This window comes from Flavobacterium antarcticum DSM 19726 (assembly GCF_000419685.1).
Classification (GTDB): Bacteria; Bacteroidota; Bacteroidia; order Flavobacteriales; family Flavobacteriaceae; genus Flavobacterium; species Flavobacterium antarcticum.
The window spans coordinates 1-453,607 of record NZ_ATTM01000003.1 but is presented as its reverse complement, the minus strand read 5'-3'; the positions used below and the strand labels follow the sequence as shown (position 1 = coordinate 453,607).

Annotated in this window: 401 protein-coding genes and 5 tRNA genes; 222 read left to right on the top strand and 184 right to left on the bottom strand. The window is 34.8% G+C overall.

The genetic code is table 11. The features are described from left to right. On the bottom strand, window positions 1-2,195 hold a 2,195-nt coding region (locus YWA_RS0107340), incomplete at its 3' end, for a fibronectin type III domain-containing protein (protein WP_022827859.1). Window positions 2,196-2,385: 190 nt separating this feature from the next. On the opposite strand from YWA_RS0107340, the gene hflX reads away from it, so the two are divergent. Beyond that, a complete protein-coding gene (gene hflX, locus YWA_RS0107335; RefSeq protein WP_022827858.1) occupies window positions 2,386-3,633 on the top strand; it encodes a GTPase HflX in 1,248 nt (415 codons plus the stop codon). A gap of 64 nt (window positions 3,634-3,697) precedes the next feature. Here the strand turns inward: hflX and YWA_RS0107330 are convergent, their stop codons facing one another. The 9 genes from YWA_RS0107330 to YWA_RS0107290 form a co-directional block, all read right to left on the bottom strand. Beyond that, window positions 3,698-4,582, bottom strand: a complete 885-nt coding sequence (locus tag YWA_RS0107330; RefSeq protein WP_022827857.1) for a DUF3078 domain-containing protein — start codon at window positions 4,580-4,582, stop codon at window positions 3,698-3,700. A gap of 65 nt (window positions 4,583-4,647) precedes the next feature. Further along, on the bottom strand, window positions 4,648-5,157 hold the full coding sequence (locus YWA_RS0107325) for a DUF2480 family protein (RefSeq protein WP_026718654.1): 510 nt from the start codon (window positions 5,155-5,157) through the stop codon (window positions 4,648-4,650). A gap of 146 nt (window positions 5,158-5,303) precedes the next feature. Beyond that, window positions 5,304-5,627, bottom strand: a complete 324-nt coding sequence (locus YWA_RS0107320; RefSeq protein ID WP_022827855.1) for an SUF system Fe-S cluster assembly protein — start codon at window positions 5,625-5,627, stop codon at window positions 5,304-5,306. 7 nt (window positions 5,628-5,634) lie between these two features. Continuing rightward, window positions 5,635-6,351: a hypothetical protein gene (locus YWA_RS0107315; protein WP_022827854.1), complete on the bottom strand. Its 717-nt coding sequence runs from the start codon at window positions 6,349-6,351 to the stop codon at window positions 5,635-5,637. 9 nt (window positions 6,352-6,360) lie between these two features. Next, window positions 6,361-6,780, bottom strand: a complete 420-nt coding sequence (locus YWA_RS0107310) for a SufE family protein (RefSeq protein WP_022827853.1) — start codon at window positions 6,778-6,780, stop codon at window positions 6,361-6,363. Window position 6,781: 1 nt separating this feature from the next. Continuing rightward, the gene (locus YWA_RS0107305; RefSeq protein ID WP_040472129.1) at window positions 6,782-7,207 is read right to left on the bottom strand and encodes a hypothetical protein; all 426 of its coding nucleotides are present in this window, start codon (window positions 7,205-7,207) and stop codon (window positions 6,782-6,784) included. Between the two features lie 9 nt (window positions 7,208-7,216). Further along, window positions 7,217-8,440 (bottom strand): aminotransferase class V-fold PLP-dependent enzyme, encoded by a 1,224-nt coding sequence (locus tag YWA_RS0107300; RefSeq protein WP_022827851.1) that lies wholly within the window; start codon window positions 8,438-8,440, stop codon window positions 7,217-7,219. Between the two features lie 132 nt (window positions 8,441-8,572). Continuing rightward, window positions 8,573-9,736, bottom strand: a complete 1,164-nt coding sequence (locus YWA_RS0107295; protein ID WP_022827850.1) for a hypothetical protein — start codon at window positions 9,734-9,736, stop codon at window positions 8,573-8,575. Then, window positions 9,726-10,706, bottom strand: a complete 981-nt coding sequence (locus tag YWA_RS0107290) for a DUF2157 domain-containing protein (RefSeq protein ID WP_022827849.1) — start codon at window positions 10,704-10,706, stop codon at window positions 9,726-9,728. The genes YWA_RS0107295 and YWA_RS0107290 overlap by 11 nt, the downstream gene beginning before the upstream one ends. A gap of 88 nt (window positions 10,707-10,794) precedes the next feature. On the opposite strand from YWA_RS0107290, the gene YWA_RS0107285 reads away from it, so the two are divergent. The 3 genes from YWA_RS0107285 to YWA_RS0107275 all read left to right on the top strand — a co-directional run bounded on the left by YWA_RS0107285 (window position 10,795) and on the right by YWA_RS0107275 (window position 14,541). Further along, window positions 10,795-12,141 (top strand): serine hydrolase domain-containing protein, encoded by a 1,347-nt coding sequence (locus YWA_RS0107285; protein WP_022827848.1) that lies wholly within the window; start codon window positions 10,795-10,797, stop codon window positions 12,139-12,141. 73 nt (window positions 12,142-12,214) lie between these two features. Then, window positions 12,215-13,411: a tetratricopeptide repeat protein gene (locus YWA_RS0107280; protein WP_051126934.1), complete on the top strand. Its 1,197-nt coding sequence runs from the start codon at window positions 12,215-12,217 to the stop codon at window positions 13,409-13,411. Beyond that, on the top strand, window positions 13,411-14,541 hold the full coding sequence (locus tag YWA_RS0107275) for a polysaccharide deacetylase family protein (RefSeq protein WP_022827846.1): 1,131 nt from the start codon (window positions 13,411-13,413) through the stop codon (window positions 14,539-14,541). Before YWA_RS0107280 ends, YWA_RS0107275 begins: the two co-directional genes overlap by 1 nt. A gap of 207 nt (window positions 14,542-14,748) precedes the next feature. On the opposite strand, the gene sufD is transcribed toward YWA_RS0107275, so the two are convergent. The 5 genes from sufD to YWA_RS0107250 form a co-directional block, all read right to left on the bottom strand. Next, window positions 14,749-16,065, bottom strand: coding sequence for a Fe-S cluster assembly protein SufD (sufD, locus tag YWA_RS0107270; protein ID WP_022827845.1), 1,317 nt, complete (start codon window positions 16,063-16,065; stop codon window positions 14,749-14,751). A gap of 78 nt (window positions 16,066-16,143) precedes the next feature. Then, window positions 16,144-16,890, bottom strand: coding sequence for a Fe-S cluster assembly ATPase SufC (gene sufC / locus YWA_RS0107265; protein ID WP_022827844.1), 747 nt, complete (start codon window positions 16,888-16,890; stop codon window positions 16,144-16,146). 31 nt (window positions 16,891-16,921) lie between these two features. Continuing rightward, on the bottom strand, window positions 16,922-17,311 hold the full coding sequence (locus YWA_RS0107260; protein WP_022827843.1) for a four helix bundle protein: 390 nt from the start codon (window positions 17,309-17,311) through the stop codon (window positions 16,922-16,924). 81 nt (window positions 17,312-17,392) lie between these two features. Beyond that, window positions 17,393-18,841, bottom strand: coding sequence for a Fe-S cluster assembly protein SufB (gene sufB, locus YWA_RS0107255; protein WP_022827842.1), 1,449 nt, complete (start codon window positions 18,839-18,841; stop codon window positions 17,393-17,395). A gap of 55 nt (window positions 18,842-18,896) precedes the next feature. Next, window positions 18,897-19,226 carry a HesB/IscA family protein gene (locus YWA_RS0107250; protein ID WP_022827841.1) on the bottom strand — a complete coding sequence of 110 codons (330 nt, stop codon included), beginning with the start codon at window positions 19,224-19,226 and terminating at the stop codon, window positions 18,897-18,899. Between the two features lie 351 nt (window positions 19,227-19,577). On the opposite strand from YWA_RS0107250, the gene YWA_RS0107245 reads away from it, so the two are divergent. The 7 genes from YWA_RS0107245 (at window position 19,578) to YWA_RS0107215 (ending at window position 27,639) form a co-directional block, all read left to right on the top strand. Beyond that, on the top strand, window positions 19,578-20,441 hold the full coding sequence (locus tag YWA_RS0107245) for an MBL fold metallo-hydrolase (protein WP_022827840.1): 864 nt from the start codon (window positions 19,578-19,580) through the stop codon (window positions 20,439-20,441). A 107-nt stretch (window positions 20,442-20,548) separates the two neighbouring features. Next, window positions 20,549-22,156: a S8 family peptidase gene (locus YWA_RS0107240; protein WP_022827839.1), complete on the top strand. Its 1,608-nt coding sequence runs from the start codon at window positions 20,549-20,551 to the stop codon at window positions 22,154-22,156. A gap of 61 nt (window positions 22,157-22,217) precedes the next feature. Beyond that, entirely contained in the window at window positions 22,218-24,092 is a 1,875-nt protein-coding gene (locus YWA_RS0107235) for a M1 family metallopeptidase (RefSeq protein WP_022827838.1), read from the top strand. A gap of 97 nt (window positions 24,093-24,189) precedes the next feature. Further along, the gene (locus YWA_RS0107230) at window positions 24,190-24,603 is read left to right on the top strand and encodes a hypothetical protein (RefSeq protein ID WP_022827837.1); all 414 of its coding nucleotides are present in this window, start codon (window positions 24,190-24,192) and stop codon (window positions 24,601-24,603) included. A gap of 93 nt (window positions 24,604-24,696) precedes the next feature. Beyond that, entirely contained in the window at window positions 24,697-25,092 is a 396-nt protein-coding gene (gene rnpA, locus YWA_RS0107225) for a ribonuclease P protein component (protein ID WP_022827836.1), read from the top strand. A gap of 94 nt (window positions 25,093-25,186) precedes the next feature. Next, the gene (locus YWA_RS0107220) at window positions 25,187-26,824 is read left to right on the top strand and encodes a S41 family peptidase (RefSeq protein WP_022827835.1); all 1,638 of its coding nucleotides are present in this window, start codon (window positions 25,187-25,189) and stop codon (window positions 26,822-26,824) included. Then, entirely contained in the window at window positions 26,824-27,639 is an 816-nt protein-coding gene (locus YWA_RS0107215) for an OmpA family protein (RefSeq protein WP_022827834.1), read from the top strand. The genes YWA_RS0107220 and YWA_RS0107215 overlap by 1 nt, the downstream gene beginning before the upstream one ends. On the opposite strand, the gene YWA_RS0107210 is transcribed toward YWA_RS0107215, so the two are convergent. From YWA_RS0107210 to YWA_RS0107190, 5 genes are all read right to left on the bottom strand, one after another. After that, a complete protein-coding gene (locus YWA_RS0107210) occupies window positions 27,636-28,082 on the bottom strand; it encodes a GNAT family N-acetyltransferase (protein WP_022827833.1) in 447 nt (148 codons plus the stop codon). The two genes, YWA_RS0107215 and YWA_RS0107210, sit on opposite strands and share 4 nt — an antisense overlap. Before the next feature lie 9 nt (window positions 28,083-28,091). After that, window positions 28,092-29,042 carry a DUF4837 family protein gene (locus YWA_RS0107205; protein ID WP_026718652.1) on the bottom strand — a complete coding sequence of 317 codons (951 nt, stop codon included), beginning with the start codon at window positions 29,040-29,042 and terminating at the stop codon, window positions 28,092-28,094. 148 nt (window positions 29,043-29,190) lie between these two features. Beyond that, a complete protein-coding gene (locus YWA_RS0107200; RefSeq protein WP_022827831.1) occupies window positions 29,191-31,158 on the bottom strand; it encodes a LysM peptidoglycan-binding domain-containing protein in 1,968 nt (655 codons plus the stop codon). Between the two features lie 206 nt (window positions 31,159-31,364). Continuing rightward, window positions 31,365-32,552, bottom strand: coding sequence for a phosphoglycerate kinase (locus YWA_RS0107195; protein ID WP_022827830.1), 1,188 nt, complete (start codon window positions 32,550-32,552; stop codon window positions 31,365-31,367). A 209-nt stretch (window positions 32,553-32,761) separates the two neighbouring features. Further along, window positions 32,762-33,193 carry a hypothetical protein gene (locus YWA_RS0107190; RefSeq protein ID WP_157505311.1) on the bottom strand — a complete coding sequence of 144 codons (432 nt, stop codon included), beginning with the start codon at window positions 33,191-33,193 and terminating at the stop codon, window positions 32,762-32,764. A gap of 120 nt (window positions 33,194-33,313) precedes the next feature. On the opposite strand from YWA_RS0107190, the gene YWA_RS0107185 reads away from it, so the two are divergent. The 3 genes from YWA_RS0107185 to YWA_RS0107175 are packed head-to-tail and all read left to right on the top strand — an operon-like array spanning window position 33,314 to window position 35,477. Continuing rightward, window positions 33,314-33,883, top strand: a complete 570-nt coding sequence (locus tag YWA_RS0107185) for a sugar O-acetyltransferase (protein ID WP_022827828.1) — start codon at window positions 33,314-33,316, stop codon at window positions 33,881-33,883. A gap of 51 nt (window positions 33,884-33,934) precedes the next feature. Next, entirely contained in the window at window positions 33,935-35,083 is a 1,149-nt protein-coding gene (locus YWA_RS0107180) for a DNA polymerase III subunit (RefSeq protein ID WP_022827827.1), read from the top strand. 4 nt (window positions 35,084-35,087) lie between these two features. Further along, window positions 35,088-35,477 (top strand): hypothetical protein, encoded by a 390-nt coding sequence (locus tag YWA_RS0107175; protein ID WP_022827826.1) that lies wholly within the window; start codon window positions 35,088-35,090, stop codon window positions 35,475-35,477. A 1-nt stretch (window position 35,478) separates the two neighbouring features. Here YWA_RS0107175 and YWA_RS0107170 read toward each other — a convergent pair whose 3' ends face one another. The 7 genes from YWA_RS0107170 to YWA_RS0107140 form a co-directional block, all read right to left on the bottom strand. Further along, window positions 35,479-37,755 carry a helix-turn-helix domain-containing protein gene (locus YWA_RS0107170; RefSeq protein ID WP_022827825.1) on the bottom strand — a complete coding sequence of 759 codons (2,277 nt, stop codon included), beginning with the start codon at window positions 37,753-37,755 and terminating at the stop codon, window positions 35,479-35,481. Window positions 37,756-37,867: 112 nt separating this feature from the next. Next, entirely contained in the window at window positions 37,868-38,458 is a 591-nt protein-coding gene (locus YWA_RS0107165) for an OmpH family outer membrane protein (RefSeq protein WP_022827824.1), read from the bottom strand. Between the two features lie 237 nt (window positions 38,459-38,695). Next, complete coding sequence (locus YWA_RS0107160) at window positions 38,696-39,556, bottom strand: class I SAM-dependent methyltransferase (RefSeq protein WP_022827823.1); 861 nt, start codon at window positions 39,554-39,556, stop codon at window positions 38,696-38,698. Beyond that, window positions 39,546-40,073 carry a hypothetical protein gene (locus tag YWA_RS0107155; RefSeq protein WP_040472128.1) on the bottom strand — a complete coding sequence of 176 codons (528 nt, stop codon included), beginning with the start codon at window positions 40,071-40,073 and terminating at the stop codon, window positions 39,546-39,548. The genes YWA_RS0107160 and YWA_RS0107155 overlap by 11 nt, the downstream gene beginning before the upstream one ends. Before the next feature lies 1 nt (window position 40,074). Then, window positions 40,075-41,946: a tRNA uridine-5-carboxymethylaminomethyl(34) synthesis enzyme MnmG gene (gene mnmG, locus YWA_RS0107150; protein ID WP_022827821.1), complete on the bottom strand. Its 1,872-nt coding sequence runs from the start codon at window positions 41,944-41,946 to the stop codon at window positions 40,075-40,077. A gap of 90 nt (window positions 41,947-42,036) precedes the next feature. Further along, entirely contained in the window at window positions 42,037-42,456 is a 420-nt protein-coding gene (gene ybeY / locus YWA_RS0107145) for an rRNA maturation RNase YbeY (RefSeq protein WP_022827820.1), read from the bottom strand. Then, a complete protein-coding gene (locus tag YWA_RS0107140; protein ID WP_022827819.1) occupies window positions 42,449-45,802 on the bottom strand; it encodes an ATPase in 3,354 nt (1,117 codons plus the stop codon). Before YWA_RS0107140 ends, ybeY begins: the two co-directional genes overlap by 8 nt. Window positions 45,803-46,017: 215 nt before the next feature. Here YWA_RS0107140 and gltX point away from each other — a divergent pair, with 215 nt between their 5' ends. Both gltX and YWA_RS0107130 read left to right on the top strand, forming a co-directional pair. Then, window positions 46,018-47,523 (top strand): glutamate--tRNA ligase, encoded by a 1,506-nt coding sequence (gene gltX / locus YWA_RS0107135; protein WP_022827818.1) that lies wholly within the window; start codon window positions 46,018-46,020, stop codon window positions 47,521-47,523. 115 nt (window positions 47,524-47,638) lie between these two features. Further along, on the top strand, window positions 47,639-48,667 hold the full coding sequence (locus YWA_RS0107130) for an SPFH domain-containing protein (protein WP_022827817.1): 1,029 nt from the start codon (window positions 47,639-47,641) through the stop codon (window positions 48,665-48,667). A gap of 73 nt (window positions 48,668-48,740) precedes the next feature. On the opposite strand, the gene YWA_RS0107125 is transcribed toward YWA_RS0107130, so the two are convergent. Further along, a complete protein-coding gene (locus YWA_RS0107125) occupies window positions 48,741-49,079 on the bottom strand; it encodes a YtxH domain-containing protein (RefSeq protein WP_022827816.1) in 339 nt (112 codons plus the stop codon). A gap of 294 nt (window positions 49,080-49,373) precedes the next feature. Further along, window positions 49,374-51,470: a glutamine--tRNA ligase/YqeY domain fusion protein gene (locus tag YWA_RS0107120; protein WP_022827815.1), complete on the bottom strand. Its 2,097-nt coding sequence runs from the start codon at window positions 51,468-51,470 to the stop codon at window positions 49,374-49,376. A 76-nt stretch (window positions 51,471-51,546) separates the two neighbouring features. Between YWA_RS0107120 and folB the strand changes: the two genes are divergently transcribed. From folB to YWA_RS0107110, 3 genes are all read left to right on the top strand, one after another. Continuing rightward, window positions 51,547-51,906, top strand: a complete 360-nt coding sequence (gene folB, locus YWA_RS0107115; RefSeq protein ID WP_022827814.1) for a dihydroneopterin aldolase — start codon at window positions 51,547-51,549, stop codon at window positions 51,904-51,906. A gap of 140 nt (window positions 51,907-52,046) precedes the next feature. After that, window positions 52,047-52,117: transfer RNA gene (locus YWA_RS15665), tRNA-Cys, on the top strand. A 352-nt stretch (window positions 52,118-52,469) separates the two neighbouring features. Then, window positions 52,470-52,754, top strand: a complete 285-nt coding sequence (locus YWA_RS0107110) for a hypothetical protein (protein WP_022827813.1) — start codon at window positions 52,470-52,472, stop codon at window positions 52,752-52,754. 9 nt (window positions 52,755-52,763) lie between these two features. Here YWA_RS0107110 and YWA_RS0107105 read toward each other — a convergent pair whose 3' ends face one another. The 4 genes from YWA_RS0107105 to rnr form a co-directional block, all read right to left on the bottom strand. Next, complete coding sequence (locus YWA_RS0107105; RefSeq protein ID WP_022827812.1) at window positions 52,764-53,423, bottom strand: GldM family protein; 660 nt, start codon at window positions 53,421-53,423, stop codon at window positions 52,764-52,766. A 177-nt stretch (window positions 53,424-53,600) separates the two neighbouring features. Continuing rightward, complete coding sequence (locus YWA_RS0107100) at window positions 53,601-54,287, bottom strand: LysE family translocator (RefSeq protein WP_022827811.1); 687 nt, start codon at window positions 54,285-54,287, stop codon at window positions 53,601-53,603. Window positions 54,288-54,357: 70 nt separating this feature from the next. Further along, complete coding sequence (locus tag YWA_RS0107095; RefSeq protein WP_022827810.1) at window positions 54,358-55,044, bottom strand: head GIN domain-containing protein; 687 nt, start codon at window positions 55,042-55,044, stop codon at window positions 54,358-54,360. Continuing rightward, the gene (rnr, locus tag YWA_RS0107090) at window positions 55,034-57,217 is read right to left on the bottom strand and encodes a ribonuclease R (RefSeq protein ID WP_022827809.1); all 2,184 of its coding nucleotides are present in this window, start codon (window positions 57,215-57,217) and stop codon (window positions 55,034-55,036) included. Before rnr ends, YWA_RS0107095 begins: the two co-directional genes overlap by 11 nt. Window positions 57,218-57,322: 105 nt before the next feature. Here rnr and YWA_RS0107085 point away from each other — a divergent pair, with 105 nt between their 5' ends. The 3 genes from YWA_RS0107085 to YWA_RS0107070 all read left to right on the top strand — a co-directional run bounded on the left by YWA_RS0107085 (window position 57,323) and on the right by YWA_RS0107070 (window position 59,791). Then, the gene (locus YWA_RS0107085) at window positions 57,323-57,562 is read left to right on the top strand and encodes a DUF2007 domain-containing protein (protein ID WP_022827808.1); all 240 of its coding nucleotides are present in this window, start codon (window positions 57,323-57,325) and stop codon (window positions 57,560-57,562) included. A gap of 625 nt (window positions 57,563-58,187) precedes the next feature. Further along, window positions 58,188-58,619 (top strand): ribose 5-phosphate isomerase B, encoded by a 432-nt coding sequence (gene rpiB / locus YWA_RS0107075; protein WP_022827806.1) that lies wholly within the window; start codon window positions 58,188-58,190, stop codon window positions 58,617-58,619. Window positions 58,620-58,744: 125 nt separating this feature from the next. Continuing rightward, on the top strand, window positions 58,745-59,791 hold the full coding sequence (locus tag YWA_RS0107070; RefSeq protein ID WP_022827805.1) for a hypothetical protein: 1,047 nt from the start codon (window positions 58,745-58,747) through the stop codon (window positions 59,789-59,791). Window positions 59,792-59,889: 98 nt separating this feature from the next. Here the strand turns inward: YWA_RS0107070 and YWA_RS0107065 are convergent, their stop codons facing one another. Continuing rightward, entirely contained in the window at window positions 59,890-60,159 is a 270-nt protein-coding gene (locus YWA_RS0107065) for a DUF1294 domain-containing protein (RefSeq protein WP_022827804.1), read from the bottom strand. Window positions 60,160-60,324: 165 nt separating this feature from the next. On the opposite strand from YWA_RS0107065, the gene YWA_RS0107060 reads away from it, so the two are divergent. Continuing rightward, window positions 60,325-62,448, top strand: a complete 2,124-nt coding sequence (locus YWA_RS0107060) for a Tex family protein (protein ID WP_022827803.1) — start codon at window positions 60,325-60,327, stop codon at window positions 62,446-62,448. 113 nt (window positions 62,449-62,561) lie between these two features. Here the strand turns inward: YWA_RS0107060 and tatA are convergent, their stop codons facing one another. Further along, on the bottom strand, window positions 62,562-62,732 hold the full coding sequence (gene tatA, locus YWA_RS0107055) for a twin-arginine translocase TatA/TatE family subunit (protein WP_022827802.1): 171 nt from the start codon (window positions 62,730-62,732) through the stop codon (window positions 62,562-62,564). A 211-nt stretch (window positions 62,733-62,943) separates the two neighbouring features. Here tatA and YWA_RS0107050 point away from each other — a divergent pair, with 211 nt between their 5' ends. The 10 genes from YWA_RS0107050 to YWA_RS0107005 all read left to right on the top strand — a co-directional run bounded on the left by YWA_RS0107050 (window position 62,944) and on the right by YWA_RS0107005 (window position 73,981). Beyond that, window positions 62,944-63,810, top strand: a complete 867-nt coding sequence (locus YWA_RS0107050; protein WP_022827801.1) for a M23 family metallopeptidase — start codon at window positions 62,944-62,946, stop codon at window positions 63,808-63,810. Between the two features lie 3 nt (window positions 63,811-63,813). Next, complete coding sequence (locus tag YWA_RS0107045) at window positions 63,814-65,301, top strand: GH3 auxin-responsive promoter family protein (RefSeq protein ID WP_022827800.1); 1,488 nt, start codon at window positions 63,814-63,816, stop codon at window positions 65,299-65,301. Between the two features lie 12 nt (window positions 65,302-65,313). Continuing rightward, on the top strand, window positions 65,314-66,180 hold the full coding sequence (locus YWA_RS0107040; protein WP_022827799.1) for a carboxypeptidase-like regulatory domain-containing protein: 867 nt from the start codon (window positions 65,314-65,316) through the stop codon (window positions 66,178-66,180). Between the two features lie 186 nt (window positions 66,181-66,366). Further along, window positions 66,367-68,058, top strand: coding sequence for a DUF6909 family protein (locus tag YWA_RS0107035; protein WP_022827798.1), 1,692 nt, complete (start codon window positions 66,367-66,369; stop codon window positions 68,056-68,058). A gap of 9 nt (window positions 68,059-68,067) precedes the next feature. Further along, the gene (locus tag YWA_RS0107030) at window positions 68,068-69,081 is read left to right on the top strand and encodes a hypothetical protein (protein ID WP_022827797.1); all 1,014 of its coding nucleotides are present in this window, start codon (window positions 68,068-68,070) and stop codon (window positions 69,079-69,081) included. Beyond that, window positions 69,082-69,939 (top strand): glucose-1-phosphate thymidylyltransferase RfbA, encoded by an 858-nt coding sequence (gene rfbA, locus YWA_RS0107025; protein WP_022827796.1) that lies wholly within the window; start codon window positions 69,082-69,084, stop codon window positions 69,937-69,939. 4 nt (window positions 69,940-69,943) lie between these two features. Continuing rightward, entirely contained in the window at window positions 69,944-70,495 is a 552-nt protein-coding gene (rfbC, locus tag YWA_RS0107020; protein ID WP_022827795.1) for a dTDP-4-dehydrorhamnose 3,5-epimerase, read from the top strand. Next, window positions 70,489-71,340: a dTDP-4-dehydrorhamnose reductase gene (gene rfbD, locus YWA_RS0107015; protein WP_022827794.1), complete on the top strand. Its 852-nt coding sequence runs from the start codon at window positions 70,489-70,491 to the stop codon at window positions 71,338-71,340. Before rfbC ends, rfbD begins: the two co-directional genes overlap by 7 nt. 12 nt (window positions 71,341-71,352) lie before the next feature. Beyond that, window positions 71,353-72,567, top strand: a complete 1,215-nt coding sequence (locus tag YWA_RS0107010; RefSeq protein ID WP_022827793.1) for an MATE family efflux transporter — start codon at window positions 71,353-71,355, stop codon at window positions 72,565-72,567. Window positions 72,568-72,616: 49 nt separating this feature from the next. Continuing rightward, complete coding sequence (locus YWA_RS0107005; RefSeq protein WP_051126933.1) at window positions 72,617-73,981, top strand: O-antigen ligase family protein; 1,365 nt, start codon at window positions 72,617-72,619, stop codon at window positions 73,979-73,981. On the opposite strand, the gene YWA_RS0107000 is transcribed toward YWA_RS0107005, so the two are convergent. Together YWA_RS0107000 and YWA_RS0106995 are read right to left on the bottom strand one after the other, a co-directional pair. Then, a complete protein-coding gene (locus YWA_RS0107000; protein WP_022827791.1) occupies window positions 73,959-74,777 on the bottom strand; it encodes a glycosyltransferase in 819 nt (272 codons plus the stop codon). The two genes, YWA_RS0107005 and YWA_RS0107000, sit on opposite strands and share 23 nt — an antisense overlap. 48 nt (window positions 74,778-74,825) lie before the next feature. Further along, complete coding sequence (locus YWA_RS0106995; RefSeq protein WP_022827790.1) at window positions 74,826-75,401, bottom strand: hypothetical protein; 576 nt, start codon at window positions 75,399-75,401, stop codon at window positions 74,826-74,828. Between the two features lie 176 nt (window positions 75,402-75,577). On the opposite strand from YWA_RS0106995, the gene YWA_RS0106990 reads away from it, so the two are divergent. From YWA_RS0106990 to YWA_RS0106965, 6 genes are all read left to right on the top strand, one after another. After that, window positions 75,578-76,804, top strand: a complete 1,227-nt coding sequence (locus YWA_RS0106990; RefSeq protein WP_022827789.1) for an O-antigen ligase family protein — start codon at window positions 75,578-75,580, stop codon at window positions 76,802-76,804. A 63-nt stretch (window positions 76,805-76,867) separates the two neighbouring features. Then, window positions 76,868-77,968 (top strand): glycosyltransferase, encoded by a 1,101-nt coding sequence (locus YWA_RS0106985; RefSeq protein ID WP_022827788.1) that lies wholly within the window; start codon window positions 76,868-76,870, stop codon window positions 77,966-77,968. A 67-nt stretch (window positions 77,969-78,035) separates the two neighbouring features. Then, window positions 78,036-79,316: an O-antigen ligase family protein gene (locus YWA_RS0106980; protein ID WP_022827787.1), complete on the top strand. Its 1,281-nt coding sequence runs from the start codon at window positions 78,036-78,038 to the stop codon at window positions 79,314-79,316. Between the two features lie 3 nt (window positions 79,317-79,319). Beyond that, window positions 79,320-80,303, top strand: a complete 984-nt coding sequence (locus tag YWA_RS0106975; RefSeq protein WP_022827786.1) for a UDP-glucuronic acid decarboxylase family protein — start codon at window positions 79,320-79,322, stop codon at window positions 80,301-80,303. Between the two features lie 57 nt (window positions 80,304-80,360). Then, window positions 80,361-81,656 (top strand): exopolysaccharide biosynthesis polyprenyl glycosylphosphotransferase, encoded by a 1,296-nt coding sequence (locus tag YWA_RS0106970; protein ID WP_245557704.1) that lies wholly within the window; start codon window positions 80,361-80,363, stop codon window positions 81,654-81,656. Next, on the top strand, window positions 81,656-82,408 hold the full coding sequence (locus tag YWA_RS0106965) for a glycosyltransferase family 2 protein (protein WP_022827784.1): 753 nt from the start codon (window positions 81,656-81,658) through the stop codon (window positions 82,406-82,408). Before YWA_RS0106970 ends, YWA_RS0106965 begins: the two co-directional genes overlap by 1 nt. Here the strand turns inward: YWA_RS0106965 and YWA_RS0106960 are convergent, their stop codons facing one another. Then, on the bottom strand, window positions 82,409-83,713 hold the full coding sequence (locus YWA_RS0106960; protein ID WP_022827783.1) for a phenylacetate--CoA ligase family protein: 1,305 nt from the start codon (window positions 83,711-83,713) through the stop codon (window positions 82,409-82,411). Between the two features lie 131 nt (window positions 83,714-83,844). Between YWA_RS0106960 and purD the strand changes: the two genes are divergently transcribed. Continuing rightward, window positions 83,845-85,116: a phosphoribosylamine--glycine ligase gene (purD, locus tag YWA_RS0106955; RefSeq protein WP_022827782.1), complete on the top strand. Its 1,272-nt coding sequence runs from the start codon at window positions 83,845-83,847 to the stop codon at window positions 85,114-85,116. 46 nt (window positions 85,117-85,162) lie between these two features. Here the strand turns inward: purD and YWA_RS0106950 are convergent, their stop codons facing one another. After that, the gene (locus tag YWA_RS0106950; RefSeq protein ID WP_022827781.1) at window positions 85,163-85,393 is read right to left on the bottom strand and encodes a DUF6341 family protein; all 231 of its coding nucleotides are present in this window, start codon (window positions 85,391-85,393) and stop codon (window positions 85,163-85,165) included. Window positions 85,394-85,440: 47 nt separating this feature from the next. On the opposite strand from YWA_RS0106950, the gene YWA_RS0106945 reads away from it, so the two are divergent. After that, window positions 85,441-86,370, top strand: coding sequence for a hypothetical protein (locus YWA_RS0106945; RefSeq protein ID WP_022827780.1), 930 nt, complete (start codon window positions 85,441-85,443; stop codon window positions 86,368-86,370). Here the strand turns inward: YWA_RS0106945 and upp are convergent. Further along, window positions 86,365-87,018: a uracil phosphoribosyltransferase gene (upp, locus tag YWA_RS0106940; RefSeq protein ID WP_022827779.1), complete on the bottom strand. Its 654-nt coding sequence runs from the start codon at window positions 87,016-87,018 to the stop codon at window positions 86,365-86,367. The genes YWA_RS0106945 and upp overlap by 6 nt on opposite strands. Before the next feature lie 89 nt (window positions 87,019-87,107). Between upp and YWA_RS0106935 the strand changes: the two genes are divergently transcribed. The 3 genes from YWA_RS0106935 (at window position 87,108) to YWA_RS0106925 (ending at window position 89,484) form a co-directional block, all read left to right on the top strand. Next, window positions 87,108-87,713, top strand: coding sequence for a DUF4254 domain-containing protein (locus YWA_RS0106935; protein ID WP_022827778.1), 606 nt, complete (start codon window positions 87,108-87,110; stop codon window positions 87,711-87,713). Window positions 87,714-87,762: 49 nt separating this feature from the next. After that, a complete protein-coding gene (locus YWA_RS0106930; RefSeq protein WP_084683034.1) occupies window positions 87,763-88,737 on the top strand; it encodes a glycosyltransferase family 9 protein in 975 nt (324 codons plus the stop codon). 102 nt (window positions 88,738-88,839) lie between these two features. Continuing rightward, complete coding sequence (locus tag YWA_RS0106925) at window positions 88,840-89,484, top strand: hypothetical protein (RefSeq protein WP_022827776.1); 645 nt, start codon at window positions 88,840-88,842, stop codon at window positions 89,482-89,484. Here YWA_RS0106925 and YWA_RS0106920 read toward each other — a convergent pair whose 3' ends face one another. Then, on the bottom strand, window positions 89,485-89,793 hold the full coding sequence (locus YWA_RS0106920; protein WP_022827775.1) for a hypothetical protein: 309 nt from the start codon (window positions 89,791-89,793) through the stop codon (window positions 89,485-89,487). 130 nt (window positions 89,794-89,923) lie between these two features. Then, window positions 89,924-90,976 carry a ferredoxin--NADP reductase gene (locus YWA_RS0106915; protein WP_022827774.1) on the bottom strand — a complete coding sequence of 351 codons (1,053 nt, stop codon included), beginning with the start codon at window positions 90,974-90,976 and terminating at the stop codon, window positions 89,924-89,926. A gap of 150 nt (window positions 90,977-91,126) precedes the next feature. Here YWA_RS0106915 and YWA_RS0106910 point away from each other — a divergent pair, with 150 nt between their 5' ends. The 25 genes from YWA_RS0106910 to YWA_RS0106790 all read left to right on the top strand — a co-directional run bounded on the left by YWA_RS0106910 (window position 91,127) and on the right by YWA_RS0106790 (window position 114,914). Then, window positions 91,127-91,462, top strand: a complete 336-nt coding sequence (locus YWA_RS0106910; protein WP_022827773.1) for a PadR family transcriptional regulator — start codon at window positions 91,127-91,129, stop codon at window positions 91,460-91,462. Window position 91,463: 1 nt separating this feature from the next. Beyond that, window positions 91,464-92,096, top strand: a complete 633-nt coding sequence (locus YWA_RS0106905) for a hypothetical protein (protein ID WP_022827772.1) — start codon at window positions 91,464-91,466, stop codon at window positions 92,094-92,096. A 1-nt stretch (window position 92,097) separates the two neighbouring features. Then, complete coding sequence (locus tag YWA_RS0106900) at window positions 92,098-92,757, top strand: hypothetical protein (RefSeq protein WP_022827771.1); 660 nt, start codon at window positions 92,098-92,100, stop codon at window positions 92,755-92,757. Between the two features lie 19 nt (window positions 92,758-92,776). Beyond that, entirely contained in the window at window positions 92,777-95,047 is a 2,271-nt protein-coding gene (locus tag YWA_RS0106895; RefSeq protein ID WP_022827770.1) for a S9 family peptidase, read from the top strand. A 7-nt stretch (window positions 95,048-95,054) separates the two neighbouring features. Then, window positions 95,055-95,672 (top strand): hypothetical protein, encoded by a 618-nt coding sequence (locus tag YWA_RS0106890; protein WP_022827769.1) that lies wholly within the window; start codon window positions 95,055-95,057, stop codon window positions 95,670-95,672. A 1-nt stretch (window position 95,673) separates the two neighbouring features. After that, on the top strand, window positions 95,674-96,366 hold the full coding sequence (locus tag YWA_RS0106885) for a hypothetical protein (RefSeq protein WP_022827768.1): 693 nt from the start codon (window positions 95,674-95,676) through the stop codon (window positions 96,364-96,366). Window positions 96,367-96,421: 55 nt separating this feature from the next. Next, window positions 96,422-97,894, top strand: coding sequence for a DUF5687 family protein (locus YWA_RS0106880; protein WP_022827767.1), 1,473 nt, complete (start codon window positions 96,422-96,424; stop codon window positions 97,892-97,894). A gap of 18 nt (window positions 97,895-97,912) precedes the next feature. Further along, complete coding sequence (locus YWA_RS0106875) at window positions 97,913-98,608, top strand: ABC transporter ATP-binding protein (RefSeq protein WP_022827766.1); 696 nt, start codon at window positions 97,913-97,915, stop codon at window positions 98,606-98,608. Between the two features lie 261 nt (window positions 98,609-98,869). Next, window positions 98,870-101,668, top strand: a complete 2,799-nt coding sequence (porW, locus tag YWA_RS14770; RefSeq protein ID WP_245557703.1) for a type IX secretion system periplasmic lipoprotein PorW/SprE — start codon at window positions 98,870-98,872, stop codon at window positions 101,666-101,668. 1 nt (window position 101,669) lies between these two features. After that, window positions 101,670-102,050: a bactofilin family protein gene (locus tag YWA_RS0106865; RefSeq protein ID WP_022827764.1), complete on the top strand. Its 381-nt coding sequence runs from the start codon at window positions 101,670-101,672 to the stop codon at window positions 102,048-102,050. After that, on the top strand, window positions 102,040-102,261 hold the full coding sequence (locus tag YWA_RS0106860) for an AtpZ/AtpI family protein (RefSeq protein WP_022827763.1): 222 nt from the start codon (window positions 102,040-102,042) through the stop codon (window positions 102,259-102,261). The genes YWA_RS0106865 and YWA_RS0106860 overlap by 11 nt, the downstream gene beginning before the upstream one ends. Then, window positions 102,258-102,644: a hypothetical protein gene (locus YWA_RS0106855; RefSeq protein WP_022827762.1), complete on the top strand. Its 387-nt coding sequence runs from the start codon at window positions 102,258-102,260 to the stop codon at window positions 102,642-102,644. The genes YWA_RS0106860 and YWA_RS0106855 overlap by 4 nt, the downstream gene beginning before the upstream one ends. Window positions 102,645-102,782: 138 nt before the next feature. Continuing rightward, window positions 102,783-103,919 (top strand): F0F1 ATP synthase subunit A, encoded by a 1,137-nt coding sequence (atpB, locus tag YWA_RS0106850; RefSeq protein WP_022827761.1) that lies wholly within the window; start codon window positions 102,783-102,785, stop codon window positions 103,917-103,919. A gap of 40 nt (window positions 103,920-103,959) precedes the next feature. Then, window positions 103,960-104,160 carry an ATP synthase F0 subunit C gene (gene atpE, locus YWA_RS0106845; RefSeq protein WP_022827760.1) on the top strand — a complete coding sequence of 67 codons (201 nt, stop codon included), beginning with the start codon at window positions 103,960-103,962 and terminating at the stop codon, window positions 104,158-104,160. 80 nt (window positions 104,161-104,240) lie between these two features. Continuing rightward, a complete protein-coding gene (locus tag YWA_RS0106840; RefSeq protein WP_022827759.1) occupies window positions 104,241-104,732 on the top strand; it encodes a F0F1 ATP synthase subunit B in 492 nt (163 codons plus the stop codon). Window positions 104,733-104,736: 4 nt separating this feature from the next. After that, window positions 104,737-105,270, top strand: a complete 534-nt coding sequence (atpH, locus tag YWA_RS0106835; RefSeq protein ID WP_022827758.1) for an ATP synthase F1 subunit delta — start codon at window positions 104,737-104,739, stop codon at window positions 105,268-105,270. 14 nt (window positions 105,271-105,284) lie between these two features. Further along, on the top strand, window positions 105,285-106,862 hold the full coding sequence (gene atpA, locus YWA_RS0106830; RefSeq protein WP_022827757.1) for a F0F1 ATP synthase subunit alpha: 1,578 nt from the start codon (window positions 105,285-105,287) through the stop codon (window positions 106,860-106,862). A 72-nt stretch (window positions 106,863-106,934) separates the two neighbouring features. Next, a complete protein-coding gene (gene atpG / locus YWA_RS0106825; RefSeq protein WP_022827756.1) occupies window positions 106,935-107,795 on the top strand; it encodes an ATP synthase F1 subunit gamma in 861 nt (286 codons plus the stop codon). Window positions 107,796-108,043: 248 nt separating this feature from the next. Then, complete coding sequence (locus YWA_RS0106820) at window positions 108,044-109,507, top strand: lipopolysaccharide biosynthesis protein (protein WP_026718646.1); 1,464 nt, start codon at window positions 108,044-108,046, stop codon at window positions 109,505-109,507. A 37-nt stretch (window positions 109,508-109,544) separates the two neighbouring features. Continuing rightward, on the top strand, window positions 109,545-109,979 hold the full coding sequence (gene dut / locus YWA_RS0106815) for a dUTP diphosphatase (protein WP_022827754.1): 435 nt from the start codon (window positions 109,545-109,547) through the stop codon (window positions 109,977-109,979). 92 nt (window positions 109,980-110,071) lie between these two features. Continuing rightward, the gene (locus tag YWA_RS0106810) at window positions 110,072-110,386 is read left to right on the top strand and encodes a GIY-YIG nuclease family protein (protein ID WP_026718645.1); all 315 of its coding nucleotides are present in this window, start codon (window positions 110,072-110,074) and stop codon (window positions 110,384-110,386) included. A 110-nt stretch (window positions 110,387-110,496) separates the two neighbouring features. Next, window positions 110,497-111,507 carry a sugar phosphate nucleotidyltransferase gene (locus tag YWA_RS0106805; RefSeq protein WP_022827752.1) on the top strand — a complete coding sequence of 337 codons (1,011 nt, stop codon included), beginning with the start codon at window positions 110,497-110,499 and terminating at the stop codon, window positions 111,505-111,507. 3 nt (window positions 111,508-111,510) lie between these two features. Continuing rightward, window positions 111,511-112,842 (top strand): tetratricopeptide repeat protein, encoded by a 1,332-nt coding sequence (locus YWA_RS0106800; protein WP_022827751.1) that lies wholly within the window; start codon window positions 111,511-111,513, stop codon window positions 112,840-112,842. 8 nt (window positions 112,843-112,850) lie between these two features. Continuing rightward, complete coding sequence (locus tag YWA_RS0106795; RefSeq protein ID WP_022827750.1) at window positions 112,851-113,633, top strand: DUF4292 domain-containing protein; 783 nt, start codon at window positions 112,851-112,853, stop codon at window positions 113,631-113,633. Between the two features lie 24 nt (window positions 113,634-113,657). After that, window positions 113,658-114,914, top strand: coding sequence for a murein hydrolase activator EnvC family protein (locus YWA_RS0106790; RefSeq protein ID WP_022827749.1), 1,257 nt, complete (start codon window positions 113,658-113,660; stop codon window positions 114,912-114,914). 80 nt (window positions 114,915-114,994) lie between these two features. Here the strand turns inward: YWA_RS0106790 and YWA_RS0106785 are convergent, their stop codons facing one another. Then, complete coding sequence (locus tag YWA_RS0106785) at window positions 114,995-115,957, bottom strand: OmpA family protein (protein WP_026718644.1); 963 nt, start codon at window positions 115,955-115,957, stop codon at window positions 114,995-114,997. A 25-nt stretch (window positions 115,958-115,982) separates the two neighbouring features. After that, window positions 115,983-116,744 (bottom strand): exodeoxyribonuclease III, encoded by a 762-nt coding sequence (locus tag YWA_RS0106780; RefSeq protein ID WP_022827747.1) that lies wholly within the window; start codon window positions 116,742-116,744, stop codon window positions 115,983-115,985. Window positions 116,745-116,883: 139 nt separating this feature from the next. Between YWA_RS0106780 and YWA_RS0106775 the strand changes: the two genes are divergently transcribed. Next, entirely contained in the window at window positions 116,884-118,686 is a 1,803-nt protein-coding gene (locus tag YWA_RS0106775; RefSeq protein WP_026718643.1) for a GNAT family N-acyltransferase, read from the top strand. 32 nt (window positions 118,687-118,718) lie between these two features. On the opposite strand, the gene YWA_RS14765 is transcribed toward YWA_RS0106775, so the two are convergent. Beyond that, complete coding sequence (locus tag YWA_RS14765; RefSeq protein WP_022827745.1) at window positions 118,719-119,465, bottom strand: THC0290_0291 family protein; 747 nt, start codon at window positions 119,463-119,465, stop codon at window positions 118,719-118,721. A 248-nt stretch (window positions 119,466-119,713) separates the two neighbouring features. Here YWA_RS14765 and gdhA point away from each other — a divergent pair, with 248 nt between their 5' ends. The 8 genes from gdhA to YWA_RS0106730 all read left to right on the top strand — a co-directional run bounded on the left by gdhA (window position 119,714) and on the right by YWA_RS0106730 (window position 131,164). Further along, complete coding sequence (gene gdhA / locus YWA_RS0106765) at window positions 119,714-121,057, top strand: NADP-specific glutamate dehydrogenase (RefSeq protein ID WP_022827744.1); 1,344 nt, start codon at window positions 119,714-119,716, stop codon at window positions 121,055-121,057. A gap of 154 nt (window positions 121,058-121,211) precedes the next feature. Beyond that, complete coding sequence (gene porZ, locus YWA_RS0106760) at window positions 121,212-123,515, top strand: type IX secretion system anionic LPS delivery protein PorZ (RefSeq protein WP_022827743.1); 2,304 nt, start codon at window positions 121,212-121,214, stop codon at window positions 123,513-123,515. Window positions 123,516-123,668: 153 nt separating this feature from the next. After that, complete coding sequence (recO, locus tag YWA_RS0106755) at window positions 123,669-124,382, top strand: DNA repair protein RecO (RefSeq protein WP_022827742.1); 714 nt, start codon at window positions 123,669-123,671, stop codon at window positions 124,380-124,382. A 454-nt stretch (window positions 124,383-124,836) separates the two neighbouring features. After that, window positions 124,837-125,445 carry a hypothetical protein gene (locus YWA_RS0106750; RefSeq protein ID WP_022827741.1) on the top strand — a complete coding sequence of 203 codons (609 nt, stop codon included), beginning with the start codon at window positions 124,837-124,839 and terminating at the stop codon, window positions 125,443-125,445. 1 nt (window position 125,446) lies between these two features. Continuing rightward, the gene (locus tag YWA_RS0106745; protein ID WP_022827740.1) at window positions 125,447-126,439 is read left to right on the top strand and encodes a DUF262 domain-containing protein; all 993 of its coding nucleotides are present in this window, start codon (window positions 125,447-125,449) and stop codon (window positions 126,437-126,439) included. Between the two features lie 235 nt (window positions 126,440-126,674). Further along, entirely contained in the window at window positions 126,675-130,076 is a 3,402-nt protein-coding gene (gene ileS / locus YWA_RS0106740) for an isoleucine--tRNA ligase (protein WP_022827739.1), read from the top strand. A gap of 7 nt (window positions 130,077-130,083) precedes the next feature. Then, window positions 130,084-130,464 (top strand): TraR/DksA family transcriptional regulator, encoded by a 381-nt coding sequence (locus YWA_RS0106735; RefSeq protein ID WP_022827738.1) that lies wholly within the window; start codon window positions 130,084-130,086, stop codon window positions 130,462-130,464. A gap of 88 nt (window positions 130,465-130,552) precedes the next feature. Next, window positions 130,553-131,164 (top strand): lipoprotein signal peptidase, encoded by a 612-nt coding sequence (locus tag YWA_RS0106730; protein ID WP_022827737.1) that lies wholly within the window; start codon window positions 130,553-130,555, stop codon window positions 131,162-131,164. Here YWA_RS0106730 and YWA_RS0106725 read toward each other — a convergent pair. Together YWA_RS0106725 and YWA_RS14760 are read right to left on the bottom strand one after the other, a co-directional pair. Beyond that, window positions 131,161-131,724 (bottom strand): 5-formyltetrahydrofolate cyclo-ligase, encoded by a 564-nt coding sequence (locus tag YWA_RS0106725; RefSeq protein ID WP_022827736.1) that lies wholly within the window; start codon window positions 131,722-131,724, stop codon window positions 131,161-131,163. The two genes, YWA_RS0106730 and YWA_RS0106725, sit on opposite strands and share 4 nt — an antisense overlap. Beyond that, the gene (locus YWA_RS14760; protein WP_022827735.1) at window positions 131,693-132,691 is read right to left on the bottom strand and encodes a succinylglutamate desuccinylase/aspartoacylase family protein; all 999 of its coding nucleotides are present in this window, start codon (window positions 132,689-132,691) and stop codon (window positions 131,693-131,695) included. The genes YWA_RS0106725 and YWA_RS14760 overlap by 32 nt, the downstream gene beginning before the upstream one ends. An 88-nt stretch (window positions 132,692-132,779) precedes the next feature. Here YWA_RS14760 and uvrC point away from each other — a divergent pair, with 88 nt between their 5' ends. After that, entirely contained in the window at window positions 132,780-134,579 is a 1,800-nt protein-coding gene (uvrC, locus tag YWA_RS0106715) for an excinuclease ABC subunit UvrC (protein WP_022827734.1), read from the top strand. 83 nt (window positions 134,580-134,662) lie between these two features. Further along, complete coding sequence (locus tag YWA_RS0106710; RefSeq protein ID WP_022827733.1) at window positions 134,663-136,867, top strand: patatin-like phospholipase family protein; 2,205 nt, start codon at window positions 134,663-134,665, stop codon at window positions 136,865-136,867. Between the two features lie 5 nt (window positions 136,868-136,872). Here YWA_RS0106710 and YWA_RS15760 read toward each other — a convergent pair whose 3' ends face one another. Beyond that, window positions 136,873-137,022, bottom strand: a complete 150-nt coding sequence (locus tag YWA_RS15760) for a hypothetical protein (RefSeq protein WP_022827732.1) — start codon at window positions 137,020-137,022, stop codon at window positions 136,873-136,875. Window positions 137,023-137,041: 19 nt separating this feature from the next. Then, window positions 137,042-138,712: a sodium-dependent transporter gene (locus YWA_RS0106700; protein WP_022827731.1), complete on the bottom strand. Its 1,671-nt coding sequence runs from the start codon at window positions 138,710-138,712 to the stop codon at window positions 137,042-137,044. Between the two features lie 391 nt (window positions 138,713-139,103). Between YWA_RS0106700 and YWA_RS0106695 the strand changes: the two genes are divergently transcribed. The 14 genes from YWA_RS0106695 (at window position 139,104) to YWA_RS0106625 (ending at window position 157,472) form a co-directional block, all read left to right on the top strand. Beyond that, the gene (locus YWA_RS0106695) at window positions 139,104-140,261 is read left to right on the top strand and encodes a homogentisate 1,2-dioxygenase (protein ID WP_022827730.1); all 1,158 of its coding nucleotides are present in this window, start codon (window positions 139,104-139,106) and stop codon (window positions 140,259-140,261) included. Window positions 140,262-140,401: 140 nt separating this feature from the next. Continuing rightward, on the top strand, window positions 140,402-141,562 hold the full coding sequence (gene hppD / locus YWA_RS0106690) for a 4-hydroxyphenylpyruvate dioxygenase (protein ID WP_022827729.1): 1,161 nt from the start codon (window positions 140,402-140,404) through the stop codon (window positions 141,560-141,562). A 288-nt stretch (window positions 141,563-141,850) separates the two neighbouring features. Continuing rightward, window positions 141,851-142,624: a DUF3108 domain-containing protein gene (locus tag YWA_RS0106685; protein WP_022827728.1), complete on the top strand. Its 774-nt coding sequence runs from the start codon at window positions 141,851-141,853 to the stop codon at window positions 142,622-142,624. 2 nt (window positions 142,625-142,626) lie between these two features. After that, the gene (locus YWA_RS0106680; RefSeq protein ID WP_022827727.1) at window positions 142,627-143,544 is read left to right on the top strand and encodes a tryptophan 2,3-dioxygenase family protein; all 918 of its coding nucleotides are present in this window, start codon (window positions 142,627-142,629) and stop codon (window positions 143,542-143,544) included. A 23-nt stretch (window positions 143,545-143,567) separates the two neighbouring features. Beyond that, window positions 143,568-144,803, top strand: a complete 1,236-nt coding sequence (locus YWA_RS0106675) for a M23 family metallopeptidase (RefSeq protein ID WP_026718642.1) — start codon at window positions 143,568-143,570, stop codon at window positions 144,801-144,803. Window positions 144,804-144,998: 195 nt separating this feature from the next. After that, on the top strand, window positions 144,999-146,642 hold the full coding sequence (pgi, locus tag YWA_RS0106665; RefSeq protein ID WP_022827724.1) for a glucose-6-phosphate isomerase: 1,644 nt from the start codon (window positions 144,999-145,001) through the stop codon (window positions 146,640-146,642). A 271-nt stretch (window positions 146,643-146,913) separates the two neighbouring features. Then, window positions 146,914-149,658 carry a TonB-dependent receptor gene (locus YWA_RS0106660; protein WP_022827723.1) on the top strand — a complete coding sequence of 915 codons (2,745 nt, stop codon included), beginning with the start codon at window positions 146,914-146,916 and terminating at the stop codon, window positions 149,656-149,658. Window positions 149,659-149,755: 97 nt separating this feature from the next. After that, the gene (locus YWA_RS0106655; RefSeq protein ID WP_022827722.1) at window positions 149,756-150,187 is read left to right on the top strand and encodes a hypothetical protein; all 432 of its coding nucleotides are present in this window, start codon (window positions 149,756-149,758) and stop codon (window positions 150,185-150,187) included. A 98-nt stretch (window positions 150,188-150,285) separates the two neighbouring features. Next, entirely contained in the window at window positions 150,286-150,756 is a 471-nt protein-coding gene (locus tag YWA_RS0106650) for a septal ring lytic transglycosylase RlpA family protein (protein WP_022827721.1), read from the top strand. Window positions 150,757-150,759: 3 nt separating this feature from the next. Beyond that, window positions 150,760-151,143 carry a septal ring lytic transglycosylase RlpA family protein gene (locus YWA_RS0106645; RefSeq protein WP_022827720.1) on the top strand — a complete coding sequence of 128 codons (384 nt, stop codon included), beginning with the start codon at window positions 150,760-150,762 and terminating at the stop codon, window positions 151,141-151,143. A gap of 122 nt (window positions 151,144-151,265) precedes the next feature. After that, entirely contained in the window at window positions 151,266-151,769 is a 504-nt protein-coding gene (locus tag YWA_RS0106640) for a hypothetical protein (protein ID WP_022827719.1), read from the top strand. Between the two features lie 11 nt (window positions 151,770-151,780). Next, window positions 151,781-152,914, top strand: a complete 1,134-nt coding sequence (locus tag YWA_RS0106635; protein WP_022827718.1) for an efflux RND transporter periplasmic adaptor subunit — start codon at window positions 151,781-151,783, stop codon at window positions 152,912-152,914. A gap of 6 nt (window positions 152,915-152,920) precedes the next feature. Continuing rightward, the gene (locus tag YWA_RS0106630) at window positions 152,921-156,094 is read left to right on the top strand and encodes an efflux RND transporter permease subunit (RefSeq protein WP_022827717.1); all 3,174 of its coding nucleotides are present in this window, start codon (window positions 152,921-152,923) and stop codon (window positions 156,092-156,094) included. Next, the gene (locus YWA_RS0106625; RefSeq protein ID WP_022827716.1) at window positions 156,075-157,472 is read left to right on the top strand and encodes an efflux transporter outer membrane subunit; all 1,398 of its coding nucleotides are present in this window, start codon (window positions 156,075-156,077) and stop codon (window positions 157,470-157,472) included. The genes YWA_RS0106630 and YWA_RS0106625 overlap by 20 nt, the downstream gene beginning before the upstream one ends. A 55-nt stretch (window positions 157,473-157,527) precedes the next feature. Here the strand turns inward: YWA_RS0106625 and YWA_RS0106620 are convergent, their stop codons facing one another. Further along, a complete protein-coding gene (locus YWA_RS0106620; RefSeq protein WP_026718640.1) occupies window positions 157,528-157,923 on the bottom strand; it encodes an acyl-CoA thioesterase in 396 nt (131 codons plus the stop codon). A gap of 293 nt (window positions 157,924-158,216) precedes the next feature. Between YWA_RS0106620 and YWA_RS0106615 the strand changes: the two genes are divergently transcribed. Continuing rightward, entirely contained in the window at window positions 158,217-159,488 is a 1,272-nt protein-coding gene (locus YWA_RS0106615; protein ID WP_022827714.1) for an OmpA family protein, read from the top strand. A gap of 70 nt (window positions 159,489-159,558) precedes the next feature. On the opposite strand, the gene YWA_RS0106610 is transcribed toward YWA_RS0106615, so the two are convergent. Then, a complete protein-coding gene (locus tag YWA_RS0106610; RefSeq protein WP_022827713.1) occupies window positions 159,559-160,608 on the bottom strand; it encodes an AMP-binding protein in 1,050 nt (349 codons plus the stop codon). A gap of 4 nt (window positions 160,609-160,612) precedes the next feature. Beyond that, entirely contained in the window at window positions 160,613-161,527 is a 915-nt protein-coding gene (locus tag YWA_RS0106605; RefSeq protein ID WP_022827712.1) for a CPBP family intramembrane glutamic endopeptidase, read from the bottom strand. An 82-nt stretch (window positions 161,528-161,609) separates the two neighbouring features. On the opposite strand from YWA_RS0106605, the gene YWA_RS0106600 reads away from it, so the two are divergent. From YWA_RS0106600 to YWA_RS0106590, 3 genes are all read left to right on the top strand, one after another. Continuing rightward, complete coding sequence (locus YWA_RS0106600) at window positions 161,610-161,951, top strand: arsenate reductase family protein (protein WP_022827711.1); 342 nt, start codon at window positions 161,610-161,612, stop codon at window positions 161,949-161,951. Between the two features lie 97 nt (window positions 161,952-162,048). Next, window positions 162,049-164,523 (top strand): outer membrane beta-barrel family protein, encoded by a 2,475-nt coding sequence (locus YWA_RS0106595; protein ID WP_022827710.1) that lies wholly within the window; start codon window positions 162,049-162,051, stop codon window positions 164,521-164,523. Window positions 164,524-164,595: 72 nt separating this feature from the next. Then, a complete protein-coding gene (locus YWA_RS0106590) occupies window positions 164,596-165,486 on the top strand; it encodes a cation diffusion facilitator family transporter (protein WP_022827709.1) in 891 nt (296 codons plus the stop codon). A gap of 192 nt (window positions 165,487-165,678) precedes the next feature. Here the strand turns inward: YWA_RS0106590 and YWA_RS0106585 are convergent, their stop codons facing one another. Beyond that, window positions 165,679-166,053, bottom strand: a complete 375-nt coding sequence (locus tag YWA_RS0106585; RefSeq protein ID WP_022827708.1) for a hypothetical protein — start codon at window positions 166,051-166,053, stop codon at window positions 165,679-165,681. A 743-nt stretch (window positions 166,054-166,796) separates the two neighbouring features. Beyond that, window positions 166,797-168,857: a M13 family metallopeptidase gene (locus YWA_RS0106580; RefSeq protein WP_022827707.1), complete on the bottom strand. Its 2,061-nt coding sequence runs from the start codon at window positions 168,855-168,857 to the stop codon at window positions 166,797-166,799. 132 nt (window positions 168,858-168,989) lie between these two features. Here YWA_RS0106580 and YWA_RS0106575 point away from each other — a divergent pair, with 132 nt between their 5' ends. Genes YWA_RS0106575 through YWA_RS15530 form a run of 4 tightly spaced genes read left to right on the top strand, consistent with a single transcriptional unit; the run spans window position 168,990 to window position 172,197 of the window. Next, window positions 168,990-169,661, top strand: coding sequence for an SCO family protein (locus tag YWA_RS0106575; protein ID WP_022827706.1), 672 nt, complete (start codon window positions 168,990-168,992; stop codon window positions 169,659-169,661). A 57-nt stretch (window positions 169,662-169,718) separates the two neighbouring features. Beyond that, window positions 169,719-169,952, top strand: coding sequence for a FeoA family protein (locus YWA_RS0106570; RefSeq protein ID WP_022827705.1), 234 nt, complete (start codon window positions 169,719-169,721; stop codon window positions 169,950-169,952). A 6-nt stretch (window positions 169,953-169,958) separates the two neighbouring features. Then, window positions 169,959-172,061: a ferrous iron transport protein B gene (feoB, locus tag YWA_RS0106565; protein WP_022827704.1), complete on the top strand. Its 2,103-nt coding sequence runs from the start codon at window positions 169,959-169,961 to the stop codon at window positions 172,059-172,061. 1 nt (window position 172,062) lies between these two features. Then, window positions 172,063-172,197, top strand: coding sequence for a FeoB-associated Cys-rich membrane protein (locus YWA_RS15530; RefSeq protein ID WP_022827703.1), 135 nt, complete (start codon window positions 172,063-172,065; stop codon window positions 172,195-172,197). Here the strand turns inward: YWA_RS15530 and YWA_RS0106555 are convergent. The 9 genes from YWA_RS0106555 to hemA all read right to left on the bottom strand — a co-directional run bounded on the left by YWA_RS0106555 (window position 172,194) and on the right by hemA (window position 180,825). Further along, window positions 172,194-172,847: a metal-dependent transcriptional regulator gene (locus tag YWA_RS0106555; protein ID WP_022827702.1), complete on the bottom strand. Its 654-nt coding sequence runs from the start codon at window positions 172,845-172,847 to the stop codon at window positions 172,194-172,196. The two genes, YWA_RS15530 and YWA_RS0106555, sit on opposite strands and share 4 nt — an antisense overlap. 162 nt (window positions 172,848-173,009) lie before the next feature. Beyond that, window positions 173,010-173,843: a BRO-N domain-containing protein gene (locus tag YWA_RS0106550; protein WP_022827701.1), complete on the bottom strand. Its 834-nt coding sequence runs from the start codon at window positions 173,841-173,843 to the stop codon at window positions 173,010-173,012. An 85-nt stretch (window positions 173,844-173,928) separates the two neighbouring features. Then, window positions 173,929-174,309, bottom strand: coding sequence for a hypothetical protein (locus YWA_RS0106545; protein ID WP_022827700.1), 381 nt, complete (start codon window positions 174,307-174,309; stop codon window positions 173,929-173,931). A gap of 66 nt (window positions 174,310-174,375) precedes the next feature. Beyond that, window positions 174,376-175,401, bottom strand: coding sequence for a uroporphyrinogen decarboxylase (gene hemE, locus YWA_RS0106540; RefSeq protein WP_022827699.1), 1,026 nt, complete (start codon window positions 175,399-175,401; stop codon window positions 174,376-174,378). Between the two features lie 45 nt (window positions 175,402-175,446). Then, window positions 175,447-176,124 (bottom strand): uroporphyrinogen-III synthase, encoded by a 678-nt coding sequence (locus tag YWA_RS0106535; protein ID WP_026718637.1) that lies wholly within the window; start codon window positions 176,122-176,124, stop codon window positions 175,447-175,449. A gap of 5 nt (window positions 176,125-176,129) precedes the next feature. Continuing rightward, on the bottom strand, window positions 176,130-176,819 hold the full coding sequence (locus YWA_RS0106530) for a potassium channel family protein (RefSeq protein ID WP_022827697.1): 690 nt from the start codon (window positions 176,817-176,819) through the stop codon (window positions 176,130-176,132). Window positions 176,820-176,831: 12 nt separating this feature from the next. After that, a complete protein-coding gene (locus YWA_RS0106525; RefSeq protein WP_022827696.1) occupies window positions 176,832-178,574 on the bottom strand; it encodes a TrkH family potassium uptake protein in 1,743 nt (580 codons plus the stop codon). A 10-nt stretch (window positions 178,575-178,584) separates the two neighbouring features. After that, window positions 178,585-179,514, bottom strand: a complete 930-nt coding sequence (gene hemC, locus YWA_RS0106520; protein ID WP_022827695.1) for a hydroxymethylbilane synthase — start codon at window positions 179,512-179,514, stop codon at window positions 178,585-178,587. A 57-nt stretch (window positions 179,515-179,571) separates the two neighbouring features. Then, a complete protein-coding gene (gene hemA, locus YWA_RS0106515) occupies window positions 179,572-180,825 on the bottom strand; it encodes a glutamyl-tRNA reductase (RefSeq protein ID WP_026718636.1) in 1,254 nt (417 codons plus the stop codon). 228 nt (window positions 180,826-181,053) lie between these two features. Here hemA and YWA_RS0106510 point away from each other — a divergent pair, with 228 nt between their 5' ends. The 9 genes from YWA_RS0106510 to YWA_RS0106470 all read left to right on the top strand — a co-directional run bounded on the left by YWA_RS0106510 (window position 181,054) and on the right by YWA_RS0106470 (window position 189,971). Continuing rightward, window positions 181,054-181,926: a helix-turn-helix domain-containing protein gene (locus YWA_RS0106510; protein WP_022827693.1), complete on the top strand. Its 873-nt coding sequence runs from the start codon at window positions 181,054-181,056 to the stop codon at window positions 181,924-181,926. Between the two features lie 288 nt (window positions 181,927-182,214). Beyond that, window positions 182,215-183,231, top strand: coding sequence for a ferrochelatase (hemH, locus tag YWA_RS0106505; protein ID WP_022827692.1), 1,017 nt, complete (start codon window positions 182,215-182,217; stop codon window positions 183,229-183,231). A gap of 15 nt (window positions 183,232-183,246) precedes the next feature. Next, on the top strand, window positions 183,247-184,587 hold the full coding sequence (locus YWA_RS0106500) for an MATE family efflux transporter (protein WP_022827691.1): 1,341 nt from the start codon (window positions 183,247-183,249) through the stop codon (window positions 184,585-184,587). Window position 184,588: 1 nt separating this feature from the next. Continuing rightward, window positions 184,589-185,143 (top strand): CopD family protein, encoded by a 555-nt coding sequence (locus tag YWA_RS0106495; protein WP_022827690.1) that lies wholly within the window; start codon window positions 184,589-184,591, stop codon window positions 185,141-185,143. A gap of 60 nt (window positions 185,144-185,203) precedes the next feature. Then, window positions 185,204-186,619 carry an ATP-binding protein gene (locus YWA_RS0106490; RefSeq protein WP_084683018.1) on the top strand — a complete coding sequence of 472 codons (1,416 nt, stop codon included), beginning with the start codon at window positions 185,204-185,206 and terminating at the stop codon, window positions 186,617-186,619. A gap of 17 nt (window positions 186,620-186,636) precedes the next feature. Next, window positions 186,637-187,419, top strand: a complete 783-nt coding sequence (locus YWA_RS0106485) for an enoyl-CoA hydratase/isomerase family protein (RefSeq protein WP_022827688.1) — start codon at window positions 186,637-186,639, stop codon at window positions 187,417-187,419. Window positions 187,420-187,467: 48 nt separating this feature from the next. After that, complete coding sequence (locus tag YWA_RS0106480; RefSeq protein ID WP_022827687.1) at window positions 187,468-188,202, top strand: lysophospholipid acyltransferase family protein; 735 nt, start codon at window positions 187,468-187,470, stop codon at window positions 188,200-188,202. 54 nt (window positions 188,203-188,256) lie between these two features. After that, window positions 188,257-189,243, top strand: coding sequence for an acyl-ACP desaturase (locus tag YWA_RS0106475; RefSeq protein ID WP_022827686.1), 987 nt, complete (start codon window positions 188,257-188,259; stop codon window positions 189,241-189,243). A 74-nt stretch (window positions 189,244-189,317) separates the two neighbouring features. Then, entirely contained in the window at window positions 189,318-189,971 is a 654-nt protein-coding gene (locus YWA_RS0106470; protein ID WP_026718635.1) for an HD domain-containing protein, read from the top strand. 56 nt (window positions 189,972-190,027) lie between these two features. Here the strand turns inward: YWA_RS0106470 and pyk are convergent, their stop codons facing one another. The 5 genes from pyk to YWA_RS0106445 form a co-directional block, all read right to left on the bottom strand. Then, window positions 190,028-191,458 (bottom strand): pyruvate kinase, encoded by a 1,431-nt coding sequence (pyk, locus tag YWA_RS0106465; protein ID WP_022827684.1) that lies wholly within the window; start codon window positions 191,456-191,458, stop codon window positions 190,028-190,030. Window positions 191,459-191,462: 4 nt separating this feature from the next. Further along, window positions 191,463-191,945 (bottom strand): IPExxxVDY family protein, encoded by a 483-nt coding sequence (locus YWA_RS0106460; RefSeq protein ID WP_022827683.1) that lies wholly within the window; start codon window positions 191,943-191,945, stop codon window positions 191,463-191,465. 108 nt (window positions 191,946-192,053) lie between these two features. After that, a complete protein-coding gene (rnc, locus tag YWA_RS0106455) occupies window positions 192,054-192,797 on the bottom strand; it encodes a ribonuclease III (RefSeq protein ID WP_022827682.1) in 744 nt (247 codons plus the stop codon). Between the two features lie 6 nt (window positions 192,798-192,803). Then, entirely contained in the window at window positions 192,804-194,057 is a 1,254-nt protein-coding gene (gene fabF / locus YWA_RS0106450; RefSeq protein ID WP_022827681.1) for a beta-ketoacyl-ACP synthase II, read from the bottom strand. 186 nt (window positions 194,058-194,243) lie between these two features. Then, window positions 194,244-194,480, bottom strand: a complete 237-nt coding sequence (locus tag YWA_RS0106445) for an acyl carrier protein (RefSeq protein WP_014082856.1) — start codon at window positions 194,478-194,480, stop codon at window positions 194,244-194,246. Between the two features lie 171 nt (window positions 194,481-194,651). Between YWA_RS0106445 and purN the strand changes: the two genes are divergently transcribed. The 4 genes from purN (at window position 194,652) to YWA_RS0106425 (ending at window position 198,728) form a co-directional block, all read left to right on the top strand. Further along, window positions 194,652-195,215, top strand: a complete 564-nt coding sequence (gene purN, locus YWA_RS0106440) for a phosphoribosylglycinamide formyltransferase (RefSeq protein WP_026718634.1) — start codon at window positions 194,652-194,654, stop codon at window positions 195,213-195,215. A gap of 1 nt (window position 195,216) precedes the next feature. Next, a complete protein-coding gene (gene rnhA, locus YWA_RS0106435; RefSeq protein ID WP_026718633.1) occupies window positions 195,217-195,699 on the top strand; it encodes a ribonuclease HI in 483 nt (160 codons plus the stop codon). 138 nt (window positions 195,700-195,837) lie between these two features. After that, complete coding sequence (locus YWA_RS0106430) at window positions 195,838-196,764, top strand: PfkB family carbohydrate kinase (protein ID WP_022827678.1); 927 nt, start codon at window positions 195,838-195,840, stop codon at window positions 196,762-196,764. Window positions 196,765-196,829: 65 nt separating this feature from the next. Continuing rightward, on the top strand, window positions 196,830-198,728 hold the full coding sequence (locus YWA_RS0106425) for an amidophosphoribosyltransferase (protein ID WP_022827677.1): 1,899 nt from the start codon (window positions 196,830-196,832) through the stop codon (window positions 198,726-198,728). Between the two features lie 341 nt (window positions 198,729-199,069). Here the strand turns inward: YWA_RS0106425 and dusB are convergent, their stop codons facing one another. Genes dusB through YWA_RS0106410 form a run of 3 tightly spaced genes read right to left on the bottom strand, consistent with a single transcriptional unit; the run spans window position 199,070 to window position 202,131 of the window. Further along, complete coding sequence (gene dusB, locus YWA_RS0106420) at window positions 199,070-200,062, bottom strand: tRNA dihydrouridine synthase DusB (RefSeq protein WP_022827676.1); 993 nt, start codon at window positions 200,060-200,062, stop codon at window positions 199,070-199,072. A 43-nt stretch (window positions 200,063-200,105) separates the two neighbouring features. Further along, window positions 200,106-200,873 carry a TIGR03915 family putative DNA repair protein gene (locus YWA_RS0106415; RefSeq protein WP_022827675.1) on the bottom strand — a complete coding sequence of 256 codons (768 nt, stop codon included), beginning with the start codon at window positions 200,871-200,873 and terminating at the stop codon, window positions 200,106-200,108. Next, window positions 200,851-202,131 carry a putative DNA modification/repair radical SAM protein gene (locus YWA_RS0106410; protein ID WP_022827674.1) on the bottom strand — a complete coding sequence of 427 codons (1,281 nt, stop codon included), beginning with the start codon at window positions 202,129-202,131 and terminating at the stop codon, window positions 200,851-200,853. The genes YWA_RS0106415 and YWA_RS0106410 overlap by 23 nt, the downstream gene beginning before the upstream one ends. 450 nt (window positions 202,132-202,581) lie before the next feature. Here YWA_RS0106410 and lepA point away from each other — a divergent pair, with 450 nt between their 5' ends. Further along, entirely contained in the window at window positions 202,582-204,378 is a 1,797-nt protein-coding gene (gene lepA / locus YWA_RS0106405; RefSeq protein WP_022827673.1) for a translation elongation factor 4, read from the top strand. Window positions 204,379-204,630: 252 nt separating this feature from the next. After that, on the top strand, window positions 204,631-205,260 hold the full coding sequence (locus YWA_RS0106400; protein ID WP_022827672.1) for an outer membrane beta-barrel protein: 630 nt from the start codon (window positions 204,631-204,633) through the stop codon (window positions 205,258-205,260). Window positions 205,261-205,380: 120 nt separating this feature from the next. On the opposite strand, the gene YWA_RS0106395 is transcribed toward YWA_RS0106400, so the two are convergent. Both YWA_RS0106395 and YWA_RS0106390 read right to left on the bottom strand, forming a co-directional pair. Further along, a complete protein-coding gene (locus tag YWA_RS0106395) occupies window positions 205,381-209,034 on the bottom strand; it encodes an ABC transporter permease/M1 family aminopeptidase (protein ID WP_026718632.1) in 3,654 nt (1,217 codons plus the stop codon). Between the two features lies 1 nt (window position 209,035). Then, window positions 209,036-209,911, bottom strand: a complete 876-nt coding sequence (locus YWA_RS0106390; RefSeq protein WP_022827670.1) for an ABC transporter ATP-binding protein — start codon at window positions 209,909-209,911, stop codon at window positions 209,036-209,038. A gap of 208 nt (window positions 209,912-210,119) precedes the next feature. Here YWA_RS0106390 and thiL point away from each other — a divergent pair, with 208 nt between their 5' ends. Then, window positions 210,120-211,169 carry a thiamine-phosphate kinase gene (thiL, locus tag YWA_RS0106385; RefSeq protein WP_022827669.1) on the top strand — a complete coding sequence of 350 codons (1,050 nt, stop codon included), beginning with the start codon at window positions 210,120-210,122 and terminating at the stop codon, window positions 211,167-211,169. Window positions 211,170-211,188: 19 nt separating this feature from the next. Here thiL and YWA_RS14755 read toward each other — a convergent pair whose 3' ends face one another. The 8 genes from YWA_RS14755 to YWA_RS0106345 all read right to left on the bottom strand — a co-directional run bounded on the left by YWA_RS14755 (window position 211,189) and on the right by YWA_RS0106345 (window position 218,854). After that, window positions 211,189-211,650 (bottom strand): response regulator, encoded by a 462-nt coding sequence (locus YWA_RS14755; RefSeq protein WP_022827668.1) that lies wholly within the window; start codon window positions 211,648-211,650, stop codon window positions 211,189-211,191. 6 nt (window positions 211,651-211,656) lie between these two features. After that, window positions 211,657-213,687 (bottom strand): ATP-binding protein, encoded by a 2,031-nt coding sequence (locus YWA_RS0106375; RefSeq protein WP_040472142.1) that lies wholly within the window; start codon window positions 213,685-213,687, stop codon window positions 211,657-211,659. A gap of 93 nt (window positions 213,688-213,780) precedes the next feature. Further along, window positions 213,781-213,954: a hypothetical protein gene (locus YWA_RS15660; protein ID WP_022827666.1), complete on the bottom strand. Its 174-nt coding sequence runs from the start codon at window positions 213,952-213,954 to the stop codon at window positions 213,781-213,783. Window positions 213,955-214,226: 272 nt separating this feature from the next. Further along, window positions 214,227-214,958, bottom strand: a complete 732-nt coding sequence (locus YWA_RS0106365) for a LytR/AlgR family response regulator transcription factor (RefSeq protein ID WP_022827665.1) — start codon at window positions 214,956-214,958, stop codon at window positions 214,227-214,229. A 102-nt stretch (window positions 214,959-215,060) separates the two neighbouring features. Beyond that, the gene (locus tag YWA_RS0106360; RefSeq protein WP_026718630.1) at window positions 215,061-215,813 is read right to left on the bottom strand and encodes a metallophosphoesterase family protein; all 753 of its coding nucleotides are present in this window, start codon (window positions 215,811-215,813) and stop codon (window positions 215,061-215,063) included. Then, entirely contained in the window at window positions 215,800-216,945 is a 1,146-nt protein-coding gene (locus YWA_RS0106355) for an ATP-binding protein (RefSeq protein ID WP_026718629.1), read from the bottom strand. The genes YWA_RS0106360 and YWA_RS0106355 overlap by 14 nt, the downstream gene beginning before the upstream one ends. Before the next feature lie 189 nt (window positions 216,946-217,134). Beyond that, complete coding sequence (locus YWA_RS0106350) at window positions 217,135-217,887, bottom strand: SDR family NAD(P)-dependent oxidoreductase (RefSeq protein ID WP_022827662.1); 753 nt, start codon at window positions 217,885-217,887, stop codon at window positions 217,135-217,137. A gap of 100 nt (window positions 217,888-217,987) precedes the next feature. Beyond that, window positions 217,988-218,854 (bottom strand): aldo/keto reductase, encoded by an 867-nt coding sequence (locus tag YWA_RS0106345; RefSeq protein WP_022827661.1) that lies wholly within the window; start codon window positions 218,852-218,854, stop codon window positions 217,988-217,990. Between the two features lie 262 nt (window positions 218,855-219,116). Here YWA_RS0106345 and YWA_RS0106340 point away from each other — a divergent pair, with 262 nt between their 5' ends. From YWA_RS0106340 to YWA_RS0106290, 11 genes are all read left to right on the top strand, one after another. After that, complete coding sequence (locus tag YWA_RS0106340; RefSeq protein ID WP_022827660.1) at window positions 219,117-220,121, top strand: AAA family ATPase; 1,005 nt, start codon at window positions 219,117-219,119, stop codon at window positions 220,119-220,121. An 84-nt stretch (window positions 220,122-220,205) separates the two neighbouring features. Next, window positions 220,206-221,069: a DUF58 domain-containing protein gene (locus tag YWA_RS0106335; protein ID WP_022827659.1), complete on the top strand. Its 864-nt coding sequence runs from the start codon at window positions 220,206-220,208 to the stop codon at window positions 221,067-221,069. A 25-nt stretch (window positions 221,070-221,094) separates the two neighbouring features. After that, window positions 221,095-222,717, top strand: coding sequence for a BatD family protein (locus YWA_RS0106330; protein WP_022827658.1), 1,623 nt, complete (start codon window positions 221,095-221,097; stop codon window positions 222,715-222,717). Then, the gene (locus tag YWA_RS0106325; protein WP_026718628.1) at window positions 222,717-223,718 is read left to right on the top strand and encodes a vWA domain-containing protein; all 1,002 of its coding nucleotides are present in this window, start codon (window positions 222,717-222,719) and stop codon (window positions 223,716-223,718) included. Before YWA_RS0106330 ends, YWA_RS0106325 begins: the two co-directional genes overlap by 1 nt. Before the next feature lie 20 nt (window positions 223,719-223,738). After that, complete coding sequence (locus YWA_RS0106320) at window positions 223,739-224,782, top strand: vWA domain-containing protein (RefSeq protein ID WP_022827656.1); 1,044 nt, start codon at window positions 223,739-223,741, stop codon at window positions 224,780-224,782. 4 nt (window positions 224,783-224,786) lie between these two features. Then, window positions 224,787-225,536 (top strand): tetratricopeptide repeat protein, encoded by a 750-nt coding sequence (locus YWA_RS0106315; RefSeq protein ID WP_022827655.1) that lies wholly within the window; start codon window positions 224,787-224,789, stop codon window positions 225,534-225,536. A gap of 33 nt (window positions 225,537-225,569) precedes the next feature. Beyond that, on the top strand, window positions 225,570-227,339 hold the full coding sequence (locus YWA_RS0106310) for a BatD family protein (RefSeq protein ID WP_022827654.1): 1,770 nt from the start codon (window positions 225,570-225,572) through the stop codon (window positions 227,337-227,339). A gap of 71 nt (window positions 227,340-227,410) precedes the next feature. Continuing rightward, window positions 227,411-227,791, top strand: a complete 381-nt coding sequence (locus tag YWA_RS0106305; protein WP_022827653.1) for a GxxExxY protein — start codon at window positions 227,411-227,413, stop codon at window positions 227,789-227,791. A gap of 71 nt (window positions 227,792-227,862) precedes the next feature. Beyond that, complete coding sequence (locus YWA_RS0106300) at window positions 227,863-228,606, top strand: tetratricopeptide repeat protein (RefSeq protein ID WP_022827652.1); 744 nt, start codon at window positions 227,863-227,865, stop codon at window positions 228,604-228,606. Window positions 228,607-228,884: 278 nt separating this feature from the next. Then, the gene (locus YWA_RS0106295) at window positions 228,885-229,658 is read left to right on the top strand and encodes an AraC family transcriptional regulator (protein ID WP_022827651.1); all 774 of its coding nucleotides are present in this window, start codon (window positions 228,885-228,887) and stop codon (window positions 229,656-229,658) included. Window positions 229,659-229,722: 64 nt separating this feature from the next. Continuing rightward, window positions 229,723-231,231, top strand: a complete 1,509-nt coding sequence (locus YWA_RS0106290; RefSeq protein ID WP_022827650.1) for a S41 family peptidase — start codon at window positions 229,723-229,725, stop codon at window positions 231,229-231,231. A 135-nt stretch (window positions 231,232-231,366) separates the two neighbouring features. On the opposite strand, the gene YWA_RS0106285 is transcribed toward YWA_RS0106290, so the two are convergent. Further along, window positions 231,367-231,882, bottom strand: a complete 516-nt coding sequence (locus YWA_RS0106285; protein ID WP_022827649.1) for a CvpA family protein — start codon at window positions 231,880-231,882, stop codon at window positions 231,367-231,369. 116 nt (window positions 231,883-231,998) lie between these two features. Here YWA_RS0106285 and YWA_RS0106280 point away from each other — a divergent pair, with 116 nt between their 5' ends. The 3 genes from YWA_RS0106280 (at window position 231,999) to YWA_RS0106270 (ending at window position 234,155) form a co-directional block, all read left to right on the top strand. Further along, window positions 231,999-232,355 carry a hypothetical protein gene (locus YWA_RS0106280; RefSeq protein WP_022827648.1) on the top strand — a complete coding sequence of 119 codons (357 nt, stop codon included), beginning with the start codon at window positions 231,999-232,001 and terminating at the stop codon, window positions 232,353-232,355. A 206-nt stretch (window positions 232,356-232,561) separates the two neighbouring features. After that, the gene (pheS, locus tag YWA_RS0106275) at window positions 232,562-233,581 is read left to right on the top strand and encodes a phenylalanine--tRNA ligase subunit alpha (RefSeq protein WP_022827647.1); all 1,020 of its coding nucleotides are present in this window, start codon (window positions 232,562-232,564) and stop codon (window positions 233,579-233,581) included. A gap of 166 nt (window positions 233,582-233,747) precedes the next feature. Next, on the top strand, window positions 233,748-234,155 hold the full coding sequence (locus YWA_RS0106270) for a hypothetical protein (protein ID WP_022827646.1): 408 nt from the start codon (window positions 233,748-233,750) through the stop codon (window positions 234,153-234,155). A 42-nt stretch (window positions 234,156-234,197) separates the two neighbouring features. On the opposite strand, the gene YWA_RS0106265 is transcribed toward YWA_RS0106270, so the two are convergent. The 7 genes from YWA_RS0106265 to YWA_RS0106235 all read right to left on the bottom strand — a co-directional run bounded on the left by YWA_RS0106265 (window position 234,198) and on the right by YWA_RS0106235 (window position 239,710). Then, entirely contained in the window at window positions 234,198-235,193 is a 996-nt protein-coding gene (locus YWA_RS0106265; protein WP_026718626.1) for an NAD(P)H-dependent glycerol-3-phosphate dehydrogenase, read from the bottom strand. A gap of 300 nt (window positions 235,194-235,493) precedes the next feature. Further along, a complete protein-coding gene (locus YWA_RS0106260) occupies window positions 235,494-236,651 on the bottom strand; it encodes an iron-containing alcohol dehydrogenase (RefSeq protein ID WP_022827644.1) in 1,158 nt (385 codons plus the stop codon). Window positions 236,652-236,719: 68 nt separating this feature from the next. Beyond that, a complete protein-coding gene (gene nadD, locus YWA_RS0106255; RefSeq protein WP_026718625.1) occupies window positions 236,720-237,310 on the bottom strand; it encodes a nicotinate (nicotinamide) nucleotide adenylyltransferase in 591 nt (196 codons plus the stop codon). A gap of 121 nt (window positions 237,311-237,431) precedes the next feature. Next, window positions 237,432-238,010 (bottom strand): guanylate kinase, encoded by a 579-nt coding sequence (gmk, locus tag YWA_RS0106250; protein ID WP_022827642.1) that lies wholly within the window; start codon window positions 238,008-238,010, stop codon window positions 237,432-237,434. Between the two features lie 91 nt (window positions 238,011-238,101). Further along, complete coding sequence (locus tag YWA_RS0106245; RefSeq protein WP_040472125.1) at window positions 238,102-238,962, bottom strand: YicC/YloC family endoribonuclease; 861 nt, start codon at window positions 238,960-238,962, stop codon at window positions 238,102-238,104. Between the two features lie 71 nt (window positions 238,963-239,033). Continuing rightward, a complete protein-coding gene (locus YWA_RS0106240) occupies window positions 239,034-239,240 on the bottom strand; it encodes a helix-turn-helix transcriptional regulator (RefSeq protein ID WP_022827640.1) in 207 nt (68 codons plus the stop codon). A gap of 50 nt (window positions 239,241-239,290) precedes the next feature. After that, window positions 239,291-239,710: a hypothetical protein gene (locus YWA_RS0106235; RefSeq protein WP_022827639.1), complete on the bottom strand. Its 420-nt coding sequence runs from the start codon at window positions 239,708-239,710 to the stop codon at window positions 239,291-239,293. Window positions 239,711-239,976: 266 nt separating this feature from the next. Here YWA_RS0106235 and YWA_RS0106230 point away from each other — a divergent pair, with 266 nt between their 5' ends. The 5 genes from YWA_RS0106230 (at window position 239,977) to YWA_RS14745 (ending at window position 246,741) form a co-directional block, all read left to right on the top strand. Then, entirely contained in the window at window positions 239,977-241,125 is a 1,149-nt protein-coding gene (locus tag YWA_RS0106230; protein WP_022827638.1) for a serine hydrolase domain-containing protein, read from the top strand. 69 nt (window positions 241,126-241,194) lie between these two features. After that, window positions 241,195-243,411 (top strand): T9SS type B sorting domain-containing protein, encoded by a 2,217-nt coding sequence (locus YWA_RS15335; protein WP_022827637.1) that lies wholly within the window; start codon window positions 241,195-241,197, stop codon window positions 243,409-243,411. An 84-nt stretch (window positions 243,412-243,495) separates the two neighbouring features. Next, window positions 243,496-244,209 carry a 3'-5' exonuclease gene (locus YWA_RS0106220; RefSeq protein WP_026718624.1) on the top strand — a complete coding sequence of 238 codons (714 nt, stop codon included), beginning with the start codon at window positions 243,496-243,498 and terminating at the stop codon, window positions 244,207-244,209. 18 nt (window positions 244,210-244,227) lie between these two features. Further along, window positions 244,228-245,916 carry an ABC transporter ATP-binding protein gene (locus tag YWA_RS0106215; protein WP_022827635.1) on the top strand — a complete coding sequence of 563 codons (1,689 nt, stop codon included), beginning with the start codon at window positions 244,228-244,230 and terminating at the stop codon, window positions 245,914-245,916. Between the two features lie 90 nt (window positions 245,917-246,006). Next, window positions 246,007-246,741 carry a hypothetical protein gene (locus tag YWA_RS14745; RefSeq protein ID WP_157505310.1) on the top strand — a complete coding sequence of 245 codons (735 nt, stop codon included), beginning with the start codon at window positions 246,007-246,009 and terminating at the stop codon, window positions 246,739-246,741. Between the two features lie 95 nt (window positions 246,742-246,836). On the opposite strand, the gene YWA_RS0106205 is transcribed toward YWA_RS14745, so the two are convergent. From YWA_RS0106205 to YWA_RS0106145, 12 genes are all read right to left on the bottom strand, one after another. Then, entirely contained in the window at window positions 246,837-247,496 is a 660-nt protein-coding gene (locus YWA_RS0106205; RefSeq protein WP_022827633.1) for a CoA transferase subunit B, read from the bottom strand. Between the two features lie 40 nt (window positions 247,497-247,536). Further along, window positions 247,537-248,235, bottom strand: coding sequence for a CoA transferase subunit A (locus YWA_RS0106200; protein ID WP_022827632.1), 699 nt, complete (start codon window positions 248,233-248,235; stop codon window positions 247,537-247,539). A 161-nt stretch (window positions 248,236-248,396) separates the two neighbouring features. Beyond that, window positions 248,397-250,700, bottom strand: a complete 2,304-nt coding sequence (locus YWA_RS0106195; protein ID WP_022827631.1) for a penicillin-binding protein 1A — start codon at window positions 250,698-250,700, stop codon at window positions 248,397-248,399. Between the two features lies 1 nt (window position 250,701). Next, window positions 250,702-251,187: a gliding motility lipoprotein GldH gene (locus YWA_RS0106190; protein ID WP_022827630.1), complete on the bottom strand. Its 486-nt coding sequence runs from the start codon at window positions 251,185-251,187 to the stop codon at window positions 250,702-250,704. Next, window positions 251,171-252,574, bottom strand: coding sequence for a PSP1 domain-containing protein (locus YWA_RS0106185; RefSeq protein ID WP_022827629.1), 1,404 nt, complete (start codon window positions 252,572-252,574; stop codon window positions 251,171-251,173). The genes YWA_RS0106190 and YWA_RS0106185 overlap by 17 nt, the downstream gene beginning before the upstream one ends. 348 nt (window positions 252,575-252,922) lie before the next feature. Continuing rightward, on the bottom strand, window positions 252,923-253,357 hold the full coding sequence (gene tnpA / locus YWA_RS0106180; protein WP_022827628.1) for an IS200/IS605 family transposase: 435 nt from the start codon (window positions 253,355-253,357) through the stop codon (window positions 252,923-252,925). Between the two features lie 273 nt (window positions 253,358-253,630). Then, entirely contained in the window at window positions 253,631-254,986 is a 1,356-nt protein-coding gene (gene trhO / locus YWA_RS0106175; protein ID WP_022827627.1) for an oxygen-dependent tRNA uridine(34) hydroxylase TrhO, read from the bottom strand. A 108-nt stretch (window positions 254,987-255,094) separates the two neighbouring features. Further along, window positions 255,095-256,591 carry a malate dehydrogenase (quinone) gene (gene mqo / locus YWA_RS0106170; protein WP_022827626.1) on the bottom strand — a complete coding sequence of 499 codons (1,497 nt, stop codon included), beginning with the start codon at window positions 256,589-256,591 and terminating at the stop codon, window positions 255,095-255,097. A gap of 389 nt (window positions 256,592-256,980) precedes the next feature. Then, window positions 256,981-257,391 (bottom strand): BrxA/BrxB family bacilliredoxin, encoded by a 411-nt coding sequence (locus tag YWA_RS0106160; RefSeq protein ID WP_022827624.1) that lies wholly within the window; start codon window positions 257,389-257,391, stop codon window positions 256,981-256,983. Window positions 257,392-257,496: 105 nt separating this feature from the next. Beyond that, window positions 257,497-258,300, bottom strand: coding sequence for a tetratricopeptide repeat protein (locus YWA_RS0106155; RefSeq protein WP_022827623.1), 804 nt, complete (start codon window positions 258,298-258,300; stop codon window positions 257,497-257,499). A 127-nt stretch (window positions 258,301-258,427) separates the two neighbouring features. Next, entirely contained in the window at window positions 258,428-259,567 is a 1,140-nt protein-coding gene (locus YWA_RS0106150) for a lycopene cyclase family protein (protein WP_022827622.1), read from the bottom strand. Between the two features lie 63 nt (window positions 259,568-259,630). Then, complete coding sequence (locus YWA_RS0106145) at window positions 259,631-261,937, bottom strand: TonB-dependent receptor (protein ID WP_026718623.1); 2,307 nt, start codon at window positions 261,935-261,937, stop codon at window positions 259,631-259,633. Between the two features lie 351 nt (window positions 261,938-262,288). On the opposite strand from YWA_RS0106145, the gene hemF reads away from it, so the two are divergent. The 3 genes from hemF (at window position 262,289) to YWA_RS0106130 (ending at window position 264,995) form a co-directional block, all read left to right on the top strand. Continuing rightward, window positions 262,289-263,191 (top strand): oxygen-dependent coproporphyrinogen oxidase, encoded by a 903-nt coding sequence (gene hemF, locus YWA_RS0106140; protein WP_022827620.1) that lies wholly within the window; start codon window positions 262,289-262,291, stop codon window positions 263,189-263,191. Between the two features lie 178 nt (window positions 263,192-263,369). Continuing rightward, on the top strand, window positions 263,370-264,368 hold the full coding sequence (gene hemB / locus YWA_RS0106135; protein WP_022827619.1) for a porphobilinogen synthase: 999 nt from the start codon (window positions 263,370-263,372) through the stop codon (window positions 264,366-264,368). Between the two features lie 153 nt (window positions 264,369-264,521). Continuing rightward, window positions 264,522-264,995, top strand: coding sequence for a methylated-DNA--[protein]-cysteine S-methyltransferase (locus YWA_RS0106130; RefSeq protein WP_022827618.1), 474 nt, complete (start codon window positions 264,522-264,524; stop codon window positions 264,993-264,995). Between the two features lie 64 nt (window positions 264,996-265,059). On the opposite strand, the gene YWA_RS0106125 is transcribed toward YWA_RS0106130, so the two are convergent. The 3 genes from YWA_RS0106125 to YWA_RS0106115 all read right to left on the bottom strand — a co-directional run bounded on the left by YWA_RS0106125 (window position 265,060) and on the right by YWA_RS0106115 (window position 267,113). After that, the gene (locus tag YWA_RS0106125) at window positions 265,060-265,941 is read right to left on the bottom strand and encodes a DMT family transporter (protein WP_022827617.1); all 882 of its coding nucleotides are present in this window, start codon (window positions 265,939-265,941) and stop codon (window positions 265,060-265,062) included. Then, on the bottom strand, window positions 265,941-266,294 hold the full coding sequence (locus YWA_RS0106120; protein ID WP_022827616.1) for an arsenate reductase family protein: 354 nt from the start codon (window positions 266,292-266,294) through the stop codon (window positions 265,941-265,943). Before YWA_RS0106120 ends, YWA_RS0106125 begins: the two co-directional genes overlap by 1 nt. Window positions 266,295-266,363: 69 nt before the next feature. After that, window positions 266,364-267,113, bottom strand: coding sequence for a DUF3298 and DUF4163 domain-containing protein (locus tag YWA_RS0106115; RefSeq protein WP_026718622.1), 750 nt, complete (start codon window positions 267,111-267,113; stop codon window positions 266,364-266,366). A 187-nt stretch (window positions 267,114-267,300) separates the two neighbouring features. Between YWA_RS0106115 and YWA_RS0106110 the strand changes: the two genes are divergently transcribed. Continuing rightward, window positions 267,301-268,446, top strand: coding sequence for a cystathionine gamma-synthase (locus YWA_RS0106110; RefSeq protein WP_022827614.1), 1,146 nt, complete (start codon window positions 267,301-267,303; stop codon window positions 268,444-268,446). 161 nt (window positions 268,447-268,607) lie between these two features. Here YWA_RS0106110 and ggt read toward each other — a convergent pair whose 3' ends face one another. Both ggt and YWA_RS0106100 read right to left on the bottom strand, forming a co-directional pair. Then, window positions 268,608-270,275 carry a gamma-glutamyltransferase gene (gene ggt / locus YWA_RS0106105; RefSeq protein WP_022827613.1) on the bottom strand — a complete coding sequence of 556 codons (1,668 nt, stop codon included), beginning with the start codon at window positions 270,273-270,275 and terminating at the stop codon, window positions 268,608-268,610. A gap of 162 nt (window positions 270,276-270,437) precedes the next feature. Then, the gene (locus YWA_RS0106100; protein ID WP_022827612.1) at window positions 270,438-270,905 is read right to left on the bottom strand and encodes a gliding motility lipoprotein GldH family protein; all 468 of its coding nucleotides are present in this window, start codon (window positions 270,903-270,905) and stop codon (window positions 270,438-270,440) included. Window positions 270,906-271,012: 107 nt separating this feature from the next. Between YWA_RS0106100 and YWA_RS0106095 the strand changes: the two genes are divergently transcribed. Further along, entirely contained in the window at window positions 271,013-271,966 is a 954-nt protein-coding gene (locus YWA_RS0106095; RefSeq protein ID WP_022827611.1) for a 2-hydroxyacid dehydrogenase, read from the top strand. A gap of 101 nt (window positions 271,967-272,067) precedes the next feature. Then, on the top strand, window positions 272,068-272,403 hold the full coding sequence (locus tag YWA_RS0106090; RefSeq protein WP_022827610.1) for a TM2 domain-containing protein: 336 nt from the start codon (window positions 272,068-272,070) through the stop codon (window positions 272,401-272,403). A gap of 58 nt (window positions 272,404-272,461) precedes the next feature. Here YWA_RS0106090 and YWA_RS0106085 read toward each other — a convergent pair whose 3' ends face one another. Then, window positions 272,462-272,719 carry a hypothetical protein gene (locus tag YWA_RS0106085; protein WP_022827609.1) on the bottom strand — a complete coding sequence of 86 codons (258 nt, stop codon included), beginning with the start codon at window positions 272,717-272,719 and terminating at the stop codon, window positions 272,462-272,464. A 294-nt stretch (window positions 272,720-273,013) separates the two neighbouring features. Here YWA_RS0106085 and pth point away from each other — a divergent pair, with 294 nt between their 5' ends. Further along, entirely contained in the window at window positions 273,014-273,580 is a 567-nt protein-coding gene (gene pth / locus YWA_RS0106075; protein ID WP_245557702.1) for an aminoacyl-tRNA hydrolase, read from the top strand. Window positions 273,581-273,809: 229 nt separating this feature from the next. After that, the gene (locus YWA_RS0106070; RefSeq protein ID WP_157505309.1) at window positions 273,810-274,346 is read left to right on the top strand and encodes a hypothetical protein; all 537 of its coding nucleotides are present in this window, start codon (window positions 273,810-273,812) and stop codon (window positions 274,344-274,346) included. 625 nt (window positions 274,347-274,971) lie between these two features. Here YWA_RS0106070 and YWA_RS0106065 read toward each other — a convergent pair. The 3 genes from YWA_RS0106065 to YWA_RS0106055 all read right to left on the bottom strand — a co-directional run bounded on the left by YWA_RS0106065 (window position 274,972) and on the right by YWA_RS0106055 (window position 278,504). After that, a tRNA-Asn gene (locus YWA_RS0106065) sits at window positions 274,972-275,045 on the bottom strand. A gap of 83 nt (window positions 275,046-275,128) precedes the next feature. Beyond that, window positions 275,129-276,475, bottom strand: coding sequence for an RIP metalloprotease RseP (gene rseP / locus YWA_RS0106060; protein WP_022827605.1), 1,347 nt, complete (start codon window positions 276,473-276,475; stop codon window positions 275,129-275,131). Between the two features lie 100 nt (window positions 276,476-276,575). Further along, a complete protein-coding gene (locus tag YWA_RS0106055) occupies window positions 276,576-278,504 on the bottom strand; it encodes a M1 family aminopeptidase (protein WP_022827604.1) in 1,929 nt (642 codons plus the stop codon). A gap of 242 nt (window positions 278,505-278,746) precedes the next feature. Between YWA_RS0106055 and serS the strand changes: the two genes are divergently transcribed. The 7 genes from serS (at window position 278,747) to pbpC (ending at window position 292,643) form a co-directional block, all read left to right on the top strand. Then, window positions 278,747-280,018 (top strand): serine--tRNA ligase, encoded by a 1,272-nt coding sequence (serS, locus tag YWA_RS0106050; RefSeq protein WP_022827603.1) that lies wholly within the window; start codon window positions 278,747-278,749, stop codon window positions 280,016-280,018. A 251-nt stretch (window positions 280,019-280,269) separates the two neighbouring features. Beyond that, the gene (locus tag YWA_RS0106045; protein ID WP_022827602.1) at window positions 280,270-282,048 is read left to right on the top strand and encodes a tetratricopeptide repeat protein; all 1,779 of its coding nucleotides are present in this window, start codon (window positions 280,270-280,272) and stop codon (window positions 282,046-282,048) included. Window positions 282,049-282,089: 41 nt separating this feature from the next. Beyond that, window positions 282,090-282,401, top strand: coding sequence for a DUF4286 family protein (locus YWA_RS0106040; protein ID WP_022827601.1), 312 nt, complete (start codon window positions 282,090-282,092; stop codon window positions 282,399-282,401). 91 nt (window positions 282,402-282,492) lie between these two features. Beyond that, window positions 282,493-283,272 (top strand): 16S rRNA (adenine(1518)-N(6)/adenine(1519)-N(6))-dimethyltransferase RsmA, encoded by a 780-nt coding sequence (rsmA, locus tag YWA_RS0106035; protein WP_022827600.1) that lies wholly within the window; start codon window positions 282,493-282,495, stop codon window positions 283,270-283,272. Then, a complete protein-coding gene (mgtE, locus tag YWA_RS0106030) occupies window positions 283,262-284,614 on the top strand; it encodes a magnesium transporter (RefSeq protein ID WP_022827599.1) in 1,353 nt (450 codons plus the stop codon). The genes rsmA and mgtE overlap by 11 nt, the downstream gene beginning before the upstream one ends. A 124-nt stretch (window positions 284,615-284,738) precedes the next feature. Next, window positions 284,739-290,255 carry an alpha-2-macroglobulin family protein gene (locus YWA_RS0106025; protein ID WP_022827598.1) on the top strand — a complete coding sequence of 1,839 codons (5,517 nt, stop codon included), beginning with the start codon at window positions 284,739-284,741 and terminating at the stop codon, window positions 290,253-290,255. A gap of 15 nt (window positions 290,256-290,270) precedes the next feature. Continuing rightward, window positions 290,271-292,643 carry a penicillin-binding protein 1C gene (pbpC, locus tag YWA_RS0106020; protein WP_051126932.1) on the top strand — a complete coding sequence of 791 codons (2,373 nt, stop codon included), beginning with the start codon at window positions 290,271-290,273 and terminating at the stop codon, window positions 292,641-292,643. Between the two features lie 54 nt (window positions 292,644-292,697). Here the strand turns inward: pbpC and aspS are convergent, their stop codons facing one another. Continuing rightward, window positions 292,698-294,443: an aspartate--tRNA ligase gene (gene aspS / locus YWA_RS0106015; protein ID WP_022827596.1), complete on the bottom strand. Its 1,746-nt coding sequence runs from the start codon at window positions 294,441-294,443 to the stop codon at window positions 292,698-292,700. A 281-nt stretch (window positions 294,444-294,724) separates the two neighbouring features. Here aspS and YWA_RS0106010 point away from each other — a divergent pair, with 281 nt between their 5' ends. Continuing rightward, on the top strand, window positions 294,725-295,720 hold the full coding sequence (locus YWA_RS0106010; protein ID WP_022827595.1) for a TlpA family protein disulfide reductase: 996 nt from the start codon (window positions 294,725-294,727) through the stop codon (window positions 295,718-295,720). A gap of 180 nt (window positions 295,721-295,900) precedes the next feature. On the opposite strand, the gene YWA_RS0106005 is transcribed toward YWA_RS0106010, so the two are convergent. From YWA_RS0106005 to YWA_RS0105990, 4 genes are read right to left on the bottom strand one after another with little or no spacing between them, the layout of a single operon-like run. Next, a complete protein-coding gene (locus YWA_RS0106005; protein WP_022827594.1) occupies window positions 295,901-299,365 on the bottom strand; it encodes an efflux RND transporter permease subunit in 3,465 nt (1,154 codons plus the stop codon). A 24-nt stretch (window positions 299,366-299,389) separates the two neighbouring features. Then, window positions 299,390-300,544, bottom strand: coding sequence for an efflux RND transporter periplasmic adaptor subunit (locus tag YWA_RS0106000; RefSeq protein WP_022827593.1), 1,155 nt, complete (start codon window positions 300,542-300,544; stop codon window positions 299,390-299,392). 23 nt (window positions 300,545-300,567) lie between these two features. Next, window positions 300,568-301,917: a TolC family protein gene (locus YWA_RS0105995; RefSeq protein ID WP_022827592.1), complete on the bottom strand. Its 1,350-nt coding sequence runs from the start codon at window positions 301,915-301,917 to the stop codon at window positions 300,568-300,570. A gap of 2 nt (window positions 301,918-301,919) precedes the next feature. Next, on the bottom strand, window positions 301,920-302,519 hold the full coding sequence (locus YWA_RS0105990) for a TetR/AcrR family transcriptional regulator (RefSeq protein ID WP_316928400.1): 600 nt from the start codon (window positions 302,517-302,519) through the stop codon (window positions 301,920-301,922). Window positions 302,520-302,677: 158 nt separating this feature from the next. On the opposite strand from YWA_RS0105990, the gene YWA_RS0105980 reads away from it, so the two are divergent. Together YWA_RS0105980 and YWA_RS0105975 are read left to right on the top strand one after the other, a co-directional pair. Then, window positions 302,678-303,652 (top strand): polyprenyl synthetase family protein, encoded by a 975-nt coding sequence (locus YWA_RS0105980; RefSeq protein ID WP_022827590.1) that lies wholly within the window; start codon window positions 302,678-302,680, stop codon window positions 303,650-303,652. Further along, on the top strand, window positions 303,645-304,001 hold the full coding sequence (locus tag YWA_RS0105975) for a hypothetical protein (RefSeq protein ID WP_022827589.1): 357 nt from the start codon (window positions 303,645-303,647) through the stop codon (window positions 303,999-304,001). Before YWA_RS0105980 ends, YWA_RS0105975 begins: the two co-directional genes overlap by 8 nt. A gap of 32 nt (window positions 304,002-304,033) precedes the next feature. Here YWA_RS0105975 and YWA_RS0105970 read toward each other — a convergent pair whose 3' ends face one another. After that, window positions 304,034-304,552, bottom strand: a complete 519-nt coding sequence (locus YWA_RS0105970; RefSeq protein WP_022827588.1) for a porin family protein — start codon at window positions 304,550-304,552, stop codon at window positions 304,034-304,036. Between the two features lie 114 nt (window positions 304,553-304,666). On the opposite strand from YWA_RS0105970, the gene YWA_RS0105965 reads away from it, so the two are divergent. The 3 genes from YWA_RS0105965 to YWA_RS0105955 all read left to right on the top strand — a co-directional run bounded on the left by YWA_RS0105965 (window position 304,667) and on the right by YWA_RS0105955 (window position 309,700). Beyond that, window positions 304,667-307,459 (top strand): 2-oxoglutarate dehydrogenase E1 component, encoded by a 2,793-nt coding sequence (locus YWA_RS0105965; protein WP_022827587.1) that lies wholly within the window; start codon window positions 304,667-304,669, stop codon window positions 307,457-307,459. A gap of 82 nt (window positions 307,460-307,541) precedes the next feature. After that, window positions 307,542-308,780, top strand: coding sequence for a 2-oxoglutarate dehydrogenase complex dihydrolipoyllysine-residue succinyltransferase (gene odhB / locus YWA_RS0105960; RefSeq protein ID WP_022827586.1), 1,239 nt, complete (start codon window positions 307,542-307,544; stop codon window positions 308,778-308,780). A gap of 167 nt (window positions 308,781-308,947) precedes the next feature. Beyond that, window positions 308,948-309,700 carry a hypothetical protein gene (locus YWA_RS0105955; RefSeq protein ID WP_157505308.1) on the top strand — a complete coding sequence of 251 codons (753 nt, stop codon included), beginning with the start codon at window positions 308,948-308,950 and terminating at the stop codon, window positions 309,698-309,700. On the opposite strand, the gene YWA_RS0105950 is transcribed toward YWA_RS0105955, so the two are convergent. After that, complete coding sequence (locus YWA_RS0105950) at window positions 309,697-310,176, bottom strand: CYTH domain-containing protein (RefSeq protein ID WP_022827584.1); 480 nt, start codon at window positions 310,174-310,176, stop codon at window positions 309,697-309,699. The genes YWA_RS0105955 and YWA_RS0105950 overlap by 4 nt on opposite strands. 147 nt (window positions 310,177-310,323) lie before the next feature. Here YWA_RS0105950 and YWA_RS0105945 point away from each other — a divergent pair, with 147 nt between their 5' ends. From YWA_RS0105945 to YWA_RS0105930, 4 genes are all read left to right on the top strand, one after another. Beyond that, window positions 310,324-312,360, top strand: coding sequence for a recombinase (locus tag YWA_RS0105945; RefSeq protein WP_026718620.1), 2,037 nt, complete (start codon window positions 310,324-310,326; stop codon window positions 312,358-312,360). An 8-nt stretch (window positions 312,361-312,368) separates the two neighbouring features. Then, a complete protein-coding gene (gene dinB, locus YWA_RS0105940; RefSeq protein WP_026718619.1) occupies window positions 312,369-313,448 on the top strand; it encodes a DNA polymerase IV in 1,080 nt (359 codons plus the stop codon). Between the two features lie 94 nt (window positions 313,449-313,542). Further along, window positions 313,543-314,058 (top strand): PAS domain-containing protein, encoded by a 516-nt coding sequence (locus tag YWA_RS0105935; protein ID WP_022827581.1) that lies wholly within the window; start codon window positions 313,543-313,545, stop codon window positions 314,056-314,058. 33 nt (window positions 314,059-314,091) lie between these two features. Further along, entirely contained in the window at window positions 314,092-315,129 is a 1,038-nt protein-coding gene (locus YWA_RS0105930) for an NADP(H)-dependent aldo-keto reductase (protein WP_022827580.1), read from the top strand. A gap of 135 nt (window positions 315,130-315,264) precedes the next feature. Here YWA_RS0105930 and YWA_RS0105925 read toward each other — a convergent pair whose 3' ends face one another. The 7 genes from YWA_RS0105925 to panC all read right to left on the bottom strand — a co-directional run bounded on the left by YWA_RS0105925 (window position 315,265) and on the right by panC (window position 323,751). Further along, the gene (locus YWA_RS0105925; RefSeq protein WP_022827579.1) at window positions 315,265-316,875 is read right to left on the bottom strand and encodes a DUF4139 domain-containing protein; all 1,611 of its coding nucleotides are present in this window, start codon (window positions 316,873-316,875) and stop codon (window positions 315,265-315,267) included. A gap of 142 nt (window positions 316,876-317,017) precedes the next feature. Further along, window positions 317,018-318,991: a transglycosylase domain-containing protein gene (locus YWA_RS0105920; RefSeq protein WP_022827578.1), complete on the bottom strand. Its 1,974-nt coding sequence runs from the start codon at window positions 318,989-318,991 to the stop codon at window positions 317,018-317,020. A 12-nt stretch (window positions 318,992-319,003) separates the two neighbouring features. After that, window positions 319,004-320,365, bottom strand: coding sequence for a DNA repair protein RadA (gene radA / locus YWA_RS0105915; protein ID WP_022827577.1), 1,362 nt, complete (start codon window positions 320,363-320,365; stop codon window positions 319,004-319,006). A gap of 10 nt (window positions 320,366-320,375) precedes the next feature. Next, window positions 320,376-321,512 carry an alpha/beta hydrolase gene (locus YWA_RS0105910; RefSeq protein WP_022827576.1) on the bottom strand — a complete coding sequence of 379 codons (1,137 nt, stop codon included), beginning with the start codon at window positions 321,510-321,512 and terminating at the stop codon, window positions 320,376-320,378. Window positions 321,513-321,571: 59 nt separating this feature from the next. Then, a complete protein-coding gene (locus YWA_RS0105905; protein WP_022827575.1) occupies window positions 321,572-322,534 on the bottom strand; it encodes a lysylphosphatidylglycerol synthase transmembrane domain-containing protein in 963 nt (320 codons plus the stop codon). 4 nt (window positions 322,535-322,538) lie between these two features. Then, window positions 322,539-322,889, bottom strand: a complete 351-nt coding sequence (gene panD, locus YWA_RS0105900) for an aspartate 1-decarboxylase (RefSeq protein WP_022827574.1) — start codon at window positions 322,887-322,889, stop codon at window positions 322,539-322,541. A gap of 13 nt (window positions 322,890-322,902) precedes the next feature. After that, a complete protein-coding gene (gene panC / locus YWA_RS0105895) occupies window positions 322,903-323,751 on the bottom strand; it encodes a pantoate--beta-alanine ligase (protein WP_022827573.1) in 849 nt (282 codons plus the stop codon). 106 nt (window positions 323,752-323,857) lie between these two features. Between panC and YWA_RS0105890 the strand changes: the two genes are divergently transcribed. The 8 genes from YWA_RS0105890 to YWA_RS0105855 all read left to right on the top strand — a co-directional run bounded on the left by YWA_RS0105890 (window position 323,858) and on the right by YWA_RS0105855 (window position 335,616). Further along, window positions 323,858-324,664, top strand: coding sequence for a glycogen/starch synthase (locus YWA_RS0105890; protein ID WP_026718618.1), 807 nt, complete (start codon window positions 323,858-323,860; stop codon window positions 324,662-324,664). Between the two features lie 19 nt (window positions 324,665-324,683). Next, window positions 324,684-326,390 (top strand): DUF4270 domain-containing protein, encoded by a 1,707-nt coding sequence (locus tag YWA_RS0105885; RefSeq protein ID WP_022827571.1) that lies wholly within the window; start codon window positions 324,684-324,686, stop codon window positions 326,388-326,390. Window positions 326,391-326,398: 8 nt separating this feature from the next. After that, on the top strand, window positions 326,399-328,246 hold the full coding sequence (glmS, locus tag YWA_RS0105880; RefSeq protein ID WP_022827570.1) for a glutamine--fructose-6-phosphate transaminase (isomerizing): 1,848 nt from the start codon (window positions 326,399-326,401) through the stop codon (window positions 328,244-328,246). 295 nt (window positions 328,247-328,541) lie between these two features. Then, entirely contained in the window at window positions 328,542-331,355 is a 2,814-nt protein-coding gene (locus YWA_RS0105875) for a carboxypeptidase-like regulatory domain-containing protein (protein ID WP_026718616.1), read from the top strand. A 37-nt stretch (window positions 331,356-331,392) separates the two neighbouring features. Beyond that, complete coding sequence (locus tag YWA_RS0105870; protein WP_022827568.1) at window positions 331,393-332,919, top strand: SGNH/GDSL hydrolase family protein; 1,527 nt, start codon at window positions 331,393-331,395, stop codon at window positions 332,917-332,919. 223 nt (window positions 332,920-333,142) lie between these two features. Further along, window positions 333,143-334,654: a F0F1 ATP synthase subunit beta gene (atpD, locus tag YWA_RS0105865; protein WP_022827567.1), complete on the top strand. Its 1,512-nt coding sequence runs from the start codon at window positions 333,143-333,145 to the stop codon at window positions 334,652-334,654. A gap of 70 nt (window positions 334,655-334,724) precedes the next feature. Continuing rightward, a complete protein-coding gene (locus tag YWA_RS0105860; RefSeq protein WP_022827566.1) occupies window positions 334,725-335,006 on the top strand; it encodes a FoF1 ATP synthase subunit delta/epsilon in 282 nt (93 codons plus the stop codon). 67 nt (window positions 335,007-335,073) lie between these two features. Further along, a complete protein-coding gene (locus YWA_RS0105855; RefSeq protein ID WP_022827565.1) occupies window positions 335,074-335,616 on the top strand; it encodes a hypothetical protein in 543 nt (180 codons plus the stop codon). A 26-nt stretch (window positions 335,617-335,642) separates the two neighbouring features. Here the strand turns inward: YWA_RS0105855 and YWA_RS0105850 are convergent, their stop codons facing one another. From YWA_RS0105850 to tyrS, 4 genes are all read right to left on the bottom strand, one after another. Beyond that, entirely contained in the window at window positions 335,643-335,849 is a 207-nt protein-coding gene (locus YWA_RS0105850; RefSeq protein ID WP_022827564.1) for a helix-turn-helix domain-containing protein, read from the bottom strand. Window positions 335,850-335,851: 2 nt separating this feature from the next. Beyond that, window positions 335,852-336,322 carry a DUF2975 domain-containing protein gene (locus YWA_RS0105845; RefSeq protein WP_157505307.1) on the bottom strand — a complete coding sequence of 157 codons (471 nt, stop codon included), beginning with the start codon at window positions 336,320-336,322 and terminating at the stop codon, window positions 335,852-335,854. An 11-nt stretch (window positions 336,323-336,333) separates the two neighbouring features. Then, on the bottom strand, window positions 336,334-336,843 hold the full coding sequence (locus YWA_RS0105840; RefSeq protein ID WP_022827562.1) for a DUF2975 domain-containing protein: 510 nt from the start codon (window positions 336,841-336,843) through the stop codon (window positions 336,334-336,336). Window positions 336,844-337,038: 195 nt separating this feature from the next. Next, window positions 337,039-338,343, bottom strand: coding sequence for a tyrosine--tRNA ligase (gene tyrS, locus YWA_RS0105835; protein ID WP_022827561.1), 1,305 nt, complete (start codon window positions 338,341-338,343; stop codon window positions 337,039-337,041). A 591-nt stretch (window positions 338,344-338,934) separates the two neighbouring features. On the opposite strand from tyrS, the gene YWA_RS0105830 reads away from it, so the two are divergent. From YWA_RS0105830 to YWA_RS0105820, 3 genes are all read left to right on the top strand, one after another. Next, window positions 338,935-339,834, top strand: a complete 900-nt coding sequence (locus YWA_RS0105830) for a hypothetical protein (protein ID WP_022827560.1) — start codon at window positions 338,935-338,937, stop codon at window positions 339,832-339,834. Between the two features lie 44 nt (window positions 339,835-339,878). Then, on the top strand, window positions 339,879-340,592 hold the full coding sequence (locus tag YWA_RS0105825) for a DUF3667 domain-containing protein (RefSeq protein ID WP_022827559.1): 714 nt from the start codon (window positions 339,879-339,881) through the stop codon (window positions 340,590-340,592). Window positions 340,593-340,819: 227 nt separating this feature from the next. Further along, on the top strand, window positions 340,820-341,854 hold the full coding sequence (locus YWA_RS0105820) for an NAD-dependent epimerase/dehydratase family protein (protein ID WP_022827558.1): 1,035 nt from the start codon (window positions 340,820-340,822) through the stop codon (window positions 341,852-341,854). Here YWA_RS0105820 and YWA_RS14740 read toward each other — a convergent pair. Genes YWA_RS14740 through YWA_RS0105805 form a run of 3 tightly spaced genes read right to left on the bottom strand, consistent with a single transcriptional unit; the run spans window position 341,851 to window position 344,405 of the window. Next, window positions 341,851-342,321: a DUF4296 domain-containing protein gene (locus tag YWA_RS14740; protein ID WP_022827557.1), complete on the bottom strand. Its 471-nt coding sequence runs from the start codon at window positions 342,319-342,321 to the stop codon at window positions 341,851-341,853. The two genes, YWA_RS0105820 and YWA_RS14740, sit on opposite strands and share 4 nt — an antisense overlap. 12 nt (window positions 342,322-342,333) lie before the next feature. Next, window positions 342,334-343,674 (bottom strand): dihydroorotase, encoded by a 1,341-nt coding sequence (locus tag YWA_RS0105810; protein WP_022827556.1) that lies wholly within the window; start codon window positions 343,672-343,674, stop codon window positions 342,334-342,336. Between the two features lie 5 nt (window positions 343,675-343,679). Further along, complete coding sequence (locus YWA_RS0105805) at window positions 343,680-344,405, bottom strand: polyprenol monophosphomannose synthase (RefSeq protein WP_022827555.1); 726 nt, start codon at window positions 344,403-344,405, stop codon at window positions 343,680-343,682. Between the two features lie 152 nt (window positions 344,406-344,557). Between YWA_RS0105805 and YWA_RS0105800 the strand changes: the two genes are divergently transcribed. The 3 genes from YWA_RS0105800 (at window position 344,558) to YWA_RS14735 (ending at window position 347,876) form a co-directional block, all read left to right on the top strand. Further along, window positions 344,558-345,226, top strand: coding sequence for a DUF4271 domain-containing protein (locus tag YWA_RS0105800; protein WP_022827554.1), 669 nt, complete (start codon window positions 344,558-344,560; stop codon window positions 345,224-345,226). Window positions 345,227-345,246: 20 nt separating this feature from the next. Continuing rightward, complete coding sequence (locus tag YWA_RS0105795) at window positions 345,247-345,999, top strand: uroporphyrinogen-III synthase (protein WP_022827553.1); 753 nt, start codon at window positions 345,247-345,249, stop codon at window positions 345,997-345,999. 458 nt (window positions 346,000-346,457) lie between these two features. Then, entirely contained in the window at window positions 346,458-347,876 is a 1,419-nt protein-coding gene (locus YWA_RS14735; RefSeq protein WP_084683014.1) for a T9SS type A sorting domain-containing protein, read from the top strand. A gap of 121 nt (window positions 347,877-347,997) precedes the next feature. Here the strand turns inward: YWA_RS14735 and YWA_RS0105780 are convergent, their stop codons facing one another. The 9 genes from YWA_RS0105780 to YWA_RS0105740 form a co-directional block, all read right to left on the bottom strand. Further along, the gene (locus YWA_RS0105780) at window positions 347,998-348,327 is read right to left on the bottom strand and encodes a 2Fe-2S iron-sulfur cluster-binding family protein (protein WP_022827550.1); all 330 of its coding nucleotides are present in this window, start codon (window positions 348,325-348,327) and stop codon (window positions 347,998-348,000) included. 2 nt (window positions 348,328-348,329) lie between these two features. After that, entirely contained in the window at window positions 348,330-349,382 is a 1,053-nt protein-coding gene (locus YWA_RS0105775; RefSeq protein WP_022827549.1) for an NAD(P)/FAD-dependent oxidoreductase, read from the bottom strand. A gap of 170 nt (window positions 349,383-349,552) precedes the next feature. Next, entirely contained in the window at window positions 349,553-349,792 is a 240-nt protein-coding gene (locus tag YWA_RS0105770; RefSeq protein WP_022827548.1) for a NifU family protein, read from the bottom strand. A gap of 79 nt (window positions 349,793-349,871) precedes the next feature. Then, window positions 349,872-351,002: an Mrp/NBP35 family ATP-binding protein gene (locus YWA_RS0105765; RefSeq protein WP_022827547.1), complete on the bottom strand. Its 1,131-nt coding sequence runs from the start codon at window positions 351,000-351,002 to the stop codon at window positions 349,872-349,874. Window positions 351,003-351,157: 155 nt separating this feature from the next. Next, window positions 351,158-352,462 (bottom strand): TolC family protein, encoded by a 1,305-nt coding sequence (locus tag YWA_RS0105760; RefSeq protein ID WP_084683012.1) that lies wholly within the window; start codon window positions 352,460-352,462, stop codon window positions 351,158-351,160. Window positions 352,463-352,567: 105 nt separating this feature from the next. Next, window positions 352,568-355,003 (bottom strand): ABC transporter permease, encoded by a 2,436-nt coding sequence (locus YWA_RS0105755; protein WP_022827545.1) that lies wholly within the window; start codon window positions 355,001-355,003, stop codon window positions 352,568-352,570. Window positions 355,004-355,036: 33 nt separating this feature from the next. Continuing rightward, the gene (locus YWA_RS0105750; protein ID WP_022827544.1) at window positions 355,037-355,840 is read right to left on the bottom strand and encodes a GIN domain-containing protein; all 804 of its coding nucleotides are present in this window, start codon (window positions 355,838-355,840) and stop codon (window positions 355,037-355,039) included. An 11-nt stretch (window positions 355,841-355,851) separates the two neighbouring features. Continuing rightward, window positions 355,852-356,553, bottom strand: a complete 702-nt coding sequence (locus YWA_RS0105745; RefSeq protein ID WP_022827543.1) for an ABC transporter ATP-binding protein — start codon at window positions 356,551-356,553, stop codon at window positions 355,852-355,854. A 67-nt stretch (window positions 356,554-356,620) separates the two neighbouring features. After that, window positions 356,621-357,859: an efflux RND transporter periplasmic adaptor subunit gene (locus tag YWA_RS0105740; protein ID WP_022827542.1), complete on the bottom strand. Its 1,239-nt coding sequence runs from the start codon at window positions 357,857-357,859 to the stop codon at window positions 356,621-356,623. 140 nt (window positions 357,860-357,999) lie between these two features. Here YWA_RS0105740 and YWA_RS0105735 point away from each other — a divergent pair, with 140 nt between their 5' ends. Further along, complete coding sequence (locus YWA_RS0105735) at window positions 358,000-359,346, top strand: sigma-54-dependent transcriptional regulator (protein WP_022827541.1); 1,347 nt, start codon at window positions 358,000-358,002, stop codon at window positions 359,344-359,346. After that, window positions 359,318-360,679: a sensor histidine kinase gene (locus tag YWA_RS0105730; RefSeq protein ID WP_316928399.1), complete on the top strand. Its 1,362-nt coding sequence runs from the start codon at window positions 359,318-359,320 to the stop codon at window positions 360,677-360,679. The genes YWA_RS0105735 and YWA_RS0105730 overlap by 29 nt, the downstream gene beginning before the upstream one ends. A 72-nt stretch (window positions 360,680-360,751) precedes the next feature. On the opposite strand, the gene YWA_RS0105725 is transcribed toward YWA_RS0105730, so the two are convergent. From YWA_RS0105725 to trmB, 3 genes are read right to left on the bottom strand one after another with little or no spacing between them, the layout of a single operon-like run. After that, window positions 360,752-361,105, bottom strand: coding sequence for an MGMT family protein (locus YWA_RS0105725; RefSeq protein ID WP_022827539.1), 354 nt, complete (start codon window positions 361,103-361,105; stop codon window positions 360,752-360,754). Between the two features lie 9 nt (window positions 361,106-361,114). Further along, window positions 361,115-361,750 (bottom strand): LysE family transporter, encoded by a 636-nt coding sequence (locus YWA_RS0105720; protein WP_022827538.1) that lies wholly within the window; start codon window positions 361,748-361,750, stop codon window positions 361,115-361,117. Next, window positions 361,751-362,428, bottom strand: a complete 678-nt coding sequence (gene trmB, locus YWA_RS0105715) for a tRNA (guanosine(46)-N7)-methyltransferase TrmB (RefSeq protein ID WP_022827537.1) — start codon at window positions 362,426-362,428, stop codon at window positions 361,751-361,753. It abuts the gene before it with no gap. 86 nt (window positions 362,429-362,514) lie between these two features. Here trmB and YWA_RS0105710 point away from each other — a divergent pair, with 86 nt between their 5' ends. Continuing rightward, the gene (locus tag YWA_RS0105710; RefSeq protein ID WP_022827536.1) at window positions 362,515-363,579 is read left to right on the top strand and encodes a glycosyltransferase; all 1,065 of its coding nucleotides are present in this window, start codon (window positions 362,515-362,517) and stop codon (window positions 363,577-363,579) included. Here the strand turns inward: YWA_RS0105710 and YWA_RS0105705 are convergent. Beyond that, window positions 363,553-364,608 (bottom strand): sensor histidine kinase, encoded by a 1,056-nt coding sequence (locus YWA_RS0105705; protein WP_026718613.1) that lies wholly within the window; start codon window positions 364,606-364,608, stop codon window positions 363,553-363,555. The genes YWA_RS0105710 and YWA_RS0105705 overlap by 27 nt on opposite strands. 82 nt (window positions 364,609-364,690) lie before the next feature. Further along, entirely contained in the window at window positions 364,691-365,374 is a 684-nt protein-coding gene (locus YWA_RS0105700) for a response regulator transcription factor (RefSeq protein WP_022827534.1), read from the bottom strand. Window positions 365,375-365,557: 183 nt separating this feature from the next. Here YWA_RS0105700 and YWA_RS0105695 point away from each other — a divergent pair, with 183 nt between their 5' ends. The 5 genes from YWA_RS0105695 to YWA_RS0105670 all read left to right on the top strand — a co-directional run bounded on the left by YWA_RS0105695 (window position 365,558) and on the right by YWA_RS0105670 (window position 372,199). Beyond that, window positions 365,558-368,338: a TonB-dependent receptor gene (locus tag YWA_RS0105695; RefSeq protein ID WP_022827533.1), complete on the top strand. Its 2,781-nt coding sequence runs from the start codon at window positions 365,558-365,560 to the stop codon at window positions 368,336-368,338. Between the two features lie 189 nt (window positions 368,339-368,527). Then, a complete protein-coding gene (locus YWA_RS0105690) occupies window positions 368,528-369,712 on the top strand; it encodes a hypothetical protein (protein WP_022827532.1) in 1,185 nt (394 codons plus the stop codon). 121 nt (window positions 369,713-369,833) lie between these two features. After that, a complete protein-coding gene (locus tag YWA_RS0105685; RefSeq protein ID WP_022827531.1) occupies window positions 369,834-370,166 on the top strand; it encodes a T9SS type A sorting domain-containing protein in 333 nt (110 codons plus the stop codon). Window positions 370,167-370,270: 104 nt separating this feature from the next. Then, entirely contained in the window at window positions 370,271-371,122 is an 852-nt protein-coding gene (locus YWA_RS15525; protein ID WP_022827530.1) for a T9SS type A sorting domain-containing protein, read from the top strand. A 96-nt stretch (window positions 371,123-371,218) separates the two neighbouring features. Beyond that, window positions 371,219-372,199, top strand: coding sequence for a LuxE/PaaK family acyltransferase (locus tag YWA_RS0105670; RefSeq protein WP_026718611.1), 981 nt, complete (start codon window positions 371,219-371,221; stop codon window positions 372,197-372,199). Here YWA_RS0105670 and YWA_RS0105665 read toward each other — a convergent pair. The 5 genes from YWA_RS0105665 to YWA_RS0105645 all read right to left on the bottom strand — a co-directional run bounded on the left by YWA_RS0105665 (window position 372,194) and on the right by YWA_RS0105645 (window position 379,360). After that, the gene (locus YWA_RS0105665; RefSeq protein WP_022827528.1) at window positions 372,194-372,637 is read right to left on the bottom strand and encodes a retropepsin-like aspartic protease; all 444 of its coding nucleotides are present in this window, start codon (window positions 372,635-372,637) and stop codon (window positions 372,194-372,196) included. The genes YWA_RS0105670 and YWA_RS0105665 overlap by 6 nt on opposite strands. Window positions 372,638-372,650: 13 nt before the next feature. Beyond that, window positions 372,651-375,233 carry a CHAT domain-containing protein gene (locus YWA_RS0105660; protein ID WP_026718610.1) on the bottom strand — a complete coding sequence of 861 codons (2,583 nt, stop codon included), beginning with the start codon at window positions 375,231-375,233 and terminating at the stop codon, window positions 372,651-372,653. Between the two features lie 20 nt (window positions 375,234-375,253). Then, the gene (locus YWA_RS0105655; RefSeq protein WP_022827526.1) at window positions 375,254-377,206 is read right to left on the bottom strand and encodes a DUF7849 domain-containing protein; all 1,953 of its coding nucleotides are present in this window, start codon (window positions 377,204-377,206) and stop codon (window positions 375,254-375,256) included. Between the two features lie 145 nt (window positions 377,207-377,351). Next, the gene (locus YWA_RS0105650; RefSeq protein WP_022827525.1) at window positions 377,352-378,287 is read right to left on the bottom strand and encodes a hypothetical protein; all 936 of its coding nucleotides are present in this window, start codon (window positions 378,285-378,287) and stop codon (window positions 377,352-377,354) included. Between the two features lie 83 nt (window positions 378,288-378,370). Continuing rightward, window positions 378,371-379,360: a hypothetical protein gene (locus tag YWA_RS0105645; RefSeq protein ID WP_022827524.1), complete on the bottom strand. Its 990-nt coding sequence runs from the start codon at window positions 379,358-379,360 to the stop codon at window positions 378,371-378,373. Window positions 379,361-379,539: 179 nt separating this feature from the next. Here YWA_RS0105645 and YWA_RS0105640 point away from each other — a divergent pair, with 179 nt between their 5' ends. The 7 genes from YWA_RS0105640 (at window position 379,540) to YWA_RS0105610 (ending at window position 385,094) form a co-directional block, all read left to right on the top strand. Beyond that, complete coding sequence (locus YWA_RS0105640; RefSeq protein WP_022827523.1) at window positions 379,540-380,121, top strand: RNA polymerase sigma factor; 582 nt, start codon at window positions 379,540-379,542, stop codon at window positions 380,119-380,121. 4 nt (window positions 380,122-380,125) lie between these two features. After that, a complete protein-coding gene (locus tag YWA_RS0105635) occupies window positions 380,126-380,845 on the top strand; it encodes a CDC27 family protein (RefSeq protein WP_022827522.1) in 720 nt (239 codons plus the stop codon). A gap of 82 nt (window positions 380,846-380,927) precedes the next feature. Continuing rightward, window positions 380,928-381,695: a TatD family hydrolase gene (locus YWA_RS0105630; RefSeq protein ID WP_022827521.1), complete on the top strand. Its 768-nt coding sequence runs from the start codon at window positions 380,928-380,930 to the stop codon at window positions 381,693-381,695. Window positions 381,696-381,761: 66 nt separating this feature from the next. Continuing rightward, window positions 381,762-382,898: a 1-acyl-sn-glycerol-3-phosphate acyltransferase gene (locus tag YWA_RS0105625; RefSeq protein ID WP_022827520.1), complete on the top strand. Its 1,137-nt coding sequence runs from the start codon at window positions 381,762-381,764 to the stop codon at window positions 382,896-382,898. After that, window positions 382,888-383,916 (top strand): asparaginase, encoded by a 1,029-nt coding sequence (locus tag YWA_RS0105620; RefSeq protein WP_022827519.1) that lies wholly within the window; start codon window positions 382,888-382,890, stop codon window positions 383,914-383,916. The genes YWA_RS0105625 and YWA_RS0105620 overlap by 11 nt, the downstream gene beginning before the upstream one ends. A gap of 59 nt (window positions 383,917-383,975) precedes the next feature. Then, window positions 383,976-384,063, top strand: a tRNA-Ser gene (locus YWA_RS0105615). Window positions 384,064-384,140: 77 nt separating this feature from the next. Beyond that, entirely contained in the window at window positions 384,141-385,094 is a 954-nt protein-coding gene (locus tag YWA_RS0105610; protein ID WP_022827518.1) for a calcium/sodium antiporter, read from the top strand. Between the two features lie 21 nt (window positions 385,095-385,115). On the opposite strand, the gene YWA_RS0105605 is transcribed toward YWA_RS0105610, so the two are convergent. Both YWA_RS0105605 and YWA_RS0105600 read right to left on the bottom strand, forming a co-directional pair. Next, complete coding sequence (locus tag YWA_RS0105605) at window positions 385,116-385,832, bottom strand: AAA family ATPase (protein ID WP_022827517.1); 717 nt, start codon at window positions 385,830-385,832, stop codon at window positions 385,116-385,118. 133 nt (window positions 385,833-385,965) lie between these two features. Then, on the bottom strand, window positions 385,966-386,280 hold the full coding sequence (locus YWA_RS0105600; protein ID WP_022827516.1) for an HPF/RaiA family ribosome-associated protein: 315 nt from the start codon (window positions 386,278-386,280) through the stop codon (window positions 385,966-385,968). Window positions 386,281-386,475: 195 nt separating this feature from the next. On the opposite strand from YWA_RS0105600, the gene YWA_RS0105595 reads away from it, so the two are divergent. Then, window positions 386,476-387,183, top strand: a complete 708-nt coding sequence (locus tag YWA_RS0105595; protein WP_022827515.1) for a porin family protein — start codon at window positions 386,476-386,478, stop codon at window positions 387,181-387,183. On the opposite strand, the gene YWA_RS0105590 is transcribed toward YWA_RS0105595, so the two are convergent. The 8 genes from YWA_RS0105590 to YWA_RS14720 form a co-directional block, all read right to left on the bottom strand. Next, the gene (locus YWA_RS0105590) at window positions 387,178-387,786 is read right to left on the bottom strand and encodes a hypothetical protein (RefSeq protein ID WP_022827514.1); all 609 of its coding nucleotides are present in this window, start codon (window positions 387,784-387,786) and stop codon (window positions 387,178-387,180) included. The two genes, YWA_RS0105595 and YWA_RS0105590, sit on opposite strands and share 6 nt — an antisense overlap. A 10-nt stretch (window positions 387,787-387,796) precedes the next feature. Further along, the gene (rpoN, locus tag YWA_RS0105585) at window positions 387,797-389,257 is read right to left on the bottom strand and encodes an RNA polymerase factor sigma-54 (RefSeq protein ID WP_022827513.1); all 1,461 of its coding nucleotides are present in this window, start codon (window positions 389,255-389,257) and stop codon (window positions 387,797-387,799) included. A gap of 87 nt (window positions 389,258-389,344) precedes the next feature. Continuing rightward, window positions 389,345-389,701, bottom strand: a complete 357-nt coding sequence (locus tag YWA_RS0105580) for a helix-turn-helix domain-containing protein (RefSeq protein WP_022827512.1) — start codon at window positions 389,699-389,701, stop codon at window positions 389,345-389,347. Between the two features lies 1 nt (window position 389,702). Further along, window positions 389,703-389,996 carry a type II toxin-antitoxin system HigB family toxin gene (locus YWA_RS0105575; protein WP_022827511.1) on the bottom strand — a complete coding sequence of 98 codons (294 nt, stop codon included), beginning with the start codon at window positions 389,994-389,996 and terminating at the stop codon, window positions 389,703-389,705. Window positions 389,997-390,164: 168 nt separating this feature from the next. Next, window positions 390,165-391,598: an asparagine--tRNA ligase gene (asnS, locus tag YWA_RS0105570; protein ID WP_022827510.1), complete on the bottom strand. Its 1,434-nt coding sequence runs from the start codon at window positions 391,596-391,598 to the stop codon at window positions 390,165-390,167. Window positions 391,599-391,983: 385 nt separating this feature from the next. Further along, entirely contained in the window at window positions 391,984-392,412 is a 429-nt protein-coding gene (locus tag YWA_RS0105560) for a hypothetical protein (protein ID WP_022827508.1), read from the bottom strand. Between the two features lie 139 nt (window positions 392,413-392,551). Further along, entirely contained in the window at window positions 392,552-393,394 is an 843-nt protein-coding gene (locus YWA_RS15330; RefSeq protein WP_022827507.1) for an Imm27 family immunity protein, read from the bottom strand. Between the two features lie 153 nt (window positions 393,395-393,547). Beyond that, on the bottom strand, window positions 393,548-395,968 hold the full coding sequence (locus YWA_RS14720; RefSeq protein ID WP_040472133.1) for an efflux RND transporter permease subunit: 2,421 nt from the start codon (window positions 395,966-395,968) through the stop codon (window positions 393,548-393,550). A 499-nt stretch (window positions 395,969-396,467) separates the two neighbouring features. On the opposite strand from YWA_RS14720, the gene YWA_RS0105540 reads away from it, so the two are divergent. Then, the gene (locus tag YWA_RS0105540; RefSeq protein WP_022827504.1) at window positions 396,468-396,794 is read left to right on the top strand and encodes a DMT family transporter; all 327 of its coding nucleotides are present in this window, start codon (window positions 396,468-396,470) and stop codon (window positions 396,792-396,794) included. Here YWA_RS0105540 and YWA_RS0105535 read toward each other — a convergent pair. The 3 genes from YWA_RS0105535 to pyrH form a co-directional block, all read right to left on the bottom strand. After that, a complete protein-coding gene (locus tag YWA_RS0105535; RefSeq protein WP_022827503.1) occupies window positions 396,791-399,283 on the bottom strand; it encodes a DUF5686 family protein in 2,493 nt (830 codons plus the stop codon). The two genes, YWA_RS0105540 and YWA_RS0105535, sit on opposite strands and share 4 nt — an antisense overlap. Before the next feature lie 114 nt (window positions 399,284-399,397). After that, entirely contained in the window at window positions 399,398-399,961 is a 564-nt protein-coding gene (gene frr, locus YWA_RS0105530; protein WP_022827502.1) for a ribosome recycling factor, read from the bottom strand. An 80-nt stretch (window positions 399,962-400,041) separates the two neighbouring features. Beyond that, window positions 400,042-400,749: a UMP kinase gene (gene pyrH / locus YWA_RS0105525; RefSeq protein WP_022827501.1), complete on the bottom strand. Its 708-nt coding sequence runs from the start codon at window positions 400,747-400,749 to the stop codon at window positions 400,042-400,044. A gap of 213 nt (window positions 400,750-400,962) precedes the next feature. Here pyrH and YWA_RS0105520 point away from each other — a divergent pair, with 213 nt between their 5' ends. Continuing rightward, window positions 400,963-401,556 carry a thioredoxin family protein gene (locus YWA_RS0105520; RefSeq protein ID WP_022827500.1) on the top strand — a complete coding sequence of 198 codons (594 nt, stop codon included), beginning with the start codon at window positions 400,963-400,965 and terminating at the stop codon, window positions 401,554-401,556. A 48-nt stretch (window positions 401,557-401,604) separates the two neighbouring features. On the opposite strand, the gene YWA_RS0105515 is transcribed toward YWA_RS0105520, so the two are convergent. The 5 genes from YWA_RS0105515 to YWA_RS0105495 form a co-directional block, all read right to left on the bottom strand. Continuing rightward, entirely contained in the window at window positions 401,605-401,790 is a 186-nt protein-coding gene (locus YWA_RS0105515; RefSeq protein WP_022827499.1) for a hypothetical protein, read from the bottom strand. A gap of 76 nt (window positions 401,791-401,866) precedes the next feature. Next, a complete protein-coding gene (gene truB, locus YWA_RS0105510; protein ID WP_022827498.1) occupies window positions 401,867-402,559 on the bottom strand; it encodes a tRNA pseudouridine(55) synthase TruB in 693 nt (230 codons plus the stop codon). Beyond that, the gene (locus YWA_RS0105505; protein ID WP_022827497.1) at window positions 402,559-403,374 is read right to left on the bottom strand and encodes an undecaprenyl-diphosphate phosphatase; all 816 of its coding nucleotides are present in this window, start codon (window positions 403,372-403,374) and stop codon (window positions 402,559-402,561) included. Before YWA_RS0105505 ends, truB begins: the two co-directional genes overlap by 1 nt. 130 nt (window positions 403,375-403,504) lie before the next feature. After that, window positions 403,505-403,735, bottom strand: a complete 231-nt coding sequence (locus YWA_RS0105500; RefSeq protein ID WP_022827496.1) for a DUF3098 domain-containing protein — start codon at window positions 403,733-403,735, stop codon at window positions 403,505-403,507. A 63-nt stretch (window positions 403,736-403,798) separates the two neighbouring features. Then, window positions 403,799-404,674, bottom strand: a complete 876-nt coding sequence (locus YWA_RS0105495; protein ID WP_022827495.1) for a cell division protein FtsX — start codon at window positions 404,672-404,674, stop codon at window positions 403,799-403,801. A gap of 335 nt (window positions 404,675-405,009) precedes the next feature. Here YWA_RS0105495 and YWA_RS0105490 point away from each other — a divergent pair, with 335 nt between their 5' ends. From YWA_RS0105490 to YWA_RS0105480, 3 genes are all read left to right on the top strand, one after another. Further along, window positions 405,010-408,063: a leucine--tRNA ligase gene (locus tag YWA_RS0105490; RefSeq protein ID WP_022827494.1), complete on the top strand. Its 3,054-nt coding sequence runs from the start codon at window positions 405,010-405,012 to the stop codon at window positions 408,061-408,063. 99 nt (window positions 408,064-408,162) lie between these two features. Further along, a complete protein-coding gene (locus YWA_RS0105485; RefSeq protein WP_022827493.1) occupies window positions 408,163-408,348 on the top strand; it encodes a hypothetical protein in 186 nt (61 codons plus the stop codon). Window positions 408,349-408,440: 92 nt separating this feature from the next. Further along, window positions 408,441-409,139 carry a zinc metallopeptidase gene (locus YWA_RS0105480; RefSeq protein ID WP_022827492.1) on the top strand — a complete coding sequence of 233 codons (699 nt, stop codon included), beginning with the start codon at window positions 408,441-408,443 and terminating at the stop codon, window positions 409,137-409,139. 501 nt (window positions 409,140-409,640) lie between these two features. Here the strand turns inward: YWA_RS0105480 and YWA_RS0105475 are convergent. Next, window positions 409,641-411,029 (bottom strand): saccharopine dehydrogenase family protein, encoded by a 1,389-nt coding sequence (locus YWA_RS0105475; RefSeq protein ID WP_262493610.1) that lies wholly within the window; start codon window positions 411,027-411,029, stop codon window positions 409,641-409,643. 93 nt (window positions 411,030-411,122) lie between these two features. Between YWA_RS0105475 and YWA_RS0105470 the strand changes: the two genes are divergently transcribed. Both YWA_RS0105470 and pckA read left to right on the top strand, forming a co-directional pair. Next, window positions 411,123-411,518 (top strand): DUF423 domain-containing protein, encoded by a 396-nt coding sequence (locus tag YWA_RS0105470; RefSeq protein ID WP_022827490.1) that lies wholly within the window; start codon window positions 411,123-411,125, stop codon window positions 411,516-411,518. Window positions 411,519-411,588: 70 nt separating this feature from the next. Then, a complete protein-coding gene (gene pckA / locus YWA_RS0105465; protein WP_022827489.1) occupies window positions 411,589-413,193 on the top strand; it encodes a phosphoenolpyruvate carboxykinase (ATP) in 1,605 nt (534 codons plus the stop codon). Between the two features lie 135 nt (window positions 413,194-413,328). On the opposite strand, the gene YWA_RS0105460 is transcribed toward pckA, so the two are convergent. The 4 genes from YWA_RS0105460 to YWA_RS0105445 all read right to left on the bottom strand — a co-directional run bounded on the left by YWA_RS0105460 (window position 413,329) and on the right by YWA_RS0105445 (window position 416,597). Continuing rightward, the gene (locus YWA_RS0105460) at window positions 413,329-414,507 is read right to left on the bottom strand and encodes an acyl-CoA dehydrogenase family protein (protein WP_022827488.1); all 1,179 of its coding nucleotides are present in this window, start codon (window positions 414,505-414,507) and stop codon (window positions 413,329-413,331) included. Window positions 414,508-414,710: 203 nt separating this feature from the next. Beyond that, window positions 414,711-415,421: a tRNA1(Val) (adenine(37)-N6)-methyltransferase gene (locus tag YWA_RS0105455; protein ID WP_022827487.1), complete on the bottom strand. Its 711-nt coding sequence runs from the start codon at window positions 415,419-415,421 to the stop codon at window positions 414,711-414,713. A gap of 86 nt (window positions 415,422-415,507) precedes the next feature. Further along, a complete protein-coding gene (gene rimM, locus YWA_RS0105450) occupies window positions 415,508-416,032 on the bottom strand; it encodes a ribosome maturation factor RimM (RefSeq protein ID WP_022827486.1) in 525 nt (174 codons plus the stop codon). Window positions 416,033-416,045: 13 nt separating this feature from the next. Next, window positions 416,046-416,597: a 30S ribosomal protein S16 gene (locus YWA_RS0105445; RefSeq protein ID WP_022827485.1), complete on the bottom strand. Its 552-nt coding sequence runs from the start codon at window positions 416,595-416,597 to the stop codon at window positions 416,046-416,048. Between the two features lie 251 nt (window positions 416,598-416,848). Here YWA_RS0105445 and YWA_RS0105440 point away from each other — a divergent pair, with 251 nt between their 5' ends. The 8 genes from YWA_RS0105440 (at window position 416,849) to YWA_RS0105400 (ending at window position 426,646) form a co-directional block, all read left to right on the top strand. Continuing rightward, window positions 416,849-417,373 (top strand): DUF6252 family protein, encoded by a 525-nt coding sequence (locus YWA_RS0105440; protein ID WP_157505306.1) that lies wholly within the window; start codon window positions 416,849-416,851, stop codon window positions 417,371-417,373. Window positions 417,374-417,439: 66 nt separating this feature from the next. After that, window positions 417,440-418,654 carry a sensor histidine kinase gene (locus YWA_RS0105435; protein WP_022827483.1) on the top strand — a complete coding sequence of 405 codons (1,215 nt, stop codon included), beginning with the start codon at window positions 417,440-417,442 and terminating at the stop codon, window positions 418,652-418,654. Window positions 418,655-418,755: 101 nt separating this feature from the next. Further along, the gene (locus YWA_RS0105430; RefSeq protein WP_022827482.1) at window positions 418,756-419,160 is read left to right on the top strand and encodes an RNA recognition motif domain-containing protein; all 405 of its coding nucleotides are present in this window, start codon (window positions 418,756-418,758) and stop codon (window positions 419,158-419,160) included. Between the two features lie 222 nt (window positions 419,161-419,382). Beyond that, window positions 419,383-423,930, top strand: a complete 4,548-nt coding sequence (dnaE, locus tag YWA_RS0105425) for a DNA polymerase III subunit alpha (protein ID WP_022827481.1) — start codon at window positions 419,383-419,385, stop codon at window positions 423,928-423,930. Between the two features lie 105 nt (window positions 423,931-424,035). Next, window positions 424,036-424,353, top strand: coding sequence for a thioredoxin (gene trxA / locus YWA_RS0105420; RefSeq protein ID WP_022827480.1), 318 nt, complete (start codon window positions 424,036-424,038; stop codon window positions 424,351-424,353). Window positions 424,354-424,623: 270 nt separating this feature from the next. Next, window positions 424,624-425,550 carry a DUF58 domain-containing protein gene (locus YWA_RS0105410; RefSeq protein ID WP_022827479.1) on the top strand — a complete coding sequence of 309 codons (927 nt, stop codon included), beginning with the start codon at window positions 424,624-424,626 and terminating at the stop codon, window positions 425,548-425,550. Between the two features lie 86 nt (window positions 425,551-425,636). Next, a tRNA-Asp gene (locus YWA_RS0105405) sits at window positions 425,637-425,710 on the top strand. Window positions 425,711-426,082: 372 nt separating this feature from the next. Beyond that, window positions 426,083-426,646, top strand: coding sequence for a DUF4494 domain-containing protein (locus tag YWA_RS0105400; protein WP_022827478.1), 564 nt, complete (start codon window positions 426,083-426,085; stop codon window positions 426,644-426,646). Between the two features lie 74 nt (window positions 426,647-426,720). Here the strand turns inward: YWA_RS0105400 and YWA_RS0105395 are convergent, their stop codons facing one another. Then, the gene (locus YWA_RS0105395; RefSeq protein ID WP_022827477.1) at window positions 426,721-427,218 is read right to left on the bottom strand and encodes a DUF456 domain-containing protein; all 498 of its coding nucleotides are present in this window, start codon (window positions 427,216-427,218) and stop codon (window positions 426,721-426,723) included. A gap of 48 nt (window positions 427,219-427,266) precedes the next feature. On the opposite strand from YWA_RS0105395, the gene YWA_RS0105390 reads away from it, so the two are divergent. Continuing rightward, on the top strand, window positions 427,267-427,752 hold the full coding sequence (locus tag YWA_RS0105390; RefSeq protein ID WP_022827476.1) for a hypothetical protein: 486 nt from the start codon (window positions 427,267-427,269) through the stop codon (window positions 427,750-427,752). 1 nt (window position 427,753) lies between these two features. On the opposite strand, the gene YWA_RS0105385 is transcribed toward YWA_RS0105390, so the two are convergent. Further along, window positions 427,754-428,866 (bottom strand): glycosyltransferase family 2 protein, encoded by a 1,113-nt coding sequence (locus YWA_RS0105385; RefSeq protein ID WP_022827475.1) that lies wholly within the window; start codon window positions 428,864-428,866, stop codon window positions 427,754-427,756. A gap of 10 nt (window positions 428,867-428,876) precedes the next feature. Beyond that, window positions 428,877-429,815, bottom strand: coding sequence for a lysylphosphatidylglycerol synthase transmembrane domain-containing protein (locus YWA_RS0105380; RefSeq protein ID WP_022827474.1), 939 nt, complete (start codon window positions 429,813-429,815; stop codon window positions 428,877-428,879). Between the two features lie 95 nt (window positions 429,816-429,910). Here YWA_RS0105380 and ruvC point away from each other — a divergent pair, with 95 nt between their 5' ends. From ruvC to YWA_RS0105340, 8 genes are all read left to right on the top strand, one after another. Then, window positions 429,911-430,465, top strand: coding sequence for a crossover junction endodeoxyribonuclease RuvC (gene ruvC, locus YWA_RS0105375; protein WP_022827473.1), 555 nt, complete (start codon window positions 429,911-429,913; stop codon window positions 430,463-430,465). A 93-nt stretch (window positions 430,466-430,558) separates the two neighbouring features. Further along, window positions 430,559-430,927, top strand: coding sequence for a four helix bundle protein (locus YWA_RS0105370; RefSeq protein WP_022827472.1), 369 nt, complete (start codon window positions 430,559-430,561; stop codon window positions 430,925-430,927). 235 nt (window positions 430,928-431,162) lie between these two features. Then, complete coding sequence (gene hemW / locus YWA_RS0105365) at window positions 431,163-432,293, top strand: radical SAM family heme chaperone HemW (RefSeq protein ID WP_026718606.1); 1,131 nt, start codon at window positions 431,163-431,165, stop codon at window positions 432,291-432,293. 255 nt (window positions 432,294-432,548) lie between these two features. Further along, the gene (locus YWA_RS0105360; protein WP_026718605.1) at window positions 432,549-432,926 is read left to right on the top strand and encodes a GxxExxY protein; all 378 of its coding nucleotides are present in this window, start codon (window positions 432,549-432,551) and stop codon (window positions 432,924-432,926) included. 167 nt (window positions 432,927-433,093) lie between these two features. Further along, on the top strand, window positions 433,094-433,867 hold the full coding sequence (locus YWA_RS0105355) for a cyclase family protein (RefSeq protein ID WP_022827468.1): 774 nt from the start codon (window positions 433,094-433,096) through the stop codon (window positions 433,865-433,867). After that, window positions 433,867-434,373, top strand: a complete 507-nt coding sequence (locus tag YWA_RS0105350; RefSeq protein ID WP_022827467.1) for a GNAT family N-acetyltransferase — start codon at window positions 433,867-433,869, stop codon at window positions 434,371-434,373. Before YWA_RS0105355 ends, YWA_RS0105350 begins: the two co-directional genes overlap by 1 nt. 1 nt (window position 434,374) lies before the next feature. Then, window positions 434,375-434,746 (top strand): MmcQ/YjbR family DNA-binding protein, encoded by a 372-nt coding sequence (locus YWA_RS0105345; protein ID WP_022827466.1) that lies wholly within the window; start codon window positions 434,375-434,377, stop codon window positions 434,744-434,746. A gap of 62 nt (window positions 434,747-434,808) precedes the next feature. Next, complete coding sequence (locus YWA_RS0105340; RefSeq protein ID WP_022827465.1) at window positions 434,809-435,537, top strand: PH domain-containing protein; 729 nt, start codon at window positions 434,809-434,811, stop codon at window positions 435,535-435,537. Window positions 435,538-435,605: 68 nt separating this feature from the next. Here YWA_RS0105340 and YWA_RS15325 read toward each other — a convergent pair whose 3' ends face one another. From YWA_RS15325 to YWA_RS0105315, 5 genes are all read right to left on the bottom strand, one after another. Next, complete coding sequence (locus tag YWA_RS15325) at window positions 435,606-437,363, bottom strand: M56 family metallopeptidase (protein WP_022827464.1); 1,758 nt, start codon at window positions 437,361-437,363, stop codon at window positions 435,606-435,608. Continuing rightward, window positions 437,360-437,731, bottom strand: a complete 372-nt coding sequence (locus tag YWA_RS0105330; protein ID WP_022827463.1) for a BlaI/MecI/CopY family transcriptional regulator — start codon at window positions 437,729-437,731, stop codon at window positions 437,360-437,362. Before YWA_RS0105330 ends, YWA_RS15325 begins: the two co-directional genes overlap by 4 nt. A gap of 10 nt (window positions 437,732-437,741) precedes the next feature. Next, entirely contained in the window at window positions 437,742-438,170 is a 429-nt protein-coding gene (locus tag YWA_RS14710; protein WP_022827462.1) for a toxin-antitoxin system YwqK family antitoxin, read from the bottom strand. A gap of 277 nt (window positions 438,171-438,447) precedes the next feature. Next, window positions 438,448-439,548 (bottom strand): DUF4407 domain-containing protein, encoded by a 1,101-nt coding sequence (locus YWA_RS0105320; RefSeq protein ID WP_022827461.1) that lies wholly within the window; start codon window positions 439,546-439,548, stop codon window positions 438,448-438,450. Between the two features lie 439 nt (window positions 439,549-439,987). After that, window positions 439,988-441,376: a dipeptidase gene (locus tag YWA_RS0105315; RefSeq protein WP_022827460.1), complete on the bottom strand. Its 1,389-nt coding sequence runs from the start codon at window positions 441,374-441,376 to the stop codon at window positions 439,988-439,990. A gap of 171 nt (window positions 441,377-441,547) precedes the next feature. Between YWA_RS0105315 and YWA_RS0105310 the strand changes: the two genes are divergently transcribed. From YWA_RS0105310 to YWA_RS0105300, 3 genes are all read left to right on the top strand, one after another. After that, window positions 441,548-442,321, top strand: coding sequence for a COG4705 family protein (locus tag YWA_RS0105310; RefSeq protein ID WP_022827459.1), 774 nt, complete (start codon window positions 441,548-441,550; stop codon window positions 442,319-442,321). 62 nt (window positions 442,322-442,383) lie between these two features. Further along, a tRNA-Leu gene (locus tag YWA_RS0105305) sits at window positions 442,384-442,465 on the top strand. A gap of 179 nt (window positions 442,466-442,644) precedes the next feature. Beyond that, a complete protein-coding gene (locus tag YWA_RS0105300) occupies window positions 442,645-444,786 on the top strand; it encodes a M3 family metallopeptidase (protein WP_022827458.1) in 2,142 nt (713 codons plus the stop codon). A gap of 41 nt (window positions 444,787-444,827) precedes the next feature. Here the strand turns inward: YWA_RS0105300 and YWA_RS14705 are convergent, their stop codons facing one another. Beyond that, entirely contained in the window at window positions 444,828-445,682 is an 855-nt protein-coding gene (locus tag YWA_RS14705; RefSeq protein ID WP_022827457.1) for a mechanosensitive ion channel family protein, read from the bottom strand. An 80-nt stretch (window positions 445,683-445,762) separates the two neighbouring features. Continuing rightward, window positions 445,763-447,772 carry a thioredoxin domain-containing protein gene (locus YWA_RS0105290; RefSeq protein WP_022827456.1) on the bottom strand — a complete coding sequence of 670 codons (2,010 nt, stop codon included), beginning with the start codon at window positions 447,770-447,772 and terminating at the stop codon, window positions 445,763-445,765. Window positions 447,773-448,013: 241 nt separating this feature from the next. Between YWA_RS0105290 and YWA_RS0105285 the strand changes: the two genes are divergently transcribed. Continuing rightward, window positions 448,014-448,223: a DUF2683 family protein gene (locus tag YWA_RS0105285; RefSeq protein WP_022827455.1), complete on the top strand. Its 210-nt coding sequence runs from the start codon at window positions 448,014-448,016 to the stop codon at window positions 448,221-448,223. Then, entirely contained in the window at window positions 448,220-448,492 is a 273-nt protein-coding gene (locus tag YWA_RS0105280; protein WP_022827454.1) for a Txe/YoeB family addiction module toxin, read from the top strand. Before YWA_RS0105285 ends, YWA_RS0105280 begins: the two co-directional genes overlap by 4 nt. A gap of 153 nt (window positions 448,493-448,645) precedes the next feature. Here the strand turns inward: YWA_RS0105280 and YWA_RS0105275 are convergent, their stop codons facing one another. Continuing rightward, complete coding sequence (locus YWA_RS0105275; RefSeq protein WP_022827453.1) at window positions 448,646-449,545, bottom strand: NifU family protein; 900 nt, start codon at window positions 449,543-449,545, stop codon at window positions 448,646-448,648. A gap of 130 nt (window positions 449,546-449,675) precedes the next feature. Here YWA_RS0105275 and YWA_RS0105270 point away from each other — a divergent pair. Then, a partial coding sequence (locus YWA_RS0105270; protein WP_157505305.1) for a choice-of-anchor L domain-containing protein occupies window positions 449,676-453,607 on the top strand: 3,932 nt, incomplete at its 3' end.

The following is a 453,607-nucleotide window of genomic DNA, read 5'->3' as shown; positions in this document are numbered from 1 at the left end:
GGTAATGTCTTAAATGTTTTTACAACAGACCATGGTGAATCTGCTGGTGCACTACATTCTACACGTACATATACATCGTAAGAAGTATCGGGTATTAATGTATTGGGTACTGGTATATTGAAAGAAAATGGTGCTGCAGTTCCGTTTGTTCCTGAGAAAGTAGGTGTGCTATTTTCATCCGGTGCTCCTTGTCCTGTTGGTACAATATAAATATCAAATCCTACTCCTTCTGTCCCTGGTGCTTCCCAGTTAATGGTTCCGCCGGTAGTGGTAATAGAAGTGACTGTTACGTTGATTGGTGCAATGTTACATAATGGAGCGGTACAATTCACTACATTATTATAAATTGAGGTCCCTACTGTTTCATCTGCTCCAATTACTTTTGCAATAGTTTGTCCAAATTTATTGATAACTGTTACAATACATTGTTGGGGTTGTGTTCCTGGTACACTCCAGAAAATATCAAACGGAACGTTGGTACAAAGTGGCACTATTACATCCACTGGTCCTGCTCCTTGTTGAAACGTGTACGTACTTCCTATTGTTGCTACAATAATGCCGTTTTGACGCACTTGCATAAGTGCTCCATTCCATCCATTATTGGCACTGTCGGTCATTCTAAAGGTGTAGTCACATTTATCGGCTGGGGCACAAATTTGGGTGTTGAATAAGATCGGTCCTGACCAAGCACTAAATACCCCTGGAGAACATTCTGAACGTACCCAATATTGGTATGGAGTAGCTGGATCTAAATCGGTTGGTGTAAAAGTAGTTCCGGTAATTCCTATATACTGTCCAGCTCCTGATGGTACTGTACTTCCTTGAGATTGTACTGCTACTTGGTAAGAAGTTACAGTTCCTGTAGGTGCGGTCCATGAAAAATCAGCGCCATTTAAAGTGGTATTTGCTACCAATAAATCCGTTGGTTTTGAAGGACAGTTTTCACATTGAATTAACAAGTTATAGCCTACTGTTGGCGATTGTACGTTTGAAGATATTACGATGATGTACGTAACGCCTTCGGTAACTGCAAGGTTGATTACTCGAGTAGCATTGGTTGCATCTCCAGCGGCTCCTAAACAAGGGCCTGTAAGTCCTGCACAACTTGCGTAAATGAACATCGAAGAGCGTGTTTGTGCCGAGTTTAATGTAAAACTTACCGGGCAACTCGCTGTAGCGGTATAGCTATAGAAAACATCGTTACCCGATTGGTAGTTTACACTTCCTGAAATACAAGAAGCTACTTGAGGTCCTGCTAATAAGTTTCCGAAATTTCCCGTATTATCAACAGTTTGATAAGGCAAACTCGAAATAAGTATAGGATCTGAACAGGCTGTTCCAATGGCTAGGGTCGTAAAGTTAAAAGGCCCTACCCATTCACTGAAGTTTCCGCCTCCACAATTGGTTCGTACGTAATATTTATAATTGGTGTTTGGTGACAAGTTTTCCGCTGGAAACGTAGGTCCTACGCTTGAATTGGTTGGAGTACCTGTGGCTGGGGTACTAGAAGTTAAGATTTCCAAGTCATATCCTGTGGCTCCAGTGACTGCAGGCCAAAATAAATTAGCCGTTGTAGCGGCAATCGTATTGGCACTTAAGTTAGAAGGCGTCAAACATTTTTGAACCACGTTGATATCATCCACTAACCAGCGGTCTCCATCTACACCTGCCGTTGGTTGGGTATACACTCTTACAAATGCGATAAAGGTATTGGTTCCTATTGAGGCTGTAGGAAAATCTACGACTTTCTCCTCTACCACATTATGTACTGCGTTTAATTCAAATTCGGTCCATTGCTTCAAAACAGTGTACGAAGACAAAGCCGATTGAGACGCTCCAGAGTAAATCCGAATCTGATACAAGGTTTGTTGATTCCCTGGCAATGTTTGCTGGGTCAGAAATCGCAACTGACCGTTTGTAGGTATCAATGTCGCTGGACTGATCAACCAGTCCTCCGAAGTATTGCCCATACCAATATTTTGTCTATTGATATAAGCCGACTTCGTGCCATTGATAACAACACTTGGAACGTCCGTTATAGCCCAGCTTACACTGGTGCCTACTCCATTGTCCGTAACAAGCCAACCTGTGGGGAAACCACCGGCAACTGTCGTACTCTCAAAGTTCTCAGGGAACTGTGAATACCCGACGAAAGAGTATAAAATCGCGAGTAATAATAAGGTAATTTTCTTCATGAAATGAAAAATTTATAGGTTTTTAATAGTAATTCCAATTAAATATGGAAAGTCAAATTTAACAAAATTTAAGAAAAGTTCTAACATTTTTTTACATTTAACAATTATTACTTTCTATTCGACAAAATCAACAGTGTTAAATTTGAAATAAAATTACATAAATGATTACTTTTGTACTACAAACAAAGCTATGTTAGAGATACAAAAAATAAATTTCGAAAGAACCGTAATCGTAGGAATAATCACTCAAAAGCAAGATGAAGAGAAGCTCAAAGAGTATCTTGACGAACTCGATTTTCTTACTTTTACCGCGGGAGGCGAAGTAGTAAAAAGATTTTCACAAAAGATGGAGCGACCTAATCCTAAAACATTTTTAGGAACGGGTAAAATGGATGCAATCAATCTTTATATTAAAGAAAATGAAATTTCAACCGTCATCTTTGACGATGAATTGACTCCTTCTCAGCAAAAAAACATTACTAAAATTTTAGATTGTAAGGTTTTAGACCGTACCAATTTAATTTTAGACATTTTTGCGCAACGTGCAGAAACTTCTTACGCTCGAACGCAAGTGGAATTAGCTCAGTGCCAATATCTTTTACCTCGATTATCAGGAATGTGGACACACCTTGAACGTCAAAAAGGTGGAATTGGAATGAGAGGTCCTGGAGAAACTGAAATTGAAACCGATAGACGAATTGTTCGCGATCGTATTTCACTTTTGAAAGAAAAAATAAAAACAATTGACCGTCAACAGTCTGTTCAAAGAGGAAATCGTGGTGCAATGGTTCGTGTTGCTTTAGTGGGATATACCAATGTTGGAAAGTCGACTTTGATGAATGTCATTAGTAAAAGCGACGTTTTCGTCGAAAATAAATTGTTTGCTACTTTAGACACGACTGTGAGAAAAGTGGTAATTAAAAACTTGCCTTTTCTATTATCAGACACCGTAGGTTTCATCAGAAAATTACCTACTCAATTAGTAGATTCTTTTAAAAGTACGTTGGACGAAGTACGTGAAGCAGATCTTTTATTGCATGTGGTAGATATTTCGCATCCAGAATTTGAAGACCACATCGAGTCGGTTAATCAAATTTTGAAAGACATAAAAAGCGATGACAAGCCAACAATCATGGTTTTCAACAAAATTGACGCATACAAATATTTGACCATTGACGAAGACGATTTGATTACCGAAAAAACGTCAAAACATTATACGCTCGAAGAATGGAAACAAACGTGGATGCATAAAATGGGGCAAGAGAATACGCTCTTTATTTCGGCAGTAAACAAAGAAAACTTTGAGTCTTTTAGAGAATTAGTGTACGAAACCGTTCGAACCATTCACATTACAAGATTTCCGTATAATAAATTTCTGTATCCCGATTATAAAGATGCAATTGAAAAAGAAGATAAGGAAGAGGACGAAGAGGAATAGATTAAATCAAAAAAGCTTTTAGAAATTTCTAAAAGCTTTTTTGCTATCAATAGGAAAGGTAAAATTAAAAACCGTAATTCACGCCAACACCAAATACTTGTCTGGTTTGTAATCCCTGAAAAGCATTGTCGTCATAAATAGCTTGAAAAGATAAATTCGTAGACAAATAACGGTTGATTTTCATTACGATATTCAACGAATAATCTACATCTACATTTTTTGTTTCTTCCAAATAATTCGAATATAAATTCAAGATATTTTCAGCAGAAACGTTTGCCATAATGTTCAATTTATAATAAACAGAACCATAAAACCCAAATTCGTATCGCATGGATTCATTTGCATCAACTCCAAAATAACTGCCGTCCACGTAACCAGGTTGCGAGGTATAGAAGTCATCCACAAAAGTCAATTTAGATGTTGCAGGTGCAATATTAATTTTCAAATTATCATCTTTCTTATACAACATTCCAGGTCCAAAAGTCAAATAGCCAGGTGATAAAAAATCAGTACTTTCTGTTCTAATTTCAGCTCCATTTACATCTTTACCGTAAACATAACCTTTAGTAATCTGCGTTCTAAAATTTAAAAAAGCAGAATAAGACCAATTGCCCACCGCTTTTTTACCTAAAATAGAATTGAACTCCAGTCGGTCATCTGTTTTCTTTTCAAAGGAAGCATTTTTAGTTTTCACTAAACCATAAGAAGCCATTAATTTGTTGTCCCAAGTCCACTCGCCTTTCGCGTATTCTAAACCGTAATTAAGTCCAAAATTTCCCGACAAGTTATTTTCACCTCCAGCAGTCCAATTGCTAAAATTTGACTGATTGAATAAAAGCGAAACATTACCTTTTGATTTCCAATAACTGACTGTATCTTTTGGCGTTTCTTGTGCTTGTGCAACAGTAATCAATCCAAAAAAGGCTAGTGTATATATAATCTTTTTCATAGGTAGGTTTTAAAATTCTAACGACAAGATAAAAAATCTATTAGTACAATATTCAATTACACGTGTTAATTTTTCTTTGCTTTATACAAAGGAACTGCCGAACAAGCTTCTCCATACATAATACTTCTCGCATACGGCTGCAAGTATTTTGCTGCAAAAAGATAAGCACTCATTGGAACCGGTTTCCTTGAACAGCCTTTGATAATTAAAGGTTTTCCCTCATAAATACTGTAATCCACCGTTGCTAAAACATCTTGGTATAACGAAGTTTCTAAATCTTCTAATGTACCGCTCACTATTTTTTTTGCAAAAGGAGCGAGATACATGGTTACCAAAATGGAAGCCCAAGCGGGAACAATTGCATCTGTTTTACACGAAATTGCTACGTAATGGTCTTGGTATTGTTGCCAATCATGTGCTAACAATGAAGCACGAAACTCTTTTTCTCGCAAAAGAAATCCTTCAATCAACCATTGTGATAAATCAATCTCTGTGCGAATTCCCTTTTGGTAATAATCTTCTAAATCGAAAACTACTAAAGTCGAATTAGCAACTTTATTTATTATTTCGTCCATTTTTTTTGTTGTCAGTTGTCGGCTATCAGTTATCTTTCTGATCACCCTACTAAATAAAAAATCGAATCTATATCAAAATTATCCTAGTTCTTGAAGTTTTTTAGTTCTGCAAAACTGAGAACCGTCAACTGAGAACTGACAACTTCTTAAAGCATCCCAAGTTCTAACTTCGCTTCTTCGCTCATTAAATCTTTCGTCCATGGTGGATCAAACGTAATTTCAACCTCAGCGCCTTTTACATTTTCAATTCCCTTTACTTTTTCCTCCACTTCACGAGGCAAACTTTCAGCAACAGGACAATTTGGAGAAGTAAGTGTCATCAAAATTTTCACTTCTAAATCCGTATTCACCATTACGTCGTAAATCAATCCCAATTCGTAAATGTCAACTGGTATTTCTGGATCATAAATTGTTTTTAACTTCTTTACGATCGCTTCGCCCAATGCATTTGTATCTATTTCTTGTTCCATCTTTCTATTATTTATACTTAACTTCTATTAATTGTAAAATGCTCTCAAACGATTCTATTTTGCTTACGCCAAAATCGCTGTTTTTAAAGATATAACCCATCGAAACGTACTTCGATAAATTTTCGTCAAATGTTAACGCATAGGAATATCGTTTGTCTTTTATAACTTCGGAATAAACACCTTCCGTTTTTGAAATCCAATTGATTTGTTTTTGAATTTCAGCAAACCCAAATTGATAATACGCACTTGGATACAGAACATGCTTTACTTGTTTATCGTAGTAAATCTCTATCTTATACTTAAATTTAGAGTAGCTCTGTTTAAAATATTTTTTAAAAATCGCTTTAACAGCTTCGTCATTTCTTTCTGCCCAAATCACACTTTTGTTTTGTTCCATAAAATGAATTCCAACATACGACTCGTTATTATGATACAAGATACCTGCTAATTGTCTTTTATCTTCGTTTTTAAAAGCTTTCAATTCCACTTTAGTATTCAAATAGTAAGCTTTTGGGTGAATCACTTTTGTGGAATGTATTTGAGGAAAATAAGTCTTGAAAAACAAGGAATCAGCATAAACTCCACTTTCATCAATATGTACTTTCAGTTTCTGCTTGTACGTAAAATGAATCTCTTTTGCATTTTCAGGCATCTTCTCAAACGGCGTTTGCGAAAAGCCACATTGAAAACTCAATAAAACGAGTAATACTAAAAACTTTTGCATACCGAGCGTTTATTTTTTTGCTTCGAAACCCAAAGCGTATAATTTTATTTGTTTTATCATCGAAACCAATCCGTTTGCACGAGTAGGCGATAATTGTTCTTTTAACCCAATCTGGTCAATAAAAGTTGTCTCAGCATCCAAAATGTCCTTTGCCTTTTGATTTGAAAAAGCCCGAATCAAAACTGCAATAATTCCTTTCGTAATAATGGCGTCACTATCAGCTGTAAATATCAAATTACCATCCTTTTCATCCGCATGCAACCATACTTTTGACTGACATCCTTTAATAATGTTGTCTTCTGTTTTATATTTTTCTTCAATCAAAGGCAAACTTTTCCCTAAATCAATCACGTATTGAAACCGTTCGTCCCAATCGTCAAACATCGAAAATTCGTCAATAATCTCTTCTTGTATCGCTTGTATGTTCATCTTATTTTTCTGTAAATGAAACTATTTTATTTATAAAATCTGCTATTTCAACCGGTGGCGTTCCGTGGTCAAAACCTTGTGAATTGTAACTTTTTCCTTGGTAAGTTATCATCAAAGTACCAATTGCAGCACCGTCGTAAAAACGTTTTTCCGTCGGCCCTTTGTAATCATTAAGTTCTTTTAAATTTACTTTACCGTACAATTTTGAAAGATCTTGTGCATCAGCATTATTTAGAACATAATCTTTTCCAAGAGAATCACGCTCACGAATAATCGTCATCTTATCTCCTTTAATTTCCACATTCAAGTAAAAGCCTCTTGATAATGCTTGATAGGTAATCGTTGATTCTTTCATTTCTTGTGTTATTTTTGGACTGCAACTATTTAACAGTAAAACAGATAAAAACAAGGAGATAAATACTTTCATATAGTAAGTTTAAGATAACATTTTTTGGGCTTTTTTGATCGCGGTAACCATTAAATCAATTTCTTCAATAGTATTATAAAATGCAAACGAAGCACGTATGGTACCCGGAATTTCAAAGAAATTCATAATCGGTTGTGCACAATGATGTCCTGTTCGAACGGCTATTCCTTGTTTGTCAATTATTGTTCCAATATCGTACGGATGAATTCCATCAATATTGAATGAAACCACTGACGTTTTATTTCCACTCGAAACTTGAGGGCCGTATATTTTTAATCCTTCAATTTCTAAAAGCTTCTCAGTTGCATAATCTAACAACAACTTTTCTTGCTGCTGAATGTTGTCAAAACCAACTTCATTCATATAATCAATTGCAACACCAAGCACAATGCCACCTGAAATATTAGGCGTTCCGGCTTCAAATTTATGAGGCAATTCTGCATAAGTCGTTTTCTCAAAAGTCACTTCCTTAATCATTTCTCCACCTCCTTGATACGGAGGCAATTTGTTTAACCAAGCTTCTTTTCCGTATAAAATTCCAGTTCCTGTTGGTGCACAAATTTTATGTCCAGAGAAAACGTAAAAATCACAATCTAAATCTTGCACATCAGGTATTAAATGTGGAACTGCTTGAGCGCCGTCAATTAAAATGGCTGCGCCAAATTTCCTTGCTTTAGAAATCATTTCCTTAATTGGATTGATAGTTCCAAGAGCATTTGAAATATGATTTACAGTAACAATTTTAGTTTTATCCGATAGCAATTTATCGAATTCACTTTGAATCAATTCTCCGTTCTGATCCATCGGAATCACTTTCAAAATTGCTCCAGTTTTTTCACACAACATTTGCCAAGGCACAATATTAGAATGGTGTTCTAAAGCCGAAACTAAAATTTCATCACCTGATTTTAAAATCGAAGCAAAACCATTGGCAACCAAATTAATTCCGTGTGTCGTTCCTGCTACAAATAAAACTTCATGAGAGAATTTAGCATTTATATGCTTCTGCATTTTCAAACGGGATTCTTCATAAGCATCCGTTGCGAGTTGACTCAACGTGTGAACGCCACGGTGAATATTGGCATTAATTTCAGAGTAATACTTCGAAATCGCATCAATTACGACTTCTGGTTTCTGTGAAGTCGCGCCGTTATCAAAATAAACCAAGGGTTTGCCATTTACTTTTTGTGAAAGAATGGGAAAATCAGCGCGTATTTTTTGAATGTCTAACATAGTTATTTAGAAAAAATCTAAATACAAAAGTACTAAAATTTCAACCGAACGAAGTGTAAAATCGTGTTAATAATTACAAATTATGCGTTCTGAAAATTTGAAATTTATCGCTTTTTTGTGAATCAGAAAGTACTAAAAATCGCCACCACTTCCTCCACCGCTAAATCCTCCACCACCAAATTCCATTGGCGATTGTTCAGAAGTTGGTGAATTGACATTTACATTCGCGTTAATCAAGATTGCTTTTACTACATCAAACGCCATCGGATTTAGGCTTTTATCTTCTTTAAATGTAATCCCGTCTGCTTTATTTTTTAATTTATTTATGCAAAAATAGACGATTCCAAATAAAAGCAAACCAACTGCCATCAGCTCAATTTCCGGTTCTACAATGTAATAGTAATTCCGAATCGTGGCATATCCTGCTGCAAAAGCCAATAATCCCATCCAAAAAAATGTCCGGTCTCTTTTCTTTAATCCCACAAAAATATATAAAATTGGAATGCCGAAAGTTGCAAAATAAAATAAAGAGGAGAAGGGTAAGTAATCAGTTGACATCATATTCATATCCAATAAAAGTTCCGACATTTCAAGCACTACAAAATAATTCAATGATGCATACGCCAATAACAAACTCATAATTTTAACTAATTGAAAAACATTTGCATAAATGAAATTCTGAACGCTTTTCGCAAGTAAATGTTGCAAAAAGTACAAGCCAACTGCAATTAAAAAAACCACTATTGGTAAATAATAACTTGGTAAAATATGGTCTGCAATTATAGCATAACCAATCAAACCCACCAATCCAAATATCGCAAAGAAAGCAGAAGCAACGTGAACGTAACGAATGGTACAAAAGACGTTGCAAGCTATAAAGGTCAGTAAAATGGCCGTTACATTTTCAGTGTAAATTCCAACTGAAATAGTTAAAAATAAAGTGATGGATAAAATAAAAGAATCGTCAAAACCGTAAGCGAAAAAATTCTTTTTACAAATGAGTTCTGCAACGATGAAACTCGCAATTCCCGCCAAAAGAAAGGCAAAAGCAAAAGCATCTTGTCCTTCCATCATCGTTAAAAAAAGTCCGACAGCTCCTAAAGCAGAAGAAATAACAAAATTTCCCAATAGAAAAAATGCAAAACGTACCAAAAGATTGGAATTGGTTTTTGTAGAAACTGTGGTTTTCTTTATCGTGTCTAATTGCTCTTTTGAAACAAAATCGAGACTTTCCAATTTCTCTAATTCTTCAATCAGAAAATGATTCTGTATGTTGTTGAAATTACTAGCTAACATTGATTTTCTTTTTAAAGTCTCTAATCAATTTTACGAACAAGATGATGGAACCAATAAAATAAAATGGCGATAAAATGGAAATGAATTCAAAAAACGCGTCTAAACTCAACGTGTCTAGAACTTTATAAAGTAAAAAATTTACACCAAAATACCCATAGATTAATATAAAGACATACCAAGACATTGCCTTAAATTCAATGCTTTTTTTGTAAAAATAATAAAGTACCGCTCCTAAAATTGCGATGTAAATAATCCACAAATCATATTGGAAATAACCACCAAAACAACTCAATGCGAGAAGATGCAAGGCAAACGTTAGTATTACAAAACTGAAATGCGTTTTCAGTGCATATTTTACCGATAAAATTTGCCAAGCAATTAATAATCCTCCAAATACAAGTCCAGCAAAAATCAGTCTTGGGTCGTCAAAATTATCGTTTTCAATAAGTGTTTGTACTTGTATGGAAAGACCAATGAAACTTCCCAAAGCAGTAATTCCAATAGTTAAGGCGCTTTTATTATCAAAATAATACGCCATTCCTAATGCTGCAATTGCCGAAACTAACGTTGCTACACTATAATTACCGTCCTGAAAATTCAAATTATATTGAAAGTAACCAATAAAAGTACAGAGTAAAATTGTAGTGAAAAGCACTAAATAATCGTACAATGGATTTTCAAATTTTACTTCGCCTTTAGAAAAACCTTCTGATTTTTTATAACAAAAATAAAAGCAAACCGCAGTGGCAAGCGCTAATAAAATCAGTAAAATAGTATGACCAATCGTGTCAATATTTTTATAAATTATGACGCCAACTCCCGTGGTAAATAGTAAAATAGAAATATAAATCAAAAACAACAACTCATTTCTAATCGAAAATAATTGCAGTTTTTGATATTCGGCTACCGCTTGGTGTTGCTCTTTGCTGATGAAATTTTTTGAAAGTAATAAATCAAAAACTTTGTTCATATCGGGTTGGATTTATCCAAAGATAAACAAATATGCCATTATTTTAATTTAACGAAAAAACTTAACTTGCCTTAAAATTTGCACATTTATGAAAAAAGCACTTAAGATAATTGGAATCGTGATTTTGGTGGTCGTTTTCTATTTGGGATTTACAAACTATCCAAAATTAGAATTAATTTCAGGCTTTTCAGCTAAAAACGTGGCGTCCGCTCATTTTATTGACAACCGTTCTTTGGATTTAATTGAAAAAAGCGACAATGATATTAAACTGATTCGCTTGGCGACAAATACAATTGACGAAAGTGGAAAATTTGCTACCTCATCTGTTTTTGGTTTGCAAAAAAGAAAAGCGGTTTATCGTGTAGGATTGGGTTCTTTATTAATTGACGAAAATTTCGATGTTTCAAAACCGTATTTGATTCCAAAACGTGTTCAGCCAAAAATTGATTTTCCTTATCCTTTTGGCACCAATGAACCCAAAGATTCTACTTTTTCAAACATTGATTATTCGAAATTAAACAAGGCGGTTGCCAATGCTTTTGATGAAAATAATGCTGTTGAAAAGAGAACGCGTTCAGTAATTGTTTTGTACAAAGACCATATTATTGCTGAAAAATACGACACAGGTTTTGACAAAAATTCGAAGATTTTAGGTTGGTCGATGACCAAAAGTATTACAGCAACTTACTTTGGAATTTTACAATTTCAGAATAAAATTGACATTAATAATCCAGCGCCAATTTCAGAATGGAGAAATGATGAAAGAAAAAACATCAAGATTAATGATTTACTTCATATGAATTCGGGTTTAGAATGGGAAGAAAAATACGACCGGATTTGTGATGCCACAAAAATGCTTTTTCAAGCCGAAGATATGGGAAAAGTGCAACTTGAAAAACCACTTATTGGTAAACCAAATGCAAGTTGGAATTACTCTTCAGGAACGTCTAATTTATTGTCAAAAATTATGCGCAAGCAATTTAAAACCCATCAAGAATATTTAGATTTTTGGTATTCGTCTTTAATCGATAAAATCGGAATGTATTCAATGATTGTAGAAACCGATATGGCAGGAAATTACGTGGGTTCTTCTTATGCTTGGGCAACTACTCGCGATTGGGCAAAGTTTGGAACACTTTATTTACACAATGGAAATTGGAACGGAGAACAATTATTTGACAGCTCTTGGTCGAAATATGTTGCCACTCCTACTCCAACATCGGATGGAAGATATGGTGGACATTTTTGGTTAAACTCAAGTGGGAAATATCCAGATGCTCCACGAGATTTATATTATGCAAGTGGTTTTCAAGGTCAAAAAGTAATCATTATTCCATCTAAAGATTTAGTAATTGTCAGAATGGGATTGACGGACGATGAATCGTTTGATTTTAATGGGTTTTTGAAGGGGGTTTTAGGGAGTTTTGAAAACTAACTTTTACTTAAAATGTTATAAAACCCAGTCGTAAAATCATAGAATTATTATGTTACATTTATTAAAAAAAAATATGAAAGCAATTTTCTTTAAATTCGTCCTTATTAGTTGTTTGTTGTTTAGCTATTTTGGCTTTGCACAAGAAAAATCACAACTTCAGGTTTTAAGTGCGGTTGTAAAAGACCAAAAGATAAAAGATGCCGAAGTTATTTTTCAGAAAAATGGAGAAACATCGGTTTCCGTTAAAACAAATTCAAACGGACAAATCAGTATTCCAAAAGTTTTTGGTGGAGTTGACGATGCTTCGGTCACTTTAATTATTAAAAAATCAGGTTATTCAACGCTTGTTACTAAAGGTCCAGTTAACAATTTGACTTATGCTTTGAGTCCAGTTATGGAACAATTGGACGGAATGCGCATTGTTTTGAGTTGGGGAGAACAACCTTTAGACGTGGATTCGCATCTTTCGTATCCTGGAAATCACATTTGCTATTACCATAAAACAGGTGCTATGGCAAATCTTGATGTAGATGATACGGATAGTTTTGGACCAGAAACAATCACTATTGATAAAAAACAACAAGGTCAAAAGTATATTTATGCCGTTCACGATTACAGCGATAAAGACATTTCCGGCGGAAGTCGACTTTCAAATGTGAGTGACGCTCGGGTTTATGTTTACATCGGAAATTCGTTGATTCGTTCTTACAATGTGCCTAGAAATAAGAAGGGAAACACTTGGGTCGTTTTTATGATTGACGAAAGTGGTTCTTTTCAAGACATCAATAAATTTTACGATGCCAATGAATGGGAACGCGTTCGTTCTCAATTAGAAGTGTTGAGAGGTAAAAATAATCTTACCGAAAGTTATGCAACAAGTCAATCTGATATTGCACAATCCAACAAAAAAAACCAACAAGGTGAAACCGCTTATCACTCAAAACAATTGGAGCAATCGGTAATGTATTACAAAAGAGCGATTGAATTGAATCCAAATAACGGTCAAGCATACAGCAATTTAGGTTTGTCTTTTCAGAAATTAAATAATGAAGCCGAAGCCATTTGGGCAAATAGAAAAGCAATTGATTTAGCAAATGGACCAAATACCAACACGATTCAAGCGAGTTCTTACTATAATATTGCGAAGATTTACGAAAACAAAGGACAGTTTAAAGATGCATTAGATAATTACAAGTCGGCTTTGAGCAAAAAGCAAAATGCTGCTTATGACAAAGGAATTGCTAGAATGAAATTAAAATTAGGAATGTGATGAAAACTAATATTGTCACTTTATTATTGTTACTCTTTACTTGTTCATTTTTGAATGCACAAGTAAAGGTGGCAAAAATAGACCGTTCGCTTTGGCCAGAAAATTTAAATTCTGTAGAAAACTTTGATTACGCTTCAAAGATGCAAATTTTGGTCTACGCCAAATGTTTCCTAGAAATTCAAAATCTGAATAACGTCGAAGAAATTAAGGCGAAGTACAACATTAAATCCGCTAATGTAAATTCGTTTTCTACTTGGAAAAAAGACCAAATACAACTGATTCTTCAAAATTTACACTCCATTAAAAGTCAAACGGTTTTGGACAAAACCATTGCAATAAATAAAAATTGTACGTGGCAAGATGTTGTAAAAGCAACTGAAAAATTAGATAAAAGTATTCCAGCAAATTTAAAACTATGGTATGCAAATGCGTCAGATTTCAGTCGGCAATATGCGAATGAATTGGCACGATTGGCATTTTTATTTCCAAAAACTTCCAGCGAAATTTTAACTTTGGCACCAAATGAAATTACGGGAAGTAACTATGCAGATAAAGAGTTTCTCTTGACTTTTGACGATGGACCAACCAAGGAAAATGGCAATACGGATAAATTAACGGCAACCTTAAAATCGCTAAACCTCAACGGAATGTTTTTTGTTTTAGGAGAACAATTACAAAACAGAATAAACGCCACATCGACTGAAAAATTAAACAAACTTTATTCAAACAACAAGTTGGAATCGCACGGAAAAATTCACAAATCACACCAATATTTAGAAACTTGGCAAGAATCAATTGACTACACTTTTGGCAAAATAAAAACCATTACAGATTCAAAAAATAGCAGAAGTTATTTCCGTCCGCCTTACGGCCAAAGAACCGAAAAAGTCGCTAATTATTTAAATTCGATAAACGCATCCGTGCTGTTATGGAACATTGATTCACAAGATTGGAACTCGAAAATAAATGCTTCCGAAGTTTCCGATAGAGTAATCACGTTAATGTTATTGTGGAGAAAAGGAGTTGTTTTATTTCACGATATTCATCCGAAAGCGAATGAAGCTTTGCCAGTTATGGTAAAATCGTTGAATGGTTCTGGCATTTTATTTATGGACGCAAATAAATTCTAGTTGACGGTAAACATACATTCAAGTAAGATCATTATTGATTTAAGTAAAAAAATAGCAGGAAATTCTGTTACTTAATCTACTGATATATTGACGTCCATAAAAAACTAACCGCAAAGTACACAAAGTAAAAAACCGCAAAGGACGCAAAGTTCAGTAATAAACTTTGCGTCCTTTGCGTAAATCTTATGCGACCTTTGCGGTTAAAAACTACAAATCAAAACCCATATTTACGCCTAATTTAGTAGCGATAATTTTTGTAATTCTTGCTTTTAATTCAGGAATTTTGATACTTTGAATTACGTCATTAGAAAACGCATACATCAATAATGCTTTCGCTTCTTTCTTTGGAATTCCACGCGATTGCATATAGAACATTGCTGTTTCGTCTAATTGACCGATTGTACAACCGTGTGAACATTTTACATCGTCAGCAAAAATTTCCAATTGTGGTTTTGCATTTATCGTAGCTTTATCGCTTAATAAAATGTTGTTATTTTGCTGAAAAGCGTCTGTTTTTTGCGCTTCTTTTTCTACGAAAATCTTTCCGTTGAAAACACCTGTTGAACTTTCGCCTAAAATTGTTTTATAATTCTGGTGGCTTTCGCAATTTGGCGTCGCGTGCTGCACTAAAGTGTGGTGATCGACGTGTTGTTTACCTTCTAAAATTGTAATTCCTTTCAGCGTACTTTCAATGTGTTCGCCTTGGTGATAGAAATTAAGGTTGTTTCTGGTGATATTTCCTCCAAAAGAGAACGTATGAACCGATACATTACTTTGTTGCTTTTGTGCAATATAAGTATTGTCAATCAACGAAGCTTCAATGTTATCGTTTTGAATTTTATAATAATCTACTATCGCTCTTTTTGCTGCAAAAATTTCGGTTACAGAATTCGTCAAAACCGGATTTGAGTTCAACGACTGGTGACGCTCAATAATTTGTACATGCGAATTTTCGCCTACAATAATTAGGTTCCTAGGTTGAACCAAAAGTGCTGCTTCAGTTCCTGTAGAGAAATTAATAATCTCAATAGGTTTGTCAGCAACTTTATTTTTAGGGATATTGATGTAAGCGCCTTCCATTGCAAATGCCGTATTTAACGAAGTCAAACTATCGTCTTTTTGAGCAATTTGATTGAAATAGGTATCAATAATCATTTTGTATTTTGGCTTTGTCAAAGCAGAAGCCATCAAGCAAACGTCAATTCCATCGTGTGTCGTTGAAGACAAAAACGAACTAAAAACGCCGTCTACAAAAACGACTTTATAGGTGTCAATTTCGTGTAAATAATATTTTTTTACATCAGAATATTGAATGGTATTTTCGTTTTTTGGAAAAACACTAAAGTCGTTTTTCAAAACCGAATTCAACGAAGTATATTTCCAATTTTCCTCTTTTTTGGTAGGAAATCCATTGGTTTCAAAATTCTTCATCGCATTGATTCGAACATCGTGTAAAGAGTCGTTGACGTCCACACGTTCTTCAAATGCCATGAATGAGGATATGAGTTTTTCTTTTAATTCCATCTTTTTGTTATTTGTTTAAAGTTTAAAGTTTCATTTGTTTAAAGTTGGTTGAACCTTAAACTTTGAACTCTAAACAAATTAATTTTCCGCTTTAATCCAATCGTAACCGCGTTCTTCAAGTTCGTGTGCTAACTCTTTTCCGCCCGATTTCACGATTTTTCCATCGTATAAAACGTGTACAAAATCAGGAACGATATAATCTAAAAGTCTTTGGTAGTGCGTGATAATTAATACAGCGTTATTTTCGCTTTTCAACTTATTCACACCGTTTGCAACGATTCGCAATGCGTCAATATCTAATCCTGAATCGGTTTCATCCAAAATTGCAATTTTAGGTTCTAGCATTGCCATTTGAAAAATCTCGTTTCTTTTCTTTTCACCACCCGAAAAACCTTCATTTAGTGACCGAGATAAAAACTTACGGTCAATTTCCAATAATTCTGATTTCTCACGAATTAATTTCAACATCTCGTTCGCTGGCATATCTGCTTTTCCGTTTGCTTTACGGTTTTCGTTAATCGCCGTTTTCATGAAGTTCGTTACCGATACTCCAGGGATTTCTACCGGATATTGAAACGACAAGAAAACGCCTTTGTGAGCGCGTTCTTCAGGAGCTAAATCAGCTAAATCTTCATCCTCTAAATACACAGCACCTTCTGTTACTGTGTACGTTTCATTTCCAGCAATTACTGCCGAAAGTGTACTTTTTCCAGAACCGTTTGGCCCCATAATCGCATGCACTTCGCCTGCCTTGATTTCAAGGTTGATTCCTTTTAATATTTCTTTGTCTTCAATTGAAGCATGAAGATTTGTTATTTTTAACATTTCTGTAAAGTTTAAAGTTTAAGGTTTAAAGTTATTTGAACTTCGTTCCTTTATAATCGTTATTATTTAAATAGGTAATAAAATTTTGTATTTTACCACTTAACTTTTCATATTCCAAAACAAGAAAATCTAACTTTTCTTGATTGATATAATAATTATCAAAAACCCTGTAAAGTTGTGACCTTGTCTCTCCTGCAGAACCTTTTGCAATTGATAAAAATTGTCTAAACTCGAGTTTTCCATTTCTTTCAAATCCTTCCGCTATATTGTCCATAACTGAACCTGAAGAAGCCTTAATTTGGTCTCTTAATCTAAAATCTGACTTCAATTCTGTTTCTTTCGAAATTAAAATAATTTGTTGAGACAAAATTCTCCCCTGTTGCCAAATCTCTAATTCCTCAAACTTTTTAATTGTTGCCATAAAATCCTAGTTTAAAGTTTTTTTGTCTAAATTTTTAAAGTTCTGTTGCTCAACTTTAAACCTTAAACTTTAAACAATTTTCTAACCAACCGAACCTTCTAGTGAAATTTCCAATAATTTTTGTGCTTCCACAGCAAATTCCATTGGTAATTTATTCAACACTTCTTTACCAAAACCGTTTACAATTAATGCAATCGCTTTTTCGGTTGGAATTCCACGTTGGTTGCAATAGAATACTTGGTCTTCGCCAATTTTACTTGTCGTAGCTTCATGTTCAATTTTTGCAGTCGGGTTTTTACTTTCAATGTAGGGAAAAGTGTGTGCTCCACAGTTATTTCCCATCAAAAGCGAATCACATTGTGAGAAGTTTCTAGCATTATCAGCATTTGCACTAATTCGTACTAAACCTCTGTAACTATTTTGTGATTTTCCAGCTGAAATTCCTTTCGAAATAATTGTTGATTTCGTGTTTTTCCCAATGTGAATCATCTTCGTTCCTGTATCGGCTTGCTGGTGATTATTCGTTACTGCGATTGAATAAAATTCACCAACGGAATTATCACCTTTTAAAATACAAGAAGGATATTTCCATGTAACGGCAGAACCTGTTTCTACTTGTGTCCACGAAATTTTTGCGCCTTTTTCGCACAATCCTCTTTTGGTTACAAAGTTGAAAACGCCACCTAAACCTTCTTTATTTCCGGGATACCAGTTTTGAACCGTTGAATATTTAATTTCTGAATTATCCAAAGCAATTAATTCAACAACAGCTGCGTGAAGTTGGTTTTCATCACGACTTGGAGCTGTACAACCTTCAAGGTAAGAAACGTAACTTCCTTCGTCAGCAATCAATAAAGTTCTTTCAAACTGACCTGTTCCTCCTTGATTGATTCGGAAATAAGTGGATAATTCCATCGGACAACGAACGCCTTTTGGAATGTAACAAAAACTTCCGTCAGAGAAAACAGCCGAATTTAAAGCAGCATAAAAGTTATCTTTCTGCGGAACGATTGTCCCTAAATATTTTTTCACTAATTCTGGATGTTCTCTAATTGCTTCCGAAATAGCACAGAAAATTATTCCTTTTTCTGCCAATGTTTTCTTGAACGTAGTTGCAACTGAAACTGAATCGACAACGATGTCCATCGCTACGTTATTCATTTTCTTTTGCTCGTCAACAGAAATCCCTAGTTTTTTGTACATCGCCAAAAGTTCTGGGTCAACGTCGTCCAAAGTTTTATTTGGGTCAACCGCTTTTGGTGCAGAGTAATAGGATATGGCTTGAAAATCAGGTTTTGTATAATGCACATTTGCCCATTCCGGCTCAATCATTTGTTCCCAAGCTCTAAAAGCTTCAATTCGCCAGTCAGTCATCCATTCCGGCTCCTCTTTGATTTTAGAAATTGCACGAACCACGTCTTCATTTAAACCAATTGGGAATGTATCCGACTCCAAATCCGTATAAAATCCGTACTCATATTCTTTAGTTTCTAGTTCAACTTTTAAGTCGTCTTCAGTATATTTTGCCATTTTGTTTTTATTTGAAATTCTTTCAGCTACTTATTTCGAAAGAATTTTTTAAATTTTAAAGTGAGAAACTCTCACCACAACCGCACGTTCTTGAAGCATTTGGATTATTAAAAACAAATCCTTTTCCATTCAATCCGCCTGAATATTCTAAAATTGTTCCTGCTAAATACAAGAATGATTTTTTCTCAACTGCGATTTTTACATTATTATCTTCAAAAACTTTATCGTTTTCATGCAATTCCTTGTCAAATTTCAACTCGTAAGACAAGCCAGAACAACCACCGCTTTTTACGCCAACACGCACGTAATCAGCTGCAGCATCATAACCGCCTTCCTGCATCATCGCGACAATTCTTCTACTTGCGTCATCAGATACTTTAATCATGTTATTTTGATTTTGTCTAAATTAACTGCAAAGTTACTATATAAATCTATTTTTTCAATCATAAGTAACAATTTTATAACGATTGCAATATTTGATTTGACTATACTAAAAAATAGAAGCAATTATTCATCTAACAATTAGTAGAAAAGCAACAGAATCACGAAAATTTTTTCTTAAATTACTACAATTAAGTACTTTAAAATGATGTTTTAAATTTAATCAATAGTCTCTTGAGATTTAATTATAAATTTTGAGAATTGCCGCATTAATTTGCTTCGATTTTTAAAAATTGATTTTTCGCTCCAAAAGGAATCCCGTATATTTACAAGAATTTTAAAAACGCTATTTCAAATGAAAATATATCCCATAGAAGCTGGAAATTTTAAACTAGACGGTGGAGCAATGTTTGGCGTTGTTCCAAAAACAATTTGGCACAAAACAAATCCCGCCGACGAAAATAACCTCATCGATATTGCGACGCGTTGCATGCTTATTGAAGAAGGAAACCGCTTGATTTTGATTGATAATGGAATGGGAAATAAGCAATCCGAGAAGTTTTTTGGATATTATTCACTTTGGGGAACTCATTCAATTGACAAGTCGTTGGCAAAATTCGGTTTTCACCGAGACGATATTACAGATGTTTTTATGACGCACCTTCATTTTGATCATTGTGGCGGAAGCATCATTTGGAATAAAGACAAAACCGGTTATGAAGTCGCGTTCAAAAATGCAAGATTCTGGAGCAATGAAGACCATTGGGATTGGGCAACAAATCCAAATCCGAGAGAAAAAGCATCTTTCTTGAAAGAAAACATTCTTCCAATGCAGGAAAGTGGTCAATTGCATTTTATTAAAAAAGGAAATACTACTTGGACGAAAAGTTCAGAAATGAATTTCGACATTTTTTTCGCAGACGGACATACCGATAAAATGATGGTTCCTAAGATTCAGTTTGAAGATAAAACCATTTGCTTTATGGCTGATTTATTACCAACTGCAGGTCATTTGCCTTTGCCTTACGTAATGGGTTATGACACGCGACCTTTATTGACGTTGCCTGAAAAAGAAAAATTCTTAAGAGAAGCAGCTCAAAATAATTATTATTTATGGCTTGAACACGATGCTAACAATGAAATTATAACTGTTGAGGAAACTGAAAAAGGAGTTCGAATGAAAGAGGTTTTCAAAACAAAAGAAATCGTCGGTTCCTAGAATTCCGACTTTCAAAAATCTAAAAATTTTGTTATTTTTGAGAAATTCTGTAACAAAATTCATTCCTTTGAGACTCATAAATTGAAAATTATAAACTTAATTATAAAATGAAAAAAATAAAATTAACTTATTTGTCGCTTGCTTTAGCTTTAGCCTTGACGGGTTGCGGTACTACAAAAGTGGCATTGTATAACGTAGATACACTTCCTGTAAAGAAAGTAAAAATTACGGATGATCAATTGAAACGTTGGAGTCATCTTGATATTATAACCGATACCATTCCTGGAATGAGTGTTGATAAGGCTTACGCTGAATTATTGAAAGATAAAAAAGGTGTTAAAGTAATTGTTGCCATTGTAGATTCAGGTGTTGATATTGAACACCCTGATTTAGCAGCTGCAGTTTGGACAAATCCAAAAGAAATTGCTGGAAATGGAATCGATGATGACAATAATGGATACATTGATGATATACACGGTTGGAATTTCCTAGGCGACATTACAAAAGAAAACCTGGAATACGAACGAATCATTAAAGACAAATCATTAGTGGATAACGCTACTTATTTAGCAGCAAAAGCACTTAATGACGAGAAAATCGCCGAAGCAACTCAAGGACGTGCTCAATTAGAAGCGATGATGATGGCGGTGAATTCTTCGGATGAAGTCATCAAAAAAGAATTAAAAAAAGACGTTTATACGGTTGAAGATTTAGAAAAAGTGACTTCTACGGACGCTAAAATTGTTCAAAGTAAGCAAATCATGAAGCAAATGCTTTCTTTTGGATTGCCAGTTGCTGATTTGAAAGTGGAAATTAAAAAAGAATTAGAAGGAGCACTTACTACTTTGAATGGCGATAATTTAAAACAAGATTACCGTAAAATTTTAGGTGATAACCCTAACGATATCACAGATACAAAATACGGAAATAATAACGTAATTGGACCAGATAAAGACGAAGCGCTTCACGGAACACACGTTGCAGGAATTGTAGCTCAAGGCCGTTACAACAACATTGGTGGTGATGGAGTTGCCTCAAACAATGTTGAAATTATGGCTGTTCGTGCCGTTCCAGACGGTGACGAGTACGATAAAGATATTGCTTTGGCAATTAGATATGCCGTTGACAATGGTGCAAAAGTAATCAACGGAAGTTTCGGAAAATCATTTTCTCCACACAAACAATGGGTGTATGACGCAATCAAATACGCGGAGAAAAACGACGTATTAATTGTTCATGCTGCAGGAAATGATGCAAAAGATATTGATGTTGAAGAAAATTTTCCAAATGATTCTGATGATAAAAAAACAGAATTTGCTGATAATTTAATCACTATTGGTGCTTTAAATTTTGAATACGGTGATAACATCGCTGCAAATTTCTCAAATTTTGGTGCTTTAAACGTAGATGTATTTGCTCCAGGAGTTCAAATTTATGCAACTACTCCAGAAAATACATATAAATATTTAGCTGGAACTTCAATGGCATCTCCTAATGCTGCAGGAGTTGCTGCTTTAATTCGTTCGTATTATCCGAAGCTTTCTGCAAGTCAAGTAAAACATATCTTGATGAATTCAGGAACACCAATCAACAGAATGGTTCAAGTAGGTGGAAAAAATGGCGAGAAAAAAGCATTCTCTACATTATCTAAATCAGGAAAAATTGTTAACGCTTATTCTGCTTTGCAAATGGCGGCTAAGATGTCTAGAAAATAATATTTAAAAATTTTGCAAACTAACGGAAGGTTCACGCCTTCCGTTTTTATTTATATAGGTTATGAGAAAAAGTACAATCACTTCCTTGTTTTTAATCATTTGCTCGTTCAGTTTTGCTCAAAACAGTTCGTATTGGCAACAACAAGCTGATTATAAAATTGACGTCAACATGGACGTAAAATCCTTTACGTACAAGGGAAAACAAGAATTAATTTATACTAATAATTCACCTGATACACTTAAGAAAGTTTATTTCCATTTGTTTAATAATGCGTTCCAACCGGGAAGCGAAATGGATTCTCGACTACAAAGTATTTCCGATCCAGATAGACGAATGGTCAAGACATTCAAAACACCTGAAAAAACTACTTTTGAAAGTCGGATTAGTGTTTTAAAACCCAATGAAATTGGCTATCTAAAAGTCCTGGACTTCAAACAAGACGGTCAATCTGCATCAACAAAAACAATTGGGACCATTTTAGAAGTGCAATTGCAAAAACCCATTTTACCGAATCAAAAATCAACTTTTACTATGAATTTTGACGGACAAGTCCCAATTCAAATTCGTCGTTCCGGAAGAAATAGTGCCGAAGGAATTGCATTGTCTATGGCACAATGGTATCCAAAAATGGCAGAATTTGATTTTGAAGGCTGGCATCCTGATCCGTACATCGGTCGTGAATTTCATGGAGTTTGGGGAAATTTTGATGTAAAAATAACGTTAGACAAAGAATATATTATCGGTGGAACCGGTTATTTGCAGAATCCAAATCAAATTGGTTATGGATACCAAGATGATGGCGTTGTAGTGCAACATTCTAAGAAAACGAAAATGTTAACTTGGCATTTCTTAGCGCCAAAAGTGCATGATTTTACTTGGGCTGCAGACAAAGATTATCTTCATGATATAGCGCAAGTTCCGGGTGGAGCTAAAATTCATTTCCTGTACAAAAACAATCCTGAAATTTTAGAAAACTGGAAAAATCTCCAACCAAAAGCGGTTCAGTTGATGCAGTTTTTCAATGAAAATGTGGGACCTTATCCCTACGAACAATATTCAATTATTCAAGGTGGAGACGGCGGAATGGAATATGCAATGTCGACACTAATCCTTGGAAATGGAACGATGAAAGGTTTGCAAGGTGTGACGGCTCATGAAATGGCACATTCGTGGTTCCAATTTGTTTTGGCAACAAATGAAAGCAAGCATTATTGGATGGATGAAGGTTTTACGTCTTTCATTTCTGATCTTGCCGAAAACGCGATTAACGAAGAAAAGATCGACAATCCGTTAGCCAGCTCTTACAACAGTTATTATTTCCTAGTGAACTCTGGAAAGGAATTGCCACAAACAACTCATGCGGACCGACATGATGTAAATCAAGCCTATAGTATTTCGGCTTACAGCAAGGGAAGTATTTTCTTGAGTCAACTCGGGTACGTCATTGGAAATGAAAATTTAATGAAAACGCTTCGTCGTTATTATAAAGAATTTGCATTCAAACATCCAACGCCTACCGATTTTATCAGAGTTGCCGAAAAAGTATCGGGAACTGAATTAGGTTGGTATTTGAACGATTGGACGAGAACAACCAATACAATTGATTACGGAATTAAAGAAGTGGCTGAAAAAGACAATAAAACCATAATTACACTAGAGCGACTAGGTAGAATGCCAATGCCAATTGATCTTTATGTTGAATATACCGATGGAACTGCAGAATCCTTCTATATTCCGTTGCGAATGATGTTTGGCGAAAAACCAAATCCGTATCAAAAGTTAAAAAGAACGATTATTGCAGATTGGGCTTGGAGCTTTGGAACCTACCAATTTTCTATTGATCGATCTAAAAAGGACATCAAACAAATCATTATTGATCCGACAGAAATGATGGCGGACGTGAATAAAGCAAATAATAGTTACATTCAGAAATAAATTTAAATCTACTAAAATTTACTATAAAGCGAACCCTAAAAAGTTCGCTTTTTTTGTGGAATAGAATTTGTAGTTTTGTGGCTCAAATATTCCAGCTATGAAATTTATAAAAATAATTGTGCCTTTTTTCTTAATCTTCTTTTCAATCCAAGATATTTCTGCTCAAGTCTATCGTTTCAAAGCCGATAGTTTTAGTATAATTGAAAAAAATACAAATGGAAAATGGGGAAAATGGTCGGATGTAAATAAAATTCCGGTTGTAATAACGCTAGACGGAACTAAGGACCGAATTGTAATCAACTCGCAAGAAATTCAGATTTATAATATTCTAGCATACGGCGAGAAAGTAGTAGAAAAAAACAAGGAAACCATTCCCATGAAATGTGCCGATAATTCTGGTGGTTTATGCACAATTTTCATCGTAACTAGAACAAATGAAGGCAACCGAAAACAGTTTTACATCAATTATGACGATGTAAAAATTGTATACAATGTGAATGTTTCTAAATAATTATACAACGATTTTTTTCTGAAAAATAACATTTTTGAATCGCTAACATCTTTACAACCTTCGTAACTTTGTCAGTCAAGTTAAAATCTATAAATGTCTTTTACCTACCCAAAAAAGCACAAACTCAAAAGCAAAAAAAGCATTGATCTACTTTTCTCTAAAGGAAAATCAGTTTCAAAATATCCGTTACGATTGGTTTATGCCGTTGCAGATGCAAATTTTATGGATGGCGAACCAATGAAAATGGGCGTTTCAGTTTCAAAAAAATATTTCAAACACGCGGTAGATCGGAATTATTTCAAACGAATTCTTCGTGAAACGTATCGACTCAACCAGCATTTACTTCGGGAACATTTAGAACAACCCTATAATTTCATGTTTTTTTACCAAACAAAAGACCGATTGACCTATCAGGAAATTGAGCAAAAAACAATTCAACTTTTTGAAAAATGGGTTTTAGAAGTTAAGAATCAATCTACTAAAAAATAATTTTTGCGAAGGTTTTGCCTTCAAAAATAATTTATTTACAATTAATGTTTATTTTAGTATCCAAATCCAATCTTTTGCAAAAAACCACTCAATAATGCACATCAATTTCAAAAAGAAAATCATTCTTCCTGTTGTTGCAGCAGGAATCTTTTTTATAGGCACTAGTTTTAAAGATGATTTCTTTGAAATTGCCAAACAGATCGAAATTTTCACGGAAGTATTCAAAACGGTCAACATGAATTATGTAGATCAGACGAATCCAGGTCAAATGATGGACAAAGCCATCAAAAGTATGCTGGAGGATTTAGATCCTTACACGAACTATTTTAACGAGCAAGACGTCGTAAAGTTTAAAATTAATGCTACGGGAGAATATACCGGAATTGGCGCCTTAATTACGCGAAAAGAGGGTCGGTTAATCATCAGGGAACCGTATAAAAATTATCCTGCCGATAAAGCGGGTTTGAAAGCGGGCGATGAGATTATCCAAATTGGCGAAGTGAATTTAATTGACTTTAAAGAAGACGCTTCTCAGTTATTGAAAGGAGGAAAAAATGCTAAAATTTCAATCAAATATAGAAGACAAGGAAAGGTAGCTACTACTGAAATTGTTTTGGAAGAAGTAGAAGTAAAAGCAGTTCCCTTTTTTGGAAAAGTTGATGATAAAACAGGCTATATTGTCCTTTCCCAATTCAATAGAAAAGCTTCTTTTGAAACAAAAGCAGCATTAGAAAGTTTGAAAAAAGACGGTGCGGAACGAATTATTTTAGATTTAAGAGGAAATCCTGGTGGTTTGTTAAACGAAGCGGTCAACATTTGTAATTTATTTGTTCCAAAAAATGAAGTAATTGTAACCACAAAATCAAAGATTGAACAGCACAATAATGCTTATAAAACTACTTTTGATCCGGTTGATTTAGAAATCCCATTGGTGATTTTAGTCGACGGAAAAAGTGCGTCCGCTTCTGAAATTGTTGCTGGTGCTTTACAAGATTTAGACCGTGCCGTTGTGATTGGAAGTCGAAGTTTTGGAAAAGGTTTAGTACAACGACCGATTGACTTGGTTTACGGAACGCAAGTTAAAGTCACGATTTCACGCTATTACACGCCCTCTGGAAGATGCATTCAAGCTTTAGATTACGGACATAAAGATGAAAGTGGAAAAGCGATTCGGACGGATGCAAAAAACTACAATGCATTCAAAACGAGAAAAGGCCGAACCGTTTATGATGGTGGCGGAATTTCTCCAGACGTAGTTTTGGAAGAAACGAAATTGAGTTCCATTTCTGAAGCTCTGCAAAGAAACGATGCAATCTTTAAATTTGCCACAGATTATTACTACCGAAATCAATCGGTTGGCGAAAAAATTCCAACATTAACTGATGCTGACTATACTGCATTTAAACAGCTTCTGAAAAAAGAAGATTTTTCTTTAGATACAGAAACACAAAAAGCATTGAAAAAGGCGTACGAATTGGCACAAAAAGAAGGAATTGATGAGTCTATTAAAACAGAGTACAATCAACTGACTTCTGCGGTTCAAAAAAGCGAGGAATTGCAAATCAACAAGTACCAAAAAGAAATTAAAAATTTGATTTTAGATGAATTGATTTTGCGTTATCAATACCGCGAAGGGTTATATCAGTATTATTTAAAGAGTAATTCAGAAATTAAAAAAGCGGCAGCAATACTCAATAATTCAGCCGAATACAAAAAAATATTATTGCAATAATGATTCGCTTTTTAAAATACATACCTTTTCTGTTCTTTGGAATTCTTCACGCTCAAGAGGAAGTAATTCACTCGGTTTATTTTGAATTTGACAAATTCAGTCTGAAACCCGAACAACTGAAAAGTGTGGTCGATTTTATTCATGCTGCAGATTCCACGCGTATTGAAACGATTGAAATATTTGGCTACTGTGACGATCGTGGAAAAGACGAATATAACTTTGCACTTTCGCAAAACCGAGCAAATACTATTCAACAGGAGTTTATTTCAAACGGCATTAAAAACAAAGTTATCGTTACGATTGAAGGAAAAGGTCGGATTATGATTGATGAAGACGTTGTTGAAAATATCCCGGAAGTTCGTTCTAAAAACAGACGAGTAGACGTCGTTTTAAACTTAAAACCATTACCTAAAATCCAATTACCCGGTTTCTACAATTCACTTCAAAAAAATCATGTCGTTGGGGATCACATTTATTTAGACAATCTGCTTTTTGATCGTGGAAGTAGTATTTTGACCTTCAAGTCAAAAACAGATTTAACGAAGTTAGCGAAGTTGTTATTGCGGAATAAAAACATTGAATTTGAAATTCAAGGTCATATTTGTTGTACGCCACCTTATCAAAAAGAGGCGATTGACCGTCATACCGGAAAGCGAAAATTGTCTCAGAATCGGGCAGAATCGGTTTATAAATACTTACTTATAAAGAAAATTCCAAAATCTAGAATGACTTTTAAAGGTTACGGAAATACGGTTCCACTTGGAAAAGGTGCAGAATACGACAGAAGAGTTGAGTTGGTAATTACTAAAATTTAAGATTTCAGCATCTCAATATGCGGAATATCATCTTCTAAATAGGTTTCGCTTACTTGCTGAAAACCGTGTTGTTCATAAAAATTCTTCAAATACAATTGGGCAGAAATGGTTACAGGTTGAACACCAAAATGCGCTTCAATTCCAGCAATGGATGCTTTCATCAATTCGTGTCCCCATTTATTTGCTCGAAATGATTTGGCAATTGCTACGCGACCAATAGAGGCGTTTTTAAAATAATCAGTTGCTTTAAAAAGCCTTGAATACGCTACAATTTTGCCCTCCACTTCTCCCAAAACGTGCAATGCCTTCTCGTCTTTACCATCTACATCTTGGTAAACGCAGTTTTGCTCTACAACGAAGACTTCACTTCTCAACCGCAACAATTTGTATAGTTCTGTAACAGATAGCTCGTTAAAACGCTTTATTTTGAAATTTAATTTCATGAAATGGATTTATAAAAATTTAACAGACTTAATTATCGATTCTAATTCTAACATTAAGTCTCTTTTAGAAGTTGATGGTGCATAACAAAAGCCTTCGATTACAATAAATTCCCTTTTTTTGCGGTCTAAAATTGCATAATTTATAAATGGACCCGACATGTAATCGCCTTTAAGCTCCCAAGTTCCTCTCGTTTCGTAAGCTCTTTTATTGTCAATTACCGCAATATCAAAATATGGTGCGTACGATTCTTCCGTAATCATACTGGTATTGTTGTCTTTTCCTTTGATGTATCTCGAGCCAAAAACATCTCGCATTTCGATAATATTTGTAATGATGTCGTCGTTCTTCAGCAAGGTTTTAAAAGGAACTTTATAAATTAAAATACTCGTATTTCCACTTAGTATTTCTTTCTTTAACCAAATAAAGTTGAGTTTCACCATGACATACTTGAATGTGGAAGGAACATCGATTGAAACTTTGAATTTTTTTCTGATTTTTTCATCAGAAAGAAGGTCATTTTTAATTAAATCTTGATTTCTTTTTATTTCAGTAGTCTTAAAAACCTCAACAAGGGAATCGCCATTTTTTTCAATGTAACTTAAAATCTCTGGAATGGTTTTACCCGAAATAATAACTAAATTTTGCGGTTCCATGAAGCGATTTTGAACCAAGCGGTAGCCGCTTTTTTCCTCTTTTTTGATTAAAATCAAATTAGTGTGGGATGTTTTATGGGTGTCAAATAATCGAATAGGAAATTGCTGTATGGTAAAAAGCGGCTCTTCCTGAGGAAGTCCATCTACTGGTGCTGCAAATTTTTTTCGCAGGCTGTCGCCAATTTCGCCGCTCCACAACTGATCATTTACAGCTATCGCTAATGAATTGATTTGGCACGTGGGTTGAATGTGATCCGACTCTTTATCGTTGCATGAACTAAACGTCAAGAGTATACATACTAGCATAACTGTTGCGTAACAATTTCTAGCTTGTTTGAAAGTAAAATATCGAAACAATCGTCCTGACATAAATCTATGCTGTAAAAATAAATTCCTTAAATGGATGAACCAAATAAGGAATTTAAAATATATTATGAATGATGCTTTTTAAAAATTAGCTGCTAATTTTTAATTTCATTCCTGGTTTTAATTCATTTCCTTCTATTCCGTTCCATTTTTTAATATCGGCAACGGTTATTCCTGGATATTTCTGAGCAATCTTAAACAAAGAATCTCCTTTTTGAACTAAATAATGAGCCGCTTTTTGCGAAACGGAAACTACTTGTTTATCATCTGATAAAATTAAGATTTTTTTGCCTACTTGAACATTATTATCTTTCAATTCGTTCCAGTCTTGAAGTGATGCAATTGATACATTGTATTTCTTAGCAATACTTCCTAAATTATCACCCTTAACAACATTGTAAGTAATGAATTTCTTGATGTCAATTTCATTTTTAATCAAAGCCACTTGTTCTGACTTCAACACTTTCAATTGGCTGTCTAATTTTACAGTAGCATCTTCCAAGTTATTTAGTTCTTTCAACTCAGCAACTGAAATATTAAACTTTCGTGCGATTGATGATAAATTATCTCCTTTTTGAACGGTATAAATCGTCGTTTCTTTATCGTTACCGTTTTCAGGAGTTGGAACTTCTGCTGAAGCTAAAGCTGTTTCTTCTTCTCTATCTACTGCAGTTGGAACTACTTTTGGTGATGGAATTGATTCTTTAACAGTTGAAATAATTTTTAGTTTTGCACCCGAATTGATCGTATTTCCTCTCAAATTATTCCAACGTTTCAAATCCGTAACAGCGACACCATATTTATTAGAAATTAATCCTAAACTTTCGCCACGACGAACGGTATGATATTTTGTTTTTGTACTGAATTTTGAATTTGACGAAGATTTAGAAGAGGTATCTCTCGAAGCTAAACGCGTTTCAGTAACGTAATACGGCATTTCAATTTTAGTGCGTTCGCGATCTACGTAAGCGTAAATTTTATCTTCATTAGAAGTAAATACACCTATTTTATCCTTTGGTAAACGTAAAAAGTGCGGTTTATTTGCATAAAAAGGAACCACGTTCATTTTATAAGCAGGATTTAATAATTGAATTTGAGAAACCGGAACATCCATTAAATCAGCGATTTGCTTAAAGCTCATCTCTTTTTTAATCATTACCGTATCGGTTTCAAAATGTTTAACCATAGCACGATTAGGTACAATTCCGTGTTCTTTATGGTATTCGTAAATGTACATTGTTGCTAAAAAAGCAGGAACATATCCTTGTGTTTCTTTTGGCAAATACTTTCTGATGTTCCAATAATTCTGTTGACCACCTGAACGTCTGATTGCTTTTGCAACGTTTCCAGCACCTGAATTATAAGAAGCTAAAACCAATTCCCAATCCCCAAAAATACGGTACATTTTGGTCATGTATTGTGTTGCAGCTTTACTGGATTTTATTGGATCACTTCTTTCATCAACGTACGAATCTACGTTAAGATTGTATTCTTTACCCGTTGCATACATGAATTGCCATAAACCCGTAGCTCCCATGTGAGAAACTGCTTTTGGGTTTAAAGCAGATTCTACAATTGATAGATATTTAATTTCTAACGGAACATTTTCCTTCGCTAAAGCTTCTTCAAAAACCGGAAAGTAATATTCCGAGATCGCCATCAAGCGTTCAAATGATTTTTTTCTGTTTTTCAAAAACGATTTTATAACGTTTTCAACAGCAGGATTGTATTGGATATTGAACGGAGATTTCGCATCCATTTCCTTAAAACGCTTTTTTAGTAGTTCTGTTGAAAGTTCGTAATCTACTTTTTGATCAACATCTATCGTAGCGATATCATTCAGTAATTCAGGAAAAATATCTTGGTTTGTAAGTTCCTTCAACCACAAACTATCTACACAAGCGGCAATTTCATCGTGAACAAAACTTGCTTTTACAGAATCAAGGTAGGAAAGTTTAACTAAAGGTGGATTGATTTGACCAGAAGCTGAATCCTGTGAAAATATAGTTCCCGAAATCATTAAAGCAGCGGCTAAGACTAAATTTCTTGTATTCATTTATTCGTTTTTTTGTATTTTACTTGTAACAAATACTAAGCCATTACAAGTATTAAAATTCATTTTATAATACGCCAAAATCTAACTTGAAAGGTATCAAGTTAGATTTCAACGAGATGCAAATTAATGCAAACATAATAATCTTATAACAGAATCATTATATCTTATAACTTAAATTTTTTATAATTATTATAAAACGAACAGAATTAATCTAATATCGCTGCAATTCCAGGTAGATCTTTACCTTCTAACATTTCAAGCATTGCTCCACCACCAGTGGAAACATAGCTCATTTGGTCTTCTAAGTGAAATTGTTTTACTGCCGCTACAGAATCACCACCACCAACTAACGAAAATGCGCCTTTTTCAGTTGCTTCCGCAATGTAGTTCCCTAATTCTTTCGTTCCGTTCGCAAAATTTGCCAATTCGAATACACCCAAAGGTCCATTCCAAAGAATTGTTTTGGAAGCTAAAATCACTTCTTTAATTTCGGCTAATGATTTTGGTCCAGCGTCTAAACCTTGCCATCCATCAGGAATTTCGTTTACGTTTACAATTTGCGTTTCGGCGTCATTTGAAAATGCATTTGCCGCGACAACATCAACCGGCAAATGAACTTGAACACCTTTTTCTTTAGCGATTTTCAAAATTTCTAAAGCCAATTCTTGTTTATCGTCTTCACAAATCGAGTTTCCAATTTTGCCGCCTTGTGCTTTGATGAATGTAAATGTCATTCCACCACCAATGATTAAGTGGTCAATTTTATCCAAAATATTTTCAATAACCGTAATTTTTGAAGAAACTTTCGAACCACCTAAAACAGCTGTAACTGGTTTTTTTGATTCTTTCAATACTTTATTTAAGCTTTCAATTTCAGTCGCTAATAATTTTCCAAAACATTTTGCATCGGGGAAAAATTGTGCAATAATCGTAGTTGAAGCGTGAGCTCTATGTGCGGTTCCAAAGGCGTCGTTCACATAAATGTCACCTAACCACGCTAATTCTTCAGCAAATTCAACATCTCCAGCTTCTTCTTCTGGATAAAAACGTAAGTTTTCTAACAATAATATTTCGCCAGGCTGTAATTCATTAGCAGCATTTTGAGCCACTTCTCCTCTGCAATCTGCAGCGAATTTTACTTCATGTCCTAAAACTTCACTTGCTTTTGCTACAATATGTTTCAAAGAATATTGATCTTCTTTCCCTTTTGGTCGACCTAAATGTGACATCAATATCACACTTCCACCTTGTGCTAGAATAGCATCAATTGTTGGTTTTGCTGCTTGAATTCGCGTAGCATCGGTAACTTTAAAGTCGTCATCCAGTGGCACATTAAAGTCGACACGAATTAAAGCCTTTTTGTTTTTAAAATTAAAGTCTTGAAGAGTTTTCATTTTTGGTGTGTTTTAGTTCGAAATAAAAAACAAATATAGCCTTTTTGTTGCATTTCGAAATTGAATTCTAAAATGGAAATTGAGATCTTTTAACACAGATCCAAATCACATTTAATTAAAAAACCGCACAAAATGAATTGTACGGTTTTACTTTATTGAATAATAGTGGATCGTTTTAAATTGCAATTAAACTGTTTGGCTGTGATTTCTTAATAAATTATATATGGCTTGTTTTCATTAAATCCGATAGTAAATTCGTTTATCCCCTTCGTTAAATCATAAGGTTCTAACATAATTTCATTTATTTTTTCAGAGTTTTTGATCTCGTCAATAACTTTCAACTTAATCGTAATTCCTTGCTGCACATTATTCTTTGAAAGTGCATATCCCAACTGATTTCCCGAATTATTCAAAACATCAATTGACAAAAAATGTTCGAATGCATCTTCAAAGCTAACTTCCAATTTTTTACGATTCCAATCGAATTTGGGACTCTTAGAAAATACAACGTGTTTTTTTGTGCTTAAATCAAATTCATGCGAATTTTCAGATGTCCGTTCCTCATTAATTGAACAACCATTAAATAGCGTTATTGGAAAAAATCCTAAGAAAAATAACCTGATAAACAATGACTTATTCATGACTTCAAATGTGTTGTTTTCGATATTGTAAAAATACAACGGTTTATATATACGAAAAATCCCTACTAATGGGTATTTTTCAAAAATCTGCACTACATTCGAAAATCAAATTTTGCAAGCATGAAAACAGAAAAAGAGAAGATGCTTTCGGGCGAAAATTATTCCGCAATTGACAAGGAATTAGTTCAAGATCGAATAAAAGCGAAGAAAATATTGCATAAAATCAATGTTTCCGAGTATTGGGTCAATAAAAGCACACGAAAATTAATTGCGGAACTTTTACCAAATTCGCCAAGTGTTGTTCACATTGAACCACCATTTCATTGTGATTACGGTTATAATATTGAATGCGGAGAAAATGTTTTTTTCAATGTCAATTGCGTGGTTTTAGATTCAGCGAAAGTGAAAATTGGTTCCAATGTGCTTTTTGGACCTGGCGTACATATTTATACGGCGACACATCCGTTAGAAAAAATGGAACGTCGAAATACTGAATTTGCGAAACCTGTAACTATTGGAGATGATTGCTGGATTGGCGGCCAAGTTGTGATTTGTCCCGGTGTAACAATTGGTTCGGGAAGCGTGATTGGAGCCGGTTCTGTGGTTACAAAAGATATTCCTGAAGATTGTTTGGCCGTTGGAAATCCTGCGAAAGTAATTCGGAAACTTAATCAAAACGAAGAAATTTAATTTTAAGCCCTGAATTGTTCCGATTTTAACCGAAATAAATATCTTTGTCAAATGCAGTTTTCAGAAATAATTGGTCAAGAACATTTAAAAAATCACTTAACAAAAAGTGCGGATGGAGGTCGGATTCCGCATGCCCAACTTTTTGTAGGTCCGGAAGGTTCGGGAACTTTGGCTACAGCCATAGCTTATGCTCAATATATTTTGTGCAAAAATTCTGATGGCGAAAATGAAGATGGAAACGAAAGTTGCAACCTCAAATTTGAAAATTTAACGCATCCTGATTTACACTTTATTTATCCATCCGTTACTGCTTTAGGAATTACTTCAAAGCCGAAAAGCATTGATTTCATTAAAGAATGGCGAGAATTTGTATCAGAAAATGTTTACGGAAGTTTATTTGATTGGTTGAATTATCTTGAAGCAGGAAATAAACAAGGAGAAATTCGCGTAGACGATGCTCAAGAAATTGTCAAATTACTTTCATTAAAATCCTACGAAGGTGGTTACAAAATTGTCATTATTTGGATGGCGGAAAAATTAAATATTGCCGCTTCCAATAAACTTTTGAAATTGCTTGAAGAACCAACGGATAAAACGCTGTTTCTACTCATTGCCGAACAAGAAGAAGATTTGATTCAAACGATTTTATCGCGTTGTCAAGTTTTGCATTTCAACGGATTGAGTGAAAATAATATTGCCGAACGACTGATAACGGATTTCAACATTGAAGAACGAGAAGCGCGGAAAATAGCACATCAATCGCAAGGAAATTTCAATAAAGCGTTAAAATTCATTAATGAAAACGGCGAAGATGCAGCGTTTGAAGAATGGTTTGTGGAGTGGGTTCGAGCGGCTTTTCGTGCCAAAGGAAATGCAAGTGCGATTAGTGATTTGATAAAATGGAGCGAAACCATTGCCGGAATAGGTCGTGAAACACAGAAAAAATTCTTGAATTATTGCATCGAAATGTTCCGTCAAGCCTTATTAATCAACTATCAAACGACAAGTTTGGTTTACATGGAACCAAAAGTTGCCAAGTTTAAACTAGAAAATTTTGCACCCTTTGTAAATGGAAGTAATATTGACGCTATTTTTGCTGAACTATCCGATGCCATTTACCACATCGAACGCAACGGAAATGCTAAAATTGTACTTACTGATTTATCTATAAAACTCACACGTTTAATTCACAAAAAATAAAATTATGATTACAAGTAACATTCCTTTTATCCTAGTTTTGCTTTTATTAGCGGCCACTTTTATTCAATCCGGTTACGATAAAACAATGTATTGGCAAGATAATTTGTCTTGGTTGAAAGGTCATTTTGCAAAGACGCCGATTAAAAATATGGTTCCTGCATCGTTATTCTTAATCTTGATTTTAGAATTGGTTTCAGGAATTTTATGTTTAGCAGGAATTTTACAATTGATGATGAATAACCAACGAACTTTTGGATTTTACGGAGCCGTAATGAGTTGCATTACATTGATTTTCTTACTCATTGGTCAACGAATGGCAAAGGAATATGAAGGTGCAAAAACGATTGTGATTTACTTTATTCCTGCAATTATCGCGTGTTATTGGTTGAGTTAATCTAAACGCGATTCAAACTTGCTTTAAACATTTTTAATTCATCCCAAGAAAATTCTGAACCGTGTTTTTCTTTTAAAGGATTAAGCGATTCCTCTTTATAGCCGTAGAATGCTTTCTCTAATTTCTCAAGAAGTAAAGAAGGTAAAACGTCTTTGATATTTATCTTTCCGGCTTCAATTAGTTTAGCAATATGTCCGGCAATGGTTTGTTTGGTTAATTTTCGAGCAATAGCAATGGCTTCTATCGAATTATTTTCCAACCACATTTCATGCGTTTCTTCGAACGTGTTTTTCTTCAGAATTTTCTTTTCTTTTTTGGTATTGCTGTAGCGGTTTTCGTCAATGTTATCTTCGACTAAAGTGCCTCTTTGCTGTTTGAAATCTTCTTTTACAGATTGCAAAATAGTTCCCTTGTAGGTTTTTATTTCATAAGAAGTCAAATTGTCTTTGCTAATCAAATGACCTTCAAGTACTACAACAATTAATTTTTGCGCTTTCATTAAACTCAAAACCGTTTTTACTTGCGCATTTTCCAATTCGGTTAATTCCGTATAAAATCCTTTCGCTTTTTTCAGTCGAATCACTTCTTCCATTTTAAACAATAAATCATACACCATTTGGTCTAAAACCGGCATGAAATAATTATAAGCGGCTGTAAATCGTTCTTGTAGGAAATCTAAATCGACTTTTTCTTGGTTGAAAATAAAGTGCAATTGGCTCATAAATTTTTGCGAATGCGGTACAATTTTATCCAATGCATCGTACTGTTTTTTCGCCCAAACTGCATGAAGTGATTGAGGAGATTTACTTTCATCGTTTTTATACGAATACAAATGATTCCGCCATTCTTGCAGTAAATTCTCCCATTCAAAAGTGGAAATTAGTGATTTATAGAGGAAATTTTGCGTGTCAAGTTGGAGTTCATGTGCTAACTTTTCGTCCGAACATTTATTCTCGGCATATTGCATCACATCTCTGTCGTTTGAAAAACCATTCAAAGTCAATGGAGAAAGCAAAATAAGCCCGTTTAACGACCTTAATCGTGAAAGTGCAACGTAAGCTTGTCCCGGCATGAAAACTTGCGAAACGTCAATCGCTGCTTTGTCAAAAGTCAATCCTTGACTTTTATGAACAGTTATTGCCCAAGCGAGTTTCAACGGAAATTGAGTAAATGTGCCTAAAACCTCTTCTTCAATTTCTTTCGTAGTTTCATTAACTGAATACCGTATATTTTTCCATTCAAAACGTTCGACTTCAATTACCTTCTTCTCTTCAGGAAATTCAACTAAAACTTCATTTTTAGAAACCGATTTTACGATTCCCATCTTCCCATTAAAAAAGTTTTTTTCTGCCGAAGAATCATTTTTTACAAACATGACTTGAGCTCCTTTTTTCAATTTCAAATCAGCATCAATCGGGAAAATTTTATCCGGAAAATCATCGACAACGTCGGCTCTTAAAATAACTTCATTTCCAACTAAATCCGATAAAGCTTCTTTATTTATAGCATCCACTTTGTGGTTATGCGTCGTCAGAATAATGTATCCTTCGTGTTTCTTGGAATCAAAATTAGGTTGGACATATTTATTGAGTTCATCTCGTTGCTTTTCCGAAATCGTATTGTTTCGCAAACTGTCGAGCAAATCAATAAACGTGTCGTCGTTTTGTCTGAAAATTTTAGACAATTCTAAATACAAAGGAGGATTCTGCTGCACAACTTGCGAATGAAAAAAGAATTTTCCAGCGTAATAATTTTTCAAAACTTGCCACTCTTCTTCTTTTACAACTGGTGGTAATTGCAGTAAATCACCAATGAAAAGCACTTGAATTCCACCAAACGGCACTTTCTTTTTCCGAACGGATTGCATCATAAAATCCATCGCATCTAAAACGTCGGGACGTAACATACTGACTTCGTCAATAATCAGTAATTCCATATTTTGAATTACCGCTTTTTTGACGCCACTCATTCTAAAATGACGACCGAGTGTTTTTTTAGTTTCAAATTTGAGGTTATTTGAAAAGTCATTTTGGTAAATAGAATCGGGAATAAACCCTCCAAACGGAAGTTGAAACATCGAATGTATAGTAACACCACCAGCATTTAACGCGGCAATTCCCGTTGGTGCGACAACTACAACATTTTTATGAGTCGTTTCTAGGATTTTCTTGAGTAACGTTGTTTTTCCTGTACCTGCTTTTCCTGTAAGAAACACAGAACGGTTGGTTTGATTGACAAACTTAAGTACATAATCAGCAGTATTTGAGACGGTATCCATTTGGCTTCGAGATAATTAATAAATGTAATAAGAAGATTTCAAATTTACAAAAAAAAGAATTCCAAAAAAAAACCTTCCGACAAGGAAGGCTTAATTTAATGTGAAATAAAAATTACTTTTTAGTTTCTTCTTCTTTTTTAGCTTCAGTAACTGGCTCTTTTTTAGAATCTTTTGAATATTTATCGTTCAATAATTTAATCATATCTTTTGTAATGTCATATTGGTCTTTTGCATATAAAACCGTTGCAGCATCGCCTGTTCCGTAAATGTAATCGTAGCCTTTCTCTTTACCGTAGTCTTTGATAAACGATTTTACACTTTTTACTAAACTATCCATTTCTGCAGCACCTTCCATTTGCAATTTTTGACCTACACTTTGAGCCGCATATTGCAAACGTTGTTGTCTTTGCTCTAATTCAGCATTTTTTTGTTGAGCCCAAGCTTGCCCGTTCGCTTGTGCATTTTTTTGAAAATTGGCTACTTCAGCTTTAAAGTTAGCTTCTTCCACTTCGAATTTCTTAGCTTCCGCTTCCGATTTGGATTTGAATTTAGCATCTAAATCTTTTGCTTCCGTATATTCTTCCATTAGCTTGGCTGTATCTACATACGCAGTTTTCAATTCAGTAGAAGTACTTGCCGTTTGCTCTTTGTTACAAGAAATTATTGAAACAGCTAGAGCGATAATTAAAAGTGATTTTTTCATTTTATAATTGTGAAATTTAATTTTTTAAATTGGATGTCAAAAATAACAAATTTTAGCGTTAATGGAAATAATTTAGGTTTTTGTTCTGAATATCTACTTATAACTTTTTACTATTAACATTTGATTTCCTATAGATTTAAGCCCGAAGAAACGATCGATTTTAAATGCTTTTAAAACAGAAACAAAACAAATCGAATATTTGGTCTATTTAGAACGCCAAAACGTCGTTAAAATGCTTTATTTTGATTTTTTGTCGTTTTTTATAATATAAATGAGTGAAGAATATTGAAATCGCTTCTTCGCTTTGTAATTTGACTTAAGTCCAACATAAATTGCTTTAAAGAAATTCATGTATCCTTTTTTATATTTTTCCGAAAGCAAGCTCACATAAAACGCATCCCATTTCATAGGAATCATTTCAACCACTTTCATTTGTTTTTCCTGAAACAAGAGTTTAATTGATTTCTTTGAGAAATGCCATAAGTGTCGAGGAACATCGTAAGCTGCCCAAAATCGTTTATAATACCTCGCATCAAAAGAACGGAAATTTGGAACAGCAATAACGAGAACGCCATCAGGTTTTAAAACTCTTTTCAGTTCTTTAATTTGTTCGTCCAAATCATAAACGTGTTCCAAGACATGCCACATGGTAATAACGTCAAATGAATTATTTGCTAAACTTTGAATATTGTCTACAAAAGAAATGCCCTTTTCAGATGCCATATTTCTTGCGCCAAGATTCGGTTCAATTCCGGTCACAATCCATTTGTTTTTTTGTGCCAATTCTAAAAAATGTCCGGTTCCTGCACCAATATCTAGTAAAGTACCTTTTTCAACATGAAAATGTTGAATGATATTCAACTTGTTTTTCAAAGTAAAACCTCTTACTATTTGGTATAAGAAACTAAATAAACCTTTCTTTTTGTTCGAATGCGAAATGTAATCTTCGCTTTCATAGTATTTCGACAGCTCTTCAAGACTTGGTTTTGGAAACGTAATCAGCATGTCGTACTTGCCATCGCGATACAAACCGAATGTTTCTTTCGAAACGGTATAATCTTTAACCGTCAAATAAATTTTTTTGGCGTTATCTATCATTACTGAAATATTCTTCTTTTAAATTTTTTAAGTATTTTATCACAATATTTTGGTAGAGTGAATCGTCTTTCAAGCAGTCTTCATTTTTATCATTGGTCACAGAAATAACAATAAAATCCGATTGGTTTCCCAATTTTGAAGCATCAGGAATTTGATTTTTCAAAACGAAATCTGAAGTGTTTATGTATTTATCCGTTTCGTCTCTATCGTAAACATGCAATATAAATTGTTCTTCATTTATAGTGAAAGGAATTTCTCTTTGGTTAAACGTTTGCAGTTTATAATGGTTAATTAAAAATTGCTGAAAGGGCAAAATCTTTTTATTATTCTCAAAAACAAAAGCAGTTAAAGCCCCGTTTCCTACAACAGGTTTCGCATTGGGAACCAAAACATAATCTTCAATTGTATACTGTGGTTTATTGATTCCGCAACTTACTGAAATCACAAACAAAAGCAGAATCGCAACCAACCTCCTATTCACAAGCCTTAACAAAGTTGTTTCACGTGGAACACTCATTTTATCTTCCCATATAAATTAGCAATACCGAAATGTCACTTGGTGAAACACCGCTGATTCTAGAAGCTTGCGAAATTGTAACTGGACGTATTTTCGACAATTTTTGTTTTGCTTCAAACGACATCGATTTGATTTTCTCGTAATCAAAATTCTCTGGAATCTTTACATCTTCAAGTCTAGTTAGCTTGTCGGCGTTGTTTCTTTCCTTATCAATGTAACCAGAATACTTCACTTGAATTTCTGCTTGTTCTAAAATCTCTTGGTCAACATCTGCATTCGCAACATATTCTTTAACCTTATCAAACTTCATCACATCTGCCAAATCAATTTGAGGTCTAGAAAAAATCTTAAACATTTTGTCAGATTGCGAAACTAAAGCACTTCCTTTCTCTTCTAAAATTGGATTCGCTTCTGCAACGCTAACACTAGTTTCCTTGAAAAAATCAACTAGTTTTTGAGATTCGTTGAATTTATGCTCCATTCTACGCATACGTTTTTCTGAAGCTAAACCTATTGCAAAACCTTTTGGAGTTAATCGTTCATCAGCATTATCTTGTCTCAATAGCGTTCTGTATTCTGCTCTTGAAGTAAACATTCGATAAGGCTCTTCAGTTCCTTTTGTAATTAAATCGTCAATTAAAACACCGATATATGCTTCGTCACGTTTTAATATTAACGGCTCTTTCTCGTTGATTTTTAAATGCGCATTAATTCCAGCCATCAATCCTTGCGAAGCCGCTTCTTCATAACCTGTAGTTCCGTTGATTTGTCCGGCAAAATACAAGCCTGAAACTAACTTCGTTTCAAGCGTATGTTTCAATTGTGTTGGCGGAAAATAATCGTATTCGATTGCATATCCTGGACGAAAGAATTTCACTTTCTCAAATCCAACAACTGATTTCAAAGCTTTATATTGAATATCTTCTGGCAAAGAAGTTGAAAAACCATTTACATAAACCTCACACGTCTTCCAACCTTCCGGCTCAATAAACAATTGATGTCTTTCTTTATCCGCAAAACGATTAATTTTATCTTCAATCGATGGACAGTATCTCGGTCCAATGCTTTGAATTCTTCCATTAAACATTGGCGAACGGTCAAACCCTTCTCTCAAAATATTATGAACTTCGTTTGAAGTATACGTCATATGACAAGAACGTTGATGTGTCAAAGGTTTTGTTACGTCCGAATAAGAAAACTTATCTGGCTTTGCATCGCCTAATTCTTCATTCATTTTAGAATAATCCAAAGAACGGCCGTCTACTCGAGGAGGCGTTCCTGTCTTCATCCTTCCTGATTCGAAACCTGCATTAACTAAATCTTCCGTGATTCCATAAGCGGCACTTTCTCCTGCACGACCCCCACCAAATTGTTTTTCACCAATATGAATCAATCCATTTAAGAAAGTTCCGTTTGTCAAGATTACAGCTTTTGCACGAATTTCCACTCCTAGCGAAGTTCGAATTCCTTTTGCAACGCCATTCTCAATGATTATTCCCTTAACCATTTCCTGATAAAAATCAAGATTTGGCGTTCCTTCCAACATCATTCTCCACTCTTCTGCAAAACGCATTCGGTCACTTTGAACTCTTGGCGACCACATTGCTGGACCTTTTGATTTGTTCAACATCTTGAATTGAATCGCCGTATTGTCAGAAACAATTCCTGAATAACCACCCAATGCATCAATCTCACGTACAATCTGTCCTTTTGCAATTCCACCCATAGCAGGATTACAAGACATTTGCGCGATGTTCTGCAAACTCATTGTCACCAATAAAGTTTTGGAACCCATATTCGCAGCAGCAGCAGCAGCCTCTGAACCGGCATGTCCAGCTCCAACAACAATCACATCATAAATCTCTTCAAACATCTATTTTCTTTGTATAATTTTAAATCAAATTTACCCCCCAACTAAAGTGTTCCACGTGGAACAATCAACTTGGATATTGTAATTTGATTCTTATTGTTCCACGTGGAACAATTGGATTTTTTCTTCTTCTTTAGTCCGCATAATAGCTTCCTCTTCTGGAGATTTGTCTTTGTAACCGCAGTAGTGTAAAATACCGTGAACGATTACGCGCTGCAATTCGTCCGCAAAAGTCACGCCGAAATCTTTAGCATTATCAGCAACTCTTTCGACAGAAATAAAAATATCGCCGTGTAATTCGTTACCCATAGAATAATCAAAACTAATTACATCAGTTAAAGTATCGTGTTCGAGGTATTCCACATTGAGTTTGTGCAGGTAATCATCATCACAAAAGATGTAATTAATCTCACCTTCCTTTTTACCTTCTGATAAAATTACACGAGAAATCCAATCTTCAAAAGCTGGTTCGTTGCCTAACTCAAAATCCGTTTCGTAGTTAAAACTAATCATTTACATTAAAATATTCCTTAACCTTTTGGCTAAAATTCGAGCGCAAAGGTAAGCTTTGTCGATTTAATATTTCTATGCTGTTTAAATATTCTTTCAATGCAGGTGTTAGAGCGCCTTTGCTACCGTCAAATTGCTTTGTATTGGCTTCAGCCTGCCTTTTCTCTTCTTCTCCTTGCTGTTGCATCGCTTTGTCTAACTTTAATAGCTCATAATTTAAATTCAAAACCTTTTGCAATGTTTCGTTTTTGAAACCTTCATTAAGCAATTGTTTTTCGATTTCTTTCATTTTGTCCAAAGCACTTTGACCACTTCCTGACATTCCTTTCTTGTTCAATTCATTTTGCAAAGCCTCTCTCAATTGTCTTTGCTCTTTGTAAATCTCCATTATTTCTTTGGCATTGCCTTCTCCATTTTCGCCGTTTTCGCCTTCACCATCTTTTCCGCCACTTCCCGATTGACCTGGTTTTTGACCCGGTTTTTGTCCTGGCTTTTCACCACCTTCACCTTCTTTGCCGTCGCCTTCTTTCTTACCGCTTTCCTTCCCTTTTTTCATTCCGTCTTTCATCTTCTCGCCAAGACCTTTCTGTTTCATCATAATATCCGGCAACTGCATTTCTCCTTTACCTGAACTTGGTTTTGGCTTTCCTTTACCCGAACCAGATAACGACATTTGCATGTTATTCAAAACATCACTCAACATATCAGCCAACTTATTTGCTGAAGAAATCGTGTATTGTTGGTGTGAAGTACCTTTCGGAACATTAGCTTCGACTAAATTATCTAAAGCCTTTTCAATATTGTAATGTACATTGCCAATCTCTTTCGTAATCGGTTCGTTCATTTGTGGATTTCTCAATGACAACGCAAATAAGCTGTCGTCTACGTGTTGAAATTGCAAGCGTAAATCTTGTTGCGATTTCAAATACTTATTATACGATGGAGCGCCACGTTTTAGGTTCTTAAAAGTTTTCATTAAGTCTTCTTGCGAAAAAGAAAATGACAACAAGTTATCCATCACTTGACGCAGCATCGCTACGTCCTCTTCCATCTGTTCTTTGTCGCCACCCGCCATACTTTCTTCCATCGCACCCGACATTTCCTTCATTTTCTTGGAAGCACTTTTCTGTTTCGGTTTGGCTTTAGCTTTATTCTCTTTTTGTAATTCTTCTTTTGCTTTATTTAAATCTTCATCAATACTTTTTTCCTTTTCTTTATCGGTTGGAATATCCATCGGACTTTTCAACTCTTTGTTTTCCTTTTCCAAATCCTTCAAATCCTCTTGAATCGCATCAAATTCCTTGTTGATTTTATCTTGATTCTCGGCATTATTTTTATCATCTTTATCAGACAACTCATCTTGCTTTTTAGAAAGCTCTTCTAATTTATCGGCAATTTGTTCCGCTTTCTTTTCGACGTAAAAACGCTTTGTAAGTTCAACAAGTTGTTCCAAAGTTTTGGCTTGGTTTTTACTCACTTGCTTGAACTGTTCCATTTTCTCAAACAATTCTTCTTGCTTAATTTTATCATTTAACTTTTGCAGTTCGTCCAAAAGCTTTTGATTTTTCTCTAAATCCTTTTGACTTTCTTCTAAACGTTTTTGCAATGCTTCTTTGAATTCATCTTTTTTATCCGACTTGAGTTTATCCAAATTCTCGTCCATCTTCTTTGTAAATTGCTTCATCATCTCGTCTTGTTGTTTTTGACGCTTGATAAAATCATCTACTTTTTGTTGGTCTTTAAATTCATGACTTGATTTTTCTTTGTTTGATTTTTGAAGTTTGTCTAATTCTGAAAGTTGCTTGTCTTGCGATTTCAACGATTTCTGCAAACCACTAATATTGCTATTCTGCTCTTGCATCAACTCGTCTTGCTTTTCTTGAACCGTCTGAATGCGTTCTGAAAAAACAGTAGATTTTGTACTTTTGAAATTGTGCAACGCATCGTTATCAAAAACTTCAAAATAATATTCATAAGAAACTCCTTCTTCTACTGGCAAATTTCCCGGGAAGCTAAAAATGAATTGGTCGAAAACATCACGCTTTACAGCTAACTCCTTCTTGAATGCTTTATTCTTTGCATTCGACGGATAGTAGACAATTTGCAATTTCGACAAGCCATAATCATCTGAAATTTGTCCTACAATTACGTTTTCATCTACTTTTAAACTATCAGGAACATTATTCACAGAAATAACTGGAAATTGGTCTTTGATAACTGATAATTGATAGTTGAGTTTCTCAAAGCTTTGAACGTTATGATTTGAAGTAATAATTTGATATTCTGTGTTTTGTGAAATTATTTTACTCCAATTAAAGTTATTATTTTCTGCGGTAAAAGTCGATTTAGTCTTAAAATCAGTCCATTCTACCTTATCTGTGGATTGCGTTGCCATTTTCCAAGTAATTTTTGAACCTTCGGAAACAATTGCATTTCCCGTTCCTTGAATAGATTCGGATTTGCGATTCAAATACGATGGGAATTGAATTGTCATTTCGAAATTTGCAATTGTTGGCACTTCCACTACTTTCAATTCATAATTGTGTGAAGAAACTTTATTAGCTTCCACGTGGAACGAAATATTCTTTTGTGGTTTTGAAAAAGTATATTCAAAAACTCCTGCTTTGGAACTTTCCATAAAATAACTTTCGTTATTTATAAATACCATCGCATTTTCAGGAATGACATTTCCCACGGATTTCACTTGAACTGTAAAATCCTCTCCTTCTTGCGTTGTCAAATCTTTATTCAGAATTACAAATTCAAATGGAGCTGGTGGCGTAAACTGCTCTTTGTAATTCACCACACGATTCAAACTTTGACTAATCATCTTGCTATTTCCCGAAAGGTAGAAAAACACAAAAAACAAGATTGGTAAAATTGCTAAAGGAATGTACTTTCTATTTCCTTTAAAATTAACAGCGTTTTGAAATGGAATCGGTTGAAGTGTTTTGGCTTTTTGTTCAATTGAAGCGATTAATAATTCGGAAGAATTTTCATCTTTTGAAAGTTGAAGGAAATTTGTAAGCTTGTCGCTGACTTCTCCAAAATGATTTCCAATAATAATAGACGCTTGATTGTAATCAATTCCTTTTTTGATTTTGAACAGTTGGAATATTGGAAAAAGAATATATCGAACTACTAAAAGAATTTCGACAATAATAAAAGTCCAAAACAAAATTGTTCTTCCTGCTGGTTTTAACCAAAGAAAATATTCAACGAAAAGTGTGAAAATAAGATACAATAATCCTAAACCCACGAAAAATAAAATTCCTTTTATTAATTCGTTGGTATAAAATTTACGGATAAATGCTTCTAACTTTTGATAAATCAATGCTTTGTTTTCCAAATTGCAAACACTTTTAGTTATAACCGATAAAAGTAATGATTTATATGAACTTGAAATGTTAAAAAATGTTCGTGAAAACGCTTAAATTCCTGACAATTTTTTTTAATTTTTGCAACAGATTAAAATGATTTCCACAGATTAAATCATTTTAATCTTTATAATCTGTGGCAATAAAGATTTTACATATCTTATCTTTGCAAAAAAATATACCTAAAATGTCAAAGCAAGTTCGCGTGCGTTTTGCACCAAGTCCAACGGGACCTCTACATATTGGCGGAGTTAGAACCGCGTTATTCAACTATCTTTTTGCTAAAAAACACGGAGGAACTTTCTATTTGAGGATTGAAGATACCGACCAAAATCGCTTTGTTCCTGAAGCAGAACCGTATATTTTGGAAGCATTGGAATGGTTGGGAATTTCGCCTGATGAAACTATTGGTAAGAATGAGAAATTTGGCCCTTATCGTCAAAGCGAACGCAAGCATTTGTACCAAAGTTATGCTGAACAATTAGTTGCAAACGGTTGGGCTTACTATGCTTTTGATTCTTCGGAAGATTTAGACCAGTTGCGTAAAAATACGGAAGAACAAGGAAATACGTTCATATATAATCATACAATTCGTGAGCGTTTAGACAATTCGCTAACGGTTGAAGCGGATAAAGTGGCTGAACGAATTACAAACGGAGAAGATTATGTTATTCGTTTTAAAACGCCTGTGAATGAAATTTTAGAATTAAAAGACATCATTCGTGGTGATATTCGATTTGATTCGAACTTGCTTGACGACAAAGTTTTGTTCAAAAGCGACGGAATGCCAACCTACCATTTAGCGAATATTGTGGACGACCATTTGATGGAAACGACGCACGTGATTCGTGGTGAAGAATGGTTGCCTTCGCTTCCACTCCACTTTTTGCTTTACAAAGCTTTTGGTTGGGAAGCTCCTGAATTTGCACATTTACCTTTGATTTTGAAACCTGTTGGAAACGGAAAATTATCGAAACGTGATGGAGATAAATTAGGTTTTCCCGTGTTTCCTTTAGAATGGAGAACAGACGAGGGAATTTCGTCAGGTTATAGAGAAAAAGGATTTTTCCCAGAAGCAGTTGTCAACTTTTTAGCACTATTAGGTTGGAATGACGGAACGGATAAAGAATTATATTCATTAGAAGAATTAGTTGAAGCGTTTGATTTGAGTAGAGTTCACAAGGCTGGAGCCAAATTTGACCCGGACAAAAACAAATGGTTCAACCACCAATATTTAGCTTTGCAAACTGATGATGATTTAGCTAAAGCATTTGCACCTTTCTTATATGAAAAGGGAATTGACATCGATTATACGGCTTTAGTGAAAATTGTAAGTTCCATTAAAGAACGAGCAAATTTCGTAGAAGAATTTTGGGAACTTGGAGATTTCTTCTTTGTAGCGCCTGAAAAGTACGACGAAAAAGCAACTAAAAACTGGAAAGAAGAAACACCACTTTTGATGCAAAATGTAGCTGATTTACTGAATGAAATTGAAGATTTCAGCTCAATGAATGTAGAAACCACTGTCAAAGCGTGGATGGCAGAATTTGAAATCGGAATGGGTAAAGTCATGCAACCTTTACGTTTAAGCGTTGTTGGCGCTTTAAAAGGCCCTCACCTATTTGATATTATCGAGATTATCGGAAAAGAAGAAACGATAAAGCGAATTGAAAAAGCAATAGCAAGCTTATAAATAGCAAGAATCCTTTTAGAAGTCAAATTTTAAAAGGATTTTTTGTAAATAATAAATTGTAACTTTCCCTGTTTTCCGTCGTATAATTATTTTAACCTCAAACACCAAAAACAAAATGGATGTATTTCTTTATGTTGTTCTTATTATAGGTTTATTCCTATTTCTCTCCTCTTTTTTTACTGTTAAACAACAAACTGCTGTCATTATCGAACGTTTCGGAAAATTTACGAGCGTTAGAAGTTCAGGTTTGCAACTTAAAATTCCGGTTGTGGATAGAGTTGCAGGTCGTGTGAACTTGAAAATTCAACAACTTGACGTTATTATTGAAACTAAAACAAAAGATAACGTGTTCGTTAAAATGAAAGTTTCGGTTCAGTTTAAAGTAATTCAAGATAAAGTGTATGATGCATTTTACAAATTAGAATATCCGCACGACCAGATTACTGCTTACGTTTTTGACGTAGTGCGTGCTGAAGTTCCAAAATTGAAATTAGATGACGTTTTCGAAAGAAAAGATGATATTGCAATTGCTGTAAAACGCGAGTTGAACGAAGCGATGACTACTTACGGTTACGATATTATCAACACATTAGTAACAGATATTGACCCGGATATTCAAGTGAAAAACGCAATGAATCGTATAAACGCGGCTGACCGTGAAAAAACGGCTGCAGAATTTGAAGCTGAAAGTTCAAGAATTAGAATTGTAGCGAAAGCAAAAGCGGAAGCGGAAAGCAAGCGTTTACAAGGACAAGGTATTGCCGACCAGAGACGTGAAATTGCACGTGGATTGGTAGAAAGTGTAGATGTATTGAATAAAGTGGGAATTAACTCGCAGGAAGCTTCTGCATTGATTGTGGTAACACAACATTACGATACGTTGCAAGCGATTGGTGCGGATTCAAATTCTAACTTGATTTTGCTTCCAAATTCGCCTCAAGCAGGAAGTGACATGTTGAATAATATGGTAGCTTCGTTCTCTGCTTCAAACCAAATTGGCGAAGCGATGAAAGAAGGAAACAAAAATAGAATAGCAAAGAAATCTAAAAAAGCTGCAGATGACTTTAAACCTTCTGACGATTATCAGAATTTAAAAGATGAAGAACATCCTGAAAATGGAGACAATTACGATTCAAGAATTTAATTTCTTTAATTGTAGAAATAAAAAAAGAGGCTTTGATAGCCTCTTTTTTATTGAATTAATAATCCCTTAAATATTACATTTTAGGACTTGCATTATGAGCTGCCTTTTTCAACTCTTGTAATTTTCTTTCTAATTGAGCAATTACTTCTTCTGATTTCTCATCAGCGTTATCTACTAAATTATCAAATGCTTTTTCTAAATCAACTTTAGTCTTGCTGAATTTACTTTTTACAGTGTCCGATAATTCTCCGAATTTGTTCATCAAATCATCTTTCGAACCGTCGTATTTATCTTTGATTTTTCCTCTTGTTTTTTCTCCTTTTTCTGGAGCAAATAAAATTCCAATTCCTGCTCCAATTGCAGCACCCGCTAAAAGCGCTAATACTGTTCCTCCGTTATCTTTTACTGACATAGCTTTTTGTGTTTAATTAATTTTTATTAAAGTTACAAACAATTTGCTTTCGTCTTGTTAATAAGCCGTTAAAGTACTCTTATTTTATTGCCAAACTTAAAATTAAGCCAATTAATGGCTAAAAACTGTTTCAACGAAGCACAAACTCTAAAAATTATTTATTTTGCATTAAATCGATTTATTTAAAGCCGAATTTAATAGCTAAATCTTATTAATTGAATGAATTCAATCGTCATTTTCAATCATAAAAAAAGTCTGCAAATTGCAGACTTTTAATTGATGTATTTTAAAAATTTAGATTATTTCTGAAATAGCAGTTTTCACTTCTTCACTTTTATCTCTTTCTTTCATTTCAATTAATTGATTTTTGAAATGTGCCAAATTTTCAGGGTCTTGTTTCAATAAGTGAATTGTTTCAATTCTAACAAAAGGCGATTCACTTTTCAATGACATTCCATATAACTTTTGCAAAGCTTCAGTTTCAACATCTGAAATTTTGATGGCTTTTGAATATTTCAATAACCAATTCGCAAACAAAAGAGAACTTTTATTATTGTTGGTATTTTTACGAATCGCATTTTGCAACAAACTAAAATCAGAAATACTTTCGATATTTTGAGCAATTGCTTGTTCAATCACTTTTTGATTTTCTGCATCAACTTTGAAATATTTATTGATGTCTTTTAAAGAATTGTTGATTGCATTTTCCTCTTTCTTGCCTTTCTCTTCCCAAGCATCTTTAAGTCCAACCGTTTTATTGAAAATTAAGTTTTCCGCAGTCGTGTCTTTATCAACCGTGAAATAACCCAAACGTTGAAACTGAAATTTATCTTCTGCTTGAGCCGTTAACAAACTTGGTTCCACATATCCCGTAATCACTTTTAACGAATCAGGATTGACGAATTCAAGGAAATCTTTCTCTTTGTGTCCGTCAGGTGTTTCATCTGTAAATAAGCGGTCATAAAGCCTAATTTCAGCTGGAATCGCGTGCTTTATGTCAACCCAATGCAATGTTCCCGCAACTTTTCGCTGACTTGCCTCTGTCCCACTTCCACTCAAAGAATCAATATCATAAGAAACTTGAATTTCTGTAATGTTTCCATCATTATCTTTAGTTACACTCTCACCTTTGATGATGTAAGCGTTTTTCAATCTAACTTCTTTTCCTAAAGATAAACGGAAGAATTTATTAGGAGCTTCTTCCATAAAATCTTCTCTTTCGATATAAATTTCACTCGAAAAAGGTACTTTTCTGAAACCTGCAGATTCATCTTCTTGGTTATTTTCTGCTTCCAACCATTCTACATGATTTTCAGGATAATTGGTAATAACCACTTTAATTGGGTCTAAAACCGCCATAACTCTTGGAGCAATTTTATTCAAATCCTCACGAATGCAGAATTCTAAAACAGAAACATTGATTAAGTTTTCCCTTTTAGCAATACCAATAGTTTTGGTGAAATTACGAAGTGAAATTGGCGTATAACCACGTCTTCTTAAACCTGAAATCGTAGGCATCCTTGGATCGTCCCAACCTGTAACATGTTTTTCATTTACCAATTGTAGTAATTTTCGCTTACTAACAATCGTATGTGAAAGATTTCTACGAGCGAATTCTCTTTGTTTTGGACGTACTTTATTTTCATCTGCAACTTGATCTAAAAACCAATCGTATAATTCGCGGTGTGGCAAAAATTCAAGTGTACAAAAGGAGTGTGAAATTTGTTCTAAATAATCACTTTCACCGTGAGCCCAGTCGTACATTGGATAAATGCACCACTTCTCCCCTGTTCTATGATGAGATTTATTAATAACTCTGTAAATAATTGGATCACGCATCAACATATTTGTCGATTTCATGTCAATTTTTGCTCTTAAAATATGAACGCCTTCTTCGAATTCTCCGTTTTTCATTCTTTCGAATAAATCAAGATTCTCTTCAACAGAACGATTTCTGAATGGTCCGTCAATCCCTGGAGTCGTTGGCGTTCCTTTTTGAGTCGCCATTTCTTCCGAAGATTGGCTGTCAACATACGCTTTATCTGATTTGATTAGCATCACTGCCCAATCGTATAATTCCTGAAAATAATCAGAAGCATAACGTTCTTCGGTCCATTTATAACCCAACCATTCTACGTCGCGTTTTATGGCGTCTACGTATTCTTGTTCTTCTTTTGCAGGATTGGTATCGTCAAAACGAAGGTTTACAGGAGCTTGATAATCAATTCCTAAACCAAAATTTAACGCAATAGCACTGGCGTGTCCCAAATGCAAATAACCATTAGGTTCGGGTGGAAATCGGAAACGTAATTTATCTTTAGATAAACCGTTTTTTAAATCTTCCTCAATAATTTGTTCAATGAAATTCAATGATTTCTCTTCTGTTGACATTATTTTGTAATTTTGACAAAGATAGAAAATGTTTTAAAAACGTTTTAACTTTGAACTTGAATTAAACCTGATTACAATGGGAACAATAAAATTGAAAAATATTCGTGTGTACACCAACCACGGCTGCTTGATTGAAGAAGAAAAAATTGGCTCTGATTATGTAGTTGATTTGGAAATAAAAACCGATTTACGCAAGTCGGCTGAAACAGATGATTTGAATGATACTGTCGATTATGTGCATTTAAATCAGATTGTAGTGGATGAAATGGCGATACGTTCGAAACTTTTAGAACACGTTGCTCATAGAATTATCAAACGAATTTTTGATGAAATTCCATCTGTTTCAAGAATTTTATTAGCCGTTTCAAAAATAAATCCGCCGATTGGTGGTGACGTAGAACGAGTTACGATTGAAATGGAGGAATACCGTAGTTAAGGGATTGAAAGATAGAAGGATTGAAAGATGGAGGGACTAAAACGTTGATAAATAGACTGATTCAATTTTAATAAATTTTTTAAAGTTTAAATTTTTAAAGACTAAAGATTTTAATTACATTTGCAATCCGTTTAAACAATGGCGTCGTGGCCGAGCGGCTAGGCTGGGCTCTGCAAAAGCTCCTACTCCGGTTCGAATCCGGACGATGCCTCTAAAAGAGATACAGAAATGTGTCTCTTTTTTTTGTGGTTAATTTTTAGGAAAAATTAGATAAAATGGTAGTTCGAATCCGTACGATGCCTCAAAAGAGATACTGAAATGTGTCTCTTTTTTTTTGTGGTTAATTTTTAGGAAAAATCAGATAAAGAAGTAGTTAGAATACTATTCTTTTCGATTATCCTGCAAGGTCTTTTTTCGACCTTGTAGGTATTATTAAGACAAGACCTACAAGGTTTTAAAAACCTTGCAGGAAAAGTAGAATAACTAACAAATCTTCAATTTAAATAAACGTTTAACTTCTAAATAATTTAAGTAATTTCGTTTCTCAATGAATATTTGATTTAATGCAATATTTAAAACTTACTCCTATTCTAATTGTTTTCGGAATAATAGAAATAATCCTACTAATTTTTGCTTTCAATTATCTTTTTATTGACAATAAAGGTGGGATGGCACTTGCTGGAACATTAGCATTTATCGGTGCAGTTGGAAATATTGTAATTTTGTCTGTAGAGCAGATTATAGCAAACAATGTTGCTAATTCAAAGTTGCTATGGTTAGTCGAAATAATATTAATTGTACTGATTGCACTCTATATCTCAATTAATGGAATAACTTTTTGGCAATAACCAAAAGTTTTACTCTTTAATTATTATTTTAATCGGATAAACTGAACCTCTGCAAATGTTATGAGGATTTGCATATCGTACATTTTCAACAGAAAAAATTGCACCAACTTTAAGTTTATTGATAAGATTCAATGCTTCTTTTGAAAATGTATTACCTTGAACTTTAATAGTATTGCCTTTTGAGACGATATCGAATTCGTTCACTTTAAAAGATTCACCCTCGAAATCTAAATCAAATTTGAAATCATTTATTCCAACAGAAATTACAGCTTTTTTAATATCATCTTTTGTTAGCTCAATAATACAATTATAACAATTTTCATCATCTATTTTAGCAATTATTTGAGGAATGTTGGCTATTTTAAATACATGTTCTTCAACCGAAATAGAATCATCAAAATTTGTAATTGTAACAACAATCTTGGTATCATTTCCTTTTCCAGGAATTATTATATATATTCCTTCTGAAACTTCCTCTACACCAACTCCTTTAACAGTAAAAGATTTACAATCAGAAACAGCTATTGAAATCGGATTAGCAATTCCTCTGTAAATCGTTTTTACTTTGTCTAATGCAATAACGCTTCTTTTGACAGTAACTATTGTATCTGATTGAGCATTAACGCTAAAACTAAAAAGGATTATTAACAGAAAGAGGAAATTTCTCATAAAAACGTAATTTTAAAAAGCCAAAAGATAAAAAGAAGCCGAAAGATTTCCTTCTATCCCCGACAGGAAGGAGGATCATCGCTTTTTTCAAGCGGTAGCCGGAAGGATGGCGGGAACATAATTAAATAAATGCCTAGAGATGAGATTCTGAACTAAAATCAAAATGACAAATAAATATTAATCGTGCTTCGGTTCTATCTTTTCTAAAGCTTGTTTCACTAATTTTTGGTCGCTTGGAAACCAACCTTGAAGCATGATTGTTATTCCAAAAATAATTAGTAAAACACTTGTTACTTGTTTAATTTTTAGAATATTTCCCGGTGTCATTTTGCTTTTTAGTCGTTTTGCTAAAAGGATTTTGATTATGTCCACTATCAAATAAGTGGCGATAACTGACGCAAAAAATACCGCTAATCTTGAAGTTTTAAGTTCTAATTGTGGACCAAAAGTGATAAAGATTAACAACCAAAATCCAAGAACTCCAACATTAATAAAATTGAGCAGAAAACCTTTTACTAATAGTTGGAAATAATTTTTTTTGATAAGTTCAATTTGGTCTTTAAAGTCGAGTTTTTTGATGGCCTTTTTCTGTTTGACAAAGGAGATAACGCCGTAAGTGACCATAATTAGTCCGCCGAAAATGAATAAAGCAGGTTCGTCTTTGATGTTGTTTATGAGTCGGTAACTACTGAAATAAGCGATGGCAATGAAAACCAAATCGGCAGTGACTACTCCGGCGTCAAATACTAAAGCAGCTCTAAAACCTTTAATAGCAGCTGTTTCCAAGAGTACAAAGAAAACTGGGCCAATCATAAAGCATAGCAAAATACCAAGTGGAATTCCTAATAAAATATCTTCAATCATTGAATGAAATTATCATTGAGCAATCACAAATATAATTGAATTTTACAAAAGAGTCGGCTTTTATACCAACTTACCTCTTGCTTTCATTGATAGAACCTCCTAAAGTGGTGCTTTTGTTGATTTGTTGTGGACTTCCGTAAATGGTAATGTTCCCTCCTGCTCTAACTTTCGCATCGACTAATTCGCTTGCACGAATATCCGCTTCTCCACCTGTAGTAATTTTGATACTTGTTTGCACAGTTTGCAAATCTTCTGCTTGCAAAACGCCTCCTGTTCCAAGAGAAACATCGCTGTTGGTAGCCTTACCTTTGATTTTTAGAATTCCGCCGGTAACCGCTCTTAGATTCACTTTCTTGACATCTAAATTCAAGCGAACTTCTGCACCTTCTTTCGTATCTACTTTTATAGCAGTCTGCTTAATTGGGGTGTCGCAGATCACATAAGAACCTTCATTAGCACTAATTTCATTAATATCTTTGAAGTATAATTTTACCGAAACATCTTCACCATCTAGAATGTTTTTGACAGCCATTCTAATTTTTAATGTTCCGTTTTTATTAACGATTTCAACATCATTAGCGCGACTTCCTGTGATTTCAATTCTATTTTCATTTGAATCAATCAATTCAACAGAAATTTTATCAAAAACGCTTACACTGTCAAATTCACCTAAATTTTTAGTCACTTGGGAAAAACCTAAAGCCGTAACAAAAACCATTAATATACTTGCAATCTTCTTCATTTGTTTATTTTTCATTTTTTCTAATCAAGGTAAAATCCAGTTGTTTTTTAACCAAATCTGCATTCTTCACTTTCACAATAACTTCGTCACCCAACTGCAATAAATTTTTTGTCATTTGGCCCACTAAAGCATATTGCTTTTCATCAAACGTGTAATAGTCGTCTTTTATTTCACGGATGCGACACATTCCTTCGCATTTGTTTGCTATAATTTCAACAAAAATTCCCCATTCTGTCACTCCAGAAATAACACCCAAGAACTCTTCGTCTTTGTGGTCTTGCATGTATTTCACCTGCATGTACTTGATACTGTCGCGTTCTGCACTTGTAGCTAAACCTTCCATCGTAGAACAATGTTGTGATTTAGTTTCGTAAAGTGCTTCATCAACTGACTTTCCGCCGTCTAAATAAAACTGCAACAATCGATGCACCATCACGTCAGGATAACGACGAATTGGCGATGTAAAATGCGAATAATAATCAAAAGCTAATCCATAATGTCCAATATTATTTGTTGAATATTTGGCTTTACTCATCGTTCTAATTGCCAATGTGTCAATTAAATTCTGCTCTTTTTTACCATTAACATCCGCCATCAATTGATTTAGCGATTGCGAAATATTTCCTTTTTCACGTAAATCTATCTTGTAACCAAATTTAGCAATCACAGTTTGCATCGCAATTAACTTGTCAACATTTGGCTCGTCGTGAATTCTATAAATGAACGTTTTCTTCTGTTTTCCAATGAATTCTGCCACTTTTCTGTTTGCCAAAAGCATGAATTCTTCAATCAAATGATTCGCATCTTTCGACACTTTGAAATAAACGCCGGTAGGTTCACCTTCTTCATTCAAGTTGAATTTTACTTCTACTTTGTCAAAAGAAATTGCTCCATCTGCCATTCTTTTTCTACGCAAAATTTTAGCAAGCTCGTCTAATTTCAACGTTGCTTCAACTAATTCTGGGCCAACGATATATTCTTCATCAGTAATTGAAATTTCAGCAGGAATAATATTTCCCTTTGTTTCGATGATTTGTTGTGCTTCTTCGTACGAAAATCTTTGGTCAGAATGTGTTACCGTTCTACCAAACCATTCATTAACGACTTGTGCTTTTTCATCAATTTCAAAAACAGCAGAAAACGTATATTTCTCCTCATTTGGTCGCAAAGAACAAGCGAAATTAGAAAGTACTTCAGGTAACATTGGCACTACTCTATCAACCAAATAAACTGAAGTCGCTCTTTGATACGCTTCATCATCTAAAATAGTTCCTTCTTGCACATAATGGGAAACATCAGCAATGTGAATCCCGATTTCGTAATTTCCATTCTCTAATTTTTTGAACGAAAGTGCATCATCAAAATCTTTTGCGTCTTTCGGGTCAATCGTATAAGTCAACGTATCTCGCATGTCGCGGCGTTTTGCAATCTCTTCTTCAGAAATAGAAGTATCTAATTTCTGTGCAAAAACTTCCACTTCAATTGGGAATTCAGCTGGTAATCCGTATTCAGCTAAAATGGCGTGAATTTCCGTATTGTGTTCTCCTGGTTTCCCTAAAACTTTTAACACAGAACCAAACGGACTGTCGGCTTTTTTAGGCCAATCTTCAATGTGAACTAAAACAACATCGCCTTGTTCAGCTTCTCCTAATTTATCTTTTGGGATAAAAATATCAGTATACATTTTAGGATTTGCAGTGGAAACAAAAGCAAAGTTCTTTTGAATATCGATTACTCCTACAAATTCTGTTTTATTTCTTTCAACAACTTCAATTACTTCACCTTCAGGACGTTTTCCTTTTCTTCTGTTGTAAACGTAGACTTTTACTAAGTCTTTGTCTAAAGCTCTGTTTAAATTATTGGTTGGAATAAATACATCTTCTTCCAATTCGTCACAAACGAAATAAGCCGTTCTACGACCGGTCATATCAATTTTTCCTTCGTAATAATCTTGACTAATTGCTTTGACAAGATACCTTCCAGGTTCTGTTTCTACAATTTCCTTTTTAGAAGCTAAAATCTTTAAATCTTTTATAATCTCATTTCTACTTTTTGTATCGTCTACGTCAAGAAGTGTAGCTATCTGCTTATAATTAAAGGCTTTATTTGCGTGTTGTGCTAATATTTTTACTATTTTTCCAGAGAAGTCTTTCTCTTTATTTCCTAATTTTTTAGGTATCTTACTCATAATCTTTTTATATAATGTCGAAAATTACAAAGAAGATACTTAACTTTCTAACACGAAAGTCAGATTTATTGAAAATATAACGTTTGCAGACTTTGTTCACACACTATGGAAGAATTTAAAACAATTGCCATTTTTAACTATCCACATGAAATTGTGGTTTTAAAACACATTCTAGAACAAGAGGAAATTCAATATTATTTTGAAAATGAAACGATGATGAATATTGTTCCTTTTTACGGAAATGCTTTGGGCGGAATTAAACTTAAGATTCATCCCAACGATTTTGAAGTAGTAAAATCTATTTTGAAAGAATTAGAAGACAATAACGATTTGAAAATTGTTTAAGTTGTCAACATTTATTTATATAATAAAAAAGAAAAGGAAATTTAAATTTAATTTTTAATGGTTATTATAGCGTGTTAATAGTTACTATAACTTTCTGAAAAACGTATGCTAAATCAAGTTGCAGTTACTTATACCGACTTACTAACAAGCTTATATATTGTAAAGCGTTCCGTTCCAATGCCTTTTAAAATGTTGTTAACAATCGTTGATAACTAGAAATAGATTGAAATTGTAGATAAGTTTACCTGTTAATTTCTGTTAACAAAATCCGAATGTATGCTGATAACTTTTCTACAAATAAGGCAAACTTTTTTAGGTTTATAAATCCCAATTTTGGATTAGCTTTTTTATCTGGAGAAACAAATAATAGTTCTAAAATTCTATCTCAAGTTATCAACAGAAGTTGTTAAATTAAGGTAAACTGATTTCCAACAGATTAAGAAATGTTATTAACATTACAAATTATTAACAATTTTATTACAAATACGCGTTGAATGTCAACTCATTATAAATTGTTAATAACGTAAAATACTGATTGTCAAATGCAAAATTAGAATGTACTTTTTTTGGTTTGTAGTATAACATTAAAGTAAATTTGTCCCACACAACTTATATACATACAAAGATGAAAATCGCAATCGGAAATGACCATGCAGGTCCAGATTACAAAAAAGCAATTGTTTCAATGCTTGAAGCAAAAGGAATTCAAGTTTCAAATTACGGAACTGATACTCTAGAAAGCGTTGATTACCCAGATTTTGGACATTTAGTTGCTAACGATGTTGAAAATGGAGCTGTAGATTTTGGAATCGTAATTTGCGGAAGCGGAAATGGTATTAATATGTCGGTTAACAAACATGCAAAAGTACGTGGTGCTTTGTGTTGGATGAAAGAAATTGCAGTTTTAGCACGTCAACATAACGATGCAAATATCATCAGTATTCCAGCAAGATATACGTCAATAAATCAAGCTGTTGAAATGGTTGAAGCTTTCTTAAATACAGAATTTGAAGGGGGAAGACATCAAACAAGAGTAGATAAAATTGCTTGTAAATAAGTAAATTTATCTTTCAATATAGTCCTGTAGTGATGCTGAATCATTTTTTAAATTCGGTTATTGCTGCAGGATTTTTCTTTTTTTAAATTTAAAATGCTAACTTACTTGATTAGCAAAAAACAATAATGGCACAACAGAAAGCACAACTAAAAAAGCAGTATTATCCGATAAACGATACGTTACGAAGTTACCTTCAAAAATATAAAAGACTGACAAAGACTAGGGTTTTTTATGATGATTTACTTCGGTTCCAAGGAAGTGTAAACGTTTTTGATAAAGAAGGAAAAGACACTTTGTGGGTTCGGTTGTACTACAATGAATTTGAAAGAGATGAACTTGACAATAGTTTAAAAAAGATATATACTCTATTACATTCGGACGGAGACGACACGAATTTAGAGCATTTGAACGTAGATAATATTGATTTCTGCACCTTTGGAAATTCAAAACCATTCCGAATTAAAGTTCGAAATATTCTGAACGATAATTACACACATTTCTATGTGAAAAAGGCAGATGCTTCGCGCATTTTTGGTTTGGAATTGGAGCACATTATTTCACCAAATACTATTAATTTTTTAGTTTTTGAAGATACTTTAATAGAAGAACACATTGTTGGAATTCCGGGTGATGTATTTTTAGAAGAAAACTTGAAAGAATGCAACGAAAATGAAACTACCCAGATTGCAAAGGAGTTTGTAAAATTCAATGAGCGTTGTATGATTGGATTATTGGGAGATATGCGTTCTTACAATTTTGTGGTCATTCCAATTTATGATTTTGATCAACGTATTTTTAAAATTCGAGCGATTGATTTTGATCAACAAAGTTATGAAGGCAGTTTCAAGCTTTATAAACCGCATTTATTCAAGGAAAACTTCAAATTTTCAGATTTAGTACAGAAAAAATTGAATCCAAAATCAGTTATTCAGTACCAAATTGAAGAGCGTTCTGTGATTGTAAAACGTTTGGTGGACACCAAAGCTCGTTTAAGACGACTTGTCGAAGCGATGAAATCCACGCGATTAGCACCGGTGGAACACATTCAGCAATTACAAGGAGAAATTTATGAAATGACGCACGATGTAAGTTTTAAAAATGCAAGTTCAATGGGAGAAATCGTACAATCTGCATTGAATTTTATGATTCGTAATTATAAAACGGAGGATTAAAATGACGTATTTCATATTTCTAGCGAATGAATTTACATTAATTAAGTTAGTTGACTGAATTATCATTTTTTTAGGAACATAATTATTGACATTTTATTCTATAAATTCACATAACCAAGTCCAAAATAAAGTACAATTATTTGAATAATTACAATACTCCAAAACTTCACCAAGTAACTATTTTTGGAAGTTTTATGTCGAAAATAAAGCATTCCAATTCCTGAACCTACGCTTCCACCTAGTATTGCGGAAGTCAAAAGTGCTTTTTCAGAAATGCGTCTTTGATTGGTTTGCGCAAGTTTTTTATCATAACCCATTAATAAAAAAGCAAAGACGTTGATTGCTAAAAGGATGAAGAATGTGGTCATTTATGATGTAAATTAAAAGTAATTCATGGTGGTAAATTTATTCTTAAAAATTATAATTGGCGATTTATTTATGAAAAATTTGCCGAAACTATGACTCTAATATTTTAAATATTTAAATTGCGAACTTCGCGAAAACCGTTGCATCTTTGCGTTAAATTTTCTCTCATGAACCAAATCCAATTCATAAAATCAGCAGTAAATACCGCTGATAAAAATATAGAAGCCACTTTGAAATTACTTTCAGAAGATTGTACCATTCCTTTTATTTCGCGTTACCGGAAAGATACGACGGGAAATTTAGATGAAGTACAAATCGAAGATATTGCCAAACTTTCAAAGCAATATGATGAAATTATTAAGAGAAAAGATTCGGTTTTGAAAACCATTTTGGAGCAAGGCCAACTTTCGCCAGAATTAAAAGCCAAAATAGAAAACAGTTTTGATTTACAAGAAATTGAGGATTTGTATTTCCCTTTCAAAAAGAAGAAAAAAACAAAAGCAGATGTTGCAAGAGAAAATGGTCTAGAACCTTTGGCTAAAATCATTATGAGTCAAAACGCGGATGATGTTGATTTTATAGCTTCGAAATATTTGAATGATAAAGTTGGAAATGAAGATGAAGCTTTACAAGGAGCTCGTGATATTATTGCCGAATGGATCAATGAAAATATATACATTAGGAAGAATTTGCGTCGTTTATTCCAACGAAAAGCAGCTGTAACTACGAAAGTGGTTAAGAAGAAAGCGGAAGAAGATGATGCTCAAAAATTCAAACAATATTTTGATTGGAGCGAATCCCTTTCAAAAGCGCCTTCACACCGATTATTAGCAATGCTTCGTGCGGAAAATGAAGGTTTTATCAAGTTGAAAATTGAAATCGACAATGATGAAGCAATTGATTTTATTGAACAAAATGTTTTGAAAGGTAAAACTGAGAGCGCGAAACAAGTTCAATTTGCAATAAAAGACAGTTACAAACGATTATTAGAACCCGCAATTTCAAACGAAACCTTGCAAGAAGCAAAAGCAAAAGCAGACGCGAAAGCAATCGATGTTTTTGCACAGAATTTAGGGCAGTTGTTATTGGCGCCACCTTTGGGCGAAAAGCGAATTTTAGCCATTGACCCAGGATTTAGAAGCGGTTGCAAAATTGTTTGTCTAGATGAAAAAGGTGATTTATTGTATAATGAAACCATTTATCCGCATGCGCCACAGAATGAAACGGCGATGGCGATGAAGAAAATTCGGTCGATGGTGAATGCTTATAATATTGAAGCAATTTCTATTGGAAACGGAACGGCAAGTAGGGAAACAGAATTTTTTATTAAAAAAATTGCCTTTGATAAACCCGTACAAGTATTTGTGGTTTCGGAAGCGGGAGCTTCAGTTTATTCAGCAAGTAAAATTGCGAGAGACGAATTTCCGAATTATGATGTGACGGTTCGAGGTTCGGTTTCTATCGGCAGAAGATTGTCTGATCCGTTGGCAGAATTGGTTAAAATCGACGCGAAATCCATTGGCGTAGGCCAATACCAACACGATGTGGACCAAACAAAATTGAAAGAAGAGTTGGATACCGTTGTAGTTCGTTGCGTGAATTCTGTTGGAATAAATATCAACACGGCGAGTAAATCGTTGTTGAGTTACGTGAGTGGAATAGGAGAGAAGATGGCGGAAAATATCGTCGCTTATCGTTCTGAAAATGGTCCGTTTGAAGACAGAAAAAAGTTGAAGAAAGTGCCTCGTTTAGGTGAGAAAGCGTATCAACAAGCAGCAGCTTTTATCCGAATTAAAGATGGAAAAAATCCGTTAGATAATTCAGCTGTTCATCCTGAAACCTACAAAATTGTGGAGCAAATGGCAAAGGATTTGAAGATTTCGGTTAAAGAATTGATTGGAAACAAAGAGAAGATTTCGCAAATAAAACTAGAGAATTATAGTACTTCAGAAATTGGAATTTTGACGTTGAAAGACATCGTAAAAGAGCTTGAAAAACCAGGTTTGGACCCGAGAAAATCGGCGAAAGTGTTTGAATTTGACCCGAACGTTAAATCCATTAAAGACTTGCGAAGTGGAATGATTTTACCAGGAATTGTCAATAATATTACAGCTTTCGGTTGTTTTGTAGATGTTGGCGTGAAGGAAAGTGGACTCGTTCATATTTCACAACTGAAGGAAGGATTTGTGAGTGATGTGAATGAAGTGGTGAAATTGCATCAGCATGTTCAAGTGAAAGTGGTGGAAGTGGATGAAGATAGGAAACGGATTCAGTTGACGATGGTTTTGTAAAAAAATAGATAAAGCAGTGAAGTTGTATAATTTCTCTGCTTTTAGGCTCTATTTTAAAACAAAAAAATCCCCAAACAAAGTTCGAGGATTTACTAATTTATTATTGTACTATACTATTCTTCTTTTTTAGAAGCAGGTGGATTTTCGTTTTCTTTTGATGCGTTTTTGAATTCCTTAATTCCATTTCCCAATCCTTTCATCAATTCTGGAATTTTTTTACCTCCAAACATCAATAACACGACCACAACAATTAAAATGATTTCCGTTGTACCAAGTCTTCCCATAATCTGATAATTTATGCTTGCGCAAATTTGTAAAATATTCAGCAAAGATAAATAAAATAACAATGCTGTTATAAATAGGACGTTTTTTTTGTATTTATAGTTGTGTTAAATAAAAATCAATTGCTTTAATTGGAATCGATTGTGGTAAAATTGAGGCAATTCCAAAAGCAAAAAGCTTAAAATTGCTATATTTGTGGGGTAAAATTCCCTTATGTCGCTGAAAAGATTCCGAAAAGAACGAATAAAGAAACAATTATTTTCTAAAAACCGGCTCGTCATTTTGAATGAAGAGACTTTTGAGGAAATTTTTTCGTTGAAATTGACTTTGATGAATGTCTTCTTGGTCGCCACTTTAGGAGCGTTTCTAATCATTTTTGTAACCACTTACATTATCGCATTTACGCCTTTAAAGGAATACATTCCGGGATATTCGTCTTCAAAATTAAAAAGTGAAGCAACAGCTTTAGCGTTGAAATCGGATTCGCTAACTACAATTCTGCACAATAATGAAATGTATTTAACATCTGTTAGAAAAGCACTTACAGGCGATGTGGATTACATGAAATTAAACAAAGATTCCATTAAAGCCGGCGGAGTAGAAACCAATGGAATAGATTTAAATCCGTCGAAAGCAGAATTAGAACTTCGTAAAAAAGTCACCTTGGAAGACAAATACAATTTGTTTGAAAAAGCAAAACCTAAAGTTGACTTGGTTCTTTTTCCACCAGTTCGTGGACCGATTACGGAGAAATATAATACTAAAGAGAAGCATTTTGCTGTAGATATTGCTTTGGCAAAAAATACACCTATTAAAGCTGTTGCAAACGGAACAGTGATTTTCGCAGATTGGACGCCAACGAATGGAAATGTGATTATCTTGCGACACAACAACGAATTTTTATCCGTTTACAAGCATTGTGAATCACTCACTATTTCGCAAGGCGACGTTGTCAAGACGAGCGAAGTGATTGCAATTGCAGGTTCTACTGGCGAACAATCGACCGGAATTCATTTGCATTTTGAACTTTGGAAAGATGGATATCCCATCGACCCAACACAATTTATTGATTTCGAATAATATATGGCCACTTTAAAAGCGCTTGCGGCAAAAGTTTTTGCCACCGTAATTTACAATAAAACCAAAAAATGGGCGTCAAATCCTGTGGAAACGCAAAGTGACGTTTTCAAGAATTTAATTGCTTGCGCAAAAAATACGCAGTTTGGAATTGACCATAAATTTGGTGCGATTCATTCTTACGAAGATTTCATTAAGAATGTTCCGGTTCGGGATTATGAGGATTTAAAATCTTATGTGGAAAGAGTTGTGGAAGGAGAAGCGGATATTTTGTGGCCGGGAAAACCGCTCTATTTTGCCAAAACTTCGGGAACAACATCGGGTGCCAAATATATTCCCTTGACGAAGGAGTCGATGCCTTTTCACATCGAAGCGGCTCGAAACGCTATTTTACTTTACATTCATGAAACGGGAAACGCTGATTTTGTTTCTGGGAAAATGATTTTCTTGCAAGGAAGTCCCATTTTAGAAGAAAAACACGGCATTAATTTCGGCCGACTTTCGGGAATTGTGGCGCATTTTGTTCCTAATTATTTACAGAAAAACCGAATGCCATCTTGGGAAACCAATTGCATCGAAGATTGGGAAACTAAAGTAAATGCGGTAGTTGACGAAACTATTAGTGAAGATATGTCGGTTATTTCAGGAATTCCATCTTGGGTTCAGATGTATTTTGAAAAGTTGAAAGAAAAGTCGGGGAAACCTGTTGGTGAATTGTTTAAAAATTTCAATCTCTTTATTTACGGAGGTGTGAATTACGAACCTTATCGGGCCAAATTTGAAAATTTAATTGGTCGAAAAGTCGATAGCATTGAATTATTTCCGGCGTCTGAAGGATTTTTCGCGTATCAAAATACCCAAACCGAAAAGGGAATGTTGCTTCTTTTAAAAGCGGGAATTTTCTACGAATTCATTAAATCGGAAGAATTTTTCAATGAAAATCCCAAAAGTTATTCAATTGGCGAAGTGGAATTAAACGTAAACTATGTTTTGATTATTTCAACAAATGCAGGACTGTGGCGTTATAATATTGGTGACACCGTTCAGTTTACTTCATTGAAACCGTATAGAATCATCGTTTCGGGAAGAATCAAACATTATATTTCTGCTTTTGGCGAACATGTGATTGCAAAGGAAGTGGAAGAATCTTTGAAGGAAGCGATGCAAGGAACTTCAATTCGCGTGAATGAGTTTACAGTTGCGCCACAAATTACTCCGGAAAACGGATTGCCTTATCACGAATGGTTGATTGAATTTGAAAATAAACCAGAAAATATGGAAGAATTTGCATTGAAAATTGACGACGCGATGCGAAAACAAAACAGTTATTACGATGATTTAATTGTGGGAAAAGTATTGCGGAAATTGGTTATCACTTCGGTCCAACCAAATGGATTTAATACGTACATGAAATCCATTGGAAAATTAGGCGGACAAAATAAAATTCCAAGATTGTCGAATGATCGGAAAATTGCTGATTTTTTTAATCAATAAATAGTTTACATTTTGCGAAAAATTTACATTTTATTCTTCCTTGTCGTTGGTTTACAGTTGCATGCTCAAACCAAAGGTGTTGTGATTGACAGTTTAGGAAATCCAATTCCTTACGTCAGCATTTTTGTCGAAAATGAAAACAAAACGACTACTTCGGAAGAAAATGGAACGTTTAGCATTCAAGTTTTGGCGGAAGCCAAATTAATTTTCTCTGCATTAGGTTACGAAAAGAAAACAGTTTTGGCCAAAGAAGCTGCACGAGTGGTTTTGAAAAGTGTCATTTTTGATTTGCAAGATGTAGTGATTAAAAAGGCAAGAAAGCCTAAAACCTTGGAAATTGGTAAAGTTTCTAATGCTATTTTGGAATCTTTTGACAACGGTCCGAAAATCGATGCTAAATTTTTCCCGTATGAAACTCACTATAAAAACACGAAATGGCTTAAGAAAATCATGCTTTTTACGGACAGTCCAATTGAGCAAGCGAAAATAAAATTGCATGTTTATGCTGTAACTGATGAAGGCTTTCCCGGCGAAGAATTATTGACGCAAGATTTAATTGTAAATTTAAAGAAAGGAATTTATCGCCATCAATTTGACATTTACGATTTAAATATTGAAATGCCTGAAAGTGGAATTTTCGTAGCTTTTGAAAAAATGCGAATCGAAATTAATAAAGTTGAAAAAAGTGTTACCAATCCGCAGACTGGAATTGTAACCACCGAAATTACCTATGCTCCAAAAGTGATGTGTTATAATGTTCGACGCGATTTTATCTACACTTTTGCAGGTGGAAAATGGCATAAGAAAGTGAATGAAGAAGAACCTGGTAAACCCATTTCAATTTACGAACCAACCTTAACATTGTTATTGTCCAATTAAATCATCACTTTTTAGTAAAATAAGTAACAAAAGGAGAGATCGTATCGAAGTAAAAATAAAAATCCTACATTTGTGGGTTATAAAAAACGAATAGCGAATTATTTTTCACCAAAATAGCTGCCTAATGAATTTGGTATCAAGAGAAAGAGGCACCATTTAATCCATAAAAATCACTAAAATTAAGACATGAAAGAAATTAAAAATATAACCCGTTCAAGAGCACAAGAATCTTCGGGTGCGATTGAGCGTTTGTACATTACGATGCGTCATTTATTTAATCGCGGATTTTACAAACCAATGGGTGTTTCGGGTGATACACTTCGGGAAGCTTTATTGTCTTTGCGACCTGAAATTTATGGTTCTATTGCGGAAGATAAAGTAGAATTAAACGGACTTCTGTATGTAATTGAGCGTTTGCCAATAGGGATTGAAGAATGCCGATTTATCAATTTAACTTCGGATGAAGGCTATTCGCGTTCGCATTTTAAAGCAATTGTTCCACCAAAAAGAAAACGAAATTGTTACCGCATTGACGAAGAGCAAATGAACGTAGAAATTACAAGAGGTCGTTCGGATATTTACGACATTTTGACGCATTTGACGTTTATTTTCATTGAATCTCATAAAATTAAAAATGCTGTTTTACTTGATGATTCGGGCGAATTAACCCGCGACTGGTACAAGTTAGAACAAGCGGTTTTGCAACCTAAAAAGTTGACGCAAATAGAAAAAGAGAAAGCAGTTTCTCATTTGTCACATATATTAGGACGAAGTTTTTCTGAAGTTTTGGATATTTATGATGCATTTTCGGCTCCTGAAAAACCAGACCGCTTTTTGCACGTAATTTACTGGTTGGGAAAATTAGCTTTAGAAGAAGTTTTACAAAATAATAAGAGAACCATTACGTTCAGTCCGATTTTAAGAGAGCGTTTAGGTCATCATATTCACGGTGAAATTTGGGCAACAAACATTAAAGAAGTTTTACGCGATAATGAACTTCTGAATAGACCGATTCATGTGATAAGTGCCAATATGCACAGCGTCATGAATTCGATTTTTGCTACAACGGTTTTGAAAACGAAGTTCAAGGACAAAACGCCGATGTTTATTTTTGAAGAATTGAGTCGCTCTGGAGCAGATGATGTTCGCTCAAAAGTAGAAGTCGTAGCTAAAGAATACGGCATGATTTCGCTTCCCGATACTTCAGGAACGAATATTGACGTTCAGATATTTGATACGGCAAAAATTGATTGGAAAAAATCAGCATTTCCAAAAGCGAAATTCGATACGGAAGCTCCTGTAATAATTGTAATGGATTATGCGTTTGGAGAACAGGCATATGAATGTATTGATGAGTTGTTGAAGCCGTATCATCCCGAAAAAGATAAAAAAGTATTGCTCAATGTAGAATCCGTTTCTATAATGGGGAAAGCGGGTATTTTGCAAGGTGGAAAAGGAGATATTATGATTCCGTCAGCTCATATTAATGAAGGAACAGCAGATAATTATTCATTTGAAAATGAGTTGAGTGCCGAAATGTTTGAAGGAAATGACATCGCGGTTTTTGCCGGACCAATGGTAACTGTTTTAGGAACTTCACTGCAAAACAAGGATTTGTTGAAATTTTTCCATGATTCCACTTGGGGTGTAATTGGTTTGGAAATGGAAGGAGCTTATTACCAGAAAGCCATTCAATCTGCATCAAAGATTAGAAAAAGCATCAATCCAAATGTAAAAGTGCGTTATGCTTATTATGCTTCTGATAATCCTTTAGAAACGGGAAGTACACTTGCTTCTGGTGGTTTAGGAACGACAGGAGTAAAGCCAACGTATTTGATTACGATTAAGATTTTAGAGCAAATTTTTAACATAAACTAGCATTCCTTAATGAATATTACACCACCAAAAGTTTCGGATAATCAGGAAATTGATTTATCGCAAATTTCAAAGAAAATTGGACAATCTTATCAAAGTTTTTTAATTTGGGTTTTTAATTGTTTTCAGTTTATAATACGAAATATTCTCTATTTCATCATTCTCGGTATTGTTGGTTTAGTTTTAGGCTATTTCCTTGATAAGGGAAATAAAACGTATAATCATGAAATTTACGTAAATCCAAACTTCGGAAGTACAAATCTTTTATATTCAAAAATTGATTTATTAGAATCGAAAATTAAAGAAAGAGATACATTATTTTTTAAATCAATTGGTGTTAAAAACCCTGCATCTGTCTCACTTATCGAAATAGAACCAGTTGTTGATATTTATGGTTTCGTTAATGAACGTACTAACACAGTTTCGAATGCTCAAAATACGCAAAATTTTGAATTATTGAAGTTGCTTTCTGAAAGTGCTGATATTAACAAGGTTATTAATGATGATTTGACAGGAAGGAATTATGGTACACACTTAATTCACATTACTACTAAAGGAAAAGTAACTAAAGAAAATCTTATTGATCCTATTTTAAATTACTTAAACAACGAAGAATTTTATAAAAAAATTCAAAAAGAGTATGTAGTTAATATTAACAATATAATTGGGAAGAATAATGAAGTCATTAAGCAAATAGATATTATTTTAGACGAATTTAGCTCAAAAACTACTGCATCACAGAAAAGTGACAAATTGATTTATTATAATGAAAATACGCAATTAAACGAAATTATAAAAACGAAGAACAACTTAATTTCTACACAAGGATCACTAAGGTTAGAACTTTTATCACTTTCTAAAATTGTAAATGATAAAAGTACAGTTTTAAACGTTAAAGAAATTAAAAGCATTTTTGTTAAGATGAAATTCATCATACCTGTTATCTTGATTTTAGGATTTATATTTTTAGTTATAGTTCGTTCGTTTTATAAAAAACAACTTATTAAATTTAAAGAAAGGGTATAAATGAAAGGGATTATTCTTGCAGGAGGTTCAGGTACACGTTTACATCCGTTGACTTTGGCAGTTAGTAAACAACTAATGCCGATTTATGACAAACCAATGATTTATTATCCGTTGTCCACTTTAATGTGGTCGGGAATAAGTGAAATTTTAATAATTTCAACTCCACATGATTTACCACTTTTTAGGCAATTATTGGGTGATGGTTCTCAATTGGGTTGTGAATTTGAATATGCTGTTCAAGAACATTCTAATGGGTTAGCGGAAGCTTTTATCATTGGAAAAGAATTCATAGGTTCTGACAAAGTAGCGTTAATTTTAGGCGATAATATTTTTTACGGAACGGGTTTAGCAGATCTTTTGCAAGCCAATAACAATCCGAGTGGCGGAATCATTTATGCGTATCACGTCAACGATCCGGAACGGTATGGAGTTGTTGATTTTGATGAACACGGAAAAGCACTTTCTATAGAAGAAAAACCTTTGAAACCTAAATCTAATTTTGCAGTTCCGGGTATTTACTTTTATGATAATGATGTTGTTGAAATTGCTTCAAATATAAAACCAAGTCAACGAGGTGAAATCGAAATCACTGATGTAAATAAAGCATATCTTGAAAGTGGAAAACTTAAAGTTAGCATTTTAGATCGTGGTACAGCTTGGTTTGATACAGGAACTTTTAACTCTCTAATGCAAGCGTCACAGTTCGTCCAAGTAATTGAGGAACGACAAGGATTAAAAATAGGTTCTATTGAAGAAGCAGCATTTAAAATGGGCTTTATCAATGCAGAACAACTCAATACTTTAGCCCAACCTTTGCTTAAGAGCGGCTACGGAACACATTTGTTAAGTCTTATATAAAAACATGAATTTTATTCCCACATCTATTTCAGGCTGCTTTATTATAGAACCCAAATTAATTTTAGACGCAAGAGGTTATTTTATGGAAAGTTTTAATGAAAAAACTTTTCAAAATGGCGTTGGACAAGAAGTACATTTTGTTCAAGACAACCAATCTTTTTCTGCGAAAGGCGTTTTGAGAGGTTTGCATTATCAAACGGGAACTTATGCTCAAGCTAAACTTGTACGTGTTTTGTCTGGAGAAGTTTTAGATGTAGCAGTTGATATTCGTCCTGATTCGCCAACTTTTGGTCAACACGTAAGTGTGGTGTTATCAGGTGAAAATCAAAAACAATTTTTTGTACCAAGAGGTTTTGCTCACGGATTCTTAGTGTTAAGTGAAACGGCTACTTTTTTTTATAAATGTGATAATTTTTATAATGCAGCATCGGAAGGCGGAATTACGTTTGACGATGTAACATTGAATATTGACTGGCGACTTTCAACAGATCGATTGATTATTTCAGAGAAGGATTTGGTGTTACCAACATTAGAAAACGCAAAAAAAGCATGGTAGTCTTAGTTACAGGCGCTTCGGGACAATTGGGGCAGGCTTTACAAAGCATCGCCAATCAATATGCTGAAATTGAATTCCAGTTTTACACCTCCTCTGAATTAGACATTACTAATTTAGAAAATTGTAAAACTATTTTTGCAGAAGCAAGACCGGACTTTTGTATTAATGCAGCGGCCTACACAGCTGTGGATAAAGCTGAATCTGAACCTGAAAAAGCGCGAGTAATAAACGTAGAAGGACCAAGGAATTTAGCAATTGTTTGTAAAGAATTTGGTGTCGTTTTACTTCATATTTCTACTGATTTCATATTTGATGGAGCAGCAACGAAACCGTATACTGAAGAAGATAGTCCAAATCCAACAGGAGTTTATGGCCAAACAAAACTAGAAGGAGAAAAGGCCATTCAGGAAATCTGGGAAAAGCATTTTATCATCAGAACTTCGTGGGTCTATTCAGAATTTGGAAATAATTTTTTGAAAACGATGTTACGCTTGGGAAGCGAAAGAGATGCACTTTCTGTCGTCAATGATCAGATTGGAACGCCAACAAACGCGGTAGATTTGGCGAAAGCCTTGCTAAAAATAATTAAGTCTTGTGATGATGAATTCATTTCAGCATCTCACTACGGAGTCTACAATTTCAGTAACGAAGGCCAATGCAGTTGGTATGATTTTGCAAAGAAAATATTTGAAATCAATAACATTAATATAGATTTACAACCAATTCCAACTTCAAATTATCCGACACCGGCGAAGAGGCCTGCTTACAGTGTTTTGGACAAAAGTAAGATTAAGAGGATTTTTGGAGTTGAGGTTAGGGAATGGGAAGAGTTTGTAGTAATTTAGAAATCAAAAAAATTGTTAAATTCAATTATTTTTCATGGAAAAAAACATTTTTCATTTGTACTTATAATTCTAGGTGCGGGATGTTTTTTTTTATCTAATGTATTATTTAAAATTATTTTTACTGATTTAGAGTATGGTCAGTATTCGATTTTGATGACCTATTTATCGGTGATGTATATTCTTGGGTTATTGGGTTTAGAGCAAATTTTCTTGCGATATTCTTTCCAGTCGAATAACAATATAATAACAACGCAAAAGTTTCAGATAAAACTTGTAGGTTGGACTATTTTAATAACTCCAATAATAGGAATTTTAAGCTTTCAATTCTATTTTAATGAGGTTTATATTAATCAATTTTTATTGTATTTTTCTTCCTTATCCATGGTGGCATTGCTTTTTATTTTTAATGCTTTTCGTTTAAACACTAATTTTGTAATCGCACAATTTGTTTCAAACTTTTGGCGGTTTTTTTTAATTTTTATTGCTATAATTGCTTTTTTCTACAAGAACGTATCTTTTGACTATGCTATAAATGCTATTCTAAGTAGTACCATTTTTATATTTATAGTGGGATTTATATTTTGTTTCAAAAAAATTAGATTTATTTTTGACGAAAATGTTTCAAAGAAAGATTTAATGTTTACCGCTTTTCAGTTCTTCATCTCTATCACCACTTTTTCTTTTTTGGCTTTTGGTGATCGTTTTTTGGTTGAATATAAATTCAGTGTTGAAGAGTTTGGAAACTATTTTTATTTAACGAATTTCTTTTTAGCACCATTTTCAATATTTCAAAATTACATTGGATTTAAACAATTGATTTTCTTTAAAAAAGAGTTTAGTGTTTCAATATTTAATGCATTTAATAAAAAATTTCTGCTTCTTGGATGTGGGTTGGGTATTTTGCTGTTTGGTATTTCCTACATTGTAAACCAATATGAACGCCTGAATTTTGATTTTGATAAATACACAAATGTTATTATTTTATTGATAATTATGGGTGTTGTCAGATTATATTCCGCATCGATTAATTCCGCTTTTGAAGCAAAGACAAATATCAAATCGCTGCAAAAAGCTAATTTAATTTTTATATTTTTCGCGGTTTTAATTATTGGAAGTTCCACTTTTTTTCAGTCTTTAGAAGCGATAGTTATATGCATTATATTAATTTGGCTCGTAAGATGTATTATTATGAAGAAAATCCTTATTAGACAATTAAATCATGCTTAAAACATCAACTAATTCTATAACGTTACGTCAAATTTATACGCTACTTTTTATGGTGGGTTGGTTTTTCTTTCCGTTTAATGATTTTGAAGGCGTTGAAGCTTTCGGTGAATATAAAAATGAAGCTGGAGCGTTCTTCTTTATGGCAGGTTGTTTCGTTCTAGGAATTGAAGTGCTATTAAGTGGTAAAATACTAATTCCCTACAGAAATAAACTGTTTCAAATTTTACTACTCTTTTTTGTTTGGTGTTTTTTGACTACACTTTTAAATTATGCCACAGTTACAGAAAATTATTTTAAACATACTAGTGGTGTATATAGGTTTTTCCGACAATATGTTTCGCTTTTAATACCGTCACTCTTCTTTTTAATTTTCTTCTTTAATGTAATTCGGGTTTGGACTGCAGAACAGTTGCTTTTAAAAATACGTAAGGTGCTTTTGATTTCGTTACTATTTGTTTTTGTATATGGTTTTATAGAAACTTTGATTGTCTTTTTTAATATCAATATTTTAAGAAATATTCTTTCATTATTTGAATATTTTCCATTTCTAAATGTAAATTATATGATAAATGGTCGAATATCATCTGTAGCTTATGAGGCACCATCGCTTGGAAACTATCTAATTACTGTTTCTGGCTGGATGTTTAGCTATATTTTGACATCTAAAAATCGTTATCGTTTTATTCCTACTTTAATGGTCTTATTTTTAACTTTTTTCTCTGGTTCTAGAACAGCATTGATTAATATTGGAATTCAAGTAATCATATTGTTAAGTATTTTATATTCAATGCCTCATTACAGAAAAAACGTAATTAGCATCTTTAAATATGGATTTATTGCAATTGGATTCCTACTACTAATGAACGGAGAAAAAGTGATTCAAGCTGTAGATGAAAAAGTCGAAAGTTTAAATTTTAGTAAAAATCTAAAAAACAACATCTCGAATCAAAGTAGATTTGGTATGCAATATGCTTCACTACAGGTTTTTAAGGAAAATCCCATTATTGGAGTAGGTTTTGGACAAGAAACCTATCATAAAAGATTTCATTATCCAGGTTGGGCTAAAAAAAATAATTGGGAATTTAAAGTTATGTATCAAAATAACAGCTTGAGGTCATTTCCAACAGCATACAATATGTATACAAGACTACTAGCAGAAATAGGAATTGTTGGTGTTTTTATTTTTTTATTTTTTATTTTTTATTGTATAAAAAAGTCCATATTTTTATTCAAAGTATGTAACTTGAACTATAAAATTTTAGGATTTATTCTTATTTTAAGTTTTACAGGTTTAAGTTTAAATTGGATGCAAACAGATTTTTTTAGACAATATGGTTTTTGGTTATGCGTGGCAATTTTAATATCTCTTCTAAATAAGATTTCGGAAAGCCCTATTGTAGAACAGAGCCCTTAATTTTTTTTATTGAAGTGAGTAGATTTCTTGAAATAAATAATAGCGGAATATTTCTTAAGAGACCGTAAATGGGATAAAATCCGAAATAAAAGTTGTCTTTTATAATTTGGATTCGATCTTTCACTTGTCTCTTTCTAAAAACACTCGAATATCCTTTATTATTTATTGTGTAGTATATTAAGGCCTCTGGATAGTTCTCAATTTTAAAATGTTTACTAGCCTTAAATACAAAAGCATAATCTTCTGCGATTTTATACTTCTCTTGAAAAAAACCAATTTTACTTAAAATTGAAGAATGAAAAAGCATTGTCGGATGCGCCACCATTGAATTTAAAAACATTTTATTTTTTATGCTTTTATAGGATACAGGATATTTTTGTGTAAATAAAAACATACCATTTTCATCAATGCAGTCGCACCAAGATCCTAGCAATTTTACGTCGTTATTTTCTTCTAAATATCGGTATTGCTTAGTAAACCTGTTTTCTTTATTCAAATCATCTGAATCCATTGTTCCGATGTATTTATAATCAAGTTGAGAAATAATTTCTAATCCATGATTTCTCGCCTTACCACATCCCGAATTCTGCTTCATTTGAACCAAATTTACTTTTCCAACCTTAAAATAGAGCTGAAGTTCTTCCTCGGAAGGTTTAATGACACTCCCATCATCCACTATAAGAACATCTACAGCAATTTCTTCTCTGAATGAAGAAAGGCATTTAATCAATCGGTCATTATCATTATAATGAGACATTAAAACAATTATATTGCAGTCAACTGACTTTTTTATCATGATTTAAAATTAAGGTAGATTTATACGAATTTTTAATTGGGTATTAAACTACTTTTGGTCTCTTTTATAATTAAGATTTGGCAAAACTTTTCCCACAACTGGAAATTCTTGAATTATCTCTAATGGAACATTTTTTATAATATTATTCTTACCATTTTCTATGGATTTAAGATAATCTGTAGTTGCTGGCTCTGAATCAACTCTCCATCGTTCACCTTCTTTTATTATAAACCATTCGCCAGTAGAAGTTTCGACCACTTTGTTATTGTAAATTTCATCAGAAGATTGATCTTTAAAAATCACTTTCGGTAAAATTTCACCTCCAATAGGAAGTTGGTCTGCCAAAGCTGATGGAACATTCTTTATTACATAATTATTCCCATCTTCGATAGATTTTAAGTAATCTGTCGTTGCTTGTTCAGAAGAAACCTTCCATCTCAAACCATCCTTGACAACATACCATTCACCATTTTCTGTATTAATTACTTTGCCTTCAAGTTTTTCTAATTCTGTAAGAGGTTTCTCTGCAGTAGTTATGGCAGCTTGACCATCAGTTGTATTTTCATTTTTACATGAAAAAAGTGTAATCAATAGAACAGATACACCTAAAATTATTTTTTTCATTGGAACGATTTTGATTAAATTAATATCTTGTGCAAAAGTGATATTTTATTTCAAAAATACCAAAATTTTATTTTAGTAAAAATAAAAACTCTAATTGTTTCAATTATACTAAATTATAGTTTCCATTTCTTGAAAAAAATTTTAAATTTGAAACGTAATTATTTTAAGATTGTATAATGAATTTAACCGTTTCTAAAGGCTCTTTATATGACTATTTGTTCTGCATACTAATTTTAGCAATTCCTTTTTCGTTAAAACTTCCTAATGTGCTATTGATTGCATTAACACTGTTTTTTATAATTGACTACAAAAGGATACAAAAACTAGATTTCTCTAGACTACTGCAACCCCAGTTCGTTTTTTTAGGAATATTACTTTTATATTGGCTGATTAAAGGGCTTTTTACGGGCACGATAGGTGAAAATAAATACAGTTTGTTATTGCCTATAATTCTAATTCCTCTATTGATATTAAAAGTTCAAGATTTCTATAAAATACTCATTGCAATTGTTATCTGCGGATTTATTATTTCTACTCGGGCACTATACGGTGTTTTTTCTAATTATTTAAAATTCAACGAATTTTTGCCGTTTGAAGGCACATCGGTAAATGAAATTTTATATATGGAGCGTCCTTACTTAGGGTTTTTCTTAATAATTTCAGCATTAATTGCTGTTTTTATGGCTACTAAAATTCCAAAGATTAAATTTATAGTCACCTTGTATTGTCTATATATAATTGTTACAATTTTTCTGATTTCTGCGAGAATGTCAATACTTACATTGGGCACTGTTTTGTTTCTTTATGTTTTATTCTACTTAAAAATAGCTACAAAAAAACTACTAATTTACCTTTCCATCTTTTTACTTGTGATAATAGTACTAATTGGTTTAAATAAAAATTTACAAGAGAGACTATTTATTACAAGTGACTATGGAGAATCAATAGAGAAATTTAAACGACATGAACCGCGATTTATAATTTGGCCATGCAGTTATTCTATTGTCAAATCACCTACTTTTGATAAATTTTTTGGATTAGAATCAGAACGAAAATCAGACGAACTTTTGGCGGATTGCTATGTGACAACAATTGATAATAAGCACCGTGCTAACTTTTTTATAGAAACAGATTTAAATACACATAATCAGTTCATAGGTACTTTTCTAACATCAGGATTTTTAGGATTTTTTTTATTATTTACTTTTTTTATCGTCCAACTTTATAGGGGAAGAAAAAATTATTTCGCGACTGCAATCATAATTTCCGTGCTTCTTTTTCTTGTTGTTGAAAATGTGCTTTATCGTCAAATAGGTGTATACTTTTTTGCATTATTAATAGTTTTAATTAATATACCTGAGTTTAATAGCAAGCGAGAACATGCGATAAGTAAGTGTGAATAGTACTTATAGTTATTTACCAGTAGCTTAAAAAAGCTATATTTGCCTAACAATTAAAAAGTAATTTTGAAAAAGGTTTTTGTAATAGATTGGTTGGATAAGTTTGGTGGAGCCGAGAGAGTCATCTCTACAATCGAAAAAATTGTTTCTTTTGACAAGTCTTTTACACTGATTAATACGATGAAAACTGAGGAATTGCGTCAGATTTTTCCTCAAAAAGATTCAATTATTGAAGAAACAATTTTAAAATACACTAAAAATAAATTTAGATTATTCTTTTTTACTTTCCATATTTTAATTGATAGAATTAAAATTGATAAAGATGCACAACTCATATTCTCTTCTTCTCATGCAGTCGCAAAAGGAGTTCGCAAATCAAATATAAATCAACTACATATTAGTTATTTTCAGGCTCGAAATTTTAATTATATTTGGGAAGATAGTAAATTATTTTTTGGAATTTTTAAGCCTGTTTTTTATCCACTGATTTACATTTTGAGGAAGATTGATGTAAAGCAAGCCCAACGTCCTGATTATATAATTGCTAATTCCTTATTTGTGAAAAAATGGATAAAAGAAAAATATAATAGAGAATCTACCGTTATTTATCCACCTGTAGAATTGCAATATTTTCCTTTAGAAATAATTAAAGAAAATTATTATATAATTGTGGGTCGAGTAGTTCATGTGAAAAAATTTGATATTGTAATTAAAGCGTTCAACGATTCTGGTAGAAAATTAATAGTGATAGGAGATGGTAGTCTACTCTCTACATTGAAAAGTACTGCAGCAGAAAATATTGTTTTCAAAGGGTTTTTAAAAGCGGAAGAAGTGAGCCAGTATATTCAAAAAGCGAAAGGATTTATTCAAATGGGTGTTGAAGCATTTGGTATCGCAACAATTGAAGCACAAGCTTGCGGAACTCCTGTAATCGCTTATGCAGAAGGAGGTGTTTTGGAAACAGTAATCGATTTACAAACAGGTGTTTTTTTTAAAGAACAATCTGTAGAATCGCTTAAAAACGCAATACTGCAATTTGAAAAAATCAAATTTTACCCGGTTGAGGTTAGAAATAACGCATTGCGGTTTTCAAAGACTAAATTTGAAGAGCAAATTAGATTGTACATCAAAGAAAAATGTGATCTTCACCATTTAAATTGTAATTAAACGCTTATATAATTTTAAAATCATCGCCAATATAACACATGTTTAAATGAAAGATTTTTTCCTACATATGAAATCAGAATTATCCGACCCTAATCGACACATTTATTTTTTAGCGTTGCTTATCGTAACTTTACCATTAAATTTTGCCGTCGGAAGCATTTCAGTTATTATTTTCCTAGTAAGTGTTATTGTAAATTTTAAATACTGGAATTTTTCTTTCAATAAAGCATTAATTTTACCAATCCTTCTTTACGCGATTATGATGTTGTCTCTTATATGGACCAATGATTATGATGCAACGCTTTCGGCTCTTAAGAAATCAATAATTTTCTTACTAATTCCTGCTGCTTTTCTAGTCATTCCTAAATTGGATACGAATAACATTTCTAAAATTTTCAAGATATTTAGTTACAGCATGGTTTTTTATGCTGTGTATTTTTTCATTTTAGCGATTTATAAATTTACAGCTACACAAAATCCTAATGTCTTTTTTTCCCATGAATTAGTATCTCTTGACTTAAATGCAATATATATGGCATCATTTGCCTCTTTTGCAATGTTTTACTTCGTTTCACTTGAAATAAAAAATAGTATTGAAAGATTGGCGATGTTTACATTGTTGCTTTTCGTTTTTTTACTTTCTTCAAGAAGCCTCTTCTTTATTGATTTAATTTTATTAATTTGTTATTATATTTTTTTCTCTAAAACGCATCAAGGTGTAAAAGTAATTACCGTTTTTGCCTTTTTTCTATTTTTTCTAGTTTCAGTAGCTTCGAGCGAAGAGATAAAAGATCGCTTATTGTCAAAATCTGAAACTGCATTTGTTGATAACATTTTAAATAAAAATATTTCTGAGCAAGAGAAGCGAGAAAATAATATTACAATTGAGGAGGCTTGGAATAGACAAGACTTCCAACAAAATAACTTTTTTCCTGGAACTGCCTTACGAGTTTTTCAAGTAAGAGTATTTAAAGAAATGCTTGACGAACAGAATATTTTTTTCACAGGATTTGGCTTAGGGGCTTCCCAACCTGAAATTGAGAAAAAAGTGGAAGAGCATCAACTATCGTTAGGATATAAAATATTCAATTTTCACAATCAGTATATTCAAACATTTGCAGAATTAGGTTTTTTTGGTTTTCTAACATTAATTTTAATGTTACTAGTAAATTTAAAAAATGCCATTTATAATCAAAATTTTTTGCATCTTGTGTTTGCGGTAACGATGATAATATTACTTTTGACAGAATCCATGTTTTGCAGGCAACGAGGAATTATATTTTTCATTGTTTTATATTGCATATTTAATTCAATGGAACATATAAAACCAATTAAAGTAAAAGCGTAAAGAATGAAGAAAATACTTATTACAGGAGCTGCGGGATTTTTAGGCTCTCATTTGTGCGATCGTTTTATAGCGGAAGGGTATCATGTAATAGGAATGGATAATCTTATTACAGGTGATTTAAAAAACATTGAACATTTATTCAAGCTTGAACATTTTGAATTTTACCACCACGATATTACTAAATTTGTAAATATTCCAGGAAAATTAGATTACATTCTGCACTTTGCTTCTCCGGCAAGTCCAATTGATTATTTAAAAATTCCTATTCAAACGTTGAAAGTAGGCTCGTTGGGAACACATAACTTACTAGGTTTAGCTCGTGTTAAAAATGCACGAATTTTAATTGCCTCTACATCTGAAATTTATGGAGATCCATTAGTTCACCCACAAACAGAGGAATACTACGGAAATGTAAACACCATTGGACCAAGAGGAGTTTATGACGAAGCTAAACGTTTTCAAGAATCAATTACGATGGCGTACCATACATTTCATGGTGTTGAAACTCGAATCTTACGTATATTCAATACCTACGGCCCAAGAATGCGTTTAAATGACGGACGTGTAATTCCAGCTTTTATAGGTCAAGCATTACGTGGTGAAGATTTAACTATTTTTGGTGACGGAATGCAAACGCGTTCTTTTTGCTATGTAAGTGATCAAGTAGAAGGAATTTTCAGGCTCTTACATTCAGATTATTCGTTACCTGTTAATGTTGGAAACCCGGATGAAATTACAATTAAAGACTTCGCCGAAGAAATCATCAAACTTACGGGTACTAAGCAGAAAATTGTTTACCAGCCTTTACCAATGAATGATCCTTTGCAACGTCAACCTGATATTACTAAAGCGAGAGAAATTTTAGGCTGGGAACCTAAAGTAGGTCGAGCAGAAGGGATGAAAATTACTTATGATTATTTCAAATCACTTTCTACAGATGAGTTGCTGAAAGAAGACCACAAAGATTTCTCCAATTATAATAACTAGAAAATGAAGACTAAAACCGGTAGATATTCAGCCTATATCCGACCGTTTTCTTACATTTTGGATTTTGCAATAATAAATACATTTGCTTTTCTAATTCTGTCAGAGATGGCTTCTACTATCTATTTTATTATTTTTATTTCACTTTCGTGGATAATTATTGCATTAAATATTGGGTTTTACGAAGTCTATCGTTTTACCAAAGTTATAGCTATTGGAAATCAAATTTTAAAACAATTTGCTTTATTTACAATTTTTTGTTTCGCTTTTTTCGGAATTTACAGCAACGATTCAAATGCTAAAGAAATTCTTTTATATACTACCGCGTCAATTTTAGTAGTAGGTAGTTTGAAAATTTTCATATATTATTTCCTACGAAAGTATCGTAACGTATCTGGTGCAAATATTCGAAAGGTAGTGCTTCTTGGAAGTGCAAACCGATTAGATCCACTAAACTCATTTTTTGTTAATAATCCAGATTACGGATATCAAGTTGTTCAAACTTTTTTTACAGAACTAGATAAAAAGGCTGCAATTGAAGCATGTGTTTTTTTTGTTAATAAGGAAGAAGTTGATGAAATGTATTGCTCATTATTTGACTTGAATGATTCACAAGTTTCTAATATGGTTGAATTTGCAGACGAAAATTCTAAAGTATTAAAGTTTATACCAGAAACTAAAGATCTTTTTACTCGCAATTTGAAAGTTGATTATTATGGTTATATCCCGGTAGTCTCCTTGCATAAAACAGTTTTACACGATCCAATAACAAAGTTATTTAAAAGAATTTTCGATATTTTTTTCTCATTAATTGTAATAGTGTTTCTTCTATCTTGGTTAACTCCACTTTTGGCCTTACTAATTAAACTTGAATCAAAAGGTCCAATCTTCTTCAAACAAGGAAGGCCAGGAATTGACGAAAAGGAATTTTTCTGTTACAAGTTTAGGTCAATGAAAATTAATAAAACAACTGAAAAGGAAGCATCTAAAAACGATCCACGAGTTACAAATATTGGACGATTTATTAGAAAAACAAGTCTTGATGAAATGCCACAATTTATCAATGTATTACTTGGAGAAATGTCTGTTGTTGGACCGAGACCACATCTCTGGTCACAAAACAGAGCCTATGGAAATAGAATTAAAAAGTATATGTTTCGTCACTACGTAAAACCAGGAATTACTGGTTTAGCACAAGTGCGTGGTTATAGAGGTGAAATAGAAACGGACAAGGATATGGTAAACCGAATTAAATATGACGTGTATTATATTGAGAATTGGTCGATAATTCTTGATTTAAAAATCATTATTCAAACCGTTATTAATATTTTTAAAGGCGAAGAAAAAGCTTACTAATGGAAAGCTTAGTTTCTATAATAACGCCAACCTACAATTCACAAGCGTATATTGCGCAAACTATTGAATCTGTACAGAATCAAACCCATCAAAATTGGGAATTGATTATTGTTGATGATTGCTCGACGGATGAAACTGTAAAACTAATAATTCAGGAAGCTCAGAAAGACGACCGAATTTCTTTCATACGTTTAAACGAAAATAGTGGTCCTGCAAAAGCAAGAAACGCAGGGATTGATCGCGTTTCAGGAAAGTACATGACTTTTTTAGACGCAGATGATATTTGGTTTCCAGAATTTATTAGTACTAGTATTGAAACCATAATTAAAAATCAAGTATTTTTTGTATTTTCATCCTACCGACGTTCCAATGAAAATTTGGAATTTGTTTATTCCGACTTTATTGTACCTAAAAAAGTAACCTACACGGATATTTTAAAAACAAATTCAATCAGCTGTCTCACTGCTTTTATCGACATAGAAAAATTAGGAAAGAAACAAATGCCTGATATTTTTAAAAGACAAGATATGGGATTGTGGTTGCAGTATTTAAAGGAAATTCCCTACGCTTACGGAATCCAGCAACCTTTAGCCATTTACCGAATTCGTAAAAATTCACTTTCAAGAAGAAAGTCGAAATTACTCAAATATCAATGGCAATTTTATCGCGAAGTGGAACAACTTTCCATTTTGCAATCCGCTTATTATATGGTTAATTGGATGTACAAAGGCTTTTTTAAATATAGAAATTAGTTATAAAGCAGATTCAAACTGTTTCAATTTTCCGTTTTTTGTTCGGTCCAATTGATTTTTATATACAAATTCATACTTCAAACCGGTTTCTAAGTATTCATCAAATTTAGCTTCTATACCCTTAATCTTTTCGTTAGACAAAGGAACTTCGCTTGAATATTCGATTGTAAAACAATCTAATTTTTTTTGAATTATTCTGAATTCTTTTATAATTCCTTGGTTATCCATAATAGCTTTTGTAAGTGAATAAAAAGTCATTCCTGCTGCTTTTTTACCACTTGGAAGTAATGCAAAATCATTAGTTCTTCCTTGTAGCAAAACTAAAATTTTCTTTTTAGCAGAAATAGATTTAACAGAGCCCAAATCACCCACTTTATATCGAATAAACGGATGTGCTTTGTTGAAAAAGCTTGTAATAACAATATTACCTAAAACTGCATCTGGAACAGGATTATTAGTGTCATCAAGAATTTCAACAAACAAATCTTCTTGGTTAAGACACCACTCTAAATCTTTATTCTCTAAAGCGATGATTCCCACTTCAGCAGAACCATATTCGTTTAAAACGGGAACTCCAATATGTTTTTCAATCAAAATACGATCGGTTTCCAAAAGCATTTCTGAAGTTGTGACACAGAATTTTAGAGTAGGACATAATTCATGAAGTACTAAATTTTTCTTTTTTAAATAGAGTGCTATTTGAACAATACAAGTCGTGTAACCGTTTATATGTTGAAATGACTTTCGTCTAAAGTGATTTAATATTTTTTCTATTCCTTCATCTGAAAAATCCGAAATGGACAGCCGGTATCGATTACTAAAGTAATCTTTTATTCGAATCATAAAGTGTGCTTTCCCATGCAGTGGCATTCCATAAAAACGTGCTTGATATGACTGGTTTAAATTAATTTTGTGAATCTTAAAACGCCACATAATGGAACTCCAAGTTAAGGCATGACAAAATTTATCTCGTGCAAAAACAAATGGGATTCCGCTCGAACCGGAAGTTTTATTAACAAAAACATTTTTCTCCGTAAAACCATCAGAAAGTCTCCTTGCAAGTGGTTGCTGTAAATCAGCCTTCGTCAAAACGGGTAAATCATTCCAGTTTTCGGTATTTTTATCTTTGCACAACTCGCGGTAAAACGAATTGTTTTTCAAATGAAAGTTGACAATTTCAGCTTTTTTCTGATTGATGTATTCCTCGTACTCATTTTCAGGGATACGTAAGATTTCATCAAAATAACGTTGTGCTTTCCCAATCGGAAAACCAGCTAATTTAAGAGAAAGGTCAAATAATTTCATGAAATATGCTTATTTAATCAAAAGTACAGATTGCGTTTTACAAAGTGAATGAATTGAATATAATTTTGAATTTATTCTTATTTCAGTTTAAAAGAAAGTATTTTTGTTGCACAACTCAAACGACACACAAAATGACAATTTTAATATTAGGATCCGGCGGTAGAGAACATGCTTTAGCGTGGAAAATGGCACAAAGTCCGCTTTGCCAGAAGCTTTTTGTTGCACCAGGAAATGCAGGAACGGATGCAATTGCAACGAATGTGGCTATTTCGGCGACTGATTTCGGTGAAATTAAAAAATTAGTGATTGCCGAAAAAATCGACATGGTCGTTGTAGGTCCAGAAGATCCGTTAGTTCTAGGAATTTACGACTTTTTCTTGGATGATGATTTCTTGAAAGACATTCCGGTAATTGGACCTTCAAAATTAGGTGCGAAACTGGAAGGAAGTAAGGAATTTGCTAAAGAATTTTTACTAAAACACCGCATTCCAACCGCAGCTTATCATAGTTTTACGAAAGAAACGCTTGAAAATGGTTTTCATTATTTAGAAAAAATGAAGCCGCCGTATGTATTGAAAGCAGACGGATTAGCCGCTGGAAAAGGGGTTTTGATTCTAGAAGATTTGGATCAAGCAAAATTTGAATTGAGCAATATGTTGCTGAATGAGAAATTTGGTATCGCAAGTTCAAAAGTGGTTATTGAAGAGTTTCTAGACGGAATTGAATTGAGTTGTTTTGTTTTGACTGATGGAAAAAATTATAAAGTTTTACCAACGGCAAAGGATTACAAAAGAATTGGCGAAGGCGACACTGGATTAAACACCGGCGGAATGGCTGCTGTTTCTCCAGTACCTTTTGCAACGCCTGAATTGTTAGAAAAAATTGAAAGTAGAATTATAAAACCAACGATTGATGGTTTGCACCACGATAAAATCACTTACAAAGGTTTTGTCTTCATTGGCTTAATCATTGTTGAAAACGACCCGTATGTAATTGAATACAACGTTAGACTGGGAGATCCTGAAACCGAAGTTGTGATTCCAAGAATCAAAACAGATTTAGTGGAACTTTTTAAAGCAGTTGCAGAAGAAAAGTTAGACGAAGTTACTTTGGAAATTGACGAACGTTCTGCATCAACGATTATGATGGTTTCCGGTGGTTATCCAGAAGCGTATCAAAAGGGCAAAGTGATTTCAGGAATTCAGAATGTTTTAGATTCAATTGTATTTCATGCAGGAACTCAAACAGAAAACGGACAAGTACTAAGCAATGGTGGTAGAGTGTTGGCCGTAACGTCCTTTGGAACGGATCACCATGAAGCCATAAAAAAATCGTATCAAAATATAGAAAAGCTACATTTTGACACGATGTATTTTAGAAAAGATATCGGATTTGACCTTTAAAAAATAATAAATGACCTGATTCCTTTTTTAAAAAGGAATTGGGTTCTTATTTTAAAAATGAATGTGCCGTTGTATCTTGATATTCTTCATTGTTTCTTTTGTGGTCTCTCAACTGCAAAATCCAATAAACCAGTGCTGAAGCACAAATCAACATAAAAATTGCGTTTATAATATTGGCAGCGAACCAACTGGTCAATTCCAATGATCTTAAAAAATCTAAAGGAGCGAATAAAAAATCTACGAATAAAGATGCTATTCCATTAAAAAATGCTTTCATTTTAGTCAAGTATTATATTTACATTTACAAAAGTATAAAATATCCCCATGATTACAACAATTTTTAGCAAATCAAGACCATTTAATTATATTATGGTAACGCTGTTGCTGATTATTTTCTTCTTTTTGTACCAATTGAAGGCTACCGAATGGTTGGCGTCTTTTGAATCCATTACAAAAAAAGGAATATTATTGAGTTTATTAATTGGGTCGCTTTTTATTTCAAATTTTATTACAAAGAAAAATGGTTTGAGTAAGGACAACACGTATCCATTTTTGTTTTTCTTTATATTTCTAATTCTTTTTCCCACAACTTTAGGGAATCCAAATTTAATTATTTCTAACTTTTTTATTCTTTTGGCTTTGCGACGATTAATCTCGTTGCAATCATTAGTTGCGCCAAAGGAGAAAATTTTTGACGCTTCGATGTGGATTTTTCTGGCATCATTATTTCATTTTTGGAGTATCTTATTTATTTTACTAGTGTTCGTTTCGATCGCATTGCATGTGGCACGAGACTATAGAAATTGGGTTTTACCATACATCGCCTTTTTCACCATTGCGACTTTATATGCTGTTTTTGTATTGATTTATGACACAACACTTTTCGCACATTTGTTAGATGGTGCTACCGTTAGTTTTGATTTTGATTACTTTACAAATAAATATCAAAATATTGCAATCTCCATTTATGCTGCGATAACTGCTTTATTTTTGTTTTCGCAGATCGTAACATTGCCTAGTAAACCTTTGATTCATCACAATTCCTACAAGAAAATCATCTTGGCTTTTATTATAGGCTTTGTGATTTATTTGGTTTCTCCAGATAAAAACAACAGTATTTTGATTTATACTTTTATGCCTTTAGCTGTTATGGCAACAGGTTATTTTGAAGGAATTAAAATAAAATGGACCCAAGAAGTGACTGCAATAATTGTAGTTGGCTTGAGTTTTTTATCATTTTTTATGCAATTATAGTTTTCTGCCGTAGGCTAAATCGCCAGCATCGCCAATTCCAGGAACAATATAATTTTTGTCGTTTAGCTTTTCATCTAAGGTGGCAATCCATAAATGACAATAATCGGGCAGATGTTTTTTTAAATACTCAATTCCTTCTGGAGCAGCAATTATTACCGCAATATGAATTTCTTTTGGTCGTTCTTTTTCAATTAATTTATTAAAAACGGCAACCATTGATTGGCCGGTAGCCAACATAGGGTCAATTAAAATTAAATTCTTATTATCAATTTTAGGAACGGCTTGATATTCCACTTTAATTTCGAAAGCATCGTCGTTGTTGTAATGATGGCGGTAAGCGGAAACAAATCCATTTTCGACATTGTCAAAATAATTTAGAAAACCCAAATGCAAGGACAATCCGGCTCGTAAAATGGAACATAAAACCAACTCGTCGTCAATTTCAGTTGTTTTTTTTATGCCCAAAGGGGTTTCAATTTCGACGTCACGGTACTGCAAATTTTTACTCATTTCATACGCCATAATTTCGCCAATACGTTCAATGTTTCGTCGGAAACGCATGCTGTCGTTTTGCACTTTTACATTTCTGATTTGACCGAGAAAGTGATTGAGAACGCTATTATTTTCTGATAAGTAGTGGATTTGCATGAAAATGAGTTTGAAAGTTCAATTAAACAGAGCTATTTTTAGATTGTAAATGTATAAAAAGTATATTTGTCTTTCTAAATTTAAAAAGTATGTTTTCAAAATTAGCCTATTCCGTATTTGAACAAAGTATTCGCGATTACCATCAATTTGATAATGTCGATCAACCCATCAATAATCCGTTTCCAAAAGAGAAATTTGAACATTTATTGTATTTCAAAAACTGGATTGACACTGTTCAATGGCATTTTGAGGATATTATTCGGGACCCAAATATTGATCCTGTTGCTGCTTTAAAATTAAAGCGACGTATTGATGCTTCAAATCAAGAACGTACGGATATGGTGGAATATATTGACAGTTATTTTTTGCAAAAATTTGCTTCGGTAAACGTAAAAGAGCATGCAAAAATCAATTCTGAAAGTCCAGCTTGGGCTTTTGACCGTTTGTCCATTTTAGCTTTGAAAATTTACCACATGCAAGAAGAAGCGAATAGAGTAGAAGCTTCACAGGAACACAGAAACAAGTGTCAGGAAAAATTAAATACACTTTTAGAACAAAGAAGTGATTTGTCAACAGCCATTGACGACTTACTTACTGATATTGAAAATGGTGATAAATTTATGAAAGTGTACAAGCAAATGAAAATGTACAACGACGACGATTTAAACCCTGTTTTATATCAGAATAAAAAATAGTATTTTGTCTAAAACCATTAAACATTTAGCGGTAATCCGACTTTCTGCTATGGGAGATGTCGCGATGACTGTTCCTGTAATTCGCGCTTTTACAGAACAACATCCATCCGTCAAAATTACGGTGGTTTCAAGACCGTTTTTCAAACCTTTTTTTGATACCATTCCGGAGGTTCATTTTTTTGCCGTTGATTTAGAAAAAAAACACAAAGGATTTTTTGGACTTTTGCGTCTATTCCAGGAATTAAGGGAATTGAAAGTTGATGCATTAGCTGATTTACACAATGTATTGCGGTCAAAAATTTTGACTTTCTTTTTTAAAGTGCATGGTTTAAAAACAGCTACTGTTGACAAAGACCGTAAAGAAAAAGAGGCATTGACAAGAGCAAAAAACAAAGTGTTCAGGCCTTTGCCAAGCATGGTGTTGCAACATTCTCAAGTTTTTAGACGATTGGGTTTTCCGATAAATTTACAAAATCCAAACTTCCCGAAATTAAAAGCGTTTACAGGTGAAAAAAATCAAAAATGGATTGGAATTGCACCTTTCGCACAATATGAATCAAAAGTGTATCCGCTGGATTTGATGCAAAAGGTGATTGATCTTTTAGCCGAAAATCCGAATTACAAAGTCTTCTTATTTGGCGGTGGAACGAAAGAAGTTGAACTTCTAGATAAAATGACGGAAGGCAAAACGAATGTGGTAAACGTGGCTGGAAAAACCCAACTTCCGCAAGAATTGAAAATCATAAGCAATCTTGACGTAATGCTTTCTATGGATTCTGGGAATGCACATATTGCTGCAATGTTAGGTACAAAAGTAATCACACTTTGGGGTGCGACACATCCGTATGCTGGTTTTGCACCTTTTAATCAATCGCTGGAAAATTGCTTGACATCAGATAGAAACAAGTACCCATTACTTCCAACTTCAGTTTACGGTAATAAAACAGTTGAAGGCTACCAAGACGCGATGCGAAGTATTGATCCGAAACATGTGGTTGAACAAATCAGATTAGTACTTCTTTAGACTTCAATTTCTACAATTCAGTACGTATTTTTGACGGTTCGGTTATTTTGTTATTTCAAAGGAAATTATTTTTTTTACATTTGAACTATCAAAATAGATCTCATGGAAATTTTAATTAAGATTGTTATTTACATTCACGCTTTTTTTGGAGGATTAGGTCTTTTGGCCGGTTTTGCAAGCGTGATTTTCAAAAAAGGAAGTCCGAAACATAAACTATCGGGAAAGATATTTTCTTACAGTATGATATTGAGTTCTACGCTATCTTTACCTATTTGTTGGCTTCCAAAGCACGAAAATCCATTTCTTTTTCTAATTGGAATCTTTGCAATTTACTTGGTTTTATCGGGTAATCGAATTCTTTTATTTCAGAAAAGACCTTATGCGACAATTACAGATAAATTAATTTCGGGAACCTTATTAGTTGGCTCTATTTTTATGATCGCTCTCGGTTCCTACTATATGTATCACATGCAAAATGTAGGCGTTCTATATTTGGTATTTGGACCTTTAGCGTTAACGATGTCTTTGCGTGATTTTAAATTCTTCAGAAATTTCGATAAGTCAAAAGTTATGAAGTTTCACATTGGTAAAATGACTGGTGCTTTTGGCGCATCAATTACGGCATTTTTAGTGGCAGGAGTTCGATTGAACGGATTGATTTATTGGATACTACCATCAATTGTAATGGCAATATATATGGTATATTGGTTCAAAAAAATTGGAAAGTCCAAATTGAAAACGGCGTAATTACAATCGAAGCTTACTATTCCGATTCATTTCAAAGATATAACTACTCAAACTCCGAATGGCTTCAGAGTAATCGGGAAGTTCATAACCAAAACGCTCGTGCTCCATTTCTTGTTGACGAATTGCGGAGCAACTTTTAACCACTTCCTTCAGCATATCAAGCATAATGAGTTCTTTATTGTTGGTTTTTTCAAATTTAAACTCAACTAGTTCATCTTCCAAACGCTCACAATACGCCAAAAGTTGTTGGACTTCTGGTTCATCCAACAACAATGGTGCATTCTTAAATATTTCGAGTTTGTTTTTCAATGTGAAAAGTATTAAGATTTAAGTATCAAGTAGTAAGACAAAAGAAATAAACATTAAGAATTAATTTTTAATCATTCCGCTCCTGTCTTTCTATCTTTTTGTCTCTCAATCTTTAAATCATTTCTATACACTAAACGTCATCATAATCCACATATAATTCTGCGGAAGTCGGATGAGCTTGACACGTTAGTATAAAACCTTTAGCAATTTCGCCATCGGTAAGAATTGAGTTTTTCTTCATTTCCGCTGTTCCATGAGTGATTTTTGCAATACAACTGCTGCAAATACCACCTTGACAAGAATAGGGTGCGTCAAGACCTTGCTTCAAAGCTGCTTCTAAAACGGTCTGTTTTTTCGACATTTCGAAAGTCGTTTCTTCGTCATCTACTAAAACAGTGATTTTTGTATGACCTTCAAGTGATTGCTCGATTACGTTTTCTGTTGCTGAAGCTGTAAACAATTCGAATTTGATGTTTTTATCAGAAATATTACTTTCTTTCAAAACTTCGCTTACGATGTTAATCATTTGTTCCGGACCACATAAGTAGAACTTGTCAAATTCGATGTCTTTGTATTTGTTTTTCAATACAAAATTAACCGTTGAACGTTCGATTCTTCCGAACAATGCATCGTCCGCTTTTGATTGACTGTACACATAATGCACAAAAAAACGTCCTGTATATTGAAGCTGTAAATCGTGTAAAATTTGGTGAAAAATAGTTTCTTCCGGTGATTTATTTCCATAAACCAATACAAAAGTACTTTTTGGTTCGCCTTTTAAAACCGTTTTCAAAATTGACAACACCGGCGTGATTCCGCTTCCAGCCACAAATGCTGCGTAGTTTTTCTGGCGTTCCAAATTAGGTTCGAAAGTGAAAGTTCCTTCTGGAGTTCCGACTTCGATTAAATCACCTGCTTTTAATTTTTCGTTTGCCAATTGTGAGAAAGCGCCACCTTTAACTGCTTTTACAGCCACTCGTAATTCATCCGAATCAGGCGATGCACAAATGGAATAGGCACGACGAATTTCGGTTCCGTCTAATGTGATTTTTAAGTTAACGTATTGACCAGCAATGAATTTATAGTTTGGTTTTAATTCTGCGGGAACGTTGAATGCAATAGAAACCGAAGTGGGTGTTTCCCGGCGAACTTCTTTTACACTTAATTTATAGAATGAAGACATGTCTTGTTTTTTTGTGTAAAGATACTAAATGGAATAGGTTTCTAAAAATGATAATAATCACTTTTTTTATACCTAACAATCCAATGTATAAGAATTTTATGTATGTTTGTATAATCAAATGAAAATATTTCGATTTCAAAAACAATTATTATGAAGAATTCACAATTATATAAAGGAAGTTTAAACACAATCATAATGAAGCTTCTCGAAGAGAAAGGCAGAATGTACGGTTATGAAATTACCCAAAAAGTAAAGGAAATTACCAAAGGCGATTTGCACATTACCGAAGGCGCTTTGTATCCGGCTTTGCATAAATTAGAAGCGGAAGGTTTGCTTGAAGTGGAAGTAGAGCGAGTAGACAATCGCTTGCGAAAATATTACAAACTTACAGAAAAAGGAACAACGGAAACGGTCAATCGTTTAGCGGAGTTAGAAGATTTTATTAAAAATATGCAGTCTATTGTTAACCCTAAATTGAGTTATTAAGATGAGTATTACTACAGCAAATATCGCGCATATCGAAAACTACCTGAAATCAAATGGCGTTATTTTCGATGATTTAAGAATTGAATTAGTCGACCATATTTCTTCAGCCGTTGAATTTGAAATGGCGAAGCAAAACCTTGGATTTCACCAAACTTTTTCAAAATATGTAATTGAAAATAAGTCGGAATTTTTAAATCCAAATGAACCAAATAACAAGTGGAATTTCATGTTAGCGCTGAAAACTTTTTTTAAATTTCTGATAAATAAAAATGTTATTATAGTTGCACTCCTACTATTTATTGTTTTTCAACGAAACTATTTTGAACTCATAAAAGAGTACAGTTCATCAATTCAACTTTATGCAGTAATAGCACTCATCGTTTTTAGTTTAGGATGGATTGCATTTTTTAATGGCATTTTCAAGAAGCGTTTTTTCGCGTTGGAAAATAATTTCAATGTGATGATTATTTTCTTTGGAATTTTTAATCTTGCGAGAGTTTTGACGGTTCCTCAAAGTGTATTAGCGGTAAATCTGACTCTAATTTATGGCATAATTACAGTTTTGTTTATATGGTTTATTGGCAACACTACTTATAAATATTACAATAAGAACAAACAACTTTATACCGCTTAATATGGAACTCACATACGAACAAATCAGTCAGCTAGAAGATTATGTTGCGAAAAGTAATGTGATGTTTTACGAAGTTTATTTGGAAATTCTAGACCACATGATTCTGAAAACAGAAGAAATGTTGCTTGATGAAACAGTTTCTTTTGAGCAAGCATTTCAAATTCTCACAGAAAAAGATTTCAGTAAAAAAGAAATCATAAAAATTTCAAGAAACAGTTCAAAAATTTGCAACAACAGAATGTTTGCTAATTTTAAAAATCACCTGCGAGTGCAAACAAAACCATTCTATTTAGGTCTAAATCTGCTCATATTTATTTTTATTTTCTTGTCAAAAAACGCATTGGATGGTACTTTATTAATGTTAATTGCAATTGGTATTATTTCAATAATTGACATTCCTTTTTTCTATACTAATTACTACAAGAAAAAATTAGTCGTACTGAATACGCATAACCTAATGTTTTATTATGGTGTTGTTCCATTGATTTTCATCGCATCAATCGCTGTCCTAAATACCTTTTTGAGTGAAAGTAATTTGTTTAGTTTGATTTATACGAATCTCATTCTGCCTTCATTTTTTGTAATGCTTTTCATTGGTTTTACTTTCAATTTAAAGCAGCGGAAAAAGTCATTTTCAGAAGCAAAGCAATACGTTTATTAAAAACTCAAATTACAGAAAGATGAAAAAATACAGCTTAATAATTGTGTTATTTGTACTTGGATTGACAAATAGCTTCGGTCAAGAAATGGGTTCGTGGAAAGGAATTCTAAATGTTCAAGGAGATGAGTTGGAGGTTATTTTCAATTTGAAAGAGGTGAATAACGAACTTGCTTCTACAATGGATATTCCGAGTCAAGGAGCTTTGGGATTGCCAATGGATAAAACGGTTTTGACTAATAATAATTTAGAAATTAATTTTGCGCAAGCGGGAATTACGTACAAAGGAATTTTCAAAGACGAAAAATTCACAGGAACTTATTACCAAGGCGGTTTAGAACTTCCTTTGCAATTAGAAAAGGTGACGAAAACCGGTTTAGATGCGAAAGATTTAGAATCTTCGGAAGCACAGTTAAAAGCCATTGCTGATTTGGATAAAGGTTCTTATAAATATTCTGTAGAGGATTTCATGGAAACTCCGAATGAATCTTCCTTCCAATATTCGCCAAACGGAACCTATTTGTCTTACATGAAAATAGACAATTCAGGTAAAAACCATTTGTATACCAAAAACACTTTGAACGGAAGTGTAACAAAAGTTTTAGAGGAAAAAGAGCAGTTGATAAAAGGATATTCGTGGATAAACGACAGTAGAATTTTATATGCAATGGATAAAAATGGCGACGAGAAAACGCATATTTATGCTGTAAATCTAGACGGCACAAATAATGTAGACTTGACTCCTTACGAAGGCGTGACTGCAGGAATTCTAAATGCTTTGCCTGAACAAGAAGACTACATAATTGCAATGATGAATAAGGATAATCCAAGTTATTTTGAACCTTATAAAATTAATGTCAACACCGGAACTTTTGAAAAATTATACACAAATACTGACTCTTCAAGCCCAATTAGTAATTATCTTTTTGACAAAGATGGAGTGATGAGAGGTTACATAAAATACATCAATCAAGGTTTGTCGTATCAATATTACTATAAACCTGCTGGTTCAAATGATTACTCCATTTTAGTGGAATCTGAATCCGAACATTCTTTTGGGATTCTTTATTTTAATTATGCTTCTGTAAATCCTGATGAGGCTTATGTAATGACCAATTTAGATTCTGATAAAATAAGAATTGTACTTTATGATTTGAAGAAAAAAGAAATACTAAAAGAATTGTTTTCAAACGCAGATTATGATGTTTCAGGATTGGTTTTGGACGATAAAAGAAATTTTGAAATTGCAGCATTTGGTTACAACGGTGAAAAAGGAGAAACCGTTCCTGTAAGTAAATACTATAAAAAATTGCATACAAAATGGACTAAACTTTTCAAAGGAAGTAAGTTTAATGTAGTGGGTATAACTAAAGATGAATCGAAATATATGTTGTTCGTTTCAAGTGATAAAAATGCCGGTCAATATTATGAATACAATTCAAAAAGCGGAAAAGTAAGTTTATTATACGATTTAAAGCCAAAATTAGCGCCAACGGATATGGCAGAACAACGGCCAATTACTTTTAAAAGTAGAGACGGACTTACGATTCGGGGTTATATTACTTTACCAAAAAAAGCTTTGGATGGAAAAAAAGTACCACTAATTGTAAATCCGCACGGAGGACCACAAGGCATTCGAGATTCTTGGGGATTTAATTCAGAAGCCCAACTTTTCGCAAGTCGCGGATATGCCACTCTACAAGTGAATTTCAGAATATCAGGTGGATACGGAAAAGCATTTTTTGAGGCGGGTTACAACCAATGTGGCAGAAAAATAATGGATGATATTGAAGACGGAGTGAAATATGTAATCGAACAAGGCTGGGTCGATAAAGAAAATATCGCGATTTATGGCGCAAGTCACGGCGGTTATGCCACTTTAATGGGATTGATAAAGACACCTGAACTTTATAAATGCGGTGTAGATTATGTGGGAATTTCAAATATTGAAACATTCTTTAAATCATTTCCGCCACATTGGAGTGGACAAAAGAAAATGGCTTACAAGTATTGGTATAATTTGGAAGATGAAAAAGAATTAGCAATTGCAAAACAAGTTTCACCAATCAATAATGTTGATAAAATTACCAAACCACTTTTTGTAATTCAAGGTGCAAACGACCCGAGAGTGAATATAAATGAATCCAATCAAATTGTGCAAGCAGTTAGAGCGAAAGGTTTTGAAGTTCCGTATATGGTTAAATACAATGAAGGTCACGGGTTTAGTAGGCAAGAAAATAGAATTGAATTGTATAATGTGATGTTGGGGTTTTTTGCAAGTAATTTAAAGTAGAATTTTTATGCAGTTGAACAGCGAACAAGTAGAACTAATTAATTCATTTCTAGTAAAAAACGAATTAGTTTTTGACGACATGAGATTTGAAATCATCGATCATATTGCAAGTGATGTCGAAGAAAATTACAGCGAAATTCCTTTTCACGAAGCGATTAAAATTGTTTTGAAAAAGTGGGAAACTCAAATTAAACTTTCAAATAGTTTTTGGGTAAGTAGTAAAGATTCTTTCCCGCAAATTATTTTAAGTAAGCTGAAAAGACTTTTTATTCCACAAGTAGTACTTTTTATCACAGTTGTAATTATTGGTTTTTTATTAAAATGGTATGTTCCAAACACAAATTATACCTATGATAACAATAAGCAAACAATTCAAATAATATATGGGATTTGGTTTTTTATTGCGACAGCATTTGCACTAAATCTGTTTTTTTCAAAAGGCTACACGACCAATAAATACGCGTTTAAAAGAGGATTCTATTTTGTTTGCCTTTGGACAGTTGTCTTTTTTTTCGCATCAAGTCAAAGTATTGTTTACGTTGCAATTTTATCAGCGAATATATTGAGTTCTGTATTTCTATATCAAAATTATAAAGCACATTTCAAATTTTTAAAAAGGATTTAAAATGAAAATCAATCAAGCACAAATTGACAAACTCTACCTATTCACACGCCAACATTTCGTGGAATATTACGATTTGCAAACCGAATTAGTAGACCATTTAGCCAATGCAATCGAAGCACAATGGGATACTAATCCAAAACGAAATTTCGATGAAGCGTTGCAAATTGAGTTTAAGAAATTTGGCATTTTTGGTTTTTCTGATGTAGTTCAAGAGCGACATGTAGCTTTGGAAAAAAAGTATCGAAAAATTGTTTGGAGTCACTTCAAAAACTTCTTCAGATTGCCTCAAATTATTGGCACTTTTTCAGCCGTCGGAATTTTGTTTCTCCTTCTGAAAATAAGCTTTCACAGAGAAATTATTTTTATCAGTATTCTGACACTTTTACTCGTTTTATTTTTCGTAGAACTTGTTCGCAACACTAGAAAAATGAAGCGAAAAAATGAAGAAACGGGTAAAAAATGGTTGTTCAAAGAAATATTAAACGGTTACGGTCAAGGAAGTGGATTTATGTTTTTGCCTTTGCAAACTTTTATTCATTTGAGGTCACTTTTTAATGATGATTTAATACTTCTTGGAGGCAGTTTTTTAATCATTGCATTGGCTTTGGTTCAATACATCGTTCTTGTAATTATTCCCAAAAAAGCCGAACAATATTTGATAGAAACCTATCCTGAATATGAATTTTCAAAATAATTTGTAACAATTTCTGCTTTTCGGTTACCAATGGAGTAACCATAAAACCAAAACTATGTTTAAAAATTTTTTAATGCTCGAATGGAAGGCTTTTTTCAGATCGGCTTCCTTTGCAAAAAATTTGGCACTGAAAATCCTGATGGGTTTTGGAGCTATTTATTTTGCTTTACTATTTATTGCGATGGGCGTTTTAGCTTATTACGGATTAAAGGAAAGTTTTCCAGACCCGTTAGTGGTTATCAATAAATATCTGATTTATTATTTCATCTTTGATTTGGTTTTAAGATTGGCTTTACAAAAAATGCCCGTCATGAACATCCGGCCATTATTGACGTTGCCTATCAAATCAGCTACAATAGTTAATTTCTCTTTGGGAAAAACCTATTTATCGTTCTTTAATATCGTTCATGCGTTTCTGTTTCTTCCCTTTGCCATTGTTTTATTAATCAATGGATACGATGTTTTGAGCGTGATTTTATGGCTGTTTTCAATCATCTTTTTATTTTACATCAATAATTTCCTGAATATTATTTTAAACAATAAAGACAATTTATATGTTCTTTTTCTAATAGTTGTGGTGATTTTTGGAGCGTCACAATATTACAATTTCTTCGATGTTACGCTTTACACAGGTCCGTTTTACCAATCTTTGTTTGATATAAAATGGATGATTGTAGTTCCATTAATTGTATTAGTGGTTTTATATTATGTGACATTTAACTATTTCAAAAGCAATTTATACCTTGACGCAGGATTGGCTTCAAAACACGATGTGGCTAAAACCGAGAATTTTACTTGGTTAAACCAATACGGCGTGATGGGAACGTTTCTTAAAAACGACATTAAGTTGATAAAGCGAAACAAGCGTTCTAAAACAACAATATTCATGAGTGTAATGTTCTTGTTTTACGGCTTGCTTTTCTTCGGAGATTTAATAGCTGCGTATAATAATCCTGCAATGCACATGTTTGCCGGCGTATTTGTTTCGGGCGGTTTCTTAATTACGTTTGGTCAATTCGTGCCAAGTTGGGACAGTTCGTATTACGGATTGATGATGACGCAAAACATTTCCTACCGCGATTATTTGAATTCTAAATGGTGGTTGATGGTTATTGGAACAGCGGTTACAGCAGTTGTTGCTTCTTTCTATCTGTACTTTGGAATTCATATTTATCTGATGATTCTAGCCGGAGCACTTTATAATATTGGTGTGAATTCTTCTTTAGTTCTTTTAGGTGGCGCTTACACTAAAACGCCAATTGACTTGAATTCAACAAAAGGAGCTTTTGGTGATAAAAAAGCATTCAATATAAAAACAATGCTAATATCTATTCCGCAATTAGGAGGTCCAATGGCCTTTTATGCACTTGGTTATTATTTGATAAACCCAACTGCTGGATTAGTTTTCGTGGCGCTTGCCGGAGTAATTGGATTGCTGTTGAAAAACAAAGCATTCGACTTAATTGTCAAAATTTACAAAAAAGAAAAATATGCCGCTTTAGATTCTTACAAACAAAAAAGTGCTTAACCTTAAATAAACCAAACCATGATAAAAGTTAACAATCTTTCAAAAACATATAACGGAACAACCGTACTTAAAATAAATGATTTAGAAATTCCTAAAGGCGAAAGCTTTGGATTAGTGGGAAATAACGGTGCTGGAAAAACAACATTTTTCAGTTTGTTATTGGATTTAATTCAGCCGAGTTCGGGCGAAATTGTAAATAATGGCGTTCAAGTAAATACGAGTGAAGACTGGAAACCGTTCACAGCATCTTTCGTGGATGAAAGTTTCTTAATTGGTTATTTAACTCCTGAAGAATATTTCTATTTCATCGGAGATTTAAGAGGTCAAAACAAAGCGGATATCGACGCTTTATTAGTAAAACATACGGAATTTTTCAACGGAGAAATTTTGAATAATAAAAAATACTTGCGTGATTTATCAAAAGGAAATCAGAAGAAAGTAGGAATTATTGCCACTTTAATTGGAAATCCAGAAGTAATCATTTTAGATGAACCGTTTGCTAATTTAGATCCAACAACGCAATTTCGATTGAAAAAAATCATCAAAGAATTGGCTGACGACCCGAATGTAACTGTTTTAGTTTCAAGTCACGATTTGCAACATACCGTTGAGGTTTCTAACAGAATTGTAGCCATGCATAAAGGTGAAGTGGTGAAAGACATAAAAACTTCTGCTGAAACTTTAAGAGAATTAGAAGAGTTTTTTGCGGTTTAATTACGCGGAAGTTTCTGATAAAATTTTAAAGAGATTGCACAAATTAGCACAAATTAATAAGGGCTATCTTGTGCAATTTTTCTTTTAAAATCGGTGCTAATCCGTGAAATCTGTGTAAAAAATTAATTTTAGCATTATTAAAATCTTTTACTTTTCTCAAAAAAGCGCTTCTAATTTTTCGACATAACAAAAAGAAACGTATTTTTACCCGTTACTATACTAAAATTGACTTTTAAAAGTTTTAAATATAAAACGATTACATTGAGAAATAGCCTTATTAAGTTACTTTTTCTGACCGGAATTTTCGGTGTTTTGATTGCTTGTTCTACCCAAAAAGACAAGTTAATCAATCGAAAATTTCAAGCTTTGAATACCAAATACAATGTGTTGTATAATGGTCATATTGCTTTAGATAAAGGTATTGAAGATTTAAAAACACAATATAACGATGATTTTTGGACACTTCTTCCGGTAGAACGGATGGTGGTTGCTAAAGAAAATAGTTTGCCAGGAACAAAAGCGACCAACGCTAATTTTGAACGTGCCGAAGAAAAAGCTACGAAAGCGATTCAAAAGCGTTCCATGAATATCGACGGAAAAGAGAAAAATTCGCAAATGGATGAAGCCCATCTTTTGTTGGGAAAAGCACGTTATTACGACTTGCGATTTGTTCCCGCATTGGAAGCCTTCAATTACGTTTTATACAAATATCCTGAAAGTGATAAGATTTATGAAGTGAAAATTTGGCGCGAAAAAACAAACATGCGAATGGAAAATGACGCGTTAGCCGTTATCAACCTTAGGAGATTATTGCATGAAATTAAATTTAAAGATCAAATTTTTGCCGACGCCAATGCTACTTTGGCTCAAGCCTTCTTAAATATAGAAGAAAAAGACAGCGCTTTAGTGAAACTTAAAGTGGCTACAGAATTTACAAAATCGCAGGAAGAACAAGCACGTTACCGTTTCATAACCGGACAATTGTTGAGCGAAATGGGTCAAAAAGACAGTGCATTCGCCGCTTTTCAAGAAGTCATTGACATGAATCGAAAAGCACCACGACGGTACATTATTCAAGCGCATTTGCAACAAGCGAAACAATTTGATGCAAAAAAAGGCGATACAATTGCATTTTTGAAAAAATACAAGGACTTATTAGAAGATCGAGAAAACCGACCTTTTTTGGATTTCATAAACCACCAGATGGGATTGTTTTATGACCAGCAAAACAATCATAAAATGGCTTCGAAATACTACAATATTTCTCTGAAAAAGAAGATGCAAGACCAATATTTAATTGCTTCAAATTATAGAAATTTAGCGACTTTAAATTTTGACGATGCTAAATATCCAACAGCGGGCAAGTATTACGACAGTACACTTACAGTTTTAGATGCTCGTTCAAGAGAATACAATGCAATCAAGAAAAAGCGTGAAAACCTAGACGATGTAATTAAATACGAAGCAATTGCACAAGCAAACGACAGTGTTTTAATGGTGTTGAAAATGCCTAAGGAAGGGCAAATTGCGTATTACGAAAAACACATTATTGACTTAAAAGAGGAAGATAGGATAGCAGCTGAATTGGTGAAAAAGGAAGCAGAAAGACAAGAAATTATCGCTAACGCTGGTTTATCTGACGATGACAATCCAATGATGTCAGCGAAAAGTATGAATCCTCCTTCTCCAGATTTTGGACCAAAAAGTACAGAAAAATTTTATTTCTATAATCCATCGACTGTTTCTTTTGGTAAAAATGAGTTCCGTAAAAAATGGGGCAAGAGAACTTTAGAAGACAATTGGCGTTTATCTCAAGCAGGAAAATCAAACAATCTAGAAATTAAGAACGACGACGAGAATGCAATTGCAGCTGAAGATAAAGCAAAAGCGGAAGAGGCAGAAAAATCAATTGATCCAAGATATACAACTGAATTTTACACATCACAATTGCCAACAAAGCAAGAAGAAATTGACGTCTTGATCAAAGACCGCAACTTTGCTTATTATCAGTTGGGCGTGATTTATAAGGAAAAATTCAAAGAGTACGGATTGGCTGCTGAGAAATTAGAAAAATTATTGGACAACGAACCAGAAGAGCGACTGATTTTGCCTTCGATGTACAATTTATTTAAAATTTATGAAATCATCAACCCGTCAAAAGCGATGGCGATGAAACAACAAATTCTTGCAAAATATCCAGATTCCCGTTATGCACAAATTATCAGCAACGACGGTTTGAATGCGGAACAAATGAGTCAAACGCCTGAAGCGAAATACGAAGGATTGTACAAAAAATATGAAAATAATACGAACGTAGCACTTTTGCAAGAAGTAGAAGCTGCAATTGATTTGTATACGGGTGACGAAATTGTTTCAAAATTTGAACTTCTGAAAGCGAATATAGTAGGAAAATTAAAAGGTGTTGAAGAATATAAAACGGCACTTAATTATGTAGCATTGACCTATCCAAATAGCGAAGAAGGAAAAAGTGCTGAAACGTTATTGACGAAAAACATCCCGTATTTGCAGAAATTAAAATTCGATGGAGAGAAAGCAACTTCGTGGAAATTGATTTACAAAATCACGGATACGATTAGTACGTCGAATAAAATTTTGATTGATAAAATCAAGAAATTTACTGCAGAACGAACTTCTGAAAAATTAAGTTATTCCGTTGACACGTATTTTATGAATGAAATAGTGCTTGTGGTTCACGGCATTCCGACGGAAGAAAAGGCAAAAGACATTGTGACGATTTTACAAGACTACAAAGATTTTAAAATTAAGGAACCGGTTCTAATTGTTTCCACAGAAAACTACAAAGTGATTCAGGTGCAAAAGAATTTAGAAACGTATAGCACTAGAAAAATAGAACCAACGGCAGAATTAAACACCTCGGTTAAGGACGAAATGAAGACAGAAGTTACAACTAAGATCAAACCTGAAGTAGAGCAGGTAAAGTCGAATAGTCAAAACAATACTAAAAAAGATTTAAAAGCGGAAAAATTAAATCCTACGCAAACAACAGAAGAACTTACGATTCCAATAAAAACACCCTAAAATGAGCGAAAAACCATCTAAAGTGTATACTGAACTTGGTAAAACAAACCGAATTGTGGAAGGAACCGAAATCAACGGCGATATTATTTCACAAGCAGATTTCAGATTGGACGGACAATTAAAAGGAAATTTCACTACTCCAGGAAAAATTGTAATTGGACCAACAGGAAGCATTAAAGGCGATGTAATTTGCAAAAATGCAGACATTGAAGGAATCTTTGACGGAATTTTAAAAGTTGAAGAAATTCTGAATGTCAAGTCGAAAGCTTCTATCAGTGGCGAAGTAACATGTGGCAAACTATCGGTACAACCTGGAGCAGATTTCAGTGCTTCTTGTGTGATGAAGCCGGTTGCTAAAAAACCAAATTCAAATGGAAAATAAGTCCCCAAAGCAATCGCCAAATAAATGGGTAGTATTTATGAATATTCCTTTTCAAATGGGAATCATAATTTTTGCATTTACGTATTTGGGAATTTGGTTGGATGAAAAATATACCGATTCGTCGATTTTCACCATCGTATTATCGTTATTATCCGTCTTTATTGCATTGTTTAATGTGATAAGGCAAGTAAAAAATATAAATAAAGAATGAGTACTCCGTTTTTAAATTTTATCAAGTTATTTCTACCGTTTGCATTGGTCCTTTTTGGTTTACAATACTTCGTGACTTTACAGTTGTTCCAATCTACTATATTTTATTATTCAATTTGGAGCATTTATGTTTTTCATATTATTATCACGCTTGCAGCACATCTATTTTTACTTTTTGTTCATAAAAATTTCCCTGATAAAACAGGATTTACTTTTATGGGAATGGGTGTCATAAAAATGATGGCGTGCGTTGTTTTTTTAATTCCAATGATTCAATCCGACACAATAAACCGTATTCCTGATGTTGCTGCATTCTTTATACCTTACTTTATGTTCTTGCTATTCGAAACGATTTTTGCGGTTCGTTTAATAAATAAGGATTAAAATGGGTGTTTATTAAGGAATTGTTCACGTTAGGTTTATTTTTCAAAAAATAATTGATATATTTTCAATTGTAAATTAAATATGTACCTTTGCAAAAATTTTGAATAGTAATATTAGATACACATTTTAATAATGGTAATGTCAAAAAAATCACTTCAATTCTTATTAGCCGCTTTTGTAGCTTGCCTTCCGCTTGTTGGATTTGCAAATACGCAAGTTGATAGTACAGTTGTAACCACTGAAGCTGTTGCTGAACCGCATGTAGATGGAGCTCATGTTAAGGAACCATTTAATGTTTCAGAATTAATCAATTCTCACATTGCTGATTCGCATGATTTTCACGTTGCCGATTGGAATGGACATCCCATTTCTTTTGCACTTCCTATCATTTTATGGACAAATAGTGGATTAGAAATTTTCTCTTCAGAGCAATTTCACCACGACAATACAGGAGAACATGTGGTAAGTGTTAACGGACAAGAATTTGTTCGTAACAATGAAATCATTTTCTACAAAGATAAATACGATACTTTAACCGCAGAACAAAAGAAAGATGGTGCTTTCGAATTTGACGCAAGACCATTGAACTTTTCAATTACAAAGAATGTATTTTCAATGTTCATGTCGGCTATCCTTATGTTTTTCTTGTTTTTTGCAGTAGCAAGATCATACAAGAAAAACCCAAATGCACCAAAAGGAATCGCTGGATTCTTGGAACCATTAATAACGTTTGTTAGAGACGACATTGCTAGACCAAATATCGGTGAAAAACAATATGCGAAATATATGCCGTATTTATTGACTATATTCTTTTTCATTTGGATCAATAACTTGATTGGATTAATTCCGTTCTTCCCATTTAGTTCAAACTTGACAGGAAATATCTACTTTACATTTGTATTGGCTTTTATCACGTTTATCGTTACAACGTTAAGTGGAAACAAAGATTACTGGGGTCACATTTTCAACACACCAGGAGTACCGGTTTGGTTAGCGCCAATTATGATTCCTGTTGAGGTAATTGGAATGTTGACAAAACCTTTCGCATTGATGATTCGTTTATTTGCTAACATTACAGCAGGTCACATTATCATCTTAAGTTTAATTTCATTAATCTTTATATTCGAAACAGTTGCAGTTTCTCCAATTTCGGGAGCATTTGTATTGTTCATGAGTGTACTAGAAATGTTGGTTGCCGCGTTGCAAGCTTACGTCTTCACGTTGTTATCTGCATTGTTTATCGGTCAGGCTGTAGCAGAGCATGACCACCATTAATTTGAGTTTTATTAATTATTAACTATATAAATTTACTATTATGATTTTAGCTGGAATCGGAGCTGGATTAGCTGTAATTGGTGCAGGACTTGGAATTGGAAAAATTGGTGGTTCAGCAATGGACGCTATTGCTCGTCAACCTGAGGCTGCTGGAAAAATCCAGACTGCTATGATTATTGCTGCTGCACTTATTGAAGGTGTTGCACTTTTCGCAGTAGTTGTTGCGTTAATCGCAAAATAATAAAAACTAAAACTTCCTGTAGCGGTTGGCTTCAGGAAGTTTTCTTTAAAAAAGACAAACAATTTTAAATATAAAATAGTATGCAATTAACTTCACCAGAGAGTTTAATTTTTTGGACTACGCTTATCTTTGTAATTTTCTTTATATTATTGAGAAAATTTGCTTGGAAACCTATTTTAGGTGCTGTAAAAAGTCGTGAGGATTCTATCAACACCGCTTTGCAATCAGCTGAAGCAGCTCGTAGAGAAATGCAAGATCTTACCGCTACAAACGAAAGAATCTTACAAGAAGCAAGAATGGAACGTGACGCGATGCTAAAAGAAGCACGTGAAATGAGAGAGAAAATGATTGCTGATTCTAAAGCAGATGCAGTTGCAGAAGGCGCTAGAATGATTGAGCAAGCTAAAACAGCTATTAATGCGGAAAAAAATGCTGCAATGTCAGAATTGAAAGCACAAGTTTCTACATTATCTTTAGAGATTGCTGAGAAATTATTGAAAACAGAATTATCTAACAAAGATTCTCAGAAACAATTAGTTGAGAAAATGTTAGGTGACGTTACCTTAAACTAATACTATGGCAAGTACAAGAGCAGCTATTAGATATGCCAAAGCAATTTTGGACATCGCACAAGATAAAGGTGCGGTTCAAGAAGTTGGTGCGGATATGCAACTGATTGCATCTACAATCAATAGCAACCAGGAATTGCATAACTTTATTGAAAGCCCGACGATTGGCGCTAGCAATAAAGAAGCAGCATTGTTAGAAGTTTTTGCTTCAACAAACGCTACCACTAAATCACTTTTTCACTTATTATTTGTGAACAAGAGATTTGGAATTTTGGAAGCGATTGCACTTGAGTATAAAAAATTATTAGACGAAGTTAATAATGTTGAAACTGCAGAAGTAACAACAGCATTTCCTTTGACAGATGATTTGGAAGCTAAAGTATTGGCAAAAGTGAAAGAATTTACAAGTAAAACCGTAACGCTACATAACATTGTAGACGAATCCATTATTGGAGGTTTTATTTTAAGAATAGGCGACAAGCAGTATAATGCTTCAATTGCCAACAGTTTACACGTTTTAAAAAGAGAATTAAGTAACTAGTTATTTATATAATTATGGCGGACATTAACCCTGCTGAAATTTCAGCAATATTAAAAAAGCAAGTAGAAGGTTTTCAATCTGGTGCAACGCTTGAAGAAGTAGGAACAGTTCTAAATGTTGGAGATGGTATCGCTCGTATCTACGGGTTATCAAATGTTCAGTATGGTGAATTAGTTGAATTCGATAATGGTCTTGAAGCAATTGTTTTGAACCTTGAAGAAGATAACGTAGGTGTGGTACTTTTAGGACCATCAACTGGTATCAAAGAAGGATCAACCGCAAAAAGAACACAAAGAATTGCTTCGCTTAAAGTTGGTGAAGAAATGGTAGGACGTGTAGTAAACACGCTTGGTTTTCCTATTGATGGAAAAGGACCAATTGGTGGAACTTTATACGAAATGCCTTTAGAAAGAAAAGCTCCTGGAGTTATCTTCCGTCAGCCAGTTACTGAACCTTTGCAAACAGGTATTAAAGCGGTTGATGCTATGATCCCAGTTGGTCGTGGACAAAGAGAGCTTGTAATTGGTGACCGTCAAACAGGTAAATCAACTGTTTGTATCGATACCATTTTGAATCAAAAAGAATTTTACGATGCAGGAAAACCTGTATTCTGTATATATGTTGCAATTGGGCAAAAAGCATCAACTGTAGCAGGTATTGCTAAAATGTTAGAAGAAAAAGGTGCAATGGCTTACACAGTTATTGTTGCTGCAAATGCTTCTGATCCAGCTCCAATGCAAGTATACGCTCCAATGGCAGGTGCTGCAATTGGTGAATACTTCAGAGATTCTGGTCGTCCGGCTTTAATCGTTTATGATGATTTGTCAAAACAAGCGGTAGCTTACCGTGAGGTGTCTCTTTTGTTAAGAAGACCTCCAGGACGTGAGGCTTACCCTGGTGACGTTTTCTACCTACACTCTCGTTTATTAGAACGTGCTTGTAAAGTAATTAACAACGATGAAATTGCAAGAAACATGAATGACTTACCAGATTCTATCAAAGGAATCGTTAAAGGTGGTGGTTCGTTAACAGCTTTGCCAATTATCGAAACGCAAGCGGGTGACGTTTCTGCTTATATTCCTACAAACGTAATTTCGATTACAGATGGTCAGATTTTCCTTGATGGAGATTTGTTTAACTCAGGAGTTCGTCCAGCGATTAACGTAGGTATTTCGGTATCTCGTGTTGGAGGTAATGCTCAGATTAAATCAATGAAAAAAGTAGCAGGTACTTTGAAACTAGATCAAGCACAATACCGTGAATTAGAAGCGTTTGCTAAATTTGGTTCTGATCTTGATGCGGTTACCTTGAACGTAATCGAAAAAGGAAAAAGAAACGTTGAAATCTTGAAACAAGGTTTGAACGATCCTTATACAGTTGAAGATCAAGTTGCGATTATCTATGCAGGTTCTAAAAACTTGTTGAGAAACGTTCCTGTAAACAAAGTAAGAGAGTTTGAAAGAGATTTCTTAGAATTCTTGAACAACAAACACAGAGATACGTTAGATGCTTTGAAAGCAGGAAAATTAGATGACAAGATTACAGGTGTTATCGAAAACGTAGCGAAAGAAATTTCAGCAAAATATAAATAATATTTGTTATAGGTTCTAAGTTGTAGGTTTCAAAACTTACAACGTAGAACCTACAACTTACAACAATTTAAGATGGCAAATTTAAAGGAAATCCGTAATAGAATTACTTCCGTTTCATCAACAATGCAGATTACTTCTGCGATGAAAATGGTTTCTGCAGCAAAGTTGAAAAAAGCACAAGATGCGATTACAGCAATGCGACCTTATGCCGAAAAGTTAACCGAGTTATTACAAAACCTTTCTGCAACTCTTGATGGAGATGTTGGTGGTGAATTCACTACACAACGCGAAATCAATAATGTATTGTTAGTCGCAATTACTTCTAATAGAGGTTTATGTGGTGCTTTCAATGCAAATATCATGAAAGCAATCAAAAGTAGAGCAGAATTTTACGCAGGTAAAAATGTAGATGTGTACGCTATTGGTAAAAAAGGAAACGACGGATTAGCTAAAACGTGTACAATTACAGACAATAAAAGTGCTATTTTCGATGATTTAACATTCGAAAACGTGGCAATTATTGCGGAAGATTTGACACAAAAATTCCTTTCTGGAAAATACGATCGAATTGAATTGGTTTACAATCAGTTTAAAAATGCAGCGACTCAAATTGTAATGACAGAGCAATTTTTGCCTCTTGCACCAATGGCAGTTACGGCAAGCGCTTCAAATGTCGATTACATTTATGAACCAGAGAAAGAAGAAATTCTTTTAACGTTGATTCCAAAATCATTAAAAACGCAATTGTACAAAGGAATCAGAGATTCTTTCGCTTCAGAACACGGAGCCCGTATGACTGCAATGCACAAAGCGACTGATAACGCAACTGAATTGAGAAATCAATTGAAATTGACGTATAACAAAGCGCGTCAAGCAGCAATTACAAATGAAATTTTAGAGATTGTTGGTGGTGCGGAAGCACTTGCTGGATAATAATTTCACTAAATAGTTTTAGAAAAGAGTTGAGCAATCAACTCTTTTTTTTGTTTAATAATTCCCCGATTTTTAGTTTTCTGTATTATTTTCTAAAGCAAATCTGTACTAATTTGTGAAATCTGTGTAACAGCCACTTTAATCGCCAGTACTAAAATCTATTGAATTCTGATATTTCAAGGATTGCTTCTACAAATTAGAATTTTAAAAGAAAGATTTGGTTATTTTTGTTTCCAAATCACGTTCCATTGAGTTTATACAAAAATCTTTTTAAGCAAACGGCCATTTACGGATTAGCAACTGTTGTCCCAAGAATGTTCAGTTTCTTTCTCGTGCCGCTTTACACTGACTTACTTCCAAAAGAAGAATACGGACGAGTGAACGTTATTTTTGCGTATCTAATATTCTTCAATGTAATTTTAGCCTACGGAATGGAAACTTCCTTCTTCCGATTTTATAATACAGAAGAAAATAAAAAGTCCGTGGTTGAAACTTCGATGGTTTCCATCTTTTGGACTACGTTATTATTTTTGGCTGTAGCCTTATTATTCCGGACTTCTGTCAGTAATTTTATTAACATTGACGTTCAATATATTACTTATGTGATTTGGATTTTAGCACTTGACGCATTGGTAATTATACCTTTTTCAAAATTAAGAGCCTATCAAAAACCACTATTTTACGCTGCTATAAAGATTGGAAACGTGGCTGTAAATTTAGGTTTAAATCTCTTTTTCTTAATTTATTTACCAAAGATTGCCACCTCTTATCCTGACAGCTTCATCAGTTCGTTTTACTTTGAAGGATTTCAAGTAGGTTATATTTTTATTTCCAATATTGCAGCGAGCCTTTTAACCCTTTTAGTTTTACTGCCGAACTATTTTCAAGTCAAATGGAAATTCAATTTTGCACTTTGGAAACGAATGATGAAATACGGTTTTCCAATTATGATTGCCGGAATTGCCTTTGCAATCAACGATCAGTTTGATAAAATTTTACTTAATTATTTATTGCCGGCGGATGTTGCTGAAGCACAAGTTGGTATTTATTCCGCATGTTACAAACTTGGATTATTCATGGTATTGTTTAGAACGGCTTATACTTTGGGAATCGAACCTTTCTTTTTCAGTCATGCTTCCAATGAAAATGCCAAAGAAACCTATGCGACAATTACCAAATATTTTGTAATATTCGGTTCGCTGATGACTTTAGCAGTAATTGTATTTGCTGATGTGTTGAAAATAGTCATGATTCGAGATTCATCTTATTGGAATGCAATGGGTGTCGTGCCGCTGATTATTTTAGCCAATTTCTTTTTGGGAATTTACACCAATCTTTCGGTTTGGTACAAATTGACCAATCAAACGCATATTGGCGCTTATATTTCAATAGTTGGAGCCATAATCACATTACTTTTGAATTATTTATTGATTCCAACAATGAGTTATTACGGTTCAGCAATTGCAACAATTGCAGCTTACGGAACCATGATGTTGATTTCGTATGTACTTGGAAATAAATATTATCCAATTCCATACGACATGAAGAAAATTGGGTCCTATCTTGGAATATCCATTCTATTTTCGACTGTCTATTTTTATTTATTCAGAGAAAATTATTTTGTAGGCGTTCCTATGTTAATCGCATTTACCTATTTTATTTATTACAACGAAAAACAAATTATTAACCGAATTGTCAAAAGAAAAGGATAGCCTGCTTTTTTTAATTTTAATATAAAACACAAAGAGAATGACCATAAAAATCATCAATAAATCACAGCACGAATTGCCTAACTATGAAACTTTGGCGTCAGCCGGAATGGATTTAAGAGCTAATATTTCAGAAGCAATTACGTTACAACCTTTAGAAAGAGCCATAATTAAAACAGGTTTGTTTATTGAATTACCAATCGGTTTTGAAGCACAAGTTCGCCCAAGAAGCGGATTGGCTGCGAAAAATGGCGTAACGGTCTTAAACGCTCCCGGAACAATTGATGCAGATTACCGTGGCGAAGTCGGTGTGATTTTAGTAAATTTATCCAACGTCCCTTTCACAATAGAAAACGGAGAACGGATTGCACAAATGATTATAGCAAAACACGAACGTGCCGAATGGAATTTAGTTACAGAATTATCTGAAACTGTAAGAGGTGAGGGAGGATTTGGAAGTACGGGAATAAAGTAATATTCCTGCGTAGGCAGGAATCTCCGCAATGTTAGGAAAATTTCGAGCGTAAGTGGACTTAATACTTCTTAACTTATCAAAATACAAGTTTTATGAAATTATGGTATATTTACATTATGACAAATAAACCTAACGGTGTTTTGTATATTGGAGTAACCGATAACTTATTAGAACGCGTCAAAGAACATAAACTAAAAGTCTATCGAAATTCGTTTACAGCAAAGTATAATTGTGATAAATTAGTTTATTTTGAAGAGTGGAAAAAAGGAGATGATGCAGCTATTCGAGAACAACAATTCAAGAAATGGAAAAGAGATTGGAAAATTAAACTAATTGTGGATATGAATCCGTCGTGGATGGATATAAGTTTAAATTGGAATTTTGATTTTGATAAGTTGAGAGAGTAAAATAGATAGTAGGATACTCGCCTTCGCGCGTATGAGAGATAATAAATATTAACAAAGATATCTGCCTTCGCAGATATATAAAAAAGATACCCGCCTTCGCGGGCAATGATATGAAAATAATAGTACCAATGGCAGGACGAGGTTCCCGCTTAAGACCACACACATTAACCATTCCGAAACCACTAATTCCAATTGCAGGAAAACCCATCGTTCACCGTTTAGTGGAAGATATCGCAGGCGTTATTCATCAGAACATTGAGGAAATTGCGTTTATCATTCACAAAGATTTTGGAAAGCAAGTGGAAAGCGACTTGATTGCGATTGCTGAAAAACTAGGTTCAAAGGGAACGATTTATTACCAAAACGAAGCATTAGGAACGGCTCACGCGATTATGTGTGCCAAAGAATCGATGTCAGGGCCAATTGTAGTTGCTTATGCAGATACGTTGTTCCGTGCTGATTTTACGTTAGATGTTTCGGCAGACAGCGTAATTTGGGTGAAGCAAGTTGAAGACCCAAGTGCTTTTGGCGTAGTTCAATTAGATGCAAATAATCAGATTGTAGATTTCGTAGAAAAACCTACCCATTTTGTTTCAGATTTAGCGATTATTGGAATTTACTACTTCAAATCAGGCGAAACTTTGCGTGAGGAATTACAGTTTTTGCTTGACAATAATGTGATGAAAGGCGGCGAATACCAGTTGACTGATGCTTTGGAAAACATGAAACGCAAAGGAATGAAATTCGCTCCCGGAAAAGTGGACGAATGGATGGATTGCGGTAATAAAAATGTGACGGTTGAAACCAATTCACGTTTACTTGGATTTTTACATGCAGATGGCGAACAAATGGTACATCCGTCCGTTGTTTCTGTGAATTCTTTTATCGTTCAACCCGTTTATATCGGCGAAAATGTAACATTGAATAACGTAACAATTGGTCCAAATGTTTCAATTGGAAATAATTGTACAATTGAAAATTCGACGATAAAGAATAGTTTGATTCAAACGTATTCTAAAGTTCGCAATGCAAAATTAGACAACGCCATGATTGGAAATCACGCAACTTTTGACGGAGATTTCACTTCAATAAGTATCGGTGATTATTCTGTTTTAGACTAATACATGAAAAAATTCACAATAGGATTTTTATTAATTGCAGTTTGCAGTTCGGCTTTTTCACAAAAAGAGCCGGACGATATTGCTTTGGCAACTAATGAATTTCAAATTTCCTATTACGAAGCGCTGAAGCAAAAAGGCATTGAAAACAACGACAGAGCGATTCAATCGTTGCAAAAATGTGTTTCATTGGAACCTAACAATGCTGCCGTTTATAATGAATTAGGTCGGAATTATCTGAAGCTTAAAAAGTACAAAGAAGCGTATGATTCTTTTGAAAAAGCATTCCAAATTGACCCCAAAAACCGTTGGTATCTTCATGGAATGTACGATGTTGCTTATCAAACACAAGATTTCAATCAAGCAATTATTTTGGTCACAAAATTAGTTGCTTTTGAACCCAATTATAAGGAGGATTTGACTTCGCTTTACATGTACACCCAGCAGTACGACAAAGCTTTGGTGTTAATTAATGAGATGAACGACGATTTAGGAAAATCTGAAAAGCGTGACAATTATAAGAAGCAAATCATGCAGGATGCCCGTTTTCAAGGTAGCGAAAAAGACGATTTGTTGAAATTAATTGCTAAAAACCCAAAGGATGAATCCAATTATATCGCGTTGATTTATTTATATTCCAATAGCAATCAGGAAGAAAAAGCATTGGAAGTAGCCAAAAAGCTTGAAATTGCCATTCCTAACTCCGATTGGGCTCAAGTGAGTTTATTTAAATTTCATTTGAACAATAACGACGGGCCAAAAGCCGTTAAATCTATGCATCAGATTTTAGATAGTGATAAAATTGACAACAAAATCAAACACCGTGTTTTGAATGAGTTTCTGATTTTTGCTAAAAATAATCCCGGTTACGACGCAGATTTGATGAAAGCAGTTTCTTATTTCAATTCAGATAAAGAAGTTGCTGTTGCCAAAGAAGTTGGTAAATTCTTTCAAAGTAAAAGCGAATGGAATCAAGCCAAATCGTATTACGAAATGGATTTGAAAAACAACCCGAACGATTTAGAATCGGCATTGTTGTTGTTTGAAATGTACGTTAAGTTGGAACAATTTGAAGCTTTGGCAAAAAAATCAGAGGAAATGACGGAACTTTTTCCATCGCAACCTGACTTATATTATTATGCAGGATTGGCCAATAATCAGTTGAAAAAATTTGCCAAAGCCAAAGATTATCTTGAATCCGGAATGGATTATGTGATTGAAAATAAAGCATTGGAAATTAATTTCAACATTCAATTGGGAGAAGCGTACAATGGTTTGGGCGACCAAAAAAAGAAAGAATTGTATTTTAAGAAAGCAGAACAATTATTAAAAAAGTAAAATAGAATATGATTTTAAAAAAATGGTTTTCGGTGTTGACATTATTGTTTTTAGTAACAATAACTTCTTGCAAACCAAAAGGTTTTATTGCAGAAGCAAAAGCCACAAAACCAATGAAAGCGGAAAAACTTGTTCGCAATCATTATGAATTGGACAAAGATTTTAAAACCGCCTACATCAAAGCCGACGTAAAATATAAAACGCCAAAGGAGTCTTTGAATCTTTCGGCAGACATTCGAGTTCAAAAAGATGAAAAAATATTAATCAGCATCAGATTCTTTGGAATTACAATGGCAAAAGGATTGATAACACCAACGGAAGTCAAGTATTACGAGAAAAGCGGCAGCAGTTATTTTGAAGGTGATTACACTACGTTAAGCAAATGGTTGGGAACCGATTTAGATTTTACAAAAGTGCAAAACATGTTAATTGGTGAAGCGTTTGACAATTTGGAACAAGGTAAATACGATAGTTCAGTTGAAAATGGACTCTACAAATTAGAAGATAAATCGTCTAAAAATATGTTGAAAACCTTTCTATTTGAAGCATCCATGTATTTAATTAAGAAGCAAGAAATTCAACAATTTGATAAAAACAGGACTTTGACCGTAGATTATCCTAATCACAAGTTGTATGAAAAAATTTCGTTTCCAACGGCGTTAAATATTGAAGCATTAAACGACAAGATTAAAACCCAAATCAATATTGAATACAGTTCGGTGAAGTTTAACGACGAACTTTCTTTTCCTTATAGTGTGCCAAGTAGTTACGATCGAACATTTATTGACTAAATTTGCACAAATATTTTTACAAACATGCCAAAATACCTTTTCATACTCGCTTTTTTAATTTGTTCCGCTTCGGCTTGGAGTCAGACGGCTCAAGAAAAATTGGAACAACGTAAAGCGCAAATTCAAAAAGAAATTCGTGCCCAAGAAGTATTGTTGCGAAGTCAAGACAAAAAGCAGAAATCTATTTTAACTGAAATTATTCAGCAAAGGGAGAAAATCCGACTGCGTGAAAGTTTAATTGCAACGACAGAGAAGCAAGCCAAAATCTTGAAAGATGAAATGTATCGAAACCAACTTTCAATCAACCAACTCAATCGCGAGTTAAAGGAATTGAAGGAGGATTATTCGGCTATGATTGTAAAATCCTATAAAAGCCGTTCGGAACAAAGTAGAGCGATGTTTTTATTGTCGTCAGAAACTTTTTTGCAAGCCTACAAGCGAGCTCAATACATGAAACAGTATACGAGTTATAGAAAATCGCAAGGTGAAGAAATTAAAGTAAAAGCGGATAAACTTTTGACTTTGAACACCAAATTAGATGCGCAAAAAATTGAGAAGCAGAAGCTCGTAGTGGAGCAGGAAAAAGAACGAATTGTTTTACAAAAAGAGAAAGTAGAACAAGAAAAATTATCGGCTGCCATTCAAAAAGACAAGAAGAAAATTGCACAGGAAATCAAGAAAAAGCAACAAGAATCTAGAGATATCGACCGAAAAATTGATAAGTTAATTAAAGAAGCGATTGCTGAAGCGAACAGAAAAGCAGCTGCAGCAGCTAAAAAAGCCAATCCTAAAACGACGGCAGCTGAAACACGTGCGACAGAAAGTTCTACCAAAATAGTTTTAACACCGGAAGCGAAAATCATTTCAGATAGCTTTAAAGCGAACAGAGGCCGACTTCCTTGGCCAACAGCGACAGGAACAATCACACAACGTTATGGAGACCAACCGCATCCAGACTTGTCGTACCTATCTGTTCACAGTAACGGAATTGAAATTACTACAACGCAAGGTTCACAAGCAAGAGCCGTTTTTGATGGTGAAGTTTACAGTATTTTATATGTTTCTCCTGTACAAAAAGCAGTGATGATTCAACATGGAGATTTCTTTACGATGTATCACAATTTGAGTGACGTTTCTGTAGTGAAAGGTCAGAAAGTTTCTAGAAAACAAAATATTGGAACCATCAGAACGAGTACGGAAACGGGTAGAACAATTTTGAAGTTTATGATTACTCAAAATATAACCTATACCAATCCACAACCTTGGTTGAGCTCTAATTAATAGAATTTAAAGCATAAAAAAAAGGGATGATTTTGTTTGTCAAAATCATCCCTTTTTTATTTTAATGCACGACTATAAATCTATAAATCATTCAACATCTTCGAAATCTCATCTAATTTAGGCGTAAGGATAATTTCAATTCTGCGGTTTTTAGCTTTTCCTTCTGCCGTTTCGTTTGATGCTAACGGAGCGTATTCGCCACGTCCAGCAGCAGTCAAACTTTGTTTGTTGATTGCTTTATTTTCACTTAAAATATTTACAATTGCCGTTGCTCTTTTTGTGGATAAATCCCAGTTATTTTCAATTTGTCCCATCGCTCCAGCAAACTTGTCGTTGTCAGTATGACCTTCAATCAACACAGTAATTTCAGGATTTTGTCCCAAGACTTTGCCTACTTCCACAACCGCTTTTCGACCTTCAGAACCTACCGTCCAACTTCCCGTTTGAAACAATAATTTGTTTTCCATGGAAACATATACTTTTCCATTTTTTTGTTCCACAGTCAATCCTTTTCCTTCAAATGCGTTTAATGCTTTTGAAAGTGTGGCTTTTAATTTTTTCAAACTTTCGCCTTGTGCCGAAATCACACCTTCTAATTCCGCGACACGGTTAGAACGTTCTTGAAAATCAGCCATCAATTTATTCAATCGCTCCTGCTCTACCGCCAATGCTTTCTCTTTTGCTTCAAGCTTTGCAAGCAACTCACGGTTTTTGTCCATGTTGGTTTTCAACGCATCGTCGCTGTTTTTTTCCAAAGCGCTGTACGAACTTTGCAAATTTTTCATGTTATTTTGGCCTGCAGTCAAGTCGGCTAAATATTTATCGCGTTGTGCTTTTGTTCTATTCAACTCGTCTTGGAGTGCAGTTTGCTCAAGCTCTAAATTGTTTTTGGCTTTCGCCAAATCTTCATTGCTGTCGCTCATCTCCCGACTTTCTTTTTTCAAATCGGCATATTTGTTTTCTAAATCGTTATACAATTTTTTAGAAACGCAAGAAGTAGTTAATGCTAGAAGTAGCAATCCCACTGAAATTTTTCGGATAATCATATTGTAATTTGTTTTTGGAAAATTAGTTGATTTCAATCATAACGGGACAATGGTCGGAATGTTTTGCGTCAGGTAAAATTAAAGCTCTTGTTAATTTCTCTTCCAGTGATTTTGTGACTAATATGTAATCAATCCGCCAACCTTTATTATTTCCTCTCGCTCCAGCTCTGTAACTCCACCACGAATAATTATGTGGTTCTTTATTAAAATGGCGAAAAGTATCTACAAATCCATTTTTCATAAAAATATCCAACCATTCTCGTTCTTGAGGTAAAAATCCAGAAGTGTTTTTAAGTCGAATAGGATCGTGAATATCAATCGCTTCGTGACAAATATTATAGTCGCCACAAATAATCAAATTTGGAATTTCCTTTTTCAATTCTGAAATATAATTCTGAAAATCATCCATGTACATGAATTTGTGGTCTAACCTTGCATCATTCGTTCCAGAAGGCAAGTACAAACTCATTACAGAAAAGTCTTCAAAATCCAATCGTAAGTTTCGACCTTCAAAATCCATGTGTTCAATTCCCGTTCCCACAACTACATTTTTAGGTTCAATTTTAGATAAAACGGCCACACCACTGTATCCTTTTTTTTGTGCCGAAAACCAATAGTGGTAGTTGTATCCTAGTTTTTCAAATTCCTCGACAGGAACCTGTTCTTTCATTGCCTTAATTTCCTGAAGGCAAATTACATCCGGATTTGCTTGTTCGAGCCAAGTCAAAAAGCCTTTTGAAATTGCCGCTCGAATACCATTTACGTTGTAAGAAATAATTTTCATTTTTGGTCAAATTTTTAAGTCATTCAAAAGTAAATAAAAAGGATTGATTATTCTAAAATCAGCGAATGTTTGTAAACAGAGGTGTTATTTAATGAGTAGTTTTGCTATCTTTGTTTTCCTCCAATATAAAACAAAACGAATGGGCTTAGTAACTGCAAAGGAAATTTCCAAAGCAATTAACACTGATAAATATGGGATTTTAGGAAATTTTTCAGGTTGGTTACTGATGAAAATTCTTAAAATTTCCGACCTTAACGATATGTACGATCGGAATAAGCATTTATCAGATGTTGAGTTTTTGAATGCCATTTTGGACGAGTTAAAAATAAAGTTTGAAATCCCTGAAGAAGATTTAAAACGACTACCAAAAGAGGGTGCTTACATTACTATTTCCAATCATCCATTGGGAGGAATTGATGGTATATTATTATTGAAATTGATGTTAGAACGCGAGCCTAATTTCAAAATTATCGCCAACTTTCTACTGCATAGAATTGACCCGTTAAAACCGTATATCATGCCAGTTAATCCTTTTGAAAATCACAAGGACGCCAAGTCTAGCGTGGTGGGAATTAAGGAAACTTTACGTCATCTGAGTGACGGAAAACCGTTGGGAATGTTTCCTGCAGGAGAGGTGTCCACCTATAAAGACGGGAAATTAGTTGTTGATAAAGCTTGGGAAGACGGAGCTATTAAGGTAATTCGGAAAGCACAAGTACCTGTAGTTCCCATTTATTTTCACGCAAAAAACAGTTGGTTCTTTTATTGGTTTTCTAAATTAGGGCCAACATTTAGAACGGCAAAACTACCGTCAGAGTTATTGACACAAAAGTCTAGAAGAATTCAAGTTCGAATTGGAAAACCTATTTCGGTTGCCGAACAAAATGAGCATACTACCTTAGAAGATTATCGAGAATTTCTTCGAAAGAAGACCTACATGTTGGCCAATCCTTATGAAAAGGAAAGTAAGTTATTACAAACGCCAACCTTGAAACTTCCTAAAAAGTCAAAAGAAATTGCTGTTGCTGCACATCACGATAAAATTGTAGCGGAGGTAAATAAATTAAGAGAAGCTGATGCCCGACTTTTACAGAGTAAGAATTATGAAGTTTTTTTTGCTGAAGCAAGTGAAATTCCAACTATTTTACATGAATTAGGTCGTCTTCGAGAAATCACTTTTAGAGAAGTGGGCGAAGGAACGAACGAGTCTATAGATGTCGATAAATTTGACAAATATTACCACCACATGTTCTTGTGGGATCATGATGCAGAAAAAATTGCAGGCGCTTACAGAATGGGATTGGGATCAGAAATCTTTCCAAAATATGGAATTGAAGGGTTTTATTTACAAGAACTTTTCCGCTTTGAGCCCGAGTTGTTTGACATGATGCATAAATCCATTGAAATGGGACGTGCATTTGTTATTAAAGAATACCAACAAAAACCAATGCCATTATTTTTATTGTGGAAAGGAATTATGCATACTACTTTGCGTTATCCCGAACACAAATACTTGATTGGCGGGGTAAGTATTAGTAATCAATTTTCAGATTTCTCAAAATCGTTGATGATTGAATTTATGAAATCGAATTATTACGATCCGTATGTTGCCCAATATATCAATCCAAAGAAAGATTACAAGGTCAAATTAAAAGACGCGGATAAAGATTTCATTTTTGATGAAGCAGAATCTGACTTGAATAAATTTGATAAAATCATCGACGAATTGGAACCTGGAAACTTAAGGTTGCCTGTTCTGATTAAAAAGTACATCAAGCAGAACGCGAAAGTAGTAGCTTTTAATGTTGATCCATTATTCAATAATGCAGTGGATGGACTGATGTATATCCGGATTGCCGATATTCCTGAAAGTACAATGAAACCTGTTATGGAAGAATTTCAAGCGGAATTAGAGCGAAAATTAGCAGAAAAAGAGCATTAATTCTAAGGAAATCGGAAAGTGATCACTTCAAATTAATTGAAATAGTAAACGTAACCGATATTTAAAGTGCCTGAAAAATCGTTGTTTTTATTCTCCTTGTAAATTTTAGGATCAGGATTCATTCCTTCAATCCAATCTGAAAAGTAATATTTCAACTGACCTTCTAGAAGAATATAATTATAATCATTCAAACGGTATCGTACACCCATACTTCCGGTTGCTGAAAAAGCGGATCCGCTTGTACTTTTAAAACCTTCTACATATTTGTTAGGAACTGTATTTGCATTCCCAATATTCCCTAAGTACGAATAGGCTTCAGCTGAATACGAATTATATTGTGCTCCTGCTGCAATGTAAGGACTCCATGTTGACTGACTGTAATCATCGGTTTTCCATGGGTAATATTCCACTTGGGTTCCAATGCTTCCCACTTTCACATCACTTCGCATGGCTCTAAGTTTTTTGCCAAAATTCGTATCTGAATAAGCAGAAGGACCATAATGTTGTAAATTCACGGTCATTCCTGTAACATCAAAACGCACTTTAAAATTTTCAGCGAAACTTGAACGATCCACGTTCAAAGATAAAAAGTATACGAAAGTGGCAGAAAAACCAACGTTTTTAATTGTATTGTCTAAATCACGACGTTCTCCAAAGTCACCCTGAAAAAATACAGGACCCGCCATTACACCGATTTCTTGGTAGGTTCTGCCATATTGTGCATGTGCAAAAGCGAAAGAAAAAGAAAGTAAAATTAGAAATAAACTTTTCTGGGACATAGTTAATTTATTTTTATAAAAAGGCAAATATACGGTTTTAGGTCCTAAATATATAAATTATCGTTAAACTATAAACTTTTAGATATAAAACATGTCAATAGTTGTTATTGTCTAACAGCTAAAAACCGCTTTTATTGCCTGTGGTTAGTAAATAACATTCTAAAATTATGTATTAAAGTATCTTAATTTAAAGTATCTTTGCGCTTTAAAACGAAAACGTTTTCTTAAACGTTAATAATCTAAAAATCATGTCACAAAGTATTAAGTCATTTGTTGAAGCGGTTGAAAAAAGAAACCCTAACGAGCCAGAATTTTTACAAGCAGTTCACGAAGTTGCTGAGACTGTAATTCCGTTTATTGAAGAAAACAAAAAGTATCAAAACAAGATGCTTTTAGAGCGTATGGTTGAGGCTGAACGTATCATCACTTTCCGCGTTGTGTGGGTTGATGATGCTGGTACTATTCAAGTAAACCGTGCTTACAGAATTCAGATGAACTCTGCAATCGGACCTTACAAAGGAGGAATTCGTTTCCATCCATCTGTAAATTTAAGTATTTTAAAATTCCTTGCTTTTGAGCAAACGTTCAAAAACAGTTTAACTACTTTGCCAATGGGTGGAGGAAAAGGTGGAGCGGACTTTGATCCAAAAGGAAAATCAGATAATGAAATTATGAGATTTTGTCAATCTATGATGACAGAATTATACCGTCATATCGGACCAAACCTTGATATCCCAGCTGGAGATATTGGAGTTGGAGCTAGAGAAGTAGGTTACATGTACGGTCAATACAAAAGAATTCAAAACGAATTTACTGGTGTATTAACTGGAAAAGGACCTTCATTTGGTGGATCAAGAATGCGTCCTGAGGCAACTGGTTACGGAAACGTATACTTTGCTGAAAGCATGTTGAAAACGAAAGGCGATACTATTAAAGGTAAAACGATTGTAGTTTCTGGTTCAGGAAACGTAGCGCAATTTGCTGCTCAAAAAGCAACTGAACTAGGAGGAAAAGTAGTTACTATGTCGGATTCAAGTGGATACATTTATGATGCTGACGGAATTGATGCTGAGAAATTAGCGTTCGTTCAAGAAATCAAAAACGTAAACTACGGTCGTATTAGTGAATATATTACTAAATATCCGAATGCTAAATTCGTAGCTGAAAAACGTCCTTGGGAAGTGAAAGCTGATGTAGCATTACCTTGTGCAACTCAAAATGAGATGAACGAAGCGGAAGCTCAAATGTTAATTGACAACGGATGTATGTGTGTTTCTGAAGGAGCAAACATGCCTTGTATTCCAGAAGCAGTTACTGTTTTTCAAAAAGCTAAAATTTTATTCGCACCTGGAAAAGCATCTAATGCGGGTGGTGTTGCCACTTCTGGATTAGAAATGTCTCAAAACTCACTACGTATGGGTTGGACTAGCGAAGAAGTAGACGAAAAACTAAAACGTATTATGTTAGACATTCACGCATCATGTGTGAAATATGGTTCTGATGCAAACGGACATGTTGATTATGTTAAAGGAGCAAACATCGCTGGATTCGTTAAAGTTGCAGATGCAATGTTAGCGCAAGGAGCGGTTTAATACCTATCTTATATTTTAAAAAGACCGAATTTGAACTTTCAGATTCGGTCTTTTTTTGTTTAAAATTAAAGTGGTGTAATAATTATTTTTCAAAATATAATTAAAAGCCCAACAATTTCGTTTGTAGTATATTTGCAACTCTAATTTGTATCGGATGAAATACTTTTTCTTAGCCTTACTTTCTATTTTAATGATTCCAATGGGTTTTGGCCAAAAAAACCAACCTTGGAAAGGCTATTTCTCCTACAACGATATTAAGGCTGTTTCGCAGTCGCCAACCAAATTTTTTGCTGCTTCTGAAAATGCTTTGTTTTCAAAAAGTGACGCGACAAATGAGATAGAAACCACCAATACAATTGATGGACTTTCGGGTCAAACGATTTCAACAATTTATCACAGTCCAACTTTCAACAGAACACTAATTGGTTACGAAAATGGGCTTTTAATTGTGGTCAATGAGGCCGATGGAACAATAAAAAAAGTCGTCGATATCATTAATAAACAGCTTCCGCCAAATTTAAAAAAAATCAACCATTTCGCAGAGTACGAAGGAATTGCTTATTTGTCGTGTGATTTCGGGATTGTGCAGTTTAATCTTTCTACGTTACTTTTTGGCGATACCTATTTTATTGGAAACAATGGCGATGAAATTCGCGTCAATCAAACGGCAATTTTAAATGGATTTATTTATGCCTCTTGTACGTTTAACGGAATTCGGAAAGCCAATCTTTCAAGTGAAAACCTGATTAATTTCTCCGAATGGCAGGAAGTAAATACAGGAAACTGGAACGGAATTGCTCAAGTTGGAACGGAATTAGTAGCTATGAATTCGAACGGAAATTTAAACCGATTTAACGGTGCTAACTTTCAACCGTTTATTCAATTTCCACAGTCGTCCGTTGATTTACATTCTATGGAAGACAAACTAGCAGTAACATTTCCCAATAAAGTAACGTTTTATAATGCTCAATTAGCTCCTATTTTTACCGTAACGGATGGGCAATTGCTGCAACCTATTTTGCCCAGGTTTACTTGTGCCACTATTTTAGGAACAAATGCATACATTGGAACGAAAGAGAATGGTGTAATTACAACGCCAATTAATGGAGCAATAGATTTCACGTATCTATTGCCAGATGGACCTTTGCGGAATTCTTCGTTTTCGATTAATGCTTCTACTGAAAATTTATGGGTTGTTTTTGGAGGTTATGACGGAAGTTACAATCCGTATGCTTATGATGATTTTGGAGGTCCCGCATTATATGGTATTTCAAAATTAGTTGACAAACAGTGGTTAAACATTCCTGCTTCAGAAGTTTTGGGTGCCAAAGCGTTAAATAGTATTACGATAAACCCAAAAAACACAAATGAAGTGTACATCGCTTCTTTTTTCTCTGGATTGTTGAAGTTAGAAAACGATATTCCTACATTTCTATTCACGCCAACAAATACGGCTCCAAACGGAATAGAAAATATTGAAATTGCAAATAATCCCAATGACATCAGAATTAGTAATCCCGTATTTGACAAGGCTGGAAACCTATGGATTACAAATAATTTAGTAGAGAAAGCACTCAAGGTTTTGAAAGCAAACGGACAGTGGCAAAGCGTGAATTTTGAATCTGTTCTTCCTGAACTGACAAATTTTGGAGCACTCGTTATTGATAAAAATAACACGAAATGGGCTGCTTCCAGAAGAGGTGTTATTGCATACAATGAAAATGGCGGAATTCTAAAAGTAATAACAGAAGGAAGTGACAACGGAAATTTACCTTCTCCGGATGTTCGTACCATAGCGATTGACAATAGAAACCAGTTGTGGATAGGAACTAATAAAGGATTACGCGTTTTATCAAGTATTGACCGTTACAATTCGGAAGGACAAATGTCGGCTAATCCAATCATTATTTTGGAAGATAATGTTGCACAAGAATTGCTGTACCAACAATTTATAACTGATATTGTAGTTGATGGTGCAAATAATAAATGGATTGGAACTGCAAATTCAGGTGTTTTTCAATTTTCATCGGACGGACAAAAAACCTTGCAACGTTTTACGATTGACAATTCTCCTCTTCCTTCAAATAGTATAAACGACATTGATATTAATCCCATTACTGGAGAAGTTTTCTTTGCAACACCACAAGGAATCGTTGTTTACAAAGGAATTTCAACAGACGGAAATGATAATTTAGCGAACGTAATTGTTTATCCAAATCCGGTTCGTCCGGGTTTTGCAGGAACGGTAAAAATCACAGGACTTTTAGATAAAGCCAATATTAAAATCACGGATATTTCTGGAAATCTGGTTCATGAAGTGGTTTCGCAAGGAGGAACAATTGAGTGGGATACTACCGCTTTTGGCAAATACAAAGTCGCTTCCGGCGTCTATATGATTTTTATTTCTGCCGATGACGGTATTGAAACTACCGTCAAAAAAGTAATGGTTGTACGGTAAATTTTTAATTTTAAAGTCAAAATCAAATCAATTTTTTAATCCCAAATCCCAAATCCCAAAAAGACATCCTTTAAATTTGTGGTTAAACTGAAAATACTAAATTCCAATTACCACTCTTTTAGAGGTGTTGTATAACGCGGATTCCAAATTCTGATGATAGTAAAAACCAAAGCAATCGTTTTATCGGCACTAAAATTTAACGAAAAGAGTTTGATTGTCAAATGCTTTACGCTTTCTGACGGACTGAAATCTTATTTTGTCCGCGATGCTTTTTCAGGAAAAAAAAACAATCAGAAAATTGCTTATTTTCAACCTTTGACATTGTTAGAAATTGAAGCGGTTCACAAAAACAAAGGCACGCTTGAAAATTTCAAAGAAATAAAAATCAGTCAGCCGTATTCATCGATTCCAACAGATATTTTTAAAAGCACCATCGTGATGTTTTTGTCGGAAATGTTGCACCATTCCATTCACGAAGAAGAAGCTAATCCTGATTTTTTCTCCTTTCTAGAAACGGCTTTTATGTGGCTGGATACCAATGATCAAATTTCAAATTTTCACCTGATTTTACTAATGGAATCTACAAAGTTTCTGGGTTTTTATCCAGAGGATTCTAACCCGAATTTTGATTTTTTCGAAATGCGTGAAGGCGTTTTTATTCCCTTTGAAACGGTTACTTGCTTGAATAAATCAAATTCTTTTTTACTTAAAAAACTACTTGAATTGCGTTTTGATTCTGCTGCAATTTTATTCAATTCAAAAGAACGACAAGAACTACTTACTGTAATTATTGACTATTATGCCTTGCATTTAGACGGTTTCAGAAAGCCAAAATCCTTGGAAGTCTTGGTAGAGGTTTTTTCGTAGAACTCCAAATTTCAATTATTAGTTGTAGTAAAAAGCTTGATATTGTTGAGTTTTAGTTTCAAAACTAGGCTTTTTGCTTTATCAACCACCCAATTAGCAAAGTCACCCAGCTAAAAAGCCTCATCGATCAGGTTATTTGCTTCATCGATGAAGTGATGAGGATGATGGATGAGGGTTTTAGGGTGGTTTTGGAAGTTGTTAGGATTTTAATTATATATTTGAGAGTAGAAATATAATTATCGATCTAATTTTAAAGAAATTTTTATGAAAGCGTTAATCTACAAATGTTATTTAGTTTTACCTATAATCATAATTGCGGTTTATAAAATTAAAAGTCCACTAGATAACATGGTACATTTAGATAATAAAAAATTGGACTAAGTAATATGAATATTGAAAAATGTTGTATAAACTTGTGGATAATACTATTTGGCAATAAGCAAAAAAGAAAATCGTGAATATAGCAGAATATCAGAATGAAATAAAGGAACTAAAAAGTGAAGATGAAAAAATAATCTTTACTCAAAAGAACTATTTTCACGGCATCCCTCAAGTTTTTGATGCTCGTGAAAATGATTATTATTATTTTAGAAAACGTATTGCTGATAATTTTGATATACAATTTTATGAAGTGCATATTGTTGGTTCATCTAAATTTGGTTTTAGTCCTTACAAATTCACTGATTTCTCATTAGAGTCAGATATTGATGTTGTTATATTTAATGAAAAACTTTTTGAAAGATATTTTGAACTAATTAGCGAATATCAATATCTAATAAAAAAACAAATTATCCGGTTAAACACGGAACAAAATAAGCAATATTTAAAGTTTATAAAATATTTTATTAGAGGATGGATGCGTCCTGATTTGCTACCTCAAAATAGTAATGATTTTGAGGAACTAAAACAGGAATGGGATGATTTTTTTAAAAGTATATCACATTCTAAATCAGAAGTAGGAAATTATATAGTTAAGGCTGGTTTATTTAAAAATCAGAAATATGCAGAAAAATACTATCGTTCATCAATTGAAGAAATATCATTAAAATTAAAAAGTTTATAAAATGGCAAAGCAAATACCAGCGCAACCAGATAAAAAATCAATTTCAGATTTAATAGGAAAAATTCAACGTAAAGAATTAATTCTACAACCAGATTTTCAAAGAGAATTTGTTTGGACGCCATCACATATGGAGAATTTTATCAAAACAATTCTTGATGGATTTCCATTTCCGGAAATTTACATTAGTCAAAAAGGAATTGATTTAACCACTTTAGCTACACAAAATGTTGTAGTGGATGGTCAACAGCGCTTAACAACAATTCAAAGATATATTGAAGGTACTGATACTTTCGAAAAAACAATCCCAAAATTTGCAAATTTGGGAGATGATAATCAGAAAGATTTTCTTAATTATGATGTCACTGTAAGAGATTTAAAAGATGTTCCATCTGATATAATTATTGAAATTTTCAAAAGGATAAACTCAACTAATTTCACACTTACTGCTATCGAGATTAACAATGCAATATATAACGGAGAATTTATTTCTTGTGCAAAAGAAATTTTAGAAATAATTAGTAAAGCTGAACATAAAGTTCCCATTTTTAGCGAAAGTGAATTAACTAGAATGGCTGATTTACATTTTATTTTATTAGTTATGTCTACTTTAGAAGAAGGGGGTTACTTCACTCAAGATTCTATGGTGGAAAGTTATATATCAAAATACAACGATGAATATCCCAATTATGAGGAAAAGCGTGATTTGGTTTCTAAGACAATAATTGATATTTTAGATAGTGAACTTCCACTAGATTCAATTTGGTTTAGAAAATCTAACTTTTACACTTTGGTTTGTGAATTTTGCTTTTCAAAAACTTCTATAAAAAATAAAATTGATATTTTAATAACAGAAGAGCAGAATATAATAAGTCATAAAAACGAAGATAAAGAAGCGAATAAATATGCAAAATATTACGCAAGTATGTATGCTGGAACTAATAGCCGAACATCAAGAGTTAGGAGAAGCGAATTTATTAATCAAGAAATTTTATAAAATTACTAGTTGCTAACAGCCATGGCTCGTTGCTTTCGTAGAAGGAACATTAAAACACATTTTAAACTAAACCGATTACTTCCCTTAAACAACTATAAGACTTATCGTAAATCGTTTTTATCTCTAGCATAACTCCTTATTTCAACCTCAAGAAGTCATCCTCATAATTCATAATTCATAATTCATAATTCATAACTATTTCTTACTTTCGCATCTGATTTAAGAAAACGACAAAATGAGTACAAAATTTACTGAATATAAAGGACTTGACTTGCCAACAGTTGCATCTGAAGTGCTTGATTTCTGGAAAAAAAACAACATCTTCGAGCAATCTGTCACTTCACGTGAAGGAAATAAACCGTACGTATTTTTTGAAGGACCACCTTCGGCAAATGGACTTCCGGGAATTCACCACGTAATGGCACGAGCGATTAAAGATATTTTTTGTCGTTATAAAACTCAAAAAGGTTTTCAAGTAAAACGCAAGGCGGGTTGGGATACACACGGTTTGCCGGTAGAATTGGGAACTGAAAAAGAATTGGGAATCACCAAAGAAGACATCGGAAAAACGATATCGGTTTCAGAATACAACGAAGCGTGTAAGAAAACGGTGATGCGTTACACAGATGTTTGGAACGATTTGACAGAAAAAATGGGATATTGGGTTGATATGGAAGATCCGTATGTGACTTACAAACCTAAATATATGGAAACGGTTTGGTGGTTGTTAAAACAAATTTATAACAAAGATTTGTTATACAAAGGTTACACCATCCAACCTTATTCACCAAAAGCAGGAACAGGTTTATCTTCGCATGAAGTCAATCAGCCGGGAAGTTACAGAGATGTAACGGACACGACGGTTGTGGCGCAATTCAAAGCAATTCAAGAAACATTACCTGAATTTTTACAAGGTTTTGGCGAAGTACATTTCATGGCTTGGACTACAACACCGTGGACTTTGCCCTCAAATACCGCCTTAACGGTTGGCCCAAGAATCGACTATGTTTTAGTGGAGACTTTCAATCAATATACGTTTCGTCCTGCGAAAGTGGTTTTGGCTAAAAATTTAGTGGGTAAACAATTCAATAAAAATTTCTTTGCTTCTACAGAAGAAAGTAATTTCGAAAATTTCAAAGAAGGAGACAAAAAAATTCCTTTCAAAGTACTTACTGAATTCAAAGGAGCTGATTTAGTGGGTATCAAATACGAACAACTAATGAAATTGGCTTTGCCACACGAAAATGCTGAAAACGCATTTAGAATCATTTCAGGTGATTTCGTAACAACGGAAGATGGAACCGGAATCGTGCATACGGCGCCAACATTTGGTGCTGATGATGCGAAAGTCGCGAAAGAAGCAACGCCTGAAATTCCACCAATGTTGGTGTTGGATGCTAATGATAATTTGGTTCCGTTAGTAGATTTACAAGGAAAATTCATTCAAGGTTTGGGTGATTATTCGGGTAAATATGTGAAGAACGAATATTACAACGACGGCGAAGCTCCTGAACGTTCGGCTGATGTTGAAATTGCCATTCAATTAAAAGAAGAAAACAAAGCCTTTAAGGTTGAAAAATACGTCCACAGTTATCCACATTGCTGGAGAACAGACAAACCGATTTTATATTATCCATTGGATTCTTGGTTCATCAAAGTGACTGAAATCAAGGATAGAATGTTTGATTTAAACGAAACCATCAACTGGAAACCAAAAGCAACTGGTGAAGGACGTTTTGGAAATTGGTTGAAAAATGCCAACGACTGGAATTTATCGCGTTCAAGATATTGGGGAATTCCATTGCCAATTTGGAGAAACGAAGAAGGAACCGAAGAAATCTTGGTTGGTTCTGTAGAAGAATTGTACAACGAAATCGAGAAATCAATCGAAGCTGGTTTCCAAAAAGAAAATCCGTTCAAAGGATTCGAAATTGGAAATATGAGCGATGAAAACTATGATTTAGTTGACTTGCATAAAAACATTGTGGACGAAATTACATTAGTTTCGGCTTCAGGAAAACCAATGAAACGCGAAAGTGATTTGATTGATGTTTGGTTTGATTCAGGTTCAATGCCTTATGCACAATGGCATTATCCATTTGAAAACAAAGATAAAATTGACGAAAATAAAGACTTCCCTGCTGATTTTATCGCAGAAGGAGTTGACCAAACTCGTGGATGGTTTTACACTTTACACGCCATTGCCACTTTAGTTTTTGATAAAGTAGCGTACAAAAATGTAGTTTCAAACGGTTTAGTTTTAGACAAAAACGGACAGAAAATGTCAAAACGTCTTGGAAATGCAGCCGACCCTTTTGAAACTTTAAAGGAATACGGTCCAGATGCGACGCGATGGTACATGATTTCAAATGCAAACCCTTGGGACAACTTGAAATTTGATTTGGAAGGAATTGCGGAAGTGCGAAGAAAATTCTTTGGAACACTTTACAACACCTATTCATTTTTTAGTTTGTATGCCAATATTGATAACTTCACGTATTCAGAAGCGGAAGTTCCTTTAGAGAAACGTCCTGAAATTGACCGTTGGATTTTATCCGAACTGCATACTTTGATAAAAACCGTTGACGACGCTTATGCAGATTATGAACCTACAAAAGCCGCTCGAGCAATTTCAGATTTTGTACAAGAAAATTTAAGCAACTGGTACGTTCGTTTGTGTAGAAGACGTTTCTGGAAAGGCGAATATGCCGAAGATAAAATTGCTGCTTACCAAACTTTATATACGTGTTTATTGACCATTTCGAAACTTGGAGCACCAATCGCACCATTCTTTATGGACAAACTTTACCGTGATTTAACGCAGGCAACATTTACAGAGAAATTTGAAAGTGTACATTTGGCTGAATTTCCAAAATACGTTGAAAACTTTGTTGATAAGTCGTTAGAAAGCAAAATGAGTAAAGCACAGACGATTTCGTCGCTTGTTTTATCACTTCGAAAAAAGGAAATGATTAAGGTACGCCAACCGTTACAAAAGATAATGATTCCGGTACTTAACGACGATTTTAGAGCTGAAATTGAAGCGATTTCTGACCTAATAAAAGCCGAAGTTAACGTGAAAGAAATTGAATTATTAGACGATGCTTCGGGTATTTTAGTGAAGCAAATTAAACCTAATTTCAAGACATTAGGACCACGCTTTGGAAAAGATATGGGATTGATTTCCAAAAAGATACAAGATTTTTCGCAAGAGAAAATCAATGAATTGGACAGAAATGGATTATTAGTTATTGACTTATCCGGAAATAGTATAACTTTAACCAAGGAAGACGTTGAAATTAGTTCTCAAGATATTGAAGGTTGGTTAGTAGCAAATTCGGGAACAATTACCGTGGCGCTTGACATCACACTGACTGAAGAGTTGAGAAACGAAGGAATCGCAAGAGAATTAGTAAATAGAATTCAGAACTTGAGAAAAGACTCCGGATTTGAGGTAACTGATAAAATTATTGTTCATTTGCAAAAAAATGAAGCTTTAGAGAAAGCCGTAAGCGAAAATGAAACGTATATTAAGTCGGAAACGCTAACCAAGGAATTACTATTTACAGAACAACTAGAAAATGGAACGTTAATTGAGTTTGACGATATTAAAACAGTACTAACAATTACAAAATAGCCCCAACATGGTAGATGAAGCAACACGATACTCTGACGCTGATTTAGCAGAGTTTAAAGAAATTATCGTAAATAAAATTAACAAAGCACAAAACGATTTAGATTTAATCAAAAGTGCTTACATGAACGATTTGAATAACGGTACGGACGATACTTCGCCTACATTTAAAGCTTTCGAAGAAGGAAGTGAAACAATGTCAAAAGAAGCAAATTCGCAACTGGCTATTCGTCAAGAGAAGTTTTTACGCGATTTAAAAAACGCGCTTTTCAGGGTAGAAAACAAAACGTATGGCTTGTGTAAAGTAACAGGAAAGTTGATTAGCAAAGACCGATTAAAAATCGTTCCTCACGCTACAATGAGTATCGAAGCTAAAAATGCACAGCGATAATATCAAGAGAAAACACCAAAGATTGACGCTCCGAAAGGGGCGTTTTTTATGAATAAAATTGCTATTTTTGCAATTCAAAATTTAAAGAATGACCTTAAAGAAAGCCTATTTATTGGTGATACTTTTATTAGTTATCGACCAAGTTTCCAAAATTTACATCAAAACGCACTTTATTATTGAAGAGCGAATTAAAGTGATGGGACAAAATTGGTTTCAGATCTTTTTTATTGAAAATGAAGGAATGGCTTGGGGTGTTGAACTTCCTGGAGCTTACGGAAAACTATTTTTGACTTTATTCCGCATTTTAGCTGTGGGTGGAATTGCATATTGGATGCAAGATTCAGTAAAAAAACAGGCGTCCAATTATTTAGTAGTTGCGATTGCTTTGATTTTAACCGGAGCTTTTGGAAATATTGTCGACTCGGTTTTCTACGGAATTATTTTTGACGACAGTCACGGTCAAGTAGCCACTTTATTTTCCGATAATCCTTATGGTACTTTATTTCACGGAAAAGTAGTGGATATGTTTTACTTTCCCATCATTGAAAATGCAACATGGCCTGATTGGTTGCCTATTTGGGGTGGACAACGCTTTACATTTTTCAATGCTATTTTCAACGTTGCCGATATGGCAATTTCTACAGGAGTTGGAATTTTAATTGTTTTTAATAAAAAAGCATTCAGTCACGAAAAAAACTAAAAATAATATGTTTTTGAAGGTGTAACGCAATAATTTAATGCGAAATCATTTTCGTGTAAATCTGAAATTCCTTTTTCGGCTTCAAAAAAGGAAAGACCAACTGTAATTACATCTGTTTTGCAATGCGACAAAAAACGGTCGTAAAATCCTTTTCCATAACCCACACGATGTCCTTTTTCATCAAAAGCCAATAGAGGTACAAAAACCACATCAATTTTTGAATCGGGTACTTCAATTCCATCTACCGGTTCGGGAATATTATATTCGTTTTTCTTGATTTTAGTTCCGTCCGTCAAAAGGTAATGAATCATTTTTCGCGATTCAAAATCACTTTTTGAAATCAAAATTTCTTTGTCTTTTCCGGCTAAAATGTGCAGAATATATTCGGTATCCACTTCAAAATGTTCCGTTATGGAAAGAAAAACATGAAAGTATTGTTTGTCCCAAATGGGTAATTTCAATAATTCATTTGCAATCGCACAACTTTTCTCGTCGCGTTCTTCAATCGATAGTTCACTCCGTAAATGCTTATATTTGATTCTCGCTTCTTTCTTGGTCATGGTGTCCTAATTCATTTGAAATATGGTAAATCGCGTCGCCTTGATACACAATTGGCGCGTGATTGGCATTAATAATATATCCGTCGTTTGGCGCTTTTACTTTTTGCTCGAATTTGCCAAAAGGATCTGTTATGGTTCCCAATACAAATCCTTTTTTGACGTAACAGCCTATTTTATTGTAATCGTGAAATAATCCCGAACGTTTTGCCCGAACCCAGGACGATCTTGAAATGTAAATCGAAGGATCTGTTTCGTTGGTGAGTTTTTGATTTGGCGAAAGCATGTTTAAATAAGCCAACAATCTTTTAGCACCGTTTACACCTTGTTCTGCAATTTCGTCGTTGATATCTAATGATTTTCCGCCTTCAAAAAGCAACATTTTCACATTCCTTTTTTCACAAGCATTTCTAAATGTGCCGGCTATATTTTTAGAATACAATGTAAAAGGGGCGGAAAAAACATCTGCTAATTTCTTTAATTCTTCATTATGTGGTGCGATTCTAATTTGAGCTGCATTAAACCGACTCGCGCCACCGGCGTGAAAATCGACTGCATAATCAATATGCGGAATGATGTCTTTTATCAAATGATACGCAAATTGAGAAGCTAAAGAGCCCTTTTTACTTCCCGGAAACACACGATTCAAATCTCGTCCGTCCGGAAATTCCCTTGATTTATTGACGAAGCTAAAAATATTGATAACGGGAATACAGATAATTGTTCCTCGTAAAGGTTTATTGATTGTCTGAACGATAATACTTCTCACGATTTCGACACCATTAATTTCATCGCCGTGAATTCCTGCTGAAAATAAAACGGTCGGTCCGTCTAATTTTGCCCGTTCAATTATTACTGGAATTTTAAGTTTGGTTGCCGTGTGAAGTTTTGCAATTTCCATGTAAATGGTTCTTTTTTCACCAGGCAAAATGGTTTCGTTTAGAATGACGAGTGGTTTTATATTTTTCATAAGATAGTAAAGATATAAAAGTAGTTAAATTCTCACGGATGTTATTTCGAAAATCGTGCTTCTTTACAAATTTTACTAACTTTGTAAAATGGTTTCAACCGCATTAAATCTACAAATTCAATCGTTACCCGACAATCCGGGTGTTTACCAATATTACGACAAGGAAGGAAAAATTTTATACGTTGGAAAGGCGAAAAACCTGCGAAAACGGGTTTCTTCTTACTTCAATAAAGTCCACGATACGGCTCGGACAAATGTGTTGGTTAAGAAAATTGTAACCATTAAACACATTGTAGTTCCTACAGAAACCGATGCTTTGTTGCTTGAAAATAATTTAATTAAGAAATACCAACCGCGTTACAATGTCTTGTTGCGGGATGATAAAAGTTATCCTTGGATTTGTATAAAAAATGAACCTTTCTCGCGAATATTTTCAACACGTCGAATGATAAAGGACGGTTCAGATTATTTTGGGCCTTACACGAGTTTCAAAACCGTTCATACGATTATGGGTTTAATCAAGGAATTGTATCCGTTACGAACGTGTAATTATGATTTAAATCAAAAAAACATTGAAGGTGGAAAGTTTAAAGTGTGTCTAGAATACCACATTGGAAATTGTAAAGGACCTTGTGAAGGCCATGAATCACTGGAAAACTACCAAGAACAAGTGGAGGCCATTCGCGAAATTTTAAAAGGAAATTTCAAGGAAAGTTTAAAAAATTTCAAGAAAAAAATGATGCATTTGGCTTCCGAAATGCATTTTGAAGCCGCTCAAAAATTAAAAGAAAAAATCGAAGTCTTGGAAAACTACCAATCGCGTTCGATGGTGGCAAATCCCAAAATCAATAATATTGATGTGTTCTCGATTGTTTCGGACGAAGGTGCGGCTTATGTGAATTTTCTTCAAATTGCACACGGTTCCATTATTCGTTCGCATACATTGGAATTGAAAAAGAAATTGGACGAATCTGATGAAGAATTATTAGAATTAGCAATTGTAGAATTACGCGAACGTTTCAAGCTTTTATCAAGAGAAATTATCGTTCCGTTTCCGGTTGAAGTTGGTGAAGAAGTAAAAGTTACGGTTCCGCAATTGGGTGATAAAAAGCAGATTTTAGAACTTTCAATTCGGAATGCTAAATTCTACCGAATGGATCAGTTGAAGCAACTTCAAATTGTAGATCCAGACCGACACACCAACCGAATCATGGCACAAATGAAGAAAGATTTGCGACTTCCGGTTGAACCTCGGCATATTGAATGTTTTGACAACTCGAATATTCAAGGAACAAATCCGGTGGCGGCTTGCGTAGTTTTTAAAGATGGAAAACCAAGTAAGAAAGATTACCGCCATTTCAATATAAAAACCGTTGTAGGACCTGATGATTTCGCTTCGATGGAAGAAGTGGTTTATAGAAGGTACAAACGACTCTTAGACGAAAGCGAACCATTGCCACAGCTAATCATCATTGACGGAGGAAAAGGGCAATTGTCCTCGGCGTTAAAAAGTTTAGATGCTTTAGAATTACGAGGAAAAATTGCGATTATTGGTATAGCAAAACGATTGGAAGAATTATTCTATCCAGGAGATTCAGTGCCTTTGTACTTGGATAAAAAATCGGAAACATTGAAAGTAATTCAGATGTTGCGAAATGAAGCACACCGTTTTGGAATCACACACCACAGAGATAGAAGAAGTAAAAGTGCGTTGAATTCTTCGATGGAAGCGATTCCTGGAATTGGCGAAAAAACGATGCAAACCTTGATTTTACACTTCAAATCAGTGACACGTTTGAAATTGGCTACAGAAAAAGAAATATCCGAAGTAATAGGTGTTTCAAAAGCCAAAAAAATTTACGACTTTTACAACACTTCTATGGGTTGATTGTTATAGATTTACGCATATTTAGAAAAGAAATCGTAGCCTTTGAAATTCATTTTCAGCCATAAAATTTTTAACCAGTACCTATGAAAAACAACCTTCTTCTTTTACTTTTTGTACTAATAGGTTTTCAAAATTCATTTTCACAAGAAAAAGAACGTGTGAAAGTGGGTTTGGTTTTGAGTGGAGGCGGAGCGAAAGGTTTAGCACATATTGGCGTTTTAAAAGCCATTGAAGAAGCAGGAGTCAAAATTGATTACATTGGCGGAACAAGTATGGGTGCCATCGTTGGCGGACTTTATGCTTCGGGATACAATGCGGCTCAAATTGATTCTATTTTTAAAGTATCGGATTTTGACCAATTGCTGAAGGACTACATTCCAAGATCTTCTAAAAACTTTTATGAAAAGGAAAATGACGAACGTTATGCTTTGACGCTTCCTTTTGATAAGTGGAAAGTGGGCATTCCGTATTCGTATTCAAAAGGATTAAATATTTACGGTTTGCTGAATAAATTATTGCACAACGACCGTCATACGCGAGATTTTAATCAACTTCCTATTCCGTTTTTATGTATTGCTACCGATATTGAGACCGGGAAACAAGTGCTTCTAGACCATGGATATCTTTCGCAAGCTATCATGGCAAGTGCTACTTTTCCGTCGTTGTTTTCACCGGTATTAATCGATGGAAAATTGTTGATTGATGGTGGAGTTGTGAATAATTATCCGATAGACGAGGTAAAGAAACTTGGTGCTGATGTGATTATTGGTGTTGATGTGCAGAGTGGTTTAAAATCCAGGGAAGATTTAAAAAATGCAACGCGAATTTTAGTACAGATTTCAAACCTCCAAATGATGGAGAAAATGGAAGTAAAAAAGGAACGTACCGATATTTATATCAAGCCTGATATTTCAGACTTTACGGTCATTTCGTTCAGTGATGGAGCTGCTATCGTTAAGAAAGGGGAAGAAGCAAGTGCAGCCGTTTATGAACAACTTAAAGCATTAGGAACTAATTATAAAAAGCCTAAACTAGAGTTGTGCGATGGGAAAAAAGATACCCTTACGATTTCCGAAATTCAAATTAATAAATTAAACAATTACACGCGAGCGTATGTGATTGGGAAACTAGGATTTAGAACAGGAGCGACAATTGCTTATGATAAATTGAAAGTTGGTATTGATAATTTGAATGCGACTCAGAATTTCAGCAGTTTAGGCTACAGTTTTGAAAAAAACGGAGATGAAGATGTGTTCAAATTAAATTTGATAGAAAACCAAATCACTTCCTTTTTGCGATTTGGATTGCATTACGACGACTTATACAAAAGTGGCGTTTTGGTCAATTTGAATAAGAAAAAAATGATTTTTAAAAATGATGTCGCGTCTTTGGATTTCGTTTTAGGAGATAACATTCGGTATAATTTTGATTATTATATTGACAATGGTTTTTACTGGAGTTTCGGATTCAAATCACGGTTCAACAGCTTTAATAAAAACGTGGCTGCGAATTCACAAACAGCAAATATATTTGGATTCACGGGTTTGAATTCGATCAATTTAGATTTCTCCGACTTCTCCCATCAAGCTTACGTTCAAACGCTTTTTAAGCAAAAATTCATTGTTGGAGCAGGAGTTGAATTGAAAAATATAAAAATTACTTCTGAAACCATTGATAACCTGACACCGATATTTAAAAACAATAGTTTCTTGAGTATTTTTGGAAACTTGAAGTACGATTCGCTAGACAACTTTTACTTTCCACACGAAGGTTGGTATTTTTCAGGAAGTGTCCAATCTTTTATCTATTCATCAAGGAAAGAGGAATTTACGAAATTTACTTATTTGAAAAGTGAACTAAGCAAAGCGTTTCCAATATCGAATCATTTTACCGCAATTGCACAAATTGCAGGTGGATTTTCAATTGGTGAAGGTCAAAATGCGTATTTCGATTTTATTTTGGGAGGATTTGGATTTAATCGAATCAATAATTTCGACTATTTCTACGGGTATGATTTTCTGAGTTTATACGGAAATAGTTTTGTAAAATCGACCGTAACTCTTGACTACCGATTTTACAGAAAGCATCACCTTAATTTTACCGGAAATTATGCTAATATTGGTAATAAGCTATTTGATTCTGACGCTTGGTTGGAACGGCCTAATTTTTCGGGTTATGCTTTTGGCTACGGTTTAGAGACTATTTTTGGACCACTTGCAGTCAAGCATTCTTGGTCTCCTGAAACAAGAAATCATTATACTTGGTTTAGCATTGGTTATCACTTTTAAGAAACCTATTGACGCTCTTCTACTTCGTTGTTGTCACTGAACGAATCCGGTTCTGATTTAGGTTTAATTGTCAGTACTTTATAGAAAAAATAGGCGGTAAATCCAATTACAATTCCTTGCGTAAGTACCATCGTTATAATTGCTTCTGTGTTCATCGTTTTTGTTATTTAAAAATTATAAAGTTGCACGTCCTTCTCTTCTTCTTTTCAAAAATGCGAAATAGACGAGAGAACTGATGAATATAAATAAAGCCAAAAGTAAGAATCTCGCAAAGTTTAAATACATCATTTGGTCTTGCAATTGCTGTATTAAAACAGGGTCTGTTGTAGCTAAAATTTTATCTTTAATTCCCGCATGCATTACTGTTTTTACAATTGAACCATTGTCTAAAGTCCAACCATTACCAGCGAATAAACTCGAAACATTTCCTGACCAATCATTGTTTAAAGGTTTAAATAAAGAACCTAAAAATATGATGATTAACATCGGTGGTGTAATGAATTTGATGATGAACTTATAAATAATTGGTACTTTAATATCAGCACCACTGGTGATTTCAGCCCAGCCTTTTTTCATTCCAAAAATCCACGAAAACAAAATGGTTTCTAGCATCGCGAATACCACTAAACTCACTGTTCCAGCCCAATAATCGTATTCGTCAAAAACACCTTCTTGGAAAAATAAAACCGTCGGTAATCCCATTACTAAAATCAACAATCCAAACGACCAAGCGCCTTTGTTTTGACCCCAGTTAAACTCGTCTTTCATAAATCCCATCCAAGGAGTTCCCATTGCTAATGATGAGGTGATTCCTGCAAAAAACAGTAATCCAAACCAGAACAATCCAGCGAAAGCGGCTAAAACTGGTCCCCATTGTTGGAATAAATAAGGCATAGTTTGAAATGCCATTCCGAACCCAGCATTTTCCAAAACCCAGTCCAAACCTAAATATCCTGCAGCAATTGGAATAACAATTAAGCTTCCTAAAACAACTTCCACAAACTCATTCATAAATCCAGCAGAAACCGCATTCAAAGCAATATCATCTTTCGAATTCATATAAGCGGCATAACATTGGATCGTTCCCATTCCTACAGAAAGTGTAAAGAAGATCTGTCCCGCAGCAGCCATCCATACTTTTAAATCTAAAATAGATTCGTATTGTGGCGTCCATAAAAAGTTCAAACCGTCCCAAGCATTTGCGTCAGGAAACAATTCTGAAGCTCCACTTGTGCCTAATGTTAAACCTCTTACTGCTAAAATCACTCCGAAAAGTATTAATAAAGGCATACCGATTTTGGCCACTTTTTCAATTCCTTTCAATCCTTTTGAAAGAATAAAGGTATTTAGGAGTAAACACAAAATATAGAAAACAACTGCTTCGTAAGGAATTCCGGTACTTGACTGCGAAATATCTACATAATTATTAAAAAATTGAGCAATTCCACTTTGACTCATTCCTTCAAAAGTTCCGGCAAGAGAATGGTAAACATAAGACATTGTCCAAGATTCGATGTAGCAGTAATACGCAGCGACGGCTACATTCGTAAAAATACCAAATACTCCAATATACTTTAAAACACGACCTTTTACCATTGAATCTAAAATATAAGGCGTACTGTGGTTTCCAAATTTCCCACCAAAACGACCCGTAGACCATTCTATATAAAGAAGAGGAATTCCCATTAACAGAAAACAAATTAAGTAAGGTATGATAAAAGCACCACCTCCGTTTTGAACGGCTTGAACTGGAAATCGAAGAAAGTTACCTAATCCTACAGCATTTCCTGCCATTGCTAAAATTAGTCCTACTCTTGAGCCCCAAGCTTGCGAATTTGTTGACATAAACTAGATGTGAAATTGTTAATGAAATCCAAAGATAAAAAAACTATTGTAAAAAGAAATAAAATCAAAATAAACCTTGCTAATTATATACTTACAGCAGGATTTTAACAGTTAAAAAACACTCTTCATAAAGTTTTGAAATTGTGAGTTTTATGTCAAATTCACATAAAATTGTTGAATTGGCGCTTTCAAGTCAAACTTTATGTATTATTGTGAAGTGAAGAATTTAAAATTTTACGATATTTGTTGTTATGAATAACACTTGGGAAAACTTACTTGTTCATTTAAAATTCCTGATTAAGAGAAATCCGGAGTGAACGGTTTGCATAATAATTAGCTTCAAAGTTTAGTAGAAAACTTTAAACTTTTTAAACTTTAAACAAAAAAACCTATGCCATTTTATCATAAACTTGGAAAAATTCCACCAAAACGACATACACAATTCGAGAAACCTGAAGGAGGTTTGTATTACGAACAACTTTTTGGAACCGAAGGATTTCACGGATTTGCTTCCTTATTATATCACGTTCACAGACCAACACAAGTTAAAGACATCGCAGCGCCAATTGACTTAACGCCAATTGCAGCTTTAGACAAACATGTAAAAGCTCAAATGCTTCGCGGTTTTGATGTAAAACCTGTTGCCGATTTTCTAGACAGCAGAACAATTGTTTTATTCAACAATGATGTGAATATTGCTCTTGCCGCTCCGCAAAAATCAATGACGTCGTATTTTTATAAAAATGCCGATGCTGACGAAGTTCTTTTCGTTCACAAAGGAAAAGGAGTTTTAAAAACATTGGTTGGAAATATTCCATTCTCATACGGAGATTATTTAGTGATTCCCCGTGGAATAATTTACCAAATGGAATTTGAAACTGAAGACAATCGTTTATTAATTGTTGAATCTTTCAGTCCGGTTTTGACTCCTAGAAATTACAGAAATAATTTTGGCCAACTTTTAGAGCATTCTCCTTTTTGCGAGAGAGATTATAGAGCGCCATCTGAATTAGAAACGCACGACGAAATTGGAGATTTCATTGTGAAAACGAAGAAGCAAAATGTTTTGCATGAAATCACTTATGCAACGCATCCTTTTGACGTAGTAGGTTGGGATGGTTATAACTTTCCTTACGCAATGTCAATTCACGATTTCGAACCAATCACCGGAAGAATACATTTACCGCCGCCAATTCATCAGAATTTTGAAGGGCATAATTTCGTAATTTGTTCATTCGTTCCGCGTCTATACGATTACCATCCAAAAGCAATTCCTGCACCCTATAACCACAGCAACATCGATTCTGATGAAATGTTGTATTATGTAGATGGCGATTTCATGAGCAGAAACCATGTGGAGAAAGGATATATTTCCTTACATCCCGCAGGTGTCGTTCACGGTCCACATCCAGGAGCGATGGAACGTAGTATTGGCAAGAAAGAAACAGGAGAATTAGCTGTAATGGTCGATACTTTTAAACCCTTGAAATTAACACAAGCTGCTTTAGATATTTCTGACCCGGATTATTTCAAATCTTGGGTAGAATAAATTAAAAAATTTAACCGAAAAGTTCGCAAAGTATTACGCAAGGTTTGTAATGAATAATATTTGAACTCTTTGTTAACTTTGCCTCTTTGCGATAAAGAATAAACTATAACAATAACACATCTAAATTAAAATAGAATATAATGTCGAAAGAAATTAAAAACGTAGAATACGGATTAGAGAAAATATTTGAAGGAGCACAAGACTTCTTGCCACTTTTAGGTACAGATTACGTAGAATTTTATGTGGGAAATGCTAAACAAGCGGCTCATTTTTATAAAACGGCTTTTGGTTTTCAATCACATGCATACGCAGGATTAGAAACAGGAATGAGAGACAGAGCTTCTTATGTTTTGAAACAAGATAAAATCCGTTTGGTATTAACTACGGCTTTAAAAAGTGATTCACCAATTGGAGAACACGTTAAAAAACACGGTGATGGTGTAAAAATCGTTGCTCTTTGGGTAGAAGATGCACGTTCAGCTTATGAAGAAACCATCAAACGTGGTGCAAAATCATACATGGAACCAACTGTAGAAACAGACGAACACGGAGAAGTAGTTCGTGCAGGAATTTACACGTACGGAGAAACAGTTCACATGTTTGTAGAACGTAAAAACTACACGGGTGAATTTTTACCAGGTTACAAAAAATGGGAATCAGACTACAATCCAGCGCCAACAGGTTTAAAATACATTGACCACATGGTTGGAAATGTAGGTTGGAATGAAATGAATACCTGGGTAAAATGGTACGAAGATGTGATGGGATTTGTAAACTTCCTTTCTTTCGACGACAAACAAATTACGACTGAATATTCCGCTTTGATGTCTAAAGTAATGTCTAACGGAAACGGTAGAATTAAATTTCCAATCAACGAACCAGCTGAAGGAAAGAAAAAATCTCAAATTGAAGAGTACTTGGATTTCTATGAAGGTCCAGGAATTCAGCATATCGCTGTGGCAACGGATGACATTTTGACAACTGTAGCTGATTTGCGTTCACGTGGAATTGAGTTTTTAAGTACACCACCACAGTCTTATTATGATGATGTTCCGTTCCGTTTGGACAAACACAACCATAAATTACAAGAAGATATCAATAAATTGATGAGCCTTGGAATTATGATTGACGCAGATGAAGAAGGGTACTTGTTGCAAATTTTCACAAAACCACTGGAAGATAGACCGACATTATTTTTTGAAATTATTCAAAGAATGGGAGCCCGCGGTTTTGGAGCAGGAAACTTTAAAGCTTTGTTTGAATCGATCGAAAGAGAGCAAGAGAAAAGAGGAACTTTATAATTCATTTAGAGTATTTTAACGATAAATTAATTTTTAGACCGATTAGATGCTGTTTATTGAGAAATTAATGTTAAAGTCAATTTTTTTCGAATTATATCGTAAGACATGCAGTACTTTTGCACTCGAAAAATAAGGAGGGGTGGTTCCCTTCACGTTTTTATGTAAATTTCATAATTTATAGTTTTTTGGTTGGTTAATAGCATAAAAACTCAGTCATTTTTGACTGAGTTTTTTTGTTTATAACACTTTTGGAACAAAAGTTGTATATTGTATTGAAAAAAGAAAGCTATGAATAAGATATTAATATTTGCACTGTTTTTGATTACCGTCAGTTTTGCTCCTCAAAAAGAACGTGCCTTTAAAGAAGGTGAATGGTTTAAATTTAGAATTCACTATGGAATTGTAAATGCAGGTTATGCAACAATGGAAGTTAAAGAAGCCGTAAAAAACAACAAGAAAGTATATCACGCAATCGGTAGAGGTTACACTACAGGAATGACCAAGCTTTTCTTTAAGGTGGACGATGATTACGAAAGCTTCTTTGATAAAGAAACGGGAAATCCCTATCAGTTTGTACGAAAAATTGACGAAGGTGGTTATACTAAAAATCAAGAAGGATTTTTTAATCAAGGCAACAGTACCGTAACTGTAAAGGATTATAAAAACAAATCTGAAAAAAGTTTTATAGTTCCTGCCAATACACAAGATATTTTATCAACATTTTATTACCTTCGTAACCACCCAGATATTGACAAGTTGAAAGTAGGAGAATCAATTGCCATTGATATGTTCTTTGACGATGACACGACTAAATTTAAATTGAAGTATCTTGGTAACGAAGACATTAAAACAAAATTTGGTACAATACCAACAATGATTTTTAGACCTTATGTTCAAGCAGGTCGTGTTTTTAAGGAACAGGAAAGCTTAACGGTTTGGATTTCTAACGACGACAATAAAATGCCCGTTAGAATCAAAGCAAGTTTAGCAGTAGGTTCATTAAAAGCCGATTTAGACGCTTTCAAAGGTTTGAAATATCCTTTCTCAGTTAAAGTAAAATAGAAATGAACACACCGCACCGCGAAGATTTATTAAATCGATTAGAGGAAAAATATAAAACTGTTGACAATAGAACAGACGTACATTTAGAAGGATTGCTGTATTCAAAACCAATGACCTATTGGGATTATGTACAAACCGACGCTTTGTTAAATCTGCAAGTACAACGAACGACTTTACCGGATGAAATGATTTTCATCATGTACCATCAGGTAAACGAATTGTTGTTTAAGATGATTCTCTGGGAAATGGACCAACTTTGTCATTCAGAAAAGCCCGAACCCCAATTTTTTACGGAGAAATTGATGCGAATCAGTCGTTATTTTGATATGTTGACAACCTCTTTTGACATCATGGGTGACGGAATGAGTATTGATCAATACATGAAATTCCGCAACACACTTACTCCTGCAAGTGGATTTCAAAGTGCACAATACCGTTTAATCGAATTTGGATCTACTGACTTAATCAATCTTATTGACAACCGCTTCAGAGCTACTATTGATAGAGACACACCATACAGTCATGCATTTGAACATTTATATTGGCAAGCTGCCGGAAAAGATCATGCAACAGGCAAAAAATCCTATTTACTAGTAGAATTTGAGCGAAAATACAAAGCAGAATTTCTCCGTCATATGGAGGAATACAATACAATTAATATTCGACAGAAATTTAAGCAATTACCAGAAGAAGACCAGAATAATCCAGAATTAGTAAAAGCGATGCGTCATTTTGATCACACTGTAAATATCACATGGGTTATGGGGCATTTGAATGCAGCTCGAAAATATATTGGTGATGGCGATGCAACCGGCGGAAGCGACTGGAAAAAATACATGCACCCAAAATACCAAAGAAGAATATTTTTCCCAGAACTTTGGAGTCAAGAGGAATTAGACACGTGGGGCGAAGAAAAATAGATTAACTGCATAAACAAACACTTTTGAAAAGATTATCATCCTTATTGTTATTGCTAATATTAGTAGTGGCGTGTAACGAAAAAGAAGAGAAAAAAGAAGTTGTACCAATAAAAAAACCGGATCCCATCATTATGGAATTTGGATTTAAACTGAATGATTATGATGTCGTGCGGGATACTATTGATAGAGGCGACACCTTTGGAAGTATTTTGGCACAACAAAATTTAGGTGAAAATAAAGAACACGAAATCACCGAAAAAGTTAGAGACTCATTTAACTTAAGAAATATTAGAGTTGGAAAAGCATACACGATGTTGCGTTCCAAGGATTCCGCAAAAGTGCTGAAAGCATTTATTTACAAAGCAGATATTTCACATTATTATGTTGTTGATTTAAACGATTCCATTAGAGCGTATAAGAAACAACTTCCCATTACCATTAAACGCCGAACGATTGCCACAGAAATTGACGGCTCACTTTCGGCAACATTAAGCAATGCAGGTGTTCAACCTTCTTTAGCACAAAACTTGGCGGATATTTATGCCTATTCTGTCGATTTCTTTAAGATTCAAAAAGGCGACCGATTCGCGGTTACTTTCAACGAAAAATACATTAGTGATACGATTTATGCCGGTGTAGAAAGTTTAGAAGCATCCTTTTTTATTCACAAAGGCAAAAAAATATACGCATTTCCATTCAAGCAAGATCCTAATGCCCGTCGGTTTGATTACTACGATGAAGAGGGAAAAGTCTTAAAAAATATGTTTTTAAAAGCGCCACTGAAATTTGGCTACCGGATTTCTTCAAAATTTTCGAAAAACAGATTTCATCCCGTTCAAAAAAGATTTAAAGCCCATAAAGGAACGGATTATGCAGCTGCAACAGGAACTCCTATTGTGACTACCGCGTCAGGAGTTGTAGAGCGAACAGGTTATACCGCTGGAAATGGTAATTATGTAAAAGTCAAACATTCAGCCACTTATTCAACGCAATATTTACACATGTCTAAAATTTTAGTTCGAAATGGACAACGTGTTACCCAAGGTGAAACAATTGGAAAAGTGGGAAGTACCGGTTTAGCCACAGGTCCTCACGTATGTTATCGTTTCTGGAAAAATGGCGTTCAAGTTGATCCTTTAGCCCAGAAATTACCAAATTCGATACCGATGCTGGCCAAGTTCAAACCAAGATTCATGCAAGAAATGACACCACTAAAGAAGGAATTGGACAGTATTGCAGCGATAAAATTCAAAGATTAAATTTCTGTTCAGGAGCTAATCCTGCTATCCATTACAATTTTTTGTCACAACACTTTATTTTCAAGCCATAAAAGGAACTTCCGTTGGTCGTTCTTTTCTGCCAGAAAATAACAGTGTTCCATCCTGCAAAATTTCCATTTTTATCAGGGCTAAAAACCCGTAAATTTGCATCACAATACCCTAAAACAATTCATCATGGCTTTAAATAATTCATCTCCGCTTAAAACCGCTTCCTGGAAAGCATTGGAAAATCATTTCAACGAAATTCAATTGCAGTCCATGAAGCAGATGTTTCAAGAAGATACTTCTCGAGCAGAAAAATTCACCATTGAATGGAATGATTTTTTAGTCGATTTTTCTAAAAACCGGATTACGGATGAAACGTTGTATTTGCTTTTAAAGTTGGCCGATGAAATGCAACTTAAAAAAGCAATCAAAAGTTATTTTGACGGCGAAGCTATTAACAAAACCGAAGATCGAACCGTTTTACACACAGCTTTGAGAGCTCCAGATGCTACGGAAATTAACGTGGATGGAACAAATGTAATTCCTGAAGTTTTAGCCGTTAAAAGAAAAATAAAAAATTTCACAAATGAAATTACAACTGGAATTAGAAAAGGATATACTGGAAAGCAATTTACAGATATTGTAAATATTGGAATTGGCGGTTCAGATTTAGGACCTGCGATGGTTGTTGAGGCATTGCAATACTACCAGAATCATTTGAATGTTCATTTTATTTCAAATATTGACGGCGATCACGTTCAGGAATTGTTTAAAAAGATAAATCCTGAAACCACACTTTTTGTAATCGTTTCTAAAACATTTACGACTCAAGAAACATTGACGAATTCAGAAACAATTCGGAAGTGGTTTTTAAAATCAGCGAAGCAAAGCGACGTTGCAAAGCATTTTGTAGCCGTTTCAACAAATATTCAAAAAGTTACCGAATTTGGCATTGATGCCGAAAATGTTTTTCCAATGTGGGATTGGGTTGGCGGCCGTTTTTCATTGTGGTCTGCTGTTGGATTGTCCATTAGTTTATCTGTTGGTTACGCTAATTTCGACGCGTTATTAAAAGGAGCTAACGAAATGGACGAACACTTTAAAACGGCTGAATTTGACCAAAATATTCCAGTGGTTTTAGCTTTATTAAGTATTTGGTACAATAATTTCTTTGGTGCAGAAAGTGAAGCAATTATTCCTTACACACACTATTTGCAAAAATTAGCACCTTATTTGCAACAGGGAATTATGGAAAGTAATGGTAAAAGTGTAGATAGAAATGGTGAAAAAGTCAACTATCAAACAGGAACTATTATTTGGGGTGAACCAGGAACCAATTCGCAACACGCGTTTTTCCAACTGATTCATCAAGGAACAAAGTTGATTCCAACTGATTTCATAGGTTTCTTAAAACCTTTATATGGCGACTCGAATCACCACGATAAATTGATGTCGAACTTTTTCGCACAAACCGAAGCACTTTTAAACGGGAAAACCGAAGATCAAGTACGTGCTGAATTTACAAAATTAGATTACTCAACAGGTAAAGCTGACTTTTTAACGCCATTCAAAGTTTTTGAAGGAAATAAACCGACGAATACTATTTTGATCAAACAATTAACTCCTGAAACTTTAGGCTCAATGATTTCGATGTACGAACATAAAATTTTCGTTCAAGGTGTAATTTGGAATATTTTCAGCTACGATCAATGGGGTGTTGAATTGGGAAAACAGTTAGCAAGTTCAATTTTAGAAGAAATTAATTCTGGAAAAGTAAAAGAACACGACAGTTCAACATCAAATTTGCTGACATACTTTCTTAAGCATAAGTAATATTTGATAACTTCATTCTATTAATTATTAAGTTGCTATGATTTTTCAAATTATATTTTTTGAAATTAATTCCGATTAGTAGAATTATATCCCGTAATTCAGAAAAATCTGATTACATTTTAAGACATATAATATCATAAAACTCAAATTATTATTATAAATAGAAGATTTATTGTCTTTAAAACGAGCTAAAAATCATCATTTCTTAATAATTGTTTAATGTTAATGTCAACTTTTTGTCGTTATTTTGCCAAAAATTATAAATAATAAAATGAAAACAACTAGAAATTGGTTATTGTCAGGTTTATTGCTGTTGGTCGCGTCAACAGTATTTGCTCAAGGGAAAATTACAGGAACGATTGTCGACGAGCAATTGGGATCGGGAATTCCGGCTGTAAATATTACAATCAATGGTACCACTACAGGAACTTCCTCTGATATGGAGGGAAAGTTCACTATTGAAAGTAGCGTTGCAAAAGGTCAACTTATAATTACCTTCATTGGTTTTGAAAAAAAATCAGTAAACTTTACTGTTCAAAATGGTCAAACAGTTGATCTTGGTTCAATCAAATTAGTGGAAGACACAAGCGAACTTGACGAAGTAATTGTTGTAGGTAGAGGAATTATTGATTTGGCGAAAGACAGAAAAACGCCAATCGCAGTTTCTACAATTAAAGCGAAGGAAATTAGTGAAAAAATTGGAACTTCTGACATTACACAAACTATGGTGAATACACCATCTGTTTATGTTTCTGGACAAGCAGGAGGATTTGGTGATTCAAGAATTAGCGTTCGTGGATTTCAACAAGACAATACGGCATTCCTTTTAAACGGTCAACCGATTAACGGAATGGAAGATGGTAAAATATACTGGTCTAACTGGTCAGGAATGGCAGATATTGCGAATGCAATTCAAATTCAAAGAGGTTTAGGTTCATCAAAATTAGCGATTTCTTCTGTGGGAGGAACAGTTAACTTTGTTACAAAAGCAACTGATTTAAAGCAAGGTGGTTTTGCATCTGTAGGATTGGCAAACGACAACTATTACAAATCAACCGTTGGTTATAATACGGGAATGAACGAAAATGGTTGGGGAGCTAGCGTTTTATTGAGTCACTGGCAAGGTGATGGATACAATAATGGAACGTATGGTGAAGGTCAAAATTATTTTATCTCTGTGGGATATAAAGCAAATGACAAACACAGTTTTAACTTCTTGCTTACTGGAGCACCACAACAACACGATCAAAATTTCTCTAAAAAAATCTCTGATTACTTAGGATTCGGTAGAAAATACAATAACAACTATGGTTATTTAAATGGTAATTACGTTTCAGAACGTGTTAACTTTTACCACAAACCAGTAGCTAACTTGAACTGGGATTTTAAAATCAGTGATAAAACAGAATTGTCAACAGTACTTTACGCTTCTTGGGGAAGAGGTGGAGGAACCGGGAACTACGGTAGCAGTAGCAACAAGAAATATGTGATGCAAACCAACCCAGTTACAGGACTGTCTGAAAGAACTGCGATTGATTATGATCAAATTTATGCAAATAACCAAGCGCTTACGGATGGAGCTGGAAATGCAGGAAACAGTTATTTAATTAGATCTTCTGTAAATAATCACGCTTGGTACGGTGTAGTGTCAAACTTAAAGCACCAGCTAACGGAAAACTTAGTTTTCAATGCAGGTCTTGATTTAAGAACATACGACGGAACGCATTTTAGACAAGTTGAAAATTTTATGGGTCTAACTAATTTTACAGACACAAGAAATTTAAGAGGCGAAAATCACCAAGGAAGCGGTACAATGGCTTCTAACGTAGTAACGCAGAATGTGCCGGTTAATCCTTGGCAAGCGTTGTTCAATACGACAGATGAAAACCAAAGATTAGATTACGATTACAGTGAGAAAATTTCTTACGGAGGTGTTTTTGGTCAATTAGAATACAGTAACAACAATTTCTCTGCATTCTTCCAAGGTTCACTTTCTAGTCAGTCACACCAGCGATTTGACCGATACGATTACCTTCCACAGTTTGAAGACTCTGAAAAAGTAAACAATACGGGTTACAATGTTAAAGCTGGAGGTAATTATAATATTGATCAAAACAATTCATTTTATGTAAATGCAGGTTACTACAACCGTCAGCCTTACCACGATAATATTTATTTGAACTATACGAATGAAGTAAATCCACTTGCATCTAATGAAAAAATTCTTGGTTTAGAAGCGGGTTATAGCTTCAAATCCAGCATGTTTACTGCAAACTTAAACGGATACAGAACAACATGGGAAGACAGAGTAGTTTCTTCATCAAGAACAGTTACTAATGCAGCAGGAGAAATGGTTGGAACTACAACAGTTGCTTTTGGTGATTTAATATACAAATCTAACCTTGGCGTTAAGCAAGTGCATACTGGTTTAGAATTAGATTTTATTCTTAGACCAATTGACAAGTTAGACATCAAAGGTTTTGCGTCAATCGGAAACTGGGAATATGAAGGAAATGCAGTTACGAGACAAACTGATGAGAATCAGAATTTGTTAAAAGAAGAAACAATTGACGTAGATGGTGGAAAAGTAGGAGACGCTGCTCAAACAACATGGGGTTTAGGAGCTAAATACGAAATTTTGACTCGTTTATCAGTTGATGCTGATTGGAGAACTTACAATGATTTATACGGTAACAATGGTGCTGTCAAAGAAAATATCATGTTGCCTAATTATGATTTAGTTGATGCGGGTGTTTCTTATAAATTCATTCTTGGTCAAGCTAAAACAAATTCTATTACAGTTCGATTAAATGTCAACAACGTATTTGATGAGGTTTATCTTTCTGAATTGTCAAGCAATATTAAAGTAACAGATAACATTCCAGCAGTAGGCAACACGCCATCAATTGGAAGCTACCAAGCTAATGGTCGAGTTTATAAAGGTATTGCAGATGGAAATCAAGGATACTTTGGTTTCGGTAGAACATGGAATTTCTCATTGAAATATAATTTCTAAGTTCATTTAGTAAAAATTAAAGCCTTGCCTTACCGCAAGGCTTTTTTTCTGCAAATTTTTAACTATATTTGATTTCCAAAAAATAAAATTTAGAATTATGAGTACGTACGAAATTATTCAAAAAGCACATTCAGGTTGGGCTTACTTAGTAATCGCATTTTTGGCAATTGCTGTAATTAATGCATTTATCGGACTTTCGTCAAAAAAGGAATTCACGGGTAAAGATCGAAAAATTGCTCTGTTTGCATTGATTTTCACACACATTCAGCTTTTATTTGGGTTGGTGTTGTATTTCGTTTCGCCAGTGGGAAAAGCCGTGTTTGGAGAAATGAAGGAATCAGCTTTGCGATTGACTTGGCTTGAGCATCCCTTGCTTAACATTATTGCTATTATTCTAATAACGATTGGTTGGTCAAAACATAAAAATTTACTTACTTCAAATGCTAAATTTAAAACCTTTGCTGTATTTTATACGATTGGTTTGGCATTAATATTATTAAGAATTCCATATCAGTTATGGTTTAAATAACGGGGAAAAGCTTCACAAAATGGAGCTTTTTTTATTTTAAGGTATAGTATTTGTTGACCCAATAAATCCTATGAACCAGAAAGAATAAAAGACGAAACATGAAACATAAAATCACACTACTACTTTTGCTTGTTTCCGCAGCTGTATTTTTAAGTAGTTTTACCAATAAAAACTTGCATTTTCAAGAGCCTAAAAAGGTCCTTCAAGATACGATTAAGAAAAATGCTTTAGTAGCAGATAGCTTAGGATTGTCAGATAATTTGAATTTGACTTTACACAAAAGCAACTCAATTGCTTCTTACTATCACAATAAATTTAATGGCAGAAGGACAGCAAGCGGAAGTAAGTTTGACAATGAAAAATATACCGCAGCACACAGGAAACTAGCTTTTGGAACTAAAGTAAAAGTGACCAATCAAGTAAACGGAAAGTCAGTAATTGTAACAATTACAGATCGTGGACCTTTTAGTAAAGGTCGAGAAATAGATTTGTCTAGACGTTCCTTTATGGATATTGCTGCTAATAAAGGTGCGGGAACTTTGAAAGTTACGATTGAAATCATAAAGTAAATTATGTTGAAATTGAATAAATGGATTCTCATTTTATTTTCTGCTCTTTTTCTTTTAAGTTGCTCGTCAAAAAAAAATGTATCCGGAAAAGTCATTAATAAGAATGCACACGCCTCTTATTATGCAGATAAATTTAACGGACGAAAAACAGCAAGTGGAGAACGATTTAACAATAGGAAATTAACCGCAGCTCATCGGAAATTAGCGTTCGGAACTAAACTAAAAGTGACGAATGTGGTGAATAAAAAATGGGTGTTAGTAACCGTAAACGATAGAGGTCCATTTATTAAATCCCGAGATATCGATTTATCTAAAGAAGCTTTTATGCAGATTACAGATAATAAAAACCACGGAATACTTACCGTCACCATAGAAGTTATAAAATAAGCCAGTTCAAACTGGCTTTTTTTATGGCCAAAAATCTCCTAAATAAAAATTAACAAAAAATTAAGTTCTGTTAGTTCGGTTTTTACCGAACCTAGCTTTATCTTTGCATAAAATTATCAGTTATGACAGAAATTGAAAAAGAAAAAGCAACACTCATCGAAATGTTTGGTGTATTCTTTGAAACGACGCATCACTTACCGCCTTTGGCATCTCGCATCTTGGGAAATTTAATTATTGATGGATGCAAAACAGGGTTGACCTTCGAGGATTTATTAGAACGAATGTCGGCAAGTAAAAGTTCAGTTTCAACAAGTTTAAATTTGTTATTGAAAACAGGAAAAGTAACCTACTACACAGTTTCAGGTGATAGAAAGAAGTATTTTAAACCTTCACCGTTCAGTAATAGATTGCAAACCTACTTAGAAATGATTGACTTGGAAAAGAAAATTATTGACAAAATGATGGTTTACAGAGAGAAAACAATTTCGTGCGACGCAGAACGTGCTAATTTAGAAAACATGCACGAGTATAAAAAACACGTTTTAAATGTAGAATCCATTTTAGAAAATACCGTCAAAAGATTCAAAGAAATAGAGAATAATAATAACCAAAATCAAAATAATTAAATAAACATCAAATGAAAAGAATATCCATAACTTCATTTATCGTTGCCCTTGTACTTGTGTCGTGTGGCAAAAAAGAGGAACAACAAATGCCTCCTCAAGGTCCCGCACCTTTTCCAGTTGAAACAGTTACCAAACAAGATGCAACCGTTTATCAAGAATATACAGCCAATTTAGAAGGGCAACAAAATGTTGAAATTCGTCCGAAAGTGAACGGATTCATTCAGAAGATTTATGTAGACGAAGGCCAAATGGTCAAAAAAGGACAATTGCTTTTTAAATTAGAAACAGAAACCTTGTCACAAGATGCGGGTGCTGCAAAAGCAATGGTTCAAGCAGCTCAAGTTGAGGTAGACCGATTGAAACCTTTGGTGGATCGAAAAATCATCAGTAATGTTCAATTGGAAACTGCAAAAGCAAAATTGGCTCAAGCCAAAAGTGCTTACGGAAGTGTAGCGGCAACTATTGGTTACGGAACAATTACTTCGCCAGTGAATGGAGTGGTAGGAAGTTTACCTTATAGAGAAGGAAGTTTAGTTAGTGCGACAAGCGAAATGCCGTTGACAACTGTTTCTGATTCAAAAGTGATGAGAGCTTATTTCAATTTGAATGAGAAACAATTATTAGAATTCAACAAAACATTCAAAGGAGCAAACACAGTTGAAAAACTAAAAAATGTTCCTGAAGTTTCATTGTTATTAGTAGATGATTCTGAATATGCGATAAAAGGAAAAATTGTAACCATCAACGGACTGGTTAATCCACAAACGGGAACAACAGAATTTAGAGCAGAATTTAAAAATCCAGAAGCACTTTTGAGAAGTGGAAGTACGGGAATTGTTCGCTTGCCAATTGAGCAAAAAGAAGTGATTTTAGTGCCTCAAAATGCAGTTTTTGAAGTACAAGGAAAACAATTGATTTATGTAGTTGGAGAAGGCAACAAAGTGAAATCTACAATTATTACAACAAACGGAGCTTCAGGTTTGAACTTTATTGTGACTGACGGACTGAAAGAAGGAGACGTTATTGTGGTAGAAGGCGCGTCTAAATTAAGAGACGATACTGAAATTATTCCGCAGAATAAAAATGCACAACCTCAAACAGCAACAGATTCAGTTGCGAAACCTGCAACACCAACTAAAAAATAAGATACGATGTTAAAAATGTTTATAGAAAGACCGGTTTTATCGACCGTGATTTCAATCCTGATTACCATTCTTGGTGTTTTAGGACTCATGTCTCTGCCGGTAGAGCAATATCCGGAAATTGCACCACCAACGGTTCAAGTTAGCGCGACCTATACGGGTGCGAATGCGGAAACAGTTTTGAATAGTGTGGTTATTCCTCTTGAGGAAGAAATCAACGGTGTGGAAGGAATGACGTACATGACTTCTTCTGCAGCAAATGACGGTTCAGCAAAAATTTCAGTTTATTTTGAATTAGGAGTTGACCCAGATATTGCAGCAGTAAACGTGCAGAATCGAGTTGCGAGAGCGACTTCTAAGTTGCCACAAGCGGTAATTCAAACGGGTGTGACGACTGTAAAAAGTCAGACGAGTGCTTTAATGTTCTTAGCTTTATATTCTAAAAACAAAGAATATGACGAGACGTACATTCAGAATTACGCTAAAATTAATTTGGTTCCGAAATTACAACGTGTAAAAGGTGTTGGACAAGTGAACGTTTTTGGTGCCAAAGATTATTCCATGAGAATTTGGATTGACCCAGAAAAAATGGCAAGTTACAATGTAGCGCCAAAAGATATTCAGGCAGCATTAGTAGAGCAAAACGTTGAAGCAGCTCCAGGTAAATTTGGAGAAAACGCAGATGGTGTTTATGAATATGTAATCAAATATAAAGGACGTCTATCTGAAGTTGCAGATTACGAGAATATCATTATTAAAGCAACAGGAAATGGAAATTTCTTGCGTCTGAAAGATGTAGCAACCATAGAATTAGGTGGTTTCAATTATGGAACTAAAAATATCGCAATGGGGAATCAGGGAGTTGCCATGGGTATTTTTCAAACTTCAGGTTCAAACGCACAAGATATTATTACGGAAGTAATGGCAATTATTGACGAAGCGAAACCCGGATTTCCTCCAGGTGTAGATTACGTAATTCCTTACAATACCAAAACTTTTTTAGATGCGTCGATTAGTAAAGTAATTACCACTTTAATTGAAGCGTTCTTGTTAGTGTTTATTGTAGTTTATATTTTCTTGCAAGATTTTAAATCGACGTTAATTCCTGCAATTGCAGTTCCAGTTGCCATTGTTGGTACGTTCTTTTTCTTACAAGTTTTTGGATTCTCTATAAATATGTTGACGCTATTTGCCATGATTCTAGCCATTGGTATTGTCGTCGATGATGCAATTGTGGTGGTCGAGGCCGTTCACGCCAAGTTAGACGAAGGTGCAACTTCTGCAAAAGAAGCTACTATTTCAGCGATGAGTGAAATTACAGGTGCGATTATTTCCATCACTTTAGTAATGGCAGCGGTATTTATTCCGGTTTCGTTTTTAAGTGGACCATCAGGAGTTTTCTACCAACAATTTGCAATTACTTTAGCGGTAGCGATTTTGATTTCAGCAATTAATGCATTGACTTTAAGTCCAGCTTTATGTGCTTTATTGTTGAAACCACATCAGGATTCAATTCATGCAAAGAAAAATTTCAAAGACCGTTTCTTCATTGCTTTCAATACGAATTTCGACAGAATGAACAACCGTTACGTTCAATCTTTAAAGTTTTTAGGTCGTAAAAAATGGATAGCAGTTACAGGATTGATTGTTTTCAGCGGAATAACATTTTGGCTGTTTCAAACTACTCCTTCCGGATTTATCCCAAATGAGGATAGGGGAATTATCATGGCAGATTTAACGCTTCCTCCGGGAACAACTTTAGAGAAAACAGAATTAGCCGTAAAAGAGTTAGATTCTATTTTAGCTTCGATGGATGTTGTAGAAGCACGAATGAGTGTGGTTGGTTTTAGTTTGTTGAATAGTGTAAACGGTGGTTCATACGCCTTTACAGTTATTAAATTGAAAGACTGGTCAGAACGAAAAGGAGACGATACGTCGGTTGATGCAGTAGTTCGTGAATTATTTGGAAGAACGGCTTATTTTAAAGATGCAAAAGCATTATTTTTCACACCTCCAAGTGTACAAGGTTTTGGTTCGGCAGATGGTTTCGAGTTGAAAATTCAAGATAAAGGAGATGATAGTTGGCAGAAAGTAAGCCAAGTGTCTAATGAATTTTTAGGAGCATTAATGCAAAGGCCTGAAATTCAATATGCAATGACCAACTTTAATCCTTCATTTCCACAATACGAAATGGATATTAATGTGGAACGTGCGAAAGATGCGGGAGTTTCGATGACTGATATTTTCAATACGATGCAAGGCTATTATGGTGGATTGTACACAACCGATTTTAATAAATTTGGTAAACAATACCGTGTAATGATTCAAGCAAAACCGGAAGATCGTGCAGATGAATCGTCAATTAATAACATTTACATCAGAAACGCTTCAGGTCAACAAGTAGCCATTAGTCAATTTGTAAGTTTGAAAAGAATTTACGGACCAGAGGCAGTTGCGCGATTTAACTTATTGAAAGCGGTAAACGTGAATGGTAAAGCAAATCCAGGATTTAGTTCAGGAGATGCCATTGCAGCAGTTCAAGAAGTGGCTGCGGAACATTTGCCATCAAGTTACACGTATGAATTTTCAGGAATGACAAGAGAGGAAATTCTTGCAGGAAATCAAGCCATTGGAGTTTTCTTATTAAGTTTAATCTTTGTTTACTTTTTATTAAGTGCACAATACGAAAGTTATTTAGTACCTCTTTCAGTAATTCTTTCTTTACCTGTGGGTATTGCAGGAGCCATCGGGTTTGTAAAACTCGCCGGACTGGAAAATAACATTTACTTTCAAGTAGCACTTGTCATGTTGATAGGATTATTAGCGAAAAACGCGATTTTGATTGTGGAGTTTGCAATACAAAGACGCCGACACGGAATGGATTTACTTCAAGCAGCAATTGAAGGTTCAAAAGCACGTTTACGACCAATTTTGATGACGTCTCTTGCATTCATCTTCGGATTATTGCCATTGGCTTTAGCTTCAGGAGTAGGTGCTGTAGGAAATCAATCCATTGGTATGGGTGCTGTAGGAGGAATGTTAGTGGGAACTATTTTTGGAGTATTTGTAATTCCAATTCTGTTCGTGATATTCCAAGGATTGCAAGAACGAATTTCAGGAAAACCAGAAGTAGCGGTAGTTGAAACACAAAATTTAGAAGAAAATGAACAAGAGAATATATAAAGTAGCACTTCCCGTATTGGTTGCGTTTGTCATGCAATCGTGCTTTACGGCAAAAACATACGAACGTCCACAGGTACAAACCGATAATTTGTACCGAATGGAAACCGTTTCAACGGACACAACTTCTTTAGGAGATTTGACTTGGAACAATTTATTTACAGATGCACAATTGCAAGAATACATCAATAAAGGCTTGCAAAACAACTTAGATATTCGAATGGCGATGCAAAATATCGCCGCTTCGGAAGCTTACATGAAACAAGGAAAAGCAGGTTATTTTCCTTCGATCGGACTTGGAGCAGATTGGACACACCAAGAGTTATCTAAAAATTCTCAATTTGGCGCTTTGTTGTCAGATAGAAGTACAGATCAATACCAGTTGACCGGAAATCTTTCTTGGGAAGCAGATATTTGGGGAAAAATTAGAAGCAATAAAAGAGCAACTGGAGCGAGTTATTTACAGACAGTTGCAGCAAAACAAGCGGTTCAAACGCAGTTAATCGCGAACATTGCTAAAACTTATTTTCAGTTGATGTCCTTGGACGCTCAATTGCAAGTTGTAGACAGCACTTTGACGAACCGTTCTGAAAGTATAGAAGTGATTAAAGCGCTGAAAGAGGCGGGAAGTGTAACAGAAGTTGGCGTTCGACAAACGGAAGCACAACTTTATACAACTCAATTGATTAAAGAAGATTTGAAAAGTTCGATTGCAATTTTAGAAAATGCCTTTAATATATTATTAGGTGAAGGACCTAAAAAAGTAAGTCGTTCTACTTTAGATGCTCAAACTATTTCTGCAGAGGTTAAAGTGGGTGTTCCTGCACTATTATTAAGAAAACGTCCGGATGTAATTGCGGCAGAATACAATTTGATTTCAAATTTTGAAATGACGAATGTAGCGCGAAGCGAATTTTATCCTTCATTGAAAATTACCGCTACTGGTGGTTTGCAAAGTATTGATTTGAAAGAATGGTTTAGTGCCAATTCTTTGTTTGCCAATGTGGTGACGGGATTGACACAGCCTTTGTTCAACAAGCGTCAAGTTAAAACGCGTTTTGAAGTTGCAAAAGCAAATCAGGAAAAAGCATTTTTAGAGTTTCAACAAACGCTATTAGTAGCTGGAAGAGAAGTTTCAGATGCGATGCAGAATTATACAAATGAAACTACTAAACTTGAAATTCGCAAGAAACAAGTAGCTTCTTTAAAATCAGCGGCAGGTTTTTCAGATGAATTGTTAGAATATGGTTTGGTTAATTATTTAGAAGTTTTAACGGCAAAAGATCAAGCGCTAAGTACAGAATTGAATTTGATTGACAATCAATACAATCAATATAATGCAGTCATTACGCTTTACCGTGCTTTAGGAGGCGGTAATTAAAAATTAGAGTAGGTTTATTTGAAGCCCATACCTTATATATAAGGTATGGGTTTTTTTATTGATCTAATTTTATTCGATTGCGTACAAATTCGATTTCCGTTTTTCCATGTGCTTTTGGTTTTCCATCTTCACCTAAACTAACCATCGTTATTGTGTCGATTGAAATAATAGTATCCCAAGTCATTATATTTCTGACTTCGCATTTTAAAGTTAGCGATGAATTTCCAAATTTCACTACATCAATGCCAATTTCGATGATATCACCTTGCTTGGCGGAACTTCTAAAGTTGATTTCCGACATGTGTTTAGTTACTACTCTGCTGTTTTCAAGCTGAATAATAGAGTATAAAGCTAGCTCTTCGTCAATCCAAGCTAATAACTTACCTCCAAACAGCGTAGAGTTGGGATTTAAATCTTCGGGTTTAACCCATTTCCGAGTGTGAAATCGCATATTCATAAAGTTTTTAAGTAGTTACGGATAATTTCAATATGTAAAAGCTACATTTAATTCAAAATTAGTTAAATTTGCACAGAAATTAACTATAAATATTAAGTTATATAACAGTTCGATTTTCGAGGAAAAGTTATACTATTTTTTTGAATCTTTATAATATTGCTACATACTGAGGCTTTTTGCTAAATATTCCGCAATCAATGTACTGATTTTTATGAAAAATTTTGTTAAAATTGTTTTTTCGTTCGAAAATATGATGTTATTTTGTACCAAATTAAACGATAAAAATTATGAAAAAGTTCCTACTCACACTAACAGGTGTTTTAGCATTAAGTACTGCTTATGCTCAAACAGATGAAAACATGAACGACACTAATGCTACAACTTCTGATTACAACAGATGGTCGGTTGAATTCGCTGGTGGTGTTAACAAATTTCAAAGACCGGTAACTTCAGGTTACTATACTTCTACTCCAAGCTTCTACAATGCTGATTTTGGTGTTAGATATATGTTCAATAATAAATTCGGTTTGAAATTAGACGCTGGATATTATAATTTTACAGAAAAAGATGGTTCAATGCCATTTGAAAGTCATTACTACAGAGCTGATTTACAAGCTGTAGCTAACTTAGGACGTATCATGAGTTTTGAAACTTGGACAAATACTTTCGGACTTTTAGGTCACGCAGGTTTTGGATACGGACAGTTGAAAGCTGAAAACAAAGACTTCACAGATAGAATGTTTAATTTTATGGCAGGTGTAACTGGTCAAGTTAGACTTGGAAACAGAGTTGCTTTAACTGGAGATTTCTCTACAGTATTAAATGCACGTCAGGATAAAACTTGGGACGGTCAGAGCAATGCTAACGTTGGAAGAGGTTTTCAAGGAATTTTATTCCAAGGAACTTTAGGTTTAGCGTTCTACTTAGGTGGAGCTGAAAAACATGCTGACTGGTTCGCAATGGATTCTATGTTGCAACAAAAAGTAGATGAATTAGAAGGAAGAATTGCTACAATCGAAACAGGTTTAACTGATTCTGATCAAGATGGTGTTCCAGATATGTTTGATGCTGAGCCAAATTCTATGGCAGGTGTTGCTGTTGATCAAAAAGGTAGAACTATTGACCGTAACGGTAATGGTGTAGCTGACGAATTAGAGCGTTATTTTGATACTAAATACGGAACAGGTTCAGGAACTACAGGTTCAGGAACTGACGTTAAATCTTTGATCAATGACGGTTATGTTAATGTATACTTTGATTTCAATTCAAGTACACCAACAACAGAATCAGTGGCAGGAATTAACTTCTTAGTTAAATATTTAACTGCTAACCCTTCTGCTTCAGCTGACGTAGTTGGATATGCTGACGAAATTGGAAATTCTGATTACAACCAAACATTATCTCAAAAACGTGCTGAAAATGTAAAACAAATCTTAGTTGATGCTGGAATCAGTGGATCAAGATTAAACATTAAAGGTAACGGTGAAGATACTTCAGTAAACAAATCATCTAAAGGTGCTCGTCAAATTGTAAGAAGAGTTACTTTTCAAATCAAATAATTCTACGGAATTTTAGATAAGCAAAAAGCCTGATTCGAAAGAATCAGGCTTTTTTTTTGTTTAAGAAGTTTTACACTAAAGCTAAGGTTTCTCGGCGAAGCAATTTGCCGTTATTTGAATCTTTGAAATGCGTTATAAAATGAACTTCTTTGGGTTTTTCAAAGCGTTCTAAATTTTCAAAAATACTTTCTTCAATTGGGAAAGGTTCTGATTCAATAAGCAGTACTACTTTTTCGCCCAAATCAAGATCTGGTTTTCCCGATATCATAAAACGAGGGCTGATTTTATCAAGAAGTTTCTCCTCCACTTGTTCTGGATTTATTTTCACACCACCAGAATTGATCACGTTGTCTAGTCTTCCTAAAAATTTAAATTGGTTGCCCTCTACGATTTCGACTAAGTCATTGGTCACTATTGGTTCGTCCAATAATTGTGGCGCATTGATGATCAAACAACTTCTGTTGTCCGTTTCAATGGATACATTTGGCATCAGCCTAAATGATTTTTCTCCCACTTTTTTAGCAGCAATATGCGAAACCGTTTCAGTCATTCCAAATGTTTCGTAGCATTCTGTTTTCTTCAACCGTAGCAGTTCTTTTTCAAGTTTTGCATTTATTTTCGCACCACCAACAATTAATTTTTTGATTTTATGTAAATCTTTTAACGAATTTTGAGCTTGCAAAGGAACCATTGCCGAAAAGTCGTAACAATCTTCGAGCTTTTCTAAAGGATGAAGCGAAGGTGGAACAAAATCCATTTCGAGTCCTAATACGAAACTTCTTACAAACATCATCTTTCCTGCCACGTATTTCATTGGCAAACAATTTAAAATGCGAGAACCATACTGCAAATCAAAGAAAGTACCTGATGCAATAGCAGAATTAACCATTGATTGTTTTGAAACCCTTATCAGCTTTGGAATTCCAGTACTTCCAGAAGTATGCATTTCTATGTACGGCTTTTCATCAAACCAGTCAAGAATAAATTCACCCACAGGTTTTTCAGACTCGTCGCCTTCTTTAATATAACTGTAAGCCACAACATATAAATCATCTTTAGATAGATTATGGCCGTTTAATTTGAATTTTGGATGTATGTTCAGATACGTTGGGTTTTCCATAGTTCTAAGAGTTTATAGGTTTAGTATTTTCAGTCAAAATCAATTTTCCAAAAAGCTTTTGTTTCCAATTTTTCCAACCGTATTTCCTGCTAAAAATATAGAGTAAAATTGGGAAAATAATGAAAACGGGTAAAATAACATCAAAACCAGCAGAAGGTTCTGCGATGTCTTTTAAAACAGAATGTGTTTGAAAGGCAGACCAATCGGAAGTTAAGAGTAAAGCCCCGAAAAGATTGTTTGCTGCATGAAATCCTAAAGCAAGTTCTAAACCTTCATCCATCAACGTGAGAATTCCTAAAAAGAAACCAGTTCCAATGTAGTAAATCAATATGATGTATCCCATTTTTCCCACTTCAGGATTAGCAATATGCATCAGTCCAAACGCAAGTGAGGTGAATACAAATGGAAACCACCTTGATTTTGTGGCTAATCCAAGACCTTGCATTAAATAACCTCTGAAAAAATATTCTTCAAAACTCGTTTGTAGTGGTATTAAAATAAGTGCTAAGACCAAGAAAATCAGAAACGGAATTGGCTTAAAATTAAAAATGTAATTTTCTGGATTGCTGTAATACGATAGTGCAGTTGTCCCTAGGATAAAAATTCCCCAAAGGAAAAAAGCAAAGAAAATACGACTCCAATCAATTTTAGCTCGAGAGGTGGTAAAGCTAGTAAGACTTTGCTGATGGATGAATTTAACCCAAAAAAGTAAACCCAAACACATCGCTGACAAAGGTCCTACAAGCAGTACAAACGCAATATTTACGCCCACAGTTGCAATTAAATTCTGAATTAAAACATCTGCATCAACGTTTTGTGATGAAAAATAATTAAAAATTATTAATGCAAAAAAACAAATCGGAATCGGAAGATAGAGTAGTAGACTTGTTTTTTTGAGCTGTAATTGTTCGATATACATTGCCAATTGGAATTTGAGATGAAAAGTTAAGCACTAATTTACTTTAATTTCTCTAATGATTTCAGTTAATTTGTAAAAAAAGATGATACAAGTCTACCACAACAACCGCTGCGGAAAATCGCGGGAAGCAATTCAATTTTTAGAAGATGCTGGAAAAACATTTGAGATTATAAAGTATTTGGAGAATCCACCTACAGTCAAAGAATTGGCCCTTATTTTAAAAAAATTACAGTACCAACCAATTGATTTGGTTCGTCAAAAAGAAAAGCTCTGGATTGAAAATTTCAAAGGGAAAACCTTAACGGATGAAGATATAATTAAGGCTTTATCAGAAAATCCAATTTTAATTGAGCGACCGATTGTAATCCTTGAGGATAAAGCAATTGTAGCTCGGCCCGTTGAAAAATTGAATGATTTTATATAAGTTCTTTATACACTTCATTTAACAATTCGTTGTGAAAATCGCCTTAAACCATTGGGTATTTTTGCAGTCTAATAAAAGAAAACTTAAAACATCTTTCATGCGACAGCTTAAATCCTTGGTTATCTTATTCGCCTTGCTTTTTGCAAACTTTAGTTTTGCACAACAATCAGATACTAAAAAAGTAAAAGTTTCTGGGAAAGTAATTGATAAAATTACAAGCCAACCTTTAGAATATACGACGATTACGTTCGTTGAAGTTGGAAATCCAAGCGCTGTTTCGGGCGGAATTACGGATAGTAAAGGGGAATTCAGTTTTGATATGAAAACAGGATCGTACGATATCAAGATTGAATTCATATCGTTCAAGCCTGTGGAATTAAAAAACCGTTCCATTCAAAACGCAGTGAATCTGGGAACATTTTCGCTCGTTGAAGACGCAACAATGCTGCAATCTGTTGAAATCAGAAAGGAAGAATCTACGGTTGAGATTAAGTTGGACAAGAAAGTCTACAATGTGGGGCAAGACATGATGGTAAAAGGTGGAACGGTGAGTGACGTTTTAGACAATGTACCTTCTGTTTCTGTTGATGTGGAAGGAAATGTAAGTTTGAGAGGAAATGATAATGTTCGGATTTTAATAGACGGAAAACCGTCAGGATTAGGTGGAATTAATATTGCAGAAGCGTTGAAATTAATTCCGGCGGAAACCATTGATAAAGTAGAAGTAATCACAAATCCATCCGCTCGTTATGATGCTGAAGGTGGTGGAGGAATCATTAATATCGTTCTTAAAAAAGGAAAAAACCTTGGTGTAAACGGAACGCTTACTGCTACAGCAGGAAATCCTGATAATTTTGGACTTAACGGGACGATTAATTTACGGACTAAAAAAATTAATTTCTTTACAACCCAAGGATACAGTTACAGAAAAGGTCCGGGAAATTCTAAAAGTTTTACGGAATACTTAGACGCAAATGGCGCTACCGAAAGTTACTTAGATGAACGTAGAAATAATGATCGTTTGCGAAAAGGATACAATGGGAACCTTGGTTTTGAATGGTTTGTAACGCCTTCAATTACTTGGACAAACACGGTTTCTTACCGTAAAAGTAATGGCGAAAATCCAGATCGTGTAATGCAAAATTTTTACACACCTGCACTTGATTTGAAGAAATTTGCAACCCGTTTCAATGATGAAGTAAGTACGGGTGAAGACATGGATTATTCGACAAATTTCATGAAGAAATTTAAAACCGATGGCCACACTTTATCGGTTGATGCTTCTTACTCTAACAACAAAGACAATGACAATTCAATAATTGACAGTAATACGAACGATCTTTTCAACAATACGATAACAAACAATCAGCAACGAACTGAGAATTTTCAGAAGCAAAAAAGAGTACTTTTTCAAGCGGATTATGTTTTGCCAATTGCTGATAAATACAGATTTGAAGCAGGTTACCGTATGAACATCACAGATCTAACGACTGATTATGCAGTTGAAGATTTGATTGGTGGAAACTTCGTCAACAATGCACAGTTTACAAATGTCTTGCAGTATAAAGAGAAGGTAAATGCTTTGTATACGCAATTTGGTTCTAAAATAAATAAATTCTCTTACTTGGTAGGTTTGCGTTTTGAAGATTCTAATATCGACATCAACCAATTTACGCAATCTATTTTCAAGAATAAAAGCTACAATAATTTATTTCCAAGTGCCTTCTTAACTTATGAATTAGGCGATTTTGAAAATATTTCGTTGAGTTATAGTAAGCGAATTTCGCGACCACGTTCTTGGTTCATCAACCCATTTTCTAGCTTATCAAGTAACATCAATATTTTTAGAGGAAATCCGGATTTAGACCCGTCTTTGACTGATTCGTACGATGTAGGTTATTTGAAAAAATGGAATAAATTCACCTTCAATACCTCTATGTATTTCAATACAACAAAGGATGCAGTTCAGTTTGTAAGAAGTACGGAAGTGATTGACAACACGAATGTTTTAATTACTTCACCTATAAATGTAGGTACACAAGACCGTTTTGGATTTGAGTTTACATTATCATACAACGCGTTTAAATGGTGGAAATTAAACGGAAATTTCAACTTCTTTAACAATCAAACTAAAGGAGAATACACCTACATCGGATTAAATAACTTACCTGAAACGATTGATTTTGATAAAGAATCATTGTCTTGGTTTGCAAGAGTTACTTCTAAAGTTTCACTTCCTTATGGAATTGATTGGCAAACAAACGGAACTTATTCTGCTCCACAAGATAATGCTCAAGGACGTACAAAAGGAATTGCAAGCATGAATTTGGCTTTCAGCAAAGATGTCATGAAAGATAAAGGAACCATCGCTTTAAACGTGAGTGATGTCTTCAATTCAAGAAAAAGATTGACCGAAACAGAATTGCCTTTCCAAAATGTTTCGTCAGAAATGCAATGGAGAGAACGTCAAGTTAATCTATCATTTACGTATCGTTTCAATAGAAAGAAAAACGAACGTGAACGACCAAAAGGAGAAAATGGTGGTGAAGAGGGAGAATACATGGGTGGATAATAAATATAAAAGCGGTCTAATTTAGACCGCTTTTTTTATGTCTACTTCTAATTATAGGATAACTTTGTAATTATGAAAAAGAATTCAATGCAAACGAACACTGAGAAAGCAATACACGCCACTTACTTAAGTATTATTGGTAATTTTATGTTGGCTGTAGCCAAAGGAATTACCGGTGTTTTTGGCAATTCGTATGCTTTAGTTGCTGATGCTATTGAGTCCTTAACCGATGTTTTCTCTTCCGCATTGGTTCTGTTTGGAATCAAATATTCTACACGTCCAGCAGATTCCAATCATCCGTATGGACATGGTCGCGCTGAAAGTTTAGTCACCTTTATAGTTGTGGGTTTTTTATTGATTTCAGCAACCGTAATTGCCTATCAAAGTATTCTCAACATACAAACGCCACATGAGATTCCCGAAAAATATACTTTACTTGTATTAGCAGTTATTATTATCATTAAGGAAATTTTCTATCGCATTATTTCAAAAAGAGGAAAAGAAACCAACAGTTCTTCCTTAAAAGCAGACGCGTGGCACCACAGAAGCGATGCAATTACTTCATTAATGGCTTTCATCGGAATTTCAATTGCCATATTTATGGGTCCGGGTTATGAAACTGCTGATGATTGGGCTGCATTAATCGCATCGTTATTCATTGTTTATAATGCGTACTTAATTTTCAGACCCGCTTTGGGCGAAATCCTCGATGAACATGTTTATGATGATTTAGTAGAGCAAATCCGAATCATTTCAGAACGTGTCGACGGCGTTCAGGGAACAGAAAAATGCTTTGTTAGAAAAACAGGAATGACGTATTTAGTCGATTTGCATTTATTGGTAAACGGAAATTTGTCAGTTACGCAAGGCCATGAAATCTCGCATGCAACTAAAGATAGGTTGATGGAACAATTGCCAGAATTAGCAAATGTTTTGATTCATATAGAACCGATTGATGCCTAAGAAAGCTTCGAAAAGCACTAAAAAACAACCCTTATTTTCTGCAAAAAAAGAGGATCACTAAATCCTCGTGATAATCTTCAAAACGTTTACGATAACTACACATCTGTTTGACGAAACATAATCGGTTCATTTCTACGCAGGGTTCATTGTTCATCCTTTAGACGCGACGAACGCTTTGCTGTTACGTGTTGTTCATTTATTTAGTTTAGTTTCGCAGAACTTCCCCGAATTATTTAATTCCACTATAAAATTACTTATATCTAAAATATTTAAGACATTATTTGCCCTATCTCGTATTGTATTCCACGCTTCAGAGTCAATGTATCCATCGTTCGAATCATTAATAAAATTGTAAAAATTTTCTATAGTCGTTTTTTGATGTGAATTAATAATCTCAGAGTTGTAAAAATCTTCTATATATACATAAGAAATACCGAAATTTATTGCTATTTCTCCTGCAACATTCTCCTCTCCAGAACCAATGAGATTTAACTGCTTTTCTTTACTATACGATAAAATAATTAAGTGCTTTACGAAAGTGTCATATTCTTGGCTAATACTTTTCATTCTTAAAATTTTGATATTTTATTGAAAGTCGTTTTTTCCGAGAATTATTTCTAACTCGGGTATGTGTATGACGTCCGTCTTACTTTATTCCTTTCTCAAATATATAATTTAAATCTAAATAATACCGCAACCTCATTTTCGATTCACTACTAAATCTTAAGAACAAATAAAAAAGCCTCATCAACCAACTTATTTACTTAATTGATCAGGCAAATAACGTCATTGACCAAGCATTTTGCCTCATCGATGAGGCTATTTGGGTGATCGTTCAAGCAATTTGGGTGATCGACCAGGCTTTTTGGGTGATCGATCAGGCTTTTTAGGTGGTTGATGAAGCAAAAAGCCTGGTTTTGAAGCTGAAATTTAGTAAAACCAAGCTTTTTGCTTGAACTCATTAATGAAAGTTATTGTTTATAAAGAAATTCATATGTAAAAGCATTATAATGTCGTGTTTTTTGTCAATACTGTAATTAGAGATTTAGGTAATTTTGACTTTGGCTAACTCAAAAAGTGTTTTCCCCAAAATCTGCAATGAATTATAGAATCGACTTTCATTTATTGGTAAACGGAAAATTATCGGTAAGATAAGGCTATGAAACCTCGCCTATTAGTAACTATACGTTGCTGCAACAATTGCGAGAACGCGTCAATTTTTGAGATGTACGGACTAGATAAATACATAAAAAAAAGGTCTAGAAAATAATTTTCGAGACCTTTTTGAGTTGTAGTGAGATTGTTATTTTCTACCAGATTTTAACCCTGTTTTCTGGAGCAATGTACATTCCGTCTCCTTTTTTAATGTCAAACGCTTTGTAAAAAGCATCAACATTCTGCAAAGGCACATAAGCTCTATAATTTCCTGGCGAATGCGGATCTGTTTTCACTTGGTTTTTAATCGCTTCATCACGTGCTTTCGTTCTCCAAATGGTTGCCCATGAAATAAAGAAACGTTGGTTTGGCGTAAAGCCATCAATTAAAGGTTGGTTTGGATTTTCTTTCAAATAGAGTTGTAAACCGTCGTAAGCTGCATTTACACCACCTAAATCACCAATATTTTCTCCTAGCGTAAATTTACCATCAACAAAAGTTCCTGGTAAAGGTTGCAATGCACTGTATTGATCAGCAAGTGCTCCACCTAAGCCGGTAAATAAATTTAAATCTTCGTCTGACCACCAGTTGATTAAATTTCCATCTGCATTGTAACGCGAACCAGAATCGTCAAAACCGTGTGAGATTTCGTGCCCAATTACCGCTCCAATTCCACCATAATTTACCGCTTCATCTGCTTGATAATCGTAAAATGGCGGTTGCAAAATTGCTGCTGGAAATACAATTTCGTTATACGAAGGATTGTAATACGCATTTACCGTTTGAGGCGACATAAACCATTCGTCTTTATCAACAGGCTTGTTTAAATCATCTATGTTTTTCTTGAAACCCCATTCAGCAATAGCAGTCATGTTTGAGAAAAATGTACCGCCTTCTTCTGGATTTTTAATCGTCAAGGCTGAATAATCTTTCCATTTGTCTGGGTAACCAATTTTCACTCTGGATTTATGTAGTTTCTCAACAGCAGCTACTTTTGTTGCTTTTTTCATCCATGGCAAGTTGTTGATTCTGTTTTCAAAAGCTAAGAATACATTCTTGATCATTTTCTCTGCTTTTGCTTTTGCTTCAGCTGGAAATTTTTTCTCCACATATAACTTTCCTAACGCTTCTCCTGTAGCACCATTCACCACTTGTAAAGCTCTTTCTTCAGCTGGTCGTTGCTTGATCGCTCCTGTTAATGTTTTTCCGTAGAAATCAAAATTAGCTTGATCAATCTCGCTTGACAACAAAGAAGCAGACGAACGTAAAAGAGACCATTTCATGAACGCTTTCCAATCTGCCACTTTGTTTTCTTTAAAAATAGTTTCTAAAGAAGTCATGTATTTAGGTTGCGAAACAATTACAGAATCAATGTTTTTTAAACCAACACCGTTCAAATATGTATTCCAATTAATCGAAGGCGTCAATTTTTGTAAATCAGCAACTTTCATTGGATTGTAGGTTTTTCTACTATCACGACGTTCAACACGGTCTAAACGTGGCTCTGACATTTTAATTTCTAAAGCGAGGATTTTAGCGGCATCAATTTTTGCTTGTGCAGGTTTTTCGCCTAAGAATTGTAACATTCTTGCAACGTGCGTTACATATTTGGCTCTTTTCTCTTTTGAATCGGCATCATCAGAAAGGTAATAATCGCGATCAGGCAAACCTAAACCAGCTAAACCAACATTTACCACATTTCTATCACTATTTTTTGCATCTGATCCTACGCCAACTCCAAAGAAGCCTAAACCGCCAATAGGTTCCATTTCAATTAATAAAGCTTGTAAATCTTTTACGTTTTTTACTTTATCAATTTTTGCTAAATAAGGTTTTAAAGGAGCAATTCCTTGTTTGTTCCGCGTTACAGTATCCATGATGGTTTCAAACAAACCAACAGCTTTTCCTTGATCCGTACTTGAAGTATACGCCGGATTTTTTGTTGCTTCTTTTAAAATAGCCAATGCATCGTTATCGGTATTTTGACGCAATTCATCAAAACTTCCCCAGCGCGTTCTGTCACTTGGAATCTCGGTTTTTTTCAACCAATCACCATTTACAAAATGAAAGAAATCATCTTGTGGACGAACAGATTTGTCCATCAAGGTTACGTCAATTCCTGGCGTGTTTGTTGGCTTTGTTTGTCCCTGCATTTCTGAAAAACCTACCAAGACAGGAAGTACAAAAAGCATTCTTTTGCTTAAATAATATTTCATATGAATCTAAATTTATTATAGTATAACAAAAATATATTTTTTCATCTATAAAAAAGGCATTTTAAGATTTAGATAACAATTGTAAGACCGCTAATTTTGAATGTTTTCGTATTTTTACAGCAAATTTTTGATATGATTGCTTTCCTCAAACAATACAGAATTATTATAGGTACATTTCTGATTTTTTCGATCGTTAGTATTTCCTTATTTATGAATGTTTTGACACCTAAAAAGCGTTTACCGGTAATGAATCCTTCGGATGTAAACGTAGAATTAGTAGACAGTACCGTTCAACATGTCAGAAAATACCACACCATTGCTGATTTTTCGTTCACCAATCAAAATGGAAAGACGATTACCCAGAAAGATTATGAAGGTAAAATATACGTAGCCGACTTTTTCTTTACTACTTGCGAAACCATTTGTCCTCGGATGACTTCCAATATGGTTGAAATTCAAAAAGCAACCATGAACGATCGCAAAGTAATGTTACTTTCGCATTCCGTTTTACCAGACAAAGATTCCGTGCCGGTTTTAAAGAAATACGCATTGGAAAAAGGCGTGATTGACTCGAAATGGAATTTAGTAACCGGTGATAAAAAAGAAATTTACGGAATAGCTCGCAAGTCTTATTTAGCTGTAAAAACGGGAAGCCCTGAAGAAATGTACGATATGGTGCATACTGAGAATTTTATTTTAGTAGATACACACCGTAGAGTTCGTGGATTTTACGACGGTACAAAAACAGAAGACATTACCCGACTTATTGAAGATATCAAATGGTTATCACAAAACGAAAATTAACGATTTATTAGATTTTAAATTTGTACTTTCGCAATCTAAATTTAATCTAAATAAGGTTTGCAAAAGTCTATCGCACAACTTCGAATTGGAGAACACGGCATTATTACAGATTTCGATAGCAGTGTTATTCCACTAAAATTAATTGAAATGGGTTGTTTGCCCGGAAACTCAGTTGTTTTAATTCAAAAAGCTCCTTTGGGAGATCCCTTATTTTTAAATATCAACGATAGTTTTTTAGCGATTCGAATAGAAATGGCTAAAGATATTTTTATTGAAACCTCTGAAGAATAAAAGGTCATGGCCAGTCATACTATAAAAGTCGCATTAATTGGTAATCCCAATACAGGAAAAACATCTGTTTTTAACTTACTAACGGGATTACACCAACAAGTAGGAAATTATCCAGGAATTACGGTCGAAAAGAAAATGGGTGTTTGTAATTTACCATTAGATTTTAAGGCTTCTATTTTAGACTTACCTGGAACCTATAGTTTGAATGCAAGTTCGCTCGACGAAAATGTCGTGATTGAACTTCTGATGAATAAAAATGATCCTCTTTTTCCAGATGTCGCTATTGTAGTAACGGATGTTGAAAATTTAAAACGTAATTTACTTCTTTTTACCCAAATTAAAGATTTAGAAATTCCAACCATTTTAGTCATTAACATGGCAGATCGAATGGCGGTAAAAGGAATTTCTCTAGATATTCCTTACCTCGAGGAAAAATTTAACACGCGTATTGCTTTAGTAAGTTCGCGGAAAAAAATTGGTTTTGACAATTTGAAAATGATGATTGTGGAGTACAATGCACTTTCAACGAAACCTTGTTTGAATGCTTCGAGTATAGATGTTCCTTATTTTGATAGTTTACGAAAAGCATTTCCTACACAATCTTTATACAAATTATGGTTGGTCATCACGCAAGATGTCAACTTTTCTAAGTTGGATAAAAATGTTGTCGACACGAATAATTTTGCAAAGCCAAATTCAGAACTTAAGCGTTTACAGCAAAAAGAAACCATTAAAAGGTATCAATATATAAATGATGTTTTGAAAGTGGGAAGAACGATCGATGTTGCAAAAGCATCCGATCTTCAAAGCAGGTTAGACCGAATATTGACCCATAAAATCTGGGGTTACGTTATTTTCTTCGGAATTCTATTGCTGATTTTTCAATCTATATTCGATTGGTCAAGTATTCCAATGGATTTTATTGATGAAACTTTTGCAAGTTTAAGTGCATATACGGCAGAAAACTTGCCTTCAGGAGTTTTGACTAATTTAATTTCGCAGGGAATTATTCCTGGAATTGGTGGAATTGTAATTTTCATCCCTCAGATTGCCTTTCTTTTTCTGTTCATTTCCATTTTAGAAGAAAGCGGTTATATGAGTCGGGTGGTGTTTTTAATGGACAAACTGATGCGAAAATTTGGCTTAAGCGGAAAAAGTGTGGTGCCATTAATTTCAGGAACGGCTTGTGCAATTCCGGCAATTATGGCGACGCGAAATATTGAAAACTGGAAAGAACGACTCATTACAATTCTTGTAACGCCTTTTACCACTTGTTCTGCAAGATTACCGGTTTACACTATTTTAATTTCTTTAGTGATTCCTAAAACACGAATTCTAGGTATTTTTAATGCACAAGGATTGACATTGATGTTCTTGTATATGTTGGGATTTGGAAGCGCGATTTTAGCGGCATATATTCTGAATAAAATTTTAAAAATCAAAGGCAAAACATTCTTCGTGATTGAAATGCCAAATTATAAATTACCCATTCTTAAAAATGTGGGTATTAATGTTTTGGAAAAAACCAGAGCATTTGTGGCTGGAGCGGGAAAAATCATCCTAGCGATTTCTATTATTCTATGGTTTCTAGCTTCCTATGGTCCTGGAGATGCTTTTAACAATGCAGACAATATTGTAAAAGCAAATCCAAAATTTGAGAATGCAACTGAGCACGAAATAGAATCAGAAATTAATTCTCAAAAACTTGAAAATTCCTACATCGGAATTATGGGTCGCGGAATTGAACCTGTTATTAAACCTTTGGGATACGATTGGAAGATTGGAATTGCTTTAATTACTTCTTTTGCGGCTCGTGAAGTTTTTGTAGGAACACTAGCTACAATTTACAGTGTTGGTGATGTAGATAATGAAACAACAATAAAAAATAAAATGGCCTCCGAAGTTGATCCAATCACAGGCAAGAAAATCTTTGATTTACCTACTGGAATCTCACTTTTGCTTTTTTATGCCTTTGCAATGCAATGTGCGAGTACGTTAGCGATTACAAAAAAGGAAACCAATACTTGGAAATGGCCTGTAATTCAGCTGTTTTTAATGAGTGGTTTGGCTTATGTTGTGGCGTTACTTGCTTATCAAATACTAAAATAAAATGATTGACACTCAGGAAATAATTGCTTTTATAATCTTATTTGCAGCCGTGTTTTTCTTATTCAAAAAGTTCTTTTGGAAAAAGAAAAACAAAAAAAGTTGCGGTACAGATGACGAATGTGGCGGTTGTCATTAAGTCAACTGAACGTATAAATTGCTTGCTATTTTATTAGAAACAACTAATTCATGACCATTCACTTTAATAAGTAACGACGCATCAAAATCTTCTTTCGAAATCACTTCAATTGCAGAGCCTAAAGCAATTTTTTGCTTGTCCAAATACTGCAAAAATTCGGTAGACGTATCTTTTACACCCACACAAATTGTCTTTTTCTGCGGATTAATTTCGGACAACAACTGTTTCTCAATTTTTACAATATTTCCTTTTGCATCGGGAATGGGATCGCCATGTGGATCTTCAGTTGGATTTCCTAAAAACAGATCCAGTTTATTTATTAATTTCTCCGATTTAATGTGCTCTAATTGTTCAGCGACGTCGTGCACTTCATCCCAAGAAAAATCTAATTTTTCGACCAAGAATACTTCCCATAAACGGTGCTTTCTAACAATCATTTTCGCCGCTAATTTCCCGTTTTCGGTTAATGAAACGCCTTGGTACTTTTTATAATGAACCAAGTCTTTTTCAGCTAATTTTTTCAACATATCTGTAACAGATGAAGCTTTTGTAGCCATTTTTTCAGCAATAGCATTTGTGCTAATTTCTGTGTCTAAAAAAGTAGTAAGGTGGTATATTGTTTTGAGGTAATTCTCTTCTGAAAAAGTCATGCTTAAGGTGTTTTATTCTTTACAGGTTAAAGATAACGTAATTTTAGATTTACTTTATAATACAGGTTCTTTACTCTGTTCTTTAATAGATATACATATTGTTTGTGATTTTCATTCAGCCTTATAATAGATGGTTCCGACTAATTTAAAATCATATTTTCTTTATTCCAATACTTTTTTATTTTCAAGATAATCGGATGCTTTTAAAGTATTGACTACTTTTTTACCCGTTTTCTCTTCAATTTCTTTTCGGGTATTTCCTGCGATTGTACCGCCTTGATTGGCTATTTCTTTATTTTCGGTAAATGTTTGTGGTTTCTTTTCTTTGCTGATTTCTGTTGTAGTAACTTCTGCTAACATATTTAGAACTAATTCTAAATTACTCATGTTATCACGCAAATTTTCTTTCTTTAAATCTTTGTGATTTTTATATTTTTTGACGGATAATCCACTCCACGCTTTTGTGATTTCATCCGTAAGAATTGCATATTCTTGACCCTTTTTCACGCCTCTCTTATCCCATTCGTCAGTCAAATCTTTTCGGACTTCAATGCTTTTTAAACGCTGATTGACCCATTCTTTTGAATAGCCTTTCTTCAGATAAGTTTCCATTAATCGGTCAATTCCAATTTCCGGGTCTTCGATTTCGTCAATGCGTTCACGAGCTACTTTCGCAATCCATAATTTAAATGGCTCTGCTTTTGGAGATGGAACGGATTGAATTAGACGAAAAAGTTGTTCAGTGTCAGCTACATCGGTTTTATAAAATTTTCCGTCAGCAGATTTTAATTTCAGTTGGTTACAATTTGTAACCAACTGACTTCCCTCTTTTTTAAGTCGATTTTTTAAAACTTTCCAATAATTATTGGGATTCGGGCTTTCAGAAAGCACTCCTACAACATCAACAATTGAGAAATACCATTTCTCTTCCTCGTCACTCCAAACGGAACGAATTTGTTTTTCTTCAAATAGCTTTATGGCGGTTTCTTTAGTCATAATTACAGGTTTTTTGGAAGTACAATTTAATCAATATTTCGATTGAAATAATTTGAATATCAGAATTTTATCAACTTAAATTCTGTTATAATTTCCCTTTCGCCACGCCAATCTTACCGAAAATATCAAAAGAAAACGTTTTACTTTCACTCTGAATGTAATTGTAAATCAGTAACGCTTTTTCTATTAAATTTTGCTTTTCAGAAACCATTTTATCGGATAACAGCACTAAATAATCTGCAAATTTCTCTGTGTTTTCCCAATCGAAATTTAGTTTTCCTAAATGTTCAATTAACTCAGTTCCTGATGAATTCAAAAGCACTTCAGTTGTTAAACCAAGGCTTTTCAACTCTTCGTCAATTTCAGCTTTTCCAAAATTAAGAACATAAAGCAGTTCAACCAATTTTTTTAAAATGGCATTGATGCGTTCCTTTTCTTCGTCGCGTAAACTTTTATTTAAAGGCATTCCGTTATTGTTTAAAATAAAATCGCAGTTTCCAATAGTCTGAAAACTGCGATTTAAAACTATATTTTAGTTACCGTATTCTTTTACCGCATCGATAAACGCTTTGGCGTGGTCAACTGGAATATTTGGTAAGATTCCGTGGCCTAAGTTTACGATATATTTATCTTTTCCGAAATCGTCAATCATTTCATGTACCATTTTCTTGATAACAGGAATTGGTGACAATAATCTTGATGGGTCAAAGTTTCCTTGCAATGTGATATTTCCACCTGAAAGGTAACGTGCGTTTCTTGGAGAACAAGTCCAATCCACTCCTAATGCAGAAGCTCTACTTTTTCCCATTTCGCCTAAAGCAAACCAACATCCTTTTCCAAAAACAATAACAGGAGCGTCGTCTGCTAATGCTTCAACAATTTGGTTAATGTATTTCCATGAAAATTCTTGGTAATCTGCTGGAGCCAACATTCCTCCCCAAGAGTCGAAAATCTGAACTGCATTTACACCCGCTTTTACTTTTTCTTTCAAATATAAAATCGTCGTATCTGTAATTTTTTGCAATAAAACGTGAGCTGCTTCTGGATATTGGAAACAAAATCCTTTTGCTTTATCAAAACTTTTTGAACCTCTTCCTTCAACAGCGTAACACATAATGGTCCAAGGCGAACCTGCAAAACCAATTAATGGCACTTCGTCGTTAAGCATTTCTTTAGTCAACTTGATCGCGTCAAAAACGTATTGCAATGTTTCGTGAACGTCTGGAACGATTACTCTTTCAACGTCCTGAATCGTGCGAATTGGATTTGGCACAAACGGTCCGAAATCTTCTTTCATCAACACTTCAAGTCCCATTGCTTGTGGAATTACTAAAATATCCGAGAACAAAATAGCTGCATCTGGAGCAATTCTTCTTATGGGTTGAACAGTTATTTCGGCTGCGATTTCTGGGGTTCTACAACGTGTGAAAAAGTCGTATTTATCACGCAAAGCCATGAATTCTGGCAAATATCTTCCCGCTTGACGCATCATCCAAACTGGTGGTCGTTGAACCGTTTCTCCTTTTAATGCTTTCAAAAACAAATCGTTCTTAATCATAATTTTGTGGTTTGTTCCTTTTGAATTCTAAAAACTCAAAAGATTTTATTTATAAAAATTTATACATTGAATAATTACGTTTTCAATCGTCGGTTGGTTCGCAATTACTACATTAGTTGTTACATTTTCTAAAGCATCTGCCGTCGTTGTTCCGATGCAAAAGCAAGTTTCATTCTTAATTTTATTGTTTTTCAAATAACTTTCAATTCCCGATGGACTGTAAAATAAGATTCCATCAAAGGTACCGCTTATCTTCTGTGGAGTCAAATCCGTTTCGTACACTTTAATTTCGTTGAAAACTACTTTTGCTTCAGACAAAGCATCTGGTAATGTATCGCGTCTTAAATTTCCACTGAAGAAAGTAAATTTTTCTTTTCCGTAAATCAAAGTGATAATTTCAGCCAAATCAGCCGCATAACCTGTATAAGCAATTACATTAAAGCCGTTTTCTTCTAGAAGACCTTTTGTTTTCATGCCTACGCAAAAAACATTTTTCTTCTTCAGTAATTCGAGCGTTTCAGTTCCTTCTAAATTTTCAACGACACTCAAAACTGAGTTTTGACTTGTAAAAATTAAGTTCTCATTTACAGTTTCAATGGCAACTTTCTTCTGCTCAATTGAAATAAAATCAGCTTCCACAAGGGAAATATTGGCGTTAAGCAAAAACTGCTTTTGATTAACCAATAATTTTTTGGTGGAAAGTATTCGAATAGGTTCTTTCATTTCAGTTATTTTACACAATCACAATAGAATGAAATATTTTTATTTTCGCCAAAAACGACTAAAATATCATCTTCTAATAAAACGGTGTCGGGTTTAGGAAGTCCAATCGTTTCTTTAATAATCGTTTTCTTTCCCATCAAATTTGTTTTTTCTCTCTTGCGAATAATCGTAATTAAATTCAAATGGTATTTGTCAATTGAATTTAATTCCGCAAGTGTCTTTCCGTGAAATTCAGGTTTTGATTTTACTTCAGATATCGTATAATTATCGTCTAATTGGTAGTTTTCTAACGTAGTTTTAAAATTGATTTGCTTGGTCAATCTATCCGCTGATTCTTGTTCGGGATGTACAATGCTATGAATTCCCATTGCTTCCAAAACTGTATCGTGAATAGGCGACAAGGCGCGACTGATAATCTTTACATCCGATAATTTCTTGATAATTGCCGTGGTAATTATGGCAGCACCTTCATTCTCACCAATAGCTACAACAACTTTATCTGAATCATTCAACGGAAGTGCTGTGTATGCTAATTCGTTCGTGGAATCCATGCAAATGGCGTGTGAAATTTTATCTTTAATTAAATTCACTTTGTCCATTTGTTTGTCAACACCAATCACTTCGTTTCCTGTTTCTGTAAGGCTTATCGCCAATGACATTCCGAAGTTTCCCAAACCAAAAACTATAATTTTCATGTTTTTTCGATTTTAGTTAATCAAAATATTTTCTTTTGGATACTCATAAAATTGATGGTTGATTTCACGTAGTAAACCAATCATTAAGTTGAGCATTCCGATTCGTCCGATGAACATTGTGGCAATAATAACATATTTGCTTGGCTCCGACATTTCAGTTGTAAAACCCATTGTTAAACCAACCGTACTGTAAGCTGAGAAACATTCAAAAACCACTGAAAGCACATCTGTTCCTGCAGGTTCAAAACTTAATATTGTAATTATTGCAGCACCAATTACAAATAGTGAAATACACAAAATGGCAAAAGCACGGTGTGTAGATTCGCTTGAAATGCGACGTCCAAAAATTTGAATTTTATTTTTACCTCTCGCTACAGCGATAATATTTAAGGATGCTAATGCAAAAGTACTCGTTTTTATACCACCACCGGTTGAGGCTGGAGAAGCTCCCACCCACATCAGAAAAATCATAAATAATAGCGATGGCACTTTCATCTGGCTGTAATCTACCGTGTTGAAACCTGCAGTTCTAGGAGATACGGAGTGAAAAGCGGCTTGTGTAATTTTACCAAAATACGTTTTATGTTCAAGTAACAGATTATTTTGTTCTGCAATAATGAAAAATGCAAAACCACCTACGAGTAACAGTAAAGTAGTAAATAAGACAATTTTCGCATTCACAGATAACATTCTGACTTTTTTAGGAACAGATGCTCGTTGGAAAAATTGTACGATTGACGTTTTAATATACTGTGAAAAGTTGAAAATAATAGTGTATCCTAAACCTCCAAAGATGATTAAAAACATTACAACCCACTGAATATAGTAGTTGAATTTAATGTAGCTTTCGCTAAATCCATTTTCTACAATTGAAAATCCTGCATTACAGAACGCTGAAATCGAGTGGAAAATCGAAAAATAGACTTTATCTGTTATTGCAGGATTGTCCATAATGGACGTATATATAAAAACTGCTCCAATAGCCTCTATAAAAACAGTAAAAGCAACAATATTTAGTGCTGCTTTAAGTACGTCGCGTAAATTTTCTTGTGCGGTGAAATCTTTTACATTGAGTCCTTCTTTGAAACTTGAACTTCCTCTAAAGAAGAAAGAGAAGAACGAGGTAAAGGTTAAAATTCCTAAACCTCCAATTTGGATTAACGAGATAAGAATGGTTTGGCCTAGAAATGTCAATTCGTTCGATACATTTATGACGGTTAAACCGGTAACGCAAACCGCACTTGTCGCTGTAAAGAAAGCGTCAGTAAAAGTTATTGAACCTGTAGTTGCTGTTGGAAGTAATAGTAAAATGGTTCCTACGAGAATAATCACAAAGAAACTTCCTACAAAAACAATAGCTGGATTATAGTAAACTTGGTAGATATAACGGACCAAAAGCATCAGTCGTATAATGAAATACATAAACAAACCGGCTTCTAAAATGGGTTTTATCTTTCGGAAAACATCTAGATAATACAAGTCAAGATTGACTAAAGCGACAATTATTGAGGTTAAAAGAAGTCCTGCTAAAATGAAAGAATTAAACAGTGATATTCGTTTCTTTCCGGTAGTAGTATAATAGTAGAATTTGAAAATATTGAATGCTAATAAAGCAAGAGTTATGCTTACAAGTCCAATAAATTTAGGTGTTTTATAACTTTCGTTTACGGTATATCCAAAGTCGAAAACCAAAAAGGCCAAGACGAAAATATCGAAAAATCGATAGATAAATTTAAGAATTGCCTCTTTTTGCACGTAAACGATTTTATTTGTTCAGAGTACCTAATGAAATTTTTATAGATTTCATTAGTTCAGTTCCTCCATTTTCTAAAACTTCGGTAGCACAAAGAACGCCAAAATTTTTATGATTTGTGATTGTAGTTTGTTTTTTAACTTCGATTTTCGTCTGCCCATCAATAGAAAGCAAAATTCCTTCTAATTCAATGATGTCTTCCTTAATAGTTGCAAAAGCGCCAATTGGTGCCGTACAGCCTCCTTCTAAAGTGCGAAGAAAGTCACGTTCTACTTTTGTACAAATATCGGTTGCTTCGTCATTTAATTTACCAATAACTTCTCGGCAGAACGAATCATGTTCCATGGCAACAACCACCATTGCACCTTGAGCTGGTGCTGGAATCATCCAATCTAAATTTAAGTAATTCTCTGGTTTTAAATTGATTCGTTCCAATCCTGCTGCGGCAAAAATAGCGCCGTTCCAAGGATTATCTTTCAATTTTTGCATTCGTGTATTTACATTTCCACGTAAATCTACAACGGTATGAGATGGATATTTACTGAACCATTGAGCTTGACGACGCAAACTTCCCGTTGCAATAATTCCATCGCTGTTTAGAAAGTCTAAATTTCCTTTGTGAATCAATAAGTCGATTGAGTTGGCACGCGGTAAAACAGCTGCTTGAACAATTCCTTTTGGTAAAGCTGTTGGAACATCTTTCATAGAATGCACAGCGATATCGATTGTGCCATTCAGCATTGCAATATCTAATGTTTTTGTGAAAATTCCGGTAATTCCAAGTTCATAAAGCGGTTTGTCTAACATGATATCACCTTGAGATTTCACTGCGATTATTTCTGTTTTATACCCTAAATCATTTATTTTCTTTTGAACTGTGTGGGCTTGCCATAATGCTAATTCGCTATCGCGAGTCCCAATTCTAATTACTTTCTCTACCACAAATACGTATTTTTATATCAATTTTCAGAAGTTTGAAATTTGAATTTAATATTAAAATTATCTTGCTGCTTCTATTTGAAACACTTTTTCAATCCAACCGATGCTTTCGTCTACCATGGTATCATCATGTTTCAGGTGATTGGCAAAGTGTGTCGTGATTTTCTGGATAATTCTATTGCTGATAATTTCTGCTTGTTCTTCGTTGAAATCTGCAATTTTTTTACTTTGATTTGCCATTTCAGAACACTTAATCGCATTCAGTTTTTCTTTCAAAGCATGAATCGTTGGAGCAAATTTTCTAGCTTTCGTCCAAGTCATAAACTCTTCCTTGTAAATTTCGATAATTTTTTCTGCTGCAGGAATTTGGTTTTTTCTTTTTTCCAATGTTTCATCTGTCATCAAAGCAAGATGATCCATGTGGATTAAAGTGACACCTTCCAATTCGGTTACATTTTCATGCACGTTTTTAGGAATCGATAAATCTAAAATCAAGATTGGTTTTTTTAGATTTAAAATAGCTTTGTCAATTGTTGGATTTTGAGCACCAGTCGCAACAACTACAACATCTGCTTTCTGAAGTTCAACGTGTAATTCAGAATAGTCTTTTACAATTAAATTTAATTTACTTGCTAACTTTTCTGCTTTGTCTTTCGTACGGTTGATTAAAGTGATATGCTCGTTTTTAGTATGTTTTACTAAATTTTCGCATGTATTTCTACCAATTTTTCCTGTCCCGAAAAGTAAAATATTTTTCTCTGAAATATTCTGCACATTATTCATAATGTAACGAACAGCAGAAAATGATACAGAAGTTGCACCACTACTAATTTCAGTTTCGTTTTTGATTTTTTTACTGGTTTGAATCACCATATTAATCAAACGGTCTAAATAAGTATTGATTAATCCGTGTGCTTTCGATTCTGTAAAGCTGTTTCTTAACTGACTGATAATTTCAAAGTCACCTAATATTTGGCTGTCTAAACCCGTTCCTACACGAAACATGTGATTTACGGCTTCTTGGTTTTTATAGACGAAACCAACTTTCTGAAATTCTTCAACACTTCCGTTACTGTTTTCACAAATCAATTTGATTAACTGAAAAGGATGTTCAGCAAAACCGTAAATTTCTGTACGGTTACAAGTTGACGTTACAGTCATGCTTTGAATGCCTTCCTGTTTTGCTTGAATCAATAAATTGTTTTTTGCGTTAGCGTCCAAACTAAATTTTCCTCTAACAACTGCATCTGCTTTTTTATAGCTCAAGCCAACAGCGTAAAAATATTGAGGTTTCGAAGTATTGTTGTTTTCCATAATTGACATTCTTCCAAAATGTTTGACAAAATTATTACTATGCTTATGATAAAAGTAACGCTAGAGGGACTATTTGTGTCGCTTTAAGATTTTTAAACCAAATTAGGCTTTTCACCGTTATTTCTATTAAATTTGCAATGAATTCAAGTCTTTACAAATGTCTTATGTAGAATAATTCTAAATAGAATTGTGACTTGCCTTCAAGAACATTTACGAAAAAACATCGCTATGGGTTCTCAAGAAGTAATAATAATTGAAGAAGATTTTATTTTAATTCGTTTTCAAAATGATGAAAATGAAAATATGATGGTCAAAAGGCCTGTTAATCAAGGGTTAATACAGTTTCACTTTGGCATCAAAGGAAAAGCAAAATTTGTGTTCAATCAAGGAACTTATGCGTTAGAATTGAGAGAAGAACATTCCTTATTGTTGTATAATCCTCAAAAAGAACTCCCTCTAAATTTAGAAATTGGTCCAAATACTTGGGTGATATCTGTCATTATTTCCATTAAAAAGTTTCATGCTTTGTTTTCATCAGAAGCGGATTACATTCCGTTTTTGAGCGATGAAAATCAAGATAAGAAATATTATAACGATGGAAAGATCAGTCCGTCGATGTCAATTGTGTTGAGTCAAATATTTCATTTCAACTTAAATCCGTCGATTAAAAACTTGTATTATCGTGGAAAAGGATACGAGTTATTAAGTCTTTATTTCAACAGAACCGAAGACCCAAATGCAGAACAATGTCCATTTTTAATTGACGAAGAAAACGTAATGAAAATTCGTCAAGCGAAAGAAATCATTTTAAGCAATATTTCTGAACCGCCTGGATTACAAGAATTAGCAGATCAAGTGGGTTTGAATTTAAAGAAACTTAAAATGGGTTTCAAGCAAATTTATGGCGATACCGTTTACGGTTTTCTATTTGATTACAAAATGGATTATGCCCGAAAATTACTTGATTCAGGTTCATATAATGTAAATGAAGTTGGCTTGAAAATTGGCTACAGTACCGGAAGTCATTTCATCGCCGCTTTCAAAAAGAAATACGCCACGACACCAAAAAAATATTTGATGTCAATGAATGTAAATACATAATGTGATAATTATCGTAAATAGAATTAAGATTAGCCACGAATTGCACTAATCTTCACAAATATGAGAAATTAAATTCGTGATAATCTGTGAAATTCGTGTCAAAAAATTTACGGATTTTTAATAATATGAAACATTATGTTTTAATTTCAAAAAATTATATTCGTGAAATTTGTGGCAAAAACTTTCACACAAAGCACAAAAGCATAATTAAACAATAAACAAAATATAGTTAATCCAAAACATAACGAAAATTGACTTCGTTATATTTGTTAAAAACCAAATACCGATATGAAAGGAGTATTATTAGTAAATCTTGGTTCGCCAAAAAGTCCAGAACCGAAAGATGTAAAGCCCTATTTAGATGAATTTTTAATGGATAAATACGTTATTGACGTTCCATTTTTATTAAGAGCTTTGCTGGTTCGTGGAATTATTTTACAAGTTCGACCAAAGAAATCAGCTCATGCCTACAAGGAAATTTGGTGGGATGAAGGTTCACCACTTATTGTGCTTTCCGAAAGAATGCATAAAAAAGTACAAGCCAAAGTTAACATTCCTGTGGCTTTGTGCATGCGTTACGGAGAAATGTCAATTGCAAAAGGATTGAAAGAATTGCACGATCAAGGTGTTACAGATGTGATGCTTTTTCCATTGTATCCACAATATGCGATGGCATCTACGTTGACAATTTTGGTTTTAGCCGAAGAAATTCGCAAAAAAGAATATCCAAATATGAAGTTCACAAATGTTCCCGCTTTTTACAATAAGCCGGATTACATTAAGAATTTAGCTGATAAGATCAGAACGAATCTTGAAGGTTATGATTACGACCAACTGGTTTTCTCGTACCACGGAATTCCAGAAAGACATATTCGTAAAACTGACGTAACGAAATCGCATTGTAAAATTGACGGTTCCTGCTGCAATACGCCTTCACCGGCTCATGAATTTTGCTACCGTCACCAATGTTATGAAACGACACGATTAGTTGCGGAACAATTGCAACTTCCAAAAGATAAATACACGCAAACGTTCCAATCACGTTTAGCTGGAGACAAATGGCTTCGACCTTATACCGATACAGAAATTGACGCTATGCCAAGTCGAGGTATTAAGAAAATCGCGGTGGTAACGCCTGCTTTTGTAACGGATTGCTTGGAAACTTTAGAAGAAATCGCTATGAGAGCGAAGGAAGATTTTGAGAAAAACGGAGGTGAAGAATTTTTAGCCATTCCATGTTTAAATGACGATGATGCGTGGGTTGAAACGGTAACAAATTGGATTTCAGATTTCCAAAAAAACTAGGAACTAAATTAATTTATGGCGGTAACCTCCGAAGAATTAGGAAATAAAAGCATTAAATCTTTACTGATAAAACAAGCAGTTCCGGCATCTGTCGGAATCTTGTTTATGTCGGTTAATATTCTTGTAGATACTATTTTCGTCGGTCAATGGATTGGTTCATTGGCAATTGCTGCAGTAACAGTTGTCCTTCCGATGACGTTTTTCATCTCTTCTTTAGGAATGGCTGTCGGAATTGGAGGAAGTTCTGTTTTATCACGTGCTTTAGGTTCGGGAAATAAAGAAAAGGCGGTCAACACATTTGCCAATCAAATTTTGATGACGTTTGTGTTGGCCACCGTTTTCGTGTTGTTAGGAATTTTCTTCAGCGACGAAATGTTATTACTTTTTGGAGCACAAGGTGCAATTGTGCAACCGGCAAAAGAATTCTTTTTTCCAATCATTGTTTCAGTTCCATTCCTCGCACTTTCGATGATGGGAAATGCCGTCATTCGGGCTGAAGGAAAGGCAAAGTTTGCCATGTATGCGATGATTATTCCGGCTTTCGCCAATATTTTACTGGACATTTTGTTTATAAAATATTTGGACATGGGAATGTTTGGAGCTGCTTTGGCAACAGCCATATCTTATTTTACCTGTTTCGTTTTCATCGTTTGGTTTTTTATTTACCGAAGTGAACTCCGACTGAAGTTGCACGACATGAAGTTCAATTTTCCAATCGTAAAAGAAATCACTTCCTTGAGTTTTGTTACGTTCTCGAGACAAGGTGTAGTAAGTATTTTAGCGATTATTTTAAATCACACTTTGTACACTTACGGAGGCGAACAATCCGTAGTGATTTACGGAATTATAAGTCGGATGTTGATGTTTGCCTTGTTTCCTGTTTTGGGAATTACACAGGGTTTTCTGCCTATTGCAGGATATAATTACGGAGCAAATAACCATAAACGAGTCAAGGAAACTATATTTATTTCCATAAAATATGCAGCGATTTTAGCCACCATAATTTATGTGGTGATTCTAATATTTACGAGACAAATTGTGGCTGTTTTTACTACAGACGAAACAGTTTTAGCCGAAACACCAAATGCTTTGCGATGGGTTTTTGCAGCTTCACCTATTATAGCTATTCAGTTAATTGGTGCCGCTTATTTTCAAGCGGCTGGAAAAGCGAAAAAAGCATTGTTTTTGACGTTAAGTAAACAAGGATTTTTCTTAATTCCATTAGTTTTAATATTGCCCAATTTTTTTGGTATTTTTGGTGCTTGGATTGCATTCCCGATTTCAGATGTATTGTCCACCATAATTACTTATTATTTTCTGAATCGAGAAATGAAAACGCACCTAACCACGAGCTAAAATGGAATATTATAATTACATCAAATCTTTGCATTTAATTTTTGTAATTACTTGGTTTTCAGGTTTATTTTATATTGTTCGGTTATTTGTTTACCAAATTGAAGCTGCTAAAAAAGAATCGCCTGAAAAGGAAATTTTGCAGAAGCAGTATAAAATTATGACCTATCGCTTGTGGTATATAATTACATGGCCATCGGCGGTTTTGGCGAGCATTTTTGCCTTTTGGATGTTGTTTTTTACGGATTACGGAAAAGCTTGGTTGCATCAGCCTTGGATGCATGTTAAACTTGGCTTCGTTTTTGCACTCTATTTGTACCATTGGAAATGCCAAATCATCTTTAGTGAATTGCAAAAAGATGTCGTAAAATACTCAAATACTTGGATGCGACTTTTCAATGAAGGTGCTACAATTATTTTATTTGCCGTTGTCTTTTTGGTTATCCTAAAAAATGCCGTAAATTGGATTTATGGAGTTATCGGAATCTTCCTGTTTTCGATTATCATTATGTTAGGATTTAAATTCTACAAGAAAATTCGGGAGCGGAATCAGTCGTAAATTATGCTAAGAAGAATCAAAATAAGAACCATTTCGTTGCGAATTAGGATTTTCCTTTCGATGATTCTGTTGACCTTGATTGCTTCTGTTTTGATTGCTTCGATTTCCATTTACCAATTCAAAAGAGAAGCTAAAGATTACCACCAAGAACGTCTGGAACGAAAGGAAAATGCCATTAAAGAGCATATTAATTTTGTGCTTGCAACCACAACTTATCCTTTGACAGAGAAGAATTTGCCTTTAATTTTCAAAGATAAAATCCACGAATTATCAGATATTCACAGCCTTCAAATTAATATTTACAGTTTACAGGGAAAGCTTTTAAAATCATCTAAAGCTTCTTTTTCAATTGACACTGTAGCTCCTGCAATTCCAACTTATGTTTTAGGATTGATTCAATCGTCGATTGACAAAAGATATGTGGATGTCAAGACGATCGACGGAAAAAAATACCGAGCCTCATTTAGCCAAATCAAGGATTTAAAGTTTAAACCGCTTGGAATTTTGAATTTGCCATACATTCAAGATGACGGTTTTTACGAGCGAGAGTTGAGGAATTTTTTAATCCGTCTAGGACAAGTTTACAGTTTTATGTTGCTTATCGCATTTGCTTTGGCGTATTTTCTATCGAGTTATATTACGAAATCGCTGAAATCTATTTCGTTGCGAATTACGGCGACAAATTTGAACCAAAAGAATGAGAAAATTGAAACCGACGACAGTAGTAGTGAAGTCAATTTACTGATTGAAGCTTACAACAGCATGGTAGATAAGTTGGAAGAAAGCGCCTTATTATTAGCACAAAGTGAACGAGAACAAGCTTGGCGCGAAATGGCGAAACAAGTTGCACATGAGATTAAAAATCCGTTGACACCCATGCGATTGACGGTGCAGAGTTTTGAACGTAAATTTGATGCAAATGATCCTGATGTCAAGCAAAAGTTGAAAGATTATTCAGATACTTTAATTCAGCAAATTGACACGATGAGTTCGGTAGCGTCGGCGTTTTCTAACTTTGCTTCGATGCCGGCTCAACAAAATGAGACTTTAAATGCAGTTTCTGTAATTGAATTGGCTTTAGAAATTTTCAACAAAGACTTCATCACTTTCGAAGCAGAAGAGAAAGAAATTATCACACTAATTGATAGAACGCAATTGATTCGAATTATTACGAATTTGGTTAAAAATGCAATTCAAGCGATTCCAGAAGAACAAGTTGAAAAGAAAATTACGGTAAGAGTTAAAGAAGACAATCATGCCGTTCTAATTCAAGTTATTGATAACGGAAAAGGAATTGAAGGACAGAATATCCCTCGAATTTTTGAACCTAAGTTTACTACTAAAAGTAGCGGAATGGGTTTAGGCCTTGGAATTATTAAAAATATTATAGAAAATTATAAAGGAACGATTACTTTTGAAAGCGAAATTGGAAAAGGAACGATTTTTACAGTGACACTTCCTTTAATTAAAAATTAAATTAAAAAATACAGACAATGAACTACGAGAATATTTTAGTAACAGCCGAAAATAGAATTGCAACCATCACAATTAATCGTCCTACAAAATTGAATGCCTTGAATAAAGCGACGATTCACGAATTGCACGAAGCTTTTAAAAGTGCCGAAGCGGATTCAGATGTGAATGTGATTTTGTTAACGGGTTCAGGTGAAAAAGCATTTGTAGCTGGTGCAGATATTTCAGAATTTGCTAATTTTTCTGTAGAAGAAGGCGCTCAATTAGCGGCTCAAGGCCAACAATTATTATTTGATTTAGTTGAAAATTTAAAAACGCCAGTAATTGCTGCAGTGAATGGTTTCGCATTAGGTGGAGGACTAGAATTGGCAATGGCTTGTCATTTTAGAGTCGCTTCAGAAAATGCAAAAATGGGATTGCCGGAAGTTTCTTTGGGAGTAATTCCAGGGTACGGAGGAACACAACGTTTGCCTCAACTGATTGGCAAAGGAAAAGCAATGGAATTGATTATGACTGCAGGAATGTTGAATGCACAAGAAGCTTTGGATTGGAAATTAGTAAATTACGTTGTTCCTTCATCGGATTTAATTTCTTTTTGTATGGAAATTGCCAACAAAATTTTGAGAAATTCTCCAGTGGCAATTTCAGCCGCAATCAAAGCAATTAACGCAAATTTTAAAGACGGTGTAAACGGTTTTGAAACTGAAATCAAACATTTTGGTAAAAGTTTTGGAACAGCTGATTTTAAAGAAGGAACCACGGCATTTTTAGAGAAGAGAAAACCTGTTTTTACAGGAAAATAAATAGAATTAAAGTAAGATTTTCCTATTTTTGTAGATTAATTTTGTCTCATGGAGAAAATAATTTCCTATCCTATTTCATTGATAAGCATGCTTTTGTTTTTGCTTGCTTTGGTGATTTTTCATCCTATTCAGTGGATATGCTTCAACGTATTTGGTTATCAAGCACATAAGAAAAGTGTAGATTACTTAAATTTAGTGTTACTGCGAATTGGACATTTATTAGGAAATACCTATAAAGTGACTGGACGGGAACTAATTCCTCAAAATGTACCTATTATTTTTGTTTCAAACCACCAAAGTTTATATGACATTGCCGGAATCATTTGGTTCATGCGAAAAAATCATCCCAAATTCGTCAGCAAGAAAGAATTGGGAAAAGGTATTCCAAGTATTTCTTACAATTTGACGCATGGAGGTTCGGTTCTAATTGACCGAAAAGATCCAAAACAAGCGATTCCTACAATTAAAAAGCTAGGAGATTACATTGAAAAGTACAAGCGTTCAGCAGTAATTTTTCCAGAAGGAACAAGAAGTAGAACTGGAAAACCTAAGGAATTTGCACAAACTGGAGTAAAAATCCTTTGTAAAGCAGCTCCGTCCGCTTACATTGTTCCGATAACGATCAACAATTCTTGGAAGTTTGTTAAATACGGTTTTTTACCTTTTGGTTTGGGAAATCGCCTTACCTTTACAATACATCCTGCTTTAGCAGTAAAAGACTATACTTTCGACGAAATAATGCAGAAAACAGAGCAAACGATTGTTAATTCTATAGAATTATAATTATTTGTACTTTCGCAGAAAATTCGATTATTTTAAATTTTAAAACATACAAAAATGTCAATACACAACGTCAGATTAGAAGTAATGCAATTTTTGGAAAAAAAAGTCAACGGTTTCGTAGACGATTATCTAATACCTGTTGAGAAAATTTGGCAACCTTCAGATTTGTTGCCCAATTCTGAAGAAGAAACTTTTTTTGAAGAGGTAAAGGAATTAAGAGAAATTGCAAAAGATTTGCCATACGACTTTTGGGTGACCTTAGTTGGAGATACAATCACTGAGGAAGCACTTCCAACCTACGAGTCGTGGTTAATGGATGTAGAAGGAGTGGACCAGATGGAGCCAAATGCTTGGTCAAAATGGGTGCGTCAATGGACTGCCGAGGAAAACCGCCACGGAGATTTATTGAATAAGTACTTGTATTTATCAGGTCGTGTAAATATGAAGGAAATTGAAATGACGACACAGCATTTAATTGCTGATGGTTTTGATATCGGAACGGGTCGCGATCCTTATAAAAACTTTGTTTACACAAGTTTTCAGGAATTAGCCACTTATGTTTCGCACAACCGCGTTTCTCAAATTGCCAAAAAACATGGCGATGCAAAATTGGCAAAAATTTGTAAATTAATTGCTGGAGACGAAATGCGTCACCACATGGCTTATAGCGAATTTGTAACGCAAATTTTTAAAGTGGATCCAAGTGAAATGATGTTGGCGTTTGCCTACATGATGAAACAAAAAATAATCATGCCTGCTCAATTTTTAAGAGAATCGGGACAAAAAATTAGTTCGGCTTTTGAAAACTTCTCCGATTCTGCTCAGCGAATTGGCGTTTACACCGCTGCAGATTACGTGGATATCATGGAGAAATTAAACGAAAAATGGCAAATTGATAAAGTCACTAATCTTTCTGATGAAGCGGAAAAAGCACGTGATTTCTTATTGAAATTACCAGGTAGAATGACGAGAGTTTCAGAGCGTTTAGTAATTCCTGAGCAATCGTACATTTTCAAATGGGTGAATCCTGCAAAAATCTAAAATAAAATTAATTTATATATTTATTGGGTGTTGGAAAATCAAATTTTCAACATCCAATTTTTTATTTCAAACAAATGGAACACGAAATATTAATAAAGAATACGATTTCTTTTGTAAAAAGAGCATTGGAACATGCGGAAGGTGGACACGATTGGTTTCACATTGAACGTGTTTACAAGAATACTTTGGCTATAGCTAAAACTGAAGAGTGCGACTTATTGGTTTGCCAACTTGGCGCTTTATTACACGATATCGCTGATAGTAAATTTCACAATGGAGACGAAGAAATCGGACCGAAAACAGCTCGGAAATTTTTAGAAAACGAAAGTGTTTCAGAAGTTGTTATTGAACACGTATTGAATATTATTAAAAACATTTCTTTTAAAGGAGGAAATTTCGAAAAGAAATTCAACTCTATTGAACTTCAAGTGGTGCAAGACGCCGATCGTTTGGATGCTATTGGAGCTATCGGAATTGCAAGATGCTTCAACTATGGAGGATTTAAAAACAGGACTATTTATAGTCCGGATGTCAAGCCAAATTTATCCATGACAAAAGAAGAATATAAAAACGCTGAAACACCAACAATTAATCATTTCTATGAGAAATTATTGTTGCTGAAAGATAAGATGAACACGGAATCTGGAAAGAAAATGGCAGAAAAAAGGCATCATTTTATGGAAGTTTTTCTAGAACAGTTTTATGCAGAATGCAACGGCGAAAGCTAATAAAAAAGGCGATTTGAAATATTTCAAATCGCCTTTTTTTATAAAAATAAATCTAATTATTCTATTTCTGAAACTCGTAATGTATTCACCATTCCTTTATCAGTCACTGGCATTGCGGCAAGGTTAATCAAGAAATCTCCTTTTTCTACAAAACCTTTGTCTTGCGCAATTTTATTTACGTCTGTCACGGTATCATCAGTACTTACGAACTTGTCGTAGTAGAACGATTTTACACCCCAAAGTAAATTCAACTGGGTCAAAATTCGTCGGTTAGAAGTAAATACTAAAATATGAGCTTGTGGACGCCAAGCTGAAATTTGAAACGCAGTATAACCACTGTTTGTTAACGTACAAATTGCTTTTGCTTTAATCACATTCGCCATCATTGCCGCGTGATGGCAAATGGTTTTAGTAATAAAACGTTTTGTACGAATTTGTGGTGTGTTTTGTGGAACTTGAATCAGTGGAGAATCCTCTACAGCCTCAATAATCTGCGTCATTTTCTCAATAACTTGAACCGGATAATTACCAACAGAAGTTTCTCCTGAAAGCATTACCGCATCGGCCCCATCCATAACAGAATTGGCTACATCATTCACTTCAGCACGAGTTGGCGTTAAACTTGTAATCATTGTTTCCATCATTTGTGTGGCAACAATTACAGGAATACGAGCCGTTTTAGCTCTGTGAATTAGTTTTTTCTGAATTAAAGGTACTTCATGAGCCGGAACTTCTACACCTAAATCTCCACGAGCAACCATCAAACCATCACAAAAAGCCACAATTTTATCGATGTTTTCAACACCTTCTGGTTTTTCAATTTTAGCAATAATTGGAATTTTATAATCAGAATGTTCTGCAATTAAATCTTGTAATTCTTCTAAATCTTTTGCTGTTCTTACGAAAGACAATGCAATCCAGTCCACGTGATTTTCAATGGCAAACAATGCATCTCTAATGTCCTTTTGTGTCAAAGCAGGAAGGGAAACTTTGGTATTAGGTAAGTTTACTCCTTTTTTAGAACGCAACGGACCACCTTGAATAACTTTACATAGCACTTCTGTCGTTCTATTAGTTTCGATGGCTTCAAACATTAGCTTACCATCGTCTAATAAAATTAATTCACCTGGATTTACATCCTTTGGAAATTCTTTATAGTTCATGTAAACTCGTTTTGCCGTTCCAGGAATGTCTTCGGCCGTTTGAAAAGTAATCAAATCTCCAGGATGTACAACTACATCTTCCTTCATCACACCAACGCGAAGTTTTGGACCTTGTAAGTCGGCTAAAATTGCTGTTGTGTAACCAAATTCATCGTTTAGACTTCTAATTATATTAATTTTCTCACTAACATCTGCATAATCTGCATGGGAGAAATTTATTCTAAAAACGTTAACTCCGGCATCAATCATGTTTTTCAAGACTTCTCTCGTACTACATGCAGGACCTAAAGTGGCTACAATTTTCGTTTTTTTATTTGTGAGCATATTTTTAAAAAATTAAATTGTTTTTTGATTTTAAATTTTCAAGATCTACTAAATAAGCAGTAGAAATTTTTGTTATTTCGTTCAAAGAGGACACAATATCATTTATATCCAAAAATGTATTTTCTATTTTCAAGAGAAAGTCGACCTTTTTCAGATCAGGTAAAAAATAAACGTTAGAAGTTATTTTTGGTTGTTCCTCAGAAAATAAATCTTTTGATGCCATTGGTTCTAACTCAATCAACTCATCTTTATTTTCAATTAGTGTCCATTCTTCCTCAGTATCTTCTACTAAATAAGAAAATTTTGAGAAAAAAGCAGCTCCGTTTTGCGTTTCGAACGCTATGAATTCACTGCTTTTGGTTAAGAGAATAGGAAGTTTTTTATTCAGAAAATACGCTAATCTATAATCTTCTAATGACGTGTGAATGGCAATTAAATCGTAGTCAATTGCGTCAAATTCACTTAAAGACAGTTTAATGATCTTCATTTGCGTTGAAAATAAGATGTAAATATAAGACTTAAACCACTAAAAAGAGACTTTAAAACAGGAACTTAACGATAATTTATTAACGAAAACGATGTAGGTTTAGTCGATTTATTTATTGTCCGACATTTTTTCTTGTAATGCAAAATAAGCACGTTGTGCTGCTTTTTCTTCTGCTTTTTTCTTTGAACCTGCTCTCGCTTTCGAAATGATTTTTTCGTCGATACTTAATTTCACTCCAAAAAGACGTTCTCCCGTAATGCCATTGTCTTCAAAAACATCAAAATTAAATGCTTTTTTTTCTTTTTGGCACCATTCAATAATCAAACTTTTATAGCTGATTACTTTTCCTTCCAATCGTGCAATGTCAACGTAAGGAGTGATTACTTTCTTTTGAATAAATTTTTCACAAACTAAATAACCTTGATCCAGGTAAATTGCACCAACTAAAGCTTCATAGAGATTTCCGTGAATGTTTTCGCCAAAATGCTGTGAAGAAACTTTACTTTCCACATGTTGAATCAGGTTTAAATCGCGGCCTAATTCGTTAAGGTGTTCCCGACTTACAATTTTTGAACGCATTTTTGTCAGATATCCTTCGTCTCCAGTGGGAACTTCCTTGAATAAATGAGCTGCAATTACAGAACTCAACATAGCATCTCCTAAAAATTCAAGACGTTCGTAACTAATAGGATTTCCATTAATGTCCATCTTGTTAATGGAGCGGTGGGTAAAAGCGGTTCTATAACAATCAAGATTAACTGGTTTGAAACCAATCATTTTTGTTATAGCATCAAAAAAAATCCCGTCTTCAAGAGAACGGGATTTTGGAAATATTTTATTAAAAATACGCATTCTCGATTACTCTTCTAATTTTTTGAATAAAACACAAGCGTTATGACCTCCAAATCCGAATGTATTACTCATTGCTACTTTAACTTCTCTCTTTTGAGGTTTGTTTAAAGTCAAATTTAAAGATGGATCAATATTCTCATCTACAACAGTATGGTTAATCGTTGGAGGAACAATACCGTGCTTCATGGCTAAAATTGAAGCGATTGCTTCAATAGCACCTGCAGCACCAAGTAAATGTCCAGTCATTGATTTCGTTGAATTGATATTGATGTTTTTAGCGTGATCGCCAAAAACAGCTGTAATGGCTTTCAATTCCGCAACATCTCCTAATGGGGTTGAAGTTCCGTGTGTGTTGATATGGTCAATTTGATCCGGAGTCATTCCCGCATCACGTAACGTGTTTTTCATTACAGCAATTACGCCAATTCCTTCTGGATGTGGAGCAGTTAAGTGATACGCATCGGAAGACATTCCGCCACCACCAACTTCACAGTAAATTTTTGCACCACGAGCCTTTGCATGTTCGTACTCTTCTAAAACCAATGCACCAGCACCTTCTCCCAAAACAAATCCGTCGCGTGTGGCGTCGAAAGGTCTTGAAGCTGTTTCTGGAGATTCATTTCTAGTAGATAAAGCGTGCATTGAATTAAATCCGCCCATTCCGGCAATTGTAACCGCTGCTTCAGAACCTCCTGAAACAATCACGTCACACATTCCTAAACGAATGTAATTAAAAGCATCAATTAACGCATTTGCAGAAGAAGCACATGCAGAAACCGTTGTATAGTTGGGACCCATATAGCCATTTCTCATAGAAATATGAGCTGGAGCGATATCGGCAATCATTTTTGGAATAAAAAACGGATTGAATTTTGGTGTACCGTCACCTTGAGCATAATACATTACTTCATCTTGAAAGGTTTGTAAACCACCAATTCCCGCACCCCAAATAACACCAATTCGTTCTTTGTCCGCGTTTTCAAGTGTTAAACCAGCATCTTTAATTGCCTCGTCACTTGCGGCAACGGCATATTGAGCAAATTTGTCGAGTCTTCTGGATTCTTTACGATCCATATAATCCTCAATGTTGAAGTTTTTTACTTCACATGCAAATTTGGTTTTATGTTTTTCCGTATCATAATACGTTATTGGAGCAGCACCACTCACACCATTTATAAGGGAATTCCAATATTCTTCAACTGAATTTCCAATTGGAGTAAGTGCACCTAAACCGGTAACTACAACGCGCTTTAATTCCATTCGTAAATTATTTTAGTTTTGTATTAAAACAAATAATACCTCTGTTCTTCTATGGGAATCATAAAAAATACATAGGTATTAAACGCTACTTTTATATAGTATTTGACAATATATAAATTGCCAAAGCTTACTTTTTTAATGAAAATAAAATACGTCTGGACCACAAGTAATCCAGACGTTAAATTATTATTTTTTAGCCTCTTCGATGTAAGAAATAGCTTGACCAACAGTAGCGATATTTTCTGCTTGGTCGTCTGGAATTTGGATATCAAATTCTTTTTCGAACTCCATGATAAGCTCAACAGTGTCTAATGAATCAGCTCCCAAATCATTTGTGAAGCTAGCTTCTAACACAACTTCGTTTTCGTCAACGCCTAATTTGTCTACGATAATCGCTTTTACTCTTGATGCAATGTCTGACATAATCTTTAATTTTAAAATTTAATTTGTTGGCAAAAATAAAAAACTTTATCTTATAACCACCCTTTGTTCATAAATATAAATACTAATTTATAAAATATATTTCACAAAGCCCTTTAAAATCGATTTAATATCAATTTTTATTCTTTTTTTTGCGGAACAATTCTGATGATGATGAAAAAAATACTTTTATTTGCCTCGGGTTCGGGTACAAATGTTGAAAATATTATCCGTTATTTTCAAGAAAAAAAGACAGCGGAAATAGCAGCCGTTTTCTGTAACAATCCGAATGCTAAAGTTTTAGAAAGAGCAAAAAATTTAGATGTCTCTACATTTGTTTTTACGAAAGACGAGCTCCATTCAAATGCAGTTTTAGAGAAATTGTGGCAATACCAACCTGATTTTATTGTTTTAGCAGGATTTTTACTCCAATTTCCAATCGCAATAATAAAGCAGTTTCCAAATATCATCAACATCCATCCGGCTTTGTTGCCTAAATACGGGGGTAAAGGTATGTACGGAATGAATGTACATCGTGCGGTTTTGGAAAACAAGGACCTCGAAACAGGAATTACTATTCATTATGTCAATGAGAACTATGACGAAGGTGCAATCGTTTTTCAAAAAACGATTTCTATTCAAGATTGTACTTCTGCAGAAGAGGTGGCAAGCAAAATTCATCAGTTAGAACAAGAGCATTTTCCACAAGTAATTGAAAAATTGCTTCAAAAAATATAGTTTGAAAACGTACGACGTACATATTTACACCGATGGCGCTGCAAAAGGAAATCCCGGAAACGGCGGTTACGGCATTGTGATGGAACTCGTAGGAACACCTTATAAAAAAGAATTCTACGAAGGTTTTCGACTAACGACCAACAATCGTATGGAACTTTTGGCGGTAATTGTAGGTCTTGAAAAACTCAGAAATCCAAATATGAAAGTCTTAATTATTTCAGATTCTAAATATGTGATTGATTCTGTGGATAAGAAATGGGTTTTTGGTTGGGAAAAGAAAGGCTTTGTAGGTAAGAAAAATCCCGACTTATGGAAACGCTTTTTGCTTATTTACCGCAAACACCAAGTCGATTTTAAATGGGTCAAAGGACACAACAATCATCCTCAAAATGAACGATGTGATCAGTTGGCTGTTTTTGCAGCAGAATCGAAAAACTTAAATGTGGATGCTTTTTATGAAAAAGAGCAAAAAAAGCTGTTGTAAAGACGGATTATTTCTCAATTAGATTATTGATAACCAATTTCTTAATCCTTGGATAAATTGTGAAAAATTTGTCACTCCATCCTTTTGCAACTTTATAACTTATAAAGTATCTTTGCCTCTTAATTCAAAATTTTAAAAATGAATAAATTGTTGATTGTCGGAACTGTTGCTTTCGATGCCATTGAAACCCCTTTTGGTAAAACAGACAAAATTTTAGGTGGTGCAGCTACTTACATCGGACTTTCAGCGTCATTTTTTAAATTAAAATCGGCAATTGTTTCGGTTGTTGGTGATGATTTTCCACAAGAGCATTTGGATTTACTAACAAGTAAAAACATTGATATCTCTGGAATCGAAATTGTTAAAGGAGGAAAAACATTCTTCTGGAGTGGCAAATACCACAACGACTTAAATTCTCGAGACACATTGGTTACAGAACTTAATGTGTTAGCTGATTTTCAACCTAAAGTACCACAAGACTTCAAGAATTCTGATGTGGTCATGTTAGGAAATTTACATCCATTGGTACAAAGCAGTGTTTTGAACCAAATGGAAACACAACCAAAATTAGTAGTTTTAGACACTATGAATTTCTGGATGGATTGTGCACTTCCTGAATTGATGGAAGTAATCAAGAGAGTTGATGTAATCACAATTAATGATGAAGAAGCCCGTCAATTATCAGGTGAATATTCATTAGTGAAAGCAGCTGCGAAAATTCATACCATGGGACCAAAATACGTGGTGATTAAAAAAGGCGAACACGGTGCCTTAATTTTTCAAGGAAAAGAAGTGTTTTTTGCACCGGCTTTACCTTTAGAAGAAGTTTTTGACCCAACAGGTGCTGGAGATACGTTTGCAGGAGGTTTTTCTGGATTTATCACACAAAGTGAAAACATCTCTTTTGAGAACATGAAAAACGCGATTATCTACGGCTCAAATTTGGCTTCATTCTGTGTAGAGAAATTTGGCACAGAACGAATGGAACATTTGCAACAGGAAGAAGTGGTAAACCGCTTGAAACAGTTCAAAGCATTAACTCAATTTGATATTGATTTAGCATAAATATGTACGCCTCGGAAACGAGGCGTTTTTGATTTTAACAACTACTACAACACAACTTACACACAATGAGCGACTCAATTAAACACGAATGTGGAATTGCACTTTTACGATTAAAAAAACCACTCGAGTTTTATAAAGAAAAATACGGAACTGCTTTTTACGCGATACAGAAAATGTATCTGTTGATGGAAAAGCAACACAACCGTGGACAAGATGGTGCTGGTTTTGCAAGTATCAAATTGGACGTTGAACCGGGCGAACGCTACATCAGTCGTGTCCGTTCAAACGATCAGCATGCGATTCAAGATGTGTTTACGCAAATAAACGGACGAATTAGCGAAGAATTAAAGGAGCATCCCGAATATGTAAATGATATTGCTTTACAAAAAAAGCATCTTCCGTATGTGGGTGAATTATTTTTAGGTCACGTACGTTACGGTACTTTTGGAAAAAACAGTATTGAAAGCGTTCACCCCTTTTTACGTCAAAACAACTGGATGCACCGAAATTTAATTGTTGCCGGGAATTTCAACATGACAAATGTTTCGGAACTTTTCAATAGTTTGATTGAATTGGGCCAACACCCGAAAGAAATGGCGGATACGGTTACAGTTATGGAAAAAATAGGGCACTTCCTAGACGATGAGGTGACTGATTTATACTTTGAATGTAAGAATGAAGGACTTTCAAAAAGAGAAGCTTCTCCAATCATCGCAGAACGTTTAGACGTGAAGAAGATTCTAAAAAGAGCTTCGAAAGGTTGGGATGGCGGTTATGCAATGGCGGGACTTTTTGGTCACGGCGATGCATTTGTTTTCAGAGATCCTGCGGGAATTCGTCCTGCTTATTTCTATGAAGATGACGAAATTGTAGTGGTTGCTTCGGAACGTCCGGTGATTCAAACGGCTTTCAATTTAGATTTCGAGCAAATTAAAGAATTGCAACCTGGGCATGCATTAATCATTAAGAAAAACGGAACTGTTACTGAAGAAGAAATAATTACACCAGTAGAGAAAAAAGCGTGTTCTTTTGAACGCATTTATTTTTCTCGAGGAAGTGATGCTGAAATATATCAAGAACGTAAAATGTTAGGGAGATTGATTCTTCCAGCGGTTTTACAAGCGATTGATAACGATACGGACAATACTGTTTTTTCTTACATTCCAAATACAGCCGAAACTTCCTTTTACGGATTGGTTGAAGCCGCTCAAGATTTCTTGAACCAAAGAAAAAATAATTACATTTTAAAGAATAGAAATAAGTTAACAAAAGAGACTTTACAAGAACTTCTTGAAGTTAAAATTCGTACCGAAAAAGTGGCGATTAAAGACGCTAAACTCCGCACATTTATTACGGAAGACAGCAGTCGGGACGACTTGGTCGCTCACGTTTATGATGTGACTTATGGCGTAATTAAACCGGAAGACAACTTGGTCATCATTGACGACAGTATCGTTCGGGGAACTACTTTGAAAATGAGTATCATCAAAATGATGGACCGTTTGAAACCAAAAAGTATTGTAATTGTTTCATCGGCACCGCAAATTCGTTATCCAGATTGCTACGGAATTGACATGGCAAAAATGGAAGGATTGGTTGCTTTTAAAGCGACTTTGGAACTGCTTCGCGACCGCAATATGTTTAATGTTGTAGAAGAAGTTTACCAAAAATGTAAGAATCAAGAGCACTTAAAAGATAGTGAAATCGTCAATTTCGTCAAAGAAATTTATGCTCCTTTTGAACCACAAGAGGTTTCTGATAAAATTGCAGAAATGTTGAGTTCGCCGGAAATTAACGCAGAAGTAAAAATTATTTTCCAAACGGTTGAAAACTTACACATTGCTTGTCCTAAAAACTTAGGCGATTGGTATTTTACGGGAGATTATCCAACCCCTGGAGGCAATAGAGTAGTAAATAAAGCGTTTATTAATTTCTATGAAGGAAACGATGCACGAGCATATTAAGTTCTAAATGAGCACTTCATCGGATAAATATGCATTTCATCTGATTTTTTTGTTCAACAATGATCGTCAATATATATTTACAACACCATGACATTAGTAGGTTAAGTTTATGGTAGATTTGGGGCAAAAAAGGTGGATTAATTTCCACCTTTTTTATTTTATAGAAGTTCCATAATTTCTTTTTAGAATTATTTGGGTGTTGCCTAAAGGCTCGGGCTGTTCATTCCCGCTTTAATTGTCTCGTACCAAAAAGACGAGACAATTAAGAGCTCCACTTCCATCCCTAACACAAAAACCACCAGAGGCAGAAAAGATTTGCCAAGTTGAATTTATTTCAGCTTCTATACCAATTCGATTCCTTCGTAAATACCTAATACCTCCGCAAAAGTTTCAAAAATATATGCTGGATCTTCACTCGAAACCATTTTCATTCTGTGTTCCTTAAAGTTAGGAAGTCCTTTGAAGTAATTCGTATAATGACGACGTGTTTCTAGAATTCCGAGTTTTTCCCCTTTCCAATCCATTGCCCATTGCAGGTGATTTTTTGCGGCTTCCACACGTTGTTCAATTGTTGGTTTTGGCAAATGCGTTCCGGTTTCAAAGAAATGTTTTATTTCATTAAAAATCCAAGGATAACCAATTGCAGCTCGACCAATCATCATTCCGTCAAGACCATATTTATTTTTGTATTCCAATGCTTTTTCAGGAGAATCTATATCTCCGTTTCCAAAGATAGGCATCGTAATTCGAGGGTTTTTCTTAATGCGTTCCACGTGACTCCAGTCGGAATGACCTTTGTACATTTGAGCTCTCGTTCTTGCGTGAACCGTCAAAGCTTGCACTCCAATGTCTTGTAAACGTTCCGCCACTTCGTCGATATTGATTGAGTTTTCGTCCCAACCCAAACGTGTTTTCACAGTAACAGGTAAAGAAGTACTTCTGATAACTGCTTTTGTCAAACGAACCATCAAATCGACGTCCTTTAAAACTCCAGCTCCAGCTCCTTTGCAAACCACTTTCTTAACAGGACAACCAAAATTAATGTCAATTAAATCCGGATTTACCGTTTCCACAATTTTAGCTGACATTGCCATTGCTTCTTCATCACCACCAAAAATCTGAATTCCCACAGGCCGTTCGTAGTCAAAAATGTCCAACTTCTGCCGACTTTTTATCGCATCACGAATCAATCCTTCTGAAGAAATAAATTCCGAATACATCATATCTGCTCCGTGAAGTTTGCACAACCTGCGAAAAGGCGGGTCACTCACATCTTCCATTGGAGCTAATAATAAAGGGAAATCGGGTAATTCTATGTTGCCTATCTTGACCATCTACTGCATTTTGGGTGCAAATTTACGATTTTAAATTTTAGTGCTAAAGTATTTTCTTCTCCGTCAAATATTTCCAATATCTTTTTGGAACATGTTGCACGTGCAATTTGTCGTTTTTGCGTTCTTTAATATTCGTGTGGTCAAAATATTCAATCCACAATTTTTGATAATTTAGTTCCTTTTCGTGGAGCAATTCTTTTTTATGGCTTTCGCCAAATTGAATTGGATTTTCGAGCGAAATAATCTCCACCACATTCAAATCGTAATAAACGCCGTAACCTCTTTTCGAATCATAAATCAACCATTTTTGGTCTTGGTAACGGTTTTTGAAATGGGTGATTATTAACGTCAACACGTCAAAATCAGGGAAAATTTCAGCAAAGTAAATTTCGTCTTTCAACAATTCAAACCGAATAAAAGCTTTCATTCTGTGGCGTTCACGGTTGACACTTTTGACAAATTTCGACAATTGCATTACGAAAGAATTCGAGTAATCTTTCAGAATATCTTTACCTGGATTCTCAACTGCATAAGTAATGACTTGCAATAAAACCATTTCGCGCGAAGCATCTTCAGACAAAAAAGTGTAAAGCATTTGCTGAATGCCACTTTTGCCTAATTGCTTTTCGAGTTTTTTTAAAACGCGATCTGATTTCTCAGAATTAGTGATAATTTCTATTGGTTCGGCAAAGAAGGAGTTTTGAAAAGTCCCTTCATGGACAATCTGAACGTCTTGGTATTTGAATTCGAAAACTTCAAAAACAGCTGTTAGAAATCCTTCAAAGGTTTTATCGTAGAAAAGTATCGTCATTCAAAAGGGAAGTTTGGTTGCTGAATGGATTTTCGAATTTGCTTTTAGTATCGCCAACAATCAGACTTTTCAAATGCACCGAATCAAGATGAATCAAGTTTTTATTTGAATTGGCAACCACTACAAAATATTTCGCTCGATTGGTGGCAACCCCCATTTTTTGCAAATGTTCTAAAGTGAGGTTTTGAAACTTTCTTGCATTCACAATTTTATAAGCAGATTTTACGCCAATTCCAGGTACACGAAGAATCATTTCTAACGAAGCTGTTTGCAAAGCCACTGGAAAATCCGTGATGTTTCTTAAAGCCCAACCTAATTTTGGGTCGACTTCCAAATCGAGAAATGGATTGTTTTTCGCTAAAATTTCGTTCGCTTTAAAACCGTAAAACCGCATCAGCCAATCGGCTTGGTACAATCTATTTTCACGAACAAGAGGAACTTGCGAACCCAACCCTGGCAATCTTGCGTCATTTGAAACGGGAACATAACCGGAATAATACACGCGTTTCATGCTGAAGTTTTTGTAAAAATGGTCGGCAACTTGGATGATTTGTAAATCGGTTTCCGGACTTGCACCAACTATCATTTGCGTACTTTGTCCCGCTGGAGCAAACTTTGGAGTCGACTTGAATTTTTTACGTTCGTCTTTGTATAAATTGATTTCATTTTTGACAAAACCCATTGGTTTAATCATTTGTTGGTGGTCTTTATCAGGAGCTAATAATTTCAAACCTGATTCTGTTGGGATTTCGAGGTTCATACTCAATCTGTCGGCATAAAGTCCGGCTTCTCGCATCAATTCATCGCTCGCTCCTGGAATACTTTTTAAGTGAATATATCCGTTGAAACTGTGTTCCAATCGTAATTTTTTCGCCACACGAACCAATCGTTCCATCGTATAATCGGCATTTTTGAAAATTCCTGAACTCAAAAACAAACCTTCGATGTAATTCCTGCGGTAGAAATTCATGGTTAAATCTACGACTTCTTCCACCGTAAAAGCAGCACGTTGGATGTCGTTGCTTTTTCTAGTGACACAATAGGCACAATCGTAAATGCAAAAATTTGTAAGTAAAATTTTGAGTAAAGAAACACATCGTCCATCTTCTGTGTAGGTATGGCAAATTCCCGACGAAGAGGAATCGCCTAAACCTTTGTTGGTGTTTTTGCGGTTTCCTCCACTTGACGAGCACGAAACGTCGTACTTTGCAGCATCTGCGAGAATTTCTAATTTTTCTTTAACTCTGTCGTAATCCACGTGTTGAAATAAATTTGGGATAACAAAAATAGGGCAACAAAATGGTTTTTAAATTTAAATTGTGTTTTTTAATACTTGTTTAATCTTTGGGTTTTTTTGTATTGGATGACGTGCTGTTTGGATAAAATTTCAGTCAGAATTTCAGTTGAAAATTATCTTTTACTATTTGATTGTAAGCGTTTCAAGTTATACTCTAATCTACTATCTTTGCGGATTAATTCAGCAGGAGTTATTTTGAAAATGAAAAGAGCTGGGTTACGAAAATAGTTGCGTTAGGGATGGAAGCGGAAATCCTTTATGGCCCGTAGTTCGGGACATAAAGATTGAGAGTGGACAGCCCGACCTCGTCTCGTCTCTAAAGACGACACGAGGGAACGCCCACAAAAATATTAATTAAGGAAACGACGGAAGAAACAATTTGGTTTCTTGAACAAAATAGAACAGTTTTAAATGAAACACATTAGAAATTTTTGCATTATTGCCCATATTGATCACGGGAAAAGTACGCTTGCGGATCGACTTTTAGGAGCGACACAAACGGTTACGGCTCGTGAAGAAAAGGCTCAATTGCTGGACAGTATGGACTTGGAACGCGAACGTGGAATTACGATTAAGAGTCACGCGATCCAAATGGAATATACGTATAAAGGAGAAGAATACATCTTGAACTTGATTGACACTCCTGGACACGTAGATTTTTCTTATGAAGTTTCGCGATCCATCGCCGCTTGTGAAGGAGCGCTTTTGATTGTCGATGCCGCTCAAAGTATTCAAGCTCAAACCATTTCTAACTTGTATTTGGCTTTAGAAAATGATTTGGAAATTATTCCGGTTCTTAATAAAGTGGATTTGCCTAGTGCGAATCCAGAAGAGGTAAGCGACGATATTATTGATTTATTGGGTTGCAAGCTGGAGGATATTATTCACGCTTCAGGTAAAACTGGTCTTGGTGTAGAAAATATTTTAGCAGCGATTATTGAAAAAATTCCACCACCAAAAGGGAACAAAGAAGAACCTTTGCAAGCCTTGATTTTTGATTCACATTACAATCCGTTCCGTGGTATTGAAGTTATTTTTCGTGTGAAAAATGGTGAAATCAAGAAGGGTCAGAAGATTAAATTCATGGCAACTGGAAATGAATATTATGCGGATGAAATTGGTACTTTGAAACTAAATCAAGTTCCGAAGAACATCATTTCTACAGGAGATGTTGGTTATTTGATTTCAGGAATTAAAGAGGCGAAAGAAGTAAAAGTGGGCGATACCGTGACTGATGCTAAAACGCCAACTACAAATATGATCAAGGGTTTCGAAGATGTGAAACCAATGGTTTTTGCAGGAATTTATCCTGTAGATACGGAAGATTACGAAGATTTGCGTTCTTCGATGGAGAAATTGCAATTGAACGATGCTTCGCTTGTGTTTTTACCGGAGAGTTCAGCGGCTTTAGGTTTTGGTTTCCGTTGTGGCTTCTTGGGAATGTTGCACATGGAAATTATTCAAGAACGTTTAGAACGTGAATTTGACATGACCGTGATTACAACGGTTCCCAACGTTTCGTATTTTGCGTACACGAAGAAAGATCCTGAAACAGCATTTATAGTTAATAATCCAACCGATTTACCGGAGCCATCTAAATTGGATCGAGTGGAAGAGCCGTATATTAAAGCAACGATCATTACGAAGTCAGATTACGTAGGTAATGTTATGAGTTTGTGTATTGAAAAACGCGGATTGATTACGAACCAAACTTATTTGACTACGGAACGTGTAGAATTGACTTTTGATATGCCATTAGCGGAAATCGTTTTTGACTTTTACGACCGCTTAAAAACGGTTTCAAAAGGATATGCATCGTTTGATTATTCACCTATTGGAATGCGAACTTCAAAGTTAGTTCGATTAGATGTTTTATTGAATGCAACATCTGTAGATGCACTTTCGGCTTTGATTCACGAAGACAATGCCTTTCACATTGGTAAAAAAATGTGCGAGAAGTTGAAAGAATTGATTCCTAGACAGCAATTTGATATACCTATTCAAGCTGCAATTGGTGCTAAAGTGATCGCTCGTGAAACCATTAAAGCACTTCGTAAAGATGTAACGGCCAAATGTTATGGTGGTGATATTTCGCGTAAGCGTAAACTTTTGGAGAAACAAAAGAAAGGTAAAAAACGTATGCGACAGGTTGGTAATGTAGAAATTCCTCAAGAAGCGTTTATGGCGGTTTTGAAGTTAAATGACTAAAATTCCTTTAGATTATAAAGAATAGGCCTCGATAGCAAAAGTTATCGAGGTTTTTTTTAAAGAATTTTCAAAAAAGCTGTTCGTGTTCAACTTAAGGTGATTGAGCTGGATTTTTTCGATTATATCTCTTATTAATAGAAATAACATATAAAGAAAATGTTGTAAGAATTTACTTCAATTTTTGTCATAGTTTTACTTAGTATTTATGAACAAAACATATCTATTAAAATTTAAACTTTAAAAACAAACATTATGAAGACAAAATTTTTAACAGCAGCTGCATTAATTTGCACGTTTTTTTACTCTAATGCACAAGTAAACACGATGAACAGCGACGTGGAAGAAGAAATGAATTCTTCTAAAGGGATGACTTTTGATCGTGGAAACATGTTCGTTGAAGGTGGCCTAAAAATTACAACTGGAGGAGAGGAAGATGCTTACGCCGTAAATGCTAAAGTGGGTTACTTTCTTAGTCCTAGAGTAGCAGTTGGAGGTCAAGCTTCTTTTGGGAGTATTGATAACGACGTAACAAATGTTAAAACAGACGTATTCGGAATTGGTGCTTTTGCTCGTTACTACTTCTTAGAATTAGACAGCAAAAGATTAAAAGCCTATGGAGAAGCTGGTTTAGGATTTGGAAAAAACAAAACGGAAGGACCTACATTTTCAGATAATAACAACAGTGTAACTGCTGATATTAATTTAGGTTTGAACTATTTCTTTACAAAGAACTTTGCTGCAACGTTTACTTTAGCAAATGTGTTGTCTTACAACAGCGTTTCTCCAGAAAATGGAGATTCAGTGAACAAATTTGAATTGAATGTTAACTTGTTTGAAAACATTTTTGCTCAACCACAATTTGGACTTTTATACAAGTGGTAAATTTTTTTAGTTAGTTATATTATAAAAACCGTCTTGAACTTTTCAAGACGGTTTTTTTATAAAAAGAAACCCTTCAAATTTTACATCTGTAGGGTTTGCTTTTTTTAAAAGAATTTCGAATTACAATTTCTTTCTATTGTCGTTTGAATTTGTATCGATCAACTTGTTGTATGGATCTACACCCACTTCAGTAGGTTTTTCGTCTACAATAATTACAAACTTGTTATTGATTTTTGTGACCTTGCGTTTTTCTAGATATAAAACTTTTTCTTTTGATTTCGACTTCGCGTCAACTTTATCAGAGAAAATTCCAATTTCAATATAGTCCTGCAACGGCAATGATTCTATTGGCTCTTTTTGATCTCGGTCTTTGTAACGAAGCGCTTTTCCATATTTGTCTGCATAAATACGTTTTCCTTTTTCGTCTGAATGGTACTTGCTGATATTCGCTTCAATCGTTACTTCGTATTTGCCATTTTCTAGTTTTTTAGAAGTTACTTTTTTGACGCCATTATCATACAAAGTAATTGTTTTGAACATGTCATTGATCAAATACTTCAAGGAATCCGGAGTAGCTTGATCTAAATACGATACAAACTCAATTGAGTTGGTATAAGGCGGTTCTTGATACGCTACTTTCTTAATGTAACTTTGAAGCGCATTGTTCATGTTTTTCTCGCCAATGTAATCGCTCAAAGCATATAAAACGAGTGAACCTTTGTTGTAATGAATGTACTGTTGGTTTTCATTAAACATCAGCGGTTGTTCTCTTTTACTTTCAAAAGTTCGACCTAGTAAATAATTATCTAAAGCGTCTTTTAAGAACATGCGCATTTGCGATTTTCCGTATTCTTTTTCTAATACTTTAAGTGAACTGTATTCTGATAAACTTTCAGACATTAGTGTTGCACCTTGTACATTCGCACCAATTACTTGATGAGCCCACCATTGATGTGCCATTTCATGTGAAGTTACTGAAAACGGGTAATCAACAGCATCTTTATCTTCGTCGTCAACATTTGCAATGAAACCAATTCCTTCTGAAAACGGAATTGTATTGGCAAATGATTGTGCAAATCCACCACCGGTTCTTGGAAACTCAATAATTCGAGCTTGACGGTGTTGGTATGGACTGAAATTTTCAGTATAGTAATCAAGAGATAATTTAACCGCTTTTACCATTCGGTCCAAGTTGTATTCGTGTCCTTTATGGTAATAAATTTCGATAGCGACATCTTTCCATTTGTCTTTTCGAACTTCATATCGAGCCGATTGATAGGCATAGAAATTCAACATTGGTCGATCCATTTTGTAGTGGAAATATTTTCTACCGTTTTCACTCCATTCTTTTTCAAGATAACCAGGTGCGATCGCAATTTGGTCGTCAGACGTGCTTACCGTAGTTTCAAACGAAACCCAATCCGCATCGTTAGAAATGTAATTATTCATTCGAGCGATAGAATCCGTAGCTTTTGCCATGCGTTCTTTTGGCTTCAAGCCATATTTTTCGCGCGTTTTATCGTCTTCTAATTCGCCATTACTTGAATATCCAATGCTCGGGAAATAACCGTTACTAATAAAAGTTCCATTGGCTAAAACTGGGGAGTTGTCACGTAAAATTGTATTGGGTTTATTCGTGATTTCCCAATTCATTCGAATCGAATCTCCAGGTTGTAAAGCTGTCTTTAATTTATAAATATTGAAATTAAACAATGAATCTTTCAAAACTAATGTTGTTTCAGCATCAAATTTAAAAACAGTTGGATAATCGTTAAAGTTAACAAACAAAGAGTCAATCGTTTTTTTAGTTTTATTCTTTAACCAATAAGAACCTGCTGCTTTAAAGTCTCTTGTGTTTGGAAAAATATCCATGTTGACTTTAATATCGGTAATTCTAGGTTGGGCATAATGCTCGAATTTTTTATAGTTTTTCTCCCAATCCACTGCTTGTTGTTCACTTTCTTTATCTGAGTAGCGTGGGTTTTCAATGTTGTTTACATAATAAATGTAACTTCCAAGTGCGAAAAAGCTAATTAAACTGATCGCTAATACCGCTCCAAAAGAAACGTTGAATCGTTTTTTAGCATTTGAAAAAGTTTCTTTCGCAGACATTGGAATCCCTCTTTTCCAAAATAATAAAGCCAAACAGAACAATGAAATTCCAAAAAGCGACCAATATATTTTATAGACATAATATAATTCGATGCTATTTCCATACCCGTTCATGTCCGAATAATTGTAGTTTGCACCTGAGTTGAAATTAAAGATTGCTTGCTCAATTCCTAATAAAGGTAAAAACTGAATTCCAATAGATAAGATCAATAAAACAAAGAATCCAAGAAGGTAATTTTTAAAAATGGTTTGTATAAATACCGCTAGAAAAGCCCAGATTACAAAGTTGATTAATTTCAACGCATACAATTCAAAGAAATAATGTCCGAGTTCAAAATTATAATAGCCATGATACGCTTGAATAGAAACTCCAGCGATAACGATGATTAAAAGTAGAACAATTTGCATCTTGATTAATGCAATGAATTTTGAACCTAATAAAGCCCAGTTTGGAATAGGAGTAACGTCAATTAAGTTGCCCATTCGTGAAGTATCGCCACGATGGATCAGCATTCCCGCAAATAAGAAAGTCAAGATATTGATAAAAAAGCTGAAAAAGGTTCCAGGAAGCATCAACATTTGCCACGTAACGGGATAAGTACTTGTTCCAAAAACTTGACCTGCAGTCATTGACATCAAAAGTAAAACGAGTAAGCCTACAAATGCAATAATTAAGAAGGCAAAATTTTTAATGATGAATTTGAAATCAAAATGAGATAAGCTCCACATTGTTTTGAAGTTCTGCCAACCGCTGTAATCATATTTTACTGTTGGAAGTTTGATCGCTGTAATTCCCCCAAAATTATTTTTAGTTACACGATCGTTCTTTTTGCTTCTTCCAAAAGTTAAAGCCGTTTGTGTAAAGGAAAAGAAATAATAAAGTAATCCCAAAACTAAGGACGAAATACCTAACCAAATCAAGCGATTGTAAATAATGACTTCTTTAAAAGGAAGTAAATTATTGTTTTGTTCAGCAACAGTCCAATATTTGGTGTAATAGCCTAGCGCTTCCTCGCCAAAGGGTTCAAAAAGTGCCACCATGTAACGATTATCAATATCTCGTGTAAAACTGCTTAAGATTATGGTAATTAAAATCAGCACAATTACTCCTATGAAACCCACAGAAATATTTCTGGTAATCGTCACTAAAGCAAAAATAATTACCCCAAAAAAGAATAAATTAGGGATGACGTAAACAAGATAAATTTGAACATACGCCAACATATTAAACGGAAGCAATAAATCCTGATTAGCCCAAGGAAGGACAGAAGCCACTGTAATTCCCGCCATTATTGACAACGTAATAATGATGACAACCAGTAAGGAACTTAAAAATTTTCCGCCAATATAATCCCATTTTGTAAAAGGATAACTAAACAAAATCGTGTGCATGTTGTACCTGAAATCCCGGTATACCGACGAACCAATAATGATGGGAAGTAGGAAATAGATTAAGTAATTCATCCCGTTGATAAATTCGCTTAACGCTAACGGTGAATTTGCCATAGAATTGCTTCCTCGTGATGCGGTAATGCTGTCAAAAACACCAAAACTTGTTGCAGCAATAAAAGCAGACATGATAAAAAACAGGAATATAAAAATATAAAAAGACGGGTTTTTCAACCATCTTTTAAACTCAAAGTTGAATATAGTTGAAAACATATTATTGGTCGGATTTAAGTGCAACAAAATAAACATCTTCCAGTTGGGGTTCAGCATTTATGAACGTGTCGTTCGGAGCTGTTTCACTGTAAACTTTGATGTTTAAGGTGTTGTCTTGGTTATACTTTTCGGAAATAACATTAAAATTCGCTTTGTATTCTTCTAAATCTTCGCGTATAATAATTTTTGTCCAAATGTGTCCTCTCAAACGGTCTTCTGCTTCTTTTGGAGTTCCGTGTGCCAAAATTTTTCCACCGTTTAAAATTGCCATATTGTGACACAATTCTTTCACGTCGTCCACAATGTGTGTTGAAAATATAACGGTATGATTGGTTCCAATTTCACGTAAAACATTTAAAAATCGGTGGCGTTCTGCAGGATCTAAACCAGCAGTTGGTTCATCCACAATAATCAATTTTGGATTGTTCAGTAATAATTGTGCAATTCCAAAACGTTGTTTCATACCACCAGAATAACCGCTGACATGTTTATTTCTTTGGTCGTATAAATTGGTTACTTCTAAAACTTTTTTAACAATCGCATCTCTTTCTTTAGCAGAAGAAATTCCTTTTAATCTTGCAAAATAATCTAAAAGATTTTTAGCCGACATATTGGGATAAACGCCAAATTCTTGTGGCAAATAACCCAGCACTTTTCGAAGTTCCATTTCATTTTCCAGTATATTGATTCCGTCAAATTCAATACTTCCAGAATCGGGTTTTTGCAAAGTAGCGATGGTTCGCATTAGCGATGATTTTCCAGCGCCATTTGGTCCCAAAAGACCAAACATTCCTGCTCCAATTTCTAAATTTAAGTGGTCTAATGCTTTAACGCCGTTTTTATAGGTCTTACTTAAATTTGTAATTTTAAGTTTCATATAATTGATTTTTTTAGGTTTTAAAATTTCTTTTTACTGATAAATTAGATTGTCTTATTGTAAAGAATTGGCATTAAGTATCTAAATCTTTATAAGTTGTTTAACTAATTAGTGGCGAATGAGCCGACTTTGTTACATAAATTATAAAAGTAATTTATAAACCCTGATTGTTCGTACCTTTGCGACTCTAAAAAAATTACTTTTTATAATGATTGAAGATAAAAATCAGCAACGTACGAGTCTTGGACAATTAGGTGAATTTGGTTTAATTGACCATTTAACGCAAAATTTTAAAGTTGTTCAACCTTCCACTTTGAAAGGCATTGGTGACGACGCTGCAGTTTTAGATTTTGGCGGTAAAAAAGCGGTGATTTCAACTGATTTGTTAATCGAAGGCGTTCATTTTGATTTGGCTTACATGCCATTGAAACATTTGGGTTACAAAGCGGTGGTTGTTAACTTATCGGATATTTGTGCGATGAATGCGAAACCAACACAGATTACAGTTTCTATAGCCGTTTCAAATCGTTTTCCATTAGAAGCACTTGATGAACTTTTTGAGGGAATCAATTTGGCTGCAAATCATTATAAAGTGGATGTAATTGGTGGAGATACAACTTCTTCTCAGAAGGGATTGATTATTAGTATTACTGCAATTGGAGAGGCGAATGCAGAAGATCTTGTGTACCGAGATGGAGCAGGAGAATCTGATTTATTAGTGGTTACAGGTGATGTGGGTTCAGCATACATGGGATTGCAGGTTTTAGAACGGGAAAAACAAGTCTTTTTGGTCAATCCAAATTCACAACCTGATTTAGATTTGTACGCTTATTTAGTAGAACGTCAATTGAAACCTGAAGCGAGGACGGATGTCCGAACTTTATTTCATGCTTTAGAATTAAAACCGACTTCAATGATTGATATTTCTGACGGACTTTCTTCAGAAATTATTCACTTGTGTAAAAGTTCGAAAGTAGGCTGTAATTTATACGAAGACAAATTACCGATTGATCCTCAATTAATTAACGTTTGCGAGGAATTCAACATTGATTCTACAACAGTGGCAATTAATGGTGGCGAAGATTATGAGTTGCTTTTTACCATCAAAATGGAAGATTTTGAAAAAATTAAAGCGAATCCACACTTTACTATTATTGGTCACATGACGCAAGAAAGTGAAGGCGTACATTTAATCACACGTGCCAATACTAAAATTGAATTACGTGCGAGAGGTTGGAATGCATTGGAAGAAAATTAATCTTCCAATGCAGATTTTTTTAATGATCGTCCACCATCATTTGTAGAACGGTTTCGCTTAAATACGTACCACCGTTTAATACTTTTTCAAAAGCATAAATTAATTCTTCAAAAGTCAAATCATTTTTGACGACTAATCCTTGTGGTTTCACGGTATCAAAAAAGTATTTGAATTTTAATTTTTCACTGTGCATTGTAAGCAAAAATATTTTGCATTCGGGCATTCTTTTTCGCAGAAGTACTGCTAAATCGACACCTGATTCAATATTTTTTTCAGGATAAGTGGGAATGCTGATGTCAAAAAAAGCAACGTCAAAATGGACAGGGCTATTTTCAATAATTTCATAACCTGATTTTCCTGAAATCGCTTCAGTACAAATTATCTCGTACTCGTCTTTCTTAAAACCATTCAAAGTATTTTTGTAGGCTTGAAGAATAAAGGGATGGTCGTCGACCATTAATAATTGAATTTTTTTCTTCATTTTGATTTATTTGGGGTTGTTTTTGGGTACTTTAAACAATAAGGTAGTGCCACTACCTATTTTCGAATCAATATGCATTGTTCCATTTAAGGTTTTCATTCGGCTCGTCATGTTCTTTAATCCGATGCCTTTCTTTTTCTTTTTTACGTCAAAACCTTGTCCGTTGTCTTTAATTTTTAATTCTAAAACATCGTTTTTTAGTTTAAAACTCAGCTCTATTTTTGATGCATTTGCATACTTATTTATGTTCTGAAATGACTCTTGCAATACGCGATACAAATTGATTTTAGTGATGTTGTCAAGTTCATTCCAATCAATTTTTTCGTCTTTTTCAACATTAATAAGAGTTCCGTATGCAGTTCTTTGATTTTCAATAAAATTGGAAACCATTAATACAAAGTTATTGAAAACGGCTGTTTTCTCTGTATTTAAATCGTGTGAAATTTCGCGGATTTCCCCTTCAAGGGTTTGTAATTGATCAATAAAAGTAGTTCTTTTTTCAATATCTTCTGCATCAGTACTTGAATTGAGTCGGCCTAAATCCATCCGTGTTCCAAATAATTTACCTAGAATACTGTCGTGTAATTCCTGGCCAATTTTTATTTTCTCGAGTTGGCGTACTTCTTCCACCTTTTCTTGTTGGGTTAACATCAGTTGATAGATTTCTTCATTAGCCGCTTGTTGCTCTTGAACCAATAATAATTCGCGATTTTTAGAAGCTTGAATCCGAATCACATAAACAAAAATTCCAATCACCAACAGTGAAAAACCCAGGTAGATCAGGGATTGTCTTTGTTCCACTAACTTGTCTTTTTGTTCAATAAGCTCATCTGTTTCAAACTCAATTCGAGCTAGCTTATTTCTAATTTGACGCTCTGAAAGTTGTAAGCTGTCGTTAATTCGAATATAATTTGAGGAATAGAAGGAAGAGTTTTTTGGATCTACTTTTGAAAGTTGCTTAAGTGAAAGTAATTCTTCGTTACTTAATTTTTTTTCTTTTGCTAATGAATAAGCTTCTTTTGCAAATTTTTGGGATAGCGGGATGTTTTGTTTGAAAGCATAGAACTCTGAAAGATTAAGTTTACTTCCTACAATACCGGGAAAATATTTTATACTATCTCTGATTTTTAAAGATTCGTAAAACAAACCTGGTAGAGAATTTAAATCATTTAATTTAAATTTAGAATAGGCAATGTTGTCAATTACTGTGGCATATAAGGAAACCTTATTTTCGAAAATGTTTTTTGACTTTAAACTTTCATTATAATACGCTAATGCCTTTTTATAGTTTTTCCTTTTTTGGTAAACGGCTCCTAAATTATTTAGTGAAGTAGCTTTTGATTGGAATTCGAAAGGAACATTTTGTTTTTTTAAAATTAGTAGTGCCTTATTATGATATTCAATAGCTTTATCAAATTCACTCAACTCGAAATAAATAACTCCTAGAACATTATTGGCCTCGTATGTTAACTCATCACTGCTTGTTTTTTTTAAAATTTCTAACGCATTAATCGCTGATCTTTCACTACCAATAAAATCTTTCTCGTTAAATTGAATTACAGATTTGTTTAAAAGTGTTTTAGCAACTTTTGAATCATCGTGTAGTTTAGAATAAATTTTTTCGGCGAAAAAATAATTTTGATAAGCTTTCTCTGATTCGAACTTGCTACCAAAATAATCTCCTAAATAGCTATATGCTTTTGCTAAGCTCGTTGAGTCTTTTGCTGCAGTTGCGTGAGAAATTATTAATTCAGTAGTTTCTCTGTAATTATCCATCGCATTCATATTAAAGTAGCGATTGGCAAGCTTAAAATAATTTTTTCGATTTAATGAATCGTTCGGAAGTGAACTTATAATTTTCTTTATACTATCAGCCGCGTTATGTCTGCTTTTAAAATCTAAAGATTCTTGATTTGCTTTTTCAAAGTAAAAATTTAAACTATCATTGTTTACATTTTCTAATGATATTGCCGTGTCGTCTTTACATGCAGCGAGTGATAGTGAAATAATTATAAAAAGACAGTAGAAAGTTTTCAATGAAAATTGATTTAATCCAGTCAAAAGTACGAAACAATCTCAATAAAAAAAGGACCATCTTTCGATAGTCCTTCAAATTATATTGACGATGAATTAATCATCTAGTTTTTTATTTTGTCCGATAACTACTCCGCCATTACCACCAGTTTTCAATTCAGCAATCAAATTATCTGATTTGCTTGATTTCTTAATTTGATTTGTGTTGTAAGATGACAAACCTAAAATTGCGATTGCGATTACAAATACGATTGCGATTACTTTTTTCATGATAGTAGGATTTTATATTTTAATATTTTTTTTACTTGTTTAAAATGATTTGTTTCATTTTGATAGTGTAAAACTACATCAGTAGAACTTGATAGTCAAACATTTAAAGTGGTATTGTGTAGATGCATCTCGTTCGTGAGTGAATGGATGGTTTTGAGGGGTAGTTGAAATTTTGAAAAGCGTTTAATTAATTATTGTATTTAGTTAAACAGTTATAAAAAAAAATGCTCCACGTATTAAGTAGAGCATTTTATATTTTAATCAGAAAATTATTACAATTCCTTGAAGTCATTATTAGAAATCAAACTTATAATTAAATCCACATTTTTCTTGTAAGATTTAGAAAATGGGAGTTGGACTTTACTGTTTTTAATGTAGCAAACATTATTTCCCAAATGAATTCGGGAAACATAATTCATATTAATGATATAACTGTTGTGAATTCTCACAAATTGTGGCGGCAACGTATTTTCAAAATGTTTCAAGGTTTTGAAAGCAGTAATTGTGTCACCGTTATTAATGTATAAATCCGTCGAATTATTGTCCGCTTGCAAATAAACAATATCTTCAGTATCTACAAATCGGTAGTCGCCATAGGATTTAATGCAAATGGTAGTTGGCGTATCTTCCACATTCCGTTCAAACTTCATGATGGTTTTACGCAACTCATGAATGTTTAGTGGTTTTAGCAAATAATCGAAAACTTCATTTTTTAAAGCTTCGTAAGCCAACTCTTTTCCTTTAGTCAAAACTACAATTCGCGGCATTGTTTTAACAAACCGATGCAATTCGTTAATTAGCGCCAAAGACAACCGACTTTCTTTATTTTCAGGATCAATTTCTAAAACAATCAATTTTGGATTGTGTTCTAGAACTAAATTTACAGCATCGTCATAATTATCAGCTTTACCCAACAAGAAATAGTTTGAAAAGCTGTCAAATGCGGACTGCGTTTCCAAAACGTCTTGCGGATTGTCGTCAATAATTATGTATGGATACTTCATTTCAGATCTAAAAATCTAACAGATTGCATGTTAGAACAGGTAAAAATATATATTTTAAAGTTATAAAATCGATTTTCATTGAAAAAAATACAATCAGTGTATCTAATTCCGACCAATTTCGTTGGGATATAAGTCACAAACGCAATCACTCTGCCAAAACTTTTTTGAATCTACATCCATAATTGTAATCGATCCTTTAAAAGCAGCACCAGTATCGACATTCCAAATATTAGCTTTCTGAACAGGAGTCTTTTCGCCAATGCGAGTTACCGGAGTATGTCCAATAAAAACCTCTTCATATAATAAAAACCTGGGCGGATAAAAGTGTGAGTCTTTGGGAATACGCGAATCAAAAGCCAGCGCCATTTCCCATAAGGTTCTGTCCCAATAAAGTAATTTCGGAAAATATTCACTCGTCACGCCTCTTAAATTTGTAAAACCAGCATGCACAAAAATTCTGTTTTTGTCGTCTAGATGGTAGTTTTCTAAAGATTTCAAAAACTGAATGTGAAAACGCTTTTTCTGTTCGCTGATACTTTCATACGCTTTGATGGTAGATTCTCCGCCATGCTTTTTCCACATTTCATTATACGTATCGGTCTCCAGATATTTTTGAAGTAGTTCATCGTGATTTCCTCGTAGAATAATACAGTTTTGCTTTCCACGAAGCTCAATTAAAAAATCTAACACTTGTGGCGATTCACTCCAACCATCTACATAATCTCCAAGAAAAACTAAAGTATCATTATTAGTTACTTCCGCTCGTTTTAAAACTTGTTTTAGTGCTTTTAATCCGCCGTGAATGTCGCCGATGACGAGGGTTCGTTTTGTTTTTATACTATCAATTAACATCATATTTCATTTTCCTTAAAATCCGCATTACTTCCTTAAAAGCAACGTAAACTATTTTATTTTCGGCAGCTTTCAATAAAGGTTTGGCTACAATCAATTGTTCTTTTGCATCTTCAAATCCGTTGAGGTAGCAAATCATTAACGTCGCAGGAACATTCTCTAAATCCTTTATTTCGCGATGCGATAATGCAAAACCTTTATTCATTTTTGAAATCAAAGCCAAATTAGAATTGTAAATGTGGTACAACATTTTCTTGTTGAATTCCGGTGGTGCAAAAAGCATTTCTCGGTCAATCTTATAATACCCATTTTCCTCAAAATGAATCGAAACGCGTTCTAAAGGATAAAAGCTTGTTTTATCATTCAATCCTAATGAAACATATTCGGTAATTGTAAAGTTGTCATCGTCATATTCAATTTGAACATCGTCTAGAACCGAATAAAACAACTTAATCTGTTCGTTAATTAATTCAATATCGACACGAGAATAAAAAGTCTGACCTTTAATTTTCTTTGGAATTCCAGCCCAACAAAGCACAAATAATTCTTTGAACACTTTGTACTTCGGTTGCATGTTTTTATGCCGATTGTTCATGAAATCCATCACACCATCCAAAGTATCGCCAATGCTATTTCTTGAATTATTTTCAATACTTAAAACCGTCGCTTCATTCTGGCTATTTTTCTCAAAACCTAATTCGGTTGGTTTTGTATTACTGCCAATTCGAACAAAAACAGATTGAGCAGGAATCGTATGAATTCCTTTTTTGAAAAAAGAAACAGAAGCATTTGGTTGAATCGTCACCAATCCAATTACTTTGTCTTTCGACAAATTAGGAAACTGAATGTTCTCATATCTAATCTTCGGTGGATTTTCTAAAAATGCATTTACCAAATTCTGAATCCGACTATCGTCAAAAAAATCATCACCAACAATCTCATTATCGTGGTCTTCCACACCAACCACAATATAGGAATTGTTGGTCGGGTTCGAGTTAGACAAAGCACAAATGTGTTTCAAAAATTTTGCTTTTCCCTCTCTTGTATGCAAATTCAACTGTCGTTTTTTGTCATAAAAACTATTCTCATCATTATGAGCGAGAAGATTTTTAATCAAAAGACGTTTGTTAATCATTTTTTTTGGAGATAGTTTTACACGGATTGCACGAATTTTCACGAATTAACTCGTGCCAATTTGTGAAATTCGTGGCTAAATTTTATTCTTCTTTGTTTCCTGCAAGGTCAAAAAAAAGATCTTGCACGATTAAGGTTTTCAATAATTACTAATCTGTGCAAATTCGTGAAATCTGTGTGAAAACCTATTTTACAAATTCTTATTCACAATAGTAGAAGAAGCTTGATCCACACTCATCACAACCAAATCTGCAATATTTACATGATAAGGCCGTGAAATCACAAAGTGAATTATATCTGCAATATCTTCCGGTTGCAATGGTTTAAAACCTTTGTACACTTGTCCTGCTCGTTCCGAATCTCCTTTAAAACGCACTTCTGAAAATTCCGTTTCCACCATTCCCGGATGAATCGCACCCACACGAATTCCAGTTCCGTTCAAATCCATTCGCATTCCTTGATTTATCGCGTCAACAGCGTGTTTTGTCGCACAATACACATTTCCTTTTGGATACACTTCTTTCGCAGCCGTCGATCCAATATTAATGATATGACCACTTTGACGCTCCAACATCTGTGGAATTACCGCTTTGGAAACATAAAGCAAACCCTTAATATTAATGTCAATCATCGCATCCCAATCTTCCGTCGAACCGTCTTGAATCGTATCCATTCCATGTGCATTTCCCGCATTGTTGATTAAAATATCAATTTGTGAAAAGTTTTCAGGGAGTGTTTTCATACTTTCCAAAAGCATATTCTGATTCCGAACGTCAAACTGCAACGAATGAACTTCCGTAAATGCACTCAACTCTGTTTCTAGTTCCTGCAAACGGTCGTTCCGTCTTCCACAGAGAATAATTCTAAAATTGTTTTGTGCTAAAAGTCGAGCCGTAGCGCGACCAATTCCGCTTGTCGCACCTGTAATTAAAACTGTTTTCATTTAATATATTTGTATTTTAACCACTTATTTTTGCCACGAATTACACGAATTTTCACAAATTAATTAGTGGGAATTCGTGCAATTCGTGGCTGCTTTTTATTTAATCAATTCGATGTCCCATACTTTCACTCCAAATCGCAAACCAATCTTCTTGCTCCAAATACATTTCAGTTGCTTTGTGAATATTCTGCAAACGAGCCGTATTCACAGTTCCAGCAAGTGGAATAATATTCGCCGGATGTTTTAAAATCCAAGCCAATAAAATCATATCACTTCCAATTTCGTATTTCTCAACCAATCGAGCCATTAACTTTTTTAAATCACGTGTTTGTCTCGTGTCTTCTCTAAAAACAGTCCCAAGCGGATTCCACGCCATCGGTTGGATTCCATGAATTTGCATGTAATCTAAACTTCCATCTGTCATCGCTTCAAAGTGAGTTGCTGAAAACTGAATTTGGTTATAATTCACATCCACTTTTGAGCGCAAAAGCTCGGTTTGAGAAGCAGTGAAATTTGACACACCGAAATCTAATATTTTCCCGTCTTTTTTCAATTGCGAAACTGCTTCTGCAATTTCTTCAGGATGCATCAATGGATTTGGTCTGTGGATAAGCAAAGCATCTAAATAGTCAGTTTGCAAATTATTCAACGAAGCATCAACCGATTTAATCATGCTTTCTTTCGAAGATTCATATTGTTTTATTCCTGTCGTGTCTTTTGGAGCATATAAAATCCCGCATTTTGAAATGAATTGTACCTTTTCGCGGTCTATTTTACTTGCTTTGAAAGCTTTTCCAAAGTCGGCTTCCGTCGTATAATCGCCATAAATTGCAGCATGGTCAAACGTCGTGATTTTGTTTTCTACACAAACGTTTATAATGTTGGACATTTCAGAAGTTGAAAATTTTTTGTCCCAACTTCCCCAGTTCATTGTACCTGCAATAATGCGTGAAAATCTTGAGTTCATAAGTATTGATTTATTGTTTTTGTAAATGTTGAATTTCTCTTAAGTTCCGACTCTAATTAATTCCTTGAAATCGTTAATGTTAGCAATTTTCATGAGTCTTATTTTAAGTTCTTAAATTTATAAAAACAAAATCACAATTCGTCCTTAAAACCAAAGGTTTCTTACAAGTTTTAACCAATTCTTAACATCAAACTTCTAAAAAAAAATTCAATTTGCATCGTTATAATTTTACACTGAAAGTTACCTTAATATTAGAGACAAAATGGAAGAAAATTCGGCTACTTTAGACATTAGAGCGATTAATGAAAAGATAGAACGCGAAAGTGCATTTATCGACCTGCTGAACATGGAAATGAACAAAGTAATTGTAGGTCAAAAACACATGATTGAACGATTGCTGATTGGACTTTTAGGCCAAGGACATATTTTACTTGAAGGAGTTCCAGGATTGGCAAAGACTTTAGCGATTAATACCTTGTCGCAAGCAATTGAGGCCTCGTTCAGTCGAATTCAATTTACACCCGATTTACTTCCGGCAGACGTTGTTGGAACAATGATATACAACATTAAAGCGAACGAATTTTCGATTAAGAAAGGTCCGATTTTCGCAAACTTCGTTTTGGCAGATGAGATTAACCGTGCTCCAGCAAAAGTACAATCCGCTTTGTTAGAAGCGATGCAGGAAAAGCAAGTAACTATTGGCGATACGACGTTTAAGTTAGACCGTCCGTTTTTAGTTTTGGCTACGCAAAATCCAATTGAGCAAGAAGGAACGTATCCTTTACCAGAAGCACAAGTCGACCGTTTTATGTTGAAAACCGTTATCGACTATCCAAAAATGGAAGACGAAAGAATGGTCGTTCGTCAGAATTTAAAAGGTGCTTTTGAAAAAGTAAATGCTGTTATTTCTGTTGAACAAATCGTTCGTGCTCAAGCAGCAGTTCGTGAGGTTTATATGGACGAAAAAATCGAGAAATATATTCTTGATATCATTTTTGCTACTCGTTATCCAGAACAATATAAATTAGAAAGCTTGAAACCGTTAATCAGTTTCGGAGCTTCTCCACGTGGAAGTATCAATTTGGCTACAGCCGCAAAATGTTATGCATTCATCAAACGCAGAGGTTACGTGATTCCAGAAGATGTTCGTGCTGTTGTGCACGATGTCTTGCGTCACAGAATCGGAATTACTTACGAAGCCGAAGCAGAAAACATCACTTCAGTTGACATCATTAATAAGATAATCAACGAAATCGAGGTGCCTTAAATTTAGTTTACAGTTATCAGTTATCAGTTTCCAGTTACTCGAGAAACTGACAACGCACAACCGACAACCGACAACTAAAGAAAGATGGATACAAAAGAGCTATTAAAAAAAGTACGAAAAATCGAAATCAAAACCCGAAGATTGAGCAATCACATCTTTTCGGGGGAATACCATACGTCGTTTAAAGGACGCGGAATGACTTTTTCGGAAGTGCGACAATACCAATACGGCGATGACATTCGAGCAATCGATTGGAATGTTACGGCTCGATACAATGAAGCTCACGTCAAAGTTTTCGAGGAAGAACGCGAGTTGACGATGATGTTGATGGTTGATATCAGTGGTTCATCAGGTTTTGGAACTAAAAATGCTTTTAAAGAAGATATTATTACGGAGATTTCGGCAACGATGGCTTTTTCGGCGACTCAAAATAATGATAAGATTGGATTGATTTTATTTTCCGACCAAATCGAACTTTATATTCCACCGAAAAAAGGGAAATCGCACGTATTGCGAATTATTCGTGAGTTGATTGAATTTCAACCCAAAAGTAATAAAACTGATGTTGCTCAAGCGTTGAAGTTTTTGTCAAGCACTCAAAAAAAGAAAGCAATTGTATTTCTGATTTCTGATTTTATGTCGGCTGATTATGAGCATACGTTGAAAATTGCTTCTAAAAAACACGATATTACCGGAATTCGAGTGTATGATATTCGGGAAGAGAAAATGCCAAATTTAGGTGTTGTTCCAATGCTTGACGCAGAATCGGGAAATGTTGAATTAATAAATACCGGTTCAAAACAAGTCCGCATGGAATATGAAAAATACTACCACGAAAAAGTAAAATATTTCAAAGAAACGTTTAGCAAATGCGGTTCAGGTGTAGTAAATACAAGAGTCGACGAAAGTTATGTGACTAAATTATTGGGTTATTTTAAATCGCGCTAATCCAACGTATTACTATTTTTAAAAAATGAAAATTAAAATATATATTTTATTATTGCTTTGTACCAACGCGCTTTTTGCTCAAAAAGTGACGACTTCCATTGATACAACAAAAAACAAAATTGGAGCCCAGTTCAATTTGACTTTAAAAGCCGAAGCGGATACTGCGACACAAGTGACTTTTCCGTCAGGGAAAAATTTCGGTGTTTTGGAAGTAATTCGTTCGTATAAAGTAGACACAATTAAAAACGGCGGTCGCTATGAATTGATTAAGAAATACGGATTGACGCAATTTGATTCAGGGAAATATACAATTCCGTCTTTAAAAGTGTTGTTTGGCAAAAACGTTTTGTTTTCTGATTCTTTATCAGTTACCGTTCAAAATGTTGCGGTTGATACTTTGAAACAGAAGATGTACGAAATAAAACCAATTGCAAAAGCAGAAAGTTCTTCGTCTTGGATTTGGAAATGGATTCTTGGAATTTTGCTTATCATCGGAATTGGAGCTTTGGTTTATTTTCTAATGCGAAAATTTCAAAAGAAGAAAATCGAAGCTGTTATTTACAAATCGCCAATTGAAAAAGCGACGAATTTGCTGAATAATTTGGAAAAAAGAGAACTTTGGCAAAAAGGTGCGATTAAAGAATATTACAGTGAATTGACTAATATCGCTCGAAATTACATTGAAGAAGCGATTGAAATTCCAGCGATGGAAAGCACAACTTCTGAATTAATTGCCGGTTTGCGAAAAGCATCTTTGAAAAAGAAAATGAAAGTTTCGCCAGAGACTTTGGAGAATTTAGAACGCGTTTTGATGCAAGCCGATTTAGTGAAGTTTGCCAAATCAAAACCACTAGATTTCGAAATTGCTGAAGACAAAAAGAAAATTGAGAAAACGATTCTTACGCTTGACAACGCGATTCCAGAAGCTGTAGAAGATGAAGGTGATATTTTAAACGAAGCCCAACGTCAGAAATTAATCAAACAAAAATTACGCAAGAAAAAAATTACTCGAATTGTAGTTTCAATTCTTGTTGTTTTTGTAGTGCTTTTTGGAACAGCGATTTTCTTCATTGCAACGAAAGGATTTGATTATTTGCAAGACAATCTTCTTGGACATCCGTCGAAAGAATTAGTGGAAGGCGAATGGGTAACGAGTGAATATGGCGATTCAGGAATTCACATCGAAACCCCAAAAGTACTGACGAGAATTGACGTTAAAAAGACGTTGCCAAAAGAAGCTTTTGCAGTAATTAAAGATATGCAAACGTTCAGTTACGGAAGTATTATGAGTAATTTTTCCGTGTCGATTTCAACGTTGCAATACAAGAAAGAGACGAAAGTTGATTTGAAAACTGCGGTTGAAGCGACAATGCAAATTTTCGAATCGCAAGGAGCAAAAAACATTATTGGCGACCAAGGCGAGTTTACAACACGCGAAGGAATTAGCGGAATGAAAGGTTACGGAACGTTTACGATTCTAAATCCTCTTGACAAGAAAAGCTACGAAATGTATTATGAAACGATTATTTTCGCGCAAGACGGCGGATTACAACAAATTAATATCGTTCAAAAACAAGGTGATAAATACGCAAAAGAAATTGCAGAACGCGTTTTACAATCGGTAGAACTTAAAAGAGACGACAAATGATGACGAATGTAACTTTTTTAAATCCCGGTTTCTTTTGGTTCTTTTTGTTGATTCCCATTGCGATTGCTTGGTATATTTGGACGCGAAATAATCAATCGGCAACTTTGAAAATGAGTTCGCTAAAAGGTTTTTCTACGTCGAAATCAGTTTTGGGTAAATTAAAACCTGTGTTGTTTGTTCTGCGAATTTTAGCTTTATCGGCTTTAATAATTGCAATGGCTCGACCACGAACGGTGGATATTAGTAGTCAAACCAAAACCACAAAAGGAATCGATATTGTTTTAGCGATTGACGTTTCGAGTAGTATGTTGGCCAAAGATTTAAAGCCAAACCGAATGGAAGCTTTGAAAAAAGTAGCTTCTGAATTTATCGAATCTAGACCAAATGACCGAATCGGATTAGTTTTATATGCGGGAGAAGGTTATACAAAAGTGCCAGTGACGAGTGATAAAGCCGTTGTTGTTGACGCGTTGAATAGTATAAAATTCGACAATGTGTTGCAAGACGGAACAGCAATTGGAACAGGATTGGCAACAGCCATAAACCGTGTAAAAGACAGTAAAGCGAAAAGTAAAGTGATTATTTTGCTAACAGATGGAGTCAATAATTCAGGAACAATTGAACCGGAAACCGCTTCTGATATTGCAAAAGAATACGGAATTAAAGTCTACACAATTGGTTTAGGAAGTAACGGAATGGCAATGTATCCGTATTCTGTTGCACCAAACGGCGATTTTATTTTCAGAATGATGAAAGTAGAAATCGACGAACAATTACTGAAAAATATTGCAAAAAACACAGGCGGAAGATATTACAGAGCCAATTCAAACGCGAAGTTAGAAACGATTTACGATGAAATTAATAAGTTGGAAACCACAGAAATCGAAGAACTAAAATTCTACGATTACGATGAAAAATACCGACCGTTTTTGATTTTCGCAGGAATATTATTGTTGCTTGAAGTAGGATTACGAAATACGGTTTACAGAAGTTTTATTTAAAATTTCGATTAGTTGAAAAAATGGAATTAGACGAAAAAAAATATTTATATCTTTTATTTATTCTGCCAATTTTGGTGGTGATTTTCCTGTATAATTTATATTGGAAAAGAAAAAAGCAACGCGAATTTGGCGATGTAGAATTGGTAAAAAGATTGACACCTGAAAAATCAGTTTTTAAATCCGTTTTGAAATTTGTGATTTTGCTTTTGGCATTTGCTTGCTTCATAATTGCTTTGGTTAACCCAAAAATCGGAACCAAAACCGAAACCGTGAAACGAGAAGGAATTGACATTGTGTTTGCTGTAGACGTTTCTAAAAGTATGCTTGCCGAAGATATCGCACCGAATCGGTTGGACAAAACCAAGCAGATTATTTCGCAAGTTATCAATGAATTAGGAAATGACCGAATTGGCGTTGTAGCTTATGCCGGAAGTGCTTTTCCAGTTTTACCGTTGACTACGGATTACGGCGTGGCCAAAATGTTTGTGCAAAGCATGAATCCAGGAATGGTTTCTTCGCAAGGAACTTCATTGGAAGAAGCGATTAAGATGTCGGAAAGTTATTTCGACGAAAAAAGTAAAACCAGCAAATTGGTGATTTTGATTTCGGACGGTGAAGACCATTCTGAAGGAGCAAAAGCAACCGCGGAAGAAGCAAATAAAGCAGGTTTAAAAATCTTGACAATCGGTGTTGGAACTGCAAAAGGAGGTCCAATTCCGTTGAAGAGAAACGGCGTCGTAGAAAGTTTTCAGCGTGACCGCCAAAACGAAGTGGTAATTACAAAATTGAATGAAAGTAGTTTGCAAGAAATTGCCAAAGCGACAAAAGGGAAATACATCAACGGAAGCAATACCAAAGAAGTGGTTGATTTTGTCAAAAAAGCATTGGAAAACATAGAAAAAACCGAATTTGAATCGACACAATTCACCGACTTTAATTCACAGTTTCAATGGTTTTTAGGGTTCGGAATGTTGTTGGTTTTTGTAGATATATTTCTGTTGGAGAAAAAAACAGGATGGGTGAAAAAGATGAATTTGTTTAACGAAGAAAAAATTAAAAACTAGCGTGATGACTTATAAAAATATAGTTGTAGTCTTGGCGATTCTTTTTTCTTTGGTAGTCAAAGGACAGGAAAAAGACAAGAATTTGCCGGAAGGGAATGAAGCTTTCAACGAAAAAAATTATGCAGATGCGGAAACGAATTACCGAATTTCTGCGTCTAAATTTCCAAAGAAAGCGGATTCGTATTACAATTTAGGAAATACAATTTACACCATAAATCAACCCGCAGAAGCGAAGTTTGCTTATCAAAATGCGATTAAAAACGCCACGACAAGAGCTGAAAAACATAAGGCTTTTCATAATCTTGGAAATGTTTTGATGAAAGAAAAAAATTACGAAGGAGCGGTTAATATTTACAGACAGGCTTTAATTAACAACCCGTCTGACGATGAAACGCGTTATAATTATGCTTTGGCAAAGAAAATGTTGAAAGAAAATCCGCCGAAAGACGAGAAGAAAAACGACAAAGAAAAGGACGAGAAAAAAGAGCAGGATAAGAAGGAGAAGGAAGATAAGAAAGACGGCGACAAGGATAAAAAGGACAATAAAGGCGATAAAGACAAGGACAAAAAGGATGAAGGTAAAAATGAGAAAGACGACAAAGGCGACGGAAAGAAGCCAAAAGAAGGTCAGATTTCGCAACAACGCATCCAGAATTTGCTTGACGCGGTAAATAATGATGAGAAAAGAGTGCAGGAAAAAGTCAATGCACAAAAGGTAAAAGGAAAACCCGTGGAAACCGATAAAGATTGGTAAACCAATTGTAATTACAAAAATGTAAGTTAGAAAATGAAAAAGTTACTTCTATTATATGTATTCTTTTTTAGTGTAGCCACTTTTGCGCAACAAGTTGAATTTGAAGCTAAAGTCAGCAAAACTTCGCTTGGATTGAACGAGCGACTTCGTGTTGATTTCTCAATGAATGCAGATGGTGATAATTTTACACCACCTGATTTTGATGGTTTTCGAGTGGTGAATGGTCCGATGCAACAAGTGAGTCAATCGTGGGTAAATGGACGTTCGTCGTTTAATAAAAGTTATTCGTATTTTTTATTGCCTACGCGAAAAGGAAACGTAACTATCAATCAAGCCAGTATTGAAATCAACGGTCAAACGTATAAAACGTCGCCGGTAAAAATAAATGTAGGCGCTGCAATTGATGTTCCTAAAAACCCACAAGACGCGCCACAAATTTCGGCAAATGATGCGATTCATCTTGTTGCTGAAGTTTCAAAAGTGAATCCATATATCAACGAACCGATTACTGTGGTTTACAAATTGTATTTCAGTTACAACATCGGAATTACAAATTGGCGTGAATTAGACAAACCGAAATACAACGATTTTTGGAGTCAAAACATTGATATCAAGCAATTAGTTGTTGAAGAAGGAAATTATAATGGCGAAAGAGCACGCGTAGTTACGTTGCGAAAAACAGTTTTGTATCCTCAAAAATCAGGTAAGTTATCTATCGAACCTTTGTCAATGGATATTGATTTAGAACTTCCTACAAACCGTAGAAATTTCTTTGGCCAAGTACAAACAACACAATCAAACAAGAGAGTTTCGGCTGGAGCCAAAACTATAAACGTAAAAGCGTTGCCTGAAAATGGTAAGCCAGCAGATTTTACAGGAGCGGTTGGAAACTTTAATTTCGAAGCAAAACCATCAAAAACAACTTTGAAACACGGCGAAAGTTTAGAGTTGAAAGTTGTAGTTTCAGGAACAGGAAATTTAAAATTATTTACCTTACCAAAACCGGTCGTGCCAACAGCTTTAGAAATGTACGACCCTGTTCATAAAGAAAATGTCAATTCTCCATTGAGCGGAATGACGGGTTCCATCTCCGATACTTACAAGGTTATTCCTCAATACAAAGGCGAATATCCAATCAAACCGATGACTTTTTCGTACTTTGATTTGAAATCGCAGCGTTACAAAACCATTTCTTCACCTGAAATAATGGTCAAAGTTTTAGACGGTCCAGAAAGTACAGCTGCAGTTGCTGCTCAAAGTCCTGATGAGCCATCGAATAAAAGAACGATTACTGCGAATTCTAAATTTGAGTTCATCAAGTTGAAAACAGATTTGAAACCAATCAAACAAGAGGACTTTTTTGGAAGTTCATTGTTTTATGGGTTGGTGATTTTTCCGTTTTTGTGTATTCCAATCTTAATGATTTTCAGAAGTAAAAAAGAAGCGAGAGATGGTGACGTTACAGGAAACCGCATTCGTCGTTCGAATAAATTGGTTAAAAAATATTTATCAGAAGCTAAAAACCAACTTCAAAATAAAGAATTATTTTACATCGCTTTAGAAAAAGCATTGCATAATTTCTTGAAAGCAAAGTTGCATATCGAAACTTCGGAGATGAGTAAAGCTACGATTCACGCTGTTTTGTTAGAACGAAAAGCGGATGAAAACACAGTTTCTGAATTTATTAAATTAGTGGATAACTGCGAATTCGCTCGATATGCTCCGTCATCAAGTGTGGCAATTCAGTCGGATTTTGACAAAGCAGTGGGATTGATTTCTGAATTAGAAAAACAAATTCTTTAACACAAAGGGCACCAAGGAATCACAAGGTTCACAAAATTATTTCACACCCTTAATTAATAAAAGCCAAACAAATGACAGAAAACGAAATTGCAAGTGTAGTTTTTGAATCAGCCTTAAAAGTTCATAAAAGATTAGGTCCGGGATTGTTAGAAAGTGCTTATGAAGAATGTATGTTTTATGAATTGAAGAAAGCAAATCTAAAAGTTGAGAAACAAAAAGCTTTGCCTTTAATTTATGATGAAGTTCGATTAGATGTTGGATATCGTTTAGATTTAATTATAGAAGATAAATTTATTGTCGAAATAAAATCGGTTGAAAAATTGAATGACATACATCTTGCACAAATTTTAACCTATTTAAGATTGTCTAATTGCAAATTAGGATTGTTAATTAATTTTAATGTTGTTTTATTAAAAGACGGAGTAAAAAGAGTAATAAACGGAACACTATAATCGAAAAAAGCATTTTAACATTGTGAACCTTGTGCCAACTTTGTGAACCTCGTGTTTAAAATATTTTAAAAATGAAAAATCTACTTTATATATTATTATTGCTTCCGCAAATTTTTCTTGCCCAAAACGGTTTTGAAAAAGGAAATGAATTGTACCGAAAAAATCAATTTCAAGATGCAGTTCAAGCATACGAATCGGTTTTAAAAACCAATAAGCAATCAGCGGAATTGTATTTTAATTTGGGGAATTCATACTACAAATTGAACAAAGTTGCGCCTGCAATTTACAATTTTGAAAAAGCATTGTTGATAAAACCTAACGATAAACAGATTTTAAACAACCTTGCTTTTGCTCAAAAGCTCCAAATTGATGAGGTAAAAGAATTGCCTGAAGTTGGCTTTGAAAAAGTGTTGACCAATTTGACTTCGTCGAGACATTATAATTCTTGGGCTTGGGTTGCAGTTTTTGGTTCGTTTTTTATTTTGCTATTCTTCATTGGATATTATTTTTCACACCGAACGCTATTAAAACGTATATTTTTTGGCGGAATGTTTCTGTCGGGAATTGTTTTGGTGTTAGCAATATTCGCGTCGATTTCAGAGAAAAGTAATGATGAATTATACCGTCCTGCGATTGTTTTCGACGAAATGGTTGCTGTAAAAGCTGAACCTAAAACTGAAAGTTCTGACGCTTTTACTTTACACGAAGGAACAAAGGTTGAGGTGAAAGAAAATCTTGACAATTGGAGAAGGATATCGCTTCCTGATGGAACGGATGGTTGGATTAAGGCGAGTAGTATAAAGGAATTGAAGTAAATTTTATTTACTATACCACGGTTAAAACCGTGGCCAATGTTTGAATATTGGAGGTCAATTTTAACTCCAATAATTATTTATTATCGCGCTAAAATATTGCCCACGGTTTCAACCGTCGGGTTTTATAAATAGAAAACTCAAGCTAGTGCGAGCGTCTCGCTCGTACCCATAAACGTAAAACCAAATCTTATTTGTTGTTGTCTCCAGCGGGACGCTCGCGCTAGCATAAGCAATTTAAGATAATTAAACTAACTTTACGCCAACTTCAATTCCAGCAAATGAACTTTGACGATTTAGAATACATTTCGATAGACAATCAAACTACTGATTTTCCAAAGCATTTTCATGAAACGTTTTGCATTTCGCTGATTCATCAAGGAACGGAACAAATCGATTTTGAGCATCAAAGTTTGTTTAGTGAAGCCGGAAGTATCTCGATAACGAATCCCTTTGAAATTCATTCGAATCCTATAATTGACATCAATTTTCCTTTAAAATTCGATACGATTTACATCTCAAACGATTTAATGAAATCGGCTTTGGATGGAAAAAACATCATCTTTCTGAATAGAAAAATAAACAGTAAGAGAGCAAACCTGTTATTTTTAAAAGTTAAAGAAGCAATTGATTCGAGAAATGATTCCCTTATTGAAATTGCTTTGAAAAGGTTTTTAGAATTTTTGAAATCGTATTCAGAAGAAAATGAAAATGAATATTCAGCCTTGAATTTCGACAGTTTTAAGGAAATTAATACCTACATCGAAAAGCATATTTGTAGTAAATTCTGCTTGAATGAATTGGCTGAAATGGCAAATATCAACAAGTTTGGATTTGCAAAGAAATTCAAAGCTTCGACAGGAATGACACCAATTAATTATATTTTGATGAAGAAAATTTTCTCAAGTAAAAAATTAATTGATTCAAATTCAGAACTTACCGATATTGCTTATCAATATAATTTTACAGATTTAGCTCATTTTTCTAAAACCTTCAAGCGATTTATTGGTGTTTCGCCAAAGAAATATCAAGAAAGCCTTTCTGCGAAAATATAATAGCCAATATTATACAAGTACTCTATTTCTTATACGATTACATTTGACAACTATTTCGACTCAAATGAAAAACGCTACTTCTCTACTAATTTTTATCCTGCTTTCAAACTTTGCATTTTCGCAATCTATTGACGATGTTTTTTCACAGAAAAACATGCGTGAAGATTTAGCAATTTTCAAAGAAATCCGAGTTAAAGCAAATTCGGGTCTTTATAAATATCGAACGAAAGCGCAAATTGATAGTATTTATAATTGGGCTGATAAAGAAATAACTACATCTTCAAGTTACCGAGAATTTTATAATATTATTTGTCAATTGACTAATTTCGAAGGAAGTGTTCATAATGAAACTTTTTTACCGAAAAAAATAATACAAAAATTGCGTAAAGAAACTTCAGGCTATTTTCCTTTTCCTGTAAAATGGATTGACGGAAAATGGCTGATAAACTTCGAAAATGGAGCAATTCCTCTAGGTTCCGAGCTTATTTCGATTGACAATGTTTCAATTGAAGAAATTATTTCCAATTTCAATAAATATTACACCACTGATGGCGACAATCTAACGGGAAAAAGGATAGGGATTCGAACTAATTTTGCAAAATATTATCGTTTACATTATGGACTGAAAAACCAATTCACGGTTAATTATAAAGGGCGAAAACCGAATTCGCTTGAAACTAAAGTTATAGAAAGTGTTAGTTATTCTGGCTATTACGCTAACTTTATCAAAAGATATTCTGCTAACTTTGACAATATTTATTACGCTGATTTGCCCGAAGATAAAAAATATAACTATAAAAAGATAAATGATTCAATAGGTGTTTTAACCATCTATACTTTTGTAATGGGTAATGAAAATTCTAAAGAACATCATACTTACGTTGCTTTTTTAGACAGTATTTTTACTACAATTAAAAAAGAGGAAGTAAAGAATCTGATTGTTGATGTTCGGCAAAATGGTGGAGGAACGGACCCAAACGATCTTGTGACTTATTCTTATTTGACTCAACGAAATTTCCAAGAAAATAAGCAAGCTTGGATTAGTTTTAAGAAAATCCCGCTACTTAAATATTACGACAGTAAAATCCAAAGATTTTTGCGACCGCTCTTCATTGGAAAATTCAACAAGGAATTTCAAGAAATATTCACAAAAGAAATTGATGATAAACTTTATCAAGACGAAAATAGTGACGACCACAAAGTTAGAACGCCAAACACGAATGCATTTAAGGGTAAAATATATTTGCTAACCAGTCCAGCAATTGCTTCCGCCGGAAGTTTATTTGCGTCAATGTTAGCGGGAAATACAAATACAACCACGGTTGGCGAAGAAACTATGGGAGGATATTATGGTCATAATGGTCACACGCCAATGGAATATAAATTACCAGATTCTAAAATTGTAACTCAATTTTCTGTTGTTAATTTAGATCAAGATGTTTTGAAAAAGGAAAATCAAATATTTGGTCGAGGAATTATTCCGGATTTTAATGTGAGGCAAACTTACGAGGATTATTTAAAGCAGGAAGACACACAGATGAAATTTGTATTGGAATTAATTAATGCAAATTAAATTCATTTCGCACCACGGTTAAAACCGTGGCCAATTTTTGAAAGTCGGAATACGAATTTAGCTTGAATACAATTTATTATCATGCTAAAATATCGCCCACGGTTTCAACCGCGGGATCTTGTAGATAGAAATATTCTATCGCTCTTCTTTACTAGGATAAAATTCCTCAAACCAACTTTCCAAAGTAGGATAAATTTTCCCAGAAACTTCTAAAGTAGGATAATACAAAATCGATTTTACCAATTGTTCCTTCGAAACAAAACTTGCTTTTGAGTTCATCTTTTGAAAAAAGTGAAGTGCAACACTCATTAAAAGAATTGTTTTCAACAAACCGAAAAAAGCACCTGCAATTTTATTAAAAATTCCCAAACCAGCGAATTTTGAGATTGTAGTTAAAAATTTAGCAAGAACGGATAAGCCGATGACTACTGCAATAAATGTCAATGCGAATGCCGTAATCTGAATCGTTTTCGGCGACCAAGAAACATGTGAACTTAAAAGGGATTGCGCAAAAGAAGAAAACTTAATCGCAATAAAAATTCCCAAAAGGAGTGAAAACAAAGAAGCAATTTCAATAAAAAATCCGTTCCAAAACCCACGAACCAATCCGTATAAAAGCAAACAACCTAGAATAATGTCAATAACTTGCATAATAAAAAATGTTTGGCCAAGGTAGTTACTTTTGTAGAAAAACCAAAAGCAACGACGTATCTTTGTAGCTACAATTTCACAGAAGCAAAACCGCTTCTTTTCAATATAAAAAGACAATGTCAAGAGATATACAACTTAAAGAGCGTTGGGAAGGTTTAGTCGCTAAACTTTCAGACCAATTTTCAAAAGGCGAAGATTTAGATTTGGACGCCATCATTTATTTAATCGGTGTTCAAGAATTAGGAAAAGTACACGATAAATTCAAGAAAGACGAGAAGTTAAATTTGATGCACATCGCCATTTGTCGATTGTTAGAACCTTACGGATTTTACACTTTTGACCACGTGGACCAAGAAGGTTGGCCACATTATAGTGTAAAAGAAGAATTGCCAACATTAAAAGCAGGCGAACAGACCGTTTTAATGAAAGAAGCAATTGTCAGTTATTTTTTAGAGAAAGAATACATAGATTAATTAAAAGTCAACCACGAATCTCACTAATATACACGAATACTAATTTGTAAAAATTATGATTCACTACTATTGGTGCTAATTAATATAAGTCAATAAATTAGTGCCAATTCGTGTAATTCGTGGCAGGAAACTAAAAAGACAAAACAAGCTTTTTTACACCAAAACTTTCAGCGAAAAACCTTAAATTTGCACCTTTACTACAAACGATGATAGACAAAATCAAAGCATATATTGCCGAAGCTCAATCTTTTTCAACCGATAACACGAGTGAATTAGAAGCGTTTAGAATTCAATATCTTGGAACCAAAGGTTTATTGAAAACCCTTTTTGCCGAATTCAAAAATGTTCCAAACGAACAGAAAAAAGAATTTGGACAAGTAATCAATGCGTTAAAAACAACTGCCGAAGAGAAAGTAAAACAACTTCAAGAAGCGTTGGAAAGCAAAGAAGAAATCAAAGGAATTTACGGCGATTTGACTCGTCCAGGCGAACCGTTCAAAATAGGTTCTCGTCACCCGATTTCATTAGTAAAAAACCAAATCATCGACATCTTTTCGACTATCGGATTCAATGTTTCTGAAGGTCCAGAAATTGAGGATGATTGGCATAATTTCACTGCATTAAACTTGCCAGAATACCATCCGGCTCGCGATATGCAAGACACTTTTTTCATCCAAACCAATCCTGACGTGTTGTTGCGAACGCACACTTCATCCGTTCAAGTGCGTTATATGGAAGAAAATAAACCGCCTATTCGAACGATTTCTCCGGGAAGAGTTTTCAGAAATGAAGCTGTTTCGGCACGTTCTCACTGTATATTTCACCAAATCGAAGGATTGTATATCGACAAAGATGTTTCCTTTGCTGATTTGAAACAGACGCTTTTATATTTCACCAAAGAGATGTTCGGAAAATCAAAAATCCGTTTACGTCCGTCGTATTTCCCGTTCACAGAACCAAGTGCGGAAATCGATATTTATTGGGGTCTAAAAACCGAAACCGATTACCGAATCACAAAAGGAACCGGCTGGTTAGAAATTGGTGGTTGTGGAATGGTCGACCCAAATGTCCTAAAAAACTGCGGTATCGACTCAGAAGAATATACCGGTTTTGCCTTCGGAATGGGAGTGGAGCGTATCGCGATGTTGCTGCACCAAATTGGCGATATCCGTATGTTTTATGAAAATGACGTTCGCTTTTTGGAGCAATTTAAGTCGAGTATTTAGATTTATTAGGAACGAATCGCTCGGGCTTTTTCAGCTTTCCATTTTCCCGCTTTCCTTCCAAATCTCCCGATAAAAAATCGGGAGGATTTTCCCTCCAATCGGGGTTAATTAGGTTTCAATATTCGTATAACAAACAATTCAATTTTCAGAATTCTAGTAAAACAACATGAAAAAAGACATTCAAATACCAACTGTAGAAAATGTATTTCTTGCTGCAGTACAAGAATTTAGCGTTGAGTTTAATGAAAAAGTGTGGTACGTTTATTTAGTAAACGACAGTGACTTTGATTTAGAAAGCGTGATGATTGTTTCATCAGCATTTGGAACTTTAGACGGCGAAATGAAGAAAACTTCTTTGTTACGTCACGCATTTCCTGCTGTTCCAGCAGTTTCTGTCGTGAAGGTTGAATTACTTGATAAAAGTATTTTAGTTTTAAACAATGAGTTTATGTTGACGTATTTTATTGACAATAAATTGTACGATAAAGTATTTATTTTCAAAAGCAATTCCATCAATGAAAACGCTACGGAAGAAGTTCCGATTTTATTTGTAGAAGGCGTTATTGAACGATAATATATAAAAAACTAAAAAGGGAGCAAATGCTCCCTTTTTTATTTAATCCAATCTGTCTGTTAATTTCTTAAAGACTTTCTTTGCTTCTTTTCCTTCATAAAGAATGCTGTAAACTGCATCGATAATCGGTGTTTTAGCGCCGTACTTTTGGTTTAAGTGATAAGCACTTTTTGTAGCATAATATCCTTCTGAAACCATCGTCATTTCCATCATTGCACTTTTTACGGTATAACCTTTTCCAATCATATTTCCGAAAGTTCTGTTTCTAGAAAACAAAGAATATCCTGTAACCAATAAATCACCTAAATAAGCCGAATTATTGATATTACGCTTCATTTTGTGTACTTCCCGAATAAAACGTTTCATCTCACGAATTCCGTTACTCATTAATACGGCTTGGAAGTTATCTCCGTAGCCTAAACCATGTGCAATTCCGGCTGCAATTGCGTAAATGTTTTTCAACATTGCGGCGTATTCTGTTCCAACGATGTCGTCAGAAATTTTAGTCTTAATGTAATTTCCAGCTAGACATTTAGCTACAACTTTCGCTTTCTCCGCATCACCACAAGCAATTGTCAAGTAGGACAAACGTTCTAAAGCTACTTCTTCAGCGTGACACGGACCAGTAATTACGCCAATATTATCATAACTAATATCGTACATCTTATGGAAATGCTCGCCAACAATTAAACTCGTTTCAGGAACGATTCCTTTAATTGCTGAAAAGATTACTTTATCTTTTAGACTTGCAGTTAATTTCTTTAATTCACCATCTAAAAATGCGGATGGAATTGCAAAAACAATATAATCAGCATATTCGATTGCTTCATTAATATCGCTCGTCAATCGCAGTTGTTCAGTGTGAAATTCGACCGAACTTAAATAGTTTGGATTGTGGTGAAATTCTTTGATGTGACTAATTGCATCTTCATTTCGCATGTACCAAGCAATTTCAGGCAAATTCACACACAACATTTTGGCAATCGCAGTTGCCCAACTTCCTCCTCCAATTACTGCAAATTTTGGTTGCTCTGTCATCATTTTCTTTTTTAAAGCTGAAATATTGTTGTCAAAAATACTTATTTTAAAATTAATAACCATAAATTTTTCCAATGAACACGCGTGTTTCAGAAGAATTTAGTTTTTAAATAGAAATAAAAGTTAAAATTTTGACTTTCAACATACTATAAATTTAAAACTTGCGTTATCTTATAACGATAGGGCTAAATACCCATTTGTTTTAGTTTAGGAGTTAGTTAAGATTTTGTTTTTGGTGTTTTGAAAAAGGCACTGCTGAAAAATTTTCAGCAGTGCCTTTTGATTTATTTAGAATTCTAACTAGTAGCTCATTTCTACAATCTGTTTTACTTTTTCAATAGTCAGATTTTGTTTTTCTCCCATGGCTTTCCAGCCTCTTTCTTCAAAACGTTTTGCAATGAAATCAGCTGTTTTCTCGTAATCATCAGTGTATTGGGACAACTTCGTATCCATTCCCATCAAATGGTAAAACTCAACAGTTTTGTTAATCGCTTCTTTTGCAATTTCGTCATCACTACCTGCTAAATGAAAAATACGTTTTCCGTATTGTGCCAATTTCTCTTTTTTAGTTTCAAAAAGGACGGTATATAAATGTGGTCCTATAATCGCCAAAGTTCGTGCGTGGTCAATTCCGTGCATCGCTGTTAACTCGTGACCGATCATGTGAGTTGTCCAGTCTGTTGGAACTCCTTTATTTAGTAATCCGTTCAGTGCCATCGTGCAACACCACATATAGTTGGAAGCTAGGTGGTAATCCGTTGGATGCTCTACCACTTTTGGACCTATTTCAAGTAAAGTTGTTAGAATTCCCTCAGCAATTCGATCTTGTAAATAAGCGTCGTGTTTGTAAGTCAAATATTGTTCCATTACATGTGTAAATCCATCTACAATTCCGTTTTGAATTTGTCTCTTTGGCAAAGATGCAATAACAGTTGGATCGCAAATTGAAAATTGTGGAAATAATGCCGAACCACCAAACGAAAGTTTTTCTTGAGTGGATTCAATTGTAACAACAGCTCCCGAATTCATTTCACTTCCCGTTGCAGGTAAAGTCAAAACAGTTCCAAAAGGCATTGCGTTTTCTTTGATCAAAATTCTTTTCTGTAAAATTTCAAGTGGATTTCCATCATAATTTACAGCAGCTGAAATAAATTTCACTCCGTCAATTACGCTTCCACCACCAACAGCCAACAGAAAATCAATCTTTTTTTCTTTGACTATTGCGATTGCTTTTTCTAAAGTTTCAAAATGTGGATTGGGTTCGATTCCACTAAACTCAGTCACTTCGAAATCTTTTAGATTTTTCAGTACTGAATCGTAAATACCGTTTTTCTTAATGCTTCCGCCTCCGTAGGCCACTAAAACTTTAGCTCCTTTTGGAATTAAAGTGCTTAATTTTTCCATTTGGTCTTTGCCAAATATATAATTGGTAGGATTGTATAGTTCGAAATTATTCATAATTTGATTTTTTAAGTGTATCAAATTTACGAAAACATGGACGAGTTGAATGATAAAAGCGTGTTAACTTATTTCGTGTAAAACAAATTATGCTCAATGTATTCCGCTACTTTTTCAGGAAGCATTGGACTAATATTTTTCTTGTCTTTTATTGAATTCCGAATAAAAGTCGAAGAGATTTCTACTATAGGAGCTTCAATACTATGAATTTTAGCTTTGAAATTTTCTAGAAAAGAAAGTTCCGGTTTTGGTTCGGCAGAAACTCGAGGATAGACGTAAATTTCATGATTTTGCAAAATCACCTCGTAGTTTTTCCACTTGTTTAATGAGTTCAAATTGTCTTCGCCCATAATTAAGGCAAACTCATAATTAGGAAACTTTTCCTGCAAGTGAGCCAATGTATTGACAGTATAATTAGGTTGCGAAAGTTTAAACTCAATATCAGAAGGTTTAATCTTGGGATAATTCGCAGTTGCAAGATGTACCATTTCTAAACGATGATAATCATCAAGCAAAGTGTTTTTCTTTTTCAGCGGATTGTGCGGCGTAACCACCATCCAAATTTGCTCTAAATCCGTGAATTCGGCAAAATGATTGGCAATAATTAAATGACCAATGTGAATGGGATTAAAGGTTCCGAAATACAATCCTACTTTCATTTTTTTAGATTTATGATTTGCGATTTTAGATTTATGATTTTCGTTGCGATTATTTTTCAACACAGATTTCACAAATTTTCACAGATTTAATTCGTACTAATTTATGAAATGGGTGTGGGTTTTATTCTACCATTTTTAAGTAATCACTTACCAATGCGTATGCATCATTTTTGGCGATTTCTAAATCGTAATTCTTTAATATGATATCAAATTTATCAGATTCGGCGATTTCTCTTTCGGCTTTCGCCAAACGCATTTGGATTTTCTCGTCGGTTTCGGTTTGTCGGAAACGCAAACGTCTTTCTAATTCTTCCACAGAAGGCGGACTCACAAAAACGGCTAATGTTTTCTTTGGAAATTGTTTCTTGATGTTCAAACCACCAATCACATCAATATCGAAAATCACGTGTTTGCCCAAAGCCCAAATTCGTTCTAATTCGGTTTTTAAAGTTCCGTAGTAATTATCTTTGTAAACTTCTTCATGTTCTACGAATTCATTTGCAGCAACTTTAGCCTGAAATTCTTCCGATGACAAAAAGTAATAATCTTGACCATCAACTTCATCGCCTCTTTTTTCGCGCGAAGTTGCTGAAATAGAAAAGTCTAAGTGCAATTCTTTTTGTTCAAGAAGGTATTTTACAATCGTTGTTTTACCTGAACCCGAAGGTGCTGAAAAAACAATTAATTTTCCTGTATTCATTTTTTATGCTTTAAGCTTTAGGCAATAAGCCGTAATCCAAATGTGTTTATATTGAGAGCCTAAAGCCTATAGCTTTTGGCTTACAGCTTTTCTAAAGTACATTCAAAACCTGCTCCTTAATTTTCTCCAATTCGTCTTTCATTTGAACGACTAATTTTTGCATTTGAGCATGATTTGATTTTGAACCCATTGTATTGATTTCACGACCAATTTCTTGTGTGATAAAACCTAATTTCCGACCATTAGCTTCTTTGCCTGCCATCGTTTCAATGAAATAATGTAGGTGATTTTCTAAACGTACTTTTTCTTCGGTAATGTCGTATTTTTCAAGGTAGAAAATTAATTCTTGTTCAAAACGATTGTCGTCGATATTAACTTTTAGTTCATCAATTGCTGTGCGAAGTCTTGTTTTTACGGTTTCAATTCTTTCACCGTCTAAAGCAACAGTTGCATTCATTAAAGTCATAATGTTTGCTATGCGTTGCAAGAACTCTTTTTCTAATGCACTTCCTTCAGAAACACGAAACGACTGCATGTTTTCTAATGCTTCGTCAATGACTTTTTGAATTAGATTCCAATCGTTTTCGTCAATTTCTTCACGTTCCGTTTTCATGGCATCCGGCATTCTTACTGCCATTTTCATCAATTCCGTAACATCAGCATCTGCATAAACTTCTTTCAATTGAGCGATATATGCTTTTACGATAGGCACGTTGACTTTAGCAGAAGTTTGTTCAGCGGTATTTTCCATGAAAATAGAAAAATCTACTTTTCCACGTTCTAAAACGGTTGAAAGTTGGTTACGTAAACCCAATTCCATTTCACGATAAACAGACGGAATTCGGACGTTTAAATCCAAACCTTTGCTGTTTAATGATTTTACTTCTACGGTAATTTTTTTGTTTGGAAGTTGCATGGTTGCTTTTCCAAAACCAGTCATCGATTGTATCATAAGTATTTTAAAAAGAGCACAAATATAAGGAAAAGAATTTAGTGGTTACGGGCTTTGCGCCAAATGAATTTCTATAAAAAATCATCTTCCTCCAACTCAAAAATAGCATCAACAGTTGTTTCGAAAATACGTGCGATTTTAAGCGAAAGTACTGTGGAAGGTGTATATTTTTGACTTTCGATGGAATTAATAGTTTGCCTAGAAACGGCCACGGCTTCTGCCAAATCTTGTTGGGTCATGTCTTTCTTGGCGCGTTCCACTTTAATTGTATTTCTCATTTTACGTCATTTTGAAAAATTAATTTCAATGTATAAATTTGCAAGGTCTTTTAGGATTGCGTTCTCATCTGAATTCTGTAGAAAATAATATATTCTAAAAGTAGCAGTAACATCAAATGATTGGCACTCATCTCTGTGATTAGATTTCCAAAAGCTAAGTCTACTAATGGACTAAATAATAGATACAATACCGCAAATCCGATAGTAAACAGCATCGCTTGCATTCGCCTCAGCATAGAGCGTTCATCTTCCAATTTATCTTTAGACATACTAAAGATAAATAGTCCGATGTTTAAAAAACTAAAATGAAATGTTTTAAGAAGTGCTTTCGTTTCTAAATTGGGTTCATCCAAAAGAAATTTTACTGCCACAGCAGAAATTACGGCTAAAATAATAATTGCAAGTCCTATCTTCTTAAATGAGTTAGGAAATAAGCGAGGGGTGTTGCTGATGGATTTTGGTGTACTCATGGTTTTTTGTAAAGTTAGTTAATCATAATGACAAATATAGTTTACATTTTGTCAAGTTTGCAAATTATTTATGAAAATTTTTTTAGCCCCGATTGTAGCAGATATCCTTTCTGTTTTTTCTTTAAAAACAGAAAGATATTGCGAAAAGCGGGAACATGGAACCCTGTAAAAGCCCAACCGGTTTGCTGCAAACAACTAAAAAAAATACAGTTTAATTTTTAAATTGAATTTTATGTACATTCGTATCCATCACTAAATAATTGAAAATGCGTTTTCTTAAAAAATTTCTAGTCTGGTTTGCAGGTATTTTAGTTTTACTTGTTGTTTTAATGTACGTTTTCAATGTAGATTATTTGCTAAAAGCCGTCCGAACGATTTATCTAAACGGACATACAACTGCTTTTTTAGAAGACTATCAGTATTTTGACAACAGAGAAATCAAAAACGATGTTGGTCAACCTTGGGCTATTTCCAAGCAATATAATGTAGTAAAACCTACGGATTCACTTGAGAAAATGCACAAGAGAATTGGAACTGTTGCTTTCTTGATTATCAAAAATGACAGTATTTGGAACGAAAGTTATTATGATAATTATACGAAAGATTCTAAATCGAATTCTTTTTCTATGGCAAAAAGTATCGTTTCTGCTTCTTTAGGAAAAGCGATTATGGAAGGCAAAATTAAAAGTTTAAACCAAAAGGTTTCCGACTTTTTTCCGGAATTCGACGACAACTATTCTTCTCAAATGACTGTTGGAGATTTATCTTCTATGTCATCAGGATTAAATTGGGACGAGAGTTATTACAGTCCATTTTCAGTAACTACGAGAGCTTATTTTGACGAAGATTTAAATTCGGTGATTCTAGGTTTGAAAGGTGTGACAAAGCCGGGAACCGCTTATAAATATTTAAGTGGTGACACCCAATTGTTAGCAATGTGTATTGAAAAAGCTACAAATAGGAGCTTGGCAGAGTATGTATCTGAATCTTTTTGGAAACCAATGGGTGCTGAAAACGAAGCGCTTTGGCAAACAGATCATGAAGGTGGAATTGTAAAAGCGTACTGTTGTGTGGCAAGTAATGCTAGAGATTTTGCCCGTTTTGGAAAGTTATATAAACAAAATGGAATTTGGAATGGAACGCAAATTTTAGACAGCGCTTTTGTTGCAAAATCAACACAACCGCGTTTCGCAAATTCGCCTGAATATGGTTACGGTTGGTGGTTAAGTGACTATAAAAACAAAAAGATTTTCTACATGCGTGGTCATTTGGGTCAATACGTAATTGTGATTCCCGAAGATGATTTGATTATCGTTCGACTTGGTCATACAAATGCTCCAACTACTAACGGCAGTCCACATAGCGATGATTTTTATGTGTATATTGATGAGGCTTATAAGATGCTGAAACAGTAACTGGAACTCTAATTTAAATGTACTATTGTCTAAAATTATGTAGTATTTTTGACAAAACTTTTCATCAAAATGCCGTACTTTAAACTTTCAGTTGTAACGTTCTTTTTATTTTTCGTCTCGTTAAGTTACGGACAATTGGGATTTTGTGGCGGAAGTACAGGCGATGCTATTTTTACAGAAAGTTTTGGCAACGGTACTGATTATGGACCTGCATTATCGCCTGGAATTACCACGTATTCTTTTATTAGCGGTGCACCTCAAGACAGCTTTTACACTTTATATCATCGAACAAATTTACTTCAATCTTGGCATAACTCTCCTGACCATACACCAGATGCGACCGATGGCCCAAATGGAAAATGCCTGATTGTAAATGCTAATAATAACGTTTCCGGATCCTTCTATAAAAGAACCGTAACAGGATTGTGCGTCAATACCACTTTTGAGTTTTCGGCTTGGTTACTGAATGTTTTTAATTCAAGTTCAGGAGCTTGTGGACAAGGTGAGATTCCTATTAACGTGAAATTTGAAATATGGGACGATACGCAAACTACACTTTTAGGTTCGGGAGATACAGGAGATATTTTTGGAACTACTTCGCCTTTGTGGCAACAATTTGCTTTGGTTTTTACCACATCAAATCAAACATCGGTTGTGTTAATTATGAAAAATAATGGTGTTGGCGGTTGCGGAAACGATTTAGCAATTGATGATATTTCGTTTAAATCCTGTGGCGATTTGACTACCGTTTCCAATCCAAGTTATCCCAATAATAATTATACAACTTGTAATTCTACAGCTTCCATAACTCTAAATGCGACTACAAATGGAGCTTCAACTTACTTTTACCAATGGCAATCTAGTTTAGACAATATAAATTGGACGAACTTCATTGGAGAAAATAATTCAACATTCACAAGTCCAACAATTTCTGCAACAACTTATTTTAGAGTAAAAATTGCTCAAGATATTGCCAATATTAATTCCGCGTTTTGTTCTACAGTTTCGAATGTTTTTACCCTTACGATGTCAAATGGATTGACTCCCGCCACAAGTAATGGAAATGTAAATAGTTGTAACAATGAACCGATTCCTGCGATTTCAGTGAGTACAAATGCTGAAAATATTGTCAATTGGTTTGACCAAGCTTCAGGTGGAAATCTATTACTTGCCAATTCCAGCAGTTATACGCCTACGAATGCGGGAACGTATTATGCGGAAGTTTACAACGCGTCAAGTAACTGTTACGGCACTTCAAGAACGTCGGTAACACTGACTATTTCTCAAAGTCCGACAGCTACTTTTACAGGAAATTTAAATTATTGTTCAGGTCAGATTACGGATATTAATTTATTTTCAGACGTTTCGGGAACTACTTTTAATTGGACGACAATTTCTAATAATGTTGATGGAGCTGTTGATGGAACAGGAAATTCAATTATGCAAAATCTAACCACAAACGGAGTTTCTGGAAGTGTAACTTATGTGGTGACACCTTCCTTTAATAGTTGTGATGGAAATCCAATTACAATTGTTGTGAATGTTGCTCCAACTCCAATTCCACTTATTCAAGATGGACAAATTTGTGTTTTAGGTTCTGGGATTTTCGGAATTCCACCCTATATTTTAGATACTGAACTGAACAATAGTGATTACAGCTTTGAATGGTTTTTCAATGGAAATCCAATTGCAAATGCGTCAAATCCAACTTTTTCAGCTAAACAAATCGGGGAATATGGAGTGATTGCAACAGATATTATTTCTGGTTGTGTTTCTGATTTAGTAACTGCAACGGTAAGCGAAATTCCAAAAGTACAAAGTATATCGGTTATTCAATCTCAAGATTTTAGCGACAACACTTTTATTACGATAGACGTAGTGGGTGGTCAACCTCCATTTTTATATCAAATAAATAATTTGGGTTTTCAGACTTCAAATACATTTACCAATTTAAGTCCCGGAGTGTACGAAATTGAAGTGACTGACCAACGTAATTGTTCCAATTTAAAATCAATAGTTACAATTATTAATTTTCCAAAATATTTCACTCCAAACGGCGACGGTTACAACGATAGTTGGACTGTTCCCAATTTAGATGACAAAGCTACTATTCAAATTTTTGATCGGTACGGTAAATTTATTATTGAATTAAATGCGAAAAACCAAAGTTGGGATGGGTCGTTCAACGGACAACCACTTAAAGCTGATGATTATTGGTTTACAATACGTTATACTCAAAATGGAATGTACCAAGAATACAAAAATCATTTTTCGATGAAGCGATAAATTTTTTAGCGGTGCGTTTATTTGAATGTGAAATTAATTATCTTTAACAAACCAAAAAGATATAATCCACTTAAAATATTCGTTATGATAGAAAAAATCAACCTCGCTAACATTCTCTTTTTAGACATCGAAACCGTTCCTGAAACGGATGATTACCGTTTGCTTGACAACGAGCTTCAAACATTGTGGGAACACAAAACGCAATACCAAAGAAAAGAAGACGTAACCGGAGAAGACTTTTACGATCGAGCCGGAATTTGGGCCGAATTTGGCAAAATCGTCTGTATTTCTGTGGGTTATTTCACTTTTAAAAGTGATATTCGGCATTTTAGAGTGACTTCTTTTTTTGGCGAAGAATCTAAAATATTGACGGATTTCAGCAATCTAATCAACAATCATTTCAATCTTCCGCAACATATTTTATGCGGACATAATTCAAAGGAATTTGATTTACCTTTCATCGCAAGACGGATGATTATCAACCAAATCAAACTTCCTGAAAAACTTAATTTATTTGGCAAAAAACCTTGGGAAGTGCCGCATTTAGATACGTTGGAATTGTGGAAATTTGGCGATTACAAACATTTCACATCTTTGAAATTACTAACGAAAATCTTGGGAATTCCCTCTCCAAAAGATGATATAGATGGAAGTCAAGTTGGCCACGTTTTTTATGTTGAAAAAGACATCGACCGAATTGTAACCTATTGCGAAAAAGATACCATTGCAGTTGCACAAATATTTCTTCGTTTTAGACGAGAAGAATTATTGATTGATGATGAAATAATACATATTTAAAATTCCTATTTTTACGCAATGAGCCAACCGTTATTGAAAATAGAAAAGCTAGAAATTTCCTTTCAGAAAGATAAAGTTTTTGCACCCGTAATTCATAAAATCAGCTACGATTTATTTCCCAATGAAATCTTGGGAATCGTAGGCGAATCGGGTTCTGGAAAGTCAGTTTCTTCATTGGCGATTATGGGTTTGCTTCCTAAAAATATTTCTAAAATCTCAAATGGTTCTATTTTTTTAGAAGGTGAAAACATTACGCATTTTGATACCAAATCGTTTCGAAAAATTCGTGGAAAGCAGATTGCGATGATTTTTCAAGAGCCTATGAGTTCGCTAAATCCATCAATGAAATGTGGACCTCAAGTTGCTGAAATGTTGGAACAACATACTAAATTATCGAAGAAAGAAGTTACGGCTGAAGTACTTTCCTTGTTTGAAAAAGTAAAATTGCCTGACCCACAAATTATTTTCAATAAGTATCCTCACGAAATTTCGGGCGGTCAAAAACAACGAGTGATGATTGCAATGGCGATTGCTTGTAAACCACAAATATTAATTGCAGATGAACCAACAACTGCTTTAGATGTTACGGTTCAGAAGGAAATTATTCTATTGTTGAAAGAAATTCAGCAAGAAAATCAGATGAGTATTATTTTTATTTCACATGATTTGGCTTTGGTTTCTGAAATTGCCAATCGGGTTTTGGTGATGTATAAAGGTGAAATTGTCGAGCAAGGAACTGTGGAAACGATTTTCAATAATCCAAAACATATTTATACGAAAGCGTTAATCAATTCGCGTCCGTCGTTAGATACAAGACTTGTGCGATTACCCACAATTCAAGATTTCCTGCAAGAAAATGTTTCGACAGAAATTGTTACTTCTGCTGAAAGAGAAGCTTTTCATAAACAACTATATGCGAAAGCACCACTTTTGGAAGTGAAAAATGTAGAGAAAGAATATCTTTCATCTGCTGGAATATTTGGGAAGAAAAGCAGTTTCAAAGCGGTAAATGATGTGAGTTTCAAATTATACGAAGGCGAAACTTTAGGATTAGTTGGCGAATCCGGTTGCGGAAAATCGACATTAGGAAACGCTATATTGCAATTGGACAAAGCAACGGCGGGAACAATTTTGTATCGCGGTCAAGATATCACCAAATTAGAAGGAAGTGAATTACGAAAATTGCGTCTTGAAATTCAGATTATTTTCCAAGATCCTTATTCTTCTTTAAATCCGAGAATTCCTGTTGGACAAGCGATTATGGAACCAATGCAAGTTCATAAATTATACGCTTCCGATAAAGAATGCAAAGCGAAAACTATTGAAATCCTAGAACGCGTCGGACTTGGAGAAGAACATTTCAATCGTTATCCTCACGAGTTTTCAGGCGGTCAGAGACAACGAATTGGTATTGCAAGAACAATTGCTTTACAACCTAAATTAATCGTTTGTGACGAATCGGTTTCGGCATTGGATATTTCTGTTCAAGCACAAGTTTTGAATTTGTTAAATGAATTAAACGAAAATTTCGGATTTACTTATATATTTATTTCGCACGATTTGGCAGTTGTGAAATATATGAGTGACCAAGTTTTAGTGATGAACAAAGGCAAGATTGAAGAAATTGACGATGCCGATGAAATTTATTCTAATCCAAAAACGGAATATACGAAGAAGTTGATTGCAGCGATACCGGTGAAAGGGTAGAATTTATCTCGAAAAGGTGCAAAGGTTTGTGAAGTAGTTTATTTTTAAATTAAATAATAAATTAATTAGAATTCTTAAAAATCTTTCAAAATGAAAATAAAAATTTTAATCATATTTGTATTTTACTCCTTTACATTCTTTGGACAAAATGACTTGTGCAGAGAAAAAATTATAGATGAAAATCCAATTATCGAAAAAAATGAAATTGAAAAATATACGAAATATGATTTTTCAAACTTATGGACAAAAACTGAAAACGAACTTATTTATGGAATAATAGGAAATGAATATCAGCGAATATTAATAAAGTTAATTTTTGTAGAAAGAAATTTAAATATTCCATATGAATACTTCGTATATGGAAAATCAAATGTCAAATCAAATATATGTGATTTTTTAGGAACCATTACAATTTTTAAAATTCAAGAATTAAATGTTGAAAATTTCGGGGTTGACGCTGAATTTAAAGATTCGGGTATAAAAAAGCAAGGAGTTCTAACCGCCAAATACGAGTTTTATGAAAATAACGAACAAAATCATTCAGGACTATTTAAGGGAATTTTGCAATCGAAGTGGTATTTGGATAAAAATAACGAAATAATCTATAATGATATTGATTCATTCACTGATGGCTATTTTAACAACGCATTTGTTGGAACTTGGAAAATGTACAATTCAATTATTGAAAAAGTATGCAATTGGGCTGATTACAGAGTTCCAAGTGTTAAATGTGATTTCGATATTGGAGCTGCGGAATTAGGCGTTTCTGAAAAATACAGAAAAAATGGTTGGTGGGTAAAACCAATAAAAGATTGGTGGAAATAATAATTAAACTATAGATTACATAATATAACTGAAGGTGGACTTCACAAAAAAAGCCCTGATTTCTCAAGGCTTTCATATATTTTTTAGAATCTAAATTAATCAATTACCATTTCAGGAATTTCTCCATCAATAATTAATTCAGCTTCTGTTGATGCAATTATATGTTCTACCGAAACGCCTGGAGCACGTTCCAATAATCTGAAACCCTTTGGAGTAACTTCTAAAACGGCCAATTCAGTAACTACTTTTTTCACGCAACCAACTCCCGTTAAAGGCAAAGTACAACGTTTTAAAATTTTAGATTCGCCTGCTTTATTTACGTGCATCATGGCAACGATAATATTTTCGGCAGAAGCCACTAAATCCATTGCACCACCCATTCCTTTGACCATTTTTCCTGGGATTTTCCAATTGGCAATGTCACCGTTTTCGGCAACTTCCATTGCTCCAAGAATAGTTAAATCAACTTTTTGAGAACGAATCATTCCGAAGCTAAAAGCAGAATCAAAGAATGAAGCACCTGGCAAAGTAGTAATCGTTTGTTTTCCGGCATTGATAATGTCAGCGTCTTCTTCTCCTTCAAATGGGAAAGGTCCCATTCCAAGAACTCCGTTTTCGCTTTGAAATTCAACCGAGATATCTTCACGAACGTAATTTGCAACTAATGTTGGAATTCCAATTCCGAGGTTTACGTAATAATTATTTTGTACTTCTTTCGCAATACGTTTTGCAATTTGGTTTTTATCTAAAGCCATGATTTTTATTTTTTACTGAATACTAAAAACTGAAAACTGATTACTTTTTTCTAACCGTACGTTGTTCGATTCTTTTTTCAAATTTTTCTCCTTGAAAGATGCGTTGTACCATAATTCCTGGAATGTGAATTTGATTTGGGTCTAACATTCCTGGAGCAACTAACTCTTCAACTTCAGCAATTGTGATTGTTGCAGCACCTGCCATTGGCGCGTTGAAGTTTCTAGCTGTTCCTTTGAAAATTAAGTTTCCAGCTTCGTCACCTTTCCAAGCTTTTATGATTGAGAAATCAGCTTTGAAGGCTTCTTCCAGAATGTGCATTTTTCCGTTGTATTCTCTTGACTCTTTTCCTTCGGCTACTTCCGTTCCGTAACCTGCAGGAGTATAAAATGCTGGAATTCCGGCTTGAGCTGCACGGCATTTTTCGGCTAATGTTCCTTGAGGAGTAAGTTCTACGTCTAATTCACCTGAAAGCATTTGGCGCTCAAATTCAGCGTTTTCTCCTACGTAAGAAGAAATCATTTTTTTGATTTGCTTTTTCTGTAAAAGCAATCCCAATCCAAAATCATCGACTCCTGCATTGTTTGAAATGCAAGTTAAGTCGTGTACATTTTTATTTACCAGTTCAGCAATTGAGTTTTCTGGAATTCCTGAAAGTCCAAAACCTCCAAGCATTATCGTCATTCCGTCTTCAATTCCTTGAAGTGCTTCGTGAACGTTGTTTACTTTTTTATTAATCATAATTGGTATTATTATTTAAAAAATAAATGATGTTGTTTCCTAAATTTTTAGCCCAGATAGAAGTGAAAATCCTTTATGAACCGGGGTTCGGGACATAAAGATTGCAACGTATAGCTGGAAATAGCTCCAAAAAATATTGAAACTCTAAAATAATTTCAGCGTTATAAATCGAATTCGTCTGTGTTTTGTTCAGAATCTACCGTGGTTGAATCTTTTACTTTTGGTACCCAACAGTCGACTTTAATAGCCAAATTAGCAGGACGTTTAAAGTCTTCTTTCGAAACGGTTAAGGTTTTATCAGCATAACATTTTTTCATATACATGCCCCAAATTGGCAATGCCATCGTGGCTCCTTGACCGAATGTGATGCTTTTGAAATGGGCAGAACGGTCTTCATTTCCGACCCAAACTCCAGTTACCAAATTTGGCACCATTCCCATAAACCAACCGTCAGACTGGTTTTGAGTTGTCCCTGTTTTTCCCGCAATTGGATTCGTTAAAGCGTATGGATAACCGGTTACGCGATTGTAGCCGTAACCACCACCTTGCGTTCTCAAACGAAGCCCTGAACCCGTTTCCGTCACTCCTTCAAGCAATTTTACAACGGCGTAAGCGATGTCTTTGTTCAAAACATCGTGGGATTCTGGCATGGTTTGGTATAAAATATTTCCGTTTTTATCTTCGATTTTAGTAATCACTTCCGGTTTAATGTAAATTCCCTGATTTGCAAAAGTCGCATAAGCGGCAACCATATCGTGAACGGTAATTTCTACAGCTCCTAAAGCGATGGACGGTTGGGCAGGAATTTCAGATTTCACTCCTAATTTTTTAGTCAATTCGATTACTGCTTCTGGTCCAACGCGGTCAATTAATTTTGCCGAAACGGTATTTATAGAAAGCGCTAATGCTTTTTTCAAAGTAACCATTCCGCGGTATTCGCTGTTTGAATTTCTAGGCGTCCAAGATTCCGTGACGTGATGACGGCCTTTTGGAATTGTAAATGGCGAATCAATTATGGAGTCGCAAGGCGAATATCCTTGTTGCTCGATTGCAGTAGCGTAAACAAATGGTTTGAATGTTGAACCCACTTGTCGAGCACCTTGATTCACGTGGTCGTACTGAAAATGTTTGTAATTAATTCCGCCCACCCACGCTTTTACATAACCCGTTTCTGGGTCCATTGACATCACACCACTTTGTAAGAAATGTTTGTAATATCGGATGGAATCGTTAGGAGTCATGATGGTGTCGCGTTCGCCTTTCCAAGAAAAAACACGCATTTTACTTTTTACTGTAAACGATTTCATGATAGCGGCATCGTCTTTTCCTTCGGCTTTCATGATTCTGTATCTTTCCGAATTTTTTCGAGCACGGTTCATTAAGCTTTCTGTTTCTGTTTCTGAAATTTTAATGAAAGGAGCGTTTTTATTGGTTTTCGCTTGGTCAAAAAATTCTTCTTGCAAATTTGCTAAATGGGCATACACTGCTTCTTCCGCATATTGTTGCATTCGAGAATCAATTGTGGTATAAATTTTTAAACCATCTCTGTAAATATCGTAATCGCTTCCGTCCGGTTTTTTATTCTCACGAACCCAACCTTTCATGAATTCACGTAAATATTCTCTGAAATAAGTCGCAATTCCTTCTTTATGCGTTTGCAATTTGAAATCTAACGTGATAGGAAGTGCACTTAATTTTTCGCGTTGCACTTCTGTAATAATATCGGATTTCTCCATTTGTTGAAGCACGACATTTCGACGGTTTTTTACACCTTGAGCATTCCGAATTGGGTTGTATAAGGAAGAATTTTTAAACATTCCCACCAACATCGCTGATTCGTCAATAGTTAGTTCTTTTGGTGATTTATTGAAATATGTTTTTGCGGCAGAACGAATTCCTACAGCATAATTATTAAAATCATACACGTTGAAATACATCGCAATGATTTCATTTTTAGTATATTGTCGTTCCAAACGAATCGCAATAATCCATTCTTTTACTTTTTGAAACAAACGCATCACGATGTTTTTTGAACCTTCACCGTGAAATAATTGTTTAGCTAGTTGCTGTGAAAGAGTACTTGCTCCACCACTTGCTCCAAAACTGGTTGCAGCCCGTAAAGTTCCTCTTCCATCGATACCGGAGTGTTCGTAAAAACGTTCATCTTCGGTGGCAACTAATGCGTCAACTAAATGTTTTGGTAGTTCCTCATACGTTATTGAACTGCGGTTTTCGTTGTAAAATTTACCAATCGTTTCTCCATCTGAAGAGATAATTTCGGTGGCCAAATTAGATTCGGGATTCTCTAAATCGTTGAATGAAGGCATGTGTCCCAAAACGCCCCAAGAAGCTAAAAGGAAGATTAAAACTACGATACCAACTCCAATTCCGAAAATCTGCCAAAAACGTTTGATGTAAAATGGAAAATCTGCTTCGGCGGACTTATTCTTTTTTTTGACTGCCATATTATTCTATTGTTTCGATTCTAAAACCTACTTCTGTGATTCCTTCTAATGCTTGAATTCCTTCAATTTTTCCTGTTTGGCGAACCGCTTGTTGGATTCTTACTTTGTAATCTCCAATGGTATCGAACCTTAAATTCTCTTTATAAAACAATTTACTTTCCTTAATATCAGAAAAACCTTCTCCTAAAAGTGAACCGTCTGGATTGGTCATTTGGTATTGCAAAGTATCTACTTTTGTCAATCCACCTGGGCGTTCCATGGAAACGATAAGGTATAAATTATTAAACTGATATGCTTGATTCGCACGCAAATTGACAAATAAATTATACAATTTTACAGTGTCCTCGTGCTTGAAATCAAATTCAACTATGCTGTCTTTTACCCAAGCATTCCCGACCGATTTGTATTCGTCAAAAACCCGATTTTTATCGCATGAAACGATAGTAATCAGGATAACTAAAAATAGTAAACTACTCTTTAGATTCATTTTTCTTATTCGGAATTATACGGTTATCTGGCTTTGGTTCGTTTGGTTTCGCTTCGATTGGTTTTTTATTTCCTGAAGGCTTTTTATTTTTCGGACGATTATTTGGCTTTTTATCTGATGCAGGTTGTTCCGGATTTTCTGCTGTTGCTTTGATGATTTTTGGTTGACCTTCAGCTGGCTTTATAGCAACATTTCCTGGTTTATTAGGTTTAATAAGATTTGAACCCGCTGGTTTATTTGCTACAATTGCATTTTCAGTTGGTTTTTTCTTTTTAGTAGGACGTTTTTTCTTTTTTGGTTGGTCAAAACGAGTCAAACTTTCCTGACCCATTGCGTTGTTAAAGTCTTTTTCAACCACAGGAGTGTCATCAATCGAATAGTCTTCTAACGATGAAACTTTGTTTTTCAACTTGTTTTCAGCAATAATTTCTTGTACTTGCTCGATTTTTAATACGTGCCAATTTGAAAAATTATTGGTGTAAGCGAACCACATTAAACCTTTAAAAATGTCTTGTTTTTGACAGATTGCATCTCCTTTTTCAGTAACCAAACGCGTTTCAAATTCAGGAAAATCTTTTAAAGCGTCCATGTAAGTGTCCAACTCATAGTTCAAACAACACTTCAATTTACCGCATTGTCCGGCAAGTTTTTGTGGGTTTAAAGATAATTGTTGGTAACGAGCAGCCGAAGTATTTACACTTCTAAAATCTGTTAACCAAGTAGAACAACATAACTCGCGACCACAGGAACCGATTCCTCCCAAACGAGCTGCTTCCTGACGGAAACCTACTTGTTTCATTTCAATTCGAGTACTGAATTCTTTAGCAAAATCCTTGATTAATGCACGGAAATCAATTCTATCGTTTGCCGTGTAATAAAAAGTTGCTTTTGAACCGTCACCTTGAAATTCGATGTCAGAAATTTTCATTTCCAACTTTTGAGCAATTGCTAGTTCACGAGCGCGAACTTTCATAGGCTCTTCTCTATCACGAGCTACAGACCAAATATCGATATCTTTTTGTGAAGCTTTTCGGTAGATTTTAGCGATTTCATTACTTTCCGGATTCACTCCTTTTTTCTTCATCTGAATCCGAACTAATTCGCCTGTTAAGGTAATAATTCCGATGTCGTGTCCTGGTGAAGCCTCTGTAGCAACGATGTCGCCCATACTTAAAGTAAGATTCTCGGTGTTTCTGTAAAACTCTTTTCGACCGTTTTTAAATCGGATTTCAGCACAGTCAAACGGCTTTTCGCCGTTAGGTAAACTCATGTTCGAAAGCCAATCAAAAACCGTCAATTTGTTGCAACTATCTGTGCCGCAATTCCCTTTATTTCCGCAGCCTGCTGGTGCACCACCATCAGACGTTGAACAACTTGTACAAGCCATAATTTTATATAGAATGTTATCTAGGATAACTTAAAATTCGTAAATATATTTGGTCGTAAAGATAGGAAAATTAATTTTGTTGTTTTTACGGGAATTTGCAATGATATTGCCAAAAAAAGTTAAAGCTGTTTTGCGGATGCGAGTTGGGTTTAGTCGGAGTTGAAAAGGTTTGTTTTTGAATTTGTTTTCATAATAAACCCACGGTTGAAACCGTGGGCAATATTTGAAGACAATGATAAATATGATTAATAATCGAGGATTTAATGCTTGTTCAGAAAAGTATTATTTGAAATTTTCCGCTACTTATTATCAGAATATGGGCCACGGTTTTAACCGTGGTAGAAATAGTTATTCTTCTGATAATCCATATATCCGAACATATTCATCAAATTCTTCCTGAAAAGTTTGCTTCAGATGATGTGCTTTTTGATTCTTTATGTATTGAAAAACTTTTTCTACTTGGGACTCACTAACAGAATAAGCCGCGTATCCTGATTGCCAAGCAAATTTATCAAGAATTAAATCATGTCCATTTATTGAATGAGATGAACTTCCTTTTATCTGCTTGATTACATCAGCAATGGATTTGTTTGGATTTAATAGAAACAAAGCGTGAACATGGTCTGGCATTCCGTTGATAATTCTTACCGGACAACCTAAATCAATTAGTTCTTCATAAATATAATCATAGACTTTTTTCTCAATTGAGAAGTCAATTAGTTCAGCTCGTAACTTTGTTGCCCAAATAGCGTGAATCCATATTTTACAGTAAGAGTTTGGCATGTACTTAAATTTAAGGAGATTATAAATTCAAATATAATTAATTTCCATGATATTTTAATGGAAGAGCAAACCTACAACTGAAAAGCAAAGCTTATTGTGTTCGATAATTTAAATAGTATCAGAACATTGGCCACGGTTTTAACCGTGGTGTATCTATATTATATAATAAACCCACGGTTAAAAGGTGAGCTAGATCAATATAATTTTTTTATTAATTAACTCAAAAACCCACGGTTAAAACCGTGGGCTATATTGATATCATTTCATTATGAATTAACCTAAAACCTTAAACAATTTATCAGACAATCGAACTCTAAATGGCACTTCAAACGTTACTTTGTCTCCCACTTTTGCTAATGCAGTTTCTTTTCCTTCAACAAACATTTTTTCTAAAATCAGTTCTTGATTACCAGTAGTTGGTCCTGAAATCATGATTTTATCGCCAACTTTTAGTTCTTGATTTTCAATTATGAAAAGAGCGATTTTTGCTTTTACATAATAATGTTCGGCTTTCGCCAAAAGTACTTTCTTTATTTTTACCTTTTGACGGATATCCGTTTTTGGAGCTGTTGCTAATGGTTTGTCCGAAAGTTCGCCTGAAAGCTTGAATTTCAAGTTCTCTGATTTTCCCTTTCTAAAAACTTTATTGCCAACTTCTTTTCCAGTGCGAAGTTTTACTTGTTCTGCTAAAGGTAAATGAATTATTTCGTGACATTCGGTTGAGCAACAATTTTCCATTGCGGCTTTACATTCATCACATTGAATGAATAATAAATGGCAACCGTCATTGGCACAATTCGTATGATTGTCGCACGGTTTTCCGCATTGGTGGCATTGAGAAACTACGTCGTCGGTAATTCTTTCGCCAAGACGATTATCAAAAACGAAATTCTTTCCGATAAATTTACTTTCTAATCCTTCTTCTTGGATTTGTTTGGCATAATTTATAATTCCGCCTTCAAGTTGGTAAACATTTTTGAAACCTTGGTGTTTGTAGTAAGCCGAAGCTTTTTCGCAACGAATTCCGCCGGTACAATACATTACCAAGTTTTTGGTTTCCTTGAAATCCTTTAGTTGTTCGTTGATAATTGGCAAACTTTCTCTAAACGTTTCCACATCGGGAGTAATTGCATTTTTAAAATGTCCAACTTCGCTTTCATAATGATTTCTAAAATCAACTACAATCGTATTTGGGTCGTCAAGAATTGCATTGAATTCCTTTGCTTTTAAGTGAATTCCTTTTTTAGTAACGTCAAAGGTTTCGTCGTTCAAACCGTCGGCAACAATCTTGTGGCGTACTTTTATTGTAAGTTTCAAAAACGAATGGTCGTCTTGGTCAACGGCAACATTCAGCCTAATATCTTTCATGAAATCGTACTTTTCTAATGTTTCACGAAAAGCATCCATATTTTCGGCAGGAATACTCATTTGAGCGTTGATTCCTTCATGGGCAACGTAAATTCGGCCAAGTGCATCGAGTGCATTCCAGGCTATAAATAGGTTGTCGCGAAATTCTTTTGGGTCTTCAATTTTGGCGTACGCATAGAAAGACAACGTGAGTCGTTGTTTACCGGCTTCATCAATAAGTTCGGCTCTTTCATCGGCGCTTAAGGTGTTGTACAGTTGCATGCTATAAACTTTTTAAGTCGAGAAATTATTTTCGGTGCAAAAATACGGATTATTTTACGGGTTTGAAAATGACAAATGTCATGTGCAATTATTGAATCTAATTTGAAATTATTTTTCGTTCAATTTTAAACTCTCAATAGTGTCAATTCTTACTTGAGCACACAATTCAGGATTCTCATTCAACTCTTTTCCAAAAGATGGAATCATTTTTCTAATCTTTTCTTGAACGTCTAAATCTTCAAAACGTTTTGGAAAACATTTAGAAATTAAATCCAACATAATTGAAACGGAAGAAGAAGCTCCTGGTGAGGCGCCTAAAAGTGCTGCAATTGAACCATCTTTTGAATAGACTATTTCAGTTCCAAACTGCAGTTCGCCCATTCCATTTTCTTTTCTGCCAATGACTTGAACGCGTTGTCCGGCCGTTATTAATTCCCAATCTTTTTTGTTTGCCAAAGGGTAATATTCTTTCAACGCTTCCATTCTTTTGTCGTCCGATTGCACTACTTGTCCGAACAAATATTTGACTAAAGACAAATTCTGAATTCCTGCTGAAATAGACGGAATTAAGTTGGAAAAAGTAACTGATTTTAGTAAATCCCAATAAGAACCTTGCTTTAAAAATTTTGTTGAAAATCCTGCGTAAGGTCCAAATAGCAATTCTCTTTTTCCATCAATTACGCGTGAATCTATATGCGGAACCGACATTGGTGGCGCTCCAACGCTCGCTTTTCCGTAAACTTTGGCTCCGTGTTGCTTTATGATTTCGGGGTTTGTGCATTTTAACCATTGTCCGCTTACGGGAAATCCGCCAATTCCTTCCGCTTCTGCGATGTCCGATTTCTCTAGCAAAAGCAACGCTCCACCTCCTGCTCCAATAAACACAAATTTGCATTTGATATTTTTGTCAATTTTATTTTTTTCATCAGTTACGGAAATATTCCAAGTTCCGTCGTTGTTTCTTTTTAAATCTGAAACATCGTGATTTAATCTTAAATTAATTTGCTGTTTATCTTCTAAATATTCAAATAAGTTTGAAGTTAGTTGGCCAAAATTTACATCGGTTCCGTAATCAATTTTTGTGGCGGCCACTTTTTGAGTTCGGTCACGACCGTTCATGACGAGCGGCATCCATTTTGAAATTTCGTCAAAATCGGTGCTGAATTGAATTCCTTTAAACAAAGGCGATTTTTGCATTGCCAAATAGCGTTGCTCTAAATACTGCACATTTTTTTCGCCCCAAACAAAACTGATATGAGGAACGGGTTGGATAAAATCTTTTGGGTTTGGTAAGATATTTTGTTCTACAAGATGCGACCAAAACTGTTTTGAAACTTCAAAATGTTCCGCAATTGTTACTCCTTTTTTGATGTCAACGGTTCCGTCTGGGTTTTCGGGGTAATAATTTAATTCACAAAAACCGGAATGTCCTGTTCCTGCGTTGTTCCACGGATGTGAACTTTCGGTAGCTACTTTATCTAATTTCTCGAAAATTTCAACGGTTAAATCGGGTCGTAATTTATTGATTAGGGTTCCGAGTGTGGCACTCATTATTCCGCCACCAATTAAAACTACGTCGACTTCCTGGGTTGTTTCTTTTTTCATATTGAATTTGAAATGCAAATATTTACAAGTTTACAAGGTAGAAATTACGGAGAAGTTGGTACTTATTTTATTTCTTATAATTTTTATAAAATTTTTTTGATTAACTCTGACGGAGTTTGGAACTCCGTCAGAGTTGTACGTGTAATTTTGGCGAAAGATTAAAAGAAGCCGAAAGACTTTAAAATAGCCCTAATTGAAGTGGAAATCTTTTTTAATTGCCTCGGGTTTTAACCCGAGGCAATTAAAAAAGATTGTAGCGGAAAGCAGGAAAATGGATTAAAAAATGCCCAAGCGATTTGCTCCTAAACCTTTAAATAAGCTTTAAATAAAAAACCCTCGAAGTGTTTGAAACTCTTCGAGGATTAGTTGTAATTGTGATTTCTGAAATTTTAGCAGTGCTCGTTGTAAGCGTCTTGCAAGTTTTCAGCAATTAGTTCAGCTGGGCGACCTTCGATGTGGTGACGCTCTAACATGTGAACCAATTCGCCGTTTTTGAACAACGCCATACAAGGCGAAGATGGAGGAAAAGGGAACATGTGCTGACGCGCTGCATCAACGGCTTCCTTGTCTACTCCTGCAAAAACAGTGATTAAATTATCTGGTTTTTTAGCTCCTTCGATACTCATTTTTGCTCCCGGACGTGCATTTCTTGCCGCACAACCACAAACAGAATTGATTACTACAAGTGTTGTTCCGTCTGCTTTTAACGCATTATCTACATCTGCAGCAGTGTGTAAATCTTGAAAACCTGCAGTTGTAAGTTCAGCTTGCATTGGTTTTACCATTTCTTCTGGATACATATTTTTATATTTTATATTTGACTTTTACGAATGCCAAAGTTACGAAGATTTTGTGGTGGAAAACAGGTGCAATTCATAAAGATTTGTTATCGTGGAATCGACGGATTACAATCCTACGAAATAGCCTTGAAGTTGGTAAGGATATAGTTCGTAAATTACATTATCCTCGTTTAATTTATAGCCTAATTTGAAATCTTGTTTTGCTTCTTTAAATAATTCGGCAGCTTCTTCCTTCTTTGATAAAAGTGATAAGCAAACTCCTTTGTAAAATTTCACGTCCGAGAAGTTGGGATAAATTTTTAAAGCTTTGTCGAAAACAGCAATTGCTTCATCAAATTTTTTGAGCTCATATTTAGCAATACCAAGATAGAAATAAGCGGTGTGGTGTTCTAATTGTTGTCGATCTCTATAAATTTCATCCACGTATTTTTGCAAGATGGTTTCTGCTTTTTGATATTCATTGAGTTGAAGATAGGAAACAGCGATATAGAAATCATACGTGTGGTCCATTACATATCCGTTTCCGAATTTCTTCTTGCAATCTTCCAAATCTACGATGGCATCTTTGTAAGCTTTGGAGAAAATACATTTCATAAATCCACGGTACGGTTGCCATCTTTCAGGATTGTATTGAACGGCTTTGTTTAAAAATTCCATTCCTACTTCATATTTCCTTACTTTGAAATACGGCATTGCTTTTTGTTGCCATAAGTAAGCGATGGTGCTGTCGATTTTCAAACCTTCGTCTAAACAAGTTTGACGTTCTGACATTTGAATATTATAATTGTATTTTGAAGCACAATTGGTCAGATATTCTTCGATAATTTTTTCTTGTTCTGCGTTTTTACCTTCTTGAGCAAACGAAAGGCTAGTGGAAAATAAGGCGAGTACTAAAACGATTTGTTTCATAATGGAAATTTTGCTAAAGGTAAAAAAGCAGGTCATTTAACTTATCAAAATGAAGAAAAATGATAATGAAATAAATTTTTACGGTTAAAAATTTTTTGCTTTAAAAATTTGAATAGCTTATCAGTACTTAAAATATTCTTTGCCACACCGCTTTTAAAAACGGCATTTTTGGACATTGCCAAATCACTTTTAAGTCTTCCCAAAGTGAAGTTTCTTCGTCCAAAAACTTAAAAATCAATGATGCTTTTGCTTTTCTAAACATTGACGAAAAGATGGTAGAACCAATTTCATTTCGACGAAATAGAATATCAATTAAAAGTAAATCATAGAACCAAAATTTGTTGTCTTTGTGGAATTTTCTGAAGTCGGAATGGTTTTGTAAAAAACGAACGACTTCCTTTGATTTTTTAGTTGTGTTTTTGAAAGTATAACCTGTACTCGCTTTTGTCCAACCTCCGGCAGAACCAATATTTAGGACGTTTTGCGTATTGTGTTTCCAAAAAGGATAACACGTCATTGGGATATTTCCGTGTTCTTCTTCGATGATTTCATATTCGGTTATGCCTAAATTTTTGATATAATCTACAATTCCGGTTTCGTATTCTTCTTTCTTCAGCAAATCTGGAGAGAATAAAGTATACTCTAATAAAGCTTCCGTTTTTGAAGTTGGCAAAACATACATAAAACGAGTCGTGTCTTTTTGATTTATTGAAAAATCCATGAAAGTTGCCGTTTCAGGAGTGAAAATCGGATTTTTAGTTTTTATAAACCAACCTATAAAATGCTGTTGAACTAAAGGATATTTCGTTTGCGATGCAACTGGATTAGGATTATAAAGACTGTTGAATAATTTTTCACCATAATAAGTGCCGAGATTTGTTTCAACCGCAATACCTTCATTGGTTTCTGAATAATTCGAAATTCTTGCTTCAATAAATGCTACATTTGGTTGTTGACTTAGTAATTCAAATATTTTATTGTAGAAATCAACACCGCGAATGGACTTGTAAACATAAGGTTGTAAGTCTAATTTTCGAGAAAAGCGATTGCTTTTGAAAAAGGCAGTTTGATATTTTTGGATAACGATTGAATCAAATTCGCCCCCTTCTTTTTCCCAAAAACTCCATGTTCGGTCGTTGGTTTTTTTTGAATTAGCATCGATTAAAAGAATTTTTTGTTCGGAAAATAATCCTGATTGAATCATTTCATAAACCGTCATTAACGACGACAATCCCGCTCCAGCAAAAATAAAGGTGTACTTCTCCATGAAATTATTTATCCATGTAAAAGTACACCTATTGAACTAAAAATCAAATTAAACAACTCTTAACTAACCGCGACTGATCTTTAATCCGAAGAAAATTGTTCGTGGTAATGACGGACCGTAAACATAATTACTGTCGCGATTTTTACCTATATCAAAATCAGACTGATACTGGTTCAACATATTTTTTAAGCCGCCATAAATTTCAAAATTCATGTCATATTTCTTGCTTGGAATGTTGTACACAATTTTACTATTCACTTCTGAAAATGTTTTGGTATTCACAAATTCATCTGTTGTTTGGTTTATCGCGCCAGCAAAATGCGCTATTTTCATCGTACCTGTAAACACATAATTCAAGTTTAGTTTTAATCGTTCTGAAGCATTTATCGTCAAGTTAGCAAAGCCATATTCATCAGGTGTTCTTAAGAAATCACTTGTTGGCGCTACGCCATCAATATGTTTTACTGCAGTTTCAAAACGACTTGTTTGAAATGTAAAACCCGTTTCTAATTGTACTTTTTTATTGTAATTCGCACGAAGTTCTAAAGTAACTCCTTGGACAGTTGCTCCATCACCATTTTGCTTTTCGAAAATTTGGCCAAATTCGTCTTCGCCAATATTTTCCAAAATAAATGCGTCATTCAAATGCGTATAAAATCCTTCTAATGTAAATCCTGCGATGAATTTCTCTGTTGCTTTATCATAATTTACAGAAGCACTCCAACTTTTAGAACGTTCTTCGATTAAATTTGGATCATAAACCACTCTAGAAACGCCACCTCCAGCAAATGCAATGTGCAAATCCGTGTCAAAAGCTTGTGGTGCACGGAAACCCGTTCCGTAACTGACTCTAAATTGAGTTGACTCTTTTAATTTATAAAGCATCGCCAATCTCGGACTAAAAACTACTTCATCGACTAAATTATGAACATCCATTCTTACTCCTGAAAGCAAATTTAAACTGGGAAGAATTTCCCAATCACTTTGTAAAAATGAACCCCAATCCTTTGTGTGTTGGTCAATTTCGTAATTATACGAACGGATCTCATCAAAAACTTTATCTGAAATATATTCCGAACCTACAGTGAAAACATTCGTTCCCTTTAAGAAATGATCTACTCTGTAGTTAAATTGCAAACCACCTTGTACCGTTTGCGTATCGGAAACACCATAAGGCGGATTTTCAAGATGATTTTGCAATTCAGGTTCTGTGTCTGGAATTATTCCTGTATAATGGGTTCTGTCGGTATTTTGCCAAGCGGCATAAGTAATTAATGAAGATTTATCATCATTGAAATTGATTTGGTAATCCAAACTTCCCAACCAAATTTTGTGTTTGCGTTCTTCCGATTGTTGCGTTAAGTAGGCAGGTTTATCCACCATTTCACCACCAAATCGGTATTCGTTTAAGTTACTCAAACTAATTTCTAGTTTTTGATTGTCAGTTGGTTTGAAGAATAAATTCGCTCCAACAGAATTGTTTTCGATATAAGGAATTTCAGAAAAATTGTCTCCATTTGCGTCGTAAAAATCACGTTCTCTGTGTGTCATGAAAAGCGAAACGCCTGCATCACGATTTTTCGAAATGAAAGAAGCATTCCCATTAAGCATGTAATCACTGCTTTTTCCGTCTAAACTTTGGTAAAAAGAATTTAATTCGAATGAATCTCTTGTTGGAATTTTTGTAATTACATTCACCGTTCCTCCAATCGCACTTGAACCGTAAAGCGAAGAACCGCCACCACGAACTACTTCAATTCGGTCAATCATATTAACCGGAAGTTGTTCCATTCCGTACAACCCCATTAATGGACTGAAAATTGGTCGGCCGTTAATTAATATTTGAGAATAACCTCCAGCCAAACCATTCATTCGCAATTGTTGGTAATTACACGTTTGGCAATCCGTTTCTACTCGAAGTCCAGGTTGGAATTTCAATCCTTCAGACAAGTTGCAAACTTGTAAATTTTCTAAGGTCTTACTGTCTAAAACGTTAACGATAACTGAGCTGTTCGTTTTTCTTTTAAAGGTTTTAGTGCCTGTAACGACGACTTCTTGCAAATCGTTTTGAAAATTTGTCAAATCAAAATTCAAGGTGTAGGTTGGTTTGCCGCCAACTATAATATTCTTCTTTGCCGAATGATAAGCGACTCCAGAAACGATAATTTCGTACTTTCCGTTTGCCAAATTGCTAAATTGATAATATCCTTTTGTACTACTTGTGGTCACTTTCTGACCGTCGTTTAAAGTGATTATTACCGCTTCAACGGTTTTGTTTTGGGAAGTAATAGTTCCGGAAATGATTTTGTCTTGGGCAAAACCAAATATGGAAAAGAGAAATAGAAAAGCATTAAGTAATATTTTCATCATTGCTAAATTAAAATTTAGGCAAATCTAAAAAATATTTTAAGAATAACAATTTTTTGCTGTTTTATTTTTTAATTTTACGAAATACAGTTGCATTCATTTCAAAATAAAATTTTAGAAACAGACAATTTAAACGTTAATAGCACTTGACTTAGATTCTATTATCAATAGCAAAACTTCCATAAATCAACTGGATTAAACCTTCAGATTTTATACCTTTGTTTTTCAGATTTCTTACTATACTAAATTCTCGGACTGAAAAAAAAGTAGTAAGAGAATTACACTTTAATTTCAACTGAATTTAAAATCATACTATTAGCGTATTAAAAGCTACTTTAAAATTATCTATACGGAATGAAAAATAAATTTTACGCTTACATCCAAAATCTACAGGACCAAATTTGTCAAGGATTAGAAGAAATGGACGGTCAAGCCAAATTTCGCGAAGACATTTGGGAACGACCTGAAGGCGGAGGCGGAAGAACACGAGTTATTGAAAACGGATCTGTTTTTGAAAAAGGAGGAGTAAATATTTCCGCAGTTCATGGAAAATTACCTGATTCCATGCAAAAACTATTCAATGTTGGCGAAGCTGATTTTTTTGCTTGTGGATTGAGTTTAGTTATTCATCCAAAAAGCCCGATGGTTCCAACTGTTCATGCGAACTGGCGTTATTTTGAAATGTACGACGATAATGGAAACGTTATTAATTCGTGGTTTGGTGGCGGACAAGATTTAACGCCTTATTATTTGTTCGAAGAAGATGCATCTCATTTTCATCAGACTTGTAAAACAGCTTGCGATAAACACAATCCCGAATTTTATCTCAAATATAAAAAGCAATGCGACGCCTATTTCTGGAATGCACATCGCCACGAAGCACGAGGAATTGGTGGATTATTCTTTGATTATTGCAAAGAAACCGAAGACATGAAAATGGAAGCTTGGTTCAACTTTGTTTCTGAAGTTGGAAATAGTTTCCTACAAGCCTATCTTCCAATTGTAGCGAAAAGAAAGGACTTACAATATACTTCTGAACAAAAAACGTGGCAAGAAATTCGCCGTGGCCGTTATGTAGAATTTAATTTGGTGCACGATAAAGGAACCCTTTTTGGACTCAGAACCAATGGTAGAATCGAAAGTATTTTGATGAGTTTACCACCACATGTTCAGTGGGTTTATGATCATCATCCTGAAAAAAACAGCAAAGAAGAAAAATTAATTCAAGTATTAGAAAATCCAATTGAGTGGGTTTAAATCAAGATATTAAAAAATAATAGTAAACCATTAAGATATTAAGATTCATTAAGCGAACTACTTAATTTTACAATGGTTAAAATCAATTACAATCAAAATAAATAATTAAAAAGTTAAGTTTAATAAAGTAACTTTCTTAATTTTTCTTAATTTATTAAAGGTTCAAAAAAATAAAATTATGTTCCCAACACACCGCGGTAGAAGATTACGAGTTAACGAATCCATTAGAAGTTTAGTTCGTGAAACGAGTTTGAGTCCAAGCGACTTTATGTTTCCAATGTTCATCGCTGAAGGCGAAAATTATAAAAAAGAGATTCCTTCGATGCCGGGCATTTTTCGTCGATCAATAGATTTGACGGTTACAGAAGTACAAGAACTTTTCGAACTTGGCATTCGTGCCGTAAACATTTACGTAAAAGTCAGCGAAGATTTAAAAGACAACACCGGAAAAGAAGCTTGGAACGAGAACGGTTTAATGCAAAAAGCGATTCGTGAAATCAAAAAAGCATGTCCAGAAATGATCGTAATGCCAGACGTTGCTTTAGATCCTTATTCCATTTATGGACACGACGGAATTATTGCAAACGGCGATATTGCTAACGACGAGACGAACGACGCTTTGGTAAAAATGGCGGTTTCCCATGCTCAAGCTGGAGCTGATTTTGTGGCGCCAAGCGACATGATGGACGGTCGGATTTTGCGATTGCGTCAAGGTTTAGACGAAGCCGGATTTCCACACGTAGGAATTATGAGCTATTCTGCAAAGTATGCTTCCGCGTTTTACGGTCCGTTTCGTGATGCTTTAGATTCAGCTCCCGTTGACAATCAAGAAATTCCCAAAGACAAGAAAACATATCAAATGGACTATGCAAACCGACTTGAAGCCATAAAAGAAGCACTTTGGGATGTGGAAGAAGGTGCAGATATGGTTATGGTAAAACCCGGAATTGCCTATCTTGACATCGTTCGAGAAGTAAAAAATGCCGTGAATGTTCCCGTAACTGTTTTCCATGTTTCCGGCGAATATGCAATGGTTAAAGCCGCTGCCGAAAGAGGTTGGCTTGACCACGACAAGATTATGATGGAACAATTGATGTGCATCAAAAGAGCAGGTGCTAGTTTAATCTCCACGTATTTTGCAAAAGAAGCAGCCATTTATTTAAAGAATAATAAATAGGAGCGAATGGCTTGGGCTATTTCAGGTTTCCATTTTCCCGTCTTCATTCCTTCCCGTCCGAAAAAGGTCGGGATTCCCTTCAACCGGGGCTATGCAATTATTCTTATTAACTTTTGCCACCGATTGTAAAATCAAGAAAACAAATAGTAAAAAATGCACACCGTTTACATCAAAACGCCTCTCGGAACAGCCGAAATTACCGGCGATGTAAACGGTGTGTTTTCAATTACAATTTTAAATATTCCAAAAGCGTTTTCTCTAAATATTCCAAAATGCCTCCAACTTCCCGTTCGCGAACTGAATGAATATTTTAATGCAACAAGAACTGATTTTACGTTTCCGTTAATACCGCAAGGAACTGAATTTCAAAAAAGAGTATGGCAAGAACTTCGTGCTATTCCTTTTGGGAAAACCATTTCCTATATGGATTTAGCAAAAAAGCTAGGCGATCCTAAAGTCATTCGTGCCGCTGCTTCAGCAAACGGAAAAAACCCACTATGGATTGTAATTCCGTGTCACCGCGTTATTGGAAGTGATGGTTCATTGACCGGTTACGCAGGAGGATTGTGGCGCAAAAAATGGCTTTTAGAACACGAAAATCCTTCCACACAACACGTATTGTTTTAAAATTTCACAGAAATAATTACAACAATAAAAATAAAATTCTTGCCTCAATTAGACTTTGGAGGATTTACTTCTTCGTTTGTGTGACTAAAAAAACACCAGAAAAAATCAGAATTGCAGCGCCAATTTTGACTAAATTCAGTTCGTCTTTTCCCAAACCGATGGCAAAAATTGTAGCGAAAACAGGTTGCAGGTAAATGAAAACGGCTACCGTTGTGGGTTTTAATTCTTTCATTGAAAGTAAATTCAATAAATAGGTCAAGAAGGTCGAAATAACTACTATGAAAACGATTTTCCAAGCGATATCTAATGGAATTGCGCTAAATGCTACGGCTTGTAATTCGGTATAACCAAAGGGTAAAACCATGAGGAATCCAAATAAATAAATCCATTTCACGAAAGTGAACGCGCTGTATTTATCCATTAATTTCTTGACTACAATGAGGTAAAAACCATAGGAAACTGCGTTCGCAAACACGAGTAGATTTCCTAGATTTGCGTTGGATGCGTTGCCAACAGATTTTCCGTAAAGAATAAGAAATGCGGTTCCAACCAACCCTAAAACGATTCCGAAAACTTTTCGTTTGAGCATTCGTTCCTTCATAATGATGGCGGAAAGAATGAGCACGATTATGGGTGTCGAGACCATTAAAACCGCTGCCGAAATAGGAGAAGTCAAACTCAATCCTTTGAAAAATGTAAGCATATTAAAGGCAACACCAAAAAATGCGGCGGCAATAATTCGCGGAAAATCTTTTCTGTCAATTTTTTCTTTGGGAACAAAAAGCCAGATTAACCAAAATAAAATTACCGAACCTCCAACGCGTAAAACGATGAATCCGTAGGGTAAAATGTAGAGAGGCATGACGTCTTTGGCAATTGTAAAAGTCACTCCGTAAATAATCGAAACGAGTGTCGCTGCGATTAAAGCTAAATATCTTTTAGACATTACTGCTTGAGTGCTTGTGTAACGGCATGAATGTTAGGCTGGCTATTTCCCGCATATACTTTCCCTTTTATGATAAAAACGGGACGACTCAAAAAGGTATAATGTTCGAGTAAGTACTTTTTATAATCCGCCTCGGTAAGATTTTTATTTTTCAAATCCATCGATTTGTACAACTGTGCTTTTTTGCTGAAAAGCGCTTCGTAACTTCCGGTCATTTGGTATAATTCTTCCAATTGTTCTGGCGTAATCGGGTCTTGACGAATGTCTTGAAACTCCATTTCAATTGGTTTAGGAAGATTTTTGATAATTTTCCGACAAGTGTCGCAAGAAGCGAGGTAGTATATTTTGTCCATGAGTTGAATTAAAGTGCAAAGAAAATTCTTTTGCTGCAGCAAAAGAAGATTTTTAGTAAATAGTTGACATTATTTTACTTTCAAATACGGCTCAAGTTCAGCAAAGGTCAATTGGATTTCCTTTGGGCCATCAGCATAAGATGCTGCTTCGTAAGAATTATAGTATAAAAAAAGTCCTTTTTCGTTGAAAATCAGCGTCATTGGCAATGCAAACTTTTCGTTTTCAAACATTAAACCTGTTGAGTTTATGGCGGCGTTTTCCGGGATTTTATAAGCGGTTCGAAACTTTTGTTCTGCAAATTTTGTAAACGCATTTAAATCGTTAAATAATTCTGCGTTTGTAATTATTTTTCCTGTACTAGGATTAAAAATTAAGGAACGAATTCCTTGGTAACCGTGAGCTCCACCGGTAAAGGTATAATGGTCGATTTTAATATTTAAGACATTTTCAGTTTCGTAAACGACTGAACCTTCCACTTTTCCTTCCCAACCAAAAGTGTCTTCCGGGAATTCCGTTTTCAATTCATCATAAGACGAAATAAACGACTGTAATAATCCTTGGTAATCTTTTGATGTATATGGTTTTTCACCAAAATAAATGATTTCTTTTACTACTGCGAAAACTCTTTTGTTAATGCTGTCTGCCACTATTGGAATGTTTTTAGCAACGGGAACTTTAACTTCAACAATTGGACAATTGTCGCTGCAAGGCAAAGTAGATTTTTCGGTATAGGTTTCGGTGGTAAATTCAAGTTGTTTGTCTTTTTCACAACTGATTAAAACAACGGCAAAGGCGAATAATGATAGGATTTTTTTCATAGCAAGCATTAATTGTAGAGCATTATTTTTTTAGGAAACTCTCGAGATTTTTATAGATATTAAAATTAGCATTTATGAGAACCCATTGTTCAAAATAAAATGTTAATTGATGCAAAGGTAAGTACATCTAATTGGGATAAGGTTATAATTAAAAGTAAATTTGTTTTAAACATTTAGTCTTTCAAAAATGAAATTTAATACGAAAGTAATCCATGGCGGTCAAAAGCCGGACCCATCAACTGGAGCAGTAATGACGCCGATTTATCAAACATCTACTTACGCTCAAATCAGTCCTGGTCAACCTATGCATTCCGATTATGAATATGCTCGAGCGACAAATCCTACACGAACAGCTTTAGAACATGCATTAGCAAGTATTGAAAATGGAGCACGAGGCTTGGCTTTTTCATCCGGTTTAGCGGCAACCGATTGCTTGATTCGGATGTTTAAATCGGGCGATGAAATCATCACAATGAACGATTTGTATGGTGGAACGTACCGTATGTTTACCAAGATCTTTAAGGATTCTGGGATCAAATTTCACTTCGTAGATATGAATGATTTGGAGATATTCGAATCATTAATTAATGAAAACACGAAGTTGGTTTGGGTGGAAACGCCTACCAATCCTTTGATGAAATTAGTGGATATTGCTGCGATTGCTGAAATCACTACTAAACATAAATTGCTTTTTGCTGTTGACAACACATTTGCAACGCCTTATTTACAGAAACCATTGGATTTAGGTGCTGATATTGTGATGCATTCGGCGACAAAATATTTGGGTGGACATTCTGATTTGATTGCAGGTGCATTAGTAACAAAAGATGCGGAACTTGGAAAGAAACTACACTTTCAACAATTTGCCACTGGTGCTATTTTAGGTCCAATGGATAGTTTTTTAGTTTTAAGAGGAATTAAAACCTTGCATTTGCGGATGCAAAGACATTGCGAAAACGGTCAGAAAGTTGCTGAATTTTTGGAAAATAATTCGAAAGTCAAAAATGTTTATTATCCAGGATTACCTTCTCATCCTTCCCATGAATTAGCTAAAAAACAAATGAAAGATTTCGGCGGAATGGTTTCTTTTAATTTCAAATCAGGAGAAATGGAAGATGCGATTTCGTTTTTAGAAAAAATAAAAATATTCACTTTAGCTGAATCTTTAGGTGGCGTTGAATCTTTGGCAAATCACCCAATTAATATGTCGCATGCTTCAGTTCCTGTTGACAAACGGTTGGAAGTTGGCATAACAGATGATTTAATTCGGTTGAGCGTTGGTATTGAAGATATTGACGATTTGCTTGACGATTTAGAGCAGGCTTTGGTTTAAGTAGCTGAATATGATTAATTAATAGCGCTCAAATTGTCCTGCTGAATTTATTTCAGCATCTAATGTGTGCTATTGAGATTCTGAAACAAGTTCAGACCCGAGAGCTTTGCTCGAACTCGCGAAGCAATGACAAGTAAATGTCTTTACACTATAATAATTCACTAAAATCCAACCGCTTTATCATCTCCTCTCGAGTCCGCACCACCTTCGTAACTTCCGTTTGGAAGCACTAAAATTGCGTCAACTTTTCCAATAACTGGGGCTACTTTTTCATCAATGATATATCCTTTTTTGCTTAATTTTAATAATTCTGCGGCGTCGAATTTCTTTGGTTCAAACCAAATTTCATCCGGTAACCATTGGTGGTGAAAACGAGGAGCATTGACCGCTTCCTGCATTGTCATTTTAAATTCTGAGACATTCAGAATTGTTTGTAAAACAGAAGTGATAATCGTGGAACCTCCAGGCGTTCCAACAACCATAAATAACGTTCCATTTTTCTCTACAATTGTTGGCGTCATTGAACTCAACATTCTTTTTTCTGGTTCGATGCTGTTTGCTTCAGAACCGACTAATCCGTACGAATTTGGTTCACCAGCTTTCGCACTGAAATCATCCATTTGATTGTTGAAAAAGAACCCCAATTCCTCCGAATATAATTTGGAACCAAAAGCGCCGTTCAAAGTTGTTGTGACCGAAACTGCATTTCCTTCATTATCTACAATTGAATAATGTGTGGTTTCATTGCTTTCGTACATCTTCACTTCACCCGCATTCATGTCTGCAGATTTTGTAGCTTTCTTAAAGTTGAAACTCTTCATTCGGTCTTTCAAATATTTTTGACTCGTCAATTCCTTTGTTGGAATTTTCACAAAAGCGGGATCTCCCAAATGATGGTTTCGGTCTGCATAAGCTCTTCGTTCCGCTTCTGTCAATACTTGAATGTATTTTTCTGTGTTGTGTTTGTATTTTGCCAAAGGATAAGGTTCTATCATTTTCATGATTTGCAGCAACGTAATTCCTCCACTTGACGGCGGACCCATTGAAATAATTCTTAAATTTTTATAATTAAATGTAACGGGAGTTCGCCATTTTACTTCGTATTTCTCAAGGTCTTCCAAAGTCATAATTCCTCCTCTAGCTTGCAGAAACGAAACCATTTTCTTTGCTGTTTCTCCTTTGTAGAATTCGTCTTTTCCGTTTTTTAATATTTGAGCTAGAGTGTTTGCCAAAGCATTATATTTAATGGAATCACCCACTTTGTAAGTCTTGGTATACGTTGGTAATTCCCCTGAAACTTCGAGTATTTTTGCTTTATTGGCATTCATTTGAGTGATTTGTTTTTGAGTTACAAAGACGCCTCTGTTCGCCAAATCAATCGCAGGTTGGAACAAATCTTTTAGTGGAAGTTTTCCAAATTTTTCATGAACCGCAAACATTCCTGCAATTGTTCCAGGAACGCCAACAGCTAAAGCGCCATCTACACTTAAATCCGGAATTACATTTCCTTTCGCATCTAAATACATGTTTTTGGTAGACTTCATCGGACTTTTTTCTCTGTAATCTAAAGAGCCTATTTCGCCATTACGCATTCGGTAAACCATAAATCCTCCACCTGAAATATTTCCGGCATAAGGAAATGCGACTGCTAAAGCAAGTTCGGTGGCAACCATTGCATCAAAAGCATTTCCGCCTTTTTTGATGACTTCAATTCCAATTTTTGAAGCTTCTTCTCTTGCAGAAACGACCATTGCATTCTTTGAAATTTCACCAACTTGAGCGAAAAATAAATTTGGCACAAGTAAAAAGGAAAGTACGAGATATTTCATGGGTGAAAGTGTTTTGATTTTTTAGATCCAATTTGCAGATAGAAAACGGGATGCGATTACACGTTTTTCTACAATAAAAAAAGGTCAAGACAACAATGTGTCTTGACCAAATTTAATATAAATATTTTTAAGATTTAAAAGGAATATAAAGTGTTGGTAACTTTAATCTGCTTTCGCAATGACTTCAATTCCAACTCCATTCACATTAGGTACATATTCCCCGTTGAAAACATGCTTGATTTTCAAGTTGTAAGTTCCTTTTTCCAATGCTTTATTAGCAAAAACTACTTCCCGAATGTCACAATAATCCCCACCACAATCACCCGTTTCCTTGCCGTCTTTGTCTTTGACGAGAATATTTACTTCCCTTATTTCTTCGGATTTATCGGGATGAATAATTGTTACGGAAATTGGAACGGGATTGATTTGAAAATCGGATAAGTAGGCAAAATGTACATTCACATCATAATTTCGTGCTTCTTGATCTATGGTAAATTCAAATTCTTTTACCTCCGATTTTTGCCATCGATTATCGGGGAATGTTTTGTTCATTTCTTCGTAAACTATGGATTCGTTACAAGATATTGCTACCAAAGCAACCAATAAGAGCGAAAGGAATTTTATTTTCATATTGACTTATTTAACGTGAAAGAAAGAAGTATAACACAGATAAACCCTTTTTATTGTGCGGTTTTGGACGCTGGATTTCGTTAATTTGTAAAGCAAAAACTTTATACATGAAACGCATTCTCCACATTGACGGCAATCATCCGTTGTTAAAAAGCCAATTAGAATTCGCTGGATTTCAAAATGAAGATGATTTTACGTCCACTAAGTTAGAAATTGAGGCTAAAATTTCCAATTATGACGGAATTGTCATTCGGAGTCGGTTTAATATTGACAAGCAATTTATTGACAAAGCGGTGAATTTGAAATTCATTGCAAGAGTAGGAGCTGGCTTGGAAAGTATCGATTGTGACTACGCTTCCGCCAAAGGAATTGCGTTAATTGCAGCGCCAGAAGGAAATAGAAATGCCGTTGGTGAACATGCTTTGGGAATGATTTTAAGTTTATTCAATAATTTAAATCGGGCGAATGCAGAAGTGAAATCGGGTAAATGGTTGCGTGAACCAAATCGCGGACATGAATTGGATGGTAGAACCATTGGAATTATTGGATACGGAAATATGGGAAAAGCGTTTGCAAAGAAATTACGCGGTTTTGATGTGACGGTTTTGTGTTACGATATTTTGCCAAATGTGGGTGATGCTAATGCGAACCAAGTTTCATTAATAGCTTTACAGGAACAAACTGATGTGTTGAGTTTACACATTCCTTGGACTCATGAAACGGATAAAATGGTGAATACGTCTTTTATAAATGCGTTTGCAAAACCATTCTGGTTGATTAACACGGCAAGAGGAAAAAGCGTAGTAACATCTGATTTGGCGAAAGCCTTGAAAGAAAGGAAAATTTTAGGTGCGGGATTAGATGTGTTGGAATACGAGAAACTTTCTTTTGAATCTTTTACGGATTCGCAAATTCCAGAAGCTATGCAATATTTAATTGATGCTGATAATGTGATTTTGAGTCCACATATTGCGGGTTGGACTTTTGAAAGTCATTCGAAATTGGCTCAAACAATTGTAGATAAAATTCTCTTACTTTACGGGGTTGAAAGTAATTCCTAAAAAAATAAAGTTTCAAACGGAGATTTAGTCTGATAATAAGTGGCTGGCATTTTCAAATTGTATATTTTTATAACCTGAATCAAAAAACAAATCAATTATTCATGGAAAACAGTAGACCACAACAAGAGACTTGGAATCAACCGCATCAAGATACTCGACCGCAATATTCGCAAGACAATAAGCGCGTTTTAACAGGTGTTTTAGCAATAATATTGGGATCGCTTGGTGTTCATAAATTTGTTTTAGGTTACAACAACGAAGGATTTATACTTTTAATTCTCACCGTAATTGGATACGCGACCTTATGTATTTTTATAGGTGCATTTGTCCTTACAGCGACCAGTTTGATTGGATTAATTGAAGGCATCGTGTATCTCACAAAATCGGATGCCGAATTTTATGAGCTTTATCAGAAAAATAAACGACCTTGGTTTTAAATAATACTCATTTTTTTCGTTCTATTTACAATCAACAATCGTAAGCGAGAAGGTTTGTTTACTCGAAAAAGTTGACAAAGAAAAAAGAATGCGATTGTAAATTTAGTTCTTTTAAACTGTTTTCTAAAAGAGCGATTTCTTCGTCTGTTACGGATTGGTGTTGCTTTAAAAATTCGATGAAGTGCGATAAATTTTCAAACTTGAAACTAAACGTACTGTTCAGTGAATACTCTGTAATTTTATATTGAAAATGATTCACTTTGGGAAAAGCATTTCGAATAATCTCGTCCAAAACCGGTTTATTATAATCTTCCATAGTATTGTTTTTAGCTAATCTATGCAATATTTTTTAGATGTAAGATCCATTTAAGAATTTTATAACGAGTTGAAATGGTACTGAATTGAGTTTTTGTTTCGGTCAAAAACGGATTGGAGTCGCTGCATCTTTTGATGAAATTTGATTCGATTATTTCGAAAAAAATAGTTTTTAAATTGACTTCGAATGAAATTTGACCACCCAATCTAGAACTAAAAACAAATCCGTATTTTTGCACCCATGAACTGGTTTAAGCAATTATTTAATTCAAAAAAAGAAACAACTGCTGTTGATATGAAGAAATTTCTCATCGTAGGCCTTGGTAATATAGGTGCTGATTACGTGAATACCCGACATAACATTGGGTTCAAGATTTTAGATCATTTGGCTCGAAAAGAAGGAATCGATTTCCAAACCGTTAAACTAGGTGCTTTGGCAGAATATAAATTCAAAGTAAGAACGTATTTACTTCTCAAACCCAATACTTACATGAATCTTTCAGGAAAAGCCATTAAATATTGGATGGATAAAGAGAACATTCCTGTTGAAAACATATTAGTGATCACTGATGATTTGAATTTACCTTTTGGAACCATCCGAATTCGCACAAAGGGAAGTGATGGAGGTCACAATGGACTGAAAAACACCCAGCTTTTATTAAACACTACAGTTTATCCACGCTTCCGATTTGGCATCAGCGACGAGTTTAAAAAAGGCCAACAAGTAGATTATGTTTTAGGTGAATGGGACGAAACAGAAAAAGCCAATTTACCCGAAAGACTAGATGTTGCTGCAGAAATTATTCGGTCATTTGGAACAGCTGGACTTGAACATACGATGACCGGATTCAACGGAAAATAAGTAACCTTTGTGAAAATAATGCGGGTAAAATAAAGACTTTTTTAATTTGGTATTATTTATAATAAAGAACAGCGGGCACAATTACAAAACGAGTACTACAATTACGGTTCAAATTCTCCAAATTATAAAAGTTTGGAACACAAATCGAATTCATTTATTTCATATGAAAAAAACACTACTTATTCAGGCACTTTTCTTTTGTTTTTTTATAGCCAATGGGCAAAATAAAATGACGGTAACATTTAGAGACGGAACGCAAAAAACAGATGTATATTCCATTAGAACAGGAACTTTTTCAAACTCCTCTTCATCAACGAAACTTGTTTCTCGAAATCCTACCGTAAAAATTCCGTTGGAAGATTTTGCAAGTGTATTAGTTTACGACGAGGATAAAGAGTTGCAGTATGTTGTCATTGATGTAAAAACCAATTTCAACGACAGAAAGAGTGAGAAAAAATTGGGATTACTGGTGTATTCTGGATCGAAAATGAGTGTTTATTATGTGGCAGAAACCATTAGTAGTGGCGGGTCATTTGGAGTCTCCTTTAATTCAGATAGTTTTGAAACGTACGTCAAAAAAAACAAGGAAGATATTGCTTATAATATGGGCTACATTTATGGAGCTGGTCCTCGTGGTATTAAGAAACGCGTTCGCGACTACTTTGCAGACTGTCCAGCATTAATAGAAAATGTAGACAACGATACTTTTGAAAAAACTAAAACGATCGAAATGGTCGAGTTTTACGAAAAAAATTGTGGTCTTTAATAAATTTGTATTTCTTGGTATTTTAAAGGATCAGTTGGTTTTGATGAATAACACTGTGTTTCAGCACTACTATAAGCTACTGAATGTTTCTGTTTCAGTTCTAGCACATAATTTTAATCGTATTCTCCTTGCGTAAATCTTCTACCCACGCATTTATCTATTGATTTTTTATGCATCTACTCGCAAAACAGCGGTAAATCGAGTGTGAACAATTCAACAAATTTTTTTAAGTTCCAATAATTTCCCAATTACCAATATAATCTCCTTTCGATAGAGTTGTGGTGAAAGTTGATAATTGTGTGCTTTTAATTCGTTTTGAAAGGGCTAAAACAGTTTTAGCGAATAGTGGTGAACGAAGCAATCGTATTGTTCTCGTAAAACGCTTTAGTTTCTTGTTTAGTATCATATTCTATTACTTCTTATTTGTATTGGAAATTCGTAATAGATTTTCCAGTTGCTTTATAATGAAATAATATAATTTATAAGTAATGATCCAGTTTTTGAATGTTAGATAATTGGATTCGTTTTAGAAGTTCCTGGATCGTATTAAATGATAAAGAAATTAGTTTTTCAAATTTCTATAAAACAAAAAAGACGATCATTTCTGATCGTCTTTCGTTTTGTGCTCCCCCTCTTGGGCTCGAACCAAGGACCCTCTGATTAACAGTCAGATGCTCTAACCAACTGAGCTAAGGAGGAAGGCGTATTGCCTTGTAAAGCGGTGCAAATATAGGGCTAAATTTGGTTTCTGCAAATAATAACCAAACTATTTTTAATTTTTTTTACTTGCCGATTATCGCACGGTAAATATCGTTTCCATTTGCAAAAAGTACAAGCGTGATAAGTAAAACAAAACCAACAACTTGTGCTTTCTCTAAGAATTTGTCAGACGGTTTTTTGCCACTTATAATTTCATACAATAAAAATAAAACATGACCTCCATCTAATGCTGGAATCGGCAAAAGGTTCATTACACCTAGCATAATCGATAACAGAGCGGTGATGCTCCAGAAAGTTTGCCACGACCATTGTTCCGGGAAAATGTCAAAAATGGCTTTAAAACCACCCACACCTTTGTAAGCTCCTGTTTTAGGATTGAAGATCGCTTTTAACTGTCCGCCGTAACTTGAAAGTTGGTCTACACCTTTTTCAATTCCAACTCCAAAAGACTCCGCAAAACTATATTGTTGACGTTGGATTGGGTACAATCCTAATTTTTCTAAATTATTGGCGCCAACTCTTCCTGCATAAATAATTTGCATTTTAGCGCTATCTGTAACGGTAAGTTGAACCGGAATTTCCTTTCCATCACGTTTTACAATTGCAGCAACAGTCTGTCCTTTTAAATTTTCAACTTCTGCTAACACTTCATCTGCATATTTTACAGGCGTTCCGTTAAAATTTACGATGATATCTTTTGCCTGAACCTTTCCAGCATTTACAGAGTTTTCTTCGGGATTGACAACAATAAATGGAATTCGAAGTTCTACAACTGGTGCTTTTTCACCCTGAAACATTTTATCGATAAAATTTACAGGAAAATCAACCGTTTGTTTTATGCCATTTCTTTCAATTTCCACTTTTCGTGCCAAGAATAATTTGGCATTCAAGTCGTGAAATTGCTTTACTTCCTCGCCGTCAACAGCAAGAATTTTATCTCCCGTTTTCAATCCGATTTTCTCTACAACTGGGTTGTTAATCCAAACGCCGTCTTTAACATCGCTGTTATTGATGTATAAATCGCCGTAACCCCAAGCCATTCCAATATAAATAATGAACGCTAAAATAAAATTGACCGTAACACCACCTAACATAATAATTAAACGTTGCCAAGCCGGTTTTGAACGAAATTCCCAAGGTTGTGGAGGTAAAGCCATCGCTTCGGTATCCATACTTTCGTCAATCATACCGGAAATTTTCACGTAACCACCAAGCGGTAGCCAACCAATTCCGTATTCTGTTCCACCAATTTTCTTCTTCAAAAGTGCAAATTTCACATCAAAAAACAAATAAAATTTTTCGACTCTCGTTTTGAATAATTTGGCGGGTATAAAATGTCCTAATTCGTGTAAAACAATTAGTAAAGATAAGCTCAATAAAAATTGAGAAAGCTTAATAAGTAATTCCATTTTTAAATTTAAAATTTCTAAATAACGCACAAAAGTAACGTTTTCTAGTTTATTTCCACACTATTAGTTTTGCAGGTGTTTTAAATGTTTGTTAATAGTTTTACGCTTTAATAAACGTAAATGTTTTTGTTCCCGAAGTGTTAAAAACCTTTAGGTAATAAACGCCGTTTGCAAAACCACTTACATCCCAAGAAGTCGCGGTTGAAGTCGAAATAATCTGACCTAATGTATTGTAAAAAAGCACTTTTTCAATTTTCACATCATTTGGTAGTTGTAATTTCAATAAGGAAGAAGTTGGATTTGGATACAGCCGCATGATAGAGTTCAGTTCCACTTGAATGGTATCTAAAGTGACTTGATTATTTTTTGAAATCAATTGTTTTTCAGGATCAAAAATCGCTGAGGTAACTGTGAAAGGAACACTTTCAATAAAACTTTGATTGTTGTTTATGTTGTTCAAAATAACATCTAATTGCTGACCATTTGCTCCAATCAGACGAAGAGGAACGGGCATTTCAAAAAACGAAACGGATGAATGCGACTGGGTTTGATTCACCGTAATCTTGACTTGGTTGTTTGTTAAATTTGCAACTTGAAATTGGTAACTTGGATATCCTTGTCCGTAAATCCAATCGTCAAAGAATTCTGTCAAACTCAATCCAGAAACTGTTTCTAAATGTGCTTTTAAATCAGATGTTTCGGCATATCCATAAGCCAAATCTGTATCCGCTAAATAGTTTTTTACACCTTGAAAGAAATTGGTATCGCCTAATTTGAATCGAAGCATATGCACCACCATCGCTCCTTTATTATACGTCAATCGACTACTAAAAATCCGGTTAACACTTGAAATTTGGGATTCAGGTACATAAACCGAACCGCCGTTTTGTGAAGTAATATTTGAAATTAATGAATTTTTCCAACTTCGAAATTGATTGTTTCCATCTAAATTTTCAACAACTAAGCCGTACATATAATTGGCAAATCCTTCATTTAACCAGATGTCGTTCCAAGAACCACAAGTAATTTTGTCGCCAAACCATTGGTGTCCCAATTCATGTGCAATTAATTCACGCTCAAAACTTCCCATAAATGAAACCGTCGTGTGTTCCATTCCACCACCCCAACCAAATTGAGCATGGCCGTATTTTTCATCTGCATACGGATAGGTTTCAAATAAGGTTTCAAACAAATTCATAATTGGTAAAGTAACCGCGACGCTGTTTGATGCAGAAGCAAAATTTTCAGGATACAAGTAATTTACAATAGGAAATGTATTTGGAGCTGTTCCTGCTGTTTGTGTGAGAATTTGGTAATTGGTCACGGCAATTGCAACTAAATAAGCCGGAATAGGATAACCGTGTGAAAAATGCGTCGTTTTTGTTCCATCCAAATTAGTGATTTGTGAAAGTTCTAATCCATTTGCGACACTCACATATTGACTTGGAGCTGTAATATAGATATCAATAGAATCCGTTTTATCGTTCATATCTTGTTTACAAGGCCACCAGTCTCTGGCGCCATAAGGTTCAGAAAGTGTATACAAAACAGGAATATTTGCGTGTGTAGAAGTCGTAAAAGCCTGTTCGGTAGTAGATGGAGCTCCTGAGTAAATAATTTCTACAGTTGCTAAAGTGCCTTCTGCTAAAGTGTCTTCTGCTAAAGTGTTTTGTAATGTAATTTGTAGTTGATCGTCTGATTGTGAAAAAGTAAGTGGTACATTGTTTTGCTTCACTGAACTCACAGTCAAGTCATTCGTTAAATCAAAGGTTACAGTCGACATTGAACTCAAAGCTTTAAATGTTGTAGTCACTTTTCCGTTGATGAAATAAACCGCAGGATCTACAGCAAATTCTAACTTCTGATAGGTAATATCGTAATTCAAAGTGTTTGGATTTACGGCAAAATTCATCGTTGCCGACGCTGATTTCATTTCTGCTTCAGCAATTTTATGCAGTAAATCCGGAGTGGTTTGTGCAAAAGTAGTAGTAAAAAATGCCATCAAGGCGAATGCGAATATTTTTTTCATAAAATGTACTGGTTCATTATTTACGCAGCGAAAATCTATCTTTAAATGTCGTCGTATTTTTATCTCCTGAAAAATAAAAGTCAAATATAATATTATGGCACTAGATTTCAACGCAATATCGAAACTTTTAACGGCTCGATCTTTCGATTTTTGTGTCTTTGAATCTTTAAGTCTTTCTATCTTTAGGTCGTTGCATTGTCAAATTATCTAATTATATTTGCGTTCGTATAAAAAATCAAGATATGTTACAGATCGCATTTATTAGAGAAAATCAAGCAAAAGTAATTCAGGCTTTGGCCAAAAGAAATATGGATGCAACCAGTACGGTTGAAGAAGTGGTGGCGCTAGACGAAAACCGTCGCGCAACACAAGTGGAATTGGATAATACCTTGGCGGAATCTAATAAATTGTCCAAAGAAATTGGAGATTTGATGAAATCAGGAGAGAAATCTAAAGCTGAAATTCTAAAATTAAAAACGGTTTCTTTGAAAGAAAAAAGCAAGGATTTAGGCGAAAAAGCAGATGCTTTAGCTGAAGAATTGTTGCAAAAACTTTACACGTTACCAAATCTCCCTTGCGATTTAGTTCCAGAAGGAAAAACGCCTGAAGATAACGTAACTGCTTTTCAAGAAGGAGAAATTCCAAAATTGCATGAAAATGCGCAACCTCATTGGGATTTGGTGAAAAAATACGACATCATTGATTTCGAATTGGGAAATAAGATTACAGGTGCAGGTTTCCCAGTTTACAAAGGCAAAGGAGCCAAATTGCAACGTGCATTAATTAATTATTTCTTAGATAAAAACACGGCTGCAGGTTACAATGAAGTGCAAGTTCCGCATTTAGTGAATGAAGCTTCAGGTTACGGAACAGGACAATTACCAGACAAAGAAGGACAAATGTATCATTCAACTGTTGATGATTTATACTTGATTCCAACTGCTGAAGTTCCAGTAACAAACATGTACCGGGATGTGATTTTAAACGAAAGTGATTTGCCAATTTTAAACACCGCTTACACGCCATGTTTTCGCCGTGAAGCAGGTTCTTATGGCGCTCACGTTCGTGGTTTGAATCGTTTGCACCAATTTGACAAAGTAGAAATCGTACGCATCGAACATCCAGATAATTCGTATAAAGCTTTAGACGGAATGGTAGAACACGTGAAAGGTATTTTGCAAGAATTAAAATTACCGTATCGAATTTTACGTCTTTGTGGCGGCGATATGGGTTTCACATCTTCGTTGACATATGATTTTGAAGTGTATTCAACTGCTCAAGAACGCTGGTTGGAAATCAGTTCCGTTTCTAACTTCGAAACGTTTCAAGCAAACCGATTAAAATTGCGTTACCGTGATGAAAATGGGAAAACACAATTGGCACATACTTTAAACGGAAGTTCATTAGCATTGCCAAGAGTTTTAGCGGGAATTTTAGAAAATTATCAAACGCCAGAAGGAATTGTGATTCCTGAAGTATTGAGAAAATATACGGGATTTGATATTATAGATTAATACTAGAGTTTCTAATTATTAATTTTTAATTCAATAATTTTTAGCTCACAATCCCGAACATTCGGGAGCAAAGCCGCAAAGCACAATTTGTTTTCTTTGCGTCTTGGCGCCTTTGCGAGACATTTATCGTAACAAATTAAAGTGAACTTTCAACTGAAACCGTCTTCAAATTTTAACGTAACTTTTGCCCTATAAAATTTTAAAAAGTACTACTTTTCAACAAATAGTACTTTTTTTGCTTTTTACCACTTATGAGAAATTTTTTCGCCACACTTTTATTGTTACTGACGTTTTCGGCTTTCGCCCAAAACGAACAATTAGCAGCGAATTATTTTGAAAAAGGTGATTTCGAAAAAGCCTTGGTTTCTTACGAAGAGTTACTCGCTAAACAACCTGGAAATTCTAATTATTTTCAGCGAACAGTCGATTGCTACCAAGAATTATCGCAGTTTGATAAAGCACAAACTTTAATCCAGCAACGATTAGATAAATACAAACAACCGAATCTCTTAATTGAATTAGGTTACAATTATCAATTGCAAAAAGACGAAAAAAATGCGTCGAAACTTTTTGAGCAAGCAATTGAAAAGATAAACGAAAATCCATCGCATGTTTATGCACTTGCTGCTAATTTCGAAAAGAAATCAATGTTAGATTATGCTTTGAAAGCCTATAATTTAGCGTTGACTTTGGAACCAAAGTTTAGCTTTAATCAGCAAATGGCGGTTTTGTATGGCCAACAAGGAAAAGTAGATTTGATGATTGAAAAGTTTTTAGAAGAAGGCGAACAACGTCCACAATCTACGATTTACATTCAGAATTATTTGTCAAGATTTATGACAGATGAAAGTGAAACTTCTTTTCCAGATAGTTTACGAAAAGCCTTGATTTTAAAAACTCAAAAAAGTCAAGATATTTACTGGAACCAATTTTTGAGTTGGTTTTTTGTCCAACAAAAAGAATATGGAAAAGCATTTATTCAAGAAAAAGCAATTTATAAAAGAGAACCCGAATCATTTTCAAACATCGTTGGTTTAGCCGAATTAGTCATTGAAGAGGACCAGGACGAAGACGCCGTAAACATTATTAATTTCGTTTTAGAAAACACGCAGAATCTAGATTTGCAGATATTTTCGAATACATTTTTACTGCGAAATCGAATCGAGAAATCAACTCCAAAAGAATATCCAGCAATCAAAACCGATTTAGAACTTGCACTGAAAAAATTTGGTGTAAGCCCATTCACCATTTCATTACAAGAATTGCAAGCGGAGTTTTTTGCTTTCAATTTAAATGAACCAGAAAACGGAAAAGAAGTGTTGAAAAATGCTTTAAAATTTCAACTGAACGAATACCAGAAGGCTGAATTAAAAATGCAATTGGCCGATATTTTGCTTTTGCAAGAGCAATACAATCAAGCGTTGATTTACTATTCACAAATTGAAGACGATTTAAAAAACGACCAAATTGGACACGAAGCAAGTTTGAAAGTTGCCAAAACAAGTTATTTTCAAGGTGATTTTCAGTGGGCTCAAAGTCAGTTTAAAATACTAAAATCAGCATCGACACAATTGATTGCAAATGATGCGATGGAATATTTTCTACTTATAAACGACAACACCGTTGCCGATTCTACTCAAGTCGCATTGAAGAAATTTGCGCGAGGAGATTACTTGATGTACCAGAATAAAAACGATTTGGCATTAGCCCAATTTGCAAAAATTTTAACCGAACACAAAGGAGACGAAATTGAAGCCGTAACTTTGTTGCGAATGGGAAAAATCAACGAGAAATTAGGCAATTATAACGAGGCTTTGCGTTTATACAAAAATATTATTGACGCACATTCGGATGGAATTTACGTGGACGAAGCGTTATTCTTCTCTGCAGAAATTTATGACGAGAAGTTGAAACAACCCGAATTGGCAAAACCATTGTACGAAAAAATGATTTTCAACCATCAAGATAGTATCTACTTTATTGAAGCCCGAAGAAAATTCCGCGAAATCCGAGGAGACAATAATTTATAAATTCCTAAATCCTAATTCTTAAATCTAAATTCACAAATCAAATGATTATATATAATGTAACTGTAAATATCCACGAAAGTGTTCACGACCAATGGATGAAGTGGATGCAGGAGAAACACATCGGCGACGTATTAGCTACTGGAAAATTCTCCACAGCACGAATGGTTAAAGTTTTGGTAGAAGAAGATATGGGTGGAATTACGTATTCGATTCAATATGTGACGGATTCAAAGGAAACTTTGGAACGCTATTATCAAGAAGACGCTCCGAGATTAAGGGATGAAGGACACGGACTTTTTGGCGACAAAATGTTGGCATTTCGAACTGAATTAGAATTTATTTCAGAACATTAAAAAAATAAAATTCACCAAAACGAATTAGACTTTTAGAAATTTTCAATCTGTGCTAATTAGTGAAATCTGTGTGAAATTTTAAACAGACAAAATGGAAAAAGTAAAAGCAAAAAAACACCTCGGACAACACTTTCTTAAAGATGAAGAAGTTGCCAAAAATATAGCCGACACGTTGTTGTTAAAAGGCTACGAAGATATTTTGGAAATTGGTCCAGGAATGGGTGTTTTGACTAAATATTTACTCGAAAAACCTGTAACAACTTATGTGGTCGAAATTGACAATGAATCTGTCGAATATTTGGAAGCACATTATCCAAAATTACATGGAAAAATCATTGCAAAAGATTTCTTGCGTTACGATATCAACGAAGTTTTTGAAGGAAAGCAGTTTGCTATTATTGGTAACTTTCCCTACAATATTTCGACGCAAATTGTGTTTAAAGCATTAGAATTAAGAAATCAGATTCCTGAGTTTTCAGGTATGTTTCAAAAGGAAGTTGCACAACGAATTTGTGAGAAAAAGGGAACAAAAGCGTACGGAATTCTTTCGGTTTTAGTTCAAGCTTTTTATACCGCCGAATATTTATTCACGGTGGACGAACATGTATTTATTCCGCCACCAAAAGTGAAATCAGGTGTTTTGCGATTGACAAGAAAGGAAGACTTCTCGTTGCCTTGTAGCGAAAAGATGTTTTTTAGAGTCGTTAAAACAGGATTTCAACAAAGAAGAAAAACGTTGCGTAATAGTTTGAAATCCATGGAGCTTTCAGATGAATTGCGTCAAGATAAAATTTTTGATCTTCGTCCGGAACAATTGAGTGTCGAAGATTTTATCAGTATTACCCAAAAAATAGAAGCCGATGCAGTTTAAAGTTAGTAAGGAATTTTTAAGTGAAGTAAATGAGTTAATCGCGAGCAAAAATGACCACCAGTTGGAAATTTTGTTAAATGATTTACACCACGCTGATATTGCCGAAATTCTGGATGAACTTGATTTTGACGATGCCACTCATATTTTTAAAATCTTGGACAGTGAGAAAACCGCCGAGATTTTATTAGAATTAGATGAAGATTTAAGGGAGAATATCCTTTCTCGACTTTCGTCCAAAGAAATTGCGGAAGAGCTTGATGAGTTAGAAACCAATGATGCCGCGGATATTATTGCCGAACTTTCTCAACAAATTAAAGAGGAAGTAATCAGCGAACTTCAAGACGTTGAACACGCCAAAGACATTGTGGATTTGTTGCGTTACGACGAAGATACCGCTGGTGGAATTATGCATAAAGAGTTGGTTAAAGTCAACGAAAATTGGAATGTTTTGACCTGCGTCAAAGAAATGCGCATTCAAGCTGAAAATATTTCTCGCGTACATTCAATCTATGTGGTTGATGATGAAGACCGATTAAAAGGCCGCCTTTCTTTAAAAGATTTGTTGACCACTTCTACAAAAACACCGATTAAAGATATTTATATTCGGAAATTAAATTTTGCAAAGGTCGACGATGAAGATGTGGAAGTGGCAAGAACGATGCAAAAATATGATTTGGAAGCCATTCCCGTCGTAGATGAATTAGGACGGTTAGTGGGACGAATTACAATCGATGATATTATAGACGTCATAAAAGACGAAGCCGACAAAGATTACCAGTTGGCGGCGGGTATTTCGCAGGATGTTGAAGCGGATGATAGTATTTTAGAACTCACCCGAGCGCGATTGCCTTGGTTGGTTTTAGCGCTTTTAGGTGGATTTGTAACCGTAAGTGTTTTAGGACTTTTTGAAGGAGCAATGAAAGAACACGGAAAATTATTCTTCTTTACTCCTTTAATTGCAGCAATGGCGGGGAATGTTGGCGTTCAGTCGTCTGCAATTATCGTGCAAGGTTTGGCCAATAATACATTGAGCGGTTCAATATTTAGACGCTTGGTTAAAGAAATTTCCTTAAGTTTATTTAATGGTGCAATTCTAGCAACTATCTTATTTATTGGCGGGCATTTTCTTTTGGATTTACAGTACATAGAAGGAATGATTGTGTCAGTATCATTAGTTTCTGTAATTATTATTGCCTCTTTAATCGGTACATTTATTCCGTTATTATTGGATAAATTTGGTATCGATCCGGCACTTGCCACAGGACCATTTATCACTACAAGTAATGATATTTGCGGAATTTTGATTTATTTCTCTATTGCGAAAGCCGTACTTGGATTTTAAAGTGTTATTTTCGAGGGAATTGGTTTAACGTTTGTTTAAATTATTTATATTTACGTGAAGTAAGGAATTTTAAAATTTTAAAATTCCTCATTTTTATAATGAATTCCAACTCCAAGCCTCGAATATGAAGACCAAACATGCTATTTACTGTTTATTTTTTTTGCTGCTCATTCAATCTTGTTCCAAGAAATCGGCAGCAGATTTCAACTCAAATTTCACTTCCTATAAACCTTACATCACTAACTTTTCAGGCGGATTAGTTTCCGCTCAATCTGATGTGAGAGTGGTTTTGGCTTTCGCCAATGAAGAGTGGAAGAAAGACCAAGTTTTAGACAACAATCTTTTTAGTATTTCCCCTTCAGTGGATGGAAAAGTGGTAGCACTTTCTTCGAGTACCGTTGCGTTCGTTCCTACAAAAAAATTGAAGTCAGATACCGAATATCAAGTCACACTTCATTTATCCAAACTTATAAAAACGCCAAAAGAATTAGATGATTTTAATTTCACGGTGAAGACGATTAAGCAAGACTTCATTGTTGACACAGATGATGTGCAATCGTATTCTCCAGTTTACCAATATTTGAATGCCAATGTAAAAACGGCAGATAAAATGGATTTCGAAACGGCTACGAAGTTAATTACTGCGGAACAAAATGGTAAGAAGTTAAACCTTAAGTTTGAAAAAACGAGCGGTGTTTCATCTGAATTCAAGTTTATCATCGACAGTTTGCAGCGTTACGACTCGGATACTAACCTAAAAATAAGCTACAACGGAAATTCTTTTGACATTGATCAAAAAGGCACGATTGATTATTCCGTTAAAGGGAAAAATAATTTCACCGTAGTTGAAGCATCAGTTTTGCACAATACAGAAGGAACATTATTGCTTAATTTTTCTGACCCGTTATCAAAAGACCAAGATTTTGACGGATTAATTGCTATTGATGGTGCTCGAAATTTAAAATACGCAGTTCAAGGAAATCTACTAAAAGTATTTTTTGACTCATCCTTAAAAGGCGAATTATTGGTGGAAGTTTTTCAAGGAATTGAAAATGAGTATGGCGCAAAGATGAAAGAAACGTATCGTGAAAAAGTACTTTTCGACCAATTGAAACCAAACGTTCGTTTTTTGAAAAACGGAATTATTTTGCCAAGTTCGAACAACTTAAAATTGAACTTCGAAACGGTAAATTTAAAAGCAGTAGATGTAAAAGTCTATAAAATTTACACGAATACAATTCTACAATTTCTTCAGGAAAACGAATTAAACGGAGCTAGAAATCTTAAAAAAGTTTCGCAACCGGTTGCCAAGAAAACCATTAATTTAAAGCAAAATAATTTATTCGACACGAGTAAATGGAATACGTACGCATTGGATTTGTCAACCTTGATAACTCCTGACCCGGGAGCGATGTACCGAGTTGAAATTTCGTTTAAAAGAAGTTATTCACTTTACAATTGTTCAAGCGCTGAAAAAATTGCTGATGAAGATGAGGTGGAAGAAATAGACGAGAAAGACGTGAATTATAGTAATTCTGGGGATTATTACTACGACGATTACTATGATGGATATTACGATTACGATTGGCGTCAAAGTCAAGACCCTTGTTCAGAATCTTACTTTTACAATGCAGTTGTAGGTACAAATATATTGGCTTCTGATTTAGGAGTTATTGCAAAAAGAGGCGAAAATAAATCGTATTTCTTCGCAGTAAATAATATTGTAAATACGGATCCAGTTTCAGCAGCTACAATTGATTTGTATAATTACCAACAACAGAAATTGACTTCTCTGACGACAAATTCAGACGGTATTGCGGAAGTGCAATTAGATACCTACGCTTATTTTGCAATTGTAACGAGAGGCAAGAATACGACTTACGTCAAATTAGACGATGGAACTTCACTATCAGTAAGTAATTTCGATGTTTCAGGTGAAGTTTTGCAAAAGGGTTTGAAAGGATATATTTATGGCGAAAGAGGTGTTTGGCGTCCAGGCGATCCAATTTTTCTATCTTTTATTTTAGACGATACTGCAAATCCACTTCCTGCAAATCACCCAATTCAATTGCGGATTTCCGATCCAAGAGGAAAAGTTGCTTATCAAACCGTTTCAAAAACGAATAAAAACAATCATTATTTATTCAAATTTTCTACTAATGAAGAATCGCCAACAGGAAATTGGGAAGCGAGAATTAGTGTTGGTGGTGCTAAATTCTACAAAAGTCTAAAAGTAGAAACCATTAAGCCGAATCGTTTAAAAATCAAGAATAGTTTTCAAAAAGAAGTGTTGTCTTCTCGTGGTGCAAACACAAATAATTTGCAAGTAAACTGGTTGCACGGTGCGGTGGCAAAAAATTTAAAAGTAGAGGTACAAGCTAAATTTTCGCAACAAGTTACTACGTTTAAAAATTATACGAAATATGATTTTGACGATGAAGTTCGGAAGTTCAGTAGTGAAGAAATAAATTTATTTTCCGGAAGATTAAATGAAAACGGACAAGCAACCATTTCGATAGAACCGAAATTAACTGCTCAAGCACCAGGATTCTTGAAAGCAGCATTCATCACGAAAGTATATGAAGAAGGCGGCGATGTAAGTACCGATGTTTTTGCAACGACTTATTCACCGTACGAAACGTATGTGGGAATAAAATCGCCTGAACCTAATAAATATGGAATGCTTGAAACCGGAAAGAACAACCGATTTGAAATCCAAACAGTAGATGAAAATGGAAGTCCAAAATCAGTTAGCAATCTTGAAGTTCGCGTTTACAAAGTAGAATGGAGATGGTGGTGGGACGCTTCTGACGATAACTTGTCTAGTTTCAGTTCGTCTGACGCTACAACTTCTTACAAAAGTTTTACTGTTTCAACCAATTCTGCTGGAAAAGGAAGTTTTGAATTTGAAGTTCCTGAAAATGATTGGGGACGTTATTTGATTCGTGTTTCCAACGGTTCAAGCGGACATGCGACTGCTCAAACAGTTTTGATTGATTGGCCTTATTGGTCTGGGAAAACTAAAGATGGAAATGCTTCGAGCGCGAATATGTTGGTTTTTGCAACCGATAAAAAGAAATATAATGTAGGCGAAAAAGCGATGATTTCATTTCCTTCAAGTGAAGGTGGACGTGCATTAATTTCAATAGAAAACGGAACGAAAGTTTTAAAAACAATTTGGGTTGACACCAAAAAAGGAGAAACGAAAGCAGAAATTCCTTTGACAAAAGATATGGCGCCAAATGTGTATTTCAACGTCACACTTTTGCAACCGCACGCTACGACTAAAAATGATTCGCCTATCCGAATGTACGGAATCACAGCGATTGAAGTGTTAGACCCAAATAGCAAGTTGGAACCGGTGATTAAAATGCCAAATGTTTTGAAACCTGAAGAAAAATTTACGGTGAATGTTTCGGAGAAAAATGGTCAACCAATGACCTACACAATTGCGGTTGTGGATGAAGGATTACTTGATTTAACAAGATTTAAAACGCCAAATGCTTGGGATAGTTTCTATGCAAGAGCAGCTTTAGGTGTAAAAACTTGGGACGTTTACGACGATATTATTGGTGCTTATGGCGGAAAAGTGAATCAGATATTCGCAATTGGAGGTGACCAAAGTATGATTGGCGGTCAAGCCAAAAAAGCAAATAGATTCAAGCCCGTGGTTTTATATTACGGTCCGTTTGTATTGGACAAAGGAAAAGCTACGACACATACGTTGCAACTTCCAAAATATGTGGGCTCGGTTCGAACAATGGTTGTTGCCGCTTCAGCTTCAAAAAGCGCTTATGGTGCGGCCGAAAAAACATCAGCGGTTCGAAGTCCGTTAATGGTTTTGGCTTCATTGCCAAGAAAGATTTCTCCCGGAGAAAGAGTGCGATTACCCGTAACTGTTTTTACAACAGAAGCAAAAATCAAGAATGTTGCGGTGTCTTTGAAAATGACAAAAGGATTAAGAGTAGTTGGTTCGCCAACGCAAAATATTTCATTTACATCTCCAGACGAAAAAATGGCTTATTTTGACATTGAAGTTGGAGAAAGTACTGGAATTGCCAAAATTGAAGTTGCTGTAAGTTCTGGAACTGAAAAAGCTTCTTATGCAGTGGAAATTGATGTCATTAATCCAAATCCGGTTACCAATGATTATCAAGATTATGTAATTGAACCAAATAGTACCAAGAAAATTGATTGGAGCACTTTTGGAACTGCCGGAAGCAATTTGGCAAAATTGGAGATTTCTTCAATGCCAACAATCGACATCAACCGAAGATTACAGTTTCTAATACAATATCCACACGGATGTTTGGAACAGACGACTTCTGGTGTTTTTCCACAGCTTTATTTAGCAGATATTGTGGACATGACTTCAACGCAGAAAGCAAATACACAGAAAAATGTTACGGCTGGAATTACAAGAATTTCGAATTTACAAGCTTCAAATGGCGGATTTATGTATTGGCCTGGAGCCCGAACTACGGATGATTGGAGTACTTCTTATGCAGGACATTTCTTAATTGAAGCAGAGAAAAAAGGCTATGTTTTACCTGTAAATGTGAAAAGCAAGTGGTTGAGTTTCCAAAAAAGTGAAGCTCGAAAATGGCGTTTCATTCCGCAATACGGAAATGATTTGGCGCAAGCCTATCGTTTATATACGTTGGCTTTAGCAGGTTCAGCCGATTTAGCATCGATGAATAGATTGAGAGAAACCGTGGATATTTCGAACGAAGCGAAATTAAGATTAGCTGCAGCTTATGTTTTGAGTGGGCAAAAATCAACTGGAAAAACACTTTTAGCACAAAGCACAATTGCTGAAACTGCCGACCGTTATTCGTATTACTATTACGGTTCTGAAGATAGAAACCGTGCGATGGCGTTAGAAACCTTAATTTTATTAGGCGAGAAACAGAAAGCATTTAGATTAGCAAATCTTTTAGCGAAACAAATTTCAAGCGAACAATGGATGAGCACGCAAACTACGGCTTACTCACTTTATGCGATGAGTTTATTTGCGAAAAGCAATGGCGAATCTGGCATTGGTGTAGAAGTTTCTGGAACGCCGTTGAAAGAAAGTATTTCATCCTCTAAATCAATTGTAAGTAGAAGCTTAACGGTAAGAACGGGCGGAAACGCAGTAACCATTAAAAACACAAAAGGAAATACAATTTATGTTCGCTTACTGAATACTGGTATTTTGCCTGTCGGTCAAGAGAAAACAATCCAAAGCGACGTTTCTTCTTATATTTCTTATAAAGACAGAAAAGGCAATCTGATTTCAGTTGAAAGTATCAAACAAGGAACCGAATTTGTCGCTACGATTACCATTCGAAACGAACGAAATGAATCGGTTGAAAATGTAGCTTTGACGCAAATTATTCCTTCTGGATTTGAAATTGTCAACACAAGATATACAGATTACGGTTCGTCAACGGACAATCGAGCGGATTATATTGATATAAGAGACGACCGTGCGAATTATTATTTTGGGTTGAAAGCTTCGGAAAGTAAAACGTTTACATTGTTGCTGAACGCTTCGTATTTGGGTAAATATTATATGCCGGGAATTCAATGTGAAGCGATGTATGATGCGACATTCATCAATCGAACGAAAGGATATTGGATAGAAGTTTTACCTTAATTTGAAAAATAATATCTGATTTTGAAATTAAAGAATTTTTTTTCATCCTTATTAAATTACCTAAAAAAACATCCGATCAAGTCGGGTGTTTTTTTTACATTATTGGTAGTTTATTATTTCAGTTTGCCTTCTCCATTATTCAAAGTTCCATATTCTACGGTTGTTGAAAGTGTAGAAGGAAGATTGCTTGGCGCCAAAATCGCTAATGATGGACAATGGCGGTTTCCTGAAAATGACACGCTTCCTGAAAAATTTAAAAAGTGCATTGTAACTTTTGAGGATCAACATTTCTACCAACATCCCGGATTTAATCCTGTGGCGGTTTTTAATGCAATGGTTCAAAACTACAAAGCTGGAAAAGTGGTTCGTGGTGGAAGTACGTTGACGCAGCAAGTTATTCGCTTAGCGCGAAAAGGCCAAAGTCGGACGTATTTTGAAAAAGCAATTGAACTTGTTTTAGCAACTAGACTTGAGTTTCGATATTCCAAAGATAAAATTGTAGAATTATATGCAGCTCACGCTCCTTTTGGCGGAAATGTCGTTGGTTTAGAAATGGCTTCTTGGAGGTATTTTGGTTTAAAGCCAAATCAACTTTCGTGGTCTGAAAGTGCGACATTAGCCGTTTTACCAAATGCGCCAAGTTTAATTTTCCCCGGAAAAAATCAAGAATTACTTTTAGCAAAAAGAAATTTATTACTTCAGAAATTAAACAAGAATGGAACAATTGATTCCGAAACTTATAATTTGGCTTTAGCCGAACCATTAGTGGGAAAACCTTTTCCTCTTCCAGAATTAGCGCCACATTTAGTGCAGAAAATGGCTAAAACTTATGGAGGAAAAAAAGTGCAAAGTAGTATTGATTATGAAATTCAATCGCGGGTAAATGATTTAGCTGCGAATTATTACATCCAATACAAACAGAATGAAGTTTACAATTTAGCCGTCTTAGTTCTAGATATAAAAACGCGGAAAGTGGTGGCTTATGTAGGAAATTCTCCCACAGATAAAACACACAAAAAAGATGTTGATATTATTCAAGCTGCGAGAAGTACGGGAAGTATCTTAAAACCTTTATTGTTTGCGGGAATGTTGGATGCTGGAAAAATTTTACCCAATACATTAATTGCGGATGTTCCCACACAAATTTCGGGCTACACACCTGAAAATTATGATTTAAGTTTTGATGGAGCCGTTGCTGCAAGACGAGCATTATCGCGTTCGTTGAATATTCCGTCGGTATTGATGTTGCAGGATTTTGGTGTCAATACGTTTTACGAGGAATTACAAAAATTCAAATTCACAACCATAACTAAACCTGCAAATCATTATGGATTATCTCTAATTTTAGGTGGAGCTGAAAGTAATTTGTGGGATTTGTGTCGAACCTACGCTGGATTATCGTCGACTTTAAACTACTTCAACGCTAATCAAGGAAAATACAGAAAGAATGAATTTGCTGAACCGCTTTTCTTGAAAAATGAAGCTATAGATTTTGGCAAGGAAAGTTTTCAGAAAACTATTTTGGGAGCGGGCTCGATTTATCTGACGTATCAAGCGATGGAAGAAGTGAATCGGCCACAAGAAGACGAAGCTTGGCGCTTCTATGATAGTGCTAGAAAAATAGCGTGGAAGACCGGAACGAGCTTTGGAAATCGGGATGCTTGGGCTGTGGGAACTGATTCTCGTTATGTGGTTGGAATTTGGGTAGGAAATGCAACAGGAGAAGGTAGACCAAAACTAACTGGAGTTGAAAGTGCAGCACCCATTTTATTTGATGTTTTTAATTTATTTCCAAGGTCGAATTGGTTTCAACCGCCTTTAAATGATTTAGAAGAAGTGGAAGTTTGTCAGCACAGTGGTTCCCTTGCAAACGAAGGTTGCCCGACACGAAAAGAATGGATTCCGTTGAAGGGAAAAACTTCTGCTTTATGTTCGTATCACAAGCGAATCCAACTTGATGCTTCTGAAAGATTCCGAGTGAATAGCAATTGTGAAGCGATTGAAAATATGGTTGTGAAATATTGGTTTGTGTTGCCTCCGGTGATGGAATGGTATTATAAAAGCAAACACATTGACTACCAAATGTTGCCTCCTTTCCGCGAAGATTGCGTTGGAAATACAGCTGGAACAATGGATTTTATTTATCCAAAAAACAACAGCAAAATTTACTTGACCAAGAATTTTGATAGTGATGTCCAACCTTTAATTATGAAAATAGCGCATTCGCAAAGTGATGCCATTTTGTATTGGTACGTTGATGAAGTTTTTCAGGGTAAAACTACCGTTTTCCACGAAAAATCGATTTTAGCGAAAGCAGGAATACATCGAATTACTGTAGTAGATGGTAATGGCAATGAGATTAGTAGGAAGATTGAGATTGTGAGGTGATAGTACACGTAACGGATAAAAAAAGCCCCGAAATTTTCGAGGCTTTTAGAAGTATTATTTTAATTTAATATGCAATTCATTCAACTGTTTCTCATCAATCGCAGATGGAGCATCAATCATCACATCTCTTCCCGAATTGTTTTTAGGAAACGCAATAAAATCACGAATTGTTTCTTGACCGCCTAAAATGGCTACCAATCTATCCAATCCAAAAGCTAAACCTCCGTGTGGTGGCGCTCCGTATTGGAATGCATCCATTAAGAATCCAAATTGATTTCTCGCTTCTTCTTCCGTGAAACCTAAATATTTGAACATTAATTCTTGTGTCTTTTTGTCGTGAATTCGTATTGAACCTCCACCAATTTCATTTCCATTCAAAACCATGTCGTAAGCGTTTGCTCTCACTTTTCCTGGATCGGTTTCCAATAAAGCCATGTCTTCTGGTTTTGGAGACGTGAATGGATGGTGCATTGCGTGGTAACGACCGCTTTCTTCGTCAAATTCTAATAAAGGAAAATCAACTACCCAAAGTGGAGCGAAAACCGCTGGATTTCTCAATCCCAAACGTGTTGCTAATTCCATTCGTAAAGCAGAAAGTGCCGATCTTGTTTTATCCGCTGGACCCGAAAGCACAAAAATCATGTCGCCTGCTTTCGCGTTTGTTGCTTTTGCCCATTTTGCCAAATCTTCTTGGTCATAAAATTTGTCTACTGAAGATTTGTAACTTCCATCTGCTTCACATTTCACGTAAACCATTCCTGAAGCACCTACTTGAGGACGTTTTACCCAGTCAATTAAAGCATCAATTTCTTTTCGAGTATAAGTGGCGCAATTTGGCGCTGCGATTCCAACTACCAATTCTGCTGCATTGAATACAGGAAATTCTTTATGCTGTGCAACTTCATTCAACTCGCCAAATTTCATATCAAAGCGAATATCTGGTTTGTCGTTTCCGTAGGTTTTTATAGCGTAATCGTATGTGATTCTTGGGAATTTATCAACTTCAATTCCTTTAATTTCCAATAGTAAATGACGTGTCAACCCTTCAAAAATATTTAAAATATCTTCTTGGTCTACAAACGCCATTTCGCAATCGATTTGTGTAAATTCTGGTTGTCTATCCGCTCTTAAATCTTCGTCACGGAAACATTTCACGATTTGGAAATATTTGTCCATTCCACCCACCATCAACAATTGCTTAAACGTTTGTGGTGATTGTGGCAAAGCATAAAACTGTCCTTCGTTCATTCTACTTGGAACCACGAAATCCCTTGCTCCTTCTGGAGTCGATTTGATTAAGTAAGGCGTTTCCACTTCACAGAAATCCAAATCAGAAAGGTATTTTCTAACTTCCATCGCAACTTTGTGACGAAATAAAAGACTGTTTTTAACTGGATTTCTTCGGATGTCCAAGTAACGGTATTTCATTCGGATATCTTCCCCACCGTCTGTTTCATCTTCAATTGTGAAAGGAGGCGTGATGGCTTCGTTTAAAATAGTCATTTCAGTTACTAAAATTTCAATTTCACCCGTTGGAATGTTCTTGTTTTTCGCTTCACGTTCGATAACCATTCCTTTAACTTGAATTACAAATTCACGTCCAAGCGTTTTTGCTTTTTCAAAAACAGATTTTTCAGAGCGACTTTCGTCAAAAATCAATTGCGTAATTCCATAACGATCGCGTAAATCGACCCAATTCATGAATCCTTTATCGCGTGACTTTTGAACCCATCCAGCAAGTGTAACTTCGGTATTGATGTGAGAACTATTTAGTTCGCCACAATTATGACTTCTATACATATCAAAATTTTAGATTGCAAAAGTAATTAAAGTAAAATGACTCTCCTCTTTGTTCGCTGAAAATTTTATTTTTGATAAAAGCACTTTGTTTTCGTTAATTCGATTTTAAAGTTTTTGTGCTTACGATTACGGAAATACAAATATTTTTAAATTTTAACAAGTGAAATCGGTTTAAATTCGTGCAATCTGTGTAGAAAGAAAATCGAATCACGCGAAATAATTTCACATCGAAATAAATAAAAAACTATATTTGGTATTCGAAAAATTTAATAAACATTTATATGAAAAAAATAATCACAGGAATGTTAGTGGGAATGTTGTCTCTTTCGGCTTTCGCCCAAAAAAACTACATGACGTTTGAGGCTAAAATCGACAACAAAAATGGCGAAAAACTCTATATTTTAGGGCCAAAAAAGTATAAGAAAGAATTTGTGTTGAATAAATCAGGTGTTTTTAAAGATACTTTGATGGTTTCGGAAGGAATGTATCGTTTGAGTGATGGCGTAGAAAATACTTCCTTATTCTTGAAAAACGGGATGGATTTGAAATTGAAAATGGATGCAAAACTATTTGACGAAAGCATCGTTTACAGTGGAAAAGGAGCGAAGGAAAATAACTTTCTAGCACAAACCGCTTTAATTGAAGAAAATTATAATTATCCTGATTTACTGAAAGCCGACGAAGCGATGTTTGAAAAAATGGCGATGGCTAAAAAAGAAGGAGATTTAAAACGATTGAATGATTCAAAATTAGACGTTGCGTTTACAACTTTGTACAACAAAGAAATTGAAGGCTCGATGATGGGATTGAAGCAGTATTACCAAGAGGAATTGGCATTGCAAAAATTGAATAATGCTCCGTCACCAACATTCAACTATGAAAACCACAAAGGTGGAATGACGAAGTTAGAAGATTTGCGTGGAAAATATGTGTATATCGATGTTTGGGCAACTTGGTGTGGACCTTGTATTGGTGAAATTCCGCATTTGAAAAAAGTAGAAGAGCAGTTTCACGGAAAGAACATCGAGTTCGTAAGTATTTCAATCGATACTAAAAAAGATTACGAGAAGTGGAAGAAATTTGTAGTAACGAAAGAATTAGGTGGAATCCAACTTTTCGCAGACAACGACTGGAATTCTGATTTCGTAAAAGCGTATGGTATTAACGGAATTCCGCGTTTTATCTTAATTGACCCAAAAGGAATGATTGTAGATGCTAATGCACAACGACCATCTTCGCCCGCTTTAACAACACAATTGGAGAAATTATTAAACTAATTTAACTTCTTTTAAAATAGTAAACCGTCTTTTTAAAGACGGTTTTTTTATGCGATTTACTTTCAAAGCAAACCCAAAAAAATAACCTCAACAATTAAGTTGAGGTTATTTATATAAATCTAATTCAATTACAAGACTGACAACCGAGAACTAATAACTTCCTCAACTGACCACTGACCACTAAACAACAGCTTCCTGATTTCTCAATCTTCTATTCTTCAATCTAATTTTGAATTTCTGTAATAAAAAGAACATCACCGGAATAATTACTAACGTCAAGAACGTTGCGAAAACAAGGCCGTAAATTACAGTCTTCGCCAAAGGTCCCCAGAAAATTACGTTGTCACCACCAATGTAAATATTTGGATTGTAATTAATGAATAAGTTGAAGAAATCAATATTCAAACCAATTGCAAGTGGCACTAAACCTAGTACTGTTGTAATTGCGGTCAATAACACTGGACGTAATCTAGAACGACCTGCTTCAACCATAATGTCGAAATATTCTTCTCGTGATAAAAGTTCCTTTTCACCCATTCCTTTTTCGTCCAGCTTTCTATCGATAAGCAATTGGGTGTAGTCAATCAGAACAATCGCGTTATTCACCACAATTCCGGCGAGCGAAATAATTCCCATCATCGTCATGATAATCACGAAATCATTGTTGAAAATGACCATTCCCAAGAACACTCCTCCAAAACTCAACAATACCGAAACCATAATGATTATTGGTTTTGAAATAGAATTGAATTGTGCAACCAATATTAAAATAATTCCACCCATTGCGATTAAAAGTGCGTTCAGTAAGAAACTCATGTTCTTCGCTTGCTCTTCTTGTTCACCTGTAAAAGCAAAAGTGATATCGTCTTTCATTTTATAGTCGGACAACTCTTTTTTGATTTTCTCAACGATTAAATTTCCGTTGTAACCTCCAATAACATTCGAATAAACCGTAATCACTCGTTTTAAGTTTTTACGTTTTATAGTGTTAAAAGTATTGGAATCTTTCGTCGAAGTAATCGCTGAAATTGGCACTTGCACTAATTTTCCCGAAGCTTGGTCTCTAAAAGTGACAGGCTGATTGTAAATAACATTATTGTCATTTCGCTGCTCTTCTTCCATCCGAACATTGATTTCATAATCGTCTTTTCCTTCTTTATAAGTTGAGATTTTTTCACCATAAACCGCACGACGAAGAGTTTGTCCCACTTGTCCTGAAGTAATTCCAAGTCTGCCCGCTTTTTCAACATCCACCGAAATATCAACTCCTGGTTTTGATTTATTAACGTCAATTTTTAATTCTTCAATTCCAGCAACATTTCGGTCGTTTAGAAAATCTTTCAAACGATGTGCTTCAAGCAACATATCGCCATAATTTTCACCAGTAATTTCTATGTTCACCGGATAACCAGCCGGAGGACCGTTTGCTTCTTTTTCAACAATTATCGAAACGCCAGGGTAACCTTGAACTGATTTCCGAATTTCTTCCATCACGTCCAGACTGTTGATTCCTTGTCGGTATTTGAACTCACGCATCGACAAAGTCACTTTTCCACGGTGTGGCATTTCGTTTTCTGAGCCACCATCCGTTTGCGGATTTCCTGCTCCTTGACCCACTTGTGCAACCGCAGTTTCAACCATGAAATTCTTGCCATCTTTCTCGTATTTATTGGCAATAGCGTACACTTTTTTCTCGATTAATTTGGTAAAATCATTGGTCTTTTGAATATCTGTTCCTTCTGGAAATTCAATGTAAACCATGATTTGGTTCGGCTGATTTTCAGGGAAAAACAAGACATTTGGTTTTACAACGCCAACTAGAATAAAAGACAGAATTAAGACCCCAAACGTTCCCAAGAAAAACCATCTTGGCCGTTTTGCTGTTAGAGCGTATTGCAAAAACTTTTGATAATTATTTTCTAAACCAACTAAACTTGTGGCTTGAAATTTATCCATTCTTTTGAGTAGGAAATATTTGTAAACCCACATCATTATGGCGAAAAACAACATTAAGTTTCCAATTCCTCTTGCGAAACCAATATCCTTAATCAATCCGAATATTAAAATTAAAGCTCCAATTCCACCAATGATGGCACTTATTGAAATTAATTTCTTGCGAGGCATTTCTTTTTCTTGCAACTGCATGAAATCTGCCGTCATTGTCGCATTGATAATTAACGCCACAAATAAGGATGAAAACAAAACTACAGAAAGCGTCATAGGGAAGTAAATCATGAATTTACCCATCGTTCCCGGCCATAGTCCTAATGGAAAAAAGGCTGCCAAAGTTGTTGCTGTAGAAGCAATAATAGGCCAAGCGATTTCGCCAATTCCTTCAATCGCCGCTTGCTTGCGAGACATTCCTTGACTCATTAATGAGTAGACATTTTCGACAACAACAATTCCATTATCTACTAACATTCCTAGTCCCATTACCAATGCAAATAGTACCATCGTATTCAACGTAATTCCAAACGACGCTAAAATCATGTAAGACATGAACATCGAAAGTGGAATTGCAAATCCTACAAATAATGCGTTTCTTAATCCTAGGAAAAACATTAAAACGATGATTACCAATAAAACTCCAAAGATGATATTGTTTACCAAATCATCCACTTGAGCAATTGTTTTTTCAGACTGGTCGTTCGCGTAAGTCACTTTTAATCCTTCTGGAAAATAGTTTCCTTGAGCAGTTTCAATAATAGATTTTACGCCGTCCACAGCTTCCACCATGTTTTTACCACTACGCTTCTTGATGTCAAGCATGACGACATTATCGCCAAAATCTCTTGCGAAGGTAGTTCGCTCTTTTTCTTTGAAAACAATCGTAGCGATGTCTTTCAAATACACATTTCCGTCTTGCTGTTTTACTACGATGTTCTCTAGTTGGCTTGGATCATTGATCTCACCAATTACACGAATGTTTTTCTTAACTCCATTACTCGTTACGCTTCCGCCTGAAATGGTTTTATTCTCGTATTTAACCGCATTGATGATGTCGTCAAAACTAACTTTTGCCGCACTCATTTTGTAAATATCTACTGCAATTTCAACCTCTTTATCATCTACACCGCGAATCGCCGCTTCCTTAATTTGCGGCAAACGCTCTACACGTTCCTCAATATATTCCGCATAATCTTTCAACTTTTGCGAAGGAAAATCACCCTTTAGATTGATATTTAAAATCGGCACTTCTTCGGCAATATTCAAGTCAAAAACATTCGGCTCTACTTTTCCGCCACCATCAATTGTTGGCCATTGCGTATCCGATTTTACTTTATCAACTTTATCTTTTACCTTTTGTTTGGCATCTTCAACAGAAATATCTTCGTCAAATTCAACCAAAATCATAGAGTAATCCTCCAACGTATTCGACGTAATTTTAGTTACACCCGAAATATTATTGAATTCTTCCTCCAAAGGTTTTGTAATCAGTTTCTCAACATCTTCAGCCGAGTTTCCAGGATTGATTGAACTAACGTAAATTTTAGTTTCTACAATCTCTGGAAAACTCTCGCGTGGCATCGCATAATACGATAATAATCCACCGATAAGCAAAATCGCCGTGATGACATAAACCGTCATTTTATTATTAATCGCCCACGTCGAAATGGCAAATTCTTTATTTATTTTATTACTCATGAGTTATGTATTTATGAGATAAATTTATTTGATGATTTCAATACTTGCACCGTCAGTCAAGGCTTTCGCTCCTTCAGTCACAACAATATCACCCGGTTTTAAGCCTGATTTCACTTCCACCATTGCTCCAGAAGAATAACCAACTTCGATAATTCTTTGCGCAACTTTAGGTTCTTTATCGCCACTAACTACAAAAACAACTTTCTCGTTTAATGCGTTTTCTGAAATGATATTCTCAGGAATTAACAAGGCATTTTTGCTTGTGTAATCTTCAATTTTCAAAACAGCCACTTGATTTGGACGTAATAAATTGTCTGGATTTGGCACCGCGATTTCAATTCCAAAAGTTCTGTTATTTGGATTGATATAAGTTCCAACTTGTCTTACTTTTCCTTTATAGGTTTTGCCAATAGCGTTCAAATACACTTCAACCGTAGCTCCTAGTTTCAATTCACTTAAATAATTCTCAGGAACATTTGCAGTTACATACATGTTTCCAAGATTAACAATTCTAAACAATTCTTGACCTGGCGCCACAACCTGTCCGCGTTCTGCAATTACTTCATCAATCGTTCCTGAAAACGGAGCACGAACTACAGTTTTAGACAATTGCGCTTGCATTTGTACGACAGCTTTTTGCTGACTTTGATAAACAGTTTGTGCTTGCAAATATTGAATTTCCGAACCAATCTTTTGGTCCCAAAGATTTTTCTGTCTGTCGAAAGTCGTTTTGTCTAAAGCTAATTTGTTTTGGGCTTGCGCTAATTGAGCGCTCATTCCGCCATCGTCAATTCTTGCTAAAACTTGTCCTTTTGAAACTTTCTGTCCCGCTTTTACATTCAATTGCGTCAATACACCTGAAAATTCTGGGTAAATCAGAATGTTTTCTTTCGTATCCACATTTCCTTGAATTTCAATATAATGTGTAAACGCTGAATCTTTTACAGTCAACGTTTTCACTAAAGGATAACGTTTCGTGTCGTCTAATTTGATAATTGCTGCATCTAAGTCAGCCATTTGAGCCGCTAATTTTTCATATTCAGCGTGAATTTCTTCTCGCTTTTTCTGAATTTGGGCCAAGTCATTTGTTTCAATTGTAGCTTGAACTTCTTTAGTCGAAGCATCGCCACAGCTGTATAATGTGAAAGCGATTATGGTAAGGGCAATTATTTTTTTCATTATAGTAAGTTTAAGATTGATGATTATTCGTTTGTTTGAATCAATTTGTCCAATGCCGCTTTCGTATTAATTACGTCAACCATTGATTGCAAATAATTTTGTTGTGCTTTATACAATTGTTGCTGTGCGTCTGTAAAGTCAAAACTTGTTGAAATTCCTTCTGTGAATTTTACGTTTTGTTTTCTTTCAATTCGTTCTGCTAGACGCAAATTTTCTTTTGCACTTGCATATTGTTCTACTCTAAATTCATAATCACTTTTTGCAGTTTGGTATTGCAATTGTAATTTTTGTTCGGTTTCTGTTTGTTGCGTCGTTGCTTTTTCAAACTCAATTTTTGCTTGTTGCGTTTTCGCTTGACGACCGAAACTACTGAAAATTGGAATATTTAATGACACTCCAAGATTCGAATAATTAAACCATTTTTGGTCTGCGCTTGTAAACTGAAAATCGTCTCCAAAAGCATTGTAACCAAAATTCATATTAGCAGAAAGATTTGGTAACGCTTTACTTTTCTCTAATTTTAATTCTAATCTTCTTTGGTCAACCAGGTTTTCACTTATTTTATAATCAATACTGTTTTTTACTTCGAAAGCTGGAGCTGCAATAGCAAAATCTAAATTCGATTCGCTCAATTGCTGCAACTCATCTGTAAGAATTAATTCGTTTTCCAAAGGAATTCCTAAGTCGATTTTCAACATATTCATCGAAATTTCTTTTAATCTCAACGTGTAATTCAAATTACTTACAATAGAGGAAAGCGTAATTTTCAACTGCTCTACATTTTCTTCTTCAATCAAACCGTTCTTGAACGTTTCATTGGTATCGAAAAGCGTTTTATCTAAAGTTGTCTTATTTTTATTTAAAATGCGAATGTTCTCTTCTGCCAAAAGTACGTTCCCATAAGAATTGATTACCATTTCTCGAACTTCATTCTTATTTTTCTGCTTGTAGTTTTGGTAGTATTTCAAATAGGTTTTCGACGCTTGAAGTGCTACAATATAAGAACCATCAAAAATGATTTGGGTCAATTGCGAACGAGCATTCATAGAATGTTTTGTTCCAAAAGCTAACTCAGCAAATTCTCCCGGTTGTCCGCCAAAAAATTCTGCTGGAACTAACGATTTCTGCAATTCGAAGTTATTGGTGTAATCAATTCCTGCGCTAATTTGGGGTAAACCCGCTGCAGTTGTTTCCCACTTCTTTTGTTTTGCTGCATCAATATCCCGACTCGCATTAATCGAAGAATAATTGTGTTCGATGGCGTAATTGATGGCTTCTTCTAGCGAAAAACTGTAGGTTTTAGGTGTGTCATTTTGAGCAAATAAGAATGCTGACAGTAGAAGAAAGGTGATTAAAAGACTATTCCTTTTCATTATTAATTATGTATTTGAGCTATTTGATGTTCTAATTCTGTAATTCCTTTTGGCGTTGCCATTGCCCGAATGTGGTATTCTAAAGCTTTAAATTCTAATGCAGCTGCATCTCTTTCGTACATTGTGTCTTCATTGATTTGAAAAATTAGCATGTAGTAGAAATTGGCGTAATCATCGGAGTCAATTTCAGCTCTAAAGTAGCCTTGCTTGATGCCTTTCTCAATATTTTGGACAAACCAAATTTTGCATTCTGAGACTTGCCGTTCGTGCACTTTCTGATAAATCTCTGGATAATGCTTTTTCAATTGATGAACGGGCGATGTTTCAGAAGACTTAAACATGTCTCGAAAATAAGCGGTCACTTTAAAATTTCCTGCAATCGCATTATCGTTTTCAGTTAATATTTTTGAAATATTTAGGTGAATTTCGTCCTGAACATGTTCAATTGTTTTCTCAACTAAGATTTCTTTATTGGCAAAAAATTTATATAACGTTTTTTTACTGCACGACATTTCTTGAGCGATATCGTCCATTGTGATACTTTTAAATCCCAATTTCAGAAACAGTTCTCTTGACTTGTTGATTATTTTACTTTGCATCATTCCCTACTTCATTTAATTTCAGGTACAAATGTAAGCCGGAAACTTCGAACACCACAATAGTTTCCATAGTTTTTATTCTTTATTTAACAATCGTTTTTGCAAATAGCATTTTTAATGAGGCGGGAATAGATTATTTTAGCCAAAAAAATAAGACAGACATGCGTTCCATCAAGCAGTATCAAGAATTTATCGAAGAGTATTTGTCCGCCCAACAAATTGTGCGTGAGCCAAAAAATCTGTATGAACCGATTAGTTATATCTTACTTTTGGGCGGAAAAAGAATTCGCCCGACGCTTACTTTGATGACGGCAGAAATTTTTGGTGCGGATTATAAGGAAGCTTTACCAGCAGCTTTGGCAATAGAAGTGTTTCATAATTTTTCGTTGATTCACGACGACATTATGGACGACGCACCTTTGCGAAGAGGAAATGAAACCGTTCACGAAAAGTGGGATTTGAATACGGGAATTCTCTCTGGTGATGCAATGTTGATTTTGGCTTATCAATATTTTGAGCAATACGAGCCAATCATTTTTAGAGATTTAGCCAAATTATTCAGTAAAACGGCAATTCAAGTTTGTGAAGGTCAACAGTGGGATGTGGATTTTGAAGACCGCGAAGATGTTGCCATTCCAGAATACTTGAAAATGATTGAGTATAAAACGGCCGTTCTTGTTGCTGCAGCAATGAAAATGGGTGCTATTATTGCCTCCACGACAACGGAAAACTGCGACTTGATTTATGATTTTGGTTTGAATTTGGGGTTGGCGTTTCAGTTGCAAGATGATTATTTAGATGCTTTTGGTGATCCAGCCACTTTTGGAAAGCAAGTAGGCGGTGATATTATTGAAAACAAAAAAACGTATTTGTACTTAAAAGCACAAGAATTTTCTTCCGCAGAACAGCGGGAAGAATTGAAACATTTATTCTCCATTCATCCAAACGACACCACGGAAAAAGTAGAATCGGTTAAGAAAGTTTTTGAAAAAACAGGTGCTGCAGATGCAACGCAACAAGCAATAACAGACTTTACGATGAAAGCTTTTGAAACGTTGGAAAAAATGAATATTTCGGATGATAAAAAAGCAATCCTACGTTTATTTGGGGAGAAATTAATGAGTAGAAATGTCTAGTTATATTGCACCAATATCGAGTGAACACCTTTTAGCGGAAGCCGAAAAAGAAAATTTATACCAGAAACTAATTGATCAACTCAACAAGGATTTTACCTTGGCAAATGAATCGATTGATATTCCTGACAACACTTCGCCCGATAATTTGAAAGTGATTTTACATGAAAAAATCTACAGATTAATTCAATATAAATTTGCCGAATACTTGAACTTGCTTTATATCGTTGACGTTTCTGAAAGTGAAATAAAAAAGTTAGACGGCTCTGATATTTCTGAATTATCAGGACAAGTGGCTTTTTTGATTTTGAAAAGAGAATGGCAGAAGGTGTGGTTTCGGAATAAATTTTAAAGAAAATCAGCTGCGAATTTTGAGCTTTTTCCTTAAAAATAAACTCTAACAAACGGCATAAAAGCTTCATTATAAACGTTGTTGCTGTCTTTAAACAATACATTATATCTGACACCAACCGTAATGTTATTTGTGCGATAACCGGCACCTAAAAACAGAGCGGTATTCCAGAAATTGTCTTTGAAATCAGTGCCGTCGTAAGTGGTGTTAACTCTCAATTGCTCTAATTCAGCTGAAAGTTGGATTGCCTGAATGGGATTTACAAGACCAATGATACTTGCTCCATAAATGTAAGATTCAAAATTATTTTTGAATTTCACGTAACTTCCTTGAACTCCACCACCCACTGAAAAATAATCATTCACATCATAAATAACACTTGGTGCGACAACAATATTGGTATAATTTGAACCAAAACTCAATCCCAAAGTTCCTCCAAAGTGTACTTTGTCTGAAAAAGGAGGTTTGTGTTGTGCAACAGTAATTTGGCTGCTTAGAATTACAACAAAAAGAAGTAAAAGTGTTGATTTTACGGATTTAAAGTATTTCATATTGGTTTTAAGATAAGTTTAAGTCATAAATGTATAAAATATTTATTAGACTGTAGTAAATGTTGTACTTTTGCGGGATTATTTTTAACAGAAGTTGGACATTCAATCAATATTATGGATAGGTTTTCATTTTTAAATGCAGCTCATACAGAGTTTTTCGGAGAATTATACGACCAATATTTAGAAAATCCTGACAGCGTAGAGCCAAGCTGGAGAAGTTTCTTTCAAGGATTTGATTTTGGTACTACAACTTATAACGATCAAAGTCCTGGAGTGCAAATCGCGGCTGTTGCCGCTCAACCACAGGATTGTTCGTTAGTTTCAGATAACCTTCAAAAAGAATTTAATGTTTTAAATTTAATTGATGGTTATAGAAATCGCGGTCACTTGTTTACAAAAACAAACCCAGTTCGCGACAGAAGAACCTATTCTCCTACATTAGAATTAGCAAATTTTGGTCTTTCAGACAAAGATTTAGATACTGTTTTCGATGCTGCAAAAGCAATCCGAATCCAGCCTTGTTCACTAAGACAAATTTTAGTGCACTTGAACAACATTTACTGTCAACATATTGGTGTTGAATATATGTATGTTCGAAACCCGGAAATTATTCAATGGATTCAAGCAAAAATTGGATACAATGACAATCTTCCAAAATTCAACAACGAAGAAAAGAAAAGCATTTTAGGAAAACTAAACGAAGCAGTTTCTTTTGAAAACTTTTTGCATACAAAATATGTAGGTCAAAAACGTTTTTCTTTAGAAGGTGGTGAATCTTTAATCCCTGGATTAGATGCTTTGATTGAAGCTGCGGCTGAAAAAGGGGTAGAGCAATTTGTAATGGGAATGCCACACCGTGGTCGTTTGAGTGTTTTAGCAAACATTTTCGGGAAAAACACGCAAGATATATTCTCTGAATTTGACGGAAAAGATTATGATGATCACGCATTGTTTGACGGTGACGTAAAATACCACTTGGGAATTACTGCTGATCGTAAGACAAAAACTGGAAAAAGCATCAACATCAACTTGGCGCCAAATCCATCTCACTTAGAGACTGTTGGAGCAGTAATCGAAGGAATTACGCGTGCGAAACAAGACCGTTATTATCCAGAAGACAATTCTAAAGTTTTACCAATTGCACTTCACGGAGATGCAGCCGTTGCTGGACAAGGAATTGTATATGAGATCATACAAATGGCTCAATTAGACGGTTACAAAACGGGTGGAACGATTCATATTGTGGTAAATAACCAAGTTGGATTTACAACGAATTATTTAGACGCACGTTCTTCTACGTATTGTACTGATATTGCAAAAGTGACGATGTCGCCAGTATTGCATGTAAATGCAGATGACGCTGAGGCAGTTGTTCACGCAATGTTGTTTGCGTTAGACTTCCGCATGGAATTTGGACGTGATGTATTTATTGACTTGTTAGGATATAGAAAATATGGTCACAACGAAGGTGATGAGCCTCGTTTTACACAGCCAAAATTATATAAAATAATTGCAAAACATCAAAATGCGAGAGACATTTATGCAGCACAATTGCTAGCGGAAGGTGTGATTCAAGCAGATTATGTAAAAGGAATTGAAGAGGCTTACAAAGCAAATTTAGAAGAAAATCTGGAAGCTTCTCGTAAAAAAGAGTTGACGATTATTACTCCATTTATGCAAAATGAGTGGCAAGGTTATGCAATTGCAGATGTAGCGAAAATGAAAGAGAAAGTTGATACTACTTTTTCGAAAGAAACGCTTACTGACATTGCAAACGTAATAACAAAATTACCAGAAGATAAAAAGTTCATCAGCAAAATCCAGAAATTAATCAACGACCGTAAAGAGATGTTTTTCGGTTCTGATAAATTGGATTGGGCTATGGCTGAATTATTAGCATACGGAAGTTTACTGACAGAAGGATACGACGTTCGTATTTCAGGTCAAGACGTGGAAAGAGGAACATTCTCGCACCGTCATGCCGTTATTAAAGCGGAAGAATCTGAAGAAAAAGTAATTTTATTACAGCAGTTAAATGCGACTGCCGATAACGAAATGGGTAAATTCCATATCTACAATTCGCTACTTTCTGAATATGGTGTTGTAGGTTTTGATTACGGTTATGCTTTGGCAAGTCCAAAAACATTAACAATCTGGGAAGCACAATTTGGAGATTTCAGTAATGGAGCTCAAATTATGATTGACCAATATATTTCTGCAGCAGAAGACAAATGGAACAATCAAAACGGTTTGGTAATGTTATTGCCACACGGTTATGAAGGGCAAGGATCGGAACACTCTTCAGGAAGAATGGAGCGTTATTTACAAATGTGTGCGACTGAAAACATGTTTGTTGCAGATTGTACCACTCCAGCAAACTACTTTCACTTGTTGAGAAGACAAATGAAAACTACGTTTAGAAAACCTTTAATTGTATTTACTCCTAAGAGTTTATTGCGTCATCCATCTGTAGTTTCTACGGTTGATGAATTTGCAAACGGAACGTTCCAAGAAGTGTTAGACGATCCATCAGTTACAGACAAAAAAGCGATTAAATCGTTGGTTTTATGTACAGGTAAATTCTACTACGATTTAGTAGCAGAAAGAGAAGCAAACGGAAGAACAGATGTTGCATTTGTTCGTCTAGAGCAATTATTTCCATTGCCAGTAGAACAATTAAAAGAAGTGATTGCAAGTTATCCAAATGTTGACGATTACGTTTGGGCACAAGAAGAACCAAAAAACATGGGAGCTTATAGCTTTATGTTGATGAATTTTGACTTGGTTAAATTGCGTTTGGCTTCATTGAAAGCGTATAGTGCACCAGCTGCAGGAAGTTATGCACGTTCTAAAAAACGTCATGCAGAAGCCATTGCAATGGTTTTTGACAAGAACTTATACAAATAAAAATTAGTTTCAGGTTTAAAGTTTAAAGTTCTAATTAGTAACTTTAAACTTTAAACTTTTTAAACCTTAAACAAGATATAAAATGATTTTAGAAATGAAAGTCCCTTCACCAGGGGAATCAATCACAGAAGTTGAAATTGCAACTTGGTTAGTAAAAGATGGCGATTATGTAGAAAAAGACCAAGCAATTGCTGAAGTTGATTCTGATAAAGCAACTTTAGAGTTACCAGCTGAAGCAAGCGGAATTATTACGCTTAAAGCAGAAGAAGGTGATGCAGTAGCAGTTGGCGCTGTCGTTTGTTTGATTGATACTTCAGCAGCTAAACCAGGTGCTTCTGCACCAGCTCCAGCAGCGGAAGTTAAAAAAGAAGAGCCTAAAGTTGAAGCTCCAAAAGCAGAAGTTAAGAAAGAAGAGCCAAAAGCGGCTGCTCCAACTTACGCTGCAGGAACGCCTTCTCCAGCAGCTCGTAAAATTTTAGACGAAAAAAATATTGCAGCTTCTGCAGTTCAAGGAACAGGAAAAGCAGGAAGAATTACTAAAGATGACGCTGTGAATGCATCAGTGCCATCAATGGGAACTCCAACGGGCGGAAGCCGTGGTTCAGAGCGTTCTAAACTTTCTATGTTGCGTCGTAAAGTAGCAGAACGTTTAGTAGCGGCTAAAAATGAAACAGCAATGTTGACTACATTTAATGAAGTGAACATGACGCCTATCAACAAAATCCGTAACGAATACAAAGACGCTTTTAAAGCGAAACATGGTGGCGTAGGATTAGGATTTATGTCTTTCTTTACAAAAGCAGTGATAAGAGCATTGCAAATGTATCCAGACGTAAACTCAATGATGGACGGCGATTATAAAGTTGCTTATGATTTCTGCGATATTTCAATTGCAGTTTCAGGACCTAAAGGTTTGATGGTTCCTGTAGTGCGTAATGCTGAAAACTTGACGTTCCGTGGTGTTGAAGCGGAAATCAAAAGATTAGCAATCAGAGCGCGTGACGGACAAATTACAGTTGACGATATGACTGGTGGAACATTTACTATTACAAATGGTGGTGTTTTTGGAAGTATGTTGTCTACGCCAATTATCAATCCTCCTCAATCAGGAATTTTAGGAATGCACAACATTATTGAGCGTCCAATTGCCGTTGACGGTAGAGTGGAAATTCACCCAATGATGTATGTGGCACTTTCTTATGACCACAGAATTATCGACGGTCGTGAGTCAGTTGGTTTCCTAGTTGCTATTAAAGAAGCGTTAGAAAATCCATTAGAGTTATTGATGAATGGAGATGCTAAAAAAGCATTGGAGTTATAAAATTCTAAACCCCAATATTGTCAATCTGAATTCATCTCAGATTCCAAATACAAATCCCGTTTCATTCGAAGCGGGATTTTTTGTTCAAAGTTAATCCTACGTTAATATCTGTTTTACGTTAAAATCAAAGCTCAAAATTCGTAATTTCGGAAATCTAAATTTAATTTATGCGAATATTTTCTGTTGTTTTTCTATTGATGAGTTCTATTTGTTTTGGGCAACCGTTGACTTTGAAAATTGAATCGATTACTTCGAAAGACTCTTTGCCAAATGAAAGAGAATTTAAGTTAAAATACTACGTCATAAATAACACAAAGGATACATTGCATTTTTTTCTAGATACAAAATCGATAAGTCCGAGTACAGGAGGCTCAATGTCGCAATGTCCATATTATAAGATTTATGAGAACGATACTTTTATCGAAGTGGGACAAATTTTTAGCGCCAAAGGAACGATAATTAGTCAATTTAAAATTACCGACGCTGATTCTATTATGACACAAGAAGATTATGATAGAAAAGAAATTGGGTATTTAAGTGAACTTTATAAAACACCAAATGACTCACTGGAATTGCTTTACAGCCAAAAAGGGATGGATGCGATACATGAATTTGTATTTAAAAAATATTACCAACTTGAAAAAGAACGAAAATCAATTCCTCAAGTATTAGCACCAAATGAACAACTCGAATGTACATCAACTTTTTATTGGGATAAAAACAGGTATTTTTACAAAGAGCCTATTGAATATTATCTAGATGAAAATGCCAAACATTTTTTTGAAATTACATTAGTTTGTCTTAAAGAAGAATTTGAGAGTCATATAAAACCAGAAGTTTACGAGAAAATAATGAAATTACCCAACTTCATAAAAGGCGTATTTGTTTCAAATAAAGTTGAAATTAATTTAAAAAATTAAACTTTCTCATTCCATTCTGAAAAAGGATTTTTACTTAAATAGGCATTGTAATATCGTTCATCATTTGTAACTTCTATTCCAAGCCAATCCGGTTTTTCAAAAGCTTCATTTTCATCAGAAAGTTCAATTTCAGCTACAATTAAACCTTCATTTTCGCCATAAAATTCATCGACTTCGAAGAGATGTTTGCCATCAGGAATTTCAAAACGGGTTTTTTCAATAACACCTTTTTCACACAAAAGTAAAAGTGCTTTTCCCTCTTCTAGTGGAATTTCCTTTTCCCACTCAAAACGCGTCATGCCACTTTCGTTTCCTTTTCCTTTGATGGTTAAAAATGCTTTTTCATTCGAAATTCGAACACGAACTGTTCGTTCAGGATTGGTATTTAAGTAACCTTGTGCAATTTCTTTTTTGGCTGTAGCCAAAGTTTTAAAGCGATCATTTTTGACTAAAAATTTACGTTCAATTTCCTGCATTTTCTAACAAAATTATTTTTCAGCAAGTTACTTATTTAATCAATTGTCTTTGTACATTTATTCCCAAATTAGTAAAGGTAAAACATGGGGATTCGGTTGTTTTTTAAATCTAAAAAATCTAAAGTTAAACGGAGTTTAGCCACCTTTATGTCGCAACATTTTAACGACAAAGAAGGTTGGATGTTTAACGACGACGATTTAGAATTACTAATTGATTTAGTACAATTTTTTCGTCCGGAACATCCCAAAAGGGTTGATAAGATTGACTTAACGGAATTTCTAACATTTCTAGACCACAATCCAAATTTTCGCAAAGAATTAGCGGTTTACTTGAAGCAAATTCTACATCAAAAAAAGTTTACCTTGACGATTACCGATGCGGGAATTTTGCAAGATGTCGATTTTTTATTTGAAGTGCGTCGTCGCTTGTTCGCGAAAGTATTACCAAATCAGCCGCAAAAAGACACACTGGAATTTGTAATGAACCAAGTGTTTTATCTTGCCAGCGATATTCAATGGGTCAGCAAAATCCCTTTTGAACAGTTGGAAACTTTGCACGAGATGTTAGAATTTGGATCGATTTACGAAACGGTTGAACCCTTTACTGCATTGTCAGAATTGATGAATGCCATGACTTTGATCACGCAAAGAGTGGGTGGTCGCGCGATGGAAACGGACGTTTTAAAAATGGTTCCAGAGTACGAAGGTGTTGAAAGTCCATTCACTGCTTTCGAGAAAGAATTATTGATGTTAGAGGAACGGATAACGACAGAAACGCCTCACTATTTAACATCCGAAGACTTGTCTTACAAACAGCTATTGATATTTCACAAACAATGTGAAGAGTATGTGGACAAAGCCTTTAAAAATAGTTCAAAGTATGGAATTTCACTTCGCGTAAATCAAAATTTACTTCGAATTCGGCAACAACTCGTTAGGCTTAAAGTATTGTTTCCCTTGATGATTGTTGATTCTGAAAAAGACATAGACGACAATGCAGTAAAAATGAGTATTCAACTTATTGATTACAATTGTTATAAAAATAATGTGCGGCAGTTTTTCGCAGAAAGTACCCAGTTGCTTTCCTACGAAATTACACAACACACGGCAAAAACAGGTGGGCATTACATTACTGAAAATCACCGAGAATATTTCAGAATGTTGCGAAATTCACTTGGAGGTGGTTTGATTGTAGGAATTTTATGTATCGTAAAATTATTGCTTTCCAAAGTGGATACAAGTTATTTTGGACAAGCATTTTTGTACAGTATGAACTATTCCATTGGTTTCATTACGATTTTTCTTCTTGGATTTGCTTTGGCAACAAAACAGCCGGCCTTAACTGCAGCTGCATTAGCTCGAGCCTTGGAAGAAGGACACAATAAGGAAGGAAATAGTAGTCAGAAATACGGCGCTTTTGCTATTTTATTCGCCCGTGTTTTCCGTTCACAATTTATTGCTTTTGTAGGAAACGTGGCAATGGCATTTCCCATTTCACTGTTTTTAATGTGGTCCATTGATCAAATATTTGGCTACAATATTGCTACAGCAAAATGGGAACATATCTTAACAGATATCAGTCCCGTTCACTCACTGGCAATGTTTCATGCGGCAATTGCAGGATTGTTTTTATTTTTAAGCGGGATTATTAATGGTGTCGTTTCTAACCGAGACAAACACAATCAGGTTTATTATCGAATTCAAGAACATCCTTTGTTGAAAAAAACATTTGGCAAAAGACGCACAAAACGCTTTGCCGATTGGTATGAAAAACGCTGGGCTGGATTTATTTCTAATTTTTGGTTTGGTGTTTTTATGGGAAGTACGGCTTCAGTGGGTCTCTTTTTAGGACTTAATTTGGACATTCGGCACATCTCGTTTGCAAGTGGAAATTTAGCTTTAGCAATTTACGGCTCTGAATTTCATGTAAATAATCTGATGCTTTTTTGGGGAATTTTTGGAATTGGAGTGATTGGATTTATCAACTTTTCAGTTAGTTTTGGACTTTCACTTGGACTAGCATTTCGTTCACGTGCCATTTCTATTTTTGAACTAAGATTTGTGTCCGCTGCAATTTGGAGCCATTTCAAGCATAAACCCATGAGTTTTTTCTTTCCAACCGAACGAAAATTAAAAACGGAAGTAGAAGAAAAATACCTAAAACCCGACGAAAAACAAGATTGACAGAAATAATTTCAATAGTACCAAACCGCAAAATTATTCATGTAGACATGGATGCATTTTATGCGTCAGTGGAACAAATGGACAATCCGGAACTCAAGGGAAAGCCTTTGGCGGTGGGTGGAAGTGAAGTGCGAGGCGTTGTTGCCGCAGCAAGTTACGAAGCACGGAAGTTTGGTGTCAGAAGTGCATTAAGTGGTGCTTTAGCAAAAAAATATTGTCCTGAACTTTTATTTGTTCGTCCGCGTTTTGACCGTTACAAGGAGATTTCACGAAAAGTGCAAGCCATTTTTTACGATTACACCGATTTAGTTGAACCTTTGTCGCTTGACGAAGCTTATCTGGATGTCACCCAAAATAAAAAAGGAAATCCAAGTGCGAGTTTGATTGCAAAGGAAATTCGCGAACGCATTTTTAACGAAGTGGGTTTAACGGCTTCTGCGGGAATTTCAATAAACAAATTTGTAGCTAAAATTGCTTCTGATGTGAATAAACCCAACGGACAGAAGACGGTAAATCCAGATGAAGTGATTGCTTTTTTAGAAGAATTGCCTATCCGTAAATTTTATGGCGTTGGGAAAGTTACGACAGAAAAAATGTATCAATTGGGTATTTTTACAGGATTAGATTTGCGAAATAAAGAACTTGATTTTTTAGAAAAGCACTTCGGAAAATCAGGTAGTTTTTATTACAATGTTGTTCGAGGCATTCACAACAGTGAAGTGAAGTCAGAACGCATTGCAAAATCCGTAGCTGCAGAACATACTTTTGACGAAAACTTATCTTCTGAAATTTTCATGGAAGAGAAATTAAAAGCAATTGCCGAACAGCTTGAAAAGAGGTTGTTGCGAAATAATCTCGCAGGAAAAACCGTCACTCTAAAAATAAAATACAGTGATTTTACGCAGCAAACGAGAAGTAAAACATTACCGTATTTCATTGCAAGTAAGGCGTTACTTTTTGAAACGGTTAAGGAATTGTTGTACCAAGAACGAATGAGAGAATCAGTTCGTTTGTTAGGGATTTCTGTAACGAGTTTGAATACAGAAGTTAAGAAATCAGTTGTCGTGCAGCTGAAATTCGACTTTTAAGAAACACTGTCAGTTGTCTTCAACAGTAGTTAAACTTGCCTCATTTTCATTTTTACCCGAAAAATAAATTTATTTTTGTTAAAAATTTCAGGTTATGATTGATCTAAACATTTATGATAAAAGCGTTGCAATTGCGACTGCAAATGATAAAGGCATAAAAATGCCATTGTTGTCGTGGGACTTGTATAGTGTTTTCTTTCGCAATTTGATGGGAGCCCAACACGATTTGTCTTTGTTGAATCAACTTTCAAAATTGTACAAATGGAATTTAAATCTTGATTTGGCAGATGAATTGCAAACCAATGACGCGATAATCGTAACCAATGCCAATCTTCAAATTGTTTTTGCTTCAAAGGGAATCGCCGAAATGAGTGGATATCAACCTGCGGAAGTTGTTGGAAATTCGCCAAAAATGTTTCAAGGTAAAGAAACTTCTGTGGAGAAACGTGCTTCAATTAGAGAAGCGGTATTGAATCTTCAGCCCTTTGATACTGTTGTGGTCAACTATAAGAAGAATGGCGAATTGTACGATTGCCACATCCGTAGTTTTCCTATTTTCAATAAAAAAGGCGAATTAACCCATTTTATAGCTTTAGAAAAAGCAGCTTAAGCGTTATATTTGCTGTTCTCCGAAACAAACACAATGAACTACACATTTTTACCGAATACCGAAACCCAAGTGAGTGAAATCGCTTTGGGCACCATGACTTTTGGACAACAAAATACAGAAGCAGAAGGTCATTCTCAAATTGACTTTGCTTTAGATTCGGGAATTAATTTTATCGATACCGCTGAAATGTATTCCGTTCCTGCACAAAAAGATACTTCTGGAAGCACCGAAAAAATTATTGGCACTTGGTTGAAAAAATCGGGTAGAAGAGGCGAAATAGTTTTGGCGACAAAAATCGCTGGACCCAATCGCGGACTCGAATTTATCAGAGACGACTTAAGTTTTAACGCGGAAACGATTCGAATTTCTGTTGAAAAAAGTTTACAACGACTTCAAACGGACTACATTGATTTGTACCAGTTGCATTGGCCTGAACGAAAAACGAACTACTTTGGGCAACGAAGTTTTTCATTAGAAGAAGACGATTGGAACGATAATGTTCACCTCGTTTTACAAACGTTACAGCAACTAATTAGTGAAGGTAAAATTAAACACATTGGAGTTTCAAACGAAACGCCGTGGGGTGTGATGCGTTTTTTGGAAGAAAGTAAAAAGCACAATTTACCACGAATTTCGACGATTCAAAATCCATATTCTTTGTTGAATCGTTCTTTTGAACAAAGTTTGGCTGAAATTTCGCATTATGAAAATGTCGGACTTTTAGCGTATTCACCTTTAGCATTTGGTGTTTTGTCGGGGAAATTTCTGACTGGAGAGGCATTTCCGAATGCTCGAATCAATTTGTTTCCGAGGTTCTCACGGTACAATTCTGATAATGCCAAGAAAGCGACGGTTTTGTACAATCAAATTGCAAAAGACAATGGATTGACGTTGACGCAAATGTCGTTAGCTTTTGTAAGAGAACAATTTTTTACAACGAGTAGCATTATTGGTGCAACGGATTTGAATCAACTTCAGGAAAATATTCAAACACATCAAATTAAATTGACGCAAAACGTTATTGACGCTATAAATCAAGTCCAGGAATTGTATCCAAATCCTTCCCCGTAAATTATATTTAAGTATAATTTGAAAAAAATAGTTTATTTAAACGCTCGATTTTGTCATTCTGAATTCAGTTCAGAATCTATATTCAGTTATTATGTAAAGAAAAACCTCATCGGTTAGGATGAGGTTTACTTTGTTTTATAAATTATCTATGATTTTATCTTTTGGATATTTCACTTTATAACTGATTCTGATTTTTTTGGTTTCATTTGGTTTCAAATTTAAATCCCAAGTTAAAATTCCCGTTTCAGAATTGATTTTTGCACCGTCACTTTCTTTCAATTCAATTTCAACTTCCTTGTCCGTACTCAGCGGATATTGGTCTTTCAACATCAAAGCAACCGCTTCTTTTTTATTATTTCGAATCGTAATATCATACGTAAACGTTTGCTCTTTTTTAGAGGATAAAAATTTTGTTCCTGATTTATCAACCACTTTTTCGCGCTTAATGGATATTTTTTTATCTCTTCCCATGCTTAAATTCAAGGTATCAGAAGTTTGATTTGGATTGATATAGGTTTTGCCAACATACAATCCTTCAAAAATAATATTGGCTTCTCCAGGTAATAAATTATATTTCGAATAGTCGCTGATTTCCGCAAGCAAGAACGCTTCTTTTTCCACTCTAGGAGCTGCATAATATTTGTAAGTTGCCGGAAGATTGATTTCTTTTAAAGCGACACTATGGGCTTTTCCATTTGATAAAATGTCGTAAGGAATGTCGATGTCAAATGAAATATTAAGTTGGTTTTCTTGAATTGTGGTATAGCGTGATATTGATTTATCTTTCATCACCATTTCAGCTTGTTCCACTTGAATTCCTGCAGCTAGACCTTGTAGTGAATTACTTTTTGCGTCATTTTGTAAATATCCGTAATTATTTTGATTTCCATATCTCAAAAACCAAGCATTTAAAATTGGCGCCTGATTATTCTGATTTGGGTTTCCACTGGATAAAGTAAGTTTAACCTGTTTCCAATCAATCCCTGTGTTTTGAGCTACTTGTGCTTTGTACATCATTTCAATAGGATCTGAAACGGTGTTCGCTCGCAAATCGTAGAATGGTTGCCAACTGGCGTTGTTTGTCAAATAATTAATGCTGAAATCTACATTTCCTGCCGTTTCATTCATGATTTGAAGTACTAGTTTTCCTTTTGAAGTCTTCTCCTCTTTTTGGGTATTGATTTCCAATTTGTTTTTCAAACGGGTCAACGTTTCATTCAATTTTTTTGATTTTTCCTCTAAAACATCGATGGTGTTGCTGATTTCAGTTCGCTTCGATTTATAATAATCAACCATCTTCGTCAATTCTACCACACTTAAACCAGAATTAACACCATAAACCTGTTGGTTTTTGTCCAGTAATTCTATGGTTTTTACTTCTGCAATTTTTGAATTGTTATTCTTTTTGATTTCTTTTTCTACCAAAGTAATGCTGTCGCGTACTTTTTTTATTGCTGGAGAATTCTCGTCAATTTCATATTCTGAAATATAATTATTGGTGAATTGCACGGACAAAACGGTAATATTTGAAGGCGCTCCAATTTGTATTGTATTTTCATTTAAATAATCAGCGACATTTTTAACCACGATTTCACTTGTTCCTTTAGGCAAAGTTGCAGAAGTAGTTTGCGAAATTTCAGCAGAATTAAAATAGACGGTAGCACTTTTTACTTTTGCGGTAGTGAAAACGGGCTTTTGAGCGTAAATAACAATTGGAAACAATAAAAGAATGAGCAGCTTTTTCATAGGAATTATTTTATTTCAATTTGGCCTTTAAAATATAGAGTGCTAAAAGTCGGTTTGGTTGCGGATTAAAGAATATGTAATGCGTTCTCATTTTGACATTGGGTAAAATAAAACGAAGTCTTCCGAGTATATCTTTAAATTTTTATCCACCAAAATCAAATTCATCGAGATCTAATGTATCCACGACCGTTGTGTCCTTCTCAGTAATCCGTAAATACGAACGTGCTCTTCCTGTTACTTGAACTGGAAATGCTTTAAAAACTGTATCTGCAGAGCTTAAAACACCACGTCGTAACATTAAGTTGGTTAAATATTTCTGCTGCACTACGCCTTGATTTCTCAAATTTCCGGTATTGTCAAATTTCCACATAAATCCTTTAGGACGCGGAACAATACTTGCTAAAAACAGACATTCGTTCAAGCTCAATTGAAAAGGATGCTTTTGGAAATAAAATTGCGATGCTTCGCCAATTCCGTAAATATTTGGTCCCCATTCAATGACATTGAAATAGACTTCAAGCATTCGTTCTTTACTTACAATTCGGTTGTTTTCTAAAATATAAACGAGTAAGATTTCCTCTAGTTTTCGGGAAAGTGTTTTTTCTCGAGTCAAAAACACGTTTTTTACCAGTTGCATACTGATCGTACTTCCGCCACGACTGAATTTCTTAGTTTTAATGTTTTTGATGATGGACTGCTTGAAAGCTTCATTGATAAATCCGTGGTGCGAAAAGAAAGAGGGATCTTCTGTTGTTAAAACACTTTTCTTCAAATACGGAGATATTTCGCTCATTGGTGTATAATTTGGATTACTTTCACCGACGAAAATAGGTCTTTGTAATTTGTCGTTCTCGATGGCTCGATACGTAAAAGGAGCATTTATTTTACTCAAATTTGCTTCGCCATATTTAATGATTTTAAAATCTTTCTTGTGGATTTTACTGTCGAAAACGAGTGCGTCCGGATTGTTTTTATTGAATTGAAAGTCCAATCGGTAGTCGAAAATACCTTCCGCTTCCATACCTTCAAAATTTGAAAAAAGTCCCGCTGGCAAGGATTCAATAAAATCTTGTGCTTTCATTTTTGGAATGGAAACATTCATCGAATAAATGGTATCCTTCTCGGTGTTCAAATTGAGGTACGGATGGAACTTTATCTTATTTAAAACTGCTGTTGAACTGCTGTCGATTCCAATATTATTTTCGTCCAAAACAAAATGAAAATCAAAGCCTGCCTTTTTGAAAAGTACATCTTTTGTAGCGATTTTAGGATGGTTGACAATTAAATTCGCAATCGAAGAAGTGCCGTCTATTTTTAAAGTGCCACCACTTTTTGAGATATTGTCCACTTTAATTCGGATGGAATCGAAGCTTGATTTTAAATTGAACCGTTCGTCAAAATAAGGAACTTTGATCGCTCCCGTATCGCGATTTGTGAAAGCGATGTCTGCCTTTTGATTTCTTGGATCGGCAAAACCGCTGATTTTCCAATTTTGTTCAAAGGTATTTGTTTGTACATTGATCAGCGTCTCTAACTGCTTGTCAGCCAACCGAAGATCTTGTAGTTTTATTTTTGCTTTCTTTCCGTTGTCGTCTAAGTTGAAAGTCAGATTTTTGATTTCCATATCGGTAGGAACCAAATTCAGTCCTTGCGAAATAATCTTGTACGCTAAATCTGCATAATTTCTCTTGTTATTTCCACTGGATTGATTTGAAGCCGTTTTTTCTTTTTTCAAAAAAGCATTAAAGTTTTTTCGGTTGCCTTTTTTTGTAAGTTGCACGAAGCCGTTTTCAACAAATAAAGTACCCAGTTGCATATCGCCAGTAAATAAAGGAAGGAATCGGACAGATGTACTTAACTTTTTAATTGAAAAAAGCGTATCAGCGTTTTTTGGAACTAATGTAATGTCAGTAAGTTTTACTGCTGTAAATCCATCAAATTCAGCTGTTTTAATAGATAGCTTTGCATCATAATCGCGTTCCATTTTGTTTGTTATTTTAGCAATCGCTTCTTTTAAAAGTGACTCTCTAAAACTAAAAAACAAGACAATTCCTACAACGATAACAACAAGAATTCCGACAAGGATGCGAATGGTAATTTTTTTGCGTTTGTTCATATTGGGTTGGTGTTAACCAAAAAGCTCTTCAACTACATCTTCGATTTTTGAAACTAAACGAACTTTAATCACTGTTTTTTTTAGTGAAATTTTATTGTATTTTGAAACAAAAATAGCTGAAAAACCTAATTTTTCGGCTTCTTGAATACGTTGATCTACACGGTTTACAGGACGAATTTCTCCTGAAAGTCCAACCTCTCCTGCAAAACAAAAATCTTTATCCACAGGAATGTCTTCGTTTGAAGACAAAATTGCAGCCACAACAGCTAAATCAATGGCCGGATCATCCACTGATATTCCACCTGTTATGTTTAAGAAAACATCTTTGGCTCCAAGCCTGAAACCGGCTCTTTTTTCTAAAACGGCAAGAATCATGTTGAGTCTTTTCGCATTATAACCGGTTGTACTTCGTTGTGGCGTTCCATAAACTGCAGTACTTACTAATGCTTGAATTTCAATCATCAAAGGCCGCATTCCTTCTAAAGTAGAAGCAATTGCAGTTCCTGAGAGTTGTTCTTCTTTGTGTGAAATTAATATTTCAGAAGGATTTGAAACTTCGCGTAATCCTGTTCCTAACATTTCGTAAATGCCTAATTCGGCGGTTGAACCAAAACGATTTTTTAAGGAACGTAAAATGCGGTAAATGTGATTTCGATCGCCTTCAAATTGAAGAACGGTGTCAACCATGTGTTCCAAAATTTTCGGTCCAGCAATGGTTCCATCTTTTGTAATGTGACCAATTAAAATCACAGGAATGTTTGTTTCTTTTGCAAATTTAATCAGTTCAGCCGTTGTTTCTCTAATTTGAGAAATGCTTCCAGGTGAAGATTCAATGTAATCGGTATGCAACGTTTGAATGGAATCAATGATGACAATTTCTGGTTGAATAGCCTCAATTTGCTTGAAGATATTTTGCGTCTTCGTTTCCGTCAAAATATAGCAATTGTCACTCAGCGGATTGATGCGTTCGGCTCTCATTTTTATTTGTTTCTGACTTTCTTCGCCGGAAACATATAAGGTTTTGTAAGGAAGTTTTAAAGAAATCTGCAGTAACAATGTGCTTTTTCCAATACCAGGCTCACCACCTAACAGAATTAAAGAACCGGGAACAATTCCACCACCTAACACGCGGTTCAATTCACTGTCTCGTGTGTCCATGCGGATTTCTTCCGTACTGTCAATTTCGTGAATTTTGAGCGGTTTTACCGTTCTTTTTGACTCTGTTTGTGTTGGGTTCCAACTTTTTTTCTCTTCTTTCTGAATCACTTCTTCTGCAATGGTATTCCATTCTTTACAAGCGTTGCATTGTCCTTGCCATTTGGCGTAAGAAGTGCCGCAATTTTGGCAGAAAAAAGCAGTTTTTATTTTTGACATAAGTGTAATACTACTTCATTTGATCTGCTTTTTCAAGCATAAAATCCTTTGTTAAATTCCCAATTTCATCCATATTATAGGCATTCATGTATGCCTTGGCTGCTTTTTTTGTGTCTCCGGTTTTTTCGTAAAACATTCCCATGTGGTATTGACTTAACATGGCGCGAGGGTAACTTTTTTTGGCCAAAGTCGCTAATTGTTCAAATTCTGCAAATGCATTATTCTTTAAAATGGCCGCTTCAATCGCTTTAAAATCATTGATGCGAATTGGCATTTTGATCCCGTACGATTTTTCGATGATGTCGTACTTTTTAGTCAAGTATCCAACGTAGTCATTTGGCAACGTAACAATTTTTGTTTGGAATTCAGTACTTGAAATGGGTTGATAGGCTCCAAAAATATGGTACAACGCATTTGGTATTGAAAATAAAACGAGTGAATAATGAGAGGCATTTTTAAAATCGTCAAATTGGTAATATAAATTAGAATTTTTAACCGACTTGATATTTGTGTCTAACGTTTTAATCAAATCTTGCATCTTTTTCAAATCACCATCTGCAGTGGATTGATAATAAAAGAGCGGTTTTTTGATCAGACTTAACCGACTTGGAAGTCTTGTTTCCATTTCTGTTCCAAGTTCAGGACTCATCGAAATATAAGCATCAAAAGGACTGTTGTCCTTGTATAAAAACAGATTCATAAAACCGGCCGTTACATCATGACCTGCAATGATTTTAAAAGCAGCGATGTCGTATTTTTTTTCTAAAGTGGGAAGTAGTTCCATCGAAATGAAATCAAAAAACTGAGCCCCTTTTTCAATTGGCAAACCATTTTGATCTACATCGCTTTCAGAATCGCGACTGTAGGGCCTACTTTGATCAATTCCTACGACAATTACTTCGGGCAAATCATCCCAATAATTCCCGAATTTTAATGCGCCATTGAACGGTTCAAACAAGTAGTCACCGTCTAGTAAAAGCAGTAAAGGATATTTTTTGTTTTTTTCTTTTCCGTAAGAAGCTGGAAGGGAAATGGAAATAATACGGTCTTCTTTTAGTTTTTGAGAATGGATGGTATCTGTCGTTTTTTGTGCAAAAACGGGACATACGAACAGGCTCAAAACAAATAATAGTACTTGTTTTTTCATGTAATAGGTTGGTTTGGTTGGACGTTTTGCCGAAGCAAATAGGAAAGCAAGATACTAAATTATTTGTTTTTATTTAAAATTGGCAACAGGAATAAAGATAATCCGCCTAAAACAATCATTAAAGCGGTTTGAGAAATCCATACAAGCCAACCAAATGCAGTACCTACCGTTTCAGGAATGCTGTAAAGTAGAAATATTTGTGCAATTAAAAGTGGAAACGCACCAAAGCCACTATTTGTAAATCCGATGGCAAAACTACCAATCACAAAGGCGGTAATTATAGCACCTAAACCAATCGTACTTGTTTCGTCAAGTGCAAAAATAGCAACATAAAACATTAAGATGTATGTGAACCAAATGAATAAAGAATGAAACAAAAACGGCCATTTTTTCTTCATTTTAACGATACTCAACATGCCTTCCATCAAACCGGCTAATTTTTCTTTCATGAAAATGATAAAACGCCATTTTGAATACAGCCATAACAGTACAAAAATGATGAATCCAACAAATCCAATAAAGGCTAATAGAATTAGCTTTTCAACCGGTATGTTGTCAAAAATAAAGTCTTTCAATACCTTAAATTGAACAATAAACGCGGTCAAAACAAAGAGAAAAAACAAAATTAGATCAACAATTCGTTCGGCAACAATAGTTCCAAAAGCTTTGTCAAAAGGGATGTCTTCGTACTTTTTAACCACTACAGCTCGTGAAATTTCACCTGATCTCGGAATCGTTAAATTAAGGAAATAGCCAATACAGACCGCCATGAAATTATTGCGAAACTTTGACGTATAACCCATGTGTTCAATAGAGAATTTCCATCGATACGCTCTTGATGCAAACCCGAAAACGGCAATAAGTAAGGATAAATAAATATAGAAATAATTGGCGTTTTTAAAATAGCCTTTCATTTCGGTCAATTGGTCAGCAGTAAACTGATTGTATTGATAAACAATCAAAAACACGCCTAATAAAAGCGGTAAGAGAATAGAAAGCCATTTGCTGATTTTCTTTTTCACTAAATTAAGTCAACGAATTGTCTTTTTCGTTAGGGAAGACTAAGCTGGGCTTGAATGTTTTTGCTTCTTCAAAATCTAAGATCCCGTAAGCGATGATGATCACGATATCGCCTTTCTGCACTTTTCGAGCAGCGGGGCCGTTAAGTGTAATTTCGCCACTGTTTCGGTTTCCTTTAATCGCATACGTTTCTAAACGTTCACCATTATTAATATTGACAATCGCTACTTTTTCGCCCTCAAGAATATTGGAAGCTTCCATTAAAGCCTCGTCAATAGTGATGCTTCCGATATAATTTAAATCTGCTCCAGTAACCGTAACGCGGTGAATCTTGGATTTTACTACTTCAATTTGCATGCGGCAAAGATAATTAATTTAATGAAATGGTGTCAATCAATCGAACATCGTTCATAAAAACGGCGATAAAAGCACGGTATTTTTTGTTCGGTTCTTTTGATTGAATCGATTTTAGTGTGGATTCGTCTGCGATTTCAAAATATTCTAACTTGAAATTAGGTTTGTTTTTAAATTCATCTTCGATCCAAATTGTCAATTCGGTAGCATTTTTTATGCCAAACTGATTTTTAACTTCTTGCAAGGTTTTGTAGATAAAAGAAGCTTCTTCTCTCTCTATTTTTGACAAACGTTCATTTCGTGAACTCATGGCTAAACCGTTTTCTTCTCTGAAAATAGGCTGGCCGATTACTTCTACAGGAAGATGATTTTTAGCAACCATTTTCTTTACAATTTGAAGTTGCTGAAAGTCTTTTTCGCCAAAATAAGCCTTGTCGGGTTGTACAATTTCAAAAAGTCTTTTGACAATTGTTCCCACGCCGTCAAAATGTCCCGGACGGTGTTTTCCTTCCATTTCATGTTCCAATCCGTCGAAATCGAAATTTTGAGATTGCGTATTTCCTTGGTAGATTTCTTCAACCGAAGGAGCAAATACAATAATTTTGTCGCTGACTTGCTTTAGTTTTTCCACATCAGCCTCTAAGGTTCTAGGGTAATTTTCTAAATCTGCTTGGTTATTAAATTGAGTAGGGTTGACAAAAATGCTCATTACGGTAAGATCGTTTTCCGAAATGGACTTTTCAATTAATGATAAATGTCCGCGATGTAAAGCTCCCATTGTAGGAACAAAACCAACTGATTTCGGACTATTGAAGTCGCTTTGTAAATGTGTTTTTAAGTCCTCTTGTGTTTTGAAAATGAGCATGTCTATTTTGTTTGAAAGGTGCAAAATTAATATAATAGTTAATAACTCCGTAATTTTTCGTAATTTTGCGTGTTATTTATTGCCAATAAAAAAAGTAAAAATCAATATGGAGGATAAGAGGATCTTATATGTGTCATCTGAAGTGGTGCCTTATTTAGCAGAAAACGAAGTTTCGTCAATGTCGTATGAAGTGCCAAAGATGATTAATGATCAGGGAGGACAAATTAGAATTTTTATGCCACGCTATGGGAATATAAACGAAAGAAGACATCAACTTCATGAGGTAATTCGACTTTCAGGAATGAATTTAGTAGTAAATGATTTAGACATGCCTTTGATTATAAAGGTAGCTTCGATCCCAAAGGAACGCATTCAAGTTTATTTCATTGACAATGATGAATATTTTAAACGCAAAGCTACATTCACGGATGAAGAAGGCGTTATGTTTGCTGACAATGACGAAAGAGCTATATTTTTTGCGAAAGGCGTTGTAGAAACGGTAAAGAAATTAAATTGGGTTCCAGATATTATTCATGTTCACGGTTGGATGGCAGGATTGTTACCTGTTTACATGAAGCATTACTATAAAGATGAAGCTTTATTTGAAAACACGAAAATTGTAACGTCCGTTTATGGTCATTCATTTGAGGGTAATTTAAACCCTGAAATGATCAATAAAGTAAAGTTTGACGGAATTCCACACGAAGCCATTTCGGACTTGGAACTTCCAAATTATGAGAACCTTTTGAAAACTACGATTTCGCATTCAGACGCTATAATCATTGGTTCAGAAAGTATTTCTCCAAGTTTAACAAAATATATAGAATCGGCAGGTAAACCTTTTTTACCTTTCGCCCCAAAAGACAAGTTTGCAGAGGTTTATACGGATTTCTACAAGACAAAAGTACTTTAGTTAATATTTAAATTTTTTTATGAATAAAATATCGTTTTACGGGATTGCGGCAGCATTGATTTTGTCCGCATCATTAGTTTCATCCTGTGATCAAGACTTTAATGAGATGGGTTCTGGAATCGTTGACGACGATCATTTCGCATTTAAACCAGATACAACAAGCACAGTTCGTGCTTTTACACAAGGATTTGGGGCAGTACAATCTAATAACTTGCCGATCAATTCATTGGGGCTTTACAGCAATTCTGTTTTCGGAAAAGTGAAAGCTAATTTTGCAACTCAATTGGAATTGGGTAATTTGAATCCTGTTTTTGATACAGAAAAGATGCAAGTTTTAGACAGTGTTGTATTGACCATTCCTTATTTCAGCACGAAAAAATTTGAAATAGATAATAAAGTAACGTATACATTGGATTCCATCCAAGGATCAGGTCCAATTAATTTAAAAGTTTTCGAATCTGGATATGTATTGAATGATTTGAATCCGACTGATAATTTTCAAACACAGCAAAGATACTATTCGGATCAAGATTCGGATTTTAATGAAAATAAAAAAGGTACTTCATTAAATAACGATTCTGATACAAAACAGAATTCGGCATTTGAAACAAGTAAGAAAGAGTATGTGAAATTCAAGTTGGATCGTGGATTGAAGCCAATAGTTCCAGCAGAAGTTGAAGCAAGACTTGCTCCAAGAATTCGTTTAAAATTAGATAAGGCGTTTTTTGAACAGAAAATATTGAATGCTCCAGCTGGAAAACTGATTAACAATAGCATTTTTAAAGAATACTTCAGAGGCATCTATTTCCAAGTGGAAGACGCTGGAACAGGTACTTTGATGCAACTGGATTTCAGTAAAGGAGATATAACGCTTCATTACCATGAATTTGCTTCGGTTGTAAATGGTGTTCCAATAAAATATGAGGACGTTGAAGGTGATAGCTATGGCGGAACTCCTAAATTAGTAGCAAAGACTTTCGTTTTAAATATGAAAGGAAATTCGGTTAATTTAATAGAAACTGACAATTCAACTGCTTACGCTTCTGCTCTGTCAACGCCAAATTCTACAATCGGTGATTCAAAACTATTCTTGAAAGGTGGAGAAGGTTCTTTTGCTGTTATTGATTTATTTGGGGCTGATAATTTTGGAGCAGATGGATTGACCGGCAGTCCTGATGGAGTTGCTGATGAATTAAATATCATACGAAATAAAGGGTGGTTGATTAATGAAGCGAATCTGACGTTTTACATTGATAGAACCCAAATGGCATCAACAGCTGAGCCACAAAGAATCTATTTATTTGACTTGACGAACAAAAAACCTTTAGTAGATTGGAGTTCAGATTTTACTGGAACAGCTACAAAACCAAAATTAGCTAAATCTGTTCACGACGGAATCATTCAAAAGGAAGATGGCCGAGGCGTGAAATATCGTATTAGAATCACGAATCACATTCGAAATTTAATTCGCAAAGATTCTACAAATATTCGTTTGGGACTTAGTATTACCGAGTCAATTGGAATTACAAGTAATTTAAAATTGAAAACAGATGAGACTGTTCCTGGTGTATTTCCCCAATCGGGTGCATTTACATTAGATCGAATTCCTTCGGCGTCGTTATTAAGTCCGTTAGGAACTGTTTTATACGGAAATAATATTGCGCCAGAGAGTGCTGATTATAGAAAAAGAGTGAAGTTAGAAATTTATTATACCAAACCAAATTAAGTAAAACTATGTGTGGAATTGTTGGGTACATTGGTTATAGAGAAGCCTTTCCTATTGTGATCAAAGGTTTAAAAAGATTAGAATATCGTGGTTACGATAGTGCAGGAGTAATGCTGTACGATGGTAAAGATTTGTTGGTTTGTAAAACAAAAGGGAAAGTTGCAGATTTAGAAGAACGCTGTGGCGACATTAGCGATTCTGGAGCTACAATTGGTATGGGTCACACAAGATGGGCGACACACGGCGTTCCCAATGATGTGAATTCACACCCGCATTTATCAAACTCAGGAGAGTTGGCTTTGATTCATAATGGTATTATTGAAAATTATGAGCCGTTGAAGAAAGAGTTGATCAATAGAGGATATACTTTTAAATCAGATACCGATACAGAAGTATTGATTAATTTAATTGAAGATGTTCAGAAAAAACAAAATTTAAAGCTTGGAAAAGCAGTTCAAGTAGCATTAAATCAAGTAATTGGTGCGTATGCAATCTGTGTTTTTGATGTTAAAAAACCAAATGAGATCATTGTAGCTCGTTTAGGAAGTCCACTAGCAATTGGTGTGGGTGAAAACGAATACTTTATTGCTTCCGATGCCTCACCGTTTCTTGAATATACGTCTAATGCTATTTATTTAGAAGACGAAGAAATAGCAGTTATTCGTTTGAATAAAAAATTAAAAGTGCGTAAAATTAAAGATGACTCTTTAGTTGATCCTTATGTCCAAAAACTTCAAATGAATTTGGAGCAAATTGAAAAAGGCGGTTACGAGCATTTTATGTTGAAAGAAATCTACGAACAACCAAGTGTTATTAAAGACACCTACAGAGGTCGTTTATTAGCAGATCAAGGAATCGTTAGAATGGCTGGAATTGAGGATAATTTAGAGCGTTTTTTAAATGCAGAACGAATCCTTATCGTGGCTTGTGGTACTTCTTGGCATGCAGGATTAGTAGCAGAATATGTTATTGAAGAATTTACACGAATTCCAGTAGAAGTTGAATATGCTTCGGAATTCCGATACAGAAATCCAATTATAAATAAAGGCGATGTTGTTATTGCGATTTCTCAATCAGGAGAAACAGCAGATACGTTAGCCGCTATTAAATTAGCAAAAGAAAACGGTGCATTTGTATTTGGTGTTTGTAACGTGGTTGGTTCGTCTATTTCGCGCGAAACACATGCAGGTGCTTACACTCATGCGGGACCAGAAATTGGAGTTGCTTCTACAAAAGCATTTACAACACAAATTACCGTATTGACGATGATTGCGTTGCGAATTGCACAGGCAAAAGGAACATTAAACAATACAGATTACAGAAGATATTTGCTCGAGTTAGAAATGATTCCAGAACAAGTTCAGGAGGCATTACTGACAAATGATGTCGCAAAAGAAATTGCCGCTGTATTTAAAGATTCGCCAAACTGTCTTTATTTAGGTAGAGGATATAATTTCCCGGTAGCGTTAGAAGGTGCTTTGAAATTAAAAGAAATTTCATATATCCACGCGGAAGGTTATCCTGCAGCGGAAATGAAACACGGTCCGATTGCCTTAATTGATGAATCAATGCCAGTAATTGTGATCGCTCCTAAACAAGGACATTACGACAAAGTGGTTAGTAATATTCAAGAGATTAAATCTAGAAGTGGAAGAATCATTGCTATTGTAACAAAAGGAGATACACAAGTTCGTGATTTAGCGGATTATGTAATTGAGATTCCTGAAACTACAGACGCTTTATCGCCGTTAATTACTACAATTCCTTTGCAATTGCTTTCATACCACATTGCTGTAATGAGAGGTTGTAACGTAGATCAACCTCGAAACTTAGCAAAGTCAGTTACTGTAGAGTAATTCATTAAATTAGAACAGAATATCAAAAGCGGAATTTATTTCCGCTTTTTTTATGGGCCAAACTTGAAAGTTTTATTTTTATATAATCTGTAAAGAAATGGATATATTGTATGTATGCATAATACTATTTTCACGGATTAAGCAACAATGTTAACAAAATCACAATAAAATTTGCTAATTATAATGAATTACAATTGTTGTTTTGTTGCGATATGTTGAAAATAAATCAACATTTTTTAATAATGTCAGATTTATTTGTAATTTGGCTACAACTAACCAACAAAATTTAAAACAAATGAAAGTGTATTTTTTTATTTTGTCCCTCTTTTTCTGCGGATGTACATTTGCACAAACAAAAACGACGGGACTGATTAAGGACAAAGATGGATTGTCCTTGCCAGGAACTAACATTGCGGTTGTTGGTGAAAATATTGGAACGATTTCAGATATGGATGGTAAATTTATTTTAATTGCCAATAAACAGCTACCCTTTAGCATCGAGATTTCGAGTGTCGGTTATACGTCACAAAAAGTGCAGGTGACAAAAAACAATCAAGTGGTAAACATTACCTTGCTTGAAGAAGAAAATCGTTTGAATGAAATTGTTATTTCAGCTTCACGAACGCCAGAACGAATTATTGAATCTCCAGTTACCATTGAGAGAATGGGACTTAAGGAAATTAGAAACACCTCTTCTCCTAGTTTCTATGAAGGTTTGGAAAACTTGAAAGAAGTACATTTCAATACAAGTAGTTTGTCTTTTAAATCAATCAATACACGTGGATTTGCATCAGTTGCAAATACGCGTTTTATGCAGTTGGTTGACGGAATGGACAATTCTTCACCTGCTTTAAATTTTGTTCTTGGAAACTTAATTGGTTTGTCAGAATTAGACGTCGCTAGTGTTGAATTACTACCAGGTGCTTCTTCGGCACTTTATGGAGCAAACGCATTTAACGGTGTTTTATTCATGACAAGTCGCAGTCCTTTTACAACGCAAGGCTTAAGTATGTACTACAAACAAGGTATTACTTCTCAAGATGCAGCAGGAGACAATGATTATTATGATTTTGGAATTCGTGCAGCTCACGCTTTTACACCTCATTTTGCAGCTAAAGCAAATTTTAACTACATGCAAGGTACAGAATGGATTGCTGCTGATGAAAGAAGCATGACAACTGGTGGAAATCGTAGTAAAAATCAAAATTATGATGGTTTGAATTTGTACGGTGATGAGGTAACAACTTTCATCCCTAACGTTGGACAAGTAAGCAGAACAGGTTACAGAGAACAAGATTTGTCTGACAATAAAGTGGAAAGCGTTAAAGCAGATTTCTCTTTGCATTTTCGCCCTTGGGAAAATGAATTTGAGATAATTTTACAACACAAACTTGGTTTTGGAAACACGATTTATCAAGGAGCAAACCGTTATTATTTGAAAGATTTTTACATGAATCAATCAAAAATTGAAGTAAAAGGTAAAAACTTTTTTGTAAGAGCGTACATGACAGGCGAAGATGCTGGGAATTCTTACGACATGCGTTTTGCAGGTTGGAACGTAAACAGAGCTTCTAAAACGGATAAAGGTTGGTTTACAGATTATGCAACGGCATTTTTACAGTCGCAAATTGGTTTAGGATATGATGCCAATGAAGCAAGAGATTTTGCTAGGAATTTTGCGGATAACAATGACGCTTCAATTGAAGGACTTGGTGCTAATCCTTTAGGTTTGACACCAAATGGCCAACCACGTTTCCTTCCTGGAACTCCAGAATTTAAGAATGCACTTGATGCAGTTACGGCAAACCCTAACTTAAAAGAAGGAGCTCAGTTTTTAGATAATAGTAAAATTTATCATGCCGATGTAAATTACAACTTTAAAGACATTATAAAAGTTGCAGAAATTCAATTGGGAGGTTCTCTTCGTCAATATGAAATGAACTCTTTTGGGACAATTTTCACGGATTATGATGGTCCAATTCGTTACGAAGAATTTGGAATTTACACGCAAGTTCAGAAGAAATTCATGGAAGAACGTTTGAAGTTTACAGGATCTATTCGTTACGACAAAGCACAAAATTTTGACGGACAGTTTTCACCAAGAATATCCTTTGTATATTCTGCAGGAGAATTGAAAAACCACAATTTCAGAGCTTCATTCCAAACGGGTTTCAGAAACCCAACGACTCAAGATCAGTACATTGGTTTGGATTTAGGGCCATTCGCTTTAATTGGTTCAGCACCAGACAATTTAAATCGTTATGTTGAGACAATGCCAGTTAGTGCTGCAGGTCAAGCAATTCCAGGAGCAAATATTCCTGCTGAAGTTACGTTAACAGGTGGTAACGCTTATAACAGTCCAGTATATTCTGTACCTTCGGTTACACGATTTGGTTTGTCACAAAATCCTGCTGATTTAGAAGTTGTAAATATAAATCTTGTAAAGCCAGAACAAGTGAAAGCTTTTGAAGTGGGTTACAAAACAATTTTAGAAAATGGTATTTCAGTAGATATGAATGTTTATTACAATATCTATAATGACTTTATGAGTACATCACGTATCATCACTCCTTACTACGGTATTGTTGGTTCTGATTTAACGGATCCACAAGTACTTCTGGGACTTCAAGCAATCGCGAACGGAGACAGAAGAGTATATCAAGTTTATACGAATACTTCTGAAAAAGTTAATTCTGCCGGTATCGGTATTGGATTGTCTAAAAAAGTATACAAAGATTTTGAGTTAGGATTAAATTATAACTTCTCTGATTTTGATTTTGATCAAGCCAAAGATCCATCATTTATTGCAGGATTTAATACGCCAAAACACCGTGTGAAAGCTTCTCTAGGAAACACAGCGCTTTTCAAAAACTTTGGTTTTAACTTCAACGCTCGTTACAATTCAGAATATTTATGGCAGTCTTCATTTGCTGATGGAATGGTTCCAGAAAATGTAGTTTTTGATGCTCAAATCAATTATGCAATTCCAGTTATTAAATCAGTATTAAAAGTTGGCGCTACTAATTTATTTGGTGATGATTACATTCAAGTTATTGGAGCAGGTTTGATTGGTCGTCAAGTATTTGCATCTTTAACTATAAATCCATAACTATAAACACTTTAGTCAAAATATAAAATACAACATTATGATAAAAAATTTCAAATGGCTACTGTTGGTTTTCTTGACCTTTGCAGCCTGTAATTCAGATATTGAGGACAATGAAGTAGTAGAAGTGCCAATCGTTGCAGGTTCTGCCGATTTTAGCACCTATGTAGCTTTGGGTAATTCACTAACTGCAGGATACAGCGACGGAGCGCTTTTTAAAGCGTCTCAGGATAATGCTTTTCCAAAATTAATGGCGGAACAATTTGCATTAGCAGGTGGTGGAGAATTTAAAACGCCTTTTGTGAATGATAATATTGGTGGCCTACTTTTAGGTGGTAATGTAATTGCTGCACCAAGATTGATTTTCTTAAATGGAGCGCCAACGGTATTGCCAAACGCAATGCCAACGACGGAAATCGCAGTTCCTTTAGCTGGACCGTTTAACAATATGGGAGTTCCAGGAGCAAAAAGTTACCATCTATTAGCTCCTAATTATGGAGATGCAGCAGGTGTAATGTCAGGAACAGCAAATCCTTATTTTGTGCGTTTCAGATCTAGTGCTTCCACTTCAGTCATTGCGGATGCAATGGCTCAAAATCCAACTTTCTTTTCACTATGGATTGGTAACAACGATGTTTTAGGTTATGCGCTTTCAGGTGGAGATGGAACAAATCCTATTACTCCTGAGGCACTTTTTACACAAGCTTACAATGGTTTAGTTACGACTTTAACTTCAAATGGTGCAAAAGGGATTGTTGCAAATATTCCAGATGTTAAAACGATTCCACACTTTAAAGTAGTTCCTTTTAATCCTCTAGATTCTGCAAATCCTGCTTTTGGACCGCAAATCGCTACTTTGAATGCAACTTTAGCACCTTTAAACCAGGCATTTGCTTTCCTAGGAGTTCCAGAACGTTCAATTGTTTTCAATGAAAACGGGAAAAGTCCAGTTGTTATTCACGACGAAACGTTGCCAAATCTTGCCGCTCAATTATCTGCTGTATTGCAAGGTGGAGGCGTTCCTGCTCCAACGGCTATGTTATTAGCAAACCAGTTTGGACAATCACGTCAGGCTACGGCACAAGATTTATTTGTATTGCCAGCTTCAAGTATTATTGGGAAGCCAAATGCACAATATTACGCTGCTTTAGTATCACAGGGAGTTCCTGCTGCAACTGCTGGGCAGTTATCAGTAAACGGTGTTACTTATCCGTTACAAGATAAATGGGTTTTATTGCCTAGCGAACAAATGGAGCTTCAAACGGCTACAACTTTGTTTAATGGAATTATCAAATCTGCAGCGGATCAAGCAGGATTAGCATTTGTTGATGTGAATGCAATTATGACGCAATTATCAAATGGCGGCGTTCGTTTTGACAATTACAACATGACGGCTGCTTTTGTACAAGGTGGAGCATTTAGTTTGGATGGTGTTCACTTGACGGCGAGAGCGAATGCGTACATTGCAAATCAATTTATGAAATCAATCAATACTACTTACGGTTCTACATTAAGAATGTATAAGCCGGGAGATTTTCCAATAAGCTACCCTGCATTTTTGCAATAGAAACAATTATATAATAAAAAAAGTCATCTTAACGGATGGCTTTTTTTGCGTTATAAAGTAGAGGATTATCATAAAAAATAATTTAGCAGACGAGTTGACTTAATTTTTGCATAAAAAAATACGTAAATTCTATTGATTATGTATTTTAAAAAATTATCTTTGCACTCTGAAAAAAGAGGTATTTTTCACAAACCTAAATAGCTATTTAATAAATACATAAGTAATGTCAAAAGTAATAGGAAAAGTTGCTCAAATCATTGGTCCAGTAGTTGACGTAGTTTTCAACGGTAAGGATGTTGAACTTCCAAAAATTTATGATTCATTGGAAATCACTAAAAAAGACGGTACCATTTTAGTACTTGAAGTTCAATCTCACATTGGTGAAAACACTGTACGTACCATTTCTATGGACTCAACAGATGGTTTAAGTAGAGGATACGATGTATTAGCTACAGGAAATCCAATCAAGATGCCAATCGGTCCCGATGTTTACGGTCGTTTATTCAACGTAATCGGAGATGCAATTGATGGTCTTGGAGATTTGCCTAAAACAGGTGAAAACGGAATGTCTATTCACCGTCAAGCACCAAGATTCGAAGATTTATCTACATCTTCTGAAGTTTTATTCACAGGTATTAAAGTAATTGATTTAATTGAGCCTTACTCAAAAGGGGGAAAAATTGGATTGTTCGGTGGTGCTGGAGTTGGTAAAACAGTATTGATTCAGGAGTTGATTAACAATATCGCAAAAGGTCACGGTGGACTTTCTGTATTCGCAGGAGTAGGAGAACGAACACGTGAAGGAAATGACTTACTTCGTGAGATGTTAGAGTCTGGAATTATAAAATACGGTGACGAATTTATGCACTCTATGGAAAATGGAGGATGGGATTTGTCTAAAGTAGATATGCCAGGAATGAGAGAGTCTAAAGCTACTTTCGTTTTCGGTCAAATGAATGAGCCACCAGGAGCTCGTGCTCGTGTAGCACTTTCTGGACTTTCTATTGCTGAATATTTCCGTGATGGAGCAGGAACAGATCAAGGAAAAGACGTTTTGTTTTTCGTTGACAATATCTTCCGTTTTACACAAGCAGGATCAGAGGTTTCGGCACTTTTAGGTCGTATGCCATCTGCAGTAGGATACCAACCAACATTGGCAACAGAAATGGGTGCGATGCAAGAGCGTATTACCTCTACAAACAAAGGATCAATTACATCAGTACAGGCGGTTTATGTTCCTGCGGATGATTTAACTGACCCGGCACCGGCAACAACATTTGCCCACCTTGATGCAACAACTGTATTGTCTCGTAAAATTGCTGAGCTTGGAATTTATCCTGCAGTAGATCCATTGGATTCTACTTCAAGAATCTTAACTCCACAAATTCTTGGTGATGAGCATTATGACTGTGCACAAAGAGTAAAAGAAATTCTTCAAAAATACAAACAATTGCAAGATATTATCGCGATTCTTGGTATGGAAGAACTTTCTGAAGAAGATAAATTATCCGTTTCAAGAGCACGTCGTGTTCAACGTTTCTTGTCTCAGCCGTTCCACGTTGCAGAGCAATTTACAGGATTGAAAGGAGTTTTAGTTGATATTAAAGATACCATCAAAGGATTTAACATGATCATTGACGGAGAATTAGATCACCTTCCAGAAGCAGCTTTCAACTTGAAAGGAACAATCGAAGAAGCGATTGAAGCAGGAGAGAAAATGTTGGCAGAAGCTTAAAAAAGTTTTCAGTTTTTAGTCGCAGTGTTCAGTACTGAGACTGTAAACTGAGACTGTAAACTTAAAAATTATGACTTTAGAAATAGTATCGCCAGAGGCAAAGTTATATTCAGGGCAAGTGACTTCAGTTACCGTTCCTGGGATTGATGGAGAATTTCAGATGTTAAATCACCACGCTGCAATTGTGTCGATATTAGCAAAAGGAACCATCAAAGTAGAAGCTAAAATTTTTGCAGCTACTAAAGAAGGAGAATCTAAATTCATATTAGGAGCGGACAGAAAGCATCATTTAGCTATCGAGTCTGGTACTTTAGAAATGAACGACAACAAGATTATTATTTTAGTAGATTAACTTCTATTTTACTTTATAAAGGAAGCCTAACATTCATTTGTTAGGCTTTTTTATTTATTTTTGACTCATGGAAAATGACCAGGAGTTTGAATTGATCGTACATGAAGGCAATCGACCGTTGTGGCAAACCGTTGTAGCAAGTTTGATTTTTACGGTCATGTTCTATTTTATTTATCGAATGGGACAATTGTGCTACCATTTTGGTTACTCGGAATACACTTTGAAAATGTTTCCGCACTTTGTTTTTCCTATTGCATACTGTTTAGTATTAGGCTTAGGATTTTCAGTAGTAAAATCCGTTTTGATTGATGTTGATACGGATAAATTAGTGACCAGATTTTCTATAGGTATGTTTTCTTATGACAAATCTTCACCCGTTCCAAGTTTAGAATACGTATCTGTTTTTAAAGATGCGAGAGGAGGTTATGATGTCAATCTGTGGTACATCGGAAACAAGCATTATGTAATGTGTGATTTCTACGACAGTGAAGCAGCATTCGTTTTTGCGCGTTATGTTGCGACGAAATTGAATCTGGAGTTGTTAGACGCCACTGTAAAAGGAGATTCTAAATGGATTGAAGTAAATCCGTCAGTTGATGTTTCCAATTAAGTCAAATCGTTATATTTCAGTGATTTTTACTCTTTCACGTATTCTAATATATCTGCAGGCTGGCATTCCAATACTTCACAAATAGCTTCCAAAGTCGAAAAACGGATGGCTTTCGCCTTACCAGTTTTCAATATCGAAAGGTTCGCAGTCGTCATCCCAATTCGTTCTGCGAGTTCGTTAGAACGCATTTTTCGGGTGGCAAGCATTACATCTACATTTACTATAATTGGCATGTCTAAATCGTTAAAAGGTTTTCTTGTTCAATTACTTCTCCTTTGGTGATGATATCTGAAACTGCGAGTACCGCGATTCCAATTATTAAAAGCAAGCAATAAATTATTGACGATAATAGTAAAGATTCTTTGTCTACAAAGCTACCGTTGATGAAGCCATTTAAAATAGCAAGAATGCTTGAACCAACTAAAATCAGTCCTCCTGTTTTCAGATGCTTCGCACTTTTTGCGTTGAAATAAGTGTTTCGTAGAAAACCTTGTAATGCTTTTTGAATATTAAAAATTCCACAAAGAAGCATTATTGAAATAAGAATGGAAATGAACGGCGTCAAGATTCCGAAATTGCGGTAGGCATAGACTTCTAGTAGGTTTATTTCGCCTAGAAAAATAGTGAGTAGACTTCCTGTTATTCCTAAAACACCGAATATCATAAAGAGGAACAGGGTAATATATAGAATTTTAATTTTTTTCATAATGAGTTGTTTTAAAGTGTTAAGTCATTTTCTTCTTTCAGGTTCTTTGCGATTTTAAATACTTCACTTAAAACCATGAAGAACAATCCCAAGCTGATTACTAATAAAGGTGAATCGAAGCCAACTTCTAGCTTGAACCCCATTTTAGTTCTATAAAACGCATTGTACAGAAAAGTGGGGATTACCATTAAGAGTGTTGAAGTAACGACACAAATCCCGATGACATTGAAGTTGCGGATGACTTCAGCACTGAATAAGTCTTTTTTAATAAAGAATCCAATGGTTTTTCGGAGTAAATAAATTCCATAAACGAAGAAGAGTGCACTTACTGCCGCAAAAACCAAAACCACTTTCCCTTGCCAATTGTCTATGATTAATTCACGTCCTTGCATTTTTATTGGTATTCCATCCATTTGACCTAGAATGGCAAAAGGAATAAATAGCACGAATGCTAAAACAGTTAAACATGAAAGATAAAAAGCAAGATCAATGCACGCTTTTAAAACATTTAGTTTTCTCATATAGATTCAAATTAGATTATATGCAAATATAGTTTTATTATTGAATAACAATAATAAAACATTATAAAACAATTAAAATTTATCTAATTACGCTATTCTGTGAAATATAAAAACCATTAAAGTATCAAGTTGAATCAAGCTTTTATGCTTCATTTTCTTAACACCTTAATGGTTTAAAATTTATATTAATAATAGTTACATTACGCGAACCACAAAGTAATTCTTCTTCCCGCGTTGCAACAACACAAATTTATTTCCAATCAAATCATCCGCTTTCAAAACGAAATCTTCAGTCACTTTTTCTTTATTAACCGAAATCGAATTCTCTTTTAAAGCTCTTCTCGCTTCACCGTTCGAAGCTAAAAAAGACGTCTTTTCATTCAATAAAGTCACAATATCAATTCCGGCATTAATATCAGAAATAGAAACTTCCGCTTGTGGAATTCCTTCAAATATTTCAGCCAACTGATTTTCATTCAACGTTTTCAAATCAGTCATGTCTTTACTAAAGAAAGCGCCCGATGCGAAAATCGCTCCGTCCAAGTCTTCTTTCGAATGCACCAATAAAGTCAGTTCATCAGCCAAACGTTTTTGTAAAACTCTTAAATGAGGCGCTTCTGTATGTTCTGAAATAATGCCCTGAATCGTTTCTTTATCTAGAAAAGTAAAGATTTTAATGTACTTTTCTGCGTCAACATCTGATGTGTTCAACCAAAATTGGTAAAATTTATACGGCGAAGTTTTATCAGCCGTCAACCACACATTTCCGCCTTCTGATTTTCCGAATTTAGAACCGTCAGCCTTTGTAATCAATGGACAAGTCATGGCAAAAGCCTTTCCTTTTTCAGCATTATCTACGTTCATTCTGCGGACTAATTCCGTTCCTGTGGTGATGTTTCCCCATTGGTCGCTTCCTCCCATTTGAAGCAAACAATTGTACTCCTTATTCAAGTGGTAGAAATCGTAACCTTGAATCAATTGGTACGTGAATTCGGTAAAACTCATTCCGTCACCGGCATCGCCAGAGAATCTTTTTTTCACAGAGTCCTTTGACATCATATAGTTTACAGTAATTCTCTTACCCACATCACGAGCGAAGTTGATGAACGAAAAGTCTTTCATCCAGTCGTAATTATTCACTAAAATTGGTGCATTTTCGTCTTTTGCATCGAAATCTAAAAACCGAGAAAGTAGGGCTTTAATTCCTGCGACGTTCTTGTCTAGCGTAGGTTCGTCAAGCAAGTTTCGTTCGTCTGATTTTCCCGAAGGATCGCCTATCATTCCTGTTGCACCACCTACTAAAGCGATGGGTCTGTGGCCAAAATTGCGCAAATGTTTCAAAATAATAATTGGCACCAAACTCCCAATATGTAATGAGTCGGCGGTGGGGTCAAACCCTATATATACAGTAGTAGCTTCCTTTAATAATTGTTCTTCCGTTCCGGGGATCATGTCTTGCACAAGCCCTCTCCATTGCAATTCTTCTACTAAATTCTTCATTTTTATACAAATATTTGCGCAAAGATAACAATTCAATCGCCAATCTCAATAGTAAAAATAAGCTCTTTTTGGAGCGAATCGATCGTGCTTTTTTGGTTTCCGTATTCCCGCTTTCCGCTGCAATCTTTTTTATTTAGTACCTCGGGCAACGCCCAAGGCAGTAAATAAAAAAGGATTTCCACTTCAATCGGGGCTGTTCAAGTTTTAGAGTTTTCTTTTGGAATGGTTTGCAGTAATGTTGAAGAATAAGGCAATCGTATAATGTTTATAACAACAGGCGACATTTATCACCTTGACGAAGGAAGAGCCAAATCACATTTTAAGAGGCATCTTCAATTTTATTTGTCAAATTTATTGTTACGATAGCATTGTAACACAACATTCTTCTAGAGTTACCAACTTGTAGACTTTAGGAACAAGTAATAATTAGAGCACTTATCCACAATCATCTTCAACCATACTTGTCATTCCGTAGAAATCTAATTCAGTGATTTTATTAAATGAGAGATTTTTTTATTTACATTTACTTTCAACTAAAAATCTGTAGTCCTTATTCACTTTTAAACTGCAGTAAACAAATTCAAGAAGCTTATGAAAACGAAAGGAAAAACATTTAAAGTGAATACGATTTTAATACTGATAGCAATGACATTATATTCTTGTAACTTTAGTAAATCAGTTGAAAAAGACCTATCAACAGGTGCTTTTTCTAGTGCAGACGGTATCAGTTCAGATAAAGTAATTATCGAAGTAAACGGAAAAAACGATAATAGAACCGATTATGCCTTTGGTGATAAAATAAATCTTGTTTTTGAGAATGTAGAAGGGTTAACTAAATCTGACGGTAAAGTGTTTCCCGGGCTATCGGTAATTATTGTAAAAAATGAAAAAGATACATTACTTTCAAGCCCTGACTTGCTTAAAGATTTTAACAATGGAACAGCTCTTTCTCCTTTAAAATTAAATGCAAATTTTAGTGCAGCGTTTCCTTCAAAAAGTGGTGACAAATTTATGGTGCATGTAAAAATATACGATAAAAAAGGCAAAGGAACTTTTAATTACGAATTGCCTTTTACTGTGAAAGAAAGCGATTTGCTTCGAATAAAAAATAATGGACTTACTTATTCCAATATCTATTTGTGGAATGAAACGCTTAAAGAACCGGTTTTAAATAATAGTGTAAACTCAGACCACCTACTCATTTTGATTCTTGATGGAGTGGAGGGAATGGAGCCGATTAACGGTAAAGTTTTTCCTGTTTTTTCGCTTAATTTGACTGACAATATTGGAAATGCAATTATATCGAGTCCAAATATTTTGAGTTCTATAGAAAATGTGGGCGCTTCTGCTGCGGATTTGAAGAAACAGGTGACGGCTAAAATTACCATCACAAAAGGGACATTTAATAATCCTTGGAAATTAAGTGCAAAGTTGAAAGATAAAAATTCTGAAAAAGAGATTCTGATTGAAACCGAATTAGTGATAGAATAAATTTAACTCCGTTCTGTAATCAAAAAATCACATATTAAACACTAATGACCCACTGCACCGCCTGCCAAACCCCAGTTACTCAAAACTTCTGTCCCAATTGTGGACAAGCAGCCCTTCTAAAACGAATTGACGGACCTTACATCCTTCACGAAATCATACACGTTGTTCATTTTGAAAAAGGAATTTTGTACACCATCAAAGAGCTACTGATCAGACCTGGCGAAAGTGTGCAGAATTTCATCAATAAGAATAGAAGCCGATTAGTAAAGCCTATCATTTTCATCGTAATCAGTTCGTTGATTTATACGCTAATCAATAGTTTTTTTCACATTGAAGACGGTTATATGAAAATTGAGGAAGCGAATCCAACTTCCATCGGTATTATGATGCAATGGATTCAAAATCATTATGGATATGCTAATATTTTAATGGGCGTTTTTATTGCTTGGTGGCTCAAATTATTCTTCAGAAAGCACCTCTATAATTTCTACGAAATAGTCATCATGTTGTGTTTTACCATCGGAATGGGAATGCTTATTTTTGCGATTTTTGCGTTGATCCAAGGTCTTTTTCATGTTCAGGTCATGCAAATTGCAGGAATCGTTGGTTTTGTTTACATGACTTGGGCGATTGGACAATTTTTTGACAAAACAAAAATAAAGAGTTACGTGAAGTCGTTCTTTGCCTACGTTTTAGGAATGATTTCCTTTTTTGTTGTGGTAACAATTATTGGGACAATTGCGGATTTAATTCTTTAGGTAATTGCAAATTTTTTACCATAAAAATTAATCAAGATAGCTTTAAATATGCAAAATAAAAGTAACAAAAGTTTTCTAGCCTGAGTTGCAATTGCGTTTTAATTCCCGCAATCTTGTAAGTATAGTTGATGGCAAAATACAAATTTGACTTTTAAACGTGATCAATCGCTTCAATAGTCAACAAGCAAATTCTAATACATAATACTAATTGCCTTATCTTTGCTGCTATGATTTTAGTTACAGGAGCAACCGGATTAGTAGGTTCACATTTGGTTTTACATTTAGCAGAAAAGGGAAGGAATGTTTCGGCGATTTACCGAAACCAAGCTTCCATTGGTAAAACGGAAGCACTTTTTAAAATGTACGATAAGGAACATTTGTTTGCCAATATAAATTGGATTCCTGCCGACATCAACGACATTCCATCACTCGAAATTGCGTTTGAACATATTGAATATGTGTACCATTGTGCTGCAAAAATTTCCTTTGATCCACGTGATGAAGAAAAATTACGAAAGATAAACATTGAAGGAACGGCTAACATTGTCAATTTCTGTTTGGCAAAAAACGTTAAGAAACTCTGTTTTGTGAGCTCGATTGCCGCTTTAGGCGATTTACCTGAATACAATTTCAATCAAGAGAACGGAGAACTGACACCAAAAATCACCGACGAAGAAACCGACTGGAATCCTGAAAAACCACACAGCGACTACGCAATTTCTAAATACGGTTCTGAAATGGAACTTTGGCGCGGTCAACAAGAAGGTTTAGAAGTGGTTATTGTCAATCCAGGAATTATTCTTGGAGCAATCCCAAAATCATGGAATAGGAACGAAGGCAGTTTTAAAATAATTACAAAAGTAGCAGGCGGTTTACAGTTTTATACCAACGGGACAACAGGATTCGTAGGTGTTTTAGATGTCGTAAAATGCATGACACAACTCATGGACAGCGACAAAAAAGGGAATCGGTACATCTTAGTTTCTGAGAATCTATCTTATAAAAATCTGACGACGCTAATTGCTGCGAATTTGAATGTTACACCACCAAAAAAAGAAGCCAAAAGATGGATGACAAAACTCGCTTGGCGTTGGGATTGGTTGGCAACAAATCTATTTTTACAAGAACGGAATTTGACTAAAGCGGTTGCAAAATCACTACATACAAAAGATTTTTATTCGAGTGCAAAAATAGAAAAGGAGCTGAATTTTACTTTTGAGCCTATTGAAAATGTTATTTCTAATATAGCTGAAAAGTATTAGTTTTTAATGGTGTCTTTAAATAATGCTCCGCGAAGATCGTGTTTTTTACGCAGCATTTCTCTAGATTTTAGAGGTATCTCAGCTGGTTTTTTTTCTTCTTTTTTGACTTCAACTTCCGGATTTTTCAACAGAATAGAATCAATTGCAGCTTTGTTTTTTTGCAAACGGGTAGTGACTTTTTTATGTAAATTATCGTACAACTCGACATCACTTGCATAATAACGGTCGCTGTTGCCAAATTGAATACTGTCGACTTTATACTTTTCAAAAATGTAACTTGCTGGAGTGATGTTGCGGTCTTGTAGGAATTTTAATTCGGTTGATTTCATGGCGTTAATCAAGTACAAATCATACCAAATATCGACCATTTTATCTTTACCCACTAAATCTTTGGGTTTTTCAACACCTTTAGATTCGCAGTTGACGAGTAAAATTCCCAAACTAAAAAGCAAAATTAATTTTCTCATAGAAGTTCCTTTTTAACGATCAAATGTCAAGCGTTGTCCGGCATGAACTTCTTTCACTTTTGAATTATTAAAAACCAATTGTCCATTCACGAATGTATGTGTAATTCTTGACTTAAAAGTCGTGCCTTCAAACGGAGACCATCCACATTTGTATAAAATATTATCTTTCTTTACAGTCCAAGGTAAGCCGGTATTGATAATGGCTAAATCAGCAAAATAACCTTCTTTGATAAATCCACGCTTTTCAATTTTGAATAATTTTGCAGGATTATGCGCCATTTTTTCAATGATTTTCTCAATAGAAATTTTCCCTTGGTGATACGCTTCAAACATAGCAACCACGGCATGTTGAACTAACGGTCCGCCTGAAGGTGCTTTTGCATATTTCTGATTTTTTTCTTCTAAAGTATGTGGTGCATGATCACTTGCAATAACATCAATTCGGTCGTCAAGTAAGGCTTGCCACAATGCATCACGATCGTTTTCAGTCTTAACAGCTGGATTCCATTTGATAAAATTGCCTTTTTTCTCGTAATCTTTGTCGCTGAACCAAAGATGGTGAATACACACTTCTGCGGTAATCATTTTCTCTTCTAGCGGAATTTTATTGGTAAACAAATCCAATTCTTTCGCAGTTGAAATATGAAAAACATGTAATCGAGCACCTGTTTTCTTAGCTAATTCAATTGCTTTTGACGAAGAAATGTAACACGCTTCTGCACTTCGAATCAACGGATGGGCTGAAACGGGAATGTCTTCACCGTATTCTGCTTCAAATTTTGCAAAATTAGCTTTGATTGTCGCTTCATCTTCGCAATGTACTGCAATCAGCATTTTAGTACTTGAAAATATTTTTTCTAAAACGGCTTCATCGTCTACCAACATATTTCCGGTTGAAGAACCTAAGAAAAGTTTTATTCCAGCAACGTTTTTTGGATCTGTTTTTAATAATTCCTCTAAATTATCGTTTGTTCCACCCATCATAAATGAATAGTTCGTAAATGATTTTTCCGCAGCTATCTTGTATTTATCTTCTAATAATTCTTGGGTTACGGCATTAGGAACCGTGTTGGGTTGCTCGATAAAAGTAGTAATTCCTCCCGCAACAGCAGCTCGAGATTCCGTATAAATCGTTCCCTTATGCGTCAAGCCTGGTTCTCTGAAGTGAACCTGATCGTCAATAATTCCTGGAATCAAATAGTTTCCTTCTGCATCAATAATTTTTGTTGAAGAGGATTTGGCACTAATTTGCGAAGCAATTTCAGTAATTATATTGCCTTCAATCAATACATCTCCTTCAAAAATAACACCTTCATTTACAATCTTCGCATTCCGAATTAACGTTGTGTTCATATTCTTTATAATCGATTAAATAATTTTTTTATTCGTAGTGAAATTACACCAAAAATAGCTTCTTTGATAATGGATCCACTCATTTTTGAGGTTCCTCTCGCTCGATCTGTAAAAATAATAGGAACTTCAAAGAGTTCAAAATTCTTAGCATAGGAACGGTATTTCATTTCAATTTGAAAAGCATAGCCTACAAATTTGATGCGGTCTAAATTTATTTTTTCTAAAACCTCACGTCGGTAGCACATAAATCCAGCCGTTGCATCATGGACTTGCATTCCCGTAATTAAACGAACGTAAACAGAGGCGAAATAGGAGAGAAGTACACGGCTCAAAGGCCAATTGACCACATTTACTCCGGTAACATAACGGGAGCCAATGGCGACGTCTTTTTTTCCAAAATGGCAAGCGTCGTACAATTTTTCTAAATCATTTGGATTGTGCGAAAAATCAGCGTCCATTTCAAAGACATAGGAATAATCGCGTGCCAATGCCCATTTAAAACCATGAACGTAAGCGGTTCCTAATCCTGCTTTTTTAGTTCTGTTTTCAATAAAAAGACGCTCTGGAAATTCCAATAGTAACTCGCTGACTTTTCTAGCAGTGCCATCAGGAGAATTATCGTCCACAACAAGAATATGAAATGGTTTATGCAAAGACAAAACCGCTCTAATAATGCCCTCAATATTCTCAATCTCGTTGTAAGTAGGAATGATAATTATTCCGTGGTTCATAAGTTTGTAAATTTCGACAACAAAAATAAACTATTTATAGCGTAAGCGTCCTAATAAAAGTATAATTATTAAGTGTTTTCGATGAAAATAGAATTTCAAAACACACTTTTTTAAATTTGTTTGCCAATTAAAAAAATGACTAATTTTGCAGCATGATTAACGATTTATTAGGACACGAACGGATTATAGAAAATAAGGATTGGGCAACGATTTTATTTGTGCTCTCTTTTGTTGTAATTGCAGTTACGAAATCAACTTTTGAAACGCGTTTTGCCGATTTCTCCAAGTTAATTGTTTCTGATAAATACAACAAAATTTATAAGGAAAGTTCGCAGTTATTCAGTTGGTTTAACATTGCTCTGATGTTTGTTCAGTTCATTTCAATCAGTTTTTTTATACAATTGATCTTAGCTTATTTTGATATTGGTTCGAAATACGATTGGATGTTATTTATCCAAATAGCTACGATTTGCTCTGTTTTCATATTGGCGAAATTTCTAATTGAAAAGATCATTGCTGTTGCATTTGACTTTGAAGAGCTTATCGAACAATACAATCTTCAAAAGGTAAATTACAGAACCTATATCTCTTTGTGCTTGTTGCCGGTAAACATGCTTTTGTATTATGTGAATAATTTATCTATAATTGTAATTTACGTGTTAATTTCTTTAGTTTTAGTGTCAAATATTCTGACTTATCTAAATTCTTTGAAAATTTATCAAAAATTCATAATTGGAAAGTTGTTTTATTTTATTTTGTATCTTTGCACTCTCGAAATAGCGCCTTATTATTTCGTTTATTATTGGCTTACAAATAAATAGTAGAAAAGAATACAGCAAACATGAAAGTGAAAACAATATTGGTGTCACAGCCTGAACCTAAAGTAGAGAATTCACCCTATTTTGAATTACAGCAAAAACACAAAGTTAAAGTAGATTTTCGTCCTTTTATACATGTTGAAGGCGTTAGCGCCAAAGACGTTAGATTGCAAAAAATCGATTTAAAAAATTATACTGCAATTATTTTAACAAGTAAAAACTCTGTAGATCACTTTTTTAGAGTGGCCGAAGAGATGCGTTATAAAATCCCGGAAGATTTAAAATATTTTTGTCAATCGGAAGCGGTAGCTTTTTATTTGCAAAAGTACGTTGTGTACCGCAAGAGAAAAATTTACGTGGGACAAAAAGACTTTGCTGATTTATCTCCTTTGATCAAAAAGTATAAAGATGAAAAGTTTTTATTACCAGCCTCAGATCAGTTGAGTAATGAAGCGCCTCAAACCTTAGATAACCTGAAAGTAGATTGGACTGCTGCAACGTTATATAAAACGGTAATGAGTGATTTGTCTGATTTAGCAGACGTATATTATGATATTTTAGTGTTTTTTAGTCCAACAGGAATTAGATCTTTATTTAAAAACTTTCCTGATTTTAAACAAAATGATACCAGAATTGCTGTTTTTGGAAGTACAACTCAAAAAGAAGCATTGGAAAACAACTTAGTAGTTGACATTATGGCTCCAACACCAGAAGCTCCTTCTATGACCATGGCAATTGAAAAATATGTTGCGAAAGTAAATAAAGAATCAAAATAAATAAAGAGTTTAAAAACGTATAAAAAGCCGCACAATATTGTGCGGCTTTTTTGTTTGTTTCAATTTCGTAACAGTCCACTCAGATCTTCAGTTAGAAGATAGGGTGGGTAAAAATTAAACATTTCAATGTTAAAAAGTTATTATAAGACGAATCTACACATTAACAGGTGTTTTGGGAGGGCTTTATTCAAAAAATAAAACGATTTATGAGTGTTTTATAGAAAGATTTTTCACAACTTTGCGGCCGTGGTGGTATTTGCTGACTCATTAATTGTTTTAATTACTGCAAATACTATTACATTATCAGCAAGAAAGCCGTGTGAAAAAAGATTGATGTTAAAATTTGGCGTTAATTTTCTCTTTTGCAAACTTTAAATTTTGACCGAAGAGCAAACTTTAATTTTACGGTATTTGTCAGATATACATAAGTACTAATTCCATAATTAAAATTTTATAAAATGAACTTTAGAACGATCCGAATGTCCCTGTTAGTGTTTTTATTGTTATTCCTATCTGGTTTGACTTTTGCGCAAGAACATACTGTACAGGGAAGAGAAATTTTTGGAAATAAATTAGAAAGTATAAATCCGGAAAATGGTTTAATTAGATGTGTGTCGTCAGAATACGAAAAGCACTTATTTCAGAATGAACCCAATAGAGCAACTACCGAAGAGTTTGAAGCTTGGCTTGCGCCAAAAGTAGAAGCGGTAAAACAACGTATGTTGTATGCAACAACTGATGAGCCAATTATTATATCTATTCCTGTTGTAGTTCACGTAATTCACAATGGAAAAGGTGTGGGTTCTTTTGAAAATATTTCTGATGCTCAAGTGTTGTCGCAAATTGCGGTTTTAAATCAAGATTTTCGAAGAATGTTAAATACGCCTGGATATAACGCGAACACTATTGGTGCTGATGTAGGAATCGAATTTTGTTTGGCTTTAACAGCACCTGACGGAACAGCCACTACAGGAATTGACCGCGTAAATCTTGGTGTTGCGCAATGGACGTCAGAATCGGCTGTAGAGAATACACTAAAACCACAAACGATTTGGGATCCAACGCAATATTTTAATATCTGGGTAGCTAAATTTGGAGGTACGGGTAATAATAGTTTAAATGGAGTTTTAGGATATGCACAATTTCCTAGTAATTCGGGCTTGGGAGGAATTAGTACTAATGGAGGATCAGCAACAACAGATGGAGTTATTATGGATTACCGAGCGTTTGGTTCATCTGACATTGCTCCTTTCGGCTCTTATTATTCGGGTTACGATAAAGGACGTACAGCGACTCACGAAATTGGACACTGTTTTGGCCTGCGTCACATTTGGGGAGATAATTCTAATTGCACTGTAAATACCGCTGATAGTGGTCAAGATTATTGTCCTGATACGCCTGCAGCAAACACACCCCATTTTGACTGTAATGCTGTGTACAATACCTGTTTTTCTGCTCCAGGAAACGATATGACTGAAAATTACATGGACTATACAAATGATACGTGTATGAGTACCTTTACATTAGATCAGAAAGCGAGAATAGTGGCGGTTTTACAAAATTCAGTAAGAAGATCTACGTTGGTAACTTCTACAGTATGTCAGTCTAATTTAGGTACTGAAGTATTTGACAATAATAATGCACTTGCAATTTTCCCAAATCCAGCAAGCGACGTAATTAATATTGGAATAGCGAATTCAGCTATTCTGCCAACTTCTTACAGCATATTTAATGCACTTGGTCAAATCGTTGCAGTGAAAAATATATCATCTGTGAATGATTTACAAATTGACATCAATTCAATGAATACTGGAATTTATTTCATTAAAATTGAAAGACAAAACGCATCAAAAACCTTTAAGTTTATCAAGAAATAAAGGTTATAAAGCATAAACATAAAAAAATCGGAACAGAAATTTATTTCTGCTCCGATTTTTTTGTTAATCAATTCAGCATACTGGTTTAGTAGATGCTGAATTAATCTATTTTAAATTATGATTATTCTGGTGCTAATTCTAATTTCAGACCTTCAAGTGCTTTAGTAATATGCAATTGACAACCCAATCTACTGTTGTCTTTTACGTTGAATGCTTCCGATAGCATTGCTTCTTCATCATCACTTTTCTCCGGTAAAGTAACGTCGTTCAAAACGTAACATTGACAGGAAGCACACATAGCCATTCCGCCACAAATACCAATAGTTCCTTCTGGAGCAAGTTCATAAGCACGAACAAGTTCCATAATATTCATATTCATATCGGTTGGCGCTTCCACTTCATGAGAAACACCTTCGCGGTCAATTATTGTAATTTTTACGTCTTGTGCCATTTTTATACTATTGATTGTACAACCGCTTTTTCAGCTTCTTTACGTGTTCCGTCAAAACCGTCAATTCCAGAAACGGTTGTATATTTTAAAACATATTTTTTTCCTGGATTCATTCGTTGGTAAACGCTCTGACACATTAAAGTCGCTTCGTGAAAACCACACAAGATTAATTTTAATTTTCCCGGATAAATGTTCACATCACCAATGGCATAAATACCAGGAATGTTCGTTTGGTAATCCAATGAATTATCGACTTTAATTGCATTTTTTTCGATTTCTAATCCCCAATTTGCGATCGGACCCAACTTTGGCGTAAGCCCAAAAAGCGGAATTAAATAATCCGTTTCAATAGTTCTTTGAGCTCCATTCTGATCTAAAACGATTCCAGAAAGATGTTCGTCTCCTTGTAAACCTACTACTTCGGCAGGAGTTACTAATCGAATTTTTCCAAGGTTTTTAAGTTCTTGTACTTTTTCAACCGAATCTAAAGCGCCACGGAATTCATTTCTACGGTGCACCAACGTTACTTCAGAAGCAATATTAGATAAGAAAATACTCCAATCTAATGCGGAATCTCCTCCACCAGCGATAACCACTTTTTTATCTCTAAATTTCTCTGGGTCACGTATGAAGTATTCAATTCCTTTATCTTCGTAGAAATTCAGATTTTCAATCAACGGTTTTCTAGGTTCAAAACTTCCCAATCCGCCGGCAATTGCAACTGAATTAGCATGAATTTCTGTGCCTTTATCAGATGTAACAATAAAAGTTCCATCTTCTTGTTTGTCAATCGTCTCTGCACGTTCTCCCAAAGTAAATCCCGGTTGAAACTGCTTGATTTGTTCCATCAAATTGTCTACCAAATCACCTGCTAAAACTTCTGGGAATCCCGGAATGTCAAAAATCGGTTTTTTAGGATAAAGTTCGGCTAACTGTCCACCAGGTTGCGGAAGTGCGTCAAGAATATGACATTTTAATTTAAGTAATCCTGCTTCAAAAACGGTGAAAAGTCCAGTTGGACCTGCACCAATTATAAGAATATCTGTTTGTATCATCTTTTGAATTGTTGTTGAGCGTACTCAAAATTTTGAGCAAAATTCCAACTTTAAGCACGCTTTTTCTATGATATTTGTCAGTTGCGCTTTTTCTAATCAGTAATTAGACTTTTTGAAACCCTAATTCTAGCTTGAAAGTGCAAATAGTTGAAATGTGTACTAGTTGAAAACTACGCGATATTAACGACCGTCTCAATTTGGGGAGCATACTTTTTAATAGTAGTTTCCACACCCGCTTTTAACGTCATTTGGTTTACACTACAAGAAGTACAAGCGCCTTCTAAACGAACAGTAACGTGCTTGCCATCTTCAATTCCAACAAGTGCAATATCACCGCCATCAGAATTTAAAAACGGACGAATTTCGTCTAAAGCTTTCAAAATATTTTGAGTTAATTCTTCTGTATTCATAATTTTAATTTAGTTTTCAGTCTCGGTTTTCAGTCGCAGTCAGCAATACAAGGTGCAAACTGTGACTGAAAACTGATTACTATTTCTTCACTGCCGAACAACCTGCCATTGTTGTAATTTTAATTGCTTCAGTTGCCGGAAGTGATTCGTTACGATTTACCGTTTCTTGTACTACATTTCGGGTAATTTCTTGGAACACTTTTTCAACAATAGAACCGCTTTGCAAAGCACCTGGACGACCGTAATCTCCCGCTTCACGAATGGATTGTACTAAGGGAACTTCTCCTAAAAACGGAACTTGTAAGTCTTCCGCTAAATTTTTAGCACCTTCTTTTCCAAAGATGTAATATTTGTTGTTTGGCAATTCTTCAGGTGTAAAATACGCCATATTTTCAATAATTCCTAAAACAGGAACATTGATGGAATCCGACATAAACATCGAAACTCCTTTTTTGGCATCAGCCAAAGCAACTGCTTGTGGCGTTGAAACTACAACCGCACCCGTTATTGGCAACGACTGCATAATAGAAAGGTGAATATCACCCGTTCCAGGAGGTAAATCGATCAAAAGGAAATCTAAATCGCCCCAATCAGCATCAAAAATCATTTGGTTCAACGCTTTTGAAGCCATTGGTCCACGCCAAATAACTGCTTGACTTGGAGCTGTAAAAAATCCAATTGAAAGAATTTTCACTTCGTAACTTTCAATAGGTTTCATTTTTGATTTTCCATCTACAACAACCGAAATTGGTTTTGCACTTTCAACATCAAACATGATTGGCATCGACGGACCGTAAATATCGGCGTCTAGAACACCAACAGCGAATCCCATTTTTGCTAAAGTCACCGCTAAGTTTGCAGTCACCGTTGATTTTCCAACACCACCTTTTCCAGAAGCAACGGCAATAATATTTTTAATTCCAGGAATGGCTTTTCCTTTAATTTCGTTTGCTTTTTCAGGAGCTTCCACTTTAATATTCACTTTCACTTTCGCGTCCGGTGAAAATTTATCGTGAATCAATTTTCTGATATCGTCTTCTGCACGCTTTTTAATGTGCATCGCCGGCGTTGTCAATACCAAATCGATAACGGCTTCTTCGCCAAATGTAACTACGTTTTTAACCGCGCCACTTTCTACAATATTTTTTCCTTCTCCAGCAACAGAGATGGTTTCGAGTGCTTTAAGAATTTCTTTTCTATCTAATTTCATTATATTTAGATTGCGCAACCGTTTACAAAAAGCTGCATTTATTTAAACTGAATATTAATTGCAAAGATAGTACGAAATGTTGTGAAAGTATAGTTAATGAATTGAAAATGTTTGCGGAAGAAGTTGCAATTAATAGCGTGTGAATTTTTAAAAAATTACAAGGAATTCGTGCGAATTAAATTGATTTTGTGAACCGTATACTGATGCTGAAGTTTGTTTTTTAAAACGTTGTATGTTGAAGTTAACAAATTGTTTTTTGCGATTGAAAATGAAAATGAGTCAACACTTCCCGATGTGAATTTTGCTTGTGTAGTTTTAAAAGATGCTTCAGCAAATAGCAAAACATCTGCTAATTTTTCTTCAAATAATAAGAAATGGACTATGTTTACTTTTTCAATTTCAACTTGTTGCTCAATAAGAATTTTTTGCTGTTCCACTTTTAGATTTGATTTTTCACTTTCAATTTTTGCAGCATTTATTGCTTTATTATTTTTGAACCCGTTAAAAATGGGAACTGATAATTGCAGTCCTACTTGTTGATTTTTGTTGTTTCCGAGTTGATCGCTAAAATTAGAAAGGAGTAAATCTGCGTCGTTTATCGGTCGGTAATAAAAGGAAGATAATTGGTAAAATGTAGTCAGCGTTGGATACATTTTTGAACGCTGTATACGCAACTCTTTCTCACTAATTTTAGAAGAAAGTTCAGCTGATTTTATTTTTGGATTTAGAATTATTTCCGAAGTATCATATTTATTTTCAATATCATTTATAAATATAATATTATGGTTTATTTTTTCATCATAGTTTATGAGCTGGAATAAATTTATTTTTTGGATTTCGAACAATTGCTGCGTTTCAAGAAGCTGATTTTCTTCTTTTGAATATTCAAATTGAATATCATATAAGTCACTTTTTGGTTTACTACCGATTTCAATTTCTTTAGAAACACGAATTAAATTTAGTCTTGTGTTTTCAAGTTGTTGTTTTTGGATCTTTTGTAATTCTTGCGTAAATAACGTTTCGTAAAACTGCGTTAGTATTTGAAGTTTATATTCATTTTCAATTATTTCTAGGTCGGCTTTTGCAAGGTTGATTGCAATTTTTGATTTTTGTGAATTCGCAATCGCCCCAAAGTCGATGAGGTTTATTTGAGCATTCATGTAAAAATTATCATACTGAATGTTGGAACTCACTCGTCCATTAGTTGAGGGATCAATGGTAGAACCGAAATTATAACTTTGACTTCCAAATAAACTGACCGTCGGTAATAATTCATTAATCATTGAAACGCGAGATTTCTCCGTTCTATTGACTTCTAATTTCTGAATTTTAATACCAATATTATTTTCAATACCTACGTCGATACAGTTCTGCAACGACCAATTTGTTTTTTGGCCGTTAGCAAACTGGAATGCCATGACTAACAGCAAAATAAATATTATTTTAGTCAAATGATTCATTATTTTTTCTATTTTGAAACACCGGTCTACGAAAATCTAAGAATTTGTAGAATTTTTCAAATCAGTGTTCCTTTATCTTAAATTGATATTATTTTTCGATATTGTTTATTCGTATTTTAAATATTTTAAAACATCCACTTTTGTAGCTTGATACGCTCGAGAAAGCACTACGATTAAAGTTAAAATCAACAAAACAACAAACCCAATAAAAAACGGCAAAATGGAAATTTCAATTCTAAAAGCAAAGTTTTCTAGCCATTTATTCAAAAAATAATACACGGGAAAAAGCGCGATTAAAAATCCAATTATAAAGAAAATCACATATTGTTTTGAAAGTGACAAAAGCAATGTGTTAGTTTCTGCACCAAGCGTTTTGCGTATCGCAATTTCTTTCATTCTTCTCTGAATTGAATAACTTGCCAATGCAAATAATCCAAAAAGCGCGATCAGAATTACAATGAAATTTAGCAATGAAAACAGGTTTTTTTGCTTCACATATGATGCATAAGTTCTCGCATAACTTTTATCCACAAAATCGTACGAAAACGGATATTCAGTATTTACATTTTTTACCCAAAATTTTTCAATTTCAGCGATACTTTGTTCCATGTCATTCGGATTGACTTTTACATTAATCTTCTGAACGTTTTGCAGCATCCAATCAACCGTTTTAAAATGAAAGAAAACCATTGGTGGAATTTCCGCTTGTGGACCATATAGATTAAAATCTTTTACAACACCCACAATTTTAAATTTCCGGTCGTTCCATTCTACTTCTTTACCAATAGGATCTTTTTCCCCCATCATTCTTAAAGTGGTTTCATTAACCATCATAGAATTGATGGTGTCTGAAGCAAATTTTTCCGAGAATTGCCGTCCCTCTTTAATTTTGATTTCCATCATATCCAGCATTTCAAAATCCACCCCCATATTTCTTGCTTGAATAGTGCTACCGCCTTTATAGGTAAATCCGGAGGACGATCCATTCGCTGTACCAAATTCAATAGATCCAGCGGCAACCTGCTCGACTCCTTTTATTTTTGAAATTTCACTTTTAACCATATTATAACGACTCAAGAGTTTTGCTTTATAATCCTCTTTTTGCCAGTCGTAATTATTTCGGTAGGAAATTGAAAGTACTTGGTCACCCTTAAATCCTAAATCTTTATTACTAATGTAATCGATTTGTTGGTACACGATATACGAACCAATTATAAAAAAGGTAGCTATTGAAAACTGTAAAATCAACATTGCATTTCGCAACCAAACACCACTTTTATTTCGACCAAAGTTTCCTTTTAAGACTTTTAAAGTTTCGAAGTTAGAGACATAGATCGCCGGAAATATTCCTGCAAAAATTATAGTTATGATAAAAATTAAGAGTAATTGCCCATAAAATTGTCCTCCAAAAATGACTAAACTTTTATTCAAGAACGAATTGTAATAAGGTAAAGAAAGTTCAACAATAACTAATGAGAGTAAAATGGAAAACAATACCATCAGAATGGTTTCGTATAAAAACTGTTGAATAATATTCATTTTTGACGCACCCACAATTTTTCGAACACCTACTTCCTTTGCTCTATTTATTGCATTTGCGGTCGCTAAATTAACGTAGTTTACGATGGATAAAACCAGAATCAAAATGGAAAGCCAAAACATGATTAGCAGAAATTGATAATTTCCCCGTCCTTCTGCATAGCCGTCAACGAGCGAATGCAATCTCGCTGATGACAAAGGCTCTAACACAAATTCAAATTCATCAGCTCCATTTTTTTTAATCCAGTCTTCTACGGATAAACCTTCTTCTGCAGCCCATTTTTCAGCCCTATTTTTGCGCATTAGAGTTTCCATTTTAGCAGCTACTTTGTCTTTATCCTCCGGATTTTTTAGTTTTAGTAACAAACCGTAACTAAAGTTTCCCCAGTTATCTTTGTCTCCATCCATACGTCCATTTAACATTCCGGTAACCGCTTGTGGCGCCATTGATGATTTCCCGGGAATTTCATACACACCTCTTACAATTAACTTTGTGTTAGCATAAGTAACTTCTCTTCCTAAAATGTCAATTGTTCCAAATAATTTTTCGGCAGCACTTTTGGAAAAAACGATCGCATTTTTGTCGTTAAGTGCTGTTTTAGAATTTCCCTTTAGAAATGGGAAAGGAAACATTTCAAAAAATTGATTTTGAGTCTCCGTAACGTTAAACATTTGTTTTTTGTCTTTGTACTGCACAAAATCTTCGTAATACCAATTGTCTAAATAACAATGGGTCTCAATTTCTAGAAAATCAGTCTTAAAATAATTATCAAAAGTCGCAACAGAACTTGCCCAATATTCGTCCGCACTTATTTTACTAATGGATAGAAAAACAGTCTCTTTCCCAGGATTCCAATCATTATAACTGTGTTCGTCGTTCCAATATAAAATGGCAAAAATTAATCCTGCAATTCCAATACTCAGACCCAAAACGTTAAGAAAAGTAAATAGTTTATTGTTTTTTATATGATAGATAAAAAGGTGTGTCCAATTTTTTAACATGATTGTTCGATTTTTGATTGATGATATTAATGCCTATTTTTTAATCACTGAACCAGATGAACTTACATCTTTTGAAACATTTGCGGGGTTCCCGTAAAAAGAAATACTTCCGCTTGATGAGGCTTTTGCTTCAATTAATTTTGTTGCATTTACAATTGCATCTGCTGAAGAACTTGCCTGAACAAATGCATTTTCAACGGTTAAATTCTTCAAATTACAGGTGGAAGAACTACTTGCTTTTACTGAAATTTTGACAGCTTTCCCAGATAAACTCACTTCACTTGAACTGCTAGATTCAATTTGAACTGAATTTGCAGTAATTGTTCCTTTTAAATCAGCACTTGAAGATGCAGTGATTATTACATTCGTACATTCAAAATTTCCCGATACACTTCCCGATGAACTGACTGCTATTTCTAAATTTGAAATGGTATTTGTGTTCTGAAATTTCACGTCAGCAGATGAACTTGTCTTTACCGATTCCAAGTTAGGGCCCGAAACGGTAATTTTTAAAACTTGAAATTCAACTCCATTTATAAAACTCAAATAGCTTCTATTCTTGTTCTTCTTCTTGCCTTTGTTTTTCTTCTCCTTATAATCTTTCGTATCAATGGATAGAATCAGTGTTCCATCAGTAACTTCTGTTTTTACAAGTTTTAATTTCTCTGCATCATCTGTTTCCACGGTTACACTTATATTATCTGAAATCGTGTATATAACATCAATGGAACTCGACACTTTCAATTTTGAAAAATTTGCAACTGCTCTGTTTTCTGATACTTGTGCCGTTAAAAAACCAGTAACTAATAATGTGGTAAAAATGATTAATTTGTTCATTTTGCTTTTATTTAGGATATTAACACGTCTACGTTTTTACTATTATTTTTCTCTGAAAGAATGATTCCATCCTTCATAAATATGGTTCTTTGCGAAAAAGAGGCATCATAATCCGAATGCGTTACCATTAAAATTGTCGCGCCTTGAGCATGTAAATCCGTCAAAAGTTCCATCACTTCATTTCCGTTTTTAGAATCCAAATTCCCGGTTGGCTCGTCGGCCAAAATTATTTTTGGGTCATTTATTAAAGCTCTTGCAACGGCGACACGTTGCTGTTGACCACCAGAAAGTTGTTGCGGATAATGTTTCAATCGATGTGAAATTCCCAAACGTTCTGCAATTTTCTCTACCTTTTCCTTGCGTTCCGAAGCTGAAACTTTGTTGTAAATCAACGGTAACTCAATGTTATCATAAACCGACAATTCGTCGATTAAGTTGAAATTTTGAAATACAAACCCAATATTTTCCTTCCTGATTTTTGATTTCTGTTGCTCTTTCAACCCGATCATTTCTTGATTAAGCAACTGATAACTTCCCGAAGAAGCACTGTCTAAAAGCCCAACGATATTTAGTAATGTCGATTTTCCACTTCCCGAAGCACCCATTATGGTGACAAAATCACCTTCATTGATTGTGATTGAAACCTCGTGTAACGCTTTCGTTTCCACTTCTTCCGTTTGGAAGATTTTTGATAAATTTTTGATTTGAATCATTTGATTGTATGTTTTGATTTCGTCTATATTCTTTACTCTATATTCTATTTTCTCTTCTCTAAATTCTTTATTCTAAATTCAATACTTCCACTTCCTTATAGTCTTTATAACTCGAAGTCACCACCTTTTCACCTTCTTTCAATCCTTCTAAAACTTCGTAATACAAAGGATTTTCCCTTCCTAAACTAATAGTTCTCCGTACGGCTTCAGTTCCTTTCACCACAAAAATCCATTTGCCCGAAGTGTCTTGGTAGAAACTGCCTTTCGGTAAAAGTGTGGTCTTCTTTTTCTCTGACAAAGTGATTCTCACACCAAAACTTAATCCTTGATTGAGCTCTAATTTAGCGCCATCCACAAAATTAACTTCCACCATAAACCGACCACTTTTTATTTCAGGAATTACTTTTGTAATCTGAACTTCTAATGTTTTTCCGTTAAATTCCACAGAACCTCTTTGTCCCTCAGAAACGCGGTCTAAATAAAACTCATCTACATCAGCCACTAATTTATACCCTTTCATCACATCAATTGTCCCAATGCTATTTCCTTGAATATAGGTTTTGCCCAAAATAGGTTCAAAAGAAGAAAGACGACCCGAGAGTGGAGCTGTAATCAGAAAATTGTTTTTATTTTTCCGCAAAATAGACAAACTCTTGTTCATAATTCCAATGGATTGATTCAGTTGGCCAATTTGAATTTTGTTCGCTTGCTTTTCCTTCGTCACACTTTGCTTAATAATATCCATTCGCTCTTTTTGGAATCGGAAATTTTCTTGTGTTTTCTGCCATTCATTAGCAGATAAAATTTCTTGGTCGAATAATTTTTTATTCAAATCAAAAAGATTCTTTGCATCTACGAAATCGTGTTCGATGGAAATTAAATCTTTCGCCAAATTCAATTCCTGATTTCTTAAATCAAGTTTGACTTTATTCAAATTATTAATTTGTTCGATAATTGTCGTTTCTTGTTGCATATAATTTAGTTCCGTATTTGGATTGTACAATCGAACCAACGGCTGACCTTGGACAACGATATCTCCATTATTTACAAAAATTTCTTGAACCGCTCCACCTTCAATGACATTCACCAGCATCGAATTTAATGGAGTCGCTTTCGCCTGAAACATAATAAAGTCTTCAAAAAAACCTTCTTCCACTGTTTTAATCGAAATTTCTGATGGATTGACATTCAAACTTCTTTTTTTTGTCAAAGAAGTCGTAACAAAATAACCCAAAATCAATATAATTGGTAAGGCAACTAATGCATACTTTTTTTTGTTATTTTTACGAGCGATGATGGTGTCCATTGTTATTATTTTATGAACCTATTAGCAATTTTGTGCCAAACTTTAAAGATTTACAATGACCTGGTTTGTTGTAAAATATAAAATAATCTAAAAATCGACTGTCCGATAATGAACACCAATCGTCCGATAATGAACACCTAATGAAAAAGACCAACGCCACAATTTTAGTAATTGACGACCAAGAAGACATTCTTTTTACGGCGAAAATGCTGTTGAAGAAACATTTTGAGACGATTTACACCTTGAATAATCCAAAAAATGTGGTGCAACTTTTAGCAGAAAATGAAATTGATTTGGTTTTGTTAGACATGAATTACCGCATTGGTTTTGAAGATGGACGAGAAGGTTTGTATTTTTTGAAAGAAATAAAAAAGCTATCGCCAAATACAATTGTACTCTTAATGACGGCTTTTGGAAAAGTAGAAACCGCTGTAGAAGGATTGAAAAACGGTGCTTTTGATTATGTTTTAAAACCTTGGGACAATGAGAAATTATTAGAAACCATCAAAAAAGGAGTTGCAGAATCTCGAAAGAATAAGAAAGCAAATTCCTCATCGGAAAGTAATTCTTCCTATTTTATTGGAACTTCAAAACCAATTGAAAAGGCTTATTCTTTAGCCAATAAAGTGGCGAAAACCGATGCCAATGTATTGGTTCTTGGTGAAAACGGAACAGGTAAATATGTTTTAGCAAAATATATTCACGAAAATTCAGAACGCAAAAACAACGAATTCATTCACGTAGATTTAGGTTCGCTGAACGAAAACATTTTTGAAAGCGAATTGTTTGGTTACGCAAAAGGTGCTTTTACAGATGCAAAAGTCGACACCACTGGTAAATTCGAAACCGCGCAAAACGGGACCATTTTTCTTGATGAAATTGGAAATGTTCCGCTTCATTTGCAATCCAAGTTATTGCAAGTGATTCAAACAAAAACAGTAACACGATTGGGAGAAACCAAACCACGAAAAATTGACGTTCGGATTATTACAGCAACCAATTTAAATTTGAAAGCGGAAGTAAACGTAAAAAACTTCCGTGAAGATTTGTATTACAGAATCAATACTATGGAAATAACATTGCCTTCTTTACGTGAAAGAATCGAAGATAAAATTCCGTTAGCTCAATTTTTATTGGATAAGATGATTTCAAAATACGAACGAGAAACAATTTCTTTTGATGAAAAAGCACTAATTCAAATTGAAAACCACGCTTGGAATGGAAACATTCGTGAAATAGAAAACCGAATTGAAAGAGCGGTTATTTTGTGTGAAAACAATACCATAAAAGCTTCGGATTTAGATTTAGAAATTATTACAAAGTATGAGAATCACGACGAATTTCAACTTTCAGATATTGAAAAAGGAACTATTGAAAAAGTATTGATTAAAAATGACCACAACATTAGCAAATCTGCCGAGGAATTAGGACTGTCAAGAGCTTCTTTATACCGAAGAATTGAAAAGTATAACATTCAAACTTCCTGATATGTTGTCCAATGTCAAAATATACAATCAAATTTTTATTCGAATCCTATTGATTCTTTTGGGTTTTGGAGCAGCGTTTTTACTACTTCAGAGAAGTTTAATTTACACGTCTGCATTTATCGGGTTTGTAGTTTTATTAATCATTATTGAGCTGTATTTCTATCTTAAAAATGCCTTCTTGTTTTACGACAAAACTATAAATGCGATTTTAAACAAAGACTTTTCAGCAGATTTTTCAAAACACAAATCGTTTCAAAATTACAGTCGTTTGTTTCAATTGTATGACAAAATGAAACAAGCGGAAAATGAACAAGCTTCCAAGGATATAGTTTATCGATCGATATTAAACAACATTGAAACCGGTATTCTAATTTTACAAAAACAAGAAAGTGACTGGTCCATTTTCTTGATGAATGACTTTTTTTCGAAACATTTTGAAGTGCCAAAAGTCTCTAAATGGCATTATTTAAAAAACCAAATACCTTCGCTTTGTTCGCTTATTGAAGAACAAAATTTCAGCGAAATTAAAACCACTTTACAGATTAGAGTGAGCCAACAAGAAACACAAACTTTTGTGATGCAATCGTCGCGAACGAAAACCAATAATCAAGATTATTACATTGTTTTACTGGATTCCATTCAGAAAGTAATTGAGAAAAAAGAGAAAGAAGCGTGGATTAATTTGATGAAAGTAATTTCGCATGAATTGATGAATTCTTTGACGCCTATTCGTTCGCTTTCGCAAAATTTAAAAGAGTTAGTAAGTCAAGAATCGTTGAGTCAGGAAGATTTACAAGACATTAAAGACAGCGTGAATACTATGTTCAACAGAAGTAATCATTTGCAAGAATTTGTAGAAAGTTATCGGAAATTAGCGATGTTGCCAACGCCTAAAAAAGAGAAAATTGAACTGTCTGCTTTAATTGAAAACTGTCTTCAAATCATGAAACCACTTTTCAAAAAAGAACATATTGAGGTAAAGAACACCCTTCATTTTAACCGTTGGATTTTGGTTGATCCAAATCAAATGGAACAGGTATTCATCAATTTATTGACCAACAGTTTATTTGCTTTAGCTGAGAAGGAAAGCAAAGAAATTACGATCAGTGCTGAACTGAAAGAGAAGCGTTTGTATATTATCATCACGGATAATGGAACCGGAATTGAACCTGAAATTGAAGATAAAATTCTATTGCCTTTTTTTACAACACGAAAAGATGGAGCCGGAATTGGCTTGACTTTATCAAAGAATATTATTGAAGCTCACGGCGGATATTTGACTTTTACAAGTGATGAAAAGAATACGAGATTTACTGTTTGCTTGGTAGAATAAAGATAATGTAGGTTTCAATTTCAAATTTTTAAAACCGAATGCTTTAACTCCCAAAATTTGCGGCAATCAACACTATAAATCTGACCACTGAGCATTTTCTCTTGGTTCCCAAAAATGTTTTTCAAAATCGATAATTTGATTATCAACGATTTTCACACCTTCATTTTCGAGTAATTGTTGCATCAAATTTGTGCCGTCGAAATGATGTTTTCCGGTCAATAAACCTTTTCGATTCACCACGCGATGAGCTGGAATATCGTCGTACTTATGTGAAGCATTCATTGCCCAACCTACCATTCGAGCAGATTGTGCAGAACCCAAACATTTTGCAATGGCGCCATACGAAGTGACTTTTCCTTCAGGAATTTGACGTGCTATTTCGTACACACGTTCAAAAAAGGAAATTTCAGAAGTTGGTTCTGCCATTTTGTGAATTTAATTCAAATAATAATTGATGATGTTGACCAAAGTAATTACGGAAACAAGTCCTGTAATTGAACCGATGATGTAATTCATGTTTTGCATGAAAAATTCCGTTTTATTTTCTAGTTTTTTGAAAAAAGCGATGTAGCAATAAAACGCAAATAAAGCACCTAATCCCGAGCCAAGTACAAAGCTGTAAACGAAACTCCTTTCAAACGAAAAGTAGTCGTACGAAGCTAAAGTAACGCTTACAAAAACGTAAAAAGGAATGGGAAAAAAATTCAAAGCAGAAAGTAACATGCCTAAAAAGAAACGACTTTTCTTACTTCGCAATTGAACGGTTTGCTTTTTTTGTTTTACTTTTTTGGACGTCAAAAAGAAATAAAAAGTAAGTGCCGTAAAAATAACTAATCCAATTTCCCGAAGTAAAATGACAACGGATGGATTTTTATCGATGAATTTTGCAAAAACAACGGCAAGAAACGTTTGAAATAAAATTATGAAAACGGCGCCACTTGCAAAGATAAAAGCACGCGTCCGACCTTCCTCGATACTCACTTTTGCCGCAGTCATGTTGATTAAACCCGGAGGTGTAATTCCTATTGCTGAAGTGAGAAATCCTAGAAAAATCGGGAACGCAAAGCTCATTTATTCTTTAATTTTGAACCTAATATACGTAATTGCTTTGTTTATTTCAAGGTATTGTTTTTCATAAAAAGTTTGAATAGCCGTCACAATCTCCGGACTTCCTTCGTTTTTATACACATTATGATTCGCGTATAAAACCTCGTGGCCTTCACCATGCAACAAACCAAGTGTATAACCGTGCATGAATTCGCTGTCGGTTTTAAGGTTGACCACGCCGTCTGGTTTTAATACTTTTTTATACAATTGTAAAAATTCAGAATTGGTCATTCTGTGTTTGGTACGTTTGTATTTTATTTGTGGGTCGGGAAAAGTAATCCAAATTTCATCGATTTCATTTTCAGCAAAAACGAAGTCAAGCAACTCAATTTGAGTACGGATAAACGCAACGTTGTTCATTCCTGAATCGACAGCAGTTTTTGCACCACGCCAAAAACGAGCACCTTTTACGTCAATTCCGATGAAGTTTTTCTCGGGATAACGTTCAGCTAAACCAACCGAATATTCGCCTTTTCCACAGCCTAATTCCACAATAATTGGATGGTCATTTTTGAAGAAATCGCTACTCCATTTGCCTTTCATAGCAAATTCTCCTGAAGTTACTTCTTCACGCGTTGGTTGAAATACATTTTCAAATGTTTCGTTTTCCTTAAATCTTTTTAACTTATTTTTACTTCCCACAATCTTTAATTATATTTTGGTAAAATTAAGGAAATATATCAAACTTTAATTAGTTTGTAAAAATTGTATTGAGAAAACATAGAAATTTGAAAATTCAACAAAAAAATATTTTAGTTGCTCCTCTGAATTGGGGTTTAGGTCACGCCACTCGATGCATTCCGATTATTCAAAATTTGGAAAATCTTGGCTTTACACCAATAATTACCTCCGATGGCGAAGCTTTACAACTTCTGAAATTAGAATTTCCGCATTTAAAATTTTTAGAACTTCCTTCCTATACTATAACCTATCCGAAAAAAGGAAAAAATTTTCGGTGGAAAATGCTTCAGAATATTCCCAATATGTTGTTCGCTATTCGAAATGAACGAAAATTAGTTCAAAAATGGATGGAAGAATTTCAACTTTGTGGAATAATTTCTGACAACCGACTTGGCGTTTATAACAAAAATGTCCCAAGCGTTTTTATGACGCATCAGGTGAATGTTTTAACAGGTTCTACTACTTATTTTTCAACTAAAATACATCAGAGAATTATTCAGAAGTTTGCCGAATGCTGGATTCCTGATGTTGCTGGAAAGCCAAATCTTTCGGGAAAGTTGGGACATGTAGATCACCAAGATTCGAAATTAAAACACATCGGTCCGTTGAGTCGCTTTCGCAAAATAGATTTAGAAATTAAATACGATTTAATGGTTTTGCTTTCTGGGCCTGAACCACAACGGACTTTCTTGGAAGAAAAACTAATTTCAGAATTGAAAAACTATTCAGGAAAAGTGGTTTTTATAAAAGGTAAAGTGGAAGTAAAGCAAGAAGTGCATCAATGCGAAAATATCTTGTTTTATAATTTCATGCAAAGTTCTGAATTGGAAAAAACGATAAATGAAAGTGAATTCATTTTGTGTCGTTCCGGTTATACAACAGTTATGGATTTGGCTAAACTTGGCAAAAAAGCATTTTTCATTCCAACTCCGGGACAATTTGAGCAGGAATATTTAGTGGATAAATTTCAAAAAGAAGGATTAGTTCCGTTTTGTAAACAAGAAGATTTTTCAATAGAAAAGTTGGAAGAAGTTCAAAATTATAAAGGATTATCGCATTTTGAACAGGAAGTAAATTGGCACGAATTATTCAGCCTTTTCGATGGTAAATGAAAATTCAGAACCTTTATTGAATTCGCTTTGCACGTGAATTTTTCCATTATGCGCTTCAATAATGTGTTTCACAATAGACAATCCCAAACCGGAACCGCCTTCCGTTCGAGCGCCACTTTTATCGACGCGGTAAAAACGTTCAAATAATCTTGGAATATTTTGTTTTTCAATTCCTTCGCCGTTGTCTTTGACGCGAACAATTACTTTTCCGTTATTCAAAATTTCAAAACCAACTTCCACAAAACCGTTTTCTTTGCCGTATTTAATGGAATTTACAACAAGATTCGTGATGGCTTGCTGGATTTTTTCGCGGTCGCCTGAAACGAAAATCGGTTTTGAATATTTGTTGTCGAAAGAAAGAATTATATTCTTATTTTCCGCTTTCATCTCAAGTAAATCAAAGACATTCTGCGTGACTTGAACGATGTTGAAATTTTCAAAATTCAAATTCAAATCGCCCATTTCAAATTTAGAAATCATGTCTAAATCCTGAACAATGTACACCAAGCGTTCGACGCCTTTTTCGGCACGTTCTAAATATTTTTTGCGAAGCGTTTTGTCCTTCATCGCGCCACCCAATAAAGTCAAAATATAACCTTGAACGGTGAATAAAGGCGTTTTTAATTCGTGAGAAACATTTCCAAGAAATTCTCTTCGATACGCTTCTTTAATTTTTAAAGTTTCAATTTCCATCTTTTTATCGGTGGCAAACTTTTTTACTTCACGCGTTAAAGTCGCCATATCTGTGGTAATTGGTTGACTAATTACGGTACTTGATTCTAAAAAAGAAACGTCGTCGTAAATCTTTTTTACTCGTCTGTAAATGAAGAATTCAACGCGGTATTGGATAACTAAAAAAGAAAAAAGATAAAGTGAAAATCCGAAAACAAGTAGAAAAAGCGTCAATTGTTCTTGGTCCGAATGAAAAATATAATGACTTAAAAACCCGACGAAACCAACGCCAAATACGGTGATGTATAAAGCGGAAATAAAGGCAAATTTATAGGTACGTTTAAAATTTAAACTCATTTTCAATTGGTCCAAGTTTACGGACTAAAATTAATAATTTTTTCTGCTCAAAGAAAATATTTTCGCAGTGAAAGATTCGCGTTTACACTTCGAATTTATAACCAACACCTTTAATGGTTTTGAATAATTCTTCGCCTATTTTTTCGCGTAACTTTCTGATGTGAACGTCAATGGTTCGACCTCCAACAATTACTTCGTTGCCCCAAACTTTATCTAAAATTTCTTCGCGAGTGAAAACTTTTCCGGGTTTTGAAGCCAATAAATAAAACAATTCAAACTCTTTTCTCGGAAGAACTATTTCAGTTTCGTCTTTAATGATTTTGTAAGCTTCACGGTTGATTTCGATTCCGCCGACATTTAAGGTTTCTGAATTTTGTTCTACTTCTTTTAATCTTCTTAAAAGTGCTTTTACCTTACTGACTAATAATTTTGGCTTAATCGGTTTTGCAATATAATCGTCAGCACCTGCATCAAAACCGGCAACTTGTGAATAATCTTCACTTCGTGCAGTTAGAAAGGTAATAATCGTGTGACTTAATTCAGGAATTTTTCGAATCGCTTCACATGCTTCCATTCCGTCCATTTCAGGCATCATTACGTCCATAATAATCAATTGCGGAAGTTCTTTTTTTGCTTTTGTAATGGCTTCTTTTCCGTTTTTCGCCGTTATGATTTGATAGCCTTCTTGCGAAAGATTGTACCCAATGATTTCGAGAATATCTGGTTCGTCATCGACTAATAAAATCTTAATATCTTTTTTCTTCATGGTACGAAAATAGGTTTTTTCTGATGTAAATGTATAGATAAATATGTCGGTTTTGGCATTGTTAACCGTAATTTAATGTCTTAACGTTAGGGTAATAATTAAAATACACAAGTGTAATATGAACTTAACGCCATAGTTACAATGTGGTCTTTTCTTTGCTGAAAATTATAACATAAAAACAAAATGAAATTTAATTTTCTATTTATTACAATCTTAATTTGCACGTTGGGCTTTTCGCAGAATAAAGGAAAAGTCGCAGGATTGATTACGGATGCTGATGTAAATAATGAGGCAATGCCTTTTGTGAACGTAATGATTAAAGGGACCACGAACGGACATGCTACTGACATGAACGGAAAATTTGAACTTCTTGCTGATGCGGGAAATCATGTTTTAGTAGTTAGTTATGTAGGTTACGAATCCGTTGAAATTCCGTTTGAAGTAAAGCCGAATGAAACGACAACAATTAGTAAAGCACTTTCATCGGGAAGTGTAAAATTAGAAGACATCGTGATTCAATCGAGAGTAAGTCGAACGAAAGAAACTGCGTTATTGATGGTGCAGAAAAATGCGGTTGAAATGAAACAAAGTATTGGTGCTCAAGAATTGACTCGAAAAGGCGTTAGCGATGTGGCAACTGCGGTAACAAAAACGACAGGAATTACAAAACAAGAAGGAAGTGGCAATATTTACGTTCGTGGTTTGGGCGATAGATATAATTCGACCACCATCAATGGACTTCCCGTTCCATCGAATAATCCGGAACAAAAGAATATTAATTTAGATATTTTTTCAACGGATTTAGTTGAATATATTTCGATTGATAAAGTGTACGGTGCCAACTTGTACGGTGACTTTTCAGGTGGAAATGTAGATATTATTTCTAAAGATTATCAAGGAAAAGGATTCGTTAAAGTTAAAATGGGTGCTTCAGGAAATTCAAATGCCATTAGTGAAAAAGATAATTTTAAAGTACAAAGTGGTTTTAGCGATAGCGGATTTAGTACTCGAAGCATTCCGTCTAATCCATTAGACAGTTACAATTTTGAAACTTTGTCTTTAGAAAAGAAAACACCATTTTCAGGGAATTTCGGAATTTCTGCTGGAGATAGTTATAATGTCGGAGAAAATGGAAAGTTGAGTCTTTTTGGAACGGCATCTTTTTCAAATGATTATTCGTCAAGAAACGAAGGTTCGGCTGCAAGTGGAATTAACGAAAATGCGACTGGAGCTGGGGGACAAGACGGTTTGTACGGCCGAAAATTTGATGATTATTCTTCTTTTGGTTACAGCACGAATGCCACGGCTATGGCAAATGTGGGATATAAAATCAATACGAATCATAAAATTAAATTCAACTCTATTTTTGTAAACAGTTCGTCGCAAGGTACTGAAGAATATGCGGGTAGAATCGTGGATTTGGCCAATGACGGAAACGGATTAATCAGACGTTCGACTTTTACAGAAAATAAATTATTTGTCAATCAGTTGTTGGGAAATCACCGTTTTTCAGACCAAATGAATTTAAATTGGGGAGTTTCTTACGATAAAGTAAACGGTGAAATGCCGGATAGAACGACAAATACGTTGAATAAAGTGGACGGAGGTTATACGATTAACTCTCAATCAGCACCAAACAATAATCGTTATTTTCAGAGTTTGAATGAAGATGAAGTTGCGGCAAATGCAAGTGTAGATTATAAATTTGTGAAAACCGAAGATTTGGCTTTCAAAGGAAAATTGACTTTAGGATACAATGGTCGTTTCAAAAAGAGAAATTTTGAAGCCACGCAATTCAATTTAAAAACCGATAATACTTTTCTAGCAACCATCGTGGACCCAAATAATTTAGATGCATTTTACAACCAAACAAATTTTACAAACGGAGCATTTAAAATCTCAACATTTAGAGGTGTTTCGGGAGTTGCAAATGCTTTAGACCCGCAAGTTTATAATGGCGACCAAAAAATAAATGGTGTTTTTGCGAATGTTGAATATCAATTTGGTTCGAAACTTACAGCCGTTTTGGGATTAAGAGGTGAAAATATTGTTCAGAAAGTAGATTGGAACACGCAATTAGACCCGGAAGGCGATTCAGATAAGTTTGAAAAAAATGCATTTTTGCCAAGTTTAACCGCTCGATATGCATTGAATGACAAACAAAATTTACGTTTTGGATTTAGCAAAACCTATACGTTGCCACAATTTAAAGAACGAGCATTATTTGTTTACGAAGACGTTACGGAAGTCCACATTGGAAATCCAAATTTATACCCATCGGATAATTATAACTTCGATTTAAAATGGGAATTGTTTCCAAATCAGGAAGAATTAATTTCAGTAGCCGCGTTCGGAAAATATATCTTGAATCCCATCAATGAAGTGATTATTGCTTCGCCAACAAATGATATTTCCTACATCAACACAGGAGATATGGGTTCTGTTGCGGGAATTGAATTGGAATACCGAAAATTAATTTTTGCTACAAAAGAAGCAAATGCGAACAAACTTTCTGCTGGATTGAATGCATCGTATATGTACACGGAACAAGAATTGGATTCAGAAAAAGTGAAAGCAGAAAATGATTATAATGCTGAATTTACAAACAAAAAAGGACAATTTACAGGAGCTTCGCCTTTACTCTTAAATGCCGACTTGACTTTTGTGAAAGAATGGAACGACAAGAACAGTTCGGTTTCTACGACATTAGCTTATAGTTATTTTTCAGACCGCGTGTATTCCATTGGAACAGCACAAAGAGGAAATTTAGTAAATAAAGGCGCTGGAACTTTAGATTTCATTGTAAAATCGAAGTTGAATAAAGAACTGGGTTTAGACTTTGGAATAAAAAATATTTTAAATCCAACCATCAATCGGGTACAAGAAAATAGAGGTGGAGACGTAAGTGTTTTGTCCTATACAAAAGGAATTAATTTTGGATTGGGCGTTAATTATCAGTTCTAAAAACGGTAAAATATAGAAAGTAAGAGTCGTAGAAATACGGCTCTTTTTTTGTTTAAAACGGTAAGTTAACTTGGTAACATTGGGTTAATCTTTAGCTTAAAGTTTGATAATCATTCCATGATTTTAACTTAACGCCAAAAGAAAATAGTTGGCTGATATTTGCTTCATAATTAAACATAACTATAACAAATGAAAACAACATTGAGAAAAGTATTTGGAATCTTAGCAATTAGTGCGGCATTTTTCACAAGCTGTACATCAGACGACAACGGAAAAGCAACGGAACCGACTTCAGGGTTTGTAGTAAATCCAAACGATTTTAAAGGAACAATAACAGAAGGAGTAGTAACTTTAGATGCTTCAAAAGTTTACAAATTAACTGGAAAAATCCAAATTAATAGTGGTGCAATTCTTACAATTCCTGCTGGAACAAAGATTGAAGGTTTAGGCGGTACTTCTGCTTATATTGCGGTTGCTCAAGGAGGAAAAATAAATGTGAATGGAACGGCTGCAAAACCGGTTATTATGACAAGTGGACTGGCTACAAAAGCACCTGGAGATTGGGGTGGTTTAGTAATTTGTGGAAAAGCACCGATAAATAGAGTTTCGGGCGGAATGACAACGGCTCAATCAGAAGTTGCAGATTTAACTTACGGTGGAACAATTAACAATGATAGTTCAGGTTCAATCACGTATTTAATTGTGGAATATGCGGGAGCGGCTTTCAACAGTGAAAAAGAATTTAACGGAGTTTCATTATTTGGAGTTGGTTCAGGAACCGTATTTCAAAATGTGCAAGCGATTCACGGATCGGATGACGGTTTTGAATTTTTTGGAGGAACTGTAAATACGTCAAATTTGATTTCTATTGGAAACGAAGATGATCAATTTGATTGGACTGAAGGTTGGAATGGAACAAACACAAACTGGTACGGAAGATTAGATTTTGGCAAAGGAAATAGAGGAATTGAAGCTGATAATTTTGAATTTGGTTTTGCGAATACGCCAATTGCCAATCCATCGATTACAAATATTTCTTTAATCGGACCTGGAAGTACAGCTGATGCTGCTAATTTTGCCGAAAATGCAGCAATCAAATTAAGACGAGGAACAAAAGCAATTTTTACAAATGTATATTTAAGCCAATGGAAAGTAGGAGCTGACATTGAGCATGATGAAACGCTTGCTTTCGTTGGATCAGCGTTAAAAATTTCAAATGTAACTTTCAATGAAATTAGTACTTCATTCAAAGGTAAAAATACTGCTGGAGCAAGTACTGATGTTTCTGCTGGAATTACAGAAGGAGCTTCAACTGGAGCAGGTGCTGGAGCGGGAAAACCATCTTGGGCTTCGGAATGGGCGATAGGTTTCTAAGATAAAATGAGGGTTTAGTTAATGGAAAGCATTCGTCATAATGGCGGATGCTTTTTTTGGTATAATTTTTGGAATGTTTGAAAATATATTTTATACTTTTGTAGTACCAAATTGAAATCAAATGACACAAAAATACTTTTATTCATTACTACTCACACTGTTTTTCGCTTTTGGCGCTGTACAAGCTCAAGAGCCAAAAAGCACCTCGTCTGTTGCGATTGAGAATTTGAACTTCTATCCCAATCCGGTTACAAACGGTAAAATATATATTACTTCTAAAAATTCTGCTGCGAAAGAGATTAGTATTTATGATGTTTTAGGGAAATTGGTTCTGCAGACCAATTTAAACGTAAACAATAAGGAAGTGAATATTGGGGCACTAAATTCAGGCGTGTACATAATTAAAATCAAAGAAGGCGATGCTACAGCTACTCGTAAATTGATTGTCAAGTAGTTAATAATGATAAATTGTTATAATTTAATAATAATTTTACATTGATTGTTTATAACTAAACAAAATACTTCTTATCTTTGCCTTAATAATTAAAAAAATAAAACATGAAAAAATTCTACACTTTATTATTTTCAGTAGCCTTAGCATTTGGAGCTAATGCTCAATCTACAATTGCTCAATGGGATTTCGATGCTGCTACGCCAGCTGCTGCAATGGTATCATCAAGTGGTGTAGGTACATTTGTAACAATCGGCGGAGTAGAAGACAATTTAAATAGTGGTAATATGCCAGGTGGGAATCCATCAACAGGAAAAGCATATAGCATTAAATCATTTCCTGAACAAGCTACCGCTTCAGGTACTGCAGGTTATCAATTTAATCTAAGTACTGTTGGATTTTCTTCTATCGGAATTACTTTTGATCCAAGATCTTCTAATACAGGGTCAAAATGGCAACAATTTGAATATTCCACAGATGGAGCTACGTGGGTAGTTTTTGGTAATAATGGTGGAGCTGTTGCAAATGATTTCGCAAATCCGGTGACATTAGCACTTCCATCAGGAGCTGATAATGCTGTTAATTTTAGATTTAGAATTGTATCAATATTTGCACCAGCAACAGCGGAATATGCAGCAGTTGGGGCAACTTCAACATATAGTACTGGTGGAGCATGGAGAATTGATAATTTTACAGTTTCAGGATCAACTTTAGGTGTAAACCAAAACCAAATCGAAGGTTTAAAAATTTACCCAAATCCAGTAACTAACGGAACTTTCTTCATTAACACATCAGCTAACACTACAAAAGACGTAGTTGTTTATGATGTATTAGGAAAACAAGTGATCAAAACTTCTACAACGAATGCTGTAAATGTTTCTAACTTAAAAAGTGGTGTTTACATCGTAAAAATTACTGAAGACGGAAATACAGCTACAAGAAAATTAGTGATCAAATAATTACTTTTTCAAAATAGTAAAAAGCTCCAATTAACGTTGGGGCTTTTTTTATGCTTAATTTTCATTGTTTAATTCTTACTTTTGCAAAAAAAAAGATTGATTACTTCCGAAGACATATTTAACATTTCATCTTCCAAACAATTTGAGAAAACAGCGCTAAAAGTGTTTCGTTTTCAATATGATAACAATGCCGTTTATCGCGAATTTTGCGATTTAGTACGTCAAGACAAACAGTCGGTTAAGTCGTTAAAGCAAATTCCTTTTTTACCGATTCAATTTTTTAAAAGCCACGAAGTAGTTTCTAATTTAGATACGCCTCAAACTGTATTTACAAGTTCTGGTACTACGGGTGCTGTTACGAGTCGGCACTTAGTGACTGATGTACGTTTATACGAACAAAGTTACCGACAAGCTTTTTCTCAATTTTATGGAAATATTGAAGACTATACTGTTCTAGCACTTTTGCCTTCTTATTTAGAGCGTCAAGGTTCGTCGTTAATTCACATGGTAGAAGATTTGATTGAACTTTCGAATAATTCGGATAGTGGTTTTTACTTGAATGATTATGATGCTTTGGTACGTAAATTATTAGAACAAGAATGGGAGAACAAGAACGTTTTATTGATTGGCGTTACGTTTGCTTTACTGGATTTAATTGAAAAGAAAAATTTCAAATTAGAAAACACCATTATCATGGAAACCGGCGGAATGAAAGGCCGTCGAAAAGAAATGATTCGGGAAGAATTGCATGCAATACTGACGAAAGGTTTTGGCGTAAAAGCCATTCATTCAGAGTATGGAATGACGGAATTACTTTCACAAGCGTATTCATTAGGAGAAGGAATTTTTGAATGTCCAGCTTGGATGCAAATTCACATTCGCGACACGGAAGATGCATTGACTTACATTGCAAACGGAAAAACAGGTGGTATCAATGTAATTGATTTGGCGAACATCAATTCGTGTTCCTTTATCGCTACTCAAGATTTAGGAAAAAAATACGACAACGGTTCTTTTGAAGTTTTAGGTCGTTTTGATAATTCGGATATTCGTGGTTGCAACTTGATGGTGTTATAGTTTTTTCAAATACAAATACTTACTTGAATAGTCAATTATAGCTTCGCCTTCAAGCAATACATCTGCACCAATAATTCCTTGTACTTCTTTTGTTTTATGTTGGCGTAAAGCTTCATTTACATGTGATAAATCGAAAATCACAAGGTGAAAATCAGGACATTTCCAAGAACCAATTTGCAATTGATTCTCTTTGGCAATTTGGGTCAACATTCCGGTCGCACCAGCACCAGAAGCTTTTGTTTTTGAGTTACTTGCTTTCAGTTTAAAAAGTTCGATACTTTCAAATCCAACACAACTGTTTGAAGCACCCGTATCTAGAATAAAATCTCCTTTTACACCATTAATAGTTGCTTTTACGGTAAGATGTTGCGTTTTAGTGACTTTGAATTTTATCTTTTTATACTTTTCTTTTTTCAAAATTTCCTGTACTCTTTTCATAACTATTACTGTACTATTTCTTTACACCTTTTATAAATTTTCGTAAAAGTAAAATTAAGGCAATTGCTCCCAAAAATACCAAAATATATACTAAATAATTAGAATCTGACTTGCTTTCCATAGTCCCATAATATACCATTGCACTCCAGTAATAAGGCGATTTTTTAGAATTTGAAATGGCTTCATCGTTGAGAAAATCTAATTTTGCTTGATGATTCGCTTCCCTATAATTGCCGCTCTTTTTTAAGTTTTTATAAAACTTTTCCATAAAAACCGAAGTGGTGTAATCATTTACTTTCCACAAAGAAAAAAGTAAATTTTTGGCTCCAGCCAATTGAAAACCACGAGAAATACTCATTGCACCTTCTGATTTATACCATTTACCCATTCCAGTTTCGCATGCACTTAAAACTACTAAATCAGGATGAATATTTAAATTATATAATTCCGAATAGAGTATTTCCTCATCATAAAACTTTAGACTTGCCGGTGTATAAATGTCACCTGACGAAGCATGAGTCGAAAGATGTAGAATGGAATATTCAGCCGCATGATGTTTGAAAGAATTAAAAGTGGCTTTGTCTTTCTCTAAATATAATCCTTTAAAATTCGCTTTGATTTCTTCTAGTTCTTTTTTGGAATACGCCAATTCCAAATTTGTGTTTTCAAAGATGGGAAAAACGCCTAAAATTGTTTCTTCTTTAAAGTGAAATGGTTTTTTGGTCAGATAAAAGTATGCGGAATTGTTATATGCAATTTTATAATCATGCAGAAAATAGGACATTTCTGCAAAATTAGAAGTCGGTTTACTCTTAGTAATTAGGGCTTCAAATGGAACAAAATTCAAAATCCCATCAGGTAGAATTATTAAGTTTTCGGTATTTGACTTTTTAGGTAAGTTTAAATAATTATAAAATTTATTTGCAGTAGTATTGTAGCGATTCACATCAGTCGTAATCTTGTTTGCATCGCTAAAAAATTCAAGAAATTCGCTTGTCAAGGTTTGAGATTTAGCATCATTTTCTAAAATTGTAAGTTTTATAGCGTGATTTTCTAGTAGAAATGAATACAATTTATCCGAACCATAAAAATACGAAATCAAAATTGTCTTGTCGTGTTCCAACTGTTTAAATAGCTTTTCAAGCGGAATATCTTCATTTGAAATTTGCTTGTTTTCTTTTAATGATTTTACAGAAAGCATCAATTCATTTTGCTTATTTATAGCTTGATTAATCTTTTCAATATCTGCTTTTTCAAACTTTTGCTGTTCTTTCAGAATTGACGTATTCAATTCCTGAATTTGCTCAAACAACTTTCTTTTTTCAATAGAAATTACATTTTCCGAAATAATCATTGCTTTTAAAACAGACGCTTTATTGTTTTCTGCATATTGAAAAGCACGTTCTAAATGTTTACTGTTTTTTGTTTTCTGATAAAGAACATAGTAGATCTGAATGCATTTTTCTGAACGATTTCGACTTCTTACTTGACTTATAATTTTTGAATTTTCGTAAAATAGTAGTGTTTGTAATAAATCTTCGATGTAAAAGGAAAGAGTATAACATTCCAATGCATTCTGAAATTTATTTTGTTGGGCATAAATTTCCGCTTGTAAATCGATCGCTTCCATTAAAACCGTGTCGGCATAAACTGATTTTTTACTGGGTACTACTTTACCTTCTTTCACATAATTAGGAAGTAGCGTTTTAAAAACCTGCTTTATACTTGTTCTTGAAGCAATAGCATTTCCTTGTTCCAATTGAATCAAGGCTTTGTCGTAAAAAAATTTTGCGATTTTTCTAGGATTTTGTCGACTGCTAAATAAAAGTGTTTCTGCTTTTGATAAATTTGAATTTGCTTCTGTAAAATTTTTATTTTTATTTTCAATGAAAGCTAGATTTCTGTAAGTGTTGCTTAAAACTTCTTCTTGATTCTTTTCTTTTTGTAAGTATTTTAAGGACAACTCTAGTTTTTGTTTGGCTTTGCCAAAATCATTGAGCAACATGTAGTTTGTACCAAGGTTGTTAAGTGCTTTTCCTTTTTCTAACGGTGCAAGTTCTTCATCTTTTATTGTTTTTTCAAGTAATAGGATTGCTAAATCGGTTTTACCGGAACTTTGATACACATTTGATAAATTGAGAATCGCTCCAATTTTCTGTGCTTGATTTTTCTCTAATATGGCCAAATAATAATACTGCTTGATAGTGTTTTCAGCACTTTCATAATCGCCAACTATTGTGTAGAGGTTTCCCAATGGTTTCAAGCAATATTCGCCAATATCGTAATTTTCAAGTTTGTTTTCTTGGTAGGATTTCCACGCATTTTCATAGGTTGAAATTGCTTTTAGAGTTGCTCCAAACTTATTTTCATAATAGGCTTTGTTGCAATTTAAAATAACAAGTGCCAACAATTCATCCTTGGATTTATTCGTTTTTTTAGTGAATTGAATCGCATCACTTTCAAGTTTTTTTATACTTTCAGGCGTTGGATTTTCAATAAATCGATCTAAAGATTCGTAGATTTTATCGACGGTCTTTTCTTGGGCAGAAAGCAGATTTAGTCCAAGAAGGAATAGCAGAATTATGATTTTTTTCATAACGGATAATTTTCGAACCGTTAAAATTTCCAAAGTCCGTAAACTTGCCAATAATTGAAGTTTTTATCGAAACTCATATTATATCTTGTACCGAAAGTTGGTCCAATCCTTGCAAATCCCAACGTTAAATCGAGCAAAATACCGGCTTTGAAATCGCTAAATGTTTCCGAATTTTTAGTGTTTGCCAGTTCAGTATTCATTAAATAATCGTCCTTTTGTCCTTCGAAATTTTCAATAATAAGATCCGTATTTTCTTTTTTAGAGATATTAATATTTCCCTGAATTCCTGCTCCAATTCCCACATAATTATTTAAATTATAACGAACCAAAATCGGAAGTTCCAAATTGTAATTTTGAAATTCTGAATTAGAGGTGATCCTTTGCAAGTGCGGATTTCCATTTTCAGAAGTGATGATGAAGTCCTTGACAGTAGTGTCACTTTTATAATTGTTTAGACCATTTTGCAATTCCACTTGCCAATACCAACGATAGGACTTAAAAGGACTTACGGTTGCTGCGACGAAATAACTTTTAGAATCTTTCAGATCAGGAAAATAATTGTATCCCGCTTTGGCACCGATTGAAATTCCTGGAAGAAATCTTGTAGTGGCGTAATTTGTAATTACAGGTTCGTTTTTGTCAAAATAAATAGCCGTGCGACTTTTGGTTTTTTTCTTGTGGAAATCTTTTGCGAATTTCAGAGTGTACTTTACAAATCCTTTCGTACTGTCTTTCTCGGTTACATTTTTTTGATTGCTTCCGGGAACATAGATGTTTCTGAAAACAAAATGGATTTGTTTTTCCTTAATTATTGTATCCAAACAACTGTAATTTACCACTTCGTCTTTTGGGCAAATGGGACATTTTGGATACATGTCAGTTACTTCCAACGTCGATTTGTCAAACATGTCTGGAATATCGCTTTCTAGTCGAATCATTCTCGCAGGACCTTCGCCATCATTTTGAAAACGAATTTTGAAGTTCAATGCTTTAAAACGAACTAATCTGTAATTCATAAAAGCGGCATTGCTCGACATTTTGTTTGGATCATGGGAAGTAACAATTTCCATCTCAAGTGTTTTCTTTTTATGGGTTTTGTAGTTTCGATCTGGAATGTAAACACCTCTCATTTTTACGATGGCGCTTGTGTCTTTCAGCATTTCCGGAGTGGTTTTGAACGTAAAAAACACATTTCTGATTTCGCCGGGATCCATATTGTCAAATTCTAAAATATGGTTGTTGTTAAAAAGTGATTTGCTTTCTGATATCGTCATTTCTAGATTTTCATCCGTCGGATTTAGAATGTTTTTTGGAATTGAAAAACCAGAAGCTGAAGCCAAATAACTTTGAGTGTAATTGCTTTCTTTGGCAAAAGCCAAATCGTTTTCTAGTACTTCTTTTTCATTAAAATGAGTTCGAGTTTCAATTAAATCGAAGTTTTTATTTTTAAACTCTTTTTCATTGTAAAAAAGATACAGTTTTCCGTTTGCCACATAATTCAATTGATTTTCATAACTGACAACAACAACCAGTTCTTCTTCTGGTACTGGTTCTCTACTTGCGAAAATAGTGTAGCCATCTGCGATAGGAATTGAAGCAAAGTCGCTAAAATCGGTATCGGTAATATCAGTTACAGCAACTGTTTTAGGTCGTGTTTTGGGTGGTTTTCCGTTGTCGTAGTTATTGGTTACGGAAAGATTGACCTTATAATCGCCTTTTTTCTTATACTTTTTTTTTGGTTCTGATTCTTTACTAAAAGTGCCGTCACCAAATTCCCAAAAATTAGTAAATCGGGCTGGGGGTGCTCCCGCAATAGGAAAAAGTGGCGGTAAGTCTGCTAAAAAATAGACTGTATTTCCTTTTTTCTCGTATTTAATATTCGCCCGTCTTGTTACAGTATCGTTCTTTACAGTTTGCGAAAAGGCCAAGTTACAACTGAATGCAACTAGAAGTAAAAAGACTAAATTTCTCATAACTAAAAAATTAGGGGTTCATAAATATAAAAAAAGTGAGGGACATCTCCTCACTTTTATCTTTAAAATGCATAATCTGAATTATCTTCCTACTTTTAAAAAAAGTAAGTCAGAGGCATTTTTGTAAATTAGGGTCTAGATTCAACTATTGTAATGCATTGATTATTGCGATAAATTGCGTTTCAGTAGCTAGTTGGGTTTCAGACAAGCTAAAAGTCACAGAATGATTCATCTCAATCGGTTGGCTTGGTTTAATTGCATATCTGAATTTACCATTTTCTTCCGTTACGAAAATAAAATAGGAATCTAATCCAACGGGATATTGGCCAGAAATATTACCTAATGAATTTGGAAAATCGGATGTCGCTTGAAAAACAAAACTGTTTCCGTTTCCGTAACCTTGTGGAACTAATGTTGTAATATTCGTTTTAGGTCCTGGATAATTCATAAACTTGTCGCAATTAAACCATCCAAAACTGCTGTAAAGCGCTGTGTATGATTCTGCAGTTGTAAAATCACTTTCACCAATCCAAAACTCCGTACTCGTTGATTCTTCCCAAAGTAATTCGCCATTGGCATCAATTGTTCCATCAAAAGGAAGCATGTCGTTTTGAGTTCCGCCAGTTAAAGAAGTGGGAACAACAAGTAGCATGTCGCAAATTAATGTTAGTTGTTCACCATTTTGAGTCACATTCACATAAAATTCTCCACCCGAAGTTAACAATCGGTTTTCGCCTGCAACTTTACCCATTGTGGGTTTGTTAGTCACGATCATATCTCCTCTGTCAAAGATTTCAACATATTCAAGATCTACATTTCCGGTTACAGCTGCTCCATTTTTGCGGAGACAACCACCATTAATCAGTAGTTTAACACCTCTCTCAGAAGTAAATGTAAAAGTAGTTGTCGCGTCAAAACTTTCTGTTTGGGTATGATTATTCATTCCTGTTGTAAACAAAGATTTGAATTGAGCGGTAGTTGGAGGATTCCCATAAGACTCTTGATTCCCGTCCGTATCGCAACTGATGGTGATTAACGCAAGTAGTGCTAAAACACCGAAAATTTTATTTGTTCTTTTCATGATTTCTAAATTTTAAGATTATTTATTATTTTTATTGAAAGTAAAGACGGTGGGTTTTACACCGTCTTTGTATTTTTTTTTAGTTAAGGAAGTGCATTAATAACACTTACTAAAGCTGCTTCTGAGCCTAAAGTTGTTTCAGCTAAAGTAAAAGTGTACACGTCGTTTTCTTGAATAGTAACTCCTTTAACGGCATACCTCCATTGTCCATTTTCTTCTGTGGCAAAAATCACGTGACATTCTAATCCAATTGGAATTTGACCATAATGCTCTGTGAAAAGTTGGCTCACATTGTCAAAACTATCCAGTTTAGCTAATGAACTTCCTTCGCCATCATAATGCAAGTAAATAGCACTGTTTCCAAAATTATATCCTTCCGGTACGTCAGCAAGAATCGTAGTTTTTGGTCGAGGGTCAGAATAAAAACGGTCTACATTTGTCCATCCAAAGTTGCCAAAGAATGCATAATAAGCAGCGCCTTCTCCTTGTCCTTCCCCAAATACACCTTGTTGTCCTGCAGCATCGGGTCCGATTTCATTCCATTTTAAATTTCCGTCTTCGTCAATAACTCCTGTCCAAAGCACCATTTCGTTATCGATTCCACCAGTTAAATTTGCTGGAATTTTTAAATTCATATTACAACCTAGGTCGAGTTGCTGTCCATTTTGTGTTGCGTTAATGTAAAATTCTCCACCTGAAATAATAAGTCCGAATCCACCACCTGGCAAAGCTCCCATCGTTGTTTTGTTTGTTACTAACATTGTTCCTGGGTCAAAAACTTCTGCATATTCAATATTCACTTCTCCGGTTACAGGATTTCCATTAAGAGTAAGGCAATTGGCATTGATCGTTAATTCAACTCCCTTGTCGCTCGTAAAAGTTGAGGTTCCATCTTCTGCAATTAAAGTAAATTGTTGGGTAATTTTATCCATCGCACTTTCTCGTAAAGCGTTAAATGCTGAAGCAGTTGGTGCTACATTGCTTGGATTGTTGTCGTCGTCGTTGCTGTCGCAATTAGCAAATGCCAATGCCGCTAAAAGTAATAGTCCGGTTTTTCTAAATGTGTTTTTCATGATTTCTAATTTTTAAAGGTTGGTTTTTATTATATCAATTGTGTTTTAAATTTGTTACCCCTGTTTTTGTTTTCTGTTGAAATTTTATTTTCAGAGTTACTGATGGTAGATCAACTAGTAATTAGAATTGTTACCCTCTTTCGCTAATATTTTTTACATTAGCAGTAAATAAGGCATTTATGAAGGAAGTTGTTGTACATAAAGATCAGTTCTATATTGATGGATTAATCCAGAACGATTCCCGTACAATTGATCTGATTTATCAAAAATTTGCGCCAAAAGTGAAGCATTATGTTAGAACAAATAATGGTGATGATGCTGCTGCAAAGGATGTTATTCAAGAAGTATTGATTATTATTTACAACCAAGCAAAAACGAACGGACTTCAGCTTACATGTCCGTTTGATGCGTATTTTTTTCTACTCTGTAAAAGAAAATGGCTCAATGAATTAAAAAAATCTTCAAATAATACGGTAACAATTCAGGACGATAGTGGATATAAAGAGGAAGCTGCTGAAGCGATGGCATTTGAAACAGAACATTTTAATGAAAGGCAATCTTTATTTGACGAAATGTTTCAAAAACTAGGTGAAAAATGTCAAGAGGTACTTAAATTGAGTTTTGTGACTAAAACAATGGAAGAAGTTGCTGCAAAACTAAATGTAACTTATGGATACGTTCGTAAGAAGAAATCAATTTGTACCGGCCAATTGACGCAGATGATTCAAGAATCGAACAGATTTAAATCAATTAAAAACTAAAGCCATGAACGAGGAATTATACATAAGTTTTGAAAGTTACCTTCAAGACGAAATGACATCGGTTGATAAAATTGACTTTGAGGAGCAGTTGACCAACGATGCCGATTTTCGGACGCAGTTTGAGGCTTATCGGGAAGTAACCAATTTACTAGAACAAAAATTTTCAGCAGAAAAAGATTCATTTAAAGAAAATTTAAATACCATATCCGAAACGTATTTTTCCAAAACGGAATTTAAAAAACCGAAAGTAATTTCGTTTAAGCCGTGGTTGTATGCTGCAGCAGCATCTTTCGTGTTGCTTATGGGAACTTGGTTTGTATTTCAAAATAACCAACCTCTTTATGACGATTTTGCTCATGAAGAAGCTCATTTTGTCAGCCGTGACGGCGAGAATGCTGACCTGAAAATTGCGCAAGATTTATTCAACAACAAAGAGTATTCAAAAGCAGTTTCAGTTTTTGAGAAATTAGGACGCGACAATCAAGAGGTCAATTACTTTTACGCTATTTCTCTTATTGAAATTGAAAATTATTCGAAAGCAGAAGCCATTCTTACTGATTTACAAAATGGAAATTCAGTTTATAAAGAAAAAGCAGTTTGGTACAAAGCGTTATCAGCATTGAAACAAGAAAAAATAGACAGGTGTCGAAAAATCTTAAAAGAGATTCCTTCAGAAGCTGAAGATTATCAAAAAGCACAGAAATTATTAAAAGACTTGGATTAATTTTGTTCAAAAGCCGTTATATTGAAGTGTAACGGCTTTTCTTTTTTGCTAACTTTGTATCTTTGCCACTTTACAAAACCAAATGATTATTACAGATACCCATTCGCATTTATATAGCGAAGAATTTATAGCGGACCAAGATGAGATGATGCAGCGTGCTTTTGACGCCGGCGTTCACCGAATTTTCGTACCCTCAATTGATTCTACTTATACCGAAAAAATGTACGAAGTGGAAGCTAAATATACTGAAAATGTTTTTCTGATGATGGGTTTGCATCCAACGCATGTTAAAGAAAATGTCGAAGCTGAACTTGCATTTGTAGAAACGGAATTGGCACGAAGAAAATTTTATGCCGTTGGCGAAATCGGTATTGATTTATTCTGGGATAAAACGTTTTTAGAACAGCAGAAATATGCTTTTCGCAGACAGATACAATTGGCAAAAAAATATAAACTTCCCATAAATATTCATTGTAGAGATGCTTTTGATGAAGTGTTTGAAGTTTTAAAAGAAGAAGCGTCGCCCGAATTATTCGGTATTTTTCATTGTTTCACCGGGACTTACGAACAAGCTTTAGAAGCGATTTCGTACAATATGAAATTGGGAATTGGTGGAGTAGTAACTTTTAAAAATGGCAAAGTAGATCAGTTTTTAAATAAGATTGATCTCAAGCATATTGTTTTAGAAACAGATTCACCTTATTTAGCTCCTGTTCCTTATCGTGGCAAACGGAATGAAAGCAGTTATGTGGTGAATGTTGTAAAGAAATTAGCAGAATTATACGACACAACTGTCGAGAATATTGCGGAAATTACAACGGAAAATTCAAAAGCAGTTTTCGGTATTTAGAGAGTAAAAAATCACAAAAGTCAATAAAATATTGTTCTTTTGTTATATTAATTATAAAAAGTAGTAATGCAGAGATTTGACGCTATTCGTCCGTTTTATGATTCCGAAATCAACGAGGCACTTGTAAAAGTTATTGACCATCCGATGATGAAAGCCTTAATGAATTTTGCTTTTCCAGGCGTTGACGACGAGCATTGGAAAGAGCAATTAACTAAAACACATTCGACGCGTGATTTTCAGTGCAATTTTATTTACCAAGCATTGATGCAGGTTTTGCAGAAAACTTCAGACGGAATGTCTACTTCAGGTTTTGATACTTTAGAGCCTAATACATCCTATCTTTTTATTTCCAACCATCGTGATATTATTTTAGATACTTCCTTATTAAATGCGTGTCTTTTTGACAATGGATTGGTAATGACGGCGTCGGCAATTGGTGATAATTTAGTTCAAAAAGAGTTTCTTTATACGTTGTCAAAATTGAACAGAAACTTTTTAGTGCAAAGAGGTTTGTCACCTCGTGAAATGTTGCAGAGTTCGAAACTTTTAGCAGAATACATAGGAAGTTTATTGCAACGCGAAAATCGTTCAGTATGGATTGCACAGCGGGAAGGAAGAACAAAAGACGGAAACGACGCCACACATCAAGGTGTTTTAAAGATGTTGGGAATGGGTTCTGATGAACCTAACTTGATGGATTACTTTAAAAAAGTAAAAATTGTTCCTGTATCTATTTCTTATGAATACGACCCAACAGATGCGTTGAAAATTCCCCAACTAATGGCTGAAGCCAATAAAGAAGTGTACATTAAAGAGAAAAATGAAGATTTTAATACTTTAATGAGTGGAATTATGGGCCAAAAAAAGCACATTCATATTCATGTAGGAAAAGTTTTAAACGAAGAATTAGACGGCATTAAAGCAGAATTTGACAATACAAACAAGCAAATTCAAGCTTTGGCACAAGTAATTGACGACTCCATTTTACAATCCTACAAATTGTGGCCGACCAATTACATTGCATACGATCTTCTGCACAAGACGCAAACCTATAAAGATTTTTACACCGAAAATGAAAAATGTTTATTTGAACGCCGTTTAGAGATGCGAATTGACGAAGGAAACCCAATTCAAAGAGACGGATTCTTAGCGATGTATGCAAATCCAGTTGCGAATAAATTAAAATACGAAAATGCCATCTAAAGCTAGAATTTTACTCATTTACACCGGTGGAACAATCGGGATGATGAAGGATTTTGAAACAGGAGCCTTGAAAGCTTTCAATTTTAGTAAATTACTGCAACGCATTCCTGAGTTAAAGCAATTGGATTGCGAAATTGAAACGATTTCATTTGAAAATCCAATTGATTCTTCGAATATCAATCCTGAAATGTGGGATCAAATTGCCACAATGATTGAAGAAAATTATGTTATTTACGATGGTTTTGTGGTGCTTCACGGTTCTGATACCATGTCGTATTCTGCATCAGCATTGAGTTTTATGTTGGAAAATTTAGCAAAACCAGTAATCTTCACAGGATCCCAGTTGCCAATTGGCGATTTACGCACTGATGCTAAAGAAAATCTGATTACAGCAATTCAAATCGCTTCTTTACAAGTTAAAAGCAAACCTGTCATTCAAGAAGTGGGTTTGTATTTTGAATATAAATTATACCGTGGAAACCGTACTACAAAAATAAACGCGGAACATTTCAACGCTTTTAATTCGCCTAATTATCCTGCATTAGCAGAATCAGGTGTCCATTTAAAGGTGGAAAAAGAATTGTTTTTTAAAAACAAATCAAGCAAAGATTTAATCGTTCATAAACATTTGAACAACAACGTGTTTGTTTTAAAGTTATTTCCAGGAATAAATGAAGCAGCCATGAATGCAGTTATCAATATTCCAAATTTGAAAGGAATCGTCATTGAAACCTATGGAGCAGGAAATGCACCAACTGAGGATTGGTTTTTGAGTTCCTTACAAGAAGCCGTAAATAAAGGGTTACATATCGTCAATGTTACGCAATGTTCCGGTGGAAGTGTAAATATGGGTCAGTATGAAACAAGTACAGCACTGAAAACGCTTGGCATAATTTCAGGTAAAGACATTACTACCGAAGCTGCAATTACTAAAATGATGTATTTATTAGCGCAAAATGTTTCTGCAACGAGTTTCAAAACCATTTTTGAAACGTCTTTACGTGGTGAATTATCCTAAAAAAGTACCGTTTAAATTATGTAAACTGCTTTTTTTTAATGTTATTTGCAATCCAATAAAGAGAGGTGTCCGAGTGGTTGAAGGAGCTAGCCTGGAAAGCTAGTATATGGGGTAACTGTATCGAGGGTTCGAATCCCTTTCTCTCTGCAAAAAATAAAAATTTTAAAAGCCTCTGCAATCTTTCGATTTACGAGGCTTTTTTTATAATACAAAAAGGAAAAGTTATGTTTCTATCAATAAGTTTAGTTATTCTTGGTTTTGTAGGACTGATTTACGGTGCAAATTGGCTTGTAAATGGTGCTTCTTCTTTGGCAAAGAAAAACAATATATCTGATTTAGTAATTGGTTTGACGATCGTTGCTTTTGGAACTTCCGCTCCAGAATTAGTCGTTAATTCCGTGGCATCGCTCGATGGCTTTACTGATATTGTTTTGGGAAATATTATCGGAAGCAATAATTTCAACCTCTTTATTATTCTAGGAATCGCTAGTTTAGTGTATCCAATCGCAGTTCAAAACTCAACAGCGAAAGGTGAAATTCCAATTTCATTACTTGTCGCTTTAGTGGTTTTTGCTTTTGCGAATGATTTTTTTACAGGCTCAAATTCATCAATATCAAGAATTGATGCTGTTTTTCTATTAATGCTTTTTGGTGGCTTCCTCTATTATATTTTCAGACAATTAAAAACACAACGGCCTGAAGAAATTGACGTTTCTCCGAAGTCAAATGGTCAAATTACATTGCTGATCATTCTTGGATTCGCAGGATTAATAATTGGTGGAAAACTAGTGGTAGACAATGCCGTCTCAATTGCAACAGATCTAGGAGTAAGTCAGAAAATCATTGCGTTAACAATTATTGCCGCAGGAACTTCTTTACCTGAATTAGTGACGTCCGTTGTTGCCGCCATGAAAAAGAACAGCGACATCGCAATTGGAAACGTAGTTGGCTCGAATATCTTTAATTTATTATTGGTGTTACCGATTTCAGCTTTAATAAATCCGATTCAGTACAATACCAACTTTAATCAGGACTTGCTGATTTTAAGTGGTGGAACTATCTTCGTAGTAATTGCAATTTTTACAGGAAAGAGTCGGAATATTAGTAGAATTCAAGGTTCGATTTTGCTGGTTTCTTACTTGCTTTATACCGTTTATTTGGTTTCAAAAGAACTTTAAATCAGGTATAATTATCTGACGTTAATCTTCTTGTTCAGAATTTTCTAAAGATGAAATTAGTATCGTTTTCACTTGTGTCAATGCATCGTCTTTCGCTTCTGCAAATGAAATCCCGTATTTTCTAATGATGTTTTTCAAATTTTCAGGATAATTTGATAAAATGGCGTCGTAGTAATTATCTAATATGTTTTGGCTCGGCATTTCAAATTTAATGCGAAGCTGAAATCTTCTCAAAAGTGCTTTGTCAATCATTTCTACGTGATTCGTGGCGCAAATTAACAATGCATTTTTCGGATAATAGTCAATCAATTGAATGATGGAATTAACGAGTCGTCGCATTTCACCCACATCTTTATCGTCCGTTTCGCGTTCTTTTCCAATTTGATCGAATTCATCTAAAAATAAAACCGCTTTTTCTCGTGCTGCTTTGTCAAAAACCTGCTTTACGTTTTGAGCCGTTTCGCCAATTCGTGAACAAACTACATTGCTCAAGTTTAAAATCACTAAAGGTTTGCCTAAAGCTTTCGCAATAGCTTTTGCAGTAGTGGTTTTCCCGCAACCCGAACTTCCGTAAAGTAAAACCTTATTATTGATGGGCAAATTGAACTTAGATAATTCTTCGACATACTTATACTCTTTCAATAAGTTGTGAATATTTTTTTCATTTTCAGAATCGAAAATGATGTCTTTTAAATCAACATCTTGCTTGTCGGTAATGACTAAATCGAATAATTGCATGTGAAAATCGTGTAGTGGTTTTGACTGCAAAAATAACCTAATAAATACACTTTATGCTAACAAACCAATCCATATTCAATAACGATGAGGTAAAAAAAAACTCCTAATTAATTAGGAGCTTTTAGTTATTTTATTAATGTGCTTTCAACTTTTCAAAAGTAGTTGTCAGTAATTTTTTCATTTTATCAGTCGCACCGCTAACGGCTTTTTCAATCGTATCTGCGTGATTGGTAACGGCAACTGGATTTTTTCCGGCTAGACGTACTTCAATCATACATCGTTTATCATCGACGCCAAATTTATCATTGTTTTCATCACCTACGTGAACTTCAACTCTGGTAATTTTATCTTCAAAGCGTTTTAAACTTTCCGTGATTTCTTCTGAAAAGTGACTTTGCATTCTCTCGTGTCCTTCTACTGTTTTGTCTGTATTGAATTGTATTTGCATAATTAGTTTTTTTTAATTTATAGCTACTCAAATTTAAGCAACACACTTAACAAAAGCCATTCAATTAGTAAAAAATTGTGACACATAAAGCGTTATTTTTATCGTGAAAATAAATTCTATTCCTACAATTTCAATCGGTAAAGATAACTTTGATATATTTGTATCATGCTTCAAAATTTCATTCCTTCAAAATAAATGCGGTACCTCTTATTACTTTTAGCTTGCCTGACTTTAGCAACTTCTTTTGCGCAAGAAGATTTGCCTAAAACAACTGTTGATACTACCTTTTTTACGAAAGTGGATTCACTGTATCGGGAAGATCAGTTTTATGTTGGCATAAATTATAATTTATTGACGAATGTGCCAAAAGGAGTTCGACAAAATGGATTTTCATCTGGAATTTCGGCTGGTTTTCTTCGAGACATGCCGCTTAACGAGAAACGGACGTTTGCAATTGCCGTTGGAGCAGGTCTATCGTATGCCAATTACCGACAGAATTTAGTTATCAATGAAGAATTTGGAACTAAAAATTACGAGATCGTTGACGATGCAGATCTTTCAAAAGGAAAAATTGAGCAATTTTTTATTGATGTTCCCATTGAATTCCGATGGCGAAACTCGACGCCAACATCGTATAAGTTTTGGCGTATTTATACTGGTTTTAAGGTTCAATACGCAATTTACGACAGAAGCAAACACGAAGGAATTGGGTTCAGCTACAGTGTTACAAATAATAAAGACTTAAACAAGCTTCAGTTTGGACCTTATATTGCCGTTGGATTTAACACGTGGAATTTTCAAGCCTATTATGGTTTGAATCCCATGTTTAAAAATGTTACTGTGAATAATGAGTCCTTGAAAATGAAGACGCTAAATCTTGGACTGATGTTTTATATTCTATAACCAAAAATATAAGAGTCCAATTTGTGGCAAACTTCCAATCAATCCCCCTAAAATTAATTCCGTGGGCGTGTGTGCTTTCATAGCCAGACGCGAAGATGCGACAAAACCGTTACAAAGAAGTAAAGGAACAATAACCCACAACATTCGTACATTATAATGCATGCTGATTCCGATTACGAATACGGTAAGTGATGCAATCGCTAATTGGTGCAAACTCACTTTAAATTTGGTAAACAAAAATACAAATGCCCAAAATGTGCTGATAAAACTCGCTAAAAAGAAAAAGTACAAAATAGGGAAGTAGTCAATCGTAATGCTTTTTCGAATCAAAATTAAAAGTAAGATTGCGTGAATTAATAAAGGCAATCTACGTTGATTTTTGTGTGCTAACATGATGGAATCTACTTTTCCAAGAGAAAGTAAAAGGTAATAAATCGTCAGTGGAATGAAGATGGTAATGATGACAATTTGAATAATGACCAAATATACTTCACGATAATCATAGCTGTGTTTGCCAAAAAAGAAAAACAAAATTACCGCATAAACCGATATAAATAACGGATGAAATAAATAGGAAAATGCAGGTAGGATTTTTCTCAACATAGGTGTTTGCTTACATTTTTTTCCGCATTCTAGCCACAGGAATGTCAAGTTGTTCGCGGTATTTCGCAATCGTTCTTCTTGCAATTGGATAGCCTTTTTCTTTTAAAAGTTCAGCAAGTTGATCGTCCGGAAATGGTTTTTTCTTGTCTTCTGCTTCAATAATGTTTTGCAAAATTTTCTTAATTTCCAAAGTCGAAACATCTTCCCCTTGGTCATTTTTCATTGCTTCGGAGAAAAATTCTTTAATCAATTTCGTTCCATAAGGCGTTTCCACGTATTTACTATTCGCCACACGAGAAACGGTCGAAATATCAAGGCCAACTAAATCCGCAATATCTTTTAGAATCATCGGTCGCAACTTGGTTTCGTCGCCTTCTAAAAAGAAATCTTCTTGGTAATGCATAATGGCATTCATTGTCACATAAAGGGTTTCCTGACGTTGCTTAATCGCGTCAATAAACCATTTTGCCGAATCAAGTTTCTGCTTAATAAACTGAACCGCATCTTTCTGCGAATTCGATTTATCCCGCGAATCCTTATACGTCTGCATCATTTCCTGGTAATCTTTCGAAACATGTAAAGACGGAGCATTTCTGCCATTCAAACTCAATTCTAGTTCGCCATCCACAATCCTGATGGTAAAATCGGGAACCACATTCTCCGTAATCTTACTGTTTCCTGCAAAAGAACCACCTGGTTTTGGATTTAGTTTTTCAATTTCGTGAACCGCTTTTTTAAGCAATTCATTCGTGCAATCGTATTTTTGTAAAAGCTTGTCGTAGTGTTTTTTGGTAAACGCGTCAAACTGATTCTCGATAATGTCAGTCGCTAAATCAACAGATTCTGTTGGTGTTTTGTGCTTCAATTGCAACAACAAACACTCCTGCAAATCACGAGCACCAACTCCTGAAGGTTCTAATTGATGAATGACGTGCAGAATCTTTTCTACTGCAGCTTCGTCGGTATAAATGGCTTGCGTAAACGCCATATCATCCACAATATCAGGAATACTTCTTCGGATGTAACCCATGTCGTCAATGCTTCCAACCAAGAATTCAGCAATTTGACGTTCGTTATCATTCAGGATAAACGTATTTAACTGATTAATTAAATCCTGGTGAAAACTCCACGAAGCCGCTAGAGGCGAATCGCGTTCGTCTTCTTCACTGTAATTATTGACTTGCGTTTTGTAATCCGGCGTTTCGTCGTCGCTTAAATATTCATCAATGTTGATGTCTTCTGCTTCAATGCGTTCGTTGTCGTCATTATCATCATAATCATCGTCTTCAAACTCGAGTTCATCGTTTTCATATTCCTCTTCTTCGCTTCCTTCAAGTGCAGGATTTTCGTTCATTTCTTCTTTCAAACGTTGTTCAAAAGCTTGCGTAGGCAATTGAATTAACTTCATCAACTGAATTTGCTGAGGAGATAATTTTTGAGATAATTTTAAATTTAAAAACTGCTTAAGCATTTTAAGAAATTATGATTTAAGATTTATGAATTATGATTTTAATTGTAAGGTTTGAAGCTTCAAGTTACGAAACATTAATGTTGGAAATTAATATTCTTGGACTAAAACCTCGGTAGGTATGTTTAAAGTTGCACTTAATTTTCTAATCATTCCTAAAGTTAGTTTGCGTTTGCCATTAAGAATTTCACTTACACGACTGGTAAAACCAACAGCTTCTGCCAAGTCCTTCTGTTTCATTCCCATTTGTTCCATGCGAAATTTTATCGCTTGAATTGGGTCGGGCATTCCAATCGGATAGTGTTCATCTTCATATTTTTCAATTAAAATAGACAACACTTCTGCCTCATCTCCATCAGGTGTATCAACTTCAGCGTGAAAAATTACTTCTAATCGCTCCAATGCTTCGTCGTAATCTTGCTCTGTTTTAATTGCTTTTATTTCCATGTCAAATATTATTTGCGTCTATTTTATCGTATTCTTTGTGCGTCCCTATAAATCGAATAAATGCCCATTTTCTTATAAAATTTATTTCTACAATTAAACGGTACTTGTTTCCACAGATATTAAAAACGACCTTGTTGTTTCTTAAAATGCTCGCTGATGCATATTGCAACTTAATTTCATTTGGAGTGTTCCAGTCTGCTTTTGACGCTTCACGAAACCAAACCAGAAGTTGCTGTTCGCTATCAGGATTCAATTCCCAAAAATATCGTAAGGTTCGTTTAGCAAGTACTCTCAAAATGTAAGTTTAAAACAAAGATAACAAAAAAATACCACAGCGGTAACAAATAGGGATTGTTTGATTCAGCACTGATAATTTATTACATGAAAGTATTTGAAAATAAAAGGTTTAAAGCTGCTGAAGATTTCAACAACTTTAAACCTGAAACTTTAAACTAACTATTTTTTAAAACTCCGCATTCCCAGGCGTTCTTGGAAAAGGAATCACATCTCTAATATTAGTCATACCCGTCACGAACAGCACAAGTCTTTCAAAACCAAGTCCGAAACCAGAGTGAACTGCACTTCCAAATCGTCTTGTATCCAAGTACCAAGACAACTCTTCTTCATCAATTCCCAATACTTTCATTTTTTCTACTAAAACGTCGTAACGTTCCTCTCTTTGTGAACCACCAACGATTTCGCCAATTCCAGGGAATAAAATATCCATCGCACGAACTGTTTTACCGTCTTCGTTCAGTCGCATGTAAAATGCTTTGATATTGGCAGGATAATCAAACAAGATTACCGGACATTTAAAGTGTTTTTCAACCAAGAAACGTTCGTGTTCTGACTGTAAATCAGCACCCCATTCGTTAATGATATAGTTGAATTTCTTCTTTTTATTTGGTGTTGAATTTCTCAAAATATCAATCGCCTCCGTGTAAGAAACACGTTTGAAGTTGTTCTCTAAAACAAAATTCAATTTGTCTAACAAAGCTAATTCGCTTCTTTCCGCTTGCGGTTTTGATTTTTCCTCCTCAAGCAATCTGCCTTCTAAGAATTTTAAATCATCGCCACATTTATCCATCGTGTATTTAATCACGTATTGAATAAAATCTTCGGCAAGATCCATATTGTCGTTCAAATCATTAAACGCAACTTCCGGCTCAATCATCCAGAATTCCGCCAAGTGACGCGAAGTATTTGAGTTTTCAGCTCTAAATGTAGGTCCAAAAGTATAAACTTGACCCAAAGCCATTGCATACGTTTCTGCTTCTAACTGTCCGGAAACGGTTAAATTGGTATGCTTTCCAAAAAAATCTTTTTTGTAATCAATTGCACCTTCTTCGTTTTTAGGCAGTTTATCCATTGGCAATGAAGTGACCTGGAACATTTCGCCCGCACCTTCAGCATCCGCACCCGTAATTACCGGCGTGTTTACATATACAAAACCTTTTTTCTGAAAATAACTATGAACAGCAAAAGCCAAAACCGAGCGAACACGCATAATTGCTCCAAAAGCATTTGTGCGAACTCTCAAATGTGCATTTTCACGTAGAAATTCTAATGAGTGTTTTTTAGGTTGCATTGGGAATTTATCCGGGTCTGAATCACCTAGAATTTCAATCTTTTTAACTTGAATTTCATACGTCTGACCTGCACCTTTACTTTCTACCAATTCACCCGTAACCGAAACCGCAGCTCCAGTTGTGATTCGTTTCAAAATTTCGTCAGGCGTGTTTTCAAAATCTACCACACACTGAATATTATTAAGCGTCGAGCCGTCATTTAAAGCAATAAACTGGTTATTTCTAAAAGTCCGTACCCATCCTTTTGCATTTACTTCTTGAAGTGTCGTCGTGCTTTTCAGCAAGTCTTTAACTTTTGTATGTTTCATTTTTCAGCTTAAATAAGTGTTTACATAAAAAAGATTCCGAAAGTCTCGAAATCCGATACAAATATAATTGATTTCTTTCTAAAAGCCGACCATTATAACATCTTCAATGGTTGTTTTTGGAGCTTAATCCAGCTATCCGCTGCAATCTTTTAAATTTATAGCCCATGGTTTAAACCATGGGCTATAAATTTAAAAGGATTTCCACTACTATCTGGGCTATGGGATTAGGGAATGTTGAGGTGTTGGGAATTAAAATTGAGGTTTATTCCTATTTTTAGTTGTTATCGCGAGCGTATCGGTCGTGACTATTATAATTTTTAGAACTGATAAAGTTGCACGAGCGGAGACGATCGCGAAAGCGGGGTGATTGTTTTTTGTAATTAGGTTATTCCATATTATATTCATCACTCAAACTACCTCGTAAATACATTCTTTGTAAACTGATTACTTCTTCAAATCCCCCACTATAAAAGTTGTAAGAACCCTTCATATCTTTATTATAAACGCCTATTATCGTAACATAGCCTTGATAGGGAGGTTCAATTTCAAATTTTCGCATTGGTAAATTTCCGTAGTATAAATAGATACCGTTTTTATATATACCTGTGATAAAATCATTTTTTGAAATATAAATTGCCCTACCGTCGTGCTCATTAGAAAAGTATCCTTGAACTTTTACTTTTCTTTTGTGATATTTATTGGGATTCGCAATTAATTCGATAAGTGATATACTTTTAATTTCTTCTTTTTGAATTGAAGATTTACAGCCCAAAATGATTATTAAGAATGCAATTGTAGAAAAAAAATATCTCATAATATTTTTGTTAATTTTATTAAAAGAACGAAAATGTTATTTCAAATTACCCCCGATAGTACAGATTTGTAATACGTGCCCACTAAAACAACCTTTAACCCCATAACCTTTTACCTAAATACCAGCTAAAAACTCTAAATCATTCCCAAGGAAATTTCTCTAACTTCCTTATTCGGGGTAATCCACCACCATGATTTTCTGAATCGGGATAATCTTCAATCCATTTACAAGAATTTTCATCAACATAATAAGTTATCCATCCAGATTCATCCGTACTAACTTTAAAAAGCAATTTATTTTTATCAATTGATGTTTCATCTTTTAAAATTTTCTCTAATTCCATTCCCATTTTATCAAGCGTCGAATTACTAATGGCATCTGAAAAATGTCTGTGAATGAAAATGTTTTCAAAATTGTTCAAATCACTAATAATCATTTTTGATTTATCTAATTCTGCAAACTTTTTAAATAAACCCGTTTTGTCATAGATAATCTTAAAATCGTTCATTAATCCCCAAGCGATAAATATTGTTTTGTCTGAATGACTGAAGAATTTGTCTAATTCTATTAAGTGAATTCTGTTTTCTTCTGAAATTAAATACTCCAAGAAAATTTTATTATTACTTTTCGCCATTCCAGTAGTTGGAAACCCTATTAATTCAACGAATGAAATTTTACTTGCCTGATTACTTTCAACTTTCAATTTAGAAAAAATTCGATGATATCTTTTACCATCCCCTTTGTAGTTTGGCAATAAAAAAGGGTGATGAATAGTGTGCTTTTCCCAAAAACTAATTCCGTCAGTTAAATAGTCAGCAACAAAATTAAACATTTCTTTACTTTCTAAATCAATAGCCCAATTCGGGTCACGTCCTACAAATAAAACCTTTGCATCAGCAGGATTTGCACCTTGATAATTTTTTATCTTATATAAATTATTGAGTAATACAGATGGGTGCTTTTGAAAACCGATATCTTTCATATTAAAAAATTTGTTTATTGATTCAAAACTTATAGCTTCTATAAAACTTATTCTTAAATATATAACAATCGAAACTTTACAAGCAAAACATATAATCAATTTTGGACTTGATCTTTAATCTCTTAATCATTATTGTGAATCAAAGCATCCTTGCTACAACTTCGTCTTCGGCAAATTATCAATCGCCTCATCACTCGGTTCAATAATATCAATTCTTGGTTCAGCCAATTCCTGTTTATTAGCCAATGTTTTATTCAACGTCAAAACCAAAGCGGGAAGCAACATCAAATTAGACAGCATTCCGAAAAACAATGTTACAGCAACCAAACCTCCCAAAGCAATTGTACCTCCAAAGCTTGAAACTAAAAATACAGAGAAACCAAAAAACAAAACGATAGACGTGTAAAACATACTCAAACCTGCATCTGCAAAAGTAGAGAAAACCGACTTCTTGATTTTCCAGTTGTTCTTTTTCAATTCCTCTCGGTATTGTGCTAAAAACCGAATCGTATCATCCACCGAAAGCCCAAACGCAATTCCAAAAACCAATATTGTGGAAGGTTTTAACGGAACTCCCATATACCCCATAATTCCTGCCGTAAGAAGTAACGGAAGCAAGTTGGGGATGAGCGAAACGATGACCATTTTAAACGACCGAAACATAAAACCAACTAAAAATCCAGTCAGTAAAATAGCAAAAACCAATGAGGTCAATAAATTATGCAACAGGTAATTCGTTCCTTTCTGAAACACGTATGCTTTTCCCGTTATTGTAACCGTATATTGCTTTTCGGGGAATATTTTAGTTATTTCTTTCCGCAATTCATCTTCAATTTTTTGAATATTTTGCCCGCTTTCATCCCGCATAAATGTGGTAATTCGAGCATATTGTCCGGTGGAATCTACATAGCTTTTCATCACGTTGTCTTTGCCACCTTTCGCCGTATTCTTGGCATAGGATAAAATAAAACTTTGCTCTTGATTGGTGGGTAATTCATAATATTCGGCATTGCCGTTATAGTAGGCTTGCTTTGAATATTTAACCAAATTCACAATCGAAATGGGTTTTGAAAGTTCGGGAATGTCATTGATAACGGTTTGCAATTCGTCCACTCTTCGAAGCGTAGCAAGTTTCATCACACCCTTTTTCCGTTTGGTATCAATCATGATTTCCAACGGCATCACGCCATCAAATTCCTTTTCGAAGAACAAAATATCTTTAAAGAACGCTTCCTTTTTCGGCATGTCTTCTATCAAGCTTCCTGAAACCCGAATTTGATAAATCCCGATGATACTAATGACCAAAAGTAGAATAGAAATCATGTAAATAGACAAGCGACTTTCGCGAATGTGATGCAAAATCCAATCCATAAACGTACCTACCGATTGCGAATCCAGGTGTTTCAAATGACGCTCATTTGGCGGAGCTACATAACTGTGAAATATAGGAATGATAATCAAACAAAGGAAAAACAAGCCCATAATATTGAGCGACGTCACGATGCCAAATTCAATCAGCAAATCATTATTTGAAACAATAAACGTAGCAAAACCAATAGCTGTCGTCAGATTAGTCATCAATGTTGCCATTCCAATTTTCGTCGTTACCCGTTGCAACGCTTTTGCTTTATTATGGTGGGTTTTATATTCCTGGTGGTATTTATTGGTCAGAAAGATACAGTTGGGAATTCCAATTACGATGATTAATGTGGGAACCAATGCCGTTAAAACTGTGATTTCATAATGCAACAATCCGAGTGTTCCAAAGGACCATGCCACCCCAATTAGCACAATGACTAACGAAATTAAAGTAGCTTTAAAACTGCGAAAGAAGAAGTAAAACAACAAACAAGTTACCAATAAAGACATGCCGATGAAAAGTCCGATTTCGCCTTTTATGGTTTCCGTATTCATCGTTCGGATGTACGGCATTCCCGAAACGCGAAGGTCAATTCCTGTTTTTTCTTTAAAGAGTTTAACTTGAGGAATCAACTTTTCTAATATAAAATCCTTCCGAATAGGCGTGTTGACAATGGCTTTGTCCAAATAAACCGCAGCGCGAATACTTCCCGATTTCTTGTTGAATAAAAGTCCTTCGTAAAAAGGCAAATCATTAAATAATTCCTTCTGAATTTTCTTTAGATAAGCGGGATTCGCCGTTTGAGAAACGTCTACAAAGTTGGTTAATTCAAAGGTTTGTAGGGAATCGTTCTTGGTTAGTTTTTTTAAATTTGACACAGATAGAACCAAATCCGTTTCCTTGTCTTTCTCTAGATTATGCATCATTTCGCCCCAAGCTTTGTAGGCTTTTGGAGTAAATAATACGTCGTCGTGCAACCCGATGATGACGAGATTTCCTTCTTCGCCAAATTTTTCTAGAAACGCATTGTATTCAATATTGACGCTGTCGTCTTCCGGAAGTAAGTTAGCTTCGGTATAGGTGAAGCTAATGTTTTTCCACTGTAAACCTAGGAAAATAGTGATAAGTGCCACAATGGACAACATGAGTATTTTATTTCGAAGTACGATTCGGGCAACCAATTCCCAAAATCCCAAACTAAACCATTTAATCATTTGCATAAATTTTCGAATTGCAAAGGTACAGAAATCGGTGGTTTATCTGTTTTTTTATGTGTAATTCGTGACTGAAGTTTTTACACAGATTTCACTAATTAACACGGATTAAATATTAAGAATTGGTGTATGGCTTTTTTCTTCTCACCACAAATTGCAGAAATTTTCACAAATCAAGATTTAAAAATTTGCGAAAATTTGCTTAATTTGTGGTTGAATATTTTTACACAAATTTCACAAATTAACACGAATTAATTTTAAAAATTAATGTATGACTTTTTTCATCTCACCATAATTTTCATAAATCAAGATTTAAAAATTTGCGAAAATTCGCGTAATTTGTGGTTGAATATTTTTACAGAAATAAAGTTTCAATAAATTCGTGAAAATCTGTGAAATTCGTGTCTTCCTTTTTTCCTACCAGCAATAAATTTTAGAGAAAAGTGCAATTCGCGTCTAAATATTTCTTTCATTATCTTTGCCACCTCAAAACTCATATATGAATTGGATTTTATTGATAATTGCAGGTTTTTTTGAAGTAGGATTTGCAACTTGTTTAGGCAAAGCTAAAGAAACTACGGGAACGATTTCAGGAATGTGGATGGTTGGTTTTTTTGTCTGTCTATCCATCAGCATGTATTTACTTTATCGCGCGACTTTATCATTACCCATTGGAACTGCTTATGCGGTTTGGACCGGAATTGGTGCCGTTGGAACTGTATTAGTAGGCGTTTTTATATTTAAAGAACCGGCGACTTTTTGGAGAATATTTTTCTTAACCACATTAATTGTTTCAATTGTCGGTTTGAAATTTGTTTCCAATTAAAAGCCCAAATCAAGTATAAAAGTTGCTTTTATAGCAATATTATCTTCAAAATTCTGCAACTGATTCGGCCCAAAACGGTAAAAACCGGAAAGCCCAAAACCTTTGAAAATCTTATTAAGTTCGATACCACTTTCAAGGTAGCCGTCGTCTAGGGTTTTATAATTAATTCCCAAATGTTGTTCGGGCTTTTGCATCGTTCCCCAACCCATTCTCGTAACTAGAACCAAGGAAGGCTTGACTTTTTTAAATAAAGTCACCCGTTGAAATGCGTGTTTAACTTGGAAAAAGGCATACCGACTGCTGAAGAATTCGTTGAAATACATCGTTTCAAAACTGTTTTTTCCTGCAATAGTCAAACGTTGTAAAATCTTGTCGTTATTCAAATTATTTGGCGACATATTGTACAAATGCGTCAGCGGAATGTCACCAATTCCGATTCCAATTTCTGAATAGAACGTAGTTTTCTGTCCGTTAATGTATTTTTTTTGAATGTCAATACGAAGGTCAAATTTGGTGTATTCAAAATCATTTCCCACGAAACCAGGCAAGGATTTAGTGACTTGAAAAGTAAATTTTGGATAGTTTTTCTCAATTTCTAATCGGCCGGAAGGCGTTAACATAAAAGCGCTAAACGGATTCCATTGCAACGAAACCATGAACGTGGTCAATGTAAATCGGTCGTGTAATTTGTCTTTGTATTTAAAGGTATAATCGAATGTTGGCTCCACTTTTGCTTGACTTAATTCCCAAATACTTTCCGTTTTGGGAATAATTTTCGTTTCTACAAAACCTCGAATTTGCTTGTAATTGTAAAAAGTACTGACGTTGATGGGACGTGGGTCGTAAATTTTAAAAATACGTTTGTCAATCGCAAAAGAAGTACTTGCAATCTCGCGTAAATCATCGGTATACGAACCGCCAAACCAAGTTGTAGAAGCTTTTCCCAACCGAATCGCACCACCATATTTGTATTTCAATTCATCATCTTTCAAACCATAAGCTATATAACCGTCGAGTTTGAAAATATCAGATAATTTTTCATTGGTAACGCCGCCAAAACCAAATCGGAATCCTTCATAATTGTTATATTTAATCAAATAACGCAAATCAATATCGAGAATACTCACGGGAACATAACCATCTAAAATCCGACGTCCAATGTTTAATTTCCGTTCAAGTCCTCTTGAAATCACAAGGCTGTCTAATGATTTATAGGTTTCAATTCCTCTAAAATCGAGCGTGTCTTTTCGGTTTTGTTGCCAGAATAAATCACTCTTTTTAATTGCATCGTCTTTAATTTGAATTGCAAGTGTTTTTCGGGAAATGACCAAAGGCTGATTGAATTCGTGTTCGTAATAAACCGATTTTGAAATAAGTTGGATTAAATCAGACGGTGCTTTTTCGCTCGCATTTTGAAAATTTTCAAAGCTATCTTCTTCAAAGTGAATTTGTCCACCTAAAATTTTGATGTTTTCTTTATTGTTTCCTTTAATAATTTTGAGTGTTCGTGTACTCGGAAACCATAAATCTTGTTCAGGGAAATAGATATAATCATGAGTCGCACTGACGTCAATGATGTTTTTAATTCGTACTACGGCTTTGGCCACGCCATAATTTTCAGCATCTATGTACAAAATGCCATTCAATCCATTTTTCTTATCCTTCTTTTTATCCGAAAAGAATATCAGATACGTCTTACGATTTTGAATGGAAAGTGTGTCTAAAATTTTGAAGGAATAATCCTGCAAAGCGTTTGTTCCTAAAGGTCCATTGTACCGGTTTTCTAACAAGTCATACTGATTGCCGTAAATCGAAAACGACTGCAAATTGAGTCCAATCAATTCATAAATTGGCTTTTTGAAACCTGCCATTTTTGTAGCTTCTACCGTTTCTTTAATATGTGTGCCGTCAAACTGAACTTTTGATATTTTTTCCGTTTGGTAAATATGCCGTTTACTAACTATTTTCTTGAAGGTAAAATTGGTAGAATCCAGCTTTACAAATTTCCGAACCCGGCGATTGGTAACAAATATCGAATCTAAAGTGCCGTTAATAGAATCAGGATTTGCAGTAATTACGAGTTTATTGTAGACTTTAAACTGAAAAAATCGAAGTTTTCGTTCCGGGTCGTTGTTGTTTTTATGCTCAATTACTTTTTCAATAATCCCAATTGCAGGATTTTTACCAACAATAACTTCGCTCAAATTTTCAGATATCGGATTGAGTTGAATCAGAAGATTTTTCTGTTTTCTTGCTAGTATTTTTTGCGATTCGAAACCCACATAAGAAACCGTAATCGAATCACTAACGCGAATGTTATTCAAAATGAAATTCCCATCTACATCACCGACAATAAATGAATTAGAAGTAGAAATTGAAGCAAACGGCAATGGTTTTTTAGTGGTTCCATCAATTATCCGACCCGTAATCTCGAATTGAGCTTGAACGGAACACGTAATTAATAAGACCAAGTAAATAAGATGCTTCATATTGTTCGGAGCCAAATTTGGCAAACCATTTTCTGCGACAAAAGTAAGTTACTTGCATAAAAAAATCCACTCTTTTAAGTGGATTTTAATAGTATTTCTTTGAAGAATAGAAAATTATACTTTCATAATTTCAGCTTCTTTCACCACTAAAAGTTCGTCAATTTGTTTGATGTAAGCATCCGTTAATTTTTGAACTTGTGCTTCAGCATCTTTACAAATATCTTCAGAAGTTCCGTCTTTTTCTTGCTTTTTAATATCAGAATTCGCGTCTTTACGAGCGTTTCTAATACCAATTTTTGCATCTTCTGCTTCCACTTTAGCTTGTTTAGCCAACTCCCGACGACGTTCTTCCGTTAAAGGTGGAACAGAAATAATGATTAAATCACCATTGTTCATTGGGTTGAAACCAATATTGGCAAGCATAATCGCTTTCTCGATCGGCTGAATCATGTTTTTTTCAAACGGCTGTAACGTAATTGTTCGAGCATCCGGAACACTGATTTTAGAAACCTGTGACAAAGCAGTTGCCGAACCGTAATAATCTACAAAAACACTTCCTAACATCGATGGAGATGCTTTTCCAGCACGAATGTTTGTAAATGCTTTTTCTAAATGCGCAATAGAACCAATCATCGATTCCTTTGTACTGTCTAATATAAAATCAATTTCTTCAGTCATAATTTTTAGTTTAAGGGTTTAAAGCTTATTAGGTCAAAAGGCTACACTCATAACCAGTTAACCTCATAACCTTTTAAACTTTATTTATTTACTAACGTTCCAATATTTTCTCCTTCGCAAATTTTAAGCAAATTCCCAGGTTTGTTCATGTCAAAAACCACAATTGGCAATTCATTTTCTTGGCTTAATGTAAAAGCGGTTGTGTCCATTACATTCAATCCTTTGGCCAATACATCTTCAAATGAAATACGTTCAAATTTAGTTGCCGAAGCATCTTTTTCCGGGTCAGAAGTATAAATTCCATCCACACGTGTTCCTTTCAAAATTACATCTGCATTGATTTCAACACCTCTCAAAACTGCTGCAGTATCCGTAGTGAAATAAGGATTTCCAGTTCCTGCACCAAAAATCACAATCCGACCTTTTTCTAAATGTCGAACCGCTCTTCTCTTAATATAAGGTTCTGCAATTGCTTCAATTTTCAAAGCCGTTTGCAAACGCGTCAGCATTCCTTTGTCTTCCAAAGCTCCTTGAAGCGCCATTCCGTTAATAACGGTAGCAAGCATTCCCATATAATCGCCTTGAACGCGGTCCATGCCGTTACTTGCTCCAGCAACTCCTCTAAAAATGTTTCCACCACCAATAACAATCGCGATTTCCACCCCTTGTTCGTGAATAGTTTTGATATCATCAGCATATTCGGCTAAACGAATAGGGTCAATTCCGTACTGACGGTCGCCCATTAATGCTTCGCCACTCAATTTTAGAAGAATTCTTTTGTATTTCATTCGTGTGTTATTTTTTGGAATTTCGCTTACGCAAAAGTAATCTGGGTCAACAGAAATTTAATTCTCAAGCACCATTTTACGCTTTGCAAGTGCAAATATAGACAATTCCTTTTTTTCTTTTTAGAAAATTGTGCTTATGTGACTTTTATCACATGCGGACTTTAGTAGAATTGTATCTTTGTATCGCAATAAAAATATTTAAAAGAAATACAGATGAAAGATATAATTCCAAATAGTTTAGCCAATTCCTACTCCTACGAAGAGTACCGAAATAAAATTAAAGATTTATTAGCCGAAGGTAAAAGTTCAGGTGACGAACAATCAGACGAAATTTTGGCTTATAGCCAATTGAACGAAACTCGAATGAATCGTTTAGACAAAACTATCAAAATAACGCCTGAAACAGAAGCGTTTTTGTCAGTATTAAATACCGAATATATTTGGCTTGTTTTGTCGGAAGGTTGGTGTGGTGACGCGGCTCAAATTTTGCCAATCATAAATAAAATGGCACAAGTTTCCGATAAAGTAGAGTTGAAAATTGCTTTCAGAGATGAGAATCCTGAATTGATGAATTTGTATTTAACAAACGGTGGAAAATCCATTCCGAAGATGATAATTTTGGACAAGAACACACTAGAAGTTCTTGCTGATTGGGGTCCAAGACCAGCTGACGCGATAAAATTAATTCTAGATTATAAAGCAAAACACGGCATTGTAGATGAAATTGCAAAAGCAGATTTGCAAATGTGGTATTTACACGATAAAGGAGTTTCGACTCAGAAAGAAATTGTAAGTTTGCTTAAATAATAATCTTCTTTGAAAAAATAGTAAACAAAAATCCCTTTAAAATTATTTTTAAAGGGATTTTGTATTTTTATTAATCTTTCTGTTTTTCCGCCATTCTTTAAAAAGCTTTTTAGATTCTTCTAAAGTGTGAAAATCCCCCTCCTCCGCTTCTTTGATTAAATTTTCAAAAGCTTCTTGAGACATCGGTTTGCAAGGAGTGGCAAGGTTTTCTGCTTTTTGTTCTGATGGTTGCATAACAAGGAATTTTAAATAGTAAGTAAATTTACTAAATTTTCAGATACGTACTTGCTTTGTTTTTAAAACTTTACAATTATAAATGGGCCAAATTTTCAGGAGAAAAAGCATTTTCAACCGAATAATCACCAATTTTAGTTCTTCGTAATGCCGTTAAATGTGAACCCGATTGCATTGCTTTTCCAAAGTCATACGCCAAAGAACGAATATAAGTTCCTTTCGAACATTTTACTCTAAAATCAATTTCAGGTAAATCAATTCTCGTAATTTCAAATTCGTAAATCGTAGTTTTTCTAAAAGCGATTTCCACCTCTTCACCAGCACGAGCGTGTTCGTAAAGTCGTTTTCCGTCTTTTTTAATCGCTGAAAATATAGGCGGCTTTTGGTCAATTTCACCCAAGAATTGCTTCACAGTTTCGTGAATTAAAGCTTCGTCAATATGTGAAGTTGGAAATGTTTCATTAATTTCTGTTTCTAAATCATACGATGGAGTGGTAGCACCAATGTAGAAAGTTCCCATATATTCTTTGGCTTGACTTTGAATTTCAGAAATTGTTTTGGTAAATTTTCCTGTGCAAACAATTAAAAGTCCTGTTGCCAAAGGGTCTAACGTTCCAGCGTGACCAATTTTAAATTTCTTGGGAAGTCCAACTCTATTAATTAAATGATATTTTAATTTGTTGACCGCTTGAAATGAACTCCAAGTTAAAGGTTTATCTACCAATAAAATTTGTCCTTCTTGGTATTGTTCAATAGTTAATTTGTCCATTATTTAGTGTAGAAATAAATCAACAAAGCAATTCCGATAATGATTCTGTACCAACCCCAAAATTTAAAACCATATTTCGTCAATACAGTAATGAATGTTTTAACTGCAAGTAAAGCAACTACAAACGCCACAATATTTCCAATAATGAATAAATTAATGTGATTTTGGTCTTGCAAAATCATTTCAAAACCTTTCATTTCAGTTGCCGTTCCTTTGCCCCAAGTTTTTACAAAAATAGAATAGACGGTAACCGCTAACATCGTAGGAACCGCTAAAAAGAAAGAGAATTCAGCCGAAGCTTTTCTGCTCAAACCTTGTGTCATTCCACCAATTATCGAAGCTGCAGAACGAGAAGTTCCCGGCATCATCGCTAGACATTGCCAAAAACCAATGATAACTGCTGTTTTGATTGAAATGTCTTTTTCATCCAGAACTCGTGGATTCTTAAACCAATTGTCCACAAATAAAAGCACCACTCCACCTAAAATCAAAACAGAAGAAATGGCAATTTGGTTTCCTAAAACGGCTTCAATCATATCGTCAAAAAGAAACCCTAAAACCAATGCAGGAATTACGGCAAAAATTAATTTGATATAAAAATTGAAATTTGAAAAGTCAAAGAATTTCTTCCAATACAAAACTACAATCGCCAAGATGGCACCAAATTGTATCGAAACTTGAAACATTTTTAGAAATTCGCTTTCGCCCATTCCTAAAATTGACGCAAGAAAACCCATGTGGGCGGTTGAGGAAATAGGCAAAAACTCGGTAAGACCTTCAATAATGGCAATCAGAATGGCTTGTAACGTATCCATAAATTAGTGTTCAGTGTTCAGAATATTAGTGTTCAGTCGTAAGGAGTCTTCAGTATTCAGATTTATAGTATTCAGTCTTTTCTAGTAATCAGTATAGTTCGAACTGACCACTAATTTAACTGACCACTGATTACTTCTTCTTAAGTATCGCATAAATAGTAATTCCAAAACCAATTAAAACGGTCGTTGGTGCTAATCTGATTCTTCTCCAATTGAAAATCTCCTCGTTAAAAACCGCAGGATTATCTGAACCACCACCTGACATTAAGATAAATCCTAAAGCGATTACAGCAAGTCCAATTAATAAGAATTTGTAATTTACTCTGTCAAAAAGAAACTCGTGTTGTGGTTTATTTTCCATTGTTTTATTTTTTTATAATTTAACTTTTACCTTTCAAACTCCCATCTTCTAACTTCCATCTGCCTAATACAAGTCGTCTGTTCTCAAATTTAAGAAACGTTGTGTTGCAAAGAATGTACTCAACCAAGTAATGATAATTCCCACGACTAAAACGCCCACTAAAACCGCAGCCGTCAAAGTTTCTTCCGCTAAAATATTTAGATTTGGATACGTAATATTCACATAATATAAAGTCGCTATTAAAGCCAAAATAGCTAATCCAGCGCCAATCATTCCTAGTTTTATACTTCTCCAAATAAATGGTTTTCTAATAAAAGACTTCGTCGCACCAACCATTTGCATCGTTTTAATGATAAATCGGTTGGAGTAAATCGATAGTCGCATTGAGCTATTAATCAGCAATACCGCTATAAATGCAAGAAATCCGCTGATAATTAAAATCCAGAAACTCACTTTCTTGATGTTGTCGTTTACCAAATTGACTAATTGCTTGTCATAAACAATATCAGAAACCATTTCGTTTTTGCGCAAGCGTGATTCAATTTTCGCAATACTATCATTCACAATATAATCAGCTTTTAAGTGAATGTCAAAAGAGTTTTGCAAAGGATTCGCACCTAAAAAGTTCATGAAATCCTCACCAATAATATCCGTATGTTGCTTCGCAGCTTCATCTTTTGTCACATAAACAAACGATTTCACAAAAGGAGCCGTTTGCAACTCGCTGTCAAAAGCCTTGATGATTGTATCGTTTGCGTCATTGTCAAAAAAGACTGTCATTGCAATTTCTTCCTTGAAATCATCGGCTAAATTTTTCGAATTAATGACAAACAAACCTAAAATTCCCAGCAAGAAAAGCACCAAGAAGACGCTCAACACTACTGAAAAATAAGAGGAAATTAACCGACGCTTTTGAAATTTATCGTAAGAAGAACTCATAGTTTTTTAATTATGGCGTAAAAATAATAAAGAATTTGTTTAATCATACTTTATAACGTTCAAAGTTTTGACTTTCGTACAATATATGTAAATTTGCCCACTCGAATTGATTTTTTTTGTATAGAAGCGAATCGTTCGGGCATTTTTGGCATCCATTTTCCCGCTTTCCGTTGCAATCTTTAATTTCCGAACTCCGGAAATTAAAGATTTCCTCTACAATCGCGGCTATCTAGGTTACCATTTTAACTTTAGAAAATCAGTGCCATCATGGCAAAAATACAGAATAAACGTCAAGCCTAAAACCTTCGACCCAAAACCTTGAACCTCACGAAAAAATGAAATACAATCCCAGCGAAATTGAAGCCAAGTGGCAAAAATATTGGAGCGAAAACGGCACATTTCAAGCCGAAAACAATTCTGATTTACCAAAATACTATGTTTTAGACATGTTTCCTTATCCTTCGGGAGCCGGATTACACGTTGGACATCCATTAGGCTACATTGCTTCAGATATTTATGCCCGATTCAAACGTCACAAAGGATTTAATGTTTTGCATCCGCAAGGTTACGACAGTTTTGGACTTCCAGCTGAACAATATGCCATTCAAACAGGTCAACATCCTGATAAAACTACAAAGGAAAATATTGCCCGTTACCGTCAACAACTCGACAGAATCGGGTTTTCATTTGATTGGAGTCGCGAAGTACGAACGTCCAATCCTGAATATTACAAATGGACACAGTGGATTTTCATCCAATTGTTCGAATCTTGGTTTGATGCCGATGCCAATGAAGCACGCGACATCAAAACCTTAATCATGGAATTTGAAGCCAACGGAAACCAAAAAGTAAACGCCGTTTGCGACGACAACATCATATCTTTTTCAGCAGAAGATTGGAATAATTTTTCAAACGAAGACCAACAACGCATTTTATTGCAATATAGAATGACGTATTTGGCAGAAACCGAAGTGAATTGGTGTCCAGGTTTAGGAACTGTTTTGGCGAACGACGAAATCATAAACGGTGTTTCTGAACGTGGTGGTCATCCGGTTCTTCGCAAGAAAATGACGCAATGGAGCATGCGAATTTCGGCTTATGCAGAACGTCTTTTGCAAGGTTTGAAAGATATCGATTGGACTGCTTCTTTGAAAGAATCACAGACGAATTGGATTGGAAAATCGGTGGGTGCGTTAGTTACTTTCAAAGTAAAAGATTCGGAATTAGAAAAAGACAATGTTGATTATGTGTTGTCAGGAGATGAAACGAATGATTACAGAATCGAAGTTTTCACCACAAGGCCGGACACCATATTCGGAGTTACATTCATGACATTGGCACCAGAACACGATTTGGTTTCAAAAATAACAACTCCTGAACAAAAACAAGCCATTGAAGCGTATGTTGAAGCGACTGCAAAACGAAGTGAACGCGAACGTATGGCGGATGTAAAAACTATTTCAGGAGTTTTCACGGGAGCTTATGCTGAACATCCTTTTACAAAAGAACCCGTTCCCGTTTGGATTGGAGATTACGTACTTGCCGGTTACGGAACAGGTGCGGTTATGGCGGTTCCTTGTGGCGACGAACGCGATTATGCGTTTGCCAACTTCTTCAAAGGAAATGAAGGAATGCCTGAAATTAAAAACATTTTTGACCAAGATATTTCTGAAAATGCCTTTGGAGCAAAAGACGGTTTCAAATTAATCGATTCCGATTTCTTAAACGGAATGGGTTACAAAGAAGCTTCGGCGAAAGCCATCGAAGCTTTAGAGGAATTGGAACAAGGAAAAGGGAAAACAAATTACCGTTTGCGTGACGCTGTTTTCTCCCGTCAAAGATATTGGGGCGAACCGTTTCCGGTGTATTACGTGAATGGATTGCCACAAATGATTGATACGAAACATTTACCAATTCGCTTGCCAGAAGTAGAGAAATATTTGCCAACCGAAGACGGTCAGCCACCTTTAGGAAATGCACCCGAGTGGGCTTGGGATGTTGTAAAATGTGCAGTTGTAAATACTGATTTAATTGACCATGAAACTGTTTTTCCTCTTGAACTTAACACAATGCCAGGATGGGCAGGGAGTTCGTGGTATTGGTTGCGTTATATGGATGCCGGAAACGAAAACGAATTTGTTTCTGCAGAAGCGCAAAATTATTGGCAAAATGTCGATTTATATATAGGAGGAAGCGAACACGCCACGGGCCACTTGTTATATTCTCGTTTTTGGAATAAATTCTTGAAAGATAGAGGATATGTAAATCAAGAAGAACCGTTCAAGAAATTGATAAATCAAGGGATGATTTTGGGGATGAGTGCTTTTGTTTATAAGTTCTCAAATCAACTTGCAGGAAGTGATGATTTTGACTTTAGTAAATTGCCTAACATATTTATATCGAAAGGATTTTACGCGAAATTACAAGCAGACGATGAAGTTGCAACAAGAGTATTTTCAGAAATATTAAATTCAGAGAAGCTAAAATCTTATCCTAGTGATAATGATAAGTTTAATTTTACTGATTTAAAATCTTTTAATCAAATTCATGCTGATGTTAATTTAGTGAATTCATCTGATGAATTGGATATTGATGCTTTCAAAAACCACCCATTAAATCAACACTACACAAATGCTTTATTTATTGGAGAAAGTGGAGAAGTATTTTATGAAGATAATGATAAATTTATCGTTTCTCGAGAAGTAGAAAAAATGTCCAAGTCCAAATACAATGTAGTTACTCCAGACGACATCTGCGAAGAATACGGAGCTGACACTTTACGTTTATACGAAATGTTTCTTGGTCCACTCGAACAAGCAAAACCTTGGAATACAGGCGGAATTACAGGAGTTTTCGGATTTTTGAGAAAATTATGGAGGTTGTATTTTGACGAAAGTGGATTGATTGTAACTTCTAATCCAGCTTCGGCGGAAGCCTTGAAAACATTGCACAAAACGATTAAGAAAGTCAACGACGATATTGAGGATTTCTCATTCAATACTTCGGTAAGTCAGTTTATGATTGCCGTGAATGAATTGACTGCCATGAAATGCCACGAACGTAGTATTTTAGAGCCTTTAGCGATTTTGATTTCGCCTTATGCACCACATATCGCTGAAGAATTGTGGGAAAAATTAGGACATCAAATGAGTATTTCTAAAGCTTCTTTCCCTATTTTCAACCCCCAATATTTAGTAGAAAGCAATAAAGAATATCCCGTTTCTTTCAACGGAAAAATGCGTTTTACCTTGAACTTGCCTTTGGATTTAACCAAAGAACAAATCCAAGAAATCGTCATGAACGACGAAAGAACCATCAAACAATTGGAAGGACGAACGCCAAATAAAGTGATTATCGTTCCGGGGAAAATCATCAATTTAGTGGGATAATTATTTACCAACATATTTTAAGAATCCCTATCTTTCGTTTTGAAAAATAGGGATTCTTTATTTGAATTAGAATTATTTTAAATATTTTTAACAACAGCCATGAAAAAACACGAAGTACATACTTTATCTAAATCCGTTGGATTTTCGAGTATGAAAGAAGAATTGTCTAAAGAAGTAGAGCACTTTTTAAATGAAAAAGTCAATGCGGGCTATGAAGTGGTTTCAGTTTCCTTTACTTATTTTGAAGCTCGAGAACTCGTAGCTTTCATTACACTTTGTAAATAAAATTTATTTTACAAAATCTTTAACGCAAGTCAACTTGACATAAATTTGCAAGTGGAATACAATTTGTTATATTCGTACAAAAAATAAAAACCATGTTACTATATTATATTTTAATCGGAGTCATTGCTTTAGTAAGTTGGGCGGTAAGTTCAAAACTAAAAAGCAAATTTGAATTCTATTCAAAAGTACATTTACGCAACGGAATGAGCGGTGCCGAAATTGCTGAAAAAATGTTGGCAGACAACGGAATTCGCGACGTACGTGTAATTTCTACACCAGGAAGATTAACCGATCATTATAATCCAGCAGATAAAACCGTCAACTTAAGTGAAGCCGTTTACAATCAAAGAAACGCAGCAGCGGCAGCCGTTGCCGCTCACGAATGTGGTCACGCTGTTCAACATGCTCAAGCGTATCAAATGTTAGGTTTGCGTTCTGCTTTAGTTCCTTTAGTGAATGTTTCTTCAGGAATTTCACAATGGTTAATTATTGGAGGTTTGATGTTAGGAGCTGCTGCCGGACTGGGAATTGGATATTGGGTTGCCGTTGCCGGTTTGGTTTTAATGGCTGTTGCAACCGTATTTACTTTAATCACTTTGCCAGTAGAATATGATGCAAGTCACCGTGCTTTGGCTTGGTTGAAAAATAAAAACATGCTAAGTCAAGAAGAATACGCAGGAGCCGAAGATTCTCTAAAATGGGCAGCAAGAACTTATCTTGTCGCTGCAATTGGAGCCGTTGCCATGTTATTGTTTTGGGCTTTGAGAGTTTTTGGAGGTTCAAGAGACTAAAGAGAAATTCATATAAATAGAAAATCCGCTTTCATGCATTTGAGAGCGGATTTTTTTGTTTAATCTACACCTAAGTTATAATTGTCAAGCTGAATTTATTTCAGTTTCTTTAATCTGAACTTGTTTCAGATTCTTTAGTTAAACATATTTGGAGCGAATCGTTAGTGATTTTCAGCAAGCCCTGGTCCCGCTTTCCTTCCACATCTGCTCTAAAAAAGAGCAGGATGTTCCCTCTAATCGGGGCTATTTAAAATCCTACTTTCTCCTTGGTTTCTTATCGTTTTTTAAAAGGTTTGAACAAGGAAAAATATTTTTACAAATACAAACGAAAGTGCAAGAATCTATAAATCTATAATTAATTACAATAAATGGTTCTCAATTGCCTCAATTGCTTTGGGCTTTAGCCCAAAGATTTTATAAAGAATCAAACAATCAAATTCAAAACACAAAAAAAATTCGCTCCATTACAAAGCGAATTTTCTACATAAATCTATCTAATTTTTACAACACCAATTTATCAGGATTATATCCAAAATAAGGCATTTCTTTCTCATGAAATACGACGCCAAATTCCTCTAATTCTTTCAAAATCGGCAAATAAACTTCTTTTAGAATTGGCAATTGAACACCTGGCGTTTTAATGTTTCCATTCAAAATTTGAAGTGTCGCCATTGCTACGGGAAGTCCAACGGTTTTTGCCATTGCAGTATAGGTTTGGTCTTCACCAAGGCAAACCATTGTGGCATCAATTTGTTTTTGAACACCGTTTAATTCGTAACCAAATTTATGATACATCACAATCATATCTTTGTCTTCTGGAGCAAGCGTCCAACTGTCATTTAAGATACGTTCTAAAATTTGAGCAGGCGTTCCGTTTTTTACGCCAACAATTTTCTTTGAACTAAATAAATCAAGTTCTAAAAGTTTGTCCCAAATAATATCGTCCTGCTCAATTCCCGTACTCATTCTGAATTTAGATTCCACAGAGTCGGACGGGTGATACGGTAAAAATAAATTGGTAAAATCGCGGAAACTAATCGTTTCTGAATTATCTATAACGTAAGTGTCGTCTGTCATTCCCAATTGCACGAACACATTCCAAGCTTTGGAAAAACCAACTCTTCGAATCGTTCCTCTATATAAAGTCAACGCGTCGTCTAATCCGTAAACACTTTTGTATTTTAAAGAATCACGGTTGGCATAACCTTCAAATTTTCCGTAACCTTCTACGTGGAAATATTCGGTTCTGCGAAATAATTTTTGATACGGAATGTATTTGTATTTTCCTTCTTGTATAAATTTTGCCGTTCCGCCTTGACCCGCTAAAACTACATTTCTGGGAGCCCAAGTAAATTTGTAGTTCCACAAATTGTTGTCTGATTCTGGAGCAACTAATCCACCACAGAACGATTCAAACAAAATAATTTTTCCACCCTGGTCTTTGATTTCGTCAATCACTTTCATCGCACTCATGTGGTCAATTCCAGGATCAAGACCCACTTCGTTCATCAAAACAAGACCTTTTGCAACAGCTTCATCATTTAAAGCTTGCATTTCAGGACTAATGTACGAAGCTGTGACCATGTTTTTATTGAAAGCAATACAATCTTTGGCGACTTCAATATGCAAATGAGCAGGCAACATAGAAATTACAATATCTGCTTTCTGAATTTCAGTTTGACGTTGTTCAGTATTGAAAATGTCTAATGCTAAAGCAGTTGCATTCGGATGATTTTGTGTTTTCTTTTGTGCCAATTCAACTGATAAGTCGGCAATTGTAATATTCAACTGTTCTACTTCTGATTTGTTCAACAAGTAGCGAATAAGCGAAGATGCGGAACGTCCGGCACCAATAATTAGTATTTTTCTCATAGTTAAGTTGTCTAACACAAAGGTATTGAATTGATCTATTTTGAGCCAACGAAAACGTTATAATCTTTATCGCATGAAAAGATTGAGTATCTTTGTGCAAATTTTCAAATAATGAACAGAAAAATTAGTTTAACCGCAACTTTGTTAGGAGTAATTTCAATTGTTTTAGGAGCCTTTGGAGCGCATGCGTTAAAAAAGTTAATTGACGTAAATGCGTTAGCTACTTTTGAAACGGGTGTTCGTTACCAAATGTATCATGCATTATTTCTGCTGTTTGTGGCAACAAACAACCTGATTCAAGAAAAAACTAAAAAAGTGATACATATATTAGTGATCTTTGGCGTTTTATTTTTTTCAGGTTCTATTTACTTATTGGCAACAAATGAAATGACAGCGTTTGACTTTAAAGTCATCGGTTTCATAACTCCAATTGGAGGATTACTGTTAATAATAGCATGGAGCCTTTTATTTATTAATGTTTACAAGAATAGGTCACAATTTCAGTAGAATAGTGTCCTATCTAAAATATAATTTTTACTTTTGCAATCTGTATTAAACACACACAACAATTAAATTTATGGATAATAACGCTTTAATTACGAAATCGATTTCGTTAGACGAATTAGGAATTAAAAATTCAAATGTTCATTACCAATTAACGCCAGATCAACTACATGATATCACTATCAAGTCAGGCGAAGGAGTAGAAAACTCAACAGGAGCTCTCGCAATCAACACGGGAGAATTCACAGGAAGGTCGCCTCAAGACCGTTTTATTGTTCGTGATGCAATTACGGAAGATAAAGTATGGTGGGGAAAAGTAAACATTCCATTTTCATCAGAAAACTTTGACAAACTTTATAAAAAAGTAACCAACTATCTTTCAGAGCAAAAAGAAGTTTTTGTTCGTGACAGTTATGTTTGTGCCGATGCTAATTACCGTTTAAACGTTCGCGTTGTAACTGAAAAAGCATCGTCAAACTTATTTGCATTCAACATGTTTCTTCGTCCTGAAGAATCTGAATTAGCAGGTTTTAAGTCAGATTGGACTTTGATCGCTGCTCCAGGTTTTATGGCAGATCCTGCTGTAGATGGAACACGTCAACATAATTTTGCGATTTTAGATTTTACACGTAAAATTGCTTTAATCGGTGGAACTGGTTATACAGGTGAAATGAAAAAGGGAATTTTCTCTGCTTTAAATTTCATCTTGCCAGTGGATAAAAATGCGTTACCAATGCACTGTAGTGCAAACGTAGGAAATGACGGCGATACAGCAATTTTCTTCGGACTTTCAGGAACTGGAAAAACGACTTTATCTGCAGATCCAAAACGTAAATTAATCGGTGACGATGAGCACGGTTGGACGAGTGAAAACACGGTGTTCAACTTTGAAGGTGGTTGTTATGCTAAAGTGATTAACTTAACAGAAGAGCAGGAGCCGGATATCTTTAGGGCAATCAAAAAAGGCGCGATCTTAGAAAATGTGGTTTTCAAAGAAGGAACAAATGAAGTAGATTTCGAAGATGTTTCTATCACTCCAAATACACGTGTAAGTTACCCAATTTACCACATTGATAATATCCAACCAGGATCTATTGGAAAAAATCCAAAAAATATTTTCTTCTTAACTGCAGATTCTTTTGGAATTTTACCTCCAATCTCAAAATTGACTCCAGGTCAAGCGGCTTACCACTTTATTTCAGGATATACAGCGAAAGTTGCCGGAACTGAAGCAGGAGTTACAGAGCCACAACCTAATTTCTCAGCTTGCTTTGGAGCGCCATTTATGCCGTTACATCCAACTAAATATGCTGAAATGTTAAGTCAGAAATTAAAAGAAAGCGGAGTTCAAGTTTGGTTAATCAATACAGGTTGGACTGGTGGACCTTACGGAATTGGAAGTCGTATGAAATTGAAATACACTCGTGCAATGATTACCGCTGCATTAGACGGTGAATTAGATAAAGTAACATTTGAGAAACACGATGTTTTTGGAATTGAAAAACCACAAACATGTCCAAATGTTCCTTCTGAAATCTTGAACCCAAGAAATACATGGGAAGACAAAGATTTATACGATAAAAAAGCAATTGAATTAGCAAATAAATTTAAAGAAAACTTTGCAAAATTTGAAGAGTTTGCGAACGAAGAAATTTTAGCAGGTGGACCATTAGTTTAACAGACTAGAATACATTTTACGTCCCGAAAGAGAACCCGATTATGAAAATAATCGGGTTTTTTTTATTTAATTTTTAGTCAAAAAAAATCCTGATTACTTCGTAGTAATCAGGATTTATGTAGTAAAAAAGGACTATTATTTAAAAGCAGCGATACCTGTAATGTCCATTCCTGTAATCAATAAGTGAATGTCGTGTGTTCCTTCATACGTAATCACCGACTCTAAATTCATCATGTGACGCATGATTGAATATTCGCCTGTAATTCCCATTCCTCCAAGAATTTGACGTGCTTCTCTTGCGATATTTATGGCCATATCCACATTGTTTCTTTTTGCCATAGAAATTTGAGCAGAAGTAGCTTTTCCTTCATTTCTCAAAACACCTAAACGCCAAGTTAGCAATTGTGCTTTTGTGATTTCGGTTATCATTTCGGCTAATTTCTTTTGTTGCAATTGTGTTCCAGCGATTGGTTTGTCAAATTGAATGCGTTCTTTTGCATAACGCAAAGCCGTATCGTAACAATCCATTGCAGCACCAATAGCACCCCAAGCGATTCCATATCGTGCTGAATCTAAACAACCAAGTGGAGCACCTAAGCCCGATTTATTTGGTAATAAATTTTCTTTCGGAACTTTCACGTTATCAAAAATCAATTCACCTGTTGCCGAAGCACGAAGTGACCATTTGTTATGTGTTTCTGGAGTGGTAAATCCTGCCATTCCACGTTCTACAACTAGTCCATGTATTCTTCCTGATTCGTCTTTTGCCCAAACTACAGCGATATCTGCAAATGGAGCATTTGAGATCCACATTTTAGCACCATTCAATAAATAATGGTCACCCATATCTTTGAAGTTGGTAATCATGCTTCCCGGATCAGATCCGTAGTTCGGTTCTGTTAATCCAAAACATCCGATGAATTCACCAGAAGCTAATTTTGGTAACCACTTCATTCGTTGTTCTTCGTTACCGTACTTCCAAATTGGATACATTACCAAAGAAGATTGAACAGAAGCTGTTGAACGAACGCCTGAATCGCCTCGTTCAATTTCTTGCATGATTAAGCCGTAAGAAATTTGGTCTAAACCTGCACCACCATATTCTTCTGGAATGTAAGGTCCAAAAGCACCGATGTCGGCTAAACCTTTAATGATTTGTTTTGGGAACTCTGCCTTTTGAGCATAGTCTTCAATAATTGGAGATACTTCGCGCTTTACCCATTCGCGGGCTGCGTCACGTACCATTTTATGTTCGTCTGACAATAAATCGTCTACTAAGTAGTAATCTGGAGCTTGAAAAAGATCTGGTTTCATTGTTGTGAAATTTTAAGTCTTCGCAAAAATAAAGAAAGATACTTAACAAATCAACAAACAGAAGTTATAATTTACCCCAAATTCGCTAATTTTAGAGATTTGGGCAATCCGTAAAAACGGCGGGCTATCCGTTCTAATCTTTTTATTCTTAAAGAAAGAATAAAAAGGATTTCCACTACTATCCCTATTGCAATTTAGTGGAATTACATCTTCAAATAAAAATCCTTCGTCAAAGCAATATACTCAGGAGTATAAACATGCCTTGCGGTTTCAATAACCAACTCGTCCACTTCAATTTCTAAAGTTTCAAACCTTTTAAAAGCCAATAAACTTCTTTTGATTTCCGAAGTTGGAGTTCCTTTTACACGGGTAATTTTCATTGGATATAACTCAAATTCTTTGGCAAGAGCTAAAAAACTTTCTTCTTCTTTGAACGGAATAATAACTGAAAAAATACCATTTTCAGAAAGCAATAAATCGGCGGCTTCAACCAACATTTCGAAAGGCATTGCGTCTTCAAATCGAGCTAAATCTCTTTGAGTATCTTCCGTTTTGTAATTTTCCGTATAAAAAGGTGGATTTGAAATAATTAAATCATATTCATCTTCTGGTTCTTCAATTAACTCATCTAAACCAGCATGAAAACAAAATAAGCGATCACTCCAAGGTGAGTTTTCAAAGTTTTCAGTAGCTTGTTCGTAAGCTTCTTCATCGATTTCTAATGCGTCAATTTGTTCAGCACTTGACCTTTGTGCCAACATCAAACCGATAATTCCTGTTCCGGTTCCAATGTCTAAAACACTAAATGCATTTGAAGGGATTGGACTCCAAGCACCAAGTAAAACGCCGTCAGTTCCAATTTTCATTGCAGTGAGGTCTTGTTCTACTGAAAATTGTTTGAATTTAAATGACATTGCATTACATTTTTTAAGGAAGAATATATAATGTGGATTTTACATTTTTCAAAACTGAAAACTTTGCCTGAAAACTGAAAACTTTCTTAAAGATACATTTCAATAAGTCCTTCTGGTAAATCCATAATAACCTTTTTGTTTTCTCGATCAATTTTCACAAGGAAATGATCAATCATAGGAATTAGAATTTCGACACCATCATTCAAAACTTCAAAAAGAGGTTGAGCAGAACTGTCGTTAATCGACTGAATTTCTCCAACAATTCCCAATCGTTTATCTTCCACTTCAAAGCCAATAACTTCATGAAAGTAGAATTTGTTACCCGAAAGTTTAGGCAACATTTTTAAAGGAAGATATACATGATTGCCTAATAAAGCATCTGCTTCTTCCTCGTTTTTTACGTCTTCAAAACGAACGCGTAGAAAATCATTCTTATGCAGCGAACTGTATTCAATAAAAAAAGGAACCAAATGTTTGCCGCATTCGACAAACATTGATTCCAAATTTTCGTATAACTCGGGTTCATCCGTATCTAAATAGACAAGAACTTCTCCTTTAAAGCTAAATTTTTTCGCGATTTTACCTAAATAGAAACAATCTTCTTTACGCATGATCGCTAGTAAATTATGCTTGAGTTTCTTCGTTGTTTTCTTCTGTTGCTGTTTCTTCTGAAGCAACTTCTGCTTCAGCGTTTTCAGCTTCAGATGCAGCAATTGCATCAGCGTCTGCTTTTTTAGCAGCAGCAACACGGTCCGCATTTACTTTCTTTTCAGCTTCAATCGCTTTCGCTTTTGCATCTGCTTTAGAAGTAGATAAACCGTCTTTTTTAGCAACAACTTTGCTGTCTTTAGCTTCTAACCAAGTCGCTAATTTTGCGTCAGCTTGTTCTTGAGTCAGAGCTCCTTTACGAATACCTCCATCAAGGTGGTGTTTCAATAAAGCACCTTTGTAAGAAAGAATTGCTTTTGCAGTATCAGTTGGTTGAGCACCATTGTGCAACCATCTAACAGCGCTTTCTACATCTAATTCAATAGTTGCAGGGTTAGTGTTTGGATTGTAAGTACCGATTTTCTCTAAGTATTTACCATCTCTTTTTGAACGAGCATCAGCTGCTACAACCCAGTAAAAAGGCTTTCCTTTTTTACCGTGTCTTTGTAATCTAATTTTTACAGACATAATCTAAGATTAAATTTTGAGGTTCTCGACCTCGATTAATTAAGGGTGCAAATATACATATTTTTTCAATTCAGGAGACTTTATCGCTGATTTTTAATTTATTGGTAATTATTAATTTCACCAAGCTGGTAAAATTTGTTATTTATAGGTGCTCCCTTTTATTTTATTATAAAATATTTAGCATATTTCGTTTTAAAAACTATTTTTGTAATCTATAATATAGAGTCCCAATTAATAAAAGGAATATTTAAATGAAAAAAATTGTCGCGTTATTAATGATTGTAAGCGTTTTAGCTTCATGTGAAGAAGATGTAAGTTTTAACAGTCCCGCTTTTCAAGCACGAAAAGATAATTTTATGTGGAGAGCTTCAGATTACAATGCTGTTTACAGAGCTTCAGATAGTACATTAGTTTTATCAGGCTTTCAAGGTTTTGAAAAAGTAATCATGACTGCTTATCCCGTTTTGATTTCTGGAGACGGAACTGCTGCATTTTTTCAAGATACTACATTTGATTTAAGTAATAATCCAAATGCAATTGCTACTTATTCCAGTGTGAATAATGGTCAGACCTTACTGTATTCAACAGATGTTGAAGATCAAGCAAATGGTAAATTAACACTTGCGAATGATCCTATTCAGAAACCAGGAACTATTTCAGGAACATTTCGTTTTGACGCTCCTTATATAGGTGAAATTCCCAACGTTGCTGAAAGAGTAAATTTTCAAAATGGTGAATTTCATGAAATTCCGATCTTTTTTGCTCCGGCATTATAAATAAAATGCTAAGCCATTCTTAAATAGAGTGGCTTTTTTTTATATTAATTATAAATTTGTTGGCATATGAAAACTCCAGAAATTCCTTCAAACGAAACATTACGGCTAAAAGCTTTAAAAGAATATTCCATTTTGGATACACTTCCAGAAAAGGAATACGACGACATCACGCAACTCGCTTCGCAAATCTGCGGTACGTCTATTTCATCGATCAGTTTAATTGACGAAAAGCGACAGTGGTTTAAATCCAAAGTAGGTTTAGATGTAAATGAAACAGATAAAGGAATTTCATTTTGTGGACATGCCATAATGGAGCCTAATAAAATTTTCACTATCAAAGATTCTCGTTTAGACGAGCGGTTTCAAGACAATCCATTGGTTGTGGGTGAGCCGCATGTTATTTTTTATACAGGTGTGCCTTTAGTAAGTCCAGAAGGTTTTGCGCTTGGAACGCTTTGCGTGATTGACGATAAACCAAAAGAACTGGATAGCGAACAATTGAGTTCGTTAAAAGCACTTTCAAATCAAGTGGTAAGTTTGTTTGAACTTCGTAAAAGTAAAATGCTTTTGGAGCGCCTTACCAATGATTTGGAAAACAGAAATAGAGAATTAGAGAAATTCGCAAGAGTTGCCGCTCACGATATTAAATCACCGCTGAACAATATATCCAGTCTTACAGAGATTTTACTCCATCAATATTCGGCAGAATTAGATGATGAAGCAAAAATGATGATGACAATGTTAGATACTTCTTCACAAACGCTCCGAGAATTAGTGGACGGAATTTTAGAACACAGTAAAAGTGATCATATTTTGACCGAAAATCGCAGTGTGTTTAATTTGGATAAGTTGGTTAAGCAGTGTATTGAATTATTAGATAATAGAGGGGAATATCATTTTGTTAAAGATTTTGAAAATGCCTTAATTGCAGTAAATAAAGTAGCGCTACAACAGATTTTACTAAATTTGATGGGCAATGCAATTAAGTACAATAAGAAGCCTCAAGTTGAAATTACAATTAAATTTTCAGAAGACGATCAGTACTACACCTTTGCCGTTAGCGACAATGGAATGGGTATTGCTGCTAAAAATTTAGAGAAAATTTTCGATATTTTTGAAGTAGTATCTAATGAAGATCGCTTTGGGAAAAAAGGTACTGGAATCGGACTTTCTACGGTTAAAAAACTTGTGGAAGGACTGGGAGGTAAAATTCAAGTATTTTCTGTTTTAGGGGAAGGAACTACTTTTAAATTTACAATTGCAAAGCAGGATTTTATCTAAAACAATCCTTGAATTTTCCTAATGTATTCACAAATATTTAAATACATTTTAAAATGAAAATAAAATAGATTACATTTGTTTGAATTATAATAATAGTACATATGAATATTTTCGTAGGAAGTCTTCCTTTCAGCATTGAGGAAGCAGATTTAAGAGAGTCTTTCGAGGCTTATGGAGCTGTAGATTCAGTAAAAATTATTACTGATAAATTTACTGGAAGAAGTAAAGGATTTGGTTTTGTTGAAATGCCAAATGATGACGACGCACAAAAAGCGATTGACGAATTGAACGGAGCTACTGTTCAAGGACGTGCAATTGTAGTAAATAAATCAGAACCAAAACCAGAAGGAGAAAGAAGAAGCTTCAATGGTGGTGGAAACCGCGGTGGCGGTGGAGGTCAAGGTGGTTACAGAGGTGGAAACGATCGCAATTCTGGCGGTGGTGGATACGGAGGTAACAGCCGTGGCGGAGATAACCGTAGTGGTGGAGACAGAGGAGGTTACTAAACCAATCTTTTTTCAACATATCGGACGAAAATAGAATAATGTACTTTTAGTAGATGTAACTGTTTTTATCAAATATATAAAGAACCATTTTAAGATTGATTTTTCAATTTTGAAATGGTTTTTTGTTGTTGATAACTTCCCATTTGATTTGAGTAAAAAAGCTGTAATTTTGAATTCTTCGCTTCACTCCAAAAGCGAAAATTAAACTACTAAAAATCAGCTATGTACTTAATCTTTGATACGGAAACTACCGGATTGCCTAAACGTTGGGACGCTCCAATTACCGATTCAGATAACTGGCCTCGGTGTATTCAGATCGCGTGGCAATTACACGATGATTTGGGTCAACTCATCGAACATCAAGATTATTTAGTAAAACCGGAAGGTTTTAATATTCCTTATGACGCTGAACGAATTCACGGAATATCCACAGAATTAGCCGAAGCGCAAGGAGCAACATTAGCTGAAGTTTTAGCAAAATTCAATATTGCATTATCGAAAACCAAATTTATTGTTGGTCAGAATTTAGGTTTTGACATCAATATTATGGGAGCTGAATTTCACCGAATGGGTGTTGATTCTCAAATGAGTTCGATGAAAATCTTAGATACCTGTACGGAAGTTACCGCATCTTTATTAAAACTGTCTGGAGGTCGAGGTGGAAGATTTAAATTGCCAACCTTAACCGAATTACATCAATATTTATTCAACAAGCCATTTTCGGAAGCTCACAATGCAACTGCCGATGTGGAAGCAACGACGCGTTGTTTCTTCGAATTGATTCGACGTGAAATTTTCACAAAAGAAGAATTAGATGTTCCGCTTTCCTATTTCAAAGAATTTCAGGAACGGAACAATCAGGAAATTCCGCTAATTGGCTTAAAACACATAAACCTTAAAGTTGCTTCGGATAAAATTCGTCAGCAACTGCAAGCTTTAGAATCGGGTGGAACTAAGATTACAGTTTCTGAATCTGCTAAAAAAGATTTAAAAGAAGCGCGATTTGCACACTTGCACAATCACACGCAATTTTCCGTTTTGCAATCGACTATTGGAATTCCAAATATGGTTTCGGCTGCAGCCAAATTTAAAATGCCCGCCGTTGCGATGACGGATACGGGAAACATGATGGGTGCTTTTCACTTTGTGAGTGCCGTTATGAATCACAATAAAGGAGCAAAATCTAAAATTGAAGCTTCCATTGCAGCAGGTGAAGAACCAACAGATATTGAAATTAAGCCTATTGTAGGTTGTGAATTTAATGTCTGCGAAAATCACGAAGACAAGTCCAAGAAAGACAATGGATATCAGATTGTTTTATTGGCTAAAAACAAAAAAGGCTATCATAATTTAGTAAAAATGTCTTCTTTGGCTTTTACCAAAGGATTTTATTATGTGCCAAGAATTGACCGAAAAATCATTGAGCAATACAAAGAAGACATTATGGTTTTGTCTGGAAATTTGTACGGCGAAATTTCAAGTAAAATATTAAACGTTGGTGAAAACCAAGCTGAAGACGCAGTTATTTGGTGGAAACAGCAATTTGGAGAAGATTTCTATCTTGAAATTATGCGCCACAGCCAAGAAGATGAAAATCGGGTAAATAAAACGTTGATTGAATTTTCAAAAAAGCACGATGTAAAACTTGTTGCGACAAACAATACCTTTTACTTAAATAAAGAAGATGCGAATGCCCACGATATTTTATTGTGTGTAAAAGATGGTGAGAAACAAGCAACGCCAATTGGTCGTGGACGAGGTTATCGTTACGGTTTGCCAAATCAAGAATACTATTTCAAATCGGAAGACGAGATGAAAAAGTTGTTTTCTGATTTGCCCGAAGCGATTATCAACATCCAAGAAATTGTAGATAAAGTTGAAATTTACTCACTTTACCGAGATGTTTTACTTCCAAAATATGATATTCCTCAAGAATTTGTTGTTGCAGAAGATGAAGCGGACGGCGGCGTTAGAGGAGAAAATGCATATTTGCGTCACCTGACAATGGTTGGCGCCCAAAAAAGATACGGAACAATTACTCCAGAAATTCAAGAACGATTAGATTTTGAATTGCTTACCATTTCGAATTCTGGTTATCCTGGGTATTTCTTGATTGTTCAGGATTTCATTGCCGAAGCAAGAAGAATGGATGTGTCTGTTGGCCCAGGTCGTGGTTCTGCAGCAGGTTCAGCGGTGGCATATTGCTTATGGATTACAAATATTGACCCGATTAAATACGATTTGCTTTTTGAGCGTTTCTTAAATCCCGACCGTGTGTCGATGCCCGATATTGATATCGATTTTGATGATGAAGGTCGAGGTCGCGTAATGGATTATGTAATTAATAAATACGGTCAGAAACAAGTTGCTCAAATTATTACTTATGGTAAGATGGCAACAAAATCAGCCATTCGTGATACGGCTCGAGTGCTTGATTTACCACTTTTTGAAGCGGATAGAATTGCGAAGTTAATTCCAGCAATGATGCCGTCAAAATGGAACCTTGCACGTTTTATTTCGGAGAAAGAAGAAGACGTCAAGAAAGCTTTACGCTCGGATGAATTTGAAGGAATAAAAGAATTAATTGCGATTGCGAATGAGGGAGATTTAGCAGGAGAAACCATTCAACAAGCTAAAATTTTGGAAGGTTCTATGCGAAATACAGGAATTCACGCCTGTGGAGTTATCATTACTCCTTCGGATATTACAAACTTCGTTCCCGTGACACTTGCAAAGGATTCTGAATTATTTGTAACTCAATTTGACAACTCCGTTGCAGAAAGTGCGGGGTTATTAAAAATGGACTTCTTGGGTTTGAAAACCCTTACTTTAATTAAAGACACAGTCAAATTAGTCAAGTATAGAAATAATATTGACCTGAATCCGGATGAATTTCCAATTGACGATAAAGAAACCTACGAACTCTTTCAACGTGGAGAAACAGTAGGAATCTTTCAATATGAATCGCCCGGAATGCAGAAATACATGAAGGATTTGAAACCAACCGTTTTTGGCGATTTAATTGCCATGAACGCGTTGTATCGTCCGGGTCCTATTGAATATATTCCGTCTTTCGTTCGGAGAAAAAACGGCGAAGAAGAGATTAAGTACGATTTAGATGCTTGTGAAGAATACCTTGGGGAAACCTACGGAATTACGGTTTATCAAGAGCAAGTAATGCTTTTGTCCCAATCGTTAGCTGGATTCTCAAAAGGTGACGCCGACGTTTTGCGTAAAGCAATGGGTAAAAAGCAGAAAGACGTTTTGGATAAAATGAAGCCTAAATTCGTCGAACAAGCTTCAGCAAAAGGCCACGATGCGAAAATTTTAGAGAAAATTTGGAAAGACTGGGAAGCGTTTGCAAGTTACGCGTTTAACAAGTCACACTCGACTTGTTATGCTTGGATTGCGTATCAAACGGCGTATTTAAAAGCACATTTCCCGGCAGAATATATGGCTGCGGTTTTGTCAAATAACATGAACGACATTAAGCAAGTTTCCTTCTTTATGGAAGAATGTAAGCGAATGGGATTGAACGTTCTCGGACCTTGCGTGAACGAATCGTATTATAAATTCACTGTAAATAATGATTACGCAGTTCGTTTCGGAATGGGTGCGATTAAAGGTGTGGGTTCTGGTGCAGTTCAAACCATTATCGACACCAGGAAAGATGGAAAATACAAATCGATTTTTGATTTAGCGAAACGAATTGATCTTCGCGCTGCAAATAAAAAAGCAATTGAAAACCTAGCATTAGCAGGCGGTTTTGACACTTTCGAAGGAACAACGAGAGCTCAATATTTTCATCACGATGACGGTGATAATGTAACTTTTTACGAAAAAGCAATTCGTTACGGAGCTAAATTTCAAGAGAATGAAAACTCGTCTCAAGTAAGTTTATTTGGCGAAGCAAGCGATGTTCAAATTGCCGAACCAATCGTTCCTCCTTGTGAAGATTGGAGTACAATGGAGAAATTGGCCAAAGAAAAAGAGGTTGTTGGAATTTATATTTCTGGTCATCCATTAGATGATTTTAGATTTGAAATGAAATATTTCTGTAACTCAAATTTGGATGCTTTGCGAAATTTGGACCAGCATTTAGGCAAGAGTTTGACTTTTGCGGGAATTATAAATAACGTGCAACACCGCGTTGCAAAAAACGGGAAAGGTTGGGCGTCCTTCAATTTAGAAGGTTACGATGAAAGTTTTGAATTCAAAATCTTCGGTGAAGATTACTTGAAATTCCGACATTTCTTAATTCAAAACAACTTTACCTATCTAAAAGTACTGGTAAAAGAAGGTTGGATTAATAAGGAAACAGGCAAGAAGTCCGAGCCGCGAATCCAATTCACAGAAGCAAAACAATTGCAAGATGTCTTGACGAATTTTTCCAAGAAAATCATCATTGATTTAGATATTAAAAAATTGAAACCTGAATTAATTGAAAATCTAACTACTGTTTTTAAAGAGCACCAAGGCGACCATCAAGTCAGTTTCGAAATTTTAGAAACCGAAACAGCATTAGTTAAAAAGAATATTTCAACAGCTCCAATTGCAGTTTCTGACGATGAAAATGAGGTAGAAGACGTATTAGAATTAGAAAATGACGAAGAAACTGAAGCGGAAGTTCCAATTGATATTTCGACTGAAATTGAGGAAATTCGAGTACTCACAAAGCTTTCAATGAATAGTAGAAAACTAAAAGTCAACATTTGTCACGAACTTTTGGAACAACTTGAAAAGTTCGACTTATCGTTCCGACTCAATTAGCAGCATCAATTTTAACAATTCGCAAATAGCCAAAACTAATTTAAAACGGTTTTAATACTCAAATAAATGATGTAAATTTGTCTATTAATAAACTAAAAAAAAATTATGGCTTTAACAATAACAGATGCGAACTTCGAAGAAGTAGTATTGAAATCAGACAAACCAGTAGTAGTAGATTTTTGGGCAGCTTGGTGCGGACCATGTAAAATGCTTGGACCAGTTATCGACGAAGTTTCTACTGATTACGAAGGAAAAGCAGTAGTAGCAAAAATCGATGTTGACGCTAACCAAGAGTTTGCTGCAAAATACGGTGTAAGAAATATTCCAACTGTTTTGGTATTCCATAACGGTGAAGTAGTAGGTCGTCAAGTGGGCGTTTCTCCTAAAAAAGCATACACGGATGCAATCGATGCACTTTTGTAAATCGAGCATTTCAATATAAATTAAGGTTTGGCAATAGTCAAACCTTTTTTTTTGGAGCGAATGGCTTGGGCTTTTTCAGGTTTCCATTTTCCCGTCTTCCTTCCACATCTTTTTTATTACCGCTGGCTATCGCCACCACTAATAAAAAAAGGATGTTCGCTCCAGCCGCGGCTAGTTAGGTTTTTACAGCACTTTTGGAATCTTCTTCAAAATCTACAATCTTTTCAATATCTTTGATTCGAGCCAATCTGGCAAACACACGAAGAAAAGATGAACATTGAATCACAATTCGAAAATATCGCAAGGTTTCAACACCTTGAACTTTTGGCAAATCAAGTTGTAGAAGGTTTCATTTCTGGAATGCACAAAAGCCCGTTTCATGGTTTTTCAGCAGAATTTGCCGAACATAAAACCTACAATGCCGGCGAAAGCACCAAACACATTGATTGGAAATTATTCGCAAAAACCGACCGTTTGTACACAAAGCGTTACGAGGAAGAAACCAATTTACGTTGTCATCTTATTATAGACAATTCTTCGTCGATGCAATATCCCGTTTTGAAATCTGACGAACCTTTTTATAAAAGTAAAATTGGCTTTTCAGTTTTGGCATCAGCCGTATTAATGAATTTGCTTAAAAAACAACGCGACGCCGTTGGTTTGAGTATTTATTCCGACACCTACGAATATTATGCACCAGAAAAAGGAAGCGACCGCCACCACCGAATGTTGCTGAACCAACTAGAAAACTTAATTGAAAATAAAAAAGAAACCAAACATACCGACACTGTAACTTTCCTGCATCAAATTGCCGAAAAGATACACCGTCGCTCGATGATTGTACTTTTTACGGATATGTTTCAAAACGGCAACGAAGAAGCGCTTTTTAACGCTTTACAGCATTTAAAACACAACAAGCACAAAGTGGTTTTGTTTCACGTAATCGACGAGCAAACTGAGGTCAACTTCGATTTTGATAACGGTCCAAGGAAGTTCATTGACGTAGAAACAAATGAGGAAGTCAACATTTTTGCGGATAATATTAAGGAATTATACGAGAAAGAGGTGCAAGCGTACTTCAAGAAGATAGAAATGATTTGCATGCAGAACCGGATCAGATACGTTCCGGTGAATGTTGGCGATAATTTCGAAAAAATTTTAACCACCTATTTAATTGAGAAACAATCTTTTGCTTGATTTCATTGAAGAAAGTTGAAATTATTTTTCAAAAAGGCTTGCAGAACTCAAAATGTGTTGTATATTTGCAACCGCAATAGAGCAGAGGTTTGGTAGTTCAGTTGGTTAGAATACATGCCTGTCACGCATGGGGTCGCGGGTTCGAGTCCCGTCCAGACCGCTAGATTGGGAAAAGCACTTCAGAGATGAGGTGCTTTTTTGCCCAATAAAAGCATCGAAAATAGTTGTGTTGTTTTACCCGAAAGGGTAGGTTTAGTAGTTAGACCGATGAAAAGCTTTCCACTTTGTGGATGGCTTTTTTGTTTTTAGGGCAGTTTTTACTTTAAAAAAGACTTGCTTCTCACTTATAATTTCCTTTCAAATTATAATAATTAAAAGTTGATCTCCTACAGAGGCAACACAATCAATGTTTTGGGAAAATAGTTCTATTTCTAATTTACAAATAATTCCAAATTGTGGATATCTATTTCTACAAACCTCACTTTTTACTTTCTTTAAAATCTATCTTTGACTTCCTAAAAAATAAATGATTATGAGTGCAATTTGGTACGAATGCAAAGTAAAATATAGAAAAACAGACGAAACGGGAATCCAAAAAGTTGTAACGGAAGCGTATCTTGTTGATGCTGTTTCGTATACAGAAGCAGAAAGTAGAATCAACGAAGAAATGTCGGCGTACATTAGTGAAGAGTTTAAAATCACGACTATTAAAGTAGCGAGTTTTGCTGAAATTCATCCTTTTGAAAATTCGGACCGTTGGTTTAAATCCAAAATCGCTTTAGTAGCGTATGATGAAGAAAGTGGGAAGGAACGCAAAACAAATATTCACATTTTGCTTCAAGCGAATGATATTAAGGAAGCATTCGACAATACCGTTGAAGTGATGAAAAACACAATGGGAGATTATACAATTCCGATGATTATGGAATCGCCTATTATGGATGTTTTTCCTTATTTCAGTGGTGAAGAAGGCGATTTAGAACAAGTAGAACGTTTCAACGCAACGAAAGCTTCGAAACCTTCAGTAGTTGCTGCAGGCGAAAGCGATGAAGATTTAATTGAAGTTGAAGAACAAGAATTGGCTGACACCATTTAAGATATTGAATTTTGTAAAATATAATAATACCGCTAAACTACTTTTTCAATAAGGTAATTTAGCGGGATTTTTAATTAGTAATTTTGGTAATTTTTCCAAAAGAGATAGATAAAAATTCCCAAATAAATAAGGCTAATCATTACGCTAATAAATGTCGATGCGAGAAAACCTAAAAACGCACCGAAAGCGGCTTTTAATGCGCCTTTTGGATTGTTGTAGTTGTTGATCAGTTCACCAACAAAAGCGCCAATGAAAGGACCGAAAATAACGCCAAAAGGAATTGGAATTAGTAAACCAACAACGATTCCAATATTGGTTCCCCAAATGCCATATTTGCTTCCGCCAAAATGCTTTGTCCCTTTCGCCGGAATGTAATATTCTAGAAAAGTTACGACAATTACGATTAGTCCGGTAACTGATAGAAGCCAATAATTTAGCGAAACGGCGGAAGTCAAACTTATTAAAAGTAAGCCAACCCAACTCAACGGAGTTCCCGGTAAAACAGGAAGAAAACTGCCGATAATTCCGACAATTATACAAATCAAACCAATCGATAATAAGACGTAATCCATAAAAATTAATTTTAGTACATTTGGGAATTATAAACGGCTTTGGCACACATGCAATTTAAACAAATAATCGCTTTTATTCTCATACTGATTTGCGGAACTTCCTGCGATTATTTTCGCAAGCCTGTTCCGTCAAAAGAGATTTTGCTGCAAGAAGAATTAAAATCCATTGATTGGAATCAAGTCGACCAATATCCGTCTATTGTGGAGTGTGAAAACATCGAAGATAAAACGCAGCGCCAACAATGCTTCTTTGAATATTTAACTTCGCTAATCCAACAAAAATTAAGTCAAGACACTTTGCCGTTTCCGGGAATTGACATCGATACGATTACCGTAAAAGTGACTGTTTTTCCCGATGCGACAATTGATTTCGAACCGCAATTTCCGAAAGATTCGGTGGTTTACGACAAGATTAAAATCGACAGCTTACTTACTGAAAAGTTGAAAGATTTTCCTAGAATTAATCCCGCTTTGAAACGCGGAATTCCGGTGAAAACGCAGTTTATCCTTCCGGTGATTTTGAAACAAGAATAATTTAATTCATTCTCCCTTTCCACTCATATTTTCCCCAAAACGAAAGCAAAGCAACTCCCACACTAAAAAAAGGATAAAGTAAGGTACTCAATAAGTAATACCGAATCTGTCGTGGTTGAATGAATTTTCCTGTTTGGTATTGCAAAACAAAATCGACACTGATTTTTATGCCAAATAATAAATACCAATCCCAAAAAGGAATTATTCCGAAGAGACAGAAGATGAATCCAAAGACAATGGATAGATTTCCCAAGAAAACCGATAACGCTAAAATTTTCGCGAACACAGTTTTGTAAGCAGTCGCTTTTGAAGCCCAACGAATCCGTTGATGCATTAATGATTTCAAAGTAAAACACGGATCCGTCAAAACTAAATAATCATGACTTTTTAAATATCCTATTTTTGAAATTCCAAAATCCTTCGAATACAACGCTTTTTGCAACAGAAAAACATCGTCACCACTTGCAATGTGATTCGAATCTTCAAAGCCATTCAACGTTTGAAATAAGTTTTTGCTGTAAGCGAAATTAGCACCATTACACATAAAAGGTTGAGCAATTCCAAAACTTCCAATAGTTGCACCTTGAAGACTTACCATTTCTAATAACTGAAAATGGTGCAGAAAATCTTCGTTCGTTTGATAACTTACGACTCCAACAACCATTTCAACTTCATTTTCTCTTATAAAAGAATCTAATGTTTTGAGCCAATTTTCAGGAACCAAACAATCGGCGTCTGTTGTAATAATCCAAGAGTATTTTGCTTCATGAATTGCTGTTTCAATTGCGTCTTTCTTTGGTGAATTCGACTTACGAATATTTTGTAAAACGGTATAATCAAAATTATAATTGGCAATTTGAAATCCATCATTAGAAGCATCATCTACTAAAATAACTTCAAATAAATCAGTTGGATAATTCAATTCAGAAATGGAATTCAGTAATTCAGGCAAAAATTTAGCCTCATTTCTAAAAGGAACAATTACCGTAAATTTTGTTTGTGGACTTTGATATTCAGTTGTGAAATAAGGAACTTTCTTAATTCCTTTTGCCAGAAGCAAAATAAAAAAAGCATAGACAGTCATGATGAAAAATAAAACAATACTGTAAATCATAATTCTTATTTTAAGGAATTTCGGTCTTCTGCAGTCGAGGTTTGAATCGGAACACGTAAATACTTCCAATCAAAACGGGCAAAACAATATTCAAAAACCACATCAACATGCTGATAAAAACCACGATCCATTCGTTAATGCCCAAAAGTCCAAAAAAGCAAACAGCGACGCCACCTTTCACGGCAAAGTCAAAAAACTGAAACGTAGGTAAAGAAGACGCAATAAAGTAGGTTGCTGCAATCGTTCCCATCAACGTGAAATAAGGTAAATTCACATCAAAAGCTAAAAATAAAAAGTAATATTGATGCGAAAAAGTCAAGTAGCGTACTACGGCTAAAAAGATGTTTTTACGATGCATCTTCTTTGGTAACGCATTGATTTTTTGAAAAAACTGCGAAAGTGAATACCCTTTAATCGTGATTTTTTTCAATAAAAATAAAATCAGACTGATGCCAAAAACAACTCCAATTAAAATACCAACGTAAAGCCAATATCCTAAAATCAACAATCCAATAATTCCAAAAAGAATACTCAAAATCATTTGAATGCCGTTGCAAATCAAGTTCAGAAAAATAACTTCTCCCGCATCTTTTTTAGGGAAATAAAGTGCTTTCCCTGCATATTCTCCAATTCCGTTTGGTGTAAAAAGTCCAGCAGTTAAAGCCGCTAAAACTTGTTCAGTAGCTTTTGGCAAAGAAATGGATTGGAGTTTTTGTGCTAAATTCTGCCATTTCAAAATTTCTAAAAACCGGTTCAAGAAACTTAAGAAGAGAATAAAAGCAATTCCAAAAATCGACTTTTTCCGGTCTACTAATTCCAAAAACTGTTTCCAGTCCAGCTTTTCATTATTTACGAGTTGATTGTAAATAAAATATAAAGCACCGCCAACGATTAAAAGTTTCGCGAGAAACACGAGGAATTGTTTAGCTTTGTAAGGAATTGAAATCATTGCCGCAAAGGAACAAAAAATCCACAAACAATCTTGTAGGGTTTTGAAAACATTACGTTTTACTGAACACTCAAAAACTGAACACTGACCACTAAATGGCAAACGAACGCATCATATTAGGCATTGACCCTGGAACGACAATCATGGGTTTTGGACTCATCAAAGTCGTCAATAAAAAGATGGAATTTCTGCAATTGAACGAATTAATTCTGAACAAATACGACGACCACTATATGAAGTTGAAAGTCATATTTGAACGTACCATCGAATTAATTGACACACATCATCCCGACGAAATTGCGATTGAAGCGCCTTTTTTTGGTAAAAACGTGCAATCTATGTTGAAATTAGGAAGAGCCCAAGGTGTGGCAATGGCGGCGGGACTTTCACGTCAAATTCCAATTACAGAATACGAACCCAAGAAAATAAAAATGGCAATTACCGGAAACGGAAATGCGTCAAAAGAACAAGTAGCTAAAATGCTGCAGCAACTTTTAGGCTTAAAAACATTACCCAAAAATCTAGATTCAACGGATGGTTTAGCCGCTGCCGTTTGTCACTTTTTTAATAGTGGGAAAGTAGTTGGCGAGAAAAGTTATTCCGGATGGGATTCTTTTGTGAAACAGAACGAAGATAGAGTTAAGAAGTAGTGGCCAGTGGTCAGTTTTTGAGTGGTCAGTTAGGAAAAGTGTTTAGTGTTCAGGTTTTGAGTATTCAGTTTTTGAAATTAAAGAAAGTTTATTATGATATTTCAAGATTTATTAGCTTATAAGAAATCATTTGCTTTGGCAATGAAAATTTTTGAAATTACAAAGTCTTTTCCAAAAGAAGAAATTTATTCACTGACGGATCAAGTGCGGAGAAGTTCGCGAAGTGTTCCCGTTACGATTGCAGAAGCATATCGTAAAAGAATTTATCCGAAACATTTTCATAGTAAATTAACTGATTCAGACGGAGAAAATTCTGAAACACAAGTGTGGTTGGATTTTGCATTCGCTTGCAATTATATTTCAAAAGATACTTACGACTCATTAATTTCGGAAAGTTTTGAAGTTGGAAAATTATTAAATTATATGATACTAAACCCAGAGAAGTTTGGAGTAATGAAATAGTGGTCAATAAGAGTGATCAGTGGTCAGCAATTTAGTAGTCAGTCGGGAAGATTGGTCAATGTTCAGTTTTTGAGTGTTCAGTGTGTAAAGATTATTATTTGAACACTTTCCTTAAAACTGACCACTAATAACCTGACCACTGAACACTTTCCTAAAGACTGATCACTAACAATCTGACCACTGAACACTTTCCTCAAAACTGACCACTAATAACCTGAACACTGAACACTTTCCTATGGCCGGCATTTACATTCACATCCCTTTTTGCAAGCAAGCTTGTCACTATTGCGATTTTCATTTTTCGACTTCTATGAAAAAGAAAGACGATATGGTTTTGGCATTAGCCAAAGAAATCCAGTTGCGGAAAAGTGAGATTACTGAAAAAGTAGAAACTATTTATTTCGGCGGAGGAACGCCTTCGGTTTTGACGAATGCTGAAATTGAGTTTTTGATTGGTGAAGTCTACGCCAATTTTGAAGTAATAGAAAATCCCGAAATCACTTTAGAAGCAAACCCAGATGATTTGTCGGAAGAACGAATTATTGCACTTTCAAAAACACCAATAAACCGACTTTCCATTGGAATTCAATCCTTTTTTGAAGCTGATTTGAAAATGATGAATCGCGCTCATAATTCTGGAGAAGCTAAAAAATCGCTAGAAATTGCAACGCGGTATTTTGATAATATATCAGTAGATTTGATTTATGGAATTCCAGGTTTGACCAATGAAATGTGGAAACAGAATATCGAAACTGCGTTGAATTTTGGTGTTCCGCATATTTCGAGTTATGCTTTGACGGTTGAACCTAAAACGGCTTTGTACAAACTAATTCAAACAGGAAAAATTGTTGAACCTAAAGACGAAATGGCTCAAGAACATTTTGAAATTCTTGTAAAAACGCTAATCGACAAAGGTTTCATTCATTATGAATTGTCAAATTTTGGCAAACTAAATTACTTTTCTCAAAACAACTCGAGTTATTGGTTGGGCAAAAAATACTTGGGAATTGGACCGTCGGCTCATAGTTTTGATGGGAAATCACGCAGTTGGAATATTGCAAATAATAGTTTGTACATCAAAAGTATTTCCGAAGATAAATTACCTCACGAGATTGAAATTCTGACGGTGCAAGACCGTTACAATGAATATGTAATGACGGGATTGCGTACGATTTGGGGTGTTTCTTTGGGACGAATTGAAAAGGAATTTGGCGTTGAATATTTAAATTATTTGATAAAGCAAGCGGATAAATTTCTTGTTGATGAATTGCTTTCTGTTACTGACGGAATATTGACAGCAACTTCAAAAGGGAAGTTTTTAGTGGATGGAATTGCAAGTGATTTGTTTTTAGTAAATTTAGATTAGTTTAACGGCGAGGTTTACGACGAAAATTTTAAGATTTTAACCGCAAGGTTCGCAAAGATTTACGCGAAGTTCGCAAAGAAAAGTTTTATTATTTGAAATAATTATATGAGTGGAATGGTTTAACCGCAAGGTTCGCAAAGCTTTACGCAAAGTTCGCAAAACAAAGTGAATGTGAAGTAGTTCAATTTTAAATTACGCAAGGTTAGCTGCGAAAGCTCGCATTTTAGTTTCAATTTAATGCCAAATAATTTTATTATGACTGAAAACGAGTTGTCAAAAATTGTTTTTGATTGTGCTTTGAAAGTTCATCAAACGTTAGGACCTGGACTTTTAGAAAGTGCGTATGAAGAGTGTTTGTTTTATGAGTTAAAGAAGAGAAATTTATTTGTACAAAAACAAAAGTCTTTGCCATTGATTTATGAAGATGTCAAATTGGAAATAGGTTATCGGATTGATATTATTATTGAAGATAAGCTGATTCTTGAAATTAAATCGGTGGAAGCTTTAAATGATATTCATTTTGCACAACTTTTGACTTACTTGAAACTGACCGATTGCAAATTAGGTATGCTAATTAATTTCAATGTACTTTTAATAAAAAACGGAATTCGACGTGTTGTAAATAATTTATAAAATAGTACTATCGCATTTTTTATTTACTCAGCCTTGCGACCTTTGCGGTAAGAAACATCAAATAATATTAAAAAACCTTGCTACCCTTGCGGTTAAATTTAAATTCCATAAATTCAACATTGCGAACATCGCGTAAAACTTTGCGACCTTCGCGGTTAAATAAAATTATGAAAGCAACAATTCAACATAACGACAAATTATTCTCCGTAGATTTATCAAAACCAATTGATATTGCACTTCCCTTATCCAATACTACTGAAAATCCGATTGCTTGGTATCAGGAAATCCCAGAAATTCAACCTGTAAAAATGGGGGAATGGATTGGGAAAGTTTCGGAGGGAAAATCATCTACGAATTTCAACAATATTTTCTTCAATCCACACGCACACGGAACGCACACGGAATGTTTGGGACATATTACCAATGATTTTTATAATGTAAATGAAGCGCTGAAAACGTTTTTCTTTACTGCCGAATTGATTTCAATTACTCCTGAATCCGTGGGAGAAGATTTGGTTATTACGAAAGAACAAGTCGAAATGGCTTTGAAAAACAAGAGTATAGAGGCAATTGTTATTCGTACTTTACCAAATAAAGAAGCAAAAAAACATCTCAATTATTCGAATACGAATCCGCCTTATTTGTCAGAAGAAGCTGCTATTTATATTCGAAAAATAGGAATTAAACATCTTTTAATTGACTTGCCAAGTGTGGATAAAGAACACGACGAAGGAAAACTATTGGCACACAAAGCATTTTGGAATGTGAAGGATGTGGTGAATTTGAATCACGATGCAAGAATGGATTGCACGATTACGGAATTGATTTTTATGGAAAACGCAATTGAAGATGGAAGCTATTTATTAAACATACAAATTGCTTCTTTTGTGAACGATGCTTCGCCAAGTAAACCTGTTTTATATAAAATTGAAAAAGAATAATGGAGATTAGAAAAACATTGATAAGTGATATTCCTGCAGTTTTTGAGTTGTATGATTTTGCAACTGCTTTTCAGCAAAAAGTGGGAACCAATAGTTGGAAAGGATTCGAAGTTTCTATGGTTGAAAAGGAAATTGTTGAAGAACGCCATTTTGTAATTCTAGATGAAGGTATAATTTCTGCCACATTTGTAATCACATTTAACGACGCTGTTATTTGGAAGGAAGCCGATTTAGAACCTTCCGTTTACATTCATCGGATTGCAACGCATCCTGAGTTTCGAGGTCGGAATTATGTCCAAAAAATTGTAGATTGGTGCGTTGATTTTGCGAAAGCAAGAGAATTAAAATACGTCCGATTAGATACTACAAGTGGCAACGAACTTCTAAATAAATATTATATGAAATGCGGATTTACTTCTAGAGGAATCAGCGAAATTGAATGGAACGAAACCTTGCCCGAACATTATAAAGACGGAAGTTTTGCTTTATTTGAAATAAAAATCTGATATGAATATTGAGCAGTTTTATGAATTTTGCTTGGCAAAAAAAGGAGTTACAGAACATTTTCCTTTTGACGAAGAAACGTTGGTTTTGAAAGTGGGAGGAAAGATGTTTGTGTTGACTTCGTTGAAACAATGGGAACATGGAACGCCGTCTATAAATTTGAAATGCGATCCTGAACACGCCTTGGAACTTCGAGCAGCATATGAATGTGTTCAGCCAGGATATCACATGAGTAAAGTGCATTGGAATACGGTGACTTTAAATGGCGACGTATCTGATAAATTCCTGTGTGAAATGATTTCAGATTCCTACGATTTAATTTTCAAAAGCTTAACAAAGAAAATCCAACATGAAATTGCCGAATTAGAAAATTAGGCAGTATTTTTGTAAAGGAACTTGCGGAACTACGCAGGTTTTAGCCTTAATAATTTTATACTATGAAAGAGCAAATAAAAAAGTTTCTAAACGAGGAACAAGATCCCAAAGCTATTGATAAAATCAGCAATAAACTTGAAGATTTATTGATGAAAAATGAAGAAGTAGGTTATATTGGTGTTCAAAAAAAACCTGTGACGGTCTTTCCAGACAGCATTGTTTTAACCAATAAAAGAATCATTATTTGTAAACCGAAAAACTTAGGGTTCTCAATGGAGTTCGTGGATTACAATTGGGACAGTATTTCGCATACTTTCGTAAATGAAAGCATTTTAGGTTCGGAATTTTCTTTTACGACGAAAACAGATTTGACGATTTCTATCGATTATTTGCCAAAAATTCAGGCTAGAAAGATTTATACGTTTGCCAAAGAGCAATTAGATGAATTGAAGACAAAAACTGCTGAACCACTAGAAACGGTATTTCAAGCACAAATTGTTGAATCAATTGCAGAGGAGATTCCAAAGGAGAGAACTGAAGACGTTGTTGAAGAAATAGATACAGAAGAAGTAACTGATTTTGCGGAAATTGTTCCTGTTTCATTGTCCGGTTACAGGGACGAAAAGCAATTTCCAGACGTAAACCAAGAAACGAAAGAAAGCGGATTAAGTCATCTTTCTCAAGACGAATTATTTGAAAAATTACAGAATTACAAGAAATTACTAGACAACGGATTAATTATGCAAGGCGAATACGATGCTTTGAAAAAAGAAGTTTTAAGTCATATGTAATCTTTGAAATTTACATATAAATAGAAAATCCATTCTGATACCGAATGGATTTTTTTAGTTTTTTAATATCAAGACTGTATTGAGATGGGTAAATTATATTGAACACTTACTTTTTGTCCGTCCTTTTCGCCTGGAATCCATTTTGGCGAAAGCTTCATTACTCGAACGGCTTCTTCGCCAGTTCCGTAACCGATGTCTCGTAAAACTTCAAAATTGCTCAAACTTCCGTCGGCTTCTATAATAAATTGAATGAACACTTTACCACTTACTTTTGCTTCAGGCACTTTAAAGTTTTTACCTACAAAATCGTAAAACGCCATCATTCCTCCTGGGAAATCAGGTTTTTTTTCAGCTTCAATTTCAAGTGTTGTTGCTGATTGCTGATCTATTAATTTTTCTTTTTGACCTTCATTCATTTCTTTATTTTTTTTGAGGTATTCTTGGTATAATTTGTCCTCTTCTGCGGAATTTTTTTTAACTACTTTTCTATAATCCGATATAACCAATTTTAGAGTGTCGTTGCTGAAGTGTGAATGACTATTCTTAAGATTCTTGTCAAAGTAATCTTTTGTATAAATAGTATATTGATATTCTTGCGGAAAACGTTTTGAGCGGGCGTTTTTATGTACAAAGCTATAAGTGTAATAGAAGAAATCGGATCTTTTATATTTATTAATTTCTGCTTTTGTACTTATTTTATCATTAATCCAAACTGCCAAGTTTTTTGTTTTCATTTTTTCAAACAATGGTGCTGGAATTTCTTTTTCAATATTTCCATCAGGCACCCAATCTAAATAGCTTCTCTTTTCTTCGAGAGTAAGTTCCTCATACATTTTATTTATTGAAATGTTTTTTCTTGTGTCTTTCAAAATAATTCTAACACCCGAATAGTAATTATCTCTAATTTTATCTTTATCGGCAATGGTGCTTTCTTTCTTTTGCGTACCGTTTTTGACACTAATTACTGGCTCTTGCGCAATAACTTCAACACTAAAAAAATAAATTAATGCTACTAAAATTGGAACTAGGGTTGCTTTTTTAAGTAATGCCAAGTTTCTTGATGTGCTTTTTGTCATCATAATTAATCGTTTTTTCGTTACTAAATAATTTAAATTACTGGCCAAGTAAAAGTTGCTGTTCGAAGAAGCTTTCGCCAAAAGAAGTTTTTGGTAAAACGGAACATTATTATAAGATGTTACCACATTCTCATCTGCTAGGAATTCGTGGTTGAGTTGAATTGCTTTTTTGTATAAAATAAATAACGGATTGAACCAGAAGATTGTTTTTAAAGTTTCAATTAGTAAAATATCCAAGGTATGTTTCTGCCGAACGTGCGTTAACTCATGCGAAAACAATTCCTCCTCAATTTTTCTGTTTTCATAATCGGCTTTATTGATGAAAATGTTATTCAGAAAAGTGTGCGGTAAAACTTTTTCATCTAATAAAATCAAGGAATAATTTCCAATGTTTTCAGCTGCATTTGAATTTATTTTTCGTTGAATTTTAATCAGGTTAATTATAAATCTTCCTATCAAAATACTTGTTACAATACCGTAAATACTCCAAAGAAAAAGCGGCGTATAATTTACTTTTTCTTCTACAATTACAGACGAAAAAGGCATTACTTGCATTCTATTTTCAGTAACTAAAGTAGCGCTTTCAACATATATTTCAAAAGAGATAAAGGGAATTATCAACGAAAACAATAAACTAAATAATAGAAAAAATCGGTTGAACTTGTGCATTTTTTCTCTTTCTAACAACAAAATATAAACTGCATAAAGCAGTCCAAGTGAAAGTGTCGATTTTAATAAAAAATCTATCATTGCTGTTTCTTTTTAAGTTGAATATCAATTAGCTGCTGCAATTCCTTTAATTCCGATTCTGATAAATCCGTTTGTGTAGTAAAAAACGATGCAAATTGGGACGCAGAATCATTAAAGAAATTTTTAATCAATCCGTTGACATGCTTCGAAAAATAAGCTTCCTTTTTTACTAAAGGAAAATATTCTCGGTTATTTCCAATCAAAATATAACTCACAAACTTCTTGTCAATCATTCGCTTAAGCAAAGTAGCGGCTGTTGTTGACGCAGGTTTTGGCTCTGGATAACATTCTAAAAGGTCTTTCATAAAACCTTTTTTTATGCTCCACAAATACTGCATTAATTGTTCTTCGGTTGCGGTAAGTTCCATGCTTTTATGTTTAATTTAAGGTATCTAAAGTTGTTGCGATTGGCGTTCCTCTTTTGTAAAATTGGGAACCCAAGAATGTACCGTTTTCGTCGTAGAATTTCCATTCGCCGGATAAAAACCAATGCATGTTGGTACTGTTGATTTCTAATTTTGAAATTCCTTCAGACATTTTTTTACCATTCAAATGATAGTCGGTTGTATAGCAAATACCGTTTTTATATCTTTTTTTTGAAACCAACTTCTTATTGCTGTATTCTCGCCAAGTTCCTTTTTCGAAATCGTTTTTATATCTGCCTTTCGAAATCAGGAATCCATCCGAAACTTGGTCTTTATAAATCCATCTTCCTGTTTTTTCTCCGTTTTTTCGTTGGTTGGTTTTGCAACTTGAAAGCAGGCAAGTGCAGATTAAAAGTAAACTTAAAATTCGGATTACAGACATTTTTTAAATTCTTGTTCTACAAATGTAGAAAACTATTTCTTATTCTACAAACGTAGAAGCAAATATTTTATTGTAAAGATGTTCAACACGTTGTGCGTTAAATTTGACAAGAAATAAATTTTAGAAACAGGTTTTCTTTTTAAATTACTAGTATACAAATCAAAACTCCAATAAATCCTGTATGAATTTAAAAAGCAAAAATCCACTGTGGAAAGTGGATTTCGAATAATTTCTATTGTCTTAAGTTGAAATTTATTTCATTTTGAAAAAGTGAAGTTTAAAGTGTTTTCTTCTGCTTTTCTACGAAACTTTCTGCTTGACGCTCAAGTAATTCTTTCGCTTTTTGATAATTTGACTTCAATACATCTTTATCAGTTGCGAGGTCTTCGTAAACCTTATCGTACATCTTAGCACTGGTTTTCACGAGTAATTCGCGTTGGTATTTGTCTTGTGTGATTGTAGCTTGTAATGCAGTTTCTAAATCTTCTAATTTCAAATCATATGCTCCTTTTGGAGCCAATAATTTAGCGATAATTGGAGAAGTTTCGATGGCTAAAAATAAAAGCATAATAAAGAAAGAAGGCAACCACGGAAGTTTGTTCAATGCATTAATTCGTGCCATCAAACCATCAAAACCATCAATTATAGGTTGGGTTTCGGTTAGCTTTTTATCTAAATCTGTTTGAATAGTTTTCGTTGAGGTTTCCGCTTCGGCAATTTTCACTAGATTGTTTTTCCGTAACGTGTCTAATTCGGCTTTCGCCAAATCATGCTTGGCAATTTTCTCTTTAAAAACAGGACCTTTTCCGAGTTTCTTCGTTCCCGCAGTTCCTTCCGCTTCCGTAATGTAGGTTTCATAAAGCGTGTTGACTTCCTTCTCTTTTTTTAGAATTTCAGCTTTTAAACTGTCCACTTGCGATTTGTTTTTGTCTAAATCGGTTTGGAAATAATTAGCAACTTCCTTCTTATTGGTCAGCATCATTGCATTTTTTTCTTTCAAAAGAACGGTGTTGATTTCTTTTTCAAAAATCTTGATTTCTAAAGGTTTTGAAATGACGATTGCAATAATTAAAGCTAATATAATTCGAGGAGTCGCTTGCACAAATTCGCTCCAAAACGAATCTCTTTTTCTAATTGTGGAAACAATAAACCTGTCGAGATTGAAAATCAATAAACTCCAAACTAATGCAAAGCCAAGAGCAATATAAATGGTATCAAAGACTGTAAATAAAGCGTAAGCACTAGCGATAAATGCCATAACAGCTGTGAAGAAAACGGTTCCGCCAATGCCGATAAATTTGGTTTTTTCGCCGTCTGAACACGATTTCAAGACCTCGCGATCGGCTCCTGAACAGGAAATAAAAAATGATTGTAACATGATGATTGATTTTACTGAAATAAATTCAGCATTAATGATTGATGATGATTAACAAAAGTAACGCCAAAATAGTATTTATGGTATAAATCGCTGACTGGTTTGCTTTTAAAATAGCTTTGTCAAAGCTTTAAACTTTGACAAAGCTTTCCTCCTAAAGTTAAAACTTTGAAATTTTTTTGAATTGATTGTAGCTGATATGACAGTTTTTATTTGAAATAAAAGAATGTTTTAAATTGAAAATGGGTTTGCGTTAGCGGTTGCAGCGGCATCCTTTTGTAATGCGAAAGCTTTACAAACGATACAGCGGAAGACGCGACATCGTCTCGTCCTTTTCGACGCGACGAGGGAACGCCCAAATAATTATTGAAAATAGCAAATAAAAAAAATCCGTTTACTCTTGAAGAATAAACGGATTTTAATAGTATTAATTTAAAAAAATCTATTTCGAAAGCTCGACAAAATACTTGTAAAACAACGGAATAGTTTCGATTCCTTTTAAGTAATTGAAAATCCCGAAGTGCTCATTTGGCGAGTGAATCGCGTCTGAATCAAGTCCGAATCCCATTAAAATAGTTTTTGATTTCAACTCTTTTTCAAACAAAGCAACGATTGGAATACTTCCTCCCGAACGAACTGGAATTGGCTTCACGCCAAAACTTTCATGGTATGCTTTGTCTGCGGCTTGATAACCGATGCTGTCAATTGGCGTTACGTAACCTTGACCTCCGTGGTGCGGCGTCACTTTTACAGTCACACCACTTGGCGCTAGACTTTCGAAATGTTTGGTGAACAAGTCAGTGATTTCATGCCATTCTTGATTTGGAACCAAACGCATAGATATTTTAGCGAAAGCCGAACTTGCAATAACTGTTTTGGCACCTTCACCTTGATAACCACCCCAAATGCCGTTTACGTCTAATGTTGGACGGATTGAATTTCTTTCATTAGTTGTGTAGCCTTTTTCTCCGTAAACGTCGTTTAGATCAAGTGCTTTTTTATAAGCGTCTAATGAAAACGGCGCTTTTGCCATTTCAGCACGTTCTGCATCCGAAAGGTCTTGTACTTTATCGTAGAAACCTGGAATCGTAATATGGTTGTTTTCGTCGTGAAGAGAAGCAATCATTTTTGCTAAAATGTTGATTGGATTTGCCACAGCTCCACCATATAATCCCGAATGTAAATCGCGGTTTGGTCCTTTAACTTCAACTTCTACATAACTTAAACCTCTCAAACCTGTAGTTATCGAAGGTTGTTCGTTAGAAATCATTCCTGTATCAGAAATTAAAATCACGTCGTTTTTAAGTTTTTCTTGGTTGCGTTCTACAAACCAACTCAAACTTGTTGAACCTACTTCTTCTTCACCTTCAATCATGAATTTGACGTTGCAAGGAAGATTATTGGTTTTTACCATGTATTCCAACGCTTTGACGTGCATGTACATTTGACCTTTGTCGTCGCATGAACCACGAGCGAAAATTGCTCCTTCAGGATGAATTTCTGTTTTCTTAATTACAGGCTCGAATGGAGGGGAAGTCCACAATTCCATCGGGTCTGGCGGTTGAACATCGTAATGACCGTAAACCAAAATAGTTGGTAATTTTGGGTCAATCATTTTTTCACCATAAACAATTGGGTAACCTGGAGTGTCGCAGATTTCAACTTTGTCGCAACCTGCTTCTTCAAGTCGCGATTTTACTGCATCTGCCGTATCAATAACGTCTTGTGAATAAGCAGAATCGGCACTTACAGAAGGTATTTTTAGGAGTTCAATCAGTTCGTCAATGAACCGTTGTTTGTTTTCTTGTACGTATTTTTTAATGTCGTTCATAAGGTGTTGTAATTGTTTGTAACGTCAAATATACAAATTGAAAATCCAATTTCCCACTTATTTCCTATTTCTTAAAGGTTGATTAAGATGCTGTTTTTAATGTACGAAAGTGAAGTACTTTGAAGTTATTTGTAGTGTATGATTTTCTAATTAATTATAAATAAGGAACTAATGAATGCAAATAATAGTCATGATATTGTCAAAAAAGTAGCAGATGTAACCGTGCTTTTTTGGATTATGAAAATCAGCGCAACCACATTAGGAGAAACGGCAGGCGACATGTTGTCAATGACTTTCAATTGGGGTTATGGATTGAGTTCATTGGTTTTATTGGGGTTTTTTGTTTTAACGTTTTTGATGCAATTATTTGCTAAAAAGTACAATCCTATTTTATATTGGTTGGTTATTATTTCTACGAGTACGGCTGGAACGACAATTTCAGATTTCATGGACCGTACTTTGGGATTGGGTTATTTGACTGGTTCCTTGATTTTGTTTTCGACGTTAATAATGATGTTGTCGGTTTGGTATTTTTCAGAAAAATCACTTTCTGTAACCAATGTTCATTCTCGAAAAGTGGAAGTTTTTTACTGGTTGACGATTTTAGTTTCAAATACATTAGGAACTGCTTTAGGAGACTTTCTCGCCGATGATTCGGGATTAGGGTTTAGCGGAGGTGCTTTGTTAATTGGGAGTTTATTGCTGATTTTAGTTGGTTTGTTTTTCTTTACCAAAATTTCACGAGTGCTTTTGTTTTGGATAGCGTTTGTGCTGACACGACCATTTGGCGCGACTTTTGGAGATTTACTAACAAAATCCGTTGATAAAGGCGGTTTGAATTTGGGAACTATTGGTTCATCGCTTGTCTTGGGAAGTGTTTTGATGATTTTAATTGGAAATGAGTGGTTTAAGGAACGTCGAAAATTTAATACCGAAAATAAGTAAATTTTTTAGTTCTGAATGTTTGTAGTTTAATAGATATGTTTATATTTGCACTCACGAATTTCGCGGATATGGTGAAATTGGTAGACATGCCAGACTTAGGATCTGGTGCCGCAAGGCGTGTAGGTTCGAGTCCTATTATCCGCACAAAAAAGTCCAAACAAACGTTTGGACTTTTTTTTTGGTTCTAACTGAAAAATTTATTTTTTAGCGATTCTCTTCAGCTATAGCATTTGAAACTGCAATTTTTACCTTGACTTTAACTTTTGAAACTTTCCTTCCTATTATATTTCAGTTAAGTTTACGTTCCTATTAAACATAATAAAATGAAATCAAAATCTCTTCTAATTTTGCTGACCATTGGCTCTTTTTTTCCAATGGAAGCACAAGAAAAAAAGCAAGCCGTGAATCTATTTTTTCAATCCTACAACACGCCTTTTAATGTTCCGGCGTTTGATAAAATTAAAAACGAACATTTTAAACCCGCTATTTTAGAAGGGATTAAAAGAAATGAAGTTGAAATCAACGCAATTGCAAATAATCCGGAAGCACCCACTTTCGAAAACACTATTTTGGCAATGGAAAATGTGGGTCAATTACTTTCGGAAGTAAACCGCGTTTTTGGCAACTACAATTCAGCCAATACAAACGACGAACTTCAAGCGCTTGCTAAAGAAATTGCGCCAAATTTATCTTCGCACTATGATAATATTTCCTTGAATGAAAAATTATTTGCTCGTGTGAAAACACTTTGGAACAAAAAAGAAAGCTTAAACTTGAATTTAGAACAAGCGAAACTTTTAGAAAACCGCCATAAATCCTTTGTCAGAAGTGGTGCAAATTTGTCAGCGACCGATAAAGATAAATTGCGAAAAATTAACGCCGAACTTTCTATTACAGGTTTGAAATACGGTCAGAATATTCTAGCCGAAACGAATAAATATGAATTGGTAATTTCAGACAAAAAGGAATTAGCAGGATTACCAAGCCAACTTATCGAAGCGGCTGCGTCAGATGCAAAAGCTAAAGGTAAAGCAGGAAAATGGGTGTTTACGCTTTCCAATTCGAGCGTGATGCCGTTTTTGCAATACAGTTCCAACAGAAAGTTACGCCAAGAAATTTGGAATGCGTACCAAATGCGAGCGAATAACGATAACGAGTTTGACAACAAAGAGAACGCGGTAAAATTAGCCAATCTTCGTGGCGAAAAAGCGCGATTGTTAGGTTATAAATCACATGCTGATTATGTTCTAGAAGAATCGATGGCTAAGAAACCTGAAAATGTGGCCAAATTATTGAATGATTTGTGGAAACCTGCTTTAGAAATTGCTAAAGTTGAAGCTGCCGACATTCAAAAAATGATGTACAAAGAAGGAATTAAAGATAAAGTTCAGCCTTACGATTGGAGGTATTATACCGAGAAAATCAGAAAACAGCGATTTGATTTAGACGAACAAGAATTGAAACCTTATTTCAGCTTAGACAACGTTCGAAAAGGTGTTTTTCAAGTGACCGAAAATTTATACGGTTTGAAATTCAAGCAGCTCACCGACATTCCAGTGTATCATGAAGAGGTTACGGCTTGGGAAGTTACAGAAGCAAATGGAACGCATGTTGGGATTTTATACATGGATTTTCACCCGAGAGCTTCAAAAAGAAGTGGCGCTTGGATGACTTCTTACAGAAATCAAGAAACAAAAGACGGCGTGAGACAAGCTCCGGTAATTTCAATCGTTTGTAATTTTACAAAACCTACAGCTGATGCTCCAGCTTTGTTGACTTTTGATGAAGTGACGACTTATTTCCACGAATTTGGACACGCATTACACGGTTTGTTGTCGGATGTAACTTATAAAAGTCTTGCAGGAACAAGCGTTCCGAGAGATTTCGTAGAGTTACCTTCGCAAATTATGGAAAATTGGGCAGCGGAACCTGAAGTACTAAAAATGTATGCGAAACACTATAAAACAGGCGAGACGATTCCTAATGCATTGATTGAAAAATTACAAAAAGCAGGAACGTTTGACCAAGGATTTACTACTGTCGAATATTTGGCGGCATCGTTATTAGACATGGATTACCATTCACAAACTGCTGCAATTACGCTTGACGCGAATACTTTTGAGAAAAACGCGATGCAAAAAATTGGTTTGATTGATGCAATTATTCCACGTTACAGAAGCACGTATTTTCAACACATTTTCTCGGGTGGATATTCTTCAGGATACTACAGTTATATATGGTCGGGGGTTTTGGATACAGATGCTTTTGAAGCATTCAAAACTACAACATTATTCAATCCTGAAATGGCAAAATCGTTTCGTGAAAACGTTTTAGAAAAAGGGGGAACCGAAGACCCAATGGTTTTGTACAAACGCTTTCGAGGAGCGGAACCAAGTATCGAACCTTTATTGAGAAAACGAGGTTTAGATAAAAAACAAGTTCCTGCAAAGAAGATTAAAGGATAAAAGAAAATCCCATTTTGACAATTCAAAATGGGATTTTTTATTTAGTTTTTGGTTATTTGTTGCACATTCGCTTCTTTCACAAAAGGCTGTATTTCTAGACCTTCTTCATCTAATTGCTCTTTCATATTTTGTAGAACATCAGAATACATACTCCAAAAATCTTCATTCGTAGCCCAAGGTCGTATCGCCATTCGGACTCCGTTATCCACTAAACCGGTTACGACAACTCCGGGTTTTGGCTCTTCTAAAATCCGCGAATCTTTTTCTAAAATAGAATGTAAAATTTCTTTTACTCTTTTTAAATCACTATCGTAGGAAACCGTAAATTCGATATTTGCTCGACGCGTTCCTGCCGAAGAATAGTTGGTTATGTTGCCATTTGACAACGAGCCATTTGGTACAAAAATTATTTGATTATTAGTGCTTGTTAATTTCGTTACGAAAATTTGAATTTCAGTAACGGTTCCCATAACGCCTTGTGCTTCAATGAAATCTCCCAACTTAAAAGGTTTGAACATAATAATCAACATTCCGCCGGCAAAGTTAGAAAGCGAACCTTGAAGCGATAAACCAATTGCTAAACCCATCGCTCCTAAAATAGCAACGAATGAGGAAGTGCCAATTCCCAACTGACCAATTACAGCAACGAAAAGCACAATTCGCATTGTCCAAAGTAAAATATCAGCAAGAAATTTACTTAATGTGGGGTCATACTCCCGCTTTACCATATTTCGCCGAATAAGGCGATTGATAAGTCGAATGGTATATAATCCAAGGAATAATAATATAAAAGCGGAAATCAAACTAGGAAGGTAGTGTACAAGAGAACTGATAAACTGCTCTACATACATTTGTATATCTTTTGGTGCGAAACTAATGGCTAAAAATGGATTCATTAAAAAGTATAAATTGTTGTTTTTGAATAGATTTGGTGCAAAACTACTTAAATTGACTCACTTTTATATTTAAAATGAAGTTAAAGTATTGATTTTAGAACACTTTCCAAATTATCGGTCGGTGCTTGACACGATTTATTTTCACACAAATAGAACAAGGTTTTTTCTTGTTGAAAACGATTCGCCAATAAAGAAAGTGAACTATTTTTTGTACTTCCTGCAATTAAAATATTGGGTAAATAATGCGAATTTAATTTTTGTACTTCGTTCAACGCATTTGTACCAATAATCGCTAATTCTTTCGATTCTCCAAAGTCTAATGCGAGGTCAAGCCAATTGGAGAATGCCGATGGATAATCTATATTTGGCAGAATTTTATCAAGCATTTCTTGTGCAGTTTTTTCATAAAAGGAGTTTGAAAAATGGAGTGCTAAAGACCGTAAATTTTTCGCCATCATCGAGTTGGAACTTGCAATCACATTGTCTTCAATGTCGTAATGTTTTGAAATTAAAGCCGAATCTAAATTAGAAGTATAATTGAATAACTGCTGTTCAGGTTCGTAAAAATGTTCCAAACTATAATCCGTCAATTGTTTTGCGTCATTCAGCCATTTTTCGTCCAAAGTGATTTCATATAAAGCGATAAAACTCTGAATCACACACGCATAATCTTCTAAAAAACCATTAATTGTGGCTTTTCTATTTTTGTAACTTCGGAATAAATTTCCTTCAGGAGACCATAATTTTTCAGCAATAAATTGTCCGTTTTTAAGTGCCAATTCAAGATATATTGGATTTTGCAGCGCTTTATAACTTTCAGCAAGTCCGGTAATTGTGAGTGCGTTCCAAGAAGTCAGGCATTTATCGTCCAATCGTGGCGAACTTCTTTTTTGGCGTTCGCCAAATAGAATTTGTTCCCAAGCTTTTTTCTTTTGATGTAATTCAGAAGTGGAAATCGCGAACGATTTTGCAATTTCCTCCAAAGATTCGCTCTGAATCAACACATAATTGCCATGTTCCCAATGTCCAAATTGATTAATGTTGAAAACCGTACTGAACAATTCAAAATCATCCTTTATTAAAGATTGCAATTCGCTTTTCCTCCAAACGTAAAAAGCACCTTCTTCTAAAACCTGATTTTCGGTCAAACTATCGGCGTCTAAAGCAGAATAGAATCCACCTTCTTTGTTGTCTAAATTGGTTTGCAGAAAAGAAATGGTTTTCTCAATAACTTCTTGATACAAAGGATTTTTAGTTCTTTTATAAGCATTTGCATAAAGCGAAAGCAATTGACCGTTGTCGTACAACATCTTTTCGAAATGCGGAACATGCCATTTCATATCGACTGAATAACGCGAAAATCCACCTTCAATAGTATCAAATAATCCGCCATACGCCATTTTGGTCAAAGTCAAATCAACGAATTTCAGTAATTCTTCGTCTTTGTTTTGAAAACCGTAACGCTGTAAAAAATCGTAATTATTCGGCATCATGAATTTTGGAGCTCGTGCCATTCCGCCAAAATCGTGGTCGAAACTTTTCGTCCATTTGGCCACTAATTCTTGTAATAGAATTTCAGTTGGCGTTTCTGTTTTTTCGTTGGGAAGATGCTGAAGGGAAGAAATGGCTTCTTGCAGTTTATCAGCATATTCCAATAATTTTTCGGGTTTTGAATCGTATAATTTTTGTAATTGTTCCAAAGTGTCGATCCATTCGTCCAACTTAAAATAAGTGCCGCCCCAAATTGGTCGACCGTCGGGAAGGCAAACTACGTTGAGTGGCCAGCCTCCTTTTTGGGTCATAATTTGAACGGCTTTCATATAAACTGCATCAATATCGGGACGTTCTTCTCGGTCAACTTTTATCGAAGTGAAATGAGCGTTCATGGTTTTTGCCGCGTCGTCATTTTCAAATGTTTCGTGTTCCATCACGTGGCACCAATGACAAGCCGAATAACCAATACTGACGATAATAAGTTGTTCTTTATTTAAAGCGTCTGTAATTGTTTTTTGGTTCCAAGCTTTCCAATGCACAGGATTTTCAGCGTGTTGGAGTAGGTAAGGACTGGATTCTATGGAGAGTTCGTTCATTATATAAGTTTGATTTGGCGAAAGCCGTACAAGGTTTAATTAATTTAAGTGGCATAAAGTTACAAAATGTGAACGGGAAGGCAATTTTAAATTCAATTTCAAAAAGAAAATTCAGAATCAGCACTCCACTTTTTCGACTATTAGGCTACAGATATGGGCTTTAATGAAAGGCAGTTAAGGATAAATTCTAAAGCTTTTATTGTTTTCAAAAAAGACGTATATTTGTGTAAATTTTACAGTTATGGACACAATTATCATTCAAGCAGAACCCAAGAAAAAGAAAGCCTTACTAGAGATTCTAAAAGCTTTTGATATTCCTTTTGAAGTTAAGAAACCGAAAGAGGAAACGTATGACCCAGAATTTGTAAAAATGGTTTTGGAGGCACGAAAACAAAAAGACGGTAGAATCGTAACGGAAGAATATAAAAATGAATTATTTGGAAGTTTATGAAGTATACTGTAATAATTCAGAAGCTAGCCGAATCGCATATTCAGAAAATTGTACATTCTGGAGATAAAAAGACGATAAAGAAGTTGAAGAAGATTTTAGAAGAATTAGAAAAAAATCCCACCATCGGAATTGGTAATCCTGAACTTTTAAAGCATTCCCTTTCCGGTTTATGGAGTCGGCGTCTCAATAAAAAAGACCGACTCATTTATGAAATCTTTGAAGAACCCGAAGAACTCGTTGTTGTGATTGCTGCATTAGGTCATTATTAATTTTTGAAAAAATAACCTTTAAGGTTTTGTAGTTGACGGGAATTAAATATTTGGCTTGAAAAATATAGTATGGCAGTAAGATTAGTTGCTGAAATTCCACAAAAAAAGCACCCGCCGAAACGAGTGCTTTATCTTTTTAAACTAAAACAGAATTTATCCGTTCAATGCTTCTACTTTAATATCTTCGTCTTTCAACATGTCTTTCAACATATTTTCGATTCCACTTTTTAAGGTGAATGTCGATGAAGGGCAACCGTTACAAGCGCCTTGAAGAACCACTTTTACGCGTTTTTCAACTGGGTCGTACGAGTCAAAAAGAATATTTCCACCATCTGCAGCAACTGCCGGTTTTACATATTCTTCCAAAATGTTGATGATTTTTTGTGAAGTAGTATCAAGGTTGTCGAAATTTTCAATTTTCTGCTTTTCTACTTTTGGATGACTTATAATTTTGCTTTCGTCAATTGCAGTCCCACCATTTTCGATGAATTCTTTGATGAATGTTCGCAATTCCAGTGTAATTTCCGACCAATCGCTGATGTCGTATTTCGTTACGGAAACGTAATTTTCGTCGATGAAAACTTCTTTCACAAAAGGAAATTTGAATAATTCCTTTGCTAATGGAGAAGCCGCCGTGTCGTCAATACTTTTAAATTCCAAAGCCGTTTTAGTCAAACCACGACTTACCACAAATTTCAACACACTTGGATTTGGAGTCGTTTCACCGTAAACGGTTGCTGGCATTTTTTGCGAAGCTTGTTCTGGTGCGTTCAACACTTTTCCGCCCGCGTTCACGAATTCGTTGATTTGTTCGGCAACAGCATCCTGGACATCGTCCCATTCAACGATATTGTAACGTTCAATTGCGATGAAATTTCCTGAGATATACACGGCTTTTACGAAAGGAAGGTGAAATAATTTTTGTGCAAGTGGAGAAGCAGAAGCCTCGTCAATATTTTTAAATTCGTAACTTACATGGTTGGCAATGAAGTCAGGAAATTCGAATTTTAATATAGCGGGATTTTGCGTTTCTCTTATTATAACATTTATCATGAGATTTGTATTTTTTGCAAATTTAACAAAGATATCTTGTATGAAATATTATATTTGGATTTTAATACATTAATTAACATTTGAATAATGTATATAAATAATAATAATTTTCTGTTAAATTGAGCATTCCATGAAAAAACAGCTACTTTTATTTGTCTTTTTAATAACTTCTTACATAAGTTTTGCACAGGTTCCCTCTGCTGATATAGTTAGTACGATGACTAATAACCAGACAGAATATTTAATTAATGAGACTGTTGAATACATCATAACAGTCAAAAACTTAGGTCCAAATAGTGCAGATAATGTGGTCGTAAATAACCCGATTCCCGCGGGTCTTAATGCTTCGCAAATGACGTGGTCCAGCAGTACAGGTCTTCAGGGAACAGGTGCGATGACAGAAACAATTCCTGTACTTCCTGTTGGAGTTACAATTACATACAGCGTATTTATTACTGTTCCAGCAAATTATACAGGTGCGTTAATAAATAATGTGACCGTTAATACAACTACTTTAGAATACAATTACAACAATAATAATTCGAATGATTCTGATCAGCCTCGTCCTGATTTTGTAACTATTGACAGTGGTCCTCAAGGATCTTATACGATTACACAACTTATTAAAGAGGTGTTAATCAATGAGCCATGTGTTCAATTAACTGGTTTTACCTCATCTGGAACTACAGATGCTGCTAAAAAAGGCTTTGGTGCGTTTAAGAGAAACAATTCAAATTTTCCATTTAAAGAAGGAGTCATAATTCGTTCGGGAGATGCAAGTAAGACGCAGGGTAAATATAATGGCTCAGATCAAGGGACCACCGGTTCAGGTGACGGTCAAGGTGATTCAGATTTGGATATTATTAATGGGCTGAACTCGGATACAAATGACCGCTCTTTTGTGCAATTTGATTTTATACCCACTGTAGAAAAATTCAGCTTTAAATTTTTATTTGCTTCTAATGAATATGGAACGTACCAATGTACTTTTGGGGATACTTTTGCTTTTATCTTGACTAAACTTGATTCAAATGGTAATCCAACGGGAGTGCCTAAAAATTTAGCGGTTGTTCCTGGTTCTGTAACTGCAGCTGATCCTGATGGTGAAAGAGTTTCGGTTGTTACCATTCGTGATGCTGCGTACAACGGCGGGTGTAGTAGCGAAAATGCAGCATTTTTCGACAGATATAATGCGAGCGGAACAGGTCCCAATGCTGGTCCTGCAAGTTCAGCTATTAATATGATAGGTCAGACAACCCCTATGACTGCAGCTGCTACTGTTATTCCTGGGACTTCTTATAGAATAAAATTAGTAATTGCTGACCATCAAGATACAAATTTTGATAGCGCTGTATTCTTGGAAGCAGGAAGTTTTACCATCGGTGGTCCAAGAATTACAGGAACTGGTATTCATCTTGATGAAACGAATTTTACGGATGGTAGTGCATTCTGTGAAGGAACTCCTCAAACCATTCAAGCAGGTACGGGACCAGTAGCGGGAGTAACCTACTCATGGTTGAAAGACGGTGTTTTAATTCCTGGTGCTACGAGTTATAGTTTACAAGTCACGGAACCAGGTACCTATACGGTTATATTTTCATACGGTAATGGTTGTACACAATCGGATGAAATTGTAGTGGAGTTCACCCCAGGAGATTATCCTTTAATGGCAGAAGCAAATGATTTGACTTCTTGTACTCTATTTAATTTAACCGTAAACGAGCCAGTCGTGATGGCATCTTACAATCAAAGTGAATTTATTACTTATTATTATACTACTCTAGAAGCTGCTCAAGCTCTAGATCCGGAAGCAGGAGCGCTTTCAGATGCGGAAAAAGTAGCTTTTGCCGCTACTTCAAGTGGTCAAGAAATATGGATGAAAATGTTCAACGAATTTTTTGGAGGAGTTTGTGATCCAATAAAGTCCTTTAAGTTATATCCAGTTGCCGCACCTTCTGGAACTTTTTCGTATCCAGATGACAATGATGGAGTGACTGGTTTTTGTATCAACTCGAATAACAATCTTTTACCTACGACAGTCGCGTTAACATCAGGAGGTGATTATACAGCGACTCCGGCAGGATTAACAATAAATGGAACTACAGGTGGAATTGATTTGTTCAATAGTTTAGCAAATACGTATACAATAACCTATACTATTAACGCTGCAGATTGTCCGCCGTATTCTTACTCGCAACAAGTACAAGTCGTTTCTTGTGTTGGAACAACAGCTTCTAACTCTGGAAATGTGTGCGTAGGGACGCCGACTTTCAACTTATTTGCAACAGATGCAGGAGCAGGAGCTACTTATGAATGGAGCTTTAATGGAGTACCTTTCTCTACAGACCAAAATCCAACGGGTGTTTCCGTTCCAACAACGGCTGGTGATTACGTTTATAGTGTAATTGCAACAATAAATGGTTCGCCATCTAATCCTTCTTTAACAACTTTAACCGTTCACCCAAAACCTACTGCTAGTTTTGTATCGACTTCGACTACAATTTGTACCAATGCTTCAACTACTTTATTATTCAGCGGAACCCCTGGAGCTTTAGTTACATTTAGTGATGGAACGACTACTTATCCAGTGACTTTAGATGCAACAGGAAATGGGAGTTTTGACACTCCAGCTTTAGGTGTAAGTACCACTTTTACTTTAGTAGATGTTACGGGAACCACAACACCGGCTTGTGTGGAAAATTTAAATGCATCGATATTAATTTCGGTAGGTTTGCCAACGGCTTCCATCGTTAAATTTACCGATGCTGTAATTTGTTCAGGAACAGCAACAGGATTAGAAATCACGGGAACACCAGGATCGACGGTGACGTACACTAAAGACGGTGTAACGCAAGCTACAGTTGAAATTCCTGCCTCAGGAAGTTTTACAATTCCAACAGGCGTTCAAACGGTAACGGCAACAACTTCTTATACTTATGAGTTAACCAATGTACAAAGCAATAGTACGCCACCTTGTTCAGACGCAATCACAGGACAAAGTGCTGTTTTAACTGTAAATGCATTACCAACGGCAACAATGGTTGCTGTAAATACTACGATTTGCGAAGGAACAAAAGCGACCCTAAACTTCAACGGAACGCCAAACGCTACTGTGACATATAACAATGGAACTGCAAATGCAACCATCACTTTAGACGCAACAGGAAATGCATCTTTTGATACGCCTTTACTTTCCACAGAAACTACGTATACATTANTAAGCGTTGAAGTGACCAATACCGTACTTTGTTCACAAACCCTTACCGGAAATGTAGTGATTTCAATAAATAAAAACCCGGTAATNACCACACAACCTGCAGGAGCTACAATCTGTGTAAATACAAACAANANATTTNGCGTTGCAGCAACAGGAGATGGTTTANCCTACCAATGGTTCTTTAACGGAACANTANTTCCAGGAGCAANAAGCATTAATTACACCGTAACCAATGCAACCGTAGCGGATGCAGGAGATTACACAGTAGAAGTTTCGGGAATTTGTGGAACGCCTGTACTTTCAGATCCNGCNACCCTAGTGATTACACAAGTAACNAACATAACAGTTCANCCCCAAGCCTCTACTACAGTTTGTGCGGGACAACCTATTAATTTAAGCGTTACAGCAACAGGAACAAATTTAACGTACCAATGGTTTAAAGGAGCGACTCTTTTNACAGGAGAAACGAATACAACATTGAANATTACCTCTGCAACTACAACCAGTGCAGGAATATATACCGTAGTAATNACAAACCCATGCCAAAGTNTAACATCCACTACNGCCGAAGTAATTGTAAACGAATTACCAGCGATAACNGNTCANCCACAAGGAACAACCATTTGTGAAGGACAAGGCATCAACTTTAGCGTTACGGCATCAGGAACAGGAATTACTTACCAATGGTATTTAAATGGAACCCTNCTTCCCGGAGAAACAGCCAATACGTATAGTGATGCAACTGTGACTCTTGCCGAAGCAGGAAACTATACGGTAACGGTAAGCGGAATCTGTGCCCCAGCAGTCACTTCAGCCCCAGCGGTAGTGAATGTAAACCAAGGAGC

What these genes read in the sequence shown, in the direction of transcription:
- hflX (WP_022827858.1), top strand. Translation starts at nt 2,386, where the DNA reads ATGTTAGAGATACAAAAAATAAATTTCGAAAGAACCGTAATCGTAGGA.
- YWA_RS0107330 (WP_022827857.1), bottom strand. Translation starts at nt 4,582, where the DNA reads ATGAAAAAGATTATATATACACTAGCCTTTTTTGGATTGATTACTGTT.
- YWA_RS0107325 (WP_026718654.1), bottom strand. Translation starts at nt 5,157, where the DNA reads ATGGACGAAATAATAAATAAAGTTGCTAATTCGACTTTAGTAGTTTTC.
- YWA_RS0107320 (WP_022827855.1), bottom strand. Translation starts at nt 5,627, where the DNA reads ATGGAACAAGAAATAGATACAAATGCATTGGGCGAAGCGATCGTAAAG.
- YWA_RS0107315 (WP_022827854.1), bottom strand. Translation starts at nt 6,351, where the DNA reads ATGCAAAAGTTTTTAGTATTACTCGTTTTATTGAGTTTTCAATGTGGC.
- YWA_RS0107310 (WP_022827853.1), bottom strand. Translation starts at nt 6,780, where the DNA reads ATGAACATACAAGCGATACAAGAAGAGATTATTGACGAATTTTCGATG.
- YWA_RS0107305 (WP_040472129.1), bottom strand. Translation starts at nt 7,207, where the DNA reads ATGAAAGTATTTATCTCCTTGTTTTTATCTGTTTTACTGTTAAATAGT.
- YWA_RS0107300 (WP_022827851.1), bottom strand. Translation starts at nt 8,440, where the DNA reads ATGTTAGACATTCAAAAAATACGCGCTGATTTTCCCATTCTTTCACAA.
- YWA_RS0107295 (WP_022827850.1), bottom strand. Translation starts at nt 9,736, where the DNA reads ATGTTAGCTAGTAATTTCAACAACATACAGAATCATTTTCTGATTGAA.
- YWA_RS0107290 (WP_022827849.1), bottom strand. Translation starts at nt 10,706, where the DNA reads ATGAACAAAGTTTTTGATTTATTACTTTCAAAAAATTTCATCAGCAAA.
- YWA_RS0107285 (WP_022827848.1), top strand. Translation starts at nt 10,795, where the DNA reads ATGAAAAAAGCACTTAAGATAATTGGAATCGTGATTTTGGTGGTCGTT.
- YWA_RS0107280 (WP_051126934.1), top strand. Translation starts at nt 12,215, where the DNA reads ATGAAAGCAATTTTCTTTAAATTCGTCCTTATTAGTTGTTTGTTGTTT.
- YWA_RS0107275 (WP_022827846.1), top strand. Translation starts at nt 13,411, where the DNA reads ATGAAAACTAATATTGTCACTTTATTATTGTTACTCTTTACTTGTTCA.
- sufD (WP_022827845.1), bottom strand. Translation starts at nt 16,065, where the DNA reads ATGGAATTAAAAGAAAAACTCATATCCTCATTCATGGCATTTGAAGAA.
- sufC (WP_022827844.1), bottom strand. Translation starts at nt 16,890, where the DNA reads ATGTTAAAAATAACAAATCTTCATGCTTCAATTGAAGACAAAGAAATA.
- YWA_RS0107260 (WP_022827843.1), bottom strand. Translation starts at nt 17,311, where the DNA reads ATGGCAACAATTAAAAAGTTTGAGGAATTAGAGATTTGGCAACAGGGG.
- sufB (WP_022827842.1), bottom strand. Translation starts at nt 18,841, where the DNA reads ATGGCAAAATATACTGAAGACGACTTAAAAGTTGAACTAGAAACTAAA.
- YWA_RS0107250 (WP_022827841.1), bottom strand. Translation starts at nt 19,226, where the DNA reads ATGATTAAAGTATCTGATGACGCAAGTAGAAGAATTGTCGCGATGATG.
- YWA_RS0107245 (WP_022827840.1), top strand. Translation starts at nt 19,578, where the DNA reads ATGAAAATATATCCCATAGAAGCTGGAAATTTTAAACTAGACGGTGGA.
- YWA_RS0107240 (WP_022827839.1), top strand. Translation starts at nt 20,549, where the DNA reads ATGAAAAAAATAAAATTAACTTATTTGTCGCTTGCTTTAGCTTTAGCC.
- YWA_RS0107235 (WP_022827838.1), top strand. Translation starts at nt 22,218, where the DNA reads ATGAGAAAAAGTACAATCACTTCCTTGTTTTTAATCATTTGCTCGTTC.
- YWA_RS0107230 (WP_022827837.1), top strand. Translation starts at nt 24,190, where the DNA reads ATGAAATTTATAAAAATAATTGTGCCTTTTTTCTTAATCTTCTTTTCA.
- rnpA (WP_022827836.1), top strand. Translation starts at nt 24,697, where the DNA reads ATGTCTTTTACCTACCCAAAAAAGCACAAACTCAAAAGCAAAAAAAGC.
- YWA_RS0107220 (WP_022827835.1), top strand. Translation starts at nt 25,187, where the DNA reads ATGCACATCAATTTCAAAAAGAAAATCATTCTTCCTGTTGTTGCAGCA.
- YWA_RS0107215 (WP_022827834.1), top strand. Translation starts at nt 26,824, where the DNA reads ATGATTCGCTTTTTAAAATACATACCTTTTCTGTTCTTTGGAATTCTT.
- YWA_RS0107210 (WP_022827833.1), bottom strand. Translation starts at nt 28,082, where the DNA reads ATGAAATTAAATTTCAAAATAAAGCGTTTTAACGAGCTATCTGTTACA.
- YWA_RS0107205 (WP_026718652.1), bottom strand. Translation starts at nt 29,042, where the DNA reads ATGCTAGTATGTATACTCTTGACGTTTAGTTCATGCAACGATAAAGAG.
- YWA_RS0107200 (WP_022827831.1), bottom strand. Translation starts at nt 31,158, where the DNA reads ATGAATACAAGAAATTTAGTCTTAGCCGCTGCTTTAATGATTTCGGGA.
- YWA_RS0107195 (WP_022827830.1), bottom strand. Translation starts at nt 32,552, where the DNA reads ATGAAAACTCTTCAAGACTTTAATTTTAAAAACAAAAAGGCTTTAATT.
- YWA_RS0107190 (WP_157505311.1), bottom strand. Translation starts at nt 33,193, where the DNA reads ATGAATAAGTCATTGTTTATCAGGTTATTTTTCTTAGGATTTTTTCCA.
- YWA_RS0107185 (WP_022827828.1), top strand. Translation starts at nt 33,314, where the DNA reads ATGAAAACAGAAAAAGAGAAGATGCTTTCGGGCGAAAATTATTCCGCA.
- YWA_RS0107180 (WP_022827827.1), top strand. Translation starts at nt 33,935, where the DNA reads ATGCAGTTTTCAGAAATAATTGGTCAAGAACATTTAAAAAATCACTTA.
- YWA_RS0107175 (WP_022827826.1), top strand. Translation starts at nt 35,088, where the DNA reads ATGATTACAAGTAACATTCCTTTTATCCTAGTTTTGCTTTTATTAGCG.
- YWA_RS0107170 (WP_022827825.1), bottom strand. Translation starts at nt 37,755, where the DNA reads ATGGATACCGTCTCAAATACTGCTGATTATGTACTTAAGTTTGTCAAT.
- YWA_RS0107165 (WP_022827824.1), bottom strand. Translation starts at nt 38,458, where the DNA reads ATGAAAAAATCACTTTTAATTATCGCTCTAGCTGTTTCAATAATTTCT.
- YWA_RS0107160 (WP_022827823.1), bottom strand. Translation starts at nt 39,556, where the DNA reads ATGATAGATAACGCCAAAAAAATTTATTTGACGGTTAAAGATTATACC.
- YWA_RS0107155 (WP_040472128.1), bottom strand. Translation starts at nt 40,073, where the DNA reads ATGAGTGTTCCACGTGAAACAACTTTGTTAAGGCTTGTGAATAGGAGG.
- mnmG (WP_022827821.1), bottom strand. Translation starts at nt 41,946, where the DNA reads ATGTTTGAAGAGATTTATGATGTGATTGTTGTTGGAGCTGGACATGCC.
- ybeY (WP_022827820.1), bottom strand. Translation starts at nt 42,456, where the DNA reads ATGATTAGTTTTAACTACGAAACGGATTTTGAGTTAGGCAACGAACCA.
- gltX (WP_022827818.1), top strand. Translation starts at nt 46,018, where the DNA reads ATGTCAAAGCAAGTTCGCGTGCGTTTTGCACCAAGTCCAACGGGACCT.
- YWA_RS0107130 (WP_022827817.1), top strand. Translation starts at nt 47,639, where the DNA reads ATGGATGTATTTCTTTATGTTGTTCTTATTATAGGTTTATTCCTATTT.
- YWA_RS0107125 (WP_022827816.1), bottom strand. Translation starts at nt 49,079, where the DNA reads ATGTCAGTAAAAGATAACGGAGGAACAGTATTAGCGCTTTTAGCGGGT.
- YWA_RS0107120 (WP_022827815.1), bottom strand. Translation starts at nt 51,470, where the DNA reads ATGTCAACAGAAGAGAAATCATTGAATTTCATTGAACAAATTATTGAG.
- folB (WP_022827814.1), top strand. Translation starts at nt 51,547, where the DNA reads ATGGGAACAATAAAATTGAAAAATATTCGTGTGTACACCAACCACGGC.
- YWA_RS0107110 (WP_022827813.1), top strand. Translation starts at nt 52,470, where the DNA reads ATGCAATATTTAAAACTTACTCCTATTCTAATTGTTTTCGGAATAATA.
- YWA_RS0107105 (WP_022827812.1), bottom strand. Translation starts at nt 53,423, where the DNA reads ATGAGAAATTTCCTCTTTCTGTTAATAATCCTTTTTAGTTTTAGCGTT.
- YWA_RS0107100 (WP_022827811.1), bottom strand. Translation starts at nt 54,287, where the DNA reads ATGATTGAAGATATTTTATTAGGAATTCCACTTGGTATTTTGCTATGC.
- YWA_RS0107095 (WP_022827810.1), bottom strand. Translation starts at nt 55,044, where the DNA reads ATGAAAAATAAACAAATGAAGAAGATTGCAAGTATATTAATGGTTTTT.
- rnr (WP_022827809.1), bottom strand. Translation starts at nt 57,217, where the DNA reads ATGAGTAAGATACCTAAAAAATTAGGAAATAAAGAGAAAGACTTCTCT.
- YWA_RS0107085 (WP_022827808.1), top strand. Translation starts at nt 57,323, where the DNA reads ATGGAAGAATTTAAAACAATTGCCATTTTTAACTATCCACATGAAATT.
- rpiB (WP_022827806.1), top strand. Translation starts at nt 58,188, where the DNA reads ATGAAAATCGCAATCGGAAATGACCATGCAGGTCCAGATTACAAAAAA.
- YWA_RS0107070 (WP_022827805.1), top strand. Translation starts at nt 58,745, where the DNA reads ATGGCACAACAGAAAGCACAACTAAAAAAGCAGTATTATCCGATAAAC.
- YWA_RS0107065 (WP_022827804.1), bottom strand. Translation starts at nt 60,159, where the DNA reads ATGACCACATTCTTCATCCTTTTAGCAATCAACGTCTTTGCTTTTTTA.
- YWA_RS0107060 (WP_022827803.1), top strand. Translation starts at nt 60,325, where the DNA reads ATGAACCAAATCCAATTCATAAAATCAGCAGTAAATACCGCTGATAAA.
- tatA (WP_022827802.1), bottom strand. Translation starts at nt 62,732, where the DNA reads ATGGGAAGACTTGGTACAACGGAAATCATTTTAATTGTTGTGGTCGTG.
- YWA_RS0107050 (WP_022827801.1), top strand. Translation starts at nt 62,944, where the DNA reads ATGTCGCTGAAAAGATTCCGAAAAGAACGAATAAAGAAACAATTATTT.
- YWA_RS0107045 (WP_022827800.1), top strand. Translation starts at nt 63,814, where the DNA reads ATGGCCACTTTAAAAGCGCTTGCGGCAAAAGTTTTTGCCACCGTAATT.
- YWA_RS0107035 (WP_022827798.1), top strand. Translation starts at nt 66,367, where the DNA reads ATGAAAGAAATTAAAAATATAACCCGTTCAAGAGCACAAGAATCTTCG.
- YWA_RS0107030 (WP_022827797.1), top strand. Translation starts at nt 68,068, where the DNA reads ATGAATATTACACCACCAAAAGTTTCGGATAATCAGGAAATTGATTTA.
- rfbA (WP_022827796.1), top strand. Translation starts at nt 69,082, where the DNA reads ATGAAAGGGATTATTCTTGCAGGAGGTTCAGGTACACGTTTACATCCG.
- rfbC (WP_022827795.1), top strand. Translation starts at nt 69,944, where the DNA reads ATGAATTTTATTCCCACATCTATTTCAGGCTGCTTTATTATAGAACCC.
- rfbD (WP_022827794.1), top strand. Translation starts at nt 70,489, where the DNA reads ATGGTAGTCTTAGTTACAGGCGCTTCGGGACAATTGGGGCAGGCTTTA.
- YWA_RS0107005 (WP_051126933.1), top strand. Translation starts at nt 72,617, where the DNA reads ATGGTGGGTTGGTTTTTCTTTCCGTTTAATGATTTTGAAGGCGTTGAA.
- YWA_RS0107000 (WP_022827791.1), bottom strand. Translation starts at nt 74,777, where the DNA reads ATGATAAAAAAGTCAGTTGACTGCAATATAATTGTTTTAATGTCTCAT.
- YWA_RS0106995 (WP_022827790.1), bottom strand. Translation starts at nt 75,401, where the DNA reads ATGAAAAAAATAATTTTAGGTGTATCTGTTCTATTGATTACACTTTTT.
- YWA_RS0106990 (WP_022827789.1), top strand. Translation starts at nt 75,578, where the DNA reads ATGAATTTAACCGTTTCTAAAGGCTCTTTATATGACTATTTGTTCTGC.
- YWA_RS0106980 (WP_022827787.1), top strand. Translation starts at nt 78,036, where the DNA reads ATGAAATCAGAATTATCCGACCCTAATCGACACATTTATTTTTTAGCG.
- YWA_RS0106975 (WP_022827786.1), top strand. Translation starts at nt 79,320, where the DNA reads ATGAAGAAAATACTTATTACAGGAGCTGCGGGATTTTTAGGCTCTCAT.
- YWA_RS0106965 (WP_022827784.1), top strand. Translation starts at nt 81,656, where the DNA reads ATGGAAAGCTTAGTTTCTATAATAACGCCAACCTACAATTCACAAGCG.
- YWA_RS0106960 (WP_022827783.1), bottom strand. Translation starts at nt 83,713, where the DNA reads ATGAAATTATTTGACCTTTCTCTTAAATTAGCTGGTTTTCCGATTGGG.
- purD (WP_022827782.1), top strand. Translation starts at nt 83,845, where the DNA reads ATGACAATTTTAATATTAGGATCCGGCGGTAGAGAACATGCTTTAGCG.
- YWA_RS0106950 (WP_022827781.1), bottom strand. Translation starts at nt 85,393, where the DNA reads ATGAAAGCATTTTTTAATGGAATAGCATCTTTATTCGTAGATTTTTTA.
- YWA_RS0106945 (WP_022827780.1), top strand. Translation starts at nt 85,441, where the DNA reads ATGATTACAACAATTTTTAGCAAATCAAGACCATTTAATTATATTATG.
- upp (WP_022827779.1), bottom strand. Translation starts at nt 87,018, where the DNA reads ATGCAAATCCACTACTTATCAGAAAATAATAGCGTTCTCAATCACTTT.
- YWA_RS0106935 (WP_022827778.1), top strand. Translation starts at nt 87,108, where the DNA reads ATGTTTTCAAAATTAGCCTATTCCGTATTTGAACAAAGTATTCGCGAT.
- YWA_RS0106930 (WP_084683034.1), top strand. Translation starts at nt 87,763, where the DNA reads ATGGGAGATGTCGCGATGACTGTTCCTGTAATTCGCGCTTTTACAGAA.
- YWA_RS0106925 (WP_022827776.1), top strand. Translation starts at nt 88,840, where the DNA reads ATGGAAATTTTAATTAAGATTGTTATTTACATTCACGCTTTTTTTGGA.
- YWA_RS0106915 (WP_022827774.1), bottom strand. Translation starts at nt 90,976, where the DNA reads ATGTCTTCATTCTATAAATTAAGTGTAAAAGAAGTTCGCCGGGAAACA.
- YWA_RS0106910 (WP_022827773.1), top strand. Translation starts at nt 91,127, where the DNA reads ATGAAGAATTCACAATTATATAAAGGAAGTTTAAACACAATCATAATG.
- YWA_RS0106905 (WP_022827772.1), top strand. Translation starts at nt 91,464, where the DNA reads ATGAGTATTACTACAGCAAATATCGCGCATATCGAAAACTACCTGAAA.
- YWA_RS0106900 (WP_022827771.1), top strand. Translation starts at nt 92,098, where the DNA reads ATGGAACTCACATACGAACAAATCAGTCAGCTAGAAGATTATGTTGCG.
- YWA_RS0106895 (WP_022827770.1), top strand. Translation starts at nt 92,777, where the DNA reads ATGAAAAAATACAGCTTAATAATTGTGTTATTTGTACTTGGATTGACA.
- YWA_RS0106890 (WP_022827769.1), top strand. Translation starts at nt 95,055, where the DNA reads ATGCAGTTGAACAGCGAACAAGTAGAACTAATTAATTCATTTCTAGTA.
- YWA_RS0106885 (WP_022827768.1), top strand. Translation starts at nt 95,674, where the DNA reads ATGAAAATCAATCAAGCACAAATTGACAAACTCTACCTATTCACACGC.
- YWA_RS0106880 (WP_022827767.1), top strand. Translation starts at nt 96,422, where the DNA reads ATGTTTAAAAATTTTTTAATGCTCGAATGGAAGGCTTTTTTCAGATCG.
- YWA_RS0106875 (WP_022827766.1), top strand. Translation starts at nt 97,913, where the DNA reads ATGATAAAAGTTAACAATCTTTCAAAAACATATAACGGAACAACCGTA.
- YWA_RS0106865 (WP_022827764.1), top strand. Translation starts at nt 101,670, where the DNA reads ATGAGCGAAAAACCATCTAAAGTGTATACTGAACTTGGTAAAACAAAC.
- YWA_RS0106860 (WP_022827763.1), top strand. Translation starts at nt 102,040, where the DNA reads ATGGAAAATAAGTCCCCAAAGCAATCGCCAAATAAATGGGTAGTATTT.
- YWA_RS0106855 (WP_022827762.1), top strand. Translation starts at nt 102,258, where the DNA reads ATGAGTACTCCGTTTTTAAATTTTATCAAGTTATTTCTACCGTTTGCA.
- atpB (WP_022827761.1), top strand. Translation starts at nt 102,783, where the DNA reads ATGTCAAAAAAATCACTTCAATTCTTATTAGCCGCTTTTGTAGCTTGC.
- atpE (WP_022827760.1), top strand. Translation starts at nt 103,960, where the DNA reads ATGATTTTAGCTGGAATCGGAGCTGGATTAGCTGTAATTGGTGCAGGA.
- YWA_RS0106840 (WP_022827759.1), top strand. Translation starts at nt 104,241, where the DNA reads ATGCAATTAACTTCACCAGAGAGTTTAATTTTTTGGACTACGCTTATC.
- atpH (WP_022827758.1), top strand. Translation starts at nt 104,737, where the DNA reads ATGGCAAGTACAAGAGCAGCTATTAGATATGCCAAAGCAATTTTGGAC.
- atpA (WP_022827757.1), top strand. Translation starts at nt 105,285, where the DNA reads ATGGCGGACATTAACCCTGCTGAAATTTCAGCAATATTAAAAAAGCAA.
- atpG (WP_022827756.1), top strand. Translation starts at nt 106,935, where the DNA reads ATGGCAAATTTAAAGGAAATCCGTAATAGAATTACTTCCGTTTCATCA.
- dut (WP_022827754.1), top strand. Translation starts at nt 109,545, where the DNA reads ATGACCATAAAAATCATCAATAAATCACAGCACGAATTGCCTAACTAT.
- YWA_RS0106810 (WP_026718645.1), top strand. Translation starts at nt 110,072, where the DNA reads ATGAAATTATGGTATATTTACATTATGACAAATAAACCTAACGGTGTT.
- YWA_RS0106805 (WP_022827752.1), top strand. Translation starts at nt 110,497, where the DNA reads ATGAAAATAATAGTACCAATGGCAGGACGAGGTTCCCGCTTAAGACCA.
- YWA_RS0106800 (WP_022827751.1), top strand. Translation starts at nt 111,511, where the DNA reads ATGAAAAAATTCACAATAGGATTTTTATTAATTGCAGTTTGCAGTTCG.
- YWA_RS0106795 (WP_022827750.1), top strand. Translation starts at nt 112,851, where the DNA reads ATGATTTTAAAAAAATGGTTTTCGGTGTTGACATTATTGTTTTTAGTA.
- YWA_RS0106790 (WP_022827749.1), top strand. Translation starts at nt 113,658, where the DNA reads ATGCCAAAATACCTTTTCATACTCGCTTTTTTAATTTGTTCCGCTTCG.
- YWA_RS0106780 (WP_022827747.1), bottom strand. Translation starts at nt 116,744, where the DNA reads ATGAAAATTATTTCTTACAACGTAAATGGTATTCGAGCGGCAATTTCA.
- YWA_RS0106775 (WP_026718643.1), top strand. Translation starts at nt 116,884, where the DNA reads ATGGGCTTAGTAACTGCAAAGGAAATTTCCAAAGCAATTAACACTGAT.
- YWA_RS14765 (WP_022827745.1), bottom strand. Translation starts at nt 119,465, where the DNA reads ATGTCCCAGAAAAGTTTATTTCTAATTTTACTTTCTTTTTCTTTCGCT.
- gdhA (WP_022827744.1), top strand. Translation starts at nt 119,714, where the DNA reads ATGTCACAAAGTATTAAGTCATTTGTTGAAGCGGTTGAAAAAAGAAAC.
- porZ (WP_022827743.1), top strand. Translation starts at nt 121,212, where the DNA reads ATGAAATACTTTTTCTTAGCCTTACTTTCTATTTTAATGATTCCAATG.
- recO (WP_022827742.1), top strand. Translation starts at nt 123,669, where the DNA reads ATGATAGTAAAAACCAAAGCAATCGTTTTATCGGCACTAAAATTTAAC.
- YWA_RS0106745 (WP_022827740.1), top strand. Translation starts at nt 125,447, where the DNA reads ATGGCAAAGCAAATACCAGCGCAACCAGATAAAAAATCAATTTCAGAT.
- ileS (WP_022827739.1), top strand. Translation starts at nt 126,675, where the DNA reads ATGAGTACAAAATTTACTGAATATAAAGGACTTGACTTGCCAACAGTT.
- YWA_RS0106735 (WP_022827738.1), top strand. Translation starts at nt 130,084, where the DNA reads ATGGTAGATGAAGCAACACGATACTCTGACGCTGATTTAGCAGAGTTT.
- YWA_RS0106730 (WP_022827737.1), top strand. Translation starts at nt 130,553, where the DNA reads ATGACCTTAAAGAAAGCCTATTTATTGGTGATACTTTTATTAGTTATC.
- YWA_RS0106725 (WP_022827736.1), bottom strand. Translation starts at nt 131,724, where the DNA reads ATGACCAAGAAAGAAGCGAGAATCAAATATAAGCATTTACGGAGTGAA.
- YWA_RS14760 (WP_022827735.1), bottom strand. Translation starts at nt 132,691, where the DNA reads ATGAAAAATATAAAACCACTCGTCATTCTAAACGAAACCATTTTGCCT.
- uvrC (WP_022827734.1), top strand. Translation starts at nt 132,780, where the DNA reads ATGGTTTCAACCGCATTAAATCTACAAATTCAATCGTTACCCGACAAT.
- YWA_RS0106710 (WP_022827733.1), top strand. Translation starts at nt 134,663, where the DNA reads ATGAAAAACAACCTTCTTCTTTTACTTTTTGTACTAATAGGTTTTCAA.
- YWA_RS15760 (WP_022827732.1), bottom strand. Translation starts at nt 137,022, where the DNA reads ATGAACACAGAAGCAATTATAACGATGGTACTTACGCAAGGAATTGTA.
- YWA_RS0106700 (WP_022827731.1), bottom strand. Translation starts at nt 138,712, where the DNA reads ATGTCAACAAATTCGCAAGCTTGGGGCTCAAGAGTAGGACTAATTTTA.
- YWA_RS0106695 (WP_022827730.1), top strand. Translation starts at nt 139,104, where the DNA reads ATGCCATTTTATCATAAACTTGGAAAAATTCCACCAAAACGACATACA.
- hppD (WP_022827729.1), top strand. Translation starts at nt 140,402, where the DNA reads ATGTCGAAAGAAATTAAAAACGTAGAATACGGATTAGAGAAAATATTT.
- YWA_RS0106685 (WP_022827728.1), top strand. Translation starts at nt 141,851, where the DNA reads ATGAATAAGATATTAATATTTGCACTGTTTTTGATTACCGTCAGTTTT.
- YWA_RS0106680 (WP_022827727.1), top strand. Translation starts at nt 142,627, where the DNA reads ATGAACACACCGCACCGCGAAGATTTATTAAATCGATTAGAGGAAAAA.
- pgi (WP_022827724.1), top strand. Translation starts at nt 144,999, where the DNA reads ATGGCTTTAAATAATTCATCTCCGCTTAAAACCGCTTCCTGGAAAGCA.
- YWA_RS0106660 (WP_022827723.1), top strand. Translation starts at nt 146,914, where the DNA reads ATGAAAACAACTAGAAATTGGTTATTGTCAGGTTTATTGCTGTTGGTC.
- YWA_RS0106655 (WP_022827722.1), top strand. Translation starts at nt 149,756, where the DNA reads ATGAGTACGTACGAAATTATTCAAAAAGCACATTCAGGTTGGGCTTAC.
- YWA_RS0106650 (WP_022827721.1), top strand. Translation starts at nt 150,286, where the DNA reads ATGAAACATAAAATCACACTACTACTTTTGCTTGTTTCCGCAGCTGTA.
- YWA_RS0106645 (WP_022827720.1), top strand. Translation starts at nt 150,760, where the DNA reads ATGTTGAAATTGAATAAATGGATTCTCATTTTATTTTCTGCTCTTTTT.
- YWA_RS0106640 (WP_022827719.1), top strand. Translation starts at nt 151,266, where the DNA reads ATGACAGAAATTGAAAAAGAAAAAGCAACACTCATCGAAATGTTTGGT.
- YWA_RS0106635 (WP_022827718.1), top strand. Translation starts at nt 151,781, where the DNA reads ATGAAAAGAATATCCATAACTTCATTTATCGTTGCCCTTGTACTTGTG.
- YWA_RS0106630 (WP_022827717.1), top strand. Translation starts at nt 152,921, where the DNA reads ATGTTAAAAATGTTTATAGAAAGACCGGTTTTATCGACCGTGATTTCA.
- YWA_RS0106625 (WP_022827716.1), top strand. Translation starts at nt 156,075, where the DNA reads ATGAACAAGAGAATATATAAAGTAGCACTTCCCGTATTGGTTGCGTTT.
- YWA_RS0106620 (WP_026718640.1), bottom strand. Translation starts at nt 157,923, where the DNA reads ATGCGATTTCACACTCGGAAATGGGTTAAACCCGAAGATTTAAATCCC.
- YWA_RS0106615 (WP_022827714.1), top strand. Translation starts at nt 158,217, where the DNA reads ATGAAAAAGTTCCTACTCACACTAACAGGTGTTTTAGCATTAAGTACT.
- YWA_RS0106610 (WP_022827713.1), bottom strand. Translation starts at nt 160,608, where the DNA reads ATGGAAAACCCAACGTATCTGAACATACATCCAAAATTCAAATTAAAC.
- YWA_RS0106605 (WP_022827712.1), bottom strand. Translation starts at nt 161,527, where the DNA reads ATGTATATCGAACAATTACAGCTCAAAAAAACAAGTCTACTACTCTAT.
- YWA_RS0106600 (WP_022827711.1), top strand. Translation starts at nt 161,610, where the DNA reads ATGATACAAGTCTACCACAACAACCGCTGCGGAAAATCGCGGGAAGCA.
- YWA_RS0106595 (WP_022827710.1), top strand. Translation starts at nt 162,049, where the DNA reads ATGCGACAGCTTAAATCCTTGGTTATCTTATTCGCCTTGCTTTTTGCA.
- YWA_RS0106590 (WP_022827709.1), top strand. Translation starts at nt 164,596, where the DNA reads ATGAAAAAGAATTCAATGCAAACGAACACTGAGAAAGCAATACACGCC.
- YWA_RS0106585 (WP_022827708.1), bottom strand. Translation starts at nt 166,053, where the DNA reads ATGAAAAGTATTAGCCAAGAATATGACACTTTCGTAAAGCACTTAATT.
- YWA_RS0106580 (WP_022827707.1), bottom strand. Translation starts at nt 168,857, where the DNA reads ATGAAATATTATTTAAGCAAAAGAATGCTTTTTGTACTTCCTGTCTTG.
- YWA_RS0106575 (WP_022827706.1), top strand. Translation starts at nt 168,990, where the DNA reads ATGATTGCTTTCCTCAAACAATACAGAATTATTATAGGTACATTTCTG.
- feoB (WP_022827704.1), top strand. Translation starts at nt 169,959, where the DNA reads ATGGCCAGTCATACTATAAAAGTCGCATTAATTGGTAATCCCAATACA.
- YWA_RS15530 (WP_022827703.1), top strand. Translation starts at nt 172,063, where the DNA reads ATGATTGACACTCAGGAAATAATTGCTTTTATAATCTTATTTGCAGCC.
- YWA_RS0106555 (WP_022827702.1), bottom strand. Translation starts at nt 172,847, where the DNA reads ATGACTTTTTCAGAAGAGAATTACCTCAAAACAATATACCACCTTACT.
- YWA_RS0106550 (WP_022827701.1), bottom strand. Translation starts at nt 173,843, where the DNA reads ATGACTAAAGAAACCGCCATAAAGCTATTTGAAGAAAAACAAATTCGT.
- YWA_RS0106545 (WP_022827700.1), bottom strand. Translation starts at nt 174,309, where the DNA reads ATGCCTTTAAATAAAAGTTTACGCGACGAAGAAAAGGAACGCATCAAT.
- hemE (WP_022827699.1), bottom strand. Translation starts at nt 175,401, where the DNA reads ATGATTAAGAACGATTTGTTTTTGAAAGCATTAAAAGGAGAAACGGTT.
- YWA_RS0106535 (WP_026718637.1), bottom strand. Translation starts at nt 176,124, where the DNA reads ATGAAAGAACCTATTCGAATACTTTCCACCAAAAAATTATTGGTTAAT.
- YWA_RS0106530 (WP_022827697.1), bottom strand. Translation starts at nt 176,819, where the DNA reads ATGAAAATTATAGTTTTTGGTTTGGGAAACTTCGGAATGTCATTGGCG.
- hemA (WP_026718636.1), bottom strand. Translation starts at nt 180,825, where the DNA reads ATGGAAAACAACAATACTTCGAAACCTCAATATTTTTACGCTGTTGGC.
- YWA_RS0106510 (WP_022827693.1), top strand. Translation starts at nt 181,054, where the DNA reads ATGGGTTCTCAAGAAGTAATAATAATTGAAGAAGATTTTATTTTAATT.
- hemH (WP_022827692.1), top strand. Translation starts at nt 182,215, where the DNA reads ATGAAAGGAGTATTATTAGTAAATCTTGGTTCGCCAAAAAGTCCAGAA.
- YWA_RS0106500 (WP_022827691.1), top strand. Translation starts at nt 183,247, where the DNA reads ATGGCGGTAACCTCCGAAGAATTAGGAAATAAAAGCATTAAATCTTTA.
- YWA_RS0106495 (WP_022827690.1), top strand. Translation starts at nt 184,589, where the DNA reads ATGGAATATTATAATTACATCAAATCTTTGCATTTAATTTTTGTAATT.
- YWA_RS0106490 (WP_084683018.1), top strand. Translation starts at nt 185,204, where the DNA reads ATGATTCTGTTGACCTTGATTGCTTCTGTTTTGATTGCTTCGATTTCC.
- YWA_RS0106485 (WP_022827688.1), top strand. Translation starts at nt 186,637, where the DNA reads ATGAACTACGAGAATATTTTAGTAACAGCCGAAAATAGAATTGCAACC.
- YWA_RS0106480 (WP_022827687.1), top strand. Translation starts at nt 187,468, where the DNA reads ATGGAGAAAATAATTTCCTATCCTATTTCATTGATAAGCATGCTTTTG.
- YWA_RS0106475 (WP_022827686.1), top strand. Translation starts at nt 188,257, where the DNA reads ATGTCAATACACAACGTCAGATTAGAAGTAATGCAATTTTTGGAAAAA.
- YWA_RS0106470 (WP_026718635.1), top strand. Translation starts at nt 189,318, where the DNA reads ATGGAACACGAAATATTAATAAAGAATACGATTTCTTTTGTAAAAAGA.
- pyk (WP_022827684.1), bottom strand. Translation starts at nt 191,458, where the DNA reads ATGCTCACAAATAAAAAAACGAAAATTGTAGCCACTTTAGGTCCTGCA.
- YWA_RS0106460 (WP_022827683.1), bottom strand. Translation starts at nt 191,945, where the DNA reads ATGAAGATCATTAAACTGTCTTTAAGTGAATTTGACGCAATTGACTAC.
- rnc (WP_022827682.1), bottom strand. Translation starts at nt 192,797, where the DNA reads ATGCGTATTTTTAATAAAATATTTCCAAAATCCCGTTCTCTTGAAGAC.
- fabF (WP_022827681.1), bottom strand. Translation starts at nt 194,057, where the DNA reads ATGGAATTAAAGCGCGTTGTAGTTACCGGTTTAGGTGCACTTACTCCA.
- YWA_RS0106445 (WP_014082856.1), bottom strand. Translation starts at nt 194,480, where the DNA reads ATGTCAGACATTGCATCAAGAGTAAAAGCGATTATCGTAGACAAATTA.
- purN (WP_026718634.1), top strand. Translation starts at nt 194,652, where the DNA reads ATGAAAAAAATACTTTTATTTGCCTCGGGTTCGGGTACAAATGTTGAA.
- YWA_RS0106430 (WP_022827678.1), top strand. Translation starts at nt 195,838, where the DNA reads ATGAATAAATTGTTGATTGTCGGAACTGTTGCTTTCGATGCCATTGAA.
- YWA_RS0106425 (WP_022827677.1), top strand. Translation starts at nt 196,830, where the DNA reads ATGAGCGACTCAATTAAACACGAATGTGGAATTGCACTTTTACGATTA.
- dusB (WP_022827676.1), bottom strand. Translation starts at nt 200,062, where the DNA reads ATGGTCAAGATAGGCAACATAGAATTACCCGATTTCCCTTTATTATTA.
- YWA_RS0106415 (WP_022827675.1), bottom strand. Translation starts at nt 200,873, where the DNA reads ATGACGATACTTTTCTACGATAAAACCTTTGAAGGATTTCTAACAGCT.
- lepA (WP_022827673.1), top strand. Translation starts at nt 202,582, where the DNA reads ATGAAACACATTAGAAATTTTTGCATTATTGCCCATATTGATCACGGG.
- YWA_RS0106400 (WP_022827672.1), top strand. Translation starts at nt 204,631, where the DNA reads ATGAAGACAAAATTTTTAACAGCAGCTGCATTAATTTGCACGTTTTTT.
- YWA_RS0106395 (WP_026718632.1), bottom strand. Translation starts at nt 209,034, where the DNA reads ATGTTTTCAACTATATTCAACTTTGAGTTTAAAAGATGGTTGAAAAAC.
- YWA_RS0106390 (WP_022827670.1), bottom strand. Translation starts at nt 209,911, where the DNA reads ATGAAACTTAAAATTACAAATTTAAGTAAGACCTATAAAAACGGCGTT.
- thiL (WP_022827669.1), top strand. Translation starts at nt 210,120, where the DNA reads ATGATTGAAGATAAAAATCAGCAACGTACGAGTCTTGGACAATTAGGT.
- YWA_RS14755 (WP_022827668.1), bottom strand. Translation starts at nt 211,650, where the DNA reads ATGAAGAAAAAAATTCAATTATTAATGGTCGACGACCATCCCTTTATT.
- YWA_RS15660 (WP_022827666.1), bottom strand. Translation starts at nt 213,954, where the DNA reads ATGAAAAAAGTAATCGCAATCGTATTTGTAATCGCAATCGCAATTTTA.
- YWA_RS0106365 (WP_022827665.1), bottom strand. Translation starts at nt 214,958, where the DNA reads ATGAAGTATCCATACATAATTATTGACGACAATCCGCAAGACGTTTTG.
- YWA_RS0106360 (WP_026718630.1), bottom strand. Translation starts at nt 215,813, where the DNA reads ATGATGTTAATTGATAGTATAAAAACAAAACGAACCCTCGTCATCGGC.
- YWA_RS0106355 (WP_026718629.1), bottom strand. Translation starts at nt 216,945, where the DNA reads ATGATTAACAAACGTCTTTTGATTAAAAATCTTCTCGCTCATAATGAT.
- YWA_RS0106350 (WP_022827662.1), bottom strand. Translation starts at nt 217,887, where the DNA reads ATGAAAACAGTTTTAATTACAGGTGCGACAAGCGGAATTGGTCGCGCT.
- YWA_RS0106345 (WP_022827661.1), bottom strand. Translation starts at nt 218,854, where the DNA reads ATGAACTCAAGATTTTCACGCATTATTGCAGGTACAATGAACTGGGGA.
- YWA_RS0106340 (WP_022827660.1), top strand. Translation starts at nt 219,117, where the DNA reads ATGGAAGAAAATTCGGCTACTTTAGACATTAGAGCGATTAATGAAAAG.
- YWA_RS0106335 (WP_022827659.1), top strand. Translation starts at nt 220,206, where the DNA reads ATGGATACAAAAGAGCTATTAAAAAAAGTACGAAAAATCGAAATCAAA.
- YWA_RS0106330 (WP_022827658.1), top strand. Translation starts at nt 221,095, where the DNA reads ATGAAAATTAAAATATATATTTTATTATTGCTTTGTACCAACGCGCTT.
- YWA_RS0106325 (WP_026718628.1), top strand. Translation starts at nt 222,717, where the DNA reads ATGACGAATGTAACTTTTTTAAATCCCGGTTTCTTTTGGTTCTTTTTG.
- YWA_RS0106320 (WP_022827656.1), top strand. Translation starts at nt 223,739, where the DNA reads ATGGAATTAGACGAAAAAAAATATTTATATCTTTTATTTATTCTGCCA.
- YWA_RS0106315 (WP_022827655.1), top strand. Translation starts at nt 224,787, where the DNA reads ATGACTTATAAAAATATAGTTGTAGTCTTGGCGATTCTTTTTTCTTTG.
- YWA_RS0106310 (WP_022827654.1), top strand. Translation starts at nt 225,570, where the DNA reads ATGAAAAAGTTACTTCTATTATATGTATTCTTTTTTAGTGTAGCCACT.
- YWA_RS0106305 (WP_022827653.1), top strand. Translation starts at nt 227,411, where the DNA reads ATGACAGAAAACGAAATTGCAAGTGTAGTTTTTGAATCAGCCTTAAAA.
- YWA_RS0106300 (WP_022827652.1), top strand. Translation starts at nt 227,863, where the DNA reads ATGAAAAATCTACTTTATATATTATTATTGCTTCCGCAAATTTTTCTT.
- YWA_RS0106295 (WP_022827651.1), top strand. Translation starts at nt 228,885, where the DNA reads ATGAACTTTGACGATTTAGAATACATTTCGATAGACAATCAAACTACT.
- YWA_RS0106290 (WP_022827650.1), top strand. Translation starts at nt 229,723, where the DNA reads ATGAAAAACGCTACTTCTCTACTAATTTTTATCCTGCTTTCAAACTTT.
- YWA_RS0106285 (WP_022827649.1), bottom strand. Translation starts at nt 231,882, where the DNA reads ATGCAAGTTATTGACATTATTCTAGGTTGTTTGCTTTTATACGGATTG.
- YWA_RS0106280 (WP_022827648.1), top strand. Translation starts at nt 231,999, where the DNA reads ATGTCAAGAGATATACAACTTAAAGAGCGTTGGGAAGGTTTAGTCGCT.
- pheS (WP_022827647.1), top strand. Translation starts at nt 232,562, where the DNA reads ATGATAGACAAAATCAAAGCATATATTGCCGAAGCTCAATCTTTTTCA.
- YWA_RS0106270 (WP_022827646.1), top strand. Translation starts at nt 233,748, where the DNA reads ATGAAAAAAGACATTCAAATACCAACTGTAGAAAATGTATTTCTTGCT.
- YWA_RS0106265 (WP_026718626.1), bottom strand. Translation starts at nt 235,193, where the DNA reads ATGACAGAGCAACCAAAATTTGCAGTAATTGGAGGAGGAAGTTGGGCA.
- YWA_RS0106260 (WP_022827644.1), bottom strand. Translation starts at nt 236,651, where the DNA reads ATGAATAATTTCGAACTATACAATCCTACCAATTATATATTTGGCAAA.
- nadD (WP_026718625.1), bottom strand. Translation starts at nt 237,310, where the DNA reads ATGAAAGTAGGATTGTATTTCGGAACCTTTAATCCCATTCACATTGGT.
- gmk (WP_022827642.1), bottom strand. Translation starts at nt 238,010, where the DNA reads ATGAATACAGGAAAATTAATTGTTTTTTCAGCACCTTCGGGTTCAGGT.
- YWA_RS0106245 (WP_040472125.1), bottom strand. Translation starts at nt 238,962, where the DNA reads ATGATACAATCGATGACTGGTTTTGGAAAAGCAACCATGCAACTTCCA.
- YWA_RS0106240 (WP_022827640.1), bottom strand. Translation starts at nt 239,240, where the DNA reads ATGAGAAATACAATTAAAGTGGAACGCGCCAAGAAAGACATGACCCAA.
- YWA_RS0106235 (WP_022827639.1), bottom strand. Translation starts at nt 239,710, where the DNA reads ATGAGTACACCAAAATCCATCAGCAACACCCCTCGCTTATTTCCTAAC.
- YWA_RS0106230 (WP_022827638.1), top strand. Translation starts at nt 239,977, where the DNA reads ATGCGTTTTCTTAAAAAATTTCTAGTCTGGTTTGCAGGTATTTTAGTT.
- YWA_RS15335 (WP_022827637.1), top strand. Translation starts at nt 241,195, where the DNA reads ATGCCGTACTTTAAACTTTCAGTTGTAACGTTCTTTTTATTTTTCGTC.
- YWA_RS0106220 (WP_026718624.1), top strand. Translation starts at nt 243,496, where the DNA reads ATGATAGAAAAAATCAACCTCGCTAACATTCTCTTTTTAGACATCGAA.
- YWA_RS0106215 (WP_022827635.1), top strand. Translation starts at nt 244,228, where the DNA reads ATGAGCCAACCGTTATTGAAAATAGAAAAGCTAGAAATTTCCTTTCAG.
- YWA_RS14745 (WP_157505310.1), top strand. Translation starts at nt 246,007, where the DNA reads ATGAAAATAAAAATTTTAATCATATTTGTATTTTACTCCTTTACATTC.
- YWA_RS0106205 (WP_022827633.1), bottom strand. Translation starts at nt 247,496, where the DNA reads ATGGCTTTAGATAAAAACCAAATTGCAAAACGTATTGCGAAAGAAGTA.
- YWA_RS0106200 (WP_022827632.1), bottom strand. Translation starts at nt 248,235, where the DNA reads ATGATTAATAAAAAAGTAAACAACGTTCACGAAGCACTTCAAGGAATT.
- YWA_RS0106195 (WP_022827631.1), bottom strand. Translation starts at nt 250,700, where the DNA reads ATGGCAGTCAAAAAAAAGAATAAGTCCGCCGAAGCAGATTTTCCATTT.
- YWA_RS0106190 (WP_022827630.1), bottom strand. Translation starts at nt 251,187, where the DNA reads ATGAATCTAAAGAGTAGTTTACTATTTTTAGTTATCCTGATTACTATC.
- YWA_RS0106185 (WP_022827629.1), bottom strand. Translation starts at nt 252,574, where the DNA reads ATGGCTTGTACAAGTTGTTCAACGTCTGATGGTGGTGCACCAGCAGGC.
- tnpA (WP_022827628.1), bottom strand. Translation starts at nt 253,357, where the DNA reads ATGCCAAACTCTTACTGTAAAATATGGATTCACGCTATTTGGGCAACA.
- trhO (WP_022827627.1), bottom strand. Translation starts at nt 254,986, where the DNA reads ATGCAACTGTACAACACCTTAAGCGCCGATGAAAGAGCCGAACTTATT.
- mqo (WP_022827626.1), bottom strand. Translation starts at nt 256,591, where the DNA reads ATGAAAAAAGAAACAACCCAGGAAGTCGACGTAGTTTTAATTGGTGGC.
- YWA_RS0106160 (WP_022827624.1), bottom strand. Translation starts at nt 257,391, where the DNA reads ATGTATCCAGAAGAAATGGTAAAACCAATGCAAGCTGAACTTACAACT.
- YWA_RS0106155 (WP_022827623.1), bottom strand. Translation starts at nt 258,300, where the DNA reads ATGAAACAAATCGTTTTAGTACTCGCCTTATTTTCCACTAGCCTTTCG.
- YWA_RS0106150 (WP_022827622.1), bottom strand. Translation starts at nt 259,567, where the DNA reads ATGGAGAAGTACACCTTTATTTTTGCTGGAGCGGGATTGTCGTCGTTA.
- YWA_RS0106145 (WP_026718623.1), bottom strand. Translation starts at nt 261,937, where the DNA reads ATGATGAAAATATTACTTAATGCTTTTCTATTTCTCTTTTCCATATTT.
- hemF (WP_022827620.1), top strand. Translation starts at nt 262,289, where the DNA reads ATGAAAAATAAATTTTACGCTTACATCCAAAATCTACAGGACCAAATT.
- hemB (WP_022827619.1), top strand. Translation starts at nt 263,370, where the DNA reads ATGTTCCCAACACACCGCGGTAGAAGATTACGAGTTAACGAATCCATT.
- YWA_RS0106130 (WP_022827618.1), top strand. Translation starts at nt 264,522, where the DNA reads ATGCACACCGTTTACATCAAAACGCCTCTCGGAACAGCCGAAATTACC.
- YWA_RS0106125 (WP_022827617.1), bottom strand. Translation starts at nt 265,941, where the DNA reads ATGTCTAAAAGATATTTAGCTTTAATCGCAGCGACACTCGTTTCGATT.
- YWA_RS0106120 (WP_022827616.1), bottom strand. Translation starts at nt 266,294, where the DNA reads ATGGACAAAATATACTACCTCGCTTCTTGCGACACTTGTCGGAAAATT.
- YWA_RS0106115 (WP_026718622.1), bottom strand. Translation starts at nt 267,113, where the DNA reads ATGAAAAAAATCCTATCATTATTCGCCTTTGCCGTTGTTTTAATCAGT.
- YWA_RS0106110 (WP_022827614.1), top strand. Translation starts at nt 267,301, where the DNA reads ATGAAATTTAATACGAAAGTAATCCATGGCGGTCAAAAGCCGGACCCA.
- ggt (WP_022827613.1), bottom strand. Translation starts at nt 270,275, where the DNA reads ATGAAATATCTCGTACTTTCCTTTTTACTTGTGCCAAATTTATTTTTC.
- YWA_RS0106100 (WP_022827612.1), bottom strand. Translation starts at nt 270,905, where the DNA reads ATGAAAATAAAATTCCTTTCGCTCTTATTGGTTGCTTTGGTAGCAATA.
- YWA_RS0106095 (WP_022827611.1), top strand. Translation starts at nt 271,013, where the DNA reads ATGAAACGCATTCTCCACATTGACGGCAATCATCCGTTGTTAAAAAGC.
- YWA_RS0106090 (WP_022827610.1), top strand. Translation starts at nt 272,068, where the DNA reads ATGGAAAACAGTAGACCACAACAAGAGACTTGGAATCAACCGCATCAA.
- YWA_RS0106085 (WP_022827609.1), bottom strand. Translation starts at nt 272,719, where the DNA reads ATGGAAGATTATAATAAACCGGTTTTGGACGAGATTATTCGAAATGCT.
- pth (WP_245557702.1), top strand. Translation starts at nt 273,014, where the DNA reads ATGAAGAAATTTCTCATCGTAGGCCTTGGTAATATAGGTGCTGATTAC.
- YWA_RS0106070 (WP_157505309.1), top strand. Translation starts at nt 273,810, where the DNA reads ATGACGGTAACATTTAGAGACGGAACGCAAAAAACAGATGTATATTCC.
- rseP (WP_022827605.1), bottom strand. Translation starts at nt 276,475, where the DNA reads ATGGAATTACTTATTAAGCTTTCTCAATTTTTATTGAGCTTATCTTTA.
- YWA_RS0106055 (WP_022827604.1), bottom strand. Translation starts at nt 278,504, where the DNA reads ATGAAAAAAATATTCGCATTCGCCTTGATGGCATTTTTTACTACTACT.
- serS (WP_022827603.1), top strand. Translation starts at nt 278,747, where the DNA reads ATGTTACAGATCGCATTTATTAGAGAAAATCAAGCAAAAGTAATTCAG.
- YWA_RS0106045 (WP_022827602.1), top strand. Translation starts at nt 280,270, where the DNA reads ATGAGAAATTTTTTCGCCACACTTTTATTGTTACTGACGTTTTCGGCT.
- YWA_RS0106040 (WP_022827601.1), top strand. Translation starts at nt 282,090, where the DNA reads ATGATTATATATAATGTAACTGTAAATATCCACGAAAGTGTTCACGAC.
- rsmA (WP_022827600.1), top strand. Translation starts at nt 282,493, where the DNA reads ATGGAAAAAGTAAAAGCAAAAAAACACCTCGGACAACACTTTCTTAAA.
- mgtE (WP_022827599.1), top strand. Translation starts at nt 283,262, where the DNA reads ATGCAGTTTAAAGTTAGTAAGGAATTTTTAAGTGAAGTAAATGAGTTA.
- YWA_RS0106025 (WP_022827598.1), top strand. Translation starts at nt 284,739, where the DNA reads ATGAAGACCAAACATGCTATTTACTGTTTATTTTTTTTGCTGCTCATT.
- aspS (WP_022827596.1), bottom strand. Translation starts at nt 294,443, where the DNA reads ATGTATAGAAGTCATAATTGTGGCGAACTAAATAGTTCTCACATCAAT.
- YWA_RS0106010 (WP_022827595.1), top strand. Translation starts at nt 294,725, where the DNA reads ATGAAAAAAATAATCACAGGAATGTTAGTGGGAATGTTGTCTCTTTCG.
- YWA_RS0106005 (WP_022827594.1), bottom strand. Translation starts at nt 299,365, where the DNA reads ATGAGTAATAAAATAAATAAAGAATTTGCCATTTCGACGTGGGCGATT.
- YWA_RS0106000 (WP_022827593.1), bottom strand. Translation starts at nt 300,544, where the DNA reads ATGAAAAAAATAATTGCCCTTACCATAATCGCTTTCACATTATACAGC.
- YWA_RS0105995 (WP_022827592.1), bottom strand. Translation starts at nt 301,917, where the DNA reads ATGAAAAGGAATAGTCTTTTAATCACCTTTCTTCTACTGTCAGCATTC.
- YWA_RS0105990 (WP_316928400.1), bottom strand. Translation starts at nt 302,519, where the DNA reads ATGATGCAAAGTAAAATAATCAACAAGTCAAGAGAACTGTTTCTGAAA.
- YWA_RS0105980 (WP_022827590.1), top strand. Translation starts at nt 302,678, where the DNA reads ATGCGTTCCATCAAGCAGTATCAAGAATTTATCGAAGAGTATTTGTCC.
- YWA_RS0105975 (WP_022827589.1), top strand. Translation starts at nt 303,645, where the DNA reads ATGTCTAGTTATATTGCACCAATATCGAGTGAACACCTTTTAGCGGAA.
- YWA_RS0105970 (WP_022827588.1), bottom strand. Translation starts at nt 304,552, where the DNA reads ATGAAATACTTTAAATCCGTAAAATCAACACTTTTACTTCTTTTTGTT.
- YWA_RS0105965 (WP_022827587.1), top strand. Translation starts at nt 304,667, where the DNA reads ATGGATAGGTTTTCATTTTTAAATGCAGCTCATACAGAGTTTTTCGGA.
- odhB (WP_022827586.1), top strand. Translation starts at nt 307,542, where the DNA reads ATGATTTTAGAAATGAAAGTCCCTTCACCAGGGGAATCAATCACAGAA.
- YWA_RS0105955 (WP_157505308.1), top strand. Translation starts at nt 308,948, where the DNA reads ATGCGAATATTTTCTGTTGTTTTTCTATTGATGAGTTCTATTTGTTTT.
- YWA_RS0105950 (WP_022827584.1), bottom strand. Translation starts at nt 310,176, where the DNA reads ATGCAGGAAATTGAACGTAAATTTTTAGTCAAAAATGATCGCTTTAAA.
- YWA_RS0105945 (WP_026718620.1), top strand. Translation starts at nt 310,324, where the DNA reads ATGTCGCAACATTTTAACGACAAAGAAGGTTGGATGTTTAACGACGAC.
- YWA_RS0105935 (WP_022827581.1), top strand. Translation starts at nt 313,543, where the DNA reads ATGATTGATCTAAACATTTATGATAAAAGCGTTGCAATTGCGACTGCA.
- YWA_RS0105930 (WP_022827580.1), top strand. Translation starts at nt 314,092, where the DNA reads ATGAACTACACATTTTTACCGAATACCGAAACCCAAGTGAGTGAAATC.
- YWA_RS0105925 (WP_022827579.1), bottom strand. Translation starts at nt 316,875, where the DNA reads ATGAAAAAGCTGCTCATTCTTTTATTGTTTCCAATTGTTATTTACGCT.
- YWA_RS0105920 (WP_022827578.1), bottom strand. Translation starts at nt 318,991, where the DNA reads ATGAACAAACGCAAAAAAATTACCATTCGCATCCTTGTCGGAATTCTT.
- radA (WP_022827577.1), bottom strand. Translation starts at nt 320,365, where the DNA reads ATGTCAAAAATAAAAACTGCTTTTTTCTGCCAAAATTGCGGCACTTCT.
- YWA_RS0105910 (WP_022827576.1), bottom strand. Translation starts at nt 321,512, where the DNA reads ATGAAAAAACAAGTACTATTATTTGTTTTGAGCCTGTTCGTATGTCCC.
- panD (WP_022827574.1), bottom strand. Translation starts at nt 322,889, where the DNA reads ATGCAAATTGAAGTAGTAAAATCCAAGATTCACCGCGTTACGGTTACT.
- panC (WP_022827573.1), bottom strand. Translation starts at nt 323,751, where the DNA reads ATGCTCATTTTCAAAACACAAGAGGACTTAAAAACACATTTACAAAGC.
- YWA_RS0105890 (WP_026718618.1), top strand. Translation starts at nt 323,858, where the DNA reads ATGGAGGATAAGAGGATCTTATATGTGTCATCTGAAGTGGTGCCTTAT.
- YWA_RS0105885 (WP_022827571.1), top strand. Translation starts at nt 324,684, where the DNA reads ATGAATAAAATATCGTTTTACGGGATTGCGGCAGCATTGATTTTGTCC.
- glmS (WP_022827570.1), top strand. Translation starts at nt 326,399, where the DNA reads ATGTGTGGAATTGTTGGGTACATTGGTTATAGAGAAGCCTTTCCTATT.
- YWA_RS0105875 (WP_026718616.1), top strand. Translation starts at nt 328,542, where the DNA reads ATGAAAGTGTATTTTTTTATTTTGTCCCTCTTTTTCTGCGGATGTACA.
- YWA_RS0105870 (WP_022827568.1), top strand. Translation starts at nt 331,393, where the DNA reads ATGATAAAAAATTTCAAATGGCTACTGTTGGTTTTCTTGACCTTTGCA.
- atpD (WP_022827567.1), top strand. Translation starts at nt 333,143, where the DNA reads ATGTCAAAAGTAATAGGAAAAGTTGCTCAAATCATTGGTCCAGTAGTT.
- YWA_RS0105860 (WP_022827566.1), top strand. Translation starts at nt 334,725, where the DNA reads ATGACTTTAGAAATAGTATCGCCAGAGGCAAAGTTATATTCAGGGCAA.
- YWA_RS0105855 (WP_022827565.1), top strand. Translation starts at nt 335,074, where the DNA reads ATGGAAAATGACCAGGAGTTTGAATTGATCGTACATGAAGGCAATCGA.
- YWA_RS0105850 (WP_022827564.1), bottom strand. Translation starts at nt 335,849, where the DNA reads ATGCCAATTATAGTAAATGTAGATGTAATGCTTGCCACCCGAAAAATG.
- YWA_RS0105845 (WP_157505307.1), bottom strand. Translation starts at nt 336,322, where the DNA reads ATGAAAAAAATTAAAATTCTATATATTACCCTGTTCCTCTTTATGATA.
- YWA_RS0105840 (WP_022827562.1), bottom strand. Translation starts at nt 336,843, where the DNA reads ATGAGAAAACTAAATGTTTTAAAAGCGTGCATTGATCTTGCTTTTTAT.
- tyrS (WP_022827561.1), bottom strand. Translation starts at nt 338,343, where the DNA reads ATGAAGAATTTAGTAGAAGAATTGCAATGGAGAGGGCTTGTGCAAGAC.
- YWA_RS0105830 (WP_022827560.1), top strand. Translation starts at nt 338,935, where the DNA reads ATGAAAACGAAAGGAAAAACATTTAAAGTGAATACGATTTTAATACTG.
- YWA_RS0105825 (WP_022827559.1), top strand. Translation starts at nt 339,879, where the DNA reads ATGACCCACTGCACCGCCTGCCAAACCCCAGTTACTCAAAACTTCTGT.
- YWA_RS0105820 (WP_022827558.1), top strand. Translation starts at nt 340,820, where the DNA reads ATGATTTTAGTTACAGGAGCAACCGGATTAGTAGGTTCACATTTGGTT.
- YWA_RS14740 (WP_022827557.1), bottom strand. Translation starts at nt 342,321, where the DNA reads ATGAGAAAATTAATTTTGCTTTTTAGTTTGGGAATTTTACTCGTCAAC.
- YWA_RS0105810 (WP_022827556.1), bottom strand. Translation starts at nt 343,674, where the DNA reads ATGAACACAACGTTAATTCGGAATGCGAAGATTGTAAATGAAGGTGTT.
- YWA_RS0105805 (WP_022827555.1), bottom strand. Translation starts at nt 344,405, where the DNA reads ATGAACCACGGAATAATTATCATTCCTACTTACAACGAGATTGAGAAT.
- YWA_RS0105800 (WP_022827554.1), top strand. Translation starts at nt 344,558, where the DNA reads ATGATTAACGATTTATTAGGACACGAACGGATTATAGAAAATAAGGAT.
- YWA_RS0105795 (WP_022827553.1), top strand. Translation starts at nt 345,247, where the DNA reads ATGAAAGTGAAAACAATATTGGTGTCACAGCCTGAACCTAAAGTAGAG.
- YWA_RS14735 (WP_084683014.1), top strand. Translation starts at nt 346,458, where the DNA reads ATGAACTTTAGAACGATCCGAATGTCCCTGTTAGTGTTTTTATTGTTA.
- YWA_RS0105780 (WP_022827550.1), bottom strand. Translation starts at nt 348,327, where the DNA reads ATGGCACAAGACGTAAAAATTACAATAATTGACCGCGAAGGTGTTTCT.
- YWA_RS0105775 (WP_022827549.1), bottom strand. Translation starts at nt 349,382, where the DNA reads ATGATACAAACAGATATTCTTATAATTGGTGCAGGTCCAACTGGACTT.
- YWA_RS0105770 (WP_022827548.1), bottom strand. Translation starts at nt 349,792, where the DNA reads ATGAATACAGAAGAATTAACTCAAAATATTTTGAAAGCTTTAGACGAA.
- YWA_RS0105765 (WP_022827547.1), bottom strand. Translation starts at nt 351,002, where the DNA reads ATGAAATTAGATAGAAAAGAAATTCTTAAAGCACTCGAAACCATCTCT.
- YWA_RS0105760 (WP_084683012.1), bottom strand. Translation starts at nt 352,462, where the DNA reads ATGAATCATTTGACTAAAATAATATTTATTTTGCTGTTAGTCATGGCA.
- YWA_RS0105755 (WP_022827545.1), bottom strand. Translation starts at nt 355,003, where the DNA reads ATGTTAAAAAATTGGACACACCTTTTTATCTATCATATAAAAAACAAT.
- YWA_RS0105750 (WP_022827544.1), bottom strand. Translation starts at nt 355,840, where the DNA reads ATGAACAAATTAATCATTTTTACCACATTATTAGTTACTGGTTTTTTA.
- YWA_RS0105745 (WP_022827543.1), bottom strand. Translation starts at nt 356,553, where the DNA reads ATGATTCAAATCAAAAATTTATCAAAAATCTTCCAAACGGAAGAAGTG.
- YWA_RS0105740 (WP_022827542.1), bottom strand. Translation starts at nt 357,859, where the DNA reads ATGGACACCATCATCGCTCGTAAAAATAACAAAAAAAAGTATGCATTA.
- YWA_RS0105735 (WP_022827541.1), top strand. Translation starts at nt 358,000, where the DNA reads ATGAAAAAGACCAACGCCACAATTTTAGTAATTGACGACCAAGAAGAC.
- YWA_RS0105725 (WP_022827539.1), bottom strand. Translation starts at nt 361,105, where the DNA reads ATGGCAGAACCAACTTCTGAAATTTCCTTTTTTGAACGTGTGTACGAA.
- YWA_RS0105720 (WP_022827538.1), bottom strand. Translation starts at nt 361,750, where the DNA reads ATGAGCTTTGCGTTCCCGATTTTTCTAGGATTTCTCACTTCAGCAATA.
- YWA_RS0105705 (WP_026718613.1), bottom strand. Translation starts at nt 364,608, where the DNA reads ATGAGTTTAAATTTTAAACGTACCTATAAATTTGCCTTTATTTCCGCT.
- YWA_RS0105700 (WP_022827534.1), bottom strand. Translation starts at nt 365,374, where the DNA reads ATGAAGAAAAAAGATATTAAGATTTTATTAGTCGATGACGAACCAGAT.
- YWA_RS0105695 (WP_022827533.1), top strand. Translation starts at nt 365,558, where the DNA reads ATGAAATTTAATTTTCTATTTATTACAATCTTAATTTGCACGTTGGGC.
- YWA_RS0105690 (WP_022827532.1), top strand. Translation starts at nt 368,528, where the DNA reads ATGAAAACAACATTGAGAAAAGTATTTGGAATCTTAGCAATTAGTGCG.
- YWA_RS0105685 (WP_022827531.1), top strand. Translation starts at nt 369,834, where the DNA reads ATGACACAAAAATACTTTTATTCATTACTACTCACACTGTTTTTCGCT.
- YWA_RS15525 (WP_022827530.1), top strand. Translation starts at nt 370,271, where the DNA reads ATGAAAAAATTCTACACTTTATTATTTTCAGTAGCCTTAGCATTTGGA.
- YWA_RS0105665 (WP_022827528.1), bottom strand. Translation starts at nt 372,637, where the DNA reads ATGAAAAGAGTACAGGAAATTTTGAAAAAAGAAAAGTATAAAAAGATA.
- YWA_RS0105660 (WP_026718610.1), bottom strand. Translation starts at nt 375,233, where the DNA reads ATGAAAAAAATCATAATTCTGCTATTCCTTCTTGGACTAAATCTGCTT.
- YWA_RS0105655 (WP_022827526.1), bottom strand. Translation starts at nt 377,206, where the DNA reads ATGAGAAATTTAGTCTTTTTACTTCTAGTTGCATTCAGTTGTAACTTG.
- YWA_RS0105650 (WP_022827525.1), bottom strand. Translation starts at nt 378,287, where the DNA reads ATGAAAAGAACAAATAAAATTTTCGGTGTTTTAGCACTACTTGCGTTA.
- YWA_RS0105645 (WP_022827524.1), bottom strand. Translation starts at nt 379,360, where the DNA reads ATGAAAAACACATTTAGAAAAACCGGACTATTACTTTTAGCGGCATTG.
- YWA_RS0105640 (WP_022827523.1), top strand. Translation starts at nt 379,540, where the DNA reads ATGAAGGAAGTTGTTGTACATAAAGATCAGTTCTATATTGATGGATTA.
- YWA_RS0105635 (WP_022827522.1), top strand. Translation starts at nt 380,126, where the DNA reads ATGAACGAGGAATTATACATAAGTTTTGAAAGTTACCTTCAAGACGAA.
- YWA_RS0105630 (WP_022827521.1), top strand. Translation starts at nt 380,928, where the DNA reads ATGATTATTACAGATACCCATTCGCATTTATATAGCGAAGAATTTATA.
- YWA_RS0105625 (WP_022827520.1), top strand. Translation starts at nt 381,762, where the DNA reads ATGCAGAGATTTGACGCTATTCGTCCGTTTTATGATTCCGAAATCAAC.
- YWA_RS0105620 (WP_022827519.1), top strand. Translation starts at nt 382,888, where the DNA reads ATGCCATCTAAAGCTAGAATTTTACTCATTTACACCGGTGGAACAATC.
- YWA_RS0105610 (WP_022827518.1), top strand. Translation starts at nt 384,141, where the DNA reads ATGTTTCTATCAATAAGTTTAGTTATTCTTGGTTTTGTAGGACTGATT.
- YWA_RS0105605 (WP_022827517.1), bottom strand. Translation starts at nt 385,832, where the DNA reads ATGCAATTATTCGATTTAGTCATTACCGACAAGCAAGATGTTGATTTA.
- YWA_RS0105600 (WP_022827516.1), bottom strand. Translation starts at nt 386,280, where the DNA reads ATGCAAATACAATTCAATACAGACAAAACAGTAGAAGGACACGAGAGA.
- YWA_RS0105595 (WP_022827515.1), top strand. Translation starts at nt 386,476, where the DNA reads ATGCGGTACCTCTTATTACTTTTAGCTTGCCTGACTTTAGCAACTTCT.
- YWA_RS0105590 (WP_022827514.1), bottom strand. Translation starts at nt 387,786, where the DNA reads ATGTTGAGAAAAATCCTACCTGCATTTTCCTATTTATTTCATCCGTTA.
- rpoN (WP_022827513.1), bottom strand. Translation starts at nt 389,257, where the DNA reads ATGCTTAAGCAGTTTTTAAATTTAAAATTATCTCAAAAATTATCTCCT.
- YWA_RS0105580 (WP_022827512.1), bottom strand. Translation starts at nt 389,701, where the DNA reads ATGGAAATAAAAGCAATTAAAACAGAGCAAGATTACGACGAAGCATTG.
- asnS (WP_022827510.1), bottom strand. Translation starts at nt 391,598, where the DNA reads ATGAAACATACAAAAGTTAAAGACTTGCTGAAAAGCACGACGACACTT.
- YWA_RS0105560 (WP_022827508.1), bottom strand. Translation starts at nt 392,412, where the DNA reads ATGAGATATTTTTTTTCTACAATTGCATTCTTAATAATCATTTTGGGC.
- YWA_RS15330 (WP_022827507.1), bottom strand. Translation starts at nt 393,394, where the DNA reads ATGAAAGATATCGGTTTTCAAAAGCACCCATCTGTATTACTCAATAAT.
- YWA_RS14720 (WP_040472133.1), bottom strand. Translation starts at nt 395,968, where the DNA reads ATGATTAAATGGTTTAGTTTGGGATTTTGGGAATTGGTTGCCCGAATC.
- YWA_RS0105540 (WP_022827504.1), top strand. Translation starts at nt 396,468, where the DNA reads ATGAATTGGATTTTATTGATAATTGCAGGTTTTTTTGAAGTAGGATTT.
- YWA_RS0105535 (WP_022827503.1), bottom strand. Translation starts at nt 399,283, where the DNA reads ATGAAGCATCTTATTTACTTGGTCTTATTAATTACGTGTTCCGTTCAA.
- frr (WP_022827502.1), bottom strand. Translation starts at nt 399,961, where the DNA reads ATGACTGAAGAAATTGATTTTATATTAGACAGTACAAAGGAATCGATG.
- pyrH (WP_022827501.1), bottom strand. Translation starts at nt 400,749, where the DNA reads ATGAAATACAAAAGAATTCTTCTAAAATTGAGTGGCGAAGCATTAATG.
- YWA_RS0105520 (WP_022827500.1), top strand. Translation starts at nt 400,963, where the DNA reads ATGAAAGATATAATTCCAAATAGTTTAGCCAATTCCTACTCCTACGAA.
- YWA_RS0105515 (WP_022827499.1), bottom strand. Translation starts at nt 401,790, where the DNA reads ATGCAACCATCAGAACAAAAAGCAGAAAACCTTGCCACTCCTTGCAAA.
- truB (WP_022827498.1), bottom strand. Translation starts at nt 402,559, where the DNA reads ATGGACAAATTAACTATTGAACAATACCAAGAAGGACAAATTTTATTG.
- YWA_RS0105505 (WP_022827497.1), bottom strand. Translation starts at nt 403,374, where the DNA reads ATGGATACGTTACAAGCCATTCTGATTGCCATTATTGAAGGTCTTACC.
- YWA_RS0105500 (WP_022827496.1), bottom strand. Translation starts at nt 403,735, where the DNA reads ATGGAAAATAAACCACAACACGAGTTTCTTTTTGACAGAGTAAATTAC.
- YWA_RS0105495 (WP_022827495.1), bottom strand. Translation starts at nt 404,674, where the DNA reads ATGAGTTCTTCTTACGATAAATTTCAAAAGCGTCGGTTAATTTCCTCT.
- YWA_RS0105490 (WP_022827494.1), top strand. Translation starts at nt 405,010, where the DNA reads ATGAAATACAATCCCAGCGAAATTGAAGCCAAGTGGCAAAAATATTGG.
- YWA_RS0105485 (WP_022827493.1), top strand. Translation starts at nt 408,163, where the DNA reads ATGAAAAAACACGAAGTACATACTTTATCTAAATCCGTTGGATTTTCG.
- YWA_RS0105480 (WP_022827492.1), top strand. Translation starts at nt 408,441, where the DNA reads ATGTTACTATATTATATTTTAATCGGAGTCATTGCTTTAGTAAGTTGG.
- YWA_RS0105470 (WP_022827490.1), top strand. Translation starts at nt 411,123, where the DNA reads ATGAACAGAAAAATTAGTTTAACCGCAACTTTGTTAGGAGTAATTTCA.
- pckA (WP_022827489.1), top strand. Translation starts at nt 411,589, where the DNA reads ATGGATAATAACGCTTTAATTACGAAATCGATTTCGTTAGACGAATTA.
- YWA_RS0105460 (WP_022827488.1), bottom strand. Translation starts at nt 414,507, where the DNA reads ATGAAACCAGATCTTTTTCAAGCTCCAGATTACTACTTAGTAGACGAT.
- YWA_RS0105455 (WP_022827487.1), bottom strand. Translation starts at nt 415,421, where the DNA reads ATGTCATTTAAATTCAAACAATTTTCAGTAGAACAAGACCTCACTGCA.
- rimM (WP_022827486.1), bottom strand. Translation starts at nt 416,032, where the DNA reads ATGCGTAAAGAAGATTGTTTCTATTTAGGTAAAATCGCGAAAAAATTT.
- YWA_RS0105445 (WP_022827485.1), bottom strand. Translation starts at nt 416,597, where the DNA reads ATGTCTGTAAAAATTAGATTACAAAGACACGGTAAAAAAGGAAAGCCT.
- YWA_RS0105440 (WP_157505306.1), top strand. Translation starts at nt 416,849, where the DNA reads ATGAAAAAAATTGTCGCGTTATTAATGATTGTAAGCGTTTTAGCTTCA.
- YWA_RS0105435 (WP_022827483.1), top strand. Translation starts at nt 417,440, where the DNA reads ATGAAAACTCCAGAAATTCCTTCAAACGAAACATTACGGCTAAAAGCT.
- YWA_RS0105430 (WP_022827482.1), top strand. Translation starts at nt 418,756, where the DNA reads ATGAATATTTTCGTAGGAAGTCTTCCTTTCAGCATTGAGGAAGCAGAT.
- dnaE (WP_022827481.1), top strand. Translation starts at nt 419,383, where the DNA reads ATGTACTTAATCTTTGATACGGAAACTACCGGATTGCCTAAACGTTGG.
- trxA (WP_022827480.1), top strand. Translation starts at nt 424,036, where the DNA reads ATGGCTTTAACAATAACAGATGCGAACTTCGAAGAAGTAGTATTGAAA.
- YWA_RS0105410 (WP_022827479.1), top strand. Translation starts at nt 424,624, where the DNA reads ATGAACATTGAATCACAATTCGAAAATATCGCAAGGTTTCAACACCTT.
- YWA_RS0105400 (WP_022827478.1), top strand. Translation starts at nt 426,083, where the DNA reads ATGAGTGCAATTTGGTACGAATGCAAAGTAAAATATAGAAAAACAGAC.
- YWA_RS0105395 (WP_022827477.1), bottom strand. Translation starts at nt 427,218, where the DNA reads ATGGATTACGTCTTATTATCGATTGGTTTGATTTGTATAATTGTCGGA.
- YWA_RS0105390 (WP_022827476.1), top strand. Translation starts at nt 427,267, where the DNA reads ATGCAATTTAAACAAATAATCGCTTTTATTCTCATACTGATTTGCGGA.
- YWA_RS0105385 (WP_022827475.1), bottom strand. Translation starts at nt 428,866, where the DNA reads ATGATTTACAGTATTGTTTTATTTTTCATCATGACTGTCTATGCTTTT.
- YWA_RS0105380 (WP_022827474.1), bottom strand. Translation starts at nt 429,815, where the DNA reads ATGATTTCAATTCCTTACAAAGCTAAACAATTCCTCGTGTTTCTCGCG.
- ruvC (WP_022827473.1), top strand. Translation starts at nt 429,911, where the DNA reads ATGGCAAACGAACGCATCATATTAGGCATTGACCCTGGAACGACAATC.
- YWA_RS0105370 (WP_022827472.1), top strand. Translation starts at nt 430,559, where the DNA reads ATGATATTTCAAGATTTATTAGCTTATAAGAAATCATTTGCTTTGGCA.
- hemW (WP_026718606.1), top strand. Translation starts at nt 431,163, where the DNA reads ATGGCCGGCATTTACATTCACATCCCTTTTTGCAAGCAAGCTTGTCAC.
- YWA_RS0105360 (WP_026718605.1), top strand. Translation starts at nt 432,549, where the DNA reads ATGACTGAAAACGAGTTGTCAAAAATTGTTTTTGATTGTGCTTTGAAA.
- YWA_RS0105355 (WP_022827468.1), top strand. Translation starts at nt 433,094, where the DNA reads ATGAAAGCAACAATTCAACATAACGACAAATTATTCTCCGTAGATTTA.
- YWA_RS0105350 (WP_022827467.1), top strand. Translation starts at nt 433,867, where the DNA reads ATGGAGATTAGAAAAACATTGATAAGTGATATTCCTGCAGTTTTTGAG.
- YWA_RS0105345 (WP_022827466.1), top strand. Translation starts at nt 434,375, where the DNA reads ATGAATATTGAGCAGTTTTATGAATTTTGCTTGGCAAAAAAAGGAGTT.
- YWA_RS0105340 (WP_022827465.1), top strand. Translation starts at nt 434,809, where the DNA reads ATGAAAGAGCAAATAAAAAAGTTTCTAAACGAGGAACAAGATCCCAAA.
- YWA_RS15325 (WP_022827464.1), bottom strand. Translation starts at nt 437,363, where the DNA reads ATGATAGATTTTTTATTAAAATCGACACTTTCACTTGGACTGCTTTAT.
- YWA_RS0105330 (WP_022827463.1), bottom strand. Translation starts at nt 437,731, where the DNA reads ATGGAACTTACCGCAACCGAAGAACAATTAATGCAGTATTTGTGGAGC.
- YWA_RS14710 (WP_022827462.1), bottom strand. Translation starts at nt 438,170, where the DNA reads ATGTCTGTAATCCGAATTTTAAGTTTACTTTTAATCTGCACTTGCCTG.
- YWA_RS0105320 (WP_022827461.1), bottom strand. Translation starts at nt 439,548, where the DNA reads ATGTTACAATCATTTTTTATTTCCTGTTCAGGAGCCGATCGCGAGGTC.
- YWA_RS0105315 (WP_022827460.1), bottom strand. Translation starts at nt 441,376, where the DNA reads ATGAACGACATTAAAAAATACGTACAAGAAAACAAACAACGGTTCATT.
- YWA_RS0105310 (WP_022827459.1), top strand. Translation starts at nt 441,548, where the DNA reads ATGAATGCAAATAATAGTCATGATATTGTCAAAAAAGTAGCAGATGTA.
- YWA_RS0105300 (WP_022827458.1), top strand. Translation starts at nt 442,645, where the DNA reads ATGAAATCAAAATCTCTTCTAATTTTGCTGACCATTGGCTCTTTTTTT.
- YWA_RS14705 (WP_022827457.1), bottom strand. Translation starts at nt 445,682, where the DNA reads ATGAATCCATTTTTAGCCATTAGTTTCGCACCAAAAGATATACAAATG.
- YWA_RS0105290 (WP_022827456.1), bottom strand. Translation starts at nt 447,772, where the DNA reads ATGAACGAACTCTCCATAGAATCCAGTCCTTACCTACTCCAACACGCT.
- YWA_RS0105285 (WP_022827455.1), top strand. Translation starts at nt 448,014, where the DNA reads ATGGACACAATTATCATTCAAGCAGAACCCAAGAAAAAGAAAGCCTTA.
- YWA_RS0105280 (WP_022827454.1), top strand. Translation starts at nt 448,220, where the DNA reads ATGAAGTATACTGTAATAATTCAGAAGCTAGCCGAATCGCATATTCAG.
- YWA_RS0105275 (WP_022827453.1), bottom strand. Translation starts at nt 449,545, where the DNA reads ATGATAAATGTTATAATAAGAGAAACGCAAAATCCCGCTATATTAAAA.